The 461,373-nt window shown below is 66.3% G+C and carries 424 protein-coding genes, 3 tRNA genes, 1 other RNA gene and 3 pseudogenes (2 of these 431 cut by a window edge); 212 read left to right on the top strand and 219 right to left on the bottom strand.

The features are described from left to right. Both OHQ90_RS34725 and OHQ90_RS39675 read left to right on the top strand, forming a co-directional pair. Positions 1-745 carry the final stretch of a multicopper oxidase family protein gene (locus tag OHQ90_RS34725; RefSeq protein ID WP_328404832.1) on the top strand. It extends 776 nt beyond the left edge of the window, so only the last 745 of its 1,521 coding nucleotides appear in the window; its start codon lies off the left edge, out of view; it ends in the stop codon at positions 743-745. A gap of 185 nt (positions 746-930) precedes the next feature. Beyond that, positions 931-1,101: a multicopper oxidase domain-containing protein gene (locus OHQ90_RS39675; RefSeq protein ID WP_442941248.1), complete on the top strand. Its 171-nt coding sequence runs from the start codon at positions 931-933 to the stop codon at positions 1,099-1,101. 263 nt (positions 1,102-1,364) lie between these two features. Here the strand turns inward: OHQ90_RS39675 and OHQ90_RS34735 are convergent, their stop codons facing one another. Further along, on the bottom strand, positions 1,365-2,015 hold the full coding sequence (locus tag OHQ90_RS34735; RefSeq protein WP_328404834.1) for a DUF305 domain-containing protein: 651 nt from the start codon (positions 2,013-2,015) through the stop codon (positions 1,365-1,367). Positions 2,016-2,845: 830 nt separating this feature from the next. Continuing rightward, positions 2,846-2,995: a hypothetical protein gene (locus OHQ90_RS34740; RefSeq protein WP_328404836.1), complete on the bottom strand. Its 150-nt coding sequence runs from the start codon at positions 2,993-2,995 to the stop codon at positions 2,846-2,848. A 427-nt stretch (positions 2,996-3,422) separates the two neighbouring features. Here OHQ90_RS34740 and OHQ90_RS34745 point away from each other — a divergent pair, with 427 nt between their 5' ends. The 3 genes from OHQ90_RS34745 (at position 3,423) to OHQ90_RS34755 (ending at position 6,142) form a co-directional block, all read left to right on the top strand. Continuing rightward, positions 3,423-4,304, top strand: coding sequence for a slipin family protein (locus tag OHQ90_RS34745; protein ID WP_328404838.1), 882 nt, complete (start codon positions 3,423-3,425; stop codon positions 4,302-4,304). A 211-nt stretch (positions 4,305-4,515) separates the two neighbouring features. Next, positions 4,516-5,610: a hydroxyacid dehydrogenase gene (locus OHQ90_RS34750; protein WP_328404840.1), complete on the top strand. Its 1,095-nt coding sequence runs from the start codon at positions 4,516-4,518 to the stop codon at positions 5,608-5,610. 274 nt (positions 5,611-5,884) lie between these two features. Next, complete coding sequence (locus OHQ90_RS34755) at positions 5,885-6,142, top strand: hypothetical protein (protein ID WP_328404842.1); 258 nt, start codon at positions 5,885-5,887, stop codon at positions 6,140-6,142. On the opposite strand, the gene OHQ90_RS34760 is transcribed toward OHQ90_RS34755, so the two are convergent. Together OHQ90_RS34760 and OHQ90_RS34765 are read right to left on the bottom strand one after the other, a co-directional pair. Beyond that, the gene (locus OHQ90_RS34760) at positions 6,099-8,054 is read right to left on the bottom strand and encodes an ABC transporter ATP-binding protein/permease (protein WP_328404844.1); all 1,956 of its coding nucleotides are present in this window, start codon (positions 8,052-8,054) and stop codon (positions 6,099-6,101) included. The genes OHQ90_RS34755 and OHQ90_RS34760 overlap by 44 nt on opposite strands. 170 nt (positions 8,055-8,224) lie before the next feature. Beyond that, entirely contained in the window at positions 8,225-8,467 is a 243-nt protein-coding gene (locus OHQ90_RS34765) for a hypothetical protein (RefSeq protein WP_328404846.1), read from the bottom strand. 590 nt (positions 8,468-9,057) lie between these two features. On the opposite strand from OHQ90_RS34765, the gene OHQ90_RS34770 reads away from it, so the two are divergent. Together OHQ90_RS34770 and OHQ90_RS34775 are read left to right on the top strand one after the other, a co-directional pair. Next, positions 9,058-11,496: a heavy metal translocating P-type ATPase gene (locus OHQ90_RS34770; protein WP_328404848.1), complete on the top strand. Its 2,439-nt coding sequence runs from the start codon at positions 9,058-9,060 to the stop codon at positions 11,494-11,496. A gap of 713 nt (positions 11,497-12,209) precedes the next feature. Further along, a complete protein-coding gene (locus OHQ90_RS34775; protein ID WP_328413318.1) occupies positions 12,210-12,614 on the top strand; it encodes a DUF302 domain-containing protein in 405 nt (134 codons plus the stop codon). Between the two features lie 319 nt (positions 12,615-12,933). Here the strand turns inward: OHQ90_RS34775 and OHQ90_RS34780 are convergent, their stop codons facing one another. Continuing rightward, positions 12,934-13,098, bottom strand: coding sequence for a hypothetical protein (locus tag OHQ90_RS34780; protein WP_328404850.1), 165 nt, complete (start codon positions 13,096-13,098; stop codon positions 12,934-12,936). Between the two features lie 142 nt (positions 13,099-13,240). Further along, positions 13,241-13,313: transfer RNA gene (locus tag OHQ90_RS34785), tRNA-Ala, on the bottom strand. A gap of 121 nt (positions 13,314-13,434) precedes the next feature. On the opposite strand from OHQ90_RS34785, the gene OHQ90_RS34790 reads away from it, so the two are divergent. The 3 genes from OHQ90_RS34790 to OHQ90_RS34800 all read left to right on the top strand — a co-directional run bounded on the left by OHQ90_RS34790 (position 13,435) and on the right by OHQ90_RS34800 (position 15,897). Next, on the top strand, positions 13,435-13,944 hold the full coding sequence (locus tag OHQ90_RS34790) for a DUF222 domain-containing protein (RefSeq protein ID WP_328404852.1): 510 nt from the start codon (positions 13,435-13,437) through the stop codon (positions 13,942-13,944). A gap of 149 nt (positions 13,945-14,093) precedes the next feature. After that, on the top strand, positions 14,094-15,020 hold the full coding sequence (locus tag OHQ90_RS34795; protein ID WP_328404854.1) for a tyrosine-type recombinase/integrase: 927 nt from the start codon (positions 14,094-14,096) through the stop codon (positions 15,018-15,020). A 226-nt stretch (positions 15,021-15,246) separates the two neighbouring features. Further along, on the top strand, positions 15,247-15,897 hold the full coding sequence (locus OHQ90_RS34800; RefSeq protein WP_328404856.1) for a hypothetical protein: 651 nt from the start codon (positions 15,247-15,249) through the stop codon (positions 15,895-15,897). Between the two features lie 150 nt (positions 15,898-16,047). Here OHQ90_RS34800 and OHQ90_RS34805 read toward each other — a convergent pair whose 3' ends face one another. Next, on the bottom strand, positions 16,048-19,074 hold the full coding sequence (locus OHQ90_RS34805) for a Tn3 family transposase (RefSeq protein ID WP_328404858.1): 3,027 nt from the start codon (positions 19,072-19,074) through the stop codon (positions 16,048-16,050). A 49-nt stretch (positions 19,075-19,123) separates the two neighbouring features. Between OHQ90_RS34805 and OHQ90_RS34810 the strand changes: the two genes are divergently transcribed. Continuing rightward, positions 19,124-20,068: an HNH endonuclease signature motif containing protein gene (locus OHQ90_RS34810; RefSeq protein ID WP_328404860.1), complete on the top strand. Its 945-nt coding sequence runs from the start codon at positions 19,124-19,126 to the stop codon at positions 20,066-20,068. Positions 20,069-20,421: 353 nt separating this feature from the next. After that, complete coding sequence (locus OHQ90_RS34815) at positions 20,422-22,356, top strand: MFS transporter (RefSeq protein ID WP_328404862.1); 1,935 nt, start codon at positions 20,422-20,424, stop codon at positions 22,354-22,356. A gap of 61 nt (positions 22,357-22,417) precedes the next feature. Here the strand turns inward: OHQ90_RS34815 and OHQ90_RS34820 are convergent, their stop codons facing one another. The 8 genes from OHQ90_RS34820 to OHQ90_RS34855 all read right to left on the bottom strand — a co-directional run bounded on the left by OHQ90_RS34820 (position 22,418) and on the right by OHQ90_RS34855 (position 29,940). Then, positions 22,418-22,807 (bottom strand): MmcQ/YjbR family DNA-binding protein, encoded by a 390-nt coding sequence (locus OHQ90_RS34820; protein WP_328404864.1) that lies wholly within the window; start codon positions 22,805-22,807, stop codon positions 22,418-22,420. A gap of 27 nt (positions 22,808-22,834) precedes the next feature. Further along, positions 22,835-23,572, bottom strand: coding sequence for a DsbA family protein (locus OHQ90_RS34825; RefSeq protein WP_328404866.1), 738 nt, complete (start codon positions 23,570-23,572; stop codon positions 22,835-22,837). A gap of 77 nt (positions 23,573-23,649) precedes the next feature. Further along, positions 23,650-24,984, bottom strand: a complete 1,335-nt coding sequence (locus OHQ90_RS34830; protein ID WP_328404868.1) for an MFS transporter — start codon at positions 24,982-24,984, stop codon at positions 23,650-23,652. Then, the gene (gene pgm / locus OHQ90_RS34835) at positions 24,977-26,617 is read right to left on the bottom strand and encodes a phosphoglucomutase (alpha-D-glucose-1,6-bisphosphate-dependent) (protein WP_328404871.1); all 1,641 of its coding nucleotides are present in this window, start codon (positions 26,615-26,617) and stop codon (positions 24,977-24,979) included. The genes OHQ90_RS34830 and pgm overlap by 8 nt, the downstream gene beginning before the upstream one ends. Before the next feature lie 47 nt (positions 26,618-26,664). Continuing rightward, positions 26,665-27,027 carry a fluoride efflux transporter FluC gene (locus OHQ90_RS34840; protein ID WP_328404873.1) on the bottom strand — a complete coding sequence of 121 codons (363 nt, stop codon included), beginning with the start codon at positions 27,025-27,027 and terminating at the stop codon, positions 26,665-26,667. Beyond that, the gene (locus OHQ90_RS34845; RefSeq protein WP_328404875.1) at positions 27,024-27,398 is read right to left on the bottom strand and encodes a DUF190 domain-containing protein; all 375 of its coding nucleotides are present in this window, start codon (positions 27,396-27,398) and stop codon (positions 27,024-27,026) included. The genes OHQ90_RS34840 and OHQ90_RS34845 overlap by 4 nt, the downstream gene beginning before the upstream one ends. Positions 27,399-27,426: 28 nt before the next feature. Continuing rightward, entirely contained in the window at positions 27,427-27,852 is a 426-nt protein-coding gene (gene crcB, locus OHQ90_RS34850) for a fluoride efflux transporter CrcB (RefSeq protein ID WP_328404877.1), read from the bottom strand. A gap of 588 nt (positions 27,853-28,440) precedes the next feature. Next, positions 28,441-29,940: an MFS transporter gene (locus OHQ90_RS34855; RefSeq protein ID WP_328404878.1), complete on the bottom strand. Its 1,500-nt coding sequence runs from the start codon at positions 29,938-29,940 to the stop codon at positions 28,441-28,443. A gap of 117 nt (positions 29,941-30,057) precedes the next feature. Between OHQ90_RS34855 and OHQ90_RS34860 the strand changes: the two genes are divergently transcribed. Continuing rightward, positions 30,058-30,732 carry a TetR/AcrR family transcriptional regulator gene (locus OHQ90_RS34860; protein WP_328404879.1) on the top strand — a complete coding sequence of 225 codons (675 nt, stop codon included), beginning with the start codon at positions 30,058-30,060 and terminating at the stop codon, positions 30,730-30,732. Between the two features lie 57 nt (positions 30,733-30,789). After that, a complete protein-coding gene (locus OHQ90_RS34865) occupies positions 30,790-32,088 on the top strand; it encodes a D-arabinono-1,4-lactone oxidase (protein WP_328404880.1) in 1,299 nt (432 codons plus the stop codon). 14 nt (positions 32,089-32,102) lie between these two features. Here the strand turns inward: OHQ90_RS34865 and OHQ90_RS34870 are convergent, their stop codons facing one another. Continuing rightward, on the bottom strand, positions 32,103-32,849 hold the full coding sequence (locus OHQ90_RS34870; RefSeq protein ID WP_328404882.1) for an SIR2 family NAD-dependent protein deacylase: 747 nt from the start codon (positions 32,847-32,849) through the stop codon (positions 32,103-32,105). Positions 32,850-33,060: 211 nt separating this feature from the next. Between OHQ90_RS34870 and OHQ90_RS34875 the strand changes: the two genes are divergently transcribed. From OHQ90_RS34875 to OHQ90_RS34885, 3 genes are all read left to right on the top strand, one after another. Continuing rightward, positions 33,061-33,972 (top strand): oxygenase MpaB family protein, encoded by a 912-nt coding sequence (locus OHQ90_RS34875; RefSeq protein ID WP_328404884.1) that lies wholly within the window; start codon positions 33,061-33,063, stop codon positions 33,970-33,972. Between the two features lie 302 nt (positions 33,973-34,274). Then, positions 34,275-34,688, top strand: coding sequence for an arsenate reductase ArsC (locus OHQ90_RS34880; protein WP_328404886.1), 414 nt, complete (start codon positions 34,275-34,277; stop codon positions 34,686-34,688). A 70-nt stretch (positions 34,689-34,758) separates the two neighbouring features. Further along, the gene (locus OHQ90_RS34885) at positions 34,759-35,160 is read left to right on the top strand and encodes a VOC family protein (protein WP_328404888.1); all 402 of its coding nucleotides are present in this window, start codon (positions 34,759-34,761) and stop codon (positions 35,158-35,160) included. Here OHQ90_RS34885 and OHQ90_RS34890 read toward each other — a convergent pair. Together OHQ90_RS34890 and OHQ90_RS34895 are read right to left on the bottom strand one after the other, a co-directional pair. Beyond that, positions 35,150-35,872, bottom strand: coding sequence for a helix-turn-helix transcriptional regulator (locus OHQ90_RS34890; RefSeq protein ID WP_328404890.1), 723 nt, complete (start codon positions 35,870-35,872; stop codon positions 35,150-35,152). The genes OHQ90_RS34885 and OHQ90_RS34890 overlap by 11 nt on opposite strands. A 108-nt stretch (positions 35,873-35,980) precedes the next feature. After that, positions 35,981-36,352: a hypothetical protein gene (locus OHQ90_RS34895; RefSeq protein WP_328404892.1), complete on the bottom strand. Its 372-nt coding sequence runs from the start codon at positions 36,350-36,352 to the stop codon at positions 35,981-35,983. A 387-nt stretch (positions 36,353-36,739) separates the two neighbouring features. On the opposite strand from OHQ90_RS34895, the gene OHQ90_RS34900 reads away from it, so the two are divergent. Then, a complete protein-coding gene (locus OHQ90_RS34900; protein WP_328404894.1) occupies positions 36,740-37,543 on the top strand; it encodes a dienelactone hydrolase family protein in 804 nt (267 codons plus the stop codon). A gap of 68 nt (positions 37,544-37,611) precedes the next feature. After that, entirely contained in the window at positions 37,612-38,574 is a 963-nt protein-coding gene (locus OHQ90_RS34905) for a threonine/serine dehydratase (protein ID WP_328404896.1), read from the top strand. Positions 38,575-38,584: 10 nt separating this feature from the next. Here the strand turns inward: OHQ90_RS34905 and OHQ90_RS34910 are convergent, their stop codons facing one another. Further along, positions 38,585-38,875, bottom strand: coding sequence for a hypothetical protein (locus OHQ90_RS34910; protein ID WP_328413320.1), 291 nt, complete (start codon positions 38,873-38,875; stop codon positions 38,585-38,587). Positions 38,876-39,072: 197 nt separating this feature from the next. Between OHQ90_RS34910 and OHQ90_RS34915 the strand changes: the two genes are divergently transcribed. Beyond that, a complete protein-coding gene (locus tag OHQ90_RS34915; protein WP_328404898.1) occupies positions 39,073-39,756 on the top strand; it encodes an SGNH/GDSL hydrolase family protein in 684 nt (227 codons plus the stop codon). Beyond that, entirely contained in the window at positions 39,753-40,361 is a 609-nt protein-coding gene (locus OHQ90_RS34920; protein WP_328404900.1) for a TetR/AcrR family transcriptional regulator, read from the top strand. The genes OHQ90_RS34915 and OHQ90_RS34920 overlap by 4 nt, the downstream gene beginning before the upstream one ends. Here the strand turns inward: OHQ90_RS34920 and OHQ90_RS34925 are convergent. The 4 genes from OHQ90_RS34925 to OHQ90_RS34940 all read right to left on the bottom strand — a co-directional run bounded on the left by OHQ90_RS34925 (position 40,352) and on the right by OHQ90_RS34940 (position 43,594). After that, complete coding sequence (locus OHQ90_RS34925; RefSeq protein ID WP_328404902.1) at positions 40,352-40,735, bottom strand: META domain-containing protein; 384 nt, start codon at positions 40,733-40,735, stop codon at positions 40,352-40,354. The two genes, OHQ90_RS34920 and OHQ90_RS34925, sit on opposite strands and share 10 nt — an antisense overlap. 77 nt (positions 40,736-40,812) lie before the next feature. After that, positions 40,813-41,523, bottom strand: coding sequence for a helix-turn-helix domain-containing protein (locus OHQ90_RS34930; RefSeq protein WP_328404904.1), 711 nt, complete (start codon positions 41,521-41,523; stop codon positions 40,813-40,815). Between the two features lie 211 nt (positions 41,524-41,734). Beyond that, positions 41,735-42,646 carry an NADP-dependent oxidoreductase gene (locus OHQ90_RS34935; protein ID WP_328404906.1) on the bottom strand — a complete coding sequence of 304 codons (912 nt, stop codon included), beginning with the start codon at positions 42,644-42,646 and terminating at the stop codon, positions 41,735-41,737. Positions 42,647-42,976: 330 nt separating this feature from the next. Then, positions 42,977-43,594, bottom strand: coding sequence for a dihydrofolate reductase family protein (locus tag OHQ90_RS34940; RefSeq protein ID WP_328404908.1), 618 nt, complete (start codon positions 43,592-43,594; stop codon positions 42,977-42,979). Positions 43,595-43,740: 146 nt separating this feature from the next. Between OHQ90_RS34940 and OHQ90_RS34945 the strand changes: the two genes are divergently transcribed. After that, complete coding sequence (locus OHQ90_RS34945) at positions 43,741-44,565, top strand: phosphatase PAP2 family protein (protein ID WP_328404910.1); 825 nt, start codon at positions 43,741-43,743, stop codon at positions 44,563-44,565. Here the strand turns inward: OHQ90_RS34945 and OHQ90_RS34950 are convergent. After that, a complete protein-coding gene (locus OHQ90_RS34950) occupies positions 44,538-44,864 on the bottom strand; it encodes a plasmid stabilization protein (RefSeq protein WP_328404912.1) in 327 nt (108 codons plus the stop codon). The two genes, OHQ90_RS34945 and OHQ90_RS34950, sit on opposite strands and share 28 nt — an antisense overlap. A gap of 273 nt (positions 44,865-45,137) precedes the next feature. Between OHQ90_RS34950 and OHQ90_RS34955 the strand changes: the two genes are divergently transcribed. Next, on the top strand, positions 45,138-45,335 hold the full coding sequence (locus tag OHQ90_RS34955) for a hypothetical protein (RefSeq protein WP_328404914.1): 198 nt from the start codon (positions 45,138-45,140) through the stop codon (positions 45,333-45,335). Here OHQ90_RS34955 and OHQ90_RS34960 read toward each other — a convergent pair. From OHQ90_RS34960 to OHQ90_RS34970, 3 genes are all read right to left on the bottom strand, one after another. Continuing rightward, the gene (locus tag OHQ90_RS34960; RefSeq protein ID WP_328404916.1) at positions 45,332-46,261 is read right to left on the bottom strand and encodes an EamA family transporter; all 930 of its coding nucleotides are present in this window, start codon (positions 46,259-46,261) and stop codon (positions 45,332-45,334) included. The two genes, OHQ90_RS34955 and OHQ90_RS34960, sit on opposite strands and share 4 nt — an antisense overlap. Positions 46,262-46,449: 188 nt before the next feature. Continuing rightward, positions 46,450-47,757 (bottom strand): glycosyltransferase 87 family protein, encoded by a 1,308-nt coding sequence (locus tag OHQ90_RS34965; protein ID WP_328404918.1) that lies wholly within the window; start codon positions 47,755-47,757, stop codon positions 46,450-46,452. Positions 47,758-47,983: 226 nt separating this feature from the next. Beyond that, positions 47,984-48,562 carry an SRPBCC family protein gene (locus OHQ90_RS34970; RefSeq protein WP_328404920.1) on the bottom strand — a complete coding sequence of 193 codons (579 nt, stop codon included), beginning with the start codon at positions 48,560-48,562 and terminating at the stop codon, positions 47,984-47,986. Positions 48,563-48,714: 152 nt separating this feature from the next. Here OHQ90_RS34970 and OHQ90_RS34975 point away from each other — a divergent pair, with 152 nt between their 5' ends. Further along, positions 48,715-49,125: a MerR family transcriptional regulator gene (locus tag OHQ90_RS34975; RefSeq protein WP_328404922.1), complete on the top strand. Its 411-nt coding sequence runs from the start codon at positions 48,715-48,717 to the stop codon at positions 49,123-49,125. Next, complete coding sequence (trxA, locus tag OHQ90_RS34980; RefSeq protein WP_328404924.1) at positions 49,122-49,472, top strand: thioredoxin; 351 nt, start codon at positions 49,122-49,124, stop codon at positions 49,470-49,472. Before OHQ90_RS34975 ends, trxA begins: the two co-directional genes overlap by 4 nt. A 58-nt stretch (positions 49,473-49,530) precedes the next feature. Here the strand turns inward: trxA and alc are convergent, their stop codons facing one another. From alc to uraD, 16 genes are all read right to left on the bottom strand, one after another. Further along, positions 49,531-50,562, bottom strand: coding sequence for an allantoicase (gene alc / locus OHQ90_RS34985; protein ID WP_328404926.1), 1,032 nt, complete (start codon positions 50,560-50,562; stop codon positions 49,531-49,533). A gap of 10 nt (positions 50,563-50,572) precedes the next feature. Further along, the gene (gene allB, locus OHQ90_RS34990) at positions 50,573-51,880 is read right to left on the bottom strand and encodes an allantoinase AllB (RefSeq protein WP_328404928.1); all 1,308 of its coding nucleotides are present in this window, start codon (positions 51,878-51,880) and stop codon (positions 50,573-50,575) included. After that, a complete protein-coding gene (locus tag OHQ90_RS34995) occupies positions 51,873-53,060 on the bottom strand; it encodes a glycerate kinase (protein WP_328404930.1) in 1,188 nt (395 codons plus the stop codon). Before OHQ90_RS34995 ends, allB begins: the two co-directional genes overlap by 8 nt. Further along, entirely contained in the window at positions 53,057-54,859 is a 1,803-nt protein-coding gene (gcl, locus tag OHQ90_RS35000; protein ID WP_328404932.1) for a glyoxylate carboligase, read from the bottom strand. The genes OHQ90_RS34995 and gcl overlap by 4 nt, the downstream gene beginning before the upstream one ends. Positions 54,860-54,861: 2 nt before the next feature. Further along, a complete protein-coding gene (locus OHQ90_RS35005; RefSeq protein ID WP_328404934.1) occupies positions 54,862-55,749 on the bottom strand; it encodes an NAD(P)-dependent oxidoreductase in 888 nt (295 codons plus the stop codon). A 53-nt stretch (positions 55,750-55,802) separates the two neighbouring features. Next, positions 55,803-56,603, bottom strand: coding sequence for a hydroxypyruvate isomerase family protein (locus OHQ90_RS35010; protein ID WP_328404936.1), 801 nt, complete (start codon positions 56,601-56,603; stop codon positions 55,803-55,805). Further along, positions 56,604-56,981: an allophanate hydrolase-related protein gene (locus OHQ90_RS35015; RefSeq protein WP_328404938.1), complete on the bottom strand. Its 378-nt coding sequence runs from the start codon at positions 56,979-56,981 to the stop codon at positions 56,604-56,606. Positions 56,982-57,195: 214 nt separating this feature from the next. Further along, the gene (locus OHQ90_RS35020; protein ID WP_328404940.1) at positions 57,196-58,263 is read right to left on the bottom strand and encodes an XdhC family protein; all 1,068 of its coding nucleotides are present in this window, start codon (positions 58,261-58,263) and stop codon (positions 57,196-57,198) included. Between the two features lie 4 nt (positions 58,264-58,267). After that, complete coding sequence (locus OHQ90_RS35025; protein ID WP_328404942.1) at positions 58,268-59,710, bottom strand: NCS2 family permease; 1,443 nt, start codon at positions 59,708-59,710, stop codon at positions 58,268-58,270. A 121-nt stretch (positions 59,711-59,831) separates the two neighbouring features. Then, the gene (locus OHQ90_RS35030) at positions 59,832-62,162 is read right to left on the bottom strand and encodes a xanthine dehydrogenase family protein molybdopterin-binding subunit (protein WP_328404944.1); all 2,331 of its coding nucleotides are present in this window, start codon (positions 62,160-62,162) and stop codon (positions 59,832-59,834) included. Then, positions 62,159-63,508 carry an 8-oxoguanine deaminase gene (locus tag OHQ90_RS35035; RefSeq protein ID WP_328404946.1) on the bottom strand — a complete coding sequence of 450 codons (1,350 nt, stop codon included), beginning with the start codon at positions 63,506-63,508 and terminating at the stop codon, positions 62,159-62,161. Before OHQ90_RS35035 ends, OHQ90_RS35030 begins: the two co-directional genes overlap by 4 nt. Then, on the bottom strand, positions 63,505-63,975 hold the full coding sequence (locus tag OHQ90_RS35040; protein WP_328404948.1) for a (2Fe-2S)-binding protein: 471 nt from the start codon (positions 63,973-63,975) through the stop codon (positions 63,505-63,507). Before OHQ90_RS35040 ends, OHQ90_RS35035 begins: the two co-directional genes overlap by 4 nt. Further along, positions 63,975-64,844: an FAD binding domain-containing protein gene (locus OHQ90_RS35045; protein WP_328404950.1), complete on the bottom strand. Its 870-nt coding sequence runs from the start codon at positions 64,842-64,844 to the stop codon at positions 63,975-63,977. Before OHQ90_RS35045 ends, OHQ90_RS35040 begins: the two co-directional genes overlap by 1 nt. A gap of 13 nt (positions 64,845-64,857) precedes the next feature. Next, positions 64,858-65,733, bottom strand: a complete 876-nt coding sequence (gene pucL / locus OHQ90_RS35050) for a factor-independent urate hydroxylase (RefSeq protein ID WP_328404952.1) — start codon at positions 65,731-65,733, stop codon at positions 64,858-64,860. Positions 65,734-65,736: 3 nt separating this feature from the next. Further along, positions 65,737-66,036: a hydroxyisourate hydrolase gene (gene uraH, locus OHQ90_RS35055; RefSeq protein WP_328404954.1), complete on the bottom strand. Its 300-nt coding sequence runs from the start codon at positions 66,034-66,036 to the stop codon at positions 65,737-65,739. Continuing rightward, positions 66,033-66,578: a 2-oxo-4-hydroxy-4-carboxy-5-ureidoimidazoline decarboxylase gene (gene uraD / locus OHQ90_RS35060; RefSeq protein ID WP_328404956.1), complete on the bottom strand. Its 546-nt coding sequence runs from the start codon at positions 66,576-66,578 to the stop codon at positions 66,033-66,035. Before uraD ends, uraH begins: the two co-directional genes overlap by 4 nt. 172 nt (positions 66,579-66,750) lie before the next feature. Here uraD and OHQ90_RS35065 point away from each other — a divergent pair, with 172 nt between their 5' ends. Then, complete coding sequence (locus OHQ90_RS35065; RefSeq protein ID WP_328404958.1) at positions 66,751-68,232, top strand: PucR family transcriptional regulator; 1,482 nt, start codon at positions 66,751-66,753, stop codon at positions 68,230-68,232. Positions 68,233-68,381: 149 nt separating this feature from the next. Here the strand turns inward: OHQ90_RS35065 and OHQ90_RS35070 are convergent, their stop codons facing one another. Continuing rightward, positions 68,382-69,257 (bottom strand): YdcF family protein, encoded by an 876-nt coding sequence (locus OHQ90_RS35070; protein ID WP_328404960.1) that lies wholly within the window; start codon positions 69,255-69,257, stop codon positions 68,382-68,384. A gap of 526 nt (positions 69,258-69,783) precedes the next feature. Here OHQ90_RS35070 and OHQ90_RS35075 point away from each other — a divergent pair. Next, positions 69,784-70,065: a hypothetical protein gene (locus tag OHQ90_RS35075; protein WP_328404962.1), complete on the top strand. Its 282-nt coding sequence runs from the start codon at positions 69,784-69,786 to the stop codon at positions 70,063-70,065. A gap of 54 nt (positions 70,066-70,119) precedes the next feature. Here the strand turns inward: OHQ90_RS35075 and OHQ90_RS35080 are convergent, their stop codons facing one another. Continuing rightward, positions 70,120-70,836: an SDR family NAD(P)-dependent oxidoreductase gene (locus tag OHQ90_RS35080; RefSeq protein WP_328404964.1), complete on the bottom strand. Its 717-nt coding sequence runs from the start codon at positions 70,834-70,836 to the stop codon at positions 70,120-70,122. Positions 70,837-70,924: 88 nt separating this feature from the next. Between OHQ90_RS35080 and OHQ90_RS35085 the strand changes: the two genes are divergently transcribed. The 3 genes from OHQ90_RS35085 (at position 70,925) to OHQ90_RS35095 (ending at position 73,504) form a co-directional block, all read left to right on the top strand. Then, on the top strand, positions 70,925-71,494 hold the full coding sequence (locus OHQ90_RS35085; RefSeq protein WP_328404966.1) for a TetR/AcrR family transcriptional regulator: 570 nt from the start codon (positions 70,925-70,927) through the stop codon (positions 71,492-71,494). A gap of 17 nt (positions 71,495-71,511) precedes the next feature. Then, a complete protein-coding gene (locus OHQ90_RS35090) occupies positions 71,512-72,297 on the top strand; it encodes an alpha/beta fold hydrolase (protein ID WP_328404968.1) in 786 nt (261 codons plus the stop codon). 73 nt (positions 72,298-72,370) lie between these two features. Beyond that, a complete protein-coding gene (locus OHQ90_RS35095) occupies positions 72,371-73,504 on the top strand; it encodes an AI-2E family transporter (protein ID WP_328404970.1) in 1,134 nt (377 codons plus the stop codon). Positions 73,505-73,523: 19 nt separating this feature from the next. Here the strand turns inward: OHQ90_RS35095 and OHQ90_RS35100 are convergent, their stop codons facing one another. Beyond that, positions 73,524-74,093, bottom strand: coding sequence for a CGNR zinc finger domain-containing protein (locus OHQ90_RS35100; RefSeq protein WP_328404972.1), 570 nt, complete (start codon positions 74,091-74,093; stop codon positions 73,524-73,526). A 90-nt stretch (positions 74,094-74,183) separates the two neighbouring features. On the opposite strand from OHQ90_RS35100, the gene OHQ90_RS35105 reads away from it, so the two are divergent. The 4 genes from OHQ90_RS35105 (at position 74,184) to OHQ90_RS35120 (ending at position 77,117) form a co-directional block, all read left to right on the top strand. Next, on the top strand, positions 74,184-74,618 hold the full coding sequence (locus OHQ90_RS35105) for a carboxymuconolactone decarboxylase family protein (protein WP_442941249.1): 435 nt from the start codon (positions 74,184-74,186) through the stop codon (positions 74,616-74,618). Next, entirely contained in the window at positions 74,615-75,514 is a 900-nt protein-coding gene (locus OHQ90_RS35110; RefSeq protein ID WP_328404974.1) for a phosphotriesterase family protein, read from the top strand. The genes OHQ90_RS35105 and OHQ90_RS35110 overlap by 4 nt, the downstream gene beginning before the upstream one ends. Before the next feature lie 233 nt (positions 75,515-75,747). Then, positions 75,748-75,936 (top strand): hypothetical protein, encoded by a 189-nt coding sequence (locus tag OHQ90_RS35115; protein ID WP_328404976.1) that lies wholly within the window; start codon positions 75,748-75,750, stop codon positions 75,934-75,936. 377 nt (positions 75,937-76,313) lie between these two features. Next, positions 76,314-77,117 (top strand): AMP-binding protein, encoded by an 804-nt coding sequence (locus OHQ90_RS35120; RefSeq protein WP_328404978.1) that lies wholly within the window; start codon positions 76,314-76,316, stop codon positions 77,115-77,117. Positions 77,118-77,135: 18 nt separating this feature from the next. Here OHQ90_RS35120 and OHQ90_RS35125 read toward each other — a convergent pair whose 3' ends face one another. Next, positions 77,136-78,086: an AraC family transcriptional regulator gene (locus OHQ90_RS35125; protein ID WP_328404980.1), complete on the bottom strand. Its 951-nt coding sequence runs from the start codon at positions 78,084-78,086 to the stop codon at positions 77,136-77,138. Positions 78,087-78,225: 139 nt separating this feature from the next. Between OHQ90_RS35125 and OHQ90_RS35130 the strand changes: the two genes are divergently transcribed. Continuing rightward, complete coding sequence (locus tag OHQ90_RS35130; protein WP_328404982.1) at positions 78,226-79,092, top strand: NAD(P)H-binding protein; 867 nt, start codon at positions 78,226-78,228, stop codon at positions 79,090-79,092. 178 nt (positions 79,093-79,270) lie between these two features. Here the strand turns inward: OHQ90_RS35130 and OHQ90_RS35135 are convergent, their stop codons facing one another. Beyond that, positions 79,271-79,858, bottom strand: coding sequence for a YdeI/OmpD-associated family protein (locus OHQ90_RS35135; RefSeq protein ID WP_328404984.1), 588 nt, complete (start codon positions 79,856-79,858; stop codon positions 79,271-79,273). A 208-nt stretch (positions 79,859-80,066) separates the two neighbouring features. Beyond that, a complete protein-coding gene (locus OHQ90_RS35140; RefSeq protein ID WP_328404986.1) occupies positions 80,067-80,918 on the bottom strand; it encodes an SDR family oxidoreductase in 852 nt (283 codons plus the stop codon). A gap of 667 nt (positions 80,919-81,585) precedes the next feature. Between OHQ90_RS35140 and OHQ90_RS35145 the strand changes: the two genes are divergently transcribed. Then, on the top strand, positions 81,586-81,714 hold the full coding sequence (locus OHQ90_RS35145; RefSeq protein ID WP_328404988.1) for a hypothetical protein: 129 nt from the start codon (positions 81,586-81,588) through the stop codon (positions 81,712-81,714). 12 nt (positions 81,715-81,726) lie between these two features. Here OHQ90_RS35145 and OHQ90_RS35150 read toward each other — a convergent pair whose 3' ends face one another. From OHQ90_RS35150 to OHQ90_RS35160, 3 genes are all read right to left on the bottom strand, one after another. Then, the gene (locus tag OHQ90_RS35150; RefSeq protein WP_328404990.1) at positions 81,727-82,083 is read right to left on the bottom strand and encodes a hypothetical protein; all 357 of its coding nucleotides are present in this window, start codon (positions 82,081-82,083) and stop codon (positions 81,727-81,729) included. Between the two features lie 334 nt (positions 82,084-82,417). Next, positions 82,418-82,630, bottom strand: a complete 213-nt coding sequence (locus tag OHQ90_RS35155; protein ID WP_328404992.1) for a hypothetical protein — start codon at positions 82,628-82,630, stop codon at positions 82,418-82,420. 1,139 nt (positions 82,631-83,769) lie between these two features. After that, a complete protein-coding gene (locus OHQ90_RS35160) occupies positions 83,770-84,312 on the bottom strand; it encodes a helix-turn-helix domain-containing protein (protein WP_328404994.1) in 543 nt (180 codons plus the stop codon). A gap of 64 nt (positions 84,313-84,376) precedes the next feature. Between OHQ90_RS35160 and OHQ90_RS35165 the strand changes: the two genes are divergently transcribed. Together OHQ90_RS35165 and OHQ90_RS35170 are read left to right on the top strand one after the other, a co-directional pair. Further along, positions 84,377-85,207, top strand: coding sequence for an alpha/beta fold hydrolase (locus OHQ90_RS35165; protein WP_328404996.1), 831 nt, complete (start codon positions 84,377-84,379; stop codon positions 85,205-85,207). Between the two features lie 95 nt (positions 85,208-85,302). Further along, a complete protein-coding gene (locus tag OHQ90_RS35170; RefSeq protein ID WP_442941519.1) occupies positions 85,303-86,598 on the top strand; it encodes a carotenoid oxygenase family protein in 1,296 nt (431 codons plus the stop codon). A 184-nt stretch (positions 86,599-86,782) separates the two neighbouring features. Here the strand turns inward: OHQ90_RS35170 and ssrA are convergent. From ssrA to OHQ90_RS35230, 12 genes are all read right to left on the bottom strand, one after another. Continuing rightward, positions 86,783-87,155: a transfer-messenger RNA gene (ssrA, locus tag OHQ90_RS35175) on the bottom strand. An 86-nt stretch (positions 87,156-87,241) separates the two neighbouring features. Then, positions 87,242-88,105 carry an EamA family transporter gene (locus tag OHQ90_RS35180; RefSeq protein WP_328404999.1) on the bottom strand — a complete coding sequence of 288 codons (864 nt, stop codon included), beginning with the start codon at positions 88,103-88,105 and terminating at the stop codon, positions 87,242-87,244. Then, the gene (smpB, locus tag OHQ90_RS35185) at positions 88,102-88,575 is read right to left on the bottom strand and encodes an SsrA-binding protein SmpB (protein WP_328405001.1); all 474 of its coding nucleotides are present in this window, start codon (positions 88,573-88,575) and stop codon (positions 88,102-88,104) included. The genes OHQ90_RS35180 and smpB overlap by 4 nt, the downstream gene beginning before the upstream one ends. A 72-nt stretch (positions 88,576-88,647) precedes the next feature. Then, complete coding sequence (locus tag OHQ90_RS35190; RefSeq protein ID WP_328405004.1) at positions 88,648-88,896, bottom strand: hypothetical protein; 249 nt, start codon at positions 88,894-88,896, stop codon at positions 88,648-88,650. Positions 88,897-88,963: 67 nt separating this feature from the next. Next, positions 88,964-90,061: a metallophosphoesterase gene (locus OHQ90_RS35195; protein WP_328405006.1), complete on the bottom strand. Its 1,098-nt coding sequence runs from the start codon at positions 90,059-90,061 to the stop codon at positions 88,964-88,966. Between the two features lie 119 nt (positions 90,062-90,180). Next, complete coding sequence (gene phoA / locus OHQ90_RS35200; protein WP_328405008.1) at positions 90,181-91,668, bottom strand: alkaline phosphatase; 1,488 nt, start codon at positions 91,666-91,668, stop codon at positions 90,181-90,183. 234 nt (positions 91,669-91,902) lie between these two features. Next, the gene (gene recQ / locus OHQ90_RS35205; protein WP_328405010.1) at positions 91,903-93,750 is read right to left on the bottom strand and encodes a DNA helicase RecQ; all 1,848 of its coding nucleotides are present in this window, start codon (positions 93,748-93,750) and stop codon (positions 91,903-91,905) included. A 257-nt stretch (positions 93,751-94,007) separates the two neighbouring features. After that, the gene (gene ftsX, locus OHQ90_RS35210; RefSeq protein WP_328405012.1) at positions 94,008-94,913 is read right to left on the bottom strand and encodes a permease-like cell division protein FtsX; all 906 of its coding nucleotides are present in this window, start codon (positions 94,911-94,913) and stop codon (positions 94,008-94,010) included. Continuing rightward, the gene (gene ftsE / locus OHQ90_RS35215; protein WP_328405014.1) at positions 94,913-95,602 is read right to left on the bottom strand and encodes a cell division ATP-binding protein FtsE; all 690 of its coding nucleotides are present in this window, start codon (positions 95,600-95,602) and stop codon (positions 94,913-94,915) included. The genes ftsX and ftsE overlap by 1 nt, the downstream gene beginning before the upstream one ends. Positions 95,603-95,832: 230 nt before the next feature. Then, positions 95,833-96,696, bottom strand: a complete 864-nt coding sequence (locus OHQ90_RS35220) for a mechanosensitive ion channel family protein (RefSeq protein ID WP_328405016.1) — start codon at positions 96,694-96,696, stop codon at positions 95,833-95,835. Beyond that, positions 96,697-97,812, bottom strand: a complete 1,116-nt coding sequence (prfB, locus tag OHQ90_RS35225) for a peptide chain release factor 2 (protein ID WP_328405018.1) — start codon at positions 97,810-97,812, stop codon at positions 96,697-96,699. Positions 97,813-97,987: 175 nt separating this feature from the next. Further along, positions 97,988-98,845, bottom strand: a complete 858-nt coding sequence (locus OHQ90_RS35230) for a helix-turn-helix transcriptional regulator (protein WP_328405020.1) — start codon at positions 98,843-98,845, stop codon at positions 97,988-97,990. A 151-nt stretch (positions 98,846-98,996) separates the two neighbouring features. Between OHQ90_RS35230 and OHQ90_RS35235 the strand changes: the two genes are divergently transcribed. Together OHQ90_RS35235 and hisN are read left to right on the top strand one after the other, a co-directional pair. Further along, positions 98,997-99,587 carry an NADPH-dependent FMN reductase gene (locus OHQ90_RS35235; RefSeq protein WP_328405022.1) on the top strand — a complete coding sequence of 197 codons (591 nt, stop codon included), beginning with the start codon at positions 98,997-98,999 and terminating at the stop codon, positions 99,585-99,587. Positions 99,588-99,689: 102 nt separating this feature from the next. Further along, the gene (gene hisN / locus OHQ90_RS35240) at positions 99,690-100,472 is read left to right on the top strand and encodes a histidinol-phosphatase (RefSeq protein WP_328405024.1); all 783 of its coding nucleotides are present in this window, start codon (positions 99,690-99,692) and stop codon (positions 100,470-100,472) included. Between the two features lie 8 nt (positions 100,473-100,480). Here hisN and OHQ90_RS35245 read toward each other — a convergent pair whose 3' ends face one another. Beyond that, a complete protein-coding gene (locus tag OHQ90_RS35245; RefSeq protein WP_328405026.1) occupies positions 100,481-100,999 on the bottom strand; it encodes a GNAT family N-acetyltransferase in 519 nt (172 codons plus the stop codon). A gap of 43 nt (positions 101,000-101,042) precedes the next feature. Then, positions 101,043-102,587 carry a glycosyltransferase family 39 protein gene (locus tag OHQ90_RS35250; protein ID WP_328405028.1) on the bottom strand — a complete coding sequence of 515 codons (1,545 nt, stop codon included), beginning with the start codon at positions 102,585-102,587 and terminating at the stop codon, positions 101,043-101,045. Positions 102,588-102,716: 129 nt separating this feature from the next. Here OHQ90_RS35250 and OHQ90_RS35255 point away from each other — a divergent pair, with 129 nt between their 5' ends. Continuing rightward, entirely contained in the window at positions 102,717-104,111 is a 1,395-nt protein-coding gene (locus OHQ90_RS35255) for an acyl-CoA dehydrogenase family protein (RefSeq protein WP_412001317.1), read from the top strand. A 34-nt stretch (positions 104,112-104,145) separates the two neighbouring features. Then, complete coding sequence (locus OHQ90_RS35260) at positions 104,146-105,375, top strand: acyl-CoA dehydrogenase family protein (RefSeq protein ID WP_328405032.1); 1,230 nt, start codon at positions 104,146-104,148, stop codon at positions 105,373-105,375. A 173-nt stretch (positions 105,376-105,548) separates the two neighbouring features. Here OHQ90_RS35260 and OHQ90_RS35265 read toward each other — a convergent pair whose 3' ends face one another. Together OHQ90_RS35265 and OHQ90_RS35270 are read right to left on the bottom strand one after the other, a co-directional pair. Continuing rightward, positions 105,549-106,799: a lipase family protein gene (locus tag OHQ90_RS35265; protein ID WP_328405034.1), complete on the bottom strand. Its 1,251-nt coding sequence runs from the start codon at positions 106,797-106,799 to the stop codon at positions 105,549-105,551. An 824-nt stretch (positions 106,800-107,623) separates the two neighbouring features. After that, a tRNA-Lys gene (locus OHQ90_RS35270) sits at positions 107,624-107,700 on the bottom strand. A gap of 156 nt (positions 107,701-107,856) precedes the next feature. Between OHQ90_RS35270 and OHQ90_RS35275 the strand changes: the two genes are divergently transcribed. From OHQ90_RS35275 to OHQ90_RS35285, 3 genes are all read left to right on the top strand, one after another. Continuing rightward, positions 107,857-108,174, top strand: a complete 318-nt coding sequence (locus OHQ90_RS35275; RefSeq protein WP_328405036.1) for a hypothetical protein — start codon at positions 107,857-107,859, stop codon at positions 108,172-108,174. Positions 108,175-108,888: 714 nt separating this feature from the next. Next, on the top strand, positions 108,889-109,524 hold the full coding sequence (locus OHQ90_RS35280) for a hypothetical protein (RefSeq protein WP_328405038.1): 636 nt from the start codon (positions 108,889-108,891) through the stop codon (positions 109,522-109,524). Positions 109,525-109,667: 143 nt separating this feature from the next. Next, a complete protein-coding gene (locus OHQ90_RS35285) occupies positions 109,668-110,165 on the top strand; it encodes an ArsR/SmtB family transcription factor (protein ID WP_328405040.1) in 498 nt (165 codons plus the stop codon). Between the two features lie 148 nt (positions 110,166-110,313). On the opposite strand, the gene OHQ90_RS35290 is transcribed toward OHQ90_RS35285, so the two are convergent. Continuing rightward, positions 110,314-110,985: a hypothetical protein gene (locus OHQ90_RS35290; RefSeq protein WP_328405042.1), complete on the bottom strand. Its 672-nt coding sequence runs from the start codon at positions 110,983-110,985 to the stop codon at positions 110,314-110,316. Positions 110,986-111,183: 198 nt separating this feature from the next. Between OHQ90_RS35290 and OHQ90_RS35295 the strand changes: the two genes are divergently transcribed. The 5 genes from OHQ90_RS35295 (at position 111,184) to OHQ90_RS35315 (ending at position 118,168) form a co-directional block, all read left to right on the top strand. Further along, on the top strand, positions 111,184-112,809 hold the full coding sequence (locus OHQ90_RS35295) for an acyl-CoA synthetase (RefSeq protein ID WP_328405044.1): 1,626 nt from the start codon (positions 111,184-111,186) through the stop codon (positions 112,807-112,809). Between the two features lie 232 nt (positions 112,810-113,041). Then, positions 113,042-114,700 carry an acyl-CoA synthetase gene (locus OHQ90_RS35300; protein WP_328405046.1) on the top strand — a complete coding sequence of 553 codons (1,659 nt, stop codon included), beginning with the start codon at positions 113,042-113,044 and terminating at the stop codon, positions 114,698-114,700. Positions 114,701-114,875: 175 nt separating this feature from the next. Further along, on the top strand, positions 114,876-115,439 hold the full coding sequence (locus OHQ90_RS35305) for a hypothetical protein (RefSeq protein ID WP_328405048.1): 564 nt from the start codon (positions 114,876-114,878) through the stop codon (positions 115,437-115,439). Positions 115,440-115,746: 307 nt separating this feature from the next. After that, a complete protein-coding gene (locus tag OHQ90_RS35310; RefSeq protein WP_328405050.1) occupies positions 115,747-117,225 on the top strand; it encodes a PepSY-associated TM helix domain-containing protein in 1,479 nt (492 codons plus the stop codon). Between the two features lie 340 nt (positions 117,226-117,565). Next, complete coding sequence (locus tag OHQ90_RS35315; protein WP_328405052.1) at positions 117,566-118,168, top strand: hypothetical protein; 603 nt, start codon at positions 117,566-117,568, stop codon at positions 118,166-118,168. A 90-nt stretch (positions 118,169-118,258) separates the two neighbouring features. Here the strand turns inward: OHQ90_RS35315 and OHQ90_RS35320 are convergent, their stop codons facing one another. The 4 genes from OHQ90_RS35320 to galK all read right to left on the bottom strand — a co-directional run bounded on the left by OHQ90_RS35320 (position 118,259) and on the right by galK (position 122,215). Beyond that, positions 118,259-118,723: a hypothetical protein gene (locus tag OHQ90_RS35320; protein ID WP_328405054.1), complete on the bottom strand. Its 465-nt coding sequence runs from the start codon at positions 118,721-118,723 to the stop codon at positions 118,259-118,261. A 179-nt stretch (positions 118,724-118,902) separates the two neighbouring features. Beyond that, complete coding sequence (locus OHQ90_RS35325) at positions 118,903-119,154, bottom strand: hypothetical protein (RefSeq protein ID WP_328405056.1); 252 nt, start codon at positions 119,152-119,154, stop codon at positions 118,903-118,905. Positions 119,155-119,166: 12 nt separating this feature from the next. After that, positions 119,167-120,981, bottom strand: a complete 1,815-nt coding sequence (locus OHQ90_RS35330) for a sodium:solute symporter family protein (RefSeq protein WP_328405058.1) — start codon at positions 120,979-120,981, stop codon at positions 119,167-119,169. A gap of 115 nt (positions 120,982-121,096) precedes the next feature. Further along, positions 121,097-122,215: a galactokinase gene (galK, locus tag OHQ90_RS35335; protein WP_328405060.1), complete on the bottom strand. Its 1,119-nt coding sequence runs from the start codon at positions 122,213-122,215 to the stop codon at positions 121,097-121,099. Positions 122,216-122,392: 177 nt separating this feature from the next. On the opposite strand from galK, the gene OHQ90_RS35340 reads away from it, so the two are divergent. From OHQ90_RS35340 to OHQ90_RS35350, 3 genes are read left to right on the top strand one after another with little or no spacing between them, the layout of a single operon-like run. Continuing rightward, positions 122,393-122,983: a pyruvoyl-dependent arginine decarboxylase gene (locus OHQ90_RS35340; protein WP_328405062.1), complete on the top strand. Its 591-nt coding sequence runs from the start codon at positions 122,393-122,395 to the stop codon at positions 122,981-122,983. Then, positions 122,980-123,552 carry a hypothetical protein gene (locus OHQ90_RS35345; RefSeq protein ID WP_328405064.1) on the top strand — a complete coding sequence of 191 codons (573 nt, stop codon included), beginning with the start codon at positions 122,980-122,982 and terminating at the stop codon, positions 123,550-123,552. The genes OHQ90_RS35340 and OHQ90_RS35345 overlap by 4 nt, the downstream gene beginning before the upstream one ends. After that, the gene (locus tag OHQ90_RS35350; protein WP_328405066.1) at positions 123,552-125,084 is read left to right on the top strand and encodes a GGDEF domain-containing protein; all 1,533 of its coding nucleotides are present in this window, start codon (positions 123,552-123,554) and stop codon (positions 125,082-125,084) included. The genes OHQ90_RS35345 and OHQ90_RS35350 overlap by 1 nt, the downstream gene beginning before the upstream one ends. On the opposite strand, the gene OHQ90_RS35355 is transcribed toward OHQ90_RS35350, so the two are convergent. Then, positions 125,085-125,885, bottom strand: a complete 801-nt coding sequence (locus OHQ90_RS35355; RefSeq protein ID WP_328405068.1) for a DUF6319 family protein — start codon at positions 125,883-125,885, stop codon at positions 125,085-125,087. It abuts the gene before it with no gap. A 152-nt stretch (positions 125,886-126,037) separates the two neighbouring features. Beyond that, positions 126,038-126,664, bottom strand: a complete 627-nt coding sequence (locus tag OHQ90_RS35360; protein WP_328405070.1) for a TetR/AcrR family transcriptional regulator — start codon at positions 126,662-126,664, stop codon at positions 126,038-126,040. Positions 126,665-126,910: 246 nt separating this feature from the next. Between OHQ90_RS35360 and OHQ90_RS35365 the strand changes: the two genes are divergently transcribed. The 7 genes from OHQ90_RS35365 to OHQ90_RS35395 all read left to right on the top strand — a co-directional run bounded on the left by OHQ90_RS35365 (position 126,911) and on the right by OHQ90_RS35395 (position 136,183). Then, a complete protein-coding gene (locus tag OHQ90_RS35365; protein WP_328405072.1) occupies positions 126,911-128,278 on the top strand; it encodes a flavin-containing monooxygenase in 1,368 nt (455 codons plus the stop codon). Between the two features lie 7 nt (positions 128,279-128,285). Further along, on the top strand, positions 128,286-129,437 hold the full coding sequence (locus OHQ90_RS35370; RefSeq protein ID WP_328405074.1) for a serine hydrolase domain-containing protein: 1,152 nt from the start codon (positions 128,286-128,288) through the stop codon (positions 129,435-129,437). Next, on the top strand, positions 129,437-130,477 hold the full coding sequence (locus OHQ90_RS35375) for an NAD(P)-dependent alcohol dehydrogenase (RefSeq protein WP_328413325.1): 1,041 nt from the start codon (positions 129,437-129,439) through the stop codon (positions 130,475-130,477). The genes OHQ90_RS35370 and OHQ90_RS35375 overlap by 1 nt, the downstream gene beginning before the upstream one ends. A 34-nt stretch (positions 130,478-130,511) precedes the next feature. Next, entirely contained in the window at positions 130,512-132,167 is a 1,656-nt protein-coding gene (locus OHQ90_RS35380; protein WP_328405076.1) for a class I adenylate-forming enzyme family protein, read from the top strand. Positions 132,168-132,173: 6 nt separating this feature from the next. Then, on the top strand, positions 132,174-133,925 hold the full coding sequence (locus tag OHQ90_RS35385) for an N-acyl-D-amino-acid deacylase family protein (protein WP_328405078.1): 1,752 nt from the start codon (positions 132,174-132,176) through the stop codon (positions 133,923-133,925). Positions 133,926-134,155: 230 nt separating this feature from the next. Then, positions 134,156-135,007: an alpha/beta fold hydrolase gene (locus OHQ90_RS35390; RefSeq protein WP_328405080.1), complete on the top strand. Its 852-nt coding sequence runs from the start codon at positions 134,156-134,158 to the stop codon at positions 135,005-135,007. Positions 135,008-135,145: 138 nt separating this feature from the next. Then, the gene (locus tag OHQ90_RS35395; RefSeq protein WP_328405082.1) at positions 135,146-136,183 is read left to right on the top strand and encodes a DoxX family protein; all 1,038 of its coding nucleotides are present in this window, start codon (positions 135,146-135,148) and stop codon (positions 136,181-136,183) included. On the opposite strand, the gene OHQ90_RS35400 is transcribed toward OHQ90_RS35395, so the two are convergent. Further along, positions 136,180-136,518, bottom strand: a complete 339-nt coding sequence (locus tag OHQ90_RS35400; protein ID WP_328405084.1) for an STAS domain-containing protein — start codon at positions 136,516-136,518, stop codon at positions 136,180-136,182. The two genes, OHQ90_RS35395 and OHQ90_RS35400, sit on opposite strands and share 4 nt — an antisense overlap. Positions 136,519-136,694: 176 nt before the next feature. Between OHQ90_RS35400 and OHQ90_RS35405 the strand changes: the two genes are divergently transcribed. Further along, positions 136,695-137,315: a TetR/AcrR family transcriptional regulator gene (locus tag OHQ90_RS35405; protein WP_442941250.1), complete on the top strand. Its 621-nt coding sequence runs from the start codon at positions 136,695-136,697 to the stop codon at positions 137,313-137,315. Here OHQ90_RS35405 and OHQ90_RS35410 read toward each other — a convergent pair. Then, positions 137,279-138,259, bottom strand: coding sequence for an endonuclease/exonuclease/phosphatase family protein (locus tag OHQ90_RS35410; protein WP_328405088.1), 981 nt, complete (start codon positions 138,257-138,259; stop codon positions 137,279-137,281). The genes OHQ90_RS35405 and OHQ90_RS35410 overlap by 37 nt on opposite strands. 273 nt (positions 138,260-138,532) lie before the next feature. On the opposite strand from OHQ90_RS35410, the gene OHQ90_RS35415 reads away from it, so the two are divergent. From OHQ90_RS35415 to OHQ90_RS35425, 3 genes are all read left to right on the top strand, one after another. After that, a complete protein-coding gene (locus OHQ90_RS35415; RefSeq protein ID WP_328405090.1) occupies positions 138,533-139,579 on the top strand; it encodes an ABC transporter substrate-binding protein in 1,047 nt (348 codons plus the stop codon). A 171-nt stretch (positions 139,580-139,750) separates the two neighbouring features. Beyond that, a complete protein-coding gene (locus tag OHQ90_RS35420) occupies positions 139,751-140,710 on the top strand; it encodes a FecCD family ABC transporter permease (protein WP_328405092.1) in 960 nt (319 codons plus the stop codon). Next, entirely contained in the window at positions 140,707-141,576 is an 870-nt protein-coding gene (locus OHQ90_RS35425; RefSeq protein ID WP_328405094.1) for an ABC transporter ATP-binding protein, read from the top strand. Before OHQ90_RS35420 ends, OHQ90_RS35425 begins: the two co-directional genes overlap by 4 nt. An 80-nt stretch (positions 141,577-141,656) precedes the next feature. Here OHQ90_RS35425 and OHQ90_RS35430 read toward each other — a convergent pair. Beyond that, positions 141,657-141,782 (bottom strand): annotated as a pseudogene (locus OHQ90_RS35430) (sigma factor-like helix-turn-helix DNA-binding protein); the annotation flags it as partial. Positions 141,783-141,803: 21 nt separating this feature from the next. Here OHQ90_RS35430 and OHQ90_RS35435 point away from each other — a divergent pair. Further along, on the top strand, positions 141,804-142,592 hold the full coding sequence (locus OHQ90_RS35435; RefSeq protein ID WP_328405096.1) for a zf-HC2 domain-containing protein: 789 nt from the start codon (positions 141,804-141,806) through the stop codon (positions 142,590-142,592). Between the two features lie 12 nt (positions 142,593-142,604). Next, positions 142,605-144,968 (top strand): heavy metal translocating P-type ATPase, encoded by a 2,364-nt coding sequence (locus OHQ90_RS35440; RefSeq protein WP_328405098.1) that lies wholly within the window; start codon positions 142,605-142,607, stop codon positions 144,966-144,968. Between the two features lie 71 nt (positions 144,969-145,039). Here the strand turns inward: OHQ90_RS35440 and OHQ90_RS35445 are convergent, their stop codons facing one another. The 3 genes from OHQ90_RS35445 to OHQ90_RS35455 form a co-directional block, all read right to left on the bottom strand. Next, positions 145,040-147,031 carry a bifunctional copper resistance protein CopD/cytochrome c oxidase assembly protein gene (locus tag OHQ90_RS35445; protein WP_328405100.1) on the bottom strand — a complete coding sequence of 664 codons (1,992 nt, stop codon included), beginning with the start codon at positions 147,029-147,031 and terminating at the stop codon, positions 145,040-145,042. Between the two features lie 159 nt (positions 147,032-147,190). Then, entirely contained in the window at positions 147,191-148,180 is a 990-nt protein-coding gene (locus OHQ90_RS35450) for an IS481 family transposase (protein ID WP_328399578.1), read from the bottom strand. Positions 148,181-148,317: 137 nt separating this feature from the next. After that, a complete protein-coding gene (locus OHQ90_RS35455) occupies positions 148,318-149,148 on the bottom strand; it encodes a mycofactocin-coupled SDR family oxidoreductase (protein WP_328405102.1) in 831 nt (276 codons plus the stop codon). A 149-nt stretch (positions 149,149-149,297) separates the two neighbouring features. Here OHQ90_RS35455 and ctaD point away from each other — a divergent pair, with 149 nt between their 5' ends. Both ctaD and OHQ90_RS35465 read left to right on the top strand, forming a co-directional pair. Further along, positions 149,298-151,103, top strand: a complete 1,806-nt coding sequence (gene ctaD, locus OHQ90_RS35460; RefSeq protein WP_328405104.1) for an aa3-type cytochrome oxidase subunit I — start codon at positions 149,298-149,300, stop codon at positions 151,101-151,103. 26 nt (positions 151,104-151,129) lie between these two features. Beyond that, positions 151,130-151,765: a TetR/AcrR family transcriptional regulator gene (locus OHQ90_RS35465; protein ID WP_328405106.1), complete on the top strand. Its 636-nt coding sequence runs from the start codon at positions 151,130-151,132 to the stop codon at positions 151,763-151,765. Here OHQ90_RS35465 and OHQ90_RS35470 read toward each other — a convergent pair. Continuing rightward, positions 151,755-152,921, bottom strand: a complete 1,167-nt coding sequence (locus tag OHQ90_RS35470) for an alpha-hydroxy-acid oxidizing protein (protein WP_328405108.1) — start codon at positions 152,919-152,921, stop codon at positions 151,755-151,757. The two genes, OHQ90_RS35465 and OHQ90_RS35470, sit on opposite strands and share 11 nt — an antisense overlap. Before the next feature lie 214 nt (positions 152,922-153,135). Here OHQ90_RS35470 and OHQ90_RS35475 point away from each other — a divergent pair, with 214 nt between their 5' ends. Continuing rightward, positions 153,136-153,336, top strand: a complete 201-nt coding sequence (locus OHQ90_RS35475; protein ID WP_328405110.1) for a hypothetical protein — start codon at positions 153,136-153,138, stop codon at positions 153,334-153,336. A 102-nt stretch (positions 153,337-153,438) separates the two neighbouring features. On the opposite strand, the gene OHQ90_RS35480 is transcribed toward OHQ90_RS35475, so the two are convergent. The 3 genes from OHQ90_RS35480 to accD form a co-directional block, all read right to left on the bottom strand. Further along, a complete protein-coding gene (locus tag OHQ90_RS35480) occupies positions 153,439-154,032 on the bottom strand; it encodes a DUF4291 domain-containing protein (protein WP_328405112.1) in 594 nt (197 codons plus the stop codon). Positions 154,033-154,142: 110 nt separating this feature from the next. Continuing rightward, positions 154,143-155,498: an acetyl-CoA carboxylase biotin carboxylase subunit gene (accC, locus tag OHQ90_RS35485; RefSeq protein ID WP_328405114.1), complete on the bottom strand. Its 1,356-nt coding sequence runs from the start codon at positions 155,496-155,498 to the stop codon at positions 154,143-154,145. 16 nt (positions 155,499-155,514) lie between these two features. Next, a complete protein-coding gene (gene accD, locus OHQ90_RS35490) occupies positions 155,515-157,200 on the bottom strand; it encodes an acetyl-CoA carboxylase, carboxyltransferase subunit beta (protein ID WP_328413327.1) in 1,686 nt (561 codons plus the stop codon). A 213-nt stretch (positions 157,201-157,413) separates the two neighbouring features. Between accD and OHQ90_RS35495 the strand changes: the two genes are divergently transcribed. Genes OHQ90_RS35495 through OHQ90_RS35525 form a run of 7 tightly spaced genes read left to right on the top strand, consistent with a single transcriptional unit; the run spans position 157,414 to position 163,117 of the window. Continuing rightward, complete coding sequence (locus OHQ90_RS35495; protein WP_328405116.1) at positions 157,414-158,682, top strand: beta-ketoacyl-[acyl-carrier-protein] synthase family protein; 1,269 nt, start codon at positions 157,414-157,416, stop codon at positions 158,680-158,682. Continuing rightward, positions 158,679-159,893, top strand: a complete 1,215-nt coding sequence (locus OHQ90_RS35500) for a ketosynthase chain-length factor (RefSeq protein WP_328405118.1) — start codon at positions 158,679-158,681, stop codon at positions 159,891-159,893. Before OHQ90_RS35495 ends, OHQ90_RS35500 begins: the two co-directional genes overlap by 4 nt. A gap of 25 nt (positions 159,894-159,918) precedes the next feature. After that, entirely contained in the window at positions 159,919-160,173 is a 255-nt protein-coding gene (locus OHQ90_RS35505) for an acyl carrier protein (RefSeq protein WP_328405121.1), read from the top strand. Then, positions 160,170-161,129 carry an aromatase/cyclase gene (locus tag OHQ90_RS35510; RefSeq protein ID WP_328405123.1) on the top strand — a complete coding sequence of 320 codons (960 nt, stop codon included), beginning with the start codon at positions 160,170-160,172 and terminating at the stop codon, positions 161,127-161,129. The genes OHQ90_RS35505 and OHQ90_RS35510 overlap by 4 nt, the downstream gene beginning before the upstream one ends. After that, a complete protein-coding gene (locus OHQ90_RS35515) occupies positions 161,126-162,058 on the top strand; it encodes an MBL fold metallo-hydrolase (protein ID WP_328405125.1) in 933 nt (310 codons plus the stop codon). The genes OHQ90_RS35510 and OHQ90_RS35515 overlap by 4 nt, the downstream gene beginning before the upstream one ends. Positions 162,059-162,082: 24 nt before the next feature. Further along, positions 162,083-162,676: a DUF7691 family protein gene (locus tag OHQ90_RS35520; protein ID WP_328405127.1), complete on the top strand. Its 594-nt coding sequence runs from the start codon at positions 162,083-162,085 to the stop codon at positions 162,674-162,676. A 51-nt stretch (positions 162,677-162,727) separates the two neighbouring features. After that, positions 162,728-163,117: a lipocalin-like domain-containing protein gene (locus tag OHQ90_RS35525; protein ID WP_328405129.1), complete on the top strand. Its 390-nt coding sequence runs from the start codon at positions 162,728-162,730 to the stop codon at positions 163,115-163,117. Positions 163,118-163,157: 40 nt separating this feature from the next. Here OHQ90_RS35525 and OHQ90_RS35530 read toward each other — a convergent pair whose 3' ends face one another. Both OHQ90_RS35530 and OHQ90_RS35535 read right to left on the bottom strand, forming a co-directional pair. Continuing rightward, positions 163,158-163,640 (bottom strand): acetyl-CoA carboxylase biotin carboxyl carrier protein, encoded by a 483-nt coding sequence (locus tag OHQ90_RS35530; protein WP_328405131.1) that lies wholly within the window; start codon positions 163,638-163,640, stop codon positions 163,158-163,160. A 21-nt stretch (positions 163,641-163,661) separates the two neighbouring features. Next, complete coding sequence (locus OHQ90_RS35535) at positions 163,662-164,444, bottom strand: SDR family NAD(P)-dependent oxidoreductase (RefSeq protein WP_328405133.1); 783 nt, start codon at positions 164,442-164,444, stop codon at positions 163,662-163,664. A gap of 172 nt (positions 164,445-164,616) precedes the next feature. On the opposite strand from OHQ90_RS35535, the gene OHQ90_RS35540 reads away from it, so the two are divergent. Then, a complete protein-coding gene (locus OHQ90_RS35540; RefSeq protein ID WP_328405135.1) occupies positions 164,617-165,036 on the top strand; it encodes a nuclear transport factor 2 family protein in 420 nt (139 codons plus the stop codon). A 322-nt stretch (positions 165,037-165,358) separates the two neighbouring features. On the opposite strand, the gene OHQ90_RS35545 is transcribed toward OHQ90_RS35540, so the two are convergent. Next, positions 165,359-165,982, bottom strand: coding sequence for a hypothetical protein (locus tag OHQ90_RS35545; RefSeq protein WP_328405137.1), 624 nt, complete (start codon positions 165,980-165,982; stop codon positions 165,359-165,361). Positions 165,983-166,253: 271 nt separating this feature from the next. On the opposite strand from OHQ90_RS35545, the gene OHQ90_RS35550 reads away from it, so the two are divergent. Next, on the top strand, positions 166,254-166,862 hold the full coding sequence (locus OHQ90_RS35550) for a hypothetical protein (RefSeq protein WP_328405139.1): 609 nt from the start codon (positions 166,254-166,256) through the stop codon (positions 166,860-166,862). Between the two features lie 410 nt (positions 166,863-167,272). Here OHQ90_RS35550 and OHQ90_RS35555 read toward each other — a convergent pair whose 3' ends face one another. Continuing rightward, positions 167,273-168,598 carry a cryptochrome/photolyase family protein gene (locus OHQ90_RS35555; protein WP_328405141.1) on the bottom strand — a complete coding sequence of 442 codons (1,326 nt, stop codon included), beginning with the start codon at positions 168,596-168,598 and terminating at the stop codon, positions 167,273-167,275. After that, a complete protein-coding gene (locus tag OHQ90_RS35560) occupies positions 168,595-169,230 on the bottom strand; it encodes a lipocalin family protein (protein ID WP_328405143.1) in 636 nt (211 codons plus the stop codon). Before OHQ90_RS35560 ends, OHQ90_RS35555 begins: the two co-directional genes overlap by 4 nt. A gap of 88 nt (positions 169,231-169,318) precedes the next feature. On the opposite strand from OHQ90_RS35560, the gene OHQ90_RS35565 reads away from it, so the two are divergent. From OHQ90_RS35565 to OHQ90_RS35585, 5 genes are all read left to right on the top strand, one after another. Next, positions 169,319-169,681, top strand: coding sequence for a hypothetical protein (locus tag OHQ90_RS35565; protein ID WP_328405145.1), 363 nt, complete (start codon positions 169,319-169,321; stop codon positions 169,679-169,681). Positions 169,682-169,769: 88 nt separating this feature from the next. Beyond that, a complete protein-coding gene (locus OHQ90_RS35570) occupies positions 169,770-170,615 on the top strand; it encodes a MerR family transcriptional regulator (RefSeq protein WP_328405147.1) in 846 nt (281 codons plus the stop codon). A 427-nt stretch (positions 170,616-171,042) separates the two neighbouring features. Beyond that, on the top strand, positions 171,043-172,365 hold the full coding sequence (locus OHQ90_RS35575; RefSeq protein WP_328405149.1) for an NAD(P)/FAD-dependent oxidoreductase: 1,323 nt from the start codon (positions 171,043-171,045) through the stop codon (positions 172,363-172,365). Next, on the top strand, positions 172,362-173,084 hold the full coding sequence (locus OHQ90_RS35580; protein WP_328405151.1) for a DUF1365 domain-containing protein: 723 nt from the start codon (positions 172,362-172,364) through the stop codon (positions 173,082-173,084). The genes OHQ90_RS35575 and OHQ90_RS35580 overlap by 4 nt, the downstream gene beginning before the upstream one ends. After that, positions 173,081-174,373, top strand: coding sequence for a cyclopropane-fatty-acyl-phospholipid synthase family protein (locus tag OHQ90_RS35585; RefSeq protein WP_328405153.1), 1,293 nt, complete (start codon positions 173,081-173,083; stop codon positions 174,371-174,373). Before OHQ90_RS35580 ends, OHQ90_RS35585 begins: the two co-directional genes overlap by 4 nt. Here the strand turns inward: OHQ90_RS35585 and OHQ90_RS35590 are convergent. After that, entirely contained in the window at positions 174,370-175,722 is a 1,353-nt protein-coding gene (locus OHQ90_RS35590) for a TIGR01777 family oxidoreductase (RefSeq protein ID WP_328405155.1), read from the bottom strand. The two genes, OHQ90_RS35585 and OHQ90_RS35590, sit on opposite strands and share 4 nt — an antisense overlap. Before the next feature lie 86 nt (positions 175,723-175,808). Between OHQ90_RS35590 and OHQ90_RS35595 the strand changes: the two genes are divergently transcribed. After that, positions 175,809-176,780 (top strand): SDR family NAD(P)-dependent oxidoreductase, encoded by a 972-nt coding sequence (locus OHQ90_RS35595; protein ID WP_328405157.1) that lies wholly within the window; start codon positions 175,809-175,811, stop codon positions 176,778-176,780. A 15-nt stretch (positions 176,781-176,795) separates the two neighbouring features. Here the strand turns inward: OHQ90_RS35595 and OHQ90_RS35600 are convergent, their stop codons facing one another. Next, positions 176,796-177,587 (bottom strand): 3-oxo-5-alpha-steroid 4-dehydrogenase, encoded by a 792-nt coding sequence (locus OHQ90_RS35600; protein WP_328405159.1) that lies wholly within the window; start codon positions 177,585-177,587, stop codon positions 176,796-176,798. 113 nt (positions 177,588-177,700) lie between these two features. On the opposite strand from OHQ90_RS35600, the gene OHQ90_RS35605 reads away from it, so the two are divergent. Both OHQ90_RS35605 and OHQ90_RS35610 read left to right on the top strand, forming a co-directional pair. Continuing rightward, positions 177,701-178,504, top strand: a complete 804-nt coding sequence (locus OHQ90_RS35605) for a nuclear transport factor 2 family protein (protein WP_328405161.1) — start codon at positions 177,701-177,703, stop codon at positions 178,502-178,504. A gap of 196 nt (positions 178,505-178,700) precedes the next feature. Continuing rightward, a pseudogene (locus tag OHQ90_RS35610) lies at positions 178,701-178,862 on the top strand (cytochrome P450); the annotation flags it as partial. 33 nt (positions 178,863-178,895) lie between these two features. Here the strand turns inward: OHQ90_RS35610 and OHQ90_RS35615 are convergent. After that, entirely contained in the window at positions 178,896-180,047 is a 1,152-nt protein-coding gene (locus OHQ90_RS35615) for an RNA-guided endonuclease InsQ/TnpB family protein (protein ID WP_328405163.1), read from the bottom strand. A gap of 127 nt (positions 180,048-180,174) precedes the next feature. Here OHQ90_RS35615 and OHQ90_RS35620 point away from each other — a divergent pair, with 127 nt between their 5' ends. Continuing rightward, positions 180,175-180,528: a cytochrome P450 gene (locus tag OHQ90_RS35620; RefSeq protein WP_328405165.1), complete on the top strand. Its 354-nt coding sequence runs from the start codon at positions 180,175-180,177 to the stop codon at positions 180,526-180,528. Here OHQ90_RS35620 and OHQ90_RS35625 read toward each other — a convergent pair. Then, the gene (locus OHQ90_RS35625; RefSeq protein WP_328405167.1) at positions 180,512-181,432 is read right to left on the bottom strand and encodes a sterol desaturase family protein; all 921 of its coding nucleotides are present in this window, start codon (positions 181,430-181,432) and stop codon (positions 180,512-180,514) included. The two genes, OHQ90_RS35620 and OHQ90_RS35625, sit on opposite strands and share 17 nt — an antisense overlap. A 258-nt stretch (positions 181,433-181,690) precedes the next feature. On the opposite strand from OHQ90_RS35625, the gene OHQ90_RS35630 reads away from it, so the two are divergent. Further along, positions 181,691-182,860, top strand: a complete 1,170-nt coding sequence (locus OHQ90_RS35630) for a sensor histidine kinase (protein WP_328405169.1) — start codon at positions 181,691-181,693, stop codon at positions 182,858-182,860. Continuing rightward, the gene (locus tag OHQ90_RS35635) at positions 182,857-183,525 is read left to right on the top strand and encodes a response regulator transcription factor (RefSeq protein ID WP_328405171.1); all 669 of its coding nucleotides are present in this window, start codon (positions 182,857-182,859) and stop codon (positions 183,523-183,525) included. The genes OHQ90_RS35630 and OHQ90_RS35635 overlap by 4 nt, the downstream gene beginning before the upstream one ends. On the opposite strand, the gene OHQ90_RS35640 is transcribed toward OHQ90_RS35635, so the two are convergent. Continuing rightward, complete coding sequence (locus OHQ90_RS35640) at positions 183,465-183,983, bottom strand: DUF2231 domain-containing protein (protein ID WP_328405173.1); 519 nt, start codon at positions 183,981-183,983, stop codon at positions 183,465-183,467. The two genes, OHQ90_RS35635 and OHQ90_RS35640, sit on opposite strands and share 61 nt — an antisense overlap. A gap of 253 nt (positions 183,984-184,236) precedes the next feature. Here OHQ90_RS35640 and OHQ90_RS35645 point away from each other — a divergent pair, with 253 nt between their 5' ends. The 4 genes from OHQ90_RS35645 (at position 184,237) to OHQ90_RS35660 (ending at position 188,127) form a co-directional block, all read left to right on the top strand. After that, positions 184,237-184,845 carry a TetR/AcrR family transcriptional regulator gene (locus tag OHQ90_RS35645; RefSeq protein WP_328405175.1) on the top strand — a complete coding sequence of 203 codons (609 nt, stop codon included), beginning with the start codon at positions 184,237-184,239 and terminating at the stop codon, positions 184,843-184,845. Positions 184,846-184,858: 13 nt separating this feature from the next. After that, positions 184,859-186,448, top strand: a complete 1,590-nt coding sequence (locus OHQ90_RS35650; RefSeq protein ID WP_328405177.1) for a flavin-containing monooxygenase — start codon at positions 184,859-184,861, stop codon at positions 186,446-186,448. After that, on the top strand, positions 186,445-187,281 hold the full coding sequence (locus OHQ90_RS35655; RefSeq protein WP_328405179.1) for a mycofactocin-coupled SDR family oxidoreductase: 837 nt from the start codon (positions 186,445-186,447) through the stop codon (positions 187,279-187,281). The genes OHQ90_RS35650 and OHQ90_RS35655 overlap by 4 nt, the downstream gene beginning before the upstream one ends. Before the next feature lie 72 nt (positions 187,282-187,353). Then, entirely contained in the window at positions 187,354-188,127 is a 774-nt protein-coding gene (locus OHQ90_RS35660) for an ABC transporter permease (RefSeq protein WP_328405181.1), read from the top strand. Between the two features lie 158 nt (positions 188,128-188,285). On the opposite strand, the gene OHQ90_RS35665 is transcribed toward OHQ90_RS35660, so the two are convergent. Further along, positions 188,286-188,359 (bottom strand) — tRNA-Met (locus tag OHQ90_RS35665). 549 nt (positions 188,360-188,908) lie between these two features. Here OHQ90_RS35665 and OHQ90_RS35670 point away from each other — a divergent pair. Further along, positions 188,909-189,445, top strand: a complete 537-nt coding sequence (locus OHQ90_RS35670) for a transglycosylase family protein (protein WP_328405183.1) — start codon at positions 188,909-188,911, stop codon at positions 189,443-189,445. A gap of 335 nt (positions 189,446-189,780) precedes the next feature. Here OHQ90_RS35670 and OHQ90_RS35675 read toward each other — a convergent pair whose 3' ends face one another. Then, positions 189,781-192,774 (bottom strand): UPF0182 family protein, encoded by a 2,994-nt coding sequence (locus OHQ90_RS35675; protein WP_328405185.1) that lies wholly within the window; start codon positions 192,772-192,774, stop codon positions 189,781-189,783. A gap of 217 nt (positions 192,775-192,991) precedes the next feature. On the opposite strand from OHQ90_RS35675, the gene OHQ90_RS35680 reads away from it, so the two are divergent. After that, positions 192,992-193,573, top strand: a complete 582-nt coding sequence (locus OHQ90_RS35680; protein ID WP_328405187.1) for a PPA1309 family protein — start codon at positions 192,992-192,994, stop codon at positions 193,571-193,573. Between the two features lie 115 nt (positions 193,574-193,688). Here the strand turns inward: OHQ90_RS35680 and OHQ90_RS35685 are convergent, their stop codons facing one another. Beyond that, a complete protein-coding gene (locus tag OHQ90_RS35685) occupies positions 193,689-194,714 on the bottom strand; it encodes a YlbL family protein (protein WP_328405189.1) in 1,026 nt (341 codons plus the stop codon). A gap of 126 nt (positions 194,715-194,840) precedes the next feature. Here OHQ90_RS35685 and OHQ90_RS35690 point away from each other — a divergent pair, with 126 nt between their 5' ends. From OHQ90_RS35690 to OHQ90_RS35700, 3 genes are all read left to right on the top strand, one after another. Beyond that, complete coding sequence (locus OHQ90_RS35690) at positions 194,841-196,256, top strand: zinc-dependent metalloprotease (RefSeq protein WP_328405191.1); 1,416 nt, start codon at positions 194,841-194,843, stop codon at positions 196,254-196,256. 87 nt (positions 196,257-196,343) lie between these two features. Beyond that, complete coding sequence (locus tag OHQ90_RS35695; protein ID WP_328405193.1) at positions 196,344-197,210, top strand: hypothetical protein; 867 nt, start codon at positions 196,344-196,346, stop codon at positions 197,208-197,210. A gap of 82 nt (positions 197,211-197,292) precedes the next feature. Further along, the gene (locus OHQ90_RS35700) at positions 197,293-198,636 is read left to right on the top strand and encodes an ABC1 kinase family protein (protein ID WP_328405195.1); all 1,344 of its coding nucleotides are present in this window, start codon (positions 197,293-197,295) and stop codon (positions 198,634-198,636) included. 250 nt (positions 198,637-198,886) lie between these two features. Here the strand turns inward: OHQ90_RS35700 and OHQ90_RS35705 are convergent, their stop codons facing one another. The 4 genes from OHQ90_RS35705 to OHQ90_RS35720 form a co-directional block, all read right to left on the bottom strand. Further along, positions 198,887-199,210 carry a WhiB family transcriptional regulator gene (locus OHQ90_RS35705; RefSeq protein ID WP_406232413.1) on the bottom strand — a complete coding sequence of 108 codons (324 nt, stop codon included), beginning with the start codon at positions 199,208-199,210 and terminating at the stop codon, positions 198,887-198,889. 587 nt (positions 199,211-199,797) lie between these two features. After that, positions 199,798-201,951, bottom strand: a complete 2,154-nt coding sequence (locus OHQ90_RS35710; RefSeq protein ID WP_328413331.1) for an ATP-dependent DNA helicase UvrD2 — start codon at positions 201,949-201,951, stop codon at positions 199,798-199,800. 203 nt (positions 201,952-202,154) lie between these two features. Then, entirely contained in the window at positions 202,155-202,631 is a 477-nt protein-coding gene (locus tag OHQ90_RS35715; protein WP_328405197.1) for a MarR family winged helix-turn-helix transcriptional regulator, read from the bottom strand. Further along, positions 202,628-203,110 (bottom strand): EVE domain-containing protein, encoded by a 483-nt coding sequence (locus tag OHQ90_RS35720; RefSeq protein WP_328405199.1) that lies wholly within the window; start codon positions 203,108-203,110, stop codon positions 202,628-202,630. Before OHQ90_RS35720 ends, OHQ90_RS35715 begins: the two co-directional genes overlap by 4 nt. A gap of 115 nt (positions 203,111-203,225) precedes the next feature. Between OHQ90_RS35720 and OHQ90_RS35725 the strand changes: the two genes are divergently transcribed. Further along, positions 203,226-203,456: a mycoredoxin gene (locus tag OHQ90_RS35725; RefSeq protein ID WP_328413332.1), complete on the top strand. Its 231-nt coding sequence runs from the start codon at positions 203,226-203,228 to the stop codon at positions 203,454-203,456. 76 nt (positions 203,457-203,532) lie between these two features. Here the strand turns inward: OHQ90_RS35725 and nudC are convergent, their stop codons facing one another. Together nudC and OHQ90_RS35735 are read right to left on the bottom strand one after the other, a co-directional pair. Continuing rightward, entirely contained in the window at positions 203,533-204,432 is a 900-nt protein-coding gene (nudC, locus tag OHQ90_RS35730) for an NAD(+) diphosphatase (protein WP_328405201.1), read from the bottom strand. Between the two features lie 61 nt (positions 204,433-204,493). Next, the gene (locus OHQ90_RS35735) at positions 204,494-205,546 is read right to left on the bottom strand and encodes a potassium channel family protein (protein ID WP_328405204.1); all 1,053 of its coding nucleotides are present in this window, start codon (positions 205,544-205,546) and stop codon (positions 204,494-204,496) included. A 139-nt stretch (positions 205,547-205,685) separates the two neighbouring features. Between OHQ90_RS35735 and OHQ90_RS35740 the strand changes: the two genes are divergently transcribed. Continuing rightward, positions 205,686-206,096 carry a DoxX family protein gene (locus OHQ90_RS35740; protein ID WP_328405206.1) on the top strand — a complete coding sequence of 137 codons (411 nt, stop codon included), beginning with the start codon at positions 205,686-205,688 and terminating at the stop codon, positions 206,094-206,096. Here the strand turns inward: OHQ90_RS35740 and OHQ90_RS35745 are convergent. Beyond that, on the bottom strand, positions 206,053-210,087 hold the full coding sequence (locus OHQ90_RS35745) for an ATP-dependent helicase (protein WP_328405208.1): 4,035 nt from the start codon (positions 210,085-210,087) through the stop codon (positions 206,053-206,055). The two genes, OHQ90_RS35740 and OHQ90_RS35745, sit on opposite strands and share 44 nt — an antisense overlap. A 489-nt stretch (positions 210,088-210,576) precedes the next feature. Next, positions 210,577-214,464 (bottom strand): ATP-dependent helicase, encoded by a 3,888-nt coding sequence (locus tag OHQ90_RS35750; RefSeq protein WP_328413333.1) that lies wholly within the window; start codon positions 214,462-214,464, stop codon positions 210,577-210,579. 88 nt (positions 214,465-214,552) lie between these two features. On the opposite strand from OHQ90_RS35750, the gene OHQ90_RS35755 reads away from it, so the two are divergent. The 5 genes from OHQ90_RS35755 (at position 214,553) to OHQ90_RS35775 (ending at position 218,735) form a co-directional block, all read left to right on the top strand. Continuing rightward, complete coding sequence (locus OHQ90_RS35755; RefSeq protein WP_328405210.1) at positions 214,553-215,338, top strand: alpha/beta hydrolase; 786 nt, start codon at positions 214,553-214,555, stop codon at positions 215,336-215,338. Positions 215,339-215,343: 5 nt separating this feature from the next. Next, positions 215,344-215,655: an MGMT family protein gene (locus OHQ90_RS35760; protein ID WP_328405212.1), complete on the top strand. Its 312-nt coding sequence runs from the start codon at positions 215,344-215,346 to the stop codon at positions 215,653-215,655. A gap of 51 nt (positions 215,656-215,706) precedes the next feature. Further along, positions 215,707-216,456 carry a VOC family protein gene (locus OHQ90_RS35765; protein ID WP_328405214.1) on the top strand — a complete coding sequence of 250 codons (750 nt, stop codon included), beginning with the start codon at positions 215,707-215,709 and terminating at the stop codon, positions 216,454-216,456. An 83-nt stretch (positions 216,457-216,539) separates the two neighbouring features. Continuing rightward, a complete protein-coding gene (locus OHQ90_RS35770; protein ID WP_328405216.1) occupies positions 216,540-218,396 on the top strand; it encodes an NTP transferase domain-containing protein in 1,857 nt (618 codons plus the stop codon). A 144-nt stretch (positions 218,397-218,540) separates the two neighbouring features. Further along, positions 218,541-218,735, top strand: coding sequence for a hypothetical protein (locus OHQ90_RS35775; protein WP_328405218.1), 195 nt, complete (start codon positions 218,541-218,543; stop codon positions 218,733-218,735). An 88-nt stretch (positions 218,736-218,823) separates the two neighbouring features. Here the strand turns inward: OHQ90_RS35775 and OHQ90_RS35780 are convergent. Next, positions 218,824-219,245, bottom strand: a pseudogene (locus OHQ90_RS35780) (ATP-binding cassette domain-containing protein); the annotation flags it as partial. Here OHQ90_RS35780 and OHQ90_RS35785 point away from each other — a divergent pair. From OHQ90_RS35785 to mtnC, 4 genes are all read left to right on the top strand, one after another. Further along, a complete protein-coding gene (locus tag OHQ90_RS35785) occupies positions 219,239-219,391 on the top strand; it encodes a hypothetical protein (RefSeq protein ID WP_328405220.1) in 153 nt (50 codons plus the stop codon). The pseudogene OHQ90_RS35780 and the gene OHQ90_RS35785 overlap by 7 nt on opposite strands. Before the next feature lie 117 nt (positions 219,392-219,508). Next, positions 219,509-221,167, top strand: coding sequence for an S-methyl-5-thioribose-1-phosphate isomerase (mtnA, locus tag OHQ90_RS35790; protein WP_328405222.1), 1,659 nt, complete (start codon positions 219,509-219,511; stop codon positions 221,165-221,167). After that, positions 221,164-221,739: a 1,2-dihydroxy-3-keto-5-methylthiopentene dioxygenase gene (locus OHQ90_RS35795; protein ID WP_328405224.1), complete on the top strand. Its 576-nt coding sequence runs from the start codon at positions 221,164-221,166 to the stop codon at positions 221,737-221,739. The genes mtnA and OHQ90_RS35795 overlap by 4 nt, the downstream gene beginning before the upstream one ends. Beyond that, positions 221,736-222,419, top strand: coding sequence for an acireductone synthase (gene mtnC / locus OHQ90_RS35800; RefSeq protein ID WP_328405226.1), 684 nt, complete (start codon positions 221,736-221,738; stop codon positions 222,417-222,419). The genes OHQ90_RS35795 and mtnC overlap by 4 nt, the downstream gene beginning before the upstream one ends. A gap of 70 nt (positions 222,420-222,489) precedes the next feature. Here mtnC and OHQ90_RS35805 read toward each other — a convergent pair whose 3' ends face one another. Together OHQ90_RS35805 and OHQ90_RS35810 are read right to left on the bottom strand one after the other, a co-directional pair. Continuing rightward, entirely contained in the window at positions 222,490-223,437 is a 948-nt protein-coding gene (locus OHQ90_RS35805) for a hypothetical protein (RefSeq protein WP_328405228.1), read from the bottom strand. 818 nt (positions 223,438-224,255) lie between these two features. Next, on the bottom strand, positions 224,256-225,077 hold the full coding sequence (locus OHQ90_RS35810) for a helix-turn-helix transcriptional regulator (protein WP_328405230.1): 822 nt from the start codon (positions 225,075-225,077) through the stop codon (positions 224,256-224,258). A gap of 1,021 nt (positions 225,078-226,098) precedes the next feature. Here OHQ90_RS35810 and OHQ90_RS35815 point away from each other — a divergent pair. From OHQ90_RS35815 to narI, 4 genes are read left to right on the top strand one after another with little or no spacing between them, the layout of a single operon-like run. Further along, positions 226,099-229,854: a nitrate reductase subunit alpha gene (locus OHQ90_RS35815; RefSeq protein ID WP_442941253.1), complete on the top strand. Its 3,756-nt coding sequence runs from the start codon at positions 226,099-226,101 to the stop codon at positions 229,852-229,854. Between the two features lies 1 nt (position 229,855). Further along, positions 229,856-231,550: a nitrate reductase subunit beta gene (gene narH, locus OHQ90_RS35820; protein WP_328405234.1), complete on the top strand. Its 1,695-nt coding sequence runs from the start codon at positions 229,856-229,858 to the stop codon at positions 231,548-231,550. Beyond that, positions 231,547-232,227, top strand: a complete 681-nt coding sequence (gene narJ / locus OHQ90_RS35825) for a nitrate reductase molybdenum cofactor assembly chaperone (RefSeq protein WP_328405236.1) — start codon at positions 231,547-231,549, stop codon at positions 232,225-232,227. The genes narH and narJ overlap by 4 nt, the downstream gene beginning before the upstream one ends. Beyond that, positions 232,224-232,964 (top strand): respiratory nitrate reductase subunit gamma, encoded by a 741-nt coding sequence (gene narI, locus OHQ90_RS35830; RefSeq protein WP_328405238.1) that lies wholly within the window; start codon positions 232,224-232,226, stop codon positions 232,962-232,964. Before narJ ends, narI begins: the two co-directional genes overlap by 4 nt. Before the next feature lie 97 nt (positions 232,965-233,061). Here the strand turns inward: narI and OHQ90_RS35835 are convergent, their stop codons facing one another. Continuing rightward, positions 233,062-233,511 carry a VOC family protein gene (locus OHQ90_RS35835; RefSeq protein WP_328405240.1) on the bottom strand — a complete coding sequence of 150 codons (450 nt, stop codon included), beginning with the start codon at positions 233,509-233,511 and terminating at the stop codon, positions 233,062-233,064. Positions 233,512-233,629: 118 nt separating this feature from the next. Beyond that, on the bottom strand, positions 233,630-234,076 hold the full coding sequence (locus OHQ90_RS35840) for a cupin domain-containing protein (protein WP_328405242.1): 447 nt from the start codon (positions 234,074-234,076) through the stop codon (positions 233,630-233,632). Positions 234,077-234,282: 206 nt separating this feature from the next. On the opposite strand from OHQ90_RS35840, the gene OHQ90_RS35845 reads away from it, so the two are divergent. Further along, positions 234,283-235,986, top strand: coding sequence for a metallophosphoesterase family protein (locus OHQ90_RS35845; RefSeq protein ID WP_328405244.1), 1,704 nt, complete (start codon positions 234,283-234,285; stop codon positions 235,984-235,986). Positions 235,987-235,995: 9 nt separating this feature from the next. Here OHQ90_RS35845 and OHQ90_RS35850 read toward each other — a convergent pair whose 3' ends face one another. The 4 genes from OHQ90_RS35850 to OHQ90_RS35865 all read right to left on the bottom strand — a co-directional run bounded on the left by OHQ90_RS35850 (position 235,996) and on the right by OHQ90_RS35865 (position 239,672). Then, complete coding sequence (locus OHQ90_RS35850; protein ID WP_328405246.1) at positions 235,996-236,331, bottom strand: TfoX/Sxy family protein; 336 nt, start codon at positions 236,329-236,331, stop codon at positions 235,996-235,998. 74 nt (positions 236,332-236,405) lie between these two features. After that, positions 236,406-237,383, bottom strand: coding sequence for an alpha/beta hydrolase (locus OHQ90_RS35855; RefSeq protein WP_328405248.1), 978 nt, complete (start codon positions 237,381-237,383; stop codon positions 236,406-236,408). Positions 237,384-237,788: 405 nt separating this feature from the next. Then, a complete protein-coding gene (locus OHQ90_RS35860) occupies positions 237,789-238,616 on the bottom strand; it encodes an AMP-binding protein (protein WP_328405250.1) in 828 nt (275 codons plus the stop codon). Positions 238,617-238,766: 150 nt separating this feature from the next. Continuing rightward, complete coding sequence (locus tag OHQ90_RS35865; RefSeq protein ID WP_328405252.1) at positions 238,767-239,672, bottom strand: saccharopine dehydrogenase NADP-binding domain-containing protein; 906 nt, start codon at positions 239,670-239,672, stop codon at positions 238,767-238,769. 141 nt (positions 239,673-239,813) lie between these two features. On the opposite strand from OHQ90_RS35865, the gene OHQ90_RS35870 reads away from it, so the two are divergent. Further along, entirely contained in the window at positions 239,814-240,773 is a 960-nt protein-coding gene (locus OHQ90_RS35870; RefSeq protein WP_328405254.1) for a GlxA family transcriptional regulator, read from the top strand. A gap of 228 nt (positions 240,774-241,001) precedes the next feature. Here the strand turns inward: OHQ90_RS35870 and OHQ90_RS35875 are convergent, their stop codons facing one another. The 6 genes from OHQ90_RS35875 to OHQ90_RS35900 form a co-directional block, all read right to left on the bottom strand. Then, positions 241,002-241,772 carry a sirohydrochlorin chelatase gene (locus OHQ90_RS35875; RefSeq protein WP_328405256.1) on the bottom strand — a complete coding sequence of 257 codons (771 nt, stop codon included), beginning with the start codon at positions 241,770-241,772 and terminating at the stop codon, positions 241,002-241,004. Then, positions 241,769-242,992 carry a uroporphyrinogen-III synthase gene (locus OHQ90_RS35880; RefSeq protein ID WP_328405258.1) on the bottom strand — a complete coding sequence of 408 codons (1,224 nt, stop codon included), beginning with the start codon at positions 242,990-242,992 and terminating at the stop codon, positions 241,769-241,771. The genes OHQ90_RS35875 and OHQ90_RS35880 overlap by 4 nt, the downstream gene beginning before the upstream one ends. After that, positions 242,989-243,402, bottom strand: coding sequence for a nitrite reductase small subunit NirD (gene nirD, locus OHQ90_RS35885; RefSeq protein WP_328405260.1), 414 nt, complete (start codon positions 243,400-243,402; stop codon positions 242,989-242,991). Before nirD ends, OHQ90_RS35880 begins: the two co-directional genes overlap by 4 nt. Positions 243,403-243,466: 64 nt before the next feature. Next, positions 243,467-246,016, bottom strand: a complete 2,550-nt coding sequence (gene nirB / locus OHQ90_RS35890) for a nitrite reductase large subunit NirB (RefSeq protein ID WP_328405262.1) — start codon at positions 246,014-246,016, stop codon at positions 243,467-243,469. 26 nt (positions 246,017-246,042) lie between these two features. Next, complete coding sequence (locus tag OHQ90_RS35895; protein ID WP_328405264.1) at positions 246,043-247,539, bottom strand: nitrate/nitrite transporter; 1,497 nt, start codon at positions 247,537-247,539, stop codon at positions 246,043-246,045. A gap of 269 nt (positions 247,540-247,808) precedes the next feature. Continuing rightward, a complete protein-coding gene (locus tag OHQ90_RS35900) occupies positions 247,809-249,068 on the bottom strand; it encodes an MFS transporter (protein WP_442941254.1) in 1,260 nt (419 codons plus the stop codon). Between the two features lie 65 nt (positions 249,069-249,133). Between OHQ90_RS35900 and OHQ90_RS35905 the strand changes: the two genes are divergently transcribed. The 4 genes from OHQ90_RS35905 to OHQ90_RS35920 all read left to right on the top strand — a co-directional run bounded on the left by OHQ90_RS35905 (position 249,134) and on the right by OHQ90_RS35920 (position 253,079). Then, positions 249,134-249,820 (top strand): FadR/GntR family transcriptional regulator, encoded by a 687-nt coding sequence (locus OHQ90_RS35905; protein WP_328405266.1) that lies wholly within the window; start codon positions 249,134-249,136, stop codon positions 249,818-249,820. A gap of 148 nt (positions 249,821-249,968) precedes the next feature. After that, positions 249,969-251,453, top strand: a complete 1,485-nt coding sequence (locus OHQ90_RS35910; protein ID WP_328405268.1) for a nitrate/nitrite transporter — start codon at positions 249,969-249,971, stop codon at positions 251,451-251,453. Between the two features lie 159 nt (positions 251,454-251,612). After that, positions 251,613-252,182 carry a GNAT family N-acetyltransferase gene (locus OHQ90_RS35915; protein ID WP_328405270.1) on the top strand — a complete coding sequence of 190 codons (570 nt, stop codon included), beginning with the start codon at positions 251,613-251,615 and terminating at the stop codon, positions 252,180-252,182. 36 nt (positions 252,183-252,218) lie between these two features. Continuing rightward, on the top strand, positions 252,219-253,079 hold the full coding sequence (locus OHQ90_RS35920) for a hypothetical protein (RefSeq protein WP_328405272.1): 861 nt from the start codon (positions 252,219-252,221) through the stop codon (positions 253,077-253,079). Positions 253,080-253,084: 5 nt separating this feature from the next. Here the strand turns inward: OHQ90_RS35920 and OHQ90_RS35925 are convergent, their stop codons facing one another. The 7 genes from OHQ90_RS35925 to OHQ90_RS35955 all read right to left on the bottom strand — a co-directional run bounded on the left by OHQ90_RS35925 (position 253,085) and on the right by OHQ90_RS35955 (position 261,660). Beyond that, positions 253,085-254,071: an SCO2521 family protein gene (locus OHQ90_RS35925; RefSeq protein ID WP_328405274.1), complete on the bottom strand. Its 987-nt coding sequence runs from the start codon at positions 254,069-254,071 to the stop codon at positions 253,085-253,087. A gap of 1 nt (position 254,072) precedes the next feature. Then, positions 254,073-255,128, bottom strand: a complete 1,056-nt coding sequence (locus OHQ90_RS35930; protein WP_328405276.1) for an SCO2522 family protein — start codon at positions 255,126-255,128, stop codon at positions 254,073-254,075. A 33-nt stretch (positions 255,129-255,161) separates the two neighbouring features. After that, positions 255,162-256,079, bottom strand: coding sequence for an SCO2523 family variant P-loop protein (locus tag OHQ90_RS35935; RefSeq protein ID WP_328405278.1), 918 nt, complete (start codon positions 256,077-256,079; stop codon positions 255,162-255,164). Positions 256,080-256,083: 4 nt separating this feature from the next. After that, positions 256,084-257,940 carry an SCO2524 family protein gene (locus OHQ90_RS35940; RefSeq protein ID WP_328405280.1) on the bottom strand — a complete coding sequence of 619 codons (1,857 nt, stop codon included), beginning with the start codon at positions 257,938-257,940 and terminating at the stop codon, positions 256,084-256,086. 310 nt (positions 257,941-258,250) lie between these two features. Beyond that, entirely contained in the window at positions 258,251-259,102 is an 852-nt protein-coding gene (locus OHQ90_RS35945) for a TIGR02569 family protein (protein ID WP_328405282.1), read from the bottom strand. Between the two features lie 121 nt (positions 259,103-259,223). Further along, positions 259,224-260,408, bottom strand: a complete 1,185-nt coding sequence (gene moeZ, locus OHQ90_RS35950; RefSeq protein WP_328405284.1) for an adenylyltransferase/sulfurtransferase MoeZ — start codon at positions 260,406-260,408, stop codon at positions 259,224-259,226. Positions 260,409-260,538: 130 nt separating this feature from the next. Beyond that, complete coding sequence (locus OHQ90_RS35955; RefSeq protein WP_442941255.1) at positions 260,539-261,660, bottom strand: DUF3152 domain-containing protein; 1,122 nt, start codon at positions 261,658-261,660, stop codon at positions 260,539-260,541. 190 nt (positions 261,661-261,850) lie between these two features. On the opposite strand from OHQ90_RS35955, the gene OHQ90_RS35960 reads away from it, so the two are divergent. After that, positions 261,851-262,516, top strand: coding sequence for a TetR/AcrR family transcriptional regulator (locus tag OHQ90_RS35960; RefSeq protein WP_328405286.1), 666 nt, complete (start codon positions 261,851-261,853; stop codon positions 262,514-262,516). Positions 262,517-262,700: 184 nt separating this feature from the next. Here OHQ90_RS35960 and OHQ90_RS35965 read toward each other — a convergent pair whose 3' ends face one another. Both OHQ90_RS35965 and OHQ90_RS35970 read right to left on the bottom strand, forming a co-directional pair. After that, the gene (locus tag OHQ90_RS35965; protein WP_328405288.1) at positions 262,701-262,928 is read right to left on the bottom strand and encodes a DUF3107 domain-containing protein; all 228 of its coding nucleotides are present in this window, start codon (positions 262,926-262,928) and stop codon (positions 262,701-262,703) included. Between the two features lie 144 nt (positions 262,929-263,072). Beyond that, on the bottom strand, positions 263,073-263,624 hold the full coding sequence (locus OHQ90_RS35970; RefSeq protein WP_328405290.1) for a YceI family protein: 552 nt from the start codon (positions 263,622-263,624) through the stop codon (positions 263,073-263,075). A gap of 100 nt (positions 263,625-263,724) precedes the next feature. Between OHQ90_RS35970 and OHQ90_RS35975 the strand changes: the two genes are divergently transcribed. Further along, on the top strand, positions 263,725-264,561 hold the full coding sequence (locus tag OHQ90_RS35975; protein WP_328405292.1) for a helix-turn-helix transcriptional regulator: 837 nt from the start codon (positions 263,725-263,727) through the stop codon (positions 264,559-264,561). A 5-nt stretch (positions 264,562-264,566) separates the two neighbouring features. Here the strand turns inward: OHQ90_RS35975 and OHQ90_RS35980 are convergent, their stop codons facing one another. From OHQ90_RS35980 to OHQ90_RS35990, 3 genes are read right to left on the bottom strand one after another with little or no spacing between them, the layout of a single operon-like run. Then, the gene (locus OHQ90_RS35980; protein ID WP_328405294.1) at positions 264,567-265,247 is read right to left on the bottom strand and encodes a ferritin-like fold-containing protein; all 681 of its coding nucleotides are present in this window, start codon (positions 265,245-265,247) and stop codon (positions 264,567-264,569) included. Positions 265,248-265,257: 10 nt separating this feature from the next. Beyond that, entirely contained in the window at positions 265,258-266,325 is a 1,068-nt protein-coding gene (locus tag OHQ90_RS35985; RefSeq protein WP_328405296.1) for an alpha/beta fold hydrolase, read from the bottom strand. Between the two features lie 56 nt (positions 266,326-266,381). Next, positions 266,382-267,239, bottom strand: a complete 858-nt coding sequence (locus OHQ90_RS35990; RefSeq protein WP_328405298.1) for an SCO6745 family protein — start codon at positions 267,237-267,239, stop codon at positions 266,382-266,384. A gap of 413 nt (positions 267,240-267,652) precedes the next feature. Here OHQ90_RS35990 and OHQ90_RS35995 point away from each other — a divergent pair, with 413 nt between their 5' ends. The 5 genes from OHQ90_RS35995 to OHQ90_RS36015 all read left to right on the top strand — a co-directional run bounded on the left by OHQ90_RS35995 (position 267,653) and on the right by OHQ90_RS36015 (position 272,617). After that, the gene (locus OHQ90_RS35995; protein ID WP_328405300.1) at positions 267,653-269,413 is read left to right on the top strand and encodes a DEAD/DEAH box helicase; all 1,761 of its coding nucleotides are present in this window, start codon (positions 267,653-267,655) and stop codon (positions 269,411-269,413) included. Positions 269,414-269,440: 27 nt separating this feature from the next. Continuing rightward, the gene (locus OHQ90_RS36000) at positions 269,441-270,679 is read left to right on the top strand and encodes an Rv3212 family protein (RefSeq protein ID WP_328405302.1); all 1,239 of its coding nucleotides are present in this window, start codon (positions 269,441-269,443) and stop codon (positions 270,677-270,679) included. Between the two features lie 121 nt (positions 270,680-270,800). Beyond that, on the top strand, positions 270,801-271,412 hold the full coding sequence (locus OHQ90_RS36005; RefSeq protein WP_328405303.1) for an acid phosphatase: 612 nt from the start codon (positions 270,801-270,803) through the stop codon (positions 271,410-271,412). Next, positions 271,409-271,906, top strand: coding sequence for a GNAT family N-acetyltransferase (locus OHQ90_RS36010; protein WP_328405305.1), 498 nt, complete (start codon positions 271,409-271,411; stop codon positions 271,904-271,906). Before OHQ90_RS36005 ends, OHQ90_RS36010 begins: the two co-directional genes overlap by 4 nt. Positions 271,907-271,936: 30 nt before the next feature. Further along, entirely contained in the window at positions 271,937-272,617 is a 681-nt protein-coding gene (locus OHQ90_RS36015; protein ID WP_328405307.1) for an endonuclease V, read from the top strand. Positions 272,618-272,629: 12 nt separating this feature from the next. Here the strand turns inward: OHQ90_RS36015 and OHQ90_RS36020 are convergent, their stop codons facing one another. Then, complete coding sequence (locus tag OHQ90_RS36020; RefSeq protein WP_328405309.1) at positions 272,630-273,067, bottom strand: hypothetical protein; 438 nt, start codon at positions 273,065-273,067, stop codon at positions 272,630-272,632. Positions 273,068-273,158: 91 nt separating this feature from the next. Between OHQ90_RS36020 and OHQ90_RS36025 the strand changes: the two genes are divergently transcribed. Both OHQ90_RS36025 and OHQ90_RS36030 read left to right on the top strand, forming a co-directional pair. After that, positions 273,159-274,103, top strand: a complete 945-nt coding sequence (locus tag OHQ90_RS36025) for a diacylglycerol/lipid kinase family protein (RefSeq protein ID WP_328405311.1) — start codon at positions 273,159-273,161, stop codon at positions 274,101-274,103. 250 nt (positions 274,104-274,353) lie between these two features. After that, a complete protein-coding gene (locus OHQ90_RS36030; protein WP_011211115.1) occupies positions 274,354-274,608 on the top strand; it encodes a WhiB family transcriptional regulator in 255 nt (84 codons plus the stop codon). Between the two features lie 763 nt (positions 274,609-275,371). Here OHQ90_RS36030 and OHQ90_RS36035 read toward each other — a convergent pair. Continuing rightward, positions 275,372-276,886, bottom strand: a complete 1,515-nt coding sequence (locus tag OHQ90_RS36035) for a sensor histidine kinase (RefSeq protein ID WP_328405314.1) — start codon at positions 276,884-276,886, stop codon at positions 275,372-275,374. A gap of 24 nt (positions 276,887-276,910) precedes the next feature. Beyond that, on the bottom strand, positions 276,911-277,126 hold the full coding sequence (locus OHQ90_RS36040; protein WP_328405319.1) for a biotin/lipoyl-binding carrier protein: 216 nt from the start codon (positions 277,124-277,126) through the stop codon (positions 276,911-276,913). Positions 277,127-277,216: 90 nt separating this feature from the next. Here OHQ90_RS36040 and OHQ90_RS39680 point away from each other — a divergent pair, with 90 nt between their 5' ends. Further along, complete coding sequence (locus tag OHQ90_RS39680; RefSeq protein WP_022597109.1) at positions 277,217-277,291, top strand: 50S ribosomal protein bL37; 75 nt, start codon at positions 277,217-277,219, stop codon at positions 277,289-277,291. A gap of 84 nt (positions 277,292-277,375) precedes the next feature. Here OHQ90_RS39680 and rsrA read toward each other — a convergent pair whose 3' ends face one another. Then, the gene (rsrA, locus tag OHQ90_RS36045) at positions 277,376-277,648 is read right to left on the bottom strand and encodes a mycothiol system anti-sigma-R factor (protein WP_328413339.1); all 273 of its coding nucleotides are present in this window, start codon (positions 277,646-277,648) and stop codon (positions 277,376-277,378) included. Positions 277,649-277,668: 20 nt separating this feature from the next. Then, complete coding sequence (locus OHQ90_RS36050) at positions 277,669-278,214, bottom strand: sigma-70 family RNA polymerase sigma factor (protein WP_442941520.1); 546 nt, start codon at positions 278,212-278,214, stop codon at positions 277,669-277,671. Between the two features lie 357 nt (positions 278,215-278,571). Between OHQ90_RS36050 and ybaK the strand changes: the two genes are divergently transcribed. Continuing rightward, complete coding sequence (gene ybaK, locus OHQ90_RS36055; protein WP_328405321.1) at positions 278,572-279,066, top strand: Cys-tRNA(Pro) deacylase; 495 nt, start codon at positions 278,572-278,574, stop codon at positions 279,064-279,066. Positions 279,067-279,140: 74 nt separating this feature from the next. Then, positions 279,141-279,452, top strand: coding sequence for a hypothetical protein (locus tag OHQ90_RS36060; protein WP_328405322.1), 312 nt, complete (start codon positions 279,141-279,143; stop codon positions 279,450-279,452). Positions 279,453-279,484: 32 nt separating this feature from the next. Here OHQ90_RS36060 and OHQ90_RS36065 read toward each other — a convergent pair whose 3' ends face one another. Next, the gene (locus tag OHQ90_RS36065; protein WP_328405323.1) at positions 279,485-280,294 is read right to left on the bottom strand and encodes an SOS response-associated peptidase; all 810 of its coding nucleotides are present in this window, start codon (positions 280,292-280,294) and stop codon (positions 279,485-279,487) included. Positions 280,295-280,483: 189 nt separating this feature from the next. Here OHQ90_RS36065 and OHQ90_RS36070 point away from each other — a divergent pair, with 189 nt between their 5' ends. From OHQ90_RS36070 to rsgA, 3 genes are all read left to right on the top strand, one after another. Beyond that, positions 280,484-281,983 carry an aldehyde dehydrogenase family protein gene (locus OHQ90_RS36070; protein WP_442941521.1) on the top strand — a complete coding sequence of 500 codons (1,500 nt, stop codon included), beginning with the start codon at positions 280,484-280,486 and terminating at the stop codon, positions 281,981-281,983. Positions 281,984-282,945: 962 nt separating this feature from the next. Then, positions 282,946-284,256 carry a 3-phosphoshikimate 1-carboxyvinyltransferase gene (gene aroA, locus OHQ90_RS36075; RefSeq protein WP_328405327.1) on the top strand — a complete coding sequence of 437 codons (1,311 nt, stop codon included), beginning with the start codon at positions 282,946-282,948 and terminating at the stop codon, positions 284,254-284,256. Beyond that, positions 284,205-285,257: a ribosome small subunit-dependent GTPase A gene (gene rsgA, locus OHQ90_RS36080; protein WP_442941256.1), complete on the top strand. Its 1,053-nt coding sequence runs from the start codon at positions 284,205-284,207 to the stop codon at positions 285,255-285,257. Before aroA ends, rsgA begins: the two co-directional genes overlap by 52 nt. Before the next feature lie 2 nt (positions 285,258-285,259). On the opposite strand, the gene OHQ90_RS36085 is transcribed toward rsgA, so the two are convergent. Beyond that, positions 285,260-286,135, bottom strand: a complete 876-nt coding sequence (locus OHQ90_RS36085) for an LLM class F420-dependent oxidoreductase (RefSeq protein WP_328405330.1) — start codon at positions 286,133-286,135, stop codon at positions 285,260-285,262. An 11-nt stretch (positions 286,136-286,146) separates the two neighbouring features. Then, positions 286,147-286,542, bottom strand: coding sequence for a nuclear transport factor 2 family protein (locus OHQ90_RS36090; RefSeq protein WP_328405332.1), 396 nt, complete (start codon positions 286,540-286,542; stop codon positions 286,147-286,149). Between the two features lie 92 nt (positions 286,543-286,634). Here OHQ90_RS36090 and OHQ90_RS36095 point away from each other — a divergent pair, with 92 nt between their 5' ends. Together OHQ90_RS36095 and OHQ90_RS36100 are read left to right on the top strand one after the other, a co-directional pair. After that, positions 286,635-287,105, top strand: coding sequence for a hypothetical protein (locus OHQ90_RS36095; protein WP_328405334.1), 471 nt, complete (start codon positions 286,635-286,637; stop codon positions 287,103-287,105). A 23-nt stretch (positions 287,106-287,128) separates the two neighbouring features. Beyond that, positions 287,129-288,229, top strand: a complete 1,101-nt coding sequence (locus OHQ90_RS36100; RefSeq protein ID WP_328405336.1) for a hypothetical protein — start codon at positions 287,129-287,131, stop codon at positions 288,227-288,229. Between the two features lie 405 nt (positions 288,230-288,634). Here OHQ90_RS36100 and secA read toward each other — a convergent pair whose 3' ends face one another. Continuing rightward, the gene (secA, locus tag OHQ90_RS36105; RefSeq protein ID WP_328405338.1) at positions 288,635-291,463 is read right to left on the bottom strand and encodes a preprotein translocase subunit SecA; all 2,829 of its coding nucleotides are present in this window, start codon (positions 291,461-291,463) and stop codon (positions 288,635-288,637) included. A gap of 688 nt (positions 291,464-292,151) precedes the next feature. Between secA and OHQ90_RS36110 the strand changes: the two genes are divergently transcribed. The 6 genes from OHQ90_RS36110 to bluB all read left to right on the top strand — a co-directional run bounded on the left by OHQ90_RS36110 (position 292,152) and on the right by bluB (position 299,113). Beyond that, complete coding sequence (locus OHQ90_RS36110) at positions 292,152-293,573, top strand: WS/DGAT/MGAT family O-acyltransferase (RefSeq protein WP_328405340.1); 1,422 nt, start codon at positions 292,152-292,154, stop codon at positions 293,571-293,573. 40 nt (positions 293,574-293,613) lie between these two features. After that, a complete protein-coding gene (locus OHQ90_RS36115; RefSeq protein WP_442941522.1) occupies positions 293,614-294,168 on the top strand; it encodes a DUF6912 family protein in 555 nt (184 codons plus the stop codon). 137 nt (positions 294,169-294,305) lie between these two features. Further along, positions 294,306-295,463, top strand: a complete 1,158-nt coding sequence (locus OHQ90_RS36120) for a ferredoxin reductase (protein WP_328405342.1) — start codon at positions 294,306-294,308, stop codon at positions 295,461-295,463. 79 nt (positions 295,464-295,542) lie between these two features. Next, positions 295,543-296,955: a fatty acid desaturase family protein gene (locus OHQ90_RS36125; protein ID WP_328405344.1), complete on the top strand. Its 1,413-nt coding sequence runs from the start codon at positions 295,543-295,545 to the stop codon at positions 296,953-296,955. A 99-nt stretch (positions 296,956-297,054) separates the two neighbouring features. Beyond that, complete coding sequence (locus tag OHQ90_RS36130) at positions 297,055-298,302, top strand: fatty acid desaturase family protein (protein WP_328405346.1); 1,248 nt, start codon at positions 297,055-297,057, stop codon at positions 298,300-298,302. A 175-nt stretch (positions 298,303-298,477) separates the two neighbouring features. Next, complete coding sequence (gene bluB / locus OHQ90_RS36135) at positions 298,478-299,113, top strand: 5,6-dimethylbenzimidazole synthase (protein WP_442941257.1); 636 nt, start codon at positions 298,478-298,480, stop codon at positions 299,111-299,113. A 10-nt stretch (positions 299,114-299,123) separates the two neighbouring features. On the opposite strand, the gene OHQ90_RS36140 is transcribed toward bluB, so the two are convergent. Beyond that, complete coding sequence (locus OHQ90_RS36140) at positions 299,124-300,416, bottom strand: acetyl-CoA C-acyltransferase (protein ID WP_328405350.1); 1,293 nt, start codon at positions 300,414-300,416, stop codon at positions 299,124-299,126. A gap of 324 nt (positions 300,417-300,740) precedes the next feature. Here OHQ90_RS36140 and OHQ90_RS36145 point away from each other — a divergent pair, with 324 nt between their 5' ends. From OHQ90_RS36145 to OHQ90_RS36155, 3 genes are read left to right on the top strand one after another with little or no spacing between them, the layout of a single operon-like run. Beyond that, positions 300,741-301,445, top strand: a complete 705-nt coding sequence (locus OHQ90_RS36145) for a helix-turn-helix domain-containing protein (RefSeq protein WP_328405352.1) — start codon at positions 300,741-300,743, stop codon at positions 301,443-301,445. An 11-nt stretch (positions 301,446-301,456) separates the two neighbouring features. Next, positions 301,457-301,888: a hypothetical protein gene (locus OHQ90_RS36150; RefSeq protein ID WP_328405354.1), complete on the top strand. Its 432-nt coding sequence runs from the start codon at positions 301,457-301,459 to the stop codon at positions 301,886-301,888. A gap of 58 nt (positions 301,889-301,946) precedes the next feature. Then, positions 301,947-302,456, top strand: coding sequence for a hypothetical protein (locus OHQ90_RS36155; RefSeq protein ID WP_328405356.1), 510 nt, complete (start codon positions 301,947-301,949; stop codon positions 302,454-302,456). Between the two features lie 69 nt (positions 302,457-302,525). Here OHQ90_RS36155 and hpf read toward each other — a convergent pair whose 3' ends face one another. The 15 genes from hpf to cofD form a co-directional block, all read right to left on the bottom strand. Then, entirely contained in the window at positions 302,526-303,233 is a 708-nt protein-coding gene (gene hpf, locus OHQ90_RS36160) for a ribosome hibernation-promoting factor, HPF/YfiA family (protein WP_328413347.1), read from the bottom strand. Between the two features lie 231 nt (positions 303,234-303,464). Then, complete coding sequence (locus OHQ90_RS36165; protein ID WP_328405358.1) at positions 303,465-304,109, bottom strand: ComF family protein; 645 nt, start codon at positions 304,107-304,109, stop codon at positions 303,465-303,467. A 215-nt stretch (positions 304,110-304,324) separates the two neighbouring features. Further along, positions 304,325-306,130, bottom strand: a complete 1,806-nt coding sequence (lpqB, locus tag OHQ90_RS36170) for an MtrAB system accessory lipoprotein LpqB (protein ID WP_328405360.1) — start codon at positions 306,128-306,130, stop codon at positions 304,325-304,327. Positions 306,131-306,132: 2 nt separating this feature from the next. After that, positions 306,133-307,911 carry an MtrAB system histidine kinase MtrB gene (gene mtrB, locus OHQ90_RS36175; protein ID WP_328405362.1) on the bottom strand — a complete coding sequence of 593 codons (1,779 nt, stop codon included), beginning with the start codon at positions 307,909-307,911 and terminating at the stop codon, positions 306,133-306,135. Between the two features lie 38 nt (positions 307,912-307,949). Beyond that, positions 307,950-308,627 (bottom strand): MtrAB system response regulator MtrA, encoded by a 678-nt coding sequence (gene mtrA, locus OHQ90_RS36180; protein ID WP_062984230.1) that lies wholly within the window; start codon positions 308,625-308,627, stop codon positions 307,950-307,952. Positions 308,628-308,705: 78 nt separating this feature from the next. Continuing rightward, a complete protein-coding gene (locus OHQ90_RS36185; protein ID WP_328405364.1) occupies positions 308,706-309,353 on the bottom strand; it encodes a dTMP kinase in 648 nt (215 codons plus the stop codon). Positions 309,354-309,464: 111 nt separating this feature from the next. Beyond that, complete coding sequence (ahcY, locus tag OHQ90_RS36190; RefSeq protein ID WP_328405367.1) at positions 309,465-310,949, bottom strand: adenosylhomocysteinase; 1,485 nt, start codon at positions 310,947-310,949, stop codon at positions 309,465-309,467. 136 nt (positions 310,950-311,085) lie between these two features. Next, a complete protein-coding gene (locus tag OHQ90_RS36195) occupies positions 311,086-312,189 on the bottom strand; it encodes an alkane 1-monooxygenase (protein WP_328413354.1) in 1,104 nt (367 codons plus the stop codon). Between the two features lie 246 nt (positions 312,190-312,435). After that, positions 312,436-313,056 carry a TetR/AcrR family transcriptional regulator gene (locus OHQ90_RS36200; RefSeq protein WP_328405369.1) on the bottom strand — a complete coding sequence of 207 codons (621 nt, stop codon included), beginning with the start codon at positions 313,054-313,056 and terminating at the stop codon, positions 312,436-312,438. A gap of 40 nt (positions 313,057-313,096) precedes the next feature. Then, a complete protein-coding gene (locus OHQ90_RS36205) occupies positions 313,097-313,279 on the bottom strand; it encodes a rubredoxin (RefSeq protein ID WP_063047281.1) in 183 nt (60 codons plus the stop codon). Continuing rightward, on the bottom strand, positions 313,276-313,449 hold the full coding sequence (locus tag OHQ90_RS36210; protein ID WP_328405374.1) for a rubredoxin: 174 nt from the start codon (positions 313,447-313,449) through the stop codon (positions 313,276-313,278). Before OHQ90_RS36210 ends, OHQ90_RS36205 begins: the two co-directional genes overlap by 4 nt. Continuing rightward, positions 313,446-314,723: an alkane 1-monooxygenase gene (locus OHQ90_RS36215; protein ID WP_328405376.1), complete on the bottom strand. Its 1,278-nt coding sequence runs from the start codon at positions 314,721-314,723 to the stop codon at positions 313,446-313,448. The genes OHQ90_RS36210 and OHQ90_RS36215 overlap by 4 nt, the downstream gene beginning before the upstream one ends. Positions 314,724-315,123: 400 nt before the next feature. Next, positions 315,124-315,642, bottom strand: coding sequence for an NUDIX hydrolase (locus OHQ90_RS36220; protein ID WP_328405378.1), 519 nt, complete (start codon positions 315,640-315,642; stop codon positions 315,124-315,126). An 88-nt stretch (positions 315,643-315,730) separates the two neighbouring features. Continuing rightward, the gene (locus OHQ90_RS36225; protein WP_328405380.1) at positions 315,731-317,074 is read right to left on the bottom strand and encodes a coenzyme F420-0:L-glutamate ligase; all 1,344 of its coding nucleotides are present in this window, start codon (positions 317,072-317,074) and stop codon (positions 315,731-315,733) included. Further along, the gene (cofD, locus tag OHQ90_RS36230) at positions 317,071-318,069 is read right to left on the bottom strand and encodes a 2-phospho-L-lactate transferase (protein WP_328405382.1); all 999 of its coding nucleotides are present in this window, start codon (positions 318,067-318,069) and stop codon (positions 317,071-317,073) included. The genes OHQ90_RS36225 and cofD overlap by 4 nt, the downstream gene beginning before the upstream one ends. 492 nt (positions 318,070-318,561) lie before the next feature. On the opposite strand from cofD, the gene OHQ90_RS36235 reads away from it, so the two are divergent. From OHQ90_RS36235 to OHQ90_RS36270, 8 genes are all read left to right on the top strand, one after another. Beyond that, on the top strand, positions 318,562-318,795 hold the full coding sequence (locus tag OHQ90_RS36235) for a WhiB family transcriptional regulator (RefSeq protein ID WP_040709504.1): 234 nt from the start codon (positions 318,562-318,564) through the stop codon (positions 318,793-318,795). A gap of 62 nt (positions 318,796-318,857) precedes the next feature. Continuing rightward, entirely contained in the window at positions 318,858-319,337 is a 480-nt protein-coding gene (locus OHQ90_RS36240) for a metallopeptidase family protein (RefSeq protein ID WP_328405384.1), read from the top strand. Between the two features lie 122 nt (positions 319,338-319,459). After that, positions 319,460-319,840: a DUF3499 domain-containing protein gene (locus tag OHQ90_RS36245; RefSeq protein WP_328413358.1), complete on the top strand. Its 381-nt coding sequence runs from the start codon at positions 319,460-319,462 to the stop codon at positions 319,838-319,840. A 53-nt stretch (positions 319,841-319,893) separates the two neighbouring features. Beyond that, complete coding sequence (locus tag OHQ90_RS36250; protein ID WP_328405386.1) at positions 319,894-321,270, top strand: phosphomannomutase/phosphoglucomutase; 1,377 nt, start codon at positions 319,894-319,896, stop codon at positions 321,268-321,270. 88 nt (positions 321,271-321,358) lie between these two features. Continuing rightward, the gene (locus OHQ90_RS36255) at positions 321,359-322,585 is read left to right on the top strand and encodes a tobH protein (RefSeq protein ID WP_328405388.1); all 1,227 of its coding nucleotides are present in this window, start codon (positions 321,359-321,361) and stop codon (positions 322,583-322,585) included. Beyond that, positions 322,585-323,817 carry a mannose-6-phosphate isomerase, class I gene (gene manA, locus OHQ90_RS36260; RefSeq protein ID WP_328405390.1) on the top strand — a complete coding sequence of 411 codons (1,233 nt, stop codon included), beginning with the start codon at positions 322,585-322,587 and terminating at the stop codon, positions 323,815-323,817. The genes OHQ90_RS36255 and manA overlap by 1 nt, the downstream gene beginning before the upstream one ends. Before the next feature lie 820 nt (positions 323,818-324,637). Next, positions 324,638-325,558: a cation diffusion facilitator family transporter gene (locus tag OHQ90_RS36265; protein WP_328405392.1), complete on the top strand. Its 921-nt coding sequence runs from the start codon at positions 324,638-324,640 to the stop codon at positions 325,556-325,558. Between the two features lie 150 nt (positions 325,559-325,708). Further along, positions 325,709-325,918 (top strand): DUF2510 domain-containing protein, encoded by a 210-nt coding sequence (locus OHQ90_RS36270; protein WP_328405394.1) that lies wholly within the window; start codon positions 325,709-325,711, stop codon positions 325,916-325,918. A gap of 180 nt (positions 325,919-326,098) precedes the next feature. Here the strand turns inward: OHQ90_RS36270 and OHQ90_RS36275 are convergent, their stop codons facing one another. Continuing rightward, entirely contained in the window at positions 326,099-327,565 is a 1,467-nt protein-coding gene (locus tag OHQ90_RS36275) for a phytoene desaturase family protein (RefSeq protein ID WP_328405396.1), read from the bottom strand. 72 nt (positions 327,566-327,637) lie between these two features. Further along, entirely contained in the window at positions 327,638-328,216 is a 579-nt protein-coding gene (locus OHQ90_RS36280; protein WP_328405398.1) for a TetR/AcrR family transcriptional regulator, read from the bottom strand. 112 nt (positions 328,217-328,328) lie between these two features. Here OHQ90_RS36280 and OHQ90_RS36285 point away from each other — a divergent pair, with 112 nt between their 5' ends. Both OHQ90_RS36285 and OHQ90_RS36290 read left to right on the top strand, forming a co-directional pair. After that, positions 328,329-328,760 (top strand): DUF4267 domain-containing protein, encoded by a 432-nt coding sequence (locus tag OHQ90_RS36285; protein WP_328405400.1) that lies wholly within the window; start codon positions 328,329-328,331, stop codon positions 328,758-328,760. Between the two features lie 90 nt (positions 328,761-328,850). Next, on the top strand, positions 328,851-329,066 hold the full coding sequence (locus tag OHQ90_RS36290) for a DUF4287 domain-containing protein (RefSeq protein ID WP_328413360.1): 216 nt from the start codon (positions 328,851-328,853) through the stop codon (positions 329,064-329,066). A 113-nt stretch (positions 329,067-329,179) separates the two neighbouring features. Here OHQ90_RS36290 and OHQ90_RS36295 read toward each other — a convergent pair whose 3' ends face one another. Then, complete coding sequence (locus OHQ90_RS36295) at positions 329,180-330,538, bottom strand: cation:dicarboxylate symporter family transporter (protein WP_328405402.1); 1,359 nt, start codon at positions 330,536-330,538, stop codon at positions 329,180-329,182. Positions 330,539-330,812: 274 nt separating this feature from the next. On the opposite strand from OHQ90_RS36295, the gene OHQ90_RS36300 reads away from it, so the two are divergent. After that, positions 330,813-332,330, top strand: coding sequence for a sensor histidine kinase (locus OHQ90_RS36300; RefSeq protein ID WP_328413362.1), 1,518 nt, complete (start codon positions 330,813-330,815; stop codon positions 332,328-332,330). Then, the gene (locus OHQ90_RS36305; protein ID WP_328405404.1) at positions 332,327-333,025 is read left to right on the top strand and encodes a response regulator; all 699 of its coding nucleotides are present in this window, start codon (positions 332,327-332,329) and stop codon (positions 333,023-333,025) included. The genes OHQ90_RS36300 and OHQ90_RS36305 overlap by 4 nt, the downstream gene beginning before the upstream one ends. 8 nt (positions 333,026-333,033) lie before the next feature. On the opposite strand, the gene OHQ90_RS36310 is transcribed toward OHQ90_RS36305, so the two are convergent. From OHQ90_RS36310 to rfbD, 4 genes are all read right to left on the bottom strand, one after another. Beyond that, positions 333,034-333,435, bottom strand: coding sequence for a hypothetical protein (locus tag OHQ90_RS36310; RefSeq protein WP_328405406.1), 402 nt, complete (start codon positions 333,433-333,435; stop codon positions 333,034-333,036). Positions 333,436-333,529: 94 nt separating this feature from the next. Next, the gene (locus OHQ90_RS36315; RefSeq protein WP_328405408.1) at positions 333,530-334,609 is read right to left on the bottom strand and encodes an NDP-sugar synthase; all 1,080 of its coding nucleotides are present in this window, start codon (positions 334,607-334,609) and stop codon (positions 333,530-333,532) included. A gap of 49 nt (positions 334,610-334,658) precedes the next feature. Then, on the bottom strand, positions 334,659-335,549 hold the full coding sequence (locus OHQ90_RS36320; RefSeq protein WP_328405410.1) for a glycosyltransferase family 2 protein: 891 nt from the start codon (positions 335,547-335,549) through the stop codon (positions 334,659-334,661). Positions 335,550-335,640: 91 nt separating this feature from the next. Further along, complete coding sequence (rfbD, locus tag OHQ90_RS36325) at positions 335,641-336,498, bottom strand: dTDP-4-dehydrorhamnose reductase (RefSeq protein WP_328405412.1); 858 nt, start codon at positions 336,496-336,498, stop codon at positions 335,641-335,643. Between the two features lie 227 nt (positions 336,499-336,725). Here rfbD and OHQ90_RS36330 point away from each other — a divergent pair, with 227 nt between their 5' ends. The 3 genes from OHQ90_RS36330 to OHQ90_RS36340 all read left to right on the top strand — a co-directional run bounded on the left by OHQ90_RS36330 (position 336,726) and on the right by OHQ90_RS36340 (position 340,373). Next, complete coding sequence (locus OHQ90_RS36330) at positions 336,726-338,150, top strand: LCP family protein (RefSeq protein WP_442941523.1); 1,425 nt, start codon at positions 336,726-336,728, stop codon at positions 338,148-338,150. Positions 338,151-338,153: 3 nt separating this feature from the next. Continuing rightward, a complete protein-coding gene (locus tag OHQ90_RS36335) occupies positions 338,154-338,873 on the top strand; it encodes a TIGR03089 family protein (RefSeq protein ID WP_328405414.1) in 720 nt (239 codons plus the stop codon). Positions 338,874-339,143: 270 nt separating this feature from the next. After that, the gene (locus OHQ90_RS36340; RefSeq protein ID WP_328405416.1) at positions 339,144-340,373 is read left to right on the top strand and encodes a cytochrome P450; all 1,230 of its coding nucleotides are present in this window, start codon (positions 339,144-339,146) and stop codon (positions 340,371-340,373) included. Positions 340,374-340,397: 24 nt separating this feature from the next. On the opposite strand, the gene OHQ90_RS36345 is transcribed toward OHQ90_RS36340, so the two are convergent. The 3 genes from OHQ90_RS36345 to OHQ90_RS36355 form a co-directional block, all read right to left on the bottom strand. Beyond that, on the bottom strand, positions 340,398-340,724 hold the full coding sequence (locus tag OHQ90_RS36345; RefSeq protein WP_328405418.1) for a hypothetical protein: 327 nt from the start codon (positions 340,722-340,724) through the stop codon (positions 340,398-340,400). Between the two features lie 24 nt (positions 340,725-340,748). Further along, positions 340,749-340,943 carry a hypothetical protein gene (locus tag OHQ90_RS36350; RefSeq protein ID WP_328405420.1) on the bottom strand — a complete coding sequence of 65 codons (195 nt, stop codon included), beginning with the start codon at positions 340,941-340,943 and terminating at the stop codon, positions 340,749-340,751. Between the two features lie 99 nt (positions 340,944-341,042). Further along, complete coding sequence (locus tag OHQ90_RS36355; RefSeq protein ID WP_328405421.1) at positions 341,043-341,285, bottom strand: hypothetical protein; 243 nt, start codon at positions 341,283-341,285, stop codon at positions 341,043-341,045. Between the two features lie 305 nt (positions 341,286-341,590). Between OHQ90_RS36355 and OHQ90_RS36360 the strand changes: the two genes are divergently transcribed. Further along, positions 341,591-342,118, top strand: a complete 528-nt coding sequence (locus OHQ90_RS36360; RefSeq protein ID WP_328405422.1) for a helix-turn-helix domain-containing protein — start codon at positions 341,591-341,593, stop codon at positions 342,116-342,118. Positions 342,119-343,240: 1,122 nt separating this feature from the next. Here OHQ90_RS36360 and OHQ90_RS36365 read toward each other — a convergent pair. Then, positions 343,241-343,615, bottom strand: a complete 375-nt coding sequence (locus OHQ90_RS36365; protein WP_328405423.1) for a hypothetical protein — start codon at positions 343,613-343,615, stop codon at positions 343,241-343,243. A 2,220-nt stretch (positions 343,616-345,835) separates the two neighbouring features. On the opposite strand from OHQ90_RS36365, the gene OHQ90_RS36370 reads away from it, so the two are divergent. From OHQ90_RS36370 to OHQ90_RS36380, 3 genes are all read left to right on the top strand, one after another. Then, positions 345,836-346,153 (top strand): hypothetical protein, encoded by a 318-nt coding sequence (locus OHQ90_RS36370; RefSeq protein WP_328405424.1) that lies wholly within the window; start codon positions 345,836-345,838, stop codon positions 346,151-346,153. Further along, the gene (locus OHQ90_RS36375) at positions 346,150-347,838 is read left to right on the top strand and encodes a hypothetical protein (RefSeq protein ID WP_328405426.1); all 1,689 of its coding nucleotides are present in this window, start codon (positions 346,150-346,152) and stop codon (positions 347,836-347,838) included. Before OHQ90_RS36370 ends, OHQ90_RS36375 begins: the two co-directional genes overlap by 4 nt. Before the next feature lie 82 nt (positions 347,839-347,920). Continuing rightward, positions 347,921-348,112 carry a hypothetical protein gene (locus OHQ90_RS36380; protein ID WP_328405428.1) on the top strand — a complete coding sequence of 64 codons (192 nt, stop codon included), beginning with the start codon at positions 347,921-347,923 and terminating at the stop codon, positions 348,110-348,112. Positions 348,113-348,138: 26 nt separating this feature from the next. Here OHQ90_RS36380 and OHQ90_RS36385 read toward each other — a convergent pair whose 3' ends face one another. Continuing rightward, positions 348,139-349,716 carry a carboxylesterase/lipase family protein gene (locus OHQ90_RS36385; RefSeq protein WP_328405430.1) on the bottom strand — a complete coding sequence of 526 codons (1,578 nt, stop codon included), beginning with the start codon at positions 349,714-349,716 and terminating at the stop codon, positions 348,139-348,141. Positions 349,717-349,869: 153 nt separating this feature from the next. Between OHQ90_RS36385 and OHQ90_RS36390 the strand changes: the two genes are divergently transcribed. Continuing rightward, positions 349,870-350,097, top strand: a complete 228-nt coding sequence (locus OHQ90_RS36390) for an FmdB family zinc ribbon protein (protein WP_328405431.1) — start codon at positions 349,870-349,872, stop codon at positions 350,095-350,097. 34 nt (positions 350,098-350,131) lie between these two features. On the opposite strand, the gene OHQ90_RS36395 is transcribed toward OHQ90_RS36390, so the two are convergent. From OHQ90_RS36395 to OHQ90_RS36410, 4 genes are all read right to left on the bottom strand, one after another. Beyond that, on the bottom strand, positions 350,132-350,407 hold the full coding sequence (locus OHQ90_RS36395; RefSeq protein ID WP_328405433.1) for a SelT/SelW/SelH family protein: 276 nt from the start codon (positions 350,405-350,407) through the stop codon (positions 350,132-350,134). Positions 350,408-350,424: 17 nt separating this feature from the next. Continuing rightward, on the bottom strand, positions 350,425-350,814 hold the full coding sequence (locus OHQ90_RS36400) for a YchJ family protein (RefSeq protein ID WP_328405435.1): 390 nt from the start codon (positions 350,812-350,814) through the stop codon (positions 350,425-350,427). 175 nt (positions 350,815-350,989) lie between these two features. Beyond that, entirely contained in the window at positions 350,990-351,445 is a 456-nt protein-coding gene (locus tag OHQ90_RS36405; RefSeq protein ID WP_328405437.1) for a hypothetical protein, read from the bottom strand. Then, entirely contained in the window at positions 351,442-353,871 is a 2,430-nt protein-coding gene (locus tag OHQ90_RS36410) for an AAA family ATPase (RefSeq protein WP_328405439.1), read from the bottom strand. Before OHQ90_RS36410 ends, OHQ90_RS36405 begins: the two co-directional genes overlap by 4 nt. A gap of 445 nt (positions 353,872-354,316) precedes the next feature. Here OHQ90_RS36410 and OHQ90_RS36415 point away from each other — a divergent pair, with 445 nt between their 5' ends. The 4 genes from OHQ90_RS36415 (at position 354,317) to OHQ90_RS36430 (ending at position 362,384) form a co-directional block, all read left to right on the top strand. Beyond that, positions 354,317-357,220 carry an SWIM zinc finger family protein gene (locus tag OHQ90_RS36415; RefSeq protein ID WP_328405442.1) on the top strand — a complete coding sequence of 968 codons (2,904 nt, stop codon included), beginning with the start codon at positions 354,317-354,319 and terminating at the stop codon, positions 357,218-357,220. Continuing rightward, positions 357,217-358,332 (top strand): ATP-binding protein, encoded by a 1,116-nt coding sequence (locus OHQ90_RS36420; RefSeq protein ID WP_442941259.1) that lies wholly within the window; start codon positions 357,217-357,219, stop codon positions 358,330-358,332. The genes OHQ90_RS36415 and OHQ90_RS36420 overlap by 4 nt, the downstream gene beginning before the upstream one ends. A gap of 271 nt (positions 358,333-358,603) precedes the next feature. Continuing rightward, positions 358,604-360,910 carry a DUF5682 family protein gene (locus tag OHQ90_RS36425; RefSeq protein ID WP_328413366.1) on the top strand — a complete coding sequence of 769 codons (2,307 nt, stop codon included), beginning with the start codon at positions 358,604-358,606 and terminating at the stop codon, positions 360,908-360,910. 310 nt (positions 360,911-361,220) lie between these two features. Next, entirely contained in the window at positions 361,221-362,384 is a 1,164-nt protein-coding gene (locus OHQ90_RS36430; RefSeq protein WP_328405444.1) for a VWA domain-containing protein, read from the top strand. Between the two features lie 44 nt (positions 362,385-362,428). Here OHQ90_RS36430 and OHQ90_RS36435 read toward each other — a convergent pair whose 3' ends face one another. The 3 genes from OHQ90_RS36435 to OHQ90_RS36445 all read right to left on the bottom strand — a co-directional run bounded on the left by OHQ90_RS36435 (position 362,429) and on the right by OHQ90_RS36445 (position 364,762). Next, positions 362,429-363,928, bottom strand: a complete 1,500-nt coding sequence (locus tag OHQ90_RS36435; RefSeq protein ID WP_328405446.1) for a serine hydrolase domain-containing protein — start codon at positions 363,926-363,928, stop codon at positions 362,429-362,431. Between the two features lie 316 nt (positions 363,929-364,244). Further along, positions 364,245-364,568, bottom strand: a complete 324-nt coding sequence (locus OHQ90_RS36440; RefSeq protein ID WP_328405448.1) for a hypothetical protein — start codon at positions 364,566-364,568, stop codon at positions 364,245-364,247. Further along, positions 364,565-364,762 (bottom strand): hypothetical protein, encoded by a 198-nt coding sequence (locus OHQ90_RS36445; protein ID WP_328405450.1) that lies wholly within the window; start codon positions 364,760-364,762, stop codon positions 364,565-364,567. Before OHQ90_RS36445 ends, OHQ90_RS36440 begins: the two co-directional genes overlap by 4 nt. A gap of 243 nt (positions 364,763-365,005) precedes the next feature. On the opposite strand from OHQ90_RS36445, the gene OHQ90_RS36450 reads away from it, so the two are divergent. Beyond that, positions 365,006-365,890 (top strand): helix-turn-helix domain-containing protein, encoded by an 885-nt coding sequence (locus tag OHQ90_RS36450; protein ID WP_328405452.1) that lies wholly within the window; start codon positions 365,006-365,008, stop codon positions 365,888-365,890. Next, positions 365,887-366,093, top strand: coding sequence for a DUF397 domain-containing protein (locus OHQ90_RS36455; RefSeq protein ID WP_328405454.1), 207 nt, complete (start codon positions 365,887-365,889; stop codon positions 366,091-366,093). Before OHQ90_RS36450 ends, OHQ90_RS36455 begins: the two co-directional genes overlap by 4 nt. A 449-nt stretch (positions 366,094-366,542) precedes the next feature. On the opposite strand, the gene OHQ90_RS36460 is transcribed toward OHQ90_RS36455, so the two are convergent. The 3 genes from OHQ90_RS36460 to OHQ90_RS36470 form a co-directional block, all read right to left on the bottom strand. Continuing rightward, positions 366,543-367,370, bottom strand: coding sequence for a phosphatase PAP2 family protein (locus tag OHQ90_RS36460; RefSeq protein WP_328405455.1), 828 nt, complete (start codon positions 367,368-367,370; stop codon positions 366,543-366,545). Between the two features lie 549 nt (positions 367,371-367,919). Beyond that, on the bottom strand, positions 367,920-369,167 hold the full coding sequence (locus OHQ90_RS36465) for a hypothetical protein (RefSeq protein WP_328405457.1): 1,248 nt from the start codon (positions 369,165-369,167) through the stop codon (positions 367,920-367,922). A gap of 254 nt (positions 369,168-369,421) precedes the next feature. Continuing rightward, a complete protein-coding gene (locus OHQ90_RS36470; RefSeq protein ID WP_328405459.1) occupies positions 369,422-369,772 on the bottom strand; it encodes a DUF6463 family protein in 351 nt (116 codons plus the stop codon). Between the two features lie 30 nt (positions 369,773-369,802). On the opposite strand from OHQ90_RS36470, the gene OHQ90_RS36475 reads away from it, so the two are divergent. After that, positions 369,803-370,396 carry a TetR/AcrR family transcriptional regulator gene (locus tag OHQ90_RS36475; RefSeq protein WP_328405461.1) on the top strand — a complete coding sequence of 198 codons (594 nt, stop codon included), beginning with the start codon at positions 369,803-369,805 and terminating at the stop codon, positions 370,394-370,396. A gap of 61 nt (positions 370,397-370,457) precedes the next feature. On the opposite strand, the gene OHQ90_RS36480 is transcribed toward OHQ90_RS36475, so the two are convergent. The 3 genes from OHQ90_RS36480 to OHQ90_RS36490 all read right to left on the bottom strand — a co-directional run bounded on the left by OHQ90_RS36480 (position 370,458) and on the right by OHQ90_RS36490 (position 374,344). After that, positions 370,458-372,986 carry an ABC transporter permease gene (locus OHQ90_RS36480; protein WP_328405463.1) on the bottom strand — a complete coding sequence of 843 codons (2,529 nt, stop codon included), beginning with the start codon at positions 372,984-372,986 and terminating at the stop codon, positions 370,458-370,460. A 49-nt stretch (positions 372,987-373,035) separates the two neighbouring features. After that, positions 373,036-373,812, bottom strand: coding sequence for an ABC transporter ATP-binding protein (locus OHQ90_RS36485; RefSeq protein WP_328405465.1), 777 nt, complete (start codon positions 373,810-373,812; stop codon positions 373,036-373,038). Between the two features lie 91 nt (positions 373,813-373,903). Next, positions 373,904-374,344 carry a MarR family winged helix-turn-helix transcriptional regulator gene (locus OHQ90_RS36490; RefSeq protein ID WP_328405467.1) on the bottom strand — a complete coding sequence of 147 codons (441 nt, stop codon included), beginning with the start codon at positions 374,342-374,344 and terminating at the stop codon, positions 373,904-373,906. A 23-nt stretch (positions 374,345-374,367) separates the two neighbouring features. Between OHQ90_RS36490 and OHQ90_RS36495 the strand changes: the two genes are divergently transcribed. The 4 genes from OHQ90_RS36495 (at position 374,368) to OHQ90_RS36510 (ending at position 379,088) form a co-directional block, all read left to right on the top strand. Further along, entirely contained in the window at positions 374,368-374,574 is a 207-nt protein-coding gene (locus OHQ90_RS36495; RefSeq protein WP_328405469.1) for a hypothetical protein, read from the top strand. Positions 374,575-374,850: 276 nt separating this feature from the next. Beyond that, complete coding sequence (locus OHQ90_RS36500; RefSeq protein ID WP_328405471.1) at positions 374,851-376,365, top strand: serine/threonine-protein kinase; 1,515 nt, start codon at positions 374,851-374,853, stop codon at positions 376,363-376,365. Then, a complete protein-coding gene (locus tag OHQ90_RS36505) occupies positions 376,352-377,605 on the top strand; it encodes a DUF7373 family lipoprotein (RefSeq protein WP_328405473.1) in 1,254 nt (417 codons plus the stop codon). The genes OHQ90_RS36500 and OHQ90_RS36505 overlap by 14 nt, the downstream gene beginning before the upstream one ends. 10 nt (positions 377,606-377,615) lie before the next feature. Beyond that, the gene (locus OHQ90_RS36510) at positions 377,616-379,088 is read left to right on the top strand and encodes a serine/threonine-protein kinase (RefSeq protein ID WP_328405475.1); all 1,473 of its coding nucleotides are present in this window, start codon (positions 377,616-377,618) and stop codon (positions 379,086-379,088) included. Here OHQ90_RS36510 and OHQ90_RS36515 read toward each other — a convergent pair. The 4 genes from OHQ90_RS36515 to OHQ90_RS36530 form a co-directional block, all read right to left on the bottom strand. Next, positions 379,085-380,014: a pyridoxal-phosphate dependent enzyme gene (locus OHQ90_RS36515; protein ID WP_328405477.1), complete on the bottom strand. Its 930-nt coding sequence runs from the start codon at positions 380,012-380,014 to the stop codon at positions 379,085-379,087. The genes OHQ90_RS36510 and OHQ90_RS36515 overlap by 4 nt on opposite strands. A 170-nt stretch (positions 380,015-380,184) precedes the next feature. Beyond that, the gene (locus OHQ90_RS36520) at positions 380,185-380,826 is read right to left on the bottom strand and encodes a hemerythrin domain-containing protein (protein ID WP_328405479.1); all 642 of its coding nucleotides are present in this window, start codon (positions 380,824-380,826) and stop codon (positions 380,185-380,187) included. A 57-nt stretch (positions 380,827-380,883) separates the two neighbouring features. Beyond that, positions 380,884-381,345, bottom strand: a complete 462-nt coding sequence (locus OHQ90_RS36525; protein WP_328405481.1) for a carboxymuconolactone decarboxylase family protein — start codon at positions 381,343-381,345, stop codon at positions 380,884-380,886. Next, positions 381,342-381,926: a carboxymuconolactone decarboxylase family protein gene (locus OHQ90_RS36530; protein ID WP_328405483.1), complete on the bottom strand. Its 585-nt coding sequence runs from the start codon at positions 381,924-381,926 to the stop codon at positions 381,342-381,344. The genes OHQ90_RS36525 and OHQ90_RS36530 overlap by 4 nt, the downstream gene beginning before the upstream one ends. Positions 381,927-381,993: 67 nt before the next feature. Between OHQ90_RS36530 and OHQ90_RS36535 the strand changes: the two genes are divergently transcribed. Continuing rightward, positions 381,994-385,089, top strand: a complete 3,096-nt coding sequence (locus OHQ90_RS36535; RefSeq protein WP_328405485.1) for an AfsR/SARP family transcriptional regulator — start codon at positions 381,994-381,996, stop codon at positions 385,087-385,089. A 264-nt stretch (positions 385,090-385,353) separates the two neighbouring features. On the opposite strand, the gene OHQ90_RS36540 is transcribed toward OHQ90_RS36535, so the two are convergent. The 6 genes from OHQ90_RS36540 to OHQ90_RS36565 all read right to left on the bottom strand — a co-directional run bounded on the left by OHQ90_RS36540 (position 385,354) and on the right by OHQ90_RS36565 (position 391,182). Further along, positions 385,354-385,932 carry a TetR/AcrR family transcriptional regulator gene (locus OHQ90_RS36540; RefSeq protein WP_328405487.1) on the bottom strand — a complete coding sequence of 193 codons (579 nt, stop codon included), beginning with the start codon at positions 385,930-385,932 and terminating at the stop codon, positions 385,354-385,356. An 11-nt stretch (positions 385,933-385,943) separates the two neighbouring features. Further along, complete coding sequence (locus OHQ90_RS36545) at positions 385,944-387,410, bottom strand: FAD-dependent oxidoreductase (protein ID WP_328405489.1); 1,467 nt, start codon at positions 387,408-387,410, stop codon at positions 385,944-385,946. Between the two features lie 153 nt (positions 387,411-387,563). Then, entirely contained in the window at positions 387,564-388,022 is a 459-nt protein-coding gene (locus tag OHQ90_RS36550) for a carboxymuconolactone decarboxylase family protein (RefSeq protein WP_328405491.1), read from the bottom strand. After that, complete coding sequence (locus OHQ90_RS36555; RefSeq protein WP_328405493.1) at positions 388,019-388,945, bottom strand: NAD(P)-dependent oxidoreductase; 927 nt, start codon at positions 388,943-388,945, stop codon at positions 388,019-388,021. Before OHQ90_RS36555 ends, OHQ90_RS36550 begins: the two co-directional genes overlap by 4 nt. Further along, positions 388,942-389,694, bottom strand: coding sequence for an SDR family oxidoreductase (locus OHQ90_RS36560; protein WP_328405496.1), 753 nt, complete (start codon positions 389,692-389,694; stop codon positions 388,942-388,944). The genes OHQ90_RS36555 and OHQ90_RS36560 overlap by 4 nt, the downstream gene beginning before the upstream one ends. An 18-nt stretch (positions 389,695-389,712) precedes the next feature. Beyond that, on the bottom strand, positions 389,713-391,182 hold the full coding sequence (locus OHQ90_RS36565; protein ID WP_328405498.1) for an aldehyde dehydrogenase: 1,470 nt from the start codon (positions 391,180-391,182) through the stop codon (positions 389,713-389,715). A gap of 291 nt (positions 391,183-391,473) precedes the next feature. Between OHQ90_RS36565 and OHQ90_RS36570 the strand changes: the two genes are divergently transcribed. The 9 genes from OHQ90_RS36570 to OHQ90_RS36610 are packed head-to-tail and all read left to right on the top strand — an operon-like array spanning position 391,474 to position 399,839. Beyond that, positions 391,474-392,679, top strand: a complete 1,206-nt coding sequence (locus OHQ90_RS36570) for a cytochrome P450 (protein ID WP_328405500.1) — start codon at positions 391,474-391,476, stop codon at positions 392,677-392,679. Further along, positions 392,679-393,497 carry an SDR family oxidoreductase gene (locus tag OHQ90_RS36575; protein WP_328405502.1) on the top strand — a complete coding sequence of 273 codons (819 nt, stop codon included), beginning with the start codon at positions 392,679-392,681 and terminating at the stop codon, positions 393,495-393,497. Before OHQ90_RS36570 ends, OHQ90_RS36575 begins: the two co-directional genes overlap by 1 nt. Beyond that, entirely contained in the window at positions 393,494-393,718 is a 225-nt protein-coding gene (locus OHQ90_RS36580; RefSeq protein WP_328405504.1) for a ferredoxin, read from the top strand. Before OHQ90_RS36575 ends, OHQ90_RS36580 begins: the two co-directional genes overlap by 4 nt. Then, entirely contained in the window at positions 393,718-394,269 is a 552-nt protein-coding gene (locus OHQ90_RS36585; protein WP_328405506.1) for a nuclear transport factor 2 family protein, read from the top strand. Before OHQ90_RS36580 ends, OHQ90_RS36585 begins: the two co-directional genes overlap by 1 nt. Before the next feature lie 5 nt (positions 394,270-394,274). After that, positions 394,275-395,702 (top strand): hypothetical protein, encoded by a 1,428-nt coding sequence (locus OHQ90_RS39685; protein ID WP_442941260.1) that lies wholly within the window; start codon positions 394,275-394,277, stop codon positions 395,700-395,702. A gap of 26 nt (positions 395,703-395,728) precedes the next feature. Continuing rightward, positions 395,729-396,499 (top strand): AMP-binding protein, encoded by a 771-nt coding sequence (locus OHQ90_RS36595; RefSeq protein ID WP_328405508.1) that lies wholly within the window; start codon positions 395,729-395,731, stop codon positions 396,497-396,499. Further along, positions 396,496-398,091, top strand: coding sequence for a succinic semialdehyde dehydrogenase (locus tag OHQ90_RS36600; protein ID WP_328405510.1), 1,596 nt, complete (start codon positions 396,496-396,498; stop codon positions 398,089-398,091). Before OHQ90_RS36595 ends, OHQ90_RS36600 begins: the two co-directional genes overlap by 4 nt. A gap of 33 nt (positions 398,092-398,124) precedes the next feature. Continuing rightward, positions 398,125-399,357 (top strand): cytochrome P450, encoded by a 1,233-nt coding sequence (locus OHQ90_RS36605; RefSeq protein ID WP_328405512.1) that lies wholly within the window; start codon positions 398,125-398,127, stop codon positions 399,355-399,357. Continuing rightward, complete coding sequence (locus OHQ90_RS36610; protein WP_328405513.1) at positions 399,354-399,839, top strand: glutathione peroxidase; 486 nt, start codon at positions 399,354-399,356, stop codon at positions 399,837-399,839. The genes OHQ90_RS36605 and OHQ90_RS36610 overlap by 4 nt, the downstream gene beginning before the upstream one ends. Before the next feature lie 61 nt (positions 399,840-399,900). Here the strand turns inward: OHQ90_RS36610 and OHQ90_RS36615 are convergent, their stop codons facing one another. Further along, entirely contained in the window at positions 399,901-400,482 is a 582-nt protein-coding gene (locus OHQ90_RS36615) for a TerD family protein (RefSeq protein ID WP_328405515.1), read from the bottom strand. A gap of 79 nt (positions 400,483-400,561) precedes the next feature. Beyond that, positions 400,562-401,917 carry a cytochrome P450 gene (locus OHQ90_RS36620; protein WP_328405517.1) on the bottom strand — a complete coding sequence of 452 codons (1,356 nt, stop codon included), beginning with the start codon at positions 401,915-401,917 and terminating at the stop codon, positions 400,562-400,564. Positions 401,918-402,154: 237 nt separating this feature from the next. Here OHQ90_RS36620 and OHQ90_RS36625 point away from each other — a divergent pair, with 237 nt between their 5' ends. After that, a complete protein-coding gene (locus OHQ90_RS36625) occupies positions 402,155-403,276 on the top strand; it encodes an MCE family protein (RefSeq protein WP_328405519.1) in 1,122 nt (373 codons plus the stop codon). A gap of 432 nt (positions 403,277-403,708) precedes the next feature. Here the strand turns inward: OHQ90_RS36625 and OHQ90_RS36630 are convergent, their stop codons facing one another. From OHQ90_RS36630 to OHQ90_RS36650, 5 genes are all read right to left on the bottom strand, one after another. Further along, complete coding sequence (locus OHQ90_RS36630; RefSeq protein WP_328405521.1) at positions 403,709-404,629, bottom strand: hydroxymethylglutaryl-CoA lyase; 921 nt, start codon at positions 404,627-404,629, stop codon at positions 403,709-403,711. Positions 404,630-405,145: 516 nt separating this feature from the next. Continuing rightward, a complete protein-coding gene (locus OHQ90_RS36635; protein WP_328405523.1) occupies positions 405,146-406,357 on the bottom strand; it encodes a CaiB/BaiF CoA transferase family protein in 1,212 nt (403 codons plus the stop codon). A gap of 113 nt (positions 406,358-406,470) precedes the next feature. After that, positions 406,471-406,665 carry a hypothetical protein gene (locus tag OHQ90_RS36640; RefSeq protein ID WP_328405525.1) on the bottom strand — a complete coding sequence of 65 codons (195 nt, stop codon included), beginning with the start codon at positions 406,663-406,665 and terminating at the stop codon, positions 406,471-406,473. 144 nt (positions 406,666-406,809) lie between these two features. Continuing rightward, positions 406,810-407,742, bottom strand: coding sequence for a TauD/TfdA dioxygenase family protein (locus OHQ90_RS36645; RefSeq protein WP_328405527.1), 933 nt, complete (start codon positions 407,740-407,742; stop codon positions 406,810-406,812). Between the two features lie 129 nt (positions 407,743-407,871). Further along, positions 407,872-408,642 carry a deoxyribonuclease IV gene (locus OHQ90_RS36650; RefSeq protein WP_328405529.1) on the bottom strand — a complete coding sequence of 257 codons (771 nt, stop codon included), beginning with the start codon at positions 408,640-408,642 and terminating at the stop codon, positions 407,872-407,874. A gap of 150 nt (positions 408,643-408,792) precedes the next feature. Between OHQ90_RS36650 and OHQ90_RS36655 the strand changes: the two genes are divergently transcribed. From OHQ90_RS36655 to tuf, 3 genes are all read left to right on the top strand, one after another. Then, positions 408,793-410,259 carry a serine/threonine-protein kinase gene (locus OHQ90_RS36655; RefSeq protein ID WP_328405531.1) on the top strand — a complete coding sequence of 489 codons (1,467 nt, stop codon included), beginning with the start codon at positions 408,793-408,795 and terminating at the stop codon, positions 410,257-410,259. A 148-nt stretch (positions 410,260-410,407) separates the two neighbouring features. Then, entirely contained in the window at positions 410,408-412,243 is a 1,836-nt protein-coding gene (locus tag OHQ90_RS36660; RefSeq protein WP_328405533.1) for a serine/threonine-protein kinase, read from the top strand. A gap of 296 nt (positions 412,244-412,539) precedes the next feature. After that, positions 412,540-413,721: an elongation factor Tu gene (tuf, locus tag OHQ90_RS36665; protein ID WP_328405535.1), complete on the top strand. Its 1,182-nt coding sequence runs from the start codon at positions 412,540-412,542 to the stop codon at positions 413,719-413,721. A gap of 55 nt (positions 413,722-413,776) precedes the next feature. On the opposite strand, the gene OHQ90_RS36670 is transcribed toward tuf, so the two are convergent. From OHQ90_RS36670 to OHQ90_RS36680, 3 genes are all read right to left on the bottom strand, one after another. Next, positions 413,777-414,586 carry a hypothetical protein gene (locus OHQ90_RS36670; RefSeq protein WP_328405537.1) on the bottom strand — a complete coding sequence of 270 codons (810 nt, stop codon included), beginning with the start codon at positions 414,584-414,586 and terminating at the stop codon, positions 413,777-413,779. 63 nt (positions 414,587-414,649) lie between these two features. After that, positions 414,650-415,483: a GNAT family N-acetyltransferase gene (locus tag OHQ90_RS36675; protein WP_328405539.1), complete on the bottom strand. Its 834-nt coding sequence runs from the start codon at positions 415,481-415,483 to the stop codon at positions 414,650-414,652. A gap of 83 nt (positions 415,484-415,566) precedes the next feature. Next, positions 415,567-415,779: a hypothetical protein gene (locus tag OHQ90_RS36680; protein WP_328405541.1), complete on the bottom strand. Its 213-nt coding sequence runs from the start codon at positions 415,777-415,779 to the stop codon at positions 415,567-415,569. Positions 415,780-416,151: 372 nt separating this feature from the next. Here OHQ90_RS36680 and OHQ90_RS36685 point away from each other — a divergent pair, with 372 nt between their 5' ends. Continuing rightward, complete coding sequence (locus OHQ90_RS36685; protein WP_328405543.1) at positions 416,152-416,619, top strand: hypothetical protein; 468 nt, start codon at positions 416,152-416,154, stop codon at positions 416,617-416,619. 55 nt (positions 416,620-416,674) lie between these two features. On the opposite strand, the gene OHQ90_RS36690 is transcribed toward OHQ90_RS36685, so the two are convergent. Then, complete coding sequence (locus tag OHQ90_RS36690) at positions 416,675-417,802, bottom strand: acyl-CoA dehydrogenase family protein (protein WP_328405545.1); 1,128 nt, start codon at positions 417,800-417,802, stop codon at positions 416,675-416,677. A gap of 9 nt (positions 417,803-417,811) precedes the next feature. After that, positions 417,812-418,984 carry an acyl-CoA dehydrogenase family protein gene (locus OHQ90_RS36695; protein ID WP_328405547.1) on the bottom strand — a complete coding sequence of 391 codons (1,173 nt, stop codon included), beginning with the start codon at positions 418,982-418,984 and terminating at the stop codon, positions 417,812-417,814. Positions 418,985-419,181: 197 nt separating this feature from the next. Here OHQ90_RS36695 and OHQ90_RS36700 point away from each other — a divergent pair, with 197 nt between their 5' ends. Continuing rightward, positions 419,182-419,925, top strand: coding sequence for a hypothetical protein (locus OHQ90_RS36700; protein ID WP_328405549.1), 744 nt, complete (start codon positions 419,182-419,184; stop codon positions 419,923-419,925). Between the two features lie 107 nt (positions 419,926-420,032). Here the strand turns inward: OHQ90_RS36700 and OHQ90_RS36705 are convergent, their stop codons facing one another. Further along, on the bottom strand, positions 420,033-421,184 hold the full coding sequence (locus OHQ90_RS36705) for an epoxide hydrolase family protein (protein WP_328405551.1): 1,152 nt from the start codon (positions 421,182-421,184) through the stop codon (positions 420,033-420,035). 96 nt (positions 421,185-421,280) lie between these two features. On the opposite strand from OHQ90_RS36705, the gene OHQ90_RS36710 reads away from it, so the two are divergent. Then, positions 421,281-422,243: a helix-turn-helix transcriptional regulator gene (locus OHQ90_RS36710; protein WP_328405554.1), complete on the top strand. Its 963-nt coding sequence runs from the start codon at positions 421,281-421,283 to the stop codon at positions 422,241-422,243. Here the strand turns inward: OHQ90_RS36710 and OHQ90_RS36715 are convergent. Next, a complete protein-coding gene (locus tag OHQ90_RS36715) occupies positions 422,233-422,523 on the bottom strand; it encodes a hypothetical protein (protein ID WP_328405556.1) in 291 nt (96 codons plus the stop codon). The genes OHQ90_RS36710 and OHQ90_RS36715 overlap by 11 nt on opposite strands. 209 nt (positions 422,524-422,732) lie before the next feature. Between OHQ90_RS36715 and OHQ90_RS36720 the strand changes: the two genes are divergently transcribed. Then, complete coding sequence (locus tag OHQ90_RS36720; protein WP_328405558.1) at positions 422,733-423,791, top strand: alpha/beta fold hydrolase; 1,059 nt, start codon at positions 422,733-422,735, stop codon at positions 423,789-423,791. Positions 423,792-423,912: 121 nt separating this feature from the next. Here the strand turns inward: OHQ90_RS36720 and OHQ90_RS36725 are convergent, their stop codons facing one another. Both OHQ90_RS36725 and OHQ90_RS36730 read right to left on the bottom strand, forming a co-directional pair. Then, positions 423,913-424,059 (bottom strand): hypothetical protein, encoded by a 147-nt coding sequence (locus OHQ90_RS36725; RefSeq protein WP_328405560.1) that lies wholly within the window; start codon positions 424,057-424,059, stop codon positions 423,913-423,915. A gap of 70 nt (positions 424,060-424,129) precedes the next feature. Next, on the bottom strand, positions 424,130-425,521 hold the full coding sequence (locus OHQ90_RS36730) for an MFS transporter (RefSeq protein WP_328405562.1): 1,392 nt from the start codon (positions 425,519-425,521) through the stop codon (positions 424,130-424,132). Between the two features lie 52 nt (positions 425,522-425,573). Between OHQ90_RS36730 and OHQ90_RS36735 the strand changes: the two genes are divergently transcribed. Further along, positions 425,574-426,062, top strand: coding sequence for a winged helix-turn-helix transcriptional regulator (locus OHQ90_RS36735; protein WP_328405564.1), 489 nt, complete (start codon positions 425,574-425,576; stop codon positions 426,060-426,062). 31 nt (positions 426,063-426,093) lie between these two features. On the opposite strand, the gene OHQ90_RS36740 is transcribed toward OHQ90_RS36735, so the two are convergent. Then, complete coding sequence (locus OHQ90_RS36740) at positions 426,094-426,999, bottom strand: SMP-30/gluconolactonase/LRE family protein (RefSeq protein WP_328405566.1); 906 nt, start codon at positions 426,997-426,999, stop codon at positions 426,094-426,096. Between the two features lie 108 nt (positions 427,000-427,107). Between OHQ90_RS36740 and OHQ90_RS36745 the strand changes: the two genes are divergently transcribed. Genes OHQ90_RS36745 through OHQ90_RS36765 form a run of 5 tightly spaced genes read left to right on the top strand, consistent with a single transcriptional unit; the run spans position 427,108 to position 430,855 of the window. Continuing rightward, the gene (locus OHQ90_RS36745; RefSeq protein WP_328405568.1) at positions 427,108-427,842 is read left to right on the top strand and encodes an alpha/beta hydrolase; all 735 of its coding nucleotides are present in this window, start codon (positions 427,108-427,110) and stop codon (positions 427,840-427,842) included. A gap of 15 nt (positions 427,843-427,857) precedes the next feature. Continuing rightward, positions 427,858-428,259, top strand: coding sequence for a hypothetical protein (locus tag OHQ90_RS36750; protein WP_328405569.1), 402 nt, complete (start codon positions 427,858-427,860; stop codon positions 428,257-428,259). After that, the gene (locus OHQ90_RS36755; protein WP_328405570.1) at positions 428,252-429,544 is read left to right on the top strand and encodes a PPE domain-containing protein; all 1,293 of its coding nucleotides are present in this window, start codon (positions 428,252-428,254) and stop codon (positions 429,542-429,544) included. Before OHQ90_RS36750 ends, OHQ90_RS36755 begins: the two co-directional genes overlap by 8 nt. Further along, positions 429,541-430,311: an ESX secretion-associated protein EspG gene (locus OHQ90_RS36760; RefSeq protein ID WP_328405571.1), complete on the top strand. Its 771-nt coding sequence runs from the start codon at positions 429,541-429,543 to the stop codon at positions 430,309-430,311. The genes OHQ90_RS36755 and OHQ90_RS36760 overlap by 4 nt, the downstream gene beginning before the upstream one ends. 19 nt (positions 430,312-430,330) lie before the next feature. Then, on the top strand, positions 430,331-430,855 hold the full coding sequence (locus OHQ90_RS36765; RefSeq protein WP_328405573.1) for a gamma carbonic anhydrase family protein: 525 nt from the start codon (positions 430,331-430,333) through the stop codon (positions 430,853-430,855). A gap of 18 nt (positions 430,856-430,873) precedes the next feature. On the opposite strand, the gene OHQ90_RS36770 is transcribed toward OHQ90_RS36765, so the two are convergent. Together OHQ90_RS36770 and OHQ90_RS36775 are read right to left on the bottom strand one after the other, a co-directional pair. Next, positions 430,874-431,497, bottom strand: a complete 624-nt coding sequence (locus tag OHQ90_RS36770) for a phosphoribosyltransferase (protein ID WP_328405575.1) — start codon at positions 431,495-431,497, stop codon at positions 430,874-430,876. A gap of 11 nt (positions 431,498-431,508) precedes the next feature. Then, entirely contained in the window at positions 431,509-432,363 is an 855-nt protein-coding gene (locus OHQ90_RS36775) for a carbon-nitrogen hydrolase family protein (RefSeq protein WP_328405577.1), read from the bottom strand. Positions 432,364-432,425: 62 nt separating this feature from the next. Here OHQ90_RS36775 and OHQ90_RS36780 point away from each other — a divergent pair, with 62 nt between their 5' ends. Both OHQ90_RS36780 and OHQ90_RS36785 read left to right on the top strand, forming a co-directional pair. Next, on the top strand, positions 432,426-434,219 hold the full coding sequence (locus tag OHQ90_RS36780) for a DEAD/DEAH box helicase (protein ID WP_328405579.1): 1,794 nt from the start codon (positions 432,426-432,428) through the stop codon (positions 434,217-434,219). 141 nt (positions 434,220-434,360) lie between these two features. Further along, positions 434,361-437,801, top strand: a complete 3,441-nt coding sequence (locus OHQ90_RS36785; RefSeq protein ID WP_328413368.1) for an AAA domain-containing protein — start codon at positions 434,361-434,363, stop codon at positions 437,799-437,801. A 305-nt stretch (positions 437,802-438,106) separates the two neighbouring features. On the opposite strand, the gene OHQ90_RS36790 is transcribed toward OHQ90_RS36785, so the two are convergent. After that, positions 438,107-439,285: an alanine racemase gene (locus OHQ90_RS36790; protein ID WP_328405581.1), complete on the bottom strand. Its 1,179-nt coding sequence runs from the start codon at positions 439,283-439,285 to the stop codon at positions 438,107-438,109. A gap of 97 nt (positions 439,286-439,382) precedes the next feature. Next, positions 439,383-439,862 carry a TetR family transcriptional regulator gene (locus OHQ90_RS36795; protein WP_328405583.1) on the bottom strand — a complete coding sequence of 160 codons (480 nt, stop codon included), beginning with the start codon at positions 439,860-439,862 and terminating at the stop codon, positions 439,383-439,385. A 429-nt stretch (positions 439,863-440,291) separates the two neighbouring features. Here OHQ90_RS36795 and OHQ90_RS36800 point away from each other — a divergent pair, with 429 nt between their 5' ends. Beyond that, positions 440,292-441,038 carry a tyrosine-protein phosphatase gene (locus tag OHQ90_RS36800; RefSeq protein WP_328405585.1) on the top strand — a complete coding sequence of 249 codons (747 nt, stop codon included), beginning with the start codon at positions 440,292-440,294 and terminating at the stop codon, positions 441,036-441,038. Positions 441,039-441,045: 7 nt separating this feature from the next. On the opposite strand, the gene OHQ90_RS36805 is transcribed toward OHQ90_RS36800, so the two are convergent. Together OHQ90_RS36805 and OHQ90_RS36810 are read right to left on the bottom strand one after the other, a co-directional pair. Further along, on the bottom strand, positions 441,046-442,296 hold the full coding sequence (locus tag OHQ90_RS36805) for a class I adenylate-forming enzyme family protein (RefSeq protein ID WP_328405587.1): 1,251 nt from the start codon (positions 442,294-442,296) through the stop codon (positions 441,046-441,048). A gap of 111 nt (positions 442,297-442,407) precedes the next feature. Beyond that, a complete protein-coding gene (locus tag OHQ90_RS36810; protein ID WP_328405589.1) occupies positions 442,408-443,202 on the bottom strand; it encodes an enoyl-CoA hydratase/isomerase family protein in 795 nt (264 codons plus the stop codon). 187 nt (positions 443,203-443,389) lie between these two features. Between OHQ90_RS36810 and OHQ90_RS36815 the strand changes: the two genes are divergently transcribed. The 6 genes from OHQ90_RS36815 to OHQ90_RS36840 all read left to right on the top strand — a co-directional run bounded on the left by OHQ90_RS36815 (position 443,390) and on the right by OHQ90_RS36840 (position 454,905). Then, positions 443,390-444,415: a glutathione S-transferase family protein gene (locus OHQ90_RS36815; protein WP_328405591.1), complete on the top strand. Its 1,026-nt coding sequence runs from the start codon at positions 443,390-443,392 to the stop codon at positions 444,413-444,415. A gap of 126 nt (positions 444,416-444,541) precedes the next feature. Beyond that, positions 444,542-445,273: a hypothetical protein gene (locus OHQ90_RS36820; protein ID WP_328413369.1), complete on the top strand. Its 732-nt coding sequence runs from the start codon at positions 444,542-444,544 to the stop codon at positions 445,271-445,273. Further along, positions 445,270-446,235 (top strand): ABC transporter ATP-binding protein, encoded by a 966-nt coding sequence (locus tag OHQ90_RS36825; protein ID WP_328405593.1) that lies wholly within the window; start codon positions 445,270-445,272, stop codon positions 446,233-446,235. The genes OHQ90_RS36820 and OHQ90_RS36825 overlap by 4 nt, the downstream gene beginning before the upstream one ends. Beyond that, on the top strand, positions 446,232-447,014 hold the full coding sequence (locus tag OHQ90_RS36830; RefSeq protein WP_328405596.1) for an ABC transporter permease: 783 nt from the start codon (positions 446,232-446,234) through the stop codon (positions 447,012-447,014). The genes OHQ90_RS36825 and OHQ90_RS36830 overlap by 4 nt, the downstream gene beginning before the upstream one ends. A gap of 118 nt (positions 447,015-447,132) precedes the next feature. Beyond that, complete coding sequence (locus tag OHQ90_RS36835) at positions 447,133-451,008, top strand: ABC transporter ATP-binding protein (protein WP_328405598.1); 3,876 nt, start codon at positions 447,133-447,135, stop codon at positions 451,006-451,008. 105 nt (positions 451,009-451,113) lie between these two features. Continuing rightward, the gene (locus tag OHQ90_RS36840) at positions 451,114-454,905 is read left to right on the top strand and encodes a multifunctional oxoglutarate decarboxylase/oxoglutarate dehydrogenase thiamine pyrophosphate-binding subunit/dihydrolipoyllysine-residue succinyltransferase subunit (RefSeq protein ID WP_328405601.1); all 3,792 of its coding nucleotides are present in this window, start codon (positions 451,114-451,116) and stop codon (positions 454,903-454,905) included. Positions 454,906-455,237: 332 nt separating this feature from the next. On the opposite strand, the gene OHQ90_RS36845 is transcribed toward OHQ90_RS36840, so the two are convergent. From OHQ90_RS36845 to OHQ90_RS36855, 3 genes are read right to left on the bottom strand one after another with little or no spacing between them, the layout of a single operon-like run. Further along, positions 455,238-455,582: a hypothetical protein gene (locus OHQ90_RS36845; RefSeq protein ID WP_328405603.1), complete on the bottom strand. Its 345-nt coding sequence runs from the start codon at positions 455,580-455,582 to the stop codon at positions 455,238-455,240. Between the two features lie 49 nt (positions 455,583-455,631). Continuing rightward, entirely contained in the window at positions 455,632-457,278 is a 1,647-nt protein-coding gene (locus tag OHQ90_RS36850) for an alkaline phosphatase D family protein (RefSeq protein ID WP_328405605.1), read from the bottom strand. A 3-nt stretch (positions 457,279-457,281) separates the two neighbouring features. Further along, a complete protein-coding gene (locus OHQ90_RS36855) occupies positions 457,282-457,932 on the bottom strand; it encodes a TetR/AcrR family transcriptional regulator (RefSeq protein ID WP_328405607.1) in 651 nt (216 codons plus the stop codon). A gap of 68 nt (positions 457,933-458,000) precedes the next feature. Between OHQ90_RS36855 and OHQ90_RS36860 the strand changes: the two genes are divergently transcribed. The 3 genes in view from OHQ90_RS36860 to OHQ90_RS36870 are tightly spaced (at most 29 nt apart) and all read left to right on the top strand, a layout consistent with a single transcriptional unit that may run on beyond the window. Beyond that, entirely contained in the window at positions 458,001-459,539 is a 1,539-nt protein-coding gene (locus OHQ90_RS36860) for a flavin-containing monooxygenase (RefSeq protein ID WP_328405609.1), read from the top strand. A 23-nt stretch (positions 459,540-459,562) separates the two neighbouring features. Next, positions 459,563-460,420, top strand: a complete 858-nt coding sequence (locus OHQ90_RS36865; protein WP_328413371.1) for an SDR family NAD(P)-dependent oxidoreductase — start codon at positions 459,563-459,565, stop codon at positions 460,418-460,420. Between the two features lie 29 nt (positions 460,421-460,449). Then, a protein-coding gene (locus OHQ90_RS36870; protein ID WP_328405611.1) for an alpha/beta hydrolase crosses the window boundary here: on the top strand, positions 460,450-461,373 show its 5' portion. Its footprint extends 9 nt past the window's final position; only the first 924 of its 933 coding nucleotides appear in the window; the start codon lies at positions 460,450-460,452; the stop codon falls past the right edge of the window.

Genomic DNA, 461,373 nt, shown 5'->3' on the forward strand with positions numbered 1-461,373 from the left:
CGCCGCACCATCGGTTTTCAAAGCCTCACCGGGGCAACGTATTCGGATCCGGATCATCAACGCCGCCGCCGACACCGCGTTCCGGGTGGCGCTGGCTGGACATCCGATGACGGTCACCCACACCGACGGCTTCCCCATCCAGCCCACCGTCGTGGACGCCCTGCTCCTCGGTATGGGCGAACGCTACGACGTCACCATCACCGCCGCCGACGGCGTGTTCCCCCTCGTCGCCCTCGCCGAAGGAAAGAACCAGCAGGCCCGAGCCCTGCTTTCCACCGCCACAGGCACCACCCCCGAACCGGGATCGCGGCCCACCGAACTGAACGGCCGCATCGGCACCATCGACTCGTTCACCCCCGCTCCCGAAGCTGCACTACCCCAAGCGAAACCGGATGTGACACTCGCCGCGAACCTCACTGGCGGCATGATGAAATACGACTGGTCCATCGACAATCGGCCCTACCCCGACAACGCCCCACTCACCATCCGCCAAGGTCAACGCGCACGCCTCACGTTCGACAACCAGACGATGATGTGGCACCCGATGCACCTGCACGGCCACACCTTCCAGGTCGTCAAGCCCGACGGAACGGCTGGACCACGCAAGGACACCGTGATCGTCCTCCCGATGACCAGGGTCCGGGTCGACCTCATCGCCGACAACCCTGGCGACTGGATGCTGCACTGCCACAATGGATACCACATGGACGTCGGCATGATGACCAGACTCGACTACACAAGCTGACCCGAAGGCCACGGCCGTCGGCAAAGCCTGCGCAGAGTCGTTCCTCAGGCTGCTGTGAGAATCGGGGGCAGTGCACCGGTGGAAAGCTTCTCGATCAACAGGGGCGTGCATCTGCACGGCGCCAGGGCGATGACCAGCCCGACGACGACATCCACCATAAGACCGGCGGCCACGTCGCGCGGATAGTGGGCACCGCCCTGCCCGATCTGCAACGCGCCGACCGGGCGATCCACCATCCGGCCACCAGCAGCACCGCCAATTCGGATCTCGTGCATCCCGGCCAGTGGATGCTGCACTGCCACAACGCCTATCACGGCGAAGCGGGCATGATGACGGTACTGTCCTACGTCCGCTGACCACAGGGGTGACGCCGACAGAGTCCGACAGCCCTGGCCGCAGGCCCTACGTCCCCGGCTCACCTCAGATATGCGAGTGTTGGCAGATAAGCAGGTGAAAGGCATCATCGCCATCGCCCAGGCGACGGCCCTCGGTCAGCGTGAGCCCGGCCCTGGTCAGCTCCCCCAGAGCCTGAACTGTTTTCACGCGCTACTACCGGCGGGGCGAGTCTGGTCGAGTCCACACTCGCCCGGCCGACTCAGCGATCGGCGATCGAGGCCGCTCAGTTTTGTTCGAGCATCGCCTTCATCTGATCGATTTCGCCCTGCTGGGCAGAGACGATAGTGTCGGCGAGGTTCTTGGCGTCGGTATTGGTTCCGCTCGTCTGTTCGGTCTTGCCCATATCGATCGCCCCTGTGTGGTGGTCGATCATCATGTTCAGCCACATCGTGTCGAATTCTTTGCCGGACAACGCTTTCAGTGAGGAGAGTTGTTCCGGGTTCATCATTCCGGGTGTGCCGTGGCTCATCGTGCCGCTATCAGCGGTCGGTGCCGGTTTCCCGAAACTTTGCAGTAGCGAACTGATTTGGGCCATCTCGGGGGCCTGGGCGTTCTTGATGCGGACGGCGAGGTCGAGCACTTGCTGGTTCTGCGAGCGTGACGGCACCAGATCGGCCATCTCCACCGCCTGTGCGTGATGTGGGTACATCATCTGCAGGAACATCACGTCGGCGTCGTTGTACGCCGCGGGGGACGTCGGCGTGGTCGCGGTTCCCGGCATTCCCGGCATCCCGGACATGCTCGGCATGCTCGTGCTGGGCGACGTCGGGGGCGTGCTCCCGGAATCGTTGTTGTTGCTACAGCCGGCCACGATGAGCGCGACCGCGGTGAGGCCAGAAATAGCGATCTCGAGGGTCTTCGATCGTACAGACATGATGAAACTCCTTGGGGGGTCGAGAAATACGGCGTCATATCCAGAGACGAGATACCGTCGCGCGCGATGAACCGATCGCAACCGTTCATCGCCGCGGGCCGTCCGTCACAACCGCAATATCGACAACTGCGCCAGCGTGAGCATCGTCCACGGTGGCGCACGGCCCAACGGCTCCGCAATCGCGGCAACCGGCGCCGAAGACTCATCATCCATGTGGGAGAACCAAGCAACGAACGCATCCCAGAGGCCCGCACACCGCCGCGGCGGCGGGCATAACGAACACACGCATGCAGGGAGCTGTGCCTCGCATCGCCGCCATCGGGACAGTGCCCCGCGGCTGGTGTCGGCGGGTTGCAAGATCGCATCAACATCGCCATCTCCGCGACACCTATTCGGTGATGCGGCGGGCTGGTGAGCGCGACATGGTGCATGGCCACGATCCCGGCGAGTAGCGCGCCGACAAGCACGCCCACCAGATCGGTCATCCGCACCGACCGATCCGTTATCTTCGCGCCTTCCGACGGTACCGTCATGCTGAAGACATCTCCCTGAGGACCGGTCCCTTCGGCTGGGGACCTCCGAGCGAAGATCCGCCCGATCGGATGAGAGTCGACCATGATCGTAACTGCAGGCACGGTTATCGGCGTCGCGAAATCGCCGCACACGGCCAGCACCTCGGCGGTGCTTCACCCGGCAGCCAAGCATCGGGACTGCGGCGTCCGCGGGGGCCGTCCTGGTCTCAGCTACGTGCTACGGCGGCCACGAACAGCGGTATCGCCAGGAAAAAACGCCCGGCAGCGCCACGTTCGGCCTGCTCGGCGATCCAGATATCAGCCTGCTCGCGGGTTGTTGCGCCAGTAGAGCATGCGGCCTCGGCGAGGCCGGTGAGCATACATCATCGCGTCGGTGAACACCGCCGTGCGGGCCTCGACCGCGACGTCGCGGAATCCCGCGTACGCGTCGTCGGCCGAGCGTGACACCAGGCAATCGGCCGACGAATCCGTGGAACGGCTGCCCCGCGCCGAGCACGCCTATCGTGAAGCCATCGACGACCTCGAACACGAGACCGTCTGCACCGCGAGCTACGCCGGCGCGAGTTGTATCGCCGCAGCGAACTCCTCGCCGAGGCGATCCTGCGGGTGGCACGTCGGACCTGGTACGCGGTGTACAAATCCCAATAGGACTCGACGAACCTCGTCACCCGGCCGAAGTACCCGGCGGCCGATGCCGTTCGGCTCTGTCGAACACGTGTACTGGGCCGCATTCTGAGGACGGCGAGCCGAATTCGTCGTGGGCACCCCGCATCGAGCCGGTTCGCCGGTGGTCGCCGCGCCGGCATTCGTCGGCGACAACGCCGACCATCTCGTTTCGGATGCCGACGCGAATTCGCGTCGGTGAGGAGTAGTGATGAACGGAATCATCGTTACCATAATCGTCGTGCTCGTCGTGGCACTGATCGCGCTATCGATGTCGATTCGTGTGGTGACCCAATACGAGAAGGGCGTGTTGTTCCGCCTCGGGCGCGTGATCGCGGTCAGAGAACCCGGCCTGAGATTCATCATCCCGGTCGTCGACCAACTACGGAAAGTGTCGATGCGCATCATCACCATGCCGATCCAGTCGCAGGGCATCATCACCCGCGACAACGTCAGCGTCGACATCTCCGCCGTCGCCTACTTCCGGGTCGTCGACGCCGAGAAATCTGTCGTCGCGATCGAAAATGTCTACGCCGCAATCGATCAGATTGCCCAGACCACGCTGCGCAAGGTGGTCGGGCAGCACACCCTCGACCAGGCACTGGCCGAGACCGACACCATCAACGCCGATATCCGCCAGATCCTCGACACCACCACCCTCGAATGGGGTGTCGAAGTCACCCTGGTCGAATTGAAGGACATCCAACTGCCCGACAGCATGCAGCGCGCGATGGCTCGACAAGCCGAGGCCGAACGCGAGAAGCGGGCAAAAATTATTGCCGCCGAAGGTGAATCGTTGGCCGCCGCAGCACTCGGCGACGCCTCCGACACCATGATGGCCCACCCTCTCGCCTTGCAGTTGCGCAACCTGCAGACCCTGATCGAACTCGGCGTCGACAAGAACACCACCGTCGTGTTCCCAGCACAACTGATGAGCGCCATCGGCGACATCGGCGCGTTCTTCGCCCGCGAAACCACAAGTTCCACAGCATTGGGTTCCACCACTCGAACACCGCCGAAAGCCCAACCGGTGCCGACACCGACACCCAACGGAGCCGCCGACCTCGTGGCAAGCACGCCCGCATCGGATTGACGTACCGCACGGATCCACCCAGCTTCGGGGCAAGAGCCGGACATTGGGAGGGATCGGCGTCGTAAGACGACCTACGGCGACGTCGAGTCGACGGTCGGCGTTGGCCTCTCGACGCAGACCGGAGCACCGGGCACAGTCGGTACATGGATGTGGCGCACAGCATCCGATCAACGAACGAGACCGGGGCGGGCTACTCGACCGAGGAGTTTCGATGAGGGTTGCGATCTTCGAGGCCGAACAGTGGGAGCATCGGGCGTGTCTGCGATTGGAGCCCGACCACCAGGTTCACTGTTCGGCTCAGACGCTCAACGTGCGCAACGCGGCCGACTACGCCGACGCCGAGGTGCTCAGCCCCTTCGTCTATTCGACCTTGAGCGCCGAAGTTTTGGCCCAGTTCCCGATGTTGCAGCTGATAGCCACGCGCTCGACGGGGTTCGACCACATTGATCTCGAATATTGCGCATTGCACGGCATCACCGTCTGCAACGTGCCGGACTATGGCGATGCCACCGTGGCCGAGCATGTCTTCGCCCTGCTGCTCGGCCTGGCCAGACACATCGTGGACGCAACCGAGAGAACGCGACAAGGGGTCTTCTCGCACTCCGACCTGCGAGGATTCGAACTGAGCGGAAAAGTCCTCGCCGTGATCGGAACCGGACGGATCGGGCTGCGCGTCATCCAGATCGCCCGTGGCTTCGGGATGCGGATCATCGCATCGGACCGCCAACCGGACGCGGCGGCGGCGCAACGGCTCGGATTCCGCTATGCCTCCCTCGACGAGACGCTCGCGGCCGCCGACATTGTCACCCTGCACGTTCCCGCCACCCCCGAAACCGCTCATCTCATGTCCGACCGCGAGTTCGCGTTGATGAAGCCCGGCGCCGTCCTCATCAACACCGCGCGTGGCACCGTCGTCAGCGTGCCCGCGCTCCTCCGCGCACTCGACAGCGGAAGGTTGAGGGCCGCCGGTTTGGATGTGCTTCCCGACGAGCATGCCATTCGCGAAGAGGCGGAGATCTTCCGGGAACTCGGACCCGAGGGCTACGACATGGCGGCGCTGATTGCCGACCACATCCTGCTGCGCTTTCCCAATGTGCTTGTCACGCCACACATTGCCTACAACACCGACGAGGCGGTACATCGGATCGTCGAGCACACTGTGCAGAACATCGAGGCGTACGCCCGCCATGACGCACGCAATGTCGTGCGGGCACCGACCCAGTCGAGGAGCGCGAGTGAATCCCCGCCTGCACCCGAAAATCGCTGCGGCACAACTATTGACGGCCTTCGAGCGGATCGCCAGTGACGAACTCCCGTTCGAGTCTATGCGCATCGGCTCGCCCGGCCCCAGGGTCGGGATCTGCGATGGCCGGGTGGTGTGAAACGGCATGACGTGTGGGGATCGGTCCAGCACGGTCGCCTCCGCGACGACGGATGCCGGAAGCGAATTCGATCCGGGGGCTGTGCCATGCGTAGCGCAGCTGTACCCGCCGCACGAGCGGCTAACGGCCCCGCGTGCGGCGATCCAGCGGGAAACGATCCGTTGGTGACGTTGACCCATTTGTTGCACCTAGCATCCTGTGCTGTGGGAGCAGGCGACCGACCCCAACATCCGGACAACGGTTGCCACTGTGCTCTCGCCGCTGCGCACCTCAGCCGAATCCCACCCGGCGACGCTGAACGCGTCGGTTCGCCAGGTCCTGGCCGACGCGCTGCGTCCGGTCGATGGGGCCGCGCCGGTGGTGATCGCGCACGCGCTCGCACAGTTCCTCGACGAGAACTACGGGCGGTTCTTCATCGACTCGTTCCGCAAACGCAGCCGCTACCAACCGGGGTGAGTGACCCAATTCCGTTGGGCGGCCCCGACATTCGAAGCCTGCTGGACATGCGGCCCACCGCACTGCCGTGGCGACTGGCGAACCGGCTGGACGAGACTCGCCAGGTCTGCCTCGAAGTCGCCGAAGCGCTTCGACAAACCTTTGGCTCGGATCGCGTGGCGGCCAGGAGCAGGTTGGCGGCGGCATAGCCGGGCCACTGCGCGGCGTCGAACACCGTAGCTGTGATGGCCAGAGCCGCAGCGGTCACCACGGTGGCGGCGACGGCGATGACACCGAGCAGGGCGGCGAGCAGCGCGCTGGGGCGGTATCCGGCCAGCCGCAGTCTGCGGTCGCCGCGCGCGGAGTCGACGACGATGAACAGTCCGGCCAAGGTGGACAGGGCAGTGATCGCCATCGGTGTCATGGTCCCGGCATGCACGTCCGGAAACCAGAACGACGGGGTGACCGGTTCTGCGTTCTCACACAAGGTCAACATCATCGACCGGGCCGGGGTGGTGACCTTGGCCAGGAGCACGAACACGATCGGGACCGCGACCAGCAGCACCGCGAGCACGGGGTTACGGCGCAGGTCGACCAACCCCAGACGCAGACCGGTACGCAACTGACCCGCAGCGCGCGCCGTCGTGGCCGACACCCGCGAACTCGATACCAATACCGCGCCCGCGATGACCGTGGCGGCCAGCACCCACACCAGGGCCGCGCCGAGATCACCGATCCGGCCGCCGTGGTGGGTGGGCAGATCGACCATCCATCGGGCAACGAAATGTGTAGGGAACCAACGAGTTATCCGTTCCGCGGTCTCGCCGACCTGGCCGATGAACACGTCGATGATCCAGACGAACAGGATCACCACGGCACCGTTGACCGGGTTCGGGACCAGCACGCCGATCACCGCCCCGATCGCCAGATAGATCACCGCGAACATCAATATCGCGGCGATCACCCGCGCGGGTGCGTCGATTCCGGTGCGTGCGGTCAGCGCGAGCAGCGACACCGTCGACACCAGCACGGCCAGCGCGAATCCGGTTGCCGCCCGCGCGGCTACGAGCCTGGTCGGGGACAGCCCAGCCAATACCAGTCGTCGATCGGTCGCACGGGCCGAACGGATCTGGAAGTACATGGCGATACTGGACAGGAACCCGGCCGCCCAACCGGCGGTCGCGGTCTCCACCTTGGCGGCGGGCCCGAGGACCCGGCCGAGCAATTCCATTGCCTGCGTAATGGTTCCGGCCGCGACCAGCACGAACACCGCGGGCACGATCACCAGCACGATCAGGTTGGCCGGATTACAGAAATAGTCGGCCATAAAACACCGGACGAACAGTGCGAGTGCGCGCCGGCGCTCAGGGACAGCCACGGTAGCTGTCATCGCGGCACCGCCCGCCCCTCGCGCAACTCGACGATACGGTCGAAGCGATGGTTGTCGGTGACGAAATGGCTGATGATCAGGACCGTCCGGCCCGCCGCGCGCCGGGCGGGCCACCAGTTCCCAGAATTTGAGGTAGGTGTCCCAGTCGAACCCGGCTGAGGGCTCATCGAGCAGCAGCACTTCAGGGTCGGCCAGCAGCGCGAGCGTAAGGTTCAGTTTCGCCAGGGTACTGCCGGACAGGCGATCCGCGCGGGTCCCGGCGTAGCGTTCGAATCCCAATGCGGCGTACAACTCTCGCCGTGACCGTCGTTCGGCCGCTCGGGTCATCCGGTAGGCGCGGGCGAACAGTTCGATGTGCTCATCACAGGTCAAACGCTCGTAGAGGATCGGCTGCTGCGGGCAGTAGCCCAGTCGGCTGGACCGGGTCACGCTACCGGCGTCGGCGGCCAGTTCGCCGACGAGGATTTTCATCACCGTCGACTTGCCCGAGCCGTTCTCACCGACCAGCCCGACCACCTCACCGGGCCGAAGCGCCAAATCCACCCCGCGCGCAGCACGGGCTGGCGACGGGAGAAGGGCAGGCCGCCACGACGATACGACTTCTCCAGGCCCTCAGCGACCAGCAGTGGCGCAGCGTCGGTCGCACCAGCAGCGCCGGGCTCGTCGGGGCGGGTAGCCGACTGCGGTGGGGTCGATGGTCATGACACGGGTTCCTACGACCGGCCGGAGGTGGGGCCGTGATCGTGGCGCTTGTGCTTGTCGAGTGGCTTGCGGTTGCCCAGTTGGTCATCACCGCCGCCACGGCCGGGCCCGGCCATCATGAGCATCATCATCACCGGACACGCCATCACCACCAGCGCGACCAGCAGCGTCGACATCGACACTCCGCCAATGGCCAGACCGACGACCAGCAGGGCCAGTGCGAGTGCGTACCACGGCAGATACCGACTGTTCACGGCATTCCTCTATCTATCGGACTACCTCGGTCTGCTCCGGCGCACCGGGCGCAGGAATGGGACGAGGTCGCGCATAGCAGCGCCAAAGGACCTCCACGGGACCCCCAAAGGTCCCTACCCATGAGGGGTATCGGCACGGCAGCATCGGGAGCATCACAAGACCGCACCCGGTAGGTCGGGCGCGCGGTCGGCCCGCCCGCGGACAAGGAATCAATGCCATGAGCCCGATGCAGATGTTGTGTCAGTGGATGTGCAGTTTGATGGGTGGTTGCCCGATGATGGGGCAGCCGATGTGACAGGTTGGCGGCCCCAGTCGTGCACGGTGGCCGGGAAGGTGCGGTCGTGGCGATTGATCGTCATCGCCGGTGCCGGTGGTGGGTGTGGCACTCGGTGTGGTCGTACTCGGTGAGCAATCGGCCGTGCCTCAAATCGCTGGCGCCGCCGTGGTCGTGGCGTCACCAGTTGTCGCGCATGCCGGACAACGAAAATCCGCAACCGCACTACCCTCGGTGGACACCGAACCGGCGAGACAAAACCCCCGACACCGGATCGCTTGTCCAGCAGTCATTTTCACGAAAGGAACGCCGGTCATGGATGAGGACACCGGGCGTAGTACCGCCGTGCTGGACGTCAGCGGGATGGGTTGGGCGAGCCAGCAGAACGTCGTAACCGCCGTCCTGGGTAGGCGTCCTGGCGTGGTGGAGGTGGCAGCGAATCCGGTATCGCAAACAGCGACAGTGGTCTTCGACCCGGCCCGCACCTCGCTGGCGGAGTTGACCGGCTGGGTCCGCGACTGCGGATTCCATTGCGCGGGCCAATCGGTGCCCGCCCACATTTGCGACCCGATGACCGAGCCCGATCCACCCGCCTCCGACGGATACCCGACAGCCACCGCGGTGAGCGACGCGTACCCGAGGCATGCGCCGCCTGCCGAAGGTGAGCAGTTGCGCTCCCCGCACGATGCGATGGGCCACGGCGGGGGTGAGGGCATGTCGATGGCGTCGATGGTCGCGGACATGCGTAACCGGTTCCTGGTTGCGGTGCTGTTCTCGATCCCGATCGTGTTGTGGTCGCCGATGGGATCACAAATGTTCGGCCGCGACCTTCCCGTGCCATTCGGTATGCGCCAAGACATTTGGGCCTTGGTGTTGAGCCTGCCGGTGATCTTCTATTCGTGCACCATCTTCTTCGACGGCGCCCTTCGCGCACTGCGTGCCCGCACCCTGGACATGATGGTGTTGGTCGCCGTCGCGATCGGCGGCGGGTGGGGGTACTCCCTGGTCATCACGGTCACCGGCGGCGGGGAGGTGTTCTATGAGGCCGCAACGGTTTTGGCGTCGTTCGTGCTGTTGGGGCACTGGTTCGAGATGCGCGCCCGCGGCGGCGCCAACGACGCCATCCACACCCTGCTCGACCTCGCCCCACCCAAAGCCGTTGTCCTGCGTGAGGGTGAGCCGGTGGAGATCCCGACCGCCGAGGTGGTGGTGGGGGATCTGCTGCTGGTGCGTCCCGGTGCGAAGGTCGCCGTCGACGGGGTCGTCGAGGACGGTGACAGCGAGGTCGACGAATCGATGGTCACCGGCGAAAGCCTGCCGGTACACAAAGCCATCGGCTCAGCGGTGATCGGTGCGACGATCAACGCCAACGGCACCTTGCGGGTGCGGGCCACCAAGGTCGGCGCGGATACCGCTCTGGCACAGATCGTCAAACTCGTTCAGGAAGCACAGAATTCGAAGGCTCCGGGTCAGAAGCTGGCCGACCGGGCCGCGTTCTGGCTGGTGTTCGTCGCCCTGATCGGCGGCGGGCTGACCCTCGCGGTGTGGCTGCTGTTCTCCGATCGTCCGTTCAGCGCCGCGATCCTGTTCGCCATCACCGTCGTCGTCGTCACCTGCCCCGACGCGCTGGGGTTGGCCACCCCGACCGCGATCATGGTCGGCACCGGACTGGGCGCCAAACGTGGCGTGCTGTTCAAAAACGCGCTTGCCCTGGAGACCTCGGCGCGCATCGAGGTGGTGGTGATGGACAAGACCGGCACCCTGACCAAGGGGGTACCGGCGGTTACCGATGTGGTGATCGGCGGTAACGGGCCCACCGAAGACGAGGTTTTGCGGCTGGTAGCTGCGGTCGAACGGGAGTCCGAGCACCCTTTGGCCGAGGCGATCGTGCGCCACGCGCGCGAACACGGCGCTGCTGAGGTCGCGGCGACACGGTTCGAGAACGTGCCCGGCCACGGCGCGGTCGCCGAGGTCGACGGGCGCCGCGTGGTGGTCGGAAACCGGCGACTACTCGACCGCGAAGGCATCGACCTGGGGACGTTGGCGCAGGCGCGCGACACCCTCGCCGCCACCGGGCACACCGCGGTGCTGGTCGCCGTCGACGGGGTCGCGGCGGCGGTGATCGGCATCGCCGACGCCCCGCGCGAAACCTCGGTGGCCGCGGTGGCGGCGTTGCAGGATTTGGACGTGGAAGTCGTCATGCTCACCGGCGACAACCAGGCCACCGCGGCACGGATCGCCCGTGGCATGGGGATCGACACGGTAATCGCCGAAGTGCTGCCCGGTGACAAGGCCGCCGAGATCGCAGAGCTACAGGCCAGTGGACGCAAGGTCGCGATGGTCGGCGACGGCGTCAACGATGCCCCCGCGCTCGCACAAGCCGACCTCGGCATCGCGATCGGTGCGGGCACCGACGTCGCCATCGAAACCGCCGATATCGTCTTGATGCGCTCGGACCCGCTCGACGTGCCTACAGCCCTGCGGATCGGGCGCGGCACGCTGCGCAAAATGCGCCAAAACCTGGGCTGGGCAGTCGGTTACAACACCATCGCCCTACCGATCGCCGCCGGTGTGTTCGAGCCCGCGTTCGGTCTGCTCCTGCGCCCCGAGATCGCCGCCCTGTCGATGTCGGGATCGAGCCTCATCGTCGCCGTCAACGCGTTGGCCCTCAAACGACTGCGACTGCCGGCCACACCGCCAGCGCCCGCCCACAGCGGCGTTTCCGCAGAGTCGGGCAGCGTTGTGACGGCATGACCATGACATGTTCGCCCTACGTTCCGCACCTATTGTCGCTGCGCGACCGGGTGGCGGCGCTGCGGGCGGTCTTGGCCGCCGAGACCGAGCCGCTGATCGCCGGGGGCGACCACCACGACGACGAACACGGCCACGACGCAAAGGCCCTGCGCCGCAACACCGCGCTCGCCTGGGTCCGCGGACACGACCGGCCGCTGACCCACGACAAATTCCGCCCAGGCGACCGGCCCGTGCTCGAGGACATCAACCCGTCGGGCTGGCCGGAGCTGCGGGTGCATGTCACCTCCGGCGGTTGGCATCTGGTGATCGTGTGCCGGGATTTGCTCAACCCACATGCCGTGCACGCCCTCACCGAAGCCGGAGCGAACCTGGTGCTGGTGCCCGCGATGAGCGAAACGCTGCTGGCCTTCGGCGGTTCCCGCACGAACGTCGTCGGCGCCAACCAGGCGCTAGTCGCGGTTGCCGACAACCCGGCACAATGGGTTACCCCCGAACATCCGGCCACCCGCGAGTCCGCTCGAGCGCTGTTCGGACACCCGGGCTTCCTCGGGCAGACGACACCGGTGAGGCGACCCACCGTCGAACCCGGGGTGGCCTTGCTTGACGTGAGCTGCGGACAGCTGCGCTGGCTCGGCTCCGACGGCCACGCCGCCGGAGCAACTCTGGATTCACGTGCCACACAACCTCGACACCACTCGATCAGGGAGCCGATCATGAAGCTTGCACTCTCGACGACACTGCAGACCACCTTCGATGACGCGCTCGCGCGTACTCGACAAGCATTGGCCGAACAAGGATTCGGCATCCTCACCGAGATCGACGTGAAGGCGACGATGAAAACCAAGCTCGACGCCGATATGGAGAACTACATCATCCTCGGCGCCTGCAATCCGCCACTGGCACACCGCGCTCTGGGCGCAGACCGGCAGATCGGAGTGCTACTGCCATGCAACGTCGTCGTCCGCACCGACACTTCCACCGACGGCGAGACCGTCGTCATCGAGGCGATGAACCCTCAGCTGATGGTCGACGTGAGCGAGCTGTCTGTGCTGCAGGACGTCGCCGACGAGGCCACGGACAGACTGCACAAGGCCATCGACTCGCTCACCGATCGATAACGGAGTCCGACCTCAGCCCGCGCGACCGGTGATCATGGCGCTGTCCAGGTGCCGACAACCTCGCCGGGCAACCCCTGATGCGCAGTTCCACGCTCGCCCCGGAGCCGATCGGGGTGGCGAAGCGCACCCGGCTCGGATCACGGCGGCGTTCATCGCGTTGAACCGACTGTAGCAACGGATTCGCACCGGGCAGGACATCCGCAGGTCGGAGCCATACCGGGGTTGGGTACTTCGACGATCGGCAGCGCGGCTCTTGTTTCGGAGCCCCGGGCCCGCGAACCTCTCCGACAGCGCCCGACTCATCGAAGTGGCACTCGAACTACTCGAAGACCCCCAACAGCTCTATCGCCGATGCAACGACCAACAGCGTCGGATGCTCAACCAGACCATCTTCCACGCCCTCTACATCGACGACGAGCAGATCACCGACCACAGCCTTCGAGAGCCATTCGGCCGCCTCCACGCCATCCAGCACACGCGGCAAACCGAACACCCCGCCCCCGCCACAGATGCAAACCCCCGGCCCACAGAAACCAACAACGCCACCCCTTCACAAAGAAGCGGCGGCGTTGACGTCCTGCTACACGGCATTGACTTAGCGCCGTGTTCTAGTAAGCCCTTCAAGGTGGAGCTAAGGGGACTCGAACCCCTGACCCCCACACTGCCAGTGTGGTGCGCTACCAGCTGCGCCATAGCCCCTGGTGATTGCCCTCAGGTTTCCCTGACTGCCTGAACGAAGTTACACCACCGGCGTGTCAGCAACCAAATCGCCTTGATTCGGGGGGTGACGAAGGGGGTTGATGATCGTAGAATCGAACATATGTTCGATATCGATGATCTCTCGGCGGTGAACTTCAGTGCCATTAGTGACGAGGGGCTTATCGACGCCCTTCGGACGGCGCACGGAGCGGCTGCGGCCGCGCAGGCGACGGAGGTGTTCGCTGTGCGGGAGCTGTATCGGCGGCGGCGTGCGGACAGTGCGGATCCGGGGCCGGATGGGGTGCGGGGCGGGGAGTTCGCGGCGACGGAGGCGGCGGTGGCGCTGCAGGTCGACGAGGCCACCATTGCGGCGCTGATCGATATCGGGATGGCGCTGGAGGACGCGCTACCGCGCACGCGGGTGGCGTTCGCGGCGGGGCGGATCGATCTGGCGAAGGTGCGGGTGATCGTCGACAACACGCGCGCGGTGGCGCGGGAGGTGGTGGCGGATTTGGAGCCGCGATTGCTGGAGGCGGCGGGGCGGACCAATGCGCTACGGCTGCGGCAGGCGGCACGGCGCTGGGCCGCTCGGCTCGATCCCGGTGGCACGCGGCGGCGGCGAGGGGGTTGAGGAGTAAATTCGCCCGATCCGGCGCTAAGGATTTACGGCAGATAGCGGCACACTATCTGCCATAGAATGCGAGTCGTCCTGGCGCGACGGCACCTTCGCGATGGGGCGGCTCGGGAAACTATCTGCCGTAGCGCGGAAGGCGGTCGAAATTGGGCGCGGTACGGACGCTGCCGACAGTGGCGGCCGGGGTGCGGTTGGCGGATGGGGTGAAGATGTATCTGGACACGATCCCCGTCGACAACACCCGCCGAGGCTACGGGGCGGCGTTGGACCGGCTCGTACGCGATTTCGGCGCGGACACCGATGTGGCGCTGCTGGACCCGGACCGGGTGTCGGGCTGGTTCGTGTTCGTGTGGGGTGCGAAGTCGCCGAAGACGTTCAACCTCCGGTTGACCGCGTTGGCGTCGGCGTGCGCTTGGTGGCGCAAGCAGGACTGGCTCACCGGAGATCCGTTGGTGCGGTTGCAGGCGCGTCCGGCCCCGCCGGACAACAGCCGGGCCATGACCCACGACGAGGTCGCCGGGCTGCTCGATTCGGACGCGCCGCTGCGGGAGCGCACGTGGTGGACGATGCTCTACGAGACCGCGGCCAGGGCCGAAGAGATCCTGATGCTCGACGTCGAAGATCTCGACACCGTGAACCGTTGCGCGACCGTGGTTCGCAAGGGCGGCGCCCGCGACGTCATCTATTGGCAGACCGGCACCGCGCGGCTGCTGCCCCGCCTGATCGCCGGCCGCAAGCGCGGGCCGTTGTTTCTCACCGACCGCAAAGCGAAACCGTCTGTGGCGCTGGAGGACATCGACCCGACCACGCGGCGGGCCCGGTTGTCGTACCGGCGTGCGGCGACGCTGTTCGAGGAACACACAACGGTGATGAAGCGCGGCCCGTTCACGCTGCACCAACTCAGACACAGCAAGCTCACCCACGCCGCCGAGACCGGCGCGTCCACGCCGATGCTGATGGCGCTGTCCGGGCACTCCTCGGTGCGTAGCCTCGCGAAATACACCAGGGTGTCGGCCGAGGCGCTGGGGCGGTGGCAGGCCGAGACCGACCCGGCCTCCAGGCGTCGGCGGTAGCTCGGCCTGTTCGGGTCGATTCACTGACGGCATGGTGAGCACGGCCCGATCGACGCGGCGGCGTGTGTTGAGCTGCTACTGGTGGTTGCAGGTGAAACTGAGCGTCACATGATGGCTCTAACGGTGATTCGTGCAGGCGAGTTTTGACATCACATGGAGGTGTATGGGCTGGGCTTCGCCGCCCGGGCCAGGGGATTGAAACCGGCTTGCAGGCTAGGCTTCCGGCATGAGCACGGCGCAGTCCGACAACCTTCCCTGTCGACAGGAGAAGCGACGACTCCGGTCACAGCTCGCCTGGTACCTGTTGCTCGCCTGCACGGTTGCGTCTTGCCTGGGGGCACTCGTCTGGGCAAGCGTCCCGGACAGCGCAGAGTCGTTGCTGTTGTGGTTTTTCTTGATCAGCGCGTCGTTTGGGTTGTTATGCGTGATTATCGGCTACCTGACCCGGGTAGTCGTAACCCGGCGGTTTCGGGTACCCGAGCTAAGTCCCCTGCTTGCGCCTGCGCTGGTGGTGGCGTTCACGGTGTCTGCGTGGAGCGCAGACCTACCGATCGCTGTGCGCTGGCAGTTCTCGTCGCACAGCTTCGATGATGCCGCACAGCAGGTGCGCGACGGTGTCGATCCGCGGACGTTCGAAGGTCACCGGCTCGGGCTCTACCGCATCGACAGTGTGGACCGCTACGCCTACGGTATCTACTTCCGGACCAGCCCCATGACGGGCAACTGCTCGAGCGGGGGCGGAGGGTTTGCCCAGCTTACCGGCGCCTCTCGCGCGTCTGACGCGTTCCATCATCTGAATGGTGACTGGCATTGGTTCTGCCTCGACAGTGCTAGGGAAGGGACAGTGCCAGACCAGCCGATCGGGGGATACCGATAGCTAACGAGTCCCAGGACACGGTGACGGTTACGGCTGGCTTTCCGGCCGATTGGTTTGCGCCTCTTCGATTTCGGCATCCCAAATCCATCCTCTTCATGGAACGGTCGGCGTCGACGACCAGTGTGGCCGCAGCCACTGGGCAACGCCTGCTCACTCGTCGTCGCGGGCGGCGGGATCACGTAACTTCCGGTGGCTGCCGCCGAGGTCGGGCAGGTGGAAGGCGTAGTGGCCGTCGATGCCTATATGGGTGCGGATGAACGCCGACAGCCGCTGCGCGTCGTCATCGCGCACCGGATAGCCTTGGGCGCGTAGCTGTTCCAGGGCGTGGTTGGTGTAGAACGTATTCCACAGAACGGTGCAGTTGAGCACCAACCCGAGCGCGGAGAGCTGATCTTCCATACCTTCGTAATAGGTGCGGGTCATCTCCCCTTTCTTCCCGTGGTAGATCCGCCGCGCCAGGTCGTGGCGACCCTCGCCGAGATTGGCCTGGACCTTGCCCTCCCGCCGATACGGTTCGTCGTCGGCCAGACGCAGGATGTGCAGGGTTTTGAAGATCCGCCCGTAGTGCGCGATTCCCTGACCCAGCGGGGTCGGGCTCCCATCGCGAGAGATCATGCGTGTGACGTCGTGAGCGGAGACCTCACACTCGTTGATCGACACCGCGACCCGGCACATGTCCTCCCAGTGCGCGGCGATCTTGTCGGTGTCGATGCGCCCCCGCGCGGCCTGGTTGAGCGGTCCGTAGTCAGCACCCGGGTCGAACCGCCACAACCGCTGATCAGGCAGATTCGCCAACTGCGGCCTGTACCTCTTGCCGATCAAATGCACCAGACCGAACACGATGTCGCTATAGGAGCCGGTGTCGGTGATGATCGCCTCGGGTACTTTTCCGCCCTGCTGGAGCTGCACGACATCGATGAAGTTCAGCGAGTCGCGCGGCGTCCCGGACAACACCTTGGCCGCCAGCCCAGCGGATTGGTCGTTGAGCATGTTCAACCAGGTGATGCCGCGTTTACGGCCGAAGTACTTCGGGTTCGGTCTCGCGTGGATCGTGCGGACCGGAACCACGAACCGCATGCCGTCGACCGAAGCGAGCAGCCCGCCACCCCACAGCTGCGCCAACTCGATCTCGGCCTGGGCCTTGACCAGCTCCACGTTGGCCGCGGTCAACGTCTCCAAACGGATATAGTTCTGGTCGACGTGGTGCAAACGGTCACGGGTCAGCGCGTCCACACCGGGGCTGGTCACCGGCTTGAAACCTACGTTCATCGCGTGCGCGCACAGTACCGCGGCGACCGACAATCCGAGATCGGCGACGCGGGCGCCGTTGCCGGAGGCGTGGGTGAACGACTCGGTGAACCCGGGCACCCAGGACATGACTTCCAGGACCAGCTCGGGCAGGTCGACCTCTGGCAACATGGCCTCGACCCGGCGGCGCAGATCGACCAGCGACGGCGGGTCCGGCTCGGCCTTCAGCGCGGCGAGGTGGAGTCGACCGTCCTCGTCGACGGTCGCCGGGCCGTCGCTATCCAATCTCGTGGCGACCTCACGGTAGGCGGTGTCCACCGCGGCAGCATGCTCGGCGAGCAACGCCCCCGGATCATCTGGCAGGTTCAACGCGTTCATCCCGGCCTCGCGGGCACGTTCCCACGCTTGCCCGACCAGCAGTTGGGCTCTCGGGTCACGCCATCGCGTCGAATGCGGGGCAAAGATGTTGCGGTGCTTGAGATGCCGATGGAACTGCTCGAGCAGGCACAGCGTGTAGGCGGCGCGGTCGACCGTTTCCGGGGGACGACCTTCCCGGTAGACGAGGCGCTTCCAGCCGCCGCCGATGAGGTCGTGGTCGACCTGGCGGGCATCGAGCCAGCTTGCGGGCAGTTTCGACTTCGTCGTCATCAGCTCACCCAAGGTATTCATCGCCGCCAGCACCGCTGCACCGTCCGCGGTGGCCCCGAACACCACGGTGCGCATCAGCCGGGGCAGGAACACCCGGACTGTGGCCAGGCGACCGGCCAACTCTTCGAGGCGCTGCTCGTTGAGTTCGGCGTCATCGACCGGAACCAGCTCGTCGATCACCGCGACGGCGGCCCGTAGCTCGCTCTTGGTCGCGGTGTTCTCGATCAGATCCCACATCATCTCCAAGCTGAGGTCCGGTTCGACCTCGGTCATCTCCAACAGCACCTTCATCGCCGCCGCGAGCTTGCCCGCATGACGCGAGACCCGCGGATACCGGCGCAGTTTCTCATCACGCGACTCACGTTCGGCCTTCGACAGCAGATTGGTGACCATCAACAGGTCGAACAACTCGAGCACGTCATCGGTCGCTCTGCCCGAGAGCACTTTCACCGTGGCGACCATGACCGCCAGGCGATTGCGGCGGGGCTCAAGGCGACGCAACGCAGGCGCCTTACTCGACAACCCGTAGGTGGCCAGCCCGATCACCCGACGCTGCGGCACCATCGACACATCCAGGGATTGACCGCCCAGCCCGATGAGGTCAGCAAGCCGGTCCAAGGCGTCGAGCATCCCCTTGGAGCTGGTCCGGAACACGCCCTTGCGGAGCCGTTCCAGCTCGCTGACACGGCGTCTGCCCTCGGGTGCATCCAGCAACCCCAGTAGCGCCGACCCCGAACCGGCGGTCAGTTGATCGGTCAGCGCATTCCACAACCGCTGATCAGCGGTGTGTCGCCCATCGGTGACCAAACGTTCCAAGGTCCGGGGACCGGGAAGCAGCGCCTGGCGGTTGCGTAGCCAGTCGACTGCCCCGGCGAATATCGCTTTGGGCCCATCGCCGCTCACCCACGCCTGGTCGGCGACCCACGCCGCCAACTCGGCCTCGACCTCGCTGTAGGAGGTCAGGTCGTACTCACGCTGGATCTCCCAGGCATGTTCGAGCTTGGTCTTTTCCCGCTCGGTGTACTGCTTCACACACGAGGAGTCCTCGATACCCAACTGCTCGGCGAGGTAGTCGACCAGCTCAGGGGATACGTCGAGCGGATCGGCCAGAAACATGCCGAGCTGACGGGCCGTGACGACCTGAAGCGCGAATCCAAGGCGGTTGTAGTCCCGACGCCGACCCGCGATCAGCTTGCGGTCTTCGTCATCGAGGTAGAAGAACCGCTCCAGCTCAACGCGGGACAACGCCCCGAACCGGCCGTAGCCGCCCTCATCGGTCACGACGACATGAAATCACCTGTAGGTCAACACCGCTCGATATTCAGCGCGCTTGGCGCCGGATCGGGCGGATCTGCTCCTCGACCCCCGGCGAGAGCGGCGGCAGGAAGAACGCGATGTTCGGCTGCGCGCGGTCCAGGACAGCATGGCCGTTTTCGACGGCCTGCTGCCCGCGCCGGGTGCCCAGACGGTGGCGATGCGGCTACGGGAAATGAGCATGCAGGTGTGCGCGTCGGATCCACGGACGATGCCGCAGCGGCGCGCAGACGCGCTCGTCGCGCTGGCCGATGGGTCCGGGCAGTTGCGGTGTCAGTGCGGGCGCGGTGCGCGCTGCCCCAAGTACGGCGTGCCGATCGAGCGGCCGCGCCGCCCGCTCATTCAGATAGGTATCCCCGCCGATACCCTGCTCGGGATTCAGGAGTCGCCCGCATTCCTGGCCGGCTATGGGCCCATCGACGCGGCGCTGGCGCGAATACTGGCCGAACATGCTCGCATCCAGGTGATTCCGGAACAGTCCGATATCGACGACCCGACCACCGCCGAGGAGGCGGCGCAGTGGCGGCCCACGCCCCGGCTGGAACGCGAAGTCCGTGCGGTGGACGGAATGTGCCGCTTCCCCGGTTGCGCGATGCCTGCCGCCGAATCCGAACTGGACCACAACCATCCCTTCGACCACGAGCGACCATCCCGCGGTGGACCGACGGCACGCACCAACCTCGCCGTGCTCTGCGGTCGCCACCATCGCCTGAAGACGCTGGCGGACAAGGAGAACTCCCCTGGGCGGTCTGGCGCGCGGACCTGGAGCGCCTGCAGTGGACCGCACCGACGGGCGACATCCATACGACCGTCCGCGAGGGCGCCAAATACCTCTTCCCGCGCACCGACACCGGCGCACTCGCCGCCCCGTACCTCGGCGTCCACAGATCCGAGCAGGCGATGGACCCGCCCCGAGCCCTTCCCGACCGCCCCACCGCCGAAGAGATGGTGTACCCCTTGAACGGCTACGTAGTCGTCCACGGACAGCTTCGGCGGATCCCACCCGAAGACGAAATCCCCGACGACAGACCCGAGCCGGCCCGAAATCGCGCGCAATAACCCTTCGGCGTCAGCACTGCCCATCAACCAATCGGCACCCATTCTGCACGATTCGCTGTGCAGACCTCCGGAATCGAACCTTGTCGACCCCTGGCAACCGACGGCCCGGCGACAACAATCAAAACAAGCAGTTGTTTCGAGAACAGTGATGCAAATCACGGCCGGTCGCTACATTGTTTCCACCCGGCTACTCGTCCTGAACTGCGGATGGTTCAGTCTCCTGCGAAATGCCGTGGCCAGAAAGGCATCTCGACCATGAGTTCGACCACGACTACGCCCCCGCCAACCCTGATCACCGGGTTGTGGCAGCGCAAACTACCGCACTATCCCGATACGCCCGCCCGCTCCTGGTACCTGGCCGTGGTGGTCATCGCCTCGATCGCACTGTATTACCAATTGTTCGTCACCGGCGCGGTGGGCAATGAGCTCATCGCGTACTTCGATCTCTCTTTTGCGTACTTCGTGTGGATCTTCATTATCGGCGCCGCATTCGGCGCGGTCGCTTCGGTGCTCGCGGGTGTGCTCGATCGGTGGGGGCGGGCGAATATCGTCGCCTACGGCGTGGTGATCTGCTCGCTGCTGACGCTGTTCGCGGTGCCCGCGACGACCTCGAAAGAGGCATACCTCGTCGTCTACATCCTGGTGAGCATCGTCGAGGGCGCTGTGCTCGTGGCGACGCCGGCACTGATCCGCGACTTCTCGCCACAGCTGGACCGCGCATCCGCGATGGGTTTCTGGACGCTCGGACCCGTCATCGGAGCCCTGGTCACCACCCAGATCTCCACCCGGACCCTGGACGCGCATCCGGACTGGCAGTACCACTACCGACTCTGCGGCGCGATCAGCCTCGTCATCGCTGTGATCGCGGTGATCGGATTGCGTGAGCTGAGTCCACAACTGCGCGACCAGATCATGGTGTCGCTGCGCGACCGGGCACTGATCGAGGCACGCGCCCGCGGCATCGATGTCAGCCAACTGGAGCAAGGGCAGTGGCGGCAGATGCTGCGCCTCAATATCGTGGGGTCAGCCCTGGGGATCAGCCTGTTCCTGGCCTTCTTCTACACGATCGTGTCGTTCCTACCGGTCTACATGGCCACGAACTTCGGCTTCAGTCCGGCCAAGGCCAATGCGCTCGGCAACTGGTACTGGACCGCCAACGCGATCGCGCTGGTGCTCGCCGGTATCGCGTCGGACAAACTCAAGGTGCGTAAGCCCTTCATGATCGTGGGCGCGCTCATCAGCATCGTCGGTATGTTCGTTTTCATCGGCTACACCGACAAACCCGACACCGGCTACTACGCGTTCGCAACGGTTTTCGTGGTCATCGCAGTCGGCACCGGTATCGCCTACTCCACCTGGATGGCCAGCTTCACCGAGACAGTCGAGGACCGGAACCCGGCCGCGACGGCCGTCGGACTCGCGGTGTGGGGCGGCACCCTGCGCGGCGTCGTCACTGTCGTCCTGTTCGGCTTGCTCATCGTGGTGAACGCGGCGGGCCCGCTGGTCAATTACGGCCCCAAGCTCCAGGAAATCCAGCACCGATTCGGCCCGGAGCTGGCGACCATCCAGCAGGTCGGACCGGAAACCCTTGCGGCGCTGAAAACCAACCCCAACGATCCGGCCGCACAGCTCACGGCGATGACCAAGCTCACCGGCGCCACAGCGGCCGAGATTCAGGCGGCCTTCGGGCTGAGCATGAAATACCCGCAGGAAGTCGCGACCCTGCAAGCCATCGCTCCCGCCACGTTGGCGGCGCTTGCGGCCAACCCCACCGATGCGAACGCCGGACTGGCGGCGGTCGGTCAGGTGGCCAAGAAGTTCGGTATTCCGCCGGACCAGGCGATCGCCCGCCTCACCGCCGTCCAGCAGATTCCACCCGCCGAACTCGCCGTAGCCGCGAAGGTCGGCCCGCAACTCGAGCAGGCGAGCGCGAAGCTGAAGGCGGTCGGCACCATTCCCGTCGAAGACCAGGCCTACCTGGCCGAGCACGCCACAGAAGTGCAGCAGGCGCAAGCCGATTCGCCCTCGCAGTGGAAGCGCTGGTGGTGGATCTGCCTGATCGCACAGGTCGCTTTCCTGCCGTTCGTCTTCCTGATGGCCGGACACTGGAGCCCGAAGAAGGCCGCGGCGCAGGCCCAGGAGCACGACAAACTCGTCGAGCGCGAACTCGCCACCCTGTCGACGACGTGACGCCGCCGGTTCGGGCGGCGCGATCGCATCGCCCGAACCGGACGCTTCGACGTTGCGGCCGTCAGCGACCGTGGAGGTAGCTGTCGGCCAAACGGGCTGGGGCGCAAGCCAACCAACCGTCTTGCAGGAGTTCGCGCAGCCGCTCGACGGTGGTGCGATTCAGTTCGACGAGGACCGCGGCATAGCCGTCGAAATGCGGGATGGTGAACACACCGGGGCGATCCTCGGCGAGAACGGCTTCCTTGTCGTTGAGGTCGGCCAGCCGCACCGCGAGGATCGGCGCCTCGGGCCGCTCGGTATCGCCGAATCGCTTGATATCCGCCTTGCTGAACGGTCGTTCCCACGCGAAAGCCTTGCCCGCGACCGACCATGTCCGGTAGTCGAATCGCAAGCCTTCGGTCACCTCGGGGAGCTGAAGAGCGATCTCAGCGGCATCGTCCAGGGTTGCCACTCCTACGACGCTAGCCGATTCTCGCGATCAGCGTGCGACGTCGAGGACCCACTCTTCGTTGTTGACGTCCAGCTTGGTCTTGCCATCGAAAACCGAAGGGGTTGCCGCACGCCCGTCGAGCAGTTCGTTGAGCGCGCCGAGCGCGACCAGGGCGTGCGCCCGCGCGGCATCGACCTTCGCGCCGGAAGCGATGCATTGCGCCACCTGATCGGATGCGCCCGCCTCCCGTGCCACCGCGGCCAGTTCCTCGTTGCTCAGGTCCGCGCCGCCCTCCTCGGGCTGCCTCGTGGTGAACAACAGCGTGTGGAACTTCGAGTAGACCGGACCGGAACCGGCCTCGGCGACACACTCGTTCGCGGCGATCGCGCGCGTCGAGTAATCCTTGCTGCGCGACTTGGATTCGAGAAAATTGACCAGGTGATAGCGCACCGCGAGCTTGCCTTCGTCTTGCTGCTGCGCGATTTCCTGACCGTAGACGCGCTCCATCGAACCGCAGCCCGGGCACAGCGGGTCGGCGTACACGTCGATCGTCTTCCGCGCGTCCGGGCGACCGACGAGGATCAGGCCGTCCGGCTGCAGCGCCACGACCACCGCCGAGCTGTGTACCGGACCGTACCCGTCATTGCGCACGGCGGGTTCGTCGCGACCCCACCGCATGGCCAGGATCACGATCAACACGATGAGCGCGAGAGCCACGGCGCCGAGGGCATAGGTGGTCTTGCTCGACATCGGTCGCGGGGTGTAGTTCGAACGCGATTCGCTCACCCCGAACACTCTGCCGCAACCGTCCGGGTCGACCCGCGCCGGGTGCTGGCGAACGTGCGAGTGTCCCACCGCTTGGGCTAGACCTTGGCGCGTCCCTCCGCGGCGTCGAGAACTCGCTCGGGAGCATCATCCCCGCACGACTCCGCGGCACGATGCGCGAGCTGATATTCGGCGTCGTCGCACGGTACGCCGCTCACATGATCGGATCGATCGGTGTCGAGCGGTCGAATCCGCGACTGCAACGGCTCCGGCACCACAACCCACACCACTGCGGCGACGGCGAGCAGCGCACCGGTGACGGTGAGCGCAACCCCGTAGGAGACGTGTTGCGCCAGCGCACCGATCGCGACCGGGCCGATGACGGTGCCCAGGTCGGCCGCCATCTGGAAGCCGGCGAGCACCGGCCCGCCGCGTGCCTTCGGCCCGATCACGTCGGCGAGCGCAGCCTGCTGCGTCGGCGTCAGCATGCCTGAACCGAGCCCGGCCACCACCGAACTCACCATCAGCCACAACAGGTTCGGCGCGAATCCGAGCCCGATCGTGCCGACCGAACACACCAGCGATCCGGCGATCAGAAACGGTCTACGGCCCCAACGATCCGACAGCCGGCCCGAGAGGAACAGCACCGCCACATTGCCCGCGGCGAACACCGTCAGCGCGACGCCGGCCATCCCCGACGGCTGATGCAGCACCTCGACCACGAGCAACGGCACCAACGCCATGCGCACGCCGAAGACCGCGGCGCCGTTGGCGAAGTTCGACCAGAGCACCGCCCGATATTCCGGCCGCGCCCAGCCCTGCCGGAAGGTCAGCACCCGCACCGCACCGGTCGCCTCCGGCGCGGCCAGATTCGAGTTCCGCAGGCTCAGGTAGACGGCCACGGTGACGGCGAGCAGCGCGACCATGTAGATCACGAACGGCGCCCGCAGCCCGAGACCGGACAGCGCCCCACCGACCAGCGGCCCGCTCACCGAACCGATCAGGAAGCTGGTCGACCACAGCCCGGACACCCGCCCGCGCTGCGCGGGCGGCGACAGCCGAATCACCAGTGCGAGCGAGGAAACGGTGAACATGGTCGACCCGATGCCGCCGACCGAACGCAAAACCAGCAGCTGCCAATAACTCTGGGCCAGCGCGCTCGCGCCCGTCGACACCGCGACGATCAGCAGCCCGCTCAGATACACCGAGCGCTCCCCCAAGCGTTGCACCAGTCGGCCGCTCACCGGGGCGAACAGCAGCCGCATCAACGCGAAGGCGCTGATGATCGCCGACGCTGCCGCCACACCGACGCCGAAACTGCGCGCGTACTGCGGCAGCACGGGTGCGACCAAGCCGAAACCGATGGCAATGACGAACGCGGCCCCGACCAGCACCCAGATCTCGGTGGGCAGGGCCTTCGATCTACTACTCACCCGACAGCGCCTGCCCGACCATCTCCTCCGCGGCGGCCTGCACCTGCGTCAGATGCTCGGGGCCGTGGAACGATTCGGCGTAGATCTTGTACTTGTCCTCGGTGCCGGACGGGCGCGCGGCGAACCACGCGTTCTCCGTCGTCACCTTCAGACCGCCGAGCGGTGCGCCGTTGCCCCGTGCCCTGGTGAGCACCGCGGTGATCGGCTCGCCCGCGATCTCCTGTGTGGTGATCATGTCCGGCGTCAACTTCGCGAGCAGCTCTTTCTGTTCCCCGGTTGCGGCGGCGTCGATCCGCGCGTAGGCGGGGCTGCCGTAGCGCTTCTCGAGTTCGACATAGCGCGCCGACGGGCTCTGACCGGTGACCGCCGCGATTTCGGCGGCGAGCAGTGCGAGCAACAGTCCGTCCTTGTCGGTGGTCCAGACGGTGCCGTCCATCCGCAGGAAGGATGCACCTGCGCTCTCCTCGCCACCGAAAGCCAAGCTGCCGCTGAACAATCCGGGCACGAACCATTTGAAGCCGACCGGCACTTCGTGCACGTCGCGGCCGAGCACGCCGACCACCCGATCGATCATCGACGAGCTCACCGCCGTCTTGCCGATCTTGGTCAGCGCGTCCCAGCCCATCCGGTTCGCGACGAGATATTCGATGGCGACCGCGAGGAAGTGGTTGGGATTCATCAACCCGCCGTCGGGCGTGACGATGCCGTGCCGGTCGGCATCGGCGTCGTTGCCGGTGGAGAGGTCGTAGTCGTCCTTGATCGCGATCAGCGAGGCCATGGCGTAGCGCGAGGACGGATCCATGCGGATCTTGCCGTCGCTGTCGAGGGTCATGAACCGCCAGGTCGGGTCGACGAACGGGTTGACGACCTCGAGCTCGAGGTCGTAGCGCTGACCGATTTCCTCCCAGTAGTCGACGCTCGCCCCACCCATAGGGTCGGCGCCGAGCCGGATCCCGGCGCCGCGAATGGCGTCCAGGTTCAACACGTTCGGCAGGTCCGCGATGTAGTGGTCGAGGTAGTCGTAGCGTTCGACGCTGGTGTCCAGCGCATGCTGCAGCGTGGTGCGGCGGATGCCCGCGAGACCGCCGCGCAGCAGTTCGTTGGCGCGGGCGGCGATGGCGTCGGTGGCAACGGTGTCGGCGGGACCGCCGTGGGGCGGGTTGTATTTGAAGCCGCCGTCACGCGGCGGGTTGTGCGAAGGGGTGACCACGATGCCGTCGGCCTGGTGGCGGGTGCCGCCGCGATTGTGGCGCAGCACCGCATGACTCAGCGCGGGGGTCGGGGTGTATCGGTCGCGGGCGTCGATGATGGCGGTCACATCGTTGGCCGCGAGCACCTCGAGTGCAGTGGTCCACGCGGGTTCCGACAATGCGTGTGTGTCCCGGGCCAGATACACCGGGCCGGTAATGCCCCGGGTCGCACGGTATTCGATGATCGCCTGGGTAATGGCCAGAATGTGCGCCTCGTTGAACGCGGTGTCCAAGCTCGAGCCACGATGCCCCGAGGTGCCGAACACCACCTGCTGGGCGGGATCCTGCGGATCCGGGATGCGGCTGTAGTAGGCCGTCACCAGATGCGCGATGTCCTCCAGGTCGGTGGGTCGCGCGGGTCGCCCGGCTCGATCATGGGCCATGCTCGGGTCTCCCTTCCGGATCGGCTGCGCCCGGCTCGTCATCAGAATCATGTCCACAACCACTGTGTCGCGGATGCCGCGGCGAAGACCGCGACCAGACCGGCCACGACGCTGATCACGACATTGCCTGCGGCATAGGCGTAGGCGCCGTCGGCAATCAGCCTGATGGTCTCGTAGCCGAAGGTGCTGAACGTGGTGAGCGCACCGCAGAAACCGGTCCCGGCAGCGGTGAGCAGCCAACTGTTCGCACCCGCGCCGACCAGACCACCGAGCAACGCCGAACCGACAATGTTAACGGTCAAGGTGCCCCACGGCAGCAGAGATCCGAAACGTGCTGCGACAGCACGGTCTATCAGATATCGAGCGGGTGCGCCGAACATGGCACCGAGCACGACGAGTGCGACGTTCATCCGAGCATCCCTGCGGTCGGCTGCCAGATCGTCACGTCGGACAGGGTGACGTTCACCGCGGCGAGCATCTCGGCATTGTGCTCGACGAACGACCGCAGCCGCTGGGCATCATCGATGACCATCACCTGCACGGGTAGGTGTTCGGCCAGATCCAGGATCCGGCTGGTGTGGATGCGCGAGGAGGCGCCGTAGCCCTCGACTCCACGCCACACACTTGCCCCTGCCAATCCGGCGTCGCGGGCCCGCTGCACGATTTCGTGATATAGGGGGCCGTGTTTCCATTTGTCGTCCTCGTCGAGCAGCACCGTCAGCCGCGCGGCCTGCTTCCACTGTCCCGCCGTCGGACGCGCGCCCGCCGGTGAATCATTCATCGTCTGACCCCCTTCCGTCGTGCCGTCATCATGTCCGTCGAGCCCGTCTGGTCATCCATCGCGCCGAGCCCATTCCGAGCACGACCGCGACGAGCGCCGCCACCACCGTTCCCCCCAGATAGCCGAGCGCCTCGACCGTTGCACCCGATTGGAGCAGTCTACGAACCTCGAGGCTATAGGTGGAAAAAGTGGTGAAGCCGCCGAGCAGGCCGACGCCGAGGAACGGGCGGAGCAGTCTGTGGGCTACCCACACTTCGGTAATCAGAATCATCAGAATTCCGATCGCAAAGCATCCCACGACATTGATCGTGAACGTCGACCAGGGGACGTGGCCCGGTCGCGGCGGCCACCATACGCCGATGCGGTAGCGCAACATCGCCCCGATCGCGCCGCCGACGGAGATCACCAACAGCACCATCGGTTCGACGGCAGGGGCGTCGGTCCGCCGACCCATGCGCTGACCTCCTGCCGAGCCGAATGTCACCGGCGCAATGCTATCGGCTGTACCGTGCGGTCTGTTCGCCCGGGACGGCGGCACAAATTACGAACAGTACCGTTCGTCGACATGTGTGCAGGTACGACGTTCGAATGCCCAGAAGGTTTCGCCGAGGTTCCACCCAACCCCCTACAGACTCGGGTCCGGAGCGATGATGGCGGCACGACGAGCAGTACCCACGATCCATCGGGCGACGGCGAAACCACGCCGACTCGAGCGTCAGCAACTATTCGGCAGACGGAATTCGATCACCTTCGGCGGGCGCCGATCACTGCGGCGGCTCACCATCGCGACGCTATCGGTCGCGGCGGCGAGCCTCACCTACCTGCCGCCGGCCGCGACGGCGGCGATCATCCCGCTTCCCGACGGCGACGGATTCTATTTCGCGCCACCGAATGTGGGCGACTTCCAGCCCGGCGCCGACCGCTTCGCCGGCATCCCCCGCGCCGAGCAACTGCTGAGATTCACCGGCAACTACCGAGATTCGGTGACACAGCACAGCGCCCGCGTCGAAGCGACACGGGCGCTGTGCTATTCGGTCGAACTTCAGTGCGCGAGCACGGGCTCTCCCTCGGAGGGAGCGGGCACCGTGTTCGGCATCAAGAATGCGGTGATCACGGCGCCGGCCACGAAGATCGCGGTGGCCCACCAGAAGCTGGTGGTGTAGCTCTCGATCTGAGCCTGTGCCACGGCCATCGGACCCGGCTGATGCGAGGACAGGTAATCCGTCGCCGCCGACGCGGCAATGGTGCTCAACAGCGCGGTGCCGATCGAACCACCGACCTGCTGGCTAGTGTTGATCATCGCCGAGGCGACGCCCGCATCCTCGTGGTGCACACCGGCCGTCGCGCCCTGGAAGGCGGTCGACATCGCACCGCCGAGGCCCAGGCCCATCAGGACGAGGGCGGGCAGGATGTGCGTGACGTAACCGCTGTCCAGACCGATCCGGGTCAGCCAGGCCATGCCGGCCGCGGCAACGAGGAAGCCGCCCGCGACCACGATCTTCGGGCCGACTTTCGGCAGCAACAGCGAGGGCACCGTTGTCGACGAGACGACCATGCCCGCCACCATCGGCAGGAAGGCAAGTCCGGTCTTGATCGGCGAGTACCCCATGCTCAGCTGCATGTAGTAGGTGAGGAACAAGAAGATCGCGAACATCCCGATGCCCATGACGAACACGGTCAGGAACGAACCACCGCGGGTGCGGTCCAGCACGATCCGCAGCGGCAGCAGCGGGTTGGCGACCTTGGTTTCCAGCCACACGAACACCGCGAGAAGCACCGCGCCGCCGATCAGGAAGCCGAGGGTGACCGGGTTGGTCCAGCTGGTCGACTCGGCGTGCGAGAAGCCGTAGACGATGCCGAAGAGCGCGGCCGTCACCACGAGCGTGCCGGGGATATCGAGCTTGGGCCGCTCGGTGATCACGTGCTTGGCCAGCAGCAGCACCGCGCCGACCAGTGCGACGGCGGCGAAGGCCAGGTTGACGAACATCACCCAACGCCACGACGCCCATTCGGTGAGCATGCCGCCGAGCAGCAGGCCGATCGCACCACCGGCACCGGCGACCGCACCGAAGATTCCGAAGGCCTTGGCCCGCTCGGACGGTTCGGTGAAGGTGACGGTCAGCAGCGACAGCGCGGCAGGAGCAAGCAGCGCGCCGAACACGCCCTGCCCGACCCGGGCCGCAACGAGCATGTCGAAGCTGGTGGCCGCGCCACCGACCGCGGAGGCCCCCGCGAAGCCGATCAGACCGATGATGAAGGTATTGCGGCGACCGAAGAGGTCGCTGAGCCGTCCGCCGAGCAGCAGCAAGCTGCCGAAGGCCAATGCATAACCGGTGACCACCCACTGGCGGTCGCCGTCACTGAAACCGAGATCCTGTTGCGCCGCGGGCAGCGCGATGTTCACGACCGTCGCATCCAGGACGACCATGAGTTGTGCGACGCCGAGGACGGCGAGCACCCACCACCGCAGCGCGTGCGAGCCGCGCCTGCCGTTATCCGTTTTCTCGGGGGCGGGTGCCCCACGGTCGATCACCGTAGTCATGCTGTCCCCTTTGTATCGAGTCTTGATGCGGAGAAGGTGTCTCCGCTTATGAAAGAAGCTACCATGATAACGGAGGCATTGCCTCCACTTAATCCCGATACTTGATAGGATGTGGGTGTGAATCACGCCACGGCCCTCTCTCCACCTCGGCGCTTGCGGGCCGATGCCGCGCGCAATCAGCAGCGGATCGTCGTCGCGGCGCGCGAACTGTTCGCCGACCACGGACTCGAGATCACCCTCGACGACGTCGCCGAACGCGCCGGAGTGGGCGTCGGCACCGTCTACCGGCGCTTCGCCAACAAAAAAGAGCTGATCGCCGAGGTCTTCGAGCAGAACATGTCGGAGTTCGGCGACGCCGCCGATGCCGCCTACGCACATCCCGACCCCTGGCAAGGCCTCGTCCAGTTCTTCGAGTACGCATGCAGGCACCTGGCCACCAACCGCGGCTTCAGCGAAGTAATGCTCGAACTCGAGAACGACATGGAACGCTTCGCCGCCGTCCGCGACCGGCTCAAGCCGACGGTCGCGGCCGTCATCGACCGAGCCCGCGACGCGGGCACCCTGGCCCCCGATGTCGAGGCCTCGGACTTCTTCGCCCTCATCCACATGGTGGACGCACTCGCCGAGTTCTCCAGGCCGGTGAATCCCGATGTCTGGCAACGGTATATGGCCATCGCGCTCAACGGGGTGCGCGCCGACGCCATGCCACGCCAGCCGCTCACCGTGCCCGCGCTGACCGACGAAGAGGTTGAACTGGCCAAGTCGCACGTCTGCGCGGGCCGCAAGCGGTAATCGCAAAAAAGGGACATAGGTAGCGCGCGTCACACGCATTCCCCTACAGTTGGACGCATGACCAACTCGTGGGTGAACTGGGCCGGCGATCAGCAGTGCGCGCCGACGACGATCGCCGCCCCGCGCAACACCGATGAGCTGGCCGATGTCCTCGGCCGCGCCGCCGCGAACGGGCAAACGGTACGCGTCGCGGGCGCGGGCCATTCCTTCACCGACACCGTCCTCACCGACGGCGTGCTACTGAACCTCGCGAACATGAACCGCGTCCTAGACGTGGATCCGACCACCGGCCGCGCCAGGGTCGAGGCGGGCATCACCCTCAACGCCGCGAGCAATGCCCTGCACCCGCACGGGCTCGCCTTCCCCAACCTGGGCGATATCGACGTGCAGACCGTCGCGGGCGCCACCGCCACCGGCACCCACGGCACCGGCGCCACGCTGCAGAACCTTTCGGCCGCACTGCATTCCATCGAACTGATGCTCGCCGACGGCACTCGGGTAGAACTGAATGCCGAGACCGATCCGGAGGGTTGGCGCGCCGCACGCATCGGCATCGGCGCACTCGGCGTCGTCACCGCCGCCACCTTGCAGCTGGTTCCGTCCTTCGTACTCGAAGGCATCGAGCGACCGGTGCCGGTCGAAGACATCCTCGCCGACCTGGATTCCTACATCGACGGCAACGAGCACTTCGAGTTCTACATGTTCGCGCACAGCCCGTTGGCCATGACCAAGCGCAACAACCCGGTCGAGCTGCCCGAACAGCCGCGCGGCAAGGCCGTCGACTGGTTCGCCGACATCCTGATGTCCAACTACACCTTCGACATGCTGTGCCGCCTCGGCAAATGGCAGCCCGGCCTGGTGCCGTGGATCCATCGCGGCGCCGCCTACGCGGGCAGCTACCGCCGCCAGGTCGACCGCTCCTACCGCGTGTTCGCCTCGCCCCGCCTGATTCGCTTCACCGAGATGGAGTACGCGATCCCGCGCGAACACTCGGTCGCCGCGATCCGCGAAATCAAGGAACTATCCACGACATTCGATACGCCGATGCCTATCGAGGTGCGCTGGGTCGCCCCCGATGACGCGTTCCTCTCCCCCGCCGGCGGTCGCGACACCTGCTACATCGCCGTGCACCAGTACCGCGGCATGGATTTCGAACCGTACTTCCGCGCCTGCGAAGCAGTCTTCGACCGCTACAACGGCCGACCGCACTGGGGCAAGCGCCATTTCCAGACCGCGGATACCCTCCGGCCGCGCTACCCCGATTGGGACCGCTTCGCCGAGGTGCGCCGCCGCTTCGACCCCAAGGGCCGGTTCAGCAACGCGTATCTGGACCGGGTGCTCGGCCCGGTTTCCTGAGTTCGCCGCACGGGTCAGTCGGCCAGGATCTCGGCGACCAGCCGAGGCAGTACCGTGCCGATGGGGTCCCGAATAATCTCGGTGGCCAAGCCGTCGTAGGGCGTCGGCTCGGCGTTGACGATGACGAGGTCAGCGCCGTTGTCGACGGCGAGCGCGCACATCGAGGCAGCGGGCTCCACCTGCAGTGAGCTGCCGACCGCCAGGAAAATGTCGCTGGCCTCGGCCGTCAAGGCGGCCTTCGTGATCGTGCGCGAGTCGAGCTGCTGGCCGAACATGATGGTCGCCGCTTTCAGCACGCCGCCGCATTCGGGACAGGGCGGGTCCGCCTCTCCTGCCGCGACGCGTTCCAGGGTCGCGGCCATGCTGGTCTCGAAATCACACTCGACACACACCACCTCGAACATATTGCCGTGGATTTCGATGACCCGATGCGGCGAGGAACCCGCGCGCTGATGCAGCCGATCGATGTTCTGGGTGATGATCGTGACGGTGCGCCCGGCCCGCTCGAGATCCGCGAGCGCGGTGTGGGCGGCGTTCGGCTCGGCCTGCCACGCCGGGTTGTCGCGGCGGGCGAGCCACGATCGTTGCCGCAGCTGCGGATCGGCCAGGTAGGCGTCGAAGGTCGACAACAGTTCGGCGATGGGGTCTTTCGTCCACACCCCGCGCGGCCCGCGAAAATCCGGTATCCCGGAATCGGTGGATATCCCCGCGCCCGTGAGCACCCCGATCCGGCCGGAACGCCTGCGCCATTCGGTCGTCATATCGAAAGCGTAGGGGCAGCACCGCGGTCAGCGCATTCGGCCAACGCGCTTACCGTCGGCTCGTTTCGCCTCGGCAAGCGCAGCCCCAGCGCGACCCGGAATGACCGGGACCTCCAGCACTGGCGCAGCCCCGTCGGACGTGCCAAGATAGTGAGAGATTGGTACTCTAAATCTCTCATGCTATTGAGCAGGACGATCAAAGGAGATCGCAATGACGGCGTCCGGCGCACTCGACACCACCGGCTCGCACACGCTGCCGGACCGCCGCCCGATCGAGCCCGGCACGCGAATGTGGGATGAGACCGGCCTGATCACCTTCTCCCTGACCGCAGGCTCGGCGTTCCTGCTTCAAACGATGGAACCGACCATTTCCGCCGTCGTCGACGAGCATTCGACCTTCCGCACCGACCCGATGGGCCGCGCCGTGCGCAGCCTGGGCTCGGTGATGATGTGGATCTACGGCGGTGACGAAGCGCTCGCCGAAGCCGATCGCCTGCGCGTGATGCACGCATCGCTCAACACCACCGATGCCGCCGGCGTCCGGCACAAGGCGCTGTCGTCCGGACCGTGGGCCTGGGTGCTGCACACCGGCACCTTCGCCTTCACCGAAGGCTCGAAATACTTCGCCCGCCGCCCGCTGACCGCGGCGGACAAAGAGGCGTACTACCAGGAGGTGGTGCAGCTGATGCGCAATTTCTCGGTGGCGCCCAAGGAGATTCCGGAGAACTACGCGGCCTTCGAGAAGTTCTTCGACGACATGGTGGAAAACCACCTACAGGACACCGACACCGCACACGACTACCTGCGGGTGATCCGATCCGTCGCGCCACCCCAGCAGCTCCCGCGCGCACTGCGACCGATCTGGCGACGCGCCGTCGCACCCATCGGACAGCTGCAATACTTCTTCACCATCGGCACCACCCCCGAGCCTGCCCGCCGCAAGCTCGGCCTGACCTGGACCGCAGCCGACGAACGCAGGCTACGCGTCCTCGGCAGGCTGATCGGCCGCACCGTCCCACTGCTCCCGGAACGCCTGCGCTACTTCCCGATTGCCTACGAAGCCCGCCGCCTCGAGCGCGACCGCGCCCGCCTGCGCAAGATCATCGATCTGCGCCCCATGTGACTTTTGTGAGCCACGGCAACGGCCCGTGGGTGCCTGCCCGGCGCCCGCGGGTCTTTTCGGGTGTCTACTATCGAGACATACCTGAAGCGCTGCAACAACTCTCGGATGTGTTGATGATCGAATTCGGCGGCGCCGCGTGCGCCGCGACCCGGTGAGCGTGCATCCCGCCCGCGCGCGTCCTGGTATACGTATCACTCACACTACGGCGCCGTTCGGCGCCCCGACCGGCTCGAACCAACCCGCATCGCCCGACCTCGCGTCCAGCATCGCTCGATTCACCCAGTTGAAAGGTATTCCCGCACATGGCTCACAAGCCCAGCGTGCTGTTCGTCTGCGTCCACAATGCGGGCAGATCGCAGATGGCCGCCGGATTTCTCGGTGCGCTCGCCGGTGATCGCATCGAGGTCCGCTCCGCGGGCAGCACACCGGCCGATGCGCTCGACCCGGCCGTGGTCACCGTCATGGCCGAGGCGGGCATCGACATCTCCGCTCGAGCGCCGAAGCTCCTGACCATCGACGCGGTCGCCATGTCCGACGTCGTGATCACCATGGGTTGCGGCGACGCCTGTCCGTTCTTCCCAGGAATCAGCTACCGGGATTGGGTGCTGCCCGACCCGTCGGACGAGGACATCGCCATCGTGCGCTCGATCCGAGACCGGATCCGCATTCTCGTGGAGAACCTGATCGCCGAACTCATTCCGGCTACCGCCAGCTGAGCGCCGCCCTCGTCCACGGTGTCCGATTTGTTCAAGACCGGCCGCACCGAGCCCGCTTAGGCTGCGGGTCATGACTCCACAACTCGACTTCATCGGCATCGTGGTCTCCGATATGGCGGCCACCCTCGACTTCTATCGACGCCTCGGGCTGGATTTTCCGGAGGGCTCCGAGAACCAGTCGCATGTCGAGGCCGCGATCGTGGGCGGGATGCGCATCGCCTTCGACACCGAAGCGGTGATCAAGTCATTTCATCCGCAGTGGCAGCCGCCCAGCTCCGCGGGCCGGACCGGACTCGCCTTCCGGTGCGCCGATCCCGCCGAGGTCGATCGGGTGTTCACCGAACTCGTCGACGCCGGCTACCACGGCGAATTGAAGCCATGGGACGCCGTTTGGGGTCAGCGCTACGCCTCGCTCGCGGATCCCGACGGCAACGGCGTCGACCTGTACGCCCCGTTGCCCGCTACCGACTGAGCAACTCACGCAACGACATTCCCGCCAGGTCCCGCATCTCGCGAGCCAGATGGGCCTGGTCCGCGTAGCCGGTGCGTGCGGCGGTGTCCGCGAGCGCCACTCCGCTGCGCGCCACCGCCAGGGCCCGCTGCAGCCGCAATACCCGAGCGAGCGTTTTCGGCCCGTATCCGAAGGCCGCGAGGGACCTGCGATGCAGTAGCCGCGCACCGAGCCCGGCCGCTTCGGCGGTCTGCGCCACCGACCACCCCGCATCCAACGCGACCGCGATCCGGCGCAGGATCGGATCCGGCGGTTCGGTGTCGGCCGCCCGCCGCAGCACTATCGCCTCGAGCGCGGCAATCGTGTCGTCGGCGTCGTCGATCTGCGCAGTCAGCTGCCGGACCGTTGCCGACGGCCACAGATCCGCGAGTTCGACGCGTCGATTAAGCAATTCGTGTGCGGGCACCCCGAGCAGCGCGGGCGCACTACCGGGAAAGAATCGGATCCCCGCAAAGCGGGTTCCCACCGGAACAGCTGGGCGGTAGGCACCGGTGTCCGGACCCGCGACCGACAGCGTGCCGCCGGTCCACAACAGATCCATGCAGCCATCGGGCAGGACGGGCAGGACGGGCAGGCCGAGATCATCGCGAGTTACGGTGCGGGTCCACACCACAGCACCGTCGAACCGTGACGGGCGCTCGCGATATCCGAGCTCCGCCGTTGCCTCCACCACGATTCGAGGCTACCTCGGTGTCGTCAGCGACTCCGTCGAGATTATCTACGCCGTAGACAACCGGGATCGGAGGCCGGGCGCCGGCGCGATATCAGATCCGCCGACGGCTCAGTGCGGGTTGAGACCCCGGGGTGCGACGCGGATGTAGTTGATATCGGTAGCAATGATTTTGGTGTCGGGATCCTTGCACCCGACGCTGACCTCTGCCTCGGGCGGTGACGAAAAAGTCCAGATGGTGGTCCACTCTCTGCCTGCGATGGATTCCTGTTTCTTCACATCCGAGGAGCGGAGATCTTCATTTCGCCCGGTGCTGTCGGCTACCGCACAGCGCAGGCCCGATGCCGCCGAGCCCCACTCCGCGGGAACTTTGATATCCATGACGACATCGGCGGGTACGAGCACTTTCTCGGTTTCCCCGAGGGTTATCCGCACACCGCCGCCGGACTCGGCAGCCTCGCTCGGCTCCGGAGCAGCGGTCACCGCACTCGCCGACGAAGCAACAGTCGACGTCGCAGCGGAACTAGACGGCTTGTCATCGGAGCACCCAGACGCGGCAACAGCCACCAGTGCGGACGCCGTAATCCAGATCAGTTTCACAGGTCAAACCTCTCTTCGCGCCCACTAATCAGGCATCGGTACGGATCAGCGATCGAACAGAGTATGACGACTTCTCAGATGAATGCAGACTACATTGCATGAAAGTTGGCAATTGATCCGCAAATAGAGTGTGCGCAGCCGAGTTCGAGGGCAAGGAGAAGCACCGCACACCGGCACCGATAATTGGTCCGCGTATCCGTATGCCGCCGATGGCAATTCGCGCCTACCGAACATGTTCGGTTCAACTTCGCATCGACAGTTAGGATCGCGATGACCGAAGTGATCACCGTGGTTCGGAGGACGCCGATGACATTGCCCGTCGTATTCGACATCGCCGCAGCCGATGGCGACGCCGATTCCTATCTGGTCAGACCCGATGACGGGCGAGCCCATCCCGGCCTACTGTTCCTCATGGACGCCTACGGCCTGCGCCCCTGGCTCCGCGAGATGATGGAAACCATTGCCGCGCACGGCTTCACCGTGCTGGCACCGAATATCTTCTACCGCTCGGGACGCGCACCGCTGCTACCGCTACCGGACCCCGCCGAGCCGGACGGCCAGGCCCATTTCTTCGCCGCATTGGCTCCGGTGCGGCAGCAACTCACGCCGGACAACACGATGGCGGACACGAAAACCTACCTGGACTGGCTGAGCGCTTGCCCATTCGTCGCACCGCACGCACTCGCCGTGACGGGCTATTGCATGGGCGGCCGGCTCGCCCTGCGCACCGCAGGCGCCTTTGGCAGCCGGATCGCCGCCGCGGCCAGTTTCCATGGCGGACGCCTCGCAGTCGAGGATGCGCCCGACAGCCCGCACCACGCCGCGAACGGCATCGCCGCGGAACTGTTGATCGCCCACGCCGATCGGGACGTCTCCATGCCCGCCGACCAGATCACCCTGCTCGACTCGGCGCTCGACGCCGCGGGAGTTCGATTCACCTCGGCGGTGTATCGGGATGCGCAGCACGGCTTCACCATGCGTGACACTCCAGCGTTCAGCGAGGCAGCCTACGAACGCCACCTGCACGCCCTGCTGGCGTTGCTGGATCGCGCATTCGCGGACGGCACCGTATAGATCGGCGGCAGGCGGGCCACCTCCCCGCGGAAGACTCATTGATCGACCGGAACGACACGAGGAGCGCAATGGAATTGACCTACCGCGACATCAAGGCAGCCACCGACCGCGTCGCGGGTCGGGTGCGGCCGGTCGCCCTCGCGCCCGGGGACCGCCGAGCCGGATCCGTCTCGGGTGAGCTGTGGTTCGCACTCGAATTCATGCAGCACACCGGCACATTCAAGGCGAGGGGCGCACAGAACTTCATCCAGGCGCATCGGGACGAGGGCACATTACCCGCGGCCGGGGTGACCATTGCCTCCGGTGGCAACGCGGGCCTCGCGTGCGCATGGGCGGCGCAGCAGCAGGGTGTGACCGCGACGGTGTTCCTGCCGACGACAGCACCCACGGTGAAGGTCGACAAGCTACGCGGCTACGGCGCGCAGGTGCGGATGGTCGGCGACGAATACGCGCACGCGCTCGCCGCGTGCCTGGAGCACGCCGACACCACCGGCGCACTGCTGTCGCACGCCTACGACAATCCGCTCATCGCCGCGGGCGCGGGAACCCTGATGGAGGAGATCCACCGGCAACTCCCCGGGCTCGACACCATCGTCGTCGCGGTCGGCGGCGGCGGCCTCTTGGCCGGGATAGCCACAGCCGCAGATCATTACGGCATCCGAACCGTGGCCGTGGAGCCGGAGAATTGCCGCGCGCTCCGTGCCGCGATCGAAGCCGGGCACGTCGTCGACGGCCCCGTCGATTCCGTCGCCGCCGATTCCCTCGGCGCCAGGCGCGTCACAGAGCTGGCACTGCACGCGGCTCAGCACTACGACGTCGCATCGATGCTGGTCTCCGACAACGAGATCGTCGCCGCCCGGCGCGCGCTGTGGCACGATCGCCGCCTTGCCGTCGAGCACGCGGCCGCAACGGCGCTCGCCGTCCTGACCAGCGACGATCAGCGTCCCGGCCGGGCGTACCTGCCGAATCCGGACGAGCAGGTCTGTGTCGTATTGTGCGGCGCCAACACCGATCCCTCGGATCTGGGCTAGTCGCGGCTTGCTAGGTGCCGATCACGGCATTCATGATGGTGCCCGCGCTTGTCGCGACGACACCGCCGATCATCGCTCCCGCCACCATCTTCGGCGACTGCAGACCGCCGCCGGACCATTTCTCCCACGCGAAGCGGCCGCCCGCGTAGGTGATGGCGCCGACACCCGACAGCAGCACGAACCAGGTCAGGTAGCGAACCATCTGCAAAATCTTGTCCGAGATCGGCGGCGCCTGCGGGGTCGGGTTCCCGATCTGGGCGAGGACTGTCCCGTACATGTCATGTGCCGCAGCGAGAATCATGCTCACAGTCGTACCCCTCTTCGAATGCCGGTGACGCCGTCGAACGCCTAGCCAGATGATAGCCGGTCATTCTGAGAAAGATTGCGCAGCAACCTGATTCGCACCATCCCCCGAAGACGCGCCGGGCGGGACGCGCGCACACGGCCTGTCGCCCACGCATTCTTGTTCAACCATACGATCGGACGTATTCTTTGTTGATGACCACCACGACCCTCCCCTCGGCCGAAGAAACCGATCCGTACTGCCTGCACCCCCTCGATGCGGCAGCACTGCTCTTCGACGCACCATGGCGGCGATTCGCAGTGCTCGGCGACAGCCTCTCGGCAGGCATGGGCGACCCGAGCCCGGGTTATGCCACCTTGGGCTGGGCCGACCGAGTAGCGGACACCCTGCGCCGAGTCCATCCAGATCTGGCGTATCTCAACACCGCGCAGCCCGGCGCGACGACAGACCAAGCGCTGCAACACCAGTCCGAACAAATCCGCGCGTTCGCCCCCGACCTGCTCCATGTGCCCTCGGGCGCCAACGACATCGTCAGGCGCACCCCCGATTTCGACGACATCGAGGAAACCCTGCGCGAGATGTACCGCCTCGCGAGTAGCACCGGGGCGCAGCTGATCACCTTCACCCTCGGCAAGGCGTACGTCGTGCCGGTCTTTCCCGACTGGGACCAGCGGGTGCGCACAGTCAACGACATCACCCGCAGGCTGGCTGCCGAACACCGCGCGCACGTCGTCGACATGTGGGATCACCCGATCAACCACCGCGCGAACCTGTTGAGCGCGGATGGTATTCACTTCTCCGCGTCGGGCCAGGCCGTACTGGCCGCCGAGGTCGTCAAACGCCTTGCCCATCAGCTCGGAAAGCGGGTATCGGCATGATCTCCGATAAGCGCCTGTTGCGCGGGGCCCGGTCCCGCCAGATCGTGCTGCGGCAGGCCGTCGACACCGCGTCGCTCGATGGGCTGGAGGGGCTGAGCTTCGGCAAACTGGCCACCGACACAGGACTCAGCAAGGCGGGCGTGCAGACCCTCTTCAAAACAAAGGAGATTCTGCAAGTAGCTGCCGTCGACCACGCCCGCGAGATGTTCATCGACGCCGTGATCCGCCCGGCCCGCACACAACCTCACGGGGCGGCACGCCTGCGCGCGCTGATCGAGCATTGGATTGTCTACGCCGCGACGCCGCTGTTTGCGGGCGGCTGCCTGCGGATGGCGAACATCGCGGATTTCGACAGCCACCCCGGCCCGGTCCGCGACGCCCTTGTCCGCGATCAGAAGGACTGGATCGGCGCCATCGCCGCCGAGCTGCGGCACGCCGTCACCGCGGGCGAGATCGCTGACCTGGACACCGATCTCGCCGCATTCCAGATCGACGCCGTGCTCGGCGCCGCGAATAGCGCACTGCGTCTCGGCGATACCGACGTGGTGCACAAGGTGCGCCGCGTCGTCGAGGGTTTCCTCGTGGCGCCGCCGGCTCAATCGTGATTGGCAGGCGTTCGATGCAGCACAATTTCGGTGCGGTCGCCGGTCAGCACCAGAGCGTCGTCGACGACCGTCCAGGCCGGGGTGAGCAGCAGGAATTCGCTCAGCCAGCGGTCCTGCTGCATCAACTCTGCCGAGCAGGTGAGCACGGTGGAAAACGGTGACCTCGCCTTGACGATTCCGTCGTCGATGTCCGCGTCGAACATGACCGTGTTGCACCCTGCGTGGGCCGAGAGCCTGCGGGTCTCGGCCACGAACCACAGCGTGATCCTGGTGCCGCGGACGAGATAGCGGCGGCGTCCGTCCTCGGTGACGGACAACGAAACGTAGCGGTGGCCCCAAAGATTGGAGTCGATCATCAGCAGATCAGCCCTCACTCGCAATAGTTGAATAACCAACTATCGTGGGGTGTGCCGGGCGAACGCGGAACGGGTCGGTCCACTGAGCGAACCGATCAGCGAAGATTCTTCCCGATCTCGCGGGCCGCATGTGCGACCAGGCTCGGGAGATTCGGCGGAAAGCGCGGCGCGAGGGACATGCAGGCGATCGCAGCGGGACCACCGCACCCGTTCGATTTGATTGCCGCTGCCGCACAACAGACTCCGGTCACCAGGTCGTAGCGGTCGACGGCGATCATACCGTCGTCGGCGATGGCGGTTTCGATGCGCCGCCATTCTCCCGCCGAATAGGTCGGCGGCGGTGGCGCATTCTCGGCCCGCGCGGCGTGCAGCACCTGCACCATCGCGGTCCGGAAGGTGAGGTCGGCTTCCGCCTCGGCCGTGACGAATATTTCCGCACCCTTGAAGCTGGCGATCAGATGTACCTCGTCACCGTCGAGAACACACACTGCGACAGTCGCTTTGGTCATAGCCGCCAACGTCCGCCCCGGTCGTTGCGCGGCCTGGCGCAGCAACGGCGCGGCCTGCCACTGCCTTCCCAGCTCCGCCATTCGAGCACCGACGAAGTACCGCTGCTCCACCCGCTGCACCGCACCGAGGGCAACCAACTGCTCGGCGAGCCGGTACGCGGTGGCCTTTGCCAGCCCGGTGGCACGCGCGAGCTGGGAAAGACCGCACCCTTCCGGGACGACCGAAATCGCCTGCAGCACTTGGAACCCGGCTTCGAGCACGCCACGTCCCGCAGTCTCGGTCTGTGCCTCTGCCACCACCGCGCCAGCCCTCCTCGCTCAGCGCACCGCAGGCTCGGGCGCGCTCCCCAGCGGCCCCGCGGCCTCCCAAAGAATACGCCCGGACCACCTCGATCCCGCGATATTCGGTTAATCGCAGCGCACATCGCGCAACGCAGACCCAATTCGCCTGTGTCCGTAGGTGACTGGAGCCGTCCGCAGTGGTCGGTTCGAGTGCGCCACCACGGGTTCAGCTCACCAGCAGCACGACTTTTCCTGGGCCACGCCCGGTTTCGCTTTCCTGTTGAGCGGCGGGGGCCTGGTCGAGGGAGAAAGTTCGAGCAGGGCCGGGGAGCCGGTATTCGCCCGCGGCGAGCCGTTCGGCGACCTGCTCGGCGAGTTCGGTCGGACGCGGAGAGCCACCCGTGCTGGTGAAGGTCACACCGAGCTCGGCAGCGGCGGGATCGGCAATGGTCACGATCCGGTCGGTGCCACCGCGCAGATCAATGGCATCGGGCAGCCCACCATGGCCCGCGGCGTCGAATACGGCATCGACACCCTTGGGCGTCAGGGCGCGCACACGTTCGGCGAGACCGGCGCCGTAGGTGGTCGGGGTGGCGCCGAGGGCACGCACGACGTCTTGATTAGCCTGCGAGGCAGTGCCGATGACGCTGACGCCGCCTGCCACCGCCAGCTGCACCGCCATCGAACCGACGGCCCCCGCCGCGCCGTTGATCAGCAGCGTCTCGCCGGGCTGCAGCTGCAACAGCTTCAGCACGTGGTCCGCGGTAGACACGGCGATGGGAAGTGCCACGGCGTCCGCCCAGCCGAGCCCGGCCGGCTTGCGGACGACGGCGGCGCTCAGCGCGTACTCGGCGTAGCCACCGCGGCGCGCCCACCCGAACACCTCGTCACCGACGGCCACTCCGGTGACCGACGGACCGACCGCGTCGACAACACCCGCGATCTCGGCACCGGGATACTGCGGAAACACCGGTTCACCGAAGGTCAAAGCGCCCGAGCGAACCTTCCAGTCCGCCGGATTGACCCCCGCCGCTCGCACCGCGACACGGACCTCACCTGCGCCGGGCTCGGGTACCGGGATATCCACGATCTTCAGCACCTCAGGCCCACCGAACTCGTCGAACGCGATCGCCCGCATCTCGTCTGCCTCTCTCCCGGTTGCTCGTGAACAACCACCCTAAGCCGAGATTCATGCCCTACCGCCGATTGCGAACTCGAATCGTGGCGGCGGCTCGCTCGTACCACCTGTCACAGCGGGGCGGCGAACGCCGAGGTCGTTATCAGCATCGAGCACGTCGATCGTCGCCGTCGGGCCCGCCGACCGGCCGCTGCCCGGGCGCGAGGTCAGCGGCCGAGGCGAATGGATCGTGGCAGGCAGCCGGGCAACACCGCCGCCCGCCCTGCCGTGGTGGTGCGAGATCCCGATCTTCGCACCGGGCAGCGCGGGCCGCTGATTTCGTACCTTCGGTTACTGATCACCCTGAGGCAGGTGCACTTTCGCATCCTCGTAGGTACCGGTGGGCGCCGTATCCGCGAGTGTGTAGACCTGGTGCACGACCCCCGATTCGAAGGTGGTCGAGGAGATCAGGCGCAGCGGAAGCGGAGTGTCGGCCTCCTCGAACAACCGTGCGCCCTTGCGGACGGCGATCGGATGGACGAGCAAGTGCAGTTCGTCGAGCAGTCCGGCCTCGAGCAATTGCCGGACAACCGACACCGACCCACTGATGGCAATGTCGGTCGCGCCCGGCTCGTTCTTCAGCGCCGTGACGGCCTCGATGAGCTCGCCCTTCAACAGTTCGGAATTGCGCCAGGTGAACTGCAGATCCTGGTTCGACACGACGATCTTGCGGGCATCGCCGAGCGCCTTGCCCATCGCAGCGTCCTGCTCACCCGCCAGCTCCCGATCCGGCCACGCCCCGGCAAAGCTGTCATAGGTCTTACGCCCGAGCAGCAGTGTGTCGGCGGACCCGAGCTGCGCATCGACCGCCGCGCCCATCTCGTCGCTGAAGTACGGGAAATGCCAGTCCTGCGGGTCTTCGATCACGCCGTCGAGCGAGATGAACAGACCTGCGGTGATCTTCCTCATGGGACGTCTCCTGGTGGTGGTTGCTTCGTCGTCAGTTCAGACGAAGCACACCTCGAGAATTCATCGCTCGCGTGGCGACCCCGTCCTGATCGGCCGTAGGCACACCTCTCAGCTTCTTCACAGCACACCCTCGCGATACTCGAACAATGCATCCCCTCGGACTCTTGCACAGCGCCATCGTCGACGCTGTCACCGAACCCGCGGCGAAGGATGTCGCGCTCGCCGAGCTGGCCGTGGCGGGGGTTCTGGTCACCACGGGGATAGTCCAGACCGGTCGCCGATACGTCTCAGCGGCGTTGTGCGTCGGTGGGTTGCTCATCGCGTTCGCGATATTCGCGATCCAGGTATCCGACAATGGCTGGCTGACCGGCGGCGACGCGCCGACCCGCAGCTGGTTCGTCGCCCATCGCACACCATGGATGGATACCGCGGCGCTCGTGATCACCACACTCGGCAGTCCGGGCGCAGTCATCACGCTCACCGCGCTCATCGGGGCATGGCTGTCGTGGCGCACACGATCCGCACTGCCGATCATCGTGATTGTCGCAACGGGAGCCGCCGCCTCGGCAACTAGCACCACACTGAAGCTGGTGGTGGGACGGGTGCGCCCGCCGATCGAGACGCAGCAGGTCATCACCACGGACTACTCGTTCCCGTCGGGACACGCCACCAGTACCTCGGCGCTGGTCGGCATCGCCGTTGCCATCCTGATGATCGGGCGCGGCCGACAGTTCGTAGCGCTACTCAGCGCGCCCGCGGCCCTGCTCATCACCCTGGTGGCGGCGAGCAGGCTCTACCTCGGCGTGCACTGGCTCACCGACGTCATCGCCGGAGCCCTCCTCGGCACCGCCTTCGCGGTCATCGGGGCCACCGTGCTGCACGCACTCGAGCAGCGGAGAACAGCTATCGGCAGTGCCGAGGCTGCTGGGTCAGCCGGGGAGAGTCACTTGCCCAGCGCGCTGGCCAGCTGACTCTTCGTCATCTTCGAGCGGCCCTCGATATTGCGCTGCCTGGCCTCGTTGTAGAGCTGATCGCGGGTGGGCCCCTTCGGTCCCTTGGTCCCGGATCGGAGGCCACCACGGCGCTGCGGCGACATATCGTTTGTCGAGGACCGACTCGCCGTCTTGGTCCTGCCGGATTGGGCGCGGTTCTTGTTGACGGTGCGGGCCGCGATCTCTTCGGCCCGATCCGTGCTCGCGCCCCGGTCTTTCGCGGAGTCCTTGATGTGCTGGTACTGCCGCTCGTCCTTCGTGCTCCATTCCTTCGGCATGTCACACCTCCTGTGCACCGAGTACCCGAGCGGCTAAGGGTAAACAACATGGCCGACCGGTCACCGTAGACCGGAATCGGCACGCTGCAGGTGGCGTGCTCGTTACCGGACAACTCGACCCATGCCATTCCGGGCTGCCATGTCGTATCTGCACTGCGCTACAGAGGCGTGACCAGGGACGGAAGGCTCGCCGGTGCATTCGGGCGGCGGAGATATCTACGACGCCCCGACGATAACGGTTTGATAACCCCGGCGTGTGGGTATCACAACAGCATGACAGTGACGAGAAACCGAACTCACCGGATTGCCGGTGTGGAGTGGGGAACCGCACTGCTGGCTCTGGCAACCTGCTTCACGTTCACCGCCGGCATCGCCGCGATCACCCGATCCTTCACTACCGCAGCAGTTTCCACCGTTTGCATCGCGGCGGGACTGATGTTGACCCTCAGAATCCTGCCGCCGAACCGCTAGCCCCTCTTCGACATTCGGGTGGCCCCGATCGATGCGGCGACCACACATGTAACACCCGCCCACTGCGCAAGATTCATGATCTGGCCGAGGACGACGAGACCGGCCAAGGCGGCCGCGGCGGGTTCCAGACTCATCAGCACGCCGAACACCCGAGCCGGAATACGCCGCAGCGCTTCGAGTTCCGCCGAGTAGGGCAAGACCGACGACAGCATCGCCACCCCGAATCCCGCTGCGAGCACGGAAGGTTCGAGCAGCGCGGCACCGGCATCCGCGATGCCGACAGGCGCCATCAACAAACCGCCGAACGCCATCGCCAATGCAAGACCGCCGCCACCGCTGGTCCGCTCTCCGAGCGCGGCGCTGAGCAGAATGTACCCCGCCCAGCACACCGCCGCGGCCAACGCGAGCAGCACTCCCGACCACATCACCGGCCCTGCGGCCCGGGTCAACAGCACAACTCCCGCCCCGGCCAACAAGGCCCACAGTGGGTCGATCCAGCGGCGCGAGCCCGCGAGCGCGACCGCGAGCGGCCCGAGGAATTCGATCGTCACCGCCATGCCGAGCGGAATGCGGTCGATCGACTCGTAGAAGGACAGATTCATCAATGCGAGCACGGCGCCGTAGCCGAGCACGACGGGCAGCGCGCGCCGATCGATGCGCAGTGCCGACCGCCAGAAGATCAGCAGCACGATCCCGGCGAAGAACAGCCGCAGGCTGACCGCGCCCGCAGCACCGGTTGCGGTGAACAGCTGCTTGGCCAGCGCCGCGCCGATCTGCACGCTGACGATCCCGGCAAGCACGAGGGCGGTCGGCGGGACGCCCCCGAGCCCACGTTGCGCCATCGCCCGCACGGCAGGCAGCGGCCACGCCGATTTCGGACTCCGTTCGAGATCGATCGCCACCACGTGCCATCCCTCCGTTTTCATCGCCAATTGCCCAGGCCCCCACCATGTCAACCCACACCGACACGTGTCGAAGAGTCGCTACCCGGCCGCCGCGTCGATGCCAACGAGCAGTTCGGCGACGGGCTGTGCACCAGGTTCCAGATGGTGGCGGGGAACCGCACGCACGCCCGCAAACGATGAATCGTGTCTTCCGAGACTGCCTGCTCGTCTCAGGCCGTCGGTTGCGAGCCGGTGAGAGCCGCGGGTTCCGGTGCAGCATCGTCGGCAGCCGGACGCACCGGCGAGATGGCGGGCGAACGCTTGCTCGTGACGACGAACACCACGACGAGCAGGACACTGAGCCAGACATAAGTGTTCCCGACCAGGTGCTGCCACGGTGTCCACGACAATTCGCGTTGTTTGTCGCCGGGCATCCAGTTCTGTGGCCCGTAGACGAACGCCGCTGCGGTGACGGTGATCGCGACATACCAGCCGATCGCCTGCCGCACCGGCAACCGGGTCGCGTACCCGACCATCGCGAGCAGCGCCGGTGCCACCCACACCCAGTGATGCGACCACGAGATCGGCGACACCAGCAACGTGAAGACCGCGTTGATCGCCAACGCCAGCGCGGGCGCCGCGGCCGCGCGCCGCATAGCGACGACGACCAGCGCTAGCAAAGCGGCGCTCAGCACCAGCCACAGCAGGGTGAACAGCGGCTTCTCCACGCCGAACCTGGCGAGCACGGCCTGGATCGACTGGTTGGTGTGAAACGACGAGCCACTGAGCCCGGAAACGTTGCCGAGCCCGCCGAACCAGTACTGGACGGATTCGTGCGGCAGCACCGCGAAGCTGAGCGCGGTCGCAACGGCGCCGGTGATCGCGGCGGTCGCCGCTGCGCGATAGTCACGGCGAACCAGGAAGTACAGCACGAACGCCGCGGGAGTCAGCTTGACCGCCGCGGCGATGCCGATCAGCATGCCGCGACGCCACTTCGGCTTCTCCGTCAGGCAGTCGGCGGCGACGAGGACCATCAGCAGCAGGTTGACCTGACCGAAGTCCAGCGTCGAGCGAATCGGCTCCAGCAGCATGGCCAGTGGCGCCGCGCAGGAGGCGGCCAGCAGTGCCTGCCTGCGCCCGGACTCCTCCGGCCAGCGCCGCCGTGCGACCAGATACAACGTGACCGCCAGCGCGACGGTGGAGGTGAGGAAAAAGGTGAAGGCCGCGGCATCCCATGGGAGCAGTGCGAACGGGCTCAACACCACCGCGGCGAACGGCGGATAGATGAACGGCAGGCCGATACCGATGGTGGTCTGCGGCAGTTGTCCGTACATATCCGCGCCGTCACGCAGCGCCTCGATCCCGAGCCGATACACCTGCAGATCGATGAAACCACCGGTGATTCGCTGGAAGGGCCACAGCGGCACCATCAGACACAGTGCGGCGAATCCCGCCAATAGCGGCGGCACCAGCCACACCAAGCGCCCGAATCGACGGTTCGGTGTCCTCGGTTCGTCTCGGGTGGTCATGCTGCTCATCCGCGGCCACTATACCGACAGGCGGCAGCCCCGCCGAATCGGCGGCTGCCGCACCTGGGAGGTCCCAACCCTGGTCTGCCGCCCAGATCGCGCCTACCGCTGCGGTCCGAGTATTTCGAGCTCCCGGCCTGCGCGCCGAACGCTAAACACGAGTGCTCGCGGTGCGCATCTACGGTCGGCGCCGCCCGCACAATATCCCTCATTCGACCGGCGGAATCGACATGAGTTACTGCGCGAGCCGGTCACGGGCTGGTTCTACATTGCGCAAGGCACCGCCGGTCACAGCCGCCACCGCCTGTCGACTCGCCTTCCGCTTGCGCGCCCGCTCACCGACATCACGCAGTAGCACGACGTATCGACTCCACTCGGCGGGAGTCCGAATCGCCCCGGTCAATGCACGTTCCGCGCAGTCGAGGCTGTCTTCCAGCAACGCGTCGTGCATCCAGCGATAGAACAGCGGCCACGACAACCGTGCGCGGCCACGTAACTTGATCGCAAGCACATGACTGAGCAGGATGGCGCCGTCGCCGGCGCGCCGCACCGAATACTCGTGAAACCCATGGAACCCCCGAGGCGCGGTGAAGCGGAACCGAATCCAACGACCCGGCTCATAGGCCTCGACGATGTAGTGAACAGGGCCGTGCCCGCCGACAGCCCCGAATGCCAACGGGCGGTCGAACCGCACCGCGGGCCACTTGTCCCGCGGCCACAAACGGTCGCCATCGCTCGCGATGCCGTCGATCAGCGCCCCAACCTCGGACTCCGACACCGGCAGTCGCCGCGTGTGGATATTGAGTACCGCCATCTCGCCACCTTTTATTTAGAACGTTCCTTCTAGAATGATTAGAGGGTATGTTCCACGCCAAACCCTGGTCAAGCACAACCTCACGTGGCGAACATCGCCCGATCGACAAAAATGTTGCCTTGACGTTCGGGGCAAGGTTTACCGTCGATCGCATGCGAATTGGTGAACTCGCCCGGCGAGCCGGAACAACAACGCGGGCGCTGCGCTTCTATGAGTCACAGGGGCTGCTCGATGCGCGGCGCTCGGCCAACGGGTATCGCGAGTACGACGAAGCGGACTTTCGTCTGGTCGATGAGATCAGGACCCTACAGGCCGTCGGCTTGAGCCTCGATGACACCAAGCCGTTCGTCGAGTGCCTGCGCGCCGGTCACGAGACCGGGGATTCCTGCGCCGACTCGATCGAGGTCTATCAGCGCAAACTCGCCGAGGTCGAGGAATGCATCGCTCGGCTCGACGCGGTGCGAGCAGGGTTGCAGGACAAGCTGACCCGCGCACTGGACCGGCCTGCGCATTCGTGCTGCGGAGCAGACACCATCGAGACCAACGAAATCGCGGAGGCATGATGTCGTCCACCCACACCACCGCCGACATCGCCGCCGTCACCGACGAAAGCTTCGTGCGCGATGTCCTCGAGCACAACAGACCCGTTCTGGTGGACTTCTGGGCGGCATGGTGCCCACCGTGCCGGATGATCGCCCCGGTACTCGCGCAGATCGCCGACGAGCGCGCCGGCTCGCTCACGATTCGCGCCATCGACACCGACGCGAACCCGGCCGTGATGCGCGACTACCAGGTGATGTCGCTGCCGACACTGATCCTGTTCCGCGGCGGTCGGCCGGTCACCACGCTGGTCGGTGCGCGCTCGAAAGCCCGGCTGCTCGCGGAGATCGATGCCGCCCTCGGTGCCTGAGGGCACCCCTATCGACGACATCGATCGCGCCACCGCGACTTGGCTTCGCGGCGGGTTGTTACTCGGCGGATGAAAGCCAGCGAGAGCTCAGCTTTCGCTCCGCGGCCGGGGTGAGGGTGCCGAGGACGCCGAGGCGGGCGATGCCGCCGTCCGGGTAAATGTCGACGCGCACATGGGTGGCGGGCCTGCGCGGAGCACGCGGCAACCGGAATCGATGCGGGGTGTCGGGCTGCAGGGGTGTTTCGGGCAGCAGCTCGAACCAGGCCGGGTCGGCCGGCTCGGGTAACGGTTCGTCGCCGTGGTGATCGATACCGAGCAGGCGGGCCGAGCCAGGGGCGTTGAACAGCAGGTTCGTGGTGTCCAGCTCGATCAACTCCGGAAAGCCCTGGGCGGCGAGACGGATTGTCGCCCAGTCGTTTCCGCCGTCCCGACGCCGCGCGGTCTCCCACCCCTCCGCTTGGTTGCGCGCCAGACCGGGGGCGAGCATGTTGTCCGGGGCGGAATAGAACATATTGGAGCACGCCACCGCGCGTGCCCCGTTGGCCAGCGCCGCGAGGTCCACGGTGAGACCGGTGAGCAGGGCCGGATCCGGGACCACCGCACCGTGCACGCGCAGGCGGGCCACGCCACCGTCCGGGTACATAGTCAGGCGGACGTGGGTGAAGATGCGTTCGTCCGACACCGGGAACTCGTGCTTCGCATCGCCGCCGATAGCGCTGCGCGGCACGATGTCCACCCATTCCGCGCTACTCAGCCGCGCCACCGAGGGGTAGTCCGGCGCCCGGCACGCCGCGACCGAAATATGTGGCGGGTAGTTGCCTTTGAACCAGGCCGTGTCCACGACGACGCCGCGGATCACACCGGACATACCGAGGCGGATGATGGCCCAGTCGTCGCCGGGGCCGCGGTGCCTGCGGGTTTCCCAGCCGTCGTACTCCTGCCCCTTGGGACCGAACGTGTGCTCCTGGAAGCGCGGCTCCCACGGGTTGATGAGATTCTCGCGCTCTTCGAAAGATTCGTCGCTCGCGGCGATCACGCTCGCGCGATTGCTGCGCAGCGCCAGGTCGGGCAGGCTGGTGAAGTCTGACATGTGTTCTCTCTCAACGGTTGTCGGTCACCAAATGGCGACCCGCAGGCGGGTGGCCGTGCCACGCGACACGGCCGCCGAGCCAGGTGGAATGGACAACACCGAACAGCTCGCGGCCGCCGTAGGGCGTGATCGGGTTCTTGTGCGCTAGAGCGATCGGCTCCACGGTGAACGACGCCGCGGGATCGAAGGCGACGAGATCGGCATCGCAGCCGACCTCGATCCGCCCCTTGCGGCGTAGCCCGGCCAGCTCTGCGGGCGCGGCCGCCATCCAGCGCACGACGTCGGTCAGCCCGAATCCCCGTGCCCGCGCGGCGGTCCAGACCGCGGGCAGCCCGATCTGCAGCGACGAGATGCCACCCCATGCGCTGGCAAAGTCGCCCTCCTTCATGGCGGGCGGGCACGGCGAATGGTCGGAGACCACGCACGACAGCACACCGTCGGTCAGCCCCTGCCACAACGCGTCCTGGTTGGCGGCGTCCCGAATGGGCGGACAGCATTTGAACGCCGTCGTGTATGCCTCCGCGGCCGACAACGTGAGATAGTGCGGACAGGTCTCCGCACTGATGCGCCCGCCGCGCGCCTGTGCGGCGGCGAGCGGTGCCAGGCAGTCTGCCGACGAGACGTGCAGGATGTGGGTCCGGGTGCCTGTTGCCTCCGCGAGCGCGATGATCTGTTGCACCGCAGAGCTTTCGGCCGCCCCCGGTCGAGAATTCAGGAACGCACGGTAGGAGCCGTCGACCGGTTCGCCCAACCGCACGGGGTCTTCGGCGTGCACAATGAGCAGCCCGTCGAAGGACGCCAGCTCCCGCATCACCTTCTCGATCTCGTCGAGTGTCAGCGGCGGGAACTCCTCGACCCCGGACGGCGACAGGAAGCACTTGAAACCGACGACGCCCGCCTCGTGCAGCGGTCGCAGCGAGTCCAGGTTGCCGGGAATCGCACCGCCCCAGAAGGCCACGTCCACATAGCACTGTCCGTCCGCCGCCGCCCGCTTGGTGGCCAGGTCGGCAACGGTGACCGTCGGCGGTAGCGAATTCAGCGGCATGTCGACGATCGTGGTCACCCCGCCGGCCGCCGCAGCCTTGGTCGCGGTGGCGAAACCCTCCCACTCGGTGCGCCCCGGCTCGTTGACGTGGACGTGCGAGTCGACAAGTCCCGGCAGCACGACCAGGTCGGCGAGATCGGTGATCGTGGTCGCGGGCAGCACCGTGTCGTAGTCGCTCAGCGCCGCAATTCGCCCGTCCTGCACGGCTATTGCGGCCGGCCGAATCCCGTCCGGCAGTGCGACGCGCCGGGATCGGATGACCAGATCATGCATGAGCGCCTGCCTCGTTGCTGATTGCCTTGTCGCCCAGCCAGTTCTCGGCGATGTTGCGAGCGAGTGCTTCCAGTAGCGGTCCGGCCTTCGCCATGCAGACCTCGGGATCCGGCTCGATGTCGGTCAGCGCGTATGCCTGCTCGATGTGGGCGCGCCGCAACTGCTCGTCGGTCAGCGCCCGCTGCCCCGCGACCGCGATGACCGGAGCACCGGCGGCCGCCGCTGCCCGTGCCACCCCGACCGGCGCCTTGCCGTGCAGCGTCTGCCGATCCAGTGAACCCTCACCGGTGATCACCAGCCGAGCGCCTTCGACCTGTTCGGCGAATCCGAGCTGCTCGAGGATCAGCTCGATGCCCGGCCGAACCTGCGCACCGAGAAAGGCGAGAGCGGCAAAGCCGACCCCACCCGCGGCCCCCGCGCCCGGCCGGTCGACGACGTCGACGTGCAGATCGCGACGCACGATCGACGCGAAATGGGCCAGGCCCCTTTCGAGTTCGTCGACATCGGCGCTCTCGGCGCCCTTCTGCCGCGCGTAGACGTTCGCCGCGCCGCGCACCCCGAGCAGCGGGTTGTCGACGTCGCAGGCGACGGTCACCGGAACCCTGATCATGGCGCCGGCGTCGATGCGCGCCAGCCTGCGCAGCGACCCGCCGCCCGGTGCCAGCGGGTGTCCGTGCTCGTCGAGAAAGCGGACACCGAGCGCGGTCAGCATGCCGACGCCCCCGTCCGTGCACGCACTACCGCCGAGGCCGAGGACGACCCGTCCGGCACCGCGTTCGACGGCCGCCTTGATCAGCTCACCGGTGCCCAGACTGCTCGCGGTCAGTGCCACCGTGGCATCGGGCCTGCCCCGCAGCCTGCGCAACCCCGATGCCTCGGCGAGCTCGATGACGGCGGTGTGATCGCGGATCGCGAACGACGCGACGACCCGATCCCCCAGCGGCCCCGTGACGGTCGTCTGGAACCGCGAGAAACCCGACTCCACCACGGCGTCGACGGTGCCGTCTCCACCGTCGGCCACCGGCATGGTCAGCACCGGGATGTCCGGCCGGACCTGCCGAAGCCCCGCCGCCAGGTGCGCGGCGACCTGGGGGGCCGTCAGCGACCCTTTGAACTTGTCGGGCGCGATGACACAATGCCCGTCCCGCCACAATTTCCTGGCCGCACCCGGCCGACTCAATTGCCGCCTCCGACGGGTTCCGGTTCCTGGATCGGGGCGGTCGCGGTCGGCGCGTCCGCGGCAGAGCTTGCCAGCTCCTCGAACTCGTTGATGTTGTCGATCTCCAGTCCCATCGACACATTCGTCACACGCTCGAGAATGACCTCGACGACCACCGGCACCCGGAATTCGGCCATCAGCTTCTTCGCGTCTTCCAGCGCGGGTCCGATCGACGCGGGGTCGTTGACGCGGATCGCCTTGCAGCCCAAGCCTTCCACCACCTTGACGTGGTCGACGCCATAGCCGTTCAGCTCCGGACTGTTGATGTTCTCGAAGTCGAGCTGGACATAGTAGTCCATCGAGAAGTTCCGCTGCGCCTGGCGGATCAGGCCCAGATACGAGTTGTTCACCAGCACATGGATGTAGGGGATGTTGAACTGTGCACCGACGGCCAATTCCTCGATGAGGAACTGGAAGTCGTAGTCCCCCGACAGCGCGACCACGGTGGCCTCGGGGTCGGCGGTCGCGACACCGAGCGCCGCGGGCACCGTCCAGCCCAGCGGCCCGGCCTGACCGGCATTGATCCAATGCCGCGGCCGGTACACGTGCAGCAGTTGCGCCGCCTGGATCTGCGACAGACCGATAGTGCTGACGTAGCGGATGTCGGGTCCGAACGCCCGGTTCATCTCCTCGTAGACCCGCTGCGGTTTGATCGGGACATTGTCGAAGTGCGTCTTGCGCTGCCCCAACTGTTTGCGCGCCCGCACCTGGCCCGCCCAATCACCGCGGTCGGCCAGTTCCCCTGCCGCCGCCAGCTCGCGGGCGACCGCCACGAACACCGCGAGCGCGGCGCCCGCGTCGGAGGTGATACCGAAGTCGGGCGCGAACACCCGCCCGATCTGGGTCGGCTCGATGTCGACGTGCACGAAAGTGCGTCCCTGGGTATAGGTTTCGACGCCACCAGTGTGCCGGTTGGCCCACCGGTTCCCGATGCCGAGGACGAAGTCCGATTCCAACAGGGTCGCATTACCGTAGCGATGCGAGGTTTGCAGACCGACCATCCCCGCGTGCAGGGCGTGATCGTCGGGGATAGTGCCCCAACCCATCAGGGTCGGCACCACCGGAACACCTGTCAGCTCGGCGAATTCGACGAGCAACTCGGCGGCGTCGGCATTGACGATGCCGCCACCCGCGACGATCAGCGGCCGCTGCGCCGCGTTCAACATGCGGATGGCCTTCTCGGCCTGTGCCCGCGTCGCGGCCGGGCGATGCACCTCCAGCGGCGTGTACATCTCGATGTCGAACTCGATTTCGGCGAGCTGCACATCGATCGGCAGGTCGATGAGGACCGGCCCCGGCCTACCGTCGCGCATGAGGTGGAATGCCTTCTGGAACGTGCCGGGCACCTGCGCCGGTTCGAGAACGGTGACCGCCCACTTGCTGACGGGTGCGGCGATCGAGGCGATGTCGACCGCCTGGAAGTCCTCCTTGTGCAGCTTGGCCACCGGAGCCTGCCCGGTGATGCACAGGATCGGAATGGAATCCGCACTCGCCGAATACAACCCGGTGATCATGTCCGTGCCCGCCGGGCCCGAGGTGCCGATGCAGACGCCGATATTGCCCGGCACGGCGCGGGTGTAACCCTCGGCCATGTGCGATGCGGCCTCCACGTGGCGGGCAAGGACGTGCCGAATCCCGCCGTGCGCTTTCATCGCACTGTAGAAGGGGTTGATCGCGGCGCCGGGCAGCCCGAAAGCCTGTGTCGCCCCCTCCTTTTCCAGAATCAGAACAGCCGCATCGACGGTGCGCATGCGTGCCATGGTCAGCTCGCCCCGTCTGTCTCGGTCCGCCCGGACAGCGCGTCCGCGACGAGCAGTAGCGCCGAATGGTCCAGCGAGCCGTAGCCCATGGCCCGCGCCGCGGCGATCAACTGCGCGGTCAGCGCACCCATCGGGATCGACACCTCGGCCTGACGAGCGGCCTGCAGGATGATGCCCATGTCCTTGTGGTGCAGGTCGATGCGAAATCCCGGCACGAAACTGCGCGCCAGCATGGACTCGCGCTTGAGCTCGAGGATCTTGCTGCCCGCAAGGCCGCCGGCCAGCACGTCGAGGCCCTTCGCCGCGTCCGCGCCCAGGTTCTCCATCAGCATGATCGCCTCGGCGACCAGGGCATACGTACCGCCGACGACCAGCTGATTGGCCGCCTTGACGCACTGCCCCGCACCATTGCCGCCGACCAACGCGACGGTCTTGCCGACCGCGCCGAAAATCGGCCGGGCGGCCTCGAAGTCGGCCTCCGCACCGCCGACCATGATCGACAGAGCGGCATTGACCGCCCCGGTCTCCCCTCCACTCACCGGGGCGTCGAGGACACGCAGGCCCTTCTTCTTGCCCTCTTCCGCGGTCCACCGGGCCGTCCGCGGAGTGATCGTAGAGAAGTCGATGTACAGCGTCCCGGGGTTCGCGTGCTCGAGGACATCACCGAAGACCTGCTCGACGTGCTCGTCCTGGGGCAGCATCGTGATGACGATGTCCTTGTCGCGCACCGCTTCCGCGGCGCTGGCCGCGGCCGCGCCACCCGCCGCCTTCAGCTTGTCGAGCCCGGTCGGGCCGACGTCGTAACCAGTGACGTCGTGCCCGGCCGCGACGAGGTGGCCCGCCATCGGGCTGCCCATGATCCCGAGTCCGACAAATCCGATCTTGCTCATGACTCCGCCATTCCCAGCGGGCGCTGTGTCGATGATTCGCTCGCTGCGCTCGCTCATTTGATCCAGTTCCAATCCAACTCGGGGTCCTTGTATTCGAGGCCGATCCAGCCGTCGTAGCCACTCGCGGCGAGGGTTTCGAAGAGCCGGGGAAAGTCGAGCTCGCCGGTGCCTGGTCGGCCGCGGCCGGGATCATCGGCGATCTGCACATGGCCGATGTGCGGCGCGTGGGTCTCGATCACCTCGATGAGGTTCTCGTCCATCCTGGCCAGGTGGTAGAGGTCGCAGAGGAATCGCACATTGGGCTCGCCGGTCTGCTCGATGACTCGCATCGCGTGCTCGGCGCTCACGATCGGATAGTCCGGCGACTCGAAGGAATTGAGCGCCTCCACCAGCACGGTGGCGCCGATGCGAGCTGCCGCCCGAGCGGCGATGCGCAGGTTCTCCAACGCGAGTTCGTCCTGCTTCTCCGGAGATTCGCCGGCGATCCGATTGCCGTAGAGGGCATTCAGGGCGCGGCAGCCGGTGCTGTCGGCGATCCCGACGGCCACATCGATGTTGTCCCGGAACTTCGTGACTGCACTGGGGACCGAGACCAGGCCGCGGCCCGCCGGGATCAGATCGATGAAGTTCAGGCCGATCAGCTCGACACCGGCATCATTGATCGCGCGGATGAATTCATCGATCTCTTTATCGCCCGGTGCCGGATTCTCCCCGAACGGCCACCAGAATTCGACCGCGTCGAATCCGGCCTGCTTCGCGGCGGCCGGTCGTTCCAGCAGCGGTAGGTCGGTGAAGAGTATCGAGCAGTTGACATCGAATTTCGGGAGTTTCGAACCCCCTGTGTAGTTATTCATTCAGCTCCTTCGGCGGTATTTCTGCCAGCTGCCGATCGCGGTGATATCGATCAGCTCCGGATACGAGGTCGGCGGCCTGCGCAACACCATGGACAAGACCGAACGGCCGTCCTCCAGTTCGATCGCGCCGAGCTCGAGTTCGGGCGGCTCGGCGGGCAGCAACCTGCTGCGTAGCACGTCGAGCGGCACATCGAAGAGCTCCCCCGCAATCGAGTCGCCGCCGTCCGCGGCCGGCTCCAGGCCGGGAAAACGGTCTCCGACAGAGAAGAATCGGTAGCGCGGCGCGGTTTTCACCTCGCCCGCGAAGGGCGCGCCGTCCAGCAGGTGGTTCAGCGGCCCGCCACGCATCGCGGAACCGTTCAGAAATATCAACGGCATTGTTCGGGTCCTTTGTTCGAAATTTCGTCAAGTATGTGGGCAACCGGTTCACTTGGAATAGAAGCGATTAACACCGAGCTCACCGCCTGTTTCGGAGCTCATTTCGTACGATGCTCCAGAAAGATGCATGTCATTGATCGGCCGACCGCGGGCATACCGCAAACCCCGTGCGATGGGTGTACAGCTGAGACACGGGGTGTGCGGTAAGAAGCCCTCACCAGGCCGGGACCAGGTCCCGGTGGATCGGGCCGTCACTGGTGGTGAGCGGCTGTGTCGAACCGCCGCGGCGGACCGCGACGATCTCGGCGGCGACAGCCACTGCGGTCTCCTCGGCCGTGCGCCCGCCGAGGTCCAACCCGATCGGCGAATGCAGTTGGGCGAGTTCGGCTTCGGATACACCGGCCGCACGCAACCTGGCATTGCGGTCCGCATGGGTGCGACGGGAACCCATCGCGCCCACATAGGCGACCGGCAACCGCAGCGCCACCTCGAGCAGTGGGATGTCGAACTTGGCGTCGTGGGTGAGCACACACAGGACGGTGCGCGAATCCACCGGGGTGCGTGCGAGATAGCGGTCGGGCCATTCCACGACGATCTCGTCGGCGTCCGGGAATCGGGCGCGGGTGGCGAACACCGGTCGCGCATCGCAGACCGTGACGTGGTAGCCGAGGAAGCGCCCGACGCGGGTGACGGCAGCGGCGAAATCTATTGCACCGAAGACGATCATGCGCGGCGCAGGTACATAGGACTCCACAAAAATCGTGCGCTCCCCGGCCCCGCAGCCGACGAGCCGCAGGGCGGTTGATCCGGTGTCGAGCATGGCCCGCGCCTCCGCGACGATCACCTCGTCGAAAGTCGCACCGAGGGTCCACCAGGTGCCGAGCGCCATCGCCGCCCCGGTATTCAGATCCCGTACCAGCGCGACCGCCTCGGTGGACTGCAGGACCGCTCGAATGGTCCCGTGCTCCTCGGGCGCTATCGCCTGAATGAACACTTCGAGCTCACCGCCGCAGGTCAGGCCGACGGCAAAGGCGTCCTCGTCGCTGTATCCGAAGGTTTCGCGTATCGACTGCCCGGTGCGCAGCACCTCGCGACAGAGTTCGTACACCGCACCTTCGACACAACCACCGGAAATGCTTCCGATGACGGCGCCTTCGGCATCGACGGCAAGGGCGGCACCGGGCGGCCGCGGCGCGCTGCCAGTGACACCGATGACGGTGGCGACGGCGTAGGACTTGCCCGCCGTGTGCCATTGCAGGAGTTCTGTCGCGAGGTCACGCATCGGCTTATCCGCCCAGCAGGAGTTCGATGGCCGAGATGCCGAAGTAGCCCGCGAAGACCAGTGCGACAACCCAAACCAGCCAATGGATTTCACGGAATTTGCCGCGCGCCGACTTGATCACCACGTAGGCGATCAGACCCGCGCCGACACCGTTGGTGATCGAGTAGGTGAACGGCATCAGCACGATCGTCAGGAAGGCGGGCACCGCCACCTCGAGATCGGCCCAGTCGATCTTGCGGGCCTGGGTCATCATCAGCGCGCCGACGAGCACCAATGCCGGAGCGGCCGCTTGTATCGGCACCACCGCGGCCAGCGGGGTGAAAAAGACTGCGAGACAGAAGAGCCCACCGGTCACCACACTGGTCAATCCGGTACGGGCGCCCTCACCGACACCCGTCGCGGACTCGACATAGACCGTGTTTCCGGCGCCGCCGCTGGCACCACCGATAATCTGCGCGACACCATCGATGGTGAGCACCTTGCCGATACCGGGCATGGTGCCCTTCTCGTCGAGCAGGCCGGCCTCGTCACAGACCCCGAAAACCGTTCCCATAGCATCGAAGAAGCCGGTCAGCACCAGGGTGAACAGCACGACTCCCGCGACGAGTCCGCCCGCTTCGGCGAATCCTCCGAAGAAGTCGACATCGAACATCAGGCCGAAATCGGGTGCGGAGAAGAAGCCTTTCGGCGACTCCGGCACGACAGGGCCCCACGTCGCCGGGTCGATCTTCGCCAGCGAATTGACCGCGACGGCGAGCACCGTCGCGATGACGATGCTGATCAGAATCGCACCGGGCACCTTGCGGATGAACAGCGCGAGCATCACAAGCAGTCCGACCGCGAATATCACCACCGGCCAACCCGAGAGGTGACCACCGGCCCCGAGCGTGACCGGCGGACCCGTCTGCGAACCGTGGCCGACGACACCGGCCGAGACAAGGCCGATCATGGCGATGAACATGCCGATCCCGACGCCGATGGCGTTCTTGAGACTGAGCGGAATGGCGTTGATGATCATCGTTCGCAGGCCGGTCGCGGCGAGCACCACGATGATCACGCCCATCAGGAAGACCAAGCCCATGGTCTGGGGCCAGGTCATGTGTGGCGCGGCCTGAAAGGCGACCACCGGTACCACGCCGAGTCCGGCGGCGAGCGCTAGCGGCACATTGCCGACAAGGCCCATCAGTACAGTGCTCAGTCCTGCGGAAAACGCCGTGGCCGTGGTGAGTTGAGCGATGCTCAGCTTGTCACCGTTGACATCCGCGACACCGCCGAGAATGAGCGGGACCAGAAGGATGACGTAGGCCATCGCGACGAAAGTGGTGATACCGCCACGGATTTCCCGGGAAATCGTGGTCTTGCGTTCGCTCAGCCGGAAGAATCGGTCCAGCGCAGACCTTCCGGCAACCGGCTCTGGGGCGCTGGGCTTGGTCTGAATTTGGGTCATGGCGTGCCCTCCTCGGGGCGTAGCCGACCTACGGTCCGGTCCTTGTGGACTCGAGCGGACCGCTCGGTTCGGGTACTGCTGTTGTGGGGTCTGTCCTAGATAGGCAGGCTGCCCCTGTTGATCAACTGCTCCGGATGATGTCTTCCGGTCGCACCGGCACACGATTGATGTGCACGTTTCCACCCTGCGATCGGCACGCGTCACGAATGGCCGAGGCGATGGCAGGGGTCGAAGAGAGCGTGGGTGGCTCTCCGGCGCCGCGCAGCCCGTACGGGGCGTGCGGATCGGCGTTCTCGAGGATCTCCAGCTTCTGTGGAGGCATATCGAGGATGGTGGGAATCAGATAGTCCGTGAAGGACGGGTTGAGCACTTTTCCGTTCTTGACCCGAATTTCCTCCATAACTGCCAGGCCGAGGCCCTGTGCGGAGCCGCCATGGATCTGGCCCTCCAGGGACAGGCGGTTCATGATCTTTCCTACGTCTTGCACCGCGTCGAGAGCGACGACCTTGACGAGGCCGAGTTCGGTATCGACATCGACGACCGCGCGGTGCACGCACAGCGCCAGCTGGGTGTGGCTGCTCCCCTGGCCGGTGACCGGATCCATCCCGGTGGTAGGGCGGTGGTGGTACTCGCGGGTTTCTTCGATGACCCCCTCATTCAGGACATCGACGATCGCAGCGAGCACCTCCCCCGTCTCCGAAACCACCTTGCCGCCGATCAGCTGTGCGGCGGGACCGTGACCCTGCGCGATGGCGAGCTCGAGCAGCCGCGCCCGCACCGCCTCACAGGCGGTCTTGACCGCACCGCCGGTCATGTAGGTCTGCCGGGAAGCGGACGACGACCCGGAATCACCTACCTGGTTGTCGGCGGGATGGATGGTGACCCTTTCGATCCCGAGTTCGGTGCGTGCGATCTGCGCCTCGACGGTGACCAGTCCCTGGCCGACTTCGGCTGCCGCGGTGTGTACCAGTGCAACCGGTTCTCCGGCAATGACTTCCAGTCGTACTCGGGCCGTCGACAGGTCGTCGAACCCTTCGGAGAAGCAGATATTCTTGATGCCGACGCCGTAGCCGATGCCGCGCACCACGCCCTCGCCATGGGTGGTCTGTGAAGCCCCACCCGGCAGGTTCCTGATGTCGGAGGCATCCAATACCTCGGGCAGCGGGATCGCGCGCACCTGATCGAGCATCTCCGCCAGCGGTGCGGGCGCGTGCACCACCTGTCCGGTCGCCAGCTTCGAGCCCTGCGAGACGGCGTTGATCTGGCGCACATGCACCGGGTCGAGTTCCAATGCCTCCGCGAGCTTGTCCATCATCGACTCGTGCGCGAAGCACGCTTGGACAGCGCCGAATCCGCGCATAGCACCGCACGGCGGATTGTTGGTGTAGACACCGTACGCGTCGATCTCGATATGCGGAATCTCGTACGGTCCTACCGCGAGCGAGGACGCGTTACCGGTGACATTCAGTGTCGCCGAGGTGTACGCACCACCATCGAGGACGATGACAACCTTTGCGTAGGTGAGTTTTCCGCTGGCATTGGCACCGTATTCGTAGAGCATCTTCGCCGGGTGCCGGTGTACGTGCCCGAAGAACGACTCTTCGCGGTTGTACACCATCTTGATGGGCTTGCCGGTGCGCATGGCCAGCATGCCCGCGTGGATCTGCATGGACAGGTCCTCGCGGCCACCGAAGGCTCCGCCGACACCGGCCATGGTCATGCGGATCTGGTCGTCGGCCAGCCCGAGACACGGGCCGATCTGGGAGAGATCGTTGTGCAGCCACTGGGTGGCGACGTAGAAGTCGAGGCCACCGTCCTCGGCCGGAATGACCATGCCGGATTCGGGACCGAGGAATGCCTGGTCCTGAATGCCGACCTCGAACTCCTCGGTCACCACCACGGTGGCCAGGGCGCGGCCCACAGTGATATCGCCGACGCGCACCGGCTGGTGACGGGCGATACCGCCGCGCTCTTGTACCTTCAGACGCTTCGGAGCCGAGACCACCGCCATCGGGTCGGTAATGGGTTCCAGTACCTCCCAATCGATTTCGATGGCAGTGAGGGCGCGGCGGGCGATCTCGGGATGGTCGGCGGCGACCAGGGCGATGGGTTCACCATGGTGGCGTACCTCGCCGATGGCGAGGACCGGCTGATCCCAGGTGTGGTCGAGGCCGTACATCTTGCGGCCGGGTACATCCTCCTCGGTGAGCACCGCGTGTACACCGGTTATGGCCAGCGCGGGAGCGATATTGATGCTCCGGATAATGGCGCGCGGGTGCGGGCTGCGCAGGGTGGCGCCCCACAGCATGCCGTCCATCCACAGGTCGGAGGAGTAGGCGAATTCGCCCTTCACCTTGAGGGTGCCGTCGGGACGCAGCGGACTCTCGCCGATGCCGCCCTTCCCCGGCGCGGCGACCTCGCCGGGGAATCGGATGGTACGTGCCGCACTCATCGGGACTCCTCTCCCATCAACCGCTTCCGCGCCGCTGCGCCTGCCCTGCCGACCGCGTCGTGCGAGACGGTGCGCAGCTCGTCGTTCTCCACGACGGTCCTGCCGCCGACGAGTAACCGCGCCAGTGGTGGGGTCGGGCCGAAGACCAGGGCGCACACCGGGTCCTCGACCGCGGCGCGGAAGCCGTCGACCCGCCACATGGCGATGTCGGCGAGCTTGCCCGGCTCGAGGCTGCCGATCTCGTTGTGGCGGCCGAGATTGCGTGCGCCGCCCATGGTTCCTATCTGCAGCGCCTGGCGCGCGGTGAACGCCGTCGGGCCGTGAACCGCCCGCTGGAACAGCATGGCCTGGCGCATCTCTCCGGCGAGTGAGGTCAGCTCGCTCGACGCCGCACCATCGACACCGAGGCCGACGGGCGCGCCCGCGGCGAGCAGATCGGTGACGCGGGCGATACCTGCGCCGAGCCTGGCGTTGGAGCTCGGGCAATGCGCGGAGCCGCTGCCGGTTTCGGCGAACCGGCGGATATCGGCGTCGTGCAGGTGCACCGCGTGGGCGAACCAGACGTCCTCGCCGAGCCAACCGAGCTTCTCCATGTATTCGACAGGGGTGCACCCCATCTGCTCGATGCAGTGCTCCTGCTCGTCGAGCGTTTCGGCGAGATGGGTATGCAGCCGAACGCCTTTGGCCCGCGCCAGCGTGGCGGCGTCGAGCATCAGGCCCTCGCTGACCGAGAACGGCGAGCACGGCGCGACGGCGACCCGCAGCATCGAATCGAACGACGGATCGTGGTAGGTGTCGATGACTTCGGTGGTGTGGGAAAGGATTTCGTCGCGGTCCTCGACCACCTCGTCCGGCGGCAGGCCGCCGTCGGCCTGCCCGCGGTCCATCGAGCCGCGGCACGGGTGGAAACGCAGACCGATCTCCCGTGCGGCGCGCACCTCGGCCTCGAACAGATCGCCGCGACCCTTGGGGAAGATGTAGTGGTGATCGCTGCTGGTGGTGCAACCGGTCAGCGCCAGCCAGCCGAGGCCTGCGGAGGCGGCCCCGTAGACCACCTCGGCGTCCATGCGGGCCCAGGTGCGGTAGAGCCCGGTCAGCCATTCGAAGAGCGTCGAGTCCTGGAACAGGCCTTGGCTCGCCCACTGGTAGAGGTGATGGTGGGTGTTGACCAAGCCGGGGGTGACCAGGCAGCCGGCGCCGTCGATGCGTTGGGCATCAATCAGCAGCGGCGCCGGCCCCGCACCGAGCGACTCGATCCTGCCCTCGTCGACGACGAGATATCCGGACGCGATCTCCGGTCCGACGACCGGTGCGATGTACGCGTTCTCGATAACAACCCTGGTCATTTGGCCGCCTTACGTCGTGCCGCGAGCCGAACCGCGTCGAGGATCTTCTCGTATCCGGTGCAGCGGCACAGGTTTCCGGCCAGCGCCTCGCGGATCTCCACATCGGACGGGTCGGGGTTGTGCTCGACCAGGTCGTGCGCCTGGACGATGAGACCCGGTGTGCAGAAACCACATTGGACCGCACCCGCCTCGACGAACGCCTGCTGCATCGGATCGAGCTTGTCGCCCTTGGCGAGGCCCTCGACGGTCCGCACCGAACAGCCCTGTGCCTGGCCTGCCGCTACGAGACAGGAACAGACCGGGGTGCCGTTCAAATAGACTGTGCACGAACCGCATTCGCCCTGCTCGCAGGCGTTCTTGGAGCCGGGAAGGCCCATTCGCTCACGGAGCATGTAGAGGAGGCTCTCCCCCTCCCAGACGTCGTCGACGGTTTCCGTCGAGCCGTTCACATCGAAGGTCACGCGCATCAGGCCGCCCTCCTCTCTGCTAGATGGTCGTTCCATGCCCAGGTCAAGGTGCGCCGCGCCAGCACCGACAGTGCGTGCTTGCGGTAGTCCGCGGTGCCTCGCACATCATCGATCGGCTTCGCGGCCGCGGCGGCGAGCGCGCCGAACTCGCGCAGCACCCTTTCGGTGAGCGGGGCGGGGTCGTCCCAGGCCAGCTGGGTGGCGAGGAATTCCTCGGCAGGCGTCGCACGCAGCGGTGTCGGACCTGCCGAGCCGATGCCGGTCCTTGCCGAGCGGGTGTCGGGGTAGAGCGCGATGGAGAACGAACACACCGCGATCACCATGGCGTTCCTGGTGCCGACCTTGGCAAAATACTGCGGCCCCTGCGCGGGCGCGAGCCACACTGCGCGGATGAGCTCGTCGGGCTCGAGTGCGTTCTTCTTGACCCACACGTAGAAGTCGTCGATCGGGATCATGCGACTGCCGCGCGCGGCCGACTCCACCTCGACCACCGCATCGCCTGCGAGCAGCGCGGGGTGGGCGTCACCGGCCGGTGACGCGCCGCCGAGATTGCCGCCGACCGTGCCGCGGTTGCGGATCTGCGGCGAACCGACCGTGCGTGATGCCTGCGCCAGGCCGGGCAGCCGGTCACCGAGCCGGTTGATGATCCGCACATAGGGAACGCCCGACCCGATCCGGAACTTGCCGTCACACTCCTCGTATTCGAACAGATCGCGGCATTGATTGAGATCGAGCAATGCGGCAGGACGGCCCTTGTCGAAGTTGAGCTCGACCATGATGTCGGTGCCGCCCTGGATCGGGGTGGCGTCCGGGCGGTCGGCCTTCAGCTCGAGCGCTTGGGCCCAGGTGGTTGGTCGTAGAAAATCCATTGTCACTCCCGATTCAGTCCCAGGCGGGCCCTGCGCCGGGGGCGTCCTCGGACAGGACCGAACCTTCGATGAGGCCGTAGGGCCGGTCGGCGGCCCAGAACACCTCGTTGTCGTTCTCCAGGCCGAACGGAGACAGATCCACCACGAAATGGTGCTTATTGGGCAGCGAAAGCCGGACCTCGCCGATCTCCGGGCAGGTGTCGAGGACCCGGTTGCCCATGGCGTACAGGGTCTGCTGCAGCGACAGGCTGTGGGTCTGCGCGAACGCCTCCAGCAGGCAGCGGCGGGCCCTCAGGTAGGACTTGTCCCAGTCGTCGGGGACGGCGATGTGCCGCCACTCCGCGTTGACCTCGGTCGCGAGGACGCGGTCATAGGCTTCGCGCAGCGTCGTGTACTTGTCCTTGATGAAGCCGTGGAACTCCGAGCCGGTGGAGTTGAGGACCACCAGATTCTTCAATCCCGTGACCACCCAGGCATTGTCACCGTCGTTGTGCACGCGGGCGGTGCGGATCTCCTGGTTGGAGCGGACGAAGGAGTGCTGCCGGTCGCCGGGGCCGACGACGATGCGCTCCCAGGCGTACTCCTCCAGCGAAACCCTGGCATGCTCGATGGTCGGCTGGGAGTCGACGAAATGCCGGGCGAGCAGCAGGCCGAATTCTTCCGGCGAGGCGATACCGTGCTCCTTCGCGAAGGCGAAGACGGTGTTCTTCTGGGTGTCGGTCGGCAGCACCGCGGCATTGCCGCCGGTGAGGTGAGTGTCGTCCATGTCTCCGGACAACGCCACGCTGACGTTGAGATCTCGGATCTCATGGATGCCACCGGTTTTCGTCACCCTGACGACACGGTTCTCGGACTTGCCGTATCTATTGGGGCCTAGCTTGATCGACATTGTTCAGCTACCTCGATAGGTGGAGTAGGAATACGGGCTGAGCAGCAGCGGCACGTGGTGGTGCTCGGCTGGGTCTGCGATGGTGAAGTCGATGGAGACCGACGGATAGAACGGGCTGATGTCGCCGGTCTCGAAGGTCAGGCGGTGCGCACCGGCCGCGGGGGCGGGCAGGTCCTTGATCCGGCCGTCGGCGTCGGTGCGATGCTCGGCGAGCACGGTGCCCTCGACCGTCGCCAGTCGGACCAGCAGTCCGGCGGCGGGGCGGCCGGTGGCCGCATTGAGCACGTGGGTCGACAGGCTCATCGCTGCTCCAGCAGCTTCCGCACCCGGAGCCTGGTGATCTCGGCGAGCTCCGCCGCAATGACCACACGCTCGTCTTCGACCGCGTTGTCCAGGCGTTTACGCAGCTCAGTGAGCATTTCCTCGGCACTGCGGCCGGTCGCGCGGATCAGGAAGACATGCCCGAACCGTTCTTCGTAAGCAAAATTTCCTGCGGCGAGTTCGCGCAGCACCGCGGGGTCGGCGGTCGCGGCCCCGGATTGCTCGCTGCGCGACCAATGTGCCTCGCGCCGTGCCTTTTCCGCACTTGCGAACGAAACTGCCACTGCTGCAGCCACTTTGGATCGTTCACCGATGCGCGGGTGCGCCGACAGCGCCTCCTCGACATCCGGCCAACTCAGCTCGCACACTCCGGTCACCGCGGCCGCTATCAGGCTTTCGCTGTTCTCATATGGTCTGCGCGCCACCACCTTTCGCGCCCAGGTCCGGGACGCGCAACAGGTCAGCAGCTCCGCCTCCGCGTGGTCGAGAGGCAGTGAGTTGAGCCATCCAATCTCACCTGACATCCGGTCTCCCATCGGGGTCTCAACGTGTCCGGTAAGTACACCCGCTGGGGATCAGCGCAGCTAGAAACGAGAAATCCGAACTGTGCGCCAGTTCACACCGGATTCTTTGTAGGTATGTCCAAGCCCCTCGACTGTTAGCGTCCACCACGTGCGCCTACGTTCCCTACTCACCATGACGGACCTAGGGCTGGAGCTCGTGACCGGCGAGAACCAGCTCGACCGCTTCGTTCGCTGGGTGGTAACCACGGACATGCTCGATCCCAGCCGCTACCTCTCCGGTGGGGAGCTGGTGCTGACCGGCCTGCAATGGCGCTCCACGCCCGCCGACAGCGAGATCTTCGTCCAAGCACTGGCCCGAGCAGGCGTGGCAGGCCTGGCCGCCGGTGATGCCAAGTACGGCGGCGCACCGCCCGACATCGTCGAGGCGTGCCGCAAACACGGCATCCCGCTGTTCCGGGTTCCGGAGAACATTGCGTTCGCGACGGTAACCGAGCAAATCACCAGAAACCTCTCCACCGGCCGCGCCGCCGATCTGACCGCCGTCCTCGACCGACATCGCCAGCTGGTCGCGGGCTCGGGCCTCGGCTCGGTGCTGGAACTCATCGAACGCGACCTCGGCATGCGCTGCTGGGTCATGTCCTCGACCGGCCGGGTGGTTGCGGGCCCGCCCCCGCCGCCCACCGAGGTGACGGCGGCCTTCCTCAACGCCCGCCGCCTGCCCCATGTGCTGACCCACCAGAGCGCGCGCTATTCACTGTTCGCCGTCGACGAGCACCGCACGTCACGGGCGGCCGACTGGTTTCTGGTCTTCGAGGGCGACTGCGGCGACTGGCCCGAGGAACGCCGTGCCTTGACCGGCGAGCTCGCGGCCGTTGTGTCCCTCGAACGCGCCCGCCAGGACGACCGGCAGAGCGCCGAGGGCCGCCTTGCCCAGGAACTCATCGAACTGATCGTGTCCGACGCCAAGCCCGCCGAAATCATCTCCCGCCTCGAACTGACCGGCCTCGGCTCCGCCGAGTCCTATATCGCCGTGGTGGCCGCAGCGCAGGCAGATACCTTGCGCCCCGGCGAATTACGCGTGCTCCTGCGCGAAATCCTCTACGGCAGAAGGCCCGCCGCAGGCGTCGTCGACGGTGAGGCGATCGCTTTGATACCCGCTGGCACCGACAGCTCGGTCATCGACGAAATCCACCGGGCCGTAGCAGCTCTGGAGCCCGGCCTGCGCGGCAGCCAACTGTCGGTCGGCGTCAGCGGCGTGGTCGACGGCGAAGGTCTGCGCGGGGCCGTGGAGGAGGCTCGCTACGCCCGCCGCCTGGCAGCCGATCGCCACCAGCCCACCAGCGTCGTCGGGCACGACGAGCTGGCGACCCACATGCTGCTGCTCGCCAGCGTCCCCGACGAGGTCCGCCGGATGTTCCGGCTGCGCCTGCTCGACCCCCTCACCAACTACGACCAGGACAACCGCTCGGATCTGGTCCACACCCTGGAAACCTTCCTCCAGGCCTCCGGCTCCTGGACCAAGTCCGCCGATCTGCTCCACGTCCACGTCAACACCCTGCGCTACCGCATCCAACGCATCGAAGAACTGACCGGCCGAGACCTCTCCCGTCTGGAAGACCGCGTCGACTTCTTCCTCGCCCTCGCCCTGCGCTGATCACCCGGCCGGGTTGCGTGTCCCAGGCGGATGCGCACGCACCCGCCATACGAGTGTTGTCACTGGTTCCCGGCTTCGAGCTCGGCCACCGGGGAGAGTACGCGTCGCGCCAACGTGAGCCATCGCTGCTGCTCGGCCGGGCGCTGCCGCTAATACCGCTTCGCGGTGGGCTGGAATGTCTGACTCAATCGGGCATACGCTTCACGCACGTCATCCGGTATTTCCTGTTCCAGGATATGGCCTTCGCGGGGATACTCGTCCAGGCGTTTTATTTCGCCCAAGATCGCCGACACAACCTCTTGCGGAACACGGGCTTCGTCAGGGATCGTCCTATAGCCGTAGCGGATGTAATTCTCCACGGACACGTCCGCCGTGACCATGGCGACATGCTGCACGTCTGGGCACTGCTTCCTGATCGTGCTCTCGACACGACGTGCGTGTTGCGGTGTGCACACAGCAATGATCGATCCGACATCGCGGCCGCGCTCTTTCAGTAGCGCCGCCGAGTTCACCGCATTCTGCCCGGTGTTCGTGGCCAGCGGCTCCTCGATGATCCGGTCGGAGTTCAAGCCGAGCTTCTCCGCGACCAACCTGAATTTCGCGGCCTCGCCGTACGAGCCCGAGAACACCACGGGCATGTCACCTGGCCCGAGGTCGCGAACGAGGTTCGCGACAACGGCAGAGCCGCCGATATCCTGACTGCCGAAAAAGACGACACCGCCATAGCTACGACCGGGATCGAGTTCCCACTTCGGATCGTGTCGGAGAAAATCCCATACCGTCGTCATGTCGGACATCATCCGGTCCGTATCCACCCCTTGGCCTTCCAGTTCCCGCATCCAGCAGGAGTAAGGGTCGCCATCCGGGCCCATGGGTTCGTGCAGCACCTGACCGTCCCGGTCGATCGATATCGCAATCCGCCGGTCGGCATCGGGAAAGACATCGCCGCCTTCCCGCACATCACTCGCGAAAGCATGCATATGCTCGCTGCGACCCTTTCCGAGTGCGGCCACCGCACGGCTCACGGCCTCGATCGCCTAGCGACCGGCGGCGGCCGCAGGTCCGACGGGACCTGGCTCCATTACCCCACACTCCCCTTATTCGGTCATGTCACCCATGGCAGGCCCGCTGATCAGAACAAGCCCCACCGCATCCCGACAATAGTCGACAATGGCTATCCAACTTCACCCATTCGCCACTCGATTCGTATCGAAAACCATTGGCCGACAAGCCAACAGCGAAGGCGATAGAGTCACTCACCACACGTGGAACATACGTCGCGGACACCTCAGGGGGTTTTCGCCGGGCGAACCGACCCACAGGCCGGGTGGAGCAAGCCCGTCGAGGCGAAGCCCCTTTCTCCGATCCGAATAGCCTTGTCCCACAGATTCATCCCCCTGAACAGGATCGGACATTCCCGACAAGGTCGCGCGATCTCGCCACGCAAACGGCGACTGCCCCACATACTGTGCGGTATAGATCTGGCAATCATCTGGACAACTCGCTCGAGCTAGCCATCCTCGCCCACCTCGATACGGAACGAGCACATCCATGATTCTGACCGCCGCCTATGACGCCGTCCTCGCTCAGATCGGCAACCCGTCCCCCGAGGCGCCGCCTACTTCGGACAAGATCCTGCAGATGGTCCGGTACCTGAACTGGTTCGTGCTGCTGTCCGGTGTCTCCGGCATCACCTACGCGGGAGGGAGGTTCGCATGGGAGAAGTGGAGCGGCGGCCAGCTCGAATCACCGAAGATGATCGCGGGAGCGATGATCGGTGGCGTGGTGGCCACCAGCGCGGGCACCATCATGAATTCCGTCGTCGGCGCCTGACCGCCGCCGAGGCGCCGCGCAGGGAAGCAGCCTCGTAGCAACCTACTTCGATCTTCATCCACCGAACGCGTCGAAGACTTCCTCCGCGCGATCGCGCGTTCGGTACATGCCCCATGCGGTGTTTGCGAGCCGATCGGGGTCGAGGGTGTGGCCGTCCGGGGAGCCGAATCGCTCCGGATCCGCGGTCACCATGGCGTGGATGTCGCCGTGTTCCACCAGTCCGCCGATGGTGAGCGTCCCCGCATAAACACCCCGATCGGCCAGTGCGGCATGGAGAGTGAGCGCATAGTTCCGCAGCGCTGCCGAGGCCAGCACGAGTTGGCCGAGCATCGGCATGGGGCGCACGCTGGACAAACCGCCCGCGAAGAGCAGCCCACCGTCGCCGTCGTCGAGCATGCCCGGCAGCACTTCGCGCACCACGTCGACCGCGGGCCACACCCACTCGAACGCCGATTGCGCTGTCGCCATGTCTATTTCGGTGATGGGCACCGGCTGCTGGGTCGGACCGGGTCCGTAGTAGGCCAGCGCGATGCCTCCGTCCCGCCCGATCTCGGAGAGTACCGATCGCAGCCGGTCGCGATCGGTGACGTCGGCGGTGTGCGCGGTGGCATCGATCCCGAGGGATGCGAGATCGCGCAGATAGGTGCCGTGCCGCGCATCGCTGCGTGAGACAAGCGCGATGCGGAAACCTTCGCGGCCGAAACGCCGCGCCATGGACATGCCGAGACCGGGCCCGACGCCGATGATCACTGCTGTTCGCGTGGTGGGCATGGGATTCCTTCCAAGATTGAGGGGGGCCTCATATTCGGCGAAGATAGCACGAATCCGAGGCACCCCTCGATTTTTGTAGAATGCGGGCATGACCAGACCCCTGCGCCGGGACGCGGCCCGCAATCGCGAGAAGCTGTTGCGTGCGGCCACCGGTGTGTTCACCGAGCAGGGGCTCGATGGTTCATTGGAGGAAATCGCACGGCGCGCGGGCGTCAGCATCGGGACGCTGTACAACCATTTCCCGCACCGCGATGCACTCATCGACGCGCTGCTGCCGCCGCGGCTGGCCGCGTTGGACGAATTCGCCGCCCGCGCCGCGAGCGAGCCGGACGCGTGGACTGCGTTCACCGGGTTCACCGAGGCCCTGCTCGACCAGCTCACCACCGACCGCGGATTACTCGAGGCCTTCACCGGCGACCATCCCGCCGCCGAGCAACTCACGCAGGCCTGCCATCGCGGAATGTCACACCTTTCGGTACTGCTCGACCGGGCCCGCCGCTCCGGCGCGATGCGCGCAGACGCGCGAGACGAAGACGTCGTGAATCTGCTGTGGGCGCTGTCGCTACTCGGCGAGACTGCAGGGCCACCGGCCTGGCGCCGCTGCCTGGATCTGGTACTCGACGGCCTCCGACAGCCGCACGAGCAACCGACGGCCTGACACCGGAAGGAACCACTGTGCCCCACGCCAAGTCCACCGATGGCGTTCGCATCGCCTACCAAACACAAGGCGACGGCGCCCCACTGATCCTGCTTGCCGGACAGGCGAACAACCACCATTGGTGGGACGGCGTTCGCGACGACTTCCACGCCCGCCACCAGACGATCACCTTCGACTATCGCGGCACCGGCGACAGCGACAAGCCCGATACGCCATACAGCACAACAGGATTCGCCGACGACGCCATCGCCGTCCTCGACGATCTCGGCATCGACAGCGCCGACGTGTACGGCACCTCGATGGGCGGCCGAGTCGCGCAATGGCTGGCCGCCCGCCATCCGGATCGGGTGCGCGCCCTCGTACTCGGCTGCACCACACCGGGAGGACGGCACGCCATCGAACGCGACAACGAGGTCCGCCGCTCGCTGGCCGATCCCGATCCGGCGGCCGCCCGAGCGGCGCTGCTGGAATTGATGTACACCCCGACCTATTCGGCGACCACACCCGGACCGTTCAACACCCTGGGCGACCCGACCATGCCTGCCTACGCTCGACGACGACATCTCCTCGCGAGCGCCAGGCACGACGCGTGGGATGCCCTGCCCGACATCGGCGTTCCCACGTTGGTCGTGCACGGCACCGACGACCGTTTCAATCCGGCAGCGAACGCAGCATTGCTCGCCGATCGCATCCCCGGAGCTCAGCTGCGGCTGATCCCGGGTGCCAGACACGCGTACTTCGACGAGTTCCGCACCACCGCAGGCCCGCTGGTCTCGGATTTCCTGAATTCGGTTCGACCGTAGAACCGGGAACGGCGTAAACCGGACGGCCCGAACAATCACCGCTCACCCCGCGGACGCATGCAAGACTGGGGCCGTGAGCGAGCTGAACGAAGGCAAATCGACGCCCGACCGCGGCGATGTCATCGGCACCGGAGTGCTGTGGCTCGCCAAGTGGGCGGTGTGCATCGTCGCGATCGCGGCGGGCACCTGGGTAATCGGCTTCGTCCTCGCGAAGCTGTGGGTGGCGGTGCTGCCGGTCCTGCTCGCGATCGTCGTCACCACCGTGTTGTGGCCGCCGACGCGGTGGCTCACGCAGCACGGCCTGCGCCCGGCCGCGGCGGCCGCGGTCACCCTGGTCGGTTTCCTCGGACTGCTCGCCGGGATTGTGGCACTGATCGTGCCCTCGGTCGTCGATCAGGCCCCTGAGCTCGCCGACAAGTCGACAGCAGGCGTCAATAAAGTGCGCGACTGGCTGCAGGGTCCGCCGCTGAGAATCCAGCAGGAACAACTCGATTCCGGGGTCGACGCGATCGTGCAACGGCTGCAGTCCAGCACCGAGCGGATCGCGACCGGTGTTTTCAGCGGGGTGAGCGCCGCGACGTCGGCGATCGTCACACTGGTCCTGGTGCTCACGCTGTCGTTCTTCTTCATCAAGGACGGGCCGCGCTTCATGCCTTGGCTACACAACACGCTCGGCAGCCGCACCGGCCGCCACCTAGAGGAGGTGCTGAGTCGAATCTGGGTCACCCTAGGCGGTTTCATCCGCACCCAAGCGCTTGTCAGCTTGATCGATGCGATATTCATCGGTGCCGGGTTGGTGATACTCGGTGTGCCGCTTGCTCTTGTCCTGGCCGTGATCACGTTCATCGGTGGCTTCATCCCGATCGTCGGCGCCTTCGTCGCCGGTGCGCTCGCGGTGCTGGTTGCGTTGGTAGCCAACGGTTTGACCACGGCGCTGATCGTGCTCGGCATCATCATCGCGGTGCAGCAGCTCGAGGGCAATGTGCTGCAGCCGGTGCTCCAGAGCCGCAGCATGAAGCTGCACGCCGTCCTCGTGCTGTTGGCCATCACCGCAGGTGGATCGCTGTACGGCATCGTCGGAGCCTTCCTCGCGGTCCCCTTCGCAGCGGTCGTCGCCGTGACGATCCGCTACATCGGCGAGCAGATCGATGCGGCCACCACCCCACCACCCGAAGTCGGCGAGGAACTCGAACCCACCGCCGAATAGCGGCTACCGAACGGACGATTCACTGCGCCTCTTCGGCGCTGCGGCGAGCGCGGTGCGCGCGGACCCGACCACGGCTCGCACACGCGGGCGACGGACACCAGCGACGCCGGCCGTCCGGATCGATGAACACGCCGCGGCAATCGTGTTCCGGACAGCTGTTCAGCAATGCCCGGTCCGCACCGGTCAACTGGTCTGCGGCCTGGCGGGCGATGCGGGCAAGGGCATCGGTCACCGTCGCGGGCGGCTCACGGCGCAACCGGTGGCCCGAGATCAACTGGACCGGGCGGTCGTGCTCGGCCAAGAAGGTGGACAGCTCCGCGACAGCCGACGCAGGGGCCGGCTGCTGGTCGACGGTGGCCAATGCCAAGGTGCGCAGCGTCTCTCGCAGCTGCCAGGCCAGGTCCAAATCGTGCTGATCCGGAGTCCGGGCCGAGGCAAGGTCGCACAACTCCAGCCACTCGGCAAGCCGGTCCGGGGTCGCGATCCGCTCGACCGGACCAGCACTGAACGTACGACCCTTCGTGGCGAGCAGGTTCAACCAGGTCGCGCCACAGTCGAAGCGAAAGGCGAACTTGTCCTCTTTGGTCACGACATGCATCGTAACGCTTTATCCGTTACATGTGTTAGTGTCTCGTAACGATCAGAGCGTTACAAGATTCGACGGAGCGAGGGCAGTGCCATGACAACCGAACCAGCGACGAGCGACCGAGCATTGTCCGAGCGACTGGTGCCAGCACGGTTCGACCGCGCCGAGGGATACCGAATGCTCGACGCGCTCCAAGATGAGGCCACCCAGCTGGCCACGCTGCCCGGTCTCGAACAGCTCGCGCCCGGCTTCGCCGACTGGCTGGTAACGGCCCTGTTCGGCGGCACCTACCAACGCGAGGGGTTGTCGCTGCGCGACCGCCAGTTGATCAACCTGGCCGCGCTCACCGCGCTCGGCGGTGTCGACCCGCAGCTATCTGGGCACGTCAAAAGCTCACTGCGGGTCGGCATGACCCGCACGGAGATCATCGAGGTCTTCGTCCACCTCGCGCCGTATATCGGCGTGCCGAAAGCGCTGGCCGGATTGCGGGTGGCGGCAACCGCTCTCGCCGACGCCGAGCAGCAATGAGTGCGGCCATCCGGACGGTGCTCGGCGATCTCCGACCGGAGCACCTCGGCGTCTGCGATGCCCATGACCACCTGTTCCTCAGCTCACCGATGTTGCCCGGCCAGGAACTCGACGATCGCGCGGCAGCGCTCGCCGAACTGAACGCCTTCGCCGCGCTCGGCGGCCGAGCGGTCGTGCAGTGGACGCCGTGGGGCATGGGACCGCGGACCGAGATGCTGCGTGGCCTCTCCCGGCAATCAGGCGTGCAGATCATTGCGGCAACCGGCCTGCATCAAGCCAAACACTACAACCGCGACGAGCTGGACCGCGTCTACGACGGACTGGCCGGATTGTTCGTTCACGAGCTGACCGGTCCCGGCGTGCGCGCCGGAATGATCAAGATCGCCGGCGCCTATCACCGCATCGATGACCATGCCCAGTACGTCGCGACCGCCGCGGCCGAGGCACATCACGACACCGACGCACCCATCGGTGTGCACCTCGAAGCCGGATCCGCGGGCGTGGAAATGTTGAACCTCCTGTGCGGCACCCACGCCGTGCCGGCACACCGCGTAATCCTCGGACATCTACATCGGTTTCCCGACAATAGAATTCATCGCCGAGTCGCCGAAGCGGGCGCCTTTCTGTCATTCGACGGCCCGTCCCGCGCCCACCACAGCACCGACTGGCGGTTACTCGACAGCATTGCCGCCCTGGTAGACGCGGGTTACGCGCACCAGATCCTGCTGGGTGGTGACACGGTGACCGCAACAGCCAGATCCAGCGCCGATGGCCCCGGCATGCCGTTCCTGCTGAGTGGGCTACGTCCCCGCATCACAAGGGAACTGGGCCCCGACATTGCCACCGCCCTCTTCGTCGACAACCCCGCCCGCGCGTTCGCGGCACACTGGCGATGAATCCGGGCCGGACTTCCGCATCCGCATCCAGGACGCCCGGTCGTTTGCTCGATCCGAGAATCACTGCGGCCCAAGTGAACTGTGATGACCGGTTGGCGATGTCGGCGAATATGCACCGAACAGATACTCTTCCGGCACTCGACAGCCGATAGCTGTTCCCTCTCCTGAGCCACGCTCGACACTCACGACCGACCCACCCCCGCGGCCCGGTCGCTCAGGGAAGGAGCCGGGACATGACAGTACCGGCCCGACACATCCACATCGAATCCGGCGCACTGACTCTGGACTACCGCGCATCGCCCGAACAGGCCCAGAGCGTGGCCGATGTACTGGCCCAAGGTTTTCCGGAGCTCAGGGTCACCGTCGACGACGAGCTGCGCGACGATCTGCCACCACTGCCGTGTGCTCGATTGCGGGACTGAGGGACTCGCTCGGAACTGCAGGCCACCCGTGTTCGCCTGATTCACCAGCCGAGCAAACTGACACCACGCGACGGGAATTGCTGGTCGCCGGGGATCCGGAATAGCCCGTTCGGCACCTGAATCCGCAGCGGCTCCAGCCACCAGGTGGTCTCGCTGGTCGAGGCCTCGGAGCACGCGAGTCGACCGGCCTGCCGAGGGTGCGAAGCAACACGCGGTAGACCCCACAGCGAAAGTTGGGGCCGCCCTTCCTAGAGTGGGGCAACAAAGAAGCAACTTCCCGAAGGACGGCTCGACTAAAGCAGCAGTGACGACCGATCGCGGTATCGGTGGATGGGTAGACGATGGTGATGGGCAGTAGTGGCGTTGAGCAGCGGCCGATGAACCAACCGACACGCACGCGACCGGTCCGCTCGCGGCGACCACGGGTAGTCAATCTGCCGCGACTACTGGCGGCGGCCGTCGAGGCCGCTCCCGACGGTACTGCGGTGTCGTGCCGGCGATCGGAGCTCAGCTATCGCGAGCTGGATAGCGCATCCTCCCGATTGGCGCGATTGTTGATCGAACGCAAGGTCGGCCCTGGCGATCTCGTCGCGCTGGCAATCGGATCATCGATCGAGTCGGTGTCGGCCATGTGGGCGGTCGCGAAAACCGGCGCGGGATTCATTGTGGTCGACACGAACACCGCCGCCGAACATGTCGCCCAACTGCTGGCCGACTGGAAACCGGCGATCGGCCTGACCGCGGGCGCGGGCAACCTGCGCGGCTCGGCCCAGTGGCTGATGCTGAACGACCAGGATTTCCAGAACGAACTCGCCCTGTCGTCGGCCGACGAGGTGTCCCACCAAGAACGACTACGCCCGATCCGCGCCGAGGACATCGCCTACGTGACCTTCTCCGTCGACGCGCCAGGGGTGGTCGACGCCGTCGCAGTGACCCAGGCAGCGGTCGCCGGAATCTGCGCCCGCCGGGGCGAACGCCTGCCGACCTCCGACTCGATGACGGTGTTCCTGTCCACCGCCTTCGCCTGCGGCACACCGTTCACCGTGCCGACGACGCCACTGCCCTGGACAGAACCCATCCGAGAGCGCCCTGCCAGGATCGATGCCGTGCCCGACCGCGCGTTGGACATTCGGACCCACCGACTGGCCCGCAGACTGGTCACCATGTCCGCCGATCGATAAACGGCGCTACCGTCCGCGTCAGACCTGCTGCACGCGCGCGACCGGACGCCGGTATCGGCCTGGCGGAGTGCCGTATTCGCGTTTGAAGGCTTTGGCGAACGCGAATTCGGAGGTGTAACCGACCCGTCGGGCCACCGCGCTGAGCGGGGCGTCGGATTCGCGGAGCAGTCGTCCGGCGGTCGTCATCCGCCACCAGCTCAGGTAGGTCAGTGGTGGCTCGCCGACCAATGTGGTGAAGCGCTGGGCGAAGACCGAACGGGAGAGGCCGCTGCGCGCCGCGAGTTCGTGCACGGTCCATGGATGAGCGGGTTGGGCGTGAATGCCTTGCAGGGCTCGTCCAATTGCCGGATCGGTCAGTGCCAGTGCCCATCCCGAGGATGCCGGGTCGCCGGTCTCGGTAACGGATCGGTCGTCTATCCATGCCCGCAGGATGTACAGCAGCATGGCGTCGATCAGCGCGGGCACGATTCCGTCACCCCCTGGTCGCCGACCCTCGAGCTCGGTGGCGAGCAGATCGATCAGGTGGCGCAGTTCGCTGTGCTTCGCCGACCGCGCCGGCAAGTGCACCAGATCGGGGAGCTCGTTCATCAATGGGTGCGACCGGGTTCGATCGAGTTCGTAAGCGCCACACAGCAGAACCGAGTGCGCCCCCGATCCGTCGATGCGGACCTGCCCGATCGTCGAGGAAGGGTCGGCACGTTCGGGGACGAACTCGACCTGCGCGGTTGCCGGATCATCGGCGAGGGCGTGCGCGCTGCCGTTGCGAAGGAAGACCACATCACCGGGGCCGAGCGCGAGAGGTGTTGCCGCACCGTCGGACAGCAGCCAGCAGGTGCCCTGCATCACGACGTGAAAGGTGGTGCCGGTGACCGCGGGGAACCGCAACCCCCACGGTGCGCGCACGTCGGTACGCGCCGAACGGGTTTGCCCGGTCCGCATCGCGGCGAGGGCGTCGGAGAGGACATCCATACGCAACATTCTATGACCATCCATCCGGAGATCAGGACGAACAAGCATATTTTCCGGATTTTGCAGCATTGAGCATCCTGGCCACCAGCCATAAGTTGATCTCAGTACGGAAAACAACGAATGCACAGGGAGAACGACAATGACTGTTCTGGTACTCGGAGCGACCGGCAAGACCGGACGGCCCGTGGTCGACGCACTGGTCGCGCGCGGCGTGAAAGTCGTTGCGGCCAGTCGAAATCCCGGCCGGGCAACCGACGGCATCGAGACCGTCCGATTCGACTGGGCCGATCGCACCACCTGGGAGCAGGCACTGGCGAACGTCGACGGACTGTATGTGGTCGGCCCTTACGCCGAGCCGAACGGCGCGGTGCTCGTCCGCGAGTTGCTGTCCGCAGCACCACAGGTACAGCGGGTAGTCCTGCTCTCGGTCCTCGGCGCCGATCTACTTCCCGACGTGGTGTTGATGGCGGGCTGGGAGGCGGATGTCCGCAGCTCGGGCAAAGAGTGGACGATCCTGCGCCCCAATTGGTTCCAGCAGAACTTCGGCGAAGGGTTCGCCACGCCACTGCGCGAATACAGCACCCTCGAGCTGCCTGCCGCCGATGCCGCACTCGGCTTCATCGATACCCGCGACATCGCCGAGGTGGCCGCCGCCGCCCTCACCGAGCCGGGGCACGCTGGACAGATACATGTCCTCACCGGCCCCGAATCTCTTAGCCACACAATGGTTATGGCAATTCTGGGCGCAGCAGCGAGCCGGGAATTCCGGTACACCGCGCTGACGGCCGATGAGTTCGCGGCGCGGCTGCGCGCCGCCGGTGCCGACGACAACTCGATCACCTGGCAACTCGGCCTGTTCACCCTGATTCGCGACGGCGTGAACGCAATCGTCACCGACACCGTCGAGCGCATCACCGGCCATCCGGCCCGGTCGCTGGCGGCCTACGCCGCCGAGCACGCGGAAGCATGGCGGAAGGGTCCGGTCAACCGATCGGAACGACCGTAATGGCTTGTTCCGCACTGCTGCCCAGGTACCAGGGCTTGCCGTCCGGGGATGCCGGGAGGGTCCAGGGGCGGCGGAGGTCGACGACGGTGCGAGCACGGGTGTCGATGCCAGAACTGTGGCACCTACTTGGATGCTGACGTGGGCACGACTGCCATCCGGCGGAAACCGCCGGGCGATCTCAGCCGGCGGCCTGCATCCGGACACCCGGGTGATTGGCTCGAACGTTCACCGCAGCGAGTTCGACCGTTCGTTTTATCCGGCGCTCCCTTGTATCCGTACGCTTGGCGGTGACTATCCATTCCAGGATCAGCCGCTTGGAGGAGGGCGGGAAGCTCTCGAAGTTGGTCCGAGCGGCGTCATTTCGGTCGAGCGACGCGCGCAGGTCATCGGGTACGGCCCAGCGCTCGCCGTCCGTGACCACTTCCCAGGTTCCCTTGGCCTTGGCCAGCTCGATCAAGGCTTGACCGTGCTCGGTCATCAGCCCCTGCTCGATCATGTTCGCCGCGCGCTCCCTGTTCACCCGGCTCCATGTGCTGCGCGGGGTGCGCGGGCTGAACCGCAGCTGCGAGCTGTTCGCGTCGCGTCTGCGGTGCAGCCCGTCGATCCAGCCATAGCAGAGTGCGTGTTCGATCGCCTCGTGGTACCGCAGGCTCGGCACGCCGCTGTCCTTGTGGTGGATGACCAGCCAGATTTCCTTCTCGGACTGGCTGTTCTGGGCCAACCAGGTACGCCAGTCGTCGATTGTGCTCGCGAAGAAAATGTTCATGACAGCCATCCTCCAGCACAAAGTGCTCACCAAATGAGCACTTTGTTAGGACGATCTTCAACGCGGAAAAAGGCCCGGTCCGTGTGGACCGGGCCTTTCGAGCGGGACTGATGCATCAGCTTACGAACCGCGCGGTGCTATCGAAGGCTCTGAAATCGTGGTCCGTGCGGTGGGCACCCGCACGACCGGACGCACTCGCAGCCGTTGGTCAGTCCTGTTTCCAGACACCCGACGCAACCGCCTCGCACACGAAATCGGCGAAGTCGACCGGGTCACGACGCAGCAGACGACGGACGGGGTCGGTCACCTTTGCGTTAGGGCTATCCAGAAGCGTGGCGAAGATGTCGATCATCACGGCCACCTCCTCATCCGGCATATCGAAATCCGAGGTCAGCACCGCACCGAACTGCCCACCCGTGACAGGAACATAGGCGACATCCCGGTTGGTCTCCTTCGCAATCGCCTCGGCCGTGTCACCGAAAGTCAGCAACCGGGGACCGGTCAATTCATAGTTCCTGCCCGCGTGCCCGTCCTCGGTCAACGCGGCGGCCACGATATCCGCGAGGTCACCGGAATCAATGAAAGGCTCCCACACCTGACCAGCAGGGAGCGCGACCCCACCGGCGAACACCGCATCCGTGAACACACCCTCGTCGAAATTCTGGTTGAACCACGCCGCCTGCAGCACAGTCCATTCCGCACCGCTGTCGCGCACCGCCTGCTCCGCAGCAGCAGCCTGATCCTCACCGCGAGCCGACAGCAACACCAGCCGACCGACACCGTTCGCCACAGCCAGTTCACTGAACGCCCGAATGGTGTCGCCGGCGCGGGAGTCCCGATGTCCGGGGGTATACATGAGGAACACCGCCCCCACATCCTCGAGCACCGCCGCCCAGGTGCTGCGGTCCTCCCACTCGAAAGCGACCTCCGCCGAACGGGAACCGCTACGGACTGGGAAACCCTTGGCCGCCAAGCGATCCGCCACCCGGCGACCCACCTTGCCGGTGCCCGCGGTCACAAGAACGGTCTGAGCTGCCGTCTGATTCATCGTTGATGCCATGCCCTGATCCAAATTTCTCGTTGATGTCACGCCCTGGTCCAAACGCCGCAGGATCGCCAGATTATTGATGAAAGACTCAGCTCCGTGTCTCCACGTCGCAGCAGAATAACCCTCTCCCACAGCTCATCTCGCCGCTGGGCATAGTGCGAGAGGCTCCATGCCGTAGCCACGAACGGGGCTCGACGTCGGCTACGAAACCCTATGCGCCTCGGAGCCCGGTCGGAAAAGGTCGGCTCGCTAGCGATCTGAGTGATCCTGTGCTCGAAAGGATTTCGCTGCAGGTTCCTGGTCACGGAGACGTTCGACGTGTCGAACCAGGCCGAACTGCTCGTCTCGGGCGCTCTGGTGTGGGGCAAGTCGACGGGCGGAATGACCTGCTGGTCGAGAGCACCGGTCAGCCGATCCGGATCCTGGGCCTGGAGTCCGCGTCCCCGAAACAGCAGGGCACCGATCAGATCAGTAGGCAGGATGCGGCGGCGATCACGCCGGGGACCGTGTTGACCGTGGAGCCCCTGGATCGCGCGAGGGGGACGGTTCGACCTCCGCTGCGCCGGATTGATACTGCTGCGAGGATGGCCATCCCGCTCAACCCGTCGGACTCCGGCTGGTTCCGGGGCGATATGGGAGGCGAATTCTCCACTTGCGGATCAACCCGGATTTCCCCAGTGTGCCGATCTATTCTCTGCTGGTGCAGGCCGACGAGGTGGTCACCTTCGACGACCTGCCCGCGGCCTGGACCCGCACCAACGACCTCACTTGGCCCGAGTCCGCCACCCGCCCGGACCACGACGACTGAGCAGAGTCGTCGTCACCACGAGCCGCTGCCGGACCCACTTCCGGTGCCCGGCAGGCGCCAGCCGCCGTACCCGAGCCAACTCGGGTAGCCCGGATAACTCGGGTAGCTGGGGTAGCTCGGGAACAGCGGGTAGCTGGGGTAACTGGGGTAGCTCGGCTGGTTCCAGTAACCGTGACCATAACGGCCGTGGACCAGGTCGACGTGCTCGGACTCGGCCACAGCCGAACCGGCGACGGCCGAATCAGCGACAGCCGAATCAGCGACAGCCGGGGCGACTGCGGCGGTAATCGGCATGAGCGCTATCGCGGACACCACCGCGATGCGGGCAACCACTGGCCAGGCACGCCCAGTGCGGTTTTCTCGACCCATGGGAACTTCCTCATTTCGGTACGAATAGCAATCGACGATCTAGGCGGGCTCGAAGTCGATATCCTCCGCGGAGCGGAGCCGGGCCCATACGATCCAATGTACCGCTATCCAACGGCACGTTCAATAGGTCAATTTCTGCGGAACCCGCACCCGGGCAGCTCCGACGCCGTTGACCAGCGCACTTCGACTTCAAACGCGACATTTGTCATGCAAATAGACTAGCGGGCCATTGGATAATGGCACATCAGAGGATGTCGTCAAGGGCTGAGAGTGGACCGCACCGTGGCCGAGGCGCGCGGACCCCGAACCAGCGCTCTGCCGACAGCCAGCACTGTCATGCAGCCTGAACAGTCATCCGACGAGACCTGGCGTCGACCGCGAGTACACCCGAAGCGGCACCTGGAGTACTTGGAAAGGTAGCAAGATCAGGCAGGCCGGGGCTGTTCCTGTCAAGACTGGAACCACTGGCCAGGATTGCACCCACCTTGCCGATCGGCTCCATCAATGCCTTGACGTCAGTGAAGATTTCCTTCAGGTCGCTCAGCATTTCTGCGAATGAGAGACCGTCCCGTGCGATATGCCGCAGGGCGGCAGGAACGACATGTGCGGCGGCAGTTCGCCATCACAACACTGTTGAGTGGTAGCCGGGCCACGCTACCACTCGCTCATCGGCGGTATCGAACTGGTCGCATCGCCAATCACGTTGCAGGGTGGGATCTTCCGCGGCCCGCCTGGGGTCCACGGCGACCATCTACCCCCCGATCGAACCCCGGAAACTGAATCGCACGTTCCGGAGTGCAAACGGGCTCATAACACCTCCCATCGCCACGTCCGCGCCCGCATCGAACACCCCTTTGCCCGCAGGAAGACCTGGAAGACCCCGCGCGACTGGACGTGGTCAACGGCCAACGCGAGGCTTTCAAGCCCCGCGCTGCGGTCCAATCCATCGCAACGATCGAGCCGAACCGCAGGACGACGTCGATCGACGTGGCACCCAACGACCGCAACTTGCGTGGCGACGGATACCGCGTATCACCTTCGTCCCCATGGTATTTCGGCAGAAAGTCAGGTGATTGCGAACCCGAAGGCCTCCCCCGAACTCATCGGGTAATCATGACACGGCCCTACCCGGCCGAGCACATCGCCGCCGCAGGTGTCGACGCCGTCACCACACCACATGACGAAATACCACCAATACCAGCATAATCGCTGGTACCGAGGGTATTGGTCAGTGGGCCCAACGCTCCACAACCTGAACACCCCGACGGCCGATAGACCAGAGATTCGGATCAGGCCGGTAGGCATTCGGCAGGTAAAAACCATGGCGTGAACTGCTGAAAGTCACCGAGTTGTCGGCGATCGGCGCTGCGCTAGCGCATCGGAGACCACCGCGCACCACAAGCGTCGGCTAGGGTCGTTCGCTCGGTATGCGGCTATGAGCGGATGTCCAGTGGGCGTCCTTCCTTGCCCGATTTCCCGCACTGAGAGCTCGCTGATCTTGTTGCCGAGCCTTGACGCAGGCCCGCACAGCGAGCTTGCGAGCTGGACCGGGGACCCAGGATCTGCAAACGGCGTGGGTGACCAGCAGCGAATCGCTTGCAACAATCGAAGTTTCAATCCGTCGCGATACCTGGGGCCCGTAGTCCCGAAGCTGTCGGCGTGCCGGGTGCGGCGAACGTAGCACTGTCAGCTCGGCGATGCCGGTTTCTCGCCTGGGAAAAGGATCGGGCTGATCAAGTACGGTCTGCGGCCCGGCCCGGGCTGGTTCGCCGCGAGGGGTGCGACGAGGTCGCGGAAGCCGGTGAGCATGGTGTCGAGCTCCTCGGGGCTGAGCCAGAGCGTGGCTTGGCGGTAGCCGACCGCGTCGGCGCCGGGGTCGGCGTCGGCTTGATCGAGGTAGGCGTTGAACTCGGCGATCAGGACGGCCATGGCGGCCGCGAACCCTTGGCGGTGATCATGCGCGGTCATCGCGCTGCTCGCCTCGGGGGAGACGGTCGGGCGGTCGGGTCGCAATCGGTAGGAACGTTCCACCGCGCCGCGCACGCGTCGCTCGTCAGCGATCTCGAGCATTTCGCCCTCCATGAGCAGGCCGAGCTGCCGGTAGACGCTAGTCCGGGGCACATCAGGCATGCGGTCGCACAACTCTCCTGCGGTGCGTAATCGGCCGCCCGACAGTGCGTGGATGATGCGCAATCGCACCGGGTGGAGCAGCAACTCGGTCGGGTCCATATCGCAACTATCCCACATATGGTACCGTTCCCAAAGTTGGTATTGGATGGGAAGGGTGACCGCGATGCGGGATGTTCCTGGGCGTCGAATGATGGTGAACGGCACCGAGATCTACTTCGAAGAGTCCGGCACCGGGGACACCTGGGTGGTGTTCGAATCCGGTGGGGGCGCCGGGCGGACGCTCTGGGATCGGGTGGTCCCGTTACTGGGGGAAATCGCGCATACCGTCGTCTACGACAGGGCCGGTCGCGGCCGCAGTGGCAGCGCCGCCGAACCGCAGACCATCGACGACATGGCGGCCACCCTGGTGGCGTTGGTCCAGGCGCTCACGCCGGGGCGGGTGATCCTGGTGGGCCACAGCATGGGTGGGCTGATCGTCCGTCGCGCCGCCGAAACGCTGTCGCCAGCTGGGCTCGTCCTCCTCGACCCGACACCGGAAGCCGCTCCGAACTACGACAATTGGGCGCCGACCGCCAAGAAGACCGACCGCATCCTCGCCGTGCAGCAGGCACTGAGCCACTTTCCACCGCTCATGCGGATGCTGACCCGCTCCTACGGGCGCAAGTTCCCCGCCGACAGCTACGCGACCATGCTGGCCGAGGACTTCACCCCCGCCGGGCTCGCCACAACCCGGCACGAGATAGCGGCCGTCACGGCGGCGATCGACGAATTCCGCCGCCACCCACCAGAACCGCCGAAATCCGGCATCATCGTCATCTCGGCGATCCACGCCGCCCGCTACCAGGCCCGCAATCTCGACCTCATGCGCGAATACCAGAACAGGTACGCCGAACAGGTCGGCGGGCAATACGAGGACGCCGTCTCCGAGCACATCATCCCCGCAGAGCGACCCGAGCAAATCGCTGCCGCGGTTCGCCGACTGGTGAACGCTTAGCATCTCGGGAGCAGGCGATGGAGCAATCCGGCAAAACCGAGAACCCACGACACCAATCACCCGAGTTCAAGAGCGAAACGTCCCTTCCGAGCTACATGGCCGGTCCCTACGCACCGGTTGATAACGAGATCGATTCGATCGAATTGGAAGTGGCCGGTGCATTGCCCGCCGAGCTGGATGGACGGTACTTCCGCAACGGGCCGAATCCGTTGCCGGGCGAAATAAGCCCCCACTGGTTCGTCGGCGACGGCATGCTGCACGGCGTGCGGCTGCGCAATGGACGGGCACAGTGGTACCGCAACCGGTGGGTGCGCACGCTGAAGCTCGACCGGGGTTCGCCGCTGCGCGAGGACGGCAGTCTCAATCGGGCCTACAGCACGGCCAACACGTCGATCATTCGCCACGGCCGACGGCTGCTTGCACTGGTGGAAGGCAGTTTTCCGATCGAAGTCACGCCAGATCTGGACACCGTCGGCGCGTGCGACTTCGCGGGCGCCTTGACCACCGCTATGACGGCGCATCCGAAGCAAGACCCGATCACCGGGGAATTGCACTTCTTCGGCTACGACATGCGACCACCGTTCGTCACCTACCACCGGCTTTCCGCCGCGGGCGAATTGGTGTTCAGCACCCCGGTCGACGTGCCCGGGCCAACCATGATGCACGACTTCGCGATCACCGAGAACCACGTAATCTGGCTGGATCTCCCTGTCACCCTTCAGTTCTCGGGAAAAGGCCTGCCTTTCCAGTGGAGCGACGACTACGGCGCACGCATCGGTGTGATGAGCAAGAACGGCGGCCCCGTGCGCTGGTTCGAGGTGGAACCCTGCTACGTCTTCCACGTCGGCAACGCCTGTGAAGACGGCTCGGGCCGCATCATCCTGGACGCGATCCGATACGACGCGACGGCATGGAACTCCACGTGGCCCGCTTTGGCAGGAGAAACCCCCTCGCCGGGTACCGGCCGCGGTCAGCAGCTCTACCGCTGGACGCTCGACCTCGCGACCGGCCGGGTCGCCGAACAGCCGCTCGACGATCGGTCGGTGGAGTTCCCGACCGTCCACGCCCACCACGTCGGCCGCCCGAACCGGCACCTCTACGCGGTCGAGTGCGAAACCATCGTCAAGTATGACGTCGATACCGGCAAATCCACTGTGCACCAGCTCGGTTCGGGCTGGAACGCGGGCGAAGCGGTGTTCGTCCCCGCGGCCGACGCGCACAGCGAGGACGAGGGCTGGCTGATATCCCTCGTCATCCACGACGACACGAACGTGCCCTCGCAGCTGCGGATTCTCGACGCCACCGCCGTCGAAACCGGGCCGGTAGCCGCCGTGCGCCTGCCCCGGCGAGTGCCAATCGGATTCCACGGCAACTGGATCACCGAGGAGTAACGGCAGGCAGTACCGGGCTCGCTCAACTCGGCATGAGCGAGCGTTTACCCCCGCCTGCCCGGAGTGTGTCGGGCCTTGAAGGCCCTGGATAGCTCGGAACAAGCGACGCTGAATCACCGCAATGTATTCGCGCAATGCCACACAATAGCGAAGCCGCAGGTCGATGACCTGCGGCTTCGCTGTTCAGTGGAGCTGCCGGGAATCGAACCCGGGTCCTCCGCCGCGTCTTCAGGGCTTCTCCGTGTGCAGTTCGCTAGGTCTCTGCTCGGATCTCCGGGTCTCGCGAACAAGCTCGGATGACGATCCCAGTCACTGTTCGATGTCCCGTCCGACTCCGTGACCGAGCCGAACGGTAATTCCCTCTAGCTGATGCCAGTACCCGGGTCGAGGGACGAACCCGGACTGACAGAGACGACCTGGCTACTTAGGCAGCGAGGGCGTACTCGCGCTGATTGGAATCGGCGCTTAATTGGTTGCAACGACGCTTACGGTGGTCTCTTGCCTGCACCGACACGCTTCCCCTAAATCTACGTACAAAGTCGAAACCGTTCAGCCCCATACGTCCCGACACCTTGTCGGGCTAGTCATGTTAACACTCGGCGATGCCTGATTCATTCCATTATCCGGGTGGGTCCTGTGGTGGTCAGTTCGCAGCGATGAGGCCGACCGCGACGAGCGCGAGCAACATGCCGACCTGCTGCATGCGACCCACCCGTTCGCCGAGCAACACCATCGCCAATAGCACGGTCGCGGCCGGATAGAGCGAACCGATCACACTGACGAGCGACAGCAGCGATCCATGGAAGGCATACAGCAGCGCCGCGTTGGCGATGGTGTCGAGGACGCCGATGTAGGCCGCCAATCGCAGTGGTTCGCCGCGCAACGTCTGGAACTCCCCGGCGGCCAGCGCGGTCAGCCACACCACGGTGGTGGCCGCGACACGCTGTGCGACCAGTGGCCATAGCCCCGCGCTCGCGTGCGTTTCGTGGAGAAAGAAGAACGCGAAGCCGAAGGCCGCACCCGATCCGACGGTCAACAGCGCAACGCTGCGGGTGAATCGCAGCTCGCGACCGCCGGTGATCTCCTCGGTGACATCATCCGGCGCTTCCCGGCTGACCAGCACGACGGCCAGCAGCGCGAGCGCGATGCCGCCGAAGGCGAGCGCGCCGGGACGTTCCCCGATCACCAGACCGGCCAGCACCGGAATACCCGCAACCAGTACCGCAGTCAACGGCGATACCACCGCCATCGGGCCGCGTGCCAACGCCGCGTAGAACCACCACACCGCCAAGCCGCTGGCCACTCCCGCCGCCAGGCCCCAACCCATCGACGCAAGGTCCGGGTTGCCGCCGACCAACGGCGCGAGGGCAAGCACCAACAGCCCCGAAATCGGATAGGAAACAACGACTATCCGCAGTGCGGTTACCCGCCGTGCCGCCACTCCGCCGAAGAAGTCGCTGACTCCGTAGCCGGCAGCAGCAACCAACGCCAGCAGGACAGCTGTCACCGCATGCCTTTGACCCGCCGCCCCAGCTCGCGAGTGACCTCACGCTCGGCTGTGCGCCTGGCGAGATCTTGCCGCTTGTCGTAGTCCTGTTTGCCCTTGGCCAGCGCGAGCTCGACCTTCACCTTGCCGTCGGAGAAGTACATCGACAACGGCACCAGTGTCTGGTTGCCCTCACGCGACTTGCCGACCAGCCGCTCGATCTCGCGCTTGTGCAGCAACAGCTTGCGTACCCGGCGCGGCGAGTGATTGGTCCAGGTGCCGTGGCTGAACTCCGGAATGTGCAGCGCGCGCAGCCACACCTCACCGTTGTCGACGGTCGCGAAGGCATCCACCAGCGAGGCCTTGCCCTCGCGCAGGCTCTTGACCTCGGTACCCACCAGCGCGATCCCGGCCTCGAAGGTTTCCAGGATCGTGTAGTTGTGCCGCGCCCGGCGGTTGGTCGCGATGACCTTGCGCCCTTGTTCCTTCATAACGAGAAGCTTAAAGTGACGCCGCAACGGGATTATTCCCAGGTCGTAACCCGCTGGCTACCGCGGCGCGTGCTATCCGCCCGGTCGCAGCATCAGGTACACCAGCAGCACGGCGACGAAGGCGGCCACGAGTAGGACCGTCGAGGCGCGCGGCAGGGCAGGATGGCGGCGCAGCGGTGGCGGACGATGGCGCAGCCACACCGATTCGACCGAGGGGTCGTGGGTGCTGCGTTGATACGGCAGCGCATCCCCGGCATCGCGAGCAGGGTAGTCGACGGAGCCGCCGGACGCGTCGTCCGCTGGGCCATCACCGGTTGCCATACGCAGCACCGTAGCCGCCGGACCGAGGCTGCGCCGGAATTACCGGGTGGCGCAATGCGATGGGAACTCAGGCGAGACGGCGGGCGAATGCCTCGTCGGCTCCACCATTTGCGAGGTCGACGGTGACAATCCTCAGGTCGGCCGTGCTCGCGGTGAGTTCCATGACCATGTAGCCGAGCTGGTGATAGTTCTCGAACAGCACAGGATGGGTGCCACCCGGAGTCAGCTTCGGCTCCGCGCCAACGGTTTTGGCGGCGGCGCCGGAGATGATCTGCCGGGTGCCCTTCGATTCCGAGGTCGGCTCGAGCACCTGCAGCGAGTGGTCGTGTCCGGACAGAATGAAGTGGCACTTGCCGACGACATGGTCCTCGAAGAACCGCTTGGCGTGGATGCCGTTCAGCGGCTCGATCGCAAGCCCCTCATAGCGGCCGGCGTCGCCGCGCGGACCGTTGTTGAGGTAGGGCTGGTGGGTGCAGGCGATCTTCCACTTCGCAGGGGACTCGGTGATGGCGCGATCCAGCCAGGCGCGCTGCTCGTTCATGAACTGACCGTCGACCGTCCAATACGGGTCGAACAGCGGCGGGATGTAGGAGGCCAGCGGATTGATGTCGAGGACGAAGAACTCGACCACCGGATTCTCTTCGGGTAGCCGCACCGAGTAGTACCGGCTCGGCATCCACCAGCGTGCGGAGTGCGCGTGATACTCGACCTCGTTGTTGCCGCGCAGCAACCAGCCGCCGTCGCCGCCGAAGATCGAGCTGGTGTCGTGGTTGCCGAGCACCATCAGCCACGGGAAATCCAGTCCGGCATTGGGGTTCTCGAACTTGTCCGCGAACTGGACGTCGACACCGCTGTTGGGGCCGCTCTCGTAGATGTTGTCGCCGAGGCCGAGCGCCAGCGAAAACGGTTGGCGGCGATGGTGTTCGCGCATGGCGTCGGCGACGGCCCACTGGCTGCGGGTGCCGGTGCCCGCATCACCGGTGACGAGCACACGCACGGTGCGCTCGGCAGGAAAAGCGAATTTGGACACGCCCGCCTCGACCGGCACGGCATCGGCGGGCGAAAGACCCACCAGCGACGCACCCGCCGCAGCGGTCGCCGCGCCCGCTAGAAAGCCCCGTCGCCCGATCCTGCTGTCACCCGTCACGCGCTGTCCTCCACTCATGATCGACACCAGATGTCCCGGCGCCCATCCTCACCTATGGCGAAGGAGGATGGGCACGCGGTCCCGCAGCACTCGGTGCATCGATATTCCAGTAGTGGATCCCGCGGTCGCGCGAGGCGTCATTTGCCGATGGCCGGCTGCTTGTTCCGATCCAGACCGAGCGCGTCGGAGATGGTGAAGAACATGTCGGTCTGGTCGGTGAGCCCGACAACATTCGCGGCGCGCGGACCGTAGGCGGCGACTCGCACCTGGGTACCGGTGTGCTCCTGGGAACTGCCTTCTTCACCGTTGCCGTAGGAGATGCCGATCTCGGCGCCGTCCTTGGTGAAGACCTTGCTGGTCAACGAGGCGGACTTGGTGTCGAGCGGCACGATTTGGCTGGCCTGCGCGTGGTCGGCGGTGACGATCACCAGGGTATTGCCGTCGTTCTCGGCGAATTCGAGAGCCGCCTGCACCGCCTCGTCCAGATCGACGGTCTCGCCGACCTGCCCGCACGGGTTCGCGGCATGGTCCTGCTTGTCGATCGAGGCGCCCTCCACCTGGAGGAAGAAGCCGTCCTTGCGGTCCTTCAGCAAGTCGATCGCCTTGCGGGTCATGCCGGCCAGATCGGGCTGAGTGGCGGGCCGGTTCGCATTCGGGTGGCAGGTCTGCGCGGGCAGGTTCAGCCCGTCGCGCACGGCCTTCGCGCCGTCCCAGCGGATCGGCAGATTGCCCGGGGCGAACAGACCGAGCAGCGGTGTGTCCTGGTCGGCCTTCGACACCGCCTCCAAACCGGCGCGATCGGCGACGAGGTTGTAGCCGCGCGCCTTGGCTTGATCGTGCAGCGTCTGTCCCTGCCATTGGCCGGCAGCAGCCTTCTGTTCGAAGCTCTTCGCGCCACCGCCCAGTGTGATGTCGGCGCGGGTGTTGAGCAGCTGTTCACTGATCGAGCCGAGGCCGCCCTGCTCGAGCGCGTTGGTCGGGCATTGCAGCGCCGTTTCCTCGGGGCCATAGCACCTGCGGTAGGTGACGTGCGCGCCGAGCACAGCGGGTGTCGCGTCCTGGAGCTCGGCGGTGGTCACGTTTCCGGTGGCCTTGCCGTTGGCCTTAGCGATCTCCAGCAGATTGGCCCGTGCGGCGCCGTGGAGGTCGACACCGATGGCTCCGTTGTACGTCTTGGTCCCGGTCGCCCAGGCGCTGCCGCTCGCCGCGGAATCGGTGGCGTAGTCCGGCTTTCCAGTGGCCTTGTCGAGGGAATAGTGCGTATAGGAACCGGTGAGCGGCAGCGCGTCGATGCCCTTGAAGTAGCCGCCCGCGCCCTCGGCTACGTTGCGCGCCACCGTGATTTCCGAATCGCCCATGCCGTCACCGATCAACAGGATGACGTTCTTGGCCTGATTGCCGTTGAGTGCGGCGCGCAGCGCGTCGGTGCGGTCTCCCGTGGTCCGACGAGCGCCGCCGTGCTGACTCGGGTCGCCGGTGGCAGCAGGGGTGATGAGCTCGCCGTTGCCTCGGCTCGTGGATTCGGAGGACCCGCAGGCGGCCAGCACCCCGACGAGAACGGCGGCACCGATGACAGCACCGGCACGGAGCCGACGAGGCGTGGAGGGCGACCAGACAGCGGGCATAAGCGAAACTCCATCGTGTTCGTAGATAGCTCGGACGCGCCGAGCTCGGTGATGTCGCAGGAACGAAGAGACACCATCGGCAATCAGTCGGTTACCGAGCGGTTGGCCACTCAGCGCCGCGACTACCTGCGCCGATTGCGGTCGGCATCCGAAATATTCAGCAGCACAGCCACTTTCAGGTGATCCGAGGAGCGGAACCCGCGCCATGCGTAGATGGTCATGACGTGCAGAATGTCACTCTGCTGCCAAGACCTCCAGCACCTGTTCCCCATACTTGGCAAGCTTGTTCTCGCCGACACCGGCAACCGTGCCCAACTCGGTCAGGCTCTTCGGCTTCCGGCCTGCGATCTCACGCAACGTGGCGTCGTGGAAGACGACGTAGGCGGGCACGCCCTGCTCCTTCGAGGTCGCCGCACGCCATTCACGCAGCTTCTCGAACAGGCCGGCATCCGCCGGCGCGAGATCGGCGGGCGGGGTCTTGGCCGCTTTCGCCGACCGGGCGGCGCGGGCCGGGGTGGCGCGCTCCGGCTCCCGACGCAGCAGCACCTGCCTGCTGTCGAACAGCACTCCATCGCTCGCTTCGGTGAGCGTCAGCACGCCGTAGTCGCCGTGCACAGCCAGCAAACCTTGGGCGAGCAATTGCCGCACCACCCCACGCCATTCGACGTCACGCAGTTCCGTGCCGACCCCGAAAACCTTCAGCTCGTGGTGATCATGCTGCAGCACTTTGGGATTCTTCTTGCCGATCAGGATGTCGACGATGTGGCCGGCACCGAAGCTCTGGCCGCGTTCGCGTTTCAACCGCAGCACCGTGGACAACACCTTCTGCGCGGCCACCGTGCCGTCCCAGGACTCCGGCGGAGTCAGGCAGGTATCGCAATTGCCGCACGCCTGACCGGGTTGTCCGAAGTAGGCCAGCAGCTGGGTACGGCGACATTCCACGGTTTCACACAGTGCGAGCATCGCGTCCAGATGTAATTGGAGCTGCCTGCGGTGGGCGGCATCGCCCTCCGAGGCGTCGATCAATTTGCGTTGCTGCACAACATCACTGAGGCCGTACACCATCCATGCCGTCGACGGCAGCCCGTCACGACCCGCGCGGCCGGTCTCCTGGTAGTAGCCCTCGACCGATTTCGGCAGATCCAGGTGCGCGACGAACCGCACGTCGGGTTTGTCGATGCCCATGCCGAAGGCGATGGTGGCGACGACGATGAGTCCGTCCTCACGCAGGAACCTCGACTGGTTCGTCGCACGAGTGCGCGCGTCCAGCCCAGCGTGATAGGCGACGGCGCTGATCCCATTCTCGTTGAGGAAGGCCGCGGTCTTCTCCACCGAATTGCGCGACAGGCAGTAGACGATGCCGGCATCCCCGGCGTGCTCGGCCTTGATGAACTCCAGCAGCTGGCGCTCCGGCCGGTTCTTGGGCTCGATCCGGTACTGAATATTGGGCCGGTCGAAGCTGGCGACGAATCGCCTGGCGGAGCCGAGCTCGAGGCGCTGAATGATCTCGTCGCGGGTCTTGTCGGTGGCGGTCGCGGTCAGCGCGATGCGCGGCACCTCCGGCCAGCGTTCGTGCAGCATCGACAGGCCGAGATAATCCGGTCGGAAGTCGTGACCCCACTGCGAGACGCAGTGCGCCTCGTCGATGGCGAACAGCGCTATCTTGCCTCGGTCCAGCAGATTCACGGTCGAATCCAGCCGCAGGCGTTCCGGCGCCAGATACAACATGTCCAACTCGCCCGCGACGAATTGAGCTTCCACCGTCCGCCGCTCGTCCGGGAACTGGGTGGAGTTGAGGAACCCGGCCCGCACACCGAGGGCACTGAGCGCATCGACTTGGTCCTGCATCAAGGCAATCAGCGGTGACACCACCACGCCGACACCAGGACGCACCAGTGCAGGCACCTGGTAGCACAGCGACTTGCCGCCGCCGGTCGGCATCAGGACCAGCGCATCCCCACCGCCGACCACATGCTCCACGATGTCCTGCTGATCACCGCGGAATCGGTCGTAACCGAACACCCGTCGTAGAACCTGTTGCGCCGCACCGGATTCGGAACCGGGATCACCATCGGTCGGCATGCCGTGGCGACTGCTTGCAGGTCGCTCGAGAGGACCGGTCGCGAGAGTATCGGGGGATTCCACCCGGCCCATCCTACGAGCGCCGTCCGCCGGCGAAGGCCGCACACCGGGCCCGAACGCGAGTGACACTGCCGGTACTCCACATGTGCACAACGAATCTCGTCATCCGCGCTGTCGGCTCCGCCAAACCGCGGAACGCCGGAACCCAAGGGGCGGACTCTGCCCCACAGATCCCGGCGTGCACGGAGGTCACGACGCTATTCGCGGACGTAGTAGCGCAGCGTGGCGTAGGCGGTGACAGCGGCGAAGACCACACCGATCGGGGCGATGGTCAGCGCGACCACCGCGATGTCGTCCCCGGTGACATGCGGAAAGACATTGCTGTCGAACAGCTGCCCGAGCGCCCGATCGACCACCATGGGACGCGCGATGAGCAGGCCGAGGATCGCGAGCACCGAGCCGATGACCGCCGCAACGACCGCCTCCAGCAGGAACGGCAGCTGTGTGTACCAGCGCGTCGCGCCGACCAGCCGCATGATCCCCACCTCCTCGCGGCGGGTGAACGCAGCGATCTGCACCATATTCGCGATCAGCATCAGCGCCGCGAGCGCCATCACAAGAGCCAAACCGAATGCCGCGTTGCGCAGCCCGTCGAAGATGCTGACCAGCCGGTCGACGATCTCCTTGTCGTTGAGGACCTGCTGCACACCGGGCCGCGCATGGTACGTCTGGAAGATCCGCTCGTACTGATCGGCATCGGTCATCTTCACCCGCAACGAGGCGGGCAGCCGGGTGTCCTGGATCATGTCGATCATCTCGGGCTGGCCCTTGAAGGTCACCTCGGTGGCTTCCTTCATCGCTTCCGTGCTGTTGACGAACTGGACCGACACCACGCCGCCGGTCTTCTTGAGTTCCGACATCAGCGACTGGCAGGGCGCCTGGGAGCACTCGAGGTCACTCGCCGAGACATCGTCGGTGAGATACAACCGTATCTCGACCCGATCCATGAAGTAGTTCTCGGTCTTGTCGGCGATCCGCACCGCGAGCAGACCACCGCCCAGCATGGTGAGCGACACCGCGGTGGTGAGGATCATCGCGATGGTCATCGTGACATTGCGGCGCAGGCCGGTGATGACCTCGCCGAACAGGAATCCGAAGCGCATTACCGGCCCACCCCGTAGACACCGGTCGCGTCATCGCGCACCAGACGCCCGCGATCGAGCTCGACCACCCGCCTGCGCATCGCATCGACGATGTGGTTGTCGTGGGTGGCCATCACCACCGTCGTGCCGGTGCGGTTGATCCGCTCCAGCAGCAGCATGATGTCGCTGCTGGTGTCGGGATCGAGATTGCCGGTCGGCTCGTCGGCGAGCAGCACGAGCGGATGGTTCACGAACGCCCTGGCGATCGCCACGCGCTGCTGCTCACCACCCGACAGCTCGCTGGGCAGCCGATCGGCCTTACCGCCGAGACCGACCATGTCGAGCACCTCGGGGACCGTGCGGTCGATGAACTGCTGGCGCTTGCCGATCACCTCCAACGCGAACGCGACATTCTGCTGGACGGTCTTCTGCTGTAGCAGCCGGAAGTCCTGGAACACGCAGCCGATGCGCTGGCGCAACTTCGGCACCCGCCGCCCCGGCAACCGGTCGACCCGGAAGTCGGCGACCTGTATCTCACCGGAGGTGGGCGCCTCCTCCTTGAGGAGCAGGCGCATGAAGGTCGACTTGCCGGAACCGGACGGTCCGATGATGAAGACGAATTCGCCCTTGTCCACATCGACGGTGATGTTGTCCAGCGCGGGTCGCGTCGAGGTCTTGTATGACTTGGTGACGTTCCGCATGGTGATCACGGGGAGCCAGTGTAACCAGCAACCGGCTGACCACTGCATGGCCGAGGACCGTCCACGGTGTGCGGACGCTGCCCGCGCCTCGGCCTCATCGGGTGGGTACTGCCGGAAGCACTCCTGCCGGAACGATGTTCAGAGTGGGATTAGATCCGGCTGGAATGGGATTATCCGGCTTGACGAACACATACAGCACGAATGTGACGACCCAGGTTGCCATCAGGATCGCCGTGGATCTACGAGGTCTCACTGATTCCCTCCCGGCGCAACGCCGCGGCTACTCGCACCCGCAGTTCGCGACCGACTTCGAATTGTTTACCCGGCAACGTGCGGGCAACCATTCGGATGTTCATCTGGTCGACCGTCAGGTCTTCGACACCCATCACGCTGGGCTCGTCGAGTAGTAGCGGCCGCAGTCGACTATCTTCGTACGCCTGTGTACCGACCGCGTGCAGGATCTCGTTGACCCTGGTGATGTCGACGCTCGCGGCCACCGGCACGTCGATCGCGGCGCGGGCCCAATCCTTCGACAGATTCGTCACTTTCACGATCTGGCCGTTGGGCACGGTGATCACTTCACCGTCCGCGTTACGCAGCGTGGTGATCCGCAGCGTGACATCCTCGACCGTACCCTCGGCCTGCTCTGCGGATCCAGTCACCGCGATGCGAACCACGTCACCGAACCCGTACTGACGCTCGGTGATCAGGAAGAACCCGGCGAGAATGTCCTGCACGATGCGCTGCGCGCCGAAACCGAGTGCGGCACCGAGCACGGCGGCGGGCGCGACGAGTCCGGTCACCTCGAACCCCATGCGCCGCAGCACCTCGATGCCGACCAGCACATACACGATGGTCAGTACGACCCAGGTGACCACCTGCGCCAGCGCGTGCCGATGTTTGGCCGCTTCGGTCCGCACCAGCGCATCGCTGCTGCGGAATCCGGCGTCGATCTTGCGCGTGATCCGATCTCTGATGAAGGTCGCGAACCGGCTGAACAGGACTGCGCCGAGGAGGTAGAGCACGATCTCCAGGCCCGAGGAACGCAGCCAGGTCGTGAAATCGGTGGACGAGGCGAATGCCTGGATCCCCGCGACATTCATTTAGCTTGCCTGCTCTCGCATTCGCCAGCGGATTCCGGATTCGATGAAACCATCGATGTCACCGTCGAGCACAGCGGACGGATTATTGACTTCGTAGTTGGTCCGCAGATCCTTGACCATCTGGTACGGGTGCAGCACGTAGGAGCGCATCTGGTTGCCCCAGGACGCGCCCTCGTTCGTCTTCAGCGCGTCCATCTGGGCGCGTTCCTCCTGGCGCTTGCGTTCCAGCAGCTTGGCCTGCAGCACGCGCATCGCCGAAATCTTGTTCTGCAGTTGGGATTTCTCGTTCTGGCAGGTGACGACGATGCCGGTCGGGATGTGTGTCAGCCGGACTGCGGAGTCGGTGGTGTTGACGCTCTGGCCGCCGGGACCCGACGAGCGGTACACGTCCACCCTGATCTCGGTGTCGGGGATCTCGATGTGGTCGGTGGTTTCGACGACCGGCAGCACCTCGACCTCGGCGAAGGAGGTCTGGCGCCGGCCCTGGTTGTCGAACGGGCTGATGCGCACGAGCCGGTGTGTGCCCATCTCCACCGAGAGGGTGCCGTAGGCATACGGTGACTTCACCGCGAAGGTGGCGCTCTTGATGCCCGCTTCTTCGGCGTAGGAGGTGTCGTACACCTCGACCGAGAACTTGTGCCGGTCCGCCCAGCGGATGTACATGCGCATCAGCATCTCGGCCCAGTCCGCGGCGTCGACGCCGCCCGCACCCGATCGGATGTTGACCAGTGCGTCGCGCTTGTCGTACTCGCCCGACAGCAGCGTGCGAACCTCCATGGCCTCCACGTCACCGTGCAGCGCGGCACGTTCGGCGTCGGCGTCGGCCAGCGCGGAAACCTGCGCCTCGCCTTCCTCGCCCTCGGCCAGCTCGTAGAGCACGGGCAGATCTTCCAGCCGCTGGCGCAGTTCCTCGACCCGGCGCAGTTCGCTCTGCGCGTGCGACAGCTCACTGGTGACCTGCTGCGCGTGATCCTGGTCGTTCCACAGGTCCGGGTCGGCGGCCTGATGTTCCAGTTCGTCGATACGGCGACGCAGCTCCTCGATGTCGAGGACCGACTCGACCGTCTTGAGGGTGGCGTCGAGTTCGGCGAGATCAGCGGAGACGTCAGGATGCACGATGTCCTAGCCTACTGTGCTGCTCCGCCTGCCCCTAAACCCAGCGCACCACTGAGCGCGACAGGGCTTCGGCGCGGCGGGCCTGCCCGTCGGCGCACACCCGGGTTCGTGGTGACCGCGTACTCACGCGATCGGTCATCGCGCGCGGGACCAGTAGCGTCGCCGAGTAGCGCAATCAGCTCGATACCGCGCGCAGACCGCCGGGGCGGCGGCCCGCGAGCGCATCGAGGGCGTGCGCGGTGGAGTCGTCGGCGGGCAGGTAGACGATCAATTGCTGGTCGTCGTCGGCAGACAGTTCCAGGGTCTCGTAGGACAGCCGCAGGTTGCCCGCGTCGGGATGCACGAGGCGGGTGATGCCCGTGGCGGCGGCAAGACCGGGCACAGACTCCACCCGTCGGGTGAACTCCGCGCCTGCGGCGACAGTGAGTTCATCGGCCAGTGCGGCAATGTGCGGATCGGCGCGGAACGGGCCCTGCTTGAGCGCGGCAACCACCTCGTCGGCGATGTGGTCCCAATCCGGGTACACGGTGCGGGCGCGCCGATCAGTGAACACGAACAGCGCGAGATTCGCCCAGCCCTCGTCGTCGAGCAGCCCGGTCGGCGCCATGAGACGTTCATAGCCTTCGGTCCAGGCGAGCGGTTCGCGCAGTCGATTGACCACGACCGCGGGCGCGGGCTCCAAGCGGTCGAGGACGGCACGGACCGTGGGGCGCACTTCACGCGGCGGCTGTGCGGTGCCCATGCAACTGAATCCGGCATCGGCGGCCTTGGTCAGCCGGTACAGGTGAACGCGCTCACTCGGCGCGAGGTGCATTGCGTCGGCAAGCGCGCCGAGCACCGGTGGCGAGGGACGACGATCGCGCCCCTGCTCGAGGCGGGTGATGTATTCGACACTCACCCCGGCGAGGGTGGCCAGCTCGGCGCGACGCAGTCCTGGGGTCCGGCGTCGAGCACCGGTCGGCAGTCCGACCTGGGCCGGGGTGACCGCCTCGCGCCGGCTGCGCAGGAAAAGTCCCAACTCGTTGTCGCTCACCCTTCGAACGGTACAAGCGTCGGCCGTCGCGAGGGTGACCCTGCCACTACCACTCTCCGCGCGGTCTTCCTGGCAACCGCGGCGGGCAGCAGATTAGGACATGCGACGACCGAACCTGGTCGTGGCGATGGTTCCTACGAAGGAGAACGGCATGTCCACACTGAAGCTCGCGGTAATCGTCGCAAGCGTGCGCGAAGGACGCTTTGCCCCCGTGGTGACCTCGTGGTTCACCGAACATGCCGAGCGGCACGGCGGATTCGAGGTCGACGTGATCGACCTGGCGGATTTCGAACTGCCGCTGGCGCTGCCCGCGGTCTCCCCCGCGCTCGACCCGAACCCACCGCGCCCGGCCGGTATGACCGACCTCACCCGACGACTGACCGCAGCCGATGCCTTCGTCATCGTCACCCCCGACTACAACCGCAGCTTCCCCGCCTCGATCAAGGCCGCCATCGACTGGCACTTCACCCAGTGGGACAGCAAGACGATCGGCTTCGTCGGCTACAGCGGCGCCAGCGGCGGCCTGCTCGCCATCGAAGGCCTCCGCCAGGTGTTCAACGAACTCAACGCCCACACCGTCCGCAACTACGTCTCTTTCCCCCGCTACTACCTCCTCTTCGACGCCGAAGGCCGCCTCCTCGCCCCCGAAGAACCTGCGGCAGCCGCCCAAGCCATGCTCGACCAACTCCACTGGTGGGCGACCGCCCTCACCGCCGCACGCGCCGCCACCGTCGCCGCGTAACCGCCGACCTCGAATGCGAGTGGCACATCGCGGTGGGACCGACTCGACGTTTGCCGCACGTGCCACTCACCGAGCCGATCGGCGGGTGGCTAGGGTTCGGGGGTGGATTCTTCCGATCTCGAACTTGCCCTGCGGCTGGCCGATGAGGCCGACGCGATTACTCGGGCGCGCTTCGGTGCGCTGGATCTGAAGGTTGATTCGAAACCCGATCTGACGCCGGTCTCCGACGCCGATCTGGCGGTAGAGAAGGCGATCCGGCAGGTGCTCGGGCAGGAGCGCCCCGGCGATTCGGTGCTCGGCGAGGAATTCGGCGGGGACGCGGAGTTCACTGGACGGCAGTGGGTGATCGACCCCATCGACGGCACCAAGAATTTCGTGCGCCGGGTGCCGATCTGGGCGACGCTGATCGCATTGCTCGAAGACGGGGTGCCCGTTGTCGGCGTGGTGAGCGCTCCTGCGCTGACCCGCAGGTGGTGGGCAGCGGCGGGGGCCGGCGCCTGGTCCACCTTCGATCAGCAAGCGCCGAAGGCGATTTCGGTGTCCGCGGTGGCCGAGCTGAGCTCGGCGAGCCTGGCGTTCTCCAGTCTGTCGGGTTGGCGCGAACGCGGTCTACGCGAGCACTTCCTTGCCCTCACCGACGACGTCTGGCGCGTCCGCGGCTACGGCGACTTCCTCACCTACTGCCTGCTCGCCGAGGGCGCGGTGGACATCGCCACCGAGCCCGAGGTCTCGCTGTGGGATCTCGCCGCCCTCGACATCCTGGTGCGCGAGGCGGGCGGCCGCTTCACCTCACTGCACGGCGCGCCCGGCCCGCACGGCGGCGACGCCATCGCCACCAACGGTCTGCTGCACGATGAGGTGCTTGCCCGCCTCGGCGCCGACTGATTCTCGGCTCAGTTCGGCGTGAGCCGCTTCTGCATGAGGACCACACGGGCGGTGCCGTGGAACTGTGGCGGCAGCTGTGTTTCCCGCACCTCGCGGAAACCCTGTGCGGCGTAATACTCGCGCAGCACCGGGTTGTCCGCGGCGGCATCGAGTCGTTGCACCGTAACACCCTGGGCCAGGGTGTATTCGGCGCAGAATCGGATGATGCGGGAGCCGAGATCGCGACCGCGATACTCCGGGGCGACCATGAGCCCGTGGATGTATCCGGCGTCGGCGTCGTCCGCGCCCCAGAAGTCCGGATCCCGCCAGACGATCCGGACCGCGGCGGCCAATTCGGTCGGGGTATCGCGCCACACGAACCATTCACCCCGGGTCGCCTCTTCGGCCACCACCGCGGCGGGGTACTCGCCGGGCAACCATTGCGCGATACCGTTGCCGACCATCCATTCGGCGAGGCGATCGCGTAGGTGCGCGATGTCGGATGCGTCAGCGGGAGTCGCCACGACCATGGGGGCAGCTTCGGGCACGTGCTCTCCTTCGGTGTTTTTCAGGATCATTGACGAGCCGGGGTCAGCCGAGATGCTTCAGCTGCGGCCATAGCTCCGGCCAGGCCGCGCGCGGCTCGCGGCAACGGAAGATCGGTCGGCCCTGCTCGTCGTTGTCGATGTCGAAGCCATTGTCGATTCGACCCGCCGGTTCGATGTCGCGAAAGTAGCGAACCAACTGATCACGTTCGATGCCGACGGCGATCACCACAGCAGCGGCAGCACCCGGCGGGCCCCACCACCAGTAGGCGTTGTGCCCGCTGTGCGGTGTCGGCAGTCCGTATTGCCCGCCGAAACGCTCGATGGCGCCCGCCGCACCGGAGTCGGCGGTGAGCACAGCGACATCGGCTCCGAGTCCGGCGCGCGCGTCGGCGACCTGGTGCACGAATTCCGGCCAGCCGATGGTCTCGCCCGCGTCGTAGTTGACTGCGAGCACCGGCGAGTTCGGCAGCGCCGAAATCGGCAACACCGGCAGGAACAATACTGCCGAGACGAGAGCATTCACCGCGAGTGCCGAACCCACTGCCGCCCAACGCATTCGTCGAAGGCCCAGCCATGCCGCGACCGGCACCGCGGCGGCAGCAAGCAGAATCGGATACATCCCGCCCATGTAGTAGGCCTTGCCGCCGGTGGCCACGAACACAACGAACATCAGCGCGTACCCGACCGCGAAAGCTCGGTAGCGGACCGCACGCCACAGCCGCCACAGCCCGAATATCCACAGCGGCACCAACAATGGCCCCATCAGACCGAATTGCAGCAGCACGAACGCCGCGGGCGAATCCGAGGTGCCCGAGGAGCCGCCGGCGATCGCCCGGCCCATTTCCCATTGCGGCCAGCCGTTCTCGGCCTGCCACCACAGGTAGGGCAGCCAGATCAGCGCGGCGATACCGACCGCCACAGGAAAGAACTTGGTAGCGAAGATCTTTCGTGGTCCGACCAGAACCAGCGCCAGCACGAGCGCACCGACGGGGAAGATCACCAGCAGTTTGTTCTGGAGCCCGACCCCGATTACGAGCCCGATCAGGAGCCACCATCTCGGGTCGGCACCGCGCCGCCCTCGAGCGTTGCCGACCCGGTCGGCCGCGCTGTCGGTCACCCCGTCGCCCGCGGGATCACGCAGCAGTTTCAGCACCAGCAGGCATATCGACGACCACACGGCCATATCGAGCGACGTAGTGGTGAGCAGGTGCCCGACACCCATCACCAGCGCCGCGGCGGCCACCGACGCCGACGCGAGGGCCTGCGCACCGCGCCCGCCGCGGAATTCGCGTGCCATCAGACCCGCGCAGACCACGATGAACGTGGCGACCACGATCGACGGAAGGCGCAGCAGCAGTAACGAATCGGGATCGATTGCCGACATCGTGCGAGCGAGCAGCGGCGTCAGCGGCGGCTGATCCGGGTATCCCCAATCGAGGCGCCTGCCCACGGCCAGAAAGTAGAGCTCGTCGCGGTGATACCCGTAGCGCGCGGCGAACGCGATGAGTAGAGCAGCGAACAGTCCCGCGACGATGGTCAGCTGCCGCATCGCGACAGCGGGCACCTGTCGCACCGCGACGATGGGCACTCGTCCAGCCTGACACAGATCGGCGGCGTAAGCTGCACCTCGACGGGGTTCTTACTCTGGAGTAAGATAGCCTTACTCTGGAGTAAGATAGCTGGGATAAGACCTCACCCCACCCACCCGAGAAAACAGGTGATGATGAGCACTCGAGACAGCGCAACGACGCGACGTCCAGACACGTCCGCTGTTGGCCTGAACCATCCCAAGCGGGACTGGATGGGCACGGCCATGCGGATCATGACGACCTTCACCGGGTCGGAGCTCGCCGAGAAGTACAACCTGCGCAAGCCGATCGAGCGAGTCACCTATGAAGGCACCAAGACCGGCTTCCGCACCCTCGGCGCGGCCACCCGCGCGTTCGCCAAGGTCGCGGGCAACGGCACACCGAAGCGGCTGGCGGACAACGAGTCGAAGAACAAGGATTTCTTCGACCTCACCCCCAGCGACGAGCAGCAGATGATCGTCGAGACGGTGAAGGAATTCGCCGCCGAGATCCTGCGCCCGGCCGCCTACGAAGCCGACGGCGCCGCGAAGGCCCCGCGCGACCTGCTCGAGCGGGCCGCCGAACTCGGCATCACCCTCATCAACGTGCCCGAGGAGCTCGAGGGCGCGGCCGCCGAGCGTGGCGCGGTCACCAACTCGCTGGTCGCCGAGGCTCTCGCGCACGGTGACATGGGCCTCGCCCTGCCGATCCTCGCGCCGAGCGGTGTCGCGGTTGCCCTCTCCCAGTGGGGCACCGACGCTCAGCAGCAGACCTACCTGCCCGCCTTCACCGGCGAGAACGTTCCGCAGGCCGCCGTCGTGATCAGCGAGCCGCGGGCCCTGTTCGATCCGTTCGCATTGCAGACCAAGGCGACTCGCTCCCCCAGCGGCTACCGCCTCAACGGTGTGAAGAGCCTGGTGCCCGCCGCCGCGGATGCCGAGCTGTTCCTCGTCGCCGCTGAGCTGGACGGTCGGCCCGCCCTGTTCATCGTGCCGTCCGACACCCAGGGCCTGGTCGTCGAGGCCGACCCGAGCATGGGTCTGCGTGCCGCGGGCCTCGGCCGCCTGATCCTCGACAATGTCGCGGTCGGCACCGACGCCATCCTCGGCGACAGCGATGCCGTTCAGCGCGCCGAAGAGTACGCGGACGCAGTACGTCTCGCCCGCCTCGGCTGGGCCTCGCTGGCCATCGGCACCGGCCAGGCGGTGCTGGACTACGTGATTCCGTACGTGAACGAGCGTGAGGCGTTCGGCGAGCCGATCAGCCACCGCCAGGCGGTCGCCTTCATGGTCGCCAACATCGCCATCGAACTCGACGGCCTTCGGCTCGTGACCCTGCGGGGTGCGTCACGCGCGGAGCAGGGCCTGTCGTTCGCGCGCGAAGCGGCGCTGGCGAGAAAGCTGGCCACCGACAAGGGCATGCAGATCGGTCTCGATGGCGTGCAGCTGCTCGGTGGCCACGGCTTCACGAAGGAACACCCGGTCGAGCGCTGGTACCGCGATCTGCGGGCCATCGGCGTCGCCGAAGGTGTCGTGCTCATCTAAACCGGCTGGTTCCTTACCTTCCAGGAGACATTCCATGATCAATCTCGAACTCCCCAAGAAGCTGCGGGCCAGCGCCAACCAGGCCCACCAGGTCGCCTCGGAAATCTTCCGTCCGATCTCGCGCAAGTACGACCTCGGCGAACACGACTACCCGGTCGAGCTGGACGCCATGGCCGCCATGGTCGAGGGCCTTGCCGACTCCGGCACCCAGAAGATCGGCGGCGCGGCCGGTGGCCGTTCGCATGACAGCGAGTCCGACAGCCACGCCACCGAGTTGCTCGGAAACAGCAACGGCGGCAATATGTCCGCACTGCTGAACGCCCTGGAGACCTCCTGGGGCGACGTCGGCCTCATGCTCTCGATCCCTTACCAGGGTCTGGGAAACGCAGCCATCGCGGCCGTCGCCACCGACGAGCAGCTGAAGCGTTTCGGCAAAGTGTGGGCCTCGATGGCCATTACCGAGCCGTCTTTCGGCTCGGACTCGGCCGCCGTCACCACCACCGCCGTTCTCGACGGCGACGAGTGGGTTCTCAACGGCGAGAAGATTTTCGTGACCGCGGGCCAGCGCTCCACCCACATCGTGGTGTGGGCGTCGGTCGACCGTAGCCTCGGCCGCGCCGCGATCAAGTCGTTCGTCGTGCCGCGTGAGGCCCCCGGCCTTTCGGTGGCCAGGCTCGAGCACAAGCTCGGCATCAAGGCGTCCGACACCGCCGTGCTCCTGCTACAGGACTGCCGGATTCCGAAGGACAACATCCTCGGCAGCCCGGAAGTCAACGTGGAGAAGGGCTTTGCCGGGGTCATGCAGACCTTCGACAACACCCGCCCGCTCGTTGCCGCCATGGCCGTCGGTGTCGCCCGCGCCGCCCTCGAGGAGCTGCGCGCGATCCTGACCGATGCCGGTGTCGAGATCTCCTACGACACCCCGGCCAACAATCAGCACGCCGCAGCCGCCGAATTCCTGCGCATGGAAGCCGATTATGAGTCCGCCTACCTGTTGTCGCTGCGCGCCGCGTGGATGGCCGACAACAAGAAGCCGAACTCCCTGGAAGCCTCCATGTCCAAGGCCAAAGCGGGCCGTACCGGCACCGACGTGACCTTGAAGGCCGTCGAACTCGCAGGCGCCATCGGCTACTCCCAGCGCACCCTGCTCGAAAAGTGGGGCCGCGACTCGAAGATCCTGGATATCTTCGAAGGCACCCAGCAGATCCAGCAGCTCATCGTGGCGCGCCGGGTCCTCGGCAAGACCAGCGCCGAGCTGAAATAGCAAGTCGCACAGCAGAAAACCGGTGTCGGTCCACTGTGGGGCAGGCACCGGTTTTCTGTCTGGCGACGTCGGTCACCGGCGAACTGTGACGTCGGTCGACGGGATCCGAGATCGGTTACGAGGCGCAGGTCTCTGCGCCGCGACCGGTGGACCACGCCGCGATGGACGGCAGATCACCGTCCGCCGGGTGTCGCGGCACATGTTCCGGTCGCGGGCACACCGCGCAATCGTTGATCAAGCCAATCCATGGTCGCGCCATAGGAGCTGACATAGGCTGCCAGATGTTCACCGCCGACGATATTCTTCGTCGCCGCCACCCCCAGAGCACATTGCTCGCGCCACAACTGCTCGGCCTCCGGCACGGGAATCCAAGGATCGTTGATACCGTGGTAAATGAACAGCGGCACTCCCGATTTCCGGCCGTTCATACTCAGATGTTGGAAGATAGCCTCGGCCGATTCGCTGTCGAGCGCCTTATCGATTGTGGCCATCGTGTCGATCGGGATGGGCATTATCCCGAGTGCACCGAAACTACCGCTGCAGATATCTTTGATGGGGGACGTCGCCACCCATTGCGCCGCATGGTTCATGAGGCCGAGGATTTCTGGGTGCTCCCTGCCGAGCGCGAGCACGGTGGTGAGCAGGAACGCGGAGATGTAGGAACCATCGAAGGCGTGGGCGAACCGGCGATAGTCGGTGACCAATCCGCCGAAACTCGCGCCGGCGAAATACGGGAGCAGTTCCGGTGCGTATTCCTGTACCAGCATGGCCGCGGCATGGGAAGCGACGGCACCGCCGGAGTAACCGGTCGAGGCGAAACGGCTCTCGCCGAACTGATCCGGGGCGAAATTGCGGACCGCGCGGATGGAGTCGAGCAGGTTGTATCCGGCCACGGCCGGCTCCGAGTAGGCCATCAGGGGGCCCTCGTGGTCGGGGATAATCAGCGCGTAGCCGTGCTCGATCGCCCAGGCGGTCGGCGACGGTGTGAAATCGTTGCCGGTCGGGACTTCCATGCCGTGGGAGAGCACGTAACCGGGGGTGCAGCGCTTGTTGAGCGCGTTGATGGCTTGCGCGTTCACCAAGACGGGCTGGTTGCCGGGCCCGGTCCACGCCTTGGGGGGAAGGACCAGCGTCGCGGTGCCGATGGAGGGCTCACCGGCGGAGTTGGTGGTGCGGAATTTCAGGAGAGTGGCGTGGGAAATGGCGGTGAGGTTCAGGAGAAGCATCGTCGGCGTGGCCGACGCCGTCACATCCCGCCATTCCAGAATGTCGCCGGGCGCATAACGGGCGAGATCCGCCGGCCAGGTGTCGAACAGTGGGTCACCGGTCGGCGCGGACTGCACAGCATCCCAAAGCGCGATCAGTTCCTGCGGCAGATCACTCGGCGCCGCAAGGGGCCGCGACGCTCGCGGTAGCATCTTCATCGGCGCGGGAAGATGGGAATCGATCCACTGCTGCAGCGGGTTCGGACCCTCCTGTACACCAACGGACGGGTCAACCGACACCGAAGATTCCGGCGGATCCGCCTCCGCCCGGACAGGTATCTGCCCCATTGTGATCGAAAGACCCAGGACCATCATGGCCGCAGTCAACAGATGCTTCACGATTCATCAAGTTACGACATGAAAGCGCGCAAACGGGGGATTTAAGAGCCCGTTCATTCATGAACTTGTGATAATCGGCTACTACTAGTGAGAACGCGCAGAATGCGCCATTACCGTGCGTTCGGATGGCCCTGCAACGCCTCGACCCATGCGTATCGACAGTTGTTGCCGAATTCCGCCGAGGCCGTGCGAGGCCCAGCAGCGGCCGGAACGGGCGAGAACTACAAAGAACCCTTCGCACAGCTCAACGCGCATTTTCGCAATCTTTCACCAGGACAACGCAATTCGCCTGGAAGGTCCTGGATATCTTCGAAGGCACCCAGCAGATCCAGGAGCTCATCGTCTGACAGCACAGATGGGAGCGGGAATCGCCCAGTCGGTGACCGAGTTGCCGAATATCCTTGTTGGCGTACACATGTTGGTCGCTGCGCTGGTGTTCATCGGGGCAATCCCGGTGTTCCTTGAAACTTCTCCGAACTCTCAACCCGGCAGCCGACACACCACCGAGCGCCACCTGTGACGCTGCGCTCTCGGCGTGACAGCCTCGGATCATCTCCGACCTCCGCAAGCGCGGCACCGGATTCCACTTCCGATCCCCGCACGAACCTTCGGCAGCACTCGGCACGGTCGAAACAGAGGTTAGAGGCGGTCAGAATTCGGGGACTCGAACCCCGAACCCGCTGATTAAAAGTCAGCTGCCGACCGCACACCTTGTGACCGCCGAAGTGGTTGGTATGCGGGTCTTATCGGCGGCCAGAACGCGGATTCGTCCGAGAACCTCGTTGCCTGTATCGAACGGTGACCAGGTACGGTGTGAGATCGAGAGGTCCGCTCAGGTGAGTCGCGGACCTTCTGTTGGAAGCTACTCGAGGACGTCATGATCAAGCTCTTCTCCGCTGTTCTGCTGACCGCGACGGCGGCCGCCGCCCTACAGGTCCTGCCCGCCGCGCCCGCACATGCGAAGTCCCCCAGCTGCGCCAAAGCCATCGAGCTGATCAACGCCGCGATTGCCATCAGCGGCGACACCCTGGACGATGCCACCCAGCAAGCTTTGTCCGACAGGCTGTCGGGCCTGGCCGCCCTGGCCGTTGGCGAAGAAAAGGCTGCTATCACCGGCTATGCCAACGCCTTGGTCGATGACAACATCACCGACCTGGACCCCGCCACGAACGAACTCAACCGCGTCTGCGCCTGAACCGTCGGGGCATTGCGGCCTGAAACCTGCTGCAAGATCCTCGACATCTTCGAAGACACCCGAGCAGATCCAGCAGCTCATCGTGGCGCACCGGGTCCTCGGCAAACCAGCGCCGAGCTGAAGTAGTAAGTGCCGCAACCGAAACCGGTGCGGGTCGACAATGACTCGCACCGGTTTCTATTGTGCGCCAACGCACGGTGGCGAGCGCCGGGTGTCGCGCTAGTCGAAGATCACCAGATCTGGGACGACGGCACCGCCGAAACTTCCGGATGCGCCCGGGTATACCACCAGCTGGGAGCCCGCGCGGCCGGCTGCACTGCCCAGCGTCGCGCTGGCGTTCGTTTGAGTGAGCACGTGCATGCCCCACCGACAAGCATGAACCTTTCGCCACTCGGCGGATCGCAGAGGGTGAAGTCGTCACCTGACGCATTGACGTAGCTGAAATCGCCTGTAGCCATGGAACTCCCGTACTACCGCGCCAATGCATGCGCGGACGAAAGACCTCAGCTTTCGACGATCCCCACTCCCGCGACAGCCGAATTCTTCCGGATTTTCCGAGGGACATGCCCACCCGGTGCGGCCGTTCGACAGCGCAATCCGTTACGTTGCTGCACACGCACGGGTTTGACTAACGTAACGCTGCGTGTTGAGTCCGAAGAATTCAGCGGACGAATTTCCACCGAGCTGTACCAAGACCCCTCAAGGAGACTGGTTATGCAAAAGTTGGGTTTGATACGTCGCTTCACCGCCGCACTCGCGGCAACGACCGCAGTCGCTGTCGTATTCGCAGGGCAGGCCGCCGCCGATCCGGTGCAGGTCGACTGGAATACGGCGGTTCAGAAACTGCGTTCCGCGGCCGCGGGCGATCCGGCGGCCGAGCAGGCCGTGGATCGGCTGATGGCCTCCGGCGGCCAGGTCACCACTGCCGAGCAGGTGGCATTGCCCGCACAGCCGTTCCAGATGCCGGCGCAATCCGATATCGGCCGTGGTGGCGGCCCCGGCGCATACGGCACCGGCCTCGCGCTCGGCATCGACGGATTCCGGCTCGGATTCTTCGGCGGCCCAGGCATGATCGCGCCGGACCAGAGCGGAGCCAGGCTCCAGGCGACCTGGGTCAACCTGTCCAATGGCCGTAGCGGCACCGAGTTGCTCACCGAGCACAACAATGCCCCCGTGGACACCACCATTCGCACCCGAGCCATCAACACCGGCGGCGGCATGATCGTGGCCGCGGTGTACGGAACCCTGTGGCACCGCTGGCCGGTCCCGGTCAGCGAGGCGAACCCCGACGGATACCAGTACCAGCTCGGCACTATCTCCACGCCATCCTTCGGCGCCGTCTACAACTGAGCGTCCCAACCCACACTCGAGAGCCGATGCGAGTCCGTCCTGGACTCGTATCGGCTCTCGCCTGTTACAACCTGCCGAAACACACGGCCAGGGCGCAGAGGTGTCCTCTTGTCCGGCATTACGTAGTTCCGTAATTTTGGGGCGTGGGTCTAGAGGAACGGGTTGCGGAGCTGGAGCGACGGCTCAGCGCGTTGGAGGCAGGCGGCAGCCGGGGCGCGGACGCATCGTCGGATAAGTGGGCGGTGCAACGGCTGCAGGAGGATTTCTCCGACGCCGACGAGCCCAACGGCGGGGTGTTGTTCGCCGGGTCGGTGCGGCTACCTACCGATGAGCATTACGGGTGGCAGGCACGGTTTACCACCGGTGAGATCATCGAGGACGACTGGTCCGAGGCAGCCGAATGTCTGGCCGCCCTCGGCAGTCCGGTACGACTGCGGCTGCTGCGTGAGGTGATGGGTGGCCGCAGGACCGCGGCCGAACTCGTCGGGCTCGAAGGGGTCGGAACCTCTGGTCAGGTGTATCACCATCTGCGGCAGTTGGCCGCCGTCGGCTGGCTACACACCGCCGGCCGTGGGAGTTTCGAAGTGCCGGAGGGCCGGGTCGTACCGCTGCTGGTCGCGCTGGCCAGCGCGCGGCGCTGACGCGTTCCGCGATCAAATCACTTACGGGATAAGAGAAGTCGCGGCCGGCAACACCACGCTTTCTGCTGCCGGACATCGGACCGCGCCCGGACTGCGCTTCGGGTTGCCGATGCGGATCCGACCACACACGAGTCGGCGCCGGCCGCCGCTAACAGCCGAACAGCACGCCCGCGTTGTCGTTCGGGGTCACCACCTGCTGCTTCAGACACCCGAACGGGATGACGCCTGCATCGCTCATCTGCACGCCCGAGCCCGCCTCTGGGTTCACACAGGTGAGGCCGCTGGCGTCCATGCGACAGGTGAAGTCGCGAATGGACAGCGCACTGCCGTAGGGTAATTCGGGACCGCGCCCCTGCACGAACGGACCCGGATCGCCCCGGAATGCGCCGACGGTCAGCTTGCCGCCGGTGTAGCGGATCCAGCCACCCTTCCAGTTGCCGATGCCGTCGTGGGGTTCGGCGGGCGGATTCTTCAACTCGACGAGGCATACGACGCCCCGATCACCGTGCTCATAATCGGTGATACAGCTGATCTTTCCCGAGGGACTGGTGAAGGCGCGGTCGCTCTTCAGGTCGGTCACCGCGCCACTGCCCAGGCGTGCGGTGCGGTACCCCACCGGATCGGCCGCACTACCCGCCCGGGTCCACGACTCCAGATCCGCCACCGACGCGCCGCTGGTCGGAGCCGACCGTGTCGACGATGCCGACGGCCCGACCGACGCGACGCCGGCGGAGCTCGGGGCGGCAGCCGACCGATGATTCGTTTCCGCAGCACAACCGGCCGATAGCAGAACGATGGCCGTGACGGCCGCGATACGCATGCCTCGAACCTTAACGGCCCGCCGTGCGACGGCGTGTTGTGAACGGTGGCTCACGCCATAGTTGGACCATCGGATGTCGGTTTATCGACATTGTGTGATCCATCCCACTACCGCTGATACGGTGGGCTGGCATATACGCCCGTTCGATATCGCTAGGTCGAGAACCGACGCGAGTTTGTTGGTGGAGGTGTTCGACGGATGAAGTTGGCGCATGCCTTGGAAACAATCAAGGCGATGGGAGTGCTGCGGGCCCGCGGAGTCAGCGATCCGCGCAGGCCGGGCGAGGCACTGCGGACAATGAAAGAGTCCCAGATATACGGCCCACAGGCGACATTGATACGGCACTCTGCGCGCATCGCACCGAATGCGCCCGGGCTGGTGGACGAGCGCGGCGAGCTGAGCTACCGCGAACTCGACGAGCAGTCGACCGCCATCGCGCGCGGGCTGCAGCCCGCCGGCCTGATCGAGGGCTCGGTGATCGGCGTCCTCGCTCGCGACCATCGCGGCCTGATCCTTGCCATGGCCGCCGCGGGCAAGCTCGGCGTTCGGGTCGCGCTGATGAACACCGGTTTCGCCAAGCCGCAGTTCGCCGAGGTCTGTGAACGCGAGAAGGTCAAGGCGGTGCTGCACGACAGTGAGTTCCTCGGCCTGCTCGACGCGCTGCCCACCGACCTGCCGCGCTACCTCACCTGGGTCGATGAAGGCACCACGCTGCCGGACGGCGCGCAGACGCTCGACGATCTCATCGCAGCCAACTCGACCGAACCGCTGCCCGCGCCGAGCAAGCCCGGCGGCTTCGTCATCCTCACCAGCGGCACCACCGGCCTGCCGAAGGGTGCACCACGCAGCAAGGTGACCCCGCTGGCCACCGCCCAGATGGTCGATCGAATCCCGTTCCCGGTCAGGGGAACCCAGGTCATCGTGTCGCCGATTTTCCACAGCACCGGCCTCGGCACCTACCTGGTCGCCTCGGCGATGACCAACAAGGTGGTGGTGCGGCGCCGGTTCGACGCCGAAGCGACGCTGAAGATGATCGCCGACCACAAGGCCGAAATGCTGGTGGCGGTGCCGACCATGCTGCACCGGATGACCGAGCTGCCCCCCGAGATCCGCGCCGAATACGACACGTCCTCGCTGAAGTGCATCCTGTTGGCAGGCTCGGCGCTCTCGCCGGAGCTGTGCGTCAAGGCCACGCAGGTATTCGGGCCCGTCCTCTACAACCTGTACGGCTCGACCGAATGCGCGGTCGCCACCGTCGCCAACCCGGAGGATCTGGCGCTCGCGCCCGGCACGGTCGGCCGGGCGCCGATCACCTGCGAGGTGCGGCTCTACGACGACAACGACAAGCAGGTCACCGGGATCAACAAGACCGCCCGCATCTTCATCCGCAGCGGTGCGCCTTTCGAGGGTTACACCGATGGTCGTCACAAGCAGATCATCGATGGCTATATGTCCAGTGGCGATGTCGGCCATTTCGACGAGCACGGGCTGCTGATGGTCGACGGCCGTGATGACGACATGATCGTCTCCGGCGGCGAGAACGTCTTCCCGCAGGAGGTCGAGAACCTGCTGCTGGAGCGTCCCGATGTCTTCGATGCCGCGGTCGTCGGCGTCGACGATGTCGAGTTCGGTAAGCGGTTGCGTGCCTTCGTCGTTCCGGAACCCGGTCGAACTCCGGACGGCGAGGAAATCAAGACCTACGTGAAGAACAATCTCGCCAGGTACAAAGTGCCGCGCGAAGTGGTGTTCCTCGACGATCTGCCCCGCAACCCCACCGGCAAGCTGCTGCGCCGCGTGCTCGTCGAGTACGAGGTACAGACCTGAGCATTCGGGCGGGCGCGATCGCGCCGACGTGTCAGTGCTGGGAAGGCTGCTGCGCCGCAACCTGATCAGCACTGCCCCGGAAGGCTGTATGAGCTGGCCCAATCCTCGGATTGAGATACATGACACACCGAGTCACAGTCGCTTGCTATTGTTAGCGGCAGCACTGGATCTCGAAGTTGCGGTCCACACCACCCCCGGTCCCGGTGGGGCGGACCGCGGAAGGCGTTGTCGAATGTCTCTATCCCTGCCCGCGTTGAATGGCTCCGTCCGAAAGGCGGGCGATTTCGCCCAGGGCGTGAATGTCATGGTCAAGCGGCACCTGTTCAATCCGCTCCGGCCCGATCACGCAGCGCGATCAGCGTTCAACGTGCTCAAGTTCGGCCCGTTCGCCGGTGTCGTGATGCACGCGGCCCAGACCCGACCGAGCGCAGCCGCCATCGTCGACGAACGTGGCGAGATGACCTTCGGTCAGCTGAACGAGCAGTCGAGCGCACTGGCGCGCGGCCTGGAGTCGCAGGGTATCGAGCCCGGCGACGTGGTCGCATTGTTGGCACGCGACCATCGCGGCATGGTACTGAGCCTGCTCGCCACGGGCAAGCTCGGTGTCCGCACGGTCCTGATGAACACCGGCTTCGCGAAACCGCAGTTCGCCGACGTCTCCGAGCGCGAGAACGTCAAAGCGGTACTGCACGACAGCGAATTCCTCGACCTGATGAGCGCCATCCCCGCCGAGATCCCCCGAGTGCTCACCTGGGTCGACGAGAAGGACAACGCCGATCCGTCGATCCCCACTATCGAAGCTCTGATCGCGGGTCGCTCCACCGAACCGCTGCCCGCCCCCGCCAAGCCGGGCGGCATGGTCATCCTGACCAGTGGCACCACCGGCACCCCCAAGGGTGCGCCGCGCGACCGGGTGAGCCCGTTCGCCTCGGCTCAGTTCGTCGACCGGGTCCCGCTGCCCAACAACGGCACCATGATCATGGCGGCGCCGATCTTCCACGGCACCGGGCTCTCGCAGTTCACCATCGGTCTGGCCCTCGGCAATCGGGTGATCTTCCAGCAGCGCCGGTTCGACCCGGAGCAGACGCTCGCGAATATCACGCGGTACCGGGCGGATTCGCTGGTCGTGGTTCCGACCATGCTGCAGCGCATCCTCGATCTCGGCGACGACGTGCTGGCGAAGTACGACCCGAGCACCATCAAGGTGATCTTCGCGGCGGGCTCGGCGATCGCTCCGGATGTTGTCACTCGCACGCTCGACTACTTCGGCGACAGCCTCTACAACCTCTACGGCTCCACCGAATGCGCCGTCATGACGGTCGCGACCCCAGAAGATCTGCGCAAGGCTCCGACCACCGCGGGCAAGGCGCCGGTCGGCATCCGCATCGTGCTGCTCGACGAGAACCGCAAGCCGATCACCGAGCCGAACGTCACCGGCACCATCTTCGTGGACAACGGCTTCGCCTTCACCGGCTACACCGACGGCCGCACCAAAGAGATCGTGGACGGCATGATGTCCAGCGGCGATGTCGGGCACTTCGACGCCGACGGCCTGCTCTACATCGATGGTCGTGACGACGACATGATCGTCTCCGGCGGCGAGAACGTCTTCCCGCTCGAGGTCGAGAACCTCATCGCGGGCCGCGAGGACATTTTCGAGGCCGCCGTGGTCGGTGTCGACGACCGAGAATTCGGAAAGCGGTTGCGCGCGTTCGTTGTTCCGGGTCCGGAATCGAAGCGCGACGCCCAGGAAATCAAGGACTTCGTCAAGGTGAACCTGGCCCGCTACAAGGTGCCGCGCGAGGTGATCTTCCTCGACGAGTTGCCCCGCAACGCCACCGGCAAGCTGCTGCGCAAGCCGCTCATCGAGATGGTGGTCGACGGCGGGTAGGTGACCATCGCCCATGGGCCTCGGCTGATTTCCTGCACCTGAACCGTCTGTGTTCGGTGTGCGGGAAATCCGATAGGGGCACAATTATTTCCAGATGGAAGCTGCGGATTCCGTGAGATTTCGGGTGTCGACTATCTCGAGATCCGGCACGTTACCTGTCAGTTATCATCAGCGGGTGAGTATCGAGTCCGGCCGCGCCGTTGCGGGGAAACGCAGTGCTGTCGCGCGGTTGCGCGGCGCTGCGGCCGGATCGATCTCGGGGGCCGTTTCGGTTGCGGCACACGGGTGGGCATCCGGCGGAATGACGCCGGATGGCACCACGTTGGCGCTGCTGGCCGCCGCCGCCGCGGTGATCGGCGCGCTGGTGGCCGGCCTCCCGCTGCTGCGTGACACCTCGACCGGTCTTGTCGCGGCACTCGTCGCAGGTCAGCTGCTCGGCCATCTCTCCATGGGCTGGAGTTCGGGGCATATGCATCACGGCGATGCGCAGCTCACCCCCGCCATGTTCACCGCGCATGCCATCGCCGCTGCGCTGGCCGCCATCGTGATCCGCGGCGCCGAGGCCGCCTATCTGATCGGCTGCGCCGTGCTGACGCGCGTGCTGCCGATGCGCCACCACCCACCTGCGATCAACGGTCCCGCGCAGCTGCGCGGGACCCATCGCGACCGTGTCATTCTGCGGGTCTTCGCCGCCGAATCGCTACGGACCCGCGGTCCCCCACTCGCGGTTCGTCTCTGACCAACTCCTTCACTCGGTGCACGAGCCGCGTTGCTCGTGCGTCGCCGCTGCCGCCTCGGCAAACTTCCAGCTGCGGGCCGATGTCCTCCCGTCGTGGCTTCGCATAGTCGTCGCGCACGCCGAAAACATCGGCCTTGGACGGTCATTCGGCGCAGGTGCACACCCGCCGCCGGTGCGAAGCCATCGACCATCGCCGTCGGCAGCCGACTTCTGACGAGCCGCAAGCGTGCGGCCGACATGCTGTCGGGCTCCTCGACGGTGCAGCGGCAGGCATCCGGGTTCCCTGAACTCCAGAAACGAATCGAAAATGAGCATCATCGACGCCAGTCCTCCCGATACCGAATCGGGGGCGCCACCACCGGAATCCAGCACACCGGAAAAATCCACCCGCCGCAACGGTCTCTACCCGCTTGCCATGCGGCTGCATTTCTATGCGGGCGTCTTCATCGCCCCCTTCATCCTGATCGCCGCGATCACCGGGGCGCTCTACGCGATATCACCGACGCTCGAATCGATCGTTTCGCGCGATCTGCTCCAGGTCGACCCGGGTGGCACCCCGAAGCCCCTGTCGGAACAGATCAATGCGGCCGTCGCGACCCAACCGAATCTGGCGCTGGTCGCAGTCGCCCCCGCACCGAGTTCGCACGACACCACCCGGGTGATCTTCAGCGACCCGTCGCTCGGTGAGTCCGAGCGCCGCGCGGTGTTCGTCAATCCCTACACCGCACAGCCCGTCGGCGACTCGGTCGTCTACGGCAGCTCGGGCGCACTGCCGCTGCGCACCTGGATCGACCAGCTACACCGGGATCTTCACCTCGGCGAGCCGGGCCGCATCTACAGCGAGCTCGCGGCGTCCTGGATGTGGATCATCGCGCTCGGCGGGCTGGTGCTGTGGTTCCGTCGGGTCCGCAGTCGCCGTAACCGCAATTCGGCGAGCTGGCTGCTGGTTCCCGACCGTTCACAGGGCGGCCGCGGCAGACGACTGAACTGGCATGGCGCCGTGGGTGTCTGGATTCTGCCGGTAGTGCTGCTGTTGTCGGCGACCGGTATGACCTGGTCCACCTATGCCGGTGAGAACATCACCGAATTGCGCCAGCAGCTCAGCTGGACCACCCCTGCTGTAAGCACCGCGCTGCCGGGCGCGGACACCCGGTCGCCCGCTCCCGCTGCGGGCGGCGATCACCACCACGGCGGCGGTCACGAGATGCCCGCGCCTGTCGATCCGAGTAATCGAATCGCTCAGGTCGATCGGGTCTACGACGTGGCCCGTGCCAATGGTGTGACCGAAGCGGCCGAGATCAGTATCCCGGCCGAGCCAGGTAAGGCGTTTGCGGTGAAGGAACGACGAATGCCCGGCGTGTATACCGTCGACGCAGTCGCCGTTGAAGGCGCCACCGGCACGGTCACCGACAAGCTGGCCTATGCCGACTGGCCGCTGATGGCCAAGCTCACCAACTGGGGCATCCAGTTCCATATGGGTCTGATGTTCGGTCTGCTCAACCAGCTGCTGCTGCTCATGGTGATGATCGGCCTGATCACCGTCGTCGTGCGCGGCTATCTGATGTGGTGGAACCGCAGGCCGACCCGCGATGGATCGCGGATCGTCCTTGGCCGCGCCCCACGCCGCGGCGTGCTGCGCAAAACCTCGCCGTGGCTGGCGGTCCCGCTGGTCGCCGCCGCGCTGGTGGTCGGCTGGTTCGTCCCGATGGTCGGGCTGAGCCTGCTCGCCTTCCTCGCGATCGATCTGGTGATCGGTCTCGTCGGACGCGTTCGCGCCACCTCATAACCCAGTTCTGATCCGCCGGAGCCTCGGCCGTCAGCGGCCGGGCAGCGACTCCGGTGCTACCGAAACGACCTAATTCGCCATTCCAGAAATGAGCTGACCTGCGATAATAGGTTGATTCAAGAGTCTGATCAGCAGCTTTGAAGTCAGTGTGATCCAGACCATAACGACCCTCGGTGGGGAGTGAATTTCTCTCACTCGTCACCGGGGGCCGTCGTCGTGTCCCCAGCGGTGGTGGTTGGTTGGCAAGCCCCAGAGGGGCGCGGCAGTACTGTGGGACCGGCGTGAACCGGGGGTGAATGGTTCATGTCCCCGGCAACAGCACGGTACGAGTGTCGGCGGGTTGCGGCCACGAATCATGTGGGAGGACATCATCAATACTTCTTCGCGTTTTGGCGCCGCGCTGGGCTGCGCGGCGGTGGTCTCGACTCTTGTCGGCTGGTCGGGTTCCGGCTCGGCCACCGCTCTGCCGGTCACGGGATCGGCCGGCGGCATCGATGTGGCCATCACCGCACAAAGCCCGACCATTGTCCGGCCAGGTGCAGCGCCGATGCGCTTCGATGTCACATTGGTCAACACCACAACCATCGACGATGCTCAGGTGGGTTTGGTGGTGTCGCTGGGTCACTGCACGTGCAATCCGGGCCCTCTCAAGATGATGCCCAACGGGTCGATGCGCATGCTCGACGCCGGCACCAACACGTGGCAGACGGTGCCCTACGTGACAGAAGGGGGTGGCACGGATTTCCTCACCCGAGCTCTTGTCGCGCCGTTCGCGCTCGATCACGGGCAGACCACCACCTACCAACTGGAGTTGGAGCTCGACGCCGACCATCCCGTCGACGCGGGTGAGTCCGCCATCGACGTGACAATGACCGACGTCTCCACCAACAGGCCGATCGGCGCAAGCCCCACGGCATCCTTGCCCATCACCGTTGAACCGTAGCCCAGCAAGGCCTTTCGTTGCGGCGGCCGGTCCGCAGCCTCTATACCCGCGGAGACCGCATGCTCGGACTGGCCGTGGCTGGACCGCCGATCAGACACTGGGGGCAGCCGAATCCGGCACAGCGGAGGACCGGTACAGGCAAGGCATCCGGTGGAGCAGGACGCCTTCCATGATTACGTCCATGACGGTGAGCAACTGGCGATTGGCTCGCGACGACGAACGGGTAACCAGCACCCACCGCTTACCCTCCGGCGCGGGCTCAGCCAGACCGGCCACGAGATCCTTGTAACCGGGACGCTGCTTGACCGTGTGCCTTGTAGCGCCGATATCGGTATCAGTGGTCACGCGCGGATCCGCCCACCCGAAGCGGGCGCACTCCCCGCGCCCCCACTTCACTTGCTGCGGCACCGACAGGCCCTGGGCAGTAGCCCGGCCATCGAGACCCGGAGGAAACTGATGTCCATGGATCTGTCGTTCTTCCGCCCGGAAACGTCCCAGCGCCTGCGCGCGGAAGGTGTCGAGAAAGGGCGCGCTGAAGGCATCGCCCAGGGCCACGCTGAAGGCATCGCGGACGGCCTGCTGCGTGTGTTGGATGTCGCGGCATCGTCACCGATGACAACGCACGCGCCCGGATCAAGGCTTGCACGGACCGAGACCAGCTCAACACCTGGCTCGACCGATCCCTCACCGCGACCACGATCACCGACCTCTTCAGCGAAGAGACCTGACGAACCTCACACCTCAGCTGACGAATCCTCCTCGGCGATCGGAGGTTCGGGGTTCGGCGGGACGACCGGCCGTAGTAGCACCCACACCAGGAAGGCGAGGGCTACTGCGGCCATTCCTATGCCGGACCAGATGTTGATATTGATGCCGCCGGTTTTGGCTTCCTCGGCGGCGGTGTCGTGGACGAGGCCGGTGATGATGAGGATGACGCCGTAGCTGCCGAGCAGGGCGCCGACGATGGTGCGGATATCGAAAAGCATCGGCTGGCCTCCTTATCCGACGATGATGTTGAGGGCGATGACCAGGGCGAAGGCGATGCCGGCGAGCAGGACCGGGCGCTGGTACCAGGGGAGGAAATCGGACTCGGGATCGGTGCGCATTTCCTTCGGGGTTTCCGAGTAGACCAGGCCGACGAGTTCGGCAGCGGGCTTCGGCTGGGTCACCATGGTGACCGCGACACTGACGGCGATGTCGACGAAGAAGGCGACAGCGGCGGCGACGAAACTCGATCCCTGGCCGGATAATTCGAAGACGTCGGTCTTGTGTAGTACGAAAACCACAATGGCCGAACCGGTTCCGGAGACCAGGCCCATCCAGCCCGCGGTCGGTGTCATCCGTTTCCAGAACATGCCGAGGATGAACGTCGCGAACAACGGCGCGTTGAAGAAGCTGAACAACGTCTGCAGGTAGTCCATCATGTTGCTGAAATTTCCCGCGATGAACGCGGTGAAGATCGCGGCGACGGTGGCTCCGACGGTGGCCAGGCGGCCGACGTCGAGGTAGTAGTGGTCGGGCTGATCACGGCGGACATACTGCTGCCAGAGGTCGTAGCTGAATACCGTGTTGAAGGCGGAGATATTGGCGGCCATGCCCGCCATGAACGCCGCGAGCAGGCCGGCGAGCCCGACGCCGAGCAATCCGTTCGGCAATACGTCTTTCATCAGATACAGCAGCGCCTGGTTGTAGGTGACATCCCCGGTGTAGTCCGGATTCGCGGTGACCTGATTTTTGTACTCGGCCATCTGCGGCACCAGAACGGCGCTGATCATGCCGGGGATCACCACGATCAGCGGGATGAACATCTTCGGGTAAGCACCGATGATCGGAGTGCGCCGCGCGGCCGAGATGGAGTGCGTCGCCAGCGCCCGCTGCACCTCGACGAAGTTGGTGGTCCAGTATCCGAACGAGAGCACGAACCCGAGCCCGAACACGATGCCGACCACGGAGAGGAAATTGTTGGAGAAGCCGCTGAGCGCATTGCCCGGCCACGACTCCAGCTGTGCCGCACCGCCCGGCGACGTGGTCACCTTGTCGCGCAACCCCTCCCAGCCGCCGACCTTGTGCAGACCGACCAACGTGAGCGGCAGCAACGCGGCAACGATGACGAAGAACTGCAGCACCTCGTTGTAGATCGCCGCGGACAACCCGCCGAGGGTGATGTAGGACAACACGATCACCGCCGCGACGATCACCGAAACCCACAGCGGCCAACCGAGCAGCACATTCACGATGGTGCCGAGCAGATACAAGTTCACCCCGGCGATGAGCACCTGCGCGATCGCGAAGCTCAATGCGTTCACCAGGTGTGCACCGGTGCCGAACCGCCTGCGCATGAACTCGGGCACACTGCGCACCTTGGAGCCGTAGTAGAACGGCATCATCACCACGCCGAGGAACAGCATGGCCGGCACCGCGCCGATCCAGAAGTAGTGGAAGGTCGGGAAGCCGTACTCCGCGCCATTGGCCGACATGCCCATGATCTCGACAGCGCCGAGGTTGGCGGAGATGAAGGCGAGGCCGGTCACCCAGGCGGGCAGCGAACGACCCGACAGGAAGAAGTCGATGCTGGAGGAGACGCGCCGCCTGGCCAGCAGCCCGATGCCGATCACAAAGACGAAATACAACGCGACCAGGGCGTAGTCGACGGGATTCGCATCCAGTTGCAGGCTCGATGCCGCGTCGAGATGCACAGTCGATGCGGTCGGCCGCAGAGTCGCGACGTCCAGCGCGGAGTGGAGCACGGGTGAATCGGCAAGCGGCACAGCGTCGTCCCTCCAGGCGATGAAACCGAGCGTCGAGCGAGTCATGCGTGTGGCGGTGCGATCTGTCCTGTCGCCCGCCGATGGTGTCGGCTACTACCTACTGTCGGTGATTGTGCCGCATCACCGCAGCACAATCACGTACAAAAACCTGGACGGTCGCTCAATCGACGCGGTGTGCGCCAGGGCCCGGCACCACGACGAAGGTGCGCGGATCGGCGAAACCCGCACGGACGAATCGATTTCGCACCGCATCTGCGACGGCCGCCGTGCGCTCACGATCCACGAGCGCAATAACGCTGCCGCCGAACCCGCCGCCGACCATGCGCGCGCCGTGTGCTCCCGCATCGACCGCCGCGGCGGCAGCCGCGTCCAGAGCAGGCGTGGAGACTTCGAAATCGTCACGCAACGAGGCGTGCCCGGCACTGAGGATAGGGCCTATCGAGCGCGGATCGGCACCATCGCGCAAATTCTCGGCAACCGTCAAAACGCGCGCGTTCTCGGTGACCACGTGCCGGGCCCGGCGTCGCAGTATCGGGTCGACGATGCGTTCGAGCGCGTCGATGGTGTCGATATCGCGGAGCGCGGGCACGCCGAGTTCCGCGGCCGCCGCATCGCATTGCGCGCGCCGGGCAGCGTAGCCCCCGTCGACCAACTCGTGTGCCTGCCCGGTATCGATCACGAGCAATTCCAACCCGAAACGGTCCAGATCGAAGGGGATCTGTTCGTGCGTGGCGCCACCGGCCATGTGGGTGAAGCGGCGTACGTCCAGAAACAGCGCGTGACCTGCCGTGCACAGGATCGATGCCGACTGATCGAGCAGTCCGGTCGGCACACCGGCGTAGTCGTTCTCGGCGGCACGGGCGATATCGATCAGTTCCCGATCAGTGACCGTGGGCGCGAACAGATCTCGCAGCGCGACTGCCACCGCACACGACAGCGCCGCCGACGAGGACAGCCCGGCACCGATCGGCACCGCACCGTCGAGCTCGATGTCCACTCCGGCGATCCGATGCCCGCGTCGCACGAATTCGGACACAACGCCCAGCGGATACCGCGACCAGGCAGGCACTCGATCCCGTTCGGCGGCAAGCGCGCCCACCCCGGCGAGCACCCGATCCCCTGGCCGCTGACGCGAGACCACCCGCACATCCCCAGTGTCGAGCACTGCGGCGAAACACTCGACAACCAGCGGTAATGCGATGGGCAACACAAAGCCTTGGTTGTAGTCGGTGTGCTCACCGATGATGTTGACCCGCCCCGGCGCCACCCACTTCTGCACTGATCCTCGCTTCGTCGATTCGGAGTGTGTCTGACGGCTCGCCGGCACACGTTACGAGACACGCCGCAGGAGCACTGCTTTCGGGCGGTGCGCGTGCGCGATCGACATTCGTGACGCAGAGTCGATTTTGACGCAATATCGGCCTGCAAAATCGGCAGGGAGTTTCGGGAGGGCATTATGATTCCTACGACCCCACGCAGCGGCCTACTCGGGCTGCAGTGGATCGATCGACTGCTCCCGCCCCTCGGTAGGCCGGATCGCGACGACCGGCAATTGCCAGAGGCACCACTGACGATCGAGATCGGCGCCGCGACCGGGGTAGGCCCGACAACCATGTCGGCCTTCGATGCGGCACTGCGCGATCTGGGAGTGGGTGATGCCAACTTGATTCGCCTGTCATCGGTGATTCCACCGCACGCCACCCTGGAGCGCACCGCCCGCGTCCGTAAGCCGATACCCTGGGGTGATCGGCTCTACTGCGTCTACGCGGCACAGCACGCGATCGGCAACGGCAGACGGGCCGCGGCGGGCATCGGCTGGGTGCTGCGCGACGATCATTCCGGTGCGGGACTTTTCGTCGAGCACGAGGCGGAGACCGCCGAGGAGGTCGAGCTGCTGATCCGGTCCAGCCTCGCCGATATGACCGCCAACCGGCCCGAACGCTTCGGACCGATCCAGCTGTGCACCAGCGAGACCCGCTGCGAGGGCGACCCGGCCTGCGCCATTGTGCTCGCCGCCTACCACACCACGCCGTGGACCAGACGATGAACGAGCTGCACGTCACTGTCGAAACCACGATCCCCGACGACCGGATCGATATGTTCCACCTGCTCTACGAGGAGGCCTTCGGCCCGCTGCGCACCAAGGCCATCGCCCGGCAGGTGCTGCACCATGCCGAGTTCCGCGCGGAGATGGTCGACCCCCGCGTACTCAAGCACGTCGCGCGCACCACCGCAGGAGAGCCCATCGGAGTGACGACGCTGACCAGGCATCTGGAGACAGTGCCGTGGATCAGCCCCGATTATTTCGCCGCGCGCTATCCGGAGCATGCCGCACGCAATGCGATCTACTACGCCGGTTTCACCCTTGTTGCATCAAGTGCCCGACAAGGGGCCGCGTTCCATGCCATGATCAAATCAGTTGTCCAGGTGCTTGTGGCCGAGCGCGCGGCGGTGGGCTGGGACATCTGCTCGTACAACAACACTCGGTTCTCCTTCGCCGACAGCATCCGAGCAGTGCTCGATGAGCAAGAGGCGAACGTCGAAGTCGCGGTGGAAGATTCGCAGACCTACTATGCGGCTCGATTCACAGGGGATGGAGCGACAAAGGGGGGCTGATGACACTGACCGAAGAGCAGTCGACGAGCCGACGCCATAATGTCGGATTACGGTGGTATGCAGTATTTTTCGGTGTCGGCTCGGCCGCGATCGGGCTGAATATCGCCGTCGATTCGCAGTTGCTCTCGCTGGTGACGATGCTGGCTGTGGTGGTAGGAGCCCTTGCCATGATCGGCCTCGGCCTGCGGCGTCATCGCCCGCCGCAGCCGCTGCCCTGGTATCTGATCGCGGCGTCGGCGCTGTTGTTCGCCACCGGCACCGTATTGCGCGGCATCGACGAGCATTCGATGCACCCCATCGACGATTTGTTCACGCTGGCCGGTTATTTCGCCGTCGGCGTCGCGGCCACCCTGTGGCTGCGGCCGCGCCAGGTCCAGCACAACTACGACCTGCTGCTGGACTCCGGGCTCATCGGACTCGGCGCACTGCTGGCCTCCTGGACCTTTCTCATCTCGCCGATTCTGCAGTCACATGCCACCACCATGAACACCGTTGTGGCGGCGATCTACCCGATACTCGACGCACTACTGCTGACCATGGTCGCGCATTCGGTGGCGACGGCGACCCGCTCGGAGACCTCGCTGCGGCTCCTGCACGTCGGCCTGATTGCGGTACTGCTCGGCGATCTCGGCTACAGCCTGGAGACCGTCGGCACCGCGACGATCGGGCGGGAAGTGTTGCTCACGCCGCTGCTGGCCGCCTACATCACCGTCGGGGTCGCGGCGCTGCATCCGACCATGGCCTGCCTCGGCGCACCGCGCCGCATCCATCCCCATCATTCGCGTCAGCGCGCCAGTGTCATCGCGGTCGCACTGATCATGGCGTCGCTGGTTCCGGTAGTGGGGTCCAGCCTCGACACCCTCGACCGCGCGGTCGTCTCTTCGCTGTTCGCGCTCTTGCTGATCGGCGTCCTGGCACGCAGCGAACGTGCCATCGTGCGCAGCGCCCGCAGCGAACGCCGCGCGCAGTATCAGGCCGACCACGACATGCTGACCGGACTGCTGAATCGGTCCGCCCTGCTGCGCGCGCTCAATCGCAATCACGAGCACTGGCTCGAACAACCGCTGAGCCTGTTGTTCATCGACCTGGACGGCTTCAAGATGGTCAACGACAGCTACGGCCATGCCGTCGGCGACGAGCTGATCGCGAACGCGGCCTCGCGCATTCGGCGGGTGATCCGCCGCGAGGACGTAGTGGCGCGCTACGGCGGCGACGAATTCGTGGTGCTCGCGCCGCTGGGCAGACAAGAGGCAGCCACGCTCGCCGAACGACTATTGGGCGCGTTCGTGCGCCCCTTCGAATTGAGCGCGGGCGAGATCCCGATCACCGCGAGTGTCGGGATCGCCTGCGGCAGCCCGCGCAGTTACGACGCCAGCATCTACGACCTCATCCGAGACGCGGATTCGGCGATGTACCACGCGAAGGAGTACTCGCTCGGCTACGCGTTCCACGACGAAGTGCGGCATGGGGCCCCCGATGCGGGGCGCCGGACTTGGCGCCCCGCCAATCGGTCGACGAGCACCGCCGTCTGATCAGTCGGTCAGTTCCTCGAGCAGGCGCTTGGCCTCCTCCAGCTCGGCCGCCAGTTGTGCGACCTTGACCTGCTGTACCTCGCGCGCCGCGTCGAGAATTCCGGCGACCACCTCGGCCACCTCCGGATGCAGCACCTTGGCGGCCTGCGCCACCGCGGAGCTTGCCACCGGCAGACCGCGCACGGCCCGCTTCTTGCCGCTGATCACATCGACCGACCACTCGCCGTCGGCAGTCCCGGTCAGCGTCACAGTGACCTCCGGCGCCTTCGCCTTGCGCGCGGCAGCGGGCGCCTTTGTGGCGGGCTTCGCGCCGGGCGCGCCCGCGGCGGGCTGCTTGGCCGCGGCGGACTTGGCGGCGTTGTCGGCTTCGCTCGTTCCCGAGGCGACCGGGCCCGGCTTGGGCACCGACGGTGCCGCCGCGTTGGTTCCGAGCGAGCCGGGACTCGGGGTGGACGGTGTCGCAACGCTCGTCAAGGTCGACGGCTGGGTCACGGGGGATTCCTTCCTGGTTGTCGACTTCGGCTGGGCTGTGGAAGCGGTCGCCGTGCGGGGCGGCTTGGTCAACGTCACTTCGGTCGGAGAAAAGGACAGTACATCCTTCGATCCGGTCGGACGGACCCGCAGGAAGTCTCCTACGGACGGATCATCGAGTTCGACCACCTTCCCCGACCGACCTTCCGGCACGCCCACCGCGGCAGCGGTGAACCACACCATCGGCGGTCGGCCGCCGGCAATGTCCGTGGCGATCTGCTGAATCTCAGTGTCCGACAAGGGCTGTGGTTTGGTTCTGGACGAGGGCATGGTGACTCCGAGCGAATTCGTGGATGGCTGCGTGCACAGATGATGCCGCACGCTACCGACAGATTCGCAAGCTGCCACCAATTCGACTCCGGGAAACACCAGGGCCGCAACCCCAGCGAACCCTGAGCTACATTCGAGATCCCGCGCCGAGGCTACCTTTCCCGCGGCGCTTGCAGGGCCGGAAACCAGATGTCGGCGAGGACGTCCGCGGCCTGGTCGGCCGTGACATCGATGGTGCCCTGCATGGCCCAGCGGGTGAAGAAGCGTTCGAGTTGGGCGACAAGCAGTTCCACCCGCAGGCGGGCCTCTTCCTGACGGTCGGCAGGCCAGCGCGCCAGGTAGGACGTCATCGCGTTGGGTAGGGCCGCGATGCCCTGGCGGGCGATGTCACGGAATTCCGGTTCGAGCGCGGTAGCCTCGTCCCACGCGGGCAGCAGGTCCTTGTATTCCTGGAACCAGCCGATGGCGCGGGTCATCCAGCCGACGAACTCGGCGCGCGAACCGGTGTCCAGGACTCGGTCCAGATCCTCATAGAAGTACAGCGCACTCGGCGCGGTGCTCTGCTCGGCGACCGCGCGCAGCACCTCGAGCTTGCTGGCGAAATGCAGGTAGAACGTAGCCCGGCTACAGCCCACGGCGGCAGCGATGTCGTCGACCCGGACGGCCGCGTAACCCTGGGTGCTGAACAGGTTCTTCGCACCCTCCAGCAGCTTGGCCCTGGTCTGCAGTTTCTGTTCGTCCCGCAGGCTGGTGCCGGCCCGTTTCGACTTCGTTGGCATGGTGAGCGGCTACCTCGCATAGGTCGGGAAACTATTGCTGACGTGCGACTTCCGGTGAGCAAGTGTACGTCCGACCCGGGCGGGCCGCGGTCTTCACTAGACATTCTGTCATTCACTAGACACGGAGTCCAGTCAGTGTTACGTTGTTGCCTACGTCACTCCGGAGCGCCACGGCTCCGGACACTCGCCCGCCGTGTCCGGCGCCACTGCGAGCCGTGACGGCAGCTTCGAATGAGGACTACTGAATTGACTCCACGCACACTTCCCAAGGTCTGCGTCATCGGCGCAGGCCCCTCGGGTATCACCACCGCCAAACGCCTGCAGGACTTCGACATCCCGTTCGACGTCTTCGAGGCGTCCGACGAGGTGGGCGGCAACTGGTACTTCAAGAACCCCAACGGCATGTCGGCCTGCTACCAGAGCCTGCACATCGATACGTCCAAGTGGCGCTTGGCCTTCGAGGACTATCCGGTGCCCGAGGACTGGCCGGACTTTCCGCACCACTCGCAGTTGTTCCAATACTTCAAGGACTATGTCGACCATTTCGGTTTCCGCGACAAGATCCTGTTCGACACCCTGGTGACCGCCGCCGAACGGCAGCCCGACGGCCGGTGGCTGGTGACCTCCAGCGACGGTCGCACCCGCGACTACGACGCCCTGATCGTGTGCAACGGCCACCACTGGGATCCCAATACCCCGGACTATCCCGGCGAATTCGATGGCGTGCTCATCCACAGCCACGCCTACAACGATCCGTTCGACCCGGTCGACATGCGCGGCAAGAAGGTCGTGGTCGTCGGGATGGGCAACTCCGGGCTCGACATCGCCTCCGAACTGTCCCAGCGCTTCATCGCCGAGCGGCTGACCGTGTCGGCGCGGCGTGGCGTGTGGGTGCTGCCGAAATACGTCCACGGCAAGGTCGGCGACAAACAATCGGTGCCACCGTGGATTCCGCGCAAGGTGAGCATGAAGCTCAAGCAGCGGTTCGTCCGAAAGTTCCGCGGCGACATGGAGTTCTACGGGCTGCCCAAACCCGATCACCAACCGTTCGAGGCACACCCTTCGGCCAGTGAGGAGTTCCTGCACCGGGCGGGCTGCGGTGACATCGCCTTCAAGCCCGCCATCACCGGATTGGCGGGCAAACAGGTGCGGTTCGCCGATGGCAGCACCGAAGAGGTGGATGTCATCGTCTGTGCGACCGGCTACCACATCAGCTTCCCGTTCTTCTCGGATCCGGAACTGGTGCCCGACAGCAGCAATCGCATCCCGCTGTTCAAGCAAATGATGAAGCCGGGTATCGACAATTTGTTCTATATGGGCCTCGCACAGCCGCTGCCTACCCTGGTGAACTTCGCCGAACAGCAGAGCAAGCTCGTCGCCGCTTACCTGACCGGCGCCTACCTCCCGCCATCGGAGCCGCAGATGCACGAGGTGATCCGTGCCGCCGAGCAGCGCCGCAGCGGCCGCTACTACGACTCACCGCGCCACACCATCCAAATCGAATTCGAGGCCTATGTGCGCGATATGAAGCGCGAAATGGCCAGTGGCGCAAAACGTGCCGCGGCAACCGGCAACGCGTTGCCGGTGCCTGCCCGAGTACTCGAGCACGTGTGAGGCGGCGATGACAACGACGATGGGATTCTGCGCCGACCGTTTCGCGGGCGTGCGAGAGGAACTGGAGAATCGGATCGCTGCGGACGAGGAGCTCGGCGCGGCGATCTGTGTGACCGTCGACGGCGAACCGGTCGTCGATATCTGGGGTGGACACCGCGATATCGAGCGCACCACGCCATGGACCGAGGACACCCTGGTCAACGTCTTCTCCATCAGCAAGACCATGACGGCACTGTCCGCGCTGCTGCTGGTGGATCGCGGCGAGCTGGATGTGCGGCAAAAAGTCGCGCACTACTGGCCGGAGTTCGCCGCAAACGGCAAGGGCGACATCGAGATTCGTCAGCTGCTCGGACACACCTCCGGTGTCTCCGGTTGGCAGCGGCCGATCGAGCTGGCCGATATCTACGACACCGAAGCGGCCAGCGCCCGCCTCGCGGCCCAACCGCCGTGGTGGGAGCCGGGCACCGCGTCGGGCTACCACGCCCTGAACTACGGACATCTGGTCGGCGCGGTTATTCGCCGCATTACCGGCCGTAGCCTCGGGCAGTTCTTCGCCGAGGAGCTCGCCGGACCGCTGGCGGCCGACTTCCACATCGGCACCGGTCCAGAGCACCACCACCGCATCGCACCGTTGGTGCCACCGCCACTACTGGAATTCGATATGGCCTCGCTCGATCAGGAGAGCATCCTGGTCAAGACGCTCACCAGCCCGTTGCTGGACATTCCGGAGGCCAATAGCGCCGCATGGCGGCAGGCGGAGATCGGCGCGGTGAACGGCCACGGCAACGCGCATTCGGTGGCGAAGGTGCAGTCGCTCGTATCCTGCGGCGGCGAGCTGAACGGCCGAAGGCTGTTGTCCGAGAAGACGATCGACCTGATCTTCGAACAGCAGTCCGATGGTGCGGATCTGGCGCTGCTGCTTCCGCTGCGCTTCGGCATCGGCTACGGCCTGCCTCAGCCGCAGACCGCTCCGGAGGTCCCGGACGGGCGCGTCTGCTGGTGGGCCGGGTTTGGTGGGGCCATCGTTGTCAACGACCTGGAGCACCGAGTCACCTTCGCCTACACCATGAACAAGATGGCGCCGGGGCTGATCGGCTCCGACCGCGCCGATGCCTACCTGCGCTCGGTGTTTTCGGTAGTGCGAGGAGATCGCTCATGATGCGGGCGCTGCAACTCACTGATCCCGGTGTGCTGGAACTGCGTAAAATTCCGGTCCCCGAGATCGGCCCCACCGATCTGTTGCTGCGTGTCGGTGCGGCGGGCATCTGCCACTCCGATCTGCATGTGCTGCATATCCCCTTCAAGATGCGCGACGAGCCGCTGACCCTCGGACACGAGGTCGCGGGCACCATCGAAGCCGTCGGCAGCGCTGTCGAGGGCCGGTCGACCGGTGAGCGCGGCATCGTCTACCTGTGCTGGTCGTGCGGGGTGTGCCGGGAATGTGTGAGCGGCAACGAGAATGTGTGCCGCGCCGCAGGGCGCACTGCGATGCCGCCGTGCCCAGGTCTGGGGCCGGACGGTGGGATGGCCGAGTACATCAGGATTCCGGCCGCCTCCTTCGTGCCGATCGGTGACTTGGATTTCCTCCAGGCCGCGCCGCTGGCCGACGCCGCGCTGTCGAGCTATCACGCGATCAACGGTGCGCGTGCGCAGCTGCAGCCGGGTTCGGTCGCGGTGGTCATCGGCATCGGCGGGCTCGGCCACGTTGCGGTGCAGATCCTCGCCGCGACCAGTGCAGCGCACGTGATCGCGGTCGACGTGAGCGCGGACAAACTCGACCTCGCCGCCCGCTGCGGCGCGGCCGAAGGACTCATCGGTGGACCCGACACCGCCCGCGAGATCCTCGACCGCACCGGAGGGCGTGGCGCGGAGGCGGTGTTCGACTTCGTCGGCACCGATCACACCGCGACCCTGGCCGTGGAATCGGTGGCGCCCAACGGCGCCTATCGCATGATCGGACTCGGGGGCGGCGCACCGGAAATCACCGCGGGCCCGGCCGGTGGACCCGGCTGGCCGTGGGGCGCATCGATCCGAAAGTCCTACGGCGGCACCAAATCCGACCTGATCAGCTCCGTCGCGCTCGCGCAGGCGGGCAAGCTCAGAGTCGAAGTCGAACGCTATGACCTCGCCGAGGGCCGCGAGGCGCTCGACCGGCTGGAACGCGGGCTGGTCACCGGCCGTGCGGTCCTGGTGCCGTAGGCAGGTCCGATCAAATGTTGAGGAAGGTCATGTCATGACACAGCCTTTGGACCCGCAGGCCATGGCGGCCGCGGCAATCGCTCGGCTGACCGGGCCCGGCGGACAGTTCGAAATGGTGGTCGAGGAGGTGCTCGGCGCACCGATGCCGGTGATGCGGCATCGCGGCCGCTCGCTCGGCGAAGTGCTCGCGGCATCCATCGGGTTGGCCGACCGCGACTACCTGGTCACCGAGGACCGCAGGATGTCCTACACCGAGCACGCGCACGCAGTCGGCGCGCTGGCCCGCGCCCTGCGCGACCGGTATGGCGTCGGAAAGGGCGACCGGATCGGCATCCTGGCGGCGAACACGCCGGAATGGGTCGTCGCGTTCTGGGCGGCACAGACCCTCGGCGCCATCGCCGTCGGGTACAACGCCTGGTGGGCACCCCGCGAAATCGCGTACGGCATCGACCACACCCGGCCCGCGGTGTTGATCGTCGACGTGAAGCGGGCCGCACAGCTGACGGACCTGGACATCCAGGTCCCGGTGCTGACCATGGAGCAAGACCTCCCCGCCCTGATCGCCGCATTCGACGACGGCGAGCTGCCGCGCACGCCGGTGGCCGAGGACGATCCTGCGGTCATCCTCTACACCAGCGGCACGAGCGGACGCCCGAAAGGCGCGGTGCACACCCAGCGAAACCTGTTGGCGGTCATCGACTATCACCGTTTCAACGACGCATTGGCCGCCGCCTTCCAAGGCCGCGCCGACGACGGCAGCCCGAAAGGCAGACGGTTCCTGCTCACCTCGCCGCTGTTCCACATCGCCAGCCTGCACAACCTGGTGATACCGCGGATGGCGACCGGCGATACCACCGTCATATACCAGGGTTCGTTCGACGCCGATCGCGTACTGCAGTTGGTCGAACGCGAACACATCACCAACTGGGGCGCGATGCCGACGATGGCAAGCCGGATGCTCGAAACCGATCTGTCCCGCTACGACCTGTCCTCGCTGACGTCGTTCTCGCTCAACTCGGCGCCGTCCTCGGCCGCACTGCAACACCATCTACGCGAACAACTTCCGGTGGCGAAGACCGCACTCGTGACCAGCTACGGCCTCACCGAATGCAGTACCGCCGCCACCCTGGCGGCCCCCGCCGAGCTGGCCGCGTTCCCGGATACCGTCGGCCGCCCCGTCGTCGGTGTCACCATCGAAATCCGGGACGCCGCGGGCAATGCCGTCCCCGAAGGCACCGAGGGTGAGATCTGCGTGCGCAGCCCCTACGTAATGCTCGGCTACTGGGAGGACGAGGCCGCGACAGCCGCCGCCATCACTCCCGACCGCTGGCTGCGTACCGGCGATATCGGCGTGCAGGAGCAGGGCCGGCTTCGCCTGTCCGGCAGGCGTTCCGATCTCATCCTGCGCGGTGGCGAGAACGTCTATCCCACCGAGATCGAGCAGTGTCTCGAGGAACACCCCGCGGTGCGTGAGTGCGCCGTCGTCGGCGTGCCCGATGCCGATCTCGGCCAGCAGGTCGCCGCGGTGGTCGTCGTCGACAACGAAACGGCGACAACCGAACACGAGCTGCTCGAGTTCGCCAAGGAGCGACTCGCCTATTTCAAGGTGCCCGCACGTTGGCGGATCACCACCACAGCACTGCCGCGCAATGCGACCGGCAAGGTTGTGCGCACCGGTATCGAGGTATGAGAAGACATGTACGACACCATCATCAAGGGCGGCCGCTGGTTCGACGGCGCCGCTTCGCCCTCCGCGGTCCGCCATCTCGGCATCCGTGACGGTCGAATCGCCGTGGTCTCGATCGAACCGCTCGACGAGACCGGCTGCCGGCACATCATCGACGCCGCCGGGAAGTGGGTGCTTCCCGGAATGATCGACATCCATACGCATTACGACGTCGAGGTACTGCAAACTCCCTCGCTGGCCGAGTCGGTCCGCCACGGCGTCACCACCGTGCTGCTCGGCTCGTGCTCACTGTCGACGGTGCATGTCGAGGCTTCCGATGCCGGCGACCTGTTCGGCCGGGTCGAGGCCATCCCGCGCCGACATGTGATCGAGGCTGTCACCGAAACCAAGACCTGGACTACGGCGCACGAGTTCATCGACGCGCTGGAAGCGCTGCCGCTCGGCCCGAACCTGGCCGCGTTCATCGGGCATTCGGATATCCGTGCCGCGCAGATGGGCCTGGAACGATCCACCAGCAAGGACATTCGGCCCACCGCCGCCGAACTCGACGCCATGGTGGCGAAACTCGATGAGGCGCTGGACGCGGGCTTCATCGGCATGTCCTCGCAGCAGCTGCTGTTCGACAAGCTCGACGGCGAAGTCTGTCGATCGCGCACCCTGCCCTCGACCTATGCGACCACTCGGGAACGCCGCAGGCTCAACGCGATACTGCGGCGTCGTGGCCGCGCATTGCAGGGCGGTCCGGATGTCGCGCGGCCGCAAAGCCTGGTCGCGATGGCGGCCAGCAGTATCGGGATCTTCCGCAAGCCACTGAAGGTCAGCCTGCTGTCCGCGGCCGACATCAAGGCCATTCCCGCAGTGGCGCATATCTTTCCGTGGATCGCCAGGGTGCTCAACGCGTTGGGCGGCGACTTCCGGTGGCAGCATCTGCCGGTGCCGTTCGAGGTGTACTCCGACGGCATCGATCTGCCGGTCTTCGAGGAGTTCGGTTCGGGCGCGGCCGCACTGCACCTGGCCGACCAGCTCGAGGCGCGCAGGGAACTGCTGCGCGACGAAGGCTACCGCCGTCGCTTCCGAAAGGACTACGACAAGAAGTTCGGCCCGCGGGTCTGGCATCGCGACTTCTTCGATGCCGAGATCGTCGAATGTCCGGATCAGACCGTGCTCGGCAAGACCTTCGGCGAGGTGGGGGTCGATCGGGGCGGGCTGCACCCGGTGGACGCCTTCCTCGACCTCGTCGTCGAGCACGGCAACAAGGTTCGGTGGCGGACAACCATTTCCAACCACCGGCCGGAGGTTCTGGACCGGTTTGCCGCCGATCCCGGTGTGCAACTGGGCTTCTCGGATGCCGGGGCGCACCTGCGCAATATGGCGTTCTACAACTTCGGGCTGCGGTTCCTCCGTCGAGTACACGATGCCGAGCGCGCGGGCCGTCCGATCCTGTCGCTGGAACGCGCCGTGCACCGCATCACCGGCGAACTCGCCGACTGGTACGGCATCGACGCGGGCCACCTGCGCACCGGCGACCGGGCCGACCTGGTCGTGATCGATCCCGAACGCCTCGACGAGACCACCGACGCGTACGCCGAGGCTCCGATCGCCCAGTTCGACAATCTCTCACGCATGGTCAATCGGAACGATGCCACCGTCACCGCGGTGCTGATCGGTGGCGAATACGTCTTCGGCAACGGCGAATCCGCACCGGTCCTCGGCACCCGGAGGACCGGCCGATTCCTGCGAGCAGGCGTGACGGGCAGCTGAGGGGTACCCGCCGAGTGCTTCGTACCAACGCCACCTCCGCCCGGTGGCTGGGCCGCTGCGAAGCCCGGCGGCTGAGCGAGTACGAGGCACTCGGCGGGTGCACGCTGCCGATAGTTTTCCGATTCGTGCAGCGTAGGGCCCAATTCGCACGCACCAGAGTCGAACTCGAGCTACCTTAGCTATAACCGGCGTTCACACTATGATCGCCCGGCCACTCGCAAGGAGGCAACGTGGAGACACTCGTGCACCAGGGCCGGGCCGTGGTCTTCGACCGGGTGGGTAGCGGTCCGCCGATCGTCCTGCTCCACAACGCGGGCACCCAACGCCACATCTGGGACGATCAGGTCACGGCACTGAGCGGCGACCACGAAGTCTTCGCGCTCGACCTGCCCGGCTACGGCGAATCCGAACAACCCGCCGACGGCTACCGCCTCGACGATTATGTCGCCATGCTCGGCACGTTCCTCGATGCGCACCACCTCACGGACGTCGTTCTCATCGGCAATTGCCTCGGCGCGGCCACCTCACTGCGCTACACGATCGCCCACCCCGCCGTCGTCCGCGCGCTGGTCTTGATCAACCCGCTGACCTGGAACACCGTCCGCGCCGGACGCCAAGCCGCAATGGCATGGGCCGATGCCCGACTCCCACTCGGCCCGGTGGCCCGCAGGGTGGCGCTGCCCGAAATGATTGTCTCCCGGATCGTCACCGAGCAACTCGGCGCCCGTGGCCGACGCCAGAAATTGCACCACTCGCCCCGACTGCGCGCGCACTGGTCCGACCGCGGTCGCCTGCAAGCACTGCACGGCCTGGTCCAGGACTTCCCCGCCTTCGCCGACCTCGATGCCTTCAGCCCACCCACAGGCTTCCCCCCGATCTGCACCATCTGGGGCAGGCAGAACCGCATCCTGTCGGCCCGCGCGGGCGCCCGCCTCAACCACACCCTGCACCCGCACACCGACATAGCGCTTCCCGACTGCGGCCATCTGCCCATGGTCGAAGACCCCGCCGCGGTGACAACCGCCATCACGACGTTCCTCGCGGCCCAACTGCGTAACTCCACAAGTACGCCCGACAGCTGACCTACACTCGAAACGCCGGCCGGCCCGCGCGGCACCCAATGGGTGTGCCGAATGCGCGAAGAGGCAGGTCAGCTGGTGTTGTTTGACGACATATGTTGCGGGAACCCGTCGATAGTCATCGAGAAAGGGTTTGATGCCATGTTGCTACGCCGACTCGCCCGACCGCTGCTGGCGGCCTCCTTCGTCGCCGACGGAGTCGACACCCTGATGCATCCGGAACCACGCGCCAAGGCCGCTACCGCGCTCAGGCAGCGCGGCGAGGAGCGGCTGCCGGACAATCTGGCCGCGAAGCTCCCATCGGACACCGCGACGGTGGTGCGGGTCAACGCGATCGCTCAGGTATCCGGCGGCCTGCTGTTGGCGCTGGGCAAGATGCCGAGGCTCGCCTCCTTGGTGCTTGCCGCGACAGTGATCCCCGCGACGGTCACCGAACAGGACTTCTGGGCCGAACAGGATCCGGACCGGAAGGCCGCGAAACGCAACGCGTTCCTGAAGGATATGGGCCTGCTCGGTGGCCTGATGATCGCGGCCGCCGATACGGCGGGCAAGCCGTCACTGGGATGGCGCGGCAAGCGAGCGGCGCACAATGCCGCCGCCGCGGTATCCGCGGCGCTGCCCTTCGGCGCGTCCGAGGGTGCAAATGGCGAGGCGCTGCGCCAGCACGCGTACGAGGCCGCCGAGCGCGCGCGCACACGCACACTGAGCGGAATCGCCGCGGTGAAGGGGTCCGAGGTCGCGGGCGTCGCGCAGCAGCACGGTTCCGAGTGGGCCGATCTGGCGAAAGAGCGTGGCGTCGAAATGGCCGAGATCGCCAAGGAACACAGCGTGGAGTGGGCCGAGATCGCCAAGGAACACAGCGTGGAGTGGGCCGAGATTGCCAAGGAGTACGGCGCGGAGTGGGCCGAGATCGCCAAACACCGGGCCGCGATCCTGGCCGACATCGCCAAGCGCCGTGGCGCCGATTGGGCCGAAGTCGCCAAAGAGCGTGCGCCCGAGATCGCCGAGACCGCTCGGCGGCACGGTTCGGATTGGGCCGAGATCGCGAAGGAACGTGGACCCGAACTCGCGGCGACCGCCCGTGAGCGCGGGGCGCACCTCGCCGATGCGGCCGTGATCGTGTCGAGGCAAGGCGCGGCTGATCTCCGCCGCAGCCGTCGCCGTCGCCGTCGACGCTAGGCCGTCGCCTCGTATCCTTCGGCGAGTGCGGCGTCCAGGGAGCCGACACAATGCAGGCTCGCGGAGAGGCCGGTGATCTCGATGACGCGTCCGACGCTGCGCCCCGCCGTGATCAAAAGTACTCGGCGAGCGGACTTTTCGGCCTCCGCCAGTACCTCGATCAGCGCGGTGACCCCGGCCGCGGCGAAGAAGGTCACCGGTGACAGGTCGACCACCATGGTGTTCGCTTGAAAACCGAAGGCACGCACCAGATTCTCCCGCAGCGTCGGCGCGGTGCACAGGTCGATCTCACCGGCGACTTCGACCAGTGTCACGTCACCGCGCGGACGGCTCACACAGAACTGGATCGCATCTGCTCCGCCGGACGCACAAACAGTGGTGCACTCAACAACATTCACAGAACGGCTGGACATGGGCTGACTCCTGGGGGCCCGTCACTGGCGCACAGGGACAGACCTGTCTCTCTAGTGAAGCAGGGTCGCACAGCTCTGTACAGGGTTAGAGTATGGCCATGACTGCCAGCAACGACCCAGTTGTCGGCGCTCGCGAGCGAATTCTGGCCACTGCCTACGCGTTGTTCACTCGACGCGGTATTCGAGATGTCGGCATCGACGAAGTCATCGCCAAGGCCGGGATCGCGAAAGCCACATTGTACCGGCATTTTCGGACAAAGGACGAGTTGGTCATCGCGGTGCTCGCGCGCCGCGAACAACTGTGGACCTTCGGCTTCGTCGAGCACCGGTCGCACTTGCGCGGCAACACAGCGGAAGAGCGTTTGCTGGCTATTTTCGACGTGTTCGACGAATGGTTTGCCGCTGCGGATTTCGAGGCATGCACCTTCATCAATGTGCTGGCGGAAATGGGCCCGAACCATCCGACCGGTCGGGCGAGCATCGTGCATCTCGATCGAATTCGTGACGTGGTACGCGCCCGTGCGATCGAAGCGGACCTGCGGGATCCCGAGGAGTTCGCTCGTTCCTGGCACATCCTGATGAAGGGTTCCATTGTCGCCGCGACCGAGGGTGATCGCGGCGCCGCCCGTCGTGCTCAGCGCATGGCGGCCGCCCTGATCGATCAGTATCGCAGCGACGCGGCTCAACCGAATTCGAACGTCGCCACCACGGGAGCGTGATCGGACTCGGGGTACTTGACATCGGTGGCGAAAGCGCCGGATTCGTCGTGCAGCACCTCGTTGTGAATCTCCGAACCACGGTAGTGGGCAAGCAGATTGCGGGTGACCAGGATGTGGTCGAGCATCTGCCCCCTGCCGTGATGGAGCAGCGAGTACCGGGCCGGCTCGGGAATGGTGTTCTCGACCGGCACCAGCACCCGTCCGGCCAGCGCACCGTTGCCGGTTTCCTCGACATCGCCCCGAATGGCAACCAGCGGCACCTCGTCGGCGGTGGCATTGAAGTCCCCCGCCACCACGATGCGCGCCGCCGGGTCCTGGTCGAGGATCGAATCGACGAGCCGCCGCACTTCCACGGCCTGGCTCATCCGCTTCATCGACGAGATGAACGAGCCCTCGGCCACCGCGTCGGCGCTGCGCCAAGTGAAATCATCGATCTTCTGGCCCGGAATATTGGTGGGCAGCTTCGATTTCAGATGCACCACGATCACATGCAGCGGTACGCCTTGCGGATCGAGTTCCACGTGCAGGATCGGCCGCTCCAGCAGAATCGACAGCGGTTGCGGCGCGGGCGGACTTGCGGTCAGTATCTGATACATCGGCGCTGCGACCAGCGTGTTGAGCAGTTGCGCCCGCGCCATCACCGGTAACGAGGTGACCACAACCAGGTTTCGTTGATCGAATACCTGGCCGTTGGGATCCAGGGTCGAGACGACATTCGCCCCCGCCTGCTTCGTCCCCGCGAGCAGTTCCGCCAAGGCGAGCAAAGCACGTGGCTGCCCGGCCCGCTCCTGCCCGTGCACCTCTTGCAGACACAGCACGTCGGCCCGCAACCGCTCGATCTGTGGCCGCATCACCGCTATCCGGTCCGCCAGCGACGGCCGGATGTTCGGCGGCACCTCATCGAAGTTTTCCAGGTTGAACGTCGCGATACGCAGGGTGACCATCTCATACACTAATCCTCGACAGGCCCCCGACCAACTGTTGACGCGAACCATGGTCCTCCGCGTCCCGCCCGGAATCCTGAGTACCGACTACTCGAAAAACCAGGTCAGCAACCCGACCGGCCGGTGGGCCGACCGAGTCGGCACACCAGCGGTGGAGCGAGCACGCGAATCATCGCCGCCGAGAATCTCGGGTGCGAGCGGGAACCAGGCGGCACTGCCGTCCGACTCAGTAGACGAGCAGCAGACAGCGCTGCGGACTCCGCGGGAGGACTCATGAAACGCGCCACCGTGCTGGCACTGGCCGCAGGCATCCTCGCCCTCACGGGCTGCACGACCACGGTGCCCGAATCCGCTCCGGCCGGCGATGGCTCCGTCGCATCGACCGAGGGGGTCACGCGGTACCCGATCACCCTCGACAATTGCGGCAGGACCTACACCTACACCGAGGCCCCCGAGCGTGTGGTCGTCATGAACGGCGGTTCCGTCGGCGAGGTCTCGTCGCTGATCGCGCTGGGCGTCGGCAACCGGATCCTGGCCAATGCGCAGTCCTACGGCTCCTCCGATGTCCCCGGCCGTGCCGCGGCCATTGCTGCCCTCCCCACCGGCGGCATCGCGTACAACAGCATGCAGGACATCCCGCGCGAGGCCATGCTCGCGCAGCACGCAGACTTCGTGCTCTCCACCGGCGGGGGCGGTTTCGCCGCCGATCAGGGCTTCGCCACCCGCGAGCAATTGGCCGCCGCGGGTGCGAATACCTATGTGCCACGAGCGAACTGCGGCGTGACCGGCGCGGTGACGGGAACACCCACCGTCGAGGACAGCTATGCGATGCTGCGCGACCTCGGCGCGGTGTTCGACGTGCCGGGCCGCGCCGAACAGCTCATTGACGAATCGCGGCGCAAGATCGCCGACACGGTCGCCGCCGTCGCCGGGGCGACCGAGAAGAACGTGCTGCTCGTCTTTCCCGGTATGGGAATGGGTGACGCGGGCGATTTCTCGGCCATCGCGGCGGGCGGAATCTGGAACGACATCATCGACAAAGCCGGTGCGGTGAACCCGTTCAACCGCACGGACGGCACCACCTTCGTCACGATCAGCAAGGAACAGCTCGCCGTGACGCCGATCGACGGTGTGATCGTAGTGAACTATCGCAATCCCGATATCGACGCGACGGCCGGGCGGATCCTCGATCAGTTCCCGCAGTGGAATGCCACCAAGAACAAGACCTATGTGGCGCTCTCGGATTCGATCTATCTCGGTCCCAGCAACGACATCGCGGTGGACAAGATCGCCCGGCTCGTGCACCCTGAACAGTTCTGACCGATGCCGCCCATCGCCGCTGCGTCGTCGCCGCGCTCGCCGGGGTCCGGTCTGCGGCGCCTCAGGTCCCGGCTCCCGCGGGGCAGCCGGTCGAACCGAACTCGCGCGCCCTTTGCCGGGACTGCGCTGCCCGTCGCGATCGCCGTATCGGTGGGCGTGCTGTGCGCTGTGATGCTGGTGTCGGTCAGCGTCGGATCGGTCACCGTTTCCCTCGCCGACACCGGGCGGGTGATCTTCGCCCATGTCGGCGGTAAGACACCCGGTGTCGGGTTCACCGTCGACCAGATCGTGTGGAACTACCGGTTGCCGCGTGTCATCCTCGCCGCGCTATGCGGTTGCGGCCTGGCCGTCTCCGGGGTGATTCTGCAAGCGCTGGTGAACAATCCACTCGCCGACCCCTACGTCCTCGGCCTGTCCTCGGGCGCCTCGCTCGGCGCGGTGACGGTGATGGCTTCCGCGGGGGCGGCGCTCGGCGGCGTCGGCGTCTCCACCGCCGCGTTCCTCGGCGCGATCCTCACCGCCGCAGTGGTATTCGCGCTCGGGCAGCGCCGCGGCACGGTGGTGCCGATCCGCTTGGTCCTGGCCGGTGTCGCCGTCGGCTATCTCTTGCTGGCGGCGACGAACTACCTTCAGTTGCGCGCAACGCCCAACGAACTGCGCGCGGTGATGTTCTGGACCATGGGCAGTGTCGCCGGGGCGAGCTGGGAGCGACTCGGGCCGGTCACGGCGGTGGTGCTGCTCGTCGTCGCCGTGGTGCTGGCCTTCGGCCGTCGGCTGAATGTGCTCGGCACCGGCGACGAACAGGCCACCGCCCTCGGCGTCGACGTGCGCACGACCCGGATCATCTTGCTGGCGCTGGCATCCCTGCTGACCGGCACGCTGATCGCGGTCGCGGGCGGAATCGGGTTCGTCGGCTTGATGATTCCGCATCTGGTGCGCCTGAGCTTCGGCGTGGACCACCGCCGCGCGCTGCCGCTGTCGGCATTGCTCGGCGGCGCCTATCTCGTTGCGGTGGACTTGCTTTCACGCACAATCGGTGCCCCCGATGAACTTCCGCTCGGCATCTTCACCGCCGCGTTCGGCGCACCGTTCTTCCTCTGGCTGCTGCGCCGCGACGGAGATCGGACATGACCGAGAAGGCCACCGAATCACCCACTACCGCAACGACTGTCGCCTTCGACAACAGCACGCCCCCCGGCGACGCGATCGAACCGACCGCCGAACTGTCGGTCACCGGGGTGACCGTCACGTTCGGTAATTCTCCCGCACTCGATGCGGTGACGATGCACGTCCCGCCGGGCTCGATCGTCGGCGTGGTCGGGCCGAACGGCAGCGGAAAAACAACCCTGCTGCGCACGATCTACCGTTCGCTGCGACCCGATCGTGGCGCGGTGCTGATCGACGGGGCCGACATCGCCGCAATGTCCGTCCGCACCGCGGCGCGCACGACCGCGGCGGTGCTGCAGAATGGCGCCGGATCACCGGAGCTGACCGTCGCGGAAATGGTCGAGCTGGGCCGCAACCCGCACCACGCATTGTTCAGCCGCGATACCGCCGATGATCGGGCGGCCGTGACGAAAGCGATGGCCGAAAGCGGTGTGATCGCCTACGCCGACCGTTCCGTCGGCTCGCTCTCCGGCGGCGAGCGCCAACGCGTCCTGCTGGCCAGAGCACTCGCGCAACGTCCACGCCTGCTCGTCCTCGACGAACTCACCAACCACCTCGACGTCCGCGCCCGCTTCGAACTGCTCGACCTGATCCGCTCCACCGGCATCACCACCCTCGCCGTCCTGCACGAACTCGACCTGGCCGTCCGCTACTGCGACCAACTCGTCGTCCTGAACCACGGTTGCGTCGTCGCCGCGGGCCCGGTCCTCGATGTCATGACCCCCGCCCTACTACGCACCGTCTTCGGCGTCATCGCCACTACCACCCGCCACGACGACCACACCATCCGAATCAACTACGCCGCCACCCCTCTTGCTCCCCAGCCATGACATCGACCTCGGCGAGCGGGACATCACTGCGCGTGCTTCTCGACGGGTGCCGCGGCCGTGTTCCGTTCGACGAGACGGGCTCAACCGTCGGCACTGTGATAGGCGGTGAAACGGGTTGCGGCGGTGCAGTCGTCACGAGCGCGGGCCACTCGCACCCCGACCGTGCCGACGGGGCAGCCGCAGACCGTCGCTGCCTCGGCGTAGGCGCGGGGAACTTCGGTCTCCCCGTGGACGACAATCTCGGCGTGGAGTGCAAAGTGTGCCGGACGGCGCTGTCGGCTCGGATCGATGGCGAACGTGAAACCGTTCCCGCGGCGCGGGTGGACGAGCATCTGGAACAGTGCACCGCGTGCTGCTCCTGGTACGTCGCGGCGGTGGAGACCACGCGGCTGCTGCGCCGCGGCACCGGGTACGCACCCGATCTCACCGCCGCGATCTTCGCCGCCGCCGATCTGGACCGGCCGCGGCCGTCGCTCGGTTCGCGGATGAGCGCCTGGTTCCTATCCTGGCGTACCGCGCTGACCTCCTCGCGCACCGTATGGACCCGGCTGCTGCTCGGCATGCTCGGCGTCGTGCAGTGTGGCTTGGCGATCGGCCAGGCTGCGGGGGCCGACTTCGGCATGAGCCACCAGCACGACAGCGACATGACCCGGCACCTGCTGAACGAGACCTCGGCGTGGAGCCTCGCGATCGGCATCGGCTTCATCTACTGCGCGTTGCGGCCGTACGCGACCTCGGGTGTGCTGCCGGTGCTCGGTGTGCTGGTCGCGACGCTGACCGCGTTCGTGATCGGCGATCTGAACTCGGGGGTCGTGCCGCTGTCCCGTGTCCTCTCCCACGGTGTCCTCGTCGTCGCGCTCGTGTTGGTCGTTGTCGTGCACCGCACCCGACGACCGCACACCTCACCGCCCTCGCGCACCACCAACAGCCCGCCCACCGAACTGGTCCTGCCGCCCGGCGCCCAGCTCGGCCGTCGCACCGGCCACCTCAGATCGACTCGAGATCCCGCTGCCTGACCGAACGGAAACATGAGTACCGACATCGCTTTTCCGGAATCCGCCACCCGCGTCGAACCCACCACCCGCATTTCGCTCGCCGTCTCCGGCATGAGCTGCGCGGCCTGTGCGACCCGGGTGGAACGCAAGCTCAACAAGGTGGTCGGGGTGACCGCCTCGGTGAACTACGCCACCGGCGTGGCGACCATCGATGCCACCGGCGAGGTGACGGCCGGACAACTGTGCGCCGATGTCGAATCGGCGGGCTATGGCGCGGAACCTGTTGTCGCGCATACGGGCCGGATCGTTTCAGCTCCCGAGGACGCTGCCGTCGGTGATCTGTTCCGCCGCCTGGTTGTCGCGCTGCTGCTGTTCTTCCCTCTTGCCGACCTGTCGGTGATGTTCGCGACCGTGCCGGCCACCCGGATCTCGGGCTGGCAGGTGATCCCGACGGTGCTGGCGTTGCCGGTGGTGGTGTGGTCGGCGGCGCCATTCCACCGGCGCGCCTTCCACGGCGCGAAAGGCCTTGCCGCGAGCATGGACACGCTGGTCTCGGTCGGGGTGATCACCGCGACGCTGTGGTCGTTGGACACCATGTTCGTGCATTCGGATCTATCGCAGCCCGCACCGGACGGGGTGTGGGATGCGATCTGGTCCAGCGATTCCATCTACCTCGAGGTCGCCGCGGGCGTCACCGCGTTCGTCCTCGCCGGTCGGTATTTCGAGGCGAAAGCCAAGCGGGCGGCAGGTAGTGCGTTGCGCGCGCTGGCCGCGCTCGGCGCTCGCGAGGTAACCGTGCTGACCCGTGGCGATCACGAAATGCGGGTGCCGATCGGCGAACTCGTCGAGGGCCAACGGTTCGTCGTGCGCCCCGGCGAGACCATTGCGACCGACGGCCTCGTGGTGTCCGGCGGATCCAGCGTCGATGCGAGCGCGATGACCGGCGAATCCATCCCCGTGGACGTAACGCCCGGAATGGAAGTCATCGGCGGCACCACCGCGTTGACGGGACGGCTGATCGTGGAAGCCGCTGCGGTGGGCGCGGATACGAAGCTGTCGGGGATGATCCGGCTGGTCGAGCAGGCCCAGACCGGGAAGGCGCGCATGCAGCGGGTGGCCGACCGAGTGTCGTCGGTGTTCGTGCCCATCGTTTTCGCGATTGCCGCGGGCACCTTCGTGACTTGGCTGCTAACCGGTGCGGGCGCGGAGAAAGCAGCGGCAGCCGCACTCGCGGTGCTGGTCGTCGCGTGCCCGTGCGCGTTGGGGCTGGCGATTCCGACGGCATTGATGGTGGCGTCCGGGCGAGGCGCACAGCTCGGCATCTTCATCAAGGGTCACCAGGCACTGGAGGCCACGCGGGATGTGGACACCGTGGTGCTCGACAAGACCGGGACAGTCACCAACGGCGCGATGAGCGTTGTCGCAGTATCCGTGGTCGGCGCAGCGACTGTGACCGGCATGGCGTCGACGGACAGCCCGACAACCCCGGACAGCACGGCAACCGCCGATGGCGCAGTGTCCGACAGCGCCATGATCACCGAATCCGACGTGCTGCGGCTGGCCGGTGCCGTCGAAGCGGCCTCCGAGCATGCCGTCGCGGCGGCCATCACGCGGTATGCACGGGAACTGCTCGGTGAGCTGCCCGCCGTCGAATCCTTCACGGCGCTACCGGGATTGGGTGCCAGCGGCCTCGTGGCAGGCGAGATGGTATCGGTCGGCCGGCTGCGCCTGCTGAACGAACACGGCGTCGACGTTCCCCCGTCGTTGAATCGCATCGTGCGGCAGCAGGAACGGGCTGGACGCACGGTGGTGCTCGTCGTTGTCGACGGCGTCGCCCGCGCGGTCATCGCGGTGGCCGACACGGTGAAGGAGACGGCCGCCGACGCGGTCGCCCGGCTGCATCGACTCGGACTGCGCACCATGATGTTCACCGGCGACAACGCCTACGCGGCCCAATCGGTCGCCGATGAGATCGGCATCGATGAGGTTGTCGCCGAACTGCTTCCGGAAGACAAGGTCGAGCTGATCGCCGGCCTACAGGAACAAGGCCACCGCGTCGTCATGGTCGGCGACGGCATCAACGACGGCGCCGCCCTCGCGACCGCCGACCTCGGCATGGCCATCGGCGCAGGCACCGACGTTGCCATCGCCGCAGCCGACGTCATCCTGGTCCGCGACGACCTCGGCGCCGTCGCCGATGCCATCGAACTGGCCCACGCCACGCTGCGCACCATCAAGGGCAACCTCGTCTGGGCCTTCGGCTACAACGTCATCGCCATCCCCATAGCCGCCCTCGGCTACCTCAACCCCCTGATCGCCGGCGCATCCATGGCATTCTCATCGTTCTTCGTCATCTCCAACAGCCTCCGCCTGCGCCGAGCCCGCTTCCGGCTGTGAGCGCAGCTCGCATGCCACCGAATGAGCCTGCCGCCGCCGAAGCGCGGGAAGCCGGCGAGCACGACTTCCGGTCAGCGGCGGGTGGCGGCCAACTGCTCGAGCATGGCGTTGTACGCGGCGAGGTCGGAGTCGGCGTAGATGTCGTCCTTGCGGTCGGTGCGCACGGCAGTGCGGCGGTCCTGGGCTACCCATTGGGACAGGAGTGCGCCGACTACCAGCAGGATCGGGACTTCGCCCGATACCCAGGCAATTCCGCCGCCGACCCGTTGATCCGACAGGAGGTCGGTATGCCACGGCAGGTCGAGCTGGTCGTAGAAGCGGGCGCCGATCACGGTGTTCATCGACATCACTGCGACGCCGAAGAAGGCGTGGAAGGGCATGATCGCGAACAACATGCCGAGTCTGCCCAGGTGCGGCAGCCTGCGCGGGCCGGGGTCGATGCCGATGATGCCCCAGTAGAAGAGGTAGCCGATGATCAGGAAGTGCACGTTCATCAGGACGTGACCCCAGTGGTATCGGATCAGATTCTCCAGCAGCGGTGTGAAATACAGACCGTAGAGCGAGACGACGAACGCGGCGATCGCCGTGCCCGGGTGGGCGATGACCGCGGTCGGCCGGGAATGCAGAATCCGCAGCACCCATTCGCGCACACCGGGGACCTCGTCGCGTCCAGCGGCGGGCACCGCGCGCAACAGCAGCGTCACCGGGGCCCCGAGCACCAGGAGCACGGGCACGAACATGTTCAACGCCATGTGCGTGACCATGTGCACGCTGAACATGGCATAGCCGTAGCTGCCGATACCCGACGATGTCGAAATCAGCAGGACCGCACAGCCACTCACCCAGGATGTCGCACGCCACCGCGACCAGCTGTCACCTCGTCGGCGCAGCCGTAACACCCCCGCCGCATACAGGACGACACTGACGGCGGCCGCAGTCCCGAGCACGATATCGAAGCGCCATACCGTCATCAGCCGGATCGCATCGGGCTGATGCGCCAGGTCGAAGCCGATGAACACCTCTTGGGCGGTGAACGTCCGATCGGCGAAGGCGGGCGCGGGCTGGACCGCCATCGCCACTATCGTCGTCAGCGCGACCGCGGAAAGTGCTGCGACACAGCCGATCAGGAGCGCGATCCGGGCACGTGCGGATGCCGAGAAAGCGCCGCAACTCGACATCGCCGCGATCCGCCGCACCGTCACTGCGACACCGATCGCAAGGACAACCGCCACCATCGCGAGCCGCCCGTATCCGGATGCAGGTACCGCTGACCAGGGCAACAGCACGGCAGCGAGCACCAGCCCACTCGAGACCGCCGCCGCCAGACACAGCCGGGCGATCGTCACACAGCGCCGCACCGCGATCACGACGTGAGATCCGTTGCGCCGCACCTGCGCCGCCACGCACCAGGCCAGGCCGGGCAGTATCGACACCGCGATCTGGAAGATGATCATCGCGGCGGTGGCATAGTCGTGATCAGGTCCTTCCCCGGCATTGCCGACCAGCATCGGTGGCAGCACGGCGATCGCCGCCGACCCGGTCCATGCCGCCAACCCGACCCAAGACAATGTCAGCCGAGTGGCGAGGGTCAAGACACCGGCGAACACCGCGACGACGATCCACGCCTTCGGTTTCTCGCTCGCATCGATCAGCGCACCGAGCGCGCCGAGTCGAAACATCGCCGCTGTCGATAAACCTGCCGCATTGCTCGCAGTGACCGGGACCAGCAGCAACGCCGACACCAACCACACCGCGGCCGCCCGCTCGGCGACCCGGACTCCGGCGTACCCATCGATATCGACCCGGCCGCGCGCCGTGACGGCGGTGCAGCACACCGCGTACACCAGGGATCCGAGCGTGGCCGCGCCCGCGAGCGCGGCCACCACCCGAAGCACCACATACCCGAGCACATCCCCGATGCCCGGGTAGGCGGTGCCCGCTTCTCGATAGGGCATCTCACCCGCGCCGAGAACCGATCCGACAATGAGTACCAGCGAAACGAGCACCGCCGCACACCAGAGGACGTGGACTGCCGAGCGCTGCACCTGCACGTTGTCGTCCACCAATCCCTTTGAATGTCCTGCGTGGGAAACCGGCCCTCGTCCAGCCGTCGGGTGAACTCACGCGAAAGTTCCCGAGGCCCACGGGAAATCGGCTCGATGGGACGAGCGTCACAGGTCGACGTCGTCGAATCGGGTCAGGTGGCGCTACGACCGGGCGAGCTAGCTGTACTGACCTGAGAGGTTAGTAACGCGGCTAGCGGGCGGGTGGCCTGCGAGTGCGGTGTGGCCGCGGTGGTGATTGTAGGTGTGGAGCCAGGTGGTGAAGGCTGCGCATCGTTCAACATCGCTGCGGTAGAGCCGCGCATAGGCCCACTCGTCGGCCAGGGTGCGGTGGAAGCGTTCGACCTTGCCGTTGGTTTGGGGCCGGTAGGGACGGGTGCGTTTGTGGACCACCGGCCCTAGGGCCTCGGCGAAGGTGCGGGATCGGTAGCAGGACCCGTTGTCGGTCAACACCTTTCGGGTGATGATGCCGTTGGCGGTGAACCAGGCGTTGGCGCGTGCCCAGAACGCGGCGGCGGTTTCCTTGCGCTCGTCACCGAGGAGTTCGGTATAGGCCAGCCGGGAATGATCATCGAGGGCAGTGTGCAGGTAGTGGTAGCCGTGCATCGGGTTGCCGTGAACATTGTTGACCCTGGTTAGCTTGTGCGCCTGGGAATTTCGGTTGCCAGCGGAACGGCCGAGCTTGCGCCAGCCACCGCCGTCGGGGATCTTGCCGAGTTTCTTGACGTCGATGTGGATCAGATCGCCCGGGGCATCGTGTTCATAGCGGCGTACCGGTTGGCTGGTGGCGCGGTCGAGCCAGCGCAGCCGTGCCAGCCGGTAGCGGGTCAGGACCCGGTGCACCGTCGAGGGATGCAAGCCCAGTAGGTAGGCGATGCGGGCCGGTCCCCATCGGCGCAGCACACGAACTTTGATGATGCGGCGTTCGGTGCGAGTCGGTGTCCGGCGCGGGCTGTGATGTGGTCGCGAGGACCGATCGACCATGCCCGCCGGGCCCTGCAGGCGATAGCGACCCGCCCACCTCGACGCGGTGGTGGCCGAGACCTGGAACCGTTCGGCCGCCCGGCGGAGCGGCCAACCTTCATCGACGACACAACGAGCAAGACGCAACCGGCCCAACTCCGTGAGCGGGGCATTACGGTGAGACACGAAGACCTCCGACAGGTGAATGCGTTCCTAGACAGCTCGCACTTCACTCGGAGGTCTTCGCCATGTCAGCTCGCCACGCCGTCACCAACGTCCATGGTCAGTACAGCTAGCGCACATCACACCCAGGGTCGGAGAAATCAGGGGAGGCTCGCGCTCATTCCGCCGGAGATGGTCACCGCTTCGCCGTTGAAGTGGCGGCCGTGATCGGAAACCAGCAGCAGCACCGCCTCGGCGACTTCGGCGGGATCGATCAGGTCGCCGTTCGGTGGGCCGGAGTTGAACATCTTCATGGCGTCTTCGCGGGTCGGATTTTCGATGTCCGGCATCAGGTGTCGCCACATGGCGGGGTTCTGGATCATGTCGGTGTCCACGCCGGAGGGTAGTACCGCGTTGACGGTGATCCCGTGCTCGGCCACTTCCAGCGACAACGATTTGACCAGACCCAGCACCGCCCATTTGGCCGCGGCGTAGTGGCCCGCGCCCTTGACCCCCATCCGGCCGACAATGGAGGAGGTCGCCACGATTCGGCCCCCTCGGCGTTCGATCATGTACGGCACCACGGCGCGGAAACTGTGGAAAACGCCGGTGAGGTTGACGTCGATCATGTCCTGCCAGGTCTGCTCGTCCATCTCCGCGACGGGCGAATTGGACGAGATGCCGGCGTTGGCGACGAGGATATCGATGCGCCCGAACTCGTCGACGGCCTGCTCGGCCACCGCATTCATCTCGGGCCCACTGCGCACGTCGGCCTTGATCGCCAGACAGCGGCCGCCTGCTTCGGCCACCAACTCGGCGGTCTCGGCGAGATCGGCGTCGGAACTCAGCGGATAGGGCACGGTGGCGATCGGTCCGGCGATATCGCATATCACGATATCTGCGCCCGCGGCGGCGAGCGCCACGGCATGGGCGCGACCTTGGCCCCGCGCTCCGCCGGTGATCACAGCTACTTTTTCGTCGAGATTCCCCATGGTTCTACCCCCTATCCGCGCATGGCCCGGTAAGGCCCACCCATCCTCGCACGATCGAATCGGCCCCCGGGCACCAATGGCGGAAAGCGCCCATTTCGGAGATCGAAAAGGCGCATAATCCGGACACAGGCTGGTCGGCGGTTGGGAAGGTGGCGACGGCCGTGAGTACTACTACTCGAATACAAGCTGTTCGACCGTATCCGCAGCGTGTGGGACCGAAGGGCTCCTACATCTGGAAAATGATCACCACCACCGATCCGAAGGTGCTCGGGGTCATGTACTTGACCACCGCGATGACCTTCTTCTTCATCGGCGGCTTGATCGCCCTGCTGATGCGCGGTGAGCTGGCGCGGCCCGGCATGCAGTTCCTCTCGCCGGAGCAGTTCAACCAGCTGTTCACCATGCACGGCACCATCATGCTGCTCTTCTATGCCACCCCGATCGTGTTCGGTTTCGCCAATGCCGTGCTGCCATTGCAGATCGGGGCTCCGGACGTCGCGTTTCCCCGGCTGAACGCATTCAGCTACTGGCTATACCTGTTCGGTGCGACCATGGCGACCGCGGGGTTCCTCACCCCGGGTGGCCCTGCCGATTTCGGATGGACCGGCTATACCCCGCTGAGCACCTTCGAGCACGCGCCCGGCGCCGGTGCGGATCTGTGGATCATGGGTCTGGCCGTCTCCGGTCTCGGCACCATTCTCGGTGGCGTCAACATGATCACCACCGTCGTCTGTCTGCGTGCCCCCGGCATGACCATGTTCCGGATGCCGATCTTCACCTGGAACATTCTTGTCACCAGTGTGCTTGCGCTGCTCGCCTTTCCGATTCTGACCGCGGCGCTGATGGCACTGGCGTTCGACCGGCATCTCGGCGGGCACATCTACGACACGGCCACCGGCGGAGTCCTCTTGTGGCAGCATTTGTTCTGGTTCTTCGGCCATCCCGAGGTGTACATTGTCGCGCTGCCGTTCTTCGGGATCGTCACCGAAATCTTCCCGGTGTTCAGCCGCAAACCGCTGTTCGGATACAGCACGCTGGTGTACGCGACGCTGTCGATCGCCGCGCTGTCGATGGCGGTGTGGGCCCACCACATGTACGCGACCGGCGCCGTGCTGCTGCCGTTCTTTTCGATGATGACCTTCCTGATCGCGGTTCCGACCGGGGTGAAGTTCTTCAACTGGATCGGCACCATGTGGCGCGGTCAACTCACCTTCGAGTCACCGATGCTGTTCTCCGTCGGATTCCTCGTCACGTTCCTGTTCGGTGGGCTTTCCGGCGTCGTCCTGGCCTCTCCGCCTATCGACTTCCATGTCACCGACAGCTATTTCGTGGTCGCGCACTTCCACTACGTGCTCTTCGGCACCATCGTTTTCGCGACCTTCGCGGGCATCTACTTCTGGTTCCCCAAGATGACCGGACGGATGCTCGACGAGCGGTTGGCCAAGTGGCATTTCTGGACCACGCTGATCGGGTTCCACACCACGTTCCTGGTGCAGCACTGGCTGGGCGCCGAGGGCATGCCACGTCGCTATGCGGACTACCTGCCCAGTGATGGCTTCACCGCGCTGAACACGATCTCGACCATCGGCTCGTTCATCCTCGGCGCTTCGATGCTCCCGTTCGTCTGGAACGTCTTCAAGAGCTTCCGCTACGGCGAAGTGGTCACGGTGGACGATCCGTGGGGCTATGGCAATTCGCTGGAGTGGGCGACGACCTGCCCGCCGCCGCGGCACAACTTCTACGAGCTGCCGCGTATCCGGTCGGAGCGTCCCGCGTTCGAATTGCACTACCCACACATGGTCGAGCGAATGCGGGCCGAGGCATACAGCGGCTGGGGCTCCGCCGGACAACATGCCACTGAGCTGCGCGAAGAGACGCGGACGGCGCTCGCCACCGACGGTGAACCCGATGCCCAGCCCCCGGAAACTCGCGCGCCGGACAGCTCCGCGCCGTAGCCGGCCACGCTCGCTAGGGTCGTGCCGTGACAGCACCCGACTCCTCCCGCATGTACGACGGGCGACCTGTTGCAGACCGCAGGGCCCAGCGACGGGCGCAGTTCCTTGCCGCGGGGCTCGAGTTGTTCGGTGAGAGCGGGTACCAGGACAGCTCGATCACCGCGCTGTGCCGGGCCGCCGGCCTGGCACGCAGCCAGTTCTACGAGCACTTCCACAACCGTGAGGAACTACTGCTCGCCGTCTTCGACATGATCCAGGAGGAGGCGAGGCAGGCTGTGGCCGAGGCAGTGGACCTGACCGAACCCGGTGACGGCGTCGGCTGGGCACAGGCCGCCGTGCGCGCCTATGCCGAATCGCTCGGGCGTGACCCGCGCCGGGCGCGGATCTCACAAATCGAGATTGTCGGCGTCAGCGAACGGGTCGAGCAACACCGCCTCGACCAGCGCGACGCATGGATGACGTTCTTCGCCGATCAGTGCACACGCACCCTCGGACCGGACTTTGTCCCGCCGGGCGGCTACCGCGCGGCGGCAACTGGGTTCGTCGGCGCACTGAACGCCCTCGTACACCAGTGGAGCACCGGTGACTCGCGCCTCGACCTGGCGGCCGTCACCGAGGTGCTGACCCGATTCCTGACGAGCCTGACGACCGTCAGCGAGTAGCCCGACCGTTCGTCGTCGCCCGAATGTTGTCCCGGACCGCCGCCAGATCCGGATAACCGTTCACCGCCATCAGCAGATCCGCTTCCGCCAGGATCATCCGCAGCACGTGGACCAGACCGGGCACCCCGGCCAGCGCAAGGCCATAGACGTACGGGCGACCGATGCCGACCATCGTCGCGCCGAGCCCGAGCGCCTTGACCACGTCGGAGCCCGACCGCACGCCGGAGTCGAAAAGCACGGGCACCCGGTCATCGCAGGCCGCCACGACCGCGGGCAGCGTCTCCAGCGCGCTGAGGCCGCCATTCGCCTGCCGCCCACCGTGATTCGAGCAGTAGATGCCGTCGATGCCGCCGTCGATGGCGCGGCGGGCGTCGTCGGGGTGCGAGATGCCCTTGAGCACGATCGGCAAATCGGTCAAGGACCGTAGCCACGCCAGATCCGACCAGGACAGCGGGTTACCGAAGGTTTGAATCCAGTTCAGGATGATGGTTTGCGGGTCGTCGGACCCCACCATCTTCTGGAATACCGGATCGGAGGTGTAGTTCTTCAGGACATGCCCGCGCAGCTGTGGGAAGTTGCCCGTCGCGAGGTCACGCGGTCGCCAGCCGGGAATCCAGGTGTCCAGGGTGACCGTGATGCCGCGGTATCCGGCCGCCTCGGCCCGGCTCACCAGGCTCGCGGCGAGGTCGCGATTCTTGGGCGTGTAGAGCTGGAAGAAGCTGGGCGTCGCACCGGCGTGCGTCACGACCTCTTCCAGCGGGTCCTCCATCAGGGTGGAAAACACTGCGGGCACACCGGTTTTCGCGGCGGCCTCGGCAACCGCGATGTCGCCGTGCTTGTCGCCGACCAGCCCGATCACGCCGACGGGGGCCATGAAGATCGGGCTCGGGAACGTTATTCCCCACGCGGTGACCGACAGATCGCGCTCGGTCGCGCCGACCAGCATGCGCGGCACCAGGCCCCAGTCCGCGAAGGCATCCACATTGCGGCGCTGGGTCAGCTCGTCGCCCGCACCACCCGCGATGTAGGAATGCAGCGAATCCGGCAGCGCGGCGGCGGCCTTGGCCTCCAGGGTGGCGTAGTCGGCAGGGAACTCGGGCGGATGCCCGCCCAGCGCGCCGAAATAGATCTCGTTCTGATAATCGGCGAACGCCATCGTTGCGCCTTTCCGTCGGTCGGCTGGACGATAGGAGGGTCGAGCCTCCCTCGCCGAATATTAGACGCTACTGTCCATCATCAAGGCCGGAGTAGTCGCGAACCATTCGACGACGGCACAGCGAAGGAGACTGTGCGTTGCCTCACAGTTTCGCAGGCCGACCGGCCATCCAAGGTGGTGTCCGGAACTGAAAACAGATTGTGAGTACTACGCCGTGGATCCCGACTACCTCGACAGACACAGTGACCACGACTCCGCTCTGGTTCGCCAGATCGCCAGCCTCCCGCTGCGTCGCCTGATGCGCCATGCGCTGGGTCTCTCCGAGGAGTCCATGGACCTACTCACCGCCGTCACCGACCGCCTCCGCACCGCCGAAGGTGCGCTGGCGGACCCCGCGACCCTGGGCGAGTGGTAGCCGATCCGATAAACCGAGCGCGACCTCGAGGAACTCCTCGCCACCGTGCCCGCGGCGGCACGTACCCCGACCGGAGAGTTCGGGCGGCGCCATCGCAGTACGTCAGATGTCGATTCCCAAGCGGCGGGCCAGCTCTGGGGCAACCGGGTAGTCCCGCTCTTCGGGGAGAAGATCTTTGGCACGGTGCTCGTGGCCGCCCTGGAGGAGGCTGTGGATCTTTCGGACCGTGGGGGTGAAGTCCTCGATCTGCACCGTCCAGTCGTCGACGTAGCGATCGACGAGGTGGCGGCTGATCCCCACCTGGATGGCGCGGGCATCCAATGTTGCGCCACGCAACGTCCTTTCCGGATCCCACTGCACATGGACGAGTGCCCGGCGAAGACGCGCGCGCCACTCGTCGGTGCTGCGGTATACCCGCTTGTCCGCGTGGGTGAGCTCCGCCGAACCGAGCGCCTCTTCCCACCCGCTGCGGGTGATCCGCACGGCGAGAACCATTTCCTGACCGGGCTTACGGCCCCAATTGCTCCTGGCCATCATCCACAAGAACGACGGCTTGATCCATGTCATCCGCTGCCGCGAAAACGGCTCGACGAACCGGCCGTTGGCCACCGCGGGCTTACCGATCCCCGGCTGGTAGGCCTGATACACGACAATGGTGTCGCGGTCGTAGTCGGCTCGAATCCCATATCCCTTCATGCGATTCACCATGACAGCAGCTCGCGCCGACAGCAATCTATTTTTGGTCGATAGCACCTAAACCATGCGGCAAACGTCGGGCCGGCGGGCGAGCATGCCGATAGCGTGGCTCAACCGTCCTGCTTCCCGAGAAGTTCGTCCACGAGCGCGGTGGAATGGGTAGCCGAGCGCATTCGAGGGTGGTCGAGGACCTCACGCAAGAAGTCTCGTGTTGTCTCTACGCGGGCACCGGATATCCGGAATTCGGCGAGTGCTCGTTGCATGCGTGCGATGGCGCGGGCGCGGTCGGGCGCCCACACGATGACTTTGGCCAGCAGCGAGTCGTAGTGCGGCGGTATCTGGTAGCCGGCCTGCACGTGCGAGTCCACCCGGACGAAAGGTCCGCCGGGAGGGGTGAACTCGGACACCAGTCCTGGGGCGGGTGCGAATTCGGCGGCCGGGTTCTCGGCGTTGATACGGCATTCGATGGCCGCGCCGCGAACCGAGATCTGGTCCTGGGTGTACCCGAGCGGCGCACCGGCGGCAATCCTGATCTGCTCGGCGATCAGGTCGATGCCGGTCACCATCTCGGTGACCGGATGTTCCACTTGGATGCGGCAATTCACCTCCATGAAGTAGAAATTTCCCGCCCTGTCCACCAGGAACTCCACGGTGCCCGCGCCGACGTAGCCCGCCTCCAATACACCGTCGACGGCCGCGCGGCCCATGCGCGCAGCCAGCCCGTCGGGCAGCCGCGGTGCCGGTGACTCCTCGATGAGTTTCTGATGGCGGCGCTGCACCGAGCAATCGCGCTCACCGAGGTGGACGCCCGCTCCGTGCCCGTCGCACAACACCTGGACCTCGACGTGTCTGGCGCCCTCCAGATACCGCTCGAGGTAAACCCTGCTGTCTCCGAACAACATTCGTGCGGTTGCACGCGTCTCTTGGAAGGCGCGCCGGAACACCGAACTGTCACCGACCACCTGCATACCGCGGCCGCCGCCGCCCGCGGCCGCCTTGATGATCACCGGGTAGCCGATCCGATCGGCAAGTGCGTGGGCCGCGTCGAGTTCGAGCGGGTCGAGGCTGCCGGGCAACAACGGCAGCCCGGCCTTCGCCATCAGCGTGCGCGCGGACTGCTTGTCACCGAGCTGCGCCATCACATCGGCGGGCGGGCCGATGAGCGTGATGCCCGCCGCACGGCAGGCATCAGCGAAATCTGGTGACTCCGAAAGGAATCCGTACCCGGGATGGATCGCATCCGCGCCGGTCAGCTCGGCGGCGGTCAGCACGGCCGCGGCATTGAGGTAGCTGCGTTTCGCGGCGGCGGGACCGATCTGCACTGCTTCATCGGCGAGGCGGACCACCGCCGAATCGCGGTCGGCGACCGAATGTACGGCCACCGTGCGCACGCCCATTTCTCGGCAGGTACGCGCAACCCGCAACGCGATTTCGCCCCGATTGGCAATCAAGACCTTGTCGAACATGACGGCTCCCGATCCCCTACGCCACCGACCGGACCTGGGCCTGCCGCCGCGCGCCGAAGCGGCGGAAGCGCGCCCGCCGTTCGGCCGCGATGTCCTCGCCGCTACGGCCGCTCAGCTCGCGCAGGTTCGCCACGAGAGCGCGGTGCAACTGGTTCGCGGCCGCCAGCGGCGCACCGCCCACATCGTCGCCGGGTTCGGGCAGCACCGCGTCGACGACACCGAGCCGCAGCAGGTCACGGGCCGTAAGGCACAGTGCTGCAGCGGCATTCGGCGCGGCGGCGGGATCGTTCCACACGATCGCCGCACACCCCTCCGGACTGATCACCGAATAGGTGCCGTTGGCGAACATCAGCACCCGGTTGGCAACACCGAGCGCCAGCGCGCCACCGCTGCCGCCCTCGCCGATGACCACGCTGATCACGGGCACCTGCAACGCGGACATCAGGCGGATGTTCTCGGCGATGACGATCGCCTGCCCTTGCTCCTCCGCGGTCGCGCCCGGGTACGCGCCCGGTGTATCGATCAAGGTGATCACCGGCAGCCCCAGTTTCTCGGCGAGACGCATGAGCCGCGCCGACTTGCGGTAGCCCGCGGGGGTCGGCATGCCGAAGTTGCGGGCCATCAACTCCTTCGGCTCGTGACCCTTTTGCTGCCCGATCACCATGACCGGCTGATCATCCAACCAAGCCGGACCACCGACGACCGCGGCGCAATCACCGGAGATCCGGTCGCCGCGCAATTCCAGAAACCCCTCGAAGGCGAGCGCGAAGTAGTCGAGCGCGGTCGGTCGGCTCGGCTTGCGCGCCCTGCGCACCTGGGCCCAGGGATCGGTTTCGGAAACGAGGCCGGGATCGGCGATGGTGCCCGGATCGGAAAGAGCGGGCCCAGCGGCAGCGGCCACCGGCGTCACGATGCGCAGCAGCGAGCCGAGCGCCTGTCGCAGTCCCGATCTCGGCACGATCATGTCGATGAGTCCGCGCGCGAGCAGGAATTCCGCGGTCTGGAACTCGGCGGGCATTTCCTGCCGGATCGTCTGCTCGATCACCCGCCGCCCGGCGAATCCGAGCCGCGCGCCCGGCTCGGCGATGAGAACGTCGGACAACGTTGCGAAGGAGGCTGCGACGCCGCCGTAGGTCGGGTCGGTGATCAGGGTGATGGTCAGAATGCCGGCACGATCGAGTTGCTCGAGTGCGGCGCTGGTCTTGGCCATCTGCATCAGCGACAGCGCGCCCTCCTGCATCCTCGCGCCGCCGGATGCGGTAACAATCAGCAGCGGAATGCGTTCGGCGAGAGCGGTTTCCGCGGCCTCGGTGATCATCTCACCGACCGCGGTGCCCAGGCTGCCGCCGAGGAACCGAAAGTCCATGGCCGCGATGATCACCGGGTTGTCCTCGATCGTCGCGAAAGCGCAGAGCACCCCGTCCGACATCCCGGTGCGGGCCCGCGCCGCGGCGAGCCGGTCCCGGTAGGGCTTGGTGTCGGTGAAGTCGAGCGGATCGTCGTCGGTCGACGCAACGGCGAACGTTTCGAAGCGGCCGCCGTCGGCGAGTTGCCCGATGCGCTGTTGCGCGGTGATCGGGGTGTGCTTGCCGCATTCGGCGCAGACGCCGAGGTCGCGGGCGAATCGTTTGCCGTACACCGGAATCCGGCAGCCGGGGCAGAGCATCCACTCCGCAGCGCCGTTACGGCTGTCTGCTGACATCTTCACGCGTTTCTCCTGTGCTCGATAACGCCGGCCACGTGACTACTCCCCACAGCTTCCGCGCGCCCACTAGAGAACAACTGGACTCGCGGGCTCGAGTGAGGTTCGAGGGCGCCATCGGATGCTTGGTGCCGATCAACGCTGGAATGGCGAGAACCTCGTCGGCGTGAAGGGAGATACAGCTATGCACACCTTCGTCACCGGTGGTGCGAGATGACCCGCCGTGTTGTCGTCACCGGACTCGGCGTTCGCGCGCCGGGCGGATCCGGCAAGGACGAGTTCTGGAAACTGCTGTCCTCGGGCCGCACCGCCACCCGCCGGATTTCGTTCTTCGACGCCTCGCCCTACCGATCCCGAGTAGCAGGCGAAGCAGACTTCGATCCGGTGCTGGAGGGTCTGTCGCCCCGAGAGATTCGGCGGATGGACCGCGCCGTCCAATTCGCTGTCGTGTGTGCGCGGGAGGCTGTGGCCGACAGCGGGCTGGATATCGGCTCGCTCGACCCGCACCGCCTCGGCGTCAGCCTCGGCAGCGCGGTGGCCGCGGCAACCAGCCTGGAACAGGAATACCTGGTGCTGTCGGATTCCGGGCGGAACTGGCTGGTCGACCAGAACTACCTGTCGCCGCACATGTTCGACTACATGATCCCGAGCGTGATGCCCGCGGAGGTGGCCTGGAGCGTGGGCGCCGAGGGTCCGGTCGCGATGGTCTCCAATGGCTGCACCTCCGGTCTCGACTCGGTCGGGCACGCGGTGCAGTTGATCCGTGAGGGCTCGGCAGAGGTCATGCTCGCAGGTGCGTCCGACACCCCGATCACTCCGATCGTGGTGGCCTGTTTCGACGCGATCAAGGCGACCACCTCCCGCAATGACGAGCCCGAAGTGGCCTCGCGCCCCTTCGACAACTCCCGCAACGGGTTCGTGCTCGCCGAGGGCGCGGCGATGTTCGTGCTGGAAGAGTACGAGAGCGCCCGCGCCCGCGGCGCGCACATCTACGCGGAGATCTCCGGCTACGCGACTCGATGCAACGCCTACCACATGACGGGGCTGAAGGCCGATGGCCGGGAAATGGCCGAGGCGATCCGGGTGGCGCTCGACGAATCGCAGATCGACCCGACCGAGGTCGATTACATCAATGCGCACGGCTCCGGTACCAGGCAGAACGACCGGCACGAAACAGCAGCGGTGAAGCGCAGCCTCGGCGCGCATGCGTACGAGACCCCGATGAGTTCGATCAAGTCGATGGTCGGCCACTCGCTCGGCGCGATCGGGTCGGTCGAGATCGCGGCCTCGCTTCTGGCCCTCGAGTACCAGGTGGTGCCGCCGACGGCGAATCTGCACGAACCCGATCCGGAATGCGACCTGGACTATGTGCCGCTGGTCGCGCGCGATCATCGGATGGACACCGTGCTCACCGTCGGCAGCGGGTTCGGCGGATTCCAGAGCGCCATGGTGCTGCGCCACCCGAAGGGTGCGGCGGCATGACTCTGGTGACGGGAATGGGCGTCATCGCCCCGAACGGCCTCGGCCCGGAGCGGTTCTGGGACGCGGTCCTGGAAGGTCGCGGCGGGATCGCGCCGCTCACCCGGTTCGACACGAGTGCTGCCACGGCACGATTGGCCGGGCAGGTCGCCGATTTCGAGGCGGCCGAGCACCTGCCGAGTCGACTGCTCCCACAGACCGATGTGTCGACCAGAATGGCTCTGGTCGCGGCGCAGTGGGCGTTGGACGACGCGAAGGTGGACACCGCGGCACTCACCGACTACGACATGGGGGTGGTGACCGGAAACGCCTCCGGCGGTTTCGAATTCACCCACCGCGAGTTCAACAAATTGTGGTCGCTCGGTTCGCAGCACGTGAGCGTGTACGAATCCTTCGCCTGGTTCTATGCGGTGAACACCGGCCAGATCTCGATCCGGCACGGCATGCGCGGTCCGAGTAGTGCGCTGGTCGCCGAGCAGGCGGGCGGCTTGGACGCGGTCGGGCACGCACGGCGCACGGTGCGACGCGGCACCCCCCTGGTGGTGACCGGCGGCGTCGATTCGGCGCTCGACCCGTGGGGTTGGGCTTCGCATGTCTCCAGCGGCGCGGTCAGCACGGCTTCCGAACCGTCGCGTGCGTACCTGCCCTTCGATGTCGCCGCCACGGGTTACGTGCCCGGTGAGGGCGGCGCGATGCTCGTGCTGGAGGATGCCGCGGCCGCGCGAGCGCGCGGTGTGCCCAAGGTACACGGCGAGATCGCCGGGTACGCCTCCACTTTCGACCCGCCACCGGGCTCGCAGCGCCCCTCGGGTCTACGCCGTGCGGCTGAGCTGGCACTCGCGGACGCGGGGCTGCGACCCGACGAGATCGACGTCGTATTCGCCGACGCCTCCGGGCTTCCCGATCGCGACCGCGACGAGGCCGCCGCGATCGAGGCGATCTTCGGGGCGAACGGCGTACCGGTGACCGCCACCAAACCACTGACAGGCCGGCTGTTTTCCGGTGCCGGCCCGCTCGACATCGTGACCGCGCTGCTGTCGATGCGCGACGCGGTGATCCCACCGACCGCCCACACCACCGAACTCGCCGAGGACTACCGGATCGATCTGGTGCTCGGTGCCGCACGGCGCGCCGATGTCGGTGCGGCCCTCGTTCTTGCCCGCGGCCGTTGGGGTTTCAACTCCGCGGTCGTCGTACGCACCGTGTCCGTCTAATCCGCAGCACTTCGAGGAGCCGATCATGACCATGACCATCACAGCACTGCGACAGATCCTCGTGGAATGCGCGGGCGGCGACGAGATCGCCGAGCTGAACGGCGATATTTCGACCGTCGATTTCGACCAGCTCGGCTACGACTCGCTGGCGTTGATCGAGACCGCGTCGCGGATCCAGCGCGATTTCGGCGTGATGATCCCGGAGGAGCAACTCATCGATGTCAAGACGCCGCAGGAACTGATCGATATCGTCAACGACCAGCTGCGTGGTGCGGCATGAGCGCGCTCGCCCGGGACATGCGCCATACCCAGGTCATCAAGGCGGCACCGGAGATCGTCTACGACCTGGTCGCCGATGTGAGCTGCTGGCCGGTGGTTTTCGGGCCGAGTGTGCTGGTTCGCCATCTGCATCGTGGACCGGACGAAGAGCGATTCCGGTTGTGGGCCACCGTCAATGGTGAGGTGACGAACTGGACCTCGCGACGGCTGCTCGACCGGGATCAACGCCGGATCTCGTTCGAGCAGGAACGCAGCCGCACTCCGATCGCGTCGATGGGCGGCAGCTGGGCTTTCCGCGAGCTCGACCCGGGCGTCACCGAAGTGACGTTGGACCACCGCTTCACCGTCGTGGACGACGTCGACCCCGCGCTGGTCGCCGGCGCGGTGGACGGCAACAGCATCAGCGAGCTCGCGGCGCTCGCGCGCATTGCCGAGCTTGGACATCCGATCGACGACGTCATCCACACCTTCGAGGACACCGTAGTGCTCGATGCCTCCGCCGCCGAGCTCTACGACTTCATCTACCACAGCGAACAGTGGCCCGAGCACGTTCCGCATGTCAGCAGAATCGAGCTCACCGAGGATGCCGAAGGCGTCCAGCTGATGGAGATGGACACGGTGACGGCAGGTGGGATCGCGCACACCACCAAGTCGGTGCGCGTCTGTTTCGACGGCACGCGGATCGACTACAAGCAGCTGATGCCGCCCGCCATGCTCTTCGGGCACAGCGGCGCTTGGGAATTCGCCGACGGCCGGGACGGCGCGGTGGTCACCGCACGGCACACGGTCGCCATCGACCCCGAGCGGGCGCGCGAAATATTGGGCGCGGATACCGATCTGGCCGATGCGCGCGCCTATCTCGGTGAGGCCCTCGGCACCAACAGCCGCAATACGCTGTTGTGCGCGGTGCGGTATGCCGCGGCACAGCAGGCCGACGCGACGAAGTCACCGACATGACCTCGACCCGACTCCCCCAGCTCGTCGCGCCGGTCGTGCGTGAAGTCGCCGACAACGTCTTCGCCTACACCCACAGTCGCGGCGGCTGGTGTGTCAGCAATGCAGGCGTTCTGGCGGGGACGAACGGCGCTCTGGTGATCGATACCCTGGCCACCGAAGGCCGCACGCGCGCCCTGGTCGACTTCGTCGACGGCTTGGAGGTCGGCCCGGCCAGGACGATCGTGAACACCCACCACCATGGCGATCACAACTTCGGCAACCATCTCTTCGGTCCCACCGCGGTGGTGCTCGGCCACGACCGCATCCGCCCCGAGATGATCGAGACCGGCCTCGCGCTGACACAGCTGTGGCCGGACGTGGCGTGGGGCGATGTACGAGTCACGCTGCCCACCATCACCTTCGCCGACCGGATCACCGTGCACGTCGGCGACCGCCGGGTCGAACTGATCCACCTCGGTCCCGCCGCGCACACCACCAACGACGTGGTCACCTGGCTCCCGGAGGAGCGCGTCCTGTTCGCCGGTGACATCGTCATGTCCGGCGCGGCCCCGTTCTGTCTGATGGGATCGATCAGTGGCTCGCTCACCGCCGTCCGCAAGCTCGCCGCGCTCGGCGCGAAAACCGTTGTCTCCGGTCATGGCCCGGTGACAGGTGCGGAAGTGCTCGCACAAACGGCCCGCTACCTGCAATGGATCCAGGAGCTCGCGGCCGAGGGACGCTCGCTCGGCCTGACACCGCTGGAGGTCGCACGGCAGGTCGACCACGGTGAGTTCACCGAACTCGTCGACGCCGAACGGATCGTCGGAAACCTGTACCGCGCTTATGCGGAACTCGACGGCGGGCCGGCGGGCGCACCGCTCGATGTGCTGTCGATTTTCGGCGAGATGGTTGCCTACAACGGAGGCAGGCTACCGACCTGCTACGCATGACGGCCGAGGACATAGACTCCCGCCGTGGGGTACTTCCTGAGTCTGTACATAGTCGACCTCAATACGGTCGACGAAGTGGTCGGGTCGAAGGACGACGGCCACTTCGCGCGTATTTCAGCCGAGCGCGCCGAGACCATGGCGCAGCTGGACGAGGACTACGCCGGGCAGATCGCCGATGGCGCGCCCACCGCGGCACAGGCACTACGGAGGGTGATCGACGGTGGCCCGTTCGAACAGCGGTACGCCAACGATTACCTGGACGTCTACGAGAGCATGTGTTCGGTTTTCGGTGCCGCACTCGACGACCTGTGGGGGCCGCTGCAGTTCGATTGGCCGGCCCGGGTCGATAAAGGCCTGGCCGCCTTGGGAATGCGAGTCAGCGTGCGCGCCTTCGCGGGAAACCGGTTGCCGGCCGGGCTGCCGCATCCGACGCTGGCAGGCTGCGGCGAGTGGGCCGAACAGGATTGTTTGGCCGCACTCGACCGATGGGCCGCCACGCTCCCCGAGCAGCGCGCCGCACTGGAACCGGAGGTGCTCGAGGGAATCGAAGACTGCGTCGCGTGGATGCGGGAGGTCAAGCGGTTCCCCGGCACCAGCATCGTGGGGTTCTGGGGCTGAGGATCGGTCGGCTCGAGCGTGATTCGAGCGGCAGCGCGCAGGGTGAGACCCATGAACGCAACCGATTTCGTCGGGACCTGGCAGCTGGTGTCCTACTTCGATATTGATGATTCGGATACGCGCAGCGAAGGGCCGCTGGGCGAGGCGCCGCGCGGGCTGCTGATGTACGAGCCGCACGGGCACATGTCGGTGAGCATGATGCGCACCGACGGGGCCGTCGGGGCGAATCCGTTCATGGGGTACGCGGGTACCTGGCGGCAATCCGGTGTGGAAATGGTGCACGCGATCACCGTGTGCTCCAACCCGGCCTGGGCCGATACCGAACAGGTGCGGCAATGCACGCTCGCCGGCGACACACTCACCTTGATCGGCGCGGCGCAGGTCGATGGCCGGACTCAGCGTCGAGTGCTGACCTGGCGGCGGGTCCGGCTCGTCGCCTGAACCCGCCGCCGTCCCGAAATATCTTGTTCCGCACTGATTCTCATTCCGGAACGTAGGAAAACAGCGCGTCATCGAACTGCACGGGTTCGTTGTCCTCTTTGAGCACCCCGGTGATCACTCCGCTCACCTGCGCGGTCACCGGGATCATCAACTTCATCGCCTCGACGATCGCAATCTGCTCGCCTGCCGAAATCCGATCACCCACCGCGACAAACGGCTCGGCGCCCGGTTCCGGGCAGCGGTAGAACACGCCGACACTCGGCGCGCGAATCACCGGGTCGACCGGTGTGGCCTCCTCGACCTCAGCGCTTTCCGGTGCTTCGGTCAGCGCCGTCCCGGATATCGGTACCGGGGCGGCAACCGCCCACTCCGCCTCGACCGTCACCTCCCCGACTTGAATCCGCAGGGCGCTCGGCTGTCGCGGAAATCCGGCGAGCAGCCGCAATGCGCCCGTCTGTATCGCCTCGAGGGTACGCAGGTAATCGTGCTGCTCGTCCGCAAGGTTCTCTTCCACTGTCGTCATCGCTGAGACCTTTCGACCAGATCAGTAATTGCCGAGTCCGCCACAGACATTCAGCGCCTGAGCGGTGACCGCTCCCGCGCCGGGGCCGATCAGATAATCGACCATGGCCGCCACCTCGAACGGCTGCACATAGCGCCCGATCGGCACCCTGGCGCTGACCCGGGCGTGCACCTCGTCGGTGTCCACGCCCCACAGCCCGGAGTAGACCTCCCGAACCCGTTCTGCCATCGGGGTTTCCACAAAACCGGGGCACACCGCGTTCACAGTGATCCCGGTCTTGGCGAGCTCGAGCCCGAGCGCCTTGGTGAACCCGACAACGCCGTGCTTGGACGCCGAATACGGCGCACCGTGCACGACGCCCTGTTTGCCACCGGTGGAGGCGATATTGACGATGCGCCCGCTACCGCGCTCGAGCATGCCGCCCGCGGTCAGCGTCGCTTTTGTCATCAGGAAGACGCTGTTGAGGTTGGTGTTGATCACGTCGAACCACAGCTCGTCGGTCACCTCGGCGGTCACCCCGCCACCGCTGCGGCCCGCGTTGTTGACCAGAATGTCGATCGGACCGTACCGGCCGACACCCGCCTCGACGTACTCCCGCACCTGCGCGGGGTCGCCGACATCGCAAACAGCGCCGTCGACCTCATTGCCCTCTTCCTGCAGGTCCTTGATGGTGTCGGTCAGCCGCTCCTGATCCCGAGCGCAGATGAACACCGAGATACCCTGACCAGCCAGACTTTTGGTGATCTCCAGACCCATGCCACTGGTCGCTCCTGTCACCAGCGCGACGCGCCGACTTTCCGCCATGACTCCTCCATCGCTCGAATATTCGAACTCGCCCGGTTTCTTCGACCTCCAGACTCGTCCGGGCTGCTATAGCTCTGGTCAACCCCGCCGCAGGGCAGGCCACCACTCGAGCAGGGCTCTAGCGTGATCGGTCACCGTGGCAGCAGAGATCCCCGCCGCACCAGGAGCGAACATGACCACCGTCGCCGCCAGGACCGAGTTGTACGCCGAGGTTCAGCAGTTCTACGCCGATCAGATGCAGCGGCTCGATGACCGCGATATTCCCGGTTACGCCGAAACCTTCACCGAGGACGCGGAATTCGAACACACACCGGGCCGCCCGCCGGCCCGGACCAGGGCACGCATCGTGGCGGATCTCGTCGAGTTCCACAAGCGGTTCGAGACCGATCCGATGCAACGCAGGCATTGGTTCAACATGATCAATCTGCAGCCTCAGGAGGATGGCACCATCGTGTCCACGGCCTACTGCCTGGTCGTCAAGATCCGTCCCGGCAGCGCACCGGAGATCAATCCGAGCACCGTCGTCCACGACGTTCTGGTCCGGGTCGATGGCAACCTGCTCACCCGATCGCGGCGGGTCACGCACGACTGAACAGCTGAGGGCCGTAGCGCACACAGCGGGCCCCGGGCAGTCACCCGGGGCCCGTGTCGTGTCCACGCCCGCACTGTGAATCTGTCAGACGTTTCTCTTATATTTGATGCGCAAATATGCTCGAAATAGTTTTATAGTGTGCACAAGAGATCATATCCATCGGCTCCATGCCGACGGGGCTGTGGTCGAGTTCGCGTTGTCGTCGTTCGCGAACATCCCGGTCGCACAATCTGCAGGCCGGGAACCGCTGGGCGGGTGCGTCTTCCGCGCCTGCCCGGCTCCGTCGGCGCGGCGGTGCCGGTCGCCGCGCCGACGGATGGTGTCAAGCCATCTCTGGCACGCGCAGATGAGCGAAGCCCAGCTCGAACTCCGCGACCTCGAGCACGCTGGCGTCGGCCCTTTGGGCCGCCGCGGGCCTACTCCGATCCGCATATTCGCGACTGTTGTCCAGCGCCTGGCGGTTTGCCCAGACCATCGCGCCCACCGCGCGGTCGGTAGCCCGATCGACGAACAGACTGGCGCTGCAGAATCCGTCGATCATCTCGGCCTCGGGCAACACGCTCGTCTTGAACGTGTCGATCAGCCGATCGATCTCACCCGAACCGGCCTGCACCCACGTGCACCGAGTGCATGCGCCGTCGCTACTCAGTTGATCACGATGCATGAGCGCGATTTCCCATTCCTGGACCAGATCGATCTGGCCGTTGAGCGCCTGAGCCACACCGGAACGCAGTGCCTGGACCCGGCCTCTGCTGTCATGCATCGCGGCCTCGGATTCCCACGCCGAAGTGACGATGCAGCGTCCTGATCCCCTGTCGACCAGCAACGACAGGCCCACCCACCCCTCGAGCTCGGGCATCGACGGCATCGCCTCATCGCGCAGATATGCGATCCCGGAGTCGATCGACGACGGCTGGGCCGCAATTGTGCTTGAACGTGCGTACACGGGTTACCTCCACCCTGTCAGGGCGGCACCCCGGTGGCGCCACCGGACATACTCACCCTCCTCCACGGTGCGCGCGAGCACAATGGCTCAGTTCGCGCAACTCGACATTCCGGACCAGGACCAGCCGTACTTGCGCACGGCGGCCCGGCAGCGAACGATTAGCTATGCGGCGGCTGCCTTCGCGGGCCGTGCGGTCCCACAACCCTCGGTGGACCACGAGGCGTCGGCCCCGCGACGATGCGGAGTGGTCACTCCACACGAGGAGGACTCGATGTTCATCCAAGTCATTCAAGGCAAAGCCGCCGATCCGGACCGATTACGTCGATGCATGGACCAGTGGACCGAACAACTGCAACCGGGAGCCGTCGGCTACCTCGGAACAACCTGCGGACAGTGCGATGACGGAACATTCATCGCGCTGGCACGATTCGAATCCGAAGAGGCGGCACGACGCAACAGTGCGCGCCCCGAGCAAGGCGCCTGGTGGGCCGAGACCGAAAAATGCTTCGACGGACCTGTCACATTCATGGACTGCCCCGCGGTGACGCAGTGGCTGGGGGGCGGCTCCGACGAGGCCGGCTTCGTGCAAATCATGGAGGGCCACACCCGCGACGCAGGCCGAATGCACGAATTGCTGACGCAGGGCGCCGATCGTGTGCACGAACTACGCCCAGAAATCCTCGGCGGCACCTTGGCGACCTTCGGCGGCGACGGATACGTCGAGGCGGTCTACTTCACCTCCGAAGCCGAAGCTCGAGCAGCCGAGGAGATCGAGATCCCCGACGACCTGAGGTCATTGTTCGAAGAGGAAAGCAAACTCATGGGCGAGGTCGAATACTACGACCTACACCAACCGATGCTGGTCTCACCACCGAGGTAACCCACCGGCATCAGACGCGCCCGTCCTCGGGATCGCACCCCTTCTGCCTGCCCGCAAGGGTGCAGATCCCGAGAGCCGGTGCCGCAGTGGGTGCGCATTCGGACCGATCCAGCCTGGAGGTCTACGCCTCGGGTCACATAGCCCGCTGTCGAATGTTTCGACAGTGCAACCGGTTCGGCCGGCCTGCGGACCACCACGTCACAACCGGCCCAATGCCTTATCCCGGAAGGCAATCTCATCGGCGGCGACTGCGAACTACGAGCTCGGCGCCTTGGCCACATCGCCGAGGCTTCGGACCAGCTGCCGAAATTCGTCACCGCCACAGACGCAGGGCCGCCATCAACGCAATGGCCGAGACCGAGGCTGGTTCCGAGTGCGGCAGGACCGGACGTCGCATTGCTGTCGTCGCACTACATGCCGACGCAGTCGATGATCGGGGCGGGATAGTCTGCGGGATTGATGTTTTCGCGCCATGGAGTGTGAATGGTGGCGGCGGGTAGGTGAGCGAGTTCGGGGATCCAGCGGCGGACGTATGCGCCGCCGGGGTCGTAACGTTCGGCTTGGCGTAGCGGGTTGAGCACGCGGTTGGGGCGAGTGTCGGTGCCGGTGCCTGCGGCCCACTGCCAGTTGAGCTGGTTGTTCGCCAGGTCTGCGTCGACCAGCCAGCGCAGGAAGTGGTCTGCGCCGATGCGCCAGTCCACGCGAAGGGATTTGGATAAGAAGCTAGCGGTGATCAGTCGGGCGCGGCCCGGCATCCAGCCCTCGGCGCGCAGTTGACGCATCGCCGCGTCGACAACGGGGTAGCCGGTGCGGCCCTCGCGCCATGCCTCGACGGCCTGAGGGTCGTCGCGCCAACCGATCTGGCGGGGGCGGTAATCCGAGCGGGCGGTGTCGGGACGGGCGGCCAGCAGTTGATGGTGGAAGTCGCGCCATGCCAGTTGCCGGGCGAAGGCATGGCCGTCCGCGGTCGACATGTCGACCCGGTGCACCACCTCCACCGGGGACACGCAGCCGAAGTGCAGATACGGCGACAGCCGCGAAGTGGCGTCGGCGGAGAGGTCGTCGTTGCTGCGCTCGTAGCCACCGATCGGGCCGGACAGCCAGTCCCGCATGATCTTTCGGCCCGTGGTCTCGCCGCCGACGGACAGCTGGGGCGATGTCGCCCCGACGCAGATATCGTTGGGCTCCGGCAATGGCAGTCCGGCTACCTTGGGCAGGGACAGTTTGCGCGGTCTGCCGAGCGGCTCGCGTCGGTGAGCCTGCGCCCATCGCCGGAAATACGGCGTGAACACCGCGAAGTGGTCACGTCCTGTCGAGGGGACCAACTCTTCGGGATCTGCGGCGGTGATCGAGACGGCATGCGTGTGCAGCAGACAACTGCGCCGCTCGAGCCGCACCCGCAGCGCATCTTCGCGCCTGCGGCTGTATCCACTCACATCGGCAGCGATATGCACGCTGTCGGCGTGCACCTCCGCGACCACTCGGTCGACCTCGGTGACGACATCACCGCGCCGCACCACCAAACGTCCTCCGATCGAACGTAATTCGGCATCGAGCTCGCCGAGCGCGGCGGCCAGAAACCAGGCCCGGTTCGGCGAGGGAATGCGCCCGGACAGGATCTTCTCGTCGACGACGAACAGCGGCACCACCGCGGCACCCTCGCGATACGCCGCGATCAGCACGGGGTTGTCACGCACCCGCAGGTCGCGGGTGAACAGTGCGATCGTGACGGTCATCGCGTCACCGCGCACAATGGTGCGATATCGGTCCGACCACCTGTTGTCGGTGAGGTCAGATACAGACAGGAATTCTGGCCCACGGCATCGATAGCGGCCCGAACCCGTTGCCACTGAGCGGTATCCAGTACCCGGTCGCGAGCGAGGACGAAGCCGGAGGTTCGGCTCGGATCGGTGACCAGGGCCCACGAGTACGCCTCGTCCAACGCGGTGACAATGTAGTTGGTCGGACCTTCCAGTCCATCCTGGGTGGGTACCCCGGGAAAGCTGACGTGCAGTTGCGCGCCGGTCGTCCGATCATTGACCGTTGCGGTGCCGGTGATTTCGTTGAGCGAATTCACCCATGTGGTGCACGAGTTGTGCACGGAGATATTGCCCTGCGGGTCGAGCGCGTAGGTGGCCCGCGTATCGCGGGCGCACACAACGTTGAAGTACTGCGGCACAGCGGCCAGTTGATTCCAGGTGCCGAGATACCGGTCGAGGTCGAGATACGGAACCGGCGCGGGGGCCTCGATCGGCGATACCGCCGGGCCGGCGACCGCGGTTCCCGCGGCCGTAGTGATGGCGATCAGCGCCGAAGCCACTCCAGCCGCGAGGCAACCGGAATGCCGGCTGGTTCGAATTGGGGTCATGCGAACTCCTCTGATTCGGCGGCTTCGACCATAGTAGCGCATAACGATGCATAATTGATGCACACCCTGCTCACAGGAAGGAGGATCTATGACGACGATGTGGCTGCCGCGTGTGGCGGGCGCGGTAACGGCGGCATACGGACTCGCGGTGACCACACGTCCCGCGTTCTTGCTCGGGCCGTGCGGCTGGAGTTCGGACGACCCCGCCGCGCGAGCCCTCGCGCGGATGGTGGGCCTGCGCGATGCCGCCTCGGGCCTTGCGCTCGTCGCAGCGCCCGGACCAGGCGCGATGCGGCTTGCGATCGCCGTGCGGGCGTGCTCGGACCTGGCCGACACCGTGGTGGTCGGCACTACCTTGCGCGGGCAGACCCAGCGTGCGAAGGCCATCGCCGTGACGGCAGGCTGGGGCCTGCTCTGCGCCGCGACGGCGGCCGCCACCGTACGGCGATGAACGCCGGGTCGGGCAGTCGCGGTCAGAATCGACGCACGGGCTCCCGGCCGTGACGAAGCGCGAGAACGGGACCGGGCAGAATGGTGCGATGTCCGCCGGTACCGTTCCCGCCTCCGACGCGGCCGGATACACGGTGCGCGCCGTCGCCGACCGACTCGGCATCCCGACGGCCACCCTGCGAAGCTGGAATCGGCGCTACAACATCGGTCCGCCGCAGCAGCGACCCGGAAAGCACCGCCTCTACACCGAGACCGACATCGAGGTGCTCGGCCGCATGCTCGCCCTCATCAGAGATGGGGCGACGCCCGCGGGCGCGGCGGCGGTGGTGCGTGGCGCCACACCGACACTCGGAGATCGTGCAGCACTGTTGTTCGCGGCCTTCGCGCTCGACGCGACGACGGTGTGCGACCGGCTCGCCGCCCACGTCCGCGCCTTCGGCGTGGTGGACACGTGGGATCAGTTGTGCCGCCCGGCTTTTGCCGACATCGTCGCGCGCCAGCACGCCGGCGAGGGCTGCATCGACGTCGAACACCTGTTGTCGTGGTGCATCACCTCGGTCCTGCACCGCACCAACCCGCCGCCCGAAGGGCCGACTTCGAGACCGGTCGTGCTGGCCTGCACCAGCGGTGAGACGCATGCGCTGCCGCTCGAGGTCCTGCGCGCGGCCCTTGCGGAGCGCGGTGTCGGAGCGTGGATGCTCGGCGCCGATGTCCCGACCACCGCGCTGACCGACGCCCTTGCCAGGCATGACCGCTCCGCGTGCGCAGTACTGTGGTCACAGCAGGAATCGACCGCGCTGACCTCAGCGGTGCGCGCATGCGTCGCCGCGGGAGCCGGAGTGTTCGTCGGCGGTCCCGGCTGGGACGCGGTTATCCTGCCCGACTCGGTCGTCCGGCTCGATAGCCTCACCGATGCCGCCGACCGCCTGAGCTGATTCGTTCGCCCTCGCGAACCGCGTATGACCCGAGGGTGCCGTGTCCCATCGGCGTGGCCGCGTCGCCGCTCTGTCCCGTCGGCGTTGCCGCGGCGCACAGATCTGCTGATTCCACGCCACCGCCGCGTGCCCGACAGCCACGTTGCTCGATCCGCGACGGTCACACGCGACCGCCGAGGCGCGGTCTCCGAAATACCCCGACAACCACTGCTCGCCGGTCGGGCGAAGTGCCCGAATTGCGGCACTGGTAGCCCGCTCACGCAAAACGATGCATAATTGATGCATCGCTACATGGGCGCGTCCACCGAACGGCGAATGCCGGTTCCGCCGACGACTCCGCCGGCGCGTCGCTGCGACCCGATCGCCGCGGAATTCAGCCTCCGACCAGCGGATCGTCCGGCACCGCCTGCCGGAGAGAAGGAGCACGATGATCGAGCACACCGATCCGATGAACGACCTCCGGCGAGTTGCCGTCATCGGCAGCGGAGTGGCCGGACTGACAGCAGCCTGGGTGCTCGCGCGTTCGGCCGGAGTGACCCTGTACGAGGCAGACGCTCGCCTCGGCGGTCATGCGGACACCCACCGGATCACCGTGCGCCGCGGCACAGACGTCCACGTCGATACCGGTTTCATCGTGCACAACGAGCGCACATACCCGACTCTGCTGCGCCTGTTCGGCGAATTGGGCATTGCGACACAGGATTCGGATATGAGCATGTCGGTAAAGTGCGAGGGCTGCGGCCTGGAATACGCGGGCGCTCGTGGACTCGGCGGATTGTTCGCCGACGCCCGCTCGCTGCGCAACGGCCGTTATCTGCGACTGCTGACCGAGGTGCCACGGTTCCATCGGCTCGCACGTGCCGAACTCGACGCCGGACCCGAGTCCGACCGCACGCTGGGGGAATGGGTACGAGCCACCCGTTTCTCCGCCTACTTCGTCACGCACTTTCTGACGCCATTGGTCGCCGCGGTGTGGTCGTGCGACCCGGTGACAGCCCTGCGCTACCCGGCCCGATACCTCTTCGCCTTCCTCGACCACCACGGCATGCTGACGGTGTTCGGCTCCCCCACTTGGCGCACGGTCACCGGCGGATCTGCCACCTACGTGAACGCCGTCGCTCAGCAACTCGACACGGTGCTGCGCTCGACCCTGGTGCGGGCGGTGCACCGACTCCCCGATGGTGTCGCAGTCCGTGACGAAGCAGATGAACTGCGCGTCTTCGACGCCGCTGTCATCGCCACCCACCCGGATCAGGCGCTCGATATCCTCACCGAACCGACCGCCGCCGAGTGCGCAATCCTCTCCGCCATACCCTATTCGGTGAACCACGCGGTGCTGCACACCGACGAGTCGGTGCTGCCGAGAGCGCGACGGGCGCGAGCCTCATGGAACTATCGACTGCCTTCGTGCACCGCGCCGGCCGATCGTGTCCTGGTCAGCTACGACCTCACCCGATTGCAGCGACTCGCAGGCACGGATCGACGCTTCCTCGTCACCCTCGGCCCGCACGACCGCATCGACGGGAACCTGGTCGTGGATCGAATGATCTACCAACATCCGCAATACACTCCGGCGTCGGTTGCGGCACAGCGCAGACTCGGTGAAATCGGCGATGCCCGACTGGCATTCGCCGGCGCTTATCACGGTTGGGGGTTCCATGAAGACGGCGCTCTGTCGGGCCTGCGCGCTGCCGAGCGGCTCGGTGCGCGGTGGACGAACAGGCCCGCGACAACGGTACGAGCATCATGACGGCGAGCATCATCCGTACGCACATCCGTCATGTCCGCGTCACGCCGTTCCGACACGAGTTCCGCTATCGCAGCTACAGCTGGTTGATCGACCTCGACGATATGCCCAGGTTGCCGCGCTGGCTGCGGACTATCGCGACATTCCGATCCGCCGATCATCTCGGCGACCCGACTCGGTCGCTGCGTGCGAACGTCGATGACTTCCTCGACAGTGAAGGTATCGACTTACACGGCGGCCGAATCCTCATGCTCACCAACGCACGGGTATTCGGCTATGTGTTCAATCCACTCACGCTGTTCTGGTGCCGGGACGACACCGGCGCGGGCGTCTGTGTCGTCGCCGAGGTGCACAACACCTACGGCGGGCGGCACTGCTACCTCGTCCGCCTCGACGAACACGCGCGGGCGCGCACGCCCAAGAAGTTCTATGTCTCGCCCTTCAACGAAGTGCGCGGCGAGTACCACATGCGATTGCCGGAACCGGACGAGCGGCTGCGAATATCCATCGTGCTCAGCGACGGCGGACCGATCTTTTCCGCCTCGATGACCGGGCGTTGCCGTCCCGCAACCATCCGTACCATTCTGCGCGCGATAGTGGCGGCACCCTTTGCTCCACTTGTGGTTTCGGCGCGCATTCGCTGGCAGGGCATGCGCCTGTGGGCGCGCCGCCTGCCCGTCGTTCCCCGGCCAACCCCTGCACAGACGGAGTCTTCGCGGTGAGCATCGAATCGCATTCCACGTCCGATTGCGCATCCGCGCAACAGCTTCCTTCCTATCCCGACGTCGAGCACGTGCCCACCGGGATTCGCGCGAGCATTGCCGCAGCAGTGGCCAACAGACTATTTGAACACGTCGTGCGCGATCTGCCGATCAGGGTCGAGTACCCCGACGGAACGGTCCTCGGCCGCAATGCGGTGCGGCCGGATCAGCCCCGGCTGATCCTGCACCGGCCCGACCATTTCTTCGCGCGCCTCGGCAGCGGCGGGTTGATCGGATTCGGCGAGTCCTACATGGCGGGCGATTGGTCGGCCCCCGATCTCACCGCCGCCATGACGGTGTTCGCGCGACATGTGGACACACTGGTGCCCGCGCCGCTCCAGCGACTACGTCGCTTATATGTCGCGAAACACCCTGCTGCGCAGCGGAATAACGAATCGAACACCCGCGGCAATATTGCCAGGCACTACGACCTGTCCAATGACTTCTTCGCACTGTTCCTCGACGAAACACTGACCTACTCCAGCGCGCTGTTTCCCACGCTGTCGCCACGGCCGCAATGGAACGACCTTGCCGCGGCCCAGCGCGCGAAGATCGATAGGCTGCTCGACCTTGCCGGTGTCGGTCTCGGTACTCGCGTCCTCGAAATCGGCACCGGCTGGGGCGAATTGGCGCTGCGCGCGGCGCAGCGCGGCGCGGCAGTGCGCTCGGTGACACTCTCCGCGCAGCAGCGGACGCGGGCGCTCGACCGGGTCACGGCGGCCGGCCTGGCCGACCGGGTGACCATCGATCTGCTCGACTACCGGCACGTCGAAGGAAGCTACGACGCGGTGGTGTCCGTAGAGATGATCGAAGCCGTCGGTTACGAATATCTGGATACCTACTTCCGAACCATCGATCGCCTGCTCGCACCGGGTGGACGAGTGGCGATCCAATCGATCACCATGCCGCACCACCGGATGGCGGCTACCCGCAACACCTACACCTGGGTGCAGAAATACATCTTTCCCGGCGGGTTCCTGCCCTCGACCCGGCTGCTGCGCGAAGTGGTTGCCCGAAGTACCGGATTGGTTGTGCGCGAACAACTATCGATGGGCGAGCACTACGCGCACACATTGCGCCTGTGGCAGCAGCGATTCGACTCCCGACCGGACCGGGTCTCCGCACTCGGCTTCGACCCGATGTTCCGCAGGATGTGGCGGTTGTATTTGGCGCATGCCGAGGCGGGGTTTCGCTGCGGCTATCTCGATGTCCAGCAGTTGCTGCTCACCCGCACGGAGCCGGTCGGCTAGGCGGGCACGCGGCCGAGCAGATGTCGCAGTGTCGACTCCAGATCCGGCCTACGGAAGAGGTGACCTGCCGCTTGCAGCCGAGCGGGCTCGACTCGTTGGCTCGCCGTCGCCAGCTCCCGCGCTCCTTGCGCGCCCAGCAGCAAGCCGGGACCGAACTCCGGCACCGGGAGCAGCGCGGGCCTGCGCAGCACGGCGGCCAGGATCCTGGTGTAGTCGATGTTCCGAACTGGCTGTGGTGCAACGGCATTCACCGGACCGGACAGATCGTCCTGCCACAGCGCTCGGTGATAGACGTCCACCAGGTCATCGATCCCGATCCAGGAAAGCCACTGGTGGCCGTCACCGATCCGGCCGCCCAGCCCAGCCGCGAACAGTGGCCGCAACAACCGCAGCGTGCCACCGCGCGGCGACTGCACGATGCCGGTGCGCACCGACACCACCCGGACGCCTGCCGCGGCGGCGGGGGCGGTGGCCGCCTCCCAGTCCGCGACGACATCGGCAAGAAAACCGTCGCCACGAGAAGCGTTCTCGCGCAGCACTTCCTCGCCGCTGTCGTAGCCGTAGTACCCGATCGCGGAGGCGCCGATAAAAGTGGGCACGCCCGCGCGGCCGACGAGCTCGGCGAGTTTGCGGGTCGGCTCGATGCGGCTCTCGACGATCGCTCGCTTGTGCTCCTCGGTGAACCGACCCGCGATCGACGCACCGGCCAGGTGCACCACCGCATCGACACCGTCGAGCAGATCAGGGGCCGGATCTGCGGGGTCCCAGCGCCTTTCGCTCGTACTGCGGGGTGCGTGGCGGACCAGAGAAATGACAGCGTGCCCGCCGGTGGTGAGGAACGCGGCCAACGCCGAGCCCACCAACCCGGATGCACCGGTTATCGCGATGATCGACGGCGCGAAACCCACCCGCGCGGCCCGGCGGTGCGCGGCGAGGTCGTCGGCGACCTGCCGGTACCGGTAGTCGAACATCGATCGCAGTGCGAACGCGGGCACCGGCGACTCCACGCGATCGACGATCCGGGTGTGGTCATCGTCGACGACCTCGAAATCGTGCGTATGCCGCCACCTCAGCAGCAATCCGGCGGGCAGGGACGCGAGGCCGTCTACGGCGATCGTGTCCACGAAACGATGCGGCGGTTCATAGCCCCTCGGATCATGCCTCGCGACCCAGCGCAGCCCACCCGGCAGGCCGAGCACCGCCTGACCGTCCTGCATCGAGCCCGCCTCCGCCAGCAGCGACACCGGCTGCCACGGCGGCGCCAGCCGGGCGAACGCTCCTGGTCTGGCGTACCAGGCGAATACCTCGGCCCGGGGAACGGCGACGACGCTCGAACACTCGATGCCCATCCCACGACTGTAGTCACGATCAGTTCGCTTGCAACGTTTATGCATCGTTCACCGGCAAAATGTCGGATCACCAGCACAATGACGACATGACCGATCTATCCGGAGCCCCGAAGCTCGACACTCTGCTCGACCGGACGATCGTTCCCGGATACACCCGCCTCGGCATTGTCCTGCGCCGCCGCAACCGGCCCGCCGATCCGGAACCCGGCGCACTGCGCGGCGCCACCGCCATGGTGACCGGCGCGAATTCGGGCATCGGCAAGGCAATCGCCGAGGCACTGGCCGGACTCGACGCATCGGTGATTCTTGCCGTGCGCGATCGGATACGCGGCGAACGCGCCCGGCAAGACATCCTCACGACACACCCCGACGCCGATCTGACCGTCACAGAATGCGATATCGCAGACCTGGCCAGCGTGACGGAATGCACCGAAGGCCTCCGCGAGCGACTGCCGAAACTCGACGTACTGATCCACAACGCGGGCGTGCTGCCGCCCGAACGCGCCGAGACGGCCGACGGGCACGAACTGACTCTGGCGACCCACGTGCTCGGCCCGCTGTTGCTCACCGATCGACTCGCCGCCCTGCTGAACGCTGCCGGCGACCCGCGGGTGATCTTCATGTCCTCAGGCGGCATGTACACCCAGCTGCTGGCCGTCGATGATCCCGAGTACCGCAAGGGCCGTTACCGCGGTGCGACCGCTTACGCCCGCACCAAACGCATGCAGGTGGCCTTCACGCCGATTCTCGCTGAATACTATGGTCCCCAGGGCATTTCGTTTCACAGCATGCACCCGGGCTGGGTCGACACACCTGGCGTCGCTGCCGCACTGCCCGGATTCCATCGCCTGATCGGCCCGTTGCTGCGCACTCCGGCCGAGGGCGCGGACACTGCCGTCTGGCTGGCCGCGGCCACACCGACCCCACCGTCCGGCCGGTTCTGGCACGACCGCCGCCCGCGACCCGAGCACTACCTACGCCGCACCCACTACACCAACGGCGAGCTGTGGCGGCTCTGGCTGGACTGCAGACAGGCGGCCCGCATCGACACCGGATGAGCAGGCCGCGCAGCCTCAGATCACGAACGGAATCAACGCCTTCCGGTCAGACGGATAGTCGGCGAACTTCTCGCGGTACCACCTATGGGTCGCAAAGGCGCGCGGCACCAGGTTGCCCGCGGTGATCAGGAAGATCACCACACCGGCCAGCGACCAGGTCAACAGCGCGAAGCCGGCCCAGGCGAGCAGCTCGCCGAGGTAGGCGGGACTGGTGACGAATCGGAATCCGAAGCCGTAGGGAATCCGGTAATCCGCCGCGCCGGGGTCGTTCTTGTCACGCAGGTTGCGCACAATTGCCTCGGAGCGGACCAGCAGGGCGAACCCGCAGAGATAGACCACGACGCCGATGAGGAAACGCGGATCGGTGAGCCAGCCGGTGCCGTACTGATGCTTGTAGTCGTGACTGAAGAATGCGCCGTTCAGGTAGCCGTGCAGCGCGGTCACGAACATGCCCATACCGAGTACCGAGACGTTGAAGCTGCTGCGCTTGCCGGGCACCTGCCGAATGGACAGCGGGAAGAACCAGCCGCGATTTCCGTAGTGCACGAGCCAGATCAGTGCGAGCACCAGCGACGTCGGCTCGAATCGGTCCGGGCCGGTCAGGTAGAACACCGCGAACACCACCGTGGCCGGTATTTCCATCAACCACCAGCCGAGCTTCGGGTTGAGGTTGAAACCGACCTTCGTGGTGGCGAAGCGGCCGTACGGGCTTTGCGCGAAGAGCCCACCGACCAGCACGAATGCCGCGAACCCGAAGGCGATCGTCAGCACCGTGTCGTAGGCGGTGTTCCCGGTGTACCAGTCCATCGAGATCCTTCGTCGGGCGTTGCGCCGGACATTTCCGCTGACTTCCGGCGCCAAAATTAGAACATGTTCTACCATGTGTTCGAGTCACGACCCGCGACAACGGAGGAACTGTCATGCCGCTGGATCCGACGGCCACCGACTTGCTCGTCGCCGTAGCGGCCTCGCCGCGCGCCGTCGCCGCCCATGACCGCGCGGCCTGGGTGGGGCTGTTCAGCACCGACGCCGCCGTCAACGATCCGGTCGGCTCGCGGCCGCATATCGGTCGCGCCGCGATCGAGCGCTTCTACGACACCTTCATCGGCCCGAACACCATCGCCTTCCGGGTCGAGCGCGATCTCGTCGGCCCGCCGACCGTGGTCCGAGACCTGCTGATCGAGACCACGATGTCGACCGGCGCCACCGTCGCGGTCCCGATGCACCTGCGCTACGACCTCGTCGAAGAAAACGGCGTCTGGAAAATCACCCGCCTGGCCGCGCACTGGGAATTGGCCGCGATGATCATGCAGCTACTGCGCACCGGGTTGCCGGGCCTGGGCGCCGCGCTGAAACTCGGCCCGCAGTTGATCGCCAATCAGGGCATCGGCGGCGCCGTCGGGATGATGCGCGGACTCTTCGGAGTCGGCCGTACGGGCAAACGCGTCGCGACCCGACTCTTCACCGCCGCGGCGGCGATGGACATCAGCCGCGTCCGCGGCCTGCTCGACTACGACAGCGCCATCGAGTTTCCCGCGGGCACACCGGTCTCGGTGGAGGAGTTCATCAATCGTGCACGAAACCTGAAGTGGGACAAGCTGATCGCCGCCGGTCGCACAGTCACCGCCAGCATAGAACTTGGCCCGGTGCACGGTGTCGCGTTCATCGAATTCACCTCCAGGGCGGGGCAGATCAGCGCGATCCGGGTGTTCACCGACGCCTGAGCACCAGCCGAATCCGAGCGAGCACCCGACCGATCGAGTCGAACACCCGCCCGATCGGACCGAGGACCCGATCGATCGGACCGAGGACCTAGTCAATCGGACCGATCACTAGTTCGATCAGGACGCCCGCTCATCCGTATTGCGCGACTCCCCCGGCGGCTCGAAGCCGGGCAACACACTCAGCCACGACGAGCTCATCTACACGTGCGCGCTGCTGCTCATCGCAGGCCACGAGACCACGGTCAACCTCATCTCCAACGCGATCCTGGCCCTGCTGCGCCACCCCGGACACCTCGCGGCATTGCGCGCCGATCCAGAGCAAGCCGCCGGTGTCAGCGAGGAAACGTTGCGGTTTAACGCTTCTCCTGCCTGAAGGCAGGAGATTCTCAGCTCAGACCGCAACCGAACCACCCACCCGAAGGAGGTGACCCGCTTGTCTCACATCCTCAACACTGACGTGGCCGCGCTCTGCCACAACCAGAATCACTCTGGCAGCGTTCCGGTCCCGACCCGCGGTGTAACCGCAGTCGGGGCATCGGAAAGTCCTCTCGCACAGTTCGAGTCGCTTGGTTCTCGCGAAACAGTCACTGCACGTCATCGTCGTATAGGCGGGCTGAACCAACACCACCTTCCGGCGAGCCCGCACACCACGCTCGATCAACTCCCGCTTCGCCCCACCGATCGCCGCGTCGGCCGCTTTGCGGGCCATCGTGGACTTCGCCAGGAACTTCGGCCGGAAATCTTCCACCGCGATCAACGCATGGTTGGCGACAACACGTTTCGCCCACACCCGCGAATCGTGCCGGGTTTGCCGTGCCGCTTTCTTGTGGAGCTTCGCGACCTCGCGGGCGGCCCGCTGATAACCACCGGACTGTGGGCCGCTCGTGCCGCTACGGCGGCGAGCCATGCGGCGTTGCGCTTTGGCGAGTTCCGCCGCGCACCGTTTCCGGTGCCCCAGAAAGGGCAGGTCGAACCGGGTGTCGGTGGTCGTGGCCGTGACGCTCACACCCCAGTCGATACCGACACCACCCTGGGCTACCGGCACGGTTTCCACCTCACGCCGGACAACGAACGAGGCATACCAATGCCCCAGGCAGTCTTGGGTGATACGGACAGATGTCGGCTCGGATGGCAGTTCCCGCGACCACACCACCGGGATACTCACGCCCTTCGGCAGGAGCAGCCTGCCGTCGCGGATGCTGAACCCGCGCACGGTGTATTCCAGCGACGGCAACGTCTTCTTGCGTGGTTCGAACCTCGGTTGGCCGCGTCCTTTGACCTTGAACGAATGGTCGAGGGCTTGCGCGTAGGTACGCAGCGCCTGCTGCTGGGCGACCTGCGCCCCCTCCCGCAACCACGCAGCCCGGCCCCGCGCTTCGGTCAGGAACTTCCCGAGCTTGCCGAAGGTGGGACGTCCACCCGACTTCTGTTGATGCACAGCCTCGTTCCACACAAACCGGCACCGATGCCACTCCGAGACCAGTGCCCGCTCCGCCTGCACGCCAGGGCGCAGGCGGTAGTTGAAGCGCACCACCTCGGTCATGCCCGGCAATGTAACCGACAGCACCGACAACTCCTGGTTACCCGACCACGATTAGGGGGATGGCGCTTCCTTTCCCTCGTGAATGAGGGAGTATCCGCGCCAAACACCCGATGACCATCCGGTACAAATGATTCCGCGCGTCGCGGCCGCGGATATGCGGATCGGCGACGTAGACATCGACCGCGGCGACCTGGTCCTGATGCTGATCGCCGTCGCGCAGCGTGATCCCGCGGTCTTCACCGATCCGGACCGTTTCGACCCCACTCACGACAACCGCCATCTCGCCTTCGGGCTCGGCGCGCATTTCTGCCTCGGCGCTCCGCTGGCCAGGCTCGAAGGATGCGTCCCTGTGACCAGGTTCGCGCAGCGGGTCCGATCCCCCGGCTGCGCCATCGGTCCGCCGCCGTACCGCGCGCACGTCAACCTACGCGGACCGGCGGCGATACCGCTCGATTTCGCCGAGATCACACCGCGGCAGTAGATTCGGCGCCCCTGACGGTCTCGGGCTGCACCGCAAGGGGTTCCGGCTCGGAGGCGTTCGCCTTTTCGGTCCATCCCGGCGGACCGAACACGTAACCGATTCGACCCCTCCAGGTTTCGGCATTGCGAACGTCGCCGATCAATCCCGCCAGCTCGTGGAAATTGACCCGCAGTGGGTTGTCGGTGGCGATGTTCTTCGTCAGGCCGTAACGGATCGGTTCGGATTCGGCGGCAAAGCTGCCGAACATCCGGTCCCAAACAATGAAGATGCCGCCATAGTTCCTGTCGATATAGGGCTGGTTCGAGCCGTGGTGGATCCGGTGATGCGCGGGCGTATTGAACAGGAACTCGATCGGCAGCCCCAGCCTGCCGACCCGCTGGGTGTGGATCGGGAACTGGTAGAGCAATCCGATGGTCTGCAGCAAGAAGATCATCCACGGCGGCAGGCCGATCAGGGCCGCAGGCACCCACGCCAGTCCGCGCACCATGTTGGCCACCGGATGCAGCCATGGCAGCCGCAGCGCGGTGGAGAGATTGAAGTACTCGCTGGAGTGGTGGACGCTGTGGGCGGTCCACAGCAGTCGCACCCGATGGTCGGCGCGATGGGCCCAGTAATAACAGAAATCGGTGACCACCAACCCGAGCACCCACACCCACCAGCTCTTCGGCGACAGGTGCAGCGGAGTCACCGCGGCAGCGACCAGCACGGCGGAGAACGGCAGCAGGTAGTGCATGAACGGTTTGACGAGCCTGCCGAGGGTGAAAGTCGCCAAGTTGGCGGCGGTGTCACGCCCTGCGCTGGTGTTGTCGGATCGGTCGGGATCGCGGCGATACGAGATCCACTCGACCACCATCAGCAGCACGAATGCCGGTAACGCATAGCCCAACAAGTCCACACGGCCCATGAGATCTCCTTCACTTTCCGCCGGTCACGGCCACGCTACGGGCCGCGGCCATGACAGTCATCGCGCCGCCGAGGGACGCACCGTCCCCCGCGCGGGGGACGTGCGGCGCACCGTCCGAGGGCAGAGTTGACGCACAGCAGCCCCGGCGAGGTGCGTCGGCGGCTGGGTAGGATCGCCCGCGAACAACTCGGCCGGTATCGGTGCGTTCGTCGGATCGGGCCGACCGATACTGCCGGATGATGTGGGAGGTGGCGGCCGGTGGACGTGAGCAGGTCGTTGGCCCGCCAGTCGCTGGTGGTCGCGGTGGTCGCCGCGACGATCGACACTGTGGTCCTGGCCCTGTGCGGCGTCTTCGCCGTAGCGCCGTGGCAGGCGACCGCAGTGGCGGTCGGTGTCGCCGCCGCCGATCTCGCGCTGGCCGCGCCGCCGCGTACCGCAGGCATCGTTGCGGTCGGCCAGGTTGCCCTGAGGCTGCTCGAGGCGCTACTGCTGCATCGGCACGGCTTCGCGGCACGATTCGCCGATGTCGGGTTCCTGGTCGCCGGTTATCGCGCGGGCGCGTGGATGACAGGCCCGACATCCGTTTCGACAGTCCTCACACTGTGCTCCGGTTTCGCGGGCGCGCACCTGCTCGTCGGCAGCACCACCTCACACGACTGGCGGCTGCTGCTTGCGACAACGGTGTCGGTGGGTGTGGTGCCCTGGTTGGTCGGCCGATACACCGCGGCACGTGGCGCGTACATCGCAGAGCTCGAGCAGCAAGCACAGTTGCGCAAGCAGGAACAGCAGGCCGCGCTCGAGCGCGCGGTCGCCGATGAACGCGCCGCCATCGCGCGCGATCTGCATGACGTGATTTCCCACCATGTCAGTGCCATCGGCATCCATGCGGGCGCCGCGCGAATCGCCCTTGCCGACTCCGGAAATGGTCCGGCCACCAAGTCTTTGACCGCGGTGGAAACGAGTAGCAGGGCCGCGATGGTCGACCTGCGTCGGCAACTGGATCTGCTGCACGGCCGCGACGACGACGGCCGGCGCCAACCCGGGCTTGCCGATATCGACGGCCTGATCGAGCACGTGCGCTCGGCCGGGATGACGGTCGAAGTCACCGTACGTGGGTCAGCCGTGCCACTGCCGGATTCGCTGAACATCACCCTCTATCGAATCGTGCAGGAAATGTTGACCAACGCACTACGCCACGGCGATGGCGAAAACGCATGGCTGGATGTGGAATACCGGCCGAACCTGATCATGATCGAAACGACGAATCCGATCATGGCAGGCACGGCGATCGACAACGCCTCGATGCCGCGCGGCATCGGTGGCATCCGACGACGCGCCGAACTCTTCGGCGGCGAGCTCCGGTGCGGTCCACAGTCGAATAGAACTCGTTGGCACAGTGCGGTTTCGGTCCCGATCGGAGGATCGTGAACGCACCGATTCGAGTATTGATCGCCGACGACCACAGCATGTTCCGCTCCGGCCTGCGCGCCGTCGTCGACAGCCAGGCGGATCTCGACTGTGTCGCCGAGGTGAGCGAGGGTCGGGCCGCGATCGCCGAAATCGCCAGGTTGCGACCGGATGTCGCGATCCTCGATGTGCGGATGCCGAAGCTGGACGGGCTCGCCGCCACCGAGGTCATCGTCGCCGCAGGCGGCACCCGTGTCCTCGTGCTCACCACCTATGACAGCGATGCCAACCTCTACCGCGCCCTGCAGGCAGGTGCGAGCGGCTTCCTGCTGAAAAGCCTTCCGCCGGAAGAACTCGTCGCCGCGATCCGGATCGCGGCTCGCGGCGACGCTCTGATCGATCCGTCGATGACCCGCCGCTTGGCGACGCGGTTCGCGGGCAGCCTCGCGCCGCCGCGCACTCCGCCGCAGGTGCAGCAGCTCACCGCACGGGAGCACGAAGTGCTGCTACTGCTCGCCGACGCGCGCAGCAACGCCGAGATCGCCTCGTTGCTCGGCGTCGGCGAGGAGACCGTCAAGACCCATGTCTCCCGCATTCTCGCCAAACTCGGTGTCCGCGACCGGATTCACGCGGTCGTGTTCGCCCACAAGCACGGGCTGGTCCCCGTCGGCCCGTCACAGCACTGATCGATCTGGGCACCCCACACGGCGCGGGTGCCGGAGTCACCCACTCGATACGCCTGCGTGCAGGCCGCGATGCCACAGCCGACCGCCAGTACCGCGAGGAGGGCGGTGAGTGCCCGGGTCGGCGGCTTGTCGCGTTCCTCGCGCAGATGAATAACGAGGAGCAGCGCAGCGACCAGCAGCAGCGGGACAACGAAGTAGATCATCGTTCGGCCGAGGTCGGCGTGGGTCTCGATGGCGGGTGAGGAACCGAGTCGATGCTGGAGTGATGCACCGGCGTCGGTGGTGAGCGGAGTCAGCGCGACCGTCACCGCCGCGAGGGCGGTGACCAGCCAGATCAATCGGCGACGCGCCGCGGGCCATAACCCGGACAGTATCAACAATGCCGAGGTCAACGGCACGAACACCACGATCACATGAACCAACAGCACGTGGGCGGGCAAACCGTTGATCGTCGACATGAGGGCATCTCCTCGGTTCTCGACCGCTGCCGCGGTATCGGCCCAAGTATCTCCCTCACCTCACGCTGTACGGCGGTGCACGGTTCATCGACGTGTCCGGGGCAGCGGTCGGTCGGGCGCAGCATGAACCGCCCGGCCGGCGCCAGATCTCGTGTCGCTGGCCAATTCGTGGTTCCCGGTGTTCGAGGGCCTGCATATCGCACTCGGGCGATCAAGCCTTGACTGTTGAACACTTTGACGTAATGTGTTCAAAATGAACAACATGGCCCAACGGAAACCGTCGATGGAACCACCCGTCGAGCTGGTCATGGGCGCGGCCGAATGCGTGCGACGCTCCGGCGTGCGCGGCTTTCGACTGACCGACGTCGCCAAGGCCGCGGGCGTTTCGCGCGGCACGGTGTACAACACCTTCGGCGACAAGCAGGCGGCCATCAATGCGGGGCTGGCCTATCTGTGCAACGCCTTCATCGACGGACTTGCGTTGAGCGTCACCCCCAAACCGACCTTGCGCGAGCAGGTGGGCGAGGCGGCGGCGATGATCTACGAGCACGTCACGACGCCCCAACTTTTCGATCCCCCGCTGCGGACCGACAGCATCATCGCCACACTGCTCGAGCATTACGGCGACAACCTGAGCCACAGCTGGGCCGGTTTCTGGGCGACATTAGTGGCGCAGGCACAGCAGCGCGGCGAGGTCGACGCGGGCATCGACCCGATGCATGCCGGCGATTGGATCGTGCGGGTACTGCTCAGCCTGGAAATCCTGCCGTTCGCCGTTGCCGACTTCAAGAATGCGGACGACGTCCGCGAGCGCACGAGTGACCTACTGCTCAATGGGTTCGCCCCGCGTCGCTTTTCGTAGGAAGTAGAAAGTAATGACAAGTGAATACGTCGATGTCGCGATCATCGGAGCCGGACCCGGGGGCATCACCGCCGCCTATCACCTGCAACAGGCGGGCATCACCGATTTCGTCATATTGGAGCGGGCCGAGGACTTCGGCGGAAGTTGGCGCGACAATATCTATCCCGGCCTTTTCGTAGATGTCCCAACACTGTTCTACCAGTTCCCTTTTGCGCGGAAATCCGATTGGTCGCGGCTGTTTCCGGCGGGCACCGAGATCCAGCGATACAACAAGCAGGTGGCGGCGGATCTGGACCTGTACAAGCACTTTCGCGGCGGGTGTGCGGTCGATCGCGAGATGTGGGACGACCACGAACGAGTGTGGGTGCTGCATATCGCAGGACGCGATCCGGTGCGAGCTCGCTTCGTCATCAACGCGGTGGGTGGCTATATCAATGCCAAGCCGTCGGGCGAGATCCCGGGCTGCGCACAGTTTTCCGGAACGATCCTTCGTCCGAACTCCTGGGATGCCGACTACGACTATCGCGACAAGCGAGTTGCCGTGATCGGCACCGGATCGAGCTCGGTGCAGATCGTCTCGGAAATCTTCGGCAAGGCACGGCAGGTGGATGTCTACCAGCGCACGCCATCGTGGATCCTACCCAAGCCCGACGTCGAATTATCAACGCGCGCACAACGAATACTGGCACTACCCGGAGTCACCGCGGCGATCAACGGCGCCGCTCTTGCGGCAATGGAACTACCCCTCCAGCTCATCTGCAATGTGCTGCCCGTGCTACCACGCACGCTGCTGACGAAGCTGCTACCGCAATACGACAAGATCTGGCGCCTGCTGTACAGGATGCTACTGCGCGCGAAGATCGAGAACCCAGCCGATCGAAGGGCTTTGGTGCCGTCCTATGGAATCCTCGCCAAGCGCCCGATTCTGTCCAGCAGCTTCCTGACCGCACTTGCATCCCCCACCGTGTCATTGATCGCCGACCCCCTCGAACAAGTCACCGCGCACGGCATCAGAACCACCGACGGAGTCGAGCGCGACTACGACCTCATCGTCATGGCAACGGGCTACGAATTGTTCACCGCCCCCGAGTCATACCGGCCAGGAACGATTCTGGGGCCTGCCGGCTTCGACCTGGCCGAGGACTACCACCGCAACGGTGTGCGCAGCTACGGCGGAAGCGCCCATCCGGGGCTACCCAATCGATGGTCACTTGTCGGGCCACAGGGATACGTCGGGGTCGCATGGCACACCTTCGTCGACCTCACTGCCCGCCATGCCGTGCGCGTCATCTCCGAGGCCAGGAAGCGCGGCGCCACCGTCGCACAGGTGCGGGCCGACGCGTTCGGTCGTTGGACCGACAAGATGCGACGCCACAACAAGCTCATCAGTACATACGTCGTCGACTGCAACCCGGACCTGCGCACCTACTTCGTCAACTCCCACGGCGAGGCGCTCTACTACCGACCCCAAACCATCAGTGGCGCACTGTGGTTCAGCAGGTACTCGCCGCTCGGCGACTACTGGTTCAGACGCGACGCCTGCGAACCGCTGCCCGCGCCGCGCGCGATTTCCAACCAGGGAAGAATCGAGGCAGGAATATGACGAGGACTATCGAACCGGACCGACCGCTGGCCGGGAAAGTCGCCTATGTGACGGGCGCCGCTCGCGGACAGGGCCGTTCGCATGCGATCCACCTTGCCCGCGCAGGCGCCGACATCGTCGCCGTCGATGCCTGTGCGCAGATCGCGACGTTCAGTGGCTACCCGATGGCCGAACCGGGGGACCTCGCGGAAACCGCACACCTTGTCGAAGCCGAAGGTCGCGAGATACTCACCGCGCAGGTCGACGTGCGCGATCTGGACGGCCAGCAGAAAGCCGTCGCCGACACCGTCAAGACCTTCGGCCGCCTCGACTTCGTCGTCGCCAATGCCGGTGTCTGCAGTTGGGGCCGCCTCTGGGAGATCTCACCCGAGCAGTTCCGTGAGACGGTCGATATCAACCTGATCGGTGTGTGGAACACGATCAAGGCGACGGTGCCGGCCATGATCGCCGCAGGCAACGGCGGCTCCATCATGACTATCAGCTCCTCGGCTGGAGTCAAAGCGCCACCCGGCTGCGGCCATTATGCCGCAAGCAAATTCGGAGTCGTAGGTCTCACCAAGTCGCTGGCCGTCGAACTCGGCGAATACGGCATCCGCGTCAACACCCTGCTGCCCTACGGCACCAACACGGCGCTGGGCAACGACACCTCCATGTACAAGCTCTTCGAAGATCACCCTGCCTATGTCTACAGCTACACCCCGAACCTACTGAAGACCGATGGACTGGTCGAGCCGGACGAGATCTCCGACGTCGTGGTCTGGCTGGCCAGCGACTCCTCCCGGGTGATCACGGGTGCGCAAGTTCCGGTCGACAAGGGCTTCCTCGCTCGGTGAGACCCGGTCGGTGCCCGGCCAGGACCGTCCGCGCCCACCTCTTGCGACGACAATGGGCGGTGTGAATGTGACATGAACGGGGTGATCACACCGGGCCTCGGGCTGTCCGTGGTGTGCACGATCATGGTCGCCGGCGCGGTGGTGGTGTATCTCGCCGCCGGGCTCGGCGATGCGGCAACCGTGCCGCGCGCGGCACTGCGCGGCACAGCTCAATTGGCGGTTATCGCGCTGGTGCTGGCCGCCGCACTCGCGCAGTTATGGTCCTCGATCGTGGTGCTGGTGGTGATGTTCGGCGCGGCGATCGTGACTTCGGCGCGGCGCTCGAACGCCGGTCGGTCGGCGGCGTGGTTGGCGCTTGCGATCGGATGCGGGCTCGGCAGCGTGCTGCCGTTGCTGCTCGTCAGCGGTGTTGTCCCGTTCGAGGGTGTGGCGTTGGTTCCGATCGGCGGCATCGTGCTCGGTGGGACGATGACCGCGACCTCGTTGGCCGCCAGGCGAGCGCTCGATGCGATCGAGCAGCGGTGGGGTGAGGTCGAAGCCGCGCTGAGCTTGGGATTGAGCGACCGTGACGCACGGCTGGAGGTGGCCCGGCCGACCGCGGCGGACGCTTTGCTCCCCGGCGTGGACCAAACCCGCACCGTCGGCCTCGTCACCCTGCCCGGTGCCTTCGTCGGCGTCCTGATCGCGAGCGGCTCGGCCATCCAGGCGGGAGCAGTGCAGATCCTCGTGCTGATCGCCCTGCTCCTCGCGCAATCATGTGCTGTCGCGATCACGATCGAACTCGTCTCCCGAACCAAGATCCGCCGGGCGACCAGACGGGGAGTCGGCCGCACTTCGTCCCGGTGATGCCACGCATCTGGCGTTCGATAATCGTGTCCGGCTCGAGAAGCCGCCAGCAGCAGTGATCGGTCGGCCACGCTTCGGTCGCCTTCGACCGTGCGGACTGCGCTTCCAGCGCATAGAAAAATGGCCCGGAACTGTGCGTTCCGGGCCATTTGCCTTTGTAGCGGGGACAGGATTTGAACCTGCGACCTCTGGGTTATGAGCCCAGCGAGCTACCGAGCTGCTCCACCCCGCGTCGGTAAACACAACATTACACACGCCTACGCTCAGATGGCAAATCGCCCTCCGAACAGGAGGTTTCCGCCGGCCGGCGACATCGACGCAGGCCGAAACAGCAGCGAGAGCGGCCGCGGAGTGACGCAACGCACACCCAGTCCGGCCGCGCTTATTCACGGGTTCGCGATGGCGCCGCCGAGGAGACGTGCGCACACGGCACCCTTTTGGCAAGGCATTCAAACGTGACCGGGATCACTATTTCGTAGTGATCTCGACCACATCACGAGAATATAACGAACCGTTCAGAACCGATTCAACAGCATTAACAACCAGCGTAAATACCGGTTATGCACCATTCCGCTTCATAGAATTCTGACGTTATCAAGACGTGATCTGTTGAGATTTCTTAGTTACCGTCGGATCCACGGCCCGGATCAAACGTGATGGGCACGAACTCGAACCGTCGAACACCGGCAACCCTGTCCCGCGGTTCGAGGATCCCCGACTCCTGGGGACAGGGACACGGCGGAGTTTCGCCGCGTCGGCGGGCGCAGGGAGGGAAAATACTATGTCTCAGAACCGGAAGTTCAGCACCCGCGCCCTCGGCTTCATGGCCGTCACCGGCGCTCTCGTTGCGGTACCGTTCGGTCTTTCCACCGCCACCGCGTCGGCAGCGCCCACCCACAACTGGGACGGCGTCGCACAGTGCGAGAGCGGTGGCAACTGGGGGATCAACACCGGCAACGGCTACTACGGCGGCCTGCAGTTCTCGCAGAGCACCTGGGCGGCCAACGGCGGCCAGGGCTCGGCGCACACCGCCAGCAAGGCCGAGCAGATCCGCGTCGCGGAGAACGTGCTCGCCACCCAGGGTCCCGGCGCCTGGCCCACCTGCGGCGCCTACCTCAGCGGCGGCGAGTCGGCTGACGTTGCGCCCGAACCCGCCGCAGAGCCGGAGCCCGCCGCCCCGACCATCGACAATGCCGAGTCCGTCGTCGACCAGGCCAAGAGCACCGGCAACGAGCTCGCCGAACATGCCGGCGTCGAGGATCAATACCAGGCAGTGCTCGAGCAGAACAGCGCACTGATCAACTCGCTGTTCCGCTGATCTTCGGTCCCGCTTTCCGGATCCGATGCAAGAGCGGCCCCGTCACCGACCCCTCGGGTGATGGGGCCGTTCTCGCGTTCACGAGAGTCTTTGCGGGATCATGCAGCCCCCCGTCGAGGCATGGTGGACATGCCGCCTATATCCCGCCACCGATTCCGAACCCGATCGGGATGCCGCACCCACGCGTCTGGGATATCCATCTCTGGATCAACGAGGCAACGCGGCAAAATATGCTGCTCGACATTGCCTGAACAGGTTCTACCGCGGTGCGCGGCGCTGCCACCGACAGGGAGGCAGCGCCGCATGCTATGCGTGCACCCGAGCTGACGTTCGGGTCAGCGACCGGCGTCCTGGTATGCCTTGACTGCGGCCTCCAGTTCATCCAGCGCCTTGCCGAAGTCCTGGAAGTTGCCCGTGCGCATGGCATTACGCACATTCTCGAGCTTCCGATTCAGCTCCGCTGCGGCGGCGTCCTTCGCGGCCGATGAGCCATTTGGCGGGGTTACGCCAGCAGGCGGCGGGGTGACACCAGCAGGCGGTGGCGTGGCGCCCTCCACCGGTGGTGGCACGGCACCGGGTACCGGTCGCGACGCGGGATCACCCCCGAATGGGGTAGCCAGCGCACCGGCTCCGGGCACCACCTGGTTCAGCGCCTCGGCCAGGGTCGAGGCGTAGCCAACCTTCACACTGCCCGCCGCGTCACGGTAGCTCACCAGCACCCGCAGTAGCTGCGGGAAAGTGGAGGTACTCGGCCCGGTATTCCGTTCGTTGTAGAACGGCTCCACGTAGAGAATTCCACCATCGGCAATCGGCAAGGTCAGCAAATTGCCATACTTGATCTTGTTCGAGTTGGATAGCAGGGTCTTCTCGCGTGAGACGTCTGGCGCAGTCGTCATTCTGTTCTGTGTCTGCTGCGGGCCCAAGGTCTGGGTGTCGGTCGGCAATCGCAGAACAGTGAATTTGCCGTAACCATCCGGATCCGATCGCACAGAGATATACGCGGACAAGAACTCTCGGTTGTAACCAACCATGGCGCTGGTCAGGTTGAACACCGGCTTGTTCGTCTGCGGATCGCCCAGCAGCACATAGAACGGCGGCTGTTTGAAGTTGCCGCCACCGTCTACGGTCGGGTCGGACGGCACGGACCAGAACGCATTGTTGGTGAAGAACTCTCGTGGATCGTCTACGTGATATTTGGTCAGCATGTCGCGCTGCACCTTGAACACATCTTCCGGATACCGGAAGTGGGCCCGCAACTCCGGTGAGATCTCGCTCTCCGGCTTGACCGCGCCGGGGAACACGCCGCGCCATGCCTTCAACACCGGGTCGGAGGAATCCACCTCGTACAGGGTCACCGTGCCGTCGTAGGCGTCGACAGTCGCCTTCACCGAGTTACGGATGTAGCTGACTTCCTTGCGCGGCAGCAGCCGGCCGGTCTTCTTGTCGATGCTGTCCTCCGCGCCCTCCAACGAGGTGCTCTGCGCGTAGGGGTAGTTGTCCAGCGTGGTGTACGCGTCGACGATCCACTGAATCCGGCCGTCGACGACCGCCGGGTAGGCGTTCCCATCGGTCGTCAGCCACGGCGCCACCTTCTGCACCCGATCGCGCGGGCTGCGGTTGAAGATGATCTTGGAGTCGTCGCTGATGGCCGAGGAGAACAGGATATTGCGCTCGGCGTACTTGGCCGCGAAGGCCAACCGGTTGAACCAGTTGCCGATCGACACTCCGCCCTTGCCGGTGTAGGTGTACTGCGCGGTGTCGGAGTCGTATTCGCGCGGACGCTGGCCCGCCATCGAGCCGACAATGGCGTAGTCCGGATTCGCCTGCGAGATCAGCTCGCCGTAGTACACCCGCGGCTGGTCGACCTTGATCCGCTGCTTGTCCGTCGGGGTGAACAGATCGCTGACCATGAAGATCGGGTAGCCGCTGTCGCTGCTGCCGCCGGTCGCGTTGGGATCCTCGGACTGCGGCTTGTTGACGCGGTTGGCCGGGGCGGCGACGAAACCGTTGCCGTGGGTATAGACGGTGTGGCGGTTGATCCAGTCGGTCTGGTTGCCGCTCAGCGCCGCGGGGGACAGCTCACGGGCTGCGACGATGTAGTCCTGGATATCGCCATCGATGTTGTAGCGGTCGATGTCGAGCGACTCGGGGAAGCCGTAGAAGTTCTTCAGCTGCCGCAGCTGAGTGAAGGTGGGCGACAAGATGTTCGGATCGAGCAGCCTGGCATTGCCGATGGTCGCCGCGTCGACCGGGACGTCCAGCGGGTTCTTGCGGCTTTCGCCCTTGTAGTCCTTGTAATCGATCTTGTCGTTGGTGATGCCGAACGCCTGCCTGGTGGCGGCGATATTGCGTTCGATGTACTCGCTTTCCTTGTCGGCAGCGTTCGGACGCACCGAGAACTGCTCGACAACCAGCGGCCATACCGCGCCGACCAGGATCGACGACAGCACGAGCAGAGCCGCGGCCATCGCGGGCACCCGCAGATCGCGCAGCACGATGCCAGCGAAGAAGGCCACCGCACAGATCACCGCGATGGACAGCAGGATCAGCTTGGCGGGCAGCACGGCATTGATGTCGGTGAACGAACCACCAGTGAAGGTCGGCTCCTTACGGCTGCTGGAGAGCAGTTCGTAGCGGTCGAACCAGTACGCGATGGCCTTGAGCAGCACGAAAAGCCCGGCAAGCACGGCAAGTTGGATGCGCGCGGGACGAGTCAGCGTGCCTTCCCGACCGGAAAGACGCAGCCCGCCGAAGAGGTAATGCGTCACCAGGCTTGCGAAGAACGCGATGACGACAGCGACGAACAACCAGTTCAGCACCATCCGGTAGAAGGGCAGATCGAACGCGTAGAACCCGACGTCCAGGTTGAACTGCGGATCCTTCTGCCCGAACGAGCCACCGTTGAGGAACAACTGCACGGTGACCCAATTCGACTGCGCCACCAGACCGGACAGCAGACCGAGCAGCACCGGGATGCCGATGCCGAACAGCTTCAACCTGCTCATCACGGTGGTGCGGTAGCGCGCGATCGGGTCATTCGGGCCCGCGACCGGAATGAAGACCGGACGAGTCCGATAGCCCAGCAGCAGCGCCAGCCAGGCGACGAGGCCGACGAACACCGCGACCACCAAGAACAACAGCAATCGGGTGCGCAGGACAGTGAGATAGACGTTCCGGAAGCCGACCTCGCCGAACCACAACCAGTTCGTGTACGTGTCGGTCAGTCGTGGTCCCAACAAAAGCAGCGCCGCCACAATAATGGCCGCCACCAGCAGCACTCGGCTGCGTCGGGACAACGAAGGTAAGCCGGTGGGGGGCCGCATGCCCACGATGCCACTCTCCAAGGTCCGGCGGCACTCGCACCGATATTTCGGCCGATGCGCCGCAGTCCGATGTTGCCGGTGGTCCTTGCGGACCTCTTCCGCGCCCACTCTACGGAATCGGACACCGTTCAGACGGCAGGGCCGGAATTGCGCAGACCAGAAGGGCTGCCACTAACCCGGACCGGCGATCCGCGATCGACCGACCGTTTGATTGGATGTTTGTGTGACCGCTGACCTGCACGCCGAACTCGTCCTCGCCCGCTCCGTCCGGGAGGTGGCCGAATTCGTGGACGCCGAGGGCTGGGGGCACCCGCCGCAGATGTTCGCGCTGGTACGCACCGCCGATCTGGTCGCGGCCGAGCCCGGCCTCATCGATGAGCTCGATGACGGCAACGAGCTGACTCCCGTTGCCCAGGAATCCTTTCCGGACGACGTGACCGGCGGGTCGATGGCACTCGACGAGTTCCTCGCGACCACAAGCTGGCCCGACGCTGTAGAGGGCTGTGTGCTGGTGCAGGAGATCGTGGTGCTCCCACCGGATGCCGAGAGCACCCTCGATGATGCGCTCGCACCACTGCTCGCCGATCACGACGCCGCCGACGCCGCCGCGCGCGCAGCTGCCGAGGCGCACCCGGAACGTCGTGAGGCGCGGCTGTTCGCGGCAGTGCTGCGCGAGGGCACATCGCTGGCGCTGCTGCAGGTGCGGCCGGAGGACGAAGCGGAAGACTTCGGCGACCTGGACCTGCGCACGTACCCGAACCTGGCACCCAACGTCATCGAAGCCCTTCTCCACACGTTCGAGTAACCGCCCATGGCTGTGCGGCCGACCGAGCGCAGGCGCCGCAGGAGCAGGAGCACCGGAGCGAACGCACGCAACTCCGCCGCAGCAGCGCCGGGGCGAGCGAAGGCGAGGCAGCCGCCTAATTGCAGGAGACTGTCGGCTTCCCCGCGTTGATGTCGTTGAGCGACGCGACGGCGCCGTCGAGGTTTTCGACCTTCACCAGGCGGAGGCCGTCCGGGATGCGCTGCTTGGCCTCGTTGCAGTTGGCGGCCGGGACGAGGAAGGTTTCCGCGCCCGCGTCACGGGCGGCCATCATCTTGTATTGGATGCCGCCGATCGGGCCGACCTTGCCGTCCTGGTCGATGGTGCCGGTGCCCGCGACGAACTTGCCGCCGTCGAGTTCACCGGGTGAGAGCTTGTCGATCAGCGCGAGGCTGAACATCAGGCCTGCCGAGGGACCGCCGATGTCGGCGAGGTTGAAGGTGACCTGCATCGGGGGACGCGCGCCTTCGGTCGGTGTCAGACCGAGATAGCCCTTGGCCGCGTCGTCCGGACGAGGAGCAAGGGTGATGCTCGCGCTCTGCTCGGCATTGCCGCGCCGGAACACCACGGTGATCTGGGCGCCGGGCGGTTGCGAGGACACCGCGGCAACCACGTCCTTCGGCGTGCTGACCAGTGCACCGTTGATGCTGATCAGCTCGTCGCCCGCGGCGAGCACGTCCTTCGCGGGGCCGTCGTCGCCGACCTTGCGCACCAGCACGACCGTCGGCAGGTGCAGATGATGCAGCGCGGCCATCTCCGCGTTGCCCTCGGAGTCCTTGAAGTCCTGCTGGTTGTTCTTGTCGATTTCCTCACGCGGCACTCCGGGCGGATAGACCTCGGCGCGCGGCACGAGGCCGTGTTCGCCGCTGACCCAGAAGCCGAACGCTTCGAAAACGTTCAGCCCGTCGCGCACCGAAACGGTGGTCATGTTCAGGTGCCCCGTGGTGGGGTCGAGCACCGCACCCTGCACATCGACGACCTGCTTGCCCTCGACCTCGCCGAGCGTATTGAACGTCGGCCCTGGTCCGAGTGCGACAAACGGCACAGTGAAGACGCTGCCCGCGACACCGAGCACGAGCACCGGGACGAAAGCGGCAACGAGGGTGAGGATCCGTCGATTCACCTCGACCACAGTAGTGATCGCCGCACCGATGGGCGGCGCAGGCGTGCGTTTACCACGTCCGGGTGTCCTCTGATTTCGCGCCGCGCGAACACAAGACCCCTATGCCGCACGCGTAACGTAAGGGGTATGAGTGACCTCCCCTTCGGATTCTCGAATCGCGATGACGACGACGCGCGCAAGCGTGGCGAGGAGCCGGGCGGTCCCGATGCGAACAACCCGCTCGGCTTCGGTGCGGGCGGCTTCGACCCGTCGCAACTCGGGCAGATGCTGACCTCGCTCGGGCAGATGCTCAGTGGTATGGGGCAGCCAGGGTCGGCATCGGCCGGTCCGGTGAATTACGACGTCGCCAAGCGGCTGGCCCGGCAACAGCTCGGAGCCGACCTGACTCCGTTGACCTCGGGCGCGGCCAGCGCCGTGACCGATGCGGCGCACCTGGCCGAGGTGTGGCTCGATGGCGCGACCACCTTGCCCGCCGGTGCGGCCAAGACTGCGGCATGGACGGCCAACGACTGGATCGAGGAGACGCTGCAGACCTGGAAGCGGCTGTGCGATCCGGTGGCCGAGCAGATCTCGGGCATGTGGACCTCGCAATTGCCCGAGGAGGCAAGGGAATTCGCGGGTCCGATGGTGGGCATGCTCAGCCAGATGGGTGGCCTCGCCTTCGGATCACAGCTCGGGCAGGCGCTCGGGCAGCTGGCCAAGGAAGTGCTGACCTCCACTGACATCGGTCTCCCGCTGGGACCGAGCGGCACCGCGGCGCTGCTGCCGGCGGCCATCTCGGAGTTCAGCGCCGGGCTGGAGCAGCCGGAGAGCGAGATTCTGGTGTTCCTGGCCGCCCGCGAGGCGGCCCATCAGCGACTGTTCGGTCATATCCCGTGGCTGCGCCAGCAGGTGCTCGGCGCGGTCGAGGACTATGCGCGCGGCATCAAAATGGACTTTTCCGCGCTGGAGCAGGCGGCGCAAGGTATCGACCCGATGGCACTGAGCGATCCCTCGAAGCTCGAGGAGATCCTGTCGCAGGGCACCTTCGAACCGCAGACCACCCCGGAGCAGAAGCAAGCCCTCGAACGGCTGGAGACGCTGCTCGCACTGATCGAAGGCTGGGTCGAGGTCGTCGTCACCGAGGCGGTCGGCGATCGCCTGCCCGGCGCGGGTGCACTCGCCGAGACGCTGCGCAGGCGCCGCGCCACCGGCGGCCCGGCCGAGCAGACCTTCGCGACCCTGGTCGGCCTGGAGTTGCGGCCGCGCAAACTGCGTGAGGCGGCGGCGCTGTGGCGGCGTTTGACCACCGACGCGGGTATGGAGGCACGGGACGGCATCTGGGCGCACCCGGATCTGCTGCCGGATTCCGACGATCTCGACTCCCCTGCCGGCTTCATCGACTCGGTGATCGGCGGCGGCGCCACCGCGTTCGACGATCCGCTGGCCCAGCTGGCCGCGACCGAGGCCCGCGAACGCGACGAGGCCGAGCGCAAGCAGGCCGCGTCCGACGAGCCCGGCACCGGCGGTCCCGACCTCGGCAAGGACAGCGACAAGTCCTGAGACTGTCCTGTAGATACCGCGGATCCCTGTGGATAACTGCAGGTTTCGCGGTGTCTGTGGCCTTGGCTGGTCCGCATACTGCTGGCCATGACAACAACGATCCGCCCTCACGGTCCGATGCTGCATCCCCGGGTGACGATCCTGGTGCGCCCCTCCGGTGTGGTCCAACTCGGCTGGGACCCGGAGGGCGCACTGCTGCTGCACCCGGCCGAGCTGACCGTCGACACCGTGCTCGCCTTCCTGCGCCTCTTGGACGGACTACAGACCAGACCGCAGCTCATCTGGCGAGCCGGAGAACACGGCATAGCACCGGAGCGTGCGCTTGCACTGCTGGCCGAGATCGACGATGCGGGCCTGCTCGTGCACCACGGCGACACCGCAGGACCCGTCCGTGCCGTGCGCGTGCACGGGCTCGGTCCGCTCGCGGACGCGGTATCGGCCGGACTGCGCGGGCTCGGGCTGCGGCCGAGCCGCTCCCGCGACTACCGCCCCGACGCCACGATCACCGGTTGGCGGGCCGATCTGGTACTGCTCACCGACTCGCTGGTGATAGATCCGCGTCTCGCCAATGACCTGGTGCTGCACCGGATTCCGCATCTGCACGTCCGCATCCGTGACAACAAGGGCGTCATCGGGCCGCTGGTGCTGCCCGGAATGACCAGCTGTCTGCGCTGTGTCGACCTCATCCGCTGCCGGTACGACCCGGATTGGCCGTTGCTCGCCGCACAACTGCTCGGCCGGGTCGGGCACGCCTCGCCCGCAGGTATCGCGGCGACAACGGCGTTACTGCTCGGCGAATTCGAGGCGATCCGCAGTTGCTCGCCCCGGCACGAACTGGCCACTCTCAATTCCACCGTCGAGCTCGATCTTGCTTCGCATGTGATCGAGCGGCGCGAGTGGCCGCCGCACGCCGCCTGCGGATGTCGCGGAATCTTCGCTGGTCCGACTACATGATTGTGGCGATTCTTACACTCTGCCAAGGAAAGGCCGCACATTGCGATGGCACAGTGACGGGTCTGTCCGCCATGATGGGTACGTGTCTGAGATTGTGCGTCGTCGCTCATCCCGCAATGCCAAGTTAGCCAAGATTCCGCTGGGGATCGCAGGACGAGCCGCCGTAGGGTTCGGTAAGAAGCTGGCCGGTGGCGACAAGTCCGAGATCAACGCCCAATTGAACCAGAAGGCCGCCGAACAATTGTTCACCGTGCTCGGTGAGCTCAAGGGCGGCGCGATGAAGTTCGGGCAGGCGCTGAGCGTGATGGAGGCGGCGGTCCCCGAGGAGTTCGGCGAGCACTATCGCGAGGCGCTGACCAAGCTGCAGGCCGCCGCACCCCCGATGCCCGCCGGCACCGTGCATCGGGTGCTCGACCAGCAGCTCGGCACCCAATGGCGGCAGCGGTTCCAGTCCTTCGACGACACTCCGGCCGCGTCGGCCAGCATCGGCCAGGTGCACAAGGCGGTCTGGTCCGATGGCCGGGTCGTCGCGGTGAAGGTGCAGTATCCCGGCGCCGACGAGGCCCTACGCGCGGATCTCAAGACACTGTCACGGATGACGGGGCTGTTCGCCTCGGTGATTCCTGGCGCCGACGTGAAACCACTGCTCGCTGAGATCACCGCGCGGACCGAAGAGGAACTGGACTACCGCAACGAGGCAACCAACCAGCGGGCGTTCGCTAAGGCGTTCGACGGGCATCCGGAGATCGTGGTGCCCAAGGTGGTGGCCAGCGCACCGAAGGTGATCGTCACCGAATGGCTCGACGGCACCTCCGTCTCGGCGATCATCAAGCAGGGTGCGCAGGATCCCGAGGGCACCCGTGTGCTGCGCAATCGCGTCGCAGGTCTGATGGGCAAGTTCCACTTCTCCTCACCCGAGACCGTCGGCCTGCTGCACGCCGACCCGCATCCCGGCAATTTCATGATGCTGCCCGACGGCAAGCTGGCGGTCATCGACTTCGGCGCCTGCGCACCCATGTCCGACGGCTTCCCCGAGGTGCTCGGCCGCATGCTGGCGCTGGAGGTGGAGGAGCGCTTCGACGAGCTGACGGAACTGATGTACGACAACGGCTGGGTGATTCCCGGTCGCACCATCACCGATAAAGAGATCGCCGACTATCTACGGCCGTTCACCGACCCGGTGCAGACGGATTCGTTTCACTTCACCCGTAAGTGGATGCAGCGGGTGGCGGGCAAGGCGTCCGATCTCGCGAGTCCCGAGATGAAGACCGCACGCGCCCTGCAACTGCCCGCCGAATACGTGATGATCTTCCGCGTCCTCGGCGGCTCGGTCGGCATCCTGGCCCAGCTCGACGCGGAACTGCCGTTCATGCAGTTGGTGAAAACCTGGATGCCGGGCTTCCGGGAAGAGCGCACGGCCAGCTGACCTTCGAAAAACGCACGGGCCGTTCACCACTGGCCGATGTCGACGCAAAAGAGCCGCCCACCTGATCTCGAGGTGAGCGGCTCTTGTGCTTTCTCGTTCGTGGGCCCCGATCCGGAGTGAATCGACCGGATGGGCCTCAGCGACCGGAGGGAGGGAGGGCACGAGCCTCAGCGTCATGCCTGCGCCTCGCTGACGCTCGGCTCAGGCATGACGCCGGGGCGCTGCGCCGATGTGAGCTCGCGACGCTCGCTCATGCCGAGATCGCGACCTTGCGCGGACGTCCACGCGGGCGCTTCCGGGCGATCACGACACCCTGGTCGAAGATCTCACCGCCCCAGACACCCCACGGCTCGCGCCGATCCACGGCTGCGGCCAGGCAGCCCTTACGGATCGGGCAGGACTCGCACAGCGCCTTGGCCTGCTCCAACTGGGTAGGGCTCTCGGCGAACCAGAGATCGGGGTCTCCGGCTCGGCAAGGCAGGACCTTCGTAACCTCCCGAGTGCGGGTAGGCAGTGCCACGGTTCGGCATGTCACGCCAGCGGTGGCCTGCGGCCAGCTCTCTGCGGTGAACACGTCGTTCTCCTTCAGCTCGTTTGCAGCGGTTCGTTTCGTTTCTTCTGCGAAACCGGTGCCGTCCGGCTGAAGGGCCGGGAAAAAATACTGGCCACGGTTTCGCTTCGGGCGATCCGTGGCCAGGAGGTCGGGGTGTTCCCTACCTAGGTCGACATCTCTGTCGATTCCTGATCACGGTCGCTGGGTGTGCGGTGCGGAGGCGTGCTGCCTGCAGGTCCGCCGGTGCATAGCCGGCTTCGAATGCGTCGGTGCCGACGGCTGCTTTCGCAGCTGCCGGGTGCCAACCCGCGCTTGGCTTGTCCTGCGTGAGGGTGCAAATGGGGGAATGCATGTGCGTAAATCGCGCCCGCTCCCCGAATACACCGACGCCGGACAGACCGATCCCCTGCAAAGCGAGGATCCCCCGGGAGGCCGACATGACGGGTGCATTCACCGCAACGTCGTTCGCGTCGAAGTTCATGTAGTCGTTCATTGGTCTGCCTCCCTCCTTAACTCGTTGTCTGTTAGCTGAACTCTGCGCGCCGAGATGACCTCCCGGTGCGTGATTCCCACCATATGCAATGTCGGCAGAACCGACAACCTATTTTCTACCTGCGGTTTTGTGGGCTTGACCGCAGCCGGGACGCCACGATAGCGAGCACATCCGCGCCGTACTGATCGAGCTTCTTCGACCCGATCCCGGGGATCGCCGCCAGCGCATTGTCGTCGCCGGGCAGTTGCTCGGCGATCGCGGTGAGTGTGGTGTCGGTGAATACCACGAACTCGCGAACCTCCAGTGCCAGCGCTTTCTCCTCCCGCCACGCCTGCAGCGCCGCAAGTAGCTCGGCGTCCAATTCCGCCGGGCAGCGCCGACAGCGACCGAGCATCGTGGCGTAGGTGCCGATCAGCGGCTTGGCACAGACCCGGCAGGACGGGCGAATCCCGTTCGAGGTGGCGCCGGAGGCGGGCGCGGCGATCCGCGACGCGGGGGAATCGTCGGGGACCAGGCCATTGAGGAACCGGGAGCGCCGACGCGTGCGCCTGCTGCCCTCGCCGCGCGACAGCGCCCAGGACAGCTGCAGGTATTCGCGGGCCCGGGTCACACCGACGTAGAGCAGGCGGCGTTCCTCTTCCAACGCCCCCTCGTCGGCGACCGAGCCCTTGTCACCGAGCACATGCGCGATCGGCAGCGTGCCGTCGGCGAGGCCGACCAGGAAAACCGCGTCCCACTCCAGGCCCTTCGCTGCATGCAGCGACGCCAGCGTCACGCCCTGGACGGTCGGTGGGTGCCGTGCCTCCGCGCGGGCGCGCAGTTCGTGCAGCAGAGCGGGCAGGTCGAGCTGGTCATCATGACCGACGAGTTCCTCGGTCAGCCGCACCAGTGCGACCAGTGACGACCAGCGCTCCCGCGCCTGCGCGCCCGCCGGTTCGGCAGCGGTGAGTCCGAGCGGGCCCAGCACCGCCTTGACCAGGGTGACCAGGGCGCTTCCGCTGCGCGCCTGGTCGGGCAGATCGTCGCGGGCTGCGGCCGTGCGCAACGCTTGCACGGCCTGCCTGACCTCGGCTCGCGCGAAGAAGCCCTCACCGCCGCGCAGCTGATACGGGATGCCGAGTTCGGTCAGCGCCTGTTCGTAGGCCTCCGACTGCGCGTTGATGCGATACAGCACCGCGATCTCCGCGGCGGGCATGCCCGCCTCGATCCGCCGTTTGATGAACCGCGCCACGGCGGCGGCCTCGGCAGGGGCGTCGTCGTATTCGGCGAACACCGGTTCGGGCCCATCGGGCCGCTGACCGATCAGCTGCAGCCGAGTGCCCGCGATGCGGCCACGCGCGGCGCCGATCACTCGGTTGGCCAGCGACACCACCTGCGGGGTCGAGCGATAGTCGCGTTCCAGCCGGATCACCGTCGCCTCGGGGAAGCGCCGGGAAAAGTCGAGCAGGTAGGCGGGAGTGGCGCCGGTGAAGGAGTAGATCGTCTGGTTCGCGTCGCCGACCACTGTCAGATCATCACGTTCGCCGAGCCAGGCGTCGAGCACCCGCTGCTGCAGCGGGGTCACGTCCTGGTATTCATCGACAACGAAACTCCGGTAGCGGCCGCGGAATTCGTCGGCCACCGATGGATAGTCCTCCAGCGCGGCGGCGGTGTGCAGCAGCAGGTCGTCGAAGTCGAGCAGCAGGCCCTCCGGCGAGGTCTTGAGCGCTTCGTAGGCGAGGTAGACCTCGGCCACCCGCGCCGGGTCGTAGGGCGGCTCACGCCGATGCTTGGCCACCGCCGCGGGGTAGTCCTCCGGCGCGATCAGCGAGGCCTTCGACCATTCGATTTCGCTGAGCAGGTCGCGAACGCTATCGGTGGCCGAGGAGAGCCCGGCCTTGGTCGCGGCCTGCGCCACGATCGGGAACTTGCGATCGATCAGCTGCCACGGCACCTCGCCGACGACCTGTGGCCAGAAATACTTCAGCTGGCGCAGTGCCGCGGCGTGGAACGTGCGCGCCTGCACCTGATTCGCTTCGCCGCCGAGCCCGAGTTCGCGCAGTCGGCCACGCATCTCCCCTGCTGCGCGCGCGGTGAACGTCACCGCGAGGACCTGGTCGGCCTTCACGTGCCCGGCCGACACCAGATGCGCGATCCGGTGGGTAATGGTCCTGGTCTTGCCGGTACCTGCGCCCGCGAGCACACACACCGGCCCTCGCGGCGCGCGCACGGCGGCGGCCTGCTCCGGGTCGAGGGCGGCGAGGTCGAGTGCTGGCACGGGCTCCATCATGACAGCGCCGACCGACAAGACCGCGCCTGCCGACGGCGAGGCGAGGCCGGCAAGCCGAGCAGCCGCAGGCATCGGGCAACTCACTCAACTGCCGCTCGCGGCCTTCGCTCGGCGACTTTGCCCTATATATGGCGCTCTACCTGGCCTCATGGATGGACGGTGCGGTGCCGCGCATCGACGGACGGATACCGCCGCGGCCCGAGTCAGCGGGTCGCGCGGTCGCGCAGTTGCGTGAGCGCGCCCGCGAAGGCGCGCCCGTCGGCGCCGAGCGGAGCGAAGAATTCGCTGTCGCAGTCCTCGACCGCGGCCAGGGCCCGATTGACCAGCGTCGCGCCGGTCTCGGTCGGCATCAGCGCCTTGGCCCTGCGGTCGTGCGGATGGTCTCGGCGTTCGATGAGGCCCTTCTGTTCCAGCGCGCGCAGGACTTGCGAGGTCATCATCGGGTCGGTGGCGGCATGGTCGGCGAGGTCGCGCTGCATGACCGGCTCTTCCGTGCGGGCCGCCAGATAGGTCAGCGACGCAAGCAGGACGAACTGGACGTGGGTGAGGTCGAAGGGGGCCAGAGCCGCACGCTGGGCCGCCTGCCAGCGATTGGTCACTTGCCAGAGCAAGAGCCCTGGGCTTTCGTCGGCCTCCGCGAACCTGCTGCGCAGGCCCTTGTCGGATCGGTCCGCACTCATTTGCCTCCCTCGGCGCCGTCGAGCATGGCGTGTGCGATCAACGCGTAATCGTGTGCACTGAGTTCTATCAACCCACGACGCAGCACCATTCCCCAGTTCGGCACGCTGGTGAGCTCGAGTTCGGCGCGCAGGCTGTCGATGGGGACTTCCCGTGCCTCGGTCCGGTAGCTCACCGACCGGCGCCACGGCTGGAAGCAGCCGCCGCCGGGAACCTGCTGCGGGTCGGCCTGCCATACCGGCCGGTCGTCGATGGTGCCGAGGGCGGTGAACGCACGGATCGGCGCGCCTGCCCGCATCCCTTCGCGCGGCGAGTAATAGATGAACCCGTCGCCGGGGCCCAATCGCTCCACCGCGGACCGCTTGCCATGGTTGGCCTGCGCGATGCCGAGCTCGACCCCGCGGCGGACATGTTCTCTGGAGACGACGCCGAGCCAGTACCTCGTCGCCGTGACGGACCGGGTCGTTTCGATGCTTGCCATGCATTTAGTATGCGCGCATATTAAATACATGGCAAGCATCGACACGCGGATATGGAACAGGAATGAATCACCGGGCGTTGCAAGATCCGTGACTGACGCGACGCCTGACCTGACGATGTACTCGACCACCTGGTGCGGCTATTGCCGCAGGCTGAAGACCCAGCTGGACGAGGCCGGAATCACCTATGTCGAGATCGACATCGAACAAGACCCGACATCGGCCGAATTTGTCGGCAGTGTCAACAACGGCAACCATGTGGTGCCGACGGTGAAGTTCGCCGACGGCACCACCGCGACCAACCCGTCGCTCGCCGCAGTCAAGTCGGCACTTGCCGCAATCGCCTGACGGCCCATAGATCCGAATAGCACATCCGCGCGGACCGAATGCGGCCCGCGCGGATTCGCGTGCTCGGCGCGCAGAGTCAGTCGAGCGCTGCCCAGGATTCGACAATGGTGCGGGCAATAGAGATCGAGCCGGGCAGCAGCAGTCGCGTGTCCTCGGTCTTGGCCGACCAATCACCCGCCGACAGTGCCTCGCGCACCTCGGCGCGGGTGAACCAGTGCGCCTCGGCGATCTCACCGTCGGAAAAGACCAGTGGCTGTTCGGGATCGGCCACCGCGGCAAAGCCGAGCATCAGCGAGCGCGGGAACGGCCACGGCTGGCTGCCGAGATAGTGAATGTCGCGCACATCGAGGCCGACTTCCTCGAGCATCTCGCGCTCGACGCAGCGTTCCAGCGACTCGCCCGCCTCGACGAAACCGGCAAGCAGCGAGAACAACGACTGCGGCCAGCTGTGCTGACGCGCCAACAGCACCCGGTCGCCGCCATCGTGGATCAGGCAGATGACCGCGGGATCGATGCGCGGGAATTCCTCGTACCCGGACTCGGTGACCCGCGACCAGCCGCCCTTGGCCGAGACGGTGACGGTGCCGTCGGCGCTGTTGAAACCGGCTTTGTCATGCCAGTTCAGCAGGGCGACAGCGCTGGAAAGCAGGCCCGCGGTGAAATCGTCGACCCCGCCGGCCATGGCGCGCAGGTCGGTCAGCGACCCGGTCAGCTCGGGATCGCGCACCGCCCACAAGTGGATGCCTTTGTCGATACCGAGGAACACCGCCGCCGGGCTCGGCTCGGCGGCGAGTTCGATCGCCGACTCCAGCACCAGCGCGCCGTCCTCGAACCTGACCTGACCCCGCCGGTTCACCCGTAGCAGCTTGGCGTCGGCCCAGCCTTCCTTCAGCGCCTGCGCGTCGGCCCTGACCTCTTCGGCTCGATCGACGACGGAACGGGACAGCAACGGAACACCATTGAGCTGAAATGCCACGCTTCGAGACTAGCTGTCGCTCGGAACGCCGGTTCTCGCGCAGGTGCCGGGCGCACCGATGTCACTTGGACACGCGACGAATGTAGAGCAATTTGTCACCGGCCTCGATGGCGTCGACCTCGGGCTCGCCGACCCGGATCAGCTCACCGCCCCGCACAACACCGAGCACGATGTCGCTGAGATGCCTCGGCGAGCCGCCGATCTCGGAGGCCTCGACCTCGCGTTCGGCGACCGCGAATCCCTGTTCGGGGGTGAGCAGGTCCTCCATCATTTCGACGACGGTCGGCGTCGTGGTGGAGATGCCGAGCAGCCTGCCCGCGGTCTCCGAGGACACCACCACCGAGTCCGCGCCGGATTGGCGCAGCAGATGGGTGTTTTCGGCCTCGCGGATGGCCACCGCGATCTTGGCCGCCTTATTGAGCTCGCGAGCGGTGAGCGTGACCAGGACAGCGGTGTCGTCCCGGTTGGTGGCGACCACGACAGCCGCCGCATTCTGCGCACCGGCCAGCCGGAGCACATCTGATTGGGTGGCCGAGCCGTGCACCGTCACCAGCCCGGCACTGGCGGCGGCCTCCAGCGCGACGACATCGGTGTCGACCACGACGATGTCGGCGGCCTGCACGCCGTCGCCGATCATGGCGTCGATCGCGGTGCGACCCTTCGTGCCGTATCCGACGACCACGGTGTGATTACGCACGCTGCGCCTCCAACGCTGAATCTTGAATGCCTGCCGGGAGCGTTCGGTCAGCACCCCGAGTGTGGTTCCGACGAGCACGATGAGGAAGAGAATGCGCAGCGGCGTGATGATGACGATGTTGGCCAGCCGCGCCTCGGCTGTCACCGGAGCGATATCGCCGTATCCGGTGGTGGACAGCGACACCGTCGCGTAATAGAACGCGTCGAGGAACGACAGCTCGTCACCGGAATTGTCGTGGTATCCGTCGCGACCCAGGTAGACCACCAGTGCCGCGCTGAACAGCAGCGCGATCGCGAAGGCCACCCGGCGCGACAGCGAAATCCATGGGCTCGTCTGTATTTCCGGAATGCGCAGCACACCCACCAGCGCGAAATCCGGGCGGTCGGACACTCCTGGCCTGGCACGATCACCGAGCACCGGACTCACCCACCCTGTTGCTCGCCGAGATCGCTGTCCCCGGCTCTGCTTGTCCCTCCGGCACAGCACGGGAGCCTACCCGGTTAGCGTGGCGATGCCCGATCTCGACGCAAACAGTGGGCGAATGCAAGGGTGAGGCATGGCAGACAACGCTCTCGTCCCCCGCGACACCGGCCGACGGCCCGCACTGATGCTCGCAACACTGCTGTTCGGATCCGGCGTATTGCACTTCGTGTGGCCGAAGCCATTCGATTCGATCGTGCCGCGCGCGCTGCCGGGCCGGGCCCGTGATTACACCTACGCCTCCGGTGTCGCCGAACTCACCGTCGCGGCCGCGCTCGCTCTGCCGCGCACCCGCGGCTTCGGGGGTCGGCTCGCGGCGCTGCTGTTCATCGTCGTGTTCCCCGCGAATGTGCAGATGGCCGCCGACGTGCTCGGCAATCCCAAGTCGCCGCGAGCAATCAAGATCGGGACGGTGCTGCGACTGCCGCTGCAGCTGCCGCTGATCACTCAGTCACTGAAGGTGAGCCGACAGGCGCGGCGCTCCTGATCAGCTCGGCCAATTCGTCGGGGCCGGGCAGGGCGACCGGCGCGATGGTGCGTCCGGAACGCACGTAGTGGAAAGCGGCGCCGACGCGGTCGAGCATCTCCCGCTCGGTGCCGCCTTCGCGGGCCGCCATCAGCCGCGCCCAGGCCAGCCGGTACACCGCCAACTGCATTGCGACAGCGGGCTCCTCGGCGGCGCTCGGCTCGGCGCCGGTCTTCCAGTCCACCACGATCCAACCGCCGCCCGGCTCGGCGAACACCGCGTCCATCCGACCGCGGATGACGGTGCCCGCGAGGGAGGTTTCGAACGGGATCTCCACCTCGAGCGGGCTGCGGTGCGCCCATGGCGAGTTCAGGAATGCGTCCTGCATCCTGGTCAGTTCCGCGTCCACGCCTGCGTCGGCGGCACTGCTATCGGCGGCACCCGGCAGCTCGTCTAGACCGAGTAGCCGGTCGGCGCCGAACCACCGTTGCACCCAGGCGTGGAACGCGGTGCCCCGGCGCGCCAAGGGATTCGGCGGAAATGGGAGCGGACGGCGCAGGCGCGCAGCGAGTTTCGCGGGGTCGGCGCGCATCTCGACGAGCGCGGTCGCCGCGATCTGCCCCGGCAGTTCCACCACCTGCGCGATCGCTCGAGCCGCTTCGTGTTCGGCCAGGAGGGCGTCGACGTCGGCAGCCCAGCCGTCGGGGTCGTCGTCCGCACCGGTTGGGTCCGGGTTGCCGCGGTCGCCGTCCGCTCCAGCCTGGTCCGGGTCACCGTCGGCTACGACATGCTTCGGGTCGTCGAAGTCGCGGTCGACCCCGGACAGCTTCAGGTCGCCGGAGTCGCCATCGACCCCGGACAGCTTCGGGTCGCCGGAGTCGCCATCGACCCCGGACAGCTTCCGGTCGCCGGAGTCGCCTTCCACTCCGGCCTGTTTCGGGCCGCTGGCAGCGGCAGCGGCAGCGGCAGCGGCAGCGGGCAAGGCTCGCGTGTCGGTGGGTCCGCCTACTATCACTGCTATGTCGTCGGAAGCGTCGATCTCCGCCATCAGCTGGAGCTGCACGGGATCGACTGCGGCAGTGGCAGATACCGACTCCCTTTGTGCGAGCAGCTCTTCCAGGGCGGCGCGGACCAGTGCCGCGCCTTGCTCGATGGGGTCGCGACGGTTGCCGAGTGGGTCGCGGGGCCACTCGGCGGTGGCCGGGTTGTCGGTGAAAGGGTTGACGGCGTCGACGGCGGGCGGGTCGTCCCAGCGGTCGATCTCGACGGCGCCGTTGGCCGGGCTGCCAGGGGACTCGCCGGCGTTTTTGAGTTCGAGGAGAAAATCGGACGGGCCCTTGGGGGTGGTGCCGGTCTCGGCCCAGTGGTGGGCCGAAACAAGTAGGACCCGTTCGGTTCTGGTGAGTGCGACGTAGAACAGGCGGCGGTCTTCATCGAGGCGACGGCGGTCGAGAGCTTCTTTGTGCGCTTTGATCGCGCGGTCCAGATCGGCGCGGTCGTAGAGGTCGGACAGGTCGAGGACCGGAACGCCTTCGGTGGCGTCGTCCTGTTGGCGATCGCCGCGCAAAGTGGTCGGCAGTTCGGCAAGCGCGCCGAGCCAGCTGCCCGAGGCCGCTCCGGACGGGAACACGCCGCGCGCCACGTGCGGGACGGCGACGATCTCCCATTCCAGCCCCTTCGCGGCATGCACCGTCAGCACCTGCACGCGATCGCGGGCCACCTCGATCTCACCCGGTTCCAAACCGTTCTCCACCGATTCGGCCGCGGCGACGAAGGCAAGCAAGCCGCTCAGCGACGCCCCCGAATCGCCGGCATACCCGGCCACCACTTCGGCGAAGGCATCGAGATGCTCGCGCCCGGCGCCTGCACCCGCCATGGCCCGCCTGGCCTGGGTCTCCACCCCGACCCCGATGGTGCGTTCGACGTCGGCGACCAGTTCCGCGAGCGGCTGGCCGCTGCGCTCGCGCAGTGCGGCGAGTTCGCGGCCGAGCGCGACGATCCGCGTGAACCCCGACTCCGAATACTGTTCCTGTGGACCGGGATCGGCGATCGCATCGGCCAACCCGGCCTGTTCGGACGGTTCCGGCGCCACCTCGCGCAGCGCCGCGGCGAGGGTTGTCGAATCGGTGATCTCGTTGGCGTCACCCGCGGTGAGTCGGCTGATCGATAGGTCGCGGGCGCGACGAGCGAGCGCCGCGATGTCCGCGACCCCGATCCGCCACCGCGCGCCGGTGAGCACCCGCATCGCCGCACTGCCCGCGCCCGGTTCCGCGATCAACCGCAGCGTCGCAACGATATCGGCTACCTCCGGTGTCGCGAGCAACCCGCCGAGACCGACAATCTCCACCGGAAGTCCCTGCTCGCGAAGAGCTTCCGCGAGTGGGGCGGCGTCGGCGTTGCGTCGAACGAGCACCGCAGAGGTGGGTGGCGGTTCGTCGGCGGCACGACGCACCGCCCACTCGTCGGCAATCCGCACTGCCACCCAGTCCCGTTCGTCGGCAACGGTTTCGGTCAATGCCAATGCCACGACGCCCGACTCCGCATCAGGTTTCGCGCGCAACGCATCGACAGTCACCCCGCCCGCATCGATCGCACTGCGCCGCAACGGTTCCGCAACCAGGTTCGCCAAGGCGAGCGCCTCCGGCGGATTCCGCCAGCTGGTCAACAGCGGCAGAGTCGGCGCGGGAACACCGGGGGCGGCGGGAAAGTCGGTCGCGAACCGCGGCAGGTTAGCTGCGGAAGCACCGCGCCAGCCATAGATCGACTGCATCGGATCTCCGACCGCCGTCACCGCCAACCGCCGCCCGACCTCTCCTGTGTGCACGGAATGTGATGAGCTGTCGGAAATTTCGGGAGCAGCGGACCGGAAATGGTCAACAGTGCCAGACCTCGGGTCGAAATCCCGTGGTGGCTCTAGATCCGGCGGGGGTTCGAAATCCGGCGGGGGCTCGAAGTCCGGGGGCGGGGCAAGGTCCGATGCGGGTTCGAAGTTCGTGGGCGGCTCGATCGCTGGGGACTGGGCACGGCGGGGTGGCTCGACGGCGGTCGGACGTGCAGCGGTTGTCGAGGCTCGACCGGGTTGGCGCTGTTGCTCGGCAGGTGGTGTACCGCCGAACAATGCGGAAAGCAGGACGCGCTGGGCGTGGCCGGTGTCCTGGTATTCGTCGAGCAGGACCAGACGGAAGCGGGCCCGTTCGGCGGCCGCGACCTCGGGGTGCTCGGCGGCGAGGCGGGCGGCCAGGGACATCTGGGCGCCGAAGTCCAGGGCGCCGCGGCGGCGCAGCGCCTCGGCCAGTTGCTGTACCAGCGGCAGGAGTGCGACGCGTTCGCGTTGCACCTGAACGATATTGAGCAACGTCTGGCTCGGCCCCCCACGCTGGCGCGGGCCTGCGGGCAGCGTGAACACCAGTTTTTCGAGTTCGGTGTGCGCTTCGGCCAGCTGTTCGGGTTCCACCAGGTGTTCGGCGAGCTGTCCGGACAGCGCGAGCACCGCCTCGGTCACCGATACCGGGGTGCGCTCGGTATCCAGGTCACCGTCCCAATTGCGCACCACCTGGTGTGCGAGCTGCCAGAGCTGGGTTTCGGTGAGCAGCGTCGCCGAGGGTTCCACCGGAAGTAACAGTCCGTGTTCGGTGAGCAGCCTGCCCGCATACGAGTGATAGGTGCTGATCTCCGGCTCGGCACCAGCCAACTGCGCGCGCAATTCGCCACTGACATCGAGATCGCGCAACAGCGGCGCCCCGGCCAGCCTGGCCAACCGAGTACGAATGCGAGAGGTCAACTGCTGTGCGGCTTTTCGGGTAAAGGTCAACCCGAGCACCGCATCGGGCAGCACCAGTCGATTGGCCACCATCCAGACCACCCTGGCGGCCATGGTCTCGGTCTTTCCTGCGCCCGCACCGGCCACCACCAGCGTCGGCCCCGGCGGAGCCGCGATCACCGCAGCCTGTTCATCGGTAGGCGGCGGCAAACCGAGTGCCTCCGCCAACCGATACGGCGTCACCCGACTCACGACGGTGCCTCGCGACCACGCGACATCGCAGCCGCCGAAGCCCCCGCGCCGACGGCCCGATCGTCGCGCTCGCTCACATTCACACCCCGACCAACACCCGACACCACAGTCAGACCGGCTCGCTCCCCCACACTCACACCCCAACCACCACTCGACACCACAGCCGGACCGGCTCGCTCCCCCACACTCACACTCCGACCAACACCGGGCGCCGCAGCTCTCATAGTCACAGCACCGATGCCCCTGCCTGAGAGCTGTCTCACGATTTCGCCTCGCCGAAACCCGGCATCGCCAGCGTCGAAGCCGCCGCGCAGGTCTGGTCGCTACGCACCCTCGCTGTTCCACCTCGTCGACGGCTGACACCGCAGGTCCCGTGAGCCCCGAGCCCGTGGTCCATTCGCTGCGGGTCGGTCGACCACTGCGCCGCGCCGGCACACGACACCACAGCTCCAGACGGACCCGCGCCAACGGCCCGCTCGAGGTACTCCCTCACTCGTCGGTCACCTGCCTCCCGGTGTCTTGGACCGGGCAACTGCCCGCGACCGCGCAGTGCCTGCAGCCATCGTTGCGCATGGCGAGGTAGCTCGGCCCCTGGGTCGCGGCCGCCGCGTCGTGAATGGTGCCGCGCCATTTCTCCAGGGCTTCGGCATCCAGCGGCAACTGCATCCGCTGGGTCGCGCCTTCCTTGCTGCTCGGCTTGGCGACGTAGACCAAGCGTGCCCCACCGGGCTCTCCCATCGGAGCATTGGTTTCACCGATGGCCGGGCCGGGAGCCTTACCGAATTCACCTACGCCACCACCGGACACACCCACAGCACCACCGGACACACCCACAGCACCACCGGATTCGCTCACAAACTCACCATGCGAACCTGCGGCGCTGCCTGGTTCAGCTGTTGTGCTCGATGTTCCATTGGTCGCGACTTCGGATGTTCCCGATGCCCCAGCGGCCTCGATCCGAGGTCCATCGGCTGTGCCCGCAACCGCGCCGGACTCCCCCCGCACGCCACCACGCACACCGGGGCCACCCGAGTCAGCAGGTGACATCGGAACTCCAGCTACGACGCCGACCATACCGACTGGTCCTCCCCGTTCGCTCGCTCCGAGTTCGGCGGCCTCCGGCAAGCTCCAGGACTCAGTGGTGGCGCGCCTCGATTCGATTGCGGGAGAACGGGATTCCCGGGTGACACCTCGGGTTTCGGTGTCGAAGCCATCCGATTCGTGCGGGTTGTCATCCGACTTGCCCATCGTCGGGTCGAGCGCACCCATCGCCGCGGCTACCTGGTAGGTCGCGAGTTGGGCATGGTCGGCGGCGGCTTGTTTGGTGACCGGGGACTTGCCGGTCTTTACGTCAACGATCACGAAGCGGCCGAGGGCGTCGCGTTCCAATCGGTCGACTCGACCACGGATGCGGACGGGGCGTTCGTCTTCCGCGCGTGCGGGTAGCACGCAGTCGACCGGGACCTCGACGCCGGCCTGGGTGAGTTCGCCTCGGGTGTTGCGGACCCAGGCCATGAATGTCTCCAGCATGGCCTCGGTGCGGCGCAACTCCTGGCGGGAGTGCCAGCCGGTGCCGGGATCGATGGCCTGCCATGCCTTGTCGAGGGCAGCCCTGACCTGTGCCTCCGGCACCTTTCCGGCCAGCGCTTGGACCAGCGTGTGCACCAGGTTGCCTTTGACCGCGTGCGGGTTGTCGCCATCGGTGCCGCCGTGGCGTTCCAATGCCCAGCGCAGCGGGCAGGTACGCAGGAGCTCCACCGTGGACGGCGACAGCGCAACGGCGGTGTCGTCCTCGTCCCACAGGGACCGCGACGAGCTGAGATCGGCTGTGCCGTACCAGTCTTCGGGGTGGGTGCCGCGAATGCCCGCACTCGCGAGCCGGGCCAGTTGGTGGGCCGCGCGGCGCCTACGTTCCGGATCTGCCTCGGAATCGCAGACCACGCCGCGCATTTCGGCGACCAGGGAATGCATCACCAGGGCCCGGCCGGGATCGGCGACCGGAAGCGCACCGGGTTCACCGTCGTCGTCGTGTCCGAGCAGCTCGGCCAGGAAACGGGACGGCACGAGATCGCGGTCGCCCGATACCGATTCCACCGCGGTGACCAGCAGCGACTGCCGAGCCCTGCTGCACGCCACCAGCAGGAGCCGGCGTTCCTCGGCCAGGATCGGCGCCGCGCGGCTCACGCGCTCCCCGGCATCGGCGATCCCCGCTGTCACATCGACCAGATCCTCGTTGCCGAGCAGCGTGCCGCGCGGACGCGGATTCGGCCAGATGCCTTCCTGCACCGCGGCAACGGCGACCACATCCCACTCCCGCCCCGCGGACGCGTGCGCGCTGAGCAGCGCGACCGCTTCCCCCGGCGCGGTCAGCGAGGTCGTGTCGTGCGGGATCTCCTGTTGCAGTAGGTATTCGACGAATCCCTCGACGCTGGCACGCGGCAGCCGGTCGACATAGGCTGCGGCAGCGTCGAAGAGACCGACCACGGCATCGAGGTCCCGATCGGCCTGCATCCCGATCGCGCCACCGCGTTCGGACTGCGCGACCCAGCGCCGCTCCAGTCGCGACCCGGTCCACAGCGCCCACATCACGTCTTCGAGTCCGGCGCCTTTGCGCCGGGCCGTCCGAGCCCGATCCACCGCGTCGAGCACCCGGCGCAGCGGTGCGGCCTCCACATCGGTCAGCCGCTCGATGAGCTCGCGGTCGGCAATACCGACGAGCAGATCCCGCAGCACCTCCGCCGATGACCGATCCAGCAGGCCGCCACCGTCGTCATCCCCCGTGAACCCGGCGCCGGACTTCGATCCGTTCCGTTGCGACTCCAGCACGCTGCGTCGAATTCCACGCCGCAGCCTGCGCAGACTGATCTGATCGGCGCCACCGAGTGGCCCGCCGACCAGGTCGAGCGCATCCTCGTCGGAAAACATCGGCTCGGTTGTCGGCGGCGCACGACGCTTGGCCGGCTCGCTCGCGAGTACCGCTCGCAATGCGAGCAGCATCCAGGCCGCGCCGCGCCGTCGGGCCAGCGGCGCATCGAGCGCGGGCTGCTGCACCGGCACCCCGGCCGCCAGCAGCGCGCGCCGCAGCGGTGCCAGCGACAGCGGCACCGATCGCACGATCACCGCCATGCGCGACCACGGCACGCCCGCGGTGAGATGGGCGCGCCGCAAATAGTCGGCGATCAGCCCGGCTTCCTTCGCCGGAGTGGCCAGCACCCGGACCCGCACCGCGGTAGGGTCGTCTTCCGGTTCGGTCTTGTGTCTCGGCAGCGAAAACCGTTGTGGCGCACTGCCTGGCAACCTGGCCGCGATCCTGGCCACCGCCAACTCCACCTGACCGCCCGAGCGGTGGTTGTCCCGCAGGATGATTCGTTGCCCCTCCGGTGCGGCGAGGTCGGCGACGAACCGGGTGTCCGCGCCGCGGAAGGTGAAGATGCCCTGATCCGGGTCGCCCGCGACCACCGCGGTCTGCGCGGCGTTGCCGATCACCCGAATCAGCAGCGCGGCCTGCGGATCCAGATGCTGGGCGTCGTCGACAAGGAGGTATCGGATCCGAGAGCGTTCCGCGGCAAGCAGATTCGCGTCGCCGGCCAAGGCGTCGAGGGCGGCGCCGACGAGTTCGGCGGCATCCAGTGCGGGCGCGGTCGCCTCGGGCGCCTCCACCCCCACCGACCAGCGCAGCAGCATCGTCTGCTCGTACCGCACCGCGAACTTGCCCGCCGCCACCCACTCCGGCCGAGCATGCTCACGGCCGAGACGAACCAGGTCCTCCGGCCCGAACCCGCGCTCGGTGGCCCGCAGCATCAGGTCGCGCAACTGTTCGGCGAACCCACCGAGACTCAATGCGGGCTGCAACCGTTCGGGCCACAATCCGGTCGCCCCCGCCGCGATATCGATGAGGTCACCGCGCAGCATCTCGCGCAGCACGGCATCCTGCTCGGCACCGGTCAGCAAACGCGGCGGCGGGTTGCCGTGTGCGGTGGCGTGTCTGCGTAGCACCGAGAAAGCGTAGGAGTGCAGTGTGCGCACCAGCGGCTCGCGCGTCGCGCCGGGCACGCCCGGTTCGACGTCGGGCTCCGGACCGGTCAGCCGGGTCGTGATGGCATCGCGCAGTGCGCTCGCCGCTTGCTTCGAATGGGTCAGCACCAGCACCGATTCCGGATCGGCTCCCGCGGCGATCCGGTCGGCGGCCAGATCGATCAGCAGGGTGGTCTTGCCGGTGCCCGGCCCGCCGAGCACCTGCCACGGCCGCCATCCCGGGCGGATCGGGCCGAGCGCGGCCTGGGCGTCGAACAGCGCGCGAACATCGGCACCCCAGACCCGAGGCCGGGGTGCCGCCACGTTTCGGCGAACAAGTCGCACCGCGCTATCCGATCGCACCACGCGGGCTATTGCAACAGACGCGACTGACACACCACGAGGCGCTCCGGGTCGGCTCGGGCTGCGACGGGTTTCGATACACGTCAAAATGGATGCCGTGTCTGCTCTTCATGTCCACCGATTCGGGCCCGCCGACGGGCCGGTCGTCCTGGCCCTGCACGGCGTCGTCGGCCACGGCAAACGCTGGGAAGCCATCGCAACCGAGCACCTGCCCGATGTCCGAATAATCGCTCCTGACCTGCGTGGACACGGCCGCTCAACCGGGCTGCCGCCGTGGAATTTCGAGACCATCGTCGCCGATCTCGCCGGGGTCCTCGCCGCGGAAACCGACGAACCCGTTGTGGTGGTCGCGCACTCGTTCGGTGGCGCATGTGCGCTGCACCTCGCCGATAGCCATCCGGAATTGGTGCGCAAGTTGGTGTTGCTCGACTCGGCTATCGCCTTGGAACCGGAACTGCTCATGGACGTCGCGCTGTCGAGTCTGGCCTCGCCGGACTACGTGGACGTCGAGCATGCGCGGCGAGACAAGATGGCGACCGGCTGGAGCGAGGTCGACCCGCGCCTGCTGGATGCGGAACTGGCCGAGCATCTGATGCCGACCGCCGACGGCCGCGTCGGCTGGCGGATCAGCCTGCCCGCCGTCAACTCCTACTGGGGTCAGCTGGCCCGCCACTACGTTCTGCCGCCGCGCGATCTGCCGACGGTGCTCGTGCAGGCCATGAAGGTGGTGCCGCCGTTCGTGACACCGGAGTTCCGTGCCGCCCTGATCGAGCGGCTCGGCGACAATCTGACGCTGCTCGAATGGGACTGCGATCACATGGTGGCCCAGATCCGTCCCGCCGAGACGGCGGCGCTGATCCGATCGGCGCTCTGATCGCGATGGCCACCTCGGATGCCCAGGTCGAGCTGGTCCGCGCGCTGGTCGCGACGATCCCGCTCGGCCGGGTGGCCACCTACGGTGACATCGCCGCGGCGGCGGGGCTTTCCACGCCGCGCACGGTCGGCTGGATCATGCGCACCGATGCCGCTGATCTGCCATGGCATCGAGTCATCGGGGCGGGCGGCAAGCCGGCCGCGCATCTGGCCGAGCGGCAACTACAGCTGCTCGCCGAGGAAGGTGTCGCGATCCGTGACGGGCGAGTCGACCTGCGCGCAGCGCGTTTCTCCTTCCCCGGCGCACCGAACGGGTAGTGCCGCGCAATCCCGTCACGCCGCCCACGTTCGACGGTTACCGTGGAAGTCATGTCCACCCGCCTGGCGTCGGTCGTGTTCGACGCAGACCGGCCGCGGTTCGTCGCGAACTTCTGGGCCGAATTGCTCGGCTGGGGGGTGACCGTGGACCGCGTCGACGAAGTCGACGTCGCCGCGCCCGACCCCGACGGCCTCGAGCTGGCCCTGACCTTCCTCCCAGCGGCGTGTGCGAAGCGCGCGAAGAACCGCATCCACCTCGACCTCGCCAGTCGCTCTATCGACCACCAGCGCGTGCAGGTCGATCGGGCGCTTTCGCTCGGTGCGCGCCGCATCGACATCGGCCAGGGAGCCGCGCCGTGGATGGTGCTCGCCGATCCGGAGGGCAATGAATTCTGCGTGTTGGAGCCGAGGGAGGAGTACGTGGACACCGGTGCGGTCGCGGCGATTGTCATCGACACGCACGAACCGGTCCGGCTTGCCGAGTTCTGGTCCGCCGCGTCCGGCTGGCCGATGGAACATGCCGGTGCGCAGGTAGCCGGCCTGCGCTCGGCGACGGGGCTCGGTTCCTGGCTGGAGTTCGTGTGGACGCCCGACGTGAAGTGCGGACGCAATCGACTGCACCTGGATCTGTCCTCCTTCCCCACCGACGACCAGGCCGAGGAGGTGGCCAGGCTCCGGGCGGCGGGCGCGACCCAGATCTCGACCGGAGATATCGGTGGCGCGCCGGGGCAGGTACTCGCCGATCCGGAGACAAATGAGTTCTGCCTGCTCCGACCGGCCTCGAGCTACACGACGGTCTGATCCACCGCGCCCGCTTGGGCGGTTGTGCAGCGCCGACGAATTAGCATGTCGGCCATGTTGTTCCTCGCCCAAGGTTTCGGCTTGTGACGGCCGCCGACGCGATCATCCTCGCGGGCGGACGTGCCAGCCGCATGGGCGGCGTGGACAAACCCGCCATCATTATCGGCGGACGATCGATGCTCGATGCGGCGCTTGCCGCCGTCGCAGGCTGTGTGCGCACCGTCGTCGTCGGGCCGCAACGGCCGGAGTTGACTTCAGCGATCCGGCAAGTTCGGGAAGTCCCGCCGGGGTCGGGACCGGTGGCCGCGGTCGACGCGGGCTTGCGGGCGCTCGGCGCCGCCGCGTCGCCGCTGGTGGTGGTGCTCGCCGCGGACATGCCGTTCCTGACCGGGGCGGTAGTCGTCGAATTGATCAGGCACGCCACCGAATCCGGCGCCGACGCGGTGTTCGCCGCCGACGAGTCCGGGCGGCCGCAGTACCTCACCGGAGTGTGGCGGCGCTCGGCGCTCGCCGCAGCCCTCGCGAAGCTGGATTCGCTGGTCAATCAGCCGATGAAGGCGCTGGTTCCGACAGATACAGTGACCGTGGCGATGCCGGGGATCGCCGATTGCGACACCGACGAGCAGGTGCGGCGCGCGCGAGCGGCGGCACGGACGGTGGACGACGCGGCCGATACGAGCGCTGCGCCGCAGGCGAACCCGCCCGCTCCCGCCCGGGCGGCAGGGGCCGGACCGGTGGGGCCGACCTCGAGCTTCGCGGCGTCACGGCGGGAGCGCCCCGCACTGACTCTCGACGAGGCGCGAAACACGTTGCGCACCGATATCTCTCGACTGACCGCGTATCGGGCCGACCTGCGTTCGGTCCGCGGCGCGGCACTGGCCGCGCCGTTGTCGGCCGTCGGCCCGCTGCCACGCTTCGATGTGTCGGCGATGGACGGATACGCGGTCGCAGGTGACGGCCCCTGGCGCCTGCGCCGCGATATCGGTTTCGCGGGTGGACAGCGCCCTGTCGGATTGCTGACCGGAGAGGCGGTCCGCATCGCCACCGGCGCGCACGTGCCCGACGGCACCACCCACGTCGTGCGGGACGAGTTCGCGACGGTCGACGCGAACAACACCCTGCACCGGCTCCCCGACACTCCCTTGCGCGAGGACATCCGCCGCAGTGGCGAGGACCGCAGCCGCGGCGATCTGATCGCACCCGAAGGCACCCCGGTCAGCGCGACTCTGATCTCGGCGGCCGCCAGCGTGGAGGCGACCGAAGCACTGGTCCGCGGCCCGGTCCGGGCCCGCATCGTCATGACCGGTGACGAAATCCGCAGCCGGGGCCCGCTGCGCGTCGGCCAGACCCGCGACTCCATCGGTCCGGTGCTGCCGGACATGTTGTCCTGGTACGGCATTCACACCATCGCCCGCGTCCATCTGCGCGACACGCCCAATGGATTCGACGAAGTCCTCACCGCCGCAACCGATTGCGATGTCCTGGTGATCGTCGGCGCGACCGGAGGCGGCGCCGCCGACCAGCTGCGCGGCGCCCTGACCCGTGCGGGCGCCAGGATCCTGGTGCACCGCCTGCGCCTACGCCCCGGCGGCTCCACCGTCGTCGCGGAACTTCCCTCGGGCACCGCCGTCCTCGGTCTGCCCGGCAATCCCTTCGCCGCCGTCGCCATCTTGATGGCGCTGGCCCCCGCCCTCGTCGACGGCCGCATCGGCAGCCCACCGCGGCGCGCACTGACCGGCCCCCTGCACAACGCCTCCGAGATCGCGGGCCCGGTCCCCCGCATCGTCCCGGCCCGGCTCGACCAGGACGGCGGCTGGCGCGGCGACGCCCACATCCGAACCACCCATCTCGGCGGCCTCATCGACCGCGACGGCTTGGTCATCGTCCCCACCGAAGCAACCGACGGCGTTCAGGTCGAATTCTTGCCCCTGCTCAGCTGATTTCAGTCGCCCATTTCCGCCCATTTCCACCGAAATGGCCATGAATCGTCCGACACATCGACATTTTCCTTCCGCGATTGATGCCTGCTCGCTATTGTGTGGTTGTTAGGCGAACATTAATCCCCCGGAAAGGACCGAGTGGAGATGGCTGAAAAGTCCAAGAAGACGCCTAAGAAAATGCCCAAGCAGATGCCTCGGCAGCAGCAACAGCAGCGCCAGGAGCAGGGCATGCCGCGAGCAGGCGGGGGCGCTGAAGGCCAGAAGATGATGCCGGACCAGCAGCGACGCCAGGGCGAGAACGACCCCAACCGCATCGATCGGCGACCGGGGCAGCACTGATCCAAGTCCTGTAGAACGGGCCGCTGGTTCCTGCATTGCAGGGTCCAGCGGCCCGTTTCAATTGTGTGGATAAATTCGAGCTTTCTCCTCACGCACCGATACGCAGCAGCGATTCGGAATCGACATCCACCGACCTTCTGGCGACCGTCGGATCAGGAGTCGGCACCGCATCGAGCAGTCGCCGCGTGTAATCCTCGCGCGGGCGAGCGAAAACATCTGTCACCGGTCCGGTTTCGACAACGGATCCCGCGCGCAGCACCACGACCCGGTCGGCCACCTGATGCACGACGGCGAGATCGTGACTGATGAACAGGCAGGCGAAGCCGTACTCGGCACGGAGGTCCGCGAACAGGTCGAGGACCTGAGCCTGGACCGAGACGTCGAGCGCGCTGGTCGGCTCGTCGGCCACCAGCAGCCGTGGCGCGAGGGCGAAGCACGCGCGAGGGCGACCCGTTGCCGCTGGCCGCCGGAGAGCTCACCCGGCCGATGAGTGGCGTAATCCCGTGGCAGACAGCGGATTCAACAGATCGCCGACCTTCGCACGCCCCCGCTACACCGGCAACCTGCGTTCGGTGATCTATATGCCGGTCCCGATCCGTGTCCCCGACGCCACTATCGAGGCGGTGGAACGCGAGGCGGAGTTCGTTGCGGAATAGGCGCAGCGTGCACCACGGCCACCCGCGCACAGCCGAGGCGAATTTCGGACATCGGGCCCGGTCGGATACCGTTTACCAGGCACAACGGCCCTCTTCACGACGAGAAGGACGCACCTGATGGACGACAGTTCCCTCATCTGGGACGACGGTGCGCTGGTCACCATCGACCAGCGCGGGCTGCCGCACGAGGTGCGGGAGTTGCGGCTCACGACGGTCGAGGACATCGTCGACGCCATCCGGGGGCTCGCCATCCGCGGCGCACCGGCCATCGGCATCGCGGGGGCGTTCGGGGTGGTCATCGCCACCGCCGCGAACACCGCGGACGGTGTCGTCGATGTGGCGCGGGTCGAAGCGGAGGCCGAGCGCATCGTGGCCACCAGGCCCACCGCGGTGAACCTGGCATGGGCGGTGCGGCGAGTCACGGCTCAGGTGCCGCTCGGTGTGGACGCGGTGCTCGCGGAGACGCTGGCGATCCTGGCCGAGGACGGGCGCGTCAACCGCGCCGCCGCGACGAATGCCGCCGATCTCGTGCAGGAGCTCTGCCCTGGTCGCCCGCTGCGCGTGCTGACCCACTGCAACACCGGCAGGCTCGCGACGAGCGCCTTCGGCACTGCAATCGGCGCGATTCGGGTGCTGTCGGAGCGCGGCGCGATCGAGAACGTCCTGGTCGACGAGACCCGCCCGCTGCTGCAGGGTGCACGGCTGACGACCTGGGAGCTCGCCGCGGCGGGCATCCCGCACCGACTCACCATCGACTCCGCGGCTGCCTGGGCGATGGCCACCGGTCAAGTCGACTGTGTACTGGTCGGCGCCGACCGCGTCACCCTCAACGGGGACGTCGCGAACAAGATCGGGACCTATGCCCTGGCGCTGGCGGCCCGCCATCACGGCATCCCGTTCATCGTCGTCGCCCCCGAGTCCACCCGTGACCCGAATATGGCGACCGGGCGCGACATCGTCGTGGAACAGCGCGCCCCTGCCGAGGTCACCGGATTCGGCGGTGTCTCAACAGCTCCCACGGGCACCGAGGTCTTCAACCCGGCCTTCGATGTCACGCCGGCCGACCTCGTGACCGCCGTGGTCACCGAGCTGGGCGTCGTCCATCGTGCGGGATCTGCTGTCCCCGAACACCATCCGGGCCGCGAGATCGCCGACATCGCGCGCGAGCTCTACCACCGCGGCTGGATGCCGGGCACGGCGGGCAATATCTCGGTACGCACCGCGGAGACCGCGGTGATCACCGGCAGCGGCCTCGCCAAAGGTGAACTGTCCGAGCGCGACATGGTGATCGTCCGCGTGCTGGATTCGACTCCGGTAGCTCCGCAGCAGCGGAAACCGTCGGCGGAGACCACCATTCACACCGCGGTGTATCGGACGACCGACGCGGCCGCGGTCGTGCACATCCATCCGCCGTACGCGACGACCCTCTCGACGCAGACCGGTTCTCCCGATGACCCGACCATCCTGCGCATCACCGACTTCGAACTCATCAAGGGACTCGGCAGCGCCGACCCGGCGGCCGTCGACATCCCGGTGTTCCCCAACTGGCGCGATGTCGCGCGCATCGGCGCCGACATCGAGCGGTACCTGTCCGAGAACCCGACCGCACCGCCGGTATTGGGCATCGCCGGCCACGGCATCACCACCTGGGGGGACAATCTGTCCCAGGCACGCGATCGCGCCGAATGCCTCGAGGCGCTGTGCGAACTGGTGCTGCGGACCGGGCGGCGGCAGGTCGGCTTACGTGACGAGATCCTCGAGATAGGACTGAGATGACGCTTTTGCAGGTGATGGCCGCCGACGATGCCGACAAGGTGCTGCTGCGGACCACCGACGACGCGGTGATCGCTGCGCAATTGGCCGACCGCGGAATCACTTTCGACCGCTGGCCGGTGGTGGACAACGCCGCCGACACCACCTCGGACGCGCTGCTGGCCGAGTACGCCGACCGGGTCGCCGAGCTCAATGCCGCCGGCCGCTACCGCCACATCGACATCGCGCGCATCCACCCCGACGACGCGAACCCCGAATGGCCGCAGATCGCGAAGGGCGCCCGCGAGAAGTTCCTCAACGAACACCGGCACGCCGAGGACGAGGTGCGCTTCTTCGCAGGCGGACGCGGGTGCTTCTACCTGCACCTCGATAATGCGGTGCTGGCCGTCGTCTGCGAGGGCGGCGACCTGCTCTCGGTCCCGGCCGCAACCCTGCACTGGTTCGATATGGGCACCCGCCCCGATTTCATCGCTATCCGTTTCTTCGAGGAAGAAGACGGCTGGGTCGGCGATTTCACCGGTGACCGCATCAGCGAAGGTTTCCCGACCCTCGACCAGCTGCTCGCCGCGCCGTGATCGCCGCAGTCGTCGTCGATATCGAAGGCACCACCAGCCCGACCAGCTCGGTGCGCGAGGATCTGTACGGCTACACCAGGGCCAGGCTCCCCGAGTGGCTTGCCGAAAACCGGATGGATGCTGCCGTCCCCATCGTCGCGGCGACCAGGGCACTTGCCGAACGCCCCGACGCCGACGAGGCCGAGGTGGCCGCGATCCTGCGCGACTGGCTCGGCTCGGATGTCAAGGCCGAGCCGCTCAAGGCCGCCCAGGGGCTGATCTGTCACGAAGGCTTCCGCTCCGGCGCTCTGCACGGCGAGTTCTTTCCCGACGTCGCGCCAGCGCTCGCCGCATGGCGGGCCGCCGGGCTCGACCTCTATGTGTATTCGTCGGGATCGGTACGCAACCAGCAGGATTGGTTCGCCTTCGCCCGCGGTGGCGAACTCGCCTCGCTGATCGGCGGCTATTTCGATCTGTCCACCGCGGGGCCGAAGCGGGAATCCTCGTCTTACGAGAAGATCGCGGGCGCCATCGGCACGCCCGCCGAGCGGGTCCTGTTCCTATCCGACCACCCGGATGAACTCGATGCCGCCGTCGCGGCGGGTTGGTCGGCGATCGGCGTCCACCGCCCCGGCGAACCGAATCCGCCGCGACCACCGCACCGCTGGATCGACTCGTTCGCCGAAGTCCAGCTGCGCTGAATCAGCTCCAGCTGCGCCGAGTCACCCCAACCCTGCGCCGAGTCGTTCTCAGCTGTGGCCGGTCCGCGGCTCAAGCTCCGGAGATACCGATCCGGTTGCGCACCGCGCCCAGGTGGCTGTGCTGGACGGAAGCGAAGATACGGCGTGCATGGACCGCGACGGGACTGGTCGACCAGGGCGCCAGTGCGGTGGTGAACATGAGTTCACACCAGGACATGGCGGGTACATCGCCCGCGGCCAGCGTTGCGATGAGCGACATCTCGGTGTCGTGGCCCGCCCATGCGGCGAGCAGCCAGGCCGTGTCGAGCCTGCCGAGGAATTCCTCGGCATCCTCCGGTGGACCGTGCGGGGTATCGACGGCGAGATGGACGACCGCCGCAATCGCGTGCCGCATCCTGGCATCCAATCCGACGGCGTCGTGCAGCAGCAGCGCTTCCAGCGCGGAGCGCAGCTCTACACCGGGGTCGATCACCGAGTTGTCGGCCATCGAGGTGATAGCGCGCGAACTGCGAATCATAGGAACTGTCTCCTTCGAGTCGGTATCGAGTGGTGGGTTCGCGATGACCGAACGCAGAGCGCACAGCTCGAGCACACCCGGGCGGGCGTCCTCGACCAGGCTGACCAGCGCACCCGGGTTCCAGTCCAGCCTGCCGAAGGCCAGGCACCAGTCCAGCGCCGGATTGTCCTCGGCTACCACCACATCCAGCGCCAGTCCCGACATCGACGCGGTGCACGCCAGGGTGATGGCATCCACGTCGGGTTCGGTGATGGTCAGATGCAGGGTCGCTTCGTCGTGGCCCGCGTCGGCGCGGGCCCGGCCCGCCAACCAGACCGCGCGGGCGGCGGCGGCCATTGCGCCGGCACGGCGGTCACCGTGCGGATGATCGAGATCAGTATCGAGAAAGGGGCCGTACCAGAGCGCTCGGCCCTCGTCACCGCATACCGCGAAGGTGCCGTTCGAGCAGTCCGCGGCCGCGGCCAGCGTGATGTGGGGCACCAGTTGGATGTCATTCACCATGAAACACTCACTCCCGCAATGTGCGCGCAACCTGTCCTCATCGGCCGGATACTCGTGAGGTCGTCACCAACTTCGCGAATTTCCCGATAAGCGGATCAAATACGCTCCGACACGGCTTGTCCTGAAAATCGATAACATCGAGCAAACCCTGTGATGTACTTACACTGGCCAGTGAAACTCCGACCGGACGCAACACACCACTGTGTAGCGCATCCGGTGGGCATTACCGTGGTCGGTGGCCTTTGGGCGGTAACGCCGCCGCCATGCTCTGCGTTCAATCTGGCTCGGTGACAGTTCATTTCCAGTCGAATTGGACCCACGGACCTGTCCTGCTGCTCGCCCACGGATTTCCCATAGACGAATCCATGTTCGATCCTTACTGAAAAACTTGACCGCCGTGGGAATCAATGTGGTGACGTGGATGCGTGCGGCCACGGCGGAACAAGAGCACCGCGCGACGAGCCGGTCACTTATTGGGATCCAGCAGCCGACGCACTTTCGGTATCGAATGCGCTCGGTGCCGAAAAGGCCGTTATCGGTGGGATGAGTCAGGGTGGTTAGGCGGCGCTGCGCACCGCCCTGCTCGCACCCGATCGCGTACTCGGACTCGCTCTGCTCGACACCGAGGCAGGCGCGTGCAGCCTGCCCGAATGGACGCGTTGCCGCGCTTTCTTCGACGCCTGGTGCGGTCAGGACCCCTTGCGCCGATCGCCGAGACCCTGGCGCCGCAGCTGATCGACGGCCCGGACCCGGCCGCGGAGACGCGGTGGATCACCCGTCGGCGAGCGGGTGATCGCCTTGCTCATGCGCCGTGCTCGCTACGAACCGAACGATTCCGTGGTGGGCACGGTCGCGGGGCACGATGTGCGGATGCCGAGAAAGAATTGGACCCTGCCCGGATAACTACCGGAGTCCACCCGGAACATCTGGACATCGAGGCTGTAGCACTCGTCGGTGTCGAGGTCACGGATATGCATCGGCTGGTCTCTGCCATAGATGGTGCGGCCCGCGGCCCACATGGTTCGGAATTCCGGATACTCGCCGAGTTCGTCGAGCAGTTCGGCAGACCATGCGGTGTCGCCCGATTGGCCGATGAGGCCGCGCAGCCAGTCCACCGTGAGCGCGGCCTCGCGCCGCCAATCGACCATGACCCGCTTGGACAACTCGTTGCCGAAAAACCAGCGCAAGATATTGGCGTCCTCGACCAACCCGGGAAAAGTGGCGTTGTAGGCCTCATTACAGGACAGAATGTTCCACCGGGTATCCAGGTAGCCGGCGGCATTCGGCTCATGCAGTCGCAGTCCGTTGCGCATGTCGTCACTGATCTCGGCGCGCAACTGTGGTACGCCGGGAAACGTTTCTTCGGCCAGCCCCGCCAGGTCGAAAAGATGTCTACGCTCGGCATCTGCCAACGGGCTTATCCGATCCAGATAGGCGATCAGTGAGGTCACTACCGCCTTGGTCGGGTGATCGCGATCGCCGCCCTCGAGATGGGTGACATAGCTGGAGCTGACCCCCGCGGCGAATGCCAGCTTTTCCCGGGATATGCGCCGATCGTCACGCAGTCGGCGCAGCAGCCCCCCGAAGGTTGGGGGCCGCACTTGATTCCCTTCGCCGGCATCGGTCGACTTGCTTGGCACAGCAATCCACTCCTACGAAGCTGTAGTCGTATCAACGAGTTGGGTACATCTACACGAGAGGCAAGCTGAACAGTTCGCGGCGCGCACACGATGGGCTGGTCATGACCCCATCGTCGACGATGTGAGCCCGCGCCCATGGGAGTCGATATTAAACGACATTCGTTCTTTATATTCGAAGCACACGCCGCCGAATAGCAACGTTGCAGAAATCTATTCGGGGTCGAATCCGGCTCGCGGCCACCAATATTCGAGATCAAGGCCCACATCGGCAGCCCAGCGGAGCCAAGACACCTACGATCACCCGGCAGGCCGGAATCGCCGAATGGTTGCAGGACACGAAATCCGCGCCACGCGACGGCCGTGCCGATCCGGCCGCCGCGGTGTTCCAGACGTTCGACTGTCGTGATCGCGGCGACCGAATCCCGACGCGCTTCGAGACAGCCCATCGAAGCCAGGCCACACTCGGCCGCCGCCGGCGCGGTGGCCGGATCCTCCGACATCTCGACGGTGCCGATCGGTGACAGCACGCACCGCCACGCAGGCACCGCCACCCGCGGCCGATTCGATCGCAGCCTCGAACCTCTATACGTACGAAGGATAATCCGCCGGCATGTCGGCCGCCGAAATTGTCGGCAAATGCACAGCGACACCGCGCGGCGCTTGCAATAATCGCTCGGCACGTCATATCCGCAGGACCGCAGGGCACGACAAATCACCCACGGCACCCAGCGAGAACGTGTTAACAAATGTAAAGCAAACAATAACCAGCGGTTTCCAAAGCTTCACCGGCAAGCCCCCGAAACACTTGCCGGTAGCGGCATTTCAGCCGGTCAGACCGCATCGACGCTGGTCGAACGCAGGCCAGCAGCGATTCGCCGCTACCGCACGGTGACCGTCATATTGCCGCGACCTCACAGCTCACCGAGCATACGCGCGCGTTGTGAGAGAACCATTTTGACGCGCCACCCGACCTCCTTACAGTCGGAGCATCAGCCCGATTTCACAGCTCGAAGGGGGCGTCGTGGTTAATTCACGCACTCGGGGCTCCGCGCCCTCCGATTCGGCCGATCGGCCATCGCCCGATGCCGGCGATGCGCTCCTTCGATTGGGCAAATACTTTCGGCGCGGTGAGGCCTCCGCCGATCAACGCAGCTTGCATCAGGTCGGCGGGCGCAGCGCCGACGAGTTCTACCGAGATCGGTGGTCACACGACAAGGTCGTGCGCTCCACGCACGGAGTCAACTGCACCGGGTCGTGCTCATGGAAGATCTACGTCAAGGACGGCGTGATCGCCTGGGAGTCCCAGCAGACCGACTATCCCTCGGTCGGTTCGGACAAGCCCGAGTACGAGCCACGCGGCTGTCCGCGCGGCGCCTCGTTCTCCTGGTACACCTACTCCCCGGCGCGAGTGCGCTACCCGTATGTGCGCGGCGTGCTGTTGGAGATGTACCGGGAAGCCAAGGAACGCTGTAAAGATCCGGTGCTGGCCTGGGCCGATATCGTCGAGAACCCGGTCAAGGCCGAGCGCTACAAGTCCGCTCGCGGCAAGGGCGGTTTCGTGCGGGCCGAGTGGTGGGAGGCCGCGGAGATCGCCGCTGCCGCGCACGTACACACCATCAAACGCTACGGTCCGGACCGCGTGGCGGGCTTCTCACCCATCCCCGCCATGTCCATGGTCAGCCATGCTGTCGGCGCCCGGTTCATCTCCCTACTCGGCGGCTCGATGCTGTCGTTCTACGACTGGTACGCCGACCTTCCGGTGGCCTCGCCGCAGGTGTTCGGCGACCAGACCGATGTTCCGGAATCAGCCGACTGGTTCGATGCGGGCTACCTGATCATGTGGGGCTCGAATGTGCCGGTCACCCGAACGCCGGACGCGCATTACATGACCGAAGCCCGCTATCGCGGGCAGAAGGTCGTTGTGGTGTCCCCCGACTATGCCGACAACACCAAGTTCGCCGACGAATGGGTGCCCGCGCGGCCGGGGACCGACGCGGCCCTCGCCATGTCGATGGGGCACGTCATCCTGAAGGAGTTCTTTGTCGATCGCGGCACGCCGCGGTTCCTGGACTACATCAAGCGCTACACCGACTTGCCGTTCTTGGTGTGCGTGGACGACCCGGAGGGCTGGGACGCCGACGGCGTCTATCACCACGACGGCGCGGTACCCGGCAAGTTCCTCACCGCCGCCGACCTCGGCCGGACCGGCGAGGGTGTGGAGCACAAGCCGGTTCTGCTGGATGAGGCGGGAAAACCCGTGGTGCCCAATGGTTCTCTGGGCCACCGCTTCAGCGCCAGCGATGCGGGCAAGTGGAACCTCGACCTCGAAGGTGTCGATCCGCTGTTGACGCTGCACGGCAGACCGGACCAGAAGTCGGTCACGGTGCGGCTGCCGCGCTTCGATTCCGACACCCCGGGCGTGCTGGTGCGTGGCGTGCCGACCACGATGATCGGTGGCAGGCGCGTCACCACCGTCTTCGATCTGCTGTTGGCGCAGTACGGCGTCGGCCGGGACGGACTGCCCGGTGAGTGGCCGACCGGCTACGACGACGCCTCCCAGCCCTATACCCCGGCCTGGCAGGAGACGATCACCGGCGTTCCCGCCGCACAGGCCGAGCGGATCGCCCGCGAATTCGCCGACAACGCCGACAAATCCGGCGGCCGCTCAATGATCCTGATGGGGGCTGGCACCAACCACTGGTTCCACTCCGATCAGATCTACCGTGCCTTCTTCACGCTGACCCTGCTCACCGGATGTCAGGGCGTCAACGGCGGCGGCTGGGCGCATTATGTGGGTCAGGAGAAGTGCCGCCCGGTAACCGGGTGGGCGACTTTGGCTTTCGGCCTGGACTGGCAGCGCCCGCCACGGCAGATGCAGGGCACGGTGTTCTGGTACCTGAGCAACGACCAATGGCGCTACGACCCGTTCACCGCACAGGCCTTCGCCTCCCCGTTGGGCAGCGGTGCCTTCGCGGGACGGACCGCCGCCGACAATATCGCGCTGGCAAGCCGACTCGGTTGGATGCCGAGTTACCCGACCTTCGACCGTAATCCGCTCGACCTTGCCGACGAGGCCGACGCGGCGGGCAAGAGCGCCCCCGACCACGTGGTGGACAGCCTCAAATCGGGCGCGCTGCGTTTCGCCTGCGAAGATCCCGATGCGCCGGAGAACTTCCCGCGCTGCCTGACCGTATGGCGCGCCAACCTGCTCGGATCCTCGGGTAAGGGCAACGAATACTTCCACCGGCATCTGCTCGGCGCGGACTCCAACCTGCAAACCACCGACGACACCGGCGTGCGGCCGCAAGAGCTGGTCTGGCGGGAGAACGCACCGACCGGAAAGCTCGATCTCCTACTCTCCCTCGACTTCCGGATGACAAGCACCACCCTGTTCTCCGATATCGTGTTGCCCGCCGCGACCTGGTACGAGAAGCACGATCTGTCCTCGACCGACATGCACCCCTTCGTGCACGCGTTCTCCCCCGCTATCTCCCCGCCGTGGGAGGCCAAGACCGATTTCGATGCCTTCCACCGGATCGCACGCGGCTTCTCCTGGATGGCCGAAAAGCATCTCGGCACGCGCAAGGACATCGTCGCGGTGCCGCTGCAGCACGATTCACCCGATGCGCTCGCGCAGGTCGGCGGCCGGGTGCTGGACTGGAAAGCCGGTGAGTGTGAGCCGATTCCGGGCAAGACCATGCCGAAGATCGTGGTGGTGGAGCGGGACTACTCGAAGATCGCGGAGAAAATGGCCGCGCTCGGACCGCTCGTCGAAACACTCGGTCTCACGACCAAGGGCGTCACCACCCACCCTGACGAAGAGGTCGCCTACCTCGCCGGTGTGAACGGCACCGCGGTTTCCGGTGTGGCGCAGGGTCGCCCGTCGCTGGCGAAGGACACGCACGCCGCTGAGACGATCCTCGCGTTGTCCGGCACCACCAACGGCAGGCTCGCGGTCGAAGGGTTCCAGGCGCTGGAGCGGCGCACCGGAACCGAGCTGGCCGATCTGGCCGCCGAGCATGAGGGCAAGCGAATCACCTTCGCCGACACCCAGGCCCGGCCGGTCCCGGTCATCACCTCGCCGGAGTGGTCGGGCAGCGAAACCGGCGGCCGGCGGTACTCGCCGTTCACCATCAACACTGAGCGGCTCAAGCCATGGCACACCCTCACCGGACGCCAACACTTCTATCTCGACCACGACTGGATGGTCGAACTCGGTGAGCAACTCCCGATCTTCCGACCGCCCTTGGACATGACGGCCTTGTTCAGCGAGCCGGATGTGGGCGAGGTCGGCGCGGGCGGTGTGACGGTCCGGTATCTCACGCCGCACTCGAAGTGGTCGATCCACTCGGCATACCAGGACAACCTGCACATGCTGACGCTGTCCCGGGGCGGCCAATCGATCTGGATGTCGGAGAAGGACGCCGCGAAAATCGGTGTGGCCGACAATGATTGGATCGAAGCGGTCAATCGCAACGGTATCGTCGTCGCCCGCGCGATCGTCAGCCATCGGATGCCGGAAGGCACCGTGTTCATGTATCACGCCCAGGACCGGGCGGTGGGTGTGCCACGCATCGAAACGAGCTCCGAGGTCAACGATGCGCGCGGCAAGCGCGGCGGCATCCACAACGCGCTCACCCGCATCATGATCAAGCCCTCACACCTCATCGGCGGCTACGCGCAGCAGTCCTTCGCGCTGAACTACCACGGCCCCACCGGAAATCAGCGCGACGAAGTGACGACGATCCGTCGCCGCTCGCAGGAAGTGGAGTACTGATATGCGCGTGATGGCACAGATGGCCATGGTGATGAACCTCGACAAGTGCATCGGCTGCCACACCTGCAGCGTCACCTGTAAGCAGGCATGGACCAATCGCGGTGGCACCGAATACATGTGGTTCAACAATGTGGAAACCCGACCAGGACAGGGCTATCCACGGCAGTACCAGGACCAGGAGAAGTGGAAGGGCGGCTGGGAACTCAGCAGGCGCGGCAAGCTGACCCTGAAATCCGGCTCCCGGATGAAGCGGCTGCTGAACATCTTCGCCAATCCGGACTTGCCGACGGTGACCGATTACTACGAGCCGTGGAGCTACGACTACGACAACCTGCTGTCGGCTCCGGCCATGGACACCACGCCGGTTGCCCAGCCGAAATCACTGATCACCGGGAAGAACACCGACATCACCTGGGGCGCGAACTGGGATGACGACCTCGGCGGCGGCCCGGAGCAGGTCGGCAAGGATCCACTGCTCGCGCGGCTGTCGGATCAGGTGAAGCTGGAGTTCGAGCAGACCTTCATGTTCTATCTGCCGCGGATCTGCGAGCACTGCCTCAACCCGTCGTGCGTCGCCTCGTGTCCCTCTGGCGCGATCTACAAGCGCTCCGAAGACGGCATTGTGCTGGTCGATCAGGACAAGTGTCGAGGGTGGCGACAGTGCGTCACCGGCTGCCCGTACAAGAAGATCTACTTCAACCACAAGACCGGCAAAGCCGAGAAGTGCACCTTCTGCTACCCGCGCGTGGAAGTCGGCATGCCGACGGTGTGTTCGGAAACTTGCGTCGGGCGGCTGCGCTACATCGGCGTGATGTTGTACGACGCCGACGCCGTGCTCGCGGCCGCGTCCGTCACCGACACCAAGGATCTCTATCCTTCGCAGCTGGGTGTTTTCCTCAATCCGCACGATCCCCGAGTGGTCGCCGAGGCCGAACGCGCCGGGATCTCACCGGAATGGATCGATGCAGCACAGAACTCGCCGGTGTACAAGCTGATCGTCGATTACCAGATCGCGCTTCCGCTGCACCCGGAATACCGGACCATGCCGATGGTTTGGTACGTGCCACCGCTGTCGCCGGTGGTAGATGTGCTGTCGGAGACCGGTCACGACGGCGAGAATGCCTCGAACCTGTTCGGCGCCATCGACGCACTGCGCATCCCGATCGAATACCTCGCCGAGCTTTTCACCGCCGGTGAGGTCGGGCCGGTGCGCGCCGCGCTCCAGCGGCTCGCGGCGATGCGGTCTTTTATGCGCTCGGTGAATCTCGGGGTGGAACCGGATCCTTCGATCGCACCGTCGGTGCGGCTGGAGCCGGAGGAGATCGAGGCGATGTACCGGCTGCTCGCCATCGCGAAATACGAACACCGCTATGTGATTCCGACCGGTGCGGGGACCCAGGCGCACGAGTTGGACTCTCTCGCCACCGGCTGCAGCCTGGACACCGACGGCGGGCCCGGTATGACGGCATTCGACACGATGGTCGAGAAGTTCCATCTCACCGACACCAATGGCGCGGCGCCGGAGGAGAAGTCGAATCGCATCAACCTCCTGAACTGGGACGGGCGCAACACCGAGGGATTGCTTCCCGCCGCGAACGCCGCCAATGGCAACGGCACCCACAGCACCAACGGCCATGGCACGAACGGCGCGGCACGTGATGCTTCGGCCACCACGCCGACCGGAGCACAGCGATGAGTCTGCTGAAGGTACGCCGGCGACCCGAACCGGTCGTCCCGATGCCCGAGCGGGATCGCCACCTGGTGTGGCGGATCGCCGCACTGCTGCTCGACTACCCCGGCGAGCAGTTGCTGGCCGAGATCGACCAGATATCCGACGCCGCAGCACAATTGCCCGTCGAGGTGCGCCCGCACCTGCTGGACTTCCTCGCCCATCTGCGCAGCGTCGCGCAGCTCGAGCTGGCGAAGAAGTACGTCGAGACCTTCGATATGCGCCGCAGGTCAAGCATGCACCTGACGTTCTACGCCTATGGCGACACCCGCAAGCGCGGGATGGCGCTGCTGCGGTTCAAGCACGCCTACCGGCATGCGGGCGTGGAGCTCGGCGACGAGGAATTGCCCGACCATCTGCCGGTGCTGCTGGAGTTCGCGGCGACCGTCGACCCGATCGGCGGCGAACGCCTGCTCGGCGAGCACGTGCCGGTCATCGAACTACTACGACTGTCGCTGGCCGACAACGGGTCCCCGTATGCCGGGGTGCTGGCCGCCGTGGTGGCCACCCTGCCGCCGCTGACCACCGCGGACCGGCGGCGCATTGCCGAACTGGCCGCGCAGGGCCCACCAGAGGAAGAAGTCGGGCTCGACACCTTCGCCATGGACCCCGCGCTGTTGGACGGATCAGGAGGCCGCCGATGACGACCACCTTCTGGATGACGCTGCCCTATGTGGCGTTCACCTCGTTCCTGCTCGGGCATCTGTGGCGCTATCGAAACGACCAATTCGGCTGGACCACAAGGTCATCGCAGATCTATGAGAGTCGTCTGCTGCGCCTCGGCAGCCCGCTGTTCCACTTCGGCATGCTCGGCGTGATCGGCGGGCATGTGCTCGGTGTGCTGATACCGGAGTCCTGGACCGCGGCCGTCGGCATCTCCGAGCACACCTACCACGTGGTCGCGGTATCGGCGGGATCTGTCGCCGGACTCGCGGTGCTACTCGGCGTCGGTATCCTGCTCTACCGCCGCGTCACCGTGCCCGCCGTCCGCAAGGCAACCACCCGCAACGACCAGCTCATGTACGTGCTGCTGGCCGCAGCTCTCGTCACCGGCCTGCTCAACACCTGGGGCAGCAACCTGCTGTGGGGCACCTACAACTACCGCGAAACCGTCTCCCCCTGGTTCCGTAGCCTTTTCACGCTCCACCCTCGGCCCGAGCTGATGGTCGACACCCCGTGGACCTTCCAAGTCCATGGCCTGGTCGTGCTGACACTAATCGGGATCTGGCCCTACACCCGCCTGGTCCACATGTTCAGCGCCCCCTTCGGCTACCTCACCCGTCCCTACATCGTCTACCGCAGTAAAGAATCCAATGCCCCCGACAAGCGCCGCTATGCCCGCGCCTGGGATGCCCCCGTCACGCCGGAACACTGGCGCTGACCCCGAGTTCGGGTCCTCTCACCCGATGCCCGATAGCCCCGTCCTTCCACCTCGGAGGGGCGGGGCTGTCCCTGTCCTGGACAGGCCCTATCCGGGCTCAGGCCTGGTCGTAGGCGTCCTGAAGTATCTGCAGGTCGATCTTGGACATGCTGCGCAGTGCGGTGGCGACGGCTGTGGTCTTGGCGGGGTCGGCGCCCATCATCTTGGCGAGCGCGGAGGGGGCCACCTGCCAGGACAGGCCGTAGCGATCGGTGAGCCAACCGCACGGCCCCGGCTCGCCGCCCTCGACCAACGCGTCCCACAGACGATCGACCTCGGCCTGGGTGTCGACGATGAGCTGCACCGACGCGGCGTCGGTGAGCGGGTGCCCCGGACCGCCGTTCATCAGGGTGTAGGACTGGCCGTCGAGTTCGATGGCGACGATGAAAGCCGAACCGTCCGGGTGGCGGGTCACCTCGACGACGTGGGAGTTCGGCACGATTTCGGTGTAACGGGTGGCGGCTTCCTCGGCCTGGCTGTCGAACCAGAAGAAGGTGGTGACGGTCATGGTGGGCTCCTTACTCGATGGCTGACTTGCTGTCACCCTTCGGTCGGAGCCGCCTGCCGCGCTTCGACGTATGTCGGGGAGATTTCTCGAGATTCTTTCCGCGGGCACTCGGTGCGAGTCAGGCGCAGGGCGGGGCGTCCGCGTCCTGGAAGAGAGGTTTGCCGGTGGGTGGGGCATAGACCACATCGAGGACAAGCGGTTCGGTGCCCAGGTTCCGCCCGATATGGACATTCCATGAGCCGGCAGGTTCGTAGATGAACTCGCCCATGCGGTACACGGGCGCGACACAATCCGGGCCGGGGTGGGTCAAAGTGCCGGAGCGAACGAAGGCGAAGACCGGGCCGTCATGGTAATGCCACCCGGTGGAACCGCCTGGGCCGATGGTGATTTCGCGGACGACGAGGTCTGTTCCGGTGACGAAAGGCAGCAGCCCGGCCGGTATCTGGGTTTGAGCCAAGGTGACCGCCGTGATGTCCGACCCCGGAGTGGCGTGCGCGGTGGCCGCGCCCAAGGATGAACCGCCCAGCATCAGCACCGCAATGCCCGCACGTATGAATGGCGTCATCGAGGCAGCCTAATCATCCGCACCCGCCCTGGGAAAGGGCCGACCGCCGAGAGTTCCTCGGCCACTGAAACATTCGGCCAATTTGCACCGATTGTCCGATATGTCGTAACCGGCTAGCTCACGGTGTGCGAGTTCACCCACTATTCGCGTACGGCTTACTGGTGTCGAGTTGCTGGACGCGCCACAGACGTACAACATCGGATGCCATGCCGTCGAATTCCTTGAACCCCGCGGGTGATGTTCCGGACACCGGAATACCAGCCGGCTCGGCCGCCCATATGACGATGGCCGAGCAGTACGAGTGGCATCGGGCGTTCCTACGCCGCCACGCGGTTTCCCGGCGCAATGTCCTGCGCGGTGCGGCCGCCGCCGCAGCGGTCGCGGCGGTCGGCCCCTCCCCGTTCGGTAAACGGGCCTATGCCGAAGGGGCACAGCTCGCGGTCGGCGGGCGGCACATCGGATACGGGGCAGATGCGGCGAGTCAACTCCGGTTTTCCGGCCAACTGTCCCGTTCGCCCGCGGGCGCGAAGGTCTTTCTGGACCACGGGCCGACGCCTGCGCTCGGCGGGACTGTCGAGGCGGAGGTCCGCAATCTGCTCACCCAGGTGCCCTCGAGCGACGGCGGGGTGCTCGCTGCGGAACAGTTCTATGTGCACGCGCCGGTGGACGGGCTGCCGGGGCGACTGCCGCACTTCTACCGGTGGCGGACCTCGGAGGGGTTCCTCGGCGACATCCAGGCCGCGGCCCCCGCGATGCCCACCGCGCGCGCCGCGATCGTGCCGTTCCGCTTCACCATGATGGGCGACCAGGGCACCGACGAGACTCCGGGACAGCCACTCGGTGTTACTGCGGGCGATTACGACGACAAGTACTACAAGCCGGACAACGACCCGACAGCGCCGCACGCGTCCAATGTGCTGCGCCAAATCGCCGCCGCCGCACCCGATTTCCATATCCTCGCCGGAGACATCGCCTACGCGGATCCCTCGGGCGCCGGCAAACAGAATCAGTTCGTAGCCCACGGCGCACAACTACCGAGCGGGTTCGACAAGTTCAATCCATATGTGTGGGATGTCTACTTCGGCGCCATCGAGCTCAGCGCCGCTCGGACGCCGTGGCTGTTCGCCACCGGCAACCACGACATGGAAGCGACCTACGGAAACCACGGCTACGCCGGACATCTTGCGCGCCTGGATTTCCCCGGCAACGGACCGGCCGGGTGCCCGTCGGCGTACTCGTTCACCTACGGCAATGTCGCCGTGCTCTCGCTCGACGCCAACGACGTTTCCTATGAGATTCGAGCGAACACCGGGTATTCCGGTGGGGCGCAGACGAGCTGGGTCGAACGCACCCTCGCGGGCTACCGCGCGAACCCGGAGATCGACTTCATCGTCTGCTTCTTCCACCACTGTGCCTACTCGACCACCGAAGCGCACGCCAGCGACGGCGGCGTCCGCGACGCCTGGACCGGGCTGTTCGACCGGTATCAGGTGGATCTGGTGCTGCAGGGCCACAACCATGTCTACGAACGGACCGACCCGATTCGCGCAGGCGCGGCGACAAAGGTCGCGGGCGACAACTCCCTTGTCTATCCGGAGACCGACGGCACCGTCTACTACACCGTCGGCGGTGGTGGACGGCCCCGCTACGATTTCCAGCCCGGCTCCCGAGAATCGTTCCGCGGCAACGAATTGCCGGATACCACCGTGCCCAACAGCTACGTGTGGACGCCCGGCGGCGACAAGCAGGACGAATCGGCTCCGTGGTCGCGGGTCCGCTTCCGCAACTACTCGTTCCTGCGCGTCGACGTCCGGCCCGGCGTCTTCGCCAGCGAAATGGAGGTGGTCGCCGTGGACGAATACGGTCGCGAGTTCGACCGGGTCACCTTCCGGCGGCTGGCCAGGCCGTAGCTCGACGCATCACTTCTTCGCTGGCAACGAGCGGGCGTAGTCGACACTGCGTTCCACCCACTCGTGCAGCGCCTCGTCGCTCGCCAGCGCTTCGTCGGCGACCCGCAGCCAGCCGCGCATCGACCGGCCGCCCATCACCATCGTCTCGACGAAGTCGTTGGCGAGCAGTTCGTCGGATCGCTCGGGATCAACCCTGGCCAGCAGGCCGCCCTGCCGGCTCGCCGCCACTGCCATATTGCCGCCGATCAGGAATGCCAGACCGCCGAACATCTTCTTTTCGGTCAGATCGGGTCCGGGTTCGATGAGCTCCCGGATCCGATCGGCCAGTTCCACGTCGTATGCCATGGGCCACATTGTCGCCCCGGGCACCGACATGTTCGCTGCATCGCTTCCGGCGCGGCGACCCCGCTCGCCTGCGGTTATGCGCCGATAGCTGCGGCGAACATCGGCCAGGACTCGTGCAGGTCGTCCTGCCAGTAGGCCCAGGCGTGCGTGCCGCGGCGCAAATTCACGATAGCGGGGATGCCGAGTGCGGCGAGGCGGTCGACGAAGGGGCGGGTGCAGCCGCCGATGATGGTTTCCATGACCCCACCGACGAGCGTGCGGTCCAGCAGCCGCGCCGGATTGCCGTCGATGCCGGAGTCACCGAGGTTCTCGTGCGCGCCGGGTGCGCCGTCGCCGGACGAAACGTAGAGGGCGACGCCGCGCAGGCGCTCGGTCTGCACCATCGGGTCGTGCTCGGCCCACGCCGGGTTGTCGGGTGCGCCCCACATGTTGTCGGCATCCGCGCCGAACGGTGCGAGCGAGGCGTGGACATAGGCATTCGCCGCCGGGTCACTGGTGCGCGGACAGCCGCTGTAGGCGCCGACGGCCTGATAGAAGCCGGGTGCGCCGATCGCGAGGTTCAGTGCGGACGTCGCGGACATCGACAGTCCCGCAACGGCATTGCGCCCGGTCATCCCGAAGCGCGACTCGAGCAGCGGGGGCAGCTCCCTGGTCAGGAAGGTGGTCCACTGATTGCGGCCGAGCGCGGGATCGTCGCGCAGCCAGTCGGTGTAGTAGCTGGCCCGCCCGCTCATCGGGAGGATCACGTTGACGTTCTTGTCCGCGAAGAAGTCCGCGACATCGGTGCGGCGCGTCCACGGGCCGCCCTCTTCGCCACCGTCCACGGCATTGAGCAAATACAGAGCAGGCGCGCCAGGACCCGGATGCGACATCCACAGCGTGATCGGACGATCCATCGCCGCCGAGTGGACCACCACCTCGAGTTGCCGTCCACCGAGCGGGCGCACATCGAGGATGCTGGAGTTGTCCGGGTCGGCAGCAGCCACCGTAGCTGGGGCTATCGCAGCCGAAAGAGCAAGGAGGGAAACCAGGCATCGCAGCAGCCGGTACATGTCTTGGATTCTTGCGCATCGGAACACTGGAGGCTCGGACATTCGGCGCGCGTGTTCTCCTGTCGAATGCACCCGCATGTCGGCGCTGCAGGCGGGGACTGGTTCCGCGTGCAGCATCCACTCAGCAATCAGCCAGCGCGGCTTGCGCGGCAGATCGGGGGCGACGTGCGACAGGTAGGTATACAGCCACTTCCGGCGACGAGGAACGGGAAGTCGGTGTTCATCATCTCGTCGAAGCAGAATCGGGTGCTGTCACGGTCCGCTGCTGATGGCGCCGGCAGGTTCGCCGACACGCTCGAGGTGCCGGGCGCAGGATCGGACCGATCATGGTGCTTGCCCTCCCGCTCCACTCCCGGCCGACACTCTGGATGGACCATGGACGGGGTCCGAAACCGCCACACACCATCAGGTGAACCCCGATATCGGGAAGACAGCGGACTCCTGGTGCACGCCATAGTGATCGATGATGTAGTCGGTCAGCGTTCCGAGGTCGCGATGTGTGACGACAACACCTTTCGGCGTTCCAGTGGTGCCAGAGGTGTAGATCAGACAGGCGGGATGACACGGCCGGAGCGCACGCGCCCGATCAGCATTGCCCACTGGGGAGTTCGCCCGCCTTGCGGCCCGCCCGACCGCGCGGGGATCGTCGAGCGACAGCCAATCGATGCGGTGCCGACCGCTGTGGTCTGCTCCGTCATAACGTGCCACGGCGGCTTCACACTGTGCCGCATCATCAGCACGGCGCCGTGGTGCATCGCCCGAGCCATATCGGGCCGCGTCACCGGCAGCGAAGTCAACGCCGTCGCGATGTGTGAACTCACCGGAACAGGGCAGGCTCGGCCTTACCGCGTCGATCGTGAGTCCTTGGCGTGCCCCGGAATCCGCGATCACCGCGGCGATGCGGCAGGCAGGCTCGGTCGGGTCGACCGGCACGAAGCAGGCACCTGTCTTGGCCACGGCCCACAGTGCCAGCACGGATTCCGGGGAGCGCGGCACCGCGACCACGACGAACTCCCCGGGCCCCGCACCCTCTGCCATCAGTTCCCGCGCCCAGCGCGAGGATGCCTCGTCCAACTCCCGGCAGGTCATGCTGCGCTCGCCAGCACGTCCGGCGACCGCGCCGGAAACGGTCCCCGCCCGCAGCAACTCCGATACCAACCCGGTGTGCGCGAGGTCGGCGCGCACGCCGCTTCGCCGCGCCTCCGGCACGGTGTCATCGCCGACTCCCGTCACAACGCCTCCCCGCTATTTCGGAAAGTATGCTGCTGAAGAATGTCCGGGCAAACCTACGGCATCCGCCAGGGAGGCGCTGGTATTCCACGCCGTCCGGATGTCGCGCTGGATGGGGCTACGCCGGAACCGTCGGACGGGGCCGGATGCGGGTTATGGAACCACCTCCGCGAGTACGTCATCGAGATCGCCGGCGGTGACGCCGAAGGTGTTCCGGATCGCCGAATCGTCGACGGTGAACTTTCGGTGCGACATGTGGTAGGTCTCGAACAACTCGCTCCAGAACGGGTCGGTATTGCCGAGCAGCGTCAACTCCCGATCCGTCATCACCGACAGGTGCGGCGCAGGCGCGCCTGCCGCAGCGGCGAACCGCTCGGCGACCTGACGCACAGTGGATGTGATGGTCGGCGCCAGCCAGGCCCTGCCCCACGACCGATCGTCACGGGCCACCGCGACCAGCGCGGCCGCGGCGTCGCCGATCGCGGTGTAGGCATGTGGTAGGTCGAGTTCCTGAGGCACCAGTGCAAGCTGTCCGGCAAGGACTTTCGGCTGCACCACGATCGAGAACAGCGACACCGCGCCCGCGCCGAGGAACTGCCCGGCCCGCACCTCGGTCGCGCGCAGCCTGCCCGCATCGTGTGCGGCCTTCGCTTCCCGCCACATCTGCGCGCGCACCCGACCCTTGGGCCCGGTCGCCGCGAGCGGTGCGTCGTCGGTGACGACGCTGTCCGACGGGCCGTAGCCGTACATGTTGCCGAGCATCACATAGTTCGCTCCGGACTGCTCCGCGGCCGACTGGATGGACCCGAACAAGGGCGGCACCGCCTGCGGCCACGTGTGATACGCGGGCATGGCCAGGTTGAACACGGTGTCGGCGCCCTTCGCCAGTGCGGCGAGGGCGGCTGTGTCACCCGCGTCGAGCGCGATCCGTTCGATATTCGGATGCTCCGGGCCCGTCCCGCTGCGGCTGACCACCCGTACCAGGTCACCGGACTCGGCCAGCCGAACCGCGGTTGCCGATGCGGTGCCGCCACGGCCGACAATGACATGAGTTGACATGCGAGTTCCCTTCTTGGACAAGTTGATTCACGCGATCGCCGGAGGTGCGGACGCCGGTTGCCGAACGCGTGGGATCAACTGTGCCCGCAGCGCGGGAGGTAGGCTAGTGGCCCAATAGCCAGCTATCCCAAGGATCAGGCCATGAAGACTGTGGCAGTTGTCGCCGTAGCGCCGGTGAAAGCCTTCGACCTCGCTATGCCCGAAACACTGCTCGGTGCGGTGACCGCGGACGGCGAACCCGGGTACCGGATAGTGGTGTGCACCGCCGAGCCCGGCGTGGTGCGGGCCACCCTCGGTGGTTTCGATGTCGTGGTGACGCGCGGCTTGGATGCCATCGAGGAGGCGGACACGGTCATCGTGCCGAGCACAGGTAGTCGCGGCACGGCCGACGAAGCTACTGTGGCGGCGTTGCGGCGCGCTGCGGAACAGGGTAAACGCGTCACTTCCATCTGCAGCGGCGCCTTCGTGCTCGCCCAGGCGGGCCTGCTCGCGGGCCGCACCGCAACCACCCATTGGGGACTCGCCGACGAGCTGGCCACGATGTTCCCCGACGTGACCGTCCGCAGCGACGCCCTGTTCATCGAGGATGGACCGCTCACCACCGCAGCGGGCGCTGCCGCCGGAATCGACCTGTGCCTACACCTGATTCGCTGCGACTACGGCGCGACCATCGCCAACGCGGCCGCCCGCGCCGCCGTCGTGACACCGGTTCGCCCCGGTGGCCAGGCCCAATTCGTCGACGCCCCACTGCCGCCCGAGAACGGCCTTTCCCTGGCCGCCACCCGCAGCTGGGCCATGGAACGCCTCGACACTCCCCTGTCCCTCGACGAACTGGCCGGCCACGCCCGCACCAGCGTGCGCACCCTCACCCGCCGCTTCCACGAGGAGACCGGACTCAGCCCACAGAAATGGCTGCTGCACCAACGCATCCAGCGGGCCCGGGAACTGCTCGAATCCACCACACTGCCGATGGATCAGGTGGCGCGGCACAGCGGCATCGGCTCCGCGGAATCGCTGCGTCAGCACATGATCCGCCACGTCGGTGTCCCGCCGACCGCCTACCGGGCCTCGTTCACCAGGACCCCGCGCCGGTCCGCATGAAGATGGCCGGCCCTCGTCCGGAGAATTCCGAGGACCGACGATCGCACGGAAGACCACCGGGCAGGACGTTGTCATCCATTCCCGAGGTCGTGCCCGCGCTGACTCGCAGAGTTCCGATAGGCGGATTCCGGACAGTCCGACCTTCTGGTTGGACGGGAGTCGGGGCGCGCTGATACCGCCGTCGGTAGGCAATCGCGCCGAGGTGACGACAGCGACCGAACCGCGGTTTCAGCGCGCGCGGACGCGGACCAATTCGTGTGCGGCAGTGCGATAGCGGTTGGCGATGAGGCGGACGACAGCCGGATGGACGCCGATCGGCTCGGCGACGCCGTCGGCTCCCGCGTCGTGCAGCCGCTGCTGGAACAGACCGTGCGCCAGCAGGTAGGAGGCAATGAAGACTCGTTGAGCACCCGAGTCACGCAGTGCAGCAACCACTTCCGGAACGCGCGGTGCTCCGGTCGCGACGTAGCCGATACGGACCGGTGCGCCGAGGTGCTCGGCGAGCATCGCCGCGGCACGCCGGACATCCTGGCGCGCCCTGGCATCGGAGGATCCCGCGGCGGCAAAGGCCACCGCATCACCGGGACGCCAACCTGCTGCGCGCAGGCGCATGGCCATGATCCGGGCCAGCGCCGGGTCCGGGCCCATGGCCGGAGTGACTGCGACGGCGGGGTGGCCGCTCTCCGATACTTCCCGCGGCACATCTTGATACACGTGGTACCCGGAGGCCAGGAAGGCCGGAACCACTACGGCCGCAACGGCTTCGCCTGCGGCATCGGTCAGGTCACGCAGGACCTCCGACGGCGAAGGGCCGAGCACGTCGACGAATGCGGTACGCACCCGGGGCCGCTCGGAATCCGAAGCGGGAGAACCGGCGTCGCGCCCCGAAACCGCGGCGCCGAGTTCCCGCGTCACCGCCTCGGCCAGCGCGGCGATCATCTGCACGCCCTTGGTGCTCCTGGTGCCGTGCGCCACCAGAACCAGGGCCGGAGCCGTCACCAGCTCCCCGCGATCTGTGCGTATCGCGGCGCCCGCGCCGGTGTTGCGATCCCGGACGGCTCCGGGCGCGGATAGTTGTCGGTGCAGTCAACGGCGTCCAGCGCCAGCCGATAGCCCCGTTTGACCACGGTCTGGATCGCTTTCGGCGTGCCGAGCCCGGCACGCAGCCTGGCGATCGCGGTTTCCACGGCATGCGTGTCGTCACCGCCGCCGGGCAACGCCGCGAGCAGGTCCTCGCGGGACACGACCCGACCGGGCTGCCGAGCAAGCGACCGCATCAACGCCATCGGCGCGGGCGCCAGCTGCCGTACCGATCCGTCGACGACGACACAGGCGCCGCGCACACTGATCGTGTGCCCCGCCGCGTAGATTCGATTCGCGCGCCGCGGCAGCTCCTCGGCGACATGCCTGGCCAGCGCACCCAGCCGGGCCCGGCCCGGCATCGTGGTCGGCACGCCGAGTTCCTCGAGCGGCGCCGCCGTGATCGGCCCGACACAGGCAGGCAGCACCCGACCGCGAAACGCGTGCAGCACCCCCTCGATCAGCCCGGTTTCCTTGGCGCGCATCAATAGCGACGCCACGGCCGGCGCACTGGTGAAGGTCACGCAGTCCAGGCTTCCGGTAACGATGGCCTCGATCAGGTTGTCCATCGGACCCTGATCCTCCGGCGGGATCCAGCGATACACCGGGACCGGAACGACATCCGCTCCCGCACATCGCAATACCTCACAGAAGTCGGGAACCGGCTCCCATTCGGTGGTGGCGCCGTGCAATTGGACCGCGATCCGCACGCCTTCGACGCCCTCGGCGAGCAGATGGTCGAGCACCTCGGCGGAGGACTCCGAGGCAGGCGACCATTCCTCGCGCAGTTCCGCGGCACGGATGGCCCCCTTGGCCTTCGGTCCGCGCGCGAGCATCCGGACCGAAGCCAATGTGGTGCGCAGATCTTCGGCGATCCCCCAGCCCTCGGCCGCCTCCATCCAGCCGCGGAATCCGATTCCGGTGGTGGCCACCGCGATCTGTGGCGGATCCTCGACGAGCAAGCGGGTCACCCGCTCCAATTCGGTGTCGTCGGCGAGTGGAATGATCCGAATGGCCGGGGCAGAGACGACACCGGCGCCTCGTCGAACCAGCAGCGTGGCGAACTCGTCTGCTCGCCTGGCCGCCGTGATGCCGACCGTGAATCCGGCCAGGCAGGCGCCCGCATCGATTGTTGTCATGCCGATCCACCGTCCGCGGAGGAGTCGAGCTCGGTGGCAACCGGCTCGTTGGAAATCGAAACGATGCCGTCGTAGACCCGCACCGCGTACACCGGCAGCGCTGCCGAATCGTCGTCGAGGCAATGCCCGTCGAGCAACGAGAACGCCTGCTTGAGCAGCGGTGAGGCCACAACGGGGATACCGCCGCGATCACCGACGATCCCGCGCGACATCACAGCCGCTCGACCGATCGGATCGATATTGCCGACGGCATAAAGCGTGCCGTCCGACAGCAGGAACAGGGCGGCCTGCCGGCCACCTTTCAGCAACACCGCAACGCCGCGGCCGGGAATCAGGTAGTCGAGCCGGCAGGCCTGCGTCCAGCCGGTGATGGCTGCTGAGGTAATGCCGGGGGTATCGATCACGGTCATCGGTGTCATCCTCCAAACGCCTTACCCATTGGTACCGGCGTCCTGTTTCTAGGGGGTTACGCGGTTATTGCCCACTCGAGGCAACCGGGATTTCCGGCATCCCGAGCAATACCGGCACCTTGCGTTCCCCGCTGTCGTCGAACGAAATGGTCGGATCCGACTCTTCGGGGGCGTTGACGAAGGAGACGAAGCGCGACAGCTTCTCTTCGTCGTCGAGCACCGCGGCCCATTCGTCGCGGTAGCCGGCGATATGCTGCGCCATCGCGGCCTCGAGATCGTCGGCGATGCCCAGGCTGTCCTCGCAGACGACCTGCACGAGGTAGTCCATACCGCCCTCGAGGGCCTCTTGCCACGGCGCGGTGCGCTGCAGGCGGTCGGCGGTGCGAATGTAGAACATCAGGTACCGGTCGATGTACTTGATCAGTGTCTCGTCGTCGAGCTCACCGGCGAGCAGCACCGCGTGCTTGGGCGTGAGACCACCGTTGCCGCCGACGTAGAGGTTCCAGCCCTTTTCGGTGGCGATGACACCGACGTCCTTGCCACGAGCCTCCGCGCATTCACGAGCGCAACCGGACACCGCCAGCTTCAGCTTGTGTGGCGAACGCAGGCCGCGGTACCGCTTCTCCAGCAGCACGGCCATGCCGACCGAGTCCTGCTGACCGTAGCGGCACCAGGTGGAGCCGACACAGCTCTTCACGGTGCGCAGCGACTTGCCGTAGGCGTGGCCGGACTCCATGCCGACATCCACCAGACGCTTCCAGATCAGCGGCAGCTGTTCGACCCGCGCGCCGAACAGGTCGATGCGCTGACCGCCGGTGACCTTGACATAGAGACCGAACTCCTTGGCCACCTCGCCGATGGTGATCAACTGGTCGGCGGTGACCTCGCCACCGGGCATCCGCGGCACCACCGAGTAGGTGCCGTTCTTCTGCAGATTGGCGAGGAAGTGGTCGTTGGTGTCCTGCAATGCCGCTTGCTCGCCGTCGAGGATGTGCTCGCTCGAGGTGGAGGCCAGGATGGAGGCGACCGTCGGCTTGCAGATATCGCAGCCGGTGCCCTTGCCGTGCTTGGCGATCAGGGCGGAGAAGGTGCGGATGCCGGTGACCTGGACGATCTGGAACAGCTCGGCACGAGACTGGCCGAAGTGCTCGCACAGCGCCTTGGACATCTCGACGCCGGACTGCTCCAGCAGCTTCTTGAGCATGGGAACGCAACCGCCGCAGGAAGTTCCAGCGGAGGTGCAGCTCTTGATCGCGGGCACATCGCAGGCGCCGTCGGCGATTGCACCACAGATCGCGCCCTTGGAAACGTTATTGCAGGAGCAGATCTGGGCGTCATCGGGCAATGCGTCCGCGCCGAGTTCGGCACCGGCCGGGGAAATCAGCGCGGCGGGCTCGGCAGGCAGCGGGCGACCGACCAGCGGGCGCAGTGCCGCGTAGGCGGTGGCATCACCGACCAGGATGCCGCCGAGCAGGATTTTGGCATCGTCGGAGACAACGAGTTTCGCGTAGGTGCCCTTGGCGGCGTCGTGCAGAACCACCGACAGCGCGCCCTCGGTGATGCCGTGCGCATCACCGAAGCTGGCCACATCGACACCGAGCAGCTTGAGCTTGGTCGACATATCCGCGCCGGGGAATTCGCCTGCGCCACCGAGCAATCGGTCCGCGACGATCTCCGCGGTGGTGTAGCCGGGGGCGACCAACCCGTAGCAGGTGCCCTCGACAGCAGCGCATTCGCCGATCGCGTAAACGTTCGGGTCCGAGGTCTGCAGGGCGAGGTCGGTGATGATGCCGCCGCGCGGGCCGACCTCCAGACCGGCGTCACGGGCGATCTGATCGCGCGGGCGGACACCGGCGGAGAACACCACCAGCGCGGCGTCGATCACCGTCTCGTCGGAGAGGGTGACCTTCAATCGGCCGGCCGGCGTGCTGTCGGTATCGGCCTCGATCGAGGAGGTGCCGACGCCGGTGTGCACTTCCAGGCCGAGGTCGGATACCAGGCGCTCCAGGATGGCGCCACCACCCTCGTCGATCTGGGCGGGCATCAGCCTGGCGTTGTACTCCACCACGTGCGGAGTCATCCCGAGCAACCGCAGCGCGTTGGCCGCCTCGAGGCCGAGCAGACCGCCGCCGACGACCACACCGACCGCGCCGGGGCCGGCCGCGGTCGCGGTCGCCCGGATGCCGTCCAGGTCGTCGAGGGTGCGGTAGACGAAGCACTCCGGCAGGTCGTGGCCCGGCACCGGCGGCACGAACGGATACGACCCGGTGGCGAGCACCAGCGCGTCGTAAGCGATGGTGTCGCCCGCGGAGGTGGTGACCTTGCGGGCCGCCCGGTCGATGGCGTCGGCACGCTGACCGAGTCGCAGCTCGACCAGGTCGTCGCCCGCGTACTCGTTACCGGGCAATGCGAGCGCGGTCGCGTCCCACACGCCGACGTAGGAGGACAGACCGACGCGGTCGTAGGCGGGCAGCCGCTCCTCGCTGAGGATGACGACCTGCCATTGGCCTGCTTCGTCCCTGGACCGCAGTGCCTCCACGAAGCGGTGCCCGACCATGCCGTGGCCGACGACCACGGCGATCTTGCGCTGAGCGGGTTCGACTGTCGAGTTCATGACTGTCCTCCGTTGGTATTTCGGCGTCAGGCTCGGGCCGACGGGCTGGCGGACGTGGAGTTGGTGCCGGTCGAGTCGACGGCCTCGGCCTCGAGGACGAGTGCCTCCGCCTCGACGACGACGTCGGAATCGAGGCTCGCGGCGGCAAACGTCGACCGCATGCTCGGGCGACGCAGGAAGACCACCCAGGTCAGCGCGGCGCACGCCACATAGAAGGCCATGAAGACCCAGAACGCGGTGGTAGCCGACGCGGTCGAGGCGTAGGAAGACCGCAGCACCAGGTTGATGGCGACCCCGCCGAGCGCGCCGATGGCGCCGACGAAACCGATGAGGGCGCCGGAGGTGTTCTGCGACCACGCGGCCTGGGAGGCCTGGCTCACGTCCAGGCTCTTGGACTTGGCGTCGAAAACCGACGGGATGATCTTGGTGACCGATCCGTTGCCGATGCCGGAGAGCACGAACAGCGCGATGAACCCGCCGATCAACGTGATCATCACCGCACCGCTCGGCACACCGCCGTTGCGATCACCGACGGTGCTGACCGCCGCGACGATGACGGCCGCGACCATCATCGCCCCGAAGACGTACATGGTGACCTTGCTGCCGCCGATCTTGTCGGCCCATTTGCCGCCGTAGGGACGCGCCAGCGACCCGAGCAACGGTCCGATGAACGCGATCTGCGCGGCATGCAGCGCCGCCTGCGCCGCGGTATCGCCACCGGCCTTGAAGCTGATCTGCAGCACCTGACCGAAGGCGAAGCTGTAGCCGATGAAGGAACCGAAGGTACCGATGTAGAGGAACGCGATCGCCCACGACTGCGGCACCCGCAGCGCCGTGATCATGTACGACAGGTCGGCCTTCTGGTTCTTCAGATTGTCCATGTACAGCGCGGCGCCGACACCGGCCAGCGCGACCAGCACCAGGTAGGCAGCGCAGATCAGCGAGGCGTAGCCGTTGCCGAGGGTGGCAATGACCAGCAGGCCGAGCAGCTGGATGACCGGAACACCGATATTTCCGCCGCCCGCGTTCAGGCCGAGCGCCCAGCCCTTGAGCCGCTGCGGATAAAAGGCATTGATATTGGTCATCGAGGAGGCGAAATTGCCGCCACCGAAACCGGCAAAGCCCGCGACGACGAGGAAGGTCGTGTACGAAGTGCCGGGCTGGTTGATGAAATACAGCGTGAGCAGCGTCGGAATGAGCAGCAACACAGCGCTGAAGATCGTCCAGTTGCGGCCGCCGAACCGTGCCGTCGCAACGGTGTAGGGAATCCGCAGGATCGCGCCGACGAGGGTTGGCACAGCGACGAGAAAGAATTTGCCCGCCGGATCGATGCCGAATTTGTCGGTGGGCATGAACAGCACCATGACCGACCAGATCGACCAGACCGAGAAACCGACGTGCTCGGCGAAGACCGACCAGATCAGGTTTCGTTTGGCAACGTCTTTGCCGCCTGCCTCCCAGGCCGCGACATCTTCGGCATCCCAGCGCTCGATGTTGTGGTTACGCGTCAGCGTGCTCAACAAGGGCCTCCCAAAATCGGTTAGCCCAACCGTAGGAAACGGGTATTGCCGAAATGCTGCGCGAAATGACCGTCAAATCAACGGTTGCTCACGATTACCCGGCCACACAGGTGAGAACCCACCGAATGTTTCGGGCATGTGACGCAACGGTTTCCACGCGTCACAAACAGCCGACCTCGATATCGGCGGCCAGTGCGGGGTGTGACGCACAGCATCCTCGCCCTGTCACGACCTCGCAACTCGACGTGAGATTTCGGTAGTCGCGATGAACGCTATTGATTCCAGGTGTCTTCGAGCATCCGCGGCTTGCAGGCCTGCCACGCGCCGATGAGCAGCACCAGCACCGCGACGCTGAGCATTGCGAACGGCGCGAGCCAACCGCCGGTTGCGGTGTGCAGCATGCCGAACAGCAGCGGCCCGACACAGGCCACGGCGTAGCCGACACCCTGGGTGAAGCCCGACAGCGAGGCCGAGCCCTGCGGGGTTCTGGTGCGCAGGTTGATCAGCGTGAGCGCCATCGGGAAAGTGCTCGGGCCGAGGCCGAGCAGCACCACCCACAGCACCGGTGCGCCCATCGGTGCGATCAGCAGTCCGGCGAAGGCGATGAAGAAGAACAGCGCGCAGCCGACCACAAAGGGGAAGGGATTGCCGAAGCGCGCAACGATAGTCGGCGCTGTGAACGCGGAAACCAGCCCGACCAGCGCGAAGAGCCCGACCATTGCGCCGCCGAACGCGGCGCTCGCGCCCGCCTCGCCGAGGATCTTGGGCAACCAGGTGAAGATCGAGTACGTGGTCAGCGAGGTCATGCCGAACATGCCCGCCATGCCCCAGGCCACCGGCGAACGCCACGCCTTGCCCTTGGGCTCCTGCCTGGCGGGCAAGCCGGTCGAGTCGAGGACGTCACGGCCGCGGCGATCGCGCATTACGCCGATCCACGGCAGCGCCGCGGCGAATCCGAGCACTGCCCACAGGCCGAGCGAGATCCGCCAGCCGTGCGCCTCGGCGACGGGGACGGCAATAAGTGCGGGCACGACGGTGCCGAGCTGCACCATGGTGATGTAGAGCGAGCTCACCATCGCGAGCCGATCCGGGAAGTACCGCTTCACCAACGGCGGGATCACCACATTGCCGATACCCATGCCACCGAGGGCGAGGGCGGAGAAGACGAACATGGCCGCGGTGCTGCCGATGGTAGCCCTGATCAACATGCCGAGCCCGGCCATCAGCATGGCGACCATGGCGGTGCGTTCCAGCCCGAGCCTGCGCACGAAGATCGGCGTCAGCAGACCGGACACCGCGAACATCGCGGTCGGGATCATGCCGAAGACACCGATCACGGCGGTCGAATAGCCGATGTCGGCGCCGATTCGCTCGGCCAGCGGACTGAATGCGGTGACGGCAACGCGGAGGGTGAGCGCGGACACGACAATGGCGGCGAGGACCAGTAGGCGGCCCTCGGTCAGTGCACGTCGGCGGTGCTCGACCTGGTCGGCTGCCAGGCGAGTTGTCGTCTGCTCGAGGGTTGCGGTCACCGAGAAATCATAGGATGACCCGATGATAGGAGGCAACCATTTGTGATGGGCGGTACTCTGTTCCGGTGCAACCAGTCCGGCGCACCAGCCTCATAGCCCAGGTCACCGAACAGCTGCGTGCCGAAATCCGTTCCGGCCGTTGGCCTATCGGCTCTCGCATCCCTACCGAACCAGAGCTCACCGAGCTAACGGGCACCGGTAGAAACACCGTGCGCGAGGCGGTGCAGGCGCTCGTCCACGCAGGCATGCTGGAGCGCCGACAAGGCTCCGGCACCTATGTGATCGCCGCCTCGGAGGTAGGCGGCACGCTCGCGAAGTACTTCGCCGACGCGGAGGAGCGCGACGTCCTGGAACTACGCCAGGCCCTCGACTCCACCGCCGCCGCGCTCGCCGCGCGCCGCCGCGACGACTCCGACATCGCGAATTTGCGACGCCTGCTGGAGGAACGCAACCAGGAGCGTTGGAACGCGGAGAACGTGGCGGCCATCGAAGCCGACGTCGAACTGCATCGCGCGATCGTGGTCGCCAGCCACAATGCGGTATACCTCGAGTTCTACGACTCGCTGTTGCCGACCATCGAACAGGTGATCCGCGCGCGGACCAGGAAATCCGACGACGCGTTCGACGCGGAGCACAACGAGTTGGTACAGGCCGTGATCGATGGCGACCCCGATCGGGCCGCTCAGGCGGCGACCTGTTTCCTCGCCACACTCATCGCCGAATACCCCGCACGTGACGAACCTGTGCGATAGGTAACCGAGTGGTCACCGGGCGACTTCCCACCATGTGAGTCGGAATTGCCGGGAACGTCACCGACGGCCACTCGCGCGCAACAACCGGCTTCTACCTTTGTCTCGACCGTAGCTGGGCAACAAGCCGAGCCCAATCGAGAGGAAGCCGATGACCGCCACAGTAGCTGCCACCGGCCAGCAGTCGGACACAACAACTTTCGAGCACCAGAAGCGTGGTCGCTGGCTGGATACCTGGGAGCCGGACAACGCAAAATTCTGGGAATCGGGCGGCAAACTCACCGCCCGTAAGAACCTGATCTTCTCCGTGTTCGCCGAGAATCTCGGCTTCAGCGTCTGGGTCATCTGGGGCACCGTGGTGACCAGCATGGGCCTGGCGGGCTTCGACTTCCTGGCCGGCCTCGGCAAGGGCAACCCGACCGCGGTGAGCAATGCCCTGCTGCTGACCTCCACCCCGACCCTGGTCGGCGCGGCGCTGCGCATTCCCTACACCTTCGCCATCCCCAAGTTCGGCGGGCGAGCCTTCACCGCCTTCAGTGCGGCGATGCTGTTGATCCCGACCTTGGGCCTGGCCTATTTTATCAATCACCCCGGCACACCGATGTGGGTGTTCATGATCCTGGCCGCGCTCGCCGGTGTCGGCGGCGGCAACTTCTCGTCCTCGATGGCCAACATCAACTTCTTCTTCCCCGAAGGCAAGAAGGGTGCAGCCCTCGGCATCAATGCCGCGGGCGGCAACCTCGGCGTCGCCCAAACCCAGTTGGTGCTGCCACTGCTGATCACGCTCGGCACGCACATCATGGCCAAGGACGCAGCGGGCTACCGGTTCGGCATTACCCTCTCGGTCCTGGTGTGGGTGCCGTTCATCCTGATCGCGGCCTTCGGTGCGCTCCGGTACATGGACAGCATCAGCACCGCCAAATCCGATGGCAAGTCCTACAAGCTGGCGCTGACCAACCGGCACACCTGGGTGATGTCGTTTCTCTACATCGGTACATTCGGCTCGTTCATCGGGTTCTCCTTCGCCTTCCCGACCCTGATCAAGGCCAACTTCCCCGACCTCGCCAAGATCGGCTGGATCACCACGCTCGGCAACCTCGCGTTCCTCGGCGCACTGGTCGGCTCCTTCAGCCGCCCGTTCGGCGGCTGGGTGTCCGACAAAGCCGGCGGCGCCAAGATCACCGTGTACGTCTTCGGTGGCATGTCGGTGGCGTGCGCGCTCATCCTGGCCGCGCTGGAGCTGAAAAGCTTCCCGCTGTACTTGATTTCGTTCCTGCTGCTGTTCGTTCTCACCGGCATCGGCAACGGCTCGACCTACCGGATGATCCCGTCCATCTTCAGCGCCGAGGCCAAGAAGTACGCCTCGGAACACGGCCTGGATGCCACCGACGCCGTCGCATCGGCACGGCGGCAGGCAGGCGCCGCCATCGGTGTCATCGGCGCGGTCGGCGCGGCGGGCGGATACCTGCTGCAGCAGGCACTTCGCTTGTCCAACATCAACTTCCACAGCATGACCCCCGCGTTCTGGACCTACGCGGCCGCGTTCCTCGTGATGGCAACCGTCACCTGGTTCTTCTACCTGCGCTCCTCGCTCGGCGTCCAGCGGATCTCCTCGCTGGCCTACGCCAACGTGTAACCGCCAGCGCCGCAGTACAAGCCGAACGCCACACCGCTCGTTCCGACTCAGGTCGGGACCCGAGGTGTGGCGTTCGGCTTTCACCCGTCTCGACCCCCGCACGGCGCCAACGCTTTACGCTGGAAAGCGGACTCACATCGGGGTGACAGAGGTGAGCATTTGGATATCAGCAAGAAGTCGCAGACACCGTTGTATCGGACTGCGACGCGGGAGGACCTTGCCGACATCGCCGCGTTGGAGAAGGAACAGCTCGGGGACCTGGCTTGCTCCTATGTGATCCTGCGTCAATTGTTCGATCTGCACGGATCGCACTGGGTGGTGGCCGAAATCGGTGGGCACGTCTGCGGATACGCGATCGTCGGCATCAACGCGGCGCAGCTGGCGTGGGTGCTCGGGCTGGCCGTGGCCGAGGCCCACCAGCGTCGTGGACTCGGCACCGCGCTGCTCGAGCGGGCCGTCTCGGGTTGCCGCGCCGCCCGGGTCGAGCGGATCTTCATCACCGTGCGACCGACCAATCAGGGCGCCGCCTCGTTGTACAAGAACGCGGGATTCCAGTGGGTCGGACACGATCGGCGGTATTTCGGCGACGACGAGCCGCGCGACGTGCTGATGCACCTGATCCAACGCAGTCCCCTCGGCCCACCGATCGCCGGGCCGAACGACAAGCGATGGCTCAAGCCGTCGCCGGAGCCAACCAATAGCCGAATTCCATTGCTATGGTGGAAATAACGTCTTGCCGACGTGTCACTCCCGGGGGAGATTTACATGACCGATCAACCGGATCTGTCATCCACTTTCGTCGTGTCGATGACAACCCGGATCCATCGGCACGCCGCTGTGTACGCAGAAGAGATCATCGACCACCTCGCCGGTCTCGACGGCCGACACCGGCAGCCGCGTGAGGAGCGGCTGCTGGACTCCTTCAACACGCATGTCGAAACCGTCGTCGCCCGTTACGAACCACCCGGTATCCGGCGGCGCGGCGACAGCCTGGTATTCGCGGATCTCTATGCTACCACCCGCGAACCACATACCGACGACGACGAACATGGCACCATTCCGCTCGAATTCCTGGCCGCCCTGCTGGCCGCCGAAGTCGAGTTCCGCGGCCCGCTGCGGCTCAGCGGGACCCAGAGCACCATGCTCGCCGAGGTATACGAACGCCTCGGCGACTGCCTGCGCTCGGCCGGATTACCCGGCCACGCGGCACTCGCGTTCCGGCGCGCAGGCAGTCTGCATCGCCAGAACGAGGACGACGACGATGCCGACCGCTGTGGCCTCGCCCAGGCTCGCGCACGGTTCGAGGCCCTCCCACCCAGCTGGCGCCGGACCGGCGGCCATATCTCGGACCTGTTGTGCGGCTACGGATATCAGCCATTCCGGCTGCTGGCCTGGATGGCGCTGCTGCTGGTCGGGTTCACACTCATGATCAGCTTCATCACCGGCGTGGAGGTTCCTGCGACGTTCTATCTGTGCCTGATGAACTTCCTCAATCCGGTCGGCGTCGGCGACACCACAGACATCGGCGGTGTCGGCCAGACCCTGTTGGTGATCGAAGCGTACGTCGGCACGGTCTCGACCTCGGTGTTCTTCGCGCTGCTCGTCCGCAGGTGGTTCCGATTGTGAAACGGCTACCAATTCGTCGTGGACACCTTGGCTTCACGCAGTGCGGCCAGCGTCGCCACCGAAAGACGGTTACGCAACTGACCTACCCGACTGTCCCAATCACGAGTGAACCCCGGCCTGAGCTCCAACTGCTGCCACAGTCCGAGGAACGGCGGCGGAGTGTGCGCACCTGGCATCCACAGATGCGCGAGGTGTTCGAGAACCGCGGCGAGGACGCGCGCGGAATCCGGGCTCGCCGTGTCGTACCGATCCGCCTCCTCGACCGCGTTGACGACCGCGGTCAGCAGCCAGTCGTGCATCGCGAGGTCGGCGCAGAACTGTTGGGCCACAGCCAGATCCTCGATATCCCGCACGGTGATCTGCACGGTGCGGACCTCGTCGTCCTCCAGCCTGAACTCGACGTGCGGAACCTCCACGGCACCGAGCCGGGCAGTCCACTGCAACCGAGTCGAACCGGTCAGCAGCGGCGACCGCTGATCCAGTCCGCGATCCAGCCGCACCCTGGCCAGCAGCCGCTCGCTGATCGAACCGAGGTCCAGGGTGTCCGGCCCCATCGGCCGGTGCAGGAAACCGTGCACGAGGTCTATCCCGATGTCGCTTCTGATCTTGTTGATCACCTCGGTCACCCCGCCCCTGCGCAGATAGTGCTCCCACTTCTCGCGCTGCGGCCTGGCGGCACGCACGACTGCCGTGCGCACCGAACTCTGCAGCACCCGACCGCCGACCACCACGGCATCGGTGGCCACCGTACCCCTGGCCTCCGCCCTGGCGCCGGTGCCTGTCGCCAGCAGACAATCCACGCCGACCAGCATGGTGGGCGAGATCGCCATCGGAATGGGCCGCTCCCACGACCGCACCGGACGACCTGGCTTCAACGCCAGCAGATTACGAACCTCGACACGGCTCAATGCCCCCGAGGCCGGCACCAAGCAGGTGCGGACTTCTCCGAGGACGATGAGCGTGCGCTCCGGAAGGACCATCGCATCGGCCATCTCAGGCGATCGTCGCCCGGCCGGCCCAGGTTTCTGGGACGAACAGGTGCTCGAGTCGATGGCTGACCGGGCGCGGCACCGTGACACCGTCTTTGACACCGCTGCGCACAGCGAGGTCGATCACCTCGTCGTCGATCTCGAGGTGTCCGAGGATGACCTCGACCGCGTGCTCGATGCTGACGTAGGTGCGCGGCAGAATCGACACCGCCCGATAGGCGGCGAACGGGTGCGCGTCGGGATTCAATTGCACGACGGCGGGCATATCACGCCACGCCTTCGGCCAGGTGAATTCGCCGGAGTCGTCGGAAACGGGCCACAGTTGTGGTTGCGCCACCGGGGCGCCTTGGTATCGCAGGAGATCCAAGCGCATCAACTGCCACACCGACGCCAGGAAGGGGCAGGCCCACACCCGGTCCGCGTCCGCGCGAACCCGCGACTTCTTGGTCGGCACCGCCCACAGCTGGGTGTCGAGAAAGATCGAATGCTCACGGCGACCGTACTCCTCGGCGGGCCGGTATTCACCGCTGCGCATCGCCTGCACCGTGTCGTAGTCGGAGGATCGGCGACCGTTACACAGCCAGCCCGACACGTCGGTAGGCGGCCTGCGCCCTGTCGTCCGCAGAATCGGCTCCGGCACGATCCAGGAGGCGACCATCTCGGCAAGCGGAATGTGCGCACCGGTCGCGACGCCGTCCACGTACACCGGGGACTCGAAGCAACCTTCCTCACGGGCCAGATAGTCGATCGTCATACCACATTCATCGGCGGCTTTGAGCAGCTTTCCGATGATCTGTCCCGGGTCGGTGTCCGGGCCGAAGTAGTCATCGATCAGAAAGCACGTACTCACCTTGGCCTTCGGACCGAATTCGTCCTTCGCATAACCGATATTCGAGTCGAGGCGCCTTTTGACCTCTTTGAACTGCGCCCTGATCCGATCCTCGCCATTGGTGAGGTCGTTCATATAGAAATGCCCGACCTCGATAGACAGATGCGAAAGCGGCGCCGACGTGATCGTCGCGCTTGCCGTCGCCTCGCTGTAGCCCGCAGCGGTCTCCACTGGCGATCGAAATCCTTCCTGGAAGGGGGTGGGTCAGAACGTTTCCCACACAGCGTCATCGGTGAGCTGACGGGCAAGTTCACCGAAAGCAGTGGTGGTCTCGACATTGGCGATCTTCGCGTCGACATCGGCGTCGAGGATCACTTGTTCGCGCCACTGCAGCATCGGCTCCATCGGTGTTTCCCCGAGCAGCGTGCTCTGGCCCAGTTTCTTGGTGGACGCCAGCTTTTTGAGCGCCGCATTCTGTTTCAGCAGCCATCGGGCCTGCGCGGATTCGTCGTTGCCCGGTTGCGTGAACGGGTTGGGGACCGCCGTTCGAATGAACCGAATCGACTCGCGCAGCTTCTTCTCGTCGTGCCCGTACCCGACGCCGGACTCCAGCAGGCCACTCGGACCGTGCACCAGCGCGCTGGCCGCCATGATGTGCTGTCGCGTCCAGCGGTGGAAAATCAACCAGCGGATGGTCTCTTCGGCGAGCTGCGGATGTGCTGTCGCCTCGAGCACGAGCTGTGCCGCCGCCGAACGCCCCGCGCTGAGATCCACGATGACGACATGGAATTCACCCATCACCTTCGAAAGCAACTTCACGCATTGCTCGACCATGGCGGTTCCGGTGGTCGGGAATTCCGCGCCGCCCTCATCGCCTGGGAATAATACGAGCTTTCCGGAACGCATCGGCATGCGACACAGTTCGACACGATCGGATTTGGCGCGCACATCGATTCTGGTCGTCGTCTCTTTCTCGTTCAGCAGATAGGAGTGCAGCCCGGTGCCGTCGGAAATGCCACGTTCCACGGCTCCGATCTCGAACAGCGCTCCCGCGGTCGGCGAGCCGAAATCGAAATCCAGATACGCGACGTTCTTGCCGCTCATACACAGCCGAAAAGCGATGTTGCAGCTGGTCACCGAACGGCCGGTGCCACCTTTGTCGGAGGTCGAGAACACGAGCATGGCGTCAGTTGCTCCTCATCGCGTCCTGGTCGGCGTAAGCCAACTCGTCGAGTTGGTCCAGCGCTCGCATCGTGAGAACGACTGCGGTTCCCGGCCTTTCGTCGATCAACCGTCGTGCTCGGTCGAGATGGCGCTCGATCCGCGCGAGAGCCCTTCGGTTGGCCGTGAAGTCGGCGGCATTGACCTCGAGCAATTCACGATTGAGCAAATGTTCGGCCTCGTTGAGCAGCGCCACCGCGTCATCGACCAGTGTCACCGGACGCAAGGGCAGCGAGCGATAGGTGCGGTCGGCGGTGACGAGACCCTCGATCACCCGCTCCGTCAGATACCACGACGGCTGCGACGGCGAGGTGTCCGTCAGACCGAAGGCGCGTGCGGAATCGTCCCACAGGCCGGCGGCCGGCCCCTCCTGGATGACCCGCGAATCCAGGTGCTCCATCACCGATTTCGCGAGTTCCATCAAACGGTCGCGGGCGGTCACATTGCCGGACAATCTTGCCGCCTGCAGAATTCGTTTGAGCAGCACCGGCGCGAAGTCGGAGACAATCCAGGACAGCCTGGGGCCCTCGCCGATGTCCTCGGTGCCGACCAGTGACATCCGCACCCCGGGCACATGCACAGCCACCGAGGGGTCGTCCTTGGTGACGCGTCGGGTAATCCGGCCACGCCGGGCCAATTCGTCGAAGATCTCCACCGCTCGTGTCAGATCCTCGTCATTGGCGGTGCGGTTGACCAGATCCTGGATCAGCACCGCGGAAACGACGAGGCTGTAGTAGTCGGATTCCTGACCGTCGGAGGTTCGCCACGGGATGTCTTCCAGCGGCCAGCGACCGGCGCCGAACCGGGCAACGGTCGACCAGTAGAGCTGCGTGAGATGCCAGCGCGTCTGCAACGCCTCGGCCAACCTGCGCTGGGTCTCGTCGAGCAGGTCCAACTGCCGGGTCCGCTGCGAGGTGAGGTCGTTGATGCCGTCGAGCGCGACGACGCTGAAATACAGATATGGGCGTGGATCCGCGGTGCCGGGCTGATCGGCGATCTTGGCCTGCACGAAATCGATACTGTCGGCCTTCTTGGCGATGCCCCAGGTCCAACCACACTCGAAGAGCATGTCTTCGGCACCGAGTTCGGCACCGGGAACAGTAGCGAGCTTGATGCCGCGCAGCTGGGTACGCACCGGTTCCAGACCGCGAATAATGTTCTCCGCCATCACCTTCGGAGGCTGACCGGTCTGGTTCAACATTCTGACGATCGTCTCGCCCGGTTCCGACTTCGTCGACACCGTGTTGACCACGAAACTTCGCAGCAGACCGACCATCGCCGACGTCAGCCGGATACTGATCTTCGCGCTGAGCACGTGGATGCGTTCGCCGAGTTCCTTGGCTTCATCGTAGGTCTGTCCCTGCACAAACCCTCTGAAGACACGAAGGAAACCCAGCGCCGCGATGCTGAGGGTCAACGACATGGAGTACGAGTCGACGACCTCGATCTCGCGTTGCGCGGAAGTCGGCTCGAGCCCGCCGTTGGCCCGAAGATAGCTTCCTGCAGCGAATTCGGGCTCACCTTCGGGGTCGGTGTGCTTCTCGATGTACTCCTCGAGCACGCGGACGATGACCTCACCGATCCGCGTCGCGCCGCCCATCGCCTCGAGGGTGTCCTTGACGTCCTCGGCCATATCGTCCGGCCGGTCGAGCGCTAGCACATTGATTTCGGTGGCGGGATACAGCAGGCACAGCAACTGCTCGGCATCACTGATCGAGTTGGTGCCGTCCCGACCGCCCCACTGCCACTCGCCGTCCTTATAGCAGGTGGCGATCAAGGTCTTCCAAACATTCAAAATCTGTGCCCGAGGCTGAATTCTCACCTGCCGCCGTCCTCACCCCATGTCGCAGACATCAAGCAACCCAACGGATTACCGCACCGGCGACTTCGTCCAAATTAGCACGGGCGCCACACTTTTCGCGCGGCCTCCGCAAGGGTAGATCCAACCTGACACCGACACCTGCCGAGCCAGGTTTGCAACCGTCAGAGCATGGGCGACTGCCGAACAATCGGGGCAGTCGCCGAAGCAGAACACAGCCGCCGGACCGCAGCGGTTGTCAGAGCATAGTGCAATCGTGACGCAGGCCACAGTCCCCCCTCCCGGCGGGCCGCAGCAGAAGATCAACAACTCCTCAGAGCATGAGTCGGACCATGTCCGCGGTGCGAGCGAGACCGGGGAAGGCCTCCGGGGTCGACCTCGGGTGCAGTGCATGCACGGCGAGCCGAAACATGACCGCGCGCAACAACATCTGGGGCCATTCCGGAAGATCGGACCAGCGCTCGAGCAGGCCGTCGTCGGCGCCGCCCCACGCCAGCGCATCCACCACGATGACCCCGGCCGCCCATGGCGCCGGGCGCCAATAGGGGGTGATGTCGGTGAGGCCAGGGGTGAGCGCGCCTGCGAAAAGAACGGTGCCGAACAAGTCACCGTGCACCAACTGGGCAGGCGACTGCACCGGCTTGCGCAAGGTGGCCAACTGGCCGATGAGCTCCATGCTGCGCACGCCGTCCTGCGAGGTGGCCGGCGGCGTGCCCCCGGACCGCAGGCTGCGCAGCGGCACCGCCTCCCAGGCGGCACGGTCGGCCGCGACGAACACATCCACGTCCACCCACGGTGCCACCGGCGGCTGCACCAGAAAACGGGGCCGCTCCAGTTTCGCCGTGGCCTGATGCAGTCGCAGCGACACCGAGATCACCTCGTCGTGGCGCGGCTCGGGAATCCCCTCCAGGAAAGTGTCTGCGCGCCAACCAGATACGACATACCGGCCGTCGGTCGCACGGACCGGGCGGGCCAGTCGCAACCCGTCGACCTTCAATGTCTCGCGCACCTTTGCCGACCACGCCGCTCTGGCATGATCGGCAACGGGACTGAGCACCACATCACCGAGACGCCAGCCGCCGTCCCAATCTCCCAGCGAAACCGGGGTCACTTCGCGCAGACCGAACGTGGCACGCACGTGCTCGGGAGGTTCCACAGAAGTCACGGCCGTACCGTACTCCCAGCATCTGCCCCATAAAGGACGCCGCGCCGTAGGATCCGACGGCCCGTCCACGACGCCACCGGGACCCATGACGGGACCCGAGCGGCGCCGGAGCAGGAACGCGTCAGTACACCGGCAGTGACGGATCGACCTGGTTGGCCCAGGCGATGACACCACCCTGCAGATGGGTGGCGTCGGCGAAACCGGCGCGCTTGAGTGCGGCGAGAGCCTCCGCCGACCGGACACCGGTCTTGCAGTGCAACACGATCGGCCGGTTCTGTGGCAGTTCCGAGAGCGCGTCACCGGAGAGGATGCGGTCCTTCGGAATCAGCGTGGCACCATCGATATGCACGATGTCCCACTCGACCGGCTCACGGACGTCGATGAGCTCGATCTCCTTGCCCGCATCGATGAGCTCCTTCAGCTCACGCGCGGTAATGGTGGAACCGGCCGCGGCGACCATGCCCTCTTCGGACACCACACCACAGAACGCCTCGTAGTCGATCAGCTCGGTGATCGGCTGGCGCTCCGGATCCCGGCGCAGCTTGATGGTCCGGTAGTTCATGTCCAGTGCGTCGTACACCATCAGCCGCCCGAGCAGCGGCTCGCCGATACCGGTGATCAGCTTGATCGCCTCGGTGACCATGACCGAACCGATCGAGGCGCACAGCACGCCGAGCACGCCGCCTTCGGCGCAGGAAGGCACCATCCCGGGCGGCGGCGCCTCCGGGTACAGATCGCGGTAGTTGATGCCGCGGCCGTCCGGTGCGTCCTCCCAGAACACCGAGACCTGACCCTCGAAACGATAGATCGAGCCCCAGACATAGGGCTTGCCCGCCAGCACCGCCGCGTCGTTGACCAGGTAGCGGGTGGCGAAGTTGTCGGTGCCGTCGACGATCAGGTCGTAATCGGCGAACAACTCGACCGCGTTCTCCGGCTCCAGCCGGATCTTGTGCAGCCGGACGTCGATGCCGGAATTGATCTCCAGGATCGAGTCGCGCGCGCTGTCGGCCTTCGGGCGTCCGATATCGGACTCGCCGTGGATGATCTGCCGCTGCAGGTTCGAGGCGTCGACCTCGTCGAACTCGACAATGCCGAGGGTGCCGACACCGGCGGCCGCCAGATACAGCAGCGCGGGCGAGCCGAGTCCGCCTGCGCCGATCACCAGCACCTTGGCGTTCTTCAGCCGTTTCTGCCCGTCCACCCCCAGATCCGGGATAATCAGGTGACGGCTGTAGCGGGCGACCTCGTCCCTGGTCAGCTCCGCGGCCGGCTCGACAAGCGGCGGGAGGGACTTAGGTGATGACACGTCCAGGACTCCTCGAATCGAATTGGCCGATCGCAGTGCGGTAGCTGCGCTCCTGGCGCAGCTCCTCTTTATCCAACACCGACGACCGGACCGTTCTTCCCGCCCCATCGTCCCGCATTCGCGGGCCGCTCTAACCGCGGGGGTAAGGCCAGGGGTTGAAGCGACAGCGCTTGCCGTCCATCGGGACCACGCCGTCGGGATCGAGCGCGGCGATGTCATTGTTCTTGATGCCGAAGGTCTGCTGCATCATCACCGGCGCGAGTCCACCGTCGGTCTCGCAGGGCTGATGCTGGTGGTAACCAATGGCGTGACCGACCTCATGGTTGATCTGGTACTGCCGGTAGGAGCCGATGTCGCCCTCGTAGGCGATCGCGCCGCGCACCCAGCGCACCTCGGAGAGCACCACCCGGTGCTGGTCGGCGTTGAAGCATGAGGAGTCGATCGGGATGTCGAAACCGCATGCCTTGCGCGAGGATTCGCGCGAGGCGAGCGAGATGCGGAAGTCCGGTCGGCCCTGATCGATACGCTGGAAAGCGAACTTGCTGTCGTGCGCCCAGCTCTTCGGGTTGGCCAGGGTGGAGTCGACCATCTTGGCGACGGACTGGTCGCCGCCGAATCCGGACGTGTCGACTCCGTCCTCGATCTCGACGGTGTAGCTGAACTTGAACTCGGTGCCGGTACCGATTTGCCCGGTGGTCCCCGGCACCACATGCCAAGCGCCGGTACCGATTTCGGTGAACGCGCCACCGTCGGGCAGTGCCCCGGACGGCAGATCGGTCGGGAAGTGGCCGTCGCCGGGCGGTGCGCCGATGATGCCGGCGGATGCCGCGTGTGGGCTCAGCCGCCCGAATCCCGGCGCGCCGCTCGCAGTGCCCGCCGCGTCCGGTCCGCTGCGCACCGCGTCCACGATCACCAGCACGGTGACCACGAACAGCACCGGAAGCGCATAGGCGCGCCAACCATAAGTGGATACGAATCTGCCCAGTGCACTTTGCTTTTTGGTATCGCGTTCCGGCCGAGGCCGCTGACGGCCCTCGTCGGGTGCGGTGGGATCCCAGCGGGCCCGCAACGGCTGGTGGGATCGGTTCGCGGGTTGGTACAGACTCAGCGGGTCATAGACCTCGACCCCGCCAGGATCACGGGTGGTTCGGGACCGCGCCGGGGGGCCTGCCCCTGCAGAACCGGACGCGTCGGAGCCGGCGGGGCGGTGCGCATTTCGCCCGCCGCCGGGTCTTTCCGGTCGGTCGGTCACACACACCAGACTCTCACAACACACAAGACCCGAAAGCCGGGCACACCTCCAGACGCGGTTTGCTGCGACATTTCTCACCAGCGGGCAGGAGTGGGAACCCGGGTCCGCATATGGTCGATGAACGGGTATCGTTCTTGGGATACCCGGTGTACATCCCCTCTTGCCGGGGCATCGACTGGGAGAGCCGAAAATGACTGACCTCGTGGACCGGATGACGTCCCGCAGATCGTCGTCCGCCGCCGTGGCACCGACCAAACGCGGTACCCGGCTTCCACGCGACGAGCGACGGCTACAGCTGCTCGCGGCGGCAAGCGAAGTCTTCGTCCAGCGCGGCTACCACGCCGCGGGTATGGACGAGATTTCTCAATGTGCAGGCGTCAGCAAGCCGGTGCTTTATCAGCACTTCGCGAGCAAGCTGGAACTTTATCTGGCGGTGCTGCAGAACTACGTCGACATGCTGGTGTCGAGTGTCCGGCAGGCGCTGCGCTCCACCACCGACAACCGGCAGCGAGTGCGCGCCGCGGTGCAGGCGTATTTCGACTTCGTCGACAATGAGATGCAGGGCTTCCGGCTGGTCTTCGAGTCGGATCTGACCAGCGAGCCGCAGGTGCAGCGCCGGGTCGAGCAGGCCACCGAGGCCTGTGTCGACGCGGTGTTCGATCTGGTGGCGCACGATTCCGGGTTGGACCCGTATCGCGCCAGGATCCTCGCGGTCGGCCTGGTCGGCACCAGCCAGTTCACCGCCCGTTACTGGCTCGAGGCGGACCGTCCGATTCCGAAGGAAGAGGCGGTCGACACCACCGTTCAGCTGGCCTGGGGTGGCCTGTCACACGTGCCGCTGCACCCCATCGGCTGAGCGTTTCCCGGCATTCATCGGTCGTTCCGGAGATCATCGGTCGTTCCGGAGACTCTTCCGGGACGACCGATTTCGTCTGCTCGTACGGTAGGTCCGATGAAACGCAGCGGGTGTCGCAACCGTCGTCCTTCGAAACGACAGTTGCGACACCCGGTGGTTCGGCCCGAATACGCGGCGGACGAGCTCAGACGGCGGCGAAACCGACCCGGCCGCCGGTGGGCGTGCCGATCTCGACATAGGCGACCTTGGCGGCCTGGATCAGGAACTTGCGCCCCTTCTCGTCGGTCAGCGCCACAACGCCGCTTTCGCCGCTCAACGCACCGGTCACCAGCGCCTCGACCTCGTCGGGAGTCTGCGAGCTGACGATCACGATCTCCCGCGGGCTATCCGAAATACCGATCTTGACCTCCACGGCCAACCTCCGAACCTAGAGTCCTGTGCGGCGTGCGGACCTTGGTCCGCCCGAGCGCTCTTCGCTGTCCGATCAAGGCTAGTGCAGGGCCACCTCGCGCAGGCACACGACCACCTGCGCTCTCAGCGAACAGGGTCGCGCCGGTTACTTGGGCTCGATGAGCTGGATTTCCAGTTCGATCTTCACGGTGTCGCTGAGCATGCCGGGCAGCGGTCCGCCGACGCCGAAATCGGTGCGCTTGATCGTGCCGGTCGCCGAGAATCCGGCGTGCCGATCGCCGGTGGCCCCGAACTCCTGCACCCCGCCCCACTCGACCTCGAGCGTGATCGGCTTGGTGACGGCGCCGAGCGACGCCACACCTCCCACCACGAACGACTCCGTGATCAGGACCGGTTCGGTGGCACGGAAGGACAGCGTCGGCCGGTTGGCCACATCCAGGAAATCCGCGTTGCGGACGTGGGCGTCCCGATCGGCGTTACCGGTGTCGAAGGAGTCCAGATCGATGACCGCGCCGATGGTGGCCGCGCCGGATTCGTCGACGACGAACTCGGTCTCGAAACGCGAGAACCGACCACGAACCTTGGCAATGCCGAGATGCCTGATGCTGAACTCGACCGAGGAATGCAGCGGATCGAGCGCCCAAGAACCCGTGCTGAGCGAAGTGGCGGCTGCGGTATTGGATTCAGAAATTGTCATGCTTCGACGATTGTCGCGCCGCCATCGGGTAGCCAGACCGCCGTTATCCTGGACCTGACAGGGCGCGGATAACCATCCCAGGACGAGGCACGATGGAAACATGGCACGAAACGGATTCGCGGAATTCCTGATCGCGCGCCGCGGCGAATTGCGGCCGTCGGATGTCGGGATGCCCGAGGGTGGGCGCCGCCGCACCCCCGGGCTACGCCGCGAGGAAGTCGCGGTCCGTGCCGGGGTCAGCGCCGACTACTTGGCCCGGCTGGAACAGGGCAGAGACACCAACCCCTCGGTGGCGGTGATCGATGCGCTGGCCAAGTCGCTGCTGCTGGAAGGCAAGGACCGCAATCACTTCGGCTGGCTCGCCCTGACCTCCAGCAACGAGGAACGGTGCCCCAAGACCCCGTCCGCGGAGGAAACCCTCAGCCCCGGCATCCAGACGATCCTGCGGGCGCTGCATCCCACGCCGGCCTTCGTCGTGGGCCGACGGCTGAACGTGCTCGGCTGGAATCCGGCATGGGAGGACCTCGCGACCCCGCTCGGCCTCCTCGACGATCCGGCGCAGGTGAATCTGGCCTGGTACACCTTCATGCACCCGCTGGCACGAAAGGTCGTGCGGAACTGGTCGGAGGCGGCGGATGTTTTCTCGGCCGAGCTGTGCCGGGCCAAACTGCGCTGGCCCGGCGACGAACAGCTGCTCGAGCTGATCGAGGCATTGCATCACCATCCCGATTTCGCGGGGCGCTGGCAGCCGCATCGCCTGCAGGAGCGCCTCGTCGCCGAGTTGGATCTCGACCATCCCGAGCACGGCGCCATGAAGGTCGCCTTCGAAACGCTGGACGCGGGCAACGACCAGAGCATCATGGTCTGGCTCAGTGCACACGCCCAGGTCCGCGTCCCGGAATTGCGCCTGGTGTCCAAGCGCGCCGTCAACGAGTAACCGGGTCAGATACCCAGCACGGCCATGCGTTCGGCGTGGCTGGCCTGCATGCGCTCGAACAGCGCCGCGATGCCGTTGAGATCGCCGGTCGCGGTCAGCACCAGCTCGGTGAGTTCGTCGCGCTGGGCCATCACGTATTGCGCCTGGGTGATGGCCTCGCCGAGCAGCCGCCTGCCCCAGAGGGTGAGTCGGTCGCGTTCGGAGCGGCTGGTCGCGACCGCGCGCCGCACCTCCTCCACCACGAATTCGGAGTGGCTCGTCTCGGCGAGCACGTCCCGGACCACGGCGGCGACCTCGGGAGTAAGAGCGCCGGCAATCTCGGTGTAGAAGTCGGCGGCGATGCCATCGCCGACATAGAACTTCACCATCGACTCGAGCCAGGTCGAGGGGTCGGTGGAGTCGTGGTAGGCATCCAGTGCCCGCACATAAGGCGCCATCGCGTCGAAGATGTCGAGGCCGCGCTCGGCCAGTGCCGACTCCAGGGTCTCGAAGTGCCGCATCTCCGCGGCCGCCATCTTCGCGACCGCGACCTTGCCGCGCAGTGTCGGGGACAGCTTGGCCTCTTCGGCCAGTCGATAGAAGGCGGAAATCTCACCGTAGGCGAGCACCGCGAACAGCTCGGTGACCCCCGAGTGGCCAGCGGCGATGGACGAAACATCTAGCGCGGCAGATGACTGGGCTCCCATGCCACACAGCCTAGTACCCGACTCGCGCAGCTTCCCGCAGGAACTTGTCGAGATAGGTCCAGGTGGTGTCGCGAGCGGTCAGGCCTGCGAGGATGCCGAGGTGGCTGCCCGGGGCCGTTTCGTACCGCACGGACTGGGCGCCGGCGAGGGTCCGAGTGCCCGCCTCGACCGCGGCGGCCGGGGTGATGACATCGGTCGGCCCGCCGACAAGCAGCACCGGCGCAGTCACCTGTGCCAGTTCGATCCGTCGCCGGCCCAGGTGCACGACACCGCGGCCGATGTCGTTGTTGAGGATCAGCCTGCCCCAGAGCTGGCCGTAGAAGCGGCCGGGATACCCCGGCATCTCGGCCATGAAGCGGTCGATCGTCTCCATCCTCGCCAACGTTTCGGTGCGCGCGATATTGCTCGCCACGAACCACGGGCGGGTCAGTTCCCTGTCCCATGCGGTGATCTTGTAGGCGAACCGCGTCAGCGCGGCCGGGATGCCGCCCGCCGCGCGCACGGCCGTCGAGGTCGCGATTCCGCCGGTGAGCTTGGCGACTGCACGCAGTTGCGGAATGCCGGTCATCTTGTCGTAGTCCAGCGGCGAGCCGACCGCCGTGATGGACCGGATCGGCAGCTGCTGGTGTGCGGCGGCGGCGAGCAGCGCCAACGTCCCGCCGATGGACCAGCCGACGAGATCGACCGGCCGACCGTCCTGATCGGCGGAGGTGCGCAGGATCGCCTCCGGCAGGATGTCGTCGATCCAGTCCTCGAAGCCCATCCGCCGATCGGCAAAGGTGATCTCGCCGTAGTCGACGACATACGGCGTGCGGCCGGTGTCGAGCAGGAACCGAGCCAGGCTCTGATCGGGCCGCAGGTCGAAGCAGCTGGCGGGCGCGGCGAGCGGCGGCACGAGCAGGACCGCCGACCCTGGTGCGGCGCCGGCGGGTTCGGGGCCTTCGAAGCGGCGCAGCTGTCGGTGCGGTTCATCGGAAAGCACCGTCGACAGGGTGGGGTCCGGCGCCTCGACGCCGGGGCCGAAGGTCAGCGCCCAGGCATTGCGGGCGGCAATGGAGACGGTGTCTGCGAGGCTCACAGACAAAATCTCTCACACCGCCGGTACCGGCAGTAACAGGCAAGTCGGGTTTGCGGCTATGCGTGCCCCATTCCGATGGGGTTGATCGGCGGCACCAAGGATGCCTGTACCTGCTTCACCAGTGGTGCGAGGACAAACATCAGCTCAGCACTCGCATCCTGCGACAAGGTCGAGAGCGCGCCGTTCCATGCGGCATCGTCGGTGCTCGCCTCGACCCGCTGCAACAACTCCGCACCGCCGACCGTCAGTGACGGACTCGTCGGCTCGCCCTTGATCAGGCCGCGTGCGCGCAATTCGTCGGTATTGTCGGACCACTCCTGCTCCGACCAGCCGCGCGCGGACCGCATGACCGACGCCGGCACCTTGCCTGCGGCCACCTGGATCACCAATGCCTGCGCACCGGTCAGTCCGTGCGCGACCAGCGCGGCCACATGCCCGTCACCACGGTGCTCGCGCAACGACGTGGTGAGCTGCCACAGCGCGGCGACCGGATCCTCCGATAACGGCAATTCGGCATTCGCCGCGAACAGCGCCCGCCCGGTCGAATCCGCCGCGCGCAGCACCGGTGTCAGCAACTCGACGCCGCGCGCACATTCGGCATTCCCCGCACCCGCGCCGCGCAACAGCCCGGTCGACACGGCGAGCCTGGCCTCGAGGCTTTGCTGCGGGCTGGACCTGGTCCAGGCATCCGGCAGCGCTTTGCCGACCATGTCGGGGTGGAACCCGGCAAAGGTCGCGACCACGGTGCCCGCCGTCACAGCGCCGAGCGGGGCAGCCCGAAATGCGAAGTATGTCTGCCAATATCCGCGCAGGCCGATCGCGACTCCGGCGTCCTTGATCGGCGCTGCGAAATACACCACGTCGTGCAGTGGTTCGAGGCTGGTCCAGATTCGTCGCGCAAGATGAATTGCCATGTGGCGCAGCGTACGTCGGCGAGCCGCACGAGGAAACCGGACTTTTGTGTCGAATTTATCGCGGCAGCAATTCGAGCCGTGCACAATATCACGCTACAATCACTGCGGACAACGAAAAGTTTCGCCCGACCGAGTCGCCGGATCGCATGGTCACACGGGCACCGGGTGCGAGGTTTTCGACGTCCAGGAAAATGTGCGCGCACCAGATCCGCATCACCACAGCGCCGCGCCGATGTCTCCAGGTAGCTGCCGTACGGCACCCGCTGACATCAGGCTGTAGCCGGAGTGAGCATCACAGGCGGATACGTGGTTGTCGCGGGCCGACCGGTCCGCCCCACGCCTCGTGCGCGCGTGACGCGCTAACGAGGAAAGGCACGAACCTGAGCAAGATCACTGTCGAACAGGAACCGGGCTTGGCAGACACGCTGCTGACCGCCGAACTGGACGAAACCCACACTGCACCGACTTTTGCCGAATTGGGCGTGCGCGAGGAAATCGTGCGCGCACTCGGCGAGATCGGAATCGAACGCACTTTCGCGATCCAGGAACTCACCCTTCCGTTGGCGCTCGCCGGTGAAGATCTCATCGGTCAGGCGCGCACCGGCATGGGTAAGACGTTCGGATTCGGTGTGCCGCTGCTGCACCGCATTGCCACCGCCGACACCGGAACCACACCGCTGGACGGCACCCCACGGGCACTGATCATCGTGCCGACCCGCGAGCTGTGTATCCAGGTCACCCAGGATCTCGAGAACGCGAGCAAGTACCTGAAGAACCATCAGGGCCCGCTACGCGTGCTGTCGATCTACGGCGGCCGTCCCTACGAGTCCCAGATCGCCGCGCTGCGCTCCGGTGTCGACGTCGTGGTCGGCACCCCGGGCCGCCTGATGGACCTGGCCGATCAGGGCCACCTGATCCTCGGCAAGGTCGGCGTGCTGGTCCTCGACGAGGCCGACGAAATGCTCGACCTCGGCTTCCTGCCGGATATCGAACGCATTCTCGGCATGGTGCCCACGCAGCGCCAGACGATGCTGTTCTCGGCGACCATGCCGGGCCCGATCATCACCCTGGCCCGCACCTTCCTGAGCAGGCCGACGCACATCCGGGCCGAGGAGCCGCACGATTCCGCCGTGCACGACCGCACCGCGCAGTTCGTCTACCGCGCGCACGCGCTCGACAAGAGCGAGTTGATCGCCCGCATTCTGCAGGCCGAGACTCGCGGCGCGACGATGATCTTCACGCGCACCAAGCGCACCGCGCAAAAGGTGGCCGACGACCTGGCCGAGCGCGGGTTCTCCGTCGGCGCGGTGCACGGTGACCTCGGACAGATCGCCAGGGAGAAGGCGCTCACCAAGTTCCGCAAGGGCGCCATCGATGTGCTGGTCGCGACCGATGTCGCGGCGCGCGGCATCGACATCGACGACGTCACGCACGTCATCAACTACCAGTGCCCGGAGGACGAGAAGACCTACGTGCACCGGATCGGCCGCACCGGCCGTGCCGGGCGCACCGGCGTCGCGATCACCCTGATCGACTGGGACGAACTCAATCGCTGGGCGGGCATCGATAAGGCGCTCGGTCTCGGTATCCCGGAGCCGGTGGAAACCTACTCGCGCTCACCGCACCTCTACTCGGAGCTCGGCATCCCGGAGGGCGTGACGGGCACCGTCCGCAAGCCGAAGGTGGAGCGCGACGAGGACGCCGTTGTCGTCGAGCGGCCCGCGCGTGCCCCACGCAAGCGCAACCGCAGGCGGACAAGGGCCGGGGAGCCGATCGACCCGGCCGATGTCACCGGCACCGAGGACGGCACGGTCGCAACGTCCTCCGAGACCGTGGCACCCGTCGACAACGGCGAGGCCGAGGACGAGAACTCCGAGAAGCCTGCCCGTCGACGTCGCCGTAGGCGCAAACCCGCAGGGGATGCCGACGCGACCACGGACACCGCCGGTGCAGACATCGGTAGTGCCGACAACGGCACCGCCGTGGCCGACAGCTCCGACAACGGTACCGCCGAGGTGGGCGCGAGCGCGGACAACGGCGGTGACGACGCCGCGGCGGCCGACCAGCCCGCGCGACGTCGACGTCGTCGGCGCAAGCCCGCGGGCGAGAACGGCAGCGAGAACGGCAACGGCATCACCACAGAAGTAGGCGCCGCAGCCACGGCATCCGTCTAGTCCGGCGGATCCGCTACTCTCGCAATCGTGCTCGAACCTGAGCGGCGGACGCGCGCCGACATCATCTCCGCAGTCGCGATCGCCGTGCTCGTGGCGATCGCGGCGGCGTTGGTGTGGGCGCGCGGCGACGCCAACGGCACCGAGTCGCTGACCGCGGAACATCCCGTGCCGACGCCGCCCGCCGCGGAACAGTTGCCGACCGCCCTGCACGAACTGTGGCACGCGCCCGACGCGGCGACCGCACGCGCCCTCGTCGCCGGTGGCGCGGTGATCACCGGCGATGACGGCACCGTCGTCGGCCGCGATCCACAGTCCGGTGCGCAATTGTGGCTGTATCGCCGCGACATGCCGTTGTGCGGGGTGGAGTCGCAATTCGGCACGGTGGTCGCGGTGTACCGGGATCAGCGGGGCTGCAGCCAAGCCACCCTGCTCGCGGGCGAGGACGGTTCGCGGCGCACCGCTCGCAGCAGCTACATGGACGAGACGCTGCAGTTGTCCGTCGACGGCACCTACGTGCTCGCCAAGGGACCGCAGCGGCTGGAGATGTGGCGCTCGGATCTCGTGCGCACCCTCGAATACGGCTATGTCGACGCGCCGGTGAATGTGAAAACTCAACCACGCAAGGGCTGCTCCCTACTGTCGGCCGGGTCGAGCGCCTCTCGGGTCGCGGTACTGGAGCGCTGCCCGGAAGACCCTGCCGACCGGCTGACCGTGCTCAACCCGGCACCGAAAGACAACACCGTCCCCGAGGAACACGGCTCGCACGTGCTGATGGGGCCGGGGACCGATTCCGCCGACGCCCGGGTGATCGCGGTGTCGGACAACCGAATTGTGCTGTACCTACCCGGCGGGCCCGCGGCCCCGGGCGTGGAAGCCGCGACACCACGGCTCGCCGTCTACGACGGCACCGGGAATCCGCTTATGGTGCACCAACTTTCCGCGCCGCTGACCGACAAGGCGACGACAACTCGCATCAGCTCCGCCTTCTTCGTTTTCACCGGCAACAGCGTGATCGCGTTGAGTGCCAGCACTTTCGACCCACTGTGGACCACCCCGAACGCCCTCGGCGGACCCGCATTCATGGCAGGCAAGCTGCTCGTTCCGGTGACCGGAGCGCTCGCCGCTCTCGACCCGACGTCCGGCGCCGAGACAGCCCGCATCCCGGTGCATCGCCAGGGCTCCGAAAACTCCCCCATCTCGCTCGCCGTACTCGGCACCACGGTGCTGGAAAAGCGCGGCACGCAGCTGTACGCGCTCGGCCAGTGACGACCGATTTCGCAAGCACATGGGTAACTCACCGGGTACCTGTCACCTCACCGCCGGCCACCGACGCCACCGTCGCAGTAGCTAGTCTGGCCTGAAGACGCGGAGAGGCGGGAAAGCAACCATGTCTGCACTCGATGATGCCCGGCTCGTGCTGCTCCGGCACGGCGAAACCACCTGGTCGACCCAGCGCCGCCATACCGGGCGAACCGATCTGCCGCTCACCGAGCGCGGCGAAGAGCAGGCCGGCCGAGCCGGTCAGCTGCTGACCGAGCTGAAGCTGCGCGATCCGCTGGTGCGCACCAGCCCACGACAACGCGCCGTGCACACGGCCGCGCTGGCGGGGCTCACCGACACCGCTGTCGACGACGACCTGGCGGAATGGGATTACGGCAACTATGAGGGCCGCACCACCGCGGAAATCCGCGAAACCGTCCCGGGCTGGACCATCTGGACCGGTCCGGTGCCTGGCGGCGAGACCGCCGACCAGGTGCGTGCCAGGGCCGACCGGGTGCTGACCTCCGTCGAACCCACGCTGGCCGACCGCGATATCGTGCTGGTGGGGCACGGACACTTCTCCCGAGCACTGATCGCCCGCTGGACCGAGCTGGACCTCAGGGAGGGCCGCCGCTTCACCATGTCGACCGGGGCGATCACCGTCCTCGGTTACGAACACGACGTGCGAACCATCCTGGCGCACAACCTCGTTCCCGCACCGAACGGAGCAATCCTGTGACTCGATCCGGCAACGGCGTCATCCGCCGCGCGACGCCCGCCGACGTGCCTGGTCTCGTCGAACTGGTCTACGACCTAGCCGAGTACGAAAAGGCAAGGGATGAGTGCACATTGACCGCCGAGCAGCTGCACAACGCGCTCTTCGGCCCGGCGCCGGCACTGTTCGCACACGTGGTCGAGGAGGACACCGGACTGGTCGGCTGCGCCATCTGGTTCCTGAACTTCTCTACCTGGAAGGGTGCACACGGCATCTACCTGGAGGACCTGTACGTCAAACCGGAGACCCGCGGCAAGGGGTACGGCAAGGCGCTGCTGACCACGCTCGCCGAGGAAGCCGTCGCCAACGGCTACGGCAGGGTCGATTGGGCGGTACTGACCTGGAACACACCGTCCATCGATTTCTATAAGTCACTCGGCGCCGTCGGGCAGGACGAGTGGGTCGGCTACCGGCTCGAGGGCGAGGCCTTGGACGCACTCGGCCGCGGCGGCAAGTAGTCGCGCGGCGGGGCGAGAGCAAGGACCGACATGCGGGTGAGCGCCCCGGCCGAGTGGCCGACCACGGCAGACGAGGCAGTGGCGATACAGGACGAGCTTCGCCCGTCGGTTGTCACGAAAATCCTTGGTACAGCAAAGTTCCGGACTGTAGCCGGGCTGGACTCGGCTTATCGCGACAACGGAACCTTCGCCGCCGCTGTCGTCGTATTGGATAGCGCCACACTGGAACCCGTCGACACCGCGGTGGCACACGGCACCGTCACCTTTCCCTACGTGCCGGGCCTGCTCGCGTTCCGCGAGTTGCCGACCACCATCGCGGCACTCGAAAAGCTCGGCACCACACCAGATCTGCTGGTCTGCGACGGCCAGGGACTGGCCCATCCACGACAGTTCGGATTGGCCTGTCACGTCGGTGTGCTCACCGGACTGCCGACCATCGGAGTGGCCAAGTCGGCATGGGGCGACTACACCGCGCCAGGGCCCGAACGCGGCGTGGCCTCCGACATCACCATCGACGGGCAGATCGTCGGCCGCGTGCTGCGCACCAGGAGCGGGGTCAAGCCCGTCTTCGTATCGGTCGGCCATCTCATCGACCTCGACACGGCCTGCGCCCAGGTGCTGGCGCTCACCCCGCGCTACCGGCAACCCGAGACGACTCGGCAGGCCGATCGGCTCTGTCGGCAGGCGTTGCGCGCCGCCACCGGAGCCTGAGCAACACCACTGCTATCCGGTCCGCGGCCCGTCGGTATCGATGCCGTACTCCTGGGCCATCCACCGCGACGAGGGCGGCGCGAACAGCAGCACCAGCGCGGCGATCACCACGACGCCGAGCAGGACTCCGAAGACCGGCTGGTGCGAGTCGGTGAGCAACGACCAGGTGACCGGCAGCAACAACAGCTGAGCGATCACTGCGATCGCCCGGCCCCAGCGGTGGCCGAGCAGTAACCCGATGCCCGCGGCGAGCACGGCGCCGCCGAGGATGCCGAACCACGCCGCGGTGCCGTACCCGCTCGTCGCGCTCTGGTCATGCCCGAGCAGACCGCGCACCACCAGCACGATCGCCGCGATCACTGCGACGCCGCCCTCCAGTGTCACCAGTCCACCCGCACCGCGCACCGTGGTCGGCACACCGGAAAACTCGCCCTTGTCGGTCTCAGCCACGCGCCAAGCCTAAACGGCCGCCACCCGCGCCCGCCCGAACGCAAGGCTGTCGCCGGACCGCCTCCGTCAGCGCCCGATTAGGCTTCGAAGCGTGCGGACGTTGCTGATCGTGAATCCCAATGCCACCTCGACTACACCGGCGACACGGGATCTGCTGGCACACGCCCTGGAGAGCCGGACCCAGCTGACCGTTGCACATACCCAGCATCGCGGGCACGCGGCGGAATTGGCACAGTGGGCATCGACCAATGAGATGGATCTGATCGTGGTGCACGGCGGCGATGGGACGGTCAACGAAACCATCAACGGTTTCCTGCCATTGCCCCAGCTCAACGACGGTCAGGCCTGGCTGCCTCGGCTCGGCGTGATCCCCGGCGGCTCGGCGAATGTCTTCGCGCGGGCGCTCGGCATTTCGCCGGATCCGGTGACAGCGACCAACCAATTGATCGATCTGCTCACGCTCGACAGTGACCGCAAGATCGGTCTCGGCATCGCCGACGACCGCTGGTTCACCTTCAGCGCCGGAGTCGGACTCGACGCCGATGTGTGTGAGGCGATCGACGCCAGCCGTGCCAACGGTCGAGCGGCGACGTCCGGCCACTACGTCCGAACCACCGTGCGCCAATTCTTCCGCGCAAAAGGCAAGGAGCCGAGCGTCCGGATCGAGATCCCGGGACACGCACCGGTGGACGGTGTCCATTACGCATTCGTAACGAACGCCAGCCCATGGACCTACCTGAACTCCACGCCGGTGCACACCAACCCCGGCACCACCTTCGAGACGGGCCTCGGCGTGTTCGCCGTGCGGTCGATGGCGGTGGTCCCGACCCTCATGCTCGCGCGCCAGTTGCTGGCAACCAATGGAAACCCCAAGTCCCGCAACCTGTTTCGCGAGGACGATGTTCCGTCGGTGCGGATCGTCGCCGCGGAGCCCATCGGCCTGCAAATCGATGGCGACTTTATCGGAAAACGCAACATGGTGGATTTCACAGCTGTGCCCGACGTGCTCGCCGTCGTCGCTCCCCAGCCTTCCTGAGCACGAAACGCGCGAAAAACATCGCGTTTGCGCTGCGAAAACCGGGTAGAGCGAGTACAAAGGACCCGGCGGTTCCCCTAGGGGAACCTTGAGAGCGTGAGCTTCCCCACGGTGCACCGGATACCTATTGACATCTACGGTGTTCGTGAAAGCATTCACAAGCAACCGTGCGGAAACATTCGAGTCGCACAAGTGAACGATCCACAAACCGTAGGCGCCTTTTTGCGGCGCCCAGCAAAGGAGCAGAGGAATGGACTGGCGCCACAAGGCCATCTGTCGCGATGAGGACCCCGAGCTGTTCTTCCCGGTGGGTAACAGTGGTCCTGCGCTCGCGCAGATTGCCGATGCCAAGCTGGTCTGCGCTCGCTGCCCCGTTACCGCCGACTGCCTGTCCTGGGCCCTGAAGTCCGGGCAGGATGCCGGCGTGTGGGGTGGAATGAGCGAGGACGAGCGCCGCGCGCTCAAGCGTCGCAACGCGCGCACCCGCACCCGCACTGTCGTCTGATTCTCGAGACGACCGGCGCTACCGGGCCATTCAGCCCGGACCGGTAGCGCATTGAGCCCGGCACCTCCCGAGGTGCCGGGCTGTATTGTTTTTGCAGCGCCTGCGGCGCTGCGTGTTCGCGGCCCCCTTGGTCTCGCTTCCGAGCCGTCGAGACTCGCGCCTGCGGCGCATGCGCTTCGACGGCTCGGAAGCGAGACGGGCCGCGAACTCTAGTGCTCGGTCTCGCTGCGCTCGGAAGACATCATCGTGCCGAGCGGGGGCGTCGGTAGCTGAGCTTGCGACTTCGGTTCAGGCGCTTCGGCGGCGGTGGCGGTGGGATGCGCTGCGAACTCTGGTGCTCGGTCTCGCTTCGCTCGGAAGACATCATCGTGCCGAGCGGGGGCGGCAGTAGTTGAGCTTGCGACTTTGGAGGATGCGCTTCGGCGGCTGTGAGGGTGGGGCGGCCGCGAACTCTGGAGTCGGGTCTCGCACGAGACTGTCATCGTGCCGAGCGGATGTGTTGGTAGCTGATATCGCGACCTTGGTGGATGCGCTTCAACTGTTGCGTGGAGGTGGGGCGGGCCGCGAACTCTAGTGCTGGGTCTCGCTGCGCTCGGCAGGTGTCATGCGTGGCGAGTGGGTGTGTTGGTAGGGATTGTGGCGACCTGGTGGATGCGCTTGCGTCGATCGTGAGGTGGGTTGCGATTGGCGGATGTTGATCATGGGGCGATCGAAAGTTGTTGATTGTCAAGGGGATCGCCCGAGGTTGAGGCCACAGTCCTGGTCAGCGGCCTGAGCGGCGGCCTAACGGGACTCGCAGCACGGCGTCCGTGCCGACGTCGGCGCCGGGGTGCAGGCCGATCGAACCGCCCAGTTCGGCGGTGACCAGGGTGCGCACGATCTGCAGGCCGAGGCGGTCGGAGGATTCCAGGCTGAAGCCGGGCGGCAGGCCGCGGCCGTCGTCGCTGATGATCACATCCAGCCAGCGCGCCGACCGCTCGGAACGAATTGTCACCGAACCGTTCTCACCGGAATCGAAGGCGTGCTCGATGGCGTTCTGCACCAGCTCGGTCAGCACCATCACCAGCGGCGTCGCCCGCTCCGCGGAAAAGACACCGAGCGAGCCTGCCCTGCGCACCTTGATTCGCGCGGTGTGCACCGTGGCGACATCCGCCATGATCGGCAGCAGCCGGTCGACGACCTCGTCGAGATCGACCTCTTCATCCACCGACATCGACAGCATCTCGTGCACGGACGCGATCGAGGTGACCCTGCGCACCGACTCTGTCAGTGCGACCTGCGCTTCCTCGTTCTCGGTGCGACGCGCCTGCAGCCGCAGCAGCGCGGCCACGGTCTGCAGATTGTTCTTGACCCGGTGGTGGATCTCCCGGATGGTCGCGTCCTTGCTGAGTAATGCCCGGTCGCGGCGTTTGACCTCGGTGACGTCACGCACCAGCACCGCGGCACCGGCCAGCTCGCCGTGCGGGCGCAGCACCAGGGTGCGAAGCAGCACGGTCGCCCCGCGGGCCTCGACCTCCATCCGCCGCCCGGTCCGGCCGGCGAGCGCGGCCTGGATATCGCCGACCACCTCTTGCGCGTCGAACGGATCGGTGATCAGCGACCGTGTGGTGACAGCGAGATCCTGGCCTGCCAGATCCGCCTGCAAACCCATACGGTGATAGGCGGACAGCGCATTCGGGCTCGCGTAGACCACGATGCCTTCGGTGTCGAGCCGGATGAAACCGTCGCCCGCGCGCGGGCTGGAGTGCGTCGCGGCGCGATCCTCCGTGGTCGGGAAGGTGCCGTCGGCGATCATCTGGCACAGGTCGTCCGCGCAGGCCACATACGCGATCTCCAGGGTGCTGCGCACCCGGGAACGCTGCAGGTCGGTGTCGCGGCTCAGCACTGCGATCACATCGTCGCCGCAACGCACCGGGATGGCCTCACGAATGGCATGCACCGGGTGCGGGTGGTAGACCCCTTCGGCCTCGACGTCGCTGTCGGCGCGCACGATCTTGCCGGTCACCAATGCGTCGAACACCTGCGGATGTTCGGCCTGGAGGGCAAGCCCGCCCACCCGATCCTCCGGATGCACCGTGGGCGCCGTCGTCGGACGGCACTGCGCGACACAGACGATGTCCGCGCCATCGGTAATGGGACCCGCACCGACCCACAGGAGCAGATCGGCGAAGGAGAGATCGGCGAGCAGCTGCCAGTCCCCCACCACCCGCTGCAGATGATCTACCGCGACGCCGGGTAGATCGGTGTGCTCGGCGAGGAGCTCGCTCAGTGTCGCCATGTTCGGTCTGCCGCTTCGGTTCGCTCAGGAAATGACGGCGATCAGGTCGCCCTGCTGTAGGACCTGGCCGGGCGCGACGACGATCGAGGTGACTTCACCGTCGATCTCGGCGAGCACCGGGATCTCCATCTTCATGGACTCGAGCAGCACCAAGGTCTGGTCGAGTTCTACCTTGTCGCCGACGGTCACTTCGACGGTCAGCACTGTCGACACCATCTCCGCGCGCACTTCCTCAGCCATGACACCCCATTCACTCGTCGGCGCTGTATCCGCTGAAGGTACAGCCAACCACACATGAAACAATGGCCTTCAACAGAAGGGAGACTACCGATGGGTAAGCGTGGTCGTAAGAAGCGCAGCCGCAAGGGCAACGCAGCAAACCATGGCAAGAGGCCGAACGCCTGAGCCGTTCTGCTGACAGAACATGAGCGGCACGCTCCTCCAGGACGGAAGAGCGTGCCGCTCAGTCGTTTCGGGGGTCGCCCGCGATCAGGATTCGGTCGCCTGCGGCGATTCGACCTGGGCGATCGTCACCGATCGGCGGATCTCCACGGTCAGCCGGTCACGCAGCGAGTCCGGTGCGCGGTCGCCACCGCATTTGCGGCTCAGCAGACCCTTGACCTTCTCCTCGATGCCGTATGCCTCGATGCAGGGCGAGCAGTGATCCATGTGATGCTGCAACCGAGCTCGGGTCGCGGCGTCACATTCACCGTCGAGCATCAACCAGACATCGGCGAGCACCGCCGTGCAGTCGAGCTCCATATCGGGGTCGCGCTCCGTACTCACTGCTTGACCTCCTGGCGTTCCGCCTCGTTGCGGTTGAATCCACGTTCACGCGCCACGTCCGCGAGCAAACCCTTCAGCTGCTTGCGCCCGCGATGCAATCGGGACATCACCGTACCGATGGGGGTACCCATGATGTCGGCGATCTCCTTATACGGAAAACCCTCCACGTCGGCGTAGTACACCGCCATCCGGAATTCCTCCGGCAACTCCTGCAATGCAGCCTTGATGTCGTCGTCCGGCAGCGCGTCCAGCGCCTCGACCTCGGCCGAACGCAGACCCTGCGAGGTGTGCTCGGCGGTTGCCGCCAGCTGCCAGTCGGTGATCTCGTCGGTCGGGTATTGCGCGGGCTGACGCTGCTTCTTGCGGTAGGAGTTGATGTAAGTGTTGGTCAGGATCCGGTACAGCCAGGCGCGCAGGTTGGTGCCCTCCTTGAAGGACTTGAATCCCTGGAATGCCTTGACGTAGGTCTCCTGAACCAGATCCTCGGCGTCGGCCGGATTCCTGGTCATGCGCAGCGCGGCACCGTACAGCTGGTCGAGCATCGGGAGCGCGTCCCGCTCGAACCGCTGCGCCAGCGCGGTTTCGTCGACCGCGGCGCCGACCTCACCGTCGGTCACCACATCGTCGTCGCTCGTCACACGTGTCCCTTCGATCGCCGTACCTGCCAAATCTACCGGCAGTAGCATTTCGAACGGGAACCGGTCATTCGTCGGCGACACCTCGGTCCATACCGGACGTTCCTCGATCAGAACGGGCACCCGACTTCTCCTTCGCGTCGTGCACAAGGCTGCTTGTGTATTTGCGTCAACAGACTCGGCCCCGACTGTGTTCCCACGGCAACGTCACGGCATCGAAAAGCCGTTGTCAGCCTGTGCCGTCACGCAACTAAGGTGTCCGGCATGGCAGGAGCCTCCACCCCGGCGATCCGCACCTTGACCAAGGCCGGAGTCGCCCACCATGTGCACGCCTACCCCCACGACCCGCGCGCCGATTCCTACGGCAGCGAAGCGGTCGACGCGCTGGCCGGCGAACTCGGCCTCGACGCCGCGCAGATCTTCAAGACCCTGGTGCTCGAGCTGTCGACGGGAACATTGGCCGTCGCGGTGCTTCCGGTGCCGAATACGTTGTCGCTCAAGGCAGCTGCCGCGGCGCTCGGCGCACCGAAGGCAGCGATGGCAGACAAAGCGAAGGCCGAACGGGTCACCGGTTACGTGCTCGGCGGCATCTCACCGCTCGGACAGCGCAAGCCGCTGCCCACCGTGGTGGACGCCTCCGCGCTGACCTGGGATCGGGTGTTGTGCAGCGCGGGGCGACGGGGGCTGGAGATCGAGGTCGCGCCCGGCGATCTGGTTCGGCTGACCAACGCGGTCACCGCGCCGGTCACATCGGTGTAATCGACGCGGATTCCGTGCCACCTGTGCGTTACTGGACAGACCCAGATTCGTCCGACCCGAGGATGTGATGCGAAATGTCTCTGCGCACCATGATCGTCTCCCTGTTCGGTGCGCTGGTCCTAGCCTTTGGTTCGGTGGCGCTACAAGCTCCAGCGGCCGCGGCTGCCCCCAACAGTCCCTCGGTGACTCAGATCGCCGACTTCCCGTTCGACGGGCTCGGCGCCGACGACGCACCGAGCAAAGGGAGCACCCAGACGAAGGATGAAAAGGCCGATAAGGCCGAGAAACTCGGTGGTGGAGTAACCACCAAGATCATCGACCTGATCACCGGCATCATCAAGTGCGGGCTGAATATTGTGACGGCCAGCGTCAAGTGCCAGCTCTGAATCACCGCTAGCGACACCGACAGGCCGGGCGATCACAACAGGCTGATCTGCCCGGCCTGCTCGATGTCCGCCGCCGCGCCCGATACCCGGGCCAGCAGTTCCGGACCGTTGTTGCGCACGCTGTTGACCAGATCCGGCACCGGCCGTGCCACGATGCCGGACACGGCGTCGACACTGGGGGTCTCCAGCAGGGTGGCGGGCGCGGGATGGTCCGGATCGAGCCAGGCGCCCCAGTGCTCCTTCGGCATCGGCAACGGCATCCGATCGTGGATGTGCGTCAGATCGCCCACCGCGTCCGTGGTCAGAATCGTGCACGACAACAGCGGCTCGCTCGCCGGCTGCGTTCGATCGCGCCACACCGACCACAGACCGGCCATGTACAACCGGGAACCGTCGGCGGCCGACATGTAGAACGGATGCTTGGCCACCTTCCCCTTGGCCCCGGCGAGCGCGTCGGGCTCGACGGCCCATTCGTACCAGCCGTCCATCGGCACCAGGCAGCGCCGGTACTTCACCGCATCGCGGAACGACGCGGTAGTGGCGGCCTTGTCGGCGCGGGCATTGAACAGCGGCTTGCCCTTCACCGGCACACCAGGCTCGGCGGCTTTGGTCCACGTCGGGATGAGGCCCCAGCGCATTCGCCGAATCCGCAGCCGCGGATCGTCGTCTTTGGTTCCGTGCTCGTGGCGCTCGACGACCGTCAGCACCTGGGTGGTCGGCGCGACGTTGTAGTTGGTGAAGCCACCGGTCCGCGCGTCGACGCCGGTGTCGGTCTCATCGATGGCGTCCAGCTCGACGGCAAGCCGGCCGGGATCGGTGGTCGTCGCATATCGTCCGCACATATGTCGATACTCCCACCGAGGGCCGACAGAGTCGGGAACAATTGAAGGTAGTAGGTGACCTCGTGAGAGTTCTGACATAGCATTCTCTCAAGGAATGGGCGGTAACTTACATCGCCCGTTCCGGCACGCGCACCGACCGCCACGTCCGGCCGCCGTTACCGGCAAGAGGAGAAACCCACCGTGACCACCATCGAGACCACCCCGGCCGCGCCAGACACGGCGCTGACGTCGGTCGACCCTGCCACGGGCGAGGTCATCGCCACGCACACCGTCGCCGATGAAGACGCGGTGCACGCGGCAGTGGCCAAGGCTCGCACCGCCGCCGCGACCTGGGGGACGCTGAGCTTCGACGAGCGCCGCAAGCACCTGCTGCGCTGGTCGACCCAGCTGGTCACGAGTTCCGACGAGTTCTGCGCGCTGATCCACCAGGAGAACGGCAAGCCGCTCGACGACGCTTTCCTGGAGCTGATGCTCGCACTCGAGCACATCGCCTGGGCAGCGAAGAACGCCAAGAAGATCCTCTCGCCGAAGAAAGTCTTCCCGGGCGTGCTGATGTCGAACTTCTCCGCCCGCCTCGAGCAGCGCCCGCTGGGCGTTGTCGGCGTGATCGGCCCATGGAACTACCCCGTCTACACTCCCAACGGCTCCATCGCCTACGCGCTCGCCGCGGGCAATACCGTGGTGTTCAAGCCGAGCGAATTCTCCACCAGCATCGGCAATTTCCTCTCCGTGGCGTTCAAGAAGGCCAATCCGGAACTGCCGGAAGGCGTTTTCGAGACCATCAACGGTTTCGGCGCCACCGGCGCGGCGCTGGTCAAGTCCGGCGTGGACAAGCTCGCGTTCACCGGCTCCACCGCCACCGGCAAGCGCATCATGGCCGCGGCAGCGGACTCGCTGACCCCGGTGCTGCTGGAATGCGGCGGCAAGGACGCGGTGATCGTCGCGGGTGACGCCGACATCAAGGCCGCCGCCGACGCGGTCGCCTGGGGCGCCACCGCCAACAGCGGCCAGACCTGCGCGGGCGTGGAGCGCGTGTACGTGGATCGTTCGGTGCGCGACGCGTTCGTCACCGAGGTGAAGCGCATTCTGACCGACATCAAGCCCGGATCCGGTGCCGGTGCCGCCTACGGCCCGATGACCATGCCGAGCCAGGTCGACATCGTGCGCCGTCATATCGAGGACGCGCTGAAGAACGGTGGCACCGCGGTCCTCGGTGGGCCGGAATCGGTCAAGGCGCCGTTCATCGAGCCGGTGGTGCTCGTCGATGTGGACGAGAACTCCGAAGCGGTGTGCGAGGAGACCTTCGGCCCGACCATCACCATCCGCACCGTGGACGACGTGGACGAGGCGGTCGAACTGGCCAACAAGTCCAAGTACGGCCTGTCCTCTGCGGTGTACTCCAAGAAGAACGGCCTGGAGATCGCCCGCAGGCTGCGCGTCGGCGCCACCTCGGTCAACTCCGTGCTCGCCTTCGCCGCCATCGCAGGCCTGCCCTTCGGCGGCGTCGGCGATTCCGGCATCGGCCGCATCCACGGCGAGCCCGGCCTGCGCGAATTCTCCCGCCCGCACTCGATCGCCGTGCAGCGCTTCGCCATCCCCGGCATGGCGCTACTGAGCTACTCGCGCACCGACTCCACCATGAAGCTGCTGCGCAAACTCGTCCCACTCCTCCACGGCCGCCACAAGTAGCACCCGGACGGATCGGGGCGAGGTGCACGCCTGGGCAACACCTCGCCCCGATCTCGTGTCGAGAGGAACCCACAAACACCACACCCGGGTTGAATCCCTACAGCGCCACCACAATCGATCCGCACGCCAGTAGCCGACGCTACGTCCCTCGAGTTGAGTCCCTACGACGCCACTACAGCCAGTCCCGACACCGGAAGCGAACACCACACCCTCGAAGGTGGATCTCTATAACGCCACCACAGCCAGTCCGCACGCCGGAAGCTGTGTGCCTGCCTACTCAGGTTGCGGAAGAGAAAGCCGGGTACGGCACACGACGTGCCCGGCACTGCCCTGATAACCACCCCAACGCAACGTGCGCACCCGAACCGGACCCGAGCGGGGTGCGTTGCGGGAACGAACCCACCACGATGCCGTCCCGGAAAGGTGTGCCTGCCCGGGGTTTACCGGGCAGTGCTGGGCCCGTCGGGTGCCGTCCCCGGCTTACCTCCCGCAGCCAGGTGCGCGGTGTCGAGTTCCGGCATGGTCATCTGGCTGTGGTGCCGTTCTCGAGAACCCATTCTCGAACGAGCGTAGTGAAATGGTGGTTGGGGGTGGGCTTGGGTTCAAGGGGTGGATGCAACACCCACCCCTTGAACCCAAGCCCGGCGGGGGTGTGGTGGGTGGCACTGTGACGCCACGCCCGGCGGCTGAGTCAGAAGGCCCGGGGGCGCGCACGTCAGGGTGCGTGGTGTCGGGGTTCCTGCGTGGTCATCTGGCTGTGGTTACGTCCCGAGCAGCTGCCCGAAAGGCACTGCCCCTGTGTCAGCACCGTGCGGGGTCGCCGAGGGTAGTGAAATGGCGGTTGGGGATAGGGGTGGGGACCGCCATTTCACTACGCTCGATGGCGGATTGGGGTGCTGCGCGTCCACAGCGCTGTAGGTGGTGCGATCAGATACCGCACCGCCCGCGTGTCCGACTGCGCGATGGGCGAAGATGGAACAGTGAGTTTCTGGCCAGCGCCCCATGTCGATGTCCCTGTGCACGCGACCGTGACCTTGCCCGGATCTAAATCCATCACCAACCGGGCCCTGATCCTGGCCGCCCTTGCCGATGGCCCTTCGACGATCTCCGGCGCGCTGCGCAGTCGCGATACCAATCTGATGATCGGTGCGTTGCGCGCCATGGGCGTGGGCATCGAGGGTGACGGCGACACGCTCACCGTCACGCCGGCTCCGCTGGGCGGCGGCACTGTCGACTGTGGGCTGGCGGGCACCGTGATGCGGTTCCTGCCGCCGGTGGCGGCGCTGGCGAGCGGCGACGTGGCATTCGACGGCGATGAGCAGGCGCGGGTCAGACCGCTCGGCACCATCTTGGACGCACTGCGCAGGCTCGGCGCCGATATCGATGGCAGTGCGATGCCGTTCACCGTGCACGGCAAGGGCGCGTTGCGTGGCGGCAAGGTCACCATCGACGCGTCGGGGTCCTCCCAGTTCGTGTCGGGACTGCTGTTGTCGGCAGCCCGATTCGACGAGGGCGTGATCGTGCACCACGACGGCAAGGCGCTGCCCTCGATGCCACATATCGAGATGACCGTGGAGATGCTGCGGCGGGCCGATGTCGCCGTTGAGGCGCCCGCGGATAGCCGCAAGGCCCAGACCTGGACCGTCGCGCCGGGGCCGATCCGCGCGGTGGATTGGGATATCGAGCCCGATCTGTCCAATGCCACACCGTTCCTGGCCGCCGCTGCGATCACCGGCGGCGAGGTGCGCATTCCACATTGGCCGCGGATCACCACCCAGCCCGGCGATGTGATCCGGGAAATCCTGGTGCGCATGGGCGCCGAGACGAGCCGCTTCGACGGCGTGCTCACCGTGCGCGGCCCGGAGCGCCTGGCGGGCATCGACATCGACCTGCACGACGTCGGCGAGCTGACCCCCACCGTGGCAGCCCTTGCCGCACTGGCGGATTCGCCGTCCCGGCTGCGCGGTATCGCGCATCTGCGCGGCCATGAGACCGACCGCCTCGCGGCACTTTCCACCGAGATCAACCGGCTCGGCGGCAATGTCACCGAGACCGAGGACGGGCTGGAGATCATCCCGGCCCCGCTGCACGGTGGCATCTGGCACTCCTACGCCGATCACCGAATGGCAACGGCGGGTGCGATTCTCGGACTTCGGGTGCCTGGTATCGAGATCGAGGACATCGGCACGACAGCCAAGACGCTGCCCGGTTTCGTCGCGCTGTGGGAGCAGATGCTCGATCCGACACTCTCGAACCAGGGAGCGGCACACTGAGGCGTCGCGAGTACGACGAATCCGATGTCCGGGTGCGCCCGGGCAAAAGTTCTCGTCCCCGCACGAAAACCCGTCCACAGCACAATGATGCGGAATCCGCGATGGTTGTCGCGGTGGACCGCGGCCGCTGGGGTTGCGTGCTCGGCGGCGACCCGGATCGACCGATCGTCGCGATGCGGGCACGTGAACTCGGCCGCACCCCGATCGTGGTCGGCGATCAGGTGGACGTGGTCGGTGATCTGTCCGGTAGGCCCGACACCCTCGCCCGCATCGTCCGTGTTTCCGAACGCCGAACAGTATTGCGCCGCACCGCCGATGACACCGACCCCTTCGAACGGATCGTGGTAGGCAATGCCGAACAGCTGTTCATCGTGGTCGCGCTCGCCGACCCGCCGCCGCGCACCGGTTTCGTCGAGCGCGCCATGGTCGCCGCGTATGCCGGTGGGCTGCAACCCATCCTGTGTCTGACCAAACACGACCTGGCCGCCGAATCCGAATTCGCCGCCGCCTTCGACGATCTCGACCTCACCATCGTCTACGGCGGCATCGATGATCCACTCGGCCCGATCAACGAACTACTCGACGGCAACCTCACCGCGCTCATCGGCCATTCCGGCGTCGGCAAGTCCACATTGGTGAATCGCCTTGTCCCCGACGCGGATCGGGCCGTCGGTATCGTCTCCGGCGTCGGCAAGGGCCGCCACACCTCCACCCAATCCGTCGCGCTGCCCCTGCCCGCGGGCGGCTGGGTCATCGATACCCCGGGGGTTCGCTCCTTCGGCCTCGCCCATATCACCCCCGACGACGTCATCTCCGCCTTCACCGACCTGGCGACCGCCATCGACGATTGCCCGCGCGGCTGCACCCACCTCGGCCCGCCCACCGACCCCGAATGCGCACTCGACCAACTGCCGGGCAAGGAACGCCGAGTGGCCGCGATCCGCCTGCTGCTCGTCGCCTTGAACTCCAACGACTCCTGGAAACTCGACCGCGGCGAGTAGGGCTATGGCTGCGGCGCGTGCGCAGCGCCCGCGGCGACGACGCGTACCGCTTCGGCGGTCCACGCGACGTTGCGAGGGATCACCACGATGTGCTCGGCTCCGAAGCCGGCCAGGTCGGTGCATCGGCGCGCGAATTCGGCGGCCGACTCCCCTGGCGCCAGCGCCGTGGTAACAGTCTTCTCGATGTCGCCGTAGGGCCTGCCGGTCTCGGCGCAGTGCTCGGCGAGCACGGCGAGCTTGTGCCGCAGCATCTTTCCGCCGTCGGGGATGTCGAACAGATTGCAGGCATCGGCGTATCGCGCTACCAACCGGAGCGTCCGACGCTCCCCGGCGCCGCCGACGAGGATGGGCGGGTGTGGGCGGCGAAGCGGGTTCGGGCTGTTCACCGGATGCTCCAGCCGGTAGTGGACACCAACGAACGGCGACGTGTCACCTGCCCACATTTGACGCGCCAGCCGCAGCGTCTCCTCCAGCCGCTCGAAGCGTTCGGAGACCGACGGCAACGACAACCCCATCGCGAGTGCTTCATCCTGTTGGTAGCCCGCGCCGATCCCGAACCGGGCGCGACCACCGGTCAGCACATCGAGGGTGCTGACCGCTTTGACCGTCACGCTGGGCGGACGAAAGTGCACTGCCGTGACCAAGGTGCCCAAGCGCACCCGTTCCGTTTGTGCCGCAAGGAATCCCAGTGTGGTGCATGCCTCGAGCATGGCATCGTCGATCGCGCTCATCGGATCGGCGGGAAGCAGATGGTCGGGCACCCAAAGGGTATCGATGCCCGCCTCATCGGCGACCTGTGCGATGCGCGTCAGATAGTCGCGCAGCTGCGGCGGACCGCCCGGCACGATGAAATTCGTCACGCTGATACTGACCCGCATCGTGGTAGTCCTCAGCTCGCGGGCGGCTGGAACGGCATCGCGCCGATCGGGGACAGATGCATGCCGGCCAGCGCCCACCGCGCACCGTCGTGGGTGTATATGTGCGTGGCACGGAACGAGCCGTCGGCCGACGTGCCCTGGAACTCGGCTTCCTGCGTGTGCACACCGACTGCCACGGCAGTGGTGCCGTACTCGCGCACGGTGACGTCATGCCAGATCAGCGTCTTGGTGACGAGTCCGCCGACGCGATAGCGAGCCAGCCACTGCCGCTTGTCGAGGACGAAGCCCAGCGGTCCGACCAGCGTGAAGTCGGCAGTGGCGATGAGGTCGAGCTCGGCGATGTCGGCACGCTGTTCGGCCGCGGCCCAGCGAGCGCCCAGTTCCTGGATTTCATCGATGGTCGTCATGGTTGCGCGTCTCCCTACTGATCCATTAAGTTGCTGCAACTGTAAAAATACAGTAACAGTACGTCACGTCGCTTGCTGGGCAGGATATTGTTGTGCGCCATGACCTCCTCGGGCTCGCCGAGAACCCCGCGCTACCAACCGAACTGGTCGATCGGCCCATCGCGGCTGCAGACACCGACCTCGCCGAGGTTCTGGCCCGCCGCCCGGACTTGATCGGCACGCAGGTGGCCGCGCTCGCGCGTTTCGAGGGGGCCGCGGTACGGCTCGCTCGCGATGGGCGACTCGCCGCCGAAGATGTTGATCCGCTGGCCCAACCGCGCGTCACGCTCGAAGCGGGCTCCGGCAGGCCGGAGTGGACACGGCTACTCGCAGCCGATCCGTTGGTGGACAACCGGGAGAAGTTGGCGGCCTGTCCAGGTCTGCCGCGCGATGTGACGCAGACGCTGGCCTCGGACCCTGACGTCAGGGTCGTCGCGGAGCTTGCACCGTGGTTGGGCGATGATCTGGCCTACGACGCATGGAACCCAGGCCACGGCTCACTGCGTGCCCCACGCGGTACATGAGCGGGTCGGGTGTCACCGCGGAAATGCTGCAGGCAGCCTTGCACCTCGCCGACGCGATTGGCGAAGCCGCCCAGGGAATCAGCAAGGCACACCATAAAGCTTCGCACCAGATACGGGACGGCCTCAATCGGATCACACACACTGACGTGCAGACCGCAGCCAAGTTCGACAAGTTCGGTCCGGCTGCGCACACGAATCAGCGGCTCGCCGGTGGCGACGATCACTCGCGATCAGCTACGCCGTTTCAGCGCCCCACCTCTCCTGCAGTGAAAGGCCCCATCGGCCACATGTCGGCAGAAGAAGTCGAGGAGCTGCTGAAAGATTTGGGACCACCAGCGGAATGGCCCAAAAGAGTAGAAGCGGACCTACGCATATTTCAAAAGGTCGAAGAAATCAGGGGCGCGAAAGTCAACGAGGACTGGCTGCCCCTGCTGCGGAGACGCCTCGAAGAGGGACCAACCGAAAATCCGGAAGACGACGATGTGATGATCGACTTCTACCACGGAACCAACAAAGCGGCGGAAGGGTATATCCGCACCGGCGGTGTGGATACGCGATATCCCAGACACTTCTGCGATGCCGGCCAGGGATTTTACACCAGCGACGACCCGCTGTTCGTGAAAATGGTGGCGTCGAGACACCCCAACCCGGCCGTCTTGCATTACAAAATAAAACTGGGCGATCTGGCCAAGCTGAAGGTTAAAATTTTGGATCCGGAGAGTCCCGAGTTGTTGGATTTTGCGCTTCCTCGCATGTTCAATGATCCCGAAACACCGTTCGACGTGGTCATCCTACCGAATATCGTCAATAGAGGGGCAGTCGCATTCGAGAATGCGGTTCCGATATATGCCGGCCGCCAGGTCGTATTCTGCAACGACACCGGCGGAATGCTCGATGCCGGACTTCAACCGGCCCCGGCCGGCCACACCTCCCTGGCGGAATCCGCCATGTCGACAACTCCTCGGGAGGAACCCGGTGACGCTCACGTCAGCAGTGTGCCAGCCCTCTTCGGAGAAGAACCCTCCGACCGCATTTCACACACGGGAACTGACCCGAATGCTCCTGCGGTGTCGGAGGGGTTGCCACGAAGTTCTGCCGACTCCGCCGGCCAGCCTGACTCCTGATCCACCCGAGGCGCAGCCAAGGTAAGCCCGAAAGCCGCCATAGCGTGAGTTTCACTGGTAAGGATTCAGTTTCGGCGGCGGGGGCTGTATAGCGTCTCGGTGGCCTAGATGCTTGATTCCAAGGGGTGAGTTTGCCGGAGGTTAGACAAACGAGGCCGCGCCGTCCGCTGCGCTGGCAGCGCTGCTGACCGGTGATGAGCTGCCGCGGGCACGCTTCTGCCTGGTCTGCGACCGGGAGGCAATTCCTTTCGTTCACGACCCATAGGTCGAGGACAATGCCAACTGTCAGCACCGCCCTGACCGCTCCGGCTGTGCACCCGATACGGCCGAGACACGGGCAGAACAACGAAGGAGTCCACGGATATCCGTGGACTCCTTCATCAGCGGTGCATGAACCGCGGCTGGTCAGTGCCTGCGGCGTGTCTTGGGAGCGCGCCTCGGCTTGGCCTGGCCGCGGGCCGCCTCGCGGCGTTCACGGCGGGTGGTGCCGTCGCCGTACTCCTCGGCGTCGTCGTGCACCTGGGCGAGCCCGTCCTCGGCAGGGCCCGAGTAGTGGAAGCCGCGAGAGCCGGAATCGTCGATGCCCTTGGCACGCAACGCGGCCGGTGCACCGTTGGCGACCGGGGCCTGCTGGGTGGGCAGCGGACGGGGAGCCGACATGGCGCCGACCGGCGAGCGCAGGCCGGTGTCCACCGAAACACCCTCCGGCTGCGGCTGCTGGACCTCGACCTGCAGGTTGAACAGGAAGCCGACCGACTCCTCCTTCAGGCCCTCCAGCATCGCGGAGAACATGTCGAAGCCCTCACGCTGGTACTCGACGAGCGGGTCACGCTGCGCCATCGCGCGCAGGCCGATGCCCTCCTTGAGGTAGTCCATCTCGTAGAGGTGCTCGCGCCACTTGCGGTCCAGCACCGAAAGCAAGACCTGACGTTCGAGGTTGCGCATGCTGCCGTCGCCGGCGAGACCGTCGATCTCTTGTTCGCGCTTCTCGTACGCGTCATGCGCGTCGTCGAGCAGTGCGTCGGCCAGTTCCTCACCGGTCAGGTCACCCGCCTCGCCGACCGAGGTCTCGCCGGTCAGCTCCTTGACGTCGATGCTCACCGGGTACAGCGTCTTCAACGCCGCCCACAGCTTGTCCAGATCCCAGTCCTCCACATAGCCCTCGGCGGTGGCGCCGTCGACATATGCGCTGATCACGTCGGTGATCATGCTCTGGACCTGGCCCTCCATGTCCTCACCACGCAGGATCCTATTGCGCTCGCCGTAGATGATGGTGCGCTGCTGGTTCATCACCTCGTCGTACTTGAGCACGTTCTTGCGGATCTCGAAGTTCTGTTGCTCGACCTGAGTCTGCGCGCTCTTGATGGCCTTGGAGACCATCTTCGCCTCGATCGGCACATCATCGGGCAGGTTCAGCCGGGTCATGATGGCTTCCAGCGCCGCGCCGTTGAAGCGGCGCATCAGCTCGTCACCCAGCGACAGGTAGAAGCGGGACTCGCCGGGGTCGCCCTGGCGGCCGGAACGACCACGCAGCTGGTTGTCGATACGACGCGATTCGTGCCGCTCGGTGCCGAGCACGTACAGCCCACCGGCATCGCGCACATCCTCGGCGTCCTCGGAGGTCGTCGCCTTGACCCGCTCCAGCGTGGGCAGCCACGCGGCCTGGTACTCGTCCGGCGTCTCGACCGGATCGAGGCCCTCCTTGCGCAGGATGATGTCGGTGATGATGTCCGGGTTGCCGCCGAGCACGATGTCGGTGCCACGACCGGCCATATTGGTCGCCACGGTCACCGCGCCGGGCCGACCGGCCTCGGCGATGATCTCGGCTTCCTTCTCGTGGAACTTCGCATTCAGCACGTTGTGCGGGATGCCGCGCTTGGTGAACTGCTTGGACAGGTACTCCGAGCGTTCGACGCTGGTGGTACCGATCAACACCGGCTGGCCCTTTTCGTGCCGCTCGGTGACGTCATCGACGACGGCGGCGAACTTGGCCTCTTCGGTCTTGTAGATCAGGTCCGACTGGTCCGCGCGGACCATCGGCTTGTTCGTCGGAATCGGCACCACACCGAGGGCGTAGATCGAGTGCAGCTCGGCCGCCTCGGTCTCCGCGGTACCGGTCATGCCGGAGAGCTTGTCGTAGAGACGGAAGTAGTTCTGCAGCGTGATCGTGGCCAGAGTCTGATTCTCCGGCTGGATCTCGACGCCTTCCTTGGCCTCGATCGCCTGGTGCATGCCCTCGTTGTAGCGGCGGCCGACCAGGATGCGTCCGGTGAACTCGTCGACGATGATCACCTCGCCGTCACGGACAATGTAGTCCTTGTCGCGCGCGTAGAGCTCTTTGGCCTTGATGGCGTTGTTCACGTAGCTGACCAGCGGCGAATTGGCAGCCTCGTAGAGGTTGTCGATACCGAGCTGGTCCTCGATGAACTCGACGCCGGCCTCGTGCACACCGATGGTGCGCTTCTTGATGTCGACCTCGTAGTGCAGGTCCTTCTTCAGCAGCGGCGCGATCCTGGCGAACTCCGCGTACCACTTGCTGGAAGCGTCCGCAGGACCCGAGATGATCAGTGGGGTGCGCGCCTCGTCGATGAGGATGGAGTCGACCTCGTCGACGACGGCGAAGTTGTGGCCGCGCTGCACCAGATCGTCCAGCGAGTGCGTCATGTTGTCGCGCAGGTAGTCGAAACCGAACTCGTTGTTGGTGCCGTAGGTGATGTCGGCGTGGTAGGACGTGCGCCGCTGCGCGGGCGTCATGCCGGACAGGATCACCCCGACCTCGAGACCGAGGAAGCGGTGCACACGGCCCATCCACTCGGAGTCGCGCTTGGCGAGGTAGTCGTTGGTGGTGACGATGTGCACGCCCTCGCCGCTGATCGCGTTCAGGTAGGCGGGCAGCACCGAGGTGAGGGTCTTGCCCTCACCGGTCTTCATCTCGGAGATATTGCCCAGATGCAGCGCGGCGCCACCCATGATCTGCACCTTGTAGTGCTTCTGGTTCAGCACTCGCCAGGATGCCTCGCGCGCGACGGCGAACGCCTCGAGCAGCAGGTCGTCCAGCGACTCACCGTCGGCGTAGCGTTCCCTGAACTCGTCGGTCTTGGCCCGCAGCTCGGCGTCGGTGAACAGCTCGATCTCCGAACCGAGCGTGAGGACCTCGTCCGCGAGATGGGCCAGGCGCTTGACCGTGCGACCCTCACCAATCCGTAGCAACCTCGTCAGTGTCAGCGCAGGCACGGGTCTCGTCAGTCCTCTGGTCGGTGTGTCATCGTGTTGTCGGCCGCCGCCCGCGTCAGGCCCGAGTGCGGAGCCCAGTCGGGCCGGTGCGCACGGGCCCGTCGGGTATGACGGAATCCGCAGCACGCTTCATGGTAATGCGGCACCCATGGTAAGCGTCGACGAGCAGCGTTGTGCTGCCTCACCCCGGCCCCACCATGTGGTCCCGCCCGTTACTTGCCACCGTACCCGCCGCGCGGCACGCCTCCCAGGCACGGTCGGGTATCACAGCTGGTCGTGTGCACAGATCCACGCGCTGGCCCCGAAGTACGGTCACAGCGAACTTTCAGCGAATCGAATTGCTGCGGAACCTGTTTCAGTCGCGTGTCGTACGATGTAAGTCGTCTATCGTCCCCGCGCGGACCCACCCCTGGTAACGGTCTGCCCGCGAGGAGACGACATGCGATGACGGCAGGGCAGCGCAGCTCATGCGGAGCGAGCGACAGCGACGATCGTCTGCTGTGCACAACCCTTCCCCTTGTGATCGAATCGAGTTCACCGAGCTCGGGTCGGCGCAGCCTGCCACAGGCCCGAACAGGGTAAAAGAGGTGTGCCGGTTTCGCTGGATATGCCACAGGGGAAGAGGCGAACCGTTGTGGAGTGAACACAATCGGCGTCGACCAAGGCGTCGGAAGGAGCACCGGGCAGCGTGATCACGAGATTGTCGCCGCAGGACGCGGCGTTCTATCGGCTCGAGTCGAGTAGTAATCCGATCCATATCGGCTCCCTCGCGATCGTCCGAAACACCGACCCCGCGCACGGATCCGAGGAACCCGCACTCGACTACGACCGGCTGGTCGATCTTGTCGAGGCCAGGCTCTCGCTGGTACCGCGCTATCGCCGCAAGGTTCGCGAGATCCCGTTCGCGCTGGGTCGGCCGGTCTGGGTGGAGGACAGCGCCTTCGACATCACCTACCACATTCGGCGGTCGGCGCTGCCCGGTCCCGGCACCGACGAGCAGCTGCACGATCTGGTGGCCCGGCTCGCCTCCCGGCCGTTGGACCAGAGCAGGCCGCTGTGGGAGATGTACCTGATCGAGGGTCTTTCCGACGGCCGGCGCGCGATCTTCACCAAGACGCATTCGGCGCTCGTCGACGGGGAAACCGCGCTGGAGATCGGACACGTGATCCTCGATGCCAGCGCCTCACCACGCGCTTTCGCCGACGACGCCTGGCATGCGCCGCGCGAACCCAACGAGATGGAACTGTTCGTCGGCGCGCTGACCCATCTGGCCGCGCAGCCGCGCGAGGCACTGGAGGTGGCCCGCCATGCGAGCGCGAGCGCCTTCGCGGTAATCGGGGCCGCGGGCAAGGCGGTGGACTCGGTGGTGTCGGCGGTGCGGGTGGCAACCGCCGGCACGCCGGACAGCCCGCTCAACGCCAAGACCTCCCGCAACCGCCGGTTCGATGTCGTCCAAACGGATCTGGAGGACTACCGCAAGATCCGCAAGCGCTTCGACTGCTCGATCAACGACGCCATCCTCGCGGTGGTCACGGGCGCACTGCGCAACTGGCTGTTGTCCCGTGGCGAGGCGCTCACCGAGTCGACGGTGCTGCGTGCGGTGGTGCCGATGTCGGTGTACGTCGAGGGCGTCGACGGCGACCAGTCGCACTCTGCCAGCGAGGTGTCCTCGTTCCTGATCGATCTGCCGGTCGGCGAACCGAACCCGGTGATGCGGCTGTCGCACATCTCGCACGCGACCGAGGCAACCGGCAAGCAACGGCGCGGAGTCAGGGCGCGAACTCTGGTGCACCTGGCCGGGTTCGCTCCGGCCAGCCTGCATGCGATGAGCGTGCGGGCAGCGAGTACGTTCGCAGAACACACGTTCAATCTGGTGATCACCAACGCACCGGGTCCGCAGACACCGATGTTCATCGGTGGCGCGCGGATGCTGGAGATGTATCCGGTGTCGCCGCTGCTCCGCAATCAGGCCTCGAGTATCGGGATCACGTCCTACGACGGGCGCGTCTTCTATGGGCTCAACGCCGACCGCGACGCGATGGCCGACATCGGCGTGCTGGCCGCGTCGGTGCACGAGTCCATGGAGGAGATGCTCGGTGCCTGTATCTGACCAGAACAAGCTGCGGGTCTACATCCCCGCGACGGTGCCGATGCTGCGCGAACTGGTGGCGAACCGGGAATTGCGCGCGGTCAGCGGCACTGCCTTCGCGGTGACCCCCGCGCTGCGCGAGGCCTACGCCTCCGGCGACGACGACGAACTGGCCGAGGTCGCGATGGGCGAGGCCGCCCGCGCCTCGCTGCGGCTGCTCGCCGCCGAACGCGAGGAGCCCGCCGAATCGGCGGACCACGACCCTGCCGACGGTGCTGTACCGGCCGAGAGTGACGACGCCGGGCCGACGGCCACGCGCAGCCACAGCCCGGTGTACCGGCGCGCGGTGATCGCCGCCGACGTGATCGGCGCGAAACTGCGCTCCGACCTCGACGACGCCGTGGTGCGATTGACGAGTCCCATCAGCTACGACCAGATCGCCTCGGTGCACGTCGACCTCGCCGAGGCCGAGCCCCAGGTCGCCAAGGCCGTCGATGTCGTCGACGCCGCCGACCTCGGTGACACCGATGCCGAGTTCGTGCTCGGCGACGCCGAAGACCACCAGCTCGCCTGGTACGCCGCGCAGGAACTCCCCTTCCTGCTCGAATTGCTGTGAGCGACACCCTCGTGCAAGACCCGCGCTGACAGATCGCCTATCGAACCTGCCGATCCCCGCTCGAACCTACGATGCCGTAACCTGACTGCAAGGCGGCCGTGACAGCGGACACTACGACAGGGAGACGAACCGCAGCGATGGTTTTGAAAAAAGGGGGATTCTCGGTGCGGGGTGTTCGGGAGTGGCTGGAAGCACCGGCCGCCGATGTCGCCGAGCGCGGTGGACGGCTGAACGTGTTGCGCGGCGCCGTCGCCCGGGTCACCACCCCCCTGCTGCCCGACGACTACCTGCATCTGGCCAACCCGCTGTGGTCGGCACGCGAGCTGCGCGGGCGAATCGTCGAGGTGCGCAAGGAAACCGCCGATTCGGCCACCCTGGTCATCAAGCCCGGCTGGGGGTTCGACTGGAAATACGAGCCGGGTCAGTACATCGGCATCGGCATCCTGATCGACGGCCGCTGGCATTGGCGGTCGTACTCGCTCACCTGCCCGCCGAACTGGACCGACCCGGAACACGGCAGCAAGCGGCTGATCTCCATCGCGGTCAAGGCCATGCCCGAGGGCTTCCTGTCCAGCCACCTGGTCAGCGGCGTCGCCGCGGGCACCATCGTGCGGCTCGCCGCGCCGCAGGGCGGCTTCGTGCTGCCCTTCCCGCCGCCGGAGAAGGTGCTCTTCCTCACCGCGGGCAGCGGCATCACCCCGGTCATGTCGATGTTGCGGGCAATGGACCGTCGCGACCGGGTGACCGACGTCGTGCACGTGCACTCCGCGCGCACCGACGACGACGTGATGTTCCGCGCGGAACTGCGCGATATGCACGATCGGCACCCGAGCTTCTCCTCACATCTGCAGCTCACCAGCGAGCAGGGCAAGTTCTCCCTCGCCGAACTGGATGAGCAGTTCCCCGATTGGCGCGAGCGGCAGACCTGGGCCTGCGGCCCGGCCGCGATGCTCGACGAGATCGAGCACCACTGGCGCGATGCGGACATCGCCGATCGACTGCATGTGGAGCGCTTCGAGATCGAGCGCTCCGCGGTCGGCGAAGGCGGCACCGTCACCTTCGGGAAGACCGGGCGCAGCGCCGAGGTCGACGGTGCGACCAGTCTCCTGGAGGCGGGCGAGTCGGCCGGGGTCCAGATGCCCTTCGGCTGCCGGATGGGCATCTGCCAAACCTGCGTGGTGACAATAACTTCCGGACATACGCGCGATCTGCGCAACGGTGACGAGCGCCGCGAGGGCGACAAGGTGCAGACCTGCATCTCGGCCGCGGCAGGCGACTGCACACTCGACGTGTAACAACGGGCACCGCGAGCGCACCGTAGTCGGAGCAGCCGCCAGGTACCCTCGAGGTAATTCCAGCAGCGAAAGGACCCCGGTGGCCATCACCGATATCAAGGCGTTCGCCCATCTCACGGCCGCGGACATCGAAACACTGGGGCAGGAGCTCGATTCGATTCGCCGCTCGGTGGAGCTGTCGCGCGGGGAACAGGACGCGAAGTACATCCGCCGGACCATTGCCGCGCAGCGGGCGCTCGAAGTCGCCGGGCGCGCGGTGCTGTTCGGCAGCCGCAACCGTTGGGCGTGGCTCGGCGGCACGGCCCTGCTGTCGGTCGCGAAGATCATCGAGAACATGGAGCTCGGGCACAACATCAGCCACGGGCAGTGGGACTGGATGAACGATCCGGAGATCCACTCGAGCTCGTGGGAATGGGATATGACCGGTCCCTCGTCGCAGTGGCGGCGGGCGCACAACTACTCCCACCACACCTACACCAACGTGCTCGGCAAGGACGAGGACCTAGGCTTCGGCATCCTGCGGATGACCCGCGACGAGGAGTGGCGGCCGGTCCACCTGGTCCAACCGTTCGCCAACGTCCTGCTCGCCGCGACCTTCGAGTGGGGCATTGCGCTGCACGACTGGGACATCGAAAAGCAGCTGTCCGGCACGCCCAAGCAACTGATGTCGGAGCCGAACAAGGAATTCGCCCGCAAGATCACCCGCCAGGTGGCCAAGGACTTCGTGTTCTATCCGGCGTTGACCGGCCCCGCGTGGAAGAGCACGCTGAAGGCCAACGCGACGGCCAACTTCGTGCGCAACCTATGGGCCTACGCGGTGATCTTCTGCGGCCACTTCCCCGACGGCGCAGAGAAATTCACGGTCGAGCAGCTCGAGGGCGAGACCAGCGGCGAATGGTATCTGCGGCAGATGCTCGGCAGTGCCAACTTCAAGGCCGGTCCGGTCATGGCGTTCATGAGCGGCAACCTCTGCTACCAGATCGAGCACCACCTGTTCCCCGACCTGCCGAGCAATCGGTATTCGGAGGTCGCGGTCCGCGTGCGCGAGCTGTGCGACAAGTACGACCTGCCCTACACCACCGGCTCGCTCGGCAAGCAGTACCTGCTGGCCTTCCGGACCATCCACAAGCTAGCATTGCCGGACCGGTTCCTGCGCCGCACCGCCGACGATGCCCCGGAGACCTCCTCGGAGCGGAAGTTCGCGGGCATCTCCATGCCGACCATGCCGTCGATGCCGAACACCGAGCGGTGGGCCGACCGTTGGAACGAGACGCACTGGCTGCCCGTCGACCCGGAGACCGGTCAGCGACGCGGTCTGCGTTCGGCGCTGAACGAGGCCAAAGTGGTGCTGAAGGAAAAGGCACGGCACGAGAAAGAAGTACTGCGCGAGGCCAAGGTAGCGTTGCAGGAAAAGGCCAGGCAGGAACAGGCGACGTTGCGTCGAAAAGCCGCGCGGGAGCGGGCGTTACGCCGCATTCGACGCAAGCGCTGACGTAGCAGACCTCGACCGTCTTTGCAATGGGGGATTTGCCACATTCCGAGGCCTATCCCCGCAACCTACGGTCTCGTAACTTACGGTACTGTAACCGCCATGGCGATCTCGGATGTCAAGGAATACGCACACCTCACCGAAGCCGATGTAGAAGCGCTCGGCGCGGAGTTCGATGCGATCCGCCGTGATATCGAAGCCTCGCGCGGCGTGCGCGACGCGCAGTACATCCGCAACGTTATCCGGCTGCAGCGCGCCCTCGAGATCAGCGGCCGCGCCGTGCTGTTCGCCAGCTTCCTGCCGCCGGCCTGGCTGGCGGGCGTCGCCCTGCTCGGCACCGCCAAGATCATCGAGAACATGGAGATCGGGCACAACGTCATGCACGGCCAGTGGGACTGGATGAACGATCCCGAGGTCCACTCCAGCTCGTGGGAATGGGACAACACCGGGCCGTCCAAGCACTGGAAACAGACGCACAACTACCTGCACCACAAGTACACCAACGTGCTCGGCATGGACGACGACATCGGCTACGGGCTGCTGCGCGTCACCCGCGACCAGCGCTGGAAGCCCTTCAATATCGGCAACCCCGTCTACAACCTGCTGCTGCAGCTGTTCTTCGAATACGGTGTCGCGGTCCAGCATCTGGAGCTGGGCAAGGTGGGCCGGTACAAGGAGGGCTCACCCGAGCGGGCCGCGTTCGAGGTCAAGCGCCGCGAGGTGCTGTTGAAGATCGGCAAGCAGGTCGGCAAGGATTACCTGTTGTTCCCGCTGCTGACCGGCCCCGCGTTCCTCTCGACGCTGACCGCGAACATCGCCGCCAATATGGTCCGCAACGTCTGGACCAACGCGGTGATCTTCTGCGGACACTTTCCCGACGGCGCCGAGAAGTTCACCAAGGCCGACATCGATGGTGAATCCAAGGGCCAGTGGTACCTGCGCCAGATGCTGGGCAGCGCCAACATCTCCGGCGGCCCCGTCCTGCATTTCATGACCGGCAACCTCAGCCACCAGATCGAGCACCACCTATTCCCCGACCTGCCGAGCAACCACTACGCCGACATCGCGGTGAAGGTGCGCGCCCTCGCCGAGAAGTACGACCTGCCCTACACCACCGGCTCGCTGCCGGTGCAGTACTTCAAGTCCTGGCGCACCATCCTCAAGCTGGCGCTGCCCAACAAGTACCTGCGCGCCACCACCGACGATGCCCCCGAGACCGCCTCGGAACGCAAGTTCGAGGGTGACACCCACCCGACGATCGACCCGATCACCGGCAAGCGCCGCGGCCTGCGCACGGCGCTCACCGAGAGTCGTCGTCGTTTCACCCGCCGCGCCGTGTCCATCGGCTGATCAGCCGCCCGCACCGTTTGCCTTCGTCTTTCCCACCGCGGTCAACCCGCACGCGACTGCCTCGACCGCGGCGCTGATCGACCGATGCACCTCATATCCCCCAAGCAGCCGTCGACAAGGCACCCAACTTATGTCCCGGCTGCAGGTGACGGTTCGCTGCTGGTTGACTGGCCTCGTGTGTGCTGATCATTTGAGCGTGTACGACGCCATCCGGTTGCGACGCGATGTGCGGGCGGAGTTCACCGGAGACGTCGTCGACGATGCGACGCTGTGGCAGATACTCGATGCCGCTCATCGGGCGCCGAGTGTCGGCAACTCACAGCCGTGGGACTTCGTGGTCGTGCAAGATCCGGTGACCCTGCGTAGGTTCGCCGACCACGTCGCGGACAAACGGATCGAATTCCGGGATGCGCTGCCGCCGGAGCGTGCGGCGATGTTCGAGCCGATCAAGATCGAGGGCATCACCGAGAGCGGCACCGGCATCGTGGTCACCTACGACCACAACCGCGGTGGCCCCCAGGTGCTCGGGCGGGCAACCGTCCCCGAAACCGGTGTCTACTCTGCGGTTCTGGCGATCCAGAACCTCTGGCTGGCCGCAACCGCGGAGCAGGTCGGGGTCGGCTGGGTGTCGTTCTACGATGCGGAATTCCTCACCGATCTTGTCGGCCTCCCGGACGGCATCCGTCCGGTCGCCTGGCTCTGCGTCGGCCCGGTCCACGAATTCCAGCGGGTTCCCGACCTGGAACGGTTCGGCTGGCGCACCGGACGTCCGCTGGCGGACGCAGTGCACCAGGAGACCTACCGGAACTGAGCGGCCGGGCTCAGACGCGCTCCAGTACCGCCGAGGCGCCGATGCCACCCGCGGCGCAGATGCCGAGGAGGGCGGCGCTCTTGCCGGTGCGGGCGAGCTCGTTGGCCATGGTGGTGACCATGCGGGCGCCGGTCGCGCCGAACGGGTGGCCGAGCGAGACCGAGCCGCCGTGCACGTTGAGCTTGTCGATGTCGACCGCGCCGACCGCGGTGTCCCGGTCGAGCCTGGTCTTCGCCCATTCGTCGCTGTTCAGTGCGGCGAGCACCGACAGAGTCTGAGCGGCGAACGCCTCGTGGATATCGACGAAGTCGATGTCGCCCAAGGACATTCCGGCCTTGTCCAAAGCCCGTGGCATGGAGATGGCGGGGCCGATGAGCACCTGGTCGGTCGGATCGACGCTCACGTAGCTCCAGGAACGGAAGGCGGCAAGCGGCCGGTAGCCGAGTGTGTGCGCCTTCTCCTCGCTCATCAGCAGCACCGCGGAGGCGCCGTCGGTGAGCGGGCTGGCATTGCCTGCGGTGACGCTGCCGTCGGCGGCGAACACCGGCTTCAGGCGCGCCAGCTTCTCGATGCTGGTGTCCCCGCGCACCAACCCGTCACGCGCTACCTCGACGCCCTGCGGGGTGCGCACCCGCAGTACTTCGTCGTCGAAGCGTCCCGACTCGATGGCAGCGGCGGCGCGGTGGTGTGAGCGCGCGGCGAATTCGTCCTGGTCGGCGCGGCTGACACCGTGGATGCGGGCCATCTTCTCCGCCGACTCCCCCATTACCTCACCGGTGGTGCGCTCGGCGATCTTCGGCCTGCTCGGCAGCAGATCGGTGAATGGCGCGAGCTGCGCGATCGCGGACAGGTAATCCTTCGGCTTCGGCTTGCCGAGGGCGAGCGGCGCGGCCGCGTGCACCACTTTTTGCGGCAGCTTCACCTCGGCATTGCTGGTGGAATCGCTGCCACCGGCGATCATGATGTCGTACTCGCCGCGCTCGATCGCCGCGGCCGCCGACGTCACCGCCTGCAATCCGGACGCACAGGCTCGCGTCACCGTGTACCCCTCGCACCCGGCGTCGAGCCCCAGATCCAGCGCGATCTCCCGAGCGATGTTCGGTGCAACGCTCGGCAGGATCACCCCGCCCCACACAATGGCCTGCACCTGCGCGCCCGGCAGCCCGGTCCGCTCGAGCAGGCCCCGCACCGCAGCATCCGCCAGCGCGATCGAATCCATTCGCGTGTATTCGGCGAACGCCCGCACGAACGGCGTCCGGGCGCCGGAAACAATGACAGCACGGCGAGCAGCTTTGGTAGCCATGGGTTTTCCCTTCGAGAGCCTCGACCCCCTAACTTACTCCAAGGTAAGTTAGGGCGCCACGCCCCCGGCTCAGCGATCCCCTCCAGTGCCGCTGAGCCGGTTCGTCGACGGTGAGCCGGCCTGCCGCGCGCCATTGCGCAACAGACCGGGCGCCAGTCCCGGCGAACGCCCCTGCTCGTTCCGGAACTGCCCAAAGCCGACACTTCGCAAGGCCGACGTCGTCCACTCGGCGCGAAGAAACAGTAGCAATTTTCTCATGGATTTTTCAAATGTTTTCTATCAACTTGTCTTTTTGGCTACGCTGGATCTACCATGAGGCCCACTATGCAGAGCCCTTCGGAGCTGTCGCGACAGAAGCGCTTCGGCCGAATCATCAAGGAGCGCCGGGATGAACTCGGCCTCACCCAGATGCAGATCGGTGATCTTGGAGGGCCCTCGGCGCCGACGATCAGGAAGATCGAAGACGGCGATGCAGCAATCAGCACACACACACTCAACAAACTCGACGCGCCCCTGCGCTGGCTGCCGGGCAGTGCCGCGCGCACCTACGCGGGCGGCGCCCCGGCCGCACACGACGTCGACGTGCACACGCCGAGATCCGACGAATCAATCGTGTCGGGACCCGATTCGATCCGTTTCGAAATCTCGGACCTGACCGGCCTGCTCGCGGCGGCCGGCCGACTCAACGACGCGGTCGAGCGCGGCCGAACGACCGAACCCCATGTGGTCTCGGCGATTTCGGACCTCAACGCCGTCGTCTCCCGATTATCGGCGCGCTATGCGACGGCAATGCTCGAACGCAACGGCGGGCCGGGCAGGCACCTGCATCCGCTCGTCGAGATGGCGTTTGCGCATCTGCTGGAGGTGCCCGCCGAGGCCGACGATCCGTCGGAGTTCGAAGAGCGCCGCTATCGCCGCTGGTTGGCAGGCCGAACCGAGGACGTGGACGCCACCACCGAGGCCCGGTTTCGGGCCCGCTGGCTGGCAGCCAACAATGGTCCGACACCGATTCGTAACGGCAGGCACTGAGGGTGAAGGACATGACCGACGACGCGGCGGCCCGAGCAAGTCTCGCGCTCAGCCAGAAGATCAACCGGCTGTTCGCAACCGTGCACCCACGTTCGGCTCCCGAACGCAGTACATCGTCGGTGGCCGAGCACGTCAGCGACCAACTGCGGCGCGAGGTGCGCGAGAGTGACATCGCCAGATTGCGCCGCGGCGAATTCGACGAGGCGGCCGCCGCGGTCGATACCACCGTGCTCACCGCGATCGCCCAGTGCTTCGGCGTGAGCGCCGACTACCTCACCACGTCGGGGCAGGCCGCGGTTGCGATCGACCGGGAATTGGAGCTGCTCGCGACCATGCGCGACGCCAATGTCGCGAGCATCGCACTGCGCGGTTCCGACATCGATCCCGCCATGCTCACCGCCATCATCGAGAGCGCGGATCGACTCGGGCCACCGACTCGGTAACATCGTCTCCTACCGGGGCGGGAACCGTAGTGCCGCTGTAGGTAGGAGATCGCATCGAATGGCCGGTTTGGACAGCCGATTTCGGGAACTTTCCCGGACCGTCCCGATACCCCACCCGTGGGATCTGCCGACCTACCTGAATGCAGTCGCCGCCCATCGCGGCCGGATGATCACCCTGCTTCCCGTCGACACCCCCATCCTCTCGGGCACCGGCTGCGGCACCGGCAGCGGCCTGTGGATCGCCAAGCACGACAGCGACGTCATCGCCTATGGCGCGGACACCACCGAATGGCATGCCGAGCACATCATCGTCCACGAACTCGGGCACATGCTGCTCGGACACGGCGCCGAACCGTCACGTCCCCCGACGCAGAACTACGCCGTGATCACCGATCTGCTCCCCTCGATCTCCCCGGAATCCATCGCACACGTCCTCGGTCGCAGCGATTACGAATCCACCCGCGAGCGCGACGCCGAAACCTTCGCCGACCTGGTCATGCTCCAGGCCATGCGCCCCCAACGCCGAGAATCCCTGCTACACAAGACATTCTTCCGCGACAGACGGTGAACCGCGCGCATCGCAGTTCTCCGGGCATCCAACTCGGTGCGCTGAATACCCGGAGAGGCGGGAGCGTGGTTAGTACGCGAGCCGGATGAGGCCGTAGTCGAAGGCGTGCCGACGGTAGACGACCGACGGTCGGTCGGTCTCTTTGTCCTGGAAGAGGAAGAAGTCGTGGCCGACGAGTTCCATCTGGTAGAGGGCGTCATCGACCGACATCGGAGTCGCGGCGTGGACCTTGGTGCGGACGATGTGACCGGGGCCGGCCTCGTAGTCCGTTGCCTCCGACGTTTCGGAAGCAAGGCGGCCTTCACCCTCGGGGTGGTCGTGCGCCATAGTGCCGTTGGCGTGAACGAACAGGGAATCGTCGATCAGGTCCGCGGTGGCCTGGGCAACGGACACCGGGGTCTTGTCGCCGTAGTGCACCCGGCGCCGATCCTTGGTCCGGCGCAACCGGCTCTCCAGCTTCGCAGTCACCGATTCGAATGCGGCATAGAAACTGTCCGCGCAGGCCTCCGCCCGGACGATCGGCCCCTTGCCGCGTGCGGTGATCTCGACTCGCTGGCAGCTCTTGCGCTGTCGACGATTTCGTTCATGGAAGAGCTCGACGTCGAAGAGGAAGATCGACGGATCGAAACGTTCGAGTCGGGAGAGTTTCTCCGCGACGTAGATTCGGAAGTGATCAGGTACCTCGACGTTGCGACCTTTCACCACGACGTCCGCGCTAGGTGTCCTAGGACGGTCCGCTGGGGGTTGCTCTGTCTGATCCTGGGTGCCGGAATCCAGCACCAAAGAATCGGCATCTTTCACTGAAGGTCGTGAAGAAGTCGTCACGCGTACCTCCCGGATATGGCCGCACAAACCGATGCACGTGCGGCGGGATGAGCCGTGCCGATTGACAATCTCTCGGCACATTGATGTCCGAGGCGCCACCTCCAAACTGCCGGTTCGGGTGTGTGACCGCGACGGTAGTACGACATCGGGCGGTCCGCCAGTGTTCACGCAAATTTCCCGGAGTCAAGCAGCACACGTCACCACCACCGCACATACCGGCACCCCGATTCCGGCTAACACTCGGACCGATTCGGAGGCGGTGGCTCCGGTCGTCAGCACGTCGTCGACCAGCACTACCTCGGCATTCTCCGGTATCATCGCCCCACCGCAGCGACTGCGCGCCACCACGATTCGGCCCCGGAGATTGTGCCGCCGCTGCGCGGCTGTCAAGCCCACCGAATCCCGCACACCCCACCACACCCGCAACATCGGTACCACCCGGCAATCGGGCAGCCACCTCGCCGCCGCATGGGTCGTACGCACCATGGGATCCCCGCCCCGACGGCGCGCGGCCACACTTCTGCTCGGCGCCGGAATCAACACCAGCGGCCGGCCCTCGGCCCGCAATAGCGCTAACGCAGTCGACAGTGCCATGCCGAGCGGCTCCGCCAGATCGCGGCGCCCGTGCTCCTTGGCCGAGAGTACCGCCCGACGCCCAGGACCCGCATATTTCGTGAGCGCCCAACACGGCACTCCGGGCTCGGTACGCGGCTGCACCCGCACCGGCCCGTGTGTCAGCACCGCCGCACAATCGGCGCACCAGCCGACCCCGGCCGCCCCGCATCCGGCACAGGCCGACGGCAGCACGAGATCCAGCAGTGTGCGCATCACCCGAGTGTGCGCGCACCCACCGACAAGTTCGATCGACCGACCTCGCGACGTAATCCGAGCGCTGCCACTGAGATGGCAAGTCGGCTTGGTGACCGATTCCGTTCCAGCACAACCATTACGCCGCTACGCCGGGTGGGTCCGAAGCATTCATCGGGTCACCGATTGCCGGTAGCGCTCGAGCGCACCCGCGGGCGATCGGACAACCACGACGATCAGCCGGGCAGGACCGGAATGGCATTCGCGCCGAGACCGGGCACCTCACGCCAGTAGGGCTCGCCACCGCCGGGGTTGCTGGTCAGCTCCAGTACCGCACGCAAATCCGCGACGTACTGGTGTTCCGGTGACGCGCTCACCAGCCGCACCGGCGGGGTCAGATTCTGGCTTGTCTGCGGGAGCGGTTGGGAACCGTCCACGGACACAGAACTCACCGGGTCGACATCGCCCGCGCGGGCGATGAGCAGGGTGTCGGCACCGAGCCAGTCCACCGAGACGGCGGCCGTGCTCAGTCCGACAGCCAGCGGAAGCGGTGAGGTCAGGGCGTACTTGCCGTTCGGCTGTGGGACGATGACCGCGACATAAACCTTGCCGTCGGCGATCAGCGCAGCACGCACCCCGGTTCGGGAAACCCGTAGTTCGGTTATCGGCAGCCGGAATGTCAGGCTGGGAATCGCCGAGGTCAGCGCCGAGATGTCGACATCCTGCACCGAGACGGTTCCGGTGGTCCGGTCGTTGACCGCGCGGATCACCCGTTCGCCGTCTATGACCACCCATGCGGCACTGCCGTCGGCATTCCAGGATGGCCTGGAGATGGTCGTGCCCTCGGCGACGGGGAACGCATTGCCGCCGTAGCTACCGACCATCAGCGTGCGCGGCGGTTCGGGGGGCGGCCGTCCGGCATCGGCGACGGCAGCGACCAGTTGGCCATCCGGTGACAGGCCCACCGACTGCAGGTTGTTCACAGCACCGAAGTAACCGGGCGGGGTGACCATTCCGTCCGCGGTGACCTGCACGAGGGATCCGTTGCGCAGGGCATGCAATCCGATCCGATTCTTCGTGTGTGCCGCCACGCTGAGATGGTCGACGTCGGCGACCGACCAGCCGGCGGCGAATCGATCGTCCAACGGTTTGCCGTCTGCAAACAGCACGTACGGGCCGAGAATGTCGGCGCCTGCCAGCGTGAGGACCACCTGCCCGGCAAGCAGTTCGCGGTCGCGTGGCGACAGGTTGGTGGCGCCTGCGAAGTCGATGCGCACCCCGCCGAGCCCGACACCGACTTCACCGGGATCGCTGCCCGCCTTGGTGACCGGACCACGCAGCGCGACCGGCGGCGCCAGCTCGTTGCGCACCACGGTCGCCAGTGCGGGCTGGCTGCCCTCGGTGAGCAGGGTCATCAGTCGTTGGGTCAATTGATTCTTGGCAACCGAGATCCACCGCAGATCGGGGACCACGGTGGTGCCGGAGGGGTCGATGAAATACAGCACGTAACGCCGGTAGGACTTGGCGAACGCGGAGTGGTCCATGATCACGCCGTCCGGCAGCTGGTCGATGCGCCACTCACCGTCGACCTTCGACATTTCGATCTTGTTTTCCAGCGGCAAGTCGTTTGCCCGATAGGCGCCGTCCGGCGCCAGCTCACCGACCTTGTGCGTTCGGATCACATAGGTCGCCTTGTCTCCGACACGCGATTCACGCAGCGTGTCCGTCTTCTCGACGATCGTCGTGCTCGCCGTGTCGTCCCATTGCGCCGACGCCGACGGCGTCATGTACTGCCGAGCGGCCAGGTGCCGGTTGGTCGGATCCGCGGTGGCCTGCAGGAAATCACGCAGCAGCAGGTCTGGATCGCGTCCCGCGATGGGCGGCGGCGGACCGTCGTTGGTCGGCTCCCTGTTGATGGTGCCGAGCGCCTGTGGCGCCGAGGACTCCGGCAGACTCGCACATCCGGTCAGCATCAGCAACGCCGCGATGGCGGCCGCACCGAGCGCGGACCGCCGGTGCGACATCGGATACCAGGCACGCATCCTCATGACTGTAGGTCTCCCGGTTCGGCGGCTTCGGCGTCGGCGGCGGCACTCTGGTCGGTCTGCGGTCCCGTGCCGTTCGTCACCTCGGCCCGCTCGACCGGTTCCGGCTCCGCCACCACCGCGGGCCGCTCGGCCTCGCCATTGCTCGCGGGCGCGGCTTCGACCGCACGCAGCTGTGCGTGCTTGCGCAACACAGGCTCGAGCGGCAGCGGGCTGGCACCGAGCTTCTTGCCGCGCACCAGCGGCAGCGTAAGCCGGAAGCAGGCGCCGACTCCTACCTCGCCCCACGCCTCCAGCTTGCCCTCGTGCAGGTTCGCGTCCTCGACGCTGATCGACAGCCCGAGTCCGGTGCCACCGGAACGACGCATCCGCGACGGATCCGAGCGCCAGAATCGGTTGAAGACGAGCTTCTCCTCGCCAGGTCGCAGGCCGATACCCTGATCGCGGACGATCACCGCGACCGCGTTGGCATCGAGATCGCCGCGCATCCGGATGAGCACCGGCTTGCCCTCACTGTGGTCGATCGCGTTGGCGAGCAGATTGCGCAGCACCCGCTCGACCCGGCGCGGATCGACCTCGGCGACCAACGGATCCTCCGGCAAGTCGATCACGACCTCGACACCGGCCTCCTTGGCCAAATGCCGGACGGTCGAGATCGCGGCCCGCGCACACATCCGCACGTCGAGGGATTCGACCTGGAGTTCGGCGACGCCCGCGTCGTGACGGCTGATCTCGAGCAGATCGTTCAATAGGCCCTCGAAGCGGTCCAGCTCGGTGACAAGCAGTTCGGCGCTTCGGGCGAGTGCGGCGTCGAGATCGTCGCTGCTGCCGTGGATCAGATCTGCGGCCATGCGCACGGTGGTCAGCGGGGTCCGCAGCTCGTGGCTGACATCGGAGGTGAAGCGGCGTTGCAGATTGCCGAACTCCTCCAGCTGGGTGATCTGGTTGGACAGGCTCTCGGCCATCTCGTTGAAGGCCTGGGCCAGGCGCGCCATGTCGTCTTCGCCGCGCACCAGCATGCGCTCCTTGAGCCTGCCGTCGGCGAAACGGCCCGCGATCCGCGCGGCCGAACGGATCGGCAGCACCACCTGACGGGTGACCAGCGCTGTGATAGCGGCGAGTAGAACCAGCAGCACAATGCCGCCGATCAGCATCGTGCCGCGCATCAGCGACAGACTGCGTTCTTCGTTGGCCAGCGGGAAGATCAGATAGATCTGCAGTGTCGGGATCTCGGCGCTCGGGCTGCCGATGATCAGCGCACGGCCACGGTAGCCATCGGGGTCGGAGACCGTGGCGAACTGATAGCTGACCTGGTTGCGCTCGACATAGCGGCGCAACTCCTCCGGTACCTCCTGGATCGGGCCGGTCGAGATCTGCTGCAGCGGCGTGCCGCCGACGATGCTCAGCGCCGAGTCGAAACTGCCTGCCGCACCGCTGGACTGGCCGGTGCCGCCGCGGTTGGACAGCGCGTTGCGCGCGTCGGCGAGGCGCTGCTGCTGGGTGCCGATGTCGTGCACGCCCGCGAGCTGGTTCTCCACCGTGTTACGGGCGCGATCCATCTCCTCGACCGCCGCGTTGATCTTGGCGTCGAGTAATCGATCGGTGATCTGACTGGTCAGCACCACGCCGAGGATCGTGATGACGATCAGCGACAAGGTGAGCGTGGAGACGATGACGCGCAATTGCAGCGAACGACGCCACACATGGCCGAGCGCGGTGCCGACTTCCTTGAACCAGGCGATCACCGGTGCGAGCGATCGTTCGAGACGGTGGGTCACCCCTTCCCCATCGCCCGAACGATCGGCATCGCCTTCGATCACGGGGGTCCGGCCTTGTAACCGACGCCGCGGACGGTGAGCACGATCTCCGGGTTCTCCGGATCTTTCTCGACCTTCGCGCGCAGTCGCTGCACGTGCACGTTCACCAGGCGGGTGTCGGCGGCATGCCGGTAGCCCCAGACCTGCTCGAGCAGCACCTCTCGGGTGAACACCTGGCGGGGCTTGCGGGCGAGCGCGACAAGCAGATCGAACTCCAGCGGAGTCAGCGAGATCTGCGCACCGCCGCGCGTCACCTTGTGGGCGGGCACGTCGATGACGATGTCGGCGATCGACAGCAGCTCGGCGGGCTCCTCCTCGGTGCGGCGCAGGCGGGCACGCACCCTGGCGACTAGCTCCTTGGGCTTGAACGGCTTGACGATGTAATCGTCGGCACCGGACTCCAGACCGAGCACGACGTCGACCGTGTCGGTCTTCGCCGTGAGCATCACGATCGGAACTCCGGAGTCGGCCCGCAGCACACGGCATACATCGATGCCGTTCATGCCGGGCAGCATCAGGTCCAGCAACACAAGATCGGGGCGGATCTCCCGAACCGCCGCCAGCGCCTGCGTACCGTCGCCGACCACATGCGGGTCGAACCCTTCCCCGCGCAAGACGATCGTGAGCATCTCAGCGAGCGCCATATCGTCGTCGACGACCAGAATCTTGGGCTTCATAATTACTATGGTGTCATCTCTCCGGCTCGGATCGGGCCGCCACGCCAACACTCGTGGCATCCCGCGGCACATCCAACCTTATCGGCCTGCAATTTCGGCTAGTCGCGAGGCCAATGAGGCCGGATCGTCATCGGATCGGTATGTCCACCATCGGCCGTGCCAGTCCCGTTCGGCCAGCTCGCGGTACACCTCGAGGGTGCGCTGCTGCAGTCCGCCGTCGCGTTCGTAGGCGTCGAGAGCGCGGCTGTCGTCGAGTTCGCCTCGGCTGCGGGCACGCTCGGCCGCCACTTCCGTCGAGACGTCCAGCAGCACTTGCAGCGTCGGCTCGGGCATGCCGAACCTGCCGAATTCCAATTCGGCTGTCCAGCGCGCGATCTCGCCGTCCATGGATTGGTGCAGCCGGGCCGCGTTGTAGGCCGCGTTGGAGGCCACGTAGCGGTCCAGGATCACGATGTCATTGTCCGCCAGGAGTTTCGACAACTCGTCACGGGCATCGGCCCGATCGAGCGCGAACAGCAACGCCATCGCATACACCGACGCCGCGAGATCACCGTGCCCGCCGTGCAGCGCCTCGGCGGCCAGGTCCGCATGCACCGAACGCCCGTAGCGTGGGAAGGCCAGCGTGGCCGTCCGCAGTCCACGCGCGGCGAGCATCGCGACGACGGCGTCGGTCAGCGTGCGTTTGCCCGCACCGTCGAGGCCTTCCACCGCAATCAACACGCCCATGGTCAGGAGGCTACATGCGCCGTGTTCGGCACCGAACGACAGTGTCCCGCCGACCGCAGGGGCCGGCGGGACACACGTTCTTCACCGCGCGTACTCGGTGCCGACGAGGCGTCAGTACCGATAGTGCTCCGGCTTGTACGGGCCTTCGACGTCGACGCCGATGTACTCGGCCTGATCCTTGGTGAGCTTGGTCAGCGTGCCGCCGAGCGCCTCGACGTGGATCTTGGCGACCTTCTCATCCAGGTGCTTGGGCAGCCGGTAGACCTCGTTGTCGTACTCGTCCGGCTTGGTCCACAGTTCGATCTGCGCGATCACCTGGTTGGAGAAGCTGTTGGACATGACGAACGAGGGGTGGCCGGTGGCGTTGCCCAGGTTCAGCAGGCGGCCCTCCGACAGCACGATGATCGCCTTGCCGGACTCCTTGAACGTCCACAGGTCGACCTGCGGCTTGATGTTCAAACGCGTTGCGCCGGAACGCTCCAGCGCCGCCATGTCGATCTCGTTGTCGAAGTGACCGATGTTGCCGAGGATGGCCTGGTCCTTCATCGCCTTCATGTGATCGAGGGTGATGATGTCCTTGTTGCCGGTCGAGGTGATGACGATGTCGGCGTTGCCGATCGCCTGCTCGACGGTGACGACGTCGTAGCCGTCCATCAGCGCCTGCAGCGCGTTGATCGGATCGATCTCGGTGACCTGCACCCGAGCGCCCTGTCCGGCAAGCGATTCTGCGCAGCCCTTGCCGACATCGCCGTAGCCGCAGATCAAAACCTTCTTGCCGCCGATGAGCACATCGGTGCCGCGGTTGATGCCGTCGATCAGCGAGTGCCGGGTGCCGTACTTGTTGTCGAACTTCGACTTGGTGACCGAGTCGTTGACATTGATAGCCGGGAACACCAGCTCACCTGCTGCGGCGAACTGGTAGAGCCGCAGCACGCCGGTGGTGGTCTCCTCGGTGACACCCTGCACCGAGTCGGCGATTTTGCCCCACTTGGTCTTGTCGGTCTCGAAGCGCTCGCGCAGCAGGTTCAGGAAGACCGTGTACTCGGCCGAGTGGTCCTCGTCCGCGGGCGGCACCACGCCGGCCTTCTCGAACTGCGCACCGCGCAGCACGAGCATGGTGGCGTCGCCACCGTCGTCGAGGATCATGTTGGCGGGCTCACCCGGCCAGGTGAGCATCTGCTCGGCGGCCCACCAGTACTCCTCCAGTGTCTCGCCCTTCCAGGCGAAGACCGGCGTGCCCTTGGGCTCCTCGACGGTGCCGTTCGGACCGACGACGATGGCCGCGGCGGCATGGTCCTGGGTGGAGAAGATGTTGCAGGATGCCCAGCGCACCTCGGCGCCGAGACTCACGAGGGTTTCGATCAGCACTGCGGTCTGGATCGTCATGTGCAGCGAACCGGAGATCCGCGCACCCTTCAGCGGCAGCACCTCCGCGTATTCGCGGCGCAGCGCCATCAGGCCGGGCATTTCGTGCTCGGCGAGGAGGATTTCCTTGCGGCCGAACTCGGCCAGCGACAGGTCGGCCACCTTGTAATCGATGCCGTTGCGGACATCGGCGGTCAGGGACGTGCGTGCGGGAAGTTCTGAGGTCGTCATCTGCCTCTATCAGCCTCTCCTGGTTCGTCAGTACCGAGGCAAGGCTAGTCGCTGAATCAGCCCCTGGACTATGCGGCTGCCTCGCCTTCGCTCCCCCCTGCGCGGGCGAAGGTCGGACTTCGTCCGGCAGCGTCCATTATGCGGTCACCCCGTAGGACGACAGAATACGGCGGCGCTTGCGTGGCTGAATGTTCGCCAGGGTGATGTCACCGTCGTAGTGGGCGAGCACCCGGTGATCCATCACAGCGCGCCACAGTGGCGGAATCGTCGCGAACACGATCATCGTGGCGTATCCGGCAGGCAATTGCGGCGCCTGCACCGAGCTACGCAAGGTCTGGTATCGACGGCCGGGATTGGCGTGATGGTCGCTGTGGCGTTGCAGATGGAACAGGAAAATGTTGGTGACGAGCCGGTCGCTGTTCCAGCTGTCGCGCGGCGAGCATCGCGCGTAGAGCCCGTTGGGCCTGCGCCCGCGCAGCAGCCCGTAGTGCTCGACGTAGTTCACCGTCTCCAACAGGGCGATTCCGATCACGGCCTGCAGCAGCAGCCAGGGCAGCGCCCGCCAGCCGAACAGGCCGAGCAGCAGACCGAACAGCGCAAGGCTCATCGACCACGCCTGCAGGATGTGGTTGTGCACGCTCCACCAGCGGTGGCCCTTGCGCGTCAAGCGCTCGCGTTCCAGTGCGATCGCCGAACGGAACCCGCCGGAAACGGTGCGCGGCAAGAACTCCCAGAGCGACTCGCCCATTCTGGCGCTGGCCGGATCCTCCGGAGTCGCCACCCTGGCGTGATGTCCACGGTTGTGCTCGACGAAGAAATGGCCGTAGCCCGACTGGGCCAGCGCGATCTTGGCGAGCCAGCGCTCCAGGTGCTCGACCCGATGCCCGAGTTCGTGCGCCGCGTTGATGCCGATGCCGCTGACGAATCCCAAAGTGGCCGCGAGCCCGAGCTTGTCGACGAAGCTGAGCTCGTCACCCGCCCACATGTAGCTGGCGATGCCGAGTCCGATCAGCTGGATCGGCAGGAATAGGTAAGTGCACCAACGGTAGTAGCGATCGTTGGACAGCAGCTCGTAGTCCTCGTCGCGCGGGTTGTTGCCGTCGTCGCCGATCACCCAGTCCAATACCGGTATGACGATCAGCACGATGATCGGGCCCACCCACCAGAACGCGACGAGGCCGGTGTGCAAGACCAGTTGTGATGGCAACAGTGCGCTGGACGGAGCGATCAAGCCCAGAATCCACAGATGGCGTTTGGGGTCTGGCGACCCCGTCGGTTTGCCAACCGAATGCACGTTTGACCACCTAAGTAAGTACCCCGACTCGGACGCTTGACAATACATACAGACTTATCGAACCTTCCACACCGGGAAGGCATCGAAAGGTGTTGGCAGTTACATGCCTAACAGTCGGTTTCTAAGGGCATTGTCAGGCGAGATCAGCCACCGCACCTTTCCGGCAAACCGCCGTCAGTTCCCGCGGCTGCGCTAACTCCGCTCGCGTGCCGCCAGAATTGCCTCGACGTACGGACTCAGCAAATCACTCAGATCGGCGGGCGCATTCCGCCCCGGCGCGGGCGGTGTCGGGATGTAGCTCAGGGCGATGCGCACCAGCGCGTGTGCCAGAACCGTCGACTCCGCCGCCGTCGCGGCCACCCAGCTGTGCTGGAACGCGACAGCGAGCCGTTCGGTGGCATGCTCGAGCAACGGTCCGGCGTCGAGGGTGATGAGTCGCAACAGGTCCAGCTTCACCTCGCCTGCGAGCAGTGACTGCACCAGCGGATCGGCCGCGGCTTCGAGGAAGAAGCCGCCGAGCCCCTCACGGAAAGCGGACCTGACATCACCGACATTGCCGTCGATCGCCGAACGGACGTGATCGACCAGATCGTCGGCCAGGCGCAGCGCGTAGGACTGCGCGAGGCCCGACCGCGATCCGAATTCGTTGTACAGGGTCTGCCTGCTCACCCCGGCCCGTGCCGCCACATCGCCGAGGGTGATCTTCGACCAGTCCCGTTCGGTGAGCAGTTCCCGCATCGCGTCCAGAACCGATGTGCGCAGGAGTTCCCGCGCCGCCTCCTGATACGGAACCCTCGGTCCTGTGCGCGGCATACCCGCGACATTGTCACGGCGATATGCCGCAGTCAAAATCTCACGACCGCTCGATCTCGACCATGTAGAAGTCGGCCTTCGCCGCGCCACAGTCCGGACAGGTCCAGTCGTCGGGGATGTCGTCCCAGCGGGTGCCCGGCTCGATGCCGTCCTCGGGCCAGCCCTTGGCCTCGTCGTATTCGAAGCCGCACTGGATGCATTGGAACAGCTTGTATTCGGTCATGAGGCAGCTCCCATCAATTCGAAGTCGATCTTTTCCCGCACCCCACAGTCCGGGCAGCACCAGTCGTCGGGCACCTTGTCCCACGCCGTGCCCGCCGGGAATCCCTCGTGCGGTGCACCTTTCGCCTCGTCGTAGACGTAATCGCAGACGGGGCAGCGAAACGCGCTCAAAGCCCAGCCGCCCCCGCACCCGCACCCGCACCCGCACCCGCGGCCGTCGAACCGACGCCATAGCGGGCGATCACCTTGTCCCGCTTCGCCGGATGGATGTTCGCGCGGGTGACGTCGCCGCCGTAGTGTGCGAGCACCCGCTTGTCCATCACCCGACGCCACAGCGGCGGGAAGTAGGCGAGCAGGATCATGCTTGCGTAGCCACTCGGCAGGTTGGGCGCGCCGTCCCAGCTGCGCAGCGTCTGATAGCGCCGCGTCGGATAGGCGTGGTGATCGCTGTGCCGCTGCAGGTGGTACAGAAAGATATTGGTGACGATGTGGTCGCTGTTCCAGCTGTGCACCGGAGCGGGCCGCTCGTACCGTCCGGATGCGGTGCGCTGGCGCACCAGACCGTAATGCTCCAGGTAATTGACCGCCTCGAGCAGGCTGAAGCCGACCACCGCCTGCAAGATCAGATATGGCAGCACGCCGATGCCGAACACCACTATCAGCACCGCGTACAGCGCCACCGACATCAGCCAGGCGCTGAGTACTTCGTTCTGCAGGCTCCACGGCTTCTTGCCGAGCCGCTCGAGGCGCACCTTCTCCAACCGCCACGAGGAGCTGAAGCTGCCCGACACAGTGCGCGGCCAGAATGCCCAGAACGATTCGCCCAGACGGGAACTCGCCGGATCCTCCGGGGTGGCGACGCGTACATGGTGGCCGCGATTGTGCTCGATGTAGAAGTGCCCGTAGAACGACTGCGCCAGCGCGATCCGCGACAGCCACCGCTCCAGGTCGACCTTCTTGTGGCCGAGCTCGTGCGCGGTGTTGATGCCGATGCCGCCGATCATGCCGACGGTGATCGCAAGGCCGATCTTGTCGATGATGTGCAGACTGCCGTCGATGCCGAGCCAGCTGACGTTATCCGCGGTGATCAGGTAGCAGGCCATGATCAGCGTCGCGTACTGGAACGGCAGGTACAGGTAGGTGAGGTAGCGGTAGTACTTGTCGTTCTCCAGGTACTCCATCACCTCGTCGGGCGGGTTGTCGCCGTCCGGACCCAAGAAGATGTCGGCCAGCGGAATCAACACGTAGACCAGGACCGGACCGAGCCAGAACGGCACCTGGGCCAGCCGATGCCAGCCGATTTCATTGAACGCCCAGACCAAGGGCAAGCCGATGGTGAATAGCCCTGTCGGCGCGAACAACCCCCACAACCACATGTACCGCTTGCGGTCACGCCACGCAGGCGCCTTGACCTGACGGCCCGAGGTATCGGCTTCTGTCGACATCGTTGTCTCTCCATTCGAGCGGCACGTCACATGTGATGTGCAGTACTACTTAAATTGACATTAGAGATCAACATGTCTCCTGTCTAGACAAATCAGTGCATTTGTAAAGTGAATCTGAGAACGACACCACCCCAGCCGTCACGATGGAAGCGGCGCGCCTACCCAGGCTGTGGGAAAGAAGGCAGGGACAGAGCAGCGCCGTTGCCTGCCTGCACAGGCTGCGGAAGAGAAAGGCGGGTACGGCACACGGCTCCCAGCATGGAGACTGGCTGTGGTCGCGTTCTCGGACCTTCTCGACCCCGGCATCCGATCTCAAAGGTGAAATAGCGATCGAGGGTAGTGAAATGGTGGCTGCGGAAGTGCTCGGCGGCCACCATTCGACTACCGCCGATGGGTGGGTTCAGCGCAGTAGGACGTCGCTGTCCGGAGGTAGGGCGTTGATCGGCCACCAGCGCAGGTCGGTGGATTCGGCGCTGCGTACCGGGACGGCGCCGGCGGGAGCGACGATCCGGAACAGTAGGTCCAGATGTCGGGTCGGGATGCCGAGTGAGCAGGTGATCGGATGTGCTTGCGCGCCATACAGTTCCGGATCCAGCCATAGATCCGTCAGGCCGGACTCTTCGGTTGCCTCCCGCAGTGCGGCGGCGGGTACCGTGTCGTCGGATTCCTCGCAGTGGCCGCCGAGCTGGATCCAACGACCCACTCGGGGGTGCAGGGTCAGCAGCACCTCACTTTCGTCGTGCGAAAACACGACCGCCGACGCTGTGATGTGACCAGGGACGTGCTCGCGCAGGCAACCACGCGGTGCCGAGCCGAGAAACGCCAGCATCGCCTCCCGCAGGGAAGCATCGGGTCCCGATGCCGGGCGCCACGATTCCAGTAGCTCCGTCGCCGAAGCATGCAACGAACTCGCGCTCATCGATCCGCATCCCGGCTCGGGATCCGCACCCCGGGTGGGCACCCACGACAGGCGCGGATCGCGGTCAGGGGGGCGAGGTCTCCGTGGGTCACAGTTCGACCAGGCCGAGGCCAGGGCCGTACACCGGACGCGGGGTCAATTCCTCCAGCGGATGGCCGATGGCTATGCCGCCCAAGGGGTTCCAGTCCGCCTCGAGGCCGAGGACGTCGCGGGTGATCTCCGGCGCGAAGATGGTCGAACCGATCCAGCAGCTGCCGAGCCCCTCGGTGGCGAGGGCGACCAGCAGCCCTTGAACGGCCGCGCCGACCGCGACGGTGAACATGGTCCGCTCGTTCGCGCGGCGGCGCTCATCCGGATAGTCGTGCGCGCCGTCGGGCACACAGAACGGGATGATCACCTCCGGGGCGTCGAAAAGGATGCGGCCGCGGGCAATTCGGCGCTCCACCCGCTCCGGCGGCAGCCCGTCCGCGGTGAGGTCCTCGCGCCACTTTTCCGCCATCGCCTCCAGCAGCTGCTTACGCAGACCGGGTTTGCGCAGCCACACAAAACGCACCGGGCGGGTGTGATGGGGCGCCGGCGCGGTCAAAGCCACCGCGACAGCGGTGCGAACGCGCTCGGGATCGACGGGTTCGTCGGCGAACTGCCGCACCGACCGGCGCAGCAGCACCGCCTCCGAGCGGCCCTTCTCGATGGCCTCCGCGGTGCCGAGCCAGAACAGGTCGTCGGTGCCGCCGCGCAGCAGGTCGGCGGCGGTGGAACCGTCGTCGGTGACCGGAAGCCCGCGCACCACCGCGACCGGGACACCGCCGAGCTTGCCCTTCACCAAGTCCGCGGCGGCCGCGAGTTCATCGGCGATCGCGACCTGCGTGACGTGCAGTTCATTGCCCTGCCCGTCGACCGCGCCCGCGTAGTTGTGCAATACCCGAAGTCCCGCGGCGCCGATGGCGGCGTCGGTCTGTCCATTTCGCCAGGCCCGGCCCATGGTGTCGGTGATGAGCACCGCGACCTGCACCCCGAGCCGCTCGGCGAGGGCTGTGCGCAACGCCTTGGCGCTCGCATCGGGATCGGCGGGCAGTAGCACCAATTCGCCCTGTTCGACATTGGATCCGTCGACTCCGGACGCGGCTTGCACGATGCCGAGCTTGTTCTCGGTGATGAGGGTGCGGCCCTTGCGCGCGAGCACCCGTACGGCCTCCTGGTCGACCAGCGCGCGGCGCGCGGCGTCGCGCTCCTCCGGGTCGAGCGGGGCCGCCACGATCCTGCCCTCGGCCTTGGCGACGATCTTGCTCGTCACCACGAGCACATCGCCGTCGGCCAGCCACGGCGCGCAGGCGGCGATGTGTTCGGCGACGTCGTCACCGGGGCGGAATTCCGGCAGTCCGGTGATCGGCAGAATCGTCAGCTCGGCGGCCGCGTGGTCGTATTCGTTCACGGCTTCACTCCCGCGAGGTCGAGCGCCTCCCGCACCATTTCTGCGGTGGTCGGCGGATCGGTCATCAACAAGGGCACGCTGCGCACCTCCACGCCGGGCACATCGGCGGTGTCGGTGGTGTGGATCAACCAGCCGTCGAGGATGCCGGTGGCGGAGCGGGCGCCGTAGTAGCGGCCGATCGCCTCGGCCGTGGTCTCGACGCCGATCACCGAAAGGCACTCGTCTGCCATGCCGCGCAACGGCTTGCCGTCGATCACCCCGGACACCCCGATGACCTTCGCATCCGTGGTGCGCAACGCGCCGCGAATACCCGGTACCGCGAGGATCGCGCCGATGCTCACCACCGGGTTGGACGGGGCCAATAAGACGGCGTCCGCAGTGGATATGATCTCGGTCACATTTGGCGCAGGTTTCGCCTCATCTGCCCCAATTGTGGCGAATCCGTGAGTCTCGATGTCCGCGCGGTAGCGAACCCACCACTCTTGGAAATGGATCGCGCGACGTTCGCCAGGATTGTCAGGGTCGCTCACAACCACGTGTGTTTCGCATCGATCGTCCGTTGCCGGGATGAGTTTCACACCCGGCTGCCACCTATTGCAGAGCGCCTCGGTCACCGCCGAGAGCGGGTACCCGGCGCGCAACATTTCACTCCGAACCAAGTGTGTGGCGATGTCCCGATCGCCGAGACCGAACCAATCGGGCTGCGCGTGATATTTGGCCAGCTCTTCCTTGGCGTGCCAGGTTTCGCCGAGCCTGCCCCAGCCCCGGTCGGTGTCGATTCCTCCGCCGAGGGTGTACATGCAGGTATCGAGGTCGGGGCAGATGCGAAGGCCATGCATCCAGACGTCGTCACCGACGTTGACGATCGCGGAAACGTCTGCCTCGGGCAGCAGTTCCCGAACGCCCTGAAGGAAGCGCGCGCCACCGACTCCGCCCACCAGGACGGCAATCCGAGGCCCGCTGGCAGGTGCGGTGTCCGCTTGTTGTGGAGTCACATCCGCACAGCCTATGCGGTACCGGAGCGGCCGCGGCTCATCCCATATTTGCTGCTCATTTGCTATTTGGCGCATCAAGATCAATCTGGAATGCGGTTGCGGATAGTAACGGAATTGCGACGGCGGCTTGACCATCGACACGTCCGGCGTGTCTAATCACAGTCATGTCATTTCGGGTTCGCGTGAGAGATCAAGGCGCGGACAGCTTTTCGAACAGATGTTCGCATCGAAATGACAAGCTCGGGGATGTCCGCGGGACAACGTCGCGGGGTACGGCCGTCGGTGTGCGTGTTGGTCCGACGGAAAGAATCATTCTGCGCTAACACACAGTGAGGAGGCGGAGCGATGGCCAACGAAATGGTCTCGCCGACCGATTCCACAGCAGGCGCAGCACGTGGCGTCTGCGCAGATATCGGCCGGATCGAGCATGAGGGGGGTAACGAAGTCTCGGCACCACCCCGGCTCAGCCTGGTCGTGACGGGCTTCGACGAGATGTTCGAATCCATCGAGGAGCAGTGGCAGGAGCGCGCCCTGTGCGCGCAAACAGATCCCGAGGCGTTCTTCCCCGAGAAGGGCGGCTCGACCCGCGAAGCGAAGCGGATCTGCCTGGGCTGCGAAGTACGCGACGAGTGCCTGGAATACGCACTCGCGCACGATGAGCGCTTCGGCATCTGGGGCGGCCTCTCCGAACGCGAGCGGCGCCGCCTGAAGCGTGGCATCGGCTAGAAGACGTGAGGCCAGCCTGCCTCGATGCACACGTTCGCGGCGGGCTGGCCTAGATTTTGTTCATGGCGCATTTTCGGAACCGACGACCACCGACCGCTCGGTCGGTGATCCGCCGCGGTCGTGGGCTGCGCGGGCCGATGCTGCCGCCGACGGTACCTGCGTGGCGAACGCGCGGCCAACAGTTCGATCGGCTGGTGCTGGAGGCGTTCGCACCACTGGACACCCGCTGGCACGACCGGCTGACCAAGCTGGACATCGCGGTCGACGATGTACCGAAAATCCGTCCGCTGCACCCTGATTCGGTCACCTGGCCGGATGAGGTGGTAGCCGACGGACCGGTGCCATTGTCGCGGCTCATCCCGGCCGGCGTCGATCGGCACGGAGTGGCCACCCGTGCCCGCGTCGTGCTGTTCCGCAAGCCCCTGGAACTGCGCGCGGGCGATCCCGAGGATCTGGTCGACCTGCTCCGCGAAGTCCTCGTCCAGCAGATCGCAACGTATCTCGGCGTCGACCCCGACCTGATCGACCCGGAGGGCGATTAGCGCGAGATCAGTTGTCCCCGAGCGACTCACTAACGGTCGATCCGGACAAGTCTCACCCATTACCTGAGCGTGTCTGCCTCCATCGGGCGGCGTGGCGGGTTACTCTCATCGTCGTGATCCCCATGCGTCGTTGCTGCCGACCAGGCTGCAAGAATCCGGCAGTCGCGACGCTCACCTATGTGTACTCGGACTCGACGGCAGTCGTCGGGCCGCTGGCCACGGTGGCCGAACCGCACTCCTGGGATCTCTGCGAAACACACGGTTCGAGGATCACCGCCCCGAAGGGCTGGGAAATGGTTCGCCACGAAGGCGGATTCTCTTCCAGCACACCGGATGACGACGATCTGACGGCGTTGGCCGAGGCGGTACGCGAGGCGGGACTGCGCCGCCGCCCGCCCGAGCACGATCAGCGCGGCTATTCCGACTACGCCCCACCGCCGCCACGAGCCACCCGCACCGGTCGCCGCGGTCATCTCCGAGTGCTGCCCGACCCGCCGAGCTGACAAGAGGCGGGACCGTGTCAGGGGTGTCCCAGGCAACCACTAGGGTGGTTCCCATGACAGTCGCGCGCTCTGCCGAATTCGTGAACGCGGTGATCAAGGCTTATGACGTTCGCGGAGTGGTCGGTGAACAGATCGACGCGCAATTCGTAAGGGACGTAGGGGCTTCCTTCGCCAGGCTGATGCGCACCGAGGGCGCGACCCGCGTGGTCATCGGCCACGATATGCGGGACTCGTCGCCGAGTTTGGCCGCCGCGTTCGCCGACGGCGTCCTCGATCAGGGCCTCGATGTGGTGCACATCGGCCTCGCCTCCACCGACCAGCTGTACTTCGCTTCCGGCAACCTGGACTGCCCCGGCGCCATGTTCACCGCCAGCCACAACCCGGCCCGCTACAACGGCATCAAAATGTGCCGCGCGAAAGCACTGCCGGTCGGTCAGGACACCGGCCTCGCCACGATCAAGTCCGAGATCGTCGCGGGTGTGCCCGCCTACGATGGCGCACGCGGCACCGCCACCGAGATCGACCTGCTCGCCGACTACGCGGCGTACCTGCGCGGCCTGGTCGATCTCGACGAGATCCGCCCGCTGACCATCGCGGTGGACGCGGGCAACGGCATGGGCGGGCATACCGTGCCCGCGGTGCTCGGCACCCTGCCGCAGCTGAAGATCGTGCCGCTGTACTTCGAATTGGACGGCTCGTTCCCCAACCACGAGGCGAATCCGCTCGATCCGAAAAACCTGGTCGATCTGCAGGATCTGGTGCGCAAGTCCGGCGCCGACATCGGCCTCGCCTTCGACGGCGACGCCGACCGCTGCTTCGTGGTCGACGAGAACGGCGACCCGGTGTCGCCCTCGGCGATCACCGCCCTGGTCGCCGAGCGCGAGTTGACCAAGGAGCCGGGCGCAGTCATCATCCACAACCTCATCACCTCGCATGCGGTGCCGGAGTTGGTCACCGAGCTCGGCGGGACCCCGGTGCGCACCAGGGTCGGCCACTCGTTCATCAAGCAGGAGATGGCCGCCACCGGAGCGGTATTCGGCGGCGAACACTCCGCGCACTACTACTTCCGCGCCTTCTGGGGTGCGGATTCCGGGATGCTCGCGGCGCTGCACGTGCTTGCCGCGCTCGGCGAGAAGGATCGGCCGATTTCGGAGCTGATGTCGTCGTATGCAACATATGCCGCCTCCGGAGAGATCAACTCGACAGTGGCGGACGCGAAGGAGCGGACGATGGCCGTGGTCGAGGCATTCGGTGACCGGACGGTGTCGGTCGATCGACTGGACGGGGTGACCGTGCAGCTGCCCGACCACGCCTGGTTCAATCTTCGCGCGTCGAATACCGAACCGTTGCTCAGGCTGAACGTCGAAGCCCGATCGCCGGAGGAAGTAGACGCACTCGTGACCGAGATTCTGAGCATCGTTCGCTCCTGACTGGAATAGTGGAATCACAGGCCTTGGATTCGCCCGATCTGGGTTCGGTGTGGATGGCACAGCGCGATGAGGGGAGGTGGGACGCCCGATGATCGCTGGAACACCGGTGCTCGACCTCGACGATGCTGCTTCGCTCGAGGCAGCCGATGCCGGCGGCGCCCTACGCTCGGCCGCTTCCGGTGGCGCTCAGGTGCGCGCCACCGCCGCAGCTGTCGCTGAGGACACGCTGATACGCCTTGCCGACCTACGCCCACGCAGCGTCGTGCTCGTCTCCGGCGCAGGCCGTGCCGCACGCGCCGCCACGCTGCTGGTCGCCGCGCTCGGCGATCGCGCGAGCCTGCCCATCGTGCCCGTTGCTTCGCTACCGCCGTGGGTCGGTCCGCTCGACGTGGTCCTGGTCGCCGGTGACGACGCGGGCGATCCACGACTGATCGATGCCGTCGATCGCGCAGTGCGCCGCGGCGCCGAGGTGGTGGTCGCGGCTCCGCACGAGGGACCGCTGCGCGCCGCTGCGGCCGGCCGGGCGGCCCTGTTGGAGCCGAGAGTCCAGGTGCTCGATCACAATCGCCTGCTGCGCTTCCTGGCCGCGGGAATGGCCGTCCTACGCATCGTGGACCCGACGCGCGCGGGTGCGGCAGTACCCGATCTGACCGAGCTCGCCGATGTGCTCGACGCGGAGGCACTGCGCGACGGCCCGCACAACGAGGTCTTCCGCAATCCCGCCAAAACCCTCGCCGCGCGCATGCACCAGCGCGGTGTCGTGCTGGCGGGCGACTCCCCCGCCACCGCCGAACTGGCCGAGCACGGGGCCGAGGTGCTGCTGCAGTCGGCGGGCCGGGTGGCCGCAGCGGTGGACCTGGCCGAGGCCGTCGCCGCCAATCCTCGAATGGTGGAGGCCGCAGGGCAATCCGCGCCGAATTTCGATCCGATGTTCCACGACGAGGAGCTCGACGGACCGGTGCCGGTGGAGCGCATGCGCGTGTTCGTGCTCAGTTCCGATGCCGACCAATCCGCCGCGCGGCGCCGGCTGGCTGTCTTCGGGGCCGCCGGGTCCGGTTTGGTGGACGCCGATCTGGTGCGCGCCGATGTCGACCTGCTGCACACCACGCTCACCGACCCGTCCGTCCCGACCCCCGCCAGACAGGACGAACCCGGCTTCGGTGGCAGCGGCCTCGGCACCACCGGGCACGGCACCGAGCTCGAACAGCTCGCGGTGCTCGCGCTCAGACTGGAAATGGCCGCCGCCTATCTACGGCTGATCGGTTCGCGCGGGAGCGCGACCGAGAGCCAGGGGCAGTACGGGGGACGCTACTAGTGCACGAACTCGTTGGTGCGCTGCGTTCCTACGCTTGGGGTTCACGCACCGCACTCGCTCAGTTGTGCGGCCGACCGGTACCGTCCGCGCATCCAGAAGCCGAACTGTGGTTCGGTGCGCATCCCGCCGATCCGGCGCACGTGCGCATCGACGGCAACACGCGGTCGTTGCTGGAGCTGGTCGCGGCCGACCCGGATCGGGAATTGGGACCCGCCGCACCGGAATTCGGTGGCAGACTGCCGTTCCTGCTGAAGATCCTGGCCGCAGAGGAACCGTTGTCGCTGCAGGCGCATCCGAGTTCGGCGCAGGCCAAGGCCGGGTTCGAACGGGAAAACCTGGCGCGGGTGCCGTTCGATTCGCCGATGCGCAACTACCGCGACGAGAACCACAAGCCGGAGCTGGTGGTCGCGCTGGATCGGTTCGAGGCGCTCGCCGGGTTCCGTGATCCGCTACGCACCGTCGAGCTGTTCCGCGCGCTGGACGTGCCCGGGTTGCATCCTTATGCGAACCTGCTTGCCGCCCAACCGGATTCGGCCGGTCTACGGACGCTGTTCACCACCTGGATCACGCTGCCGCACGCCGCGTTGAGCACGCTGCTGCCCCAGGTCCTCGACGGCTGCGTGCAGTACCTGTCGGGCAGCGCGGCCGCATCCAAGGGCAGGCGCGAGTTCGCCCCCGAGGCACGCACCGCGCTCGAGCTCGCCGAAGCCTATCCCGGCGATGCCGGAGTGCTTGCCGCACTGCTGCTCAACCGGCTCACCCTGGAACCAGGACAGGGCCTGTTCCTGGCGGCCGGCAATCTGCACGCGTATCTGCGCGGACTCGGCGTCGAAATCATGGCCAACTCCGACAATGTGCTGCGCGGTGGTCTGACGCCGAAGCATGTCGACGTGCCAGAGCTGTTGCGGGTACTGGACTTCGAACCGATCGACCTGCCGGTGGTGCTGCCGGAACCGGTGGGCGACGGCTCGGTCCACTACCGGACCCCAGCACCGGAATTCGCGCTCCGCCGCTTCGACCTGACCGCGGGCTCGGCGCAGGTCCCACTCACCGCAGCGGGGCCCGGGATCGTGCTCTGCACGTCGGGCACGGTCCGCCTGCTGCACGGCGACGAACAACTGGTGTTGGAGCGCGGCGCGGCGGCCTGGATCTCCGCTACCGACACCGATATTCGCGCCCAAGCGGTGGAAGGCAACGCCCAACTGTTCTGCGCAAGCGTGGGGGGTGTTTGATTTGCTGTGTTTTTTGGCAGCGCCTGCGGCGCTGCGTGTTCGCTGTGTTGAATTGGCGGCGCCTGCGGCGCCGCGTGTTCGCGGCCCCCTTGGTCTCGCTTCCGAGCCGTCGAGACTCGCGACTTCGTCGCATGCGCTTCGACGGCTCGGAAGCGAGACGGGCCGCGAACTCTAGTGCTCGGTCTCGCTGCGCTCGGAAGACATCATCGTGCCGAGTGGGGGCGTCGGTAGCTGAGCTTGCGACTTCGTGGATGCGTATGGGGTGCTGTGGAACGGGGCCGCGAACTCGACTGCTCGAAAGGGTCATCGAGCCGGGGGCCGGGTCGGCGGTGATGGTCGCGACTTCGGTGGAGCGGTTGGGCGCTTCTGGTGCGAGACGGCCGCGAACTCTAGTGCTCGATCTCACGACACATGGAAGGTGCCACCCTGCCGAGAGGATGTCGGTAGCGATGCTCGCGAATTCGGTGGATGCGCTTGGACTGCTGTGGAACGGGGCCGCGAACTCGACTGCTCGAAAGGGTCATCGAGCCGGGGGCCGGGTCGGCGGTGATGGTCGCGACTTCGGTGGAGCGGTTGGGCGCTTCTGTGCGAATCGGCCGCGAGCTGTCGTGCTTGATCTCACTGCAGGTGTCATCGTGCAGAGGGGCTGCATCGGTGGTGATGTTGCGACCTCGGTTGCCCGGGGATGTTCGTCGGGGCGGCACTTGCGACCTTAGGATTTTGTGCGCGGCGGGTGCTTTGCGAGTTGGCCGGTCGAGCGCGGTCGGCTGACAGGCTAAGTTAACCGAGATCGGACAAAGCGGAGAGAGGACCAAACCGAATGTCGGCTGGTGGTGGCAAGAAGGCGATCATCGCCGCGTTGACGGCGAATGCGGGTATCGCGGTGGCGAAGTTCATCGGCGCGGCGATCACGGGTTCGGCGTCGATGCTTGCTGAAGGCGTGCACTCGGTGGCCGACACCGCCAACCAGGGATTGTTGCTGGTCGGGCAGCGCCGCGCTGAGCAGGAGGCCGACGAACTGCACCCGTTCGGGTACGGGCGCAACCGCTACTTCTACTCCTTCATCGTGGCCCTCGTGTTGTTCACGCTGGGCTCGGTTTATGCCATCTACGAGGGCATCCACAAGATCCAGCATCCGGAGGAGCTGAGCTCGCCGATCGTCGCGGTCGCCATCCTCGGTATCGCGATCGCCTTGGAGGGCTTCAGCTTCCGCACGGCCATCCACGAGTCCAGGCCCCTCAAGGGTGATTCGAGCTGGTGGCGGTTCATCCGCAACTCGCGCAGCCCGGAACTGCCCGTGGTGCTGCTGGAGGACAGCGGCGCGCTGGTCGGCCTGGTGTTCGCCTTCGCCGCGGTGGTGCTGACCATGGTCACCGATGAGCCGATCTGGGACGGCATCGGCACGCTGGCCATCGGCATCCTGCTCGGGGTCATCGCGATCGTGCTGATCATCGAAATGCAGAGCCTGCTCATCGGCGAGGGCGCCACACCCGACGAGGACCGCGATATCCGCGCGAACCTGGTCGACGACACTCGCATCGATCGGGTGATCCACCTGAAGACGCAGTACCTCGGACCGGAGGAAATGCTCGTCGCCGCCAAGGTGGCGATCACACCGGGACTCGACATCGAAGAGATCGCCGCCGCCATCGACGCCGCCGAAGCCAGGGTCCGCGCCGCCGTGCCTACGGCTCGAATCATCTACCTCGAGCCGGATCTGTACCGCACGCCGACCAACTGACCCGCACCGGCGGATCACGACTTACGCTGTACCCCAACGCTATCGGGGTGTCCAACGGAACTGCGCTCCGCCGCGGGCATCGCGTATGTTCCGACCCGAATTCAACAGCTCGACTCGGATGCCGAGCGAAGGCCAGTGAATACTGACCGAATGGGAGCATTCAGCGTCTGGCACTTACTCATCGTGCTCGTCGTTCTCGCGATAGTCGTCGTGATCGTCAAATCCAGCTCGAGCGCCCGACCGGGATATCAACCACCCAACGCGATCGCTCCCGGCTGGTACCCCGACCTCGCTGACCCCGCAATTCTCCGCTGGTTCGACGGCCACCAGTGGACCAACCACACCCAACCCCGCCAATGACCCCGTTGTCTCGGGCGCTGCGCTCCACAGGCAGGCAGAGCGAAGCGCCCTCCGACGTTCAACCAGCGGCCGCACGGGGTTGTGGTCAGGCGCAACACTATTGCCGAGCAGTGGGACAGCGTGCAACCGATCGGCCGTGGCTGACAACGCGCAGAGCAGGCTCGCGGATCTGCGCAGCCGCTAGGCCGACACCTGCGGCGTCCGCAGCAGGTCGAGCGGGTCGGTGTCGATGCCGAACTCCTGCCACAACACATGCCGGGCGGCGTGTAGACCGTTCATGCCGTGCACGCCGGGGCCGGGTGGGGTCGATGCCGAGCAGAGGTAGACGCCGGGCAGCGGCGTTGCGTAGGGATTCCATTTCAGGGTGGGCCGGAAGGCGGTCTGACGCAACGTCATTGCGCCTGCGGAGATGTCACCGCCGACGTAATTGGCGTTGTGGGAGGGCATTTCGGCGCCGGTGCGGACATGCGAGGCCAGGATCAGGTCGCGGAATCCGGGGGCGAAGCGTTCGACCTGCTTGATCACCGACTCCGTCATGTCGCGGGTCGAGCCGTTCGGCACATGCGCGTAGGTGTAGAAGGTGTGACCGCCCGCCGGAGCCCGGCTCGCATCGACGACACCGGGCTGGATGGCGAGCACGTAGGGCCGCGCCGCGTGTTGTCCTGCGGCGACGGTCTTTTCGGCGGCCATTGCCTGCACGCGCGTGCCGACCAGATGCAGAGTCCCAGCGAGATCGCAGCCCTCGGCCTGCCATGGCACCGGTCCCGACAGCGCGAAGTCGACCTTGCACGCGGCGCCGCCGTAGCGGACGCGGCGCAGGCGCGCGGCGTAGCGATCCGGCAGTTGAGGGCCCGCGATGCGCAGCAGTTCGGCTGGGGCCGTGTCCAATACGATCGCGTGAGCGTCGCCGAATTCCGCCAGTGAGTCCACGCGATGGCCGGTGACGACTCGGCCACCGAGCCGCTCGAGTTCGGCGATCATCGCATCCGCAATCGCCTGACTGCCGCCGCGCGGCAGCACCCAACCGCCCGCGTGCGCGAGGGTGCCGAGCAATAGACCGGCCCCGACGGCAGGAAACGCGCGCGGTGGGGTGATCGCGTGCGCGGCAACACCGGTCAACAGCGCGGGCGCGGCGGCCTCGCGAAAACGCATGTTCCACAACGGCGTTCCCTGCTCCATCATGCGCAGGCCGAAGCGCACCGCGGTCGCGAGGTCTCCCGGAAGATGGCGCAGATCCGACATCGCCAGTTCGACCACCTCGCGCCAATGGTCCACGAGCGGTCCGAACAGTGAGCGCCATGCCGCGCCGTCCCGGCCGAGGTCGTACCCGGTCCGGTCGAGGTCGCGCCAGGCCAGCCCGGCGATACCACCGTCGAGCGGATGCGCGTAGGACACCTGCGGTACAAGGAGTTCGACCCCGTGCGCACGCAGGTCGAACGCACGGAAGAACGGTGCGGCCAGCGCCATCGGATGCGCACCGGCGCACACGTCGTGCCGATAGCCGGGCAGGGTCAGCTCGGCGGTCCGGCAACCGCCGCCCGCGGTGTCCTGCGCCTCGTGCACCTCCACGTCGAGCCCGGCCCGCGCCAGTATCACCGCCGCGGCGAGCCCGTTCGGTCCGGATCCGACGACTACAACATCAGCCATATCCCCCACTCTGCCTTGCCCGCCACTCGGATACTCTGATCTGCCGTGCACGACACACTGCCGCCTTCGGACTCACTCCCGGCCGGCTGTCCACTGGCCCATCAGGACCTCGATGCGCTGCTCACGCAGATCCGGGCGCAGCCGTCCGCCGCGATCCAGGGTCGCCACCCCGTGCAGTGCGGCCCACGCCACCTCCGTTCCCGCCTGTAGATCGTTCGCACCCGCGAAGGGTTCGTAGGCGGCCTCGATCTCGCCGAACGAATCCTTCAGCGCCTTCGGCGCTTCCGGACCGAACTTCAGCTCGGTGGTCAGCACGAACATCGCGTCGTAGCGAGCCGGATTGGCGGTCGCGAAGTCCAGGTAGGCCCGCGCGATCGCCGCCAATGCCGCGGCCGGGTTCGACGCACCCGTGCGCGCCTCGTGCAACGTCGCGCCGAGGTCCGCAAACCCCTGTTCCGCGACTGCCGACACGATGGCCACCTTGCCCGTGAAATGGCTGTAGAGCACCGGCTGGCTGTATTCGATCCGCTCGGCGAGGCGGCGCACCGTCACCGCCTCCCAGCCCTGCGCCTCGGCGAGTTCGCGTGCGGTGTCGATGATCCGCTGGTGCCGCTCGGCACGCTCGCGCTCCTTGCGATTCTGGATGGTCATGAAGAAATACTAGCAGCGCTAGACAAACTATCGAAGCTCATCTAGTGTTGCTCTCACACCTAGCAACGCTAGATAGCAGAGCATCGAGAACGCGCACCAAGGAGCAATCGCCATGAACATCTCCCGCATCGCCACCGTCCTTTCCCTCATCGGCGCGGCGTTCATCCTTTACATCGGCCTCAGCTACCTGATCACGCCGGAAACCATCGCCACCGGATTCGGCCTGCCGGAATGGCCGAAGGGCGACGCGGTGGCGTTCATGAATCTGAAGGGCGTCCGCGACGTCGCCTCCGGGGTGCTGATCCTGGCCCTGCTGGCACTGCGGCAGCGGTTCGCACTCGGCATCGTGATGCTGGTCCTGGCCCTGATCCCGACCGGCGACATGCTGACCGTGCTCAGCTGGAACGGCTCGACCGCCGCGGCCTTCGGCATCCACGGCCTCACCGCCGTCCTGGTCGCCCTCGCCGGCGGACTACTGATCCGCGAGCACAACACGTCGAACAAGAAGGTCGCCGAGCCGGTATCCGCCACCGCAGTAGCGTGATTCAGACCACATGCCCCCGCTCGCCGATGAATTCGCGAGCGGGGGTACGTCTATTCCACTGAACATCCGAACAAGCAGGAGATGACCACCATGTCGACCAAGCCGCACGGCCCCGCGTCCTACTTCCCGTCGATCGAGGCCAAGTACGGCCACACCATCGACGAGTGGAAGTCCCTGATGCGCGAGTCCGGCCTGGCCTCGCACAAGGAACTCGTCACCTGGCTGCAGAACGAGCACGGCTTCGGCCACGGCCACGCGTCCGCGATCACCCAGCACTACCTCAACCCGGAGAAGTGGGTGTCCTGACCCACACACCACGACAGTGCCCGCAGATCCTGCGGGCACTGTCGTTTTCAGGTTGCAGCTAGGCGGCCCTCGCCTGCGCTCGCCCGAGCGCAGGACCGTCCGGCTGCGTGCAGCTAGGCCGGGACCAGGTCCTTGGTATCGGGCTCGGGCTGCGGCCGCGGATCGTGGTCATCGTCGACCATGGTCCGCTCGTCGAAGGGCAACTTGCGGTCGAGCACGGTGCGAACTCGATCGACGTCGACCGTCTTGGTCCAGGTGCCGACCAGCAGGGTCGCGACCGCGTTGCCCGAGAAATTGGTGAGAGCGCGGGCCTCGGACATGAAGCGGTCGATACCGACGATCAGGCCGACACCGTCGAGCAGCTCGGGGCGGTGGCTCTGCAATCCGCCGGCCAGCGTGGCAAGTCCGGCGCCGGTAACGCCTGCCGCCCCCTTCGACGCGACGATCATGAACAGCAGCAGGCCGACCTGTTCACCGATGGCCAGCGGCTTGCCCATCGCGTCGGCGATGAACAGCGAGGCCATGGTCAGATAGATGGCTGTACCGTCCAGGTTGAACGAATATCCGGTCGGCACAACAACACCCACCGTGGTGCGCTCGACACCGAGGTGTTCCATCTTCGCGATCAGCCGCGGCAGCGCGGACTCGGAAGACGAGGTGCCGACGATCAGCAGATACTCCCGCGCCAGGTAGCGGACCAGCTTGAAGATCGAGACACCGGACACCGTCCGCAGCAGCACACCGAGCACGCCGAAGATGAACACCAGACAGGTCAGGTAGAACGCGATCATCAGCAGCGCGAGTTGCTGCACCGCATCGAGCCCGGTCTTGCCGACCACGTTCGCGATCGCACCGAACGCGCCGATCGGGGCCAGCCACAAGATCATCGACAGGATTCGGAACACCAGCTTCTGTAGCGTCGCCACACCGCGCAGCACCGGCTCGCCCGCGCTGCCCATGGCCTGCACCGCGAATCCGACCAGCAGCGCGACGAACAGCGCCTGCAACACGCTGCCCGCGGTCAGCGAGGAGATCAGCGTCGCCGGAATGATGCCCTGGATGAAGTCCCAGGTACCGCCTGCGGCGTGCGCCTGATCCGCCAGCTTCGCGCCCTGCTTGGCGGTCTCGGCGATGTTCATGCCGGTGCCCGGTTCCAGCAGGTTGCCGACCACGAGGCCGATGCCGAGCGCCACCGTCGACATCACCATGAAGTACCCGATGGCGAGGCCGCCTACCTTGCCGACGGTGGCCGCCGCCCGCACCGAACCGATGCCGAGGACAATGGTGCAGAAGATGACCGGTGCGATCATCATCTTGATCAGGTTCACGAACATGGTGCCAAGCGGCGCCATCGACTGACCGACACCGGGCGCCAACCAGCCGACCAGAATCCCCGCTCCGACGGCGACGATGACGGCTAGATACAGCCAGTGGGTACGGTCGCGCCGCTGCTGTTGCGTTGTGTCGCTCATAGCGAGTGCTGTCCTCTTCAGTGGTACCGGCGTGAGGTGGGTCACCACCCCTTGTGCACAATGTTGGCGGCCGGCGTGATGCCGGTCACGCTTTGGTGCATTTCGTTCAAGAAAGACAGTGTTCAGCGGAGGACAGTTCGTGAGAGGTGGTCGCCTAGCCGGCGCGGCCAGACGCAGTCTGTCCGCACTCCTGCGTCCGGCCGAGCGCATACGAGGCAGTCGCCGCTCATTGGCCGGGCAGGCATTCGTTCTGCAACTGGTCGTGCTCGCGCTGATGATCGGCATCGGAGCGGTCCTCGCGGTCATCGATGCGCGCCACGACAGCGATGTGACGACCACGCGCGAGGTCACCGACGTCGCGGTGGCGGTCGCGCAGGCGCCGTCCACCCTCGCCGCGGTGCACTCCCCCGATCCCACGGCACTGCTGCAACCGGTGACCGAGCGGATCCGCAAGGACACGGGCATGGACTTCATCGTCGTGATGGCGCCGGACCGCACCCGGTTCACCCACACCACGCCCGAACGCATCGGACAACCCTTCAGCGGCAATATCGATCGCGCGCTGGCCGGGCAGACCTTCACCGAGACCTATGCGGGCACCCTCGGGCCATCTATCCGCGCGGTGACACCGATCTACGACGACGGCCGAGTGGTCGCGCTGGTGTCGGCGGGAGTGACCCGGGCCCGCATCGGCGACCAGGTCGCCACCCAACTGCCGGTAATCCTCGGCGTCGCGTTCGCGGGACTGGTGGTGGCGGCAGCGGGTTCCTTCCTGCTCAGCAGGCGGATTCGCCGCCAGACCCATGGCCTCGCGCCGGACGAACTGCGCGCCATGTACGAGCAGCACGACGCGGTGCTGCACTCGATCCACGAAGGTCTCGTGGTGTTCGGTCCGTTCGCCGAGCACGCGGAGGTCGTCAACGACCAGGCGCGCAAGCTGCTCGACCTGCCGTCCGGCCCGGTGCAGCGCACCGATCTGCCGCTATCGATGCAGCGTATGAGCTGGGGCGTGGTCCGCGACGAGATGCATGTGACCACCGATCGGATTCTGCTGGTCAACCAGGACGTGGTGGCCTGGGAAGGCCGCCCGATCGGCACCGTGATGAGCATCCGTGATCACACCGAATTGCGCACTGTGATGGGCGAACTCGATTCCGTGCGCGGGTTCGCCGAATCGCTGCGGGCACAGGCCCACGAATCGGCCAATCGGTTGCACACCGTCGTCACCATGGTGGAGTTGGGCCGCTACCGGGAGGCCGTGGAGTTCGCGACCGCCGAACTCGAACTGTCCCAAGCACTGATCGATCGGCTGCTCACCTCGGTCGGCGACCCGGCACTCGCGGCCCTGCTGCTCGGCAAGGTGAACCAGGCCGCCGAACGCAGCGTCGAACTGACCATCACCGAGGACACCGCCCTCGACTCGACCGCACCATTGTCCGCGCACGAAACAGTGACGCTGGTCGGCAATTTGATCGACAACGCCATCGACGCGGCCGCGGACGGGGCCGAGGGCTGGGTGGAGGTGACTGTGCGCCAGCAGGATTTGGCAGACGACACGGCCACCGACCAGGATTCAGCGCTGTACCTGCATGTCGCGGACAGCGGACCCGGCATGTCCGCACAGACATTCGCCCGTGCCGCCGAACGCGGCTATTCCACCAAGGCCGACCATCAAGGGCTCGGCTTGGCGCTGGTGCACCGGTTGGTCACCAGGCACGGCGGCGCGATCTACACCGAGCGAGATCCGGAAAGCGCGGTCTCCGTGACGATTCCACGAAAGGTCGCACCATGATCCGGGTTCTGATCGTCGAGGACGAACCACTGATCGCCGAGGCACATCGCGCCTACGTCGAACGCATCCCCGGCTTCACTCCGGTCGGCATCGCGCACACCGGTCGCGACGCGATGCGCGCCGCCGCCGACAACGCGGCCGAAGGCACCCCGATCGACCTGGTGCTCATGGACATCGGTCTGCCCGACGCCAGCGGCCTCGACGTCGCTGCGGCACTCACCGGCCTCGCGCCCCGCCCCGACGTCATCGCGATAACCTCGGCGCGAGACCTGGCCATGGTCCGCACTGCTGTGTCCCACGGCGTCGTGCTCTACCTGCTGAAACCGTTCACCTTCGCGGCATTTCGCGACAAACTCGAACGCTACCGCGAGTTCCGCACCGCACTGCCCGCGGGCGAAACCGCCGTCTCCCAACAGGATGTCGACCGCGCCCTCAGCGCCTTGCGCACCTCCGACCAGCGCGCCACCGCCCCCAAAGGCGTTGCCCCGCAAACCCTCGACGAAATCTCCCGGGTGGTCCGCGACGCTCCGGACGGCGTCACCGCCGCCGACACCGCGACCACCATCGGTGTCTCCCGCATCACCGCATGGCGCTACCTGGAGAAACTCGCCGAAGACGGTCTGGTCGATCGCCGCTCCGACTACGGCCGGGCAGGCCGACCGAAAACCCGCTACCTGTGGAAGATTCGGAGCTAGCCGTCGCCTCAGCTCAGTCCGGGGTAAACGAAATGGCTCGGTCCGCCGCCGGGCTGGCTGGAGCCGGTGACCGAGGGGATGTTGAACGGCAGCCGAATCAGCTTGTGCGGGTTGCCTGCCCGATCTGCCTGCCAGCAGCCGAGGGTCACGCCGTGGAACGCGCTGCATACGATTCGGGTGCTGGTCCCGAACGGTGAGGTGAGCCGATCACGGGAAACGAGCGGGTTCCAGTAGTCGAGGTCGCCCGGTGTGAGGAAATGCTTGGTCTCGAACGGTGCCGTCGGGCTCGGTGCGGTGGGCACCGGCGGCCATTCGTCGGCGGCGGCGACACCCGAGGCTCCGAGGAGAACCGCCGCGCTGACCGCCGTGATACCGGTGAGCTGCGACATGCGGCGAGCGAGAGTAGTCATACTTCGTCCTTTCCGACCATGCGATACGCGAGGCGCGACGGCCGGACCGAAGCTGCCGCCGCCGAACAACATGTCGAGGACGGCAGGCGAGTCATTACACGTCGGTGGAGAAGCGGATGCCGCCGTCGGGGATGTCGACGCCAGGCCAGACACGGGCACCGCGTAGTAGTTCGCAGCGGGCGCCGACATTCGCGCCGTCGCCGATGACGGCGTCACGGACCAGGGCGCGGGGGCCGATCCGAGCACCGAAACCGATGATCGAGCGCTCGACGGTGGCGCCTGCTTCGATGCGTGCTCCGTCGAAGAGCACCGCGCCGTCGAGGCGGGCGCCCGCGCCGACCTCGGCGCCACGACCGACCACGGTGCCACCGATCAGCACCGCGCCCGGTGCGACGCCCGCACCCTCGTGGACCAGGAATTCGCCGCGCTGGCCCGGCAGCGCCGGTGAGGGCGCGATACCGCGCACCAGATCGGCGGAGCCGCGGACGAAGTCCTCGGGTGTGCCCATGTCACGCCAGTAGGAGGAGTCGACGTGACCCTGTACGCGGGCGCCCTCGGCAAGCAGTGCGGGGAAGACCTCGCGCTCCACCGAGACCGGGCGACCGGCCGGGATCTTCTCGATGTATTCGCGACGGAAGACGTAACAGCCCGCATTGATCTGGTCGGTCGGCGGATCCTGGGTCTTCTCCAAGAAGGCGGTGACCCGGCCGTTCTCGTCGGTCGGCACGCAGCCGAAGGCGCGCGGATCGCCGACCCGGACCAGATGCAGCGTCACATCGGCCTTGGTCGACTCATGTGTGTCGAGGATCCCACCCAGGTCGGTGCCACCGAGCACGTCACCGTTGAACACCATGATGTTGTCCGCGCGCAGCTTGGACAGCACATTGCGGATGCCGCCTCCGGTGCCGAGCGGCTCGGTCTCGGTGACGTACTCCAGCTCCAGGCCGAGCTCGGACCCGTCGCCGAAATGCTCCTCGAACACCTCCGCCTTGAAGGAGGTGCCGAGCACGACGTGGTTGATCCCGGCATCGGCGATGCGGGCGAGCAGATGCGTCAGGAACGGCAGTCCGGCCGTCGGCAGCATCGGCTTCGGTGCCGACAGAGTCAGCGGACGCAGCCGCGTGCCCTGCCCACCGACCAGAATGACGGCGTCGGTGCCTGCATTTCCTGCCATCGAGCTCCCCTGTTCACAGTGGATTGTTCGGCTGTACCGGTTGACGCGGCTAGCTCTGCGCCTGTTGACGCAGCGCAGATCGAACCGCAATCCGCGAGCGGATCGCAAGTCCAGCGCGTAGTGCGAGCCGCAGCGGCGCCTGCCACCAGTGCGGATGCCGGTCGGCCTGGAAACGGTACGCGCTCGCGTGGTGTGCGGGCAGCATCAGCTCCGGGTGACGGCCTGCGGCATGCCCCTTGGCATGGGTCACCTCGGCGGAGGGCACGAAGACGTTGTGCCAGCCTGCCTTGCCCATCCGGTCACCGAAGTCGACGTCCTCCATGTACATGAAGTAGCGGGAGTCGAAGCCATCGATGGAATCGAAGGCCGCGCGCCGCACCAGCAGGCACGATCCCGACAGCCAGCCGACGGCCCGCTCGGAGATCTCCTCGTTTTCCTGCCGGTAGCGCCGCGTCCAGGGATTCGACTTCCACACCGTACCGAGAATCGCGTGCCCTGCCCCGTCGAGGAGGCCGGGAACCGAGCGCGCCGAGGGGTAGGTGCTGCCGTCCGGTTCGAGCACCTTCGGGCCGAGCGCGCCCGCGTGCGGCCAGCGCTGGGCGGCGGCGAGCAGTTCATCGATGGAATCGGTGCCCCAGCGGATGTCTGGGTTGGCAATGATCACGAACTCGACGTCGGGATCGATCTCCGCGACGGCGCGGTTGATCGCACCGCCGTAGCCGATGTTGCCGCCGGTGCGTAGCAGTCGGACGTGCGAATTCGCCTCGGCCGCCAGTTCCGGCGTGCCGTCGAGGGAACCGTTGTCGGCGAGAATCACCTGCGGCTTCTCGCTGGTCGCATCGGCCAGCGTGGTGATGAAGTGCTCGAGGTGCTCGCCCGGTGAATAAGTCACCGTGACGACGACAAGCCCGCCCGGGGCGGCAGAATCGGAAGTGCTCACGCTTGCGCCTCGCTGACGCTCGGCTCCGGCCTGACCGCTGCGGCGGCTGTGTCTCTGGTTCGTTCGCTGCGCTCACTCACGACATGCCAGCCTAGTCGGACCTACCCGACAGCGCGTCCCCGAGTGCTTCCTGCCAATCTCGCAGCGGAGTGAGCCCGGCGCCGATCCACGCATCGTTGGACAACACTGAATATGCCGGGCGCCGTGCAGGTCTCGGAAATGCGGTCGAGTCACACGGACGGACCCGGGCGGGGTCGGCGCCGATTCCGGCGAACACCGCCTGCGCCAGTTCGAACCAACTCGCCCGGCCCGCATTAGTGGCGTGCAGCACTCGGGGCGCGTCCGGCCGGTCGACCAGCTCCAGCAGACCTGCGGCCAGATCGGCAGCATAGGTCGGGGAGCCGATTTGATCGTCGACCACATCGATGGTGTCGCGTTCGCGTTCCAGCCGCAGCATGGTGGCCACGAAATCATTGCCCACCCCCGTGTACACCCACGCGGTCCGCACGATGTGCGACTGCGGAGCCAATGCCGATACCGCCTGCTCACCAGCCAGTTTGGACCGGCCGTACACCGTCGATGGACTGGTCGGATCGGTGGTGTCGTACGGCTTGTCGCCGGTACCGGCGAACACGTAATCGGTCGAGAGATGGATCAGCCGAGCACCCGTATCGGCGCAGGCGGCGGCGAGTACGGTGGGTCCGGTCTCGTTGCAGGCGAAGGCCGCATCCGGCTCGGATTCGGCTTGGTCGACGGCGGTGTACGCGGCGCAATTGAGCACAACGTCACCGGGTTCGACAATCGCACGCACCGCGGCCGCGTCGGTGATGTCGAGTTCGCGGTGGCCGAAGGCACGGGCGGCGGGTGCCCGGCGGAGTATCTCCTGTCCGAGCTGCCCCCGTGCCCCGGTCACGATCAAGCGTCCTGGGGCTGCAGTGTCTGCGGTCACGGCCGCAAGTCTGGCACGCCGTGACACCTGAGGTTGATGTCTGCCGCGGTAACCGTTGGTTAGCCTTGATGGACGGGTACGGGGGACTTATCGAAGTAGGGGCGGTCTGGCGCTGCCAGAAGAGAACCTGAGTCAGGCGAGAGGATGCAGAGTTGTCGCAGCGGAGCAGGACGTCGGCGCAATCGCGACTATCCGGCGCTGATGCCGGACCCGTCGCATCCGGTCCGCTGCGCGTATTCATCGCGGCGGGTGCGGTATTGGTCCTCGTCATCACCGGATTCGCCTGGCACAGCGTCGATTCCCTGATCTCCCAGATCGAACGCATCGGCAACCTCGGCCTCGGCGGTGGCCGCGACGGCGCCGTCGACATCCTGCTCGTCGGTGTGGACAGCCGCACCGACGCGCACGGAAACCCGCTGAGCAGCGGCGAACGTGCGATGTTGCACGCGGGGAACGAGGTGGGCACCAATACCGACACCATCGTGCTGATGCGCGTCCCGAACGACGGGCGCTCCGCCACCGCCATCTCCATCCCGCGCGATTCCTACGTCGACATCCCCGGCCTCGGCATGGGCAAAATCAACTCCGCCTACGGCGAGACCAAGGAAACCGAGCGGCTGAAGCTGAACAATCAGGGCGTTTCCGAGGCCGAGGCGGAAAAACAGTCCACCCAGGCCGGCCGCCAGGCACTGATCAAGTCGGTGGCCAACCTCACCGGGATCACCGTCGACCATTACGCCGAAGTGAGCCTGCTCGGCTTCGTGCTGCTCACCGACGCGGTCGGTGGTGTCGAGGTGTGCCTGAACAACCCCGTCGACGAATGGATGTCCGGCGCCGACTTCCCGGCGGGCCGCCAGCGGCTCGACGGCCCGCAGGCCCTCGGTTTCGTGCGCCAGCGCCACGATCTGCAGCGCGGTGACCTGGATCGGATCGTGCGCCAGCAGGTCTTCATGGCGCAGTTGGTCAAACAGGTACTCACCGCGAAAACGCTGGCCAATCCGGGCAAACTCGAGCAACTCAGCGGTGCGGTCGGGCGGGCCGTCGTCTTGGACGACAATTGGGATGTGCTCGCGTTTCTCCAACAGCTACAGGATCTTTCGGGTGGCCAGGTGAAGTTCGAGACGGTGCCGGTCACTGATCTCAACAGCATGACGAGCGACGGCGAATCGGTGGTCCGCGTCGATCCCAAGGCGGTCAAGACCTATGTGGCGTCGCTGGTCGACGGCAAGACCGAGCAGCCCGCCGAATCGACGATCGACCCGAGCACCGTGAGCGTCAGCGTGTTCAACGCCAGCGGCATCGGTGGACTCGCCGGCCAGGTGGCACAGGCATTGACCACCAAGGGCTTTCATGAGGGTCTGGTGGGCAACTATACCGGCCCGAGCGTGACCAGCAGCCGGGTGCTTGCCACGAGCACCACGGACCCGAAAGCCGAGGCAGTGGCGAAGGCGCTCGGTGGGCTCCCGGTGGTCGCCGATCCGGCGTTGTCAGCGGAATCTGTCAGCGTCGTGCTGGCGAGCGACTATTCTGGGCCGGGCTCGGCTGCGAGCAGCATGTTCGACATCTCCGGGACGTCGTCGGCCACCGCAACACCGGTCCCGCCCGCCCCACCGATCGACGCCGGCCAGACAGGACCGAAATGCGTGAACTGAACCATGCGTGACAAAACCAAGACACTGACCCTCACCGAGGCGGTGCTCGATCCGATCCTCGAACGTGAACCCGCGGGTCCGCGCATCACCTATTACAACGACGCCACCGGCGCCAGGATCGAGCTGTCCGGGCTGACGCTTGCGAACTGGGCAGCCAAGACCGCCAACCTGATTCGCGACGAGTTCGGCCTGAGTCCCGGCGCCAGGGTCGCGGTATTGCTGCCCGCGCACTGGCAGACCGCCGCGGTCCTGCTCGGCTGCTGGTGGGCCGGTGCCGAGGTGGTGTTGGGGCCCGATCCCGACGCCGATCTGGCCCTGGCCACCGCCGAGCGACTCGAGGAAACCGACGGTGTCGCCGAGGTTGCCGCACTGTCGCTGGATGCGTTCGGCATGCCCGTTCGCGATCTGCCGATCGGCATCACCGATTTCGCCACCTCGGTGCGCGTGCACGGTGACCAGTTCCACCCACGCGGAGCGGGCGTGGCGCTGGATGGCATGCCGGTGTCCGAGGTACTGGCCGAAGCGAAGAAATCCGCACTGCTGCAAGGATTTTCCGAGGGCGATCGGGTGCTGTCGAGTGCGTCGTGGGATACACCCGCGGAACTGATCGACGGACTGATCTCGGTGCTGGCGGCGGGCGCCTCGCTGGTGCAGGTGGTCAACCCGGACCCGGCCCAGCACGACCGGCGCGTGGCATCCGAACGGGTGACCGTTCGACGCTGATCGAATCCGGCATTCACCGGAGGAATATCGTCGTTTGCTGGGATAATCGGTCCAGGCGTGGAGGTGGCGTCTCCTACCACGGTATAGGCCACCTATCCGACCATAGGACGTTCCACAACCGCACCCGAATCCGTACGGTGGATATATCGCACAACGACGGGGTTGGTGAGAATGAAGCCGCAGTATTGGTTGCGTTGGTTATCAGTGCAGGGCGCCCCCCGGCTGGCCTTGCGAACACAGGCATGGCGCGGTGACCCGTTCGCTCAGCTGATGGGTGGACCGAGCGGTCTCGACGACCCCTATCCACTCATCGAGCGCCTGCGCGCGCAGGTGACGCACGGACCGAGCAGGCTGCTGCACACCCCGATCGCGTGGGCCGCCTTCGACCACGATCTGTGCCGAGCCATTCTGCGGGACACCCGTTTCGGTGTGCGAACCACCGAAAGCTTCAATATCCCCAAGCCGCTCCAGCTGATCGCGGATCGCTTCCCGATGCCGCCGAGCCCGGTCGAGCCGCCATCGATGCTGGTGATCGATCCGCCGCAGCACACGGCGATGCGCCGTCCGGTCTCCTCGGCCTTCACCCCGCGGGCGATCCGCAAGCTACGTGAGCGCGTCGAAACCGTCACCGAGGAACTGCTCGGCGCGCTATCCTCCGGCGGCTCGGCCGACCTGATCGAATCTTTTGCCGCACAGGTCCCCATCGCGATCATCTCCGAAATGCTCGGATTCCCCGACCGCGACCGCAAGCTCTTCCTCGACTGGGGCGACAAGGCGACCCCTCTGCTCGACGTCGGCATCTCCTGGCGCGCGTTCCACCGCGGGGTGGTGGCGATGGATGTCATGAACTCCTACCTCGACGACCACATCGAACGGCTGCGCCGCGAACCGGGTGACGACATCCTCAGCAACCTGGTCACCGCCGGTGAACTGGATACCTTCGAATTGAAGGCGACCGCCAGCCTGCTGATGGGCGCCGGTTTCGAAACCACGGTCAACCTCATCGGCAACGGCGTCGTGCAACTGGTCACTCACCCCGAACAGCTCGACCGGCTGTGCACCGAACCGGAACTGTGGCCCAACGCCATCGAAGAGGTCCTGCGCATCGACGCTCCGGTGCAGACAACGGCTCGCACCGCCCTGTGCGACGTAGAACTCGACGACATCGCGATTCGGAAAGGCAGCACCATCGTGCTGTCCCTGGCAGGCGCCAACCGCGACCCCGAGGTCTTCACCGACCCCTCGGCCTTCGACGTCGCCCGCGTGAACGCCAAGGAGCACCTCACCTTCAGCAGTGGCATGCACGCCTGCCTCGGCGCGAGCCTGGCCCGAATGGAGGCCGTCTACGCTCTGCAATCGCTGTTCGACTGTTTCCCCGACCTCGCCCTCGACGGCCAACCTCGACGCCGGAAACTTTTTACCCTGCACGGGTATGAGCGAATGCCGGTCCACCTCGGCCGCCGCGCGAGCACTCCCGCCCAGGAACCGACGACCGTCTAGTCGCCGGTGTGGCCGACAGGGACGCTACCCATTGCTGTTTCGCTCCGCGCTGAGCGCACTCCGATAGTTCCGCAGCCTATGCAGCGCAAGCCGAGAGGCGATCAGCACAACGAAGACCAACGCAAAGACGATGAAAAGCCCGGTGGGATTGGCGATTCCCAAAGTCGCACCGGTGATGTTGCCCCCTTTGTCCCGTGACTCGAAGAACAACGATCCGAACAGCGCCTCCTTGCGGCCGTACTCTCCCTCACCGGTCGAAAACATCAGGCACAGCAGAATTGCGCCCGCGGTCAGCAGCGTCAACACTGCGGAACCAGCGAGGCTGTTTACGAGGAGGACTGATTTCCTCATGACGTCTCCTTGACTCATTGAGGATTATTCACACGCCAGTTTATAGAAGTGGAGCGCGATTACCGTCGAGATCGTTTCCGGGAACGTCTCGATCGGCGGTCGGTAGTCGGTGTGCGTAATCCTCCAGGTCTTGAAATTGGCGATGATCTGCTCGATCACCCAGCGAATCCTGTTCACCTGGGTATTGAATTCCTTCTCCCAGTCCAGCAGTTTGCGCATGGTTCGGTCTCAAGGAGGGGGACCCGTAATAGCTTCCTGCCCAACCGTGTTCGTCGACAGGTATCGCCCAGACCAGAGCGGGCATCGCCAGGGACGATGTCACTGTCTACGCGAGATCTTCTGGCCCCATGCCCGCCAGAGCTGGTCAGCAACAGCCTGCCAACAGAGCTGGTCAACAACAGCCTGCAAATCCAGGTCGGTGCCGGGATCGGACGCCGCCCCGCCAGCCGGTGATGGCCCGAGCGACTTCGGGATTGAATCTGGCTGGTTCGGGTTGTTGTTCATACCGTGTTTGACGCATCTGCCGGCCAGGCGGTTCCATCCGCCGAAGAAATTGTCCAAATCTCCTAGCTCTCCACTGAACCCTGGCCTCCGACAGGGCTTTTCAACGATGACAGATGGCTGCGGGAACCAGCCGTCAGCGGGTGCAGCCGCTGGGCAACCGACATTGAAAAACGCGTCTCATCTGTGGAGTTGCCTGGTTGCTGTCGGACAGCGACTCCCGACAGTTTCGATCCAATGCGCGCTAGTACGGTGTCCGGCAACGTTGGCCGGGTGGGATGATCGAGTGTTGATTTCGCTGCGGGGTGGCTGCCGGTAGCGCAGGCTCGATGGTGGATTTCGATTCGTGATCAAGGTGAACCATCATGGCAGAGCCGGTTCGAGCGCGTCGGCTGACCGACGCCGAAGGTCAACGGCTGCAACAGATCGTGCGACGCGGTAAAGGGTCGACGGTGCGATGGCGCCGGGCACTGATCATCATGGCGTCCGCGTCGGGGAACACGGTGCCGGCCATCGCGCGGCTGGTGGCCGCGGACGAAGACACCGCGCGCGAGGTGGTCCACGCCTTCAACCAGAAAGGGCTGGCGGCGCTGGACCCTCGGTGGGCGGGCGGCCGTCCCCGCCGCATCACCGATGACGACATCGACTACCTCGTCGAGACGGCCACGACCCGCCCCGAGAAACTCGGGCGGCCGTTCACCCACTGGAGGCTGCGTAAACTCTCCGCCGGCCTGGCCGAGAACCCGGTGCGTGTGGTGCGGATCGGCCACGAACGGCTGCGCCAACTGCTGCGCGAGGCCGGGATCACCTTCCAACGCACCCGCACCTGGAAGGAATCAACCGACCCGGACAAGGACGCGAAACCGGACCGCATCGACGCCGTCCTCGCCTAGGATCTGGCCCGATGTTTCGCGTTCGACCAGTTCGGGCCGATCTCGATCCGGGCCGCCCACGGGTCGTCGTGGGCGCGGAATGAGTTCGTGGACACCGCACTAGGCAGAAATGAGCGCTCCTCCACACAGCAAACCCGCCGACCAGCACAGCCATCAACCCGGGACCTCCACAACCCCGGAATTACGCGGAACGCGGGCCGTAGCATGGGTGGCTCCGCGATCAGCGCATCAGCGCGGTCGGCGCGGGTGGTCCGCGGGACGTCTCGGCGGGTGGCCACCACACACAGGACACATCGTGGGTTTCCAAGAAAACTACGAACAAAAACCAATCCGAACCCGATCAGGCCGACGCATCCGGCCGGCGAAAGGTCGAGGTTAGCGCGACAAGCGAGTGAAACCCAATGCTTCTCATACGATCTGGGAGACGCTGAGAGCTTGCGGAATCGCGATGCAATCCAGCGAGACGGTTGGTAGCATGCCCACATGGCATCCCCGGAACAATCCAAAGGCTCTTCGAAAACGGATGGATGGTCTGCCCGACGTTTTGGGACTGATTTTCTCCCTCCGTTGTTACTGCTCGTCACTAGCGTAGTTGTCACCTTCGTCGCAAGTTCGGTGACGGGTTACATCATCGCCCTGATTGGTTACACATTGTGCGCATTGTGGCTCGTCGGAGTCGCGGTTAATCGGCGAAAGTTGCGCAGTTAGACTCGACTACCCCGACGTTTCACAATGCCATCCACGACCGTTCGACTGGCTTTCGGGCAGCTCGATGAGTTCGAATCGCGTGTGCCGCCTCCAATGCGTTTGACCAGATGGAGTCGCATTCCATTTGCATCCGATTGGCTATCCCCCGGTCGCCGGTACGACGATGCTGGAAATCAAACGCGCTGCAACAGAATTTACCGTATGCTATCCGCCAATCATCCACAACAACGCATCGACAAACAGACCAGCGCGATAGCACGCCGACTGAAAACTGCCAAGATACCTCACAGACGTGCCGAGGTCCCCACCCGAAAGGGTGGGGACCTCGACTCCGCCAGGGTGCCGATTTGATAGTCACCGAGTTACAACGGGCGTAATGAAAACACTGCTGGCGACAGCAGCATATGGATACAATCAGTCCCGCATGGCGCGGCAAACCTCCCCTCTGCAATCCAGCCCCATTTCCGCCAGTTTCTCATCCTGGCTCATGTTTTGGAACCGTACATACTCCCTTTCAACCGCAGCGCGAGCTTCTTCGTCAGTGATCTGGGAGATTTCGTCATACGCGTAGCAGCCGACGCTGATTGCGACACCCGCCCATCCAGCGCCACGGGCCAGGACCTTACTGGCCAGACCCGCACCGCTTGCACCGACACCGAGCGCGGCGCAGATCTCTGACGTGCCAACATCCGCTTGGGCTACCGTCGGACTAATCATACTCGTCGCCCCTCCCGCGAGCGCGGCGAGTATGATCGAGCTTGCGGCGACAGCCTTACGAAGATGGTTCATTGCGTGTTCCTATCTCTGCGGTTTGGTTTGAACTGCAATTAGCTGCATGTGTGCAGCTCCGAGTGTTGGGGAGTTGCAGCTCCCCAACACCAGGCTTTCGATGGGGCGCGCCCTGAATGAGGTATATCATTCGGGTGCACGAGATCAAGGCGGGCCCCGCGCCGTTCATTTCTTCTGGGTTCCTTTAGAGTCGAGCGCTTTCCCATCTACTAGGTTGGACGCTTCCCTACCCGAATCGGTTCCATGGATCTCGGAAGTTCTTGTTTTTCTTTTGCGCGATCGGATCGACCCGCGCAAAAATCCCCGGGCGAAGTCGGTCGAAACAGCCGTCCCCGGCATCTGTGACGCTGCGTATGACCGGCGGTGTCCGATTCATCTGGTCTCCTCGGGGCCGAGATCTGTTGTGTCAGAACGTTTGATGCCGCAGGGTCCGGATCGGTTCCATTATCTCGAAAGATTATCCGGAACGATTTCCTTGCGCTTTGGGTAGCGTCGTCATCGAGATTGTTGAAGTCGCATTCCGTAACTGTCGGCTTCGGAAAAGCTGACAGGGTCCCATGCCCGTTACGAAAGCAGTTGACGCCCACCCCGAACGGACGACGATCCAGTTGCGACACCCCCATAAAACCACCCGAGGGCCTTCCGTTATCTGGCTTGGAGCGTCCAGATGAGTAGGTCGGGGTGATTCAGCAGATCGGCAGGCTTTGGTGTGGGTATCGTCTTCTTTCGGTGCGCGTGTCGGTCGACACTGTTACGCTGTCGCCTCCGCTCTTCCGGGGCAAGGTCACGGGATGCCTTTTGTGCACTTTTGTCGATCCGCTCTAACTCACCCCGAATAAGTTTTACTGCTGATTCATACTGGCTGGCGATATTCTCAAGTCTGATAACCGGATTCATGACTGCACCCCGTGCGTCCCGGTACTGTCTGCAACGCCTGCCGCAGGGGCAATCCTTGGACCTGAGCCGCGCTCCTTGTCGGTGCCTTGCCGGGGAGCAATCGGGGGCAGACCGATCAGGGAGTTGACCAATGGCTTCCATTGCGGCCTGAATCTGGGTGCCGTAATCCTGATAGTCGCGGCCCGCGTGTGCGGGTGTGAACTCGGCGGCAGCGCCGGTCAACCGTGCCGCGCTCCCGGACAGCGACTGACTCGCTGCGGTTTTGCGCACCGGCTAGCAACCGGATGCCTTCCGGGATCATCTCCATGAAACCTCTCCTACCAGATCTAAGGGTGATGATTGGCATCGAAACATGCAGTCACGCAAGGCAAGTCCACGCGGCACCGCCACAGGAGCAGGGAAGGTGCCGCTCGAGGTGACTGTGGCAGGTGATCTCGCGGTCGTGTCGCGTACGAGTGTTCTCACCTGGCCTCCTGAAGTCGAGATCTGTTGTGTTACTTGGTCTGACGCGGCAAGTCCCCGATCGGTTCCATCAATCTCGAGAAGAATTTGAAACGGCCGAGGGGCGGGCAGTATCGGTGCTGCGGGCCACGTCCTGAATGCGTGCCCCGCATCGAGCCGCCGCGAGCTCTGTGTGCAGCCAATGATGTTGTGTACCAGGTAATTTAAGCTGGCTTTGGCGTGGGCGACGGTGATGAAGGTGGAGCCGGGCTCTATGCGTCGCGTGACCGGGGGTGGTGCATCACAGTGACGCCGCCGGGCCATCGGAGGCAGCACCTCGCAGGTTTCGTCGTGATGAACTCGTGCCGTCCGGATGGCGACAGCCGCTGAGCTGCAGGCGATATGGTTCATCTGTCCGTTGGACGTCGCCCAGGGTGGACGACGGAACGTTCTCCGAAGATCGATGGAACCGATTGACGACCTTCAGCGTCAAATCAAGTGGCAGAACAGAACTCGGATCATCCGAAGCTCGGCGCGAGATCATCAGAGCGTCCCACGCGTAAATCGGTTCCATAGCAGCGCAACAGTTTTCGAGAAGGGCCGGCCTAGCGACGCGACGCGAACCATGTGTTGTGGATCACAACATTTCAATCGTGCCAACGGGAACCGGATCCCGATCTCCCCCGTCGAATGTTCATAGAGGGAAGAGCCTGGAGGGCTTGTCCAGAGGCTCCTCGAGCAACCGGACGAGTTCGGCTCGTTGCAGGGGTATGTGCCGAGATCTGCTCGGACGGAAGCATTGCGGAAAGTGGGAGGTGGACGCGTGATGTATCACGACAAGAGTCCGTCGATGGCCGTTCCGGTCCACTCAGGGGGTAACCAATGACCTCGGTCGATATAGCCGCACTACGTGGTATCGGAAGCGAACTGTGCGCTTCGGCGAATGTCGTGCTCGACCATGCCATTTCCGTGAAAACGACTGCGGTTACGGTTGATCCGTCGCACGCCGGCCGAGATTACCGGCAGTGGGGTGATCGAATCGCCCAGTCGGCCACCGACATCGCGAACGTGCTTGCGATGTACGGGCAGTCCGTCAGCGCCGGAGGGTCCGCGTTGGGTGTCGCAGCCACCGCATACCAGCAGCAAGATCAGTCGAATGCGAACCGGTTCACCCAGGCCGAGGCGGGCATCCCGACATGATCGGCGGTTCCAACAGTCTCGACGCGGATCCGATCCTGGACCGCGGCCTGCCCGGCCTACGTTACTTCCAGCTCTTTCTGGAACCGTACGGAACATGGACCGGGACCAAGCCGCAGGGACACGACGTCACCTCGTTGACCGAATTGTATGACTCGCAGCGAGAATTGGATCTCAGCGGCCTCAGTGCGTTCGCAAACGCGCTACGGGTGGCGGTACAGGGCAGTCGCGACGAAACACACATCCAGTCCGACAGATCCAACCAGCTCGGCACGGCCTGGCCCGAGGGCGCCGGAATCAATGCGTTCCGGTTCCTCAAAGAGATCGACAGCCGAGCCACCCAGGATCTCGATCAACTCGCGGACACGGCGGATACGATCGATACCGCGGTCGAGAACATCCTCACCAGCGTGCGCGAGAAGGCCGACGTCAGCCAGACCTCCTTCACACCGGAATCCGTAGACGGTAAATCAGTCGACGATGTCGAGCAGATAATTCGTTGTGCCCGTGGAAATTTCGGCTTGGTCGAAGATCTCGAATCCCAGCAAGCCCTGGTGCGCGGCATCTTGCCCGGGTTCCCAGACGATGGGGATCCCGAAGAATACAGCGCCGCCTGGCTGAACCAGGTGTTCGTGCCCGTGATCGACGCCAAGGTGGCGGAATTCGTGACACTCAACCAGGCCACCGCCACCGCCGTGTCCGGCTTCTACGAGCAGATCGCTGCCAAGCTCGACACCATCGACCGATCGCCCTACCCGATCGCGCAAAGTCTGGAAACACCATCCCAGGGCCAGAATCCGGGAAATCCCAACGCGCTGGGTCTGATGTCCGGCAGCAACCTAAACACTGACACCCAAACCACTCCCGCCGGAACCGGGGCCCCCACCGGAACACCAACCGGAACGCCGACAGGCACGCCAACCGGAACACCCACTGCCCCGGCCGGAACCAGAACACCCACTGGCACACCGACCGGAACACCCACTTCCCCGGCCGGAACCGGAACCCCCACTGGCACACCGACAGGGACCCCCGCGGGAACCCCGACCAACACAGCGACCGGAACACCCGCGATCCAGAACCAAGTCGCAGATGCGAAGGCGATCATCGGCGCGGTCGACAGCGCGGTCTCCACCGTCGGAAAAGTCGTCGAGGTGGCCGGGAAGGTCGTCGAAGTCGGCGGAAAGATAGTCGATACCGCGTCGTCCGCAGTTTCCAAGGTCATCACAAACATCGGCAGCGGTATCGAGGTAGCCGAGAAGGCAGCCAACGCTGTCGACCCGGGCCGCCAGAACACCAATAGCCCTGCCCATGGCAACGGCGAGCCCCTCGGCAAGGGGACCGGGAACAACCCGAGCCAGAGCCCAACTCAGAGCCCGAGCCACGGCCCGACCCAGAATCCGGCCCAGAGCCCAGCCCAGAATCCGACCGCGAGCCCGACCGGTGCTGCCGAGGGAACCGGGAGCCCCGCCGGGACCACGCCCCCTGCCACTACACCCACGCACCCTCAGGGCTCGACTTCCCCGGCATCCAGCGCGGCCGACGGCACCAGCACAGCCCCAACTGCCATGCCTGCCATGGCAATGCCGACCGCCTCACCGCGTCCGGCGGGGCGCACGCCGGTGGTATCCGGCGTCGTCGTACCAGCCACCAACGACTCGGAGAGCAGTGATGAACTGGCGAAATGAAATGGACCAAGTTCGCGACGCGCACACCACGGCGATGCGTAATGTCCGACACCGACTTCGTCAGATAGATAGCGAAGCCGCCGTGCGTTCACAAGGACTCGGTCGTCGTGTCACCCGCCGATTGCCGTCCACTCCACCATCAGCGGGATCGGAGCCGGCCACCAACGATCACGCCCCGGCTGTCAGGTCATGGTCGGTCGACCCGGCCGACGACTTCTTCGCCGACCCGAACCTCGGCTACGAAGAAAATCCACACAAGAGCTGGTTGATTTGACAGCGGCAATCCGCGGATCGGGGAGCTCAGCTGAAACCGACGGCCTGCTCGCCCCACGCGGTGTGTAGGTCGCGGTCGGGGTTGTCCACCACGCGATCGATGGCGTCGATCAGCAGGGTGGTGCGGTTCGACGGACGGTAGGGCGGCCAGTGTTTCGAGCCGTCCAGCGCGGCGGGGACGCCGTGTGTGGCGAAGGCCAGCCAACGGCGCATCATCCGGCCCGATACCTCGGTGGCCACCTTGCGGCCGCCCAGCCAGAAGGTCGGGTCGTGGTTGAAGGTGCCGAAATTGCCGAAGACGTAAGGCAATTCGGTGGCATGGCCTGCGCCGACGCGTGCGGCCTTCAACATCGGCGTCGCATGGTCGAAGCGGTACATCCAGGTCGGTGAGTGCTGGGCATGCGCATCGGCCACCCAGTGGGCAGGCATCCGGAACGCCGCGTCGGTGGACATGGCAAGCGCGCCGCGGGTCTTGTCGAGATCAGGGTAGGCCGAGGTGATTTCGGCGATCCGCTCGTGCGACATCTCCGGGTGATTGGCGGCGACATCGCGCAGCATGGCGTTCACCGCATCCGGCGTCACCGGCATGATCGGCGAACGGAACACCCGAAACAGCGAGGCCTCGTCTTTGTTGGTCCCGATCATCAGCGGCATCCGATGTGAATGCCCGTGCTGGAAACGGTCGATCGGATAGGTGGGGAGCAGGTCGCCGTCGACGACGGGGGCCGCGGCCAGCCTGCCCGGCTCTTTCAGCGGGATCTCGTCGAGCAGCACGCCCGCCGCGGTCACGATCCGTTCGAGCGGGCATTCGAGCAGTTCACTCACTCTCGATTCGGGCAATTCCAGCAGTTCCAGGAACCGCTGCGCGACGCCTGCGGCCCGCTCGTGTCCGAATACGGTTGTCGCGGGCGGACTTTGCGCAATGGCCTTGTGGAACAAGCCGGCCGAACGCGGCGAGGTCAGCAACGCCGTCACGCACCCGGCCCCCGACGACTCACCGAACAGCGTCACATTGTCGGGGTCGCCGCCGAATCCGGCGATATTGTCGCGCACCCATTCCAGTGCCGCGAGCTGGTCGTGCAGACCGAGGTTGGGGGTGAAGGCGTCCGACAGCGAGGACAGATCGAGAAACCCGAGTGCGCCGAGCCGGTAATTGACGCCGACCACCACCACGTCACCGGTTTCGGCCAGCTTGCGGCCGTCGTAGATGCGCTGCGCCGCGGTACCGAGGCAGTACGCACCGCCGTGCAGCCACACCAGCACCGGCCGTGGTTCACCTGATTCGGTGGCGTGCGGCGGCGCCCAGACATTCAGCCAGAGGCAATCCTCGCCCATCCGAAATTCCGAATCGACGGGAACCATGGGGCCGATGGTCTGCGGGGCGATATCCCCGAATGTCACGCAATCCCGAATCCCGTCCCACGGCTGCGGCGGCATCGGCGGCCGAAACCGGTCCGGCCCCGCGACAGGGGCCGCGTACGGGATGCTGCGCCATACGGCGACCCGGCCGTCCCAGTGACCGCGCACGTGTCCCGACGTTGTTCGTGCGACAGGCGCGGCGCCTTCCACATCCAAGCTCGGTTCCGTCTCGAACTGAGTGCTCATCGTCCGCACCTCCTGCCCACGACCCCGGTCGGAATGCTGCGAATTCGCTCCGCCCGGTCCGGTTCTTCGTGATCTCTGCTTCGAGAGTACGTCCACGCCGCGAGCGCGGCGGGCAAGACGCAGCTAACGGTTGCGGGACGCTACGCTGGAGCGATGCCGAGTTACAGCTTCCGGTGCCGCAGCTGTGGTGACACCTTCGACGTGAATCGCCCGATGGCGGAGTCCTCGAATCCGGCCACCTGCCCGCGCGGTCACCACGACACGGTCAAGCTGCTCACCACGTTTGCCACGGTCAGCCGGGGTGGCGGCGGCACACCGCAGCCTGCTGCGGCGCCGCGTCCTTCGGGCGGCGGCTGCTGCGGTGGCGGCTGCTGCGCCTGACCCGCGTTCGGCTCGAGCCGCGGCGGGGCCGAGCTCAGTCGCGCTTGTCGGCGTGGCCGAGATCACGATCCGGCTCGACCCGGTCGCGCACCCGTTGCTTGAGCACGGCGATATCGGGGAACCCGCCGTCGGCCTTGCGCTCCCACACCTGCTCGCCGTCCACGGTGATCCGGAAGACACCGCCCGATCCCGGAATCAGCGCAACCTCGCCGAGGGCTGTTTCGAAGGTGCTCAGCAGTTCCTGTGCCATCCAGCTCGCCCGCAGCAGCCAGCGGCACTGGGTGCAGTATTCGATCGCGACTCGTGCCATGAGGGGCACGCTACCGGTCATGGTTCGATGACACCGTCCAGGTAGACCCAGGCGCCGTCCTCCCTGCGGAACCTGCTGACCTCGTGCAACGACCCGCGGGCGCCGTCGGCCCGATAGTGCGCGATGAACTCGACGGTGCCGACATCGTCGAACGGACCGCCGCGCTCGGTGCGCACGATCTCCAGGAACAGCCACCGCTGCCCGGGATCGAGCTCGAGATCCGCGGGCCGGGTGCTCGAATGCCATGAGCGCCGAAGATATTCGATGTCACCGATCGCGAACGCGGTGTACCTCGACCGCATCAACGCCTCGGCTGTCGCCGCAGGCCGCTGCCCCGCAAGCACCGGACCACAGCACTGCTCGAACGGCTCGCCGCGCTTGCACGGACACACCTCGGTCTTACCCATCCCCACATCGTGCAAGCCCGGGGAACTCGATATCACTCCGGGCCCCGGAAAGGGCCGGAGGTGTCCCGACCCCTGACTGTGTCGAACATGCTGAGCACCGGTTCGGGCGTTGCCTGCAATAGCCTTTTGCGACCGAGCAGCATCATCGGCTTGTTCGACTGAGGCCGCCCACACCTCATCGCACTTCGGCACTGGCAAGCGCGGCGGCGATCGCCGCGGTCTGCTCGCGCCAGCGGCGCAGGTCGGTGACGCTCGGCGCGAGCTCGTAGTCGTAGTGGTGGGCGGCGCGCGACAGCGCCGCCCATACCGTCGCGACCTGCGCGGCCGTCTCGGAGCCTGCGAATGCGCGCAATGCCAGGAGCTGCGCGCGCATCGGGCAACGCGCCAGCTCCGGAGCGACCCGCGCCCATAATTCGTCGACGCACTGCTCGAGGGCCAGGCGCAGGATCCACACGGTCGCGCGCGACCACAGCCCGTCGGCGTCGGTCACCGACCCGTCGAGCAGCCGGTCGACGGCATCGAATCGTTCGGCGACGGTCGGCCGCGACAGTGCGCGCGGACGGCCCGCACCCGATCGACGCGCAGGACCGCGACGCCCCGGCCTCCGCCGCGGCCTGTGTTCTGCACTCATGCGCGTAACCAGGCGACGAACTTCTCGGTGTCGGCGATCAGATCGCGCATACTGCGGCCGATCGGCACGTGCGCGCCCGCAGTCGCATCGCGCAGTGCGTCCACCACCCATTTACCTTCGCGGGCAAGGTGTTTGTTCAGATCGTCGACGCGCCCGGACACGCCCATCACCGCGAGCGCGACCATCGCGCGGGTGGTCTGCGCGCCCTCGACGTAGCGCTCCACCTCGCGATGATCCATGCCTTCGGCAAGCAGATTGCGCCTGGCCCGCGCCAGGCTGGCCGCCTCCACCGCGGAGCGGCAGCAGGTCGCGACGAGTTCATCGGCGATCGCCTGCGGCAGCTGCGGGGTCTTGGCCAGCGAGCGCGCGTCATCGAGGTAGCGGCGCACCGGGTCGCTTGCCATCCTGACCTCGATCACCGAACGCTCGCGCCGCTGCACCTCGAGCACACAGGCGTCCAACTGCATGCGGCGGACGGCCTCGGCCAGCCGCTCGTCGTGGGTGAACACGATCACCTGGCGCGTCCACGCGACGACGGCGAGCACCCTGGCCAGCCCGTCCACCTTCGCCGGGTCCATCGCCTGCACCGGGTCGTCGATCATGACGAAACGGAAGGGACTCTGTTCGACGGTCGCGCGCGGCAGGAACAGCGACAACCCCAGCGCATGCAGCTCGCCCTGGCTCATCACGCCGAGCGCCGCGCCGTCGACGTCGTCAACGGTGACATCGAGCAGCACACGCCGCGCGGTTCCGGCATTGCCCTGCAACGTGATTGCGCCGAGTTCCACATTGCTCTGCTGCCGCAGCGTGTGCCAGACCCAGCGCGCCGTCGTCTCCAGCGGCGCCATGCGTTCGCCGCGCAACCCCGCGGTCGCGGACTTGAGCCAGTCCTCGGCTCGCCGGACCGTGCGCAGGACGCCCGCTTGCGCGGCCACCCGCCGAGCTCCGTCCAACCAGCCGACGAGGCGGGGCACCAGCGGCGACCACACTTCGTCGATCCGGCTCAGTTCCTTACGGGTGCCCTGTTGCAGCAGATCGAGTTCGTCGACGAGCCGCGCATGCGCACAACGCAACTGGTCGGGCAGCTCAGCGGTGTACTCGGCCGAGCTCAGCGCGGACCACTCCGACCAGGCACTGCGCACCGCTGTGGTGTCCACGGTGGGCGGGTAGCCGGGGTCGAAATCCAGTTCCGCGGGAACATGTTGCGGCAATGCCCGCGCCGCACGCACGGCTCGGCGCAGATCGGCACGCGCGGTGGCGAGCGCATCGACACGTGCGGTCAGCGCGGCGATCGAATCATCGGCGGCGCTCGACCATGCGTCGTCCAACTCCCCGCGGCCGCACACCGGGCACGCGCAACTGCCCCCGGCGGCAACATGATCGCGGGCCTTGCGCAGCAGCTCGAGCACCCGCAGATCGGCTTCGGCGTCCGCGGTGGAATCGCGAGCCAGTACGGTCGCGCATTGCTCCAGGCGCTTGGCCACCGCCTCTACCTCGGCGTTGGACGGGATGGCCAGTCGCACGATCGCGCGCAGGCCCGCGGGTCCGGACGGATCGTCGGCGGAACCGAATACCGCACGGCCGATCGCGGTGAGATCCGGTTGCGCGGGGCGCAGCAGACCTGCGAGCCGGATCGCGCGATCGTCGGCCACCGACTCGAGCGTGGCGACCAGCCCCAGGCGCTGCTGCCGCGAATCTCGTACCACACGTTCCAATTCCAGTCGGCGGGCACGAATCCGCTCCTGCGCCATGGTCAGTTCGTCGAGGCCGAGCAGCTGGTGCAGCGCGTCGAAGAGGTCGCTGGGTTTGCCGTCGACCAGCGCACCGAGCTCGCTGTAGGACAGGAAAGGGCGGTACAGGTCGAGCAGTCCGGACCAGCGGTCGGTATCGAATTCCGTTGGCGGGCCTGGTGGTCGCTGTTCGGTCCAGCGCGCCGCGCCGAGGTCGGCCTCTGGTGACCATTCCTTGGCAATGGTCAGCTCGGAATCGCTTCCCGTGGTGAGCAATTCCAGCTCGATGCGGGTGGAGTCGGACTCGTGCAGATTGCGCCAGCCCTCCCGCCATGCGGCGGACCTACCGTCCCAGCGGCGATTGCCGCCGGTCAGCGCCAGCTCCGCGGCCTCGGCGAAGCTGGATTTGCCGCTGCCGTTACGTCCGACGACCAGGGTCAAACCGGGACCCGGCGGCAGCTTCAGCGATACCTCGGGTCCGATGCCACGGAAGCCACGCACCCGGATCGCGCGCAGGAATATCCCCGAATCATCGAACTCCGTTGTGCGGTCGGGAGACTCGGTGCCGAGCGCCTGCAACACCGCGTGCGCAACATCGGCCGTGACCGTGGGATCGGCAGCAAGCCTGCGGGCAACCACCGCGGTGAGACGCGGCACCGATTCCGTCGCCGGGTCGGCATCGGGATCCGTGCGCATGCGAAACCCCCTCCACCACGGAACGGCGTCCTGGCGACCCCAGGGCCCGGCGTCACTGTCGAAAGCTGTGCGAAACGCTACCCGATCGTGTCGAATTCGCCCACCGCACGGTCCGAATGTGCTGGTAGGGGGCTCGAACCTGCCCGCGGGGATGGTATGGCCATCGAGCGTCAGGGGAATGCGCTCGATGTCCACCCCTCGCCAACCCCGGCGGGCAGCTCGATGGTGTCTCACCCGATGCGGGTGGCTCGGCCGAGCCGAACAGAACAGAATGACAGAAACCGACCGGTAAGGCAAGGCACATTTGTCTCGAATTTTTCGACTGCACAGCGATTTCCAGGCAAAACCCGTGGGTAGCGCGGCACTTGTCGGTGGGCTGCGGTAGAAATCCGGTCAACCGAGAAACGGGGGAATACATGACGCAGAGCCGAGCGGGAGCCGCCCGATGACGGCACCGTGGACCGAGGAACAGGTCAGCGCGCTGGCACCGGACGCGAGCTCGCTGTCGGCCGCACGCAAGCTCGCCGGACGCTGGCACGGCGCGGGGTATCACGACACCGCGCTGTGGGGCCTCTGCAAGGGCAGCGGCGCCAAGCCGTATCAAACGATCGTCGATCTGGCCGGTCCGGCGTACAAGTGCTCGTGTCCCAGTCGCAAGTTCCCGTGCAAACACGCGCTGTCGCTGCTGCTGAGCTGGTCGGGCGGGTCCGTCGAAGAGGCAGCGCAGATCGCCGATTTCGCCACCGACTGGATCACCGGCCGCGCCACTCGCGCTGCGGCGAAACCAGCTGGAGAAACCGCCGCGCGCACGCCGAATCCGGCCACGGCCGAGCAACGGCGGGTGCGGGTGACCGCGGGGCTGGAGGAACTCGATATCTGGCTCGGCGATCAGGTACGCACCGGGCTCGCCCAGAGCGATCGGTCCTTCGGGGCGTTCGAGGCGATCGCCGCACGGATGGTCGACGCACAGGCGCCCGGTATCGCCTCGGCGCTGCGGCAACTGCCTGCCACGGTGGTGACCAGCGCGGATTGGCCGGACCTTGTCCTGCGTGAATTCGCGCGGCTACACCTGCTTGTCGCCGCGCATCGTCGCATCGACGACATGTCGCCCGCATTGGCGGCGAGCATCCGCTCCCACATCGGCTATCCCGCACCGGCCGAGAGCGTGCGCGACGAGCCTGCTGTTCGCGACAGCTGGATGGTGCTCGGCGTCCGCACCAGCGAGGAGGAACGGCTCTACACGCGGCGAAGCTGGCTGTACGGCAGGGAAAGCCGGCGCTGGGCGCTGCTCGTCGAGCACTCCTTCGGCACACCGAGTTTCTCCGCGGAGGTGCCCGCCCCCGGCATGATGGCCGACGCGCACCTGCACTACTACCCGGGGGCCGCGCCATTGCGCGCACTGTGGGGCGAACGGCACGGTCCCGCAGAACCATTCACCACCTTCCCGGTCGCAGCCGAAGCCGGCAGCATCACCGCCGCGCTCGATGCGCACGCACGGGCGCTCGGCGCGGATCCGTGGCTGCGGTCCTGGCCGATCCTGCTCACCGACGTCGTACCGGTACCCACCGAAAATGGTTGGTATATAGCGGAATCCGGCGGTGCGGCGGTACCGGTTGTGCCGATCGAGCAGCCGTGGCGGCTACTCGGCGTGTCCGGCGGTCATCCGGTGACGCTCGCCGCGGAGTGGACTGCCGATGGCCTTGTCCCGATCTCGGCATTCACCGCGGGCGAAATCGTCGACGTGAGCGGCCAGGGACTCACCGCCCGCAGCGCCAGGAATTCGGCTGCGACGCAGTCGCAGAACGCCGCAGACCTGACCTCCGTCGCATTGCTGGGCACCGCGCGCCGCGCTCCGGACCCGGCCCGGCTCGATCCACCGGTCGCGGCCGCGGCGGCCGAGCTTCGCTCCGAGCCCGCACTGCTGCTGCTCGAATCTGCCGCACTGCGTGACACTTTCGCGCGCGGCGGGGTGGCAGCGGGCACCGCTACCCCACCCGAACCCGCCGAGGACGACACCCGGCGACTACTGCCGAGGCTCGCGGCGTCCCGGCTGTCGCGCATGGTGGCCGACCGGTCACCGTTTCTCGCGGAATGGTTCGCCGCGGCCGCGCCGTACGACTACCGCGCCCCCGATGCACTGTGCGGGCTATTACTGGAACACGCGAAAACGAACGCCGAGCTGCGCGAACCCCTTTTGCGCCTGGCCGGTGCGCGCGGTCGCTGGTTGGCGATACAGCATCCGGAGTGGCGAAATCTGGTGCGGCACAGTACGACAACTCCGACTGCGGAGGTATGGCAGTTCGGCAGGCCGCCCGAGCGGCGGGACTGGCTCACCGATCTGCGCCGCCGCGACGCGGCCGCCGCGCTGGCGGCGCTGACCGCGGCGTGGCCGAAGGAATCCGGCCCGCTGAAAGCGGAGCTGCTCGCCGTCCTCGCCGACGGGATTTCAGCGGCCGACGAGGCGCTGCTCGAGACGGCGTTGGACGATCGCCGCGCCGACGTCCGCCGCACCGCCGCCGGACTGCTCACCCTGCTGCCCGACTCGGCGTTCGCCCATCGGATGACGCGGCGCGCGACCCAATGGTTGGCCACGATCTGGGCCCCTGCCGAAAACAGCTCGCTCCGTGCGCATCTCACCATCGAGCTGCCCGACGAACTCGACACCGCGGATCACCGCGACGGCATCGCCGACCGCACGGTGGAGTTCACCTACCGGTGGGGCGGCGGACCCGACGTCACCGCGGGCCGCGTCCGCCAGCTCGTCGCCGCGACGCCGCTGACGCACTGGGCGGCAGCGCTGGGTACGCCGGAGCGGGTGACGCAGGCCGCCATCGCAGACCGGTTCCGGCAGCCGGTCTTCGACGGCTGGGTCGATGCCACACTGGCGCAGCACGATCCGGCGTGGGCCCATGCCCTGTTCAACGCCGGCGTGCCGTCCGATCTCGCCATGCTGCGCCGCCGTGAGCTCTTCGCGCTGCTGCCGCTCGCCGACCGGACCACGCACCTACTGCAGCTGGACGGATCGTGGCTCTCGGAGATCGAGGCACTGTTGCCCGCTATGGGGCACCCGTGGCCGGAACCGTTGGCCCAGCATCTGATTCTGCTGCTGTTCGAACGCGCGCGCGCCGCGTACCAGCCGCCGGGGACCAACCGCCCCGGCGCACACGGCGCGACGCCGAGCGCACACCGGTCACTGCTCGCCGCAGCGGCCACACACCTGCCGCTCGTCGCGGCCCCTGCGGTCACCGTGGTGGCCCGCCGTTGCGACGATCCCGGCTGGGAGCAGGCCTTCAACCAACTCGCCCACGACCTCAACCACCGCTCGATGATGCTCGAGGAGTTGCAGTGACCACCACCACCGTGTCCACCGAAGACACCACACCGGACCTGTTACGCCCCCACGCCGAACAGGCATACGCCCACGAACTGCGGGCGCTGACCGCCATCGACGACCGCCCGCGCCCGCCCTCGTGGCGGCTCTCGCCCTGGGCGGTGGTCACCTATCTGCTCGGTGGCACGCTCGACGACGGCACCGTGATCACTCCGAAGTACGTCGGCCCGCGCCGACTCATGGAGGTCGCGGTGGCCACCCTGGCGACCGACCGGGCGCTGCTGCTGCTCGGTGTGCCAGGCACGGCCAAAACCTGGGTGTCGGAACATCTTTCGGCTGCCATCTGCGGCGAGTCGACACTGCTGGTGCAGGGCACCTCCGGCACCGCGGAAGAAGCGATCCGCTACGGCTGGAACTACGCGCGACTGCTGGCAGAAGGGCCGAGCGAAGGCGCGATGGTGGCTTCGCCGGTGATGACCGCGATGAGTCGCGGCGCGATCGCCCGCATCGAAGAACTCACCCGCATCCCCTCGGATGTGCAGGACGCGCTGATCACCGTACTGTCGGAGAAGACGCTGCCGGTTCCCGAACTCGGCACCGAGGTGCAGGCCGCCAAGGGCTTCAACGTCATCGCCACCGCCAATGACCGCGACCGCGGCGTCAACGACCTGTCCTCGGCACTGCGCCGCCGCTTCAACACGGTGGTGCTGCCGCTGCCTGCCAGCGAAGACGACGAGGTCGCCATCGTCACCCGTCGCGTGGAACAACTCGGCTCCGCGCTGGAACTGCCCACCATTCCCGCCGCCGCCGAGGAAGTGCGCCGCGTCGTACGCATCTTCCGCGAACTGCGCTCCGGCATCACCGCCGACGGCCGCACCAAGCTCAAGTCCCCGTCGGGCACCCTGTCCACCGCCGAAGCAATCTCGGTCATCACCAACGGCATCGCCCTGTCCGCACACTTCGGCGACGGCATCCTGCGCGCCTCCGACATCGCGGGCGCCGTCCTCGGCTCGGTCATCAAGGACCCGGTCTCCGACGCCGTCGTCTGGACCGAATACCTGGAAGCCGTCGTCCGCGAACGCCCCGACTGGTCCGATTTCTACCGCGCCTGCCGCGACGTGAACGGGTGAGCCACACCCCGAATCGGCGCAGCTCGGTGCTGCGACGGCCGGGATGTGCACACGAACACAGATATTCGACCCGAGGTAGCAGGGTGACTCACACATACGTCGACACCGATACACACCCGGAAACCACAAGCCACACGGGATACATCCGCGCATGCGGGCAACCGCACGAAATCGGTGCGCACAGCCCGGCCGGCGCGGCACGGAAACAAGGGGTAGCACCGTGATCCAGACGTATCCAGGCGCTGACACCAACGGACACGCGGACACGAACGTGCAGGGCGGTGACGGACCAGTGACGCGAGTATTCGGCATCCGCCATCACGGGCCGGGTTCGGCCAAGTCGCTGCGCGCGGCGTTGGAGGCATTCCGGCCCGATGCGATCCTGATCGAAGGTCCTGCGGATGCCGATCCGCTGGTCGGTTATGTCGCCGCGGACGGGATGGCACCGCCGGTGGCGCTGCTCGCCTATGTGCCGGACACGCCGGCCAAGGCGGCGTTCTGGCCGTATGCGGTGTTCTCTCCGGAGTGGCAGGCGCTGGGGTATGCGGTGGAACACGGTGTGGCCGTGCGGTTCTGCGACCTGCCCGCCACCACCGTGCTCGCCCGCGACGACGAACCCGGTGATCACATCGACCCACTCGCCGAGTTGGCCGCGGCTGCTGGATACGACGACGCCGAACGCTGGTGGGATGCGGTGGTCGAATCGGCAGCCGACTCCACCGCTTTCGAGGCGATCACGGAAGCGATGGGAGCAATCCGCGATGCCGCCGCCGCAGGAACGCTCGGCGCCCGGACCGACTACAACGGAGAGCCGACCGAAGACGGCGCACACGAAAGCGGCTCGGTTGCTGTCGAATCGGAGATCGCGCCACGAGTGCCCGTCGCGATCGACGAGCACACCCTGCGGCGTGAGGCGTACATGCGGCAGACGATGCGCAAGGCGCTCAAGGACGGAGCGCGACGGCTCGCGGTGGTCTGCGGTGCGTGGCATGCGCCCGCGTTGGTCGGCAAGCTCGGACCGGCGGCAGCGGATATGCGGCTGCTCAAGGGGTTGCCGAAGGTGAAGGCCACCGTGACCTGGGTGCCGTGGACGCATTCACGGCTGGCCTCGGCATCCGGTTATGGCGCGGGCATTACCTCGCCGGGCTGGTATCACCATCTGTTCACTCAGACCGAGCAACCCATCGCCCGGTGGCTGACCAAGGTGGCCGGGGTGCTGCGGGCGCATGATCTGCCGGTCTCGAGTGCACACATCATCGAATCCGTCCGGCTGGCCGAGACTCTCACCGTGCTGCGTGATCGTCCGCTTGCCGGGCTTTCCGAGGTCACCGAGGCGGTGCGTTCGGTGATGTGCGCGGGCGACGAGACGATGGTCCGGTTGATCGCCGCCGAACTCGTCGTCGGCGAGGCGCTCGGCGCCGTGCCGGAGGGCACGCCCACCGTGCCGCTCGACGCCGATCTGCGGGCCAAGATCAGAACACTGCGCATGAAGCAGGAGGCCGTATCGCGGACCCTCGATCTGGACCTGCGCAAAGAACGGGAGGTCGATCGTTCCCGGCTGCTGCATCGGCTGCGCCTGCTCGGCATCGGCTGGGGCACACCGACCACCGGGGAGGTGCGCAGCACCGGCACCTTCCGGGAAACCTGGACACTGGAATGGCGGCCGGAGTTCGCGGTCTCGATCATCGAGGCCTCCCGCTGGGGCACCACCATCCGCACCGCCGCCGAGTCGAAGATCCTCGATCTGGCCAACCGCGACGGCAGCACCGTCGCCGACCTCACCGCCGCGCTGGAAACGGCACTGCTGGCCGACCTCGGCGGCGCCACCGACGGCCTCATCTCCCGACTGGAATCGGTTGCGGCACTGGACCACGACGTGAGCCACCTGCTCGCCGCCCTGCCGGGTCTGGTCCGCACCCTGCGCTATGGCGATGTGCGCGGCACCGACACCAAGGCGCTCATCCACGTCGCCGACGGTTTGCTGGTACGCATCTGTGCGGGCCTCCCCGGCGCGGTCACCGGGCTGGACGCCGACGCCGCCGAGCAACTGCGCAGCCTCCTCGACGCAGCCCACACCGCCATCCACACCAGGGACGACGGCTGGGCCACCAAGGAGTGGCTCGCGGCGCTGCACCGCCTCGCCGACCGCGACGATGTCCACGGCGCGCTGGTGGGCCGCGCCGTCCGGCTACTCTGCGACGCGGGCATCATCGATGAAACAGAGTCCGCGCGGAGGCTATCCGCCGCACTGTCGATCGGTAACACCGCCGCTGCGAAGGCCGCCTGGATCGACGGTTTTCTCGGTGGACGCGGTCTCTTGCTCGTCCACGACCGAGAGTTGCTGCGCCTCATCGACGATTGGCTGCGCGAACTCGGCGACGACCAGTTCGTCGAGACACTCCCACTGCTGCGCCGCACCTTCGGCGCTTTCGAATCGGGAGAACGCCGTGCCATCGGCCAGGCCGTCCGCGACGGCGGCGCATTCCAGACCGACAACACCGACAGCACATCCTTCGACGTAGACCGGGGACTGATCGCCATGCGCACGGTCGCCGAGATTCTGGGGGTCGCCGGATGAAGTCCTCAGCACCACAACAATCTCGGGACACGCGCCTCACTCGCGCCGCCCGAATCACCCCTCGCAGCACCTGGCCCGCTCGCAACACCCGAAGCACCATTCCCAGCACCCAACCCACCCAAACCACGGGCGACACCCCAACGACCGCTCACAACACCCGATCCGCGAGCGACACCAGAACCATCGTGAAGCCGCCGGATGAACCCTCGCAGCGGTATGTCCGTCGCGCGAACACCTCCGACTCGGGCACCAGCACTTCGACCTACTTGACCACACAAATGCGGACCATCGACTTCCCCGGAGTACCTGGATGAACGATATCGATGAAACACACTCCCGGCGTTGGCGTTTGGTGCTCGGCACCGCTGCCGAACCGAGCCTCGGCGGCCTCGGGTCCGGCGACGATCAGGCGATGGACGCGGCGTTGTCGGCCCTATACAACACCGACGACACCACGTCGTCCGGCAAACGTGCGGCGGGCCTCGGCGGCTCGGCGCCGAAAGTCGCTCGCTGGCTCGGCGACATCCGCACCTATTTCCCTTCTACGGTCGTGGAGGTCATGCAGCGCGACGCGGTCGACCGGCTGAACCTGACACAGCTGCTGCTGGAACCCGAGCTGCTGGAAGCGGTGGAGCCCGACGTCCACCTCGTCGGCACGCTGCTGAGTCTCAATGGCGTAATGCCCGAAACCACCAAGGCGACAGCGCGAATGGTGGTGGAGAAGGTCGTCCGCGAGATCGAGCAGCGCATCGCCGCACACACGCTCGCGGCCGTCTCCGGCGCGCTGAACCGCGCCGCCCGCATCGGCCGCCCACGCCTGCGCGATATCGACTGGGACCGGACCATCCGCAAGAACCTCGCGCACTACCTGCCCGAACACCGCACCGTGGTGCCCGAACGCCTCGTCGGCTACGGCCGCAAAGCCCAGGCGGTGCGCCGTGATGTGGTGCTGGCCATCGACCAATCCGGCTCGATGGCCTCGAGCGTGGTCTACGCATCGGTGTTCGGCGCGGTCCTCGCTTCGATGCGCGCGCTGAAGACGTCCCTGGTCGTCTTCGACACCGAAGTCGTCGACCTCACCGAACAACTCGCCGACCCCGTAGACGTCCTGTTCGGCACCCAGCTCGGCGGCGGCACCGACATCAACCGCGCCATCGCCTACTCCCAGTCACTCATCACCCGTCCCGCCGACACCCTGTTCGTCCTCATCTCCGACCTCTACGAAGGCGGCATCCGCAACGAAATGCTCCGCCGCGTCAATGCCATGAAGGAATCCGGCGTCCAGGTAGTAGTCCTGCTGGCCCTCTCGGATGAAGGAGCCCCCGCCTTCGACCACGACAACGCCGCCGCCCTGGCCGCCCTCGGCGTCCCCGCCTTCGCCTGCACCCCCAACAAATTCCCCGACCTCTTGGCATTGGCCCTGGACCGAGGCGACATCCAATCCTGGGCCAACACCAACGCGGGCCAACCCTGACTCCCCCACGCCCGGAACAACACCGAGCGCCTCCTCGAGGTAGGTCACGGGCAGGCGGGTGACTTCTCGCCGGCGACGGCCAGCTGCTGGCAGGACCACACGCTGTCCAACCGCCAACTGCCGTCGACGGCTTCGAATCCGATGATCATCGGCACGGTTTTCTGTGGGATGGCTGCGCGCGTGGTGGCGTACATGACTCCGTCACCGTGGTCGGTCGTCTTGTCTACGGTGACTGCGACGCCCACGTAGGCACGCGCGATCTTGGTAATCAATTCGGGATCCTTGTCGTCGCCCATAGCCCGCAGTTTGTCAGCGGCGGGAACCGTCGGATCCAGTGCGTTGCGGAGCTGATCGGTCAGCTCGGCCGGCGACGGGACCGGTGGGGCCGGACTCCTCGACGGGGCGTCGAGGCGCGGAACCGTCCCCGGATACAGTCGTGCCACAACGTCCTGCCAGATGGACGCGGCGCTGATGGGCAGCAGGCTCCCGTAGGACGGCTCGTACTGGTTCGCGACGACCGCGACACTGACCTTACGATCGGGCAGGTACATGGTTACCGCTGTATATCCGAGCACCGAACCGGTATGCCCCAGCCACGAACCCAACGGCATCAGACCGAGGCCGTAGCTCATCGGCGCACCGAACGCGGTCCCGGAGATGAAAGCCGTTCGCGCCCGCAGAGTTTCGGGCCGCAGAAACTGCCCCTGGACCAGCATCGGCGCGTAGGCGGCGAGATCGGTCACCGTGGAGGTCATGGAGCCGGCCGCGCCCCAGATCGATGGCGGGGTCCGCACCGTGACGTCGGTACGAACATCCGCGTTGTAGGCATAACCCCGGCTGTCCGGCGCGGACAACGCCCCGTCGCTCGGATAGACCGTATCGGGCAACCCGTAGTCCCGCGCGAGATCGTTGATCACATCGCGTAACGGGCGTCCCGTGGCGCGTTCCAGCACCAGGCCGAGCAAGAAGAACTCCGAATTCGAATAGCTGGTGCGGATATTCGGCGGCTGCGTTTTGTCCGGGTGCGTCCTGATGACGCGCAGCGTGTCGTCGGTCGTCCATTCGCGGTCCGGCACCGCTGCCAACAGCTGCGGCGCGAACTCGGCATCGACGCCGAAATCGTAGACGCCGCCACGCATCCCGAGCAGATCGTGCAAGGTGATGGTGTCCCCGTTGGGAATGCCGTCGACGTAGTTGCTCAGCCGATCGTCAAGCAACAGCTTGCCGTCGTCGGCGAGCCGCAGCACCGCGGTGGCGGCGAAGGTCTTGGTGATACTGCCGATCCGGTAGTGGTCGCGCACTTCGGCCTTGCGACCGGTGCCGATGTCCGCGAAACCGTAGGCGCGACTGAAGGTTCCACGCTCAGGATCGACGATCGCCACGGCCGCGCCGGGTATCAGACCCGCGTCGATGTCGGCCTGCACGATCCGGTCGATCGTGCGCACCAGATCCTCGGGAAACGTTGCGGCCCGGTCAGGTTTCGCGCCGCCGCATCCGGCCACGAGCAGCAGAGCCGAGACCGACGCTGCCCCCAGTGCTCGCACCCACCGGTTCCGCCCACTTCGATTGCACCGAGTCATGATCCCCCCAACTGCATACGCCCGTCCACGAACGCGTGACTCCGCACGTTAGCAGCAGAACGCGATGGCGGGCTCTCGGTGTTGCCGCAGTCATGGGCCAGCCGTGGGCCAGCCGTCTTCGCCGACCTGGGAGAGGGTGCCGTCCGCATGGTGGAGTATCGCGGGACTGTCGTCGGGGGCGAGGGCGAGCTTTTGGGGAGTGTCCTCGTAGAAGAAGGCGAGTAGGGCTGCTACCGACGGCGCGAGTTCGACTCGCCGAGAGTGGATTTCGAATATCCGGCTAGCCCTTCGTACCCGAGGCAGGCAGATCGGATGTGTCGAGCAGGGCGTGCCAGTAGTCCTCACGCACTGCGTCCCACAGATCGAGGTAGCCGGGGAAGGCGTCACGAACCGTCGCCAGATCCGGCGGCGCCAACTCGTCGAACAACACCAACCCCGGCGCTCCCAGAGGCAACGGTTCCCTGCCCGGCCATCGATAGGCAGGGGAAGCATCGGCCCGATCCTGAACCCGCAGGATGCGAGCCCCCGAACGCAGTAGCCGCCAGGTGGCAACCTTCCGGCCATCGGGTGATTCGCTGGTGCGCAACCGTTCTCGGCGCATCACCCCGCCTCCCGGTTCGTGCGCCCGATGCCGGGGGACGCCACACCCCGGCACCGGGACGATTCGGCGAGCACGGGCTGCTCCGCCCACTCACGTAGGGCGTACGCGAAGCGCTCGACCAGCTCGGCCGTCACGCCGACGTATGCGGTTGGTGGCCCGGTGAACGGGTCTCGTTGCGGAAGCTCACTATTCGGCATCTGCCGACCTCCGGGATTCGCCTGCGGCTGGGTGCGCCCGGCCCCTGACAACTCCTGACGAAGGGGAAGGGAGAGTCATCCCGGGCGCACAACCAGCACACCACCGAACGAGCGAAATGGCTTTGCCAGGCTGAACATTTCAAGAAACTGCCCTAAAACGCCTGAGGGGCTGCCAAACTGGCACAACTGGATTGCCAGACTGAACATGCCGGATTGCCAGGCTGAACACGCAGGGGTGATTGGATGGCCGACGAAGGTTCCCGGAAGGCGCTCCCGCGCCGTCAGTTGGGCCGATACTTGCGCGCGCAGCGCACCGCCGAGAAACTGACTCTCGCGGACGTCGCGAAGTCCATGGAGTGGAGCATCAGCAAGCTCGGCCGTATCGAGCGCGGGGAAGAGGGCAAGATTCGGAAAGCAGACGTCCAACAACTCTGCGACATTCTCGGCTTCACCCCCGAGCGGACCGCCGTGATGGTTGGTCTCGCCCAACAGGCTGACGTCAAGAGTTGGTGGCACGCCTTCGGCGATCTGATCCCCGATGGGTTCGTGATGTACGTGGATCTGGAGTGGGCGGCCCATGAGATGACGATCTATCGGCCGGACCTGGTTCCCGGCTTGCTACAAACAGCCGCCTATGCCCGAGCGCTTGATCGAATCTACTTCCCCCATGACTCCGAGGAAGAGCAGGAGGGCCGTGTCCGGCTGCGTATGGAACGGCAGGCGATAATCAGCCGCAAGACTCGGCCAACCAGAGTGGATGTCGTTCTGCACGAATCGGTTCTGCACACCGTCGTGGGCAGTCCGGCAACCATGGCGGCCCAGCTCCGCCACCTCGCAGACATGAGTACCAAAGACAACGTCGGCGTTCGGGTGCTGCCGTACACCGCCGGAGTTCCGATTGGAGTACCAATTGGGCCGTTTGTGATCCTGGACTTCAAGCCAGACGAGGGCGGCGTCACTGAGCCGCCGGTAATCTACGTCGAGAACTTCACCGGCGACATGTACCTTGAACGTGGGCCGGATGTGGAGAGCTACCGTAGGGCGTCGACAACGATCCAGCGCGCAGCGCTGGACGCTGTGAGTAGCCGGACCAAGCTTCGGAACGTAGCAAGGGAGTTTCTGTCGTGACCGTTGATCTTTCCGGGGCGCACTGGTTCAAGAGCAGCCGTAGCTCAGGGGGCAAGGAGTGCGTCGAAGTCGCATTCCTCGATCGCGGTCATGTCGGTATTCGTGACTCGAAGAACCCGACCGGCCCGGCGCTGGTCTTCACCCCCAGCGAGTGGGACGCCTTCACCGCAGGCGTGAACGACAGCCAGTTCGACCACCCCTAACCTTCGCTGACAACGCAAATCCCCAGCTCATTTGTGCTGAGCTGGGGCATTTCTCGCAGTTCGGCCCGCCCGGTTCGGGCAGGCCGCCTGCGTGAGATCGTTCGGCGCACATCGTTGGGATGACAATGGCAGCCGCTCGCGGAGGCCCCGAACTCCGCTGAATCTCTACCAAACTGGTCTTGGCCCTGGACTACACCGGTCCCGGGCCAACACCTGCACAGCCAACACAGATCCGACGGTCAGTATCCCGCCGACAAACTCACCATGCCTTTGATCGCGTCGATGAACTTGTAGCCCATCCCCATGATGGCATCGAGAGCACCACTGCCGAACCCCTTTCGAGACTGGTCAACAAAATCGGACAGCCGAGTGTTCGGCCCGCGTCGAGATCGGTACGCGGGCACATGATCTCCGTTGTGTGACAGTCGGTCACACAACCGGCGGCGCGATCATCTGGTGATGGCTACTGTCGATTCCACCGGGCCCATCACGCCCCAGGCGGTCGCCGATTCCGGCACCACGAGCGGGTGTATCGCCGCCGCTGCCGCGAGCAGTGTGATCGCGACGATGGCGTCGAGCCAGTAGTGGTTACCGGTGCCGACCACCACCAGGGTGGTGATCACCGGATGCGCCAATGCCAGCCAGCGCCATGAGGTTCGGGTCGCGGCGACCACGGCGAAGGCGAGCAGCAGCGCCCATCCGACATGCAGTGACGGCATTGCCGCGAACTGATTCGACAGGCCGCCGGAATCAGGTGCGCCGTAGACCGATTGGCCGTGGATGGCGGCGAGGTCGACGAATCCGTACTGCGGCAGCATGCGCGGCGGCGCGAGTGGCATCAGCACATGCACCACGAGCGCGCCGCCGGTCAGCGCCACCATCAAGTTGCGGGTCCACCGGTAGTGCTCGGGCCGGAAAGTCCACAGCCACAACAGCACCGCGACCGCAACGGTGAAATGCGCGGTGGCGTAATAAAAATTCGCGGGCACCGCGAGAAAACTCCGGTCGACGAAGATCGCCTGCACCGTCGTCTCCTCCGGCAGTCCGAGCCGGTCTTCGAAACCGAGTATGGCGTGCGCATTGCCCATCGCGTGCATCGTGTCGTCGGCGGTGAACATGCGACCGACCCGATAGGCCAGATACAACACGGTGATCAACGCGAGCTGCCCGATCGCCTCACCGCCTCTGCCGTGCACCGCGGCCCGCACCCGTTCGGCCCGTTCGGCGAGCGCGGGCGGAAAACTCACGCTGGGACCACCGAAACCCACTGCCACCATCGCCAGCGGCTCCCTTCCTCATCGAAGCAGGCCGCCATCTACAATTAAGTGGAGTAACAACCTCCGTTTACCGTAGCATCACCATCCGATGCAATTCACCGCTGTGTGACCGGAGAGACAAAGTTCCGGTCCTGGTGCGAAGCCCAGCGCATCGGCTACCTGATGACCGTGCCACGCAACCAGATCATCGCGAGCTGCACCCGCGCCGATCACCGTGTCGCACAATCACCTTCGGATGCATGGAAACAACTCAGCTGCGGTGCGGGAGCGAAAGGACCACGCAAGTTCGACTGGGCGGTGGCCTCGCTATTGGCCCCCACAGTCCGGCCGCGCCGCCATCTGGCGGTGGTCACTCTGGCGACGGCGCCACCAATACCGGGCCGAACAGGCCCACTACCAGCGGCGACATCGATTACAAAACTAAGTGCGGCTGGAGTACCGGCGCCGTTCGACGGAATGACCGCAGCCGATCCCTAGTCGGCGCGGCGCACGTGAGCCGGCGGGAGGATCTCCTACCCCGAACCCACCGTGCCGCAACCGGTTCCCGGCTCATATGGTGAGGGTGACGTCCGCTCCGCTGAACAGCAGGTCGGGCTTGCGCGTGTTCGCCGATGTCACCTCTTCCGACAGACGCGCCCGTGGCGCGAGTTCGCGCAACTCACGCAGGAACACCTCGACCGCCAGGTTGGCCAGTTGCTTACCGGGGCAGATGTGCTTGCCGAACCCGAAGGTCAGCGGCAGCTTGCCGCCACCACGCAGATCCAGCGGGTTCCGGAATGCCGCCGGATCGCGATTGGCGGCGGCGAACATGACCAGCACGGGCCCCGCCGCGAGTTCCGTGCCGCTGCGCAGGGTCATCGGTCGGACCGCGCGACGTTTCCATGCCACCAGGCCGGGGTCTAGTTGGAGCACCTTGACGGCGACCTGCGCGGCGGTGTTCTGATCCGCGAGCAGATCCCACCACTCCCGGCCCGGGTCACTCAGCAATCGCTGCACGCCCTGCTGAATGCTGCCGCTCACGGTGTGCACGCCTGCCGCAAGGGAATTCGCCATGGCGGACACGGCGACGCGACGGGGAACGCCCGCGTCGCGCAGGCGGCTCGCGAAGCCGGTCACCCGGTGGCGCCGGCTGCGCTCGACGGCCTGGTTGCTCACCGTGAACAGCTGGCCGAGCGCCCCCACCGCCTCGGCCAGTTCGCGGCCACGCATCCGACGGCCGAGCAGCCCGGATTGCGCACCGCTCCACACCGCCACCTGCGGCCAATCCGCTGAGGGTAGGCCGACCGCGGCACCGCCGACGCGCGCGGCGTAGGCGATCGACAGTGCCGTCACGTCCAGCCGCGACACGACCCCCTCATCGAGGCCATGCAGCGCATGGTGAAAGTGCTCCACCATGGCCTCGATCCGCTGTGGCCGCTCGTCTCGCGAAATCGTGAAATGCCCTGCCGGACCGGCCATGGTGTCCCACACCTGTTTGTGCAAGGTGTCGTCGGTCAGGTTTGCGGTCGCCTTGGCAGGCAGTGGAACCAGGTGCCGGAAGAAATGCGGAATTGCCTGTGGTGTGCCCGCGATTCGCGGGAATCCCACCAGCGGATCAAGCGAATTCCCGTTGGAGAGGGCGGGATCGGCCGCCTCCAGTACGTCGCGCACGTCGTCGTACTTCCAGAGCATCCGCAGACCGGAGGAATGGAGATAGGTCTGATCAGGCCAGTCGTGCAGGCGCTCGTACCGTTCGTCGCGTTCCTTGAACGACAACTCATTCGAAGTTTGCTCCGCAAACGGAAATTCCGCGACCATCCCGTGCACCTGCCGACCATCAAGGACCGCTGTAACCCGCACGATGCTACGTGGTCGCTATGTCGATGTCGCCGATGAGGACAGTGATCAGTGAATCGAGTGCACCGGCACCGCCCGATGTTTCGGCCATCAGATGCCGGGCGGCGCGGGCGAGTTGCAGCTGGCCCTCCTGGATCCGGGAACGATCTGTTCGTTCGCGTTCATCAGCGCCATGATGTCGCGGTGGTCGAGTCGGTGCTGGTAGATCTGATGTGTTACTCGGCCGGGACTGCGGCGACGCGGCGGTGGCGCGTCCATCCGCGGACGCCGATGGCCATGGGCGCCAGGACGGTGAGGAACCCGGACACGGGCTCGAATACGAGACCGAACGCAGTGAGAACAGCGGTTGCGGCGAGGATCGGCGCTGGCACGTAGCCGCGGGTTCGCTCCGCATCGATCACGGCGATCCCGAAGCAGACGGCGGCGACTCCGAACGCAGTGAACCAGAACGAGAGCTCGGCCTGCTCGCGACCGGCCGCCCATATGGCAACACCGAGCACGGTGTGGGCCGATCCGATGAAGACGAGCAAGGCGCCCATGAGCGGGAACCTAGTTTTTGAATCCATATTCCGAAACCTTGCCTTAAGCTGTCCCGCGTGGCAAGACCCCGGCGATTCACCGATGATCAGGTCCTCGACGCGGCGCGCGATCTGCTCGCCGATCCGGCGACGACCCGGCCGAGCATCGCCGCGATCAGCGCCGCCTCCGGCATCCACACCGGGTCGATCTACGTGCGCTTCGCCTCCCGCGAAGAGTTGCTCGCCCGGCTGTGGCTGCGCTCGATCCGGCGCTTCCAGATCGGGATCATCGCCGCTCTCTCCGGGCCCGACCCGCTACTCGCCGCCGCGATGTACCTGACGCGGTACTGCCGTGAGCACCCCACCGAAGCCCGCGCGATGAAGATGTTCCGGCGCAACGAACTGCTCGAAGTGGGCCCTGAGGAACTGCGCGCCGATATCGCCGCGGTCAACGACCGAATGGACGACGCGCTGCGCGCCGCCGTCGTCGCGGAGTTCGGCGGCGTCGATGAGCACCGCATGGCGATCGCGGTGGCCGCCGTCAAAGCCATTCCCTATGGGCTCGTCCGCGAGTACATCGCGACCGCGATGCCCATTCCGGACTGGGTCGACGACGTCACCGCCACCGCGACGGCCGCCGTTGTCCACAAGTTGAGCCCGACCGGCCGGTAGGTCTGCCAGTACCGAGTGCCATTGCGGTGCTGAGTGACACCGGCCGTCAGGGCGAAAAGCCCTACAGATCCGCAATGGCCGCCAGCGGTGGCGTGCGCGCGGCTCGGATGCCGGGCCACAGGGCCGCGAGGACGCCGACGACAGCCGAGCACACCAGGACGAGCACCAGCTGATTCCACGGGATCGCGATCTGATCGATGCCCAGGTCGCGCAGGGTGCGCAGGAATCCGACACCGAGCCCGAGGCCGAGCAGCATGCCGACGATCGCGCCGAACACCGCGATCAACATCGATTCCAGATAGATGGTCCTGCGCACCTGGGCACGCTGCATTCCGACCGCGCGCAGCATGCCGATCTCGCGACGGCGCTCCACCACCGACAGGGCCAAGGTATTGACGATGCCGAGGATCGCGATCACCACCGCGAGCGCGAGCAGGCCATAGAGGATCGCGAGCAGCGTGTTGATCTGCTTGCCCTGCGCGCCCTTGAACTCCTCCGGGTCCTGGACCTGAACGACCACGAATTGCTCGGTCGCCTTTTCCAGGTCGGTGCGCATCTCGGTGAGGTCCGCGCCGGGCTTGGCCTTGATCAGCATCAGGAAATTGGTGCGGAAGTTGATCGGCATGGTCTCGTCGTACAGCTTGGGCGAGACCACCATCGGGCCGAGCAGCGGAGTCTTCTTGTAGATGCCCGTCACGGTCAGCTGAATCTTCTTCCCGTCCAGACTGACCACGGTGACCTGATTGCCGACCTTCCAACCCCGCTCGTCGGCCTCGTCCTCCGAGACCAGCATGTCGTGGTCGCCGAGGGTGTCGGTGCCGCGAATCACGTCGTAATTCAGCACACGGTCGAGCGGCCCGTCCGGCGAGGTGCCGATGAGCTGATCGTCGCCGACCTTCAGGCCGACGCCACGAATCCCGACCACATCGGCCACCTGCGGCACCGACTTGCGCACCGCGTCGCCCGCGCCGAGCGGCACCCCGATCAGCTGCGGCCCGGCCAGCACGTAGTCGGCGTTCACGCCCTTGTCGACCAGCACACTCACACTCGCCTTCGCCGATGCGCCGAGCATGCCGATCGCGGTCACCAGCATCAGTCCGAGGGTGAGCGCGAAAGCCGTTGCGGCCGTTCGACGCGGATTGCGTGCGGCATTGTTGCGTGCCATCCGCCCGATCGACCCGAACGGGCGAATCAGCACACCGAGCACCGCGACCACCGGCCGCGACACCGCGGGCGCGGCGAGCAGTACGGCCAAGATCAGCGCCAGCGCACCGATGCCGACGGTCAACGCGGCATTGCCACCGGTGGATCGCGCACCGATCACCACGAGGACCACGCCTGCCACCGCCAGCACCGCACCACACAGGGTGCGCACCCGCAAGGAGTCACCGGCAGAAGCGAATTCCTCCCGCATCGCCTCGACGGGCGGGATTTTCGCGGCCCGCCGTGCGGGCGCATACGCGCTAACCAAAGTGACCAGCAGTCCGACGAGCATGCCGACCACGATCGTGCGCGGCCGCACCGCCATCGAACCGGTCGGCAAGCCGAGATCGAAAACATTGAGCAGCGCGGAAAGTCCGAACGCCAGACCGATGCCGCCCGCCAAACCGATGGCGCTGCCGATCAATCCGATGACGAAGGCCTCCGCAACCACCGAACGCCCGACCTGCTGCCTGCTTGCTCCCACCGCCCGCAGCAGTGCCAATTCGCGCAGCCGCTGGGCCACGATCATCGAGAAGGTGTTGTAGATGATGAACGTGCCGACGATCAGCGCGATCGCACCGAAGGCGAGCAGGAAGTAATTGATGAAGTTCAGCGCGTTGGAGATTTCCTTCTTCAGATCGGCGCGCACCTGCTCGCCGTTCTGCACCTTGTAGTCCTTCAAGGTGGTCGAAAGCTGGTCGCGCAGTCGGTCGCCCGGAATGCCCGCGGCGGCGATGTCGACGTAGGCGACGTGGGTGCCGTCGGTGAACAGCTTGCGCGCCTGGGTGTCGTCGAACAGCAGCCCGATGAAGCCGCCGGTATCGGAGGGCACCTGGTAGATACCGCTCACCGTGACGTCGATGGGTGGACCGTGCGACGGGATGAGGATCTTGGTCCTGTCCCCCACCTTCAGGCCGGCGCGTTCCGCGCCACCGGTGTTGATGGCCATCTCGCCTTCGCGCGCGGGCGGGGCGCCCTCGACGAATTTGTCCGGTTCGGCGACCGCCTTGTCCGGCGGCAGATACGACCGCCCGAAGGTGGGCGCGCCACCGGTCTGCACGGCCTTCTTGCCGTCCGGATACAGCAGCACCACAGGACCGTTCACGCTCGGCGCGACGGCCCGGACCCCGGCTGTCCCGGCGATCTGGTCCACCACGCTCTGCGGAACGCCGAGCGCCTGCCGTTCCTTGGGACTCACCCGAACATCGACGCCCTTGGCCTGATTGGCGAAGATCCCGTCGAAGGTGCGCTGCAGGGTGTCGGTGAACACGAACGAGCCCGCGATGAACGCGGTGCCGAGCACCACCGAGAGCACAGTCAGTGCCAACCGCACCTTGTGCGCGGCGAGATTGCGCAAGGCCACCTTGCGCATCGGACTACCGGCCATTACTGCTGCCCCTGCCTAGTGTGGGAGACCGAGTAGGACTGTCTCGCACTCACGCCTGCTCCAGTGCCTTCATCGTGTCGAGCACCGATTCCGCGGTGGGATCGCGCAGCTCGTCGACGATCCGTCCGTCGGCGAGGAAGATCACCCGGTCGGCGTAGCCCGCGGCGTGCGGTTCGTGGGTGACGATGACGACCGTCTGCCCGAATTCGTCCACCGCGGCCCGCAGGATGTTGAGCACCTCCTCGGAGGCACGCGAGTCGAGATTGCCGGTCGGTTCGTCACCGAAAATGATCTCCGGCTTGCCCGCGAGCGCACGCGCACACGCAACCCGCTGCTGTTGTCCGCCCGACAGCTCGCTGGGCCGGTGGGTGAGCCGGTCGGTCAGCCCGAGCCGCTCGAGCACCGTGTCCAGCCAGTCCTGGTCCGGCTTGCGGCCTGCGATGTCCAGCGGCAACGTGATGTTCTCCAGCGCCGTCAACGTCGGCACCAGGTTGAACGCCTGGAACACGAAGCCGATCCGGTCGCGCCGCAGCCGCGTCATCTGCTTGTCCGACAGCCCCGCCAGATCGGTGTCGCCGATCCGCACGGTTCCGGAACTGGCGCCGTCCAGACCTGCCAGGCAGTGCATCAGCGTCGACTTACCGGAGCCCGATGGCCCCATGATCGCGGTGAACTCTCCCTTCGCAAACTCGACCGATACGCCGTCCAGTGCCCTGACCTGCGTATCTCCCGACCCGTAGACCTTCATCAGGTCGATGGCGCGAGCCGCGACATCGGTCGCGGCCGCCAATTCGGCGGTGTCGGTATCCACAACGTGCGAAGTCATGCAGTCCAGTCTGTCTGCGATCGCGCCACCGCGCCATCGGGGAGAACCCCGATGACCTGAGTATCGATACGCCAGACGCGGGGCAGTCGCCCTACAAAAACGCCGGTTCGGTGTCGCGCAGTTGGTCGAGCATGGTGGTCAACGCGCCCGTGAGCCGGCCGGTATCGGTGGCAACCAGATCGAGGCCCGCCTCGGTGACAGCGCGGGTCATCGTCTGGTAGGTCAGCAGGCCGCGTCGGGTAGGAAAGACCAGGACGCGTCTGCGGTCGGTGTCGTCGACCTTGCGATGGACCAGGTTCTGGGCGATCATCGCGTCGATGAGCCTGGTCAGGCTGGCGCCGGTGAGCAGGGTTGCCTCGCCGAGATGTGACATCGGACGTCCGGTGCCTGCGGCGACCGCGGTCAGCACGTGCCAGCGCGCGACGGAGGTTTCGCCGAGACAGGTCGCGACGGCGCGGTCCAATTCCTGTGACGCCCGGCGTACCAGTCGCGCCAGCTCCTCCAAAGCGGCGGGGGCAGTGCTATCGTCCACCGCAGCACTATATCCAACGCCGTATGGTATTGATTCAAATGGAAATATATACGGTGATTCCCTTGCCGCTCTCGGGTTTTCGTGGCCGTTGCGACACCGTGGACATTGCACTGGTGGTGCCGCTGAGCGGACCGGCGGGCTTGTTCGGCCTCCCGCGGCTTGTACACGCCAGTGGCTATTTCGAGAGCGTGGTCTCCGCCGCCAACGTGCCGGCCGAACTGACCTCCTGACCTCGAGCGGTCCCAGCCGATCGGCCGTCGTGCGCTGAATCGACCGCGCCACACCACGATCGACTCGGGATTCGGCCCCGCGCGCCACCCGCTGACGTACCGGTTCGCGGCTCGCGACGGAACCATTCGAATTGAGGCTTGGCATTTTCACCTCCGATCCCGATACTGACTCTCTGGGGCACGGCCCACGGGGGGCCGGTAGGAGGTACGGGGTGGCCACACACGCGGCCCTCGCGAGGGCGCATGCGAATGCGGTTACACGGAGGAGCATTAGGCATGCCTTTGAGGGCAGGTGAGGTTTTCGCGGACTACCGCATCGTTCGCCAGCTCGGAGCGGGCGGTATGGGGTCGGTGTACCTGGCGCGGCATCCGCGGCTGCCGCGCCAGGATGCGCTGAAGGTCCTGACCGAAGGCGCGAGCGTGGACAGGGAGTTTCGGGCCAGGTTCATCCGTGAGGCCGAATTGGCTTCTCGGCTCGCACATCCCAATATCGTCGCGATCCACGATCGTGGTGTGTTCGAGGATGTCCTCTGGATCGCCATGCAGTTCGTCGAAGGCGGTGACGTGGCGCAATTGGTGCGCCAGGGACCACTGGCCCTGCCACCGGAACGCACCGTCCACATCATCGGCGAGGCCGCGCGCGGCCTGGACGCGGCACACGCCGCAGGACTGCTGCATCGGGATGTCAAACCCGCCAACATTCTGGTCGCACCAAGACCGGGCGCACCCGACCGAGTGCTGGTGACCGACTTCGGTATCGCCCGCGCCGCAGGCGAATCGACGGTGCTGACCGCCGCGGGTGAGGTGCTGGCCACGGTCGCATACGCGGCACCGGAGCAGATCAGCGGCAGCGGCGCCATGGATCAACGTGTCGATGTCTACGCGCTGGGCGGCACGCTCTATCACATGCTCACCGGCACAGCACCTTTCGCGCGTACGACACCGACCGCGGTGATGCACGCGCATCTGGTCGAGCCGCCGCCCCGCCCGAGCGCCGTGAATCCCTCGCTGCCACCGCAGTTCGATGCGGTGATCGCGCGCGCGATGGCGAAGAACCCCGATGTCAGGTACCCGAGCTGCGGCGCCCTCGCCGCGGCCGCGTTCGCCGCACTGCGCGGTGAGTTGACGGAATCCGTTCCGACACCGGCGCCGCCACGACCACGTCGACGCACCAAGCTCGCCATTGTGATCGGTGCGGCGATTTGCGCGGTGGCGCTCGCGATCGTGGCAACGACCTGGGCGGTGACCTCGGATGACTCGGGCTCCAGCGCGTCGACTGTCGCGGCGACGACTTCGCCGAAGCGGACCGCTCCCGCCGTCGTCGACGACAAGGGACCGTGGGGTCCGTATGGCTACATGATCGCGGCCTTCCCCGACCTGCTGCCACGCACACCGATCGGCCTCGGCCATCAGGGCCTCAGATGTATTGCCGCCGACCCCGGCGGAGTCCCACGGCCCCTCGATGCGAAGTCGACTTTCGGGTGGCTGAGCTGCAACGGGGATGGGGATCCGCTCGCGGCTCTCGAGGTCTATTGCGTGTCCAGCCACATACCGTTCCGCACCGCGCCACCCAAGTACGTCACAAAACTGGGCGAACAGCGATGGACGCGGGGTTCGGCAGTGGGCGACGTGAGCTGGGGCGACACCGCCGACCGAGATGGCCGACCCAGAGGCACGCTCGAGATCAACTTCGATACCCCGGACCGCAACTTCTGCAACATCACGGCATACAGCTATGAGGAGTCGGGCCAAGCGCTGTACGAAAGGTGGTGGCCGGATGCACCGCTGTAGCCGCAGGACAGACGCGCTACGGGCAATCGCGGCAACCGTCCTCATCATCGGCCTACTGTCCGGATGCGGCGAGACACCGGGTATCCCACGAGCCCACATCCCGGATCTGAACGCATTGGACGTCGGAGAGTTCGGGACCGATCCGCTCGCAGAACCACGCAATGACAAGGACAGCTACGGCCACATTCTCGAGTCGGCGCGGATGGCCGACGCCTTGGTCCACCCCACTGACATCGATCGTGCTTTCACGTTCGGCTCGCCCTCGTTGCTCCCGAGACCCGGTGACACCACAGGGATTCTCGCCGAAACAGCCCTTCCGGTGCTGAAGAAGCACCGGATGCTTGCCGGGTACAGCATCCGCGGCACCGACCGTGAAGGCGAGGCCGGGCGGACAGTCGGCCAAGCCAGGGCATTGCGCCTTTCGGTCCTTCGTCTTCCCGACGAGGCGGCGGCCCGCAACGCCGCGCAAGAGATCGAGTCGGCCGATTTCGCCGTCAGTCCCGACAACGTCGCCGTCGCGATACCCGAATATGCCGGTGCACACAGTCATTGGCGACCACTGGTGCCGACGCTCGGCACGGTAGTTGCCCATGGGCCCTTCGTCGTTGCGATTTTCGCGGGCCTCCCGACCATTGATCTGCCCGCCTTGACCGCCTTGACCACTGCCGCGCTCAAAGCAGAACTGCCTCGCCTCGACCGCTTCGTGTCCACGCCTGCCGACAAACTGTCCACGCTCCCGCTCGACCGCGAGGGCATGCTGCGCCGAATACTGCCCGCACAGCACGGCAAGTGGCCATACCCCACCGTCACCAGGGTCGACATCGGAACAGTCGCCGGATACGGTGGCGCCCACTTCGAATCGGGTGTGGTCCTCGGACCCGGCGGCGCCGATCACTGGACACGGGGCGATGCGGCGGATACGAGCAAGCCCGATCCAGCCGAGATCGAGAGCCTCGCCGCCGTCGAGCACCGCCGGCTGCTGCGTATGCCAAATGCCGTCAAGGCGCGCAAGTATTTCGAAGGCAAAGCCGAAGCGATCGCCAGAGACTTCGAGTCCATCGCGCCGCCCGACCAGGTTCCCGACACGGCATGCGTGCGCCAGAAGAGCCCTGGATCATCCGACATCTATCTGTGCATCGTGCGATACGGCAGATATGTGGCCACCGTGCTCGACCCACAAGAGAAGACCGTCAAGCAGATGACCGCCGCGCAGTACGCCCTACTAGTGAACAACGACTAGGGGTCGCACCGTGCGTACTTTGCTTCCCGGCGCGGTCGTCGCCGGGTACCGGATCGAGCGCAAGCTCGGCACCGGCGGTATGGGCAGCGTGTACCTTGCGCAGCATCCGCGGTTGCCGCGCAGGGACGCGCTCAAAGTGCTCTCCGATACCCACGGCTCCAGTAGCGAGTTCCGGGCGCGGTTCATCCGCGAGGCCGAATTGGCCGGTCGGCTCGACCATCCGAATATCGTGGCGATATACGACTGCGGTGCCGATGCCGGCCGGCTGTGGATCGCGATGCAGTTCATCGATGGACTCGATGCGGCAGAACTGGCCAGGCAGGGTGCACTGACGCCCGATCGTGCCGTCGCGATCGTCGAAGGAGCTGCCCGCGGGCTGGACGAAGCGCACCGGGCCGGATTGCTGCATCGCGATGTCAAGCCGGCGAATATCCTCATCGCGCGCGACAGCGGTGTGGATCGCGCACTGGTCACCGATTTCGGAATTGCCCGTCCCACGGGCGAATCGGCGGGCCTGACGGCTGCCGGATCGGTGCTCGCCACGCTGGCGTACGCAGCGCCCGAGCAAATCCACGGCGCGACACTCGATCACCGCGTCGATGTATACGCACTGGGCGCAACCCTCTTTCAATTGCTCACCGGCACAGTGCCTTTTCCGCGTGACACACCTGGCGCGGTGATGCATGCCCACCTGACCGCGCCACCGCCGCGACCGAGCATTGTGGTGCCGACACTGCCGAGGGAACTGGATGCCGTCATCGCTCGCGCGATGGCCAAGAACCCCTACGAGCGCTATCCCGGCTGCGGCGCGCTGGCCGAAGCCGCGGCCGCGGCACTGCGCGGTGAGCGAACCGAACCGGTGCCTCCGCCGTTGCTCGGCCGCCGCACCAAGATCATCGTCGCGGCCGGCGCAACTCTCTGCGCGCTCGCAGCGACCGGCTTCTTTGTCACTCGGCCCGATACCGGGTCAGGACTCGCCGCAACCACCACCGCACCGCCGTCCGCGAGCGTCTCCGCTCCCGCGCCGGCATCGCCATGGGGCCAGTACGGTTTCATCGCCGACGCGTTTCCCGGCCTGCTCCCCGCCACTCCGGCGTCCCGCGGGTACCAGAACCTTCGATGCAATGCCAGCGACAGCAGCAACCAGATCGTTCCCCTCGACGTAACGGTGGCGGAGCCCGGCCTGTTCTGCTCCGGCGACGGCATCCCGATCTCCTCGGTGTTGGTGAAGTGCAACGCCGACCGCTCGATGCTTCCTCGGCTCCAATCCTTCAGCGGAGACGAGGGTGAGGAAACGTGGAGTCGTCCATCCGGGACCGGCAGCGCGGTGTGGAGCTCCAAGGCGAATTCCGAGGGATCGCCGAAGGGCGTATTGGAAGTGCGATTCGACGGGAGTGCCCGCGGCTTCTGCAAAGTGCGGATCTTCGGCGCATCATCCGGCCGTGAACTCCACGATCAGTGGTGGCCGAACGCGCCGATCTAGGCGCGCAGATCGGTGGGGTCGGTGTTGGCCCCACACAAAATCACGCCGACCCGCTCTCCTCGGCCAGGCCGATACGCGCCGGTCGAGAGCGCCGCAAGGGCCGTCGCCGAGCCGTGCTCGACCACGAGACCGTAACCCTCCCACAGAGATCGGCGGGCCCGGATGATCGCGTCGTCGTCGACGACCACCGACCGCGCGTCCGCGCTCCTGGCCCAGGACAGGGCAGCGGCGGAAATGCGGGGCGCGCCAAGAGAATCCGCGGCAATCGAGTCGATGTCCACGTCCAGGACGGCATCCGCCGCCAGCGCCGCATGCAGCGCGCAACTGCCCTCGGGCTCCGCGCCGACCACTCTGATACCGCGACCGTCGGCGACCGCGGCGACACCGGAGAACATGCCGCCCGCACCGACCGCGAGCACGATCGTGTCCAATTTCGGTATGGCGTTGAGGCATTCGAGCAGGATCGTGCCCGCGCCTGCCGAGGTCAGATTGTCGTCGAAGGTGTAGGCGTCGATCGCGCCGGTGCGCGCCATGAACAGACCCGCATTGTCCTGCGCCTGCTCCTGGGTCCGGCCGAAAACGCGCACATCGGCGCCCAGTGCGCGCAGCCGATCGACCCTCGCCTTCGCTGCCGACTCCGTGAGGAAGACGGTGGCCGGAATACCGAACATTCGGGCCGCCCAAGCGAATCCGATGTCGGCATTGCGGCCGGTGGCCGAAACGATGCCCGCGTCGGGCACCGTGCCCGCAGCAAGCATGGCGGCGAGCAGATTGGCCGCACCCCGCGCCTTGAACGAGCCGGTGTGTTGCATGAATTCGAGCCCGAGGAAAACCTCCGCGCCGGGGGCATACTCCGGGCCTGCTTCCATCACCGTGAGCGGTCGCACCAGCCCGGCGATTCGCTCGGCAGCAGCTTCTACATCCACCAGGGACGGGGTACAGATACCGATCACCCGGCAGCCTCCTCACGATCTATGGCCCCGTCGGGGACGTTAGACATGGAGGACGCCGGGCGGTATCGGGCATCTGCCCTAATTTGCCGAAGACTGCACCGTCCCCGAACTGTTCCGATCGGCGACAGCACAGCCAAAACCTACTATTTGGAAGTATCTGCGCTCCACCGATCCAGTGCAATGTAGGCGGGTTTCCACTGGTGGAAATAGGCGGCGCGGACCTGCTCCGGCAGCGGCGCAAGGACCGTGTCGACAGTCCGCTCGTCGGCGCCGTCGAGCAGCCACGGAATCAGTTGTGGCGCATCCGGTCCGATCCTGCTGCCGTGCAGCTGGCCGAACGCCTGCCACTGCGGCAGCGTGACCGTGGCCTGGATCAAGGGCAGCGCCTGCTTTTCTTCGTGCTCGAGGTGCCCGACCAGGACGGTGACCAGTGCATCGACCAGGTCGCCGAGGCGCTGCGAACCGCTCTCGCGATCGGCGAAGGCCGCCTCGATTGCCTCGATCAGCGGATCGACGGCGCCGTGCTCGGCTTCCATGGCGTCGAGCAGCGCCAGCTCCGAAGGGCGCGCGGCCAACGTTTCGCGCATTACCGGCCAGAGCGCATCATCCTCGGCGGTGTGGTGGATATGCAGGGATTTGGTGAACAACCGCCAGCCCGCCGCAGTCGCCAGGATCTTGCGCGGGTCGTCGTCGATCCGGCTGGTGATCTTGGCGATCTGCTCCAGCTCGCGCCGCAGCGCGTGGTGCATGGCGTACATGGTGGTCATGTCGAGCGTGGCGCTCATGGTTACTCCTGATTGTCGAGCGTGAGCTGCGGCCCGGGCCGGGCCGATGGTGCGTGGTCAGCCCCAGTGGGCGCCCGCGGGTTCCTTGATGGTGGTGTTGATGCGGTTGAAGAAATTGGTGAGGGAGATGTTGAGCACGAGTGCGGCGAGCTGGTTTTCGTCGTATTGGTCGGCGACCGCGTCCCAGATCTCGTCGGGCACACCGTCTCCGGATTTGTCGGCGAGCCGGGTGACGACCTCGGTCAACGCCAGTGCGGCGCGTTCGGCCTCGGTGAACTCGGCGCTCTCACGCCAGGCCGCGACCGCGAACAGCTTGTCGTCGCTGACACCCGCGTTGCGGCCGGTGCCGAGGTGCGAGGTGACGCACGCGCTGCAACCGTTGATCTGGCTGGCGCGCAAGGCCACGATCTCGAGGAGTTCGGCAGCGAGTCCACCCTGGTGAATGCCCTTGTAGATGGTGTTGATGCCCTTCATGGCGTCGGGCAGCACCATCGCGGGGTTCTTCATACGTGCGGTCATGGTCGGGTTCCTTTCGAGGGGTCGAGCTCGGACGAGTCGATCGGGTCGGTGTGCGAGACCAGTGGCCAGTCGTTGGCTACTCGGCCTGCGAGGGTGAGGTAGTTGTCGAAGACGACGAGGGCGACGCAGGCGATGATGTCGACGAGGTCCGCGCCTGCCAGCTCCGCGCCTGCCTGTTCGAGTTCCGCGTCGGTGACCGCGCCGCGACGCCGCAACAGTGCGGCTGCGAAGCCGAGCACCGCCGCGTCCTTCGGGTCCGCGGCGGTACCCGCGCGAGCGCGATCGACCTCGTCTCGGCGCAGCCCGTTCAGCCGGGTGCCGACGAAGCTGTGCGCGGACAGGCCGTAGTCGCAGCCGTTCTCCTGGGAGACGAGCACCCCGATGCGGGTACGCGTCGCTGCCGACAGACCGCTGTCGCACAGTGCCGCGGCGAGGTCGAGATAGCCACGCAACGCGACAGGGCTGTTGGCCATCGCCTTGGCGACATTCGGCGTGATCCCGAACCGCTGTTGCGCTTCGGCGAACAGCCGTCGGGTCGCGCCCGTGGTTGCTTCCGGCTCGATCAGGGGGATGTGCGGCATGAACACACCTTCTTCGACCGAGTTGATACTTTGGCGATGCTTCGAAGATGGGTGTTCTATGGGTGGCTTGGTCGGTGTTCGTTTCACGGTCCTCGGACCGGTCGAGGTCGTGGTGGACGGTCGCGCATTGCCCGCGGCACCCCGGCATCGTGCCGTTTTGGCCTGGTTGCTGCTCAATGCCGGGCGGGTGTACAGCAACGAGCGACTGATCGACGCCGTCTGGGGCAGGGAGCCGCCCGGCACCGCGCGCTCGCAAATTCATGCCGCGATGACCGCGATCCGCCGAGTGCTGCGGGAAGCGGGCATCGCCGAGGCACTGGAGACCAAAGCCGCCGGATACGTCGTGACGCCCGAACCCGGGATGCTCGATCTCGATGAGTTCACCCGGCGGGTTGCCACAGCTCGGACACTGACAACACAAGATCCGACGGCCGCGGTAGCCGAACTTCGGGCAGCGCTGTCGCTGTGGCAGGGAGAGGCGCTGGCCGGCCTGAATGCGGACTACATCGCCTCGGCGCGCCTACTGCTCGACGAGAAGCGAATCGGAGCCTTCGAGCAACTGGCCGAGATCGAGCTTTCACTCGGCAAACACGACCAACTGCTCGATGAGCTGCGGGCACAAGTCGCGGCGAATCCCTTGCGGGAGAAGCTATCCGCGCAGCTCATGCTCGCCCTGCACCGAGCGGGACGGCAGGCCGACGCACTCGCCGTCGCACGAAGCTTTCGGACGGTGCTCGCCGAACTGCAGGGGCTCGATCCGGGTAGCGCGTTCGTCGCGTTGGAACAGGCCGTGCTGCGGAACGACCCGACGACACGGGCACCTGCGCTCCCGCCTCCGTCGACCGCACCCGCGACTTCCGATCTCGCGCTGTCTGGTTCCGTGACCTCCGGTTCCGAGGCTGCTGGGACCACACCGCCGGATTCGGAGCCGGACGGTCCGCCACAGTCCCCGTCGGCGACCTACACACCGACGCAATCGGAGTCCGCGCTGCACGGCGCACCGCGATCGGGTTCGACGGCCGCGGTGTCGGAGCCGGCTCCGACACTTCCTGCGGCAAGGTCGACCAGAACGAACTTCCTCCCCTACGACATACCGGATTTCGCGGGCCGCAGCACCGAACTCGACCGCCTCATCGCCCCCCTCGACGACGCCTCGGTAACGATCCGCGCCATCGACGGCATGGCGGGTATCGGCAAGACCGCGCTGGCGGTGCACGTGGCGCATCGAGTGGCGCAACGCTTCCCCGACGGCCAGCTGTTCATCGATCTCCAGGCGCATTCGGCCGATCTGGAGCCGGTGGCGGCCGACGCGGCGCTGGAAATTCTCTTGCGCCAGTTGGGAATTCCCGATGAGAGCATCCCGACCTCGACGGTGGATCGTGGCGCGCTGTGGCGCGCGGAGCTGGCCGGACGCCGGTTGGTCGTCGTGTTCGACAACGCCGCGGATGCCGACCATGTCCGCCCGCTGCTGCCAAGTGCCGGTGCGAGTCTCCTACTCGTCACCAGCCGCAGGCGACTCGTCGATCTAGATGGCGCGCAAGCACTTTCGGTCGATCTGCTACCCGCCGACGATGCCGTCGGGCTGTTCGAGCGGATCGTCGGAGCCCGGGCGATCGCCGAACCGCTGGCGGTGCTCGATGTGCTGCAACTGTGCGGCTTCCTGCCGCTCGCCGTGCGGATCGCGGCGGCCCGGCTGCAGCATCGCCCGCGCTGGACCGTCGAGTATCTGGCCGGAAGACTGCGCGGCGAACGCCGCAGGCTCGCCGAATTGTCCACGGCCGAAAGGGGGGTGGCTGCCGCCTTCGCGCTGTCGTATCGCCAGTTGGAGCCCGCGCACCGGCGAATGTTCCGCCTCCTCGGCCTGCATCCCGGCCGAGACATCGATGCCGGTGCGGCAGCGGCGCTGGCCGAGGGCTCGGTCGACGATGCCGAAATGCTGTTGGAAGATCTGCTGGACGCGCACGTCATCGCTCAGCACAAGCTCGGCCGCTACACCTTTCACGAGTTACTGCGCGAGCACGCCCGTGCCACCGCGGCCGAAGAAGAAACCGACGACAGTCGAAACATTGCCCGCACGTGCCTGTTAGAGCATTACCTGCACACGGCGCGCGCAGCCGTCGATCTGCTGTTCCACTACAGCACGCAACATCGTCGACCGCTGCGGGAGCCGAGTAGGCCGATCGTTCCCTTCATCGACAATGCGGCAGCCGCCCGATGGTTGGATGCAGAACGCGAAAACCTCATTGCCACAGCAGGTTACGCCGTCGAACACGGCTCACCCGCCTACGCGCGCGACGCGGCGGAGACCCTGCGCCCCTACCTCGACGGGCGCTCTCGCCACACCGATGCCGCGCGCCTGCACACCGTCGGCCTCAGCGCGAGCAGGCAACTGTCGGACCGCAGCGGCGAAGCCCGTGCACTGACCGACCTCGGCTGGGCCCACTGGCGCGACGGCGACTTCGAACAAGCCGTCAGCCGGTCTACTCGGGCACTGGAGATATCTCGCGAGATCGGCGACCGTCTGCAGGAAGCTCGGGCACTGAACACCCTCGGCAATGTCGCCTGGCGTCGCCGCGACTACGACCTGGCTCGCCGAAACCTCGAGCACGCACTGCAACTCGCGATCGAGGCCGACAACCAGGTCGGCGAAGCACACGTGCGCGGCAATCTCGGCATGGTCTTCGCGGCCGCCACCCGCTACACCGAGGCCGAGGACCATCTCGACCGAGCTCTTGCGCTGCACAGGGAACTCGGCAACCAACGCGGCGAGGCGCTCGTCCTCAATAACCTCGGCGTCATCGCCCGTGGCACCGGACAATTCGAACTCTCCCTCGCCAACCACAGCCGCGCCAGGGACCTCTACCGCATGCTGGGCAACCCCAGCGACGAGGCCGCCGCCGTCAACGGCCTCGGCGAAACCGCCCGGTGCGGTGGCGATCCCCGCCAAGCCATCGCCGATCACACCACCGCACTCGAACTCGCCGACGTGGCAAGCAACCTCCCCGAACAGGCCCGCGCCCACGACGGGCTGGCCCGGGCTCAGCATGCCCTCGGCCGCCTGGACGAAGCCCGCGCGCACGGCAAGTCGGCACTGAGGCTCTACACCGAACTCGGCGTCCCGGAAGCCGATGACATGCACGCTTTCCTAGACTCCCTGCCCTGAAATCCCGCGTTCACGGCGCCGCGCTGGATACCCGATCGGGCCGACCCCGGCGAGCGCGGATCGAATGGTGCGGCGCTCATGCCTATGGCTTTCGGAACTGCTCGACCATCGCGGCGTAGCTGTCGCCGCCGCGACCATGTGCCACCGCCCTGTCGGCCGGCATCCTGACAAGTGACCTCACGGAGGTCGAGGTGTTCCAGAAACGAGCACGGCTTGGGCGATCGAACCAGCACGGGCACCCGGTCGAGGGCGCCGGGCGCCTCGCTATTCGAGGATGAGCAGCGCCGATTTCTCCAGGCGGTCGGCTATTTCGGAGTAGGAGGCATAACCCATCCCCGCGCGGACAAGAGCGCCCGCGTAGAGGAGTTCCAAGGATTCGACGACGTCCGGGTCGGCGTCGGGGCCGAGGGCGCGCAGTAGGCGTTTGCGGATTTCGGCGCCGATGCGGGCACGCAAATGCGCGACGTCGGGGTCACGGCCCAACAGCGCGCTGGTGACCGCCCCGGACAGTTCCTGTTCGTCGGCGACGAGCAGGGCGATATTGCGCAGCTCAGCGAGCACCCGGACCGTGGGGTCCGGGTCCTCGCTGACCGGCGCGGAGCTGGAAACCAAACGCCGCCAGAATATCTCGGCGACGAGGTGTTCCTTGGAGGAGAAATAGGTGTATGCCGTGGCGGTGCCGACGCCGGCCGCCGCGGCGACCATGCGGATTGTCATCCCTGCGAAACCCTCGCGGGCAAGGACTTCCACCGCCGCTCTGGTGAGCTTGTCGACGGTGTCGGCCTGCTTCTCGGTGAGGCGGCGCCGGGTCGCCTCGAGGATGATGGACTCGCCTTCGGACATGTGTCCAGATCCTACTTGGCGGCGGCGAGGCCGGCGCGGCGGCCATAGAAGCTGCCGTCGCCGAGAGACGCGCCACTGACGTATCCGCCCGCGCAGAGACCCGAGGTGCAGCGTCCCGCGGCGAACAATCCGGCGATCGGCTCGCCCGACACGTGCAGCACCCGGGAGTCGAGGTCGGTGCGCAGACCGCCGAGTGTGAAGCCCGCGGTGAAACCGCGCATGTCGAAGGCCGCGAGCGGAGCGCCGATCGGCTTCACCCACTCGGGTTTCTTGCCGAGCAACGGATCCTTGCCGTCGGCGGCGTGCAGGTTGTACGCGGTGACCGTGCCCTGCAATGTCTGCGTCGGCAGACCCATGTCCGCCTCGAGCTCGGCGACCGTCTCCGCGGCCCAGGTCGGCGGCTGCCGGAAGAAAGGAGTGGAAGTCTCGGTGGCGAGCGCAGCCTCGAGCGATTCCTCGTCGATGATCAGATACGCCTGATTGTCCTGCTGGATGAGCGTGGCCTGGCCGATCCGTCCCGGGTAGGTGTCCTCGGGGATGTAGCGCTGGCCGCGGCCGTTGACCAGGATGCCGCGCGCCATCATCTGCGGGTCGCCGAAGAATGCGACCTCGGTGGCGTCCATGTGCGCCAGCTCGGCGCCGAGAGCCTGGGCGAGTCGGATGCCGATGCCGTCGTGCTCCTCGATCGCGGCGGCGGGCCTGCCGATCAGCCGCGGCGCATAGCCCTCGATCATCTTCTGGTGGTAGGCGAAGCTGCCGGTGGCAAGGACGACACCGCGCTCGGCCCGGATGGCGATCTGCTTGCCGAACTGGGTGGCCAGCACACCGACGACGCGGTCGGTGTCATCGACGATCAAACGCCGGATCCTGGTGTCGTATTCGACGCGGACCCCGAGGCCGTCGGCGGTCTCGGCGAGCGGCTTCATCAGCATGTAGCCGCCGCTCTTCTGCCCGATACGCTTATCCGCCATCTGCGGAACATGCCCGCGCGGTGCGGGTTTCGCGATCTCGTTGAAAGGCGCGGCATTCTCGCCGCCGGAATACATCAGCCCCTCGTCGTGCGGCGGCTCCCAGCCCGGCTGACCCCAGAACGCCTCGCGGAACGGGACACCACAGGAGACCAGCCAGTTGTAGTGCTCGACGCTGCCCTGGCAGTAGTCGGCGATCTTGGCCTTGTCGACGCCGGGGCCGAGCGCCGCGAGCAGGAACGCCTCCATATTCTCCGGAGTGTCCTCGAAACCGAGTGCCTGCTGCAGCGGGGTGCCGCCACCGAGGTAGATGAACCCGCCCGCCATGGCGGCCGCGCCGCCCCAGCCGCCGGTGCGTTCCAGGATCAGCACCTCGGCCCCGGCCCGCACGGACTCGATCGCCGCGCATACCCCCGCAATGCCGTACCCGGCGACGACGACGTCGGCCTCCTTGTCCCACTCGGAGATCGCACTGGCACGCAGTGGCCGAATTGTCGTGGCATCAGACATGTTCCGTGTTCCTTACTGTTCTGCTCGGTCGGACCGTGATGCGTTGTCGAGCTGTCCCGCTCGCTCACGCGGCAGGCGCCCCGATGGTCCTGTGCTGTCGACTACTGTGCCGTTTCGGGCGGCCCGGCGGGTCGAATCGGCAACTCGATCGCCCTACTCCGCCGCCGCGTCGGATCGCCCGTCCGCCGCTTCGGACTGCTCCGCGGCATCCGCCTGTTGTTTACGCGCTGCCTTCTTCTGCTGTCCGACGATGGTCCCCACCAGCAGGTCGAGCTTGGTGCCGTTCGGCCAGCCGACGTAATGGCAGAGGAACAGTGCGATCTCGTGCAACTGTTCCTCGGTGAGCTCTGCATTGCGCAGCGCCGCGCCGATCTGGATGCCCGCGGTGTCGATTGCGCCCTGGGCGGTCAGCGCGCCGAGCAGGATCAGTCTCCGGTCGCGCACGGTGAGCGCAGGGCGCGACCAGATATCGGCGAAGAGGTGATCGGCGGTGACGGCGAAGTGCGCGCCGGGGTAGTCCTGGAACTCGGTGCCGTAGACCTCGGCCATCTTGGCCAGCCCACGCCTACGGACGGACTCGGCCGCCGCGCTGTTCGACGGTTGATCGCTCATCGAGATTCCCTTTCTGATTGGGTAGCGGCAGCGCTGACGCCGAGTCCTGGTCCGAGTCGATCGAGGGCCAGTTCGGCGAGGGGCAGTTCGATACCGAGCCGGGAGCCCAATTCGAGGGCGAGGGTGAGGTCCTTTTCGCCGAGATCGCGGACGTGGCCGAGGATCGGCAGCCAGAAATCACCCGGCTCGATCGGTGCGGTGCGATCGCGCAGCATGATCGCGCCGGGGCCGCCGGTCACGGCATCGGAATGGCGCACGACCTTGCCGAGTGTGGTGATATCCAGCTCTGCGGCCTCGGCGAGCCGCTGTGCTTCGGTGGCGGCGGTGAAGGCGACGAAGTGGAGTAAGTTGCGGGCCAATTTCATTCGGGTGCCCGCACCCACCGGGCCCGCGTGCACGACGAGATCGGCAAAACAGCCGAAGGGGCCACGGACCCGCTGGAATGCCATGTCGCTGCCGCCGACCATGACGGCGAGCCGGCCGCGCTGCGCACCGGGCGCACCACCACTCACCGGTGCGTCCACCAACTCGACGCCGCGCTCGGCGCACTGGCTCGCCAGCTCGACCGCGGTCCGATCGCTGATCGTGGAGTGCACGGCGACCACGGTTCCCGGTTCTGCGGTGCGCAGGATGCCCGCCGGCCCCGCGACCACAGCACGGACCTGCTCGTCGTTCAGCACTGTCACCGAGATGACGGCAGCTTGCTGCGCGACCTGTGCCGCGCTGCCTGCCGCTTGCGCCCCCGACTCGAGGAACGGCTGGACCGCGTCCGGCCGCGTGTCACACACCGTGAGCCCGCCGGGCCACTCCAGCAGCCGCTTCGCCATCGGCGCGCCCATATTGCCGAGACCGATGAAGCCGACCCGGAATTCGGCAGCGGACCCGTTCGCTGCCTGCTCGGATCGCTCCGCACCCCCGCTCATGACCGGAACACTTGTCCGCCGTCGACATTGAAGATCTGGCCGGTCACCCAGCTCGCCTCGTCCGAGAGCAGGTAGAGACAGGCGCCGACCAGGTCCTGCGGTGTCCCCATCCGTTTGAGCGGCAACCGGTTCACCATGTCGGTGACGATCGCCTCTGGTGTCACCGCCTTGGTGGCCTCGGTGTCGATCGGTCCGGGCGCGATGGCGTTGATGCGAATCTTGGAGCCGCCCAGCTCGAAGGCCAGCTGCTGGGTGAGACCGTTGACGCCGACCTTCGCGAGGCCGTAGAAGCTGGAGTATGTCCATGCGGCCGTGGAAGATTGGTTGACGATCGAGCCGCCACCGGCGGCCATCATGGGCTTCCACACCGCGCGGGTCATGTTCAGCGCGCCGTCCATGTTCACGCCCATGAACTTCTTGTAGTAGTCCCACGGCACCGTCAACAGCAGATTCAGCTTCATCTCGCCGTAGATGGCCGCATTGTTGACCAAGTGGTTGATGCCGCCGAACTCGCCGACGGTGAATTCGGCCAGCGCCGTCGCGGATTCGGGTTCGGACACATCGACCTCACCGAACACCGCGGTACCGCCGTCGGCGACGATCTTCTTCGCGACCGCCTTTCCGGCTGGCACATTACGGTCGGCGACAACGACTTCGGCGCCCTCGGCGGCCAGCGCCTGCGCATACACCGCGCCGATCCCCTGTGCGGCACCGGTGACGATGACGGATCTTCCCGTGAAACGGGCCATGAAAGTCAGCTCCTCTAGTCAGGCTTGGTAGGCGATCAGCTTGGTTTCCAGGTATTCCTCGAATCCGGCGATGCCCATCTCCCGGCCGATGCCCGACTGCTTGTACCCGCCGAACGGAGCGTCCGCGGAGTACCAGATGCCGCCGTTCACGCTCAGCGTCCCGGTGCGAACCCCCTCGGTGACGCGCCGGATCCGGTCCTGGTCGCTCCCCCAGACCGAACCCGACAGCCCGTATGGGGAATCGTTGGCGATCCGGATCGCGTCGTCGTCACCGTCGTAGGGGATCACCACCAGCACCGGACCGAAGATCTCCTCGCGGGCGACCGTCGAGGTATTCGCGATGTCCGCGATCAGGGTCGGCTCGATGTAGAAGCCGCGCTCATGGTTCGCGGGCCGCCCGCCACCGGTGACAATGCGACCACCTTCGGCGACGGCGATCTCCAGGTAGCGCTCGACGCGGGCCCGCTGCCGCTGCGAAATCAGCGGGCCGCAGATCGTGCGCGGATCCGCCGGATCACCGGGCGCGATCCCACCCAATGTGGCCGCGGCGATCTGCACCGCGTCGTCGTAGGACGCACGTGGGACCAGCAGGCGGGTGGTGATGGCACAGCCCTGTCCGGCGTGCACACACACCGAAAAGGCCGCAACACCAACGGCAGCCGCGATATTCGCGTCGTCGAGCACGATGAACGCCGACTTGCCGCCGAGCTCGAGAAATGCCTTCTTCAGCGTGGTCGCCGCCCCCGCCATCACCACTTTCCCGGTTTGCGTCGAACCGGTGAAGCTGATCATGTCGACCCGTGGATCGGTGGTCAGTCGCGCGCCGATCGTGTGGTCGGCGGAGGTGACGATATTGACGACGCCCGGCGGGATGTCGGTGTGCTCGGCGATCACCGCACCGATGGCCGCCGCACACCATGGTGTGTCGGGAGCGGGTTTGAGCACCAGCGTGTTTCCGGCCGCGAGCGCCGGTCCGAGTTTCGCGAAATTGATCTGGTGCGGAAAGTTCCACGGGGTGATCGCACCGACCACGCCGACCGCCTCTCTGCGTTGCACCCGGCGGGTCTTGATGCCCATCGGCTCTGCCACGCCGAGATCCGTTTCCCAGCTGTATGTTTCGGCGAGCGACGCGGAGTAGCCCAGGTCGGCGACCGGACCCTCCAACTGCGGCCCTTTGGTCAGCATCGTCGGCGCGCCCGCCTCGGCGACGGTGATCTCCCGCAGTTCGTCGATGTGGGCTTGTAGCGCGGTGCGCAGCTGTTCGAGGCAGCGTGCGCGGAAGGCGTGATTGCGTGACCAGTCGGTGTCGTCGAACGCGGTGCGTGCGGCGGCGATGGCGGCGTCCATATCGCCGCCGCCTGCGTCAGCGGCCTGGCCGAGAACTTCCTCGGTCGCGGGGTTCACGGTGTCGAACACGCCGTCGGCGCCTGCCACCAGCTTGCCGCCGATGAGCAGGCGGGATTCGGCGTTGGGCAGGAGGCTGCTCATGAAGGGCTCCGATACTGTCTGGACACGTGTACGGAATATAGTCTCGACGCCCGATAAGTCGCAAGAACATGTTTCAGATTTGCCGTCCTTCGGGTAGCGATTCCCGGCCTCGACGGCGATCCGGATATATCCCGGAAACCACATCACCAACCACGGACAAATACCAAAGAATCGTTGTCGTGAGCATGTCTCAGTGGTACCGTCCAGACACATGTCCAGCTATGTGTCTCTCAATGGTGATGCGACAATTTTCACCGACGAGAACTCGTTATCGAATGTCGGGACGGCGCGATGACGGCGGCCTCATTGGAACCATTGACGTTCGATCCATACGACTACCGATTCCATGAGGACCCCTACCCCACCTATCAGCGGCTGCGCACCGAAGCGCCGCTGTACTACAACGCCGAACTCGACTTCTGGGCACTGTCTCGACATGCCGATGTGACCGGCGCGTTCCGCGACAGCATCCGCTTGTCGAGCGCCAACGGAGTGTCGCTCGATCCCGCCGCTTGGGGACCGCACGCACACCGGGTGATGTCGTTCCTGGCGATGGACGACCCGCGGCACATGCGGATGCGCAGGCTGGTCTATAAGGGCTTCACGCCGAAGCGGGTCGCCGAAATGGCCGACCGCATCAAGGAACTGACACTGTCCTACCTCGAACCCGCCCTGGCAACAGGAACTTTCGACTGGATCGACGAGGTCGCGGGCAAGCTGCCGATGGACGTGATTTCCGAGCTCATGGGTGTGCCGGAACCTGATCGCGCCGAGATCCGCAGGTTGGCAGATCTGGTCGTGCACCGGGAGGACGGTGTGCTCGACGTCCCGATGCCCGCCGTGGCAGCCTCGATCCGGCTCATCGGCTACTACAGCGACATGGTTGCCGCGCGCAGGCGCTCCCCCGGCACCGACCTCACCTCGGCGCTCTTGGACGCCGAAATCGACGGCGACAGACTGTCGGACGAGGAGATCATCGGGTTCATGTTCCTGATGGTCGTCGCGGGCAACGAGACCACGACCAAACTGCTCGGAAACGCGCTGTACTGGGGTGCGAAGAACCCGGCGGAATACGCGCGGGTCGTCGCGGAGCCGGAACTGGTGACCGACTGGGTCGAAGAGACACTGCGTTACGACACCTCCAGTCAGATGGTCGCGCGCAGTGCCGCCGTCGCCATCGACCAGCACGGCCACACCATTCCGGCGGGCGCCAAGGTGCTGCTGCTGATCGGCTCCGCGAATCGCGATCCCGAGGTGTTCACCGACGGCGACAGCTATCGCATCGACCGCACCGACAAGGCCGGACTCGCCAGCTTCGGCGCAGGCGTCCATTTCTGTCTCGGCGCGCACCTGGCCCGGTTGGAAGCGGGAGTCGCACTGCGCGAATTCGTTTCGCGGGTCCGGTCCTATGACGTCGCCGATTCCGGCATCGTGCGGGTGCACTCGACGAACGTGCGCGGGTTCGCCCAACTTCCCATCGTCGTGGAGGCGAAATAGTGCCGCGTTTCGAACCCCATCCCGTGCGCAGGCCCGCCCTCGTCGCCGGTGCGTCTTCCGGTATCGGCGCTGCCACCGCGGTCGCGCTCGCCGAACTCGGGCACCCCGTCACGCTCGGTGCGCGCCGCACCGACCAATGCGAGGCGCTGGCGCAGAAGATCCGCGACAGCGGCGGCGAGGCCTTCGCACACCAGCTGGATGTCACCGATCCCACCTCGATCGATACCTTCGTGACCGCGGCCGAGGCGGCGCTCGGCCCCACCGAAATCCTCGTCTCCGGTGCGGGCGACATCGAATTCAGCCCGGTCCACGACATGGCACCGGACCGGTTTCTTCAGCAGGTACAGGTACACCTCGGTGGCGCACATCGGCTCGCGCATCGGGTGCTGCCCGGCATGATCGCCCGACGGCGCGGCGATGTCGTCGTGATCAGCTCCGACTGCGCCGTCGAGCCACGCCCGCACACCGGCGCCTACAGCGCCGCGAAAGCCGGACTCGAAGCCATGGTCGGGCAAATGCGGATGGAACTGGAGGGCAGCGGGATCCGCGCCTGCCTCGTGCGGCCCGGCCCGACCTTGACCGGCATGGGGATGAACTCCACCCCCGAAGTGATCGGGCCGATGCTGGAGGCCTGGAAAACCTGGGGATTCGCCCGCCACGGATACATGCTGCGCGCTGCCGACCTGGCCGCCGCGGTGGTTGCGGTGGTCTCCACACCGCGTGGTGCGCACCTGGTGCTCGTCGAGGTCCAGCCCGAAGCGCCGCTACTGCCGATCCCGGACAGCGCCGCGAACGAGCAAGACAGGAGCGAGCAGTGAGGATCATCGCCGATCTCGACCTGTGCCAGGGGCACGCCGTCTGCCAGGACGAGGCACCGGAAACCTTCACCGTGCCCAAGCGCGGAAAGGTGGAAATCACCGATCCGACACCCGACGCGGACACAGCCGCGGATGTCGAGCGCGCTGTCCGCTACTGCCCGACACAGGCCCTGTCGATCATTGCGGACGAGCCCGCAGCAGGCACGAAAGGAACACCGTAATGCCAGGTTTCGAACGCAGCGAGCTCGACGAGATGGTCCGGCGCTGGGTGCTGGAGAACCAGCGCTGCGAGGACAAAGGCGATTGGAAGCCGCTCGCCGAGATGTACACCGAGGACGCCACCTATGGCTGGAACTACGGCCCCACTCAGGAATTCATGGCGGTCGGACGCGAGGAGATCCGGGTGCTCGCCCTCGGCCAGGAAATGGACGGGCTGGAGGGCTGGTCCTACCCGTATCAGGAGTTCGTGATCGACGAGCGCAGCGGCAGCGTGATCGGCTTCTGGAAACAGGTGGCCGATGCCAAGCGGCCCGATGGGCGTAACTACAGCCCGGAGGGCATCGGCGGCAGCTGGTTCCGCTACGGCGGCGACTACCAATGGTCCTGGCAGCGTGACTTTTTCGACCTCGGCAATGTCTCGCAGTTGTTCTTGGAGATGATCGCAGGCAATGCGCTGTTGCCCGGTATGCAGAAGCGGATTCAGCGATCGATGGCCGGCAAGCCACTGCCCGGCTGGTACAAAGTCGGCGAAGCGCCGGTTTCCCTGTGGTGACGGCCATGTCGCGCAGCAGCTTCGACCACCTGTCGAGGACAGCGCTGGCCGCATTGCTGCCGGAATTGCTGCTGTGCGGCCAACTGATCGACAGATCCGGCCTGCCGCATGCCATCGCGGCGTTCGGCCGCGACGGCATGACGGCGATCGCCATCGAGGAGTGGCAGCTCGCCAGCCCCGTCTACACCCGTCGCATGCAACGCGCGCTCGGCTTCGTCGGCGACGATGTCGCGACCATCTTCAAAGGGCTGCAACTCGATATCGGCGCGCCGCCGCAGTTCATGGACTTCCGATTCCGCGTCGAGGACCGCGACCACGGGGAATTCTGGCTGGATCATTGCGGTGCGCTGATGGATGTCGAGCCGATGGGCGAGGATTTCGTGGTGGCGATGTGCCACACCATCGAGGATCCGACCTTCGACGCGACGGCGCTGGCGACCAACGCGCACGCGCAGATTCGGCCGATTCACCGCCCGCCGCGCAGGCCCGCCGACCGGCATCCCATGTGCGCGTGGACCGTCACCATCGACCCGGCCAATGTCGCACCACCTGCGCCGCGCTATGCGGAACTGGTGGCGGCTTCCGCGGCAGCCGGTGTCGAGCTCGGTGCGATCGACACCGACGACCAGGGCCGGGCGGACTATTCCGGACCGCTGCTCAGTGATCTCCGTTTCGCCGACTTCTCGAAATCGGCATTGGTGCGGATTGCTGACGAGGTGTGTCTGCAACACCATCTGCTGACCCTGGGATTCATGATCGCGGTGCGCTCGCGGCTCGGTGCCGACGCCGCTTCGGCTTCGGCTTCGGCTGCTGACACCGCTTCCGGTGGTACCGGTACCGGTGGCAGTGGACGTGGCGCTGCCGGTGCGGGTGGCGGTGGCGGTGGCGGTGGCGGTGGCGGTGGCGGTGGCGGTGGCGGTGGCGAGGATGCTTCCGGTGCCCGTGCCGGTGGCCCTTCCTGCAGTGATAACGCAATGGAGCTCGGCCGCAAGCACTTCACCGGCATCGCGGGCATCAGCTCCGAACGCATCCGTGCCGTATTCGGGCTCGGTGATGATCCCGCCGCACTCGCCGAGGTGCTGCGGCTGCATCCGGCCTGGAACCCGCTGCCCTACACCGGCGTCGAGATCACCGAGACCAGCGACACCGTGCTGCTGCATATTCCGCATCAGAGCGACGCCGTAGCCGACGGCGCATGGCCCGCGATGATCGACGCCGACCACCTCGCGCCATTGGATGCCATGGCCAGAGGCGTGAACCCGCGCTTCGCCACCCGCGCCGTCGCCACCGACGACTACGGCTGGACCGTCGAAATGGCGCTCGCCCCACAACCATTTCGCGAGGCGACCGAGGTAACGCTCACCCGATACAGCACCGGCGCGTCCTTCACCTTCACCGACCGCGGCATACCGCTGCCGCTCACCGTGCTCTGACGCGCGCCCCGAAAGAGTGAATTGCCATGTCCTGCAACTTCGCCGACCTGTTCGAGCACGCCGTCGACGCCATGCCCGACCGGGTCGCGCTGATCGAGGGCGACCGCGTGCTCACCTTCCGCGAACTCGATGAACAGGCCGATCGACTGGCCGACCACCTCGCCTCGGTGGGCGTCGCCCCCGGCACGCACATCGGCTTTCAGATGCACAACGACATCGACACGATGACCACGCTGATCGCCTGCTTCAAGACCCGAGCCGTCCCCATCAATATCAACTACCGCTACGGCGTCGAAGAATTGCGGTACATCTACGACAGCGTCGACCTGGAGGTGCTGTTCTACCACGCGACGTATGAGCGGGCGGTGCGCACAGCTGCCGCGTCGATGCCGGCGCTGCGGCACCTGATCGTCGTCGACGACCGAGCGACCGATGGCGGACCCGCAGGCCCATCGACGCCAGGCAAGCAGGGAACCGCATCGTGCGATACGCGATGCAGTGTCGATCACCACCAGGCAGGCCGCAGCCGAGACGGTCGATTTCGACGCGCTGGAGCCACGTGCGCAAGCACCTCGCGGGCTAAAAGTTCCGAGGCAGATCTGGATCGCCCCCGCGATATCGCGAGCGCCCAGCGGGAAGCCCGACTACCGCTGGGCGAAGGAGTACTCGGCGGGTCGCGCGCCGGATCACCAGGCGGGCCTTTGATGTGGTCTATCTGCGCGAACAGCCTGGTCACGACAACGAGAACGTGTTCTAATTCGGACGTATCCGCCGTTGTCCTTGGGAGAATCCGATGAGCACAATCGAAACGACCACAGAGTCGGCGAGCACCCTGCCCGCCCGGATCACCGAGGCGTTGATCGGCAGGCTGACCGGGATGGTCGCCGCCGACGATGCCGCAGCGCCGTACCAGATGCTCGAGGTCTACACCGGAGCGGTGGTCGGCGAACTACCGCAGTCGACGCCCGCGGACATCGCCGCCGCCTACGCGACCGCCCGCGCCGCACAGAAAGAATGGGCCGCTTGGCCGCTGCGGCGCAGACTGCGCGTTTTCGAGCGCGCGCATGAACTGTTGCTGGCCGAGCACGAAACCATCGCCGACCTCATCCAGATCGGCTGCGGCAAGACCCGCCGCATGGCCGTCGAGGAATCCTGCGACGTACCGATGGTCATCAGCCACTACCTCAAGACCGCAAAGCGGGTGCTGCGGCCGGTCCGGCGCGGCGGCCCGATGCCATTGCTGACCGGCTCCACCGAACAACACCGCCCGAAAGGCGTCGTCGCGGTCATCGCGCCGTGGAATTTCCCGTTCGCGATCGCGCTGTCGGATGCGATGCCCGCGTTGATGGCGGGCAACGGCGTCGTCCTCAAGCCGGACAACAAGACCGCACTGTGCGCGCTGTTCGGAGTGGAATTGCTCTATCGCGCCGGGCTGCCGCTCGGACTGTTCCAAGTCGTCTGCGGCGAAGGCCCCGAGGTGGGCCCGACGCTGATCGATAACGCCGAGTTCGTGATGTTCACCGGCTCGACCGCGACCGGTCGGATCGTCGGCGAAGGCGCGGGCCGCAACCTGATCGGTTGCAGCCTGGAACTGGGCGGCAAGAACCCGATGATCGTGCTCGACGACGCGAATCTCGACGACGTCATTCCGGGCGCGGCATTCGCGGTGTTCGCGAACTCCGGCCAGGCTTGTATGCACATCGAGCGGATCTACGTACACGATCGCCACTACGACGAATTCGTGCGCCGATTGGTCACGGCGGCAGAAGAATTGGGTTCGAAGATCGGCGCGGCCTACGACTACACACCGGAATTCGGCTCGCTGGTGTCGGTCGAGCACCTGAAACGCGTCGCGGCCCATGTGGACGACGCCCGCGCGAAGGGCGCCACGGTGCTGACCGGCGGCAAAGCGCGCCCGGACATCGGACCCGCCTTCTACGAGCCGACCGTGCTGACCGACGTCACACCCGAGATGACGCACGCGACCATGGAGACCTTCGGCCCGGTGGTCAGCGTGTACCGGTTCAGCGACGAGCAGGAGGCGATCCGGCTCGCCAACGACACCAACTATGGCCTGAACGCGAGCGTGTGGAGCCGAAACCTGGCCCACGCCAACCGCATTGCCGATCAGTTGGAAGCCGGCAACATCAATATCAACGACGGCTTCGTGGCCACCTATGCCGCCAAGGCCACACCGTCGGGCGGCGTGAAGCAGTCCGGCGTCGGCACCCGACACGGTGATCAAGGCCTGCTCAAGTACACCGACACCGTGAACGTCGGCGTCCAGAAGCGTCAGGTGCTCAACGCCCGTGCGGGCATGCCCTACGAGAAGCAACTGAAGATCACCCTGACGACGCTGCGGCTCATGCGCCGAACCCGGCTGCGCTGAGCGCATCTCGTTCTATCCCCCGAGGAGGCAACCATGACGGCATTGCCGGCAGGCTTCGATTTCACCGACCCGGCGCTGTGGGAAAACCGAAGGCCGGTCGAGGAATTCGCATGGCTGCGCCGCACCGCGCAGGTGTGGTGGAACGCGCAATCCGACGACACCTCGGGCGGCTTCCGCGACGGCGGGTACTGGGTGGTCAGCAAACTCGACGACGTCAAGGAGATCTCGCGGAATCCGGAACTGTTCTCCTCCCAGGAGAAGGGATCCATCATCCGGCTGCCCAATGACACCACTCCGGAGCAGATGGCGCTGACCGGTGCGCTGCTGGTGAATATGGATCCGCCCAAGCACACCAAGACCCGGCGGGTCGTGTCGAAAGGATTCACCCCGCGTGCGGTGGAGGGTCTGCGGGCGGCGTTGACCGAACGCGCCGCCGCCATCGTGCACGCGGCCAAGAAGTCCGGCGGCGGTGATTTCGTCCAGCAGGTTGCCGTCGAACTGCCGTTGCAGGCGATCGCGGAACTGCTGGGCGTCCCGGAGACCGATCGGCGCAAGCTCTTCGACTGGACCAATCAGACCCTCAACTACGACGACCCGCAGTACGGCGACACCACCTCGGCCTCCAGGATGGCCTCGGCCGAACTGCTCGGCTACGCCTGGAACATGGCCGAGCAGCGCCGCGGCTGCCCGGCCGAGGACATCGTCAGCCAACTGGTCAATGCCGACGTCGACGGTGAGCACCTCGGCTCCGACGAGTTCGGGTTCTTCGTGATCCTGCTCGCGGTGGCGGGGAACGAGACCACCCGCAATGCCATCACCCATGGCATGAAGGCGTTCGTGGACAACCCCGAGCAATGGGAGCTCTACCAGCAGCAGCGACCGCGGACCGCGCCCGACGAGATCGTCCGCTGGGCCACCCCCGTCACGGCCTTCCAGCGCACCGCGACGCAGGACACCGCGCTCGGGGACCGGCAGATCAAGAAGGGACAGCGGCTGGGGCTCTTCTACAGCTCGGCGAACTTCGACGAAGACGCCTTCGACGACCCCTTCACCTTCGATGTGCTGCGCAACCCGAACCCGCACGTCGGCTTCGGCGGCACCGGTGCGCACTACTGCGTCGGTGCGAACCTGGCGCGCCTCGAGATCGACCTGATGTTCAACGCCATCGCCGATTTGATGCCCAAGATCACGCAGGTGTCGGATCCGGTACGGTTGCGCTCGGGGTGGATCAACGGAATCAAGAAGTGGCAGGTGCGATACGAGTGAGCCTTCGAAATATTCCATTGCGCACGCTGTCCGGCGACGCGACGACCCTGGGCGAGCTCGCCGGGGACCACGCTGTGCTGCTGGTCAACGTGGCTTCGAAGTGTGGGCTGACGCCGCAGTATTCCGGGCTGGTCGAGCTGCAGAAAGCCTACGGACCGCGCGGATTCACCGTGATCGGAGTGCCGAGCAACCAGTTCATGGGTCAGGAACCCGGCACGGCCGAGGAGATCCAGGAATTCTGCTCCACCACCTACGGTGTGGATTTCCCGCTGCTGGAGAAGACCGACGTCAACGGCGAGGACCGGCACCCGCTCTACAGCGAGCTCGTCGACACCGCGGACGCGGATGGCACCAGCGGTGACATCCAGTGGAACTTCGAGAAGTTCCTCATCGATCGGGACGGCAAGGTGGTCGGCCGGTTCCGGCCACGGACCGAACCCGACTCCGCGGCAGTCATCAACGCCATCGAAGCGGCTCTGTAAACATCTTTCGGCCGAGCCGGAATCGAGGGTGACGCACCGCTCGACTCCGGCTTCGCTGTGTCTATGCCATGGCGAAGCGCAGCAGGGCCTGCTTGTCACCCTGCTTGATCTGGCCCTTGCGGTTGAGGACTTCCAACTGCCAGCCCGCGCCGGAGCGGAAGGCCCGTGCGACCGCATTGGCGTTGTCGTTGCCCAGCAGCGACGGCCAGATATCGGCGACCTGTTCGGCGCTGCCGCCGGTCGCGTCGTACACCTTGAACGAAATGTTGTTGGCCTTCTCGAACGAGCTGCCCTTCTTGAAGGCAGCGGCCACGAACACGATGGCGTCGATGCCGCCGGGCACATCGGCGAAGGTGACATGCACCGATTCGTCGTCGCCGGAGGCGGCGCCGGTCTGCTCGTCACCGGTGTGCTGGACCGAGCCGTTGCCCATCGGGTCCAGGGAGTCCAGGCCGGCGAAACGCACCGGCTCGGCGCCTTGCATGAGAATGGCGATCAGATCCAGGTCCACCCCGCGTTTGCGGCGCAGCAGCCCCATCGCACCGCCACTCGTGCCCGCCGACGGATCCCAGCTCACCCCGACCGTCAGTTTGGTGATGCCGTTGAGATCCGCGGCGCCATCTTCTTTTTTGAGCGTGATCATGCGTTTCACAGTACAAGTGATCCGTATCCCGATGCGGCGCAGAATGTTCCTGCTCACACCCGAGCAAGGTGTGCGCCGTCTAGGGCTTTTGACGCCTGCGGTAGCGGACGGTGCACGGCTGCTGTAGCTGCACCACCATCTTGCTGTGATCGTTGCGGTAGCTGTCGGAGGGCTGGGCCATCTCGAACTCCCAGTCGCGCAACAGGATCGAGAAAATAGCCTTCAGCTGCATCAGCGCGAACGCCGCGCCGACACAGCGATGCCGTCCCGCGCCGAACGGAATCCACGTCCAGCGGTTGACGATGTCTGCCTGATTGGGGTCGATATAGCGGTCCGGATCGAAGTCCTCCGGGTTCGGGAAGTCCTCAGGGATGCGGTTGGAGATGGCGGGAGTGGCGGCGACCAGGTCGCCTTCCGCGATCCGATGCCCGCAGACCTCGAATTCGCCCTTGGCGACGCGCATCAGGATGATCAGCGGCGGATGCAGTCGCAGTGTCTCCTTCAGCACTGCCTCGAGCTGCGGAATCCGGCGCAGCGCGGCGAAACTGACTTCCGAACCGTCGGCGTACAGTTCGTCGAGCTCGTCGATAACCCTGGTCAGCAGGTCAGGATGCCGGAGTAGTTCGATCACCGTCCAGGCCGCGGTGCCGGAGGTGGTGTGGTGGCCCGCGAACATCATCGAGATGAACATGCCGGTGATCTCGCTGGCGCTGAAGCGCGGATTGCCGTGCTCGTCGGTGATGGTGATCAGGATGTCCAGCATGTCGCGATCCGTTTTGTGCGCAGGCGGGTTCGCGACGCGGCCGTCCATGATGCCCTGAACCAGGTCGACGAGTTCGCGGCGCGCCTCGTCGCGGCGGCGGAAGCTTTCGATCGGCGCGTAGGGGTCCACGTAGGCCAGTGCGTCGGTGCCCCGCTCCAGATCGTGGTAGAGCCGCGCGAAGCGGTCGTCGAGTTCGTCACGGAATCTGGTCCCGATCAGGCAGGCCGAGGACGTGTAGATGGTCAGTTCGGCAAAGAAATCGAGCAGGTCGATCTCGCCGGCGTCGCCCCAGCGCGCGAGCATCCGCTCCACCTCGCGCTCGATCGTCGCGGCGTGCCCGCGCATCTGCTCGCCGCGTAGCGCCTGGTTGTGCAGCATCTCCTTGCGCCGCTCGGGGCTGGCGTCGAAGACAACTCCCGCGCCGAAGATCGGTTTCATGAACGGGTAGGCAGCGCCCTGATCCAGATCCTCGTCGCCGGAGCGGAAGAAGAATTCGTTGGCCTCGGCGCCCGACAGCATGATGACGCGCCGTCCGGCCAAGTCGAACGACCCGACATCGCCGCATTCGGCCCGGACTCGGCGCATCAAGGCCAGTGGATCGACCCGAAATTCGTCGAGGTGGCCGTGTTCGTGCTCGCCTCCGGAAACCCGCCGTGGTTTGACCAGGGTCATTGGAAATCCTCCCGGTATAGCTGTCCGGACGTACGATGGACACCTGTCTGGACAGTACTACGACACGTAAGGCCGGGCAAGCAATCCGGCACCGCGAGCGGGGCAACGACGCGCCCCTCTCCAGGCAGGTGAGTAATGCATTCGAAGCAACAGACCGATGGGCCGCGATTGGTAATCGCCCGAAGCATCTGGCGGGCATTACGCTGGAAAATTGCCGGTGCTGCCCTGATTCTCTCGATGGCCATCGTCATTGCCACTGTGCTGTCGATGTATTCGGGCAGGTACATCTCGACCGCGTCGGTCACCGTCGACGCGCCGCGCGCCGGACTGGTGCTCGACCCAGATGCCAGGGTGAAGTACCGCGGCATCGAGATCGGCCGGGTGGCGGCGGTCGCCCGAGCGGAGGACCGGGAGCGGCTGCGGCTGGATCTCGACCCCGAGTTACTGCGGCTCGTCCCGGACAACGCGAGGGTGGACATCCACTCCACCACCATCTTCGGTGCGAAGAATGTGAATTTCCTTGTTCCGGAACACCCTTCGGGCCGTCCACTGCGACCCGGCGCGCAGGTGAGGGCCGAGGCGGTCACTGTCGAGTTCAATTCGCTGTTCGACCATCTCGCCGACCTCCTTGCGAAGGTCGAGCCCGGCAAGCTCAACATCGCCATGAATGCACTGAGCACCGCATTGCAGGGGCGCGGCGACAAGCTCGGCGAGACACTGGCGCACACGGATTCCTATCTGCGCGAGATCAATCCGAGCCTGCCCGCGCTGCGACGGGAGCTGGCCGCCACGGCCGATGTCACCGGCCTGTACGCCGACACCGTCGGAGATCTGTTGCGCACGGCGGAAAATGCCACCACCACGAGTGCGACGATCACCGACCGACAGTCGGATCTCGACGCAGTACTGCTGAACCTCGTAGGAGTCGCAGACACCACAGGTAGTGTGCTCCGGCAGAGCGAACCGTCGTCGATTGCGTCGCTCCAGCTCCTCCGTCCGACGACCGCGTTGCTGTATGCCTATGCGCCAGGGCTGGATTGCGTCATCAACGCACTCGGCAAACTCATGCCCCTCGCCGAGGAGATCTTCGGCGGCAGATACCCGGGCGCGTACTTCAACTCGAACTTCATGTACGGCGCAGAGCCGTATCAGTACCCGGACGACCTACCCAAGGTAAATGCCACCGGCGGCCCGCACTGCGAAGGCGTGAACGACAGAGTGCCCGGCAGCCACTCCGACTACGTCGTCACCGACACCGGCGAAGGTCGGCCGTTCATACCGTCGACCACTGTGCACCCGAACAGCCCACCGGTGTTCGAGCTGCTGTTCGCGGGACTACCGGGGATGGGTGGGCGGTAGCTCGACGCTCAGCAGTGAGGCTGTACCGGCTGAGCGAAAACCACTGCTCCTCAGCTCGGCGGTGTGGGATGTTGTGCATCCCAGTTCTACTTGGCACCGCTGGGGGCGAGCCCGGTTTACCGAATCCAGTGCACGCTACCCAGTATCGGCCGCACTCCACTGGTTTACCGGGCAGTGCAGGGCACGTCAGGTGGGGTCCCCGACTTTCTCTTCCGCGGCTTTTGGAGGCAGGCAACAGCTTCCAGCGTGCGGACTGGCTGTGGTGCCGTTCTCGAGCACTTCTCTCACAAGGGCAGAGAAACGGTGATCGAGCGTAGTCAGATGGTGGTTGCCGAAGGCTGGACAGCCACCATCTGACTACGCTCGATCACCAAAGCGCTTGGAACGCAACCACAGCCAGTCCTCACTGCGCGCCGCTATTTCACGCTCGGGTCAGATGACCCAGTCGAAGGCTTCGGCTTTCGAGCGCGTGCCCTCGGCGGTGCGGGAGCGGTTGGGTTCGCCGAGGTCTGTCAGGAGATCTTCGGAGAGTTCGACCAGGGCGGCCAGGGTGGTGGGGGTGAACCAGGTGGGGCGGGTGGCGAAGAGGATGTCTTCGGTGGCGGTGTTGCCGCTGGCGCCGGGGGCGAAGGGGCAGCCGCCCAGACCGCCTAGTGAGCCGTCGACCATGGTGGCGCCCGCTCCGAGCGCGGCGAGGGTGTTGGCTACGCCCATGCCCCAGGTGTCGTGGCCGTGGAAGACGATGCGGCGGTGCGGGGTTCGGTCGCGGACCGCGGAGATGAGGGCGGTTACCTGAGCCGGGTCGGCCTGGCCGAGGGTGTCGGCGACGACGATGTCGGTAGCGCCTTCGGTGCGCGGGTCGTTGGCGATGGCCAGGACTCGTTCGGGATCTACCGGGCCGTCGAACGGGCAGGTGAAGCTGGTGGCCAGGCAAAGTTGGATTTCGCCGCCCGCTTGGTGGGCGAGGCGGACCGCGTCGGGCATGGCCGCGACGCTGTCCTCGGTGCTGCGGCCGATATTCGCCTTGTTGTGCGCGTCCGAAGCGGAGAAGCAGTATTGGAAGTTGCGCACGCCGGCGGCCGCCGCTTTTTCGACGTGCCGGGGTGTGGCCACCCAGACCCAGCAGTGTCGCAGCTCTTCGGGAGTCAGCGCCGCGATGAGGTCCATAGTGTTGGCCATCGGTGGCACCAGATCCGGGCGGGCCATGGAGCCGATCTCCAGAGCGGGCACGCCGAGCGCGAGCAGGCGCCGGACGATGTCGACCTTGTGTTCCACCGGAAGCACCTTGCCGGTGAGCTGAAGCCCGTCGCGCAGCGTCACATCGCGCAGCACCGACTCGGTCAGCACCGTCATTTCTTCTCGCGCACTTCCTGCGGCACACACATCACGCCACCGCATGGCTTCCCGTTTCCCACCGCCGGGTTGGGATGCACGGTGGGTCGGCGAGGTGTCGGGGCGCGCAGCTCATATGCCGAACGCCCAGGTGGCCGCCTGCGGCCATACACCCGACGAGTCATGAGGCCTCCAGTACAAGCACTGCGCGATTGTCCCTCACGACGCCTGCCGGTGTCTCGCGGGAGGTCCCGCGCCCGGCCGGCACCACCGTTGCGTGACCATTTCTCATGACTGCCGCACGTTCGTGGTCGGCGTTTCCATAGGGAGTCGACGTGCGGTACGCGGTCTGCGTCGATGGTGACGAGATGGGCCCGCAATCCGCCGGCCGACACCCACTGGAAGTGGTCGATCGGGTTCGGTGTTCCTTGTCGTGTACGCGCACCATCGGACGCGGCATCCATATCCGGCGACTGGAAGGGCCACGTCTGATCGACCACGCTTCCCTCGCGGGAGCGCACTCGGGACGTGCGGCGGTCATGACCCCTCCAGCGCATCGATGTCGGCGTCGCTCATGCCGAGCAGTTCCGACAGCACCTCGCGTGTGTGCGCACCGAGATCGGGGCCGACATTGCGGATGGGCAGCGACTGCTCGCCGATCACCGGGACGATGCCGGTGAAGCCGACCGTTTTCGGTTGCGAGGCGCCGACATCCACGGGGAAGGGCTGGATCATGTTGCGCGCTTTGTACTGTTCGTCGGCGACGATGTCGGCGGCGGTGTAGATAGGGCCGCACGGAATGGCGGCCGCGTCGAGCAGCTTCAGGGCCTCTTCGCGGGTATGGGTGACCGTCCACTCGGCGATCGAGGCGTCCAGCCGCTCACGGTTGCGCCAGCGGCCCGCGTTGTCCTGCAGATCGGGGTCCCCGGCCAGGTCCGGGCGGCCGATCACGGCCATATAGCGCTGGAAGATGGCGTCACCGTTGCCGCCGATGATGATGCTGACGCCGTCGCGACACGGGTAGGCGTTGCTCGGTGCGATGCCTTCCATCCGGCCGCCGACGCGTTCCCGGTTGATGCCGTAGGCAAGGTAGTCCGGCACCAGCGATTCCATCACCGACAGAATCGCCTCGTTGAGGGCGACATCGATGATGCGCTCACCGAGCGGAATCGACTCGGCCCGCTGCGTGCGCTGGAACAGCGCCATCACCGTGCCGAACGCCGCGTAGATCCCCGCGATGGAATCACCGATGGAGACGCCGGTACGCACCGGCGGCCGATCCGGGTCGCCGACGAGTTCACGCAAGCCACCGACAGCCTCGGCGACGGCGGCGAAGCCGGGTCGCGACGCCATCGGCCCGGTCTGCCCGTATGCGGAGATGCGAGTGATCACCAGATCGGGATTGACCTCGTTCAACACATCGGGCCCGAGACCCCATTTCTCGAGCATGCCCGGCCGGAAATTCTCCAGCAGCACATCGCACCGGCGGATCAGATCGAGCACAATGCCACGCCCCGCCTCGGTGCGTAGATCAAGGGTGATCGACTTCTTGTTGCGATTGACGGTGCGATACAGCATCGAGGTGTCGCCGCCATAGAGCCGCCAGTTGCGCAACTCGTCCCCGACCTTGGGCCGCTCCACCTTGATGACCTCGGCACCGAAGTCACCGAGGATGCGTCCCGCGGTCGGCGCGGCGATGTAATTGCCGAGTTCGAGGACGCGCACCCCATCCAACGGCCCAATACTCATGGCCACCAGTGTGGCCTATCCCCATCTCCACCACCCGCCGACCCGACGCGCGAGTGGCACACAGCTGCGGCAAACGTCGGGAGCCCCCTCCTCACTCGATCCTCTACCACGGGCTAGACAGCCAGGTCGCCCGCCCGGCGCGCCGGCGGCACCTGACTACGGCAAACAGCGGGGCCCTCGACCCCGACCACGAACTTGGCAGGCGGCTTCAGGCGACCGAACTGGGACCAGTCGGAGTTCTGGGGGAGGTGGCCTCGGGTGAAGTGGGTGATGCCCGACTCGATGCCACCCGGGGCGACACTGACCACGCTCGCCCCACCGCGTCCGCCCACCCGGCGACCGGCACCAAGCAGCGGCGAAGGTCGAGAGGCCCCCTCAACGATGTGCCACTCGACGATCGACTCGGACCGGCCCCGGGCGGGGGTTTCGGGTGTAGTTGTGGCTGCGCGGGTCTAGGAGGCCAGGCGCACCGGCTCGTCGATGGTCGAGTAGTGCTCGGCGTTGCCGGCGAGGATGGTGCTCGCGGTGCCGTCGACGCCGACGGGGACGTCACCGGCGAGGGTGATGCGGGTCAGCTTGCGGGGCTGGTCGTCGTAGTCGTCGATGGCGTAGTGCTGGGTGGCGCGGTTGTCCCAGATCGCGACGTCACCGGGGGCCCAGTTCCAGCGGGTGGTGTTTTCCAGCCGGGTCACCCGGTCCTGGAACAGGCGGAAGAGGGCCTGCGACTCGGTGCTGGACACGCCGACGAATTGCTTGACGAAGTGGCCGACCAGCAGGGCCCGCTCGCCGGTCTCGGGGTGCACCCGCACCACCGGGTGCTCGGTCTCGTAGTAGCTCGACTGGAACTCGGCACGGTAGGCCTCGGTGTTGGGGGTCGACTTGTCGACGTTGCGGGCGGCGTAGTCGTAGACGTTGGTGTGCACGGCACGCAGGTTCTCGGCCAGCCGTTTGAGCGGCTCGGGCAACGAGTTGTATGCGGCGACGGTGGAGGCCCAGGTGGTCGAACCGCCGTAGGACGGCAGGTGCACCGCGCGCAGGATCGAGGCCTTCGGGATCCGGTCGACGAAGGTGACGTCGGTGTGCCAGCTGTTGGCGCGGCCGTGCTCGGAATCGATGGCCAGGCTCTTGACGCCGTGCGAGGTGACCGTCGGGTGCGGCGTGGTCGGGCTGCCGAGCAGCTCCGCGAAGGCGTACTGCCCGTCCTCGTCCAGGTGATCCTGGCCGCGGAAGAAGATCACCTTGTGCTCGAGCAGAGCACGCCGGATCACCTCGACCGTCGCCGAGTCCAGGTCGCCGCCGAGCCGGACATTGTCGACCTGAGCACCGATGTGGGCACCGAGCTTGGTCACCGAGGTGGTAGCGGGAGTGGCGTAGTCGACCGTCATGAGATCACCTTCGCTGTTCGAGGCTGATTGATGCGCTGTTGAGCACATCACCCGAACTGCCCCGCCAACGAGGGTTTCCGTCGCCATGATCACAATTGCAGTGCGCGCGCAATAGGCGCTCACGCGGCGTCAGCTCACATGTTCACGCAGGTAGGCGAGATCGTCGGCGACGCCTTCCGCGGGGGTTTCGAGGATTACCGGAGCGTCTGCGGTGCGGCACACCTCAGCGAGCAGCTGCGGGTCGATGGTGCCGTCGGCGAAGTTGGCGTGCCGGTCGGCGCCGGAATCGAACTCGTCGCGCGAAGAGTTCAAGTGCACCAGGTCGATTCGACCGGTGATCGCCTTGATCCGTTCGACGACGCCGACGAGCTCTTCGCCGCCTGCCCAGGCATGGCAGGTGTCGAGGCAGAAGCCCGCGCCGTATTCGCCGACCGCGTCCCACAGCCGGGCAATCGAATCGAAATGCCTGGCCATGGCATGGTTTCCGCCCGCAGTGTTCTCGATCAGAATGGGCACCGCGAAACCGCCCTTGTCCTGCTGGCGTTCGAACAGCTTGCGCCAGTTATCGATTCCGGTGTCGATCTCGGCATCGGAGCGGACGTGGCCGCCGTGCACGACCAGGCCGAAGGCACCGAGATCCGCCGCGGCCTTCGCCTGCTGTGCCACCGCGTTGCGCGACGGCATCCGCAGCCGGTTGTTCAGACTCGCCACATTGATTTGATACGACGAGTGCACGACCACGTCGATCGGACTCACGAGGATCTCCTCGGTCCGCGGATGTGGGGTCGGCTTGTCCCAGCTCTGTGGATCGACGACGAACAGCTGGATGACATCGGCGCCGAGTTTCTCACCGAAACCGATCGGATCGCTGTCGAGCCGGACATGTGCTCCAATGCGCATGGGGCCACTTTATCGACTGGCACCGACAAGCCGGGAGCAACCGATACATAGGCCGAATGACCGCACAACGAGTCTGTTGCATCGAGGCGGCGCATAGAGATACATCGGTAGGATCCAGGTGCTCGACCCGATGAGGGGGGTGAATCCACTGTGTTGCGCAAAGGCGACGTCTTCGCGGGCTATGCCATCCAGCGCGTGCTCGGCCAAGGCGGCATGGGCACCGTCTATCTGGCCAAGCATCCGCGGCTGCCACGGCTGACCGCGTTGAAGCTGCTGAACCCGGAGCTCTACAGCGACACCGAAATCCGCGGCCGCTTCGAGCGCGAGGCCGACCTGATCGCCCGGCTCGACCATCCCAATATCGTGACCGTCTACGACCGCGGCGCGGAGGACGAGCAGCTGTGGATCTCCATGCAGTTCGTTCCCGGGGCGGACGCATCCTGCGCGGATGTGAATGTGCTCGCGCCGGGTCGAGCGGTGCAAATCGTGGGCGACACGGCCAAGGCATTGGATTTCGCGCACGCCAACGGCGTGCTGCACCGTGACGTGAAACCGGCGAACATCCTGCTGGCCAAAGCGCCGATCGGACAGCCCGAACGGGTGCTGCTCACCGATTTCGGCATCGCGGGCGTGCGCGACAGCGACACCACGCTGAGCTCGGCAGGCTCGATCACCGCCACCCTCGCCTATGCCGCACCCGAACAGTTGCTCGGGCTGCCACTGGACGATCGGGCCGATCAATACGCGCTCGCCTGCACCCTGTTCTGGATGCTGACCGGCGTCGGACCGTACTCCGGCGGCAATCCGGCCGCGGTCATCAACGGCCATATCTACGGACCGGTGCCGTCTATATGCCACACCAGGCCGGGCATTCCACCCGCACTGGACGGAGTACTCGCGCGGGCGCTGGCCAAACGATCGACAGACCGGTTCGGCAGCTGCTCGGAGTTCGCGGCAGCAGCACGATGGGCGCTCTCGTCCAGCGGGCCGCAACACCCGCACCCTCCGAACGGATCACCGCACACCGCACACCCCGCACCTGGCCGGCCGCCCGTCGATACGACGCCGCCACATCACGCGCCGACCAACCAGCTGCCACCACACCCTGCACCACAGCACGGCCCGCCATCACACCACGCCGCACCGTATGGCCTGCCGCCTCATCACGCCGCACCACACCATGCACCACAGCAGCCCGCATGGGCTTCCCCCGCGCAACCGCAGGCCGCTCCGACGCACACGGCATCTCCTGCCACGCAACAGCAATCCATGCCACCACACCCCACACCGCCGCAGGCGACAACGGCGTATACGGCGCACCCGCAAGCCGTTTCACCACACGTCGTGTCTCCTACCGCGCGGCAATACACGCCACCACACCTCACACACTCGGCACCACACAACACCGAGGTGTCGCCCGAGCAGCAGGGGCCGGCCGGATCCGCCGACACGCCGCCGAGCTCGGCGGCACCGCGGATGCCGCTGCCACCGCGGCGGAAGCCGCGTCCGGGAACCATTGCGCTACCCGATATTCGGGCGCGACCGGCCAGGTCGACGCCGCCCGATTCGGCGCGGCGCGGCGGGCGGCAACCGCCCGAACCACCTCCTCCGCCATAGCTTTTCGCTATAAAATGGGCGAGCTGGGCTGCCCGAATACTGCTAAGGTTTCGATGTTTTTCGCGCACGGGTCGGGCCGATCGCGCGTTCTTATGCTGTACGTCTGCGCATCGGTGGGTCCCGATGCGTGGCGGGAAGTGGAGCAGACATGCTGGCCAGCGGTGACGTTTTCGCCGGCTATGTCATCGATCGGCAACTGGGTCGCGGTGGCATGGGTTCGGTCTACCTGGCGAAACATCCGCGGCTACCGCGGATGACGGCGCTGAAGCTGTTGAACAGAGAGATGTTCTTCGACAAGGAGGTGCGGGCGCGGTTCGAACGGGAGGCGGATCTGGTCGCCCAGCTCGATCACCCCAATATCGTCACGGTGTACGACCGCGGCCTCGACGATGAGCAGCTGTGGATCTCGATGCAGTACATCGACGGCATCGATGCCGCGTCGGTGGATCCCAAGACACTGCCGCCGGAGCGGGCGGTGCAGATCATCAAGGAGACCGCGGACGCGCTCGACTACGCCCACGGCATGGGCGTGCTGCACCGCGACGTGAAGCCCGCGAACATCCTGCTGGCCCGCTCGGGCGCGGGACGCGGCGAACGGGTGTACCTGACCGACTTCGGCATCGCCCGGCTGCGTGACGACACCGGCCATCTCACCCAAACCGGGACCTTCACCGCGACGCTCGCCTACGCCTCACCCGAGCAGCTGACCGGCGCCACACTGGACCACCGATCGGATCAGTATTCGCTGGCCTGCTCATTGTTCTGGCTGTTCACCGGCACCGGCCCCTTCGCTGCGACCAACCCGGCCGCGGTGATCCAGGGACATCTGCAGGCCGCGCCGCCCGCGCTCAGCAGCGCCCGCCCCGGACTGCCCTATGCGCTGGACAGCGTCCTCGCCAGGGCCATGGCCAAGCGGCCGGAGGACAGGTACGCCTCCTGTTCGGAGTTCGCGGCCGCCGCACGCCACGCCCTCACCAATCCGAGCGTGCCGTCGATGCCGGTCGTCGGCGGGCCACGCCCCGTCACCGGGCCCGCCGTTCCCCTGACCGGCGGACCTCGCCCGCAGACCGCACCGCCGATTCCCGTGACGGGAACACCGTTTCCGGTGGCCAACGGGCCGGGTCCGCGTACGAGCGGGGCACACCCGCTGACCGGACCACCCCTCGCCAACACCCCGCCGGGCACGCAGGTGCAGCCGCCCATGCAGACCGGCCCCGCCCAACAGCAGCCGAACCCGTACCAGCAGCCGGCCAACCAGCACCCATTCGGTTTCCACACACCACCCGGACCGCCGAATGGTGGTGGCGTGCGGCCGATCCCCCCCGGTCAACCGCCGCGACACAAGTCCAACACCGGACTCATCATCGGGATCAGCCTCGGCGTGGTGGTGCTGATCCTGGTGGTTCTCGGCATTATCGGAGCCGTCACCGACGATTCGTCATCGACCGCCAGCACCACCACATCCACGTCGTCCACGTCGTCCACGTCGTCCTCGTCGTCCTCGTCGAGCAACAGCGGCACGGCGACTCCGAGCATCGAAGCGATCAGCACCGAATTCGGGCGCATGGTGCCCACGTCCAAGTCCGGCGACACCGGCTACAACGGCGCCCATTGCATCGCGGCCGATTCGACCTCGCCATCGCCGCCGACCACCGGCTCACCGGATTTCGGCAAGTGGCTCTACGAGTGGGATTGCTACGGCGGCGGTGAGACCGCCGACCCGGACCCCTTCTACACGATCTTCGTCTACAAATCCGCCGCTGACGTGCAGGCCATGGTCAACGCCCTGCCGACGAACACCAAGTCGACCGACACCAACGGCGGCATGTCGTACACGAACTACAAGTACACGAACGACGGGCCCAAGATCATCACCGTCTTCACCGGCGACAAGGATCGCGCCCAGTTCGCCATGTACACCGACGGTCTCGCGGGCAGCATCGAGAACGCCATGCGCTGGTGGCGCACGGCACCGCTGAACTAACGCGAAAACCCGTCGTATCCCGCGGTTCTCGGGCTCGGCTCGCGGCGAAAGGCGAAAATGCTTCGCGCCGGAGCCGTCCCGGATCCTACGATGGTCGACATGTTCGGCTTCGTCATCGCTCAGCAGTCCGCAGTCGCGGACGCGATGGCGGCTGCCCTGGCAGCGTCGGCAGCCGCTGCCGCGCAGCTCGACGGCGCCCGAAGCTGACCTTCCCCGGGATGTCCCGGGACCTCGGACGGGGAAGGTCACCCGTCCTAGAGGTTCCGTCGCGCCATCTCGAAAACCAGGGAAATCCCATGTCCAAGAAGACGTATGTCCGCACCAAGCCGCACCTCAACATCGGCACCATGGGTCACGTCGACCACGGCAAGACCACCCTCACGGCGGCGATCACCAAGGTGCTCGCCGAGCGTGGCGGCGGTAGTTTCGTACCCTTCGACCGCATCGACCGCGCGCCGGAGGAGGCGCTGCGCGGTATCACCATCAATATCGCGCATGTCGAATACGAAACGGCCACCAGGCATTACGCGCACATCGACATGCCGGGTCACGCCGACTTCGTGAAGAACATGATCACCGGCGCCGCCCAGCTCGACGGCGCCATCCTGGTGGTCTCCGCGCAGGACGGCGTGATGCCGCAGACGGCCGAGCATGTGCTGCTGGCCCGTCAGGTCGGCGTCGAGCACATCGTCGTCGCCCTCAACAAGGCCGACGCGGGCGACCCGGAACTGCTCGACCTGATCGAGCTGGAGGTCCGTGACCTGCTCACCGCCCAGGGCTACCCCGGCGCGGAACTACCGGTCGTGCGGGTGTCGGGATTGCGGGCGCTGGCGGGCGAGGACCACTGGACCGCGGCGCTGCTCGAACTGCTCGACGCTGTCGACACGCATGTACCGACCCCCGTCCGGTACACCGACGCGCCGCTCCTGCTGCCGGTGGAGAACGTCCTGACCATTACCGGTCGGGGCACCGTCGTCACTGGTGCGGTGGAGCGCGGCCGGGTCCGTCTCGGTGACCGGGTGGAACTGCTCGGTCTCGACGGCGAGGCCCTGACCACGGTCGTAACCGGGGTGGAAACCTTCGGCCGGACAATGGAGTTCGCGGAAGCGGGCGACAATGTCGCGCTGCTGCTGCGCGGCGTGCAGCGCGGTCAGGTCCGTCGCGGCCAGGTCGTCGTTGAGCCGGGCAGCATCGCGGTGCACACCCGGTTCAACGCCCGCGTGTACCTGCTCGGCACGGCCGAGGGTGGTCGGCGCACACCGATCACCTCCGGCTACCGCCCGCAGTTCTACGTGCGGACCGGCGATGTCGTCGGTGACGTGACCCTGCCCGACGACATCGGAATGGCGATCCCCGGCGACACGGTCGAACTGACCGTGCGACTGGGTCACCCGGTTCCGCTCGAGCCGGGCCTCGGCTTCGTCATCCGCGAGGGCGGGCGCACTGTCGGTGCGGGCACGGTGCTCAGCACCGACTAGCGGGCGATGCGGGGAGCCGCGATGTTCATGCGGCTCCCCGCATTACGACCGATTTCTACTGTGCCGCATCGTCGTCCGGGAGGTGCGATTCCGGATCCAGGGTCGGCACCCTGGTGGCTCGCATCGACAGGAACGTATCGAGCAGCGCGAGTCTGTCGACGGTCAGACCGGTTGTCATGGACGACAGTTCGTCCAGCAGAATCTCCGCTCCCGACGCCACCTCGATCCCGGGCGATCCCGGGTCGACCCGACGCCACGGCAGGGCGATCGACCACGAGGGGTCGCCGCAGGCCCACGCCCACAGGACGGCACGGACCACCGTGTGCATGGTGGTGTACACCCGGAAATGCTCGGCCTCGGATCCCGCTCGGTGTTCGAGTTCGTAGACCCACTCGTAGCGGCGCGCCCCGATGTAGTTGTCGTCGTCGCGCGCCACGACCAGAAAGGGGTCGTCCGGGTCGGTTCCCGCGACCACGAGGTCTTCCAGCAGCGGGGCGGTGAGGTACGGCAGCGTCCGCCCGTCACCGACGGTGACCAGGACGTCGACGTGGCCGCGTGGGTCGTAGAGATGCCCGGTCTGCACGTCGAGAACCGCCAGGTCGCGATCCTTGGTCAGCTCGAGCACGGTGTGCAGATGCCGGTTGCGGCCGGGCCCGGTGGCGCGCAGGACCGCTCCGCGGGAGTCCGCAATGGTGACGACCAGATCATCGGCACTGCTGCGACCGTTGGCCTCGGCCACGAACTCACCTACGTCGGGCGAGATGGCACCACTGTAGGGATGAGCCCACATCTGCCGGTACCGCTCGAGTGCGTCGAGGGCGGTATCGACATCAGCGGCCGGGGCTACCCCGAAATCGCAACTCACCCAATCGAGTTAACCCGATGACAATAGGGTTCCCCAGGATTGGGGACTAGTGCGCAGTCGCTATCAGGTGAATGCGTAGTGCACGAATTCACCGGCCGACTCGAAACCGATGGCCCGATAGATCTTGTTCGGGGTGGGGTTGTCGATATCGGCGAACAGGCAGACGTCGATGCCCTCGGTGCGCAGCGTGTGCGCCACATGAGCAGTCAGAATGCCGGCGTAACCGTGGCCACGATCGGCGGGCGGCGTGTAGACGGGACCAATGCGGGACCAGCCGTACACGGGCGCCTGATGGGCCGCCAACGAGACCGGCCTGCCCTCGTGTTCCCACAGCCACCACCGCCCCGCCGCAATCCGCTTGCCCACGAGCGTGGCGGTCCACCCCTGTGGGCCCATGCCCGACTCGACCCGCATCGCCTCCGACCAAGCGAGGCACAGATCGATGTCGGATTCGACCGCGCGGCGCGGCGAACCGGCAGCCTCGGGGGACCGGAGTGTGCGGAGCCGATACAGGCGCGTGGTGTAAGCGTGCCGATACCCGCCGCCGCGCATCGCACTCCAGCGGTCGCCGAACCGGGTGGCGGTCTCGATGGCCCCCTCGACTCCGCCCGCGTCGGGAGCGATCTCGGCAAGCGCCTCGGCGACGGCGTCCACGCAGCCGTCGGCGAGCTCACCGAGGTACAGGTCGCGACCCGCGCTGCGCATCGCCACACCGAGCACTGTGCCGTCCTCGGCGTGCGCCGAGAGGAAACGCGACGGCTCGTTCGAGCCGTCGAGGCCACCGGCGGAGTTGGCGGTACCGGTGGTGATCACTGTGTGCCGCAAGGGGTCACGGCGCAGGAACGTCTCGGTCCGCGATCGGAACTCCGCGGGGTCCGTGGTGATCTCGATGCGCATCGGATCAGGCTAGAGCCCCGAATACGATGTGCGCTCGTAATTCTCGCGAGCGCGCAAAATGCAGATACCGAAGTGTCAGCGTTTCAGCCGGTTTCGCCCACTCGCGCACCTTCGGCGCGGAGCTTGAGCAGGACCAGACCCGCTGTGCACGCCAGAATCAGTCCGGCAACCGTGATTTCGACATGTAAGCCGGCAATGCCGAGGACGGCCCCGACGATTCCGCCGACGAAAATCAGCCAGCCCGATATCCGCGACAGAATCGTGGACAGGGTGCGCACTGGCTGGTTCGACACCATATGCTGCACCGTTGCCGGGGCCGCTGGTTCAGCGGCTGCGGACGAGGCATGCAGCGGAGTTGTCGAGTAAGCTCCCATCATCTACTCCTCGATGACGCCGATCAGAGTGTTGCTGTCGCGCAAATCGCACCGCGCGTCTCTCATCTGGATACAGGCGTCTCACGCGTAACTTTGATCACACGCTAAGCCACGGAACGCGGTTCATTCGCGACACGTGCCCGCGACACGCAATGTAGATCAATTCGATATCTGAATTACGGATGTTTATGATTCGCATGTTCGGCGCATCACCAGCGAATTTCTCACCTGTGGCCGGGCCGCCCGGCCTCGATTAGTGTGAGCCCGACTCGATACGCACGAGGAGTGTCACCGATGGAGAGCAGCAGGACCAAGATCGCCGGTCCGGCGATCGCCGCGGGCGCGGTCTCCCTCGGACTCGTCCTGATCGGCGCCTGCGGTGTCGGTAAACACGACACCTATGTCGCACCACCGCCGATCAAGTCTGCCGCCGACGCCGCACCGATGCGGGAAGGCTCCAGCGTGACGGTGCCGAAGGTCTTCATTCCGCCCTCGCCCACCTGGAAGGTCGCCCCCAACGCACCGCGTAGGGATGTGGCCTTCACCGTGCCGCCGACGGCGGCGCCGGGGGAATCGACCACCCGGCCGTCCGGGACGACGACGTTGCGGGCCGACACCAGTCCGCTGCCGCCACCACCGCCGGTCGTCGCTACCGAGGCCCCCGAACCGGTGACCACGCCGCCACCGACTACGCCGTCCGTCGAACCGACGCCGCCGCTGGCCACGACACCGGCCGCCGAGCCATCCAGCGGCGGCGAGTAATCCGATCCCCCGCGACGGTGCGTGAGCTCACAACCCACGCACCGCCATCCGGTTTTTAGAGCTCGGCCAGGTCGTAGTCGCCGACCCCCGCGGTCAGCACCCGCAAGTGCTCGAAACCGCCGCCGAGCGTGCGCTCGATGGCGGTGAGCCGGGCCACGTAGTGGCCGACAGGGTATTCCGCGGTGACACCGATGCCGCCGTGCATCTGGATCGCTTCCTGACCGACGTGCCGGGCGGCCCGCCCGACCTGCAACCGGGCCCGCGACGCGACCACCGTGTCGTTGCCGCCGTCCGCCAGCGATGCCGTCGCGTAGAGACTCATGCTGCGCGCGAGCTCGAGCGAGACGTACATGTTCGCCGCCCGCTGGGTCAGGGTCTGGAACTTCGACAGCGTGACACCGAACTGCTTACGCGTACGCAGATATTCGGCGGTCAGCCGCAGTGCCTCCGCCATCGCGCCGACGGACTCCGCACACAGCCCGGCCTGGGCGTGCACGGTGGTCGACTCGATCGCCGACGCGGCGTCGAGGTTGTCACCGAGCAATTCCGCGGGCGCCTTGTCGAACTCGATCTGTGCGCCACGCTGGCCGTCCACCGTCCGGTAGGACTTGCGGACCACGCCGGCGGCGTCGAGACCGACCAGGAATAGACCGACACCGCCACCGGGCAGCACCGCACTCACCACGAGCTCATCGGCGCAGTCGCCGTGCGGCACCGGGTTTTTGATGCCGGTCAGCACGTAGGAATCGCCCTGCGCCGTCGCAGTCGTGCGCAGTTCGGTGGACGGCCAGCGCACCCCGGGCTCGGCATGTGCGAAGGCAAGCAGCTTGTTGCCTTCGACCACCTCGGGCAGGATCCGCTGCCGTTGCTCAGCACTGCCGACCCTGGCGATCAAGCCACCCGGCACCAGCACCGCGTCCAGAATCGGCTCCGGTGCGAGCCTACGGCCGAACTCCTCCAGCACGAGGTTGGTCTCCACCGGTCCGGCACCGACGCCGCCGTCCTCCTCGGTGAAGCTCAGGCCGAGCACGCCGAGTTCGGCGAGCTGACGCCAGACATCGCGGCTCCAGCCGAGTTCGGTGTCGGTGATCTTCAGCCGGGATTCGGGATCGTAGTTGCGGGCCAGCAGATCGCGGACGGTGTCGCGCAGCATGACCTGTTCATCGGTGAGTTCGAAATCCATGGTGTCGCCTCACAATCCGAGGATCGTGGAGGCGATGATGGTGCGCTGCACCTCGCTCGAACCTCCGTAGATGGTTGTCTTGCGGTAGTTCAGATAGCCGGGGCCGCTACGCTGCGCCCAGCCGGGCGAGGCGATGTCGTCGGCGTCGACCGGCACCGCGTCCTGGCCCGCGATATCGAGCAGCAATTCGGTGGCGGCCTGCTGCAGCTCGGAGCCGCGCAGCTTCAGCACCGACGAGGCCGGATTCGGCTTGCCCTCGACAGAGTTGGAGACCACGCGCAGCTGGGTGATCTCCAACGCGAGCAGTTCGTTCTCCAGCTCAGCGATCCGCGCCGCGAAGACCGGGTCCTCCAGCAGTGTGCCCGAGCCCGACTTGGTCTGGCGCGCATAGTCTTTCGCCACACCGATCTTGACCTTGGTGCGGCCGACGCCGGTGATACCGGTGCGCTCGTTGCCGAGCAGGAACTTGGCGTAGGTCCAGCCCATGTTCTCCTCGCCGACCAGCTGATCGGCGGGCACCCGGACGTTCTCGAAGAAGACCTCGTTCACCTCGTAGCCGCCGTCGATGAGCTTGATCGGGCGGATGGTGACACCGGGGCTCTTCACGTCGAACAGCAGGAAGGAAATGCCCGCCTGCTTCTTCGGTGCGTTCGGATCGGTGCGCACGAGGCAGAAGATCCAGTCCGCGTACTGCGCGAGGGTGGTCCAGATCTTCTGGCCGTTGACGATGTAGGAATCGCCGTCGCGCACCGCGGTGGTGCGCAGCGAGGCCAGGTCCGAACCCGCGTCGGGCTCGGAGAAGCCCTGGCACCACCAGATGTCCAGTGCCGCGGTCGCAGGCAGGAAGCGCTGCTTGACCTCCTGTGATCCGAACTGCGCGATCACCGGGCCGACCATCTGGGCATTGAACGTCAGCGGCTCCGGCACCGAGGCCAGCTGCAATTCGTCCTGCCAGATGTGGCGCTGCATCGGCGTCCAGTCCTTGCCGCCCCACTCCACCGGCCAGTTCGGCACGGCCAGACCATGGTCGTTGAGGATTTTGTGCGCTGTGACGATGTCGTCGCGGGACAGTTCGCGGCCGTATTTCACGCGCTCACGGATGTCTTCGGGAATCTCGGTCCGGTAGAACTTTCGCAGCTCATCGCGAAAGACCACCTCGTCGGGGGACAGACTGATTTTCATACACATCTCCCGGTGTGTCTCGTACGTCCGAGTCAAACCTACCCTCCGGTAATCTCTCATTGCCGACTGGGTCACAGCGGGAGGACACGCATTCGCCCGGACACCGTGACCGGCTAGCTCGGCGGCGGAAACAACGAGCTGGTACGTTGCTGGGCGTGGGTAGGGGAACCCTGGGGATCGGTATCTAGGAGTAACGAGTGAACGGCAGACCCATCGCACGCGCGGCCGCGGCAATGACCTCCCTCGGCATCGGTGCGGTGCTGGCACTCACCGGGACCGCAGCGGCCGAACCGGTCGCGCCCTCGCCGGTCGACATCGGCCTCGCCCAGCTCACCGACACCGCGGGATCCGACACAGCCACGCAGGCGGGCGTCGCCGCCCTGCAGCAGTACACCAAGCTCGTCGATGTAGCCGAATTGCGGCACGTCGCAGGCACGTTCATTCCATTCGCGTACGCGGCGCCGACCTTCGGCTGTGGCAGCAACGGCCCCATCACCACCATCATCGCCGCGGCCACCGCCAACGGGCCCACCTCGAACGAGGGCGCAAACCCCAGTCCGGGCACCCTGCGGTTCAGCGCAACGCCCGCGCACTCGGGTTCGCCACTGGCCTCCGGACTGACAGTGGCCTGGATCAACATCAATACTGGCGCCAGCGGTCTCGACATGCTCGACGACCGGACCGAATACGGCCTGCCGAGCCTGTCGAAGAACGTGGCGAGCGGATCGGGCACGGTCCTGGCCTCGATGTGGGGCATCATCGACTACCCGTTCGCGCACTGCGTGATGACCCCGACGGTCGGGCTGTTCACTGTCCCCAATGCCCCGGCGCCCGCACCGGCCGCGCCCGCCGTCCCGGGCGAAACGCCGTCGCAGCCGGGCGCGGCGCAACCTGCCCCCGCCAACTCCCAGCTCCCGACCTCGGCGCCCGCACCGGCTTGATCGAGCCCGGCGGCGCGGTCGATCAGCGCACCGCCTGACTCCGATCTCGTTGCCCGCGTAGCAATTCGGGTGTGGTCGTGCGGTGATCGCACCCGAATTCATTGCCCTCAGCGCAGCTTCGCGAAGAAGGTCCTGACGTCGGCGGCATGCATGTCCGGAAGTTCCATCGGGATGAAATGGTTGCCGGTGTTGCCTTCCGGCCAGTGCGCAATGATGTTGTCGCGCTCGGCAAGTCGCCGCATTAGTGCGGAGCCGCCGCCGTAGACGCCGGTGGGGACCAACTGCTGACCGGTGGGCCAGGTGAATGCGCCGTTGCCGTCGAGACCGTTGTACATCGGCCAGGACGACGTGCCCGCAGTGTTGGTGAACCAGTACAGGCTGATGTTGGTCAGTAGATGGTCGCGGTCCATCACGTCTTCGGCCCGGTCTGCCAGCGGGGTGAATTCGTCGAACTTCTGCATGAGCCAGGCGAGCAGGCCGACCGGGGAATCGGTCCAGGCGTGCGCGAACGTCTGTGGGGCCGCGCGCAAGAGGACGTGGTGGTCGATACCGCCGGACATCCACTGCTGCATCTGATCCCACTCGGCGCGCTCGTCGATGGACATGGCCGGCACGTCGGCCTCGGTAGGCAGCCCGATGCCGCCGTCGATGTGCACCCCGACCACCCGACCGGGCGCGTCGATCGCCATTTCGGGCGCGACATAGGCGCCGAGGTCACCGCCCTGCGTGCCATAGCGCTGGTAACCGAGGCGGTCCATCAGCGTCACCCACATCTCGGCGACCCGGCGCACCGTCATTCCCGTCTCGCGCGGCGCTTCGGAGAAGGCGAAACCAGGGACCGAGGGGATCACGACGTGGAACGCTTGCGCAGGGTCGAGGTCGTGCGCGCGCGGATCGGTCAGCAGCCCAATAGTTTTCGTGAACTCCACGAACGAGTTCGGCCAACCATGGGTGAGGATCAGCGGGAGCGCCCCCGGTTCGGGCGAGCGCACATGCAGGAAATGCACGTCGAGGCCGTCGATTTCGGTGACGAACTGCGGGAACTCGTTCAGCGCCGCTTCCTGTGCCCGCCAGTCGAAGCCGGTGCGCCAGTATTCGGCCAGTTCCTTCAGGTAGTCGACAGAGACTCCACGCTCCCGGCCCACGCCGGGCAGCTGGGCCGACCAGCGGGTGCGCGTAAGCCGTTCGATCAGGTCGTCGACATCCGCCTGCGGGATGTCGATGCGGAAGGGGCGAATGGCGGTGCGGTCGATGTCCATCAGGATGGCTCCTTGTGGGTCGGTCGTTCGGTTCGTGATCAACGGTAGGACCCATATAGGACCATGTATGTCCTAGTTATCTGGAATCCTGAAATCATGAACGACACCCCCGCTCGCCTGCTGCGGCTGCTCTCGCTGCTGCAGACTCCTCGCGAATGGCCGGGCAGCGAATTGGCCGACCGCCTCGACGTCACCGATCGCACCGTGCGCCGCGATATCGAACGGTTGCGCGACCTCGGCTACCCGGTCGAAGCGACGATGGGCGCGCTCGGCGGCTACCGGCTGGTCGCAGGCACCGCAATGCCGCCGCTGCTGGTGGACGACGACGAAGCGGTCGCCATCACGGTCGGACTGCGCGCCGCCGCCGGATACGCCGTCGCGGGCATCGAGGAGGCGTCGGTGCGCGCGCTGGCCAAGGTGGAGCAGGTGCTCCCCGCGAAATTGCGCAGGCGAGTTCGGGTCCTCGGCGCCGCGCTGACACTGCCGAACGATGACGGCCCCTCGGTCGACCCGGACGTGCTGACGACACTGGCCTCGGCCGTAACCAACAGGGAGCGAGTGCGCTTCGCGTACCGCAGCGGCACCGGCTCCGAAACCCGTCGCCATGTGGAACCGGCCGGGCTCGTCGCCGCCCGCCGACGCTGGTACCTCGTCGCTCACGACATGGAACGGGACGATTGGCGCGTCTTCCGCCTCGACCGGATCGAACGCCCCCAGGCCACCGGCGCGCGCTACGCCCCGCGCGAACTTCCCGCCGCCGATCCCGCCGCATATGTGGCCGGGCGCCGAACCGATTGGGGCACACCCACTTACCGCGTCAGTGTGACAATCCACGCGCCGGTCGGAAAGGTCGCAGGCCGACTGGGCGATACCCCGGGCGACCTGGCCGCCATCGATCGCGACTGCTGCCGGCTCGAGGCCACCCGCGACGACTCGCCGGAGTGGTTGGCATACCGCCTGATCGGACTCGGCGTCGACTTCCAGGTGCACGAGCCACCCGCATTGGTCGCACACCTGCGCACTATCCGCACTCGCATCACCACAGCCATCACCGCGTGATCGTGGACCCGGCTACGCGGTCGTCGTCATCCGACACCAGCTGCTGGTCTCGCGCCGATGGTCGGCCTCGTCGCTCCGTGGCCATGTGAGGATTCTGCTCGCGCAATTGTGTGATCGCGACGTGCAACTCGCCGTGCTCATCCACCGAGGCGGGGGTGTCGTCGCCGAGCCGGGCGGCGAGTTCCCGGTAGCCGGCGTCCACACTCTCGGCGACCAGGTCGGCGGACGGGTGTGCGGATTTCGTCGCGGATCGGTCGCAACAGGCGCGATAGGTCGGCAATCCCGGGTGGGACTTCTGCTTGGTCCGAATCCTTTCCCGGGCGGGGACGCTCTTATGGGGCGGTCCGATTCAAGCCAAAAGGCATTGGATCAGGACGACACGGCCGACGACGCCGATCACCAAACCCGGTTGGCATACCAATGATCCAGCTGCACCCAGCGCACCACAGTCCTCGATCCCGGTCCATCCCACAACCACAAGGAGCCCACATGTCCGCTCTCCGCCTGCCGCAACCAACCCCAGCGACGCCCGTGAGAGGGCCGTTGCCCGGCCGTCGGTGGTCCGGCTCACGACGTCGGACGCCCGCCCTGGCCGTCATGGCGGCACTGGCCACCAGCATGCTGTCGATCGCACCCAGCGCCGCTGACGCCGACACCACGGCCGGTCAGCCCGTCCCCGCCACCGACATCGCATCGACAACAGCTGACGACGTCGGTCGGTCACCGTCGTTGACAGCACCCACCCATGTCGTCACCGTCGCGGGGCTGCCGATCGCCTACCGCAGCTTCGGACACGGACCAACCCTGCTATTGACCCCGTGCCTCGGATTCAGCATGGACGACTGGGACCCGGCACTGCTCGACCGCCTGGCCACGACCAACCACGTCGTCATCTTCGACTCCGACGGCGTGGGACGGACCCCGGCCAGCTCCTCGGCCATCTTGACCGTCCCACAACTCTCCGATCAGGTTGCCGGCCTGATCCGAGCTCTCCACCTGAACCGCCCCACCGTCGTGGGCTACTCCCTCGGAGGATTCGTCGCGCAACGTGTGGCCGTGGACCACCCCGATGCCGTTGGCGCCCTGGTCCTGATGGGTACCGGCCCCGGCGGATCACAGCAGGTGCTGCCCGATCTGCCCAGTCTGGTCCGGGGTGGGCCGGCGTTCGACCCGCTTGTGCCTGCCGACCAGGTCATTCCGCTGTACTTCAGCGGCCACCCCGACGCTCTAGGTGCGTGGCGTCAACGAACAGCTCTGCGGCCCAACAGGGTCGGGATGAACCTGACCGGCCTCAACCGTCAACGCGCCGCAATGACCGACTGGCTCATCAACCCCACCACCAACGTCGTCAGCAGCCTGCCCACCCTGCAGCTGCCCACCCTCATCCTGGGCGCCGAAAACGACGAACAAGAACCCGCTGCCAACTCCACCGTGCTACATCACTACATCAACGGTTCGGAATTGCTGATCTACCCCGGGCTCGGTCACGCGTTCCCCTTCGAAGCACCAGAGCGCGTTGCTGAAGACATCGCCCGATTCACTCGGTAGCAGCCGGGGTGACCTGGTGATCTGCCACTACGCGGACAGGCTGTCCTACCGGGCCATTAGCGTTCGACAACCGAGGCCGGTTGCGACCCGTTGTCGGATACGAAACGCTATGGCCGCCTGATCATTCGGCTGCCAGCGCGCGATGCTCGAAGCGGCGCCATTGCGAAATCGGCAGGGCGCCGAATCGTTCCGCCGCTATTGCCTTGGCCACCGCCACCTGCGGTTCCAGCACGAATCTACGCCGACCGGACGGCGCGAGCGAGTGCACGGCGGTCCAGGGTGTCTCGGATAGCCGCAGCACTGATGCCCTGCGGCGGAAGCGTATTCGGCGCTTGTGGTCATGACGACACCGGCACCGGAGCAGACTCCCGAACCCGCGTCGGGCGCAGCGCCAACGCGACGACGCCCGCGGCGAGAGCGGCGGAGATGCCGAGCAGGAAGGCTCGGTGCGAGGCGTTCAGCGCGGCCTGCAAGGTGGTCGGCGAGCCGATGATGGCGATCAGAATGGCCGTGCCGAGCACTGCGCCGAACTGACGGAAGGCGGCGCCGACCGCGCTGGCGGAGCCGTAGCGGTCGGCCGGGACATTGGCTACCGAGGCGGCGCCGAGGGCCGGGAAAGCCAGCCCGATACCGATGCCGACCAGCGACTGGCCGGGGAGCCAGGTGCCGAGGAAGTCGGGCTCGGCGCCGCTGCCGCGGAGGACGAGTAGGCCGATGGCATAGACAATGGTGCCGGGGACGATCACCGCTCGGTGGCCGAAACGGTCCGCGATGCGGCCCGCGGGGATGGCGACGACGGTGGTCAGCAATGGGCCGGGCAGTACGGCCAAACCCGCCTTCAGAATGCTGTATTGCCATACTCCGGTAAGGAAAAGGATGTTGCCGAGGATCATCGAGAAGAAGGCGAGTGCGAACAACAAGGTGCCGACGTTTCCGACCGCGAAGCTCTGGATCCGCATCAGCGCCGGGTCGACCACCGGTTGCGGGTGAACCAGGCACCGGCGCACCAGCCAGCCGATCAGAACCGCCGCGGCGACGAAGCAGGCCACCGTGTCGCGGCTGCCCCAACCCCAGCTGTCGCCCTGGATGATCGCCAGCGCGAGCAGGCCGAGTCCGGCCGCGGACAGCACCGCGCCGAGCAGGTCGGGCAGGCCGGTCGCGTTGTCGTCCTTGCTTTCGCGAAGCGCGGATCGCCCCGCGGCCAGGATCAGCAGCCCGACCGGAATGTTGATCAGGAAGATCCAGCGCCAGTCCGCGATCTCGATGAGCAGACCACCCAGCGGCGGTCCGGCCCCCGCGGCGAGCGCCGCCGCCGCGCCCCAGATCCCGACGGCCGCGGCTCGTCGCTCCGAGGGGAACTCGGGTAACAGCAACGCCAACGAGACCGGCGCGATTACGGCCGCACCCACGCCCTGCAGCGAGCGGGCGCCGACGAGCAGCTGCCAGTTCGGCGCCAACGCACAGGCGATCGAGGTGATCACAAAAAGGCCTATCCCCCAGAGCAGCACACGCTTGTGTCCGAGCCGGTCGGCGAGCCCACCCGCGGGAACGAGCAACGCGGCCATGGCGATGAAGTACGCGTCCAGCACCCAGCTCAACTGCGCGCGGCTGGCCTCGGGGAAGGAGGCCGCTATGTCGGGGAAGCTCACGTTGACGATCGAGGTGTCGAGGAAGGCGAGGAACGCGCTCCCGCAGATGGCCACTAGCGCCAGCGCGCGTCTTTGGAACATGCGTAGACGCTAAGCGTCGTCGTTGCATTTTGCAACGGCTAGGCTGGGGGTGATGAAACACGACGATCTGCTGGCGAGTAATTGCGCGATCGAACGCTCCGGAGCCGTCCTCGGTGAGCGCTGGGTGATCGCGATCCTGCGCGCAGCCTATTTCCGGGCCCGCACCTTCGAGGACTATCAGCGCAAAACCGGTATCGCACGAAACATCCTGACCGAACGGCTCAATCGCCTGGTCGCCTTCGGCATCATGGAACGCCGCGAGTACGCCTCCGGCCCACATCGCGCCCTGCACGAATACCGCCTCACCAACGCCGGAATGGAGCTCTATCCGGTCATCGCCGCCATCCTCGCCTGGGGCGAGAAGCACACGGGCCTGATCAACGGCGCCCCCACCGAACTGGTGCACGGCACCTGCGGCAAAGTGACGCACGCCAAAGTGGTGTGCGAGTGCTGCGGTGACGAGCTACACCCACACCACATCGAGGTCCGTCCCGGCCCCGGCGCGAGCAGCCCCGCGCCACCGTGGACGCCGATCGGCTGACCTTGCCGCTGCGGCGAGTGCTGTCGTGCGGCTAGCGCCAGAGCCGAATGCGCAGGATCGCGCCGCCCTCGGTACCGGCAAGCAGTTCGTCGGGGTGACCGGGCACGGCCGCGACCGAGGTCATCGGTTGGTCGGTGAGCACGGCGCAGGCGGCGTTCGTGTCCGGGTCGATACGGACCAGTTGGCCGGAGATGGTGGTGACGTACAGGATGCCGTCCCGGTCGACCAGGTCGTCGGCGAAGTCGGGAATGCCGGGCAGCGTCGAGGAAAGGTCGGCGACGACGGATCGGACGGACGGATCGTCGATGGACATGCGCAGCACACGACCGAGTGGATTGCCGTTCGACGTCAGATAGAGCGAGCGATCACGAACGACGATGCCGTTGGCAGTGGCCGTGGTGGCCCGCGCGGTCCACTCGGTGTCGACCACGCCGTCCCTGCCGATGCGGATCACACCGGACGTCGCGGCCACATAGAGATTGCCCGCCTGATCAAAGGCAGCGCCGTTGGGCATGGTGAAACCGGAAACGAACGTCTCGGGCTTCGGGTCGGCAGCGGTGGGGTCGAAGCGGACGACACCGCCCGGTCGCAACACGCTGGTGGGTGAATCGCCGTAGACGACGTAGAGCAGTCCGTCGGGACCAAGACGCACCGCACCCGGATACTCGACGGGAACCCGCCCGGTCAGCGCACCCGAGCTGTTGTAGCGCTGGACTTCATTGCGGTAGAGGCGCGATACCCACAGATTGCCCTGCGCGTCATAGCCCACGTTCTCCGACCAGTCGAGGATCGGAACACCTGCGGGCACCGCGGTCGCGGCCTGCGCGGGGGCGCACGCGGCGATCGGCTCGGCGGCGGCAGTGGACGGGGTTGCGACCCCACCGCAGGCAACGGCAACCAGTGCGGCGATCGGCCAGCAACGATGAATTCTACGCACCCGGCACCTCGGCTCTCGATACGAACACTGATCGTCCAGCAGTCTAGACACCGCGCGGATTCGGCCATGAAGTCGACTGATTCGCACAGAATTTGGCACTATCTATGGATGCCCTTTTTCGTCGGCGCTCGTGGCCGTATGCATTATCGGCGGTGGCCGTTCGACAATGACGGCGACAGAGCCGGTGTGATCGTATTACTGCCCGGTATCGGACAGCACAGCGGGCACTATCACCGCTTCGCGCGGACGGCGCGCGCCGCCGGGATCGAGGCATGGGCGCTGGACACCTCGGGCTACGGGCTGAGCGAAGGCGACCCGAACAACCCGGGCACCCTGGCCGAGCTGGTGGCGGACGCGACCATGCTGATCGAGCTGGTGCAGGCCGAGCTGCCCCGCACGCCACTGATCCTGATGGGTCACTCGCTCGGGGCCGTCACGGCGCTCGGCGCACTGGGCGCGGCGGTGCCCGACCAGGCATCGGCAACCGACGACCTGAACGCGGTGGAGGCGGATTACCCGCGAACTCCGAGCCTGCCGCCGAGCGCACTGGTCGGACTGGTGTTGTCCGGGGTGCCGAAGCGGGCACTCGGCGGCGGCGCACCCGGTGCGCCGGGATCGCCGTTGCCCGGTTCCCTTCCGGTGCTGGCAGTGCACGGTGTCGAGGATCGACGCGCACCGATCGATGCGATGAGGGTCTGGACTCGACGCCACGAATCGGTAGATTTACGCGAGTACGCCGACGCCGGGCACGATCTGCTGCACGAACCGGTGCATGCGCGGGTCGCTGCCGACATCGCGGAATGGGTGCAGGGTGTCGTCGTGGGGTTGGCACGACACCGATGAGCTGAACGCAGCACGATGAGGAAGGGGGACGGCGAGATGCAGTCGAAAGTGACAGCCCTCGACACCGCGGTCGATGAGGGTGAACTGTGGATCGACGGACTGTTGGTCGCCGAAGGCGCGCCGGAACGGTGCGCCCTGCGCTACGAACAGCTCGCCGATCAGGTCGAAGCGCAGATCCGGGTGCTCGCCGCAGCGACCTCACTCCCCGGGTTCGGCGGATTCGGCTCCGGTGACGCACTGCGCCGCGGCTTCGAGACCAAGGCCGACGGCGCGGTGACCCGGTTGCAGCACTATGCCGACGCCGCAAGGGAACTCGCGCGCACCTTCCGCGCGGCCGGTGCGGCGTACACGCAAGCCGACGACGGGCTCGCGGTCGCGGTCGACCAGACCGAAGTGGCGGGGGTCGCCCATGCGTAAGTTGCCGCGCACCGCCGAGCACGGAGCCCACCGCGCCGATCCCGATTACGCACCGAACGTCGAAATCTTCGACAACCTGACGCATCAGGACATCCACGCAGGCGTCCAGCTGCTCGACCCCGCGGCACTGTCCGCGGGCAAGCAGGCGTGGCAGGGTTCCGCGACCGGGCTTGCCGAGGCGGTCGAGCAGGCGCACAACGAAATTCGCGCCGCCATCGCCGACGGCTGGCGCGGGAGCGCCGCGCAACAGGCCGCCGATGCCGTGCACCAGTTCGAGCAGTCCGGGCAGCAGCTCGCCGATGTGATGTCGACGGTGGCGCAGCGGCTCGGTCAGGCAGGCGACGCCGCAGAGGCCCTGCGCGCCGCAGTCGTCGAACCCTCCAGTGCCACACCGGATCTCGCGTCCGCACTACTCGATCCGGCACAGGCCACCAGCAATACCGACACCCAGAAGGCCACCGAGCACTCGCGCCAAGATGTGGTGCAGGCGATGGACAGCATCTATACGAATGCCTTCATCCCCAGCGGATCCGGAATACCGGCCTTCCCTGATGACACGACAGGCGCCGCACCCCAGGAGCCCGGCAGCACATCGACACCGCAGCAGGCGACGACTGCGTCTGCTGCCGACAGCACCATGGGAAGGCTTACCGCACAGCAGATCTCGACGCCCGCTCCCCCGGCTGGGACTCCGGAGTCGATGGCGGCCGAAGAGACCGCACCGGCGGCAGCCTCCGAGACGACCCCCGCCGCGGTTTCCCCTGCGGCCGGTTCGCTCGGTAGCACCGCCGCTGCCACCGGCGGCCTCGACACGACACCTGCCGCGCCACGGGTTGTCGCCGCCGCAGCGGAGCAACCAGCGTCGGGGCCTGCGGCGATCACCCCGGACCGAGCTCCTCGAACAGCTTCCGGCACACCGGTTGTCGCCGCCGCGACTGTGGCGCCGTCGACCGTGCCCGGCTCCGGCGGCAACGCCACGGCCGCCGACGAGGAACGCAAGCGCGAGGAGCGCCGCAAGGACTCCAACAGCGATGCGGTCAGCGGGATGGGCGCGGGCGCGATGGGCGGCATGATGGGCGGCGCGCTCGCCACGGCCGACACTCCAAGACAATCCTCGAGCTCGCCGCAGCGGGCCGCGCAATCCGACTACGAAGACGACGACGATCTGCACTTCGTCGACGACGAGCTCACCTTCCTCGAACCTGCCGACGAGGCAGGCGAATTGATCGGTGCGATGGATCCGACGACACCGCCGGTGCTCGGCGAGTGGAGCGAGTACGAGTGAGCTGGACGCTCACGCCCGACCAGTTCGCGCTGGCCTGGGCGCGCACCGACGGCGATCGGATTCCCTATCCTCTCGCTGTCCGACTCTCGGCCCGCGACACCACCGAGCGGGCGTCGCAACTGCCCGCACTGAACCGGTGGTGTGACCGCACACTCGACGCCGACCTGGAGGCGGCGTTGCGGCTGCTGGCCCGACCCACGGTGCGCGTCGAAGTATTCGGGCAGCGCGACGATACGAATTCCGAAGCCGCCACGATCCGGCCCGTCCGGGTGCTCGGCGTGTCCACCGGTGAGATCGCGGTCGTCGCCGCGCAGCGCGCCGCCGCGACACCGGACCGCGGTGGTGACATCCGGCTGTTCGTCGGCGCTGCGAAAAACCTGTCCGCCAGGGTGGTTTCGATGCTGCCGGAGAACACCCCCGGCGCGATTTCGCGGATGACCGCGCCACAGACGCGGGTCAAAGAGGACAGCCGCGACCTGGTGACCGTGCCGGTCGCCGGTCCATCGACGCCATCGCGCATGCGACGGCTGCTCAACCGGCCTCGCGACGGCATCGGCCAGATCGTGGTCTCGCTGCGCCGAGCCGACGACGAACTGCGTCCGTTCGGCGTGCTGTGCTGGATCGATGTGGTCGGCGACGGCCGATACGCCGTGCGCACGGGCGCGGATGTCGACATCGTGCCGGTGACCGCGGAAGTGTTCACCGCACAATTGAGCCCGATGGTCACCGCGGCCGAACGCCGGATCACCTACGCCGAACGCTGGTGAGCTTCGTTACGGTGGGCACGTGCCACTCTACGAATTCGAAGGCAAACGCCCCCAAGTCGATCCGACCGCGTTCATCGCGCCCAATGCGACGCTGATCGGTGACGTTCGGGTCGAGGCAGGCGCCTCCATCTGGTACGGCGCGGTACTGCGCGCGGATTTGGCCCCGATCATCATCCGGGAACGCGCCAACGTCCAGGACAACGCCGTGCTGCACGTACCGCCGGACGTACCGATGGAGATCGGCCCCGGCGCGACGATCGCACACAGCGTGGTGTTCCACGGCGCGTCGGTCGGTGCGGAAGCCATTGTCGGCAACAGCAGCACTGTCCTCGACATGGCCGAGATCGGTGCGGGAACGATGATCGCCGCACACTCCTTGGTGCCCGCGCACGCGAAGATTCCGGAGGGCGTCCTTGCCGCAGGCGCACCCGCCCAGGTCAAGAAGCCGATCGCGGGCACCCCGGCCGAGGGTTGGGTCAAGCTCAACCCTGGCTTCTACGCGGACCTGGCCCAGCGTCACCGCAAGGGCATCACCGAGGTCTGACCGGCGCACGCACGCCGCTCAGGACAGCAGTGCCGTGACTTCCTCGTCTTCGAGCTGGTGGAAGTCACGGTAGGCGGTGCCGACCCCGCCGAGTGCGCGCGGCACCAGCGGACAGATCACCTCGTCGGCCTCCGCATCGACGCGATGCAGCGCCTCCGCCGAGGACACCGGCACGGCAACCACGATCCGCTCGGGCTGTTCTTGCCGCACGATGCGGCAGGCGACCACGACGGTGGCTCCGGTCGCCATGCCGTCGTCCACGATCACGACCGTGCGCCCGCCCATCGCGATCGGCTCGGCGTCACCGCGCAGCACCATGCGGCGGCGTTCGAGTTCGACGCGCTCGAAGTCCTCGATCTCGGCGAGCTGCCGCGGCGTGATCCCCGTGTGGTCCAAGACATCCTGGTTGAGCACCCGAACGCCGCCCGCACCGATGGCGCCCATCGCCAGCTCCGGCTGCCACGGCACACCGAGCTTGCGAACCAACAGAATATCGAGATCGCCGCCGATCACATCCCGCACCGCGGCGGCCACCGGAACACCGCCACGGGGCAGCCCGAGCACCAGCGGGTCCGACGCACGCAGGTGCGCCAACTCAGCACCCAGCGCACGACCGGCCGACGCCCGATCGGTGTAGATCATCCAACAGAACGCTACTCCGGTACCCGCTCGGCGATGGTGAATCGACGCAATGCCAGGCTCGGGTTCGTGGTGCGCACGGTCGCCAGGTAGTCGAGGTCGATGCCGGCGCTCAGCACACCCGGATCATCGCCGAGTTCGGCGAGCACGCTGCCGGTCGGATCGATGATCATCGACGCGCCTGCGCCGCGCGGCGCGGACTGATCGGCAGCTGCGACGTACACGGTGTTCTCGATCGCGCGGGCGCGCAGCAGCGTTGTCCACTGGTCCACCTTCGACGGGCCGGGAATCCACTGTGCGGGTAGCACCAGCACCTGTGCGCCCGCCGCCGCGACGCGACGACTGCCCTCGGGGAACCGTAGATCGAAACAGGTCTGCATGCCGAACATCACATCGTCGACCACGAATGTGGCGGGCGTCTCGATCTCCCCCGGTTCGACGATGTCGGATTCGAGGTGTCCGAACGCGTCGTAGAGGTGCACCTTCCGATACCTCGCGACGAGGCTCGCATCGGGTGCCAGGGCGACGAGGGTATTGCGGATCCGGTCCGCGCCTGCCGCCACTTGCTCCACCGTTCCGGCCACCAGATGCACACCGAATTCGCGCGCGATCGAGCCGAGGCCGGTGACGAACGGCCCGGTCAACGGTTCGGCGACGGCGACAACGCGCGCGTCGAGGCGAGACACGGCAAACATCGAGTATTCGGGCGCGATCACCACTTTTGCGCCGCGTTCCCGAGCCACGCGGACGTGCTCGCGCAGCGCGGTGAGGTTCGCCGCGGGATCGGTTCCCGGCGCAAACTGAACGACCGCAACATCCAGCGCAGACGTCGCCGGGCTCTGATGCACGGACGCACTATCGGGTTGCATAGATCTCACGGTATTGGGCCGGTGGCCGGGACGGCTACCGGGAGGCAGTAAACTCCTGGTCAATGAGTACCAATCAGGTCGACAGCGTTCCTGGCGACAACGACAGGGACAACGACGGCCCGACTTTCGCCGATCTCGGAATCGATGACCGCGTCCTCGCGGCCATCGCCGATGTCGGTTACGAGTCGCCGTCGCCGATTCAGGCTGCGACGATTCCGCCACTGCTGTCCGGCGCCGATGTGGTCGGCCTCGCCCAGACCGGCACCGGTAAGACCGCGGCGTTCGCGATCCCGATCTTGATGGGTCTCGACACCTCCGGCAAACTTCCGCAGGCCCTGGTGCTCGCCCCGACCCGCGAGCTCGCGATCCAGGTGGCCGAGGCCTTCGGCCGCTATGCCACCCACATTCCCGGGCTGCACGTACTGCCGATCTACGGCGGCCAGGCCTACGGCGTCCAGCTCTCGGGCCTGCGCCGCGGCGCACACGTGGTCGTCGGCACGCCGGGCCGGGTGATCGACCACCTGGAGAAGGGCACGCTCGACCTGTCGCAGCTGAAGTACCTGGTGCTCGACGAGGCCGACGAGATGCTGAAGATGGGCTTCCAGGAGGACGTCGAGCGCATCCTCAAGGACACTCCGTCGACCAAGCAGGTCGCGTTGTTCTCCGCGACCATGCCCGCGGCGATCCGCAAGATCTCCAAGCAGTACCTGAACGATCCGGTCGAGATCACGGTGAAGTCGAAGACTTCGACCGCGACCAACATCACCCAGCGCTGGGTGCAGGTGTCCCACCAGCGCAAGCTGGACGCGCTGACCAGGGTCCTCGAGGTCGAGTCGTTCGAGGCGATGATCATCTTCGTGCGCACCAAGCAGGCCACCGAGGAGCTCGCCGAAAAGCTGCGCGCCCGTGGCTTCTCCGCGGCCGCCATCAACGGTGACATCGCGCAGAACCAGCGTGAGCGCACCATCGGACAGCTGAAGTCCGGTGCGCTGGACATCCTGGTCGCCACCGACGTCGCCGCGCGCGGTCTGGATGTGGACCGCATCTCGCATGTCGTCAACTACGACATTCCGCACGACACCGAGTCCTACGTGCACCGCATCGGCCGCACCGGGCGCGCCGGGCGCAGCGGTGAGGCACTGCTTTTCGTCGCGCCACGGGAACGGCACCTGCTCAAGTCGATCGAGCGCGCCACCCGGCATCCGCTGACCGAGATGCAGCTGCCGAGTGTGGACGACGTGAATGCCCAGCGCGTCGCCAAGTTCGGTGACGACATCACCGAGAGCCTGACCTCGTCGAACCTGCAGCTGTTCCGCAGGCTGATCGAGGATTACGAACGCGAGCACGACATTCCGCTCGTCGACATCGCGGCGGCGCTTGCCACACTGTCCCGCGACGGCGACAACTTCCTGATGCAGCCGGAACCGCCGGAGCCCGAACGCGCGCGCCGCGAACCGCGCGAGCGCGCACCGCGTCGCTTCGAGGACGAAGGGCCGCGCGGTAGCGGGCCGTCGCATCAGCGGGCGACCGGCACCGAATTGGTGACCTACCGGATCAGTGTCGGCAAGCGGCATCGCGTCGTGCCCGGTGCGATCGTCGGTGCGATCGCCAACGAGGGCGGACTGCGGCGCAGCGACTTCGGGCACATCAGCATCCGGCCCGACCACAGCCTGGTCGAATTGCCTGCGAACCTACCTGCGGAAACGCTGGAAGCCTTGCGCCGCACCAGGATCAGCGGTCAGCTCATCCAGCTGACGCCGGACTACGGCCCGCCCGGACAGCGGCCGTTCAACCGCGCACCGCGCCGCGAAGGCGCGAGCGGCAAGCGCCCGGAGCGGCGTCAGCCACGCTCCTGAACCGGGGAGGGTTCATCGAGGTCAGGCGCGCTAGCTACAGTGTTGCCGTCCAGCGTGTATTGCAGCGCTAGTCGGTAGCGGGAGTCCCGCGAAGACCCGGGGGCGGTGTCCCGCAAAGACACAGGAGGGCCGCGATTGTTCGTGTTCGGTGATCGTGTCGTTTGCACCGCCGTCGATCTCGTGCGCGCGGCGCAATGTGAGTTTGCGCTGTTGCGCGCCCTCGATGCCGAACTGGGCAATCTGGTGCCCGTCGCGGATACCGCACCGGAACCGGTTGCGCAGCCGCGCGGCGGGTTCGACGATTCCAAGGCACGCAGGCTCGCGGACTTCCGAGACCGGTTCGGTAGCTCGATGGTCGAAGTCGAATGTCGTGCGCGCGGGCCCGAAGGTGAGGGACGCGAACTCAACGGATCGTCGGCTCGCATCGACGCATTGCGGGAAGCGCACGCCGGGACAGTCGCCGCGCTGCGGGCCGGTGTGCACGTGATCCACGGTGCGACCTTTTTCGACGGTCGGTTCGCCTGCTCCTGCGATTTTCTGGTGCGGGCGGGTCACCGGGTCCGCTACACCGTGCACGGCACCGCCGCGGGCCCGCCGGATCATGTGGGTGCCGCGCTCGAACTAGCCGCGTGCGCCGAAGCTTTGGACGGCTCCGGCGCACTGACGGCACCGCTGGTCCGGCTGTACGTCGGCGAACACAGCACAACCCACACACTCTCCGATCTGGTGCCGGTGTACCTCGCGCGGCGCCGCCGAGTCGAACGCATCCTGGACGACAAGCTCAGCGAGCTGCTGCCGGTGCAGTGGGGCGATCCCCGTTACCTGGCCTGTGGGCATTGCCCGACCTGCACCACAGCGCTCGCGGCTGCGCGCGACCTGCTCCTGGTCGCCGGGATGCCGCGCACCGCGCGTGCGCGATTGCGGGAGGCGGGCGTGAGCACCATCGATAGGCTTGCCGTCACCGAGACCACCGTGCCGGGCGTGCCACCACGGACCTTCGGCGGGCTGCGCAAACAAGCCGAAATCCAGCTGCGCCGCGAGGATTCCGGGAAACCGACGCATCACCTCGTCGACGTGATCGCGCTCGGCGCGCTGCCGCCGCCCTCGCCGGGGGACCTGTCGCTGACCATCGACGAAGGTCCTGGCGGGCAGCCGATCGGCGTCGAGGTGGGCGGACCCGGCACCGTCCATCTGGCCTTCCGGATGGCAGCCGCCGACGATGTCATCGAACAGCGTCGTGCGCTGGGCGAGGTGCTCGGCTATCTGGCGCAGCGCAGGCGAATGTACCCGGACATGCACGTCTACCACTACTCGTCCGGGGTCAGGTCCGCGCTGCTGCGCTGGACCGGCGCGCACGGTAACGGCGAGGAGGTCGTCGACGACCTGCTGCGCGCGGGCGTGCTGGTGGATCTGTATCCGATTGTGCGCAACGCGTTGCTCATCGGCGAACGGTCCTACCGGTTGAGCAGGCTCCGGCGGCTGCTACCCGGCGAGGCGCATTCCTCGATCACCGAACGTGATTGTCTGACCGTACTGCGACTGCGGGACTGGCTGGTGGACCGGGCTGCCGAACAGCGGATCGACCCGCAGGCGGTGACACTCGAGCGCGCGAGTTCGTGGTGCCTGGTGACCGAACCCGACGAGGCGGATCTCGCGCCGCCCTCGCGCCCCTCCTCGATCGAGGCGGCGCTCGCGGAATTCGCTGCGCCACACCAGGAGCCGCACCATCCGGCCGCGTTGCTGGCCGCGGCGCTCGGCTATCACCGGCGCGAACGCCAACCGTTGTGGTGGGCGCATGCCGATCGGCTCAGCCACCCGGTCGACGAATGGGCCGATGCCCCAGGCGTTCTCGTCGCCGACTGGGGCACGGTGGACACCAAATGGCATCGCAGCCCGCACCGGGCAACCATGCGCCGCTACCTCACGCTGACCGGGCGCATCGGCATCGGCTGGGGCGCGGCGTCGGGTTCGAGCGCGGCAGGCAGCGGTGCGGCGGGCACTTCCGGGCCGGGACCGCATACGGCGGGCGCCGTGGCGGCACACACCGTGCTGGCACCGGGAACCATGGTGTACACCTTCTACGATCGGCCCGTCGCCGCCGGCATGGTCACCGCCGTCGGGCGGCGGGCGACCGCCGTCGCCACGGTTCTCGGCTGTTCGGTGGACGCGGACTTCGACGACACTGTGCGGCTGGAGGAGTTGCTGTCGGAGGGGTGCGAGCCCTACGACGAGCTACCGACAGCCATCGCGCCCGGACTACCCGTTTGGGACGAAACCACCGAGACCGCCGTCGAATTCGTCGCCCAAGAGCTGCTGATGGCGCTGCCCGAGGTCCCGTCCGGCGCGATATTCGACATCCTGGCCCGCCGCCCGCCCCGTTTGCATCGCGCCGGCGGCCTGCCCGATGTGCACGGCGACCATGCCGCGGCGATCACCACCGCCGTGCGCGACCTCGACAACTCCTATCTCGCCGTGCAGGGCCCGTCGGGCACCGGCAAGATCTCCACCGTCGCCCGCGCGATCGAACGCCTCGTCACCCGGCACAGGTGGCGGATCGGCATTGTCGCGCCCGCACATTCGACCGTCGAGAACATGCTCGACCTGATCGTCGAGATCGGGGTGCTGCCCGAACTTGTCGCGAAGAAGGACGTGCAGTCGGTGGCGCCGGAGTGGGCCGTGATCGACGGCGCCCGGTACCCGCGATTCCTGGACAACGCCGTCAACGGGTGCGTACTCGGCGGTAGCCCGGCGGATTTCGCCGACGACGAACTGGTGTCCCACGAGCGTCTCGATCTGCTCGTGATCGCCGACGCGGGCAGCTTTCCGCTGGCCGACACCGTCGCGGTCGCGGTCAGCGCGCGCAACCTGTTGCTGCTCGGCGACCCGGCGCCGCCGACAACGCGTAGCGCCCACCCGGAGCCGGTCGGCGAATCGGTTCTCGGCTGGCTCACCGAGGGACGCAACACCCTGCCCGCCGAACGCGGCTACTTCCTGGACCGGACCTGGCGGATGCACCCGCGGGTCTGCGAACCGATTTCCCGGCTGTACTACGACAGCAGGCTGCGCTCCAACGAAACGGTCACGCTTGCACGACAGCTCGACGGCGTGCCACCGGGGGTCGACACCGTGCTCGTCGAACACACCGGCAACTCCATCGAGTCGGTGGCCGAGGCGCGCGAGGTGGTCCGCCGGGTGCGCGCCCTACTCGGGCTGCCGTGGACGACCGGCGCGATGACCCGGCGGCTGCATCCGCACGACATCTTCGTCGTCGCGCCATACAGCGCCCAGGTGGGTCTGATCCGGACGCTGCTCGCGCGGGCCAAGATCGAGGACGTGCTGGTCGGCACGGCCGACCGCTTCCGTGGCAGGGAGGCCGCCGTCGTCCTGCTCTCGATGACCACATCGAGCCCGGCGGACGCACCCTACGGCATGGGGTTTCTGTTGTCACGCAGCCTGATCCAGGCCGCACTCTGCCGTGCCATGTGGAAGGCGACCATCATCCGCTCGCCACTGCTCACCGAGTATCTGCCCGCCGCCGCGGACGATCTGTCGGACTTGGCGAGCTTCCTGCATCTGAGCTGAATCGCGGCACACGCGGTCATGGCGCACGACCGCGGCCATCGAGTGCACGCTGCGCAATGTGAGTCTTGTCGTAATCCCGTGGCCGTCCGCACAGTTCGGATCGATCCGGCGTCTCGAATACCTATTCGGAGTATGGGTATTACCGAAGCGAATTCATCGGATGAAATCATTCCATAAACACCGGCCAGCACCCGACAGGAATTTACAGCCAGACCGGTTGGTATTCAATGCGAAATTCAGGGCCTCGAAATTGCCGAAAGTCGGCAATCCTGTCAGCGATCCCGGGGGAGCAACGTCCGTCGGCCTCAGCCGAAGCAGTTGCCCTCACCGCGGTAAGTCGGCACCGTCGTCCTGGTGCCGTCGCTGTCGACCAGATGGATGTGATCGATGCGCTCGCACAGCTCGCCCGCCTTGGCGTGGCGGAACCAGACCCGGTCACCGATCTGCAGTTCAGCAGCCCCGGACAGCGGCGTCTGCACCTCGCCCGCACCCTCGGTGCCGATCAGCCGCAACCCACTGGGCCACACCGGCTTCGGCACCCGCGACGGACCCGTCGGACCAGAGGCGATGTAGCCGCCCGCGAAGACGGTGGCGATGGACGGGGTCGGCTTGCGCAGCACCGAGGTGGCGAAGTACAGCGCGGGGCGGGGGGTGAACGAGCGGTAGTGGTCGAACAACGTCGGCACGTACAGGCCGGAGCCCGCCGTCACCTCGGTGACATCGGGGTCGACAATACTGACCTCGATCGATCCCGAACCGCCACTGTTGACGATCTCCAGCTTGCCGACCACCGAACGGACCGCGTCGAGAACCTGCTTGCGGCGCTTGGTTATTTCGGCCGCGGAGGCCTGCTTCACCAGCCGTACAGCGATATTTGAGTCGGGCAGCCCGGCGATCTGCGCTTCGTAGGTCATCACGCCGACCACCTCGAACCCGCGCCCCATCGCCACCCGGGCGAGCTCCGCTGCCTGGTCGGGAGTGCGAATGGGCGAGCGGCGCACGCCGAGGTGCAGCGGTCCGATCCGCAACGAGGCGTCCACGTCGAGACAGATCCGTGGGCGAACACGCTCGCTGCCGACCACCGCACGGATCAACTCCAGCTGCGCGAGGTCATCGATCATCAGGGTGATGGATTGCCGGAGGGTGTCGTCGGTGGCGAGTTCGGCAAGCGCGGCGCGGTCGACGGCCGGATAGCCGAGCAGCACGTCCCGGGCCCCGCGGCGAACCAGCCAGATGGCTTCGGCCAGCGAGTACGACATGATGCCCGCAAACCCGCCGTCGGCGGTCAGCCCTTGCCCGAGCACCTGCTCCAGCACGGCCCGGCACCGCACCGACTTGCTGGCCACGCGCACCGGCACACCGTGCGCGCGGCGCACCAGGTCGGCGGCATTGGCCCGCAGCGCGGCCAGGTCGAGGGCGGCCAGCGGCGGGTCGAGCTCGGCCGTGGCGGTATCCAGCGCGACAATCGGCGACGTCGGGGTCACCGGTACAACTCAACCACCAAACTGGTCACACGTCCAGTATTGGCCGGCGGCCAGTCGCTGTCCTGCCGAGCGACCAGCACACGGTCGCCGACGGTCCTCACAATTCGGCCGCCCGGGTGGCCAAGCTGCTGACCAGGTCGTCGAGCACCACCAGCGTGGTCTCGTCATTGCAATCGGCGAGCCAGCGCAACACGGTTCCCTGCAGCACCGACACCGCATAGGCAGCGATGGCCTCCACCGGCTCCAGCCACTGCGCGCCGGACTTCTCCGCACACAGGCCGAGGAAGACAGCGACCTCGGCGTCCATCTCGCGATACACCGCAGACGCGGTCGGATCCGGAATGCATTCGGTCTGTACTTCCCAGCGCTGCCGCAGCGTCTGCACGGTTATTTCATAGGCACGGATCTGCCTGGTCGGGGTGGCCTTGACTACCGGCCAGTACGCGCTCACGCCGGCATGCAGCAGCACCCGCAACGCCCGCACTCCGGTGATATCGAGCGAGGCGGCCGCTTTCTCGACCGCCTCGCAGATGGTCGGTCGCAACCGGCCCTCCGCTATTTCTCCACGAACGCTCAACGACGACTCCCTCGGCGAAAGAACTCGCGCACCACCGTCGGCGCGACTCGCTGAACATGGCGGGCCGCTCCCCAAGAATCCTCTGCTAGGAAATTCCCTGGCTGCCCGGTCCAACATCAAGCAATAGTAAGGGCATATCGGGGTTTAAGAATAGGTTCGGCGGGTATTACCGGACTGAAAGAATGTTTTGTTACCCAAACGGAATGGGTCCGCGACCGCCCGGTGTCCGCCGGAATCGCCTCCCTGGGCGCCACTCTCGACCGCCCCCACCCCCGGACACACGATTTTCCACAGTACGGACAGCCTCACAGAGGCCCGTCATCATGTGATCGATCCCACACAAATACTTCGCAAATCGGCCACCTGGCCGTTCGACGTTCGATCCGGGAACGACACCTGGCGTCACCGACGGGGCGATAGCCTGGATCGGTGACTCTCTCGCCCCCCGCCGACCAGTTCTTCCTCGCCGGCACCTTCAACTTCCGCGATGTCGGCGGCCTGCGGACCCTCGACGGCGCGAAGGTTCGCCCCGGCGTGCTGCTGCGCTCGGCCCAACTCAGCGGCCTGGACGCACCCGGCCACGCCATCCTGCGCGAACTCGGCGTCACCGAGGTGCACGACCTGCGCGGCCGCCGCGAGATCGACCATATCGGGCACGACAACCTGCCCGAAGACGTACGGCTGAACATCACGCCCTTCGATTCGCGGATGGGCGAGGCGCCACCACACGACGCGCAGACCCACTCCGCGTTCGCGCACATGCTCGAGGTGTATCGGCTGTTTCCCGCCCTGCCCGAGGCGCACGTCGCGATCGTCGCCATCGCGGAATCGATTGTGCGCGGCGACGGCGCGGTCCTGGTGCACTGCGCCGCGGGCAAGGACCGCACCGGCTGGGCGATCGCCACGCTGCTGCGTGCGGTCGAGGTCACCGAGGAAGACGTGCTCACCGACTTCCTGCTCAGCAATGCGGCGGTGCCGTCGCTGCGCGCCATGATGGCGACGAAACTGGCTGCGGGCGAAGAGCTTTCCGATGACCTGCTCGGCGTCCGCGCGGAGTACCTCACGGTCGCGCTGGAGTCGGTGCGCGAGCGGCACGGCGAGTTCGAGGTGTACCTCGGCGCCATCGGCTTCACCCACGAGCTGCGCACCAAGTTGCGCGAGCGACTGCTGGAATGAGCGAAGGCTAAGCGGACAGCCCGCTGCGGACCAGTCCGTCGGCATCGATGGTCACCTGATCGCCGGTGTGGAACCAGCTTCCGGTGAAGCGGTCCGCGGTCGACTTCGGATCGTTCCAGTAGCGGCAGCTGACATTCGGTCCGCGACAGAGCAATTCGCCGTGACCGACCTGGGCCTGCGGGCCCCACAGCGCCAATTCCGTACCGCCGAAGGGGAATCCGAGCACCGCGTCGGCGCCGGATGGGGCGTCGGTGTCGTCGTCGACGGCCAGACCGATGCCGCTGGTTTCGGTTGCGCCCCACACCGACCATCGCCGCGCCGCGGGGAACATGTCCCGCAGTGCGGCCGTCAGATTCGCGGGTTCCGCGGCGGCGGCCCGTTCGGCGCGGTGTCCGGCATTGCTGACGCGGGTGATGCCCTCGGTGTCGAGGCCATCGGTGCGCAGCCTTGCCAGCTCCGGTAGTAGCCGGGTGAAAATGCGCGGTGTCGCCGACACCATGTCGATCCGCTCGGCCACCAGGGTTTCGGCCAGCCTGCGAGTGTCCGGCGCGAGCACGACCGTGCCGCCGACCGCGAAGGTCGGCAGCAGTTGATCCACACATCCGCTGGCATGGGCGAGCGGCAGCAGCATCAGGTTGCGCAGGCCGTCGGTCGGCAGATCCAGCGCCGCGACCACCGAACGGATTGCCGACAACAAGTTTTCGTTGGTCAGCTCGACGCCCATCGGCGCGGCAGTGCCGCTGGTGTAGCACAGCAGCGCCAGATCACCCAGTGCCGCACCGTCATCGATGAACGCGGCCCCATCGGGCAGCGGCGCGTCCGAGCCGCCCGCACTGCCGGCGCCGAGCACGAAATCGGTGCTGCTGTCGGCGATCACCCGCTCGGCCACTTCGGCGGGCAGGCCGTCGTGCACCAGCACCGGCACCGCGCCGCTGAGCAGCGCGCCGAGAAACGCCTGCACCCACCGGGCGCCTGGAGGCATGTGGACGGCGACCCGGTCGCCGTAGCCGATGCCGTGCTCCTGGAGGCCACCCGCGATCCGGGAGGCGGAATGCCACAGCTCACGATAGGTGAGCCGGGGACCGCCGATTTCCACGACGGCCTCCCGGCCCGCGAAGGCGTGCACCTGCAGATCCAGCAGTTCGGTGACCGCGGGCGTCAGATTCCCGTAGCGCAGCACTCCGTCAGCACCGCGGGCCAGCGGGTTGTCGCAGGCATGGGGACGGGTCAGTGGGTACTCGACCAGGAGCTGTGACATGAGTCCTCCGCACGCCTAGAGCCGGCAGGCTTAGGCGAACTATATGACGCCAGTCACATATTTTCTGCGATTAGGTGGTGAACATGCCCTGCTTTTCGATATTCGTCGTCCTCATTCGCCGGTGTAGGTCGCCTTGCCCGGTCCGACCTCGAGGAAGCTGCGCACCGCGCCGCGCAGGTCAGCGGTGCCGAACAGGGCGCCGGACACCTCCGGGGTCACCGAATCGGCATGCGCCACACCGCCGGAGCGCCAGGCCTCGATGATCTGTTTGGTCGCGGCGTGCGCCTTCGTCGGTCCCTGCGCCAGGCGGTGCACCAGTTCGCTCGCCGCGGTGTCGACGTCGTCGTGCACGGCGTTGACCACACCCCATTCGGCCATGGTCGCCGCGTCGTAGAGATCACCGGTCATCACGAACTCGCGGGCCCGGCCGGATCCGGCGCGCTCGGCAAGCCGCTGTGGGCCACCCATCGAGGGCGTCAGGCCGACAACCGTCTCGACGAGTCCGAACTTGGCCTTCGGCGCGGCCAGGATCAGATCACAGGCAAGCGCCATCTCGAAGGCCGCGGTCAGGGTGAGCCCGTGCGCGGCGAAAACCACCGGGCACGGCAGCGCCTCCAGCGGATGGATGATCTGGGCGAAAAGGGTGCGCCACAGTTCGGCGCCCTGCTCGGCGGACAGGCCGTCGAAGACGTGCACATCGACACCGCCGGACACCAGTTTGCCGTCGGCGCGCAACAGCAGCGCCCGCGGCGGGCGGGCCGACAACTCGGCGAGATCGGCAACCAGGGCATCGAGCATGGCTTGGTCGAAGAGGTTCAGCGGCGGATTGGCCAGCGTGAGGGTGGCCACTTCCGCGCCGCCGTCGGTGGTGTTGCGTTCCAGACGGGTTGCCTTCGTTTCACTCATTCGGCCAGCCTAGAGGCGCGTCGGACACAGTCCGTCCACAGCCCGCGCCGAGCCGAGCGAAGGCGAGGCAGCCGCCCCAGAGACACAGCCGGACACAGTCCGTCCACAGCCCGCGCCGAGCCGAGCGAAGGCGAGGCAGCCGCTTGGAAGGCACGGTCCTGTCACCCGCGTCTGCGAGACTGTCCAAGTGACCAAGTCGGTATCCGAAAATGGTTCCTACGTAGAGCCTGGTGAGTTCAAACGGGACACCAACTACATCCAGAGCCGCATCACCGCGGACGGCCGCGATGGCTTCCCGGTCGAAGCGGGCCGCTATCGGCTGGTTGCGGCGCGGGCCTGTCCGTGGGCCAATCGCACGCTGATCGTGCGCAGGCTGCTCGGGCTGGAGGACGCGCTCTCCCTCGGGCTGTGCGGGCCGACACACGACAAACTCAGCTGGACCTTCGATCTCGATCCCGGCGGGGTCGATCCGGTGCTGGGTATTCCGCGGCTGCGCGACGCGTATCTGGCGCGCTTCCCCGACTATCCGCGTGGCATCACCGTGCCCGCGATCGTCGATGTGCCCACCGGACAGGTGGTGACCAACGACTACGCGCAGCTGACCCTCGACTTCTCCACCGAGTGGACCGAGTTCCACCGCCCCGGCGCCCCCGCGCTCTATCCGGAATCGCTGCGCGCCGAGATCGACGAGGTGAATCTCGCGGTCTTCCACGATGTCAACAATGGGGTGTACCGCTGCGGGTTCGCCGGCACCCAGGACGCGTACGACACGGCCTACGATCGACTCTTCGCCCGCCTCGACTGGCTGTCGGAGCGGCTGACCCGACAGCGATACCTGGTGGGCGACACCATCACCGAGGCCGATGTGCGGTTGTTCACCACGCTGGTCCGGTTCGATCCGGTGTATCACGGCCACTTCAAGTGCAACCGGAGCAAGTTGAGCGAGATGCCGGTCCTGTGGGCGTACACACGCGACCTCTACCAGACGCCAGGGTTCGGTGACACCGTCGATGTCGGCCAGATCAAGACGCACTACTACGCGGTGCACACCGACATCAACGCGACCGGGATCGTCCCGAAGGGCCCCGACCTGACCAACTGGCTGACCCCGCACGGCCGGGAAGCGCTGGGCGGCAGACCCTTCGGCGACGGCACCCCGCCGCCACCGCCGGTACTCGCCGAGCGGGTGCCGGCGCTGAACCAACCGGCATGATCGAACACCCGGCCGGCCCGATCCTGATCGGAACCGATCCGGTCGGGTAGTTCGTTGTCATGACGAGCTGAGGGCAGTCGGTGCCATACAGTTCACCCAACACAGGTGGAAGAGGAGGATGACGCCGTGTTCAAAGGCGCGTTCGAGAAGACGGTCGTCGAGCTGCTCGATTCCGGGTCGCGCCTGCAGGCGCCCGCCGTCGCCAAGTACGTGGACCGACTCCGGCGCTCCCACCCGGCCGAGAGCCCCGCGCAGATCATCGAGCGGCTGGAGAAGCAGTACCTGCTCGCCGTGACCGGCAGCGGCGGCGCGGTCGGCGCGACGGCCGCGGTACCCGGTGTCGGCACCGTCGCGGCCATCGCCGCCGTCAGCGCCGAAACGACGTTCTTCATGGAAGCCTCCGCGGTGTTCACCCTTGCGGTGGCGGCCGTGCACGGCGTCTCCCCCGGTGACAAGGAACAGCGCAGGGCGCTGGTGCTCGCGGTCGTGCTCGGTGACAGCGGGATGGAGATCGTCGAGAAGACGGTCGGCCATTCCGCGAAGAATTGGGGCACCGTCTTCGCCAACCGCATTCCCGGGCTGTCGAGCATGAACGACTCGCTGCTCAAGCGGTTCATCATCCGCTTCATCACCAAGCGTGCGGCGCTGATGGCGGGCAAGATCGTCCCGGCGGGCATCGGTGCGGTGATCGGCGGCGTCGGCAACCGGGCCCTCGGCAAGACCACGATCAACAACGCGCGCAAGGCCTTCGGGCCCGCACCGTCGGTGTGGCCTGCCGATCAGCACCTCATCGTCGAAGCCGATCCGCTCACCGCCCTCGACCCGGCGAAGCCGCAACCCCCGGCCACCCCACGATGAGTGCGAGCAGAGGACCTGCGTTCGCCGTCCGCGGCATCGGCAAGCGGTACAACCTGGTGGCGGCCGTCGAGAATGTGAGCTTCACCGTCACCGCGGGCACCGCGGCGGCACTGGTCGGGCCCGCGGGTGCGGGCAAGACGACGATCCTGCGGATCCTGCTCGGGCTGCTCGAACCGACCACTGGCTCGATCGCCATCGGCGGACAAGGGTTACCCGGCACCGCGCGAGCGGTGGGCGGCATGCTCGAACCGCGCGGATTGCATCCCGCACGCACGGCGCGCAACCACCTGCTGGTGTACGCCGCGGCGGTCGGCGTCGCGGACGACCGGGTGGACGAGGTGATCGAACTCGTCGGTCTCGACGTGGCGGCGGACAGCAGAGCGGGTGCGTTGACCGCAGGACAGCAGACCAAGGTGGCCTTGGCGACCGCGCTGCTCGGCGATCCACCGCTGCTGGTCCTCGACGAGCCCGCCGCCGGCCTCGACAGCGCGGAACGCGCATGGCTGCAAGAGTTTCTGCGCCGGCATACCCGGCGCGGCGGCACGGTGCTGCTGTCCAGCGAGAGCCTCGCCGCGGTGATCCCGGTGGTGGACAACATCATTGTGCTGAGTGCGGGCTCGGTGGTGTACGAGGGCAGTCCGACCAAACTGCGCCGCGGCCACCCCGATCGTCTCGTTGTCGCATCGTCGACGCCGATTGCGCTGGCGACAACGCTTGCCGCACAGGGCTTCACCGACGCGGTGATCCGCCCCGACGGCCGGCTGGCCGTCGCCGAGGCCACCGAGGGACAGATCCAGGAGGCGGCGAAAGTCGCCGGCGTGCGCGTGGACAGCATCACCCCCGACCCGATCCACCCCGATCGGGTGCTGGCCGCGCTGACCAAAGTTCGTCCACAGCCGACTCCGTATCCCGGAGTGGCCGCCCATCTTCCGACGCCGACGCCCTACGGGATTCCACGATGATCGACATCCTGCCCGCGGACCTCGTCCCGGCGGTCAACTCCGAGGTCCGCAAGGTCATCACGCTGCGTGCGAGCCGGATCCTCGGCATCGGCGTGCCCGCGGTCGCGCTCGTCGCGAGTGCGGTCACCGCCATCCTCGCCGGGCCTGCCGACCCGAAGGGCGATCCCGCGACCGGCACCGCGACAATCGGCCTGTATCTCGGCCTCTTAGCGGCGATCCTGGTGTCCGGCGCGTTCGGTGCGGCGGGCGCGGGCGCCGAGTACCGGTACGCCACCATGTCGGTGACCCAATTGTTCACCGCGGACCGCGATCGGCTCGTCACCGCGAAACTCGTTGTTACCGCGGGATTCGCGCTGGCGATCACGTTACTCGTCGAGCTGATCGCCATGGCCTGCCTGATCGGGTTCGGGCACGGCAAGTTCGATTTCGGCCTCCGGCTGCTCACTGTGCTCGGCGGCGGCCTGCTCGCCGCGGCATGCTGGTCACTGATCGGCGCAGGCCTCGGACTGCTGTTGCGCACCTCGACCGGCGCGGTCGCCGCCCTACTCGGTTGGCTCGTCATCGTGGAACCACTGAGCTGGCTCGTCGCCAAAGGCCTCGGTATCGCGGGCTTCGCCACCATGTTCCCCGGCGCCGCCACCGTCAGCACCGTGGCCGTGGGTTCCTTCCAAGACAGTGACTTCCTCGCTCCCGCTCCCGCGGCCGTTGTCGTCCTGCTGCTGTGGACCATCGGCGTCGCGGGCGCGGGCTGGTGGTCGGTGCGCCAACGCGAGTTGTGATCCCGATCGGATAGCTGCCACTGGGAACAACGGTGTGCCGGTTCGCGGCGTTAACGTCGACTTATGTGTGGACTGAGACGATCGAGATGGGCGAGCACCTGATTTGAGCGAGCAGCTGATGGGCGTGGGTCCGGGCGGTTGGATGCGCAGGCTGTGGGCCGAGAGCCGGTCGCACGGCGGGCTGCTCGCGGGGATCGGGGCCGCGTTGGCGGTCGGTGCGGTGGTGGAGATCACGGCGCCGCTGCTCACCAAGCGGGCGCTGGATGCGGCGGGGGTGGGCGACACCGACGTCATCGGTGTGATCGCAGGGCTACTCGCGGTGCTCGCGGTGGGGCGGTTCGCGGCCGCGTTCGGGCGCAGAATGCTGGCGGGACGACTGTCGTTGGATGTGCAGCACAGCCTGCGGCTGCAACTGCTCGGGTCGCTGCAGAGACTGGACGGGACCGGGCAGGACGCCATGCGCACCGGCCAGGTGGTGTCCCGATCGATCACCGATCTGCAATTGGTGCAGGGGCTTTTGGCCATGGCGCCGCTGTCGGGGCTAGCACTGCTGGAGTTCCTGCTCGCGGCCGCGGTGATGGTGTGGCTGTCACCACCGCTCGCGGCCGCCGCCCTGCTGGTGGTTCCGGTGATCGCGCTGGTCGTCTATCGGATGCGGCCACGGCTGTATGCCGCGACCTGGTCCGCGCAGCAACGCGCCGCCGAGGTCGCCCAGCACGTCGAAGAGACGGTCGCCGGCGTTCGCGTGGTGAAGGGGTTCGGGCAGGAAGCCCGCATGGTCGAGGTGCTCGAGCGGCACGGCAGGGCGCTGTATGCCGAGCGCATGCGCGCGGCGAAGATCAACGCGCGGTTCGCGCCGACCGTGTCGGCGGTCCCGCAGGCCGGTCTGGTCGCGGTGATCGCCTTCGGCGGGTGGCTCGCGCTGCACGACGCCATCGGCATCGGCACCTTCCTCGCCTTCGCCGCGTATGTGGCCACCATGACCACGACCACCCGCACCATGACCTCGGTGGTGATCATGGCCCAGCTGACCCGTGCGGCGGCCGAACGGGTCTACCAGGTGATCGACACCGCGCCGACGATCGCCGACCCCACGCACCCGATCGCGCTGCCCGAAGGCCCACTCGGCATCGAAATAGACTCCGTCACCTTCGGATTCGACAGCGACCGCCCGGTGCTGCGCGACCTCGACCTGACCGTGCGACCCGGCGAGACGGTGGCGATTATCGGTCCCGCGGGTTCCGGCAAAACCACACTGTCGCTGTTGTTGCCCCGCTTCTACACACCCGACTCCGGCACGATCCGCCTGTTCGGCACCGAAACCGACACCGCCGCCCAATCCGCGTCGTCGAGCCCGGAACTCGATCGCGCCGCCGAGGAACGCATCGCCCAGCCGCGAATCGGCCCACCGAACCGCGCTTCGGGCGGGTCGGCAACCAGCCGACCAACGGCGGGCCGCGCACATCCGACGGCTATCGATATCGCGGACGTCCGAGCTGCCGACCTGCGCAGTGCAATCGGTGTTGTCTTCGACGACCCGTTCCTGTTCTCCGACAGCATCGCCGCCAATATCGCCCTCGGTAATCCGGACGCCACCGATGCCGAGATCCGCCGAGCCGCCGAACTGGCCGCGGCCGACGATTTCATCGCCGAATTGCCCGACGGCTATGACACCGTGGTCGGCGAGCGCGGGTTGACGCTGTCCGGTGGTCAGCGCCAGCGGATCGCGCTTGCGCGGGCGCTGCTGGCGCGGCCGCGCATCCTGGTGCTCGACGACGCCACCTCCGCGGTCGACGCCGTGACCGAGGCTGCGATCTTCGACACACTGCCGGACCAGGGCGGGCGCACGACAGTGATCCTGGCGCATCGCGAGTCCACCCTCGCCCACGCCGACCGAGTGATCCGCCTGCCCGCCCCCACGGTGTCGCATCACCTCGAGCATCTGGATGCCGCTGCCGTACCGATCCGCATCGGGCGTGGGTCCGCCGCGATCGGCGGGCCCGCATCGGGTGCGGCGGCCGATCTCAGCGAAACCCCCGAGTTGCGCCGCGATATCGAACGGCTGCCACCGGCCACTGAGGCACCCGGCCTGGACGAGCGGCAACTGCGGGAGCCCGATCCCGGCTTCCGGCTGGCTCGGCTGCTGCGGCCGGTCCGCTGGCTGGTGCTGGTTGTGATCGGTTTGCTGGCGCTGGACGCACTCATCGGCGTCACCTTCCCGCCGATCGTCCGCTATGCGATGGATTCCGGTGTCGGCCATGCGGATTCCGGTGCCCTCGCCGCCGCGGCGGCACTCGGTGTCGTGCTGGTGTTTGCGGGCTTGGCGGTCGCCGCGGCGGCGACCGTGCTCACCGCACGCACCGGCGAGCGGGTGCTCTATGGCCTGCGCGTGCGCAGTTACGCCCAGCTGCAACGGCTCGGCCTCGACTTCTACGAACGAGAACTGTCCGGTCGCATCATGACCCGGATGACCACCGATATCGACGCCTTGTCGACCTTCCTGCAGACCGGTCTGGCGACCACGCTGATCGGTGGCCTGACCCTGGTCGGCATCGCGGTCGCGCTGCTGGTCATCGATGCGTCACTGGCCGCGGCCGTGCTGGTCGCGTTGCCGCCGCTCGCGGTTGCGACCTGGCTGTTCCGTCGCGTCTCCTCGACCGCGTACACGGTGTCGCGCGAACACGTCTCGGCGGTGAACGCCGATTTCCAGGAGAACGTCAGCGGTCTGCGCGCGGTGCAGGCCAGCCGCCATGAGCCGTTCGCGGCGCACCGGTTCGCCGAATACTCCGCGCGCTACCGCAACAGCCGGATGCGGGCGCAGCGCGCGATTTCGATGTACTTCGCGTTCGTCATCGCGTGGGCGGATCTGGCGCTGGCCGTGGTGGTGTTCGTCGGCGCCCGTGCGGTCGCCGGCGGCACCACGAGTCCGGGGACGCTGATCGCTTTCGTGCTGTATCTGGAGCTGCTGTTCGGGCCGATTCTGCAGCTCTCCCAGGTATTCGACGGGTATCAGCAGGCCAGGGTCGGCCTGCGGCGGATCGGGGAGCTGTTGCGCACTCCGTCCTCGATCGCCGCGGATCCTGCGCAGGCGGTCGCGATCACGGATGGTCTGCGCGGCGAGGTCACCGTCGACGATGTTCACTTCCATTACCCGGGCACCGACGCACCCGCCCTCGATGGCGTATCGCTGCATATCCCGGCGGGCTCGACCCTCGCGCTGGTCGGCCCGACGGGCGCGGGCAAATCCACCATCGTCAAGCTTCTCGCTCGCCTCTACGATCTGCCCGACGACCTCGACGCGAACCAGGATCCCGAACACCGTGTCCGGAATCTCGACGACGACACAACCGGCGACCCGACCGGCAGTCCGGTAACCGGCGCGATCCGTGTCGACGGTGTCGACATTCGCCACTACCGCCTCACCGACTACCGATCCCGACTCGGCATCGTCCCGCAGGAGGCGCACCTCTTCACCGGCGATGTGGCGAGCAACATCGCGTTCGGAAAACCGTCCGCGACCGAGGCCGAGATCGCGGCGGCCGCCGCGGCGGTCGGCGCAACGGACATGATCGCCGCGCTGCCACTCGGCATGCGCCAACCGGTCGGCGAGCGCGGCCGCGGACTCTCGGCGGGGCAGCGGCAACTCGTCGCACTCGCCAGAGCCGAGCTGGTCGGCCCCGATCTCCTGCTGCTGGACGAGGCCACCGCGACACTCGACCCGGACACCGAGGCAGCGGTGCTGTTTGCCAGCCGTTCGCTGGCTCGCGGCCGCACCACCGTTGTCGTCGCGCACCGGCTCGGGACGGCAGCGCGCGCCGATCGGATCGCCGTCGTCGATCACGGGAAGATCGCGGAAATCGGCACACACGAGGCGCTGGTGGCGGCCGCGGGGCCGTATTCCCGGCTATGGGCTGCGGCTCGGGAAACGGGGGGAATATTCTCGGTCACAGACGAGTCGTCACATATGGGATCGGGACTGTCGGGTGGTCAGTAGATCCGCCGGTTTGCTGCTGGGCCTATCCTCAGATAGGGCGCATCGGCGCGCATCCGCTGATCCCCGTGCCGGGCACGTCACAAACGTCGCAGCGCGAAGAACGAAATGAGGCGAACACCTGCTGTGAGCAGCTCAACTTCCCAGTTCGGACAGAACCAGTGGCTAGTCGATGAGATGTATCAGAAGTACAAACAGGATCCATCTTCGGTAGACGAGAGTTGGCACGAGTTCCTCGCTGATTACACCCCCGAAGCCACTGGAGATTCCGGTAACAGCCAGACCGCGGCTCCGGCCGCACCCGCGCAGGCCGCGCCGTCCACGCCGGCGGCTATGACTTCCGCCACACCCGCGCCCGCCGCAGCTGCACCTGCCCCGGCCGCTCCGGCTCCCGCCGCGCCCGCCCCGGCACCGGCAAAGCCCGCGGCACCGGCCAAAGCCACCGCGCGCACCCCGCAGACCACTCCGGCGCCCACCTCGAACGCGACGCCCACCTCCGGCGGACCCAAGCCCGCCGCGGCCGCCGACGAATCGAAGGTCCTGCGCGGCGCAGCCGCCGCGGTCGTCAAGAACATGTCCGCCTCGCTGACCATCCCCACGGCGACGAGCGTGCGTGCCATTCCGGCCAAGCTGATGATCGACAACCGTCTGGTCATCAACAACCACCTGGCCCGCACCCGCGGTGGCAAGATCTCGTTCACCCACCTGCTCGGGTACGCGATCGTGCAGGGCGTCAAGGCCTTCCCGAATCTGAACCGGCATTTCGCCGAGATCGACGGCAAGCCGAACGCGATCACCCCGGCGCACACCAACCTCGGTCTCGCCATCGACCTGCCCGGCAAGGACGGCAGCCGCACCCTCGTCGTGGCCGCCATCAAGGGCTGCGAGGAAATGACCTTCGGTCAGTTCCACACCGCCTACGAGGACATCGTCCGCCGGGCCCGTGACGGCAAGCTGACCACCGAAGACTTCACCGGTGTCACCATCTCGCTGACCAACCCCGGCACCATCGGCACCGTGCACTCGGTGCCGCGGCTGATGCCGGGCCAGGGCGCGATCATCGGCGCGGGCGCCATGGAGTACCCGGCCGAGTTCCAGGGCATGAGCGAAGAGCGCATCGCCGATATCGGCATCGGCAAGCTGATGACGCTCACCTCCACCTACGACCACCGCATCATCCAAGGCGCGGAGTCCGGTGATTTCCTGCGCACCATCCACCAGCTGCTGATCAGCGACGAGTTCTACGACGAGATCTTCCACGGCCTCGGCGTGCCCTACGAGCCGGTGCGCTGGCGCAAGGACATCCGCGAGCGCGGCGTCGACAAGAGCTCGCGCGTGCTGGAAATGATTGCGGCCTACCGCAATCGTGGCCACCTGATGGCGGACACCGATCCGCTGCGTCTGGTCAAGGACAAGTTCCGCAGCCACCCCGACCTCGACGTCACCCAGCACGGGCTGACCCTGTGGGACCTGGACCGCACCTTCAACGTGGGCGGCTTCCACGGCCAGGAACAGATGAAGCTGCGCGAGGTGCTCTCGGTCCTGCGCGACGCCTACTGCCGCCACGTCGGTGTGGAGTACACCCACATCCTCGACACCGAGCAGCTGCAGTGGATCCAGGAGCGGGTCGAGCAGAAGCACGCGAAGCCGACTGTCGCGCAGCAGAAGTACATCCTGAACCGACTGAATGCGGCGGAGGCCTTCGAGACCTTCCTCCAGACCAAGTACGTCGGCCAGAAGCGCTTCTCGCTGGAAGGCGCCGAGACCGTCATCCCGATGATGGACGCAGTCATCGACCAGTGCGCCGAGCACTCGCTCGACGAGGTCATCATCGGCATGCCGCACCGCGGTCGCCTCAACGTGCTCGCCAACATTGTCGGCAAGCCGTACTCGAAGATCTTCACCGAGTTCGAGGGCAACATGAACCCGGCGGGGGCGCACGGCTCCGGCGACGTCAAGTACCACCTCGGCGCGCACGGCACCTACCTGCAGATGTTCGGCGACAACGAGATCGAGGTCTCGCTGACCGCCAACCCGTCGCACCTGGAAGCCGTCGACCCGGTGCTCGAGGGTCTGGTCCGCGCCAAGCAGGACATCCTCGACAAGGGCGACGGCCCGGAGGGCTACTCCGTTGTCCCGCTGATGCTGCACGGTGACGCCGCATTCGCCGGTCAGGGCGTGGTCGCTGAGACGCTGAACCTGTCGGGTCTGCGTGGCTACCGCGTCGGCGGCACCATCCACATCGTGGTGAACAACCAGATCGGTTTCACCACGGCGCCGGAGAACAGCCGCTCGACCGAATACTCCACGGACATCGCGAAGTTCATCGGCGCGCCGATCTTCCACGTGAACGGCGACGACCCGGAGGCCTGCGACTGGGTGGCGCGTCTCGCGGTGGACTTCAAGCAGAAGTTCCGCAAGGACGTCGTGATCGACATGATCTGCTACCGGCGTCGCGGCCACAACGAGGGCGACGACCCGTCGATGACCCAGCCGTACATGTACGACGTCATCGACACCAAGCGCTCTGTTCGCAAGGCCTACACCGAGAGCCTGATCGGCCGTGGCGACATCTCCCTCAAAGAGGCCGAGGACGCCCTGCGCGACTACCAGGGTCAGCTGGAGCGAGTCTTCAACGAGGTCCGCGAGCTGGAGAAGTACGTCCCGGAGCCGAGCGAATCGGTCGAGGACGACCAGCAGGTGCCGACCACCGTCGTGACGGCGGTGGACAAGACGGTGCTGCAGCGCATCGGCGACGCCTTCCTCAACGTGCCGGACGGTTTCAACGTGCATCCGCGCGTCAAGCCGGTGCTGGAGAAGCGTCGCGAGATGGCCTACGAAGGCAAGGTCGACTGGGCCTTCGCCGAGCTGATGGCCTTCGGCACGCTGATCGACGAAGGCAAAGCGGTGCGGTTGACCGGTCAGGACTCGCGTCGTGGCACGTTCACTCAGCGGCACTCGGTGATCATCGACCGCAAGACGGCCGAGGAGTACACCCCGCTGCACAACATCGGCAGCACCAACCCCGGTTGGTTCGCGGTGCACGATTCGGCGCTGAGCGAGTACGCGGCGGTCGGCTTCGAGTACGGCTACTCGCTGGGCAACTCCAACGCACTTGTGTTGTGGGAGGCGCAGTTCGGTGACTTCGTCAACGGCGCGCAGTCCATCATCGACGAGTTCATCTCCTCCGGTGAGGCCAAGTGGGGTCAACTGTCGGACGTCGTGCTGCTGCTGCCGCACGGCCACGAGGGCCAGGGTCCCGACCACACCTCCGGTCGAATCGAGCGCTTCCTGCTGCTGTGCGCCGAGGGCTCGATGACGGTCGCCGTGCCGTCCACCCCGGCGAACTACTTCCACCTGCTGCGCCGCCACGCGCTCGACGGCATCCGCCGCCCGCTGATCGTCTTCACTCCGAAGTCGATGCTGCGCAACAAGGCTGTGGTCTCGGACCTGAAGGACTTCACCGAGTCGAAGTTCCACTCGGTGTTCAACGAGCCCACCTACGAGCAGGGCATCGGTGACGGCAACAAGGTCAAGCGGGTCCTGATGACCAGCGGCAAGCTCTACTACGAGCTGGTCGCGGCGAAGGCCAAGGGCAACCGCGAGGACATCGCCATCGTGCGGATCGAGCAGCTCTACCCGCTGCCCAAGTTCCGCCTCAACGAGGCACTCGCGACCTACCCCAACGCGACCGACATCGCCTGGGTCCAGGAGGAACCGGCCAACCAGGGCGCATGGCCCTTCTTCGGCCTCAACCTCCCCGAGCTCCTCCCCGACCGCTTCACCAAGCTCCGCCGCATCTCGCGCCGCGCCATGTCGGCCCCGTCCTCGGGTTCGAGCAAGGTGCACGCGGTAGAACAGCAGGAGATCATCGACGAGGCCTTCGAGCCCACCAGCTAGTTCGCTAGTTCGTTCATGATCTGACGCCGGGTCGAATCCGCCTCTCCCCAGAGCGATTCGACCCGGCGTTCTGCTTTTCGATACCGTACGTCGCCACCATCTCACGACCTGCCGCTGTGAAGCGGTAGTTCGCGCAATGCTTGGTGAACGAGATCGACGGCTGGTATCCGAGGCTTTGCGATGATCTGCTCCATGGATGCCGGTCGAACTGCGCCGGCCACAACCGTGTCAGGCGGCAGCCGTGTGCGTTCCAACGAAGGAGCAAGGATGACTGGGAGGTCGACCAGCTGAGCCAGGTCGGCGGCGACGCGTCACCGGCGACGAAGTTCTGGTCAGTTCCCGGTGGTGATGCCGGTGGCGAATTCGACGACAACTTTCTCGTCGGTGATCTCCTGAACCGTGACGTTGACGCCTTCCGCGGGCTGGGTTTGCCCGGCTGGGATTGTGACCTCCTGACCGGCCACCTTCAGGGTGATCAGGTTGCCGTTCACGGCAACGAGTTCGGCGTCGACGCCGAGGACGGTGGCCTTGGCGTGCACGCCGCGGGTGAAGGTGACGGTGCAGCCGCTGACGTTGCAGTCGGACTTGGTGCCCGGCCCTTCGACGGTGCAGGCGGCCACGCCGAACGAGGCGAGCAGCGCGAAAACGCAGAGGGCGATCAGCCGTCGGAGAAACATGTCGCCGAGTGTAGGGGTACCGAGCAGTCGAGGGTTGCCGCTCGCCGCATCACCGTGGTTGCGGTGGACGGCCTGCGGCGTCGGGTTCAGGGGCGTGGCCGGTGGAGATGTCGGGGCGCGATGCCGCCGTGACGCCGGGCACTCGGTCTTGCACGACGAAGCTGGCGCGAGTGTGGATGGGCGCGCCGGGGCGTCGGATATAGGGCACGACGCGGAAGTCGTTGCGCCACAATTTCTGATCGAGTTCGACGCGGACATAGCCGCGTTGTGCGTTGAAGAATTTCATGTCGGGATTGGCGGCCAGCAAGTTGCGCCCGGTGGGGTTGATATCGGCGCCGTCGCCGCCACTTGTGATCGATGTTCCGGTGAATTCCGATGCGACGACGGGTGATTCGGGATCGGCGTAGTTGCGGCGCAGATCGGCAGCGTAGTTGTGGTGCCGGTCGCCGGTGATCACGACGAGGTTGCGCACGCCGCGGTCGGCGGCGGCGCCGAGCACGGTGTTGCGGTCGGCGACGTACCCATCCCAGGCGTCGGCGCCCAGGTCGGCGCCGGGGCCGGGGTCGTAGTCGGATCGGCTCATCGCCACCTGATTGCCGATGATCTGCCAACGGGCCATGGAGTCGGAGAATCCGTCCAGCAGCCAATCACGTTGCCGCGCACCGAGTATCGTGCGATCGGCTGCGAGCCCGTCGGCGCAATCGGCGACGTTCTCGCCGTCGCATGCCTGCCTGCTGCGGTACTGCCGGGTGTCGAGCATGGTGATCTCCGCGAGGTCGCCGAAACCGTAGCGCCGATGCAAACGCATGTTCGGCCCGGCCGGCAGCTGTTCGATCCGCAGCGGCTGGTGCTCGTACATCGCCTGGAAGGCGGCGGCGCGGCGGTGGCGGAACAGCGCAGGAATGCGATAGATGTCGAGCCCGAGCCCTGGCGCGTCGGCCGCCCAGTTGTTGTCGACCTCGTGGTCGTCCATGGTGACAAGCCAGGGGAACGCGGCGTGCGCGGCACGCAGCGGCTGCTCGGCTTTGGCCTGTGCGTAGCGCAGCCGGTAGCCGGCCAGGTCGACCGCTTCGGCACGGAACTGCGGCTCGACCGTCATGCCCTCGCGGCCACGGTTCCAGCCGCGCTCGTAGATGTAGTCACCGAGATGGACGACCAGATCGAGGTCTTCGGCGCTCATGTGCTCGTAGGCGGTGTAGAAGCCGGAAGTCCACGATTGGCAGGAGGCGAAGGCGAAACGCATGCGTGCGGTGGGCCGGCCGGGCGGCGGCGAGGTGCGAGTCCGGCCGATCGGCGAGATCGCCGATCCCGCGCGAAAGCGGTAGAAGTACCAGCGATCCGGGGCCAATCCATGGACCTCGGGATGCACGGTGTGGGCGAGCGCGCGCGTCGCGACCGCACTCCCCCGGGCCACCACCTGCTGGAAGTGCTCGTCATGAGCGACTTCGTATTCGACGGTCACCGGAGCAAGTGGCATTCCGCCGAGCCCGTCCGGGGCAAACGGGTCGGGCGCCAACCGGGTCCACAACACCACGCCATCGGAGGTGGGATCTCCCGACGCCACCCCCAAGCTGAAAGGGTCCCCCGGCCACCGCGGCGCCCGAAACCGCCCGCTACCGGCCGCCGACGCCCCGACCAGCACCGCAACCGATCCGGCGGTGCCGAATCTCAACAGCTCCCGGCGAGACAGACCCATACGTCAGGGTATATCCGTCACCCTCGACAGCGCGGCGGCAAGAGCGGGGCTGAGCGAAAGCGCAAGGGCCACGAGGGATTCGACCAAGAGGTCCACCAGTTGGTGGCGGGAGATAGGTTCGTCGCGGAGCCAACTGAGAGTGGTTTCCTCGACGAAGGCGATCCAGCCGCGGATGGCCAGGAGCAGGCGGGGGCGGTCTGCGTCGTCGACGGGGACAGCGGCCTCGGTGAGGATGATGCCGACGATGGCGTTGCGTGTTTCCTCTACCAGGGTGACCAGCAGTGGGCTGGTGCTGGCGGGACCGCGCAGCAGCGCCAGGTAGGACGTGCGATTGCCACTGACGTAGGCGATATAGCGGTCGATCGAGTCGCGCAGCATGTCGAACGTGCCGAGCGAGCGGTCGGGAGCGACGCGTTCGAGCAGTTCGGCATTTGCGTGGTGCACGATCGCCAACTGGAAATCCTGCTTGGTCGGGAAGTAATGGAACAGCAGGCCGCGGGAGATGCCTGCCTGTTCGGCGATCTCGGTGATAGAGATGTCTTCGATAGCTCGTTCGCCAAGCATCTTGGCACCCAAGGTAATCAACTGCGTGCGGCGCTCGTCCGGGCTGAGCCGGGTGCGCTTCACGGCCTCTCCGGTGCCTTTGGTACCCACACGGCCATCTTACTGAACGACAGTCAATACTGTTGACTCATGCTCAATAAGACCGTAGTCTCGTCTATATGAGTCGCAAGGTTACAGACAAAGCTGTCGCCAACCGCCCCGCCCGTCACGTCAAGACGATCATCATCGGCAGTGGATTCGCCGGCCTCGGCCTGGCCATTCGCTTGAGCCAGCAGGGCCGCACCGATTACCTGGTGCTGGAACGCGGCAGCGATGTCGGTGGCACCTGGCGCGACAACACCTACCCGGGCGCCGCCTGCGACGTGCCTTCGCACCTGTACTCGTACTCCTTCGCGCTCAACCCGAACTGGTCGCGCTCGTTCTCCAAGCAGGGCGAGATCCAGCAGTACATCCAGGGCGTCGCCAAGAAGTACAACGTGCTCGACAAGCACCTCTTCGACTGCGATGTCACCTCCGCGCGCTGGAACACCGGTACCAACCGGTGGGAGGTCGAGTCCGCGAAAGGCAGCTTCACCGCAGACACCGTGGTCTCCGCGGTCGGCGCACTGTGCGAGCCCGCGCTGCCGGACATCAAGGGCATCAACAACTTCAAGGGCGAGATCTTCCACTCCGCCCGCTGGAACCACGACGCAGACCTGCCCGGCAAGCGTGTCGCGATCATCGGCACCGGCGCCTCGTCCATCCAGATCGTGCCGTCCATCGCGGCCCAGGTCGCTCACCTCGACGTCTACCAGCGCACCGCGCCGTGGCTGCTGCCCCGCATGGACCGGCCGTACACGCTGCCGGAACGTCTGGCCTTCAAGCACATCCCCGGCTTCCAGCGCCTCTCGCGCGCGGCCATCTACGCGGCCCGCGAGACCCAGGTCGTCGGCCTGGCCAAGGTCCCCGCGCTGATGCAGGCGTTCGAGCTGATCGCGAGGGCCAAGCTGAAGCTCGAGATCCGCGATCCCGAGTTGCGCGCCAAGGTGACACCGAACTTCCGGATCGGCTGCAAGCGCATGCTGATCTCCAACGAGTATTATCCCGCGCTCGGCCGCGGCAACGTGGATGTGATCACCGACGGCATCGCCGAGGTGCGCGAGAATTCGATCGTCACCAAGGACGGCACCGAGCGCGAGATCGACGCCCTCATCGTGGCGACCGGCTTCCATGTCACCGATTCCCCCGCCTACAACACCATCGCGGGCAAGGACGGGCGCACCCTTTCGGAAGTGTTCGACGAGATCGGCCAGCAGGGCTACAAGGGCTCGTCCATCGCCAACTTCCCGAACATGTTCTTCCTGCTCGGGCCGAACGTCGGCCTCGGCCACACCTCGATGGTGTTCATGATCGAATCGCAGATCAACTACATCGCCGACGCGCTGGCCACGGTGAACCGGCTGGGCCTGCAGACTGTCGAGGTGCGCCGCGCCGCGCAGGACGCTTACAACGCGGAACTGAAGAACAAGCTGGAAGGCAGCGTGTGGAATACCGGCGGCTGCTCCAGCTGGTACCTGGACAAGCATGGCAACAACACCACGCTGTGGCCCGACTTCACTTTCGAATTCCGCAAGCTGACAAGAACATTCGATGTCGCTGCCTATGAAACGACAAGCGACGATTCCCGAAACGATCTGAAAGTGGTGGCCGCACAGTGAATACAGCATCGCGCAGCGATTCGATGAGGGGTGGCGGCCGGGAGACGGGTGGGCGCAATGACGCTTACTTCAAGGACAAGGTCTGTGTCATCACCGGTGCCGGCTCCGGCATCGGCCGCGCGCTCGCGGAGAACCTCGCCGGGCGCGGCGCCAAGCTCGCGCTGTCGGACATCGACACCGAGGGCCTCGCCGAAACGGTGCGCCGCTGCGAAGCGCTCGGCGCCGAGGTGAAGTCGGACCGGATCAATGTGGCCGAGCGCGAGGCCGTGCTGCTCTACGCCGACGCCGTGCGGGCGCACTTCGGCAAGGTCAACCAGGTCTACAACAACGCGGGCATCGCCTACCACGGCGAGGTGATCCGTTCGGAGTTCAAGGACATCGAACGCATCATGGACGTCGACTTCTGGGGTGTCGTCAACGGCACCAAGGCGTTCCTGCCGATGCTGATCGAGTCCGGCGCGGGCCATGTCGTCAACGTGTCCAGCCTGTTCGGCCTGATCGCGGTGCCCGGCCAGAGTGCGTACAACGCAGCCAAATTCGCGGTGCGCGGGTTCACCGAGTCGCTGCGCCAGGAGATGCTGGTCGGCCGGCACCCGGTGCAGGTGACCTGCGTGCATCCCGGCGGCATCAAGACCGCGGTGGCCCGTAACGCCACTTATGCCGAGGGCATCGACGGCAAGAACGCCGCATCGATGTTCGACAAGAAGCTGGCGATGCACACCCCGGAGATGGCCGCGCAGACCATCACCGAGGGCGTGCGCAAGGGGCACGGCCGGGTGCTGATCGGTTGGGAGGCGAAGGCGCTCGACCTGTTCGTCCGTATCACCGCCTCCGGCTACCAGCGCATCGCCGCCGTGGTGAATCGCCGGTTCCAGCTCTGATCACGAGAAGGCACAGTCGAGGAAACACCATGCGCGACATCAACCTTCCGCTGCCCGTCGCACGGGCGATGCTGCGGCCGATCTTCCGAGTGACGCTGAACGAGCGGATGCCGTGGCGGTGGCAACGCCTGTTGCTCGATGTCAGTTCCCGCGCGCAGTTGCTGCCCGCGGGAACCGCCGTGCGCAAACTGCACCTCGGCGGCAGGCCCGCCGAGCAGATCTCGGCGGGTTCGCAATCTCCGCGCGGCGCGACGGCGCGGGGCGCGATCCTCTACCTGCACGGCGGCGGCTACGCGGTCGGTTCGCTCGCGACGCACCGTTCGCTCGCCGCCCGACTTGCACACGAAACCGGCTGCACCGTCTACGTTCTCGACTACCGGCTGGCGCCGGAGCACCCGTTCCCCGCCGGGCTCGACGACGCCGAGTTGGCGTTCCTCGAGCTGGTCGAGAGCGTGGGCTACCGTCCCGACAACATCGCCCTCGCCGGTGATTCGGCAGGCGGCGGGTTGTCGCTTGCCACGGCCCAGCGCCTGCTCGCCCAGCACGGGCACACGCCCGCTGCGCTCGGACTGATCGCGCCATGGGCCGATCCGAACCAGATCCCCGAGCGCCACCGCGACCTGGTGATCAACAAGCCGTGGTCGCGGGCATGTGCTGCCGCCTATCTCGGCAACGGCGATTCGACAGACCCCGGTTACGCCCCGCTGACCGGCGAGCTGCGCGGCCTGCCGCCGACGTATGTGCAGGTCGACACGAGCGAGCTGCTGTACAGCCAATGCACCGAGTTGGTCGCCACACTGCGGGCCGCAGGCGTGCGGGTGCGGTTCGCCGAGACGCAGGGACTGTGGCACGTCGCGCAGTTGCAGGCCGCGCTCGTCGCGCCTGCCGCGGCGGCGCTGACCGAACTGGCCGAATTTCTGCGCGAAGCGATCCAACCAGCGTCCGCTCGCGAC

The organism is Nocardia sp. NBC_00403, assembly GCF_036046055.1.
Taxonomy (GTDB): Bacteria; Actinomycetota; Actinomycetes; order Mycobacteriales; family Mycobacteriaceae; genus Nocardia.

What these genes read in the sequence shown, in the direction of transcription:
- OHQ90_RS34735 (WP_328404834.1), bottom strand. Translation starts at nt 2,015, where the DNA reads ATGTCTGTACGATCGAAGACCCTCGAGATCGCTATTTCTGGCCTCACC.
- OHQ90_RS34745 (WP_328404838.1), top strand. Translation starts at nt 3,423, where the DNA reads ATGAACGGAATCATCGTTACCATAATCGTCGTGCTCGTCGTGGCACTG.
- OHQ90_RS34750 (WP_328404840.1), top strand. Translation starts at nt 4,516, where the DNA reads ATGAGGGTTGCGATCTTCGAGGCCGAACAGTGGGAGCATCGGGCGTGT.
- OHQ90_RS34770 (WP_328404848.1), top strand. Translation starts at nt 9,058, where the DNA reads ATGGATGAGGACACCGGGCGTAGTACCGCCGTGCTGGACGTCAGCGGG.
- OHQ90_RS34775 (WP_328413318.1), top strand. Translation starts at nt 12,210, where the DNA reads ATGAAGCTTGCACTCTCGACGACACTGCAGACCACCTTCGATGACGCG.
- OHQ90_RS34790 (WP_328404852.1), top strand. Translation starts at nt 13,435, where the DNA reads ATGTTCGATATCGATGATCTCTCGGCGGTGAACTTCAGTGCCATTAGT.
- OHQ90_RS34800 (WP_328404856.1), top strand. Translation starts at nt 15,247, where the DNA reads ATGAGCACGGCGCAGTCCGACAACCTTCCCTGTCGACAGGAGAAGCGA.
- OHQ90_RS34815 (WP_328404862.1), top strand. Translation starts at nt 20,422, where the DNA reads ATGAGTTCGACCACGACTACGCCCCCGCCAACCCTGATCACCGGGTTG.
- pgm (WP_328404871.1), bottom strand. Translation starts at nt 26,617, where the DNA reads ATGGCCCATGATCGAGCCGGGCGACCCGCGCGACCCACCGACCTGGAG.
- OHQ90_RS34840 (WP_328404873.1), bottom strand. Translation starts at nt 27,027, where the DNA reads ATGAACGTCGCACTCGTCGTGCTCGGTGCCATGTTCGGCGCACCCGCT.
- OHQ90_RS34845 (WP_328404875.1), bottom strand. Translation starts at nt 27,398, where the DNA reads ATGAATGATTCACCGGCGGGCGCGCGTCCGACGGCGGGACAGTGGAAG.
- crcB (WP_328404877.1), bottom strand. Translation starts at nt 27,852, where the DNA reads ATGGGTCGGCGGACCGACGCCCCTGCCGTCGAACCGATGGTGCTGTTG.
- OHQ90_RS34855 (WP_328404878.1), bottom strand. Translation starts at nt 29,940, where the DNA reads ATGACTACGGTGATCGACCGTGGGGCACCCGCCCCCGAGAAAACGGAT.
- OHQ90_RS34865 (WP_328404880.1), top strand. Translation starts at nt 30,790, where the DNA reads ATGACCAACTCGTGGGTGAACTGGGCCGGCGATCAGCAGTGCGCGCCG.
- OHQ90_RS34870 (WP_328404882.1), bottom strand. Translation starts at nt 32,849, where the DNA reads ATGACGACCGAATGGCGCAGGCGTTCCGGCCGGATCGGGGTGCTCACG.
- OHQ90_RS34875 (WP_328404884.1), top strand. Translation starts at nt 33,061, where the DNA reads ATGACGGCGTCCGGCGCACTCGACACCACCGGCTCGCACACGCTGCCG.
- OHQ90_RS34880 (WP_328404886.1), top strand. Translation starts at nt 34,275, where the DNA reads ATGGCTCACAAGCCCAGCGTGCTGTTCGTCTGCGTCCACAATGCGGGC.
- OHQ90_RS34885 (WP_328404888.1), top strand. Translation starts at nt 34,759, where the DNA reads ATGACTCCACAACTCGACTTCATCGGCATCGTGGTCTCCGATATGGCG.
- OHQ90_RS34900 (WP_328404894.1), top strand. Translation starts at nt 36,740, where the DNA reads ATGACCGAAGTGATCACCGTGGTTCGGAGGACGCCGATGACATTGCCC.
- OHQ90_RS34905 (WP_328404896.1), top strand. Translation starts at nt 37,612, where the DNA reads ATGGAATTGACCTACCGCGACATCAAGGCAGCCACCGACCGCGTCGCG.
- OHQ90_RS34910 (WP_328413320.1), bottom strand. Translation starts at nt 38,875, where the DNA reads ATGATTCTCGCTGCGGCACATGACATGTACGGGACAGTCCTCGCCCAG.
- OHQ90_RS34915 (WP_328404898.1), top strand. Translation starts at nt 39,073, where the DNA reads ATGACCACCACGACCCTCCCCTCGGCCGAAGAAACCGATCCGTACTGC.
- OHQ90_RS34920 (WP_328404900.1), top strand. Translation starts at nt 39,753, where the DNA reads ATGATCTCCGATAAGCGCCTGTTGCGCGGGGCCCGGTCCCGCCAGATC.
- OHQ90_RS34935 (WP_328404906.1), bottom strand. Translation starts at nt 42,646, where the DNA reads ATGCGGGCGATCGCGTTCGACGAGTTCGGTGGGCCTGAGGTGCTGAAG.
- OHQ90_RS34940 (WP_328404908.1), bottom strand. Translation starts at nt 43,594, where the DNA reads ATGAGGAAGATCACCGCAGGTCTGTTCATCTCGCTCGACGGCGTGATC.
- OHQ90_RS34945 (WP_328404910.1), top strand. Translation starts at nt 43,741, where the DNA reads ATGCATCCCCTCGGACTCTTGCACAGCGCCATCGTCGACGCTGTCACC.
- OHQ90_RS34950 (WP_328404912.1), bottom strand. Translation starts at nt 44,864, where the DNA reads ATGCCGAAGGAATGGAGCACGAAGGACGAGCGGCAGTACCAGCACATC.
- OHQ90_RS34955 (WP_328404914.1), top strand. Translation starts at nt 45,138, where the DNA reads ATGACAGTGACGAGAAACCGAACTCACCGGATTGCCGGTGTGGAGTGG.
- OHQ90_RS34960 (WP_328404916.1), bottom strand. Translation starts at nt 46,261, where the DNA reads ATGAAAACGGAGGGATGGCACGTGGTGGCGATCGATCTCGAACGGAGT.
- OHQ90_RS34965 (WP_328404918.1), bottom strand. Translation starts at nt 47,757, where the DNA reads ATGAGCAGCATGACCACCCGAGACGAACCGAGGACACCGAACCGTCGA.
- OHQ90_RS34970 (WP_328404920.1), bottom strand. Translation starts at nt 48,562, where the DNA reads ATGGCGGTACTCAATATCCACACGCGGCGACTGCCGGTGTCGGAGTCC.
- OHQ90_RS34975 (WP_328404922.1), top strand. Translation starts at nt 48,715, where the DNA reads ATGCGAATTGGTGAACTCGCCCGGCGAGCCGGAACAACAACGCGGGCG.
- trxA (WP_328404924.1), top strand. Translation starts at nt 49,122, where the DNA reads ATGATGTCGTCCACCCACACCACCGCCGACATCGCCGCCGTCACCGAC.
- alc (WP_328404926.1), bottom strand. Translation starts at nt 50,562, where the DNA reads ATGTCAGACTTCACCAGCCTGCCCGACCTGGCGCTGCGCAGCAATCGC.
- allB (WP_328404928.1), bottom strand. Translation starts at nt 51,880, where the DNA reads ATGCATGATCTGGTCATCCGATCCCGGCGCGTCGCACTGCCGGACGGG.
- gcl (WP_328404932.1), bottom strand. Translation starts at nt 54,859, where the DNA reads ATGGCACGCATGCGCACCGTCGATGCGGCTGTTCTGATTCTGGAAAAG.
- OHQ90_RS35005 (WP_328404934.1), bottom strand. Translation starts at nt 55,749, where the DNA reads ATGAGCAAGATCGGATTTGTCGGACTCGGGATCATGGGCAGCCCGATG.
- OHQ90_RS35010 (WP_328404936.1), bottom strand. Translation starts at nt 56,603, where the DNA reads ATGAATAACTACACAGGGGGTTCGAAACTCCCGAAATTCGATGTCAAC.
- OHQ90_RS35015 (WP_328404938.1), bottom strand. Translation starts at nt 56,981, where the DNA reads ATGCCGTTGATATTTCTGAACGGTTCCGCGATGCGTGGCGGGCCGCTG.
- OHQ90_RS35020 (WP_328404940.1), bottom strand. Translation starts at nt 58,263, where the DNA reads ATGCGTGACCTCGCGACAGAACTCCTGCAATGGCACACGGCGGGCAAG.
- OHQ90_RS35025 (WP_328404942.1), bottom strand. Translation starts at nt 59,710, where the DNA reads ATGACCCAAATTCAGACCAAGCCCAGCGCCCCAGAGCCGGTTGCCGGA.
- OHQ90_RS35030 (WP_328404944.1), bottom strand. Translation starts at nt 62,162, where the DNA reads ATGAGTGCGGCACGTACCATCCGATTCCCCGGCGAGGTCGCCGCGCCG.
- OHQ90_RS35035 (WP_328404946.1), bottom strand. Translation starts at nt 63,508, where the DNA reads ATGACCAGGGTTGTTATCGAGAACGCGTACATCGCACCGGTCGTCGGA.
- OHQ90_RS35040 (WP_328404948.1), bottom strand. Translation starts at nt 63,975, where the DNA reads ATGCGCGTGACCTTCGATGTGAACGGCTCGACGGAAACCGTCGACGAC.
- OHQ90_RS35045 (WP_328404950.1), bottom strand. Translation starts at nt 64,844, where the DNA reads ATGGATTTTCTACGACCAACCACCTGGGCCCAAGCGCTCGAGCTGAAG.
- pucL (WP_328404952.1), bottom strand. Translation starts at nt 65,733, where the DNA reads ATGTCGATCAAGCTAGGCCCCAATAGATACGGCAAGTCCGAGAACCGT.
- uraH (WP_328404954.1), bottom strand. Translation starts at nt 66,036, where the DNA reads ATGAGCCTGTCGACCCACGTGCTCAATGCGGCCACCGGCCGCCCCGCC.
- uraD (WP_328404956.1), bottom strand. Translation starts at nt 66,578, where the DNA reads ATGTCAGGTGAGATTGGATGGCTCAACTCACTGCCTCTCGACCACGCG.
- OHQ90_RS35065 (WP_328404958.1), top strand. Translation starts at nt 66,751, where the DNA reads ATGACGGACCTAGGGCTGGAGCTCGTGACCGGCGAGAACCAGCTCGAC.
- OHQ90_RS35075 (WP_328404962.1), top strand. Translation starts at nt 69,784, where the DNA reads ATGATTCTGACCGCCGCCTATGACGCCGTCCTCGCTCAGATCGGCAAC.
- OHQ90_RS35080 (WP_328404964.1), bottom strand. Translation starts at nt 70,836, where the DNA reads ATGCCCACCACGCGAACAGCAGTGATCATCGGCGTCGGGCCCGGTCTC.
- OHQ90_RS35085 (WP_328404966.1), top strand. Translation starts at nt 70,925, where the DNA reads ATGACCAGACCCCTGCGCCGGGACGCGGCCCGCAATCGCGAGAAGCTG.
- OHQ90_RS35105 (WP_442941249.1), top strand. Translation starts at nt 74,184, where the DNA reads ATGACAACCGAACCAGCGACGAGCGACCGAGCATTGTCCGAGCGACTG.
- OHQ90_RS35110 (WP_328404974.1), top strand. Translation starts at nt 74,615, where the DNA reads ATGAGTGCGGCCATCCGGACGGTGCTCGGCGATCTCCGACCGGAGCAC.
- OHQ90_RS35115 (WP_328404976.1), top strand. Translation starts at nt 75,748, where the DNA reads ATGACAGTACCGGCCCGACACATCCACATCGAATCCGGCGCACTGACT.
- OHQ90_RS35120 (WP_328404978.1), top strand. Translation starts at nt 76,314, where the DNA reads ATGAACCAACCGACACGCACGCGACCGGTCCGCTCGCGGCGACCACGG.
- OHQ90_RS35125 (WP_328404980.1), bottom strand. Translation starts at nt 78,086, where the DNA reads ATGGATGTCCTCTCCGACGCCCTCGCCGCGATGCGGACCGGGCAAACC.
- OHQ90_RS35130 (WP_328404982.1), top strand. Translation starts at nt 78,226, where the DNA reads ATGACTGTTCTGGTACTCGGAGCGACCGGCAAGACCGGACGGCCCGTG.
- OHQ90_RS35135 (WP_328404984.1), bottom strand. Translation starts at nt 79,858, where the DNA reads ATGAACATTTTCTTCGCGAGCACAATCGACGACTGGCGTACCTGGTTG.
- OHQ90_RS35140 (WP_328404986.1), bottom strand. Translation starts at nt 80,918, where the DNA reads ATGGCATCAACGATGAATCAGACGGCAGCTCAGACCGTTCTTGTGACC.
- OHQ90_RS35150 (WP_328404990.1), bottom strand. Translation starts at nt 82,083, where the DNA reads ATGGGTCGAGAAAACCGCACTGGGCGTGCCTGGCCAGTGGTTGCCCGC.
- OHQ90_RS35155 (WP_328404992.1), bottom strand. Translation starts at nt 82,630, where the DNA reads ATGCTGAGCGACCTGAAGGAAATCTTCACTGACGTCAAGGCATTGATG.
- OHQ90_RS35160 (WP_328404994.1), bottom strand. Translation starts at nt 84,312, where the DNA reads ATGGACCCGACCGAGTTGCTGCTCCACCCGGTGCGATTGCGCATCATC.
- OHQ90_RS35165 (WP_328404996.1), top strand. Translation starts at nt 84,377, where the DNA reads ATGCGGGATGTTCCTGGGCGTCGAATGATGGTGAACGGCACCGAGATC.
- OHQ90_RS35170 (WP_442941519.1), top strand. Translation starts at nt 85,303, where the DNA reads ATGGCCGGTCCCTACGCACCGGTTGATAACGAGATCGATTCGATCGAA.
- smpB (WP_328405001.1), bottom strand. Translation starts at nt 88,575, where the DNA reads ATGAAGGAACAAGGGCGCAAGGTCATCGCGACCAACCGCCGGGCGCGG.
- OHQ90_RS35190 (WP_328405004.1), bottom strand. Translation starts at nt 88,896, where the DNA reads ATGGCAACCGGTGATGGCCCAGCGGACGACGCGTCCGGCGGCTCCGTC.
- OHQ90_RS35195 (WP_328405006.1), bottom strand. Translation starts at nt 90,061, where the DNA reads ATGAGTGGAGGACAGCGCGTGACGGGTGACAGCAGGATCGGGCGACGG.
- phoA (WP_328405008.1), bottom strand. Translation starts at nt 91,668, where the DNA reads ATGCCCGCTGTCTGGTCGCCCTCCACGCCTCGTCGGCTCCGTGCCGGT.
- recQ (WP_328405010.1), bottom strand. Translation starts at nt 93,750, where the DNA reads ATGCCGACCGATGGTGATCCCGGTTCCGAATCCGGTGCGGCGCAACAG.
- ftsX (WP_328405012.1), bottom strand. Translation starts at nt 94,913, where the DNA reads ATGCGCTTCGGATTCCTGTTCGGCGAGGTCATCACCGGCCTGCGCCGC.
- OHQ90_RS35220 (WP_328405016.1), bottom strand. Translation starts at nt 96,696, where the DNA reads ATGAATGTCGCGGGGATCCAGGCATTCGCCTCGTCCACCGATTTCACG.
- OHQ90_RS35235 (WP_328405022.1), top strand. Translation starts at nt 98,997, where the DNA reads ATGTCCACACTGAAGCTCGCGGTAATCGTCGCAAGCGTGCGCGAAGGA.
- OHQ90_RS35260 (WP_328405032.1), top strand. Translation starts at nt 104,146, where the DNA reads ATGATCAATCTCGAACTCCCCAAGAAGCTGCGGGCCAGCGCCAACCAG.
- OHQ90_RS35265 (WP_328405034.1), bottom strand. Translation starts at nt 106,799, where the DNA reads ATGAAGATGCTACCGCGAGCGTCGCGGCCCCTTGCGGCGCCGAGTGAT.
- OHQ90_RS35275 (WP_328405036.1), top strand. Translation starts at nt 107,857, where the DNA reads ATGATCAAGCTCTTCTCCGCTGTTCTGCTGACCGCGACGGCGGCCGCC.
- OHQ90_RS35280 (WP_328405038.1), top strand. Translation starts at nt 108,889, where the DNA reads ATGCAAAAGTTGGGTTTGATACGTCGCTTCACCGCCGCACTCGCGGCA.
- OHQ90_RS35290 (WP_328405042.1), bottom strand. Translation starts at nt 110,985, where the DNA reads ATGCGTATCGCGGCCGTCACGGCCATCGTTCTGCTATCGGCCGGTTGT.
- OHQ90_RS35295 (WP_328405044.1), top strand. Translation starts at nt 111,184, where the DNA reads ATGAAGTTGGCGCATGCCTTGGAAACAATCAAGGCGATGGGAGTGCTG.
- OHQ90_RS35300 (WP_328405046.1), top strand. Translation starts at nt 113,042, where the DNA reads ATGTCTCTATCCCTGCCCGCGTTGAATGGCTCCGTCCGAAAGGCGGGC.
- OHQ90_RS35310 (WP_328405050.1), top strand. Translation starts at nt 115,747, where the DNA reads ATGAGCATCATCGACGCCAGTCCTCCCGATACCGAATCGGGGGCGCCA.
- OHQ90_RS35325 (WP_328405056.1), bottom strand. Translation starts at nt 119,154, where the DNA reads ATGCTTTTCGATATCCGCACCATCGTCGGCGCCCTGCTCGGCAGCTAC.
- OHQ90_RS35330 (WP_328405058.1), bottom strand. Translation starts at nt 120,981, where the DNA reads ATGACTCGCTCGACGCTCGGTTTCATCGCCTGGAGGGACGACGCTGTG.
- OHQ90_RS35340 (WP_328405062.1), top strand. Translation starts at nt 122,393, where the DNA reads ATGATTCCTACGACCCCACGCAGCGGCCTACTCGGGCTGCAGTGGATC.
- OHQ90_RS35345 (WP_328405064.1), top strand. Translation starts at nt 122,980, where the DNA reads ATGAACGAGCTGCACGTCACTGTCGAAACCACGATCCCCGACGACCGG.
- OHQ90_RS35350 (WP_328405066.1), top strand. Translation starts at nt 123,552, where the DNA reads ATGACACTGACCGAAGAGCAGTCGACGAGCCGACGCCATAATGTCGGA.
- OHQ90_RS35355 (WP_328405068.1), bottom strand. Translation starts at nt 125,885, where the DNA reads ATGCCCTCGTCCAGAACCAAACCACAGCCCTTGTCGGACACTGAGATT.
- OHQ90_RS35360 (WP_328405070.1), bottom strand. Translation starts at nt 126,664, where the DNA reads ATGCCAACGAAGTCGAAACGGGCCGGCACCAGCCTGCGGGACGAACAG.
- OHQ90_RS35370 (WP_328405074.1), top strand. Translation starts at nt 128,286, where the DNA reads ATGACAACGACGATGGGATTCTGCGCCGACCGTTTCGCGGGCGTGCGA.
- OHQ90_RS35375 (WP_328413325.1), top strand. Translation starts at nt 129,437, where the DNA reads ATGCGGGCGCTGCAACTCACTGATCCCGGTGTGCTGGAACTGCGTAAA.
- OHQ90_RS35380 (WP_328405076.1), top strand. Translation starts at nt 130,512, where the DNA reads ATGACACAGCCTTTGGACCCGCAGGCCATGGCGGCCGCGGCAATCGCT.
- OHQ90_RS35385 (WP_328405078.1), top strand. Translation starts at nt 132,174, where the DNA reads ATGTACGACACCATCATCAAGGGCGGCCGCTGGTTCGACGGCGCCGCT.
- OHQ90_RS35395 (WP_328405082.1), top strand. Translation starts at nt 135,146, where the DNA reads ATGTTGCTACGCCGACTCGCCCGACCGCTGCTGGCGGCCTCCTTCGTC.
- OHQ90_RS35405 (WP_442941250.1), top strand. Translation starts at nt 136,695, where the DNA reads ATGACTGCCAGCAACGACCCAGTTGTCGGCGCTCGCGAGCGAATTCTG.
- OHQ90_RS35410 (WP_328405088.1), bottom strand. Translation starts at nt 138,259, where the DNA reads ATGGTCACCCTGCGTATCGCGACGTTCAACCTGGAAAACTTCGATGAG.
- OHQ90_RS35415 (WP_328405090.1), top strand. Translation starts at nt 138,533, where the DNA reads ATGAAACGCGCCACCGTGCTGGCACTGGCCGCAGGCATCCTCGCCCTC.
- OHQ90_RS35420 (WP_328405092.1), top strand. Translation starts at nt 139,751, where the DNA reads ATGCTGGTGTCGGTCAGCGTCGGATCGGTCACCGTTTCCCTCGCCGAC.
- OHQ90_RS35425 (WP_328405094.1), top strand. Translation starts at nt 140,707, where the DNA reads ATGACCGAGAAGGCCACCGAATCACCCACTACCGCAACGACTGTCGCC.
- OHQ90_RS35440 (WP_328405098.1), top strand. Translation starts at nt 142,605, where the DNA reads ATGAGTACCGACATCGCTTTTCCGGAATCCGCCACCCGCGTCGAACCC.
- OHQ90_RS35455 (WP_328405102.1), bottom strand. Translation starts at nt 149,148, where the DNA reads ATGGGGAATCTCGACGAAAAAGTAGCTGTGATCACCGGCGGAGCGCGG.
- OHQ90_RS35470 (WP_328405108.1), bottom strand. Translation starts at nt 152,921, where the DNA reads ATGGCGTTCGCCGATTATCAGAACGAGATCTATTTCGGCGCGCTGGGC.
- OHQ90_RS35480 (WP_328405112.1), bottom strand. Translation starts at nt 154,032, where the DNA reads ATGAAGGGATATGGGATTCGAGCCGACTACGACCGCGACACCATTGTC.
- accC (WP_328405114.1), bottom strand. Translation starts at nt 155,498, where the DNA reads ATGTTCGACAAGGTCTTGATTGCCAATCGGGGCGAAATCGCGTTGCGG.
- accD (WP_328413327.1), bottom strand. Translation starts at nt 157,200, where the DNA reads ATGTCAGCAGACAGCCGTAACGGCGCTGCGGAGTGGATGCTCTGCCCC.
- OHQ90_RS35495 (WP_328405116.1), top strand. Translation starts at nt 157,414, where the DNA reads ATGACCCGCCGTGTTGTCGTCACCGGACTCGGCGTTCGCGCGCCGGGC.
- OHQ90_RS35500 (WP_328405118.1), top strand. Translation starts at nt 158,679, where the DNA reads ATGACTCTGGTGACGGGAATGGGCGTCATCGCCCCGAACGGCCTCGGC.
- OHQ90_RS35505 (WP_328405121.1), top strand. Translation starts at nt 159,919, where the DNA reads ATGACCATGACCATCACAGCACTGCGACAGATCCTCGTGGAATGCGCG.
- OHQ90_RS35510 (WP_328405123.1), top strand. Translation starts at nt 160,170, where the DNA reads ATGAGCGCGCTCGCCCGGGACATGCGCCATACCCAGGTCATCAAGGCG.
- OHQ90_RS35515 (WP_328405125.1), top strand. Translation starts at nt 161,126, where the DNA reads ATGACCTCGACCCGACTCCCCCAGCTCGTCGCGCCGGTCGTGCGTGAA.
- OHQ90_RS35525 (WP_328405129.1), top strand. Translation starts at nt 162,728, where the DNA reads ATGAACGCAACCGATTTCGTCGGGACCTGGCAGCTGGTGTCCTACTTC.
- OHQ90_RS35530 (WP_328405131.1), bottom strand. Translation starts at nt 163,640, where the DNA reads ATGACGACAGTGGAAGAGAACCTTGCGGACGAGCAGCACGATTACCTG.
- OHQ90_RS35535 (WP_328405133.1), bottom strand. Translation starts at nt 164,444, where the DNA reads ATGGCGGAAAGTCGGCGCGTCGCGCTGGTGACAGGAGCGACCAGTGGC.
- OHQ90_RS35540 (WP_328405135.1), top strand. Translation starts at nt 164,617, where the DNA reads ATGACCACCGTCGCCGCCAGGACCGAGTTGTACGCCGAGGTTCAGCAG.
- OHQ90_RS35550 (WP_328405139.1), top strand. Translation starts at nt 166,254, where the DNA reads ATGTTCATCCAAGTCATTCAAGGCAAAGCCGCCGATCCGGACCGATTA.
- OHQ90_RS35555 (WP_328405141.1), bottom strand. Translation starts at nt 168,598, where the DNA reads ATGACCGTCACGATCGCACTGTTCACCCGCGACCTGCGGGTGCGTGAC.
- OHQ90_RS35560 (WP_328405143.1), bottom strand. Translation starts at nt 169,230, where the DNA reads ATGACCCCAATTCGAACCAGCCGGCATTCCGGTTGCCTCGCGGCTGGA.
- OHQ90_RS35565 (WP_328405145.1), top strand. Translation starts at nt 169,319, where the DNA reads ATGACGACGATGTGGCTGCCGCGTGTGGCGGGCGCGGTAACGGCGGCA.
- OHQ90_RS35570 (WP_328405147.1), top strand. Translation starts at nt 169,770, where the DNA reads ATGTCCGCCGGTACCGTTCCCGCCTCCGACGCGGCCGGATACACGGTG.
- OHQ90_RS35575 (WP_328405149.1), top strand. Translation starts at nt 171,043, where the DNA reads ATGATCGAGCACACCGATCCGATGAACGACCTCCGGCGAGTTGCCGTC.
- OHQ90_RS35580 (WP_328405151.1), top strand. Translation starts at nt 172,362, where the DNA reads ATGACGGCGAGCATCATCCGTACGCACATCCGTCATGTCCGCGTCACG.
- OHQ90_RS35590 (WP_328405155.1), bottom strand. Translation starts at nt 175,722, where the DNA reads ATGGGCATCGAGTGTTCGAGCGTCGTCGCCGTTCCCCGGGCCGAGGTA.
- OHQ90_RS35595 (WP_328405157.1), top strand. Translation starts at nt 175,809, where the DNA reads ATGACCGATCTATCCGGAGCCCCGAAGCTCGACACTCTGCTCGACCGG.
- OHQ90_RS35600 (WP_328405159.1), bottom strand. Translation starts at nt 177,587, where the DNA reads ATGGACTGGTACACCGGGAACACCGCCTACGACACGGTGCTGACGATC.
- OHQ90_RS35605 (WP_328405161.1), top strand. Translation starts at nt 177,701, where the DNA reads ATGCCGCTGGATCCGACGGCCACCGACTTGCTCGTCGCCGTAGCGGCC.
- OHQ90_RS35615 (WP_328405163.1), bottom strand. Translation starts at nt 180,047, where the DNA reads ATGACCGAGGTGGTGCGCTTCAACTACCGCCTGCGCCCTGGCGTGCAG.
- OHQ90_RS35620 (WP_328405165.1), top strand. Translation starts at nt 180,175, where the DNA reads ATGATTCCGCGCGTCGCGGCCGCGGATATGCGGATCGGCGACGTAGAC.
- OHQ90_RS35625 (WP_328405167.1), bottom strand. Translation starts at nt 181,432, where the DNA reads ATGGGCCGTGTGGACTTGTTGGGCTATGCGTTACCGGCATTCGTGCTG.
- OHQ90_RS35640 (WP_328405173.1), bottom strand. Translation starts at nt 183,983, where the DNA reads ATGTCGACGATCAACGGTTTGCCCGCCCACGTGCTGTTGGTTCATGTG.
- OHQ90_RS35645 (WP_328405175.1), top strand. Translation starts at nt 184,237, where the DNA reads ATGAACAACATGGCCCAACGGAAACCGTCGATGGAACCACCCGTCGAG.
- OHQ90_RS35650 (WP_328405177.1), top strand. Translation starts at nt 184,859, where the DNA reads ATGACAAGTGAATACGTCGATGTCGCGATCATCGGAGCCGGACCCGGG.
- OHQ90_RS35655 (WP_328405179.1), top strand. Translation starts at nt 186,445, where the DNA reads ATGACGAGGACTATCGAACCGGACCGACCGCTGGCCGGGAAAGTCGCC.
- OHQ90_RS35660 (WP_328405181.1), top strand. Translation starts at nt 187,354, where the DNA reads ATGAACGGGGTGATCACACCGGGCCTCGGGCTGTCCGTGGTGTGCACG.
- OHQ90_RS35670 (WP_328405183.1), top strand. Translation starts at nt 188,909, where the DNA reads ATGTCTCAGAACCGGAAGTTCAGCACCCGCGCCCTCGGCTTCATGGCC.
- OHQ90_RS35690 (WP_328405191.1), top strand. Translation starts at nt 194,841, where the DNA reads ATGAGTGACCTCCCCTTCGGATTCTCGAATCGCGATGACGACGACGCG.
- OHQ90_RS35695 (WP_328405193.1), top strand. Translation starts at nt 196,344, where the DNA reads ATGACAACAACGATCCGCCCTCACGGTCCGATGCTGCATCCCCGGGTG.
- OHQ90_RS35710 (WP_328413331.1), bottom strand. Translation starts at nt 201,951, where the DNA reads ATGATGGAGCCCGTGCCAGCACTCGACCTCGCCGCCCTCGACCCGGAG.
- OHQ90_RS35715 (WP_328405197.1), bottom strand. Translation starts at nt 202,631, where the DNA reads ATGAGTGCGGACCGATCCGACAAGGGCCTGCGCAGCAGGTTCGCGGAG.
- OHQ90_RS35720 (WP_328405199.1), bottom strand. Translation starts at nt 203,110, where the DNA reads ATGGCAAGCATCGAAACGACCCGGTCCGTCACGGCGACGAGGTACTGG.
- OHQ90_RS35725 (WP_328413332.1), top strand. Translation starts at nt 203,226, where the DNA reads ATGTACTCGACCACCTGGTGCGGCTATTGCCGCAGGCTGAAGACCCAG.
- OHQ90_RS35740 (WP_328405206.1), top strand. Translation starts at nt 205,686, where the DNA reads ATGGCAGACAACGCTCTCGTCCCCCGCGACACCGGCCGACGGCCCGCA.
- OHQ90_RS35755 (WP_328405210.1), top strand. Translation starts at nt 214,553, where the DNA reads ATGGATGCCGTGTCTGCTCTTCATGTCCACCGATTCGGGCCCGCCGAC.
- OHQ90_RS35760 (WP_328405212.1), top strand. Translation starts at nt 215,344, where the DNA reads ATGGCCACCTCGGATGCCCAGGTCGAGCTGGTCCGCGCGCTGGTCGCG.
- OHQ90_RS35765 (WP_328405214.1), top strand. Translation starts at nt 215,707, where the DNA reads ATGTCCACCCGCCTGGCGTCGGTCGTGTTCGACGCAGACCGGCCGCGG.
- OHQ90_RS35775 (WP_328405218.1), top strand. Translation starts at nt 218,541, where the DNA reads ATGGCTGAAAAGTCCAAGAAGACGCCTAAGAAAATGCCCAAGCAGATG.
- mtnA (WP_328405222.1), top strand. Translation starts at nt 219,509, where the DNA reads ATGGACGACAGTTCCCTCATCTGGGACGACGGTGCGCTGGTCACCATC.
- OHQ90_RS35795 (WP_328405224.1), top strand. Translation starts at nt 221,164, where the DNA reads ATGACGCTTTTGCAGGTGATGGCCGCCGACGATGCCGACAAGGTGCTG.
- OHQ90_RS35805 (WP_328405228.1), bottom strand. Translation starts at nt 223,437, where the DNA reads ATGGTGAATGACATCCAACTGGTGCCCCACATCACGCTGGCCGCGGCC.
- narH (WP_328405234.1), top strand. Translation starts at nt 229,856, where the DNA reads ATGCGCGTGATGGCACAGATGGCCATGGTGATGAACCTCGACAAGTGC.
- narJ (WP_328405236.1), top strand. Translation starts at nt 231,547, where the DNA reads ATGAGTCTGCTGAAGGTACGCCGGCGACCCGAACCGGTCGTCCCGATG.
- narI (WP_328405238.1), top strand. Translation starts at nt 232,224, where the DNA reads ATGACGACCACCTTCTGGATGACGCTGCCCTATGTGGCGTTCACCTCG.
- OHQ90_RS35835 (WP_328405240.1), bottom strand. Translation starts at nt 233,511, where the DNA reads ATGACCGTCACCACCTTCTTCTGGTTCGACAGCCAGGCCGAGGAAGCC.
- OHQ90_RS35840 (WP_328405242.1), bottom strand. Translation starts at nt 234,076, where the DNA reads ATGACGCCATTCATACGTGCGGGCATTGCGGTGCTGATGCTGGGCGGT.
- OHQ90_RS35845 (WP_328405244.1), top strand. Translation starts at nt 234,283, where the DNA reads ATGCCGTCGAATTCCTTGAACCCCGCGGGTGATGTTCCGGACACCGGA.
- OHQ90_RS35850 (WP_328405246.1), bottom strand. Translation starts at nt 236,331, where the DNA reads ATGGCATACGACGTGGAACTGGCCGATCGGATCCGGGAGCTCATCGAA.
- OHQ90_RS35855 (WP_328405248.1), bottom strand. Translation starts at nt 237,383, where the DNA reads ATGTACCGGCTGCTGCGATGCCTGGTTTCCCTCCTTGCTCTTTCGGCT.
- OHQ90_RS35865 (WP_328405252.1), bottom strand. Translation starts at nt 239,672, where the DNA reads ATGTCAACTCATGTCATTGTCGGCCGTGGCGGCACCGCATCGGCAACC.
- OHQ90_RS35870 (WP_328405254.1), top strand. Translation starts at nt 239,814, where the DNA reads ATGAAGACTGTGGCAGTTGTCGCCGTAGCGCCGGTGAAAGCCTTCGAC.
- OHQ90_RS35880 (WP_328405258.1), bottom strand. Translation starts at nt 242,992, where the DNA reads ATGACAACAATCGATGCGGGCGCCTGCCTGGCCGGATTCACGGTCGGC.
- nirD (WP_328405260.1), bottom strand. Translation starts at nt 243,402, where the DNA reads ATGACCGTGATCGATACCCCCGGCATTACCTCAGCAGCCATCACCGGC.
- nirB (WP_328405262.1), bottom strand. Translation starts at nt 246,016, where the DNA reads ATGAACTCGACAGTCGAACCCGCTCAGCGCAAGATCGCCGTGGTCGTC.
- OHQ90_RS35910 (WP_328405268.1), top strand. Translation starts at nt 249,969, where the DNA reads ATGACCGCCACAGTAGCTGCCACCGGCCAGCAGTCGGACACAACAACT.
- OHQ90_RS35920 (WP_328405272.1), top strand. Translation starts at nt 252,219, where the DNA reads ATGACCGATCAACCGGATCTGTCATCCACTTTCGTCGTGTCGATGACA.
- OHQ90_RS35925 (WP_328405274.1), bottom strand. Translation starts at nt 254,071, where the DNA reads ATGGCCGATGCGATGGTCCTTCCGGAGCGCACGCTCATCGTCCTCGGA.
- OHQ90_RS35935 (WP_328405278.1), bottom strand. Translation starts at nt 256,079, where the DNA reads ATGCTCGTGTTCTCGACCTCCGACAAAGGTGGCACCGGCCGTTCGGTG.
- OHQ90_RS35960 (WP_328405286.1), top strand. Translation starts at nt 261,851, where the DNA reads ATGACTGACCTCGTGGACCGGATGACGTCCCGCAGATCGTCGTCCGCC.
- OHQ90_RS35970 (WP_328405290.1), bottom strand. Translation starts at nt 263,624, where the DNA reads ATGACAATTTCTGAATCCAATACCGCAGCCGCCACTTCGCTCAGCACG.
- OHQ90_RS35975 (WP_328405292.1), top strand. Translation starts at nt 263,725, where the DNA reads ATGGCACGAAACGGATTCGCGGAATTCCTGATCGCGCGCCGCGGCGAA.
- OHQ90_RS35980 (WP_328405294.1), bottom strand. Translation starts at nt 265,247, where the DNA reads ATGGGAGCCCAGTCATCTGCCGCGCTAGATGTTTCGTCCATCGCCGCT.
- OHQ90_RS35990 (WP_328405298.1), bottom strand. Translation starts at nt 267,239, where the DNA reads ATGGCAATTCATCTTGCGCGACGAATCTGGACCAGCCTCGAACCACTG.
- OHQ90_RS36005 (WP_328405303.1), top strand. Translation starts at nt 270,801, where the DNA reads ATGTCTGCACTCGATGATGCCCGGCTCGTGCTGCTCCGGCACGGCGAA.
- OHQ90_RS36015 (WP_328405307.1), top strand. Translation starts at nt 271,937, where the DNA reads ATGCGGGTGAGCGCCCCGGCCGAGTGGCCGACCACGGCAGACGAGGCA.
- OHQ90_RS36030 (WP_011211115.1), top strand. Translation starts at nt 274,354, where the DNA reads ATGGACTGGCGCCACAAGGCCATCTGTCGCGATGAGGACCCCGAGCTG.
- OHQ90_RS36035 (WP_328405314.1), bottom strand. Translation starts at nt 276,886, where the DNA reads ATGGCGACACTGAGCGAGCTCCTCGCCGAGCACACCGATCTACCCGGC.
- OHQ90_RS36040 (WP_328405319.1), bottom strand. Translation starts at nt 277,126, where the DNA reads ATGGCTGAGGAAGTGCGCGCGGAGATGGTGTCGACAGTGCTGACCGTC.
- rsrA (WP_328413339.1), bottom strand. Translation starts at nt 277,648, where the DNA reads ATGGAGCTCGACTGCACGGCGGTGCTCGCCGATGTCTGGTTGATGCTC.
- OHQ90_RS36050 (WP_442941520.1), bottom strand. Translation starts at nt 278,214, where the DNA reads ATGCTCGACCAGCTGTACGGTGCCGCGCTGCGCATGACCAGGAATCCG.
- ybaK (WP_328405321.1), top strand. Translation starts at nt 278,572, where the DNA reads ATGGCAGGAGCCTCCACCCCGGCGATCCGCACCTTGACCAAGGCCGGA.
- OHQ90_RS36060 (WP_328405322.1), top strand. Translation starts at nt 279,141, where the DNA reads ATGTCTCTGCGCACCATGATCGTCTCCCTGTTCGGTGCGCTGGTCCTA.
- OHQ90_RS36065 (WP_328405323.1), bottom strand. Translation starts at nt 280,294, where the DNA reads ATGTGCGGACGATATGCGACGACCACCGATCCCGGCCGGCTTGCCGTC.
- aroA (WP_328405327.1), top strand. Translation starts at nt 282,946, where the DNA reads ATGGGCGAAGATGGAACAGTGAGTTTCTGGCCAGCGCCCCATGTCGAT.
- OHQ90_RS36085 (WP_328405330.1), bottom strand. Translation starts at nt 286,135, where the DNA reads ATGCGGGTCAGTATCAGCGTGACGAATTTCATCGTGCCGGGCGGTCCG.
- OHQ90_RS36090 (WP_328405332.1), bottom strand. Translation starts at nt 286,542, where the DNA reads ATGACGACCATCGATGAAATCCAGGAACTGGGCGCTCGCTGGGCCGCG.
- OHQ90_RS36100 (WP_328405336.1), top strand. Translation starts at nt 287,129, where the DNA reads ATGCTGCAGGCAGCCTTGCACCTCGCCGACGCGATTGGCGAAGCCGCC.
- OHQ90_RS36115 (WP_442941522.1), top strand. Translation starts at nt 293,614, where the DNA reads ATGCTGCGCGAACTGGTGGCGAACCGGGAATTGCGCGCGGTCAGCGGC.
- OHQ90_RS36120 (WP_328405342.1), top strand. Translation starts at nt 294,306, where the DNA reads ATGGTTTTGAAAAAAGGGGGATTCTCGGTGCGGGGTGTTCGGGAGTGG.
- OHQ90_RS36130 (WP_328405346.1), top strand. Translation starts at nt 297,055, where the DNA reads ATGGCGATCTCGGATGTCAAGGAATACGCACACCTCACCGAAGCCGAT.
- OHQ90_RS36140 (WP_328405350.1), bottom strand. Translation starts at nt 300,416, where the DNA reads ATGGCTACCAAAGCTGCTCGCCGTGCTGTCATTGTTTCCGGCGCCCGG.
- OHQ90_RS36145 (WP_328405352.1), top strand. Translation starts at nt 300,741, where the DNA reads ATGCAGAGCCCTTCGGAGCTGTCGCGACAGAAGCGCTTCGGCCGAATC.
- OHQ90_RS36150 (WP_328405354.1), top strand. Translation starts at nt 301,457, where the DNA reads ATGACCGACGACGCGGCGGCCCGAGCAAGTCTCGCGCTCAGCCAGAAG.
- OHQ90_RS36155 (WP_328405356.1), top strand. Translation starts at nt 301,947, where the DNA reads ATGGCCGGTTTGGACAGCCGATTTCGGGAACTTTCCCGGACCGTCCCG.
- OHQ90_RS36165 (WP_328405358.1), bottom strand. Translation starts at nt 304,109, where the DNA reads ATGCGCACACTGCTGGATCTCGTGCTGCCGTCGGCCTGTGCCGGATGC.
- lpqB (WP_328405360.1), bottom strand. Translation starts at nt 306,130, where the DNA reads ATGCGTGCCTGGTATCCGATGTCGCACCGGCGGTCCGCGCTCGGTGCG.
- mtrA (WP_062984230.1), bottom strand. Translation starts at nt 308,627, where the DNA reads ATGAAGCCCAAGATTCTGGTCGTCGACGACGATATGGCGCTCGCTGAG.
- OHQ90_RS36185 (WP_328405364.1), bottom strand. Translation starts at nt 309,353, where the DNA reads ATGGGCGTGTTGATTGCGGTGGAAGGCCTCGACGGTGCGGGCAAACGC.
- ahcY (WP_328405367.1), bottom strand. Translation starts at nt 310,949, where the DNA reads ATGACGACCTCAGAACTTCCCGCACGCACGTCCCTGACCGCCGATGTC.
- OHQ90_RS36200 (WP_328405369.1), bottom strand. Translation starts at nt 313,056, where the DNA reads ATGCCGCGCACAGGACCGAGGGTTCCGTATCAGGAGGCGGCGCGGGAA.
- OHQ90_RS36205 (WP_063047281.1), bottom strand. Translation starts at nt 313,279, where the DNA reads ATGACCGAATACAAGCTGTTCCAATGCATCCAGTGCGGCTTCGAATAC.
- OHQ90_RS36215 (WP_328405376.1), bottom strand. Translation starts at nt 314,723, where the DNA reads ATGTCGACAGAAGCCGATACCTCGGGCCGTCAGGTCAAGGCGCCTGCG.
- OHQ90_RS36220 (WP_328405378.1), bottom strand. Translation starts at nt 315,642, where the DNA reads ATGAGCGCGAGTTCGTTGCATGCTTCGGCGACGGAGCTACTGGAATCG.
- OHQ90_RS36235 (WP_040709504.1), top strand. Translation starts at nt 318,562, where the DNA reads ATGTTCGAATCCATCGAGGAGCAGTGGCAGGAGCGCGCCCTGTGCGCG.
- OHQ90_RS36240 (WP_328405384.1), top strand. Translation starts at nt 318,858, where the DNA reads ATGGCGCATTTTCGGAACCGACGACCACCGACCGCTCGGTCGGTGATC.
- OHQ90_RS36245 (WP_328413358.1), top strand. Translation starts at nt 319,460, where the DNA reads ATGCGTCGTTGCTGCCGACCAGGCTGCAAGAATCCGGCAGTCGCGACG.
- OHQ90_RS36250 (WP_328405386.1), top strand. Translation starts at nt 319,894, where the DNA reads ATGACAGTCGCGCGCTCTGCCGAATTCGTGAACGCGGTGATCAAGGCT.
- OHQ90_RS36255 (WP_328405388.1), top strand. Translation starts at nt 321,359, where the DNA reads ATGATCGCTGGAACACCGGTGCTCGACCTCGACGATGCTGCTTCGCTC.
- OHQ90_RS36265 (WP_328405392.1), top strand. Translation starts at nt 324,638, where the DNA reads ATGTCGGCTGGTGGTGGCAAGAAGGCGATCATCGCCGCGTTGACGGCG.
- OHQ90_RS36270 (WP_328405394.1), top strand. Translation starts at nt 325,709, where the DNA reads ATGGGAGCATTCAGCGTCTGGCACTTACTCATCGTGCTCGTCGTTCTC.
- OHQ90_RS36275 (WP_328405396.1), bottom strand. Translation starts at nt 327,565, where the DNA reads ATGGCTGATGTTGTAGTCGTCGGATCCGGACCGAACGGGCTCGCCGCG.
- OHQ90_RS36280 (WP_328405398.1), bottom strand. Translation starts at nt 328,216, where the DNA reads ATGACCATCCAGAATCGCAAGGAGCGCGAGCGTGCCGAGCGGCACCAG.
- OHQ90_RS36285 (WP_328405400.1), top strand. Translation starts at nt 328,329, where the DNA reads ATGAACATCTCCCGCATCGCCACCGTCCTTTCCCTCATCGGCGCGGCG.
- OHQ90_RS36290 (WP_328413360.1), top strand. Translation starts at nt 328,851, where the DNA reads ATGTCGACCAAGCCGCACGGCCCCGCGTCCTACTTCCCGTCGATCGAG.
- OHQ90_RS36295 (WP_328405402.1), bottom strand. Translation starts at nt 330,538, where the DNA reads ATGAGCGACACAACGCAACAGCAGCGGCGCGACCGTACCCACTGGCTG.
- OHQ90_RS36300 (WP_328413362.1), top strand. Translation starts at nt 330,813, where the DNA reads ATGATCGGCATCGGAGCGGTCCTCGCGGTCATCGATGCGCGCCACGAC.
- OHQ90_RS36305 (WP_328405404.1), top strand. Translation starts at nt 332,327, where the DNA reads ATGATCCGGGTTCTGATCGTCGAGGACGAACCACTGATCGCCGAGGCA.
- OHQ90_RS36310 (WP_328405406.1), bottom strand. Translation starts at nt 333,435, where the DNA reads ATGACTACTCTCGCTCGCCGCATGTCGCAGCTCACCGGTATCACGGCG.
- OHQ90_RS36315 (WP_328405408.1), bottom strand. Translation starts at nt 334,609, where the DNA reads ATGGCAGGAAATGCAGGCACCGACGCCGTCATTCTGGTCGGTGGGCAG.
- OHQ90_RS36335 (WP_328405414.1), top strand. Translation starts at nt 338,154, where the DNA reads ATGCGTGACAAAACCAAGACACTGACCCTCACCGAGGCGGTGCTCGAT.
- OHQ90_RS36340 (WP_328405416.1), top strand. Translation starts at nt 339,144, where the DNA reads ATGGGTGGACCGAGCGGTCTCGACGACCCCTATCCACTCATCGAGCGC.
- OHQ90_RS36345 (WP_328405418.1), bottom strand. Translation starts at nt 340,724, where the DNA reads ATGAGGAAATCAGTCCTCCTCGTAAACAGCCTCGCTGGTTCCGCAGTG.
- OHQ90_RS36350 (WP_328405420.1), bottom strand. Translation starts at nt 340,943, where the DNA reads ATGCGCAAACTGCTGGACTGGGAGAAGGAATTCAATACCCAGGTGAAC.
- OHQ90_RS36360 (WP_328405422.1), top strand. Translation starts at nt 341,591, where the DNA reads ATGGCAGAGCCGGTTCGAGCGCGTCGGCTGACCGACGCCGAAGGTCAA.
- OHQ90_RS36365 (WP_328405423.1), bottom strand. Translation starts at nt 343,615, where the DNA reads ATGAACCATCTTCGTAAGGCTGTCGCCGCAAGCTCGATCATACTCGCC.
- OHQ90_RS36370 (WP_328405424.1), top strand. Translation starts at nt 345,836, where the DNA reads ATGACCTCGGTCGATATAGCCGCACTACGTGGTATCGGAAGCGAACTG.
- OHQ90_RS36375 (WP_328405426.1), top strand. Translation starts at nt 346,150, where the DNA reads ATGATCGGCGGTTCCAACAGTCTCGACGCGGATCCGATCCTGGACCGC.
- OHQ90_RS36385 (WP_328405430.1), bottom strand. Translation starts at nt 349,716, where the DNA reads ATGAGCACTCAGTTCGAGACGGAACCGAGCTTGGATGTGGAAGGCGCC.
- OHQ90_RS36390 (WP_328405431.1), top strand. Translation starts at nt 349,870, where the DNA reads ATGCCGAGTTACAGCTTCCGGTGCCGCAGCTGTGGTGACACCTTCGAC.
- OHQ90_RS36395 (WP_328405433.1), bottom strand. Translation starts at nt 350,407, where the DNA reads ATGGCACGAGTCGCGATCGAATACTGCACCCAGTGCCGCTGGCTGCTG.
- OHQ90_RS36400 (WP_328405435.1), bottom strand. Translation starts at nt 350,814, where the DNA reads ATGGGTAAGACCGAGGTGTGTCCGTGCAAGCGCGGCGAGCCGTTCGAG.
- OHQ90_RS36405 (WP_328405437.1), bottom strand. Translation starts at nt 351,445, where the DNA reads ATGAGTGCAGAACACAGGCCGCGGCGGAGGCCGGGGCGTCGCGGTCCT.
- OHQ90_RS36410 (WP_328405439.1), bottom strand. Translation starts at nt 353,871, where the DNA reads ATGCGCACGGATCCCGATGCCGACCCGGCGACGGAATCGGTGCCGCGT.
- OHQ90_RS36415 (WP_328405442.1), top strand. Translation starts at nt 354,317, where the DNA reads ATGACGGCACCGTGGACCGAGGAACAGGTCAGCGCGCTGGCACCGGAC.
- OHQ90_RS36430 (WP_328405444.1), top strand. Translation starts at nt 361,221, where the DNA reads ATGAACGATATCGATGAAACACACTCCCGGCGTTGGCGTTTGGTGCTC.
- OHQ90_RS36445 (WP_328405450.1), bottom strand. Translation starts at nt 364,762, where the DNA reads ATGCCGAATAGTGAGCTTCCGCAACGAGACCCGTTCACCGGGCCACCA.
- OHQ90_RS36450 (WP_328405452.1), top strand. Translation starts at nt 365,006, where the DNA reads ATGGCCGACGAAGGTTCCCGGAAGGCGCTCCCGCGCCGTCAGTTGGGC.
- OHQ90_RS36460 (WP_328405455.1), bottom strand. Translation starts at nt 367,370, where the DNA reads ATGGTGGCAGTGGGTTTCGGTGGTCCCAGCGTGAGTTTTCCGCCCGCG.
- OHQ90_RS36465 (WP_328405457.1), bottom strand. Translation starts at nt 369,167, where the DNA reads ATGGTCGCGGAATTTCCGTTTGCGGAGCAAACTTCGAATGAGTTGTCG.
- OHQ90_RS36470 (WP_328405459.1), bottom strand. Translation starts at nt 369,772, where the DNA reads ATGGATTCAAAAACTAGGTTCCCGCTCATGGGCGCCTTGCTCGTCTTC.
- OHQ90_RS36480 (WP_328405463.1), bottom strand. Translation starts at nt 372,986, where the DNA reads ATGGCCGGTAGTCCGATGCGCAAGGTGGCCTTGCGCAATCTCGCCGCG.
- OHQ90_RS36485 (WP_328405465.1), bottom strand. Translation starts at nt 373,812, where the DNA reads ATGACTTCGCACGTTGTGGATACCGACACCGCCGAATTGGCGGCCGCG.
- OHQ90_RS36495 (WP_328405469.1), top strand. Translation starts at nt 374,368, where the DNA reads ATGGTATTGATTCAAATGGAAATATATACGGTGATTCCCTTGCCGCTC.
- OHQ90_RS36500 (WP_328405471.1), top strand. Translation starts at nt 374,851, where the DNA reads ATGCCTTTGAGGGCAGGTGAGGTTTTCGCGGACTACCGCATCGTTCGC.
- OHQ90_RS36505 (WP_328405473.1), top strand. Translation starts at nt 376,352, where the DNA reads ATGCACCGCTGTAGCCGCAGGACAGACGCGCTACGGGCAATCGCGGCA.
- OHQ90_RS36520 (WP_328405479.1), bottom strand. Translation starts at nt 380,826, where the DNA reads ATGAGCGCCACGCTCGACATGACCACCATGTACGCCATGCACCACGCG.
- OHQ90_RS36525 (WP_328405481.1), bottom strand. Translation starts at nt 381,345, where the DNA reads ATGACCGCACGTATGAAGAACCCCGCGATGGTGCTGCCCGACGCCATG.
- OHQ90_RS36530 (WP_328405483.1), bottom strand. Translation starts at nt 381,926, where the DNA reads ATGCCGCACATCCCCCTGATCGAGCCGGAAGCAACCACGGGCGCGACC.
- OHQ90_RS36540 (WP_328405487.1), bottom strand. Translation starts at nt 385,932, where the DNA reads ATGTCCGAAGGCGAGTCCATCATCCTCGAGGCGACCCGGCGCCGCCTC.
- OHQ90_RS36545 (WP_328405489.1), bottom strand. Translation starts at nt 387,410, where the DNA reads ATGTCTGATGCCACGACAATTCGGCCACTGCGTGCCAGTGCGATCTCC.
- OHQ90_RS36550 (WP_328405491.1), bottom strand. Translation starts at nt 388,022, where the DNA reads ATGAGCGATCAACCGTCGAACAGCGCGGCGGCCGAGTCCGTCCGTAGG.
- OHQ90_RS36555 (WP_328405493.1), bottom strand. Translation starts at nt 388,945, where the DNA reads ATGAGCGGGGGTGCGGAGCGATCCGAGCAGGCAGCGAACGGGTCCGCT.
- OHQ90_RS36560 (WP_328405496.1), bottom strand. Translation starts at nt 389,694, where the DNA reads ATGGCCCGTTTCACGGGAAGATCCGTCATCGTCACCGGTGCCGCACAG.
- OHQ90_RS36565 (WP_328405498.1), bottom strand. Translation starts at nt 391,182, where the DNA reads ATGAGCAGCCTCCTGCCCAACGCCGAATCCCGCCTGCTCATCGGCGGC.
- OHQ90_RS36570 (WP_328405500.1), top strand. Translation starts at nt 391,474, where the DNA reads ATGACGGCGGCCTCATTGGAACCATTGACGTTCGATCCATACGACTAC.
- OHQ90_RS36585 (WP_328405506.1), top strand. Translation starts at nt 393,718, where the DNA reads ATGCCAGGTTTCGAACGCAGCGAGCTCGACGAGATGGTCCGGCGCTGG.
- OHQ90_RS39685 (WP_442941260.1), top strand. Translation starts at nt 394,275, where the DNA reads ATGTCGCGCAGCAGCTTCGACCACCTGTCGAGGACAGCGCTGGCCGCA.
- OHQ90_RS36595 (WP_328405508.1), top strand. Translation starts at nt 395,729, where the DNA reads ATGTCCTGCAACTTCGCCGACCTGTTCGAGCACGCCGTCGACGCCATG.
- OHQ90_RS36600 (WP_328405510.1), top strand. Translation starts at nt 396,496, where the DNA reads ATGAGCACAATCGAAACGACCACAGAGTCGGCGAGCACCCTGCCCGCC.
- OHQ90_RS36605 (WP_328405512.1), top strand. Translation starts at nt 398,125, where the DNA reads ATGACGGCATTGCCGGCAGGCTTCGATTTCACCGACCCGGCGCTGTGG.
- OHQ90_RS36615 (WP_328405515.1), bottom strand. Translation starts at nt 400,482, where the DNA reads ATGATCACGCTCAAAAAAGAAGATGGCGCCGCGGATCTCAACGGCATC.
- OHQ90_RS36620 (WP_328405517.1), bottom strand. Translation starts at nt 401,917, where the DNA reads ATGACCCTGGTCAAACCACGGCGGGTTTCCGGAGGCGAGCACGAACAC.
- OHQ90_RS36625 (WP_328405519.1), top strand. Translation starts at nt 402,155, where the DNA reads ATGGCCATCGTCATTGCCACTGTGCTGTCGATGTATTCGGGCAGGTAC.
- OHQ90_RS36630 (WP_328405521.1), bottom strand. Translation starts at nt 404,629, where the DNA reads ATGACGGTGCTGACCGAGTCGGTGCTGCGCGATGTGACGCTGCGCGAC.
- OHQ90_RS36635 (WP_328405523.1), bottom strand. Translation starts at nt 406,357, where the DNA reads ATGAGTATTGGGCCGTTGGATGGGGTGCGCGTCCTCGAACTCGGCAAT.
- OHQ90_RS36645 (WP_328405527.1), bottom strand. Translation starts at nt 407,742, where the DNA reads ATGACGGTCGACTACGCCACTCCCGCTACCACCTCGGTGACCAAGCTC.
- OHQ90_RS36650 (WP_328405529.1), bottom strand. Translation starts at nt 408,642, where the DNA reads ATGCGCATTGGAGCACATGTCCGGCTCGACAGCGATCCGATCGGTTTC.
- OHQ90_RS36660 (WP_328405533.1), top strand. Translation starts at nt 410,408, where the DNA reads ATGCTGGCCAGCGGTGACGTTTTCGCCGGCTATGTCATCGATCGGCAA.
- tuf (WP_328405535.1), top strand. Translation starts at nt 412,540, where the DNA reads ATGTCCAAGAAGACGTATGTCCGCACCAAGCCGCACCTCAACATCGGC.
- OHQ90_RS36675 (WP_328405539.1), bottom strand. Translation starts at nt 415,483, where the DNA reads ATGCGCATCGAGATCACCACGGACCCCGCGGAGTTCCGATCGCGGACC.
- OHQ90_RS36680 (WP_328405541.1), bottom strand. Translation starts at nt 415,779, where the DNA reads ATGGTGTCGAACCAGCCAGTGCGCACCCTGTCCACGATTCTGTCGCGG.
- OHQ90_RS36685 (WP_328405543.1), top strand. Translation starts at nt 416,152, where the DNA reads ATGGAGAGCAGCAGGACCAAGATCGCCGGTCCGGCGATCGCCGCGGGC.
- OHQ90_RS36690 (WP_328405545.1), bottom strand. Translation starts at nt 417,802, where the DNA reads ATGGATTTCGAACTCACCGATGAACAGGTCATGCTGCGCGACACCGTC.
- OHQ90_RS36695 (WP_328405547.1), bottom strand. Translation starts at nt 418,984, where the DNA reads ATGAAAATCAGTCTGTCCCCCGACGAGGTGGTCTTTCGCGATGAGCTG.
- OHQ90_RS36705 (WP_328405551.1), bottom strand. Translation starts at nt 421,184, where the DNA reads ATGGACATCGACCGCACCGCCATTCGCCCCTTCCGCATCGACATCCCG.
- OHQ90_RS36710 (WP_328405554.1), top strand. Translation starts at nt 421,281, where the DNA reads ATGAACGACACCCCCGCTCGCCTGCTGCGGCTGCTCTCGCTGCTGCAG.
- OHQ90_RS36720 (WP_328405558.1), top strand. Translation starts at nt 422,733, where the DNA reads ATGTCCGCTCTCCGCCTGCCGCAACCAACCCCAGCGACGCCCGTGAGA.
- OHQ90_RS36730 (WP_328405562.1), bottom strand. Translation starts at nt 425,521, where the DNA reads ATGTTCCAAAGACGCGCGCTGGCGCTAGTGGCCATCTGCGGGAGCGCG.
- OHQ90_RS36735 (WP_328405564.1), top strand. Translation starts at nt 425,574, where the DNA reads ATGAAACACGACGATCTGCTGGCGAGTAATTGCGCGATCGAACGCTCC.
- OHQ90_RS36745 (WP_328405568.1), top strand. Translation starts at nt 427,108, where the DNA reads ATGCCCTTTTTCGTCGGCGCTCGTGGCCGTATGCATTATCGGCGGTGG.
- OHQ90_RS36750 (WP_328405569.1), top strand. Translation starts at nt 427,858, where the DNA reads ATGAGGAAGGGGGACGGCGAGATGCAGTCGAAAGTGACAGCCCTCGAC.
- OHQ90_RS36755 (WP_328405570.1), top strand. Translation starts at nt 428,252, where the DNA reads ATGCGTAAGTTGCCGCGCACCGCCGAGCACGGAGCCCACCGCGCCGAT.
- OHQ90_RS36770 (WP_328405575.1), bottom strand. Translation starts at nt 431,497, where the DNA reads ATGATCTACACCGATCGGGCGTCGGCCGGTCGTGCGCTGGGTGCTGAG.
- OHQ90_RS36775 (WP_328405577.1), bottom strand. Translation starts at nt 432,363, where the DNA reads ATGCAACCCGATAGTGCGTCCGTGCATCAGAGCCCGGCGACGTCTGCG.
- OHQ90_RS36780 (WP_328405579.1), top strand. Translation starts at nt 432,426, where the DNA reads ATGAGTACCAATCAGGTCGACAGCGTTCCTGGCGACAACGACAGGGAC.
- OHQ90_RS36805 (WP_328405587.1), bottom strand. Translation starts at nt 442,296, where the DNA reads ATGTCACAGCTCCTGGTCGAGTACCCACTGACCCGTCCCCATGCCTGC.
- OHQ90_RS36810 (WP_328405589.1), bottom strand. Translation starts at nt 443,202, where the DNA reads ATGAGTGAAACGAAGGCAACCCGTCTGGAACGCAACACCACCGACGGC.
- OHQ90_RS36825 (WP_328405593.1), top strand. Translation starts at nt 445,270, where the DNA reads ATGAGTGCGAGCAGAGGACCTGCGTTCGCCGTCCGCGGCATCGGCAAG.
- OHQ90_RS36830 (WP_328405596.1), top strand. Translation starts at nt 446,232, where the DNA reads ATGATCGACATCCTGCCCGCGGACCTCGTCCCGGCGGTCAACTCCGAG.
- OHQ90_RS36835 (WP_328405598.1), top strand. Translation starts at nt 447,133, where the DNA reads ATGGGCGTGGGTCCGGGCGGTTGGATGCGCAGGCTGTGGGCCGAGAGC.
- OHQ90_RS36840 (WP_328405601.1), top strand. Translation starts at nt 451,114, where the DNA reads ATGAGGCGAACACCTGCTGTGAGCAGCTCAACTTCCCAGTTCGGACAG.
- OHQ90_RS36845 (WP_328405603.1), bottom strand. Translation starts at nt 455,582, where the DNA reads ATGTTTCTCCGACGGCTGATCGCCCTCTGCGTTTTCGCGCTGCTCGCC.
- OHQ90_RS36850 (WP_328405605.1), bottom strand. Translation starts at nt 457,278, where the DNA reads ATGGGTCTGTCTCGCCGGGAGCTGTTGAGATTCGGCACCGCCGGATCG.
- OHQ90_RS36860 (WP_328405609.1), top strand. Translation starts at nt 458,001, where the DNA reads ATGAGTCGCAAGGTTACAGACAAAGCTGTCGCCAACCGCCCCGCCCGT.
- OHQ90_RS36865 (WP_328413371.1), top strand. Translation starts at nt 459,563, where the DNA reads ATGAGGGGTGGCGGCCGGGAGACGGGTGGGCGCAATGACGCTTACTTC.